The 461,373-nt window shown below is 64.4% G+C and carries 377 protein-coding genes, 3 tRNA genes, 1 rRNA gene, 10 pseudogenes and 1 riboswitch (2 of these 392 running past the window's edge); of the genes and pseudogenes, 217 read left to right on the top strand and 174 right to left on the bottom strand.

What is annotated here, in order from left to right; translation table 11 throughout:
- The 6 genes from ACVIJ6_RS07440 to ACVIJ6_RS07415 all read left to right on the top strand — a co-directional run.
- Positions 1-140, top strand: the 3' end of a protein-coding gene (locus ACVIJ6_RS07440) for a response regulator (RefSeq protein ID WP_456772161.1). 535 nt of this gene lie to the left of the window's left edge; the window shows 140 of its 675 coding nt (coding positions 536-675); its start codon lies beyond the left edge, outside the window; it ends in the stop codon at positions 138-140.
- A gap of 1,014 nt (positions 141-1,154) precedes the next feature.
- Entirely contained in the window at positions 1,155-1,478 is a 324-nt protein-coding gene (locus ACVIJ6_RS07435; protein WP_456772160.1) for a PadR family transcriptional regulator, read from the top strand.
- Positions 1,478-2,050 carry a DUF1700 domain-containing protein gene (locus ACVIJ6_RS07430; RefSeq protein ID WP_456772159.1) on the top strand — a complete coding sequence of 191 codons (573 nt, stop codon included), beginning with the start codon at positions 1,478-1,480 and terminating at the stop codon, positions 2,048-2,050. The genes ACVIJ6_RS07435 and ACVIJ6_RS07430 overlap by 1 nt, the downstream gene beginning before the upstream one ends.
- Before the next feature lie 17 nt (positions 2,051-2,067).
- Positions 2,068-3,024: a GIN domain-containing protein gene (locus ACVIJ6_RS07425; RefSeq protein ID WP_456772158.1), complete on the top strand. Its 957-nt coding sequence runs from the start codon at positions 2,068-2,070 to the stop codon at positions 3,022-3,024.
- A 39-nt stretch (positions 3,025-3,063) separates the two neighbouring features.
- On the top strand, positions 3,064-4,053 hold the full coding sequence (locus ACVIJ6_RS07420) for an alpha/beta hydrolase family protein (RefSeq protein WP_456772157.1): 990 nt from the start codon (positions 3,064-3,066) through the stop codon (positions 4,051-4,053).
- A gap of 126 nt (positions 4,054-4,179) precedes the next feature.
- Positions 4,180-6,234, top strand: coding sequence for a DUF3857 domain-containing transglutaminase family protein (locus ACVIJ6_RS07415; RefSeq protein ID WP_456772156.1), 2,055 nt, complete (start codon positions 4,180-4,182; stop codon positions 6,232-6,234).
- A gap of 92 nt (positions 6,235-6,326) precedes the next feature.
- Here the strand turns inward: ACVIJ6_RS07415 and ACVIJ6_RS07410 are convergent, their stop codons facing one another.
- From ACVIJ6_RS07410 to ACVIJ6_RS07365, 10 genes are all read right to left on the bottom strand, one after another.
- Entirely contained in the window at positions 6,327-6,554 is a 228-nt protein-coding gene (locus ACVIJ6_RS07410) for a DUF6894 family protein (protein ID WP_456772155.1), read from the bottom strand.
- 132 nt (positions 6,555-6,686) lie between these two features.
- Entirely contained in the window at positions 6,687-7,313 is a 627-nt protein-coding gene (locus ACVIJ6_RS07405; protein WP_456772154.1) for a Crp/Fnr family transcriptional regulator, read from the bottom strand.
- A 209-nt stretch (positions 7,314-7,522) separates the two neighbouring features.
- A complete protein-coding gene (locus tag ACVIJ6_RS07400; RefSeq protein ID WP_456772153.1) occupies positions 7,523-11,032 on the bottom strand; it encodes a PAS domain-containing hybrid sensor histidine kinase/response regulator in 3,510 nt (1,169 codons plus the stop codon).
- 292 nt (positions 11,033-11,324) lie between these two features.
- Complete coding sequence (gene hemA, locus ACVIJ6_RS07395) at positions 11,325-12,554, bottom strand: 5-aminolevulinate synthase (RefSeq protein ID WP_456772152.1); 1,230 nt, start codon at positions 12,552-12,554, stop codon at positions 11,325-11,327.
- Between the two features lie 235 nt (positions 12,555-12,789).
- The gene (locus tag ACVIJ6_RS07390) at positions 12,790-12,990 is read right to left on the bottom strand and encodes a hypothetical protein (protein ID WP_012041173.1); all 201 of its coding nucleotides are present in this window, start codon (positions 12,988-12,990) and stop codon (positions 12,790-12,792) included.
- 57 nt (positions 12,991-13,047) lie between these two features.
- Positions 13,048-15,666 carry a metallophosphoesterase family protein gene (locus ACVIJ6_RS07385; protein WP_456772151.1) on the bottom strand — a complete coding sequence of 873 codons (2,619 nt, stop codon included), beginning with the start codon at positions 15,664-15,666 and terminating at the stop codon, positions 13,048-13,050.
- Positions 15,667-15,740: 74 nt separating this feature from the next.
- The gene (locus ACVIJ6_RS07380) at positions 15,741-16,799 is read right to left on the bottom strand and encodes an MBL fold metallo-hydrolase (RefSeq protein WP_456772150.1); all 1,059 of its coding nucleotides are present in this window, start codon (positions 16,797-16,799) and stop codon (positions 15,741-15,743) included.
- Positions 16,800-17,053: 254 nt separating this feature from the next.
- Positions 17,054-19,192, bottom strand: a complete 2,139-nt coding sequence (locus ACVIJ6_RS07375; RefSeq protein ID WP_456772149.1) for a methyl-accepting chemotaxis protein — start codon at positions 19,190-19,192, stop codon at positions 17,054-17,056.
- Positions 19,193-19,428: 236 nt separating this feature from the next.
- A complete protein-coding gene (locus tag ACVIJ6_RS07370) occupies positions 19,429-20,160 on the bottom strand; it encodes an outer membrane protein (RefSeq protein WP_456772148.1) in 732 nt (243 codons plus the stop codon).
- Between the two features lie 219 nt (positions 20,161-20,379).
- On the bottom strand, positions 20,380-20,688 hold the full coding sequence (locus ACVIJ6_RS07365) for a hypothetical protein (protein WP_012041178.1): 309 nt from the start codon (positions 20,686-20,688) through the stop codon (positions 20,380-20,382).
- A 269-nt stretch (positions 20,689-20,957) separates the two neighbouring features.
- Between ACVIJ6_RS07365 and ACVIJ6_RS07360 the strand changes: the two genes are divergently transcribed.
- Both ACVIJ6_RS07360 and ACVIJ6_RS07355 read left to right on the top strand, forming a co-directional pair.
- Positions 20,958-22,673 (top strand): methyl-accepting chemotaxis protein, encoded by a 1,716-nt coding sequence (locus ACVIJ6_RS07360; protein ID WP_456772147.1) that lies wholly within the window; start codon positions 20,958-20,960, stop codon positions 22,671-22,673.
- 191 nt (positions 22,674-22,864) lie between these two features.
- The gene (locus ACVIJ6_RS07355; protein WP_456772146.1) at positions 22,865-24,853 is read left to right on the top strand and encodes a methyl-accepting chemotaxis protein; all 1,989 of its coding nucleotides are present in this window, start codon (positions 22,865-22,867) and stop codon (positions 24,851-24,853) included.
- 72 nt (positions 24,854-24,925) lie between these two features.
- On the opposite strand, the gene ACVIJ6_RS07350 is transcribed toward ACVIJ6_RS07355, so the two are convergent.
- From ACVIJ6_RS07350 to ACVIJ6_RS07340, 3 genes are read right to left on the bottom strand one after another with little or no spacing between them, the layout of a single operon-like run.
- Positions 24,926-27,193 (bottom strand): xanthine dehydrogenase family protein molybdopterin-binding subunit, encoded by a 2,268-nt coding sequence (locus ACVIJ6_RS07350; protein WP_456772145.1) that lies wholly within the window; start codon positions 27,191-27,193, stop codon positions 24,926-24,928.
- Positions 27,190-28,242 (bottom strand): FAD binding domain-containing protein, encoded by a 1,053-nt coding sequence (locus ACVIJ6_RS07345; RefSeq protein WP_456772144.1) that lies wholly within the window; start codon positions 28,240-28,242, stop codon positions 27,190-27,192. Before ACVIJ6_RS07345 ends, ACVIJ6_RS07350 begins: the two co-directional genes overlap by 4 nt.
- A complete protein-coding gene (locus ACVIJ6_RS07340) occupies positions 28,239-28,733 on the bottom strand; it encodes a (2Fe-2S)-binding protein (RefSeq protein ID WP_456772143.1) in 495 nt (164 codons plus the stop codon). The genes ACVIJ6_RS07345 and ACVIJ6_RS07340 overlap by 4 nt, the downstream gene beginning before the upstream one ends.
- A 195-nt stretch (positions 28,734-28,928) precedes the next feature.
- Between ACVIJ6_RS07340 and ACVIJ6_RS07335 the strand changes: the two genes are divergently transcribed.
- Complete coding sequence (locus tag ACVIJ6_RS07335; protein WP_456772142.1) at positions 28,929-29,513, top strand: TetR/AcrR family transcriptional regulator; 585 nt, start codon at positions 28,929-28,931, stop codon at positions 29,511-29,513.
- Positions 29,514-29,716: 203 nt separating this feature from the next.
- Here ACVIJ6_RS07335 and ACVIJ6_RS07330 read toward each other — a convergent pair whose 3' ends face one another.
- The 3 genes from ACVIJ6_RS07330 to ACVIJ6_RS07320 form a co-directional block, all read right to left on the bottom strand.
- The gene (locus ACVIJ6_RS07330; protein WP_456772141.1) at positions 29,717-30,229 is read right to left on the bottom strand and encodes a hypothetical protein; all 513 of its coding nucleotides are present in this window, start codon (positions 30,227-30,229) and stop codon (positions 29,717-29,719) included.
- On the bottom strand, positions 30,216-30,509 hold the full coding sequence (locus ACVIJ6_RS07325) for a hypothetical protein (protein ID WP_456772140.1): 294 nt from the start codon (positions 30,507-30,509) through the stop codon (positions 30,216-30,218). The genes ACVIJ6_RS07330 and ACVIJ6_RS07325 overlap by 14 nt, the downstream gene beginning before the upstream one ends.
- A gap of 71 nt (positions 30,510-30,580) precedes the next feature.
- Positions 30,581-31,282 carry an alpha/beta fold hydrolase gene (locus ACVIJ6_RS07320; RefSeq protein ID WP_456772139.1) on the bottom strand — a complete coding sequence of 234 codons (702 nt, stop codon included), beginning with the start codon at positions 31,280-31,282 and terminating at the stop codon, positions 30,581-30,583.
- An 82-nt stretch (positions 31,283-31,364) separates the two neighbouring features.
- On the opposite strand from ACVIJ6_RS07320, the gene ACVIJ6_RS07315 reads away from it, so the two are divergent.
- Positions 31,365-31,661, top strand: coding sequence for a hypothetical protein (locus ACVIJ6_RS07315; protein WP_456772138.1), 297 nt, complete (start codon positions 31,365-31,367; stop codon positions 31,659-31,661).
- A gap of 701 nt (positions 31,662-32,362) precedes the next feature.
- Here ACVIJ6_RS07315 and ACVIJ6_RS07310 read toward each other — a convergent pair.
- A complete protein-coding gene (locus ACVIJ6_RS07310) occupies positions 32,363-33,163 on the bottom strand; it encodes an IclR family transcriptional regulator domain-containing protein (RefSeq protein WP_456772137.1) in 801 nt (266 codons plus the stop codon).
- A 211-nt stretch (positions 33,164-33,374) separates the two neighbouring features.
- Here ACVIJ6_RS07310 and ACVIJ6_RS07305 point away from each other — a divergent pair, with 211 nt between their 5' ends.
- Complete coding sequence (locus ACVIJ6_RS07305) at positions 33,375-34,733, top strand: aromatic ring-hydroxylating dioxygenase subunit alpha (protein WP_456772136.1); 1,359 nt, start codon at positions 33,375-33,377, stop codon at positions 34,731-34,733.
- Positions 34,734-35,016: 283 nt separating this feature from the next.
- Positions 35,017-36,456, top strand: a complete 1,440-nt coding sequence (locus ACVIJ6_RS07300; RefSeq protein WP_456772135.1) for a glutamine synthetase family protein — start codon at positions 35,017-35,019, stop codon at positions 36,454-36,456.
- A gap of 14 nt (positions 36,457-36,470) precedes the next feature.
- On the opposite strand, the gene ACVIJ6_RS07295 is transcribed toward ACVIJ6_RS07300, so the two are convergent.
- Positions 36,471-37,175 carry an SDR family oxidoreductase gene (locus ACVIJ6_RS07295; RefSeq protein ID WP_456772134.1) on the bottom strand — a complete coding sequence of 235 codons (705 nt, stop codon included), beginning with the start codon at positions 37,173-37,175 and terminating at the stop codon, positions 36,471-36,473.
- A 297-nt stretch (positions 37,176-37,472) separates the two neighbouring features.
- On the opposite strand from ACVIJ6_RS07295, the gene ACVIJ6_RS07290 reads away from it, so the two are divergent.
- Both ACVIJ6_RS07290 and ACVIJ6_RS07285 read left to right on the top strand, forming a co-directional pair.
- Positions 37,473-39,077: a hybrid sensor histidine kinase/response regulator gene (locus ACVIJ6_RS07290; RefSeq protein WP_456772133.1), complete on the top strand. Its 1,605-nt coding sequence runs from the start codon at positions 37,473-37,475 to the stop codon at positions 39,075-39,077.
- 61 nt (positions 39,078-39,138) lie between these two features.
- Positions 39,139-40,176 carry a magnesium and cobalt transport protein CorA gene (locus ACVIJ6_RS07285; protein ID WP_456772132.1) on the top strand — a complete coding sequence of 346 codons (1,038 nt, stop codon included), beginning with the start codon at positions 39,139-39,141 and terminating at the stop codon, positions 40,174-40,176.
- A gap of 157 nt (positions 40,177-40,333) precedes the next feature.
- On the opposite strand, the gene ACVIJ6_RS07280 is transcribed toward ACVIJ6_RS07285, so the two are convergent.
- Together ACVIJ6_RS07280 and ACVIJ6_RS07275 are read right to left on the bottom strand one after the other, a co-directional pair.
- Positions 40,334-41,953 (bottom strand): ABC transporter substrate-binding protein, encoded by a 1,620-nt coding sequence (locus ACVIJ6_RS07280; protein ID WP_456772131.1) that lies wholly within the window; start codon positions 41,951-41,953, stop codon positions 40,334-40,336.
- A gap of 62 nt (positions 41,954-42,015) precedes the next feature.
- Positions 42,016-43,288, bottom strand: a pseudogene (locus tag ACVIJ6_RS07275) (hypothetical protein).
- Positions 43,289-43,404: 116 nt separating this feature from the next.
- On the opposite strand from ACVIJ6_RS07275, the gene ACVIJ6_RS07270 reads away from it, so the two are divergent.
- The 5 genes from ACVIJ6_RS07270 to poxB all read left to right on the top strand — a co-directional run bounded on the left by ACVIJ6_RS07270 (position 43,405) and on the right by poxB (position 52,157).
- Positions 43,405-44,133 (top strand): SDR family oxidoreductase, encoded by a 729-nt coding sequence (locus tag ACVIJ6_RS07270; RefSeq protein WP_456772130.1) that lies wholly within the window; start codon positions 43,405-43,407, stop codon positions 44,131-44,133.
- 127 nt (positions 44,134-44,260) lie between these two features.
- A complete protein-coding gene (locus ACVIJ6_RS07265) occupies positions 44,261-46,336 on the top strand; it encodes a methyl-accepting chemotaxis protein (protein WP_456772129.1) in 2,076 nt (691 codons plus the stop codon).
- Between the two features lie 372 nt (positions 46,337-46,708).
- Positions 46,709-48,784, top strand: a complete 2,076-nt coding sequence (locus ACVIJ6_RS07260) for a methyl-accepting chemotaxis protein (RefSeq protein ID WP_456772128.1) — start codon at positions 46,709-46,711, stop codon at positions 48,782-48,784.
- Between the two features lie 175 nt (positions 48,785-48,959).
- Positions 48,960-49,598, top strand: coding sequence for a VOC family protein (locus ACVIJ6_RS07255; protein WP_456772127.1), 639 nt, complete (start codon positions 48,960-48,962; stop codon positions 49,596-49,598).
- A gap of 828 nt (positions 49,599-50,426) precedes the next feature.
- On the top strand, positions 50,427-52,157 hold the full coding sequence (gene poxB / locus ACVIJ6_RS07250; protein ID WP_456772126.1) for a ubiquinone-dependent pyruvate dehydrogenase: 1,731 nt from the start codon (positions 50,427-50,429) through the stop codon (positions 52,155-52,157).
- Between the two features lie 594 nt (positions 52,158-52,751).
- Here poxB and queC read toward each other — a convergent pair.
- The 6 genes and pseudogenes from queC to ACVIJ6_RS07220 all read right to left on the bottom strand — a co-directional run bounded on the left by queC (position 52,752) and on the right by ACVIJ6_RS07220 (position 59,798).
- Entirely contained in the window at positions 52,752-53,450 is a 699-nt protein-coding gene (gene queC / locus ACVIJ6_RS07245) for a 7-cyano-7-deazaguanine synthase QueC (protein ID WP_456772125.1), read from the bottom strand.
- Positions 53,447-53,896: a nucleoside 2-deoxyribosyltransferase gene (locus ACVIJ6_RS07240; RefSeq protein ID WP_456772124.1), complete on the bottom strand. Its 450-nt coding sequence runs from the start codon at positions 53,894-53,896 to the stop codon at positions 53,447-53,449. The genes queC and ACVIJ6_RS07240 overlap by 4 nt, the downstream gene beginning before the upstream one ends.
- Entirely contained in the window at positions 53,893-55,575 is a 1,683-nt protein-coding gene (locus ACVIJ6_RS07235) for an SIR2 family protein (RefSeq protein ID WP_456772123.1), read from the bottom strand. The genes ACVIJ6_RS07240 and ACVIJ6_RS07235 overlap by 4 nt, the downstream gene beginning before the upstream one ends.
- A 16-nt stretch (positions 55,576-55,591) precedes the next feature.
- Complete coding sequence (locus tag ACVIJ6_RS07230; RefSeq protein ID WP_456772122.1) at positions 55,592-56,692, bottom strand: DUF6884 domain-containing protein; 1,101 nt, start codon at positions 56,690-56,692, stop codon at positions 55,592-55,594.
- 131 nt (positions 56,693-56,823) lie between these two features.
- Positions 56,824-58,890 (bottom strand): ATP-binding protein, encoded by a 2,067-nt coding sequence (locus ACVIJ6_RS07225; RefSeq protein WP_456772121.1) that lies wholly within the window; start codon positions 58,888-58,890, stop codon positions 56,824-56,826.
- Between the two features lie 232 nt (positions 58,891-59,122).
- A pseudogene (locus tag ACVIJ6_RS07220) lies at positions 59,123-59,798 on the bottom strand (recombinase family protein).
- 332 nt (positions 59,799-60,130) lie between these two features.
- Here ACVIJ6_RS07220 and tnpA point away from each other — a divergent pair.
- From tnpA to ACVIJ6_RS07195, 5 genes and pseudogenes are all read left to right on the top strand, one after another.
- Entirely contained in the window at positions 60,131-60,502 is a 372-nt protein-coding gene (tnpA, locus tag ACVIJ6_RS07215) for an IS66-like element accessory protein TnpA (RefSeq protein WP_039187448.1), read from the top strand.
- The gene (gene tnpB / locus ACVIJ6_RS07210; protein WP_456772120.1) at positions 60,499-60,849 is read left to right on the top strand and encodes an IS66 family insertion sequence element accessory protein TnpB; all 351 of its coding nucleotides are present in this window, start codon (positions 60,499-60,501) and stop codon (positions 60,847-60,849) included. Before tnpA ends, tnpB begins: the two co-directional genes overlap by 4 nt.
- Positions 60,850-60,908: 59 nt before the next feature.
- On the top strand, positions 60,909-62,516 hold the full coding sequence (tnpC, locus tag ACVIJ6_RS07205; protein ID WP_456772119.1) for an IS66 family transposase: 1,608 nt from the start codon (positions 60,909-60,911) through the stop codon (positions 62,514-62,516).
- A gap of 64 nt (positions 62,517-62,580) precedes the next feature.
- Positions 62,581-62,964: pseudogene (locus ACVIJ6_RS07200) on the top strand (IS66 family transposase); the annotation flags it as partial.
- 790 nt (positions 62,965-63,754) lie between these two features.
- Positions 63,755-64,694, top strand: a protein-coding gene (locus tag ACVIJ6_RS07195) for an IS630 family transposase (RefSeq protein WP_456771184.1) whose coding sequence is annotated in 2 segments (ribosomal slippage) — positions 63,755-64,090 and positions 64,092-64,694 — 939 coding nt in all. Because the reading frame shifts where the segments join, the coding sequence is not laid out codon by codon here.
- 541 nt (positions 64,695-65,235) lie between these two features.
- On the opposite strand, the gene ACVIJ6_RS07190 is transcribed toward ACVIJ6_RS07195, so the two are convergent.
- Together ACVIJ6_RS07190 and ACVIJ6_RS07185 are read right to left on the bottom strand one after the other, a co-directional pair.
- A complete protein-coding gene (locus ACVIJ6_RS07190; protein ID WP_456772118.1) occupies positions 65,236-66,867 on the bottom strand; it encodes a phage integrase in 1,632 nt (543 codons plus the stop codon).
- A gap of 92 nt (positions 66,868-66,959) precedes the next feature.
- Positions 66,960-67,034: transfer RNA gene (locus ACVIJ6_RS07185), tRNA-Thr, on the bottom strand.
- A gap of 349 nt (positions 67,035-67,383) precedes the next feature.
- On the opposite strand from ACVIJ6_RS07185, the gene ACVIJ6_RS07180 reads away from it, so the two are divergent.
- The 11 genes from ACVIJ6_RS07180 (at position 67,384) to ACVIJ6_RS07130 (ending at position 76,426) form a co-directional block, all read left to right on the top strand.
- Positions 67,384-67,566 carry a hypothetical protein gene (locus ACVIJ6_RS07180; RefSeq protein WP_456772117.1) on the top strand — a complete coding sequence of 61 codons (183 nt, stop codon included), beginning with the start codon at positions 67,384-67,386 and terminating at the stop codon, positions 67,564-67,566.
- A gap of 24 nt (positions 67,567-67,590) precedes the next feature.
- Positions 67,591-69,303: an FAD-dependent oxidoreductase gene (locus ACVIJ6_RS07175; protein ID WP_456776920.1), complete on the top strand. Its 1,713-nt coding sequence runs from the start codon at positions 67,591-67,593 to the stop codon at positions 69,301-69,303.
- Positions 69,304-69,444: 141 nt separating this feature from the next.
- Complete coding sequence (gene murA, locus ACVIJ6_RS07170; protein WP_456772116.1) at positions 69,445-70,734, top strand: UDP-N-acetylglucosamine 1-carboxyvinyltransferase; 1,290 nt, start codon at positions 69,445-69,447, stop codon at positions 70,732-70,734.
- 18 nt (positions 70,735-70,752) lie between these two features.
- A complete protein-coding gene (locus ACVIJ6_RS07165; protein ID WP_456772115.1) occupies positions 70,753-71,205 on the top strand; it encodes a DUF2948 family protein in 453 nt (150 codons plus the stop codon).
- An 86-nt stretch (positions 71,206-71,291) separates the two neighbouring features.
- Complete coding sequence (gene hisD / locus ACVIJ6_RS07160) at positions 71,292-72,587, top strand: histidinol dehydrogenase (RefSeq protein WP_456772114.1); 1,296 nt, start codon at positions 71,292-71,294, stop codon at positions 72,585-72,587.
- On the top strand, positions 72,584-73,090 hold the full coding sequence (locus ACVIJ6_RS07155; RefSeq protein ID WP_008962298.1) for a UPF0262 family protein: 507 nt from the start codon (positions 72,584-72,586) through the stop codon (positions 73,088-73,090). The genes hisD and ACVIJ6_RS07155 overlap by 4 nt, the downstream gene beginning before the upstream one ends.
- 54 nt (positions 73,091-73,144) lie before the next feature.
- On the top strand, positions 73,145-73,615 hold the full coding sequence (locus ACVIJ6_RS07150; RefSeq protein ID WP_456772113.1) for an arsenate-mycothiol transferase ArsC: 471 nt from the start codon (positions 73,145-73,147) through the stop codon (positions 73,613-73,615).
- A gap of 180 nt (positions 73,616-73,795) precedes the next feature.
- Positions 73,796-74,425 carry a Maf-like protein gene (locus tag ACVIJ6_RS07145; RefSeq protein ID WP_456772112.1) on the top strand — a complete coding sequence of 210 codons (630 nt, stop codon included), beginning with the start codon at positions 73,796-73,798 and terminating at the stop codon, positions 74,423-74,425.
- Between the two features lie 63 nt (positions 74,426-74,488).
- Positions 74,489-74,683 carry a DNA gyrase inhibitor YacG gene (gene yacG / locus ACVIJ6_RS07140; RefSeq protein WP_456772111.1) on the top strand — a complete coding sequence of 65 codons (195 nt, stop codon included), beginning with the start codon at positions 74,489-74,491 and terminating at the stop codon, positions 74,681-74,683.
- A gap of 174 nt (positions 74,684-74,857) precedes the next feature.
- A tRNA-Phe gene (locus ACVIJ6_RS07135) sits at positions 74,858-74,933 on the top strand.
- An 86-nt stretch (positions 74,934-75,019) separates the two neighbouring features.
- Complete coding sequence (locus ACVIJ6_RS07130) at positions 75,020-76,426, top strand: tyrosine-type recombinase/integrase (protein WP_456772110.1); 1,407 nt, start codon at positions 75,020-75,022, stop codon at positions 76,424-76,426.
- On the opposite strand, the gene ACVIJ6_RS07125 is transcribed toward ACVIJ6_RS07130, so the two are convergent.
- The 3 genes from ACVIJ6_RS07125 to ACVIJ6_RS07115 all read right to left on the bottom strand — a co-directional run bounded on the left by ACVIJ6_RS07125 (position 76,423) and on the right by ACVIJ6_RS07115 (position 78,598).
- The gene (locus ACVIJ6_RS07125) at positions 76,423-76,635 is read right to left on the bottom strand and encodes a hypothetical protein (RefSeq protein WP_456772109.1); all 213 of its coding nucleotides are present in this window, start codon (positions 76,633-76,635) and stop codon (positions 76,423-76,425) included. The genes ACVIJ6_RS07130 and ACVIJ6_RS07125 overlap by 4 nt on opposite strands.
- Before the next feature lie 285 nt (positions 76,636-76,920).
- A complete protein-coding gene (locus tag ACVIJ6_RS07120) occupies positions 76,921-78,120 on the bottom strand; it encodes an IS256 family transposase (RefSeq protein ID WP_456772108.1) in 1,200 nt (399 codons plus the stop codon).
- A 124-nt stretch (positions 78,121-78,244) separates the two neighbouring features.
- Entirely contained in the window at positions 78,245-78,598 is a 354-nt protein-coding gene (locus tag ACVIJ6_RS07115) for an exonuclease domain-containing protein (protein WP_456772107.1), read from the bottom strand.
- A gap of 233 nt (positions 78,599-78,831) precedes the next feature.
- Between ACVIJ6_RS07115 and ACVIJ6_RS07110 the strand changes: the two are divergent.
- The 3 genes and pseudogenes from ACVIJ6_RS07110 to ACVIJ6_RS07100 form a co-directional block, all read left to right on the top strand.
- A pseudogene (locus ACVIJ6_RS07110) lies at positions 78,832-79,245 on the top strand (ArdC-like ssDNA-binding domain-containing protein); the annotation flags it as partial.
- Positions 79,241-79,741: pseudogene (locus ACVIJ6_RS07105) on the top strand (TrbI/VirB10 family protein); the annotation flags it as partial. The pseudogenes ACVIJ6_RS07110 and ACVIJ6_RS07105, both read left to right, overlap by 5 nt.
- A 5-nt stretch (positions 79,742-79,746) precedes the next feature.
- Positions 79,747-79,965, top strand: a complete 219-nt coding sequence (locus ACVIJ6_RS07100) for a DUF2274 domain-containing protein (protein WP_456772106.1) — start codon at positions 79,747-79,749, stop codon at positions 79,963-79,965.
- A gap of 41 nt (positions 79,966-80,006) precedes the next feature.
- Here the strand turns inward: ACVIJ6_RS07100 and ACVIJ6_RS07095 are convergent, their stop codons facing one another.
- Positions 80,007-80,732, bottom strand: a complete 726-nt coding sequence (locus ACVIJ6_RS07095; RefSeq protein ID WP_456772105.1) for an acyl-homoserine-lactone synthase — start codon at positions 80,730-80,732, stop codon at positions 80,007-80,009.
- Positions 80,733-81,257: 525 nt separating this feature from the next.
- Here ACVIJ6_RS07095 and ACVIJ6_RS07090 point away from each other — a divergent pair.
- From ACVIJ6_RS07090 to ACVIJ6_RS07080, 3 genes are all read left to right on the top strand, one after another.
- Positions 81,258-82,181 carry a helix-turn-helix transcriptional regulator gene (locus ACVIJ6_RS07090; RefSeq protein WP_456772104.1) on the top strand — a complete coding sequence of 308 codons (924 nt, stop codon included), beginning with the start codon at positions 81,258-81,260 and terminating at the stop codon, positions 82,179-82,181.
- On the top strand, positions 82,178-82,702 hold the full coding sequence (locus ACVIJ6_RS07085; protein WP_456772103.1) for an NAD(P)/FAD-dependent oxidoreductase: 525 nt from the start codon (positions 82,178-82,180) through the stop codon (positions 82,700-82,702). The genes ACVIJ6_RS07090 and ACVIJ6_RS07085 overlap by 4 nt, the downstream gene beginning before the upstream one ends.
- 264 nt (positions 82,703-82,966) lie before the next feature.
- Complete coding sequence (locus ACVIJ6_RS07080) at positions 82,967-83,155, top strand: DUF2285 domain-containing protein (protein WP_456776919.1); 189 nt, start codon at positions 82,967-82,969, stop codon at positions 83,153-83,155.
- 119 nt (positions 83,156-83,274) lie between these two features.
- On the opposite strand, the gene ACVIJ6_RS07075 is transcribed toward ACVIJ6_RS07080, so the two are convergent.
- Positions 83,275-83,751 carry a helix-turn-helix domain-containing protein gene (locus tag ACVIJ6_RS07075; protein WP_456772102.1) on the bottom strand — a complete coding sequence of 159 codons (477 nt, stop codon included), beginning with the start codon at positions 83,749-83,751 and terminating at the stop codon, positions 83,275-83,277.
- Positions 83,752-83,807: 56 nt separating this feature from the next.
- On the opposite strand from ACVIJ6_RS07075, the gene ACVIJ6_RS07070 reads away from it, so the two are divergent.
- Complete coding sequence (locus ACVIJ6_RS07070; RefSeq protein WP_456772101.1) at positions 83,808-84,698, top strand: hypothetical protein; 891 nt, start codon at positions 83,808-83,810, stop codon at positions 84,696-84,698.
- A 31-nt stretch (positions 84,699-84,729) separates the two neighbouring features.
- Positions 84,730-85,101: a nuclear transport factor 2 family protein gene (locus tag ACVIJ6_RS07065; protein WP_456772100.1), complete on the top strand. Its 372-nt coding sequence runs from the start codon at positions 84,730-84,732 to the stop codon at positions 85,099-85,101.
- A gap of 300 nt (positions 85,102-85,401) precedes the next feature.
- On the opposite strand, the gene ACVIJ6_RS07060 is transcribed toward ACVIJ6_RS07065, so the two are convergent.
- From ACVIJ6_RS07060 to ACVIJ6_RS07030, 7 genes are read right to left on the bottom strand one after another with little or no spacing between them, the layout of a single operon-like run.
- Positions 85,402-86,706, bottom strand: a complete 1,305-nt coding sequence (locus ACVIJ6_RS07060) for an alkaline phosphatase family protein (RefSeq protein WP_456772099.1) — start codon at positions 86,704-86,706, stop codon at positions 85,402-85,404.
- Positions 86,703-87,977, bottom strand: a complete 1,275-nt coding sequence (gene phnA, locus ACVIJ6_RS07055; protein WP_456772098.1) for a phosphonoacetate hydrolase — start codon at positions 87,975-87,977, stop codon at positions 86,703-86,705. Before phnA ends, ACVIJ6_RS07060 begins: the two co-directional genes overlap by 4 nt.
- Complete coding sequence (locus tag ACVIJ6_RS07050; RefSeq protein WP_456772097.1) at positions 87,977-89,311, bottom strand: amidase; 1,335 nt, start codon at positions 89,309-89,311, stop codon at positions 87,977-87,979. Before ACVIJ6_RS07050 ends, phnA begins: the two co-directional genes overlap by 1 nt.
- 8 nt (positions 89,312-89,319) lie before the next feature.
- A complete protein-coding gene (locus tag ACVIJ6_RS07045) occupies positions 89,320-91,233 on the bottom strand; it encodes an ABC transporter permease (protein WP_456772096.1) in 1,914 nt (637 codons plus the stop codon).
- Between the two features lie 6 nt (positions 91,234-91,239).
- Positions 91,240-91,965: an ABC transporter ATP-binding protein gene (locus ACVIJ6_RS07040; protein WP_456772095.1), complete on the bottom strand. Its 726-nt coding sequence runs from the start codon at positions 91,963-91,965 to the stop codon at positions 91,240-91,242.
- Positions 91,958-92,764, bottom strand: coding sequence for an ABC transporter ATP-binding protein (locus tag ACVIJ6_RS07035; RefSeq protein WP_456772094.1), 807 nt, complete (start codon positions 92,762-92,764; stop codon positions 91,958-91,960). The genes ACVIJ6_RS07040 and ACVIJ6_RS07035 overlap by 8 nt, the downstream gene beginning before the upstream one ends.
- Before the next feature lie 44 nt (positions 92,765-92,808).
- Positions 92,809-94,140: an ABC transporter substrate-binding protein gene (locus ACVIJ6_RS07030; protein ID WP_456772093.1), complete on the bottom strand. Its 1,332-nt coding sequence runs from the start codon at positions 94,138-94,140 to the stop codon at positions 92,809-92,811.
- A 34-nt stretch (positions 94,141-94,174) separates the two neighbouring features.
- Here ACVIJ6_RS07030 and ACVIJ6_RS07025 point away from each other — a divergent pair, with 34 nt between their 5' ends.
- Entirely contained in the window at positions 94,175-95,161 is a 987-nt protein-coding gene (locus ACVIJ6_RS07025; RefSeq protein WP_456772092.1) for a sugar-binding transcriptional regulator, read from the top strand.
- Positions 95,162-95,374: 213 nt separating this feature from the next.
- On the opposite strand, the gene phnY is transcribed toward ACVIJ6_RS07025, so the two are convergent.
- The 5 genes from phnY to aepX form a co-directional block, all read right to left on the bottom strand.
- Entirely contained in the window at positions 95,375-96,817 is a 1,443-nt protein-coding gene (gene phnY / locus ACVIJ6_RS07020) for a phosphonoacetaldehyde dehydrogenase (RefSeq protein ID WP_456772091.1), read from the bottom strand.
- 9 nt (positions 96,818-96,826) lie between these two features.
- Positions 96,827-97,816: a DMT family transporter gene (locus ACVIJ6_RS07015; RefSeq protein WP_456772090.1), complete on the bottom strand. Its 990-nt coding sequence runs from the start codon at positions 97,814-97,816 to the stop codon at positions 96,827-96,829.
- 14 nt (positions 97,817-97,830) lie between these two features.
- On the bottom strand, positions 97,831-98,973 hold the full coding sequence (gene aepY, locus ACVIJ6_RS07010; RefSeq protein ID WP_456772089.1) for a phosphonopyruvate decarboxylase: 1,143 nt from the start codon (positions 98,971-98,973) through the stop codon (positions 97,831-97,833).
- 68 nt (positions 98,974-99,041) lie between these two features.
- Positions 99,042-100,121, bottom strand: a complete 1,080-nt coding sequence (locus ACVIJ6_RS07005) for a methyltransferase (RefSeq protein ID WP_456772088.1) — start codon at positions 100,119-100,121, stop codon at positions 99,042-99,044.
- A 68-nt stretch (positions 100,122-100,189) separates the two neighbouring features.
- Positions 100,190-101,116 (bottom strand): phosphoenolpyruvate mutase, encoded by a 927-nt coding sequence (aepX, locus tag ACVIJ6_RS07000; RefSeq protein ID WP_456772087.1) that lies wholly within the window; start codon positions 101,114-101,116, stop codon positions 100,190-100,192.
- A 524-nt stretch (positions 101,117-101,640) separates the two neighbouring features.
- Here aepX and ACVIJ6_RS06995 point away from each other — a divergent pair.
- Positions 101,641-102,357 (top strand): hypothetical protein, encoded by a 717-nt coding sequence (locus tag ACVIJ6_RS06995; RefSeq protein ID WP_456772086.1) that lies wholly within the window; start codon positions 101,641-101,643, stop codon positions 102,355-102,357.
- A gap of 681 nt (positions 102,358-103,038) precedes the next feature.
- The gene (locus ACVIJ6_RS06990; protein ID WP_456772085.1) at positions 103,039-103,488 is read left to right on the top strand and encodes a hypothetical protein; all 450 of its coding nucleotides are present in this window, start codon (positions 103,039-103,041) and stop codon (positions 103,486-103,488) included.
- On the opposite strand, the gene ACVIJ6_RS06985 is transcribed toward ACVIJ6_RS06990, so the two are convergent.
- From ACVIJ6_RS06985 to ACVIJ6_RS06970, 4 genes are all read right to left on the bottom strand, one after another.
- A complete protein-coding gene (locus ACVIJ6_RS06985; RefSeq protein ID WP_456772084.1) occupies positions 103,485-103,913 on the bottom strand; it encodes an ABC transporter substrate-binding protein in 429 nt (142 codons plus the stop codon). The two genes, ACVIJ6_RS06990 and ACVIJ6_RS06985, sit on opposite strands and share 4 nt — an antisense overlap.
- A gap of 526 nt (positions 103,914-104,439) precedes the next feature.
- Positions 104,440-105,081, bottom strand: a complete 642-nt coding sequence (locus ACVIJ6_RS06980) for a hypothetical protein (RefSeq protein WP_456772083.1) — start codon at positions 105,079-105,081, stop codon at positions 104,440-104,442.
- Between the two features lie 126 nt (positions 105,082-105,207).
- Positions 105,208-106,164 (bottom strand): hypothetical protein, encoded by a 957-nt coding sequence (locus tag ACVIJ6_RS06975; protein ID WP_456772082.1) that lies wholly within the window; start codon positions 106,162-106,164, stop codon positions 105,208-105,210.
- Positions 106,100-109,864: an LGFP repeat-containing protein gene (locus ACVIJ6_RS06970; RefSeq protein WP_456772081.1), complete on the bottom strand. Its 3,765-nt coding sequence runs from the start codon at positions 109,862-109,864 to the stop codon at positions 106,100-106,102. The genes ACVIJ6_RS06975 and ACVIJ6_RS06970 overlap by 65 nt, the downstream gene beginning before the upstream one ends.
- 640 nt (positions 109,865-110,504) lie before the next feature.
- Between ACVIJ6_RS06970 and ACVIJ6_RS06965 the strand changes: the two genes are divergently transcribed.
- Positions 110,505-111,464 (top strand): IS110 family RNA-guided transposase, encoded by a 960-nt coding sequence (locus ACVIJ6_RS06965; protein ID WP_456772080.1) that lies wholly within the window; start codon positions 110,505-110,507, stop codon positions 111,462-111,464.
- A gap of 391 nt (positions 111,465-111,855) precedes the next feature.
- Here ACVIJ6_RS06965 and ACVIJ6_RS06960 read toward each other — a convergent pair whose 3' ends face one another.
- A complete protein-coding gene (locus ACVIJ6_RS06960) occupies positions 111,856-112,797 on the bottom strand; it encodes a radical SAM protein (RefSeq protein ID WP_456772079.1) in 942 nt (313 codons plus the stop codon).
- Between the two features lie 358 nt (positions 112,798-113,155).
- On the opposite strand from ACVIJ6_RS06960, the gene ACVIJ6_RS06955 reads away from it, so the two are divergent.
- The 3 genes from ACVIJ6_RS06955 (at position 113,156) to ACVIJ6_RS06945 (ending at position 115,881) form a co-directional block, all read left to right on the top strand.
- Positions 113,156-114,409 (top strand): IS3 family transposase, encoded by a 1,254-nt coding sequence (locus tag ACVIJ6_RS06955; RefSeq protein ID WP_456772078.1) that lies wholly within the window; start codon positions 113,156-113,158, stop codon positions 114,407-114,409.
- A 285-nt stretch (positions 114,410-114,694) separates the two neighbouring features.
- Positions 114,695-115,456 (top strand): aquaporin Z, encoded by a 762-nt coding sequence (gene aqpZ / locus ACVIJ6_RS06950; protein WP_456772077.1) that lies wholly within the window; start codon positions 114,695-114,697, stop codon positions 115,454-115,456.
- A 239-nt stretch (positions 115,457-115,695) separates the two neighbouring features.
- A complete protein-coding gene (locus tag ACVIJ6_RS06945; protein WP_456772076.1) occupies positions 115,696-115,881 on the top strand; it encodes a hypothetical protein in 186 nt (61 codons plus the stop codon).
- A 151-nt stretch (positions 115,882-116,032) separates the two neighbouring features.
- Here the strand turns inward: ACVIJ6_RS06945 and ubiG are convergent, their stop codons facing one another.
- From ubiG to ACVIJ6_RS06920, 5 genes are all read right to left on the bottom strand, one after another.
- The gene (ubiG, locus tag ACVIJ6_RS06940; protein WP_456772075.1) at positions 116,033-116,815 is read right to left on the bottom strand and encodes a bifunctional 2-polyprenyl-6-hydroxyphenol methylase/3-demethylubiquinol 3-O-methyltransferase UbiG; all 783 of its coding nucleotides are present in this window, start codon (positions 116,813-116,815) and stop codon (positions 116,033-116,035) included.
- Positions 116,816-116,843: 28 nt separating this feature from the next.
- Positions 116,844-117,239, bottom strand: a complete 396-nt coding sequence (locus ACVIJ6_RS06935) for a DUF4149 domain-containing protein (RefSeq protein ID WP_456772074.1) — start codon at positions 117,237-117,239, stop codon at positions 116,844-116,846.
- Positions 117,236-117,961: a methyltransferase family protein gene (locus ACVIJ6_RS06930; protein ID WP_456772073.1), complete on the bottom strand. Its 726-nt coding sequence runs from the start codon at positions 117,959-117,961 to the stop codon at positions 117,236-117,238. The genes ACVIJ6_RS06935 and ACVIJ6_RS06930 overlap by 4 nt, the downstream gene beginning before the upstream one ends.
- A 203-nt stretch (positions 117,962-118,164) precedes the next feature.
- Positions 118,165-118,575, bottom strand: a complete 411-nt coding sequence (locus ACVIJ6_RS06925; protein WP_456772072.1) for a flagellar basal body rod protein FlgC — start codon at positions 118,573-118,575, stop codon at positions 118,165-118,167.
- A gap of 166 nt (positions 118,576-118,741) precedes the next feature.
- Entirely contained in the window at positions 118,742-119,131 is a 390-nt protein-coding gene (locus ACVIJ6_RS06920) for a hypothetical protein (protein ID WP_456772071.1), read from the bottom strand.
- A gap of 243 nt (positions 119,132-119,374) precedes the next feature.
- On the opposite strand from ACVIJ6_RS06920, the gene ACVIJ6_RS06915 reads away from it, so the two are divergent.
- From ACVIJ6_RS06915 to glgA, 10 genes are all read left to right on the top strand, one after another.
- Positions 119,375-120,343 carry a sugar-binding transcriptional regulator gene (locus tag ACVIJ6_RS06915; RefSeq protein WP_456772070.1) on the top strand — a complete coding sequence of 323 codons (969 nt, stop codon included), beginning with the start codon at positions 119,375-119,377 and terminating at the stop codon, positions 120,341-120,343.
- 226 nt (positions 120,344-120,569) lie between these two features.
- Positions 120,570-121,859 (top strand): ABC transporter substrate-binding protein, encoded by a 1,290-nt coding sequence (locus ACVIJ6_RS06910; RefSeq protein WP_456776918.1) that lies wholly within the window; start codon positions 120,570-120,572, stop codon positions 121,857-121,859.
- A 422-nt stretch (positions 121,860-122,281) separates the two neighbouring features.
- The gene (locus ACVIJ6_RS06905; RefSeq protein ID WP_456772069.1) at positions 122,282-123,154 is read left to right on the top strand and encodes a carbohydrate ABC transporter permease; all 873 of its coding nucleotides are present in this window, start codon (positions 122,282-122,284) and stop codon (positions 123,152-123,154) included.
- Positions 123,155-123,158: 4 nt separating this feature from the next.
- Positions 123,159-123,989, top strand: coding sequence for a carbohydrate ABC transporter permease (locus ACVIJ6_RS06900; RefSeq protein ID WP_456772068.1), 831 nt, complete (start codon positions 123,159-123,161; stop codon positions 123,987-123,989).
- 18 nt (positions 123,990-124,007) lie between these two features.
- On the top strand, positions 124,008-125,015 hold the full coding sequence (locus ACVIJ6_RS06895; protein ID WP_456772067.1) for an ABC transporter ATP-binding protein: 1,008 nt from the start codon (positions 124,008-124,010) through the stop codon (positions 125,013-125,015).
- 45 nt (positions 125,016-125,060) lie between these two features.
- Positions 125,061-125,834 (top strand): SDR family NAD(P)-dependent oxidoreductase, encoded by a 774-nt coding sequence (locus ACVIJ6_RS06890; RefSeq protein WP_456772066.1) that lies wholly within the window; start codon positions 125,061-125,063, stop codon positions 125,832-125,834.
- A gap of 30 nt (positions 125,835-125,864) precedes the next feature.
- Complete coding sequence (locus ACVIJ6_RS06885) at positions 125,865-127,514, top strand: FGGY-family carbohydrate kinase (RefSeq protein ID WP_456772065.1); 1,650 nt, start codon at positions 125,865-125,867, stop codon at positions 127,512-127,514.
- Positions 127,514-128,461, top strand: a complete 948-nt coding sequence (locus ACVIJ6_RS06880; protein WP_456772064.1) for a carbohydrate kinase family protein — start codon at positions 127,514-127,516, stop codon at positions 128,459-128,461. Before ACVIJ6_RS06885 ends, ACVIJ6_RS06880 begins: the two co-directional genes overlap by 1 nt.
- Positions 128,462-128,593: 132 nt before the next feature.
- Positions 128,594-129,859: a glucose-1-phosphate adenylyltransferase gene (gene glgC, locus ACVIJ6_RS06875; RefSeq protein WP_456772063.1), complete on the top strand. Its 1,266-nt coding sequence runs from the start codon at positions 128,594-128,596 to the stop codon at positions 129,857-129,859.
- Positions 129,856-131,322, top strand: coding sequence for a glycogen synthase GlgA (glgA, locus tag ACVIJ6_RS06870; RefSeq protein ID WP_456772062.1), 1,467 nt, complete (start codon positions 129,856-129,858; stop codon positions 131,320-131,322). The genes glgC and glgA overlap by 4 nt, the downstream gene beginning before the upstream one ends.
- A 24-nt stretch (positions 131,323-131,346) precedes the next feature.
- On the opposite strand, the gene ACVIJ6_RS06865 is transcribed toward glgA, so the two are convergent.
- Positions 131,347-132,384, bottom strand: coding sequence for a zinc-dependent alcohol dehydrogenase family protein (locus tag ACVIJ6_RS06865; protein ID WP_456772061.1), 1,038 nt, complete (start codon positions 132,382-132,384; stop codon positions 131,347-131,349).
- 250 nt (positions 132,385-132,634) lie between these two features.
- Here ACVIJ6_RS06865 and ACVIJ6_RS06860 point away from each other — a divergent pair, with 250 nt between their 5' ends.
- A complete protein-coding gene (locus ACVIJ6_RS06860) occupies positions 132,635-134,107 on the top strand; it encodes an N-acyl-D-amino-acid deacylase family protein (protein WP_456772060.1) in 1,473 nt (490 codons plus the stop codon).
- On the opposite strand, the gene ACVIJ6_RS06855 is transcribed toward ACVIJ6_RS06860, so the two are convergent.
- A complete protein-coding gene (locus ACVIJ6_RS06855) occupies positions 134,108-135,082 on the bottom strand; it encodes a LacI family DNA-binding transcriptional regulator (RefSeq protein ID WP_456776917.1) in 975 nt (324 codons plus the stop codon).
- A 205-nt stretch (positions 135,083-135,287) separates the two neighbouring features.
- On the opposite strand from ACVIJ6_RS06855, the gene ACVIJ6_RS06850 reads away from it, so the two are divergent.
- Positions 135,288-136,589, top strand: a complete 1,302-nt coding sequence (locus ACVIJ6_RS06850; RefSeq protein ID WP_456772059.1) for a M24 family metallopeptidase — start codon at positions 135,288-135,290, stop codon at positions 136,587-136,589.
- A 23-nt stretch (positions 136,590-136,612) separates the two neighbouring features.
- The gene (locus ACVIJ6_RS06845; protein WP_456772058.1) at positions 136,613-137,578 is read left to right on the top strand and encodes an NAD(P)-dependent oxidoreductase; all 966 of its coding nucleotides are present in this window, start codon (positions 136,613-136,615) and stop codon (positions 137,576-137,578) included.
- Positions 137,579-137,583: 5 nt separating this feature from the next.
- Here the strand turns inward: ACVIJ6_RS06845 and ACVIJ6_RS06840 are convergent.
- From ACVIJ6_RS06840 to ACVIJ6_RS06830, 3 genes and pseudogenes are all read right to left on the bottom strand, one after another.
- Positions 137,584-138,905 (bottom strand): annotated as a pseudogene (locus ACVIJ6_RS06840) (tetratricopeptide repeat protein).
- Position 138,906: 1 nt separating this feature from the next.
- Positions 138,907-139,917, bottom strand: a complete 1,011-nt coding sequence (locus tag ACVIJ6_RS06835) for an aldo/keto reductase (protein ID WP_456772057.1) — start codon at positions 139,915-139,917, stop codon at positions 138,907-138,909.
- Between the two features lie 165 nt (positions 139,918-140,082).
- Positions 140,083-140,505, bottom strand: coding sequence for a PaaI family thioesterase (locus tag ACVIJ6_RS06830; protein WP_456772056.1), 423 nt, complete (start codon positions 140,503-140,505; stop codon positions 140,083-140,085).
- An 89-nt stretch (positions 140,506-140,594) separates the two neighbouring features.
- Here ACVIJ6_RS06830 and ACVIJ6_RS06825 point away from each other — a divergent pair, with 89 nt between their 5' ends.
- A complete protein-coding gene (locus ACVIJ6_RS06825; RefSeq protein ID WP_456772055.1) occupies positions 140,595-141,224 on the top strand; it encodes an NUDIX domain-containing protein in 630 nt (209 codons plus the stop codon).
- Positions 141,225-141,249: 25 nt separating this feature from the next.
- Positions 141,250-142,431 carry a hypothetical protein gene (locus tag ACVIJ6_RS06820; RefSeq protein ID WP_456776916.1) on the top strand — a complete coding sequence of 394 codons (1,182 nt, stop codon included), beginning with the start codon at positions 141,250-141,252 and terminating at the stop codon, positions 142,429-142,431.
- Positions 142,432-142,446: 15 nt separating this feature from the next.
- Here ACVIJ6_RS06820 and ACVIJ6_RS06815 read toward each other — a convergent pair whose 3' ends face one another.
- Positions 142,447-142,749, bottom strand: a complete 303-nt coding sequence (locus tag ACVIJ6_RS06815; protein ID WP_456772054.1) for a hypothetical protein — start codon at positions 142,747-142,749, stop codon at positions 142,447-142,449.
- Positions 142,750-142,925: 176 nt separating this feature from the next.
- On the opposite strand from ACVIJ6_RS06815, the gene ACVIJ6_RS06810 reads away from it, so the two are divergent.
- From ACVIJ6_RS06810 to ACVIJ6_RS06790, 5 genes are all read left to right on the top strand, one after another.
- The gene (locus tag ACVIJ6_RS06810) at positions 142,926-143,405 is read left to right on the top strand and encodes a hypothetical protein (RefSeq protein WP_456772053.1); all 480 of its coding nucleotides are present in this window, start codon (positions 142,926-142,928) and stop codon (positions 143,403-143,405) included.
- Positions 143,406-143,608: 203 nt separating this feature from the next.
- Positions 143,609-144,571, top strand: a complete 963-nt coding sequence (locus ACVIJ6_RS06805) for a TAXI family TRAP transporter solute-binding subunit (protein ID WP_456772052.1) — start codon at positions 143,609-143,611, stop codon at positions 144,569-144,571.
- A 152-nt stretch (positions 144,572-144,723) separates the two neighbouring features.
- A complete protein-coding gene (locus tag ACVIJ6_RS06800; protein WP_456776915.1) occupies positions 144,724-146,817 on the top strand; it encodes a TRAP transporter permease in 2,094 nt (697 codons plus the stop codon).
- Positions 146,814-147,188: a DUF1850 domain-containing protein gene (locus ACVIJ6_RS06795; protein ID WP_456772051.1), complete on the top strand. Its 375-nt coding sequence runs from the start codon at positions 146,814-146,816 to the stop codon at positions 147,186-147,188. Before ACVIJ6_RS06800 ends, ACVIJ6_RS06795 begins: the two co-directional genes overlap by 4 nt.
- A gap of 20 nt (positions 147,189-147,208) precedes the next feature.
- Positions 147,209-148,009 carry an SDR family NAD(P)-dependent oxidoreductase gene (locus ACVIJ6_RS06790; protein ID WP_456772050.1) on the top strand — a complete coding sequence of 267 codons (801 nt, stop codon included), beginning with the start codon at positions 147,209-147,211 and terminating at the stop codon, positions 148,007-148,009.
- 116 nt (positions 148,010-148,125) lie between these two features.
- Here the strand turns inward: ACVIJ6_RS06790 and ACVIJ6_RS06785 are convergent, their stop codons facing one another.
- Complete coding sequence (locus tag ACVIJ6_RS06785; protein ID WP_456772049.1) at positions 148,126-148,896, bottom strand: hypothetical protein; 771 nt, start codon at positions 148,894-148,896, stop codon at positions 148,126-148,128.
- A gap of 355 nt (positions 148,897-149,251) precedes the next feature.
- Here ACVIJ6_RS06785 and ACVIJ6_RS06780 point away from each other — a divergent pair, with 355 nt between their 5' ends.
- The 5 genes from ACVIJ6_RS06780 to ACVIJ6_RS06760 all read left to right on the top strand — a co-directional run bounded on the left by ACVIJ6_RS06780 (position 149,252) and on the right by ACVIJ6_RS06760 (position 154,831).
- Entirely contained in the window at positions 149,252-149,968 is a 717-nt protein-coding gene (locus tag ACVIJ6_RS06780) for a tetratricopeptide repeat protein (protein WP_456772048.1), read from the top strand.
- 124 nt (positions 149,969-150,092) lie between these two features.
- Positions 150,093-151,454, top strand: a complete 1,362-nt coding sequence (locus ACVIJ6_RS06775) for a tetratricopeptide repeat protein (RefSeq protein ID WP_456776914.1) — start codon at positions 150,093-150,095, stop codon at positions 151,452-151,454.
- Between the two features lie 121 nt (positions 151,455-151,575).
- Positions 151,576-153,480: a propionyl-CoA synthetase gene (locus ACVIJ6_RS06770; protein WP_456772047.1), complete on the top strand. Its 1,905-nt coding sequence runs from the start codon at positions 151,576-151,578 to the stop codon at positions 153,478-153,480.
- A gap of 164 nt (positions 153,481-153,644) precedes the next feature.
- Entirely contained in the window at positions 153,645-153,917 is a 273-nt protein-coding gene (locus tag ACVIJ6_RS06765; protein WP_456772046.1) for a hypothetical protein, read from the top strand.
- Between the two features lie 182 nt (positions 153,918-154,099).
- Positions 154,100-154,831, top strand: coding sequence for an OmpW/AlkL family protein (locus ACVIJ6_RS06760; RefSeq protein ID WP_456772045.1), 732 nt, complete (start codon positions 154,100-154,102; stop codon positions 154,829-154,831).
- A gap of 285 nt (positions 154,832-155,116) precedes the next feature.
- On the opposite strand, the gene ACVIJ6_RS06755 is transcribed toward ACVIJ6_RS06760, so the two are convergent.
- Complete coding sequence (locus tag ACVIJ6_RS06755) at positions 155,117-155,812, bottom strand: DUF1013 domain-containing protein (protein WP_456772044.1); 696 nt, start codon at positions 155,810-155,812, stop codon at positions 155,117-155,119.
- A 266-nt stretch (positions 155,813-156,078) separates the two neighbouring features.
- On the opposite strand from ACVIJ6_RS06755, the gene ispH reads away from it, so the two are divergent.
- The 3 genes from ispH (at position 156,079) to rnhA (ending at position 158,648) form a co-directional block, all read left to right on the top strand.
- Positions 156,079-157,047, top strand: a complete 969-nt coding sequence (gene ispH / locus ACVIJ6_RS06750; protein ID WP_456772043.1) for a 4-hydroxy-3-methylbut-2-enyl diphosphate reductase — start codon at positions 156,079-156,081, stop codon at positions 157,045-157,047.
- 159 nt (positions 157,048-157,206) lie between these two features.
- On the top strand, positions 157,207-158,187 hold the full coding sequence (locus tag ACVIJ6_RS06745) for a homoserine kinase (protein ID WP_456772042.1): 981 nt from the start codon (positions 157,207-157,209) through the stop codon (positions 158,185-158,187).
- Positions 158,184-158,648 carry a ribonuclease HI gene (gene rnhA / locus ACVIJ6_RS06740; RefSeq protein WP_012041254.1) on the top strand — a complete coding sequence of 155 codons (465 nt, stop codon included), beginning with the start codon at positions 158,184-158,186 and terminating at the stop codon, positions 158,646-158,648. The genes ACVIJ6_RS06745 and rnhA overlap by 4 nt, the downstream gene beginning before the upstream one ends.
- 12 nt (positions 158,649-158,660) lie before the next feature.
- Here the strand turns inward: rnhA and ACVIJ6_RS06735 are convergent.
- Positions 158,661-159,600 (bottom strand): IS630 family transposase gene (locus ACVIJ6_RS06735; protein ID WP_456771184.1). Its coding sequence is split into 2 segments (ribosomal slippage): positions 158,661-159,263 and positions 159,265-159,600, totalling 939 coding nucleotides; the frame shifts between segments, so codons are not numbered across the junction.
- Positions 159,601-159,879: 279 nt separating this feature from the next.
- On the opposite strand from ACVIJ6_RS06735, the gene istA reads away from it, so the two are divergent.
- Both istA and istB read left to right on the top strand, forming a co-directional pair.
- Positions 159,880-161,412 carry an IS21 family transposase gene (istA, locus tag ACVIJ6_RS06730; protein WP_083780767.1) on the top strand — a complete coding sequence of 511 codons (1,533 nt, stop codon included), beginning with the start codon at positions 159,880-159,882 and terminating at the stop codon, positions 161,410-161,412.
- An 11-nt stretch (positions 161,413-161,423) separates the two neighbouring features.
- Complete coding sequence (gene istB, locus ACVIJ6_RS06725) at positions 161,424-162,167, top strand: IS21-like element helper ATPase IstB (protein WP_012041725.1); 744 nt, start codon at positions 161,424-161,426, stop codon at positions 162,165-162,167.
- A 348-nt stretch (positions 162,168-162,515) separates the two neighbouring features.
- Here istB and ACVIJ6_RS06720 read toward each other — a convergent pair whose 3' ends face one another.
- The 6 genes from ACVIJ6_RS06720 to ACVIJ6_RS06695 all read right to left on the bottom strand — a co-directional run bounded on the left by ACVIJ6_RS06720 (position 162,516) and on the right by ACVIJ6_RS06695 (position 170,010).
- Positions 162,516-162,668: a hypothetical protein gene (locus tag ACVIJ6_RS06720; protein WP_456772041.1), complete on the bottom strand. Its 153-nt coding sequence runs from the start codon at positions 162,666-162,668 to the stop codon at positions 162,516-162,518.
- Between the two features lie 266 nt (positions 162,669-162,934).
- On the bottom strand, positions 162,935-163,420 hold the full coding sequence (locus ACVIJ6_RS06715; RefSeq protein WP_456772040.1) for a redoxin family protein: 486 nt from the start codon (positions 163,418-163,420) through the stop codon (positions 162,935-162,937).
- Positions 163,421-163,573: 153 nt separating this feature from the next.
- On the bottom strand, positions 163,574-165,265 hold the full coding sequence (locus ACVIJ6_RS06710) for a long-chain-fatty-acid--CoA ligase (RefSeq protein ID WP_456772039.1): 1,692 nt from the start codon (positions 165,263-165,265) through the stop codon (positions 163,574-163,576).
- A 198-nt stretch (positions 165,266-165,463) separates the two neighbouring features.
- Positions 165,464-166,906 carry a D-alanyl-D-alanine carboxypeptidase family protein gene (locus ACVIJ6_RS06705; protein WP_456772038.1) on the bottom strand — a complete coding sequence of 481 codons (1,443 nt, stop codon included), beginning with the start codon at positions 166,904-166,906 and terminating at the stop codon, positions 165,464-165,466.
- A 174-nt stretch (positions 166,907-167,080) separates the two neighbouring features.
- Positions 167,081-168,871, bottom strand: a complete 1,791-nt coding sequence (locus ACVIJ6_RS06700) for a glucan ABC transporter ATP-binding protein/ permease (protein ID WP_456772037.1) — start codon at positions 168,869-168,871, stop codon at positions 167,081-167,083.
- An 89-nt stretch (positions 168,872-168,960) separates the two neighbouring features.
- A complete protein-coding gene (locus ACVIJ6_RS06695) occupies positions 168,961-170,010 on the bottom strand; it encodes an ABC transporter substrate-binding protein (RefSeq protein WP_456772036.1) in 1,050 nt (349 codons plus the stop codon).
- Positions 170,011-170,264: 254 nt separating this feature from the next.
- On the opposite strand from ACVIJ6_RS06695, the gene ACVIJ6_RS06690 reads away from it, so the two are divergent.
- The 5 genes from ACVIJ6_RS06690 (at position 170,265) to ACVIJ6_RS06670 (ending at position 173,602) form a co-directional block, all read left to right on the top strand.
- The gene (locus tag ACVIJ6_RS06690; protein ID WP_456772035.1) at positions 170,265-170,675 is read left to right on the top strand and encodes a hypothetical protein; all 411 of its coding nucleotides are present in this window, start codon (positions 170,265-170,267) and stop codon (positions 170,673-170,675) included.
- A gap of 103 nt (positions 170,676-170,778) precedes the next feature.
- Positions 170,779-171,180, top strand: a complete 402-nt coding sequence (gene hisE / locus ACVIJ6_RS06685) for a phosphoribosyl-ATP diphosphatase (protein WP_456772034.1) — start codon at positions 170,779-170,781, stop codon at positions 171,178-171,180.
- A gap of 88 nt (positions 171,181-171,268) precedes the next feature.
- Positions 171,269-171,850: a YqaA family protein gene (locus tag ACVIJ6_RS06680; RefSeq protein WP_456772033.1), complete on the top strand. Its 582-nt coding sequence runs from the start codon at positions 171,269-171,271 to the stop codon at positions 171,848-171,850.
- A complete protein-coding gene (locus ACVIJ6_RS06675) occupies positions 171,850-172,476 on the top strand; it encodes a hypothetical protein (protein ID WP_456772032.1) in 627 nt (208 codons plus the stop codon). Before ACVIJ6_RS06680 ends, ACVIJ6_RS06675 begins: the two co-directional genes overlap by 1 nt.
- Positions 172,477-172,633: 157 nt before the next feature.
- A complete protein-coding gene (locus ACVIJ6_RS06670; RefSeq protein WP_456772031.1) occupies positions 172,634-173,602 on the top strand; it encodes an NAD(P)H-dependent flavin oxidoreductase in 969 nt (322 codons plus the stop codon).
- An 89-nt stretch (positions 173,603-173,691) separates the two neighbouring features.
- On the opposite strand, the gene ACVIJ6_RS06665 is transcribed toward ACVIJ6_RS06670, so the two are convergent.
- The 4 genes from ACVIJ6_RS06665 to ACVIJ6_RS06650 all read right to left on the bottom strand — a co-directional run bounded on the left by ACVIJ6_RS06665 (position 173,692) and on the right by ACVIJ6_RS06650 (position 179,464).
- Positions 173,692-175,263 carry an ABC transporter substrate-binding protein gene (locus tag ACVIJ6_RS06665; RefSeq protein WP_456772030.1) on the bottom strand — a complete coding sequence of 524 codons (1,572 nt, stop codon included), beginning with the start codon at positions 175,261-175,263 and terminating at the stop codon, positions 173,692-173,694.
- Between the two features lie 221 nt (positions 175,264-175,484).
- Positions 175,485-177,023 carry an ABC transporter substrate-binding protein gene (locus tag ACVIJ6_RS06660; protein WP_456772029.1) on the bottom strand — a complete coding sequence of 513 codons (1,539 nt, stop codon included), beginning with the start codon at positions 177,021-177,023 and terminating at the stop codon, positions 175,485-175,487.
- A 139-nt stretch (positions 177,024-177,162) separates the two neighbouring features.
- On the bottom strand, positions 177,163-178,773 hold the full coding sequence (locus tag ACVIJ6_RS06655) for an ABC transporter substrate-binding protein (protein WP_456772028.1): 1,611 nt from the start codon (positions 178,771-178,773) through the stop codon (positions 177,163-177,165).
- Between the two features lie 49 nt (positions 178,774-178,822).
- A complete protein-coding gene (locus tag ACVIJ6_RS06650) occupies positions 178,823-179,464 on the bottom strand; it encodes a hypothetical protein (protein WP_456772027.1) in 642 nt (213 codons plus the stop codon).
- Between the two features lie 526 nt (positions 179,465-179,990).
- Here ACVIJ6_RS06650 and minC point away from each other — a divergent pair.
- Genes minC through ACVIJ6_RS06630 form a run of 4 tightly spaced genes read left to right on the top strand, consistent with a single transcriptional unit; the run spans position 179,991 to position 182,582 of the window.
- The gene (minC, locus tag ACVIJ6_RS06645; RefSeq protein ID WP_456772026.1) at positions 179,991-180,680 is read left to right on the top strand and encodes a septum site-determining protein MinC; all 690 of its coding nucleotides are present in this window, start codon (positions 179,991-179,993) and stop codon (positions 180,678-180,680) included.
- 19 nt (positions 180,681-180,699) lie between these two features.
- Complete coding sequence (gene minD, locus ACVIJ6_RS06640) at positions 180,700-181,515, top strand: septum site-determining protein MinD (RefSeq protein WP_012041270.1); 816 nt, start codon at positions 180,700-180,702, stop codon at positions 181,513-181,515.
- A complete protein-coding gene (gene minE, locus ACVIJ6_RS06635; RefSeq protein WP_009029981.1) occupies positions 181,512-181,787 on the top strand; it encodes a cell division topological specificity factor MinE in 276 nt (91 codons plus the stop codon). The genes minD and minE overlap by 4 nt, the downstream gene beginning before the upstream one ends.
- Before the next feature lie 3 nt (positions 181,788-181,790).
- Positions 181,791-182,582, top strand: coding sequence for a thioesterase family protein (locus ACVIJ6_RS06630; protein ID WP_456772025.1), 792 nt, complete (start codon positions 181,791-181,793; stop codon positions 182,580-182,582).
- 227 nt (positions 182,583-182,809) lie between these two features.
- Here the strand turns inward: ACVIJ6_RS06630 and ACVIJ6_RS06625 are convergent.
- Positions 182,810-184,498: pseudogene (locus ACVIJ6_RS06625) on the bottom strand (methyl-accepting chemotaxis protein).
- Positions 184,499-184,718: 220 nt separating this feature from the next.
- Here ACVIJ6_RS06625 and ACVIJ6_RS06620 point away from each other — a divergent pair.
- Positions 184,719-185,128, top strand: a pseudogene (locus ACVIJ6_RS06620) (DUF1801 domain-containing protein).
- Positions 185,129-185,743: 615 nt separating this feature from the next.
- The gene (locus tag ACVIJ6_RS06615; RefSeq protein WP_456772024.1) at positions 185,744-186,835 is read left to right on the top strand and encodes a hypothetical protein; all 1,092 of its coding nucleotides are present in this window, start codon (positions 185,744-185,746) and stop codon (positions 186,833-186,835) included.
- Between the two features lie 188 nt (positions 186,836-187,023).
- On the opposite strand, the gene ACVIJ6_RS06610 is transcribed toward ACVIJ6_RS06615, so the two are convergent.
- Entirely contained in the window at positions 187,024-188,586 is a 1,563-nt protein-coding gene (locus ACVIJ6_RS06610) for an AMP-binding protein (protein WP_456772023.1), read from the bottom strand.
- Positions 188,587-188,819: 233 nt separating this feature from the next.
- On the opposite strand from ACVIJ6_RS06610, the gene ACVIJ6_RS06605 reads away from it, so the two are divergent.
- The 4 genes from ACVIJ6_RS06605 to ACVIJ6_RS06590 all read left to right on the top strand — a co-directional run bounded on the left by ACVIJ6_RS06605 (position 188,820) and on the right by ACVIJ6_RS06590 (position 191,505).
- Positions 188,820-189,320 (top strand): hypothetical protein, encoded by a 501-nt coding sequence (locus ACVIJ6_RS06605; protein WP_456772022.1) that lies wholly within the window; start codon positions 188,820-188,822, stop codon positions 189,318-189,320.
- 59 nt (positions 189,321-189,379) lie between these two features.
- A complete protein-coding gene (locus tag ACVIJ6_RS06600; RefSeq protein WP_456772021.1) occupies positions 189,380-190,348 on the top strand; it encodes an NAD(P)H-dependent flavin oxidoreductase in 969 nt (322 codons plus the stop codon).
- A gap of 84 nt (positions 190,349-190,432) precedes the next feature.
- The gene (locus ACVIJ6_RS06595; protein WP_012041278.1) at positions 190,433-190,696 is read left to right on the top strand and encodes a hypothetical protein; all 264 of its coding nucleotides are present in this window, start codon (positions 190,433-190,435) and stop codon (positions 190,694-190,696) included.
- A gap of 182 nt (positions 190,697-190,878) precedes the next feature.
- Positions 190,879-191,505 (top strand): hypothetical protein, encoded by a 627-nt coding sequence (locus tag ACVIJ6_RS06590; protein WP_456776913.1) that lies wholly within the window; start codon positions 190,879-190,881, stop codon positions 191,503-191,505.
- Positions 191,506-191,643: 138 nt separating this feature from the next.
- Here ACVIJ6_RS06590 and ACVIJ6_RS06585 read toward each other — a convergent pair whose 3' ends face one another.
- Complete coding sequence (locus ACVIJ6_RS06585; protein WP_456772020.1) at positions 191,644-192,117, bottom strand: hypothetical protein; 474 nt, start codon at positions 192,115-192,117, stop codon at positions 191,644-191,646.
- A gap of 121 nt (positions 192,118-192,238) precedes the next feature.
- Complete coding sequence (locus ACVIJ6_RS06580) at positions 192,239-193,090, bottom strand: NAD-dependent epimerase/dehydratase family protein (RefSeq protein ID WP_456772019.1); 852 nt, start codon at positions 193,088-193,090, stop codon at positions 192,239-192,241.
- Between the two features lie 196 nt (positions 193,091-193,286).
- Here ACVIJ6_RS06580 and ACVIJ6_RS06575 point away from each other — a divergent pair, with 196 nt between their 5' ends.
- Positions 193,287-195,323 carry an NAD(+) synthase gene (locus ACVIJ6_RS06575; protein WP_456772018.1) on the top strand — a complete coding sequence of 679 codons (2,037 nt, stop codon included), beginning with the start codon at positions 193,287-193,289 and terminating at the stop codon, positions 195,321-195,323.
- Positions 195,324-195,415: 92 nt separating this feature from the next.
- The gene (locus ACVIJ6_RS06570) at positions 195,416-196,105 is read left to right on the top strand and encodes a substrate-binding domain-containing protein (protein ID WP_456772017.1); all 690 of its coding nucleotides are present in this window, start codon (positions 195,416-195,418) and stop codon (positions 196,103-196,105) included.
- A gap of 98 nt (positions 196,106-196,203) precedes the next feature.
- On the opposite strand, the gene ACVIJ6_RS06565 is transcribed toward ACVIJ6_RS06570, so the two are convergent.
- Positions 196,204-196,455: a hypothetical protein gene (locus ACVIJ6_RS06565; RefSeq protein ID WP_456772016.1), complete on the bottom strand. Its 252-nt coding sequence runs from the start codon at positions 196,453-196,455 to the stop codon at positions 196,204-196,206.
- A gap of 841 nt (positions 196,456-197,296) precedes the next feature.
- Here ACVIJ6_RS06565 and ACVIJ6_RS06560 point away from each other — a divergent pair.
- Positions 197,297-198,529, top strand: coding sequence for an MFS transporter (locus ACVIJ6_RS06560; protein ID WP_456772015.1), 1,233 nt, complete (start codon positions 197,297-197,299; stop codon positions 198,527-198,529).
- A gap of 125 nt (positions 198,530-198,654) precedes the next feature.
- Positions 198,655-198,876: a hypothetical protein gene (locus tag ACVIJ6_RS06555; RefSeq protein WP_456772014.1), complete on the top strand. Its 222-nt coding sequence runs from the start codon at positions 198,655-198,657 to the stop codon at positions 198,874-198,876.
- Positions 198,877-199,077: 201 nt separating this feature from the next.
- Here the strand turns inward: ACVIJ6_RS06555 and ACVIJ6_RS06550 are convergent, their stop codons facing one another.
- Positions 199,078-199,320: a hypothetical protein gene (locus ACVIJ6_RS06550; RefSeq protein ID WP_456772013.1), complete on the bottom strand. Its 243-nt coding sequence runs from the start codon at positions 199,318-199,320 to the stop codon at positions 199,078-199,080.
- A 226-nt stretch (positions 199,321-199,546) separates the two neighbouring features.
- Positions 199,547-200,257 carry an alpha/beta hydrolase gene (locus tag ACVIJ6_RS06545; RefSeq protein ID WP_456772012.1) on the bottom strand — a complete coding sequence of 237 codons (711 nt, stop codon included), beginning with the start codon at positions 200,255-200,257 and terminating at the stop codon, positions 199,547-199,549.
- 768 nt (positions 200,258-201,025) lie between these two features.
- Between ACVIJ6_RS06545 and ACVIJ6_RS06540 the strand changes: the two genes are divergently transcribed.
- Both ACVIJ6_RS06540 and ACVIJ6_RS06535 read left to right on the top strand, forming a co-directional pair.
- Entirely contained in the window at positions 201,026-202,456 is a 1,431-nt protein-coding gene (locus ACVIJ6_RS06540) for an acyltransferase family protein (RefSeq protein WP_456772011.1), read from the top strand.
- Between the two features lie 216 nt (positions 202,457-202,672).
- Positions 202,673-203,179, top strand: a complete 507-nt coding sequence (locus ACVIJ6_RS06535; protein WP_456772010.1) for a hypothetical protein — start codon at positions 202,673-202,675, stop codon at positions 203,177-203,179.
- 52 nt (positions 203,180-203,231) lie between these two features.
- Here ACVIJ6_RS06535 and ACVIJ6_RS06530 read toward each other — a convergent pair whose 3' ends face one another.
- The gene (locus ACVIJ6_RS06530) at positions 203,232-203,516 is read right to left on the bottom strand and encodes a hypothetical protein (RefSeq protein WP_456772009.1); all 285 of its coding nucleotides are present in this window, start codon (positions 203,514-203,516) and stop codon (positions 203,232-203,234) included.
- Between the two features lie 109 nt (positions 203,517-203,625).
- The gene (locus ACVIJ6_RS06525; protein WP_456772008.1) at positions 203,626-204,633 is read right to left on the bottom strand and encodes a glycosyltransferase 61 family protein; all 1,008 of its coding nucleotides are present in this window, start codon (positions 204,631-204,633) and stop codon (positions 203,626-203,628) included.
- Positions 204,634-204,916: 283 nt separating this feature from the next.
- Here ACVIJ6_RS06525 and ACVIJ6_RS06520 point away from each other — a divergent pair, with 283 nt between their 5' ends.
- The 3 genes from ACVIJ6_RS06520 to ACVIJ6_RS06510 all read left to right on the top strand — a co-directional run bounded on the left by ACVIJ6_RS06520 (position 204,917) and on the right by ACVIJ6_RS06510 (position 209,898).
- Positions 204,917-205,156: a hypothetical protein gene (locus ACVIJ6_RS06520; RefSeq protein WP_456772007.1), complete on the top strand. Its 240-nt coding sequence runs from the start codon at positions 204,917-204,919 to the stop codon at positions 205,154-205,156.
- Between the two features lie 78 nt (positions 205,157-205,234).
- Positions 205,235-206,743: a hypothetical protein gene (locus ACVIJ6_RS06515; RefSeq protein ID WP_456772006.1), complete on the top strand. Its 1,509-nt coding sequence runs from the start codon at positions 205,235-205,237 to the stop codon at positions 206,741-206,743.
- Between the two features lie 56 nt (positions 206,744-206,799).
- Positions 206,800-209,898: a hypothetical protein gene (locus tag ACVIJ6_RS06510; protein ID WP_456772005.1), complete on the top strand. Its 3,099-nt coding sequence runs from the start codon at positions 206,800-206,802 to the stop codon at positions 209,896-209,898.
- A gap of 41 nt (positions 209,899-209,939) precedes the next feature.
- Here ACVIJ6_RS06510 and ACVIJ6_RS06505 read toward each other — a convergent pair whose 3' ends face one another.
- Entirely contained in the window at positions 209,940-210,680 is a 741-nt protein-coding gene (locus tag ACVIJ6_RS06505) for a class I SAM-dependent methyltransferase (protein WP_456772004.1), read from the bottom strand.
- 150 nt (positions 210,681-210,830) lie between these two features.
- On the opposite strand from ACVIJ6_RS06505, the gene ACVIJ6_RS06500 reads away from it, so the two are divergent.
- The gene (locus tag ACVIJ6_RS06500) at positions 210,831-211,754 is read left to right on the top strand and encodes an acyltransferase family protein (protein ID WP_456772003.1); all 924 of its coding nucleotides are present in this window, start codon (positions 210,831-210,833) and stop codon (positions 211,752-211,754) included.
- A 139-nt stretch (positions 211,755-211,893) separates the two neighbouring features.
- Entirely contained in the window at positions 211,894-212,910 is a 1,017-nt protein-coding gene (locus ACVIJ6_RS06495) for a glycosyltransferase family 4 protein (protein WP_456772002.1), read from the top strand.
- Between the two features lie 105 nt (positions 212,911-213,015).
- Here the strand turns inward: ACVIJ6_RS06495 and ACVIJ6_RS06490 are convergent, their stop codons facing one another.
- The gene (locus ACVIJ6_RS06490; RefSeq protein ID WP_456772001.1) at positions 213,016-214,383 is read right to left on the bottom strand and encodes an oligosaccharide flippase family protein; all 1,368 of its coding nucleotides are present in this window, start codon (positions 214,381-214,383) and stop codon (positions 213,016-213,018) included.
- A gap of 309 nt (positions 214,384-214,692) precedes the next feature.
- Between ACVIJ6_RS06490 and ACVIJ6_RS06485 the strand changes: the two genes are divergently transcribed.
- Both ACVIJ6_RS06485 and ACVIJ6_RS06480 read left to right on the top strand, forming a co-directional pair.
- Positions 214,693-215,763, top strand: a complete 1,071-nt coding sequence (locus ACVIJ6_RS06485) for a glycosyltransferase family protein (protein WP_456772000.1) — start codon at positions 214,693-214,695, stop codon at positions 215,761-215,763.
- Complete coding sequence (locus tag ACVIJ6_RS06480; protein ID WP_456771999.1) at positions 215,763-216,758, top strand: hypothetical protein; 996 nt, start codon at positions 215,763-215,765, stop codon at positions 216,756-216,758. Before ACVIJ6_RS06485 ends, ACVIJ6_RS06480 begins: the two co-directional genes overlap by 1 nt.
- Here the strand turns inward: ACVIJ6_RS06480 and ACVIJ6_RS06475 are convergent.
- The 8 genes from ACVIJ6_RS06475 to ACVIJ6_RS06440 form a co-directional block, all read right to left on the bottom strand.
- Positions 216,748-217,671 carry a beta-1,6-N-acetylglucosaminyltransferase gene (locus tag ACVIJ6_RS06475; RefSeq protein WP_456771998.1) on the bottom strand — a complete coding sequence of 308 codons (924 nt, stop codon included), beginning with the start codon at positions 217,669-217,671 and terminating at the stop codon, positions 216,748-216,750. The genes ACVIJ6_RS06480 and ACVIJ6_RS06475 overlap by 11 nt on opposite strands.
- Before the next feature lie 30 nt (positions 217,672-217,701).
- Complete coding sequence (locus tag ACVIJ6_RS06470; RefSeq protein ID WP_456771997.1) at positions 217,702-218,769, bottom strand: glycosyltransferase family 61 protein; 1,068 nt, start codon at positions 218,767-218,769, stop codon at positions 217,702-217,704.
- Between the two features lie 80 nt (positions 218,770-218,849).
- Complete coding sequence (locus ACVIJ6_RS06465) at positions 218,850-220,058, bottom strand: glycosyltransferase family 4 protein (protein WP_456771996.1); 1,209 nt, start codon at positions 220,056-220,058, stop codon at positions 218,850-218,852.
- A gap of 133 nt (positions 220,059-220,191) precedes the next feature.
- On the bottom strand, positions 220,192-221,418 hold the full coding sequence (locus ACVIJ6_RS06460; protein ID WP_456771995.1) for a glycosyltransferase: 1,227 nt from the start codon (positions 221,416-221,418) through the stop codon (positions 220,192-220,194).
- Between the two features lies 1 nt (position 221,419).
- Positions 221,420-222,406, bottom strand: a complete 987-nt coding sequence (locus tag ACVIJ6_RS06455) for a glycosyltransferase (protein ID WP_456771994.1) — start codon at positions 222,404-222,406, stop codon at positions 221,420-221,422.
- Positions 222,399-222,920, bottom strand: a complete 522-nt coding sequence (locus tag ACVIJ6_RS06450; RefSeq protein WP_456771993.1) for a serine O-acetyltransferase — start codon at positions 222,918-222,920, stop codon at positions 222,399-222,401. The genes ACVIJ6_RS06455 and ACVIJ6_RS06450 overlap by 8 nt, the downstream gene beginning before the upstream one ends.
- A gap of 21 nt (positions 222,921-222,941) precedes the next feature.
- Positions 222,942-223,943, bottom strand: coding sequence for a glycosyltransferase family 2 protein (locus ACVIJ6_RS06445; RefSeq protein ID WP_456771992.1), 1,002 nt, complete (start codon positions 223,941-223,943; stop codon positions 222,942-222,944).
- A complete protein-coding gene (locus ACVIJ6_RS06440; protein ID WP_456771991.1) occupies positions 223,940-224,485 on the bottom strand; it encodes a serine acetyltransferase in 546 nt (181 codons plus the stop codon). Before ACVIJ6_RS06440 ends, ACVIJ6_RS06445 begins: the two co-directional genes overlap by 4 nt.
- A gap of 240 nt (positions 224,486-224,725) precedes the next feature.
- On the opposite strand from ACVIJ6_RS06440, the gene ACVIJ6_RS06435 reads away from it, so the two are divergent.
- From ACVIJ6_RS06435 to ACVIJ6_RS06425, 3 genes are all read left to right on the top strand, one after another.
- The gene (locus ACVIJ6_RS06435) at positions 224,726-225,913 is read left to right on the top strand and encodes a glycosyltransferase family 2 protein (protein WP_456771990.1); all 1,188 of its coding nucleotides are present in this window, start codon (positions 224,726-224,728) and stop codon (positions 225,911-225,913) included.
- 267 nt (positions 225,914-226,180) lie between these two features.
- The gene (locus ACVIJ6_RS06430; RefSeq protein WP_456771989.1) at positions 226,181-227,299 is read left to right on the top strand and encodes a WecB/TagA/CpsF family glycosyltransferase; all 1,119 of its coding nucleotides are present in this window, start codon (positions 226,181-226,183) and stop codon (positions 227,297-227,299) included.
- A gap of 30 nt (positions 227,300-227,329) precedes the next feature.
- On the top strand, positions 227,330-229,708 hold the full coding sequence (locus tag ACVIJ6_RS06425; protein ID WP_456771988.1) for a tetratricopeptide repeat protein: 2,379 nt from the start codon (positions 227,330-227,332) through the stop codon (positions 229,706-229,708).
- Positions 229,709-229,729: 21 nt separating this feature from the next.
- Here the strand turns inward: ACVIJ6_RS06425 and ACVIJ6_RS06420 are convergent, their stop codons facing one another.
- From ACVIJ6_RS06420 to ACVIJ6_RS06410, 3 genes are all read right to left on the bottom strand, one after another.
- Entirely contained in the window at positions 229,730-230,884 is a 1,155-nt protein-coding gene (locus ACVIJ6_RS06420; RefSeq protein WP_456771987.1) for a hypothetical protein, read from the bottom strand.
- A 107-nt stretch (positions 230,885-230,991) separates the two neighbouring features.
- Positions 230,992-231,633, bottom strand: coding sequence for a polysaccharide biosynthesis/export family protein (locus ACVIJ6_RS06415; RefSeq protein WP_456771986.1), 642 nt, complete (start codon positions 231,631-231,633; stop codon positions 230,992-230,994).
- Between the two features lie 115 nt (positions 231,634-231,748).
- The gene (locus ACVIJ6_RS06410) at positions 231,749-232,594 is read right to left on the bottom strand and encodes an ExeA family protein (RefSeq protein ID WP_012041317.1); all 846 of its coding nucleotides are present in this window, start codon (positions 232,592-232,594) and stop codon (positions 231,749-231,751) included.
- Positions 232,595-232,795: 201 nt separating this feature from the next.
- Between ACVIJ6_RS06410 and ACVIJ6_RS06405 the strand changes: the two genes are divergently transcribed.
- Together ACVIJ6_RS06405 and ACVIJ6_RS06400 are read left to right on the top strand one after the other, a co-directional pair.
- Positions 232,796-234,100: a GumC family protein gene (locus ACVIJ6_RS06405; RefSeq protein ID WP_456771985.1), complete on the top strand. Its 1,305-nt coding sequence runs from the start codon at positions 232,796-232,798 to the stop codon at positions 234,098-234,100.
- A complete protein-coding gene (locus ACVIJ6_RS06400; RefSeq protein WP_456771984.1) occupies positions 234,055-234,945 on the top strand; it encodes a CpsD/CapB family tyrosine-protein kinase in 891 nt (296 codons plus the stop codon). The genes ACVIJ6_RS06405 and ACVIJ6_RS06400 overlap by 46 nt, the downstream gene beginning before the upstream one ends.
- A 12-nt stretch (positions 234,946-234,957) precedes the next feature.
- Here the strand turns inward: ACVIJ6_RS06400 and ACVIJ6_RS06395 are convergent, their stop codons facing one another.
- The gene (locus ACVIJ6_RS06395) at positions 234,958-235,596 is read right to left on the bottom strand and encodes a S1 family peptidase (protein WP_456771983.1); all 639 of its coding nucleotides are present in this window, start codon (positions 235,594-235,596) and stop codon (positions 234,958-234,960) included.
- Positions 235,597-235,668: 72 nt separating this feature from the next.
- Positions 235,669-236,361 carry an exosortase-associated protein EpsI, V-type gene (epsI, locus tag ACVIJ6_RS06390; RefSeq protein ID WP_456771982.1) on the bottom strand — a complete coding sequence of 231 codons (693 nt, stop codon included), beginning with the start codon at positions 236,359-236,361 and terminating at the stop codon, positions 235,669-235,671.
- 236 nt (positions 236,362-236,597) lie between these two features.
- Here epsI and ACVIJ6_RS06385 point away from each other — a divergent pair, with 236 nt between their 5' ends.
- The 3 genes from ACVIJ6_RS06385 to xrt all read left to right on the top strand — a co-directional run bounded on the left by ACVIJ6_RS06385 (position 236,598) and on the right by xrt (position 238,774).
- Positions 236,598-237,476, top strand: a complete 879-nt coding sequence (locus ACVIJ6_RS06385) for a hypothetical protein (RefSeq protein ID WP_456771981.1) — start codon at positions 236,598-236,600, stop codon at positions 237,474-237,476.
- Between the two features lie 37 nt (positions 237,477-237,513).
- Positions 237,514-237,765: an XrtV sorting system accessory protein gene (locus ACVIJ6_RS06380; protein ID WP_250172487.1), complete on the top strand. Its 252-nt coding sequence runs from the start codon at positions 237,514-237,516 to the stop codon at positions 237,763-237,765.
- Between the two features lie 175 nt (positions 237,766-237,940).
- Positions 237,941-238,774 carry an exosortase gene (gene xrt, locus ACVIJ6_RS06375; RefSeq protein ID WP_456771980.1) on the top strand — a complete coding sequence of 278 codons (834 nt, stop codon included), beginning with the start codon at positions 237,941-237,943 and terminating at the stop codon, positions 238,772-238,774.
- Positions 238,775-238,836: 62 nt separating this feature from the next.
- Here the strand turns inward: xrt and ACVIJ6_RS06370 are convergent, their stop codons facing one another.
- Positions 238,837-240,090: a glycosyltransferase family 4 protein gene (locus ACVIJ6_RS06370; RefSeq protein WP_456771979.1), complete on the bottom strand. Its 1,254-nt coding sequence runs from the start codon at positions 240,088-240,090 to the stop codon at positions 238,837-238,839.
- On the opposite strand from ACVIJ6_RS06370, the gene ACVIJ6_RS06365 reads away from it, so the two are divergent.
- Positions 240,089-240,238 carry a hypothetical protein gene (locus ACVIJ6_RS06365; protein WP_456771978.1) on the top strand — a complete coding sequence of 50 codons (150 nt, stop codon included), beginning with the start codon at positions 240,089-240,091 and terminating at the stop codon, positions 240,236-240,238. The two genes, ACVIJ6_RS06370 and ACVIJ6_RS06365, sit on opposite strands and share 2 nt — an antisense overlap.
- Before the next feature lie 9 nt (positions 240,239-240,247).
- Here ACVIJ6_RS06365 and ACVIJ6_RS06360 read toward each other — a convergent pair whose 3' ends face one another.
- On the bottom strand, positions 240,248-242,077 hold the full coding sequence (locus ACVIJ6_RS06360; RefSeq protein ID WP_456771977.1) for a hypothetical protein: 1,830 nt from the start codon (positions 242,075-242,077) through the stop codon (positions 240,248-240,250).
- A gap of 510 nt (positions 242,078-242,587) precedes the next feature.
- Here ACVIJ6_RS06360 and ACVIJ6_RS06355 point away from each other — a divergent pair.
- Entirely contained in the window at positions 242,588-243,313 is a 726-nt protein-coding gene (locus tag ACVIJ6_RS06355; RefSeq protein ID WP_456771976.1) for an Npun_F0296 family exosortase-dependent surface protein, read from the top strand.
- 93 nt (positions 243,314-243,406) lie between these two features.
- Here the strand turns inward: ACVIJ6_RS06355 and ACVIJ6_RS06350 are convergent, their stop codons facing one another.
- Complete coding sequence (locus ACVIJ6_RS06350) at positions 243,407-244,426, bottom strand: glycosyltransferase family 2 protein (RefSeq protein WP_456771975.1); 1,020 nt, start codon at positions 244,424-244,426, stop codon at positions 243,407-243,409.
- A gap of 332 nt (positions 244,427-244,758) precedes the next feature.
- Positions 244,759-245,079 carry a hypothetical protein gene (locus tag ACVIJ6_RS06345; RefSeq protein WP_012041329.1) on the bottom strand — a complete coding sequence of 107 codons (321 nt, stop codon included), beginning with the start codon at positions 245,077-245,079 and terminating at the stop codon, positions 244,759-244,761.
- Positions 245,080-245,691: 612 nt separating this feature from the next.
- On the opposite strand from ACVIJ6_RS06345, the gene ACVIJ6_RS06340 reads away from it, so the two are divergent.
- Both ACVIJ6_RS06340 and ACVIJ6_RS06335 read left to right on the top strand, forming a co-directional pair.
- Positions 245,692-246,873, top strand: a complete 1,182-nt coding sequence (locus ACVIJ6_RS06340) for a polysaccharide biosynthesis/export family protein (protein ID WP_456771974.1) — start codon at positions 245,692-245,694, stop codon at positions 246,871-246,873.
- 61 nt (positions 246,874-246,934) lie between these two features.
- Positions 246,935-248,290 (top strand): O-antigen ligase family protein, encoded by a 1,356-nt coding sequence (locus ACVIJ6_RS06335; protein ID WP_456771973.1) that lies wholly within the window; start codon positions 246,935-246,937, stop codon positions 248,288-248,290.
- Between the two features lie 67 nt (positions 248,291-248,357).
- Here ACVIJ6_RS06335 and ACVIJ6_RS06330 read toward each other — a convergent pair whose 3' ends face one another.
- The 6 genes from ACVIJ6_RS06330 to ACVIJ6_RS06305 form a co-directional block, all read right to left on the bottom strand.
- Positions 248,358-249,002 (bottom strand): transglutaminase-like cysteine peptidase, encoded by a 645-nt coding sequence (locus tag ACVIJ6_RS06330; protein ID WP_456771972.1) that lies wholly within the window; start codon positions 249,000-249,002, stop codon positions 248,358-248,360.
- 439 nt (positions 249,003-249,441) lie between these two features.
- The gene (locus ACVIJ6_RS06325; protein ID WP_041750337.1) at positions 249,442-249,654 is read right to left on the bottom strand and encodes a hypothetical protein; all 213 of its coding nucleotides are present in this window, start codon (positions 249,652-249,654) and stop codon (positions 249,442-249,444) included.
- Between the two features lie 280 nt (positions 249,655-249,934).
- Positions 249,935-250,612, bottom strand: a complete 678-nt coding sequence (locus ACVIJ6_RS06320) for a sugar transferase (RefSeq protein ID WP_456771971.1) — start codon at positions 250,610-250,612, stop codon at positions 249,935-249,937.
- Between the two features lie 813 nt (positions 250,613-251,425).
- Positions 251,426-252,136, bottom strand: a complete 711-nt coding sequence (locus ACVIJ6_RS06315; protein ID WP_456771970.1) for a hypothetical protein — start codon at positions 252,134-252,136, stop codon at positions 251,426-251,428.
- A 17-nt stretch (positions 252,137-252,153) separates the two neighbouring features.
- Positions 252,154-254,424 (bottom strand): polysaccharide biosynthesis tyrosine autokinase, encoded by a 2,271-nt coding sequence (locus ACVIJ6_RS06310; protein WP_456771969.1) that lies wholly within the window; start codon positions 254,422-254,424, stop codon positions 252,154-252,156.
- Between the two features lie 38 nt (positions 254,425-254,462).
- A complete protein-coding gene (locus ACVIJ6_RS06305; protein ID WP_049795303.1) occupies positions 254,463-255,089 on the bottom strand; it encodes a hypothetical protein in 627 nt (208 codons plus the stop codon).
- Between the two features lie 309 nt (positions 255,090-255,398).
- Here ACVIJ6_RS06305 and ACVIJ6_RS06300 point away from each other — a divergent pair, with 309 nt between their 5' ends.
- Positions 255,399-256,178 carry a metallophosphoesterase family protein gene (locus ACVIJ6_RS06300; RefSeq protein ID WP_456771968.1) on the top strand — a complete coding sequence of 260 codons (780 nt, stop codon included), beginning with the start codon at positions 255,399-255,401 and terminating at the stop codon, positions 256,176-256,178.
- A gap of 14 nt (positions 256,179-256,192) precedes the next feature.
- Here ACVIJ6_RS06300 and ACVIJ6_RS06295 read toward each other — a convergent pair whose 3' ends face one another.
- A complete protein-coding gene (locus tag ACVIJ6_RS06295) occupies positions 256,193-257,335 on the bottom strand; it encodes a glycosyltransferase (RefSeq protein ID WP_456771967.1) in 1,143 nt (380 codons plus the stop codon).
- A gap of 366 nt (positions 257,336-257,701) precedes the next feature.
- On the opposite strand from ACVIJ6_RS06295, the gene ACVIJ6_RS06290 reads away from it, so the two are divergent.
- The 7 genes from ACVIJ6_RS06290 to ACVIJ6_RS06260 all read left to right on the top strand — a co-directional run bounded on the left by ACVIJ6_RS06290 (position 257,702) and on the right by ACVIJ6_RS06260 (position 266,851).
- Positions 257,702-258,685 (top strand): glycosyltransferase, encoded by a 984-nt coding sequence (locus ACVIJ6_RS06290; protein ID WP_456771966.1) that lies wholly within the window; start codon positions 257,702-257,704, stop codon positions 258,683-258,685.
- A 106-nt stretch (positions 258,686-258,791) separates the two neighbouring features.
- Complete coding sequence (locus ACVIJ6_RS06285) at positions 258,792-260,213, top strand: hypothetical protein (RefSeq protein ID WP_456771965.1); 1,422 nt, start codon at positions 258,792-258,794, stop codon at positions 260,211-260,213.
- Between the two features lie 97 nt (positions 260,214-260,310).
- A complete protein-coding gene (locus ACVIJ6_RS06280) occupies positions 260,311-262,143 on the top strand; it encodes a glycosyl hydrolase (RefSeq protein WP_456771964.1) in 1,833 nt (610 codons plus the stop codon).
- Positions 262,144-262,343: 200 nt separating this feature from the next.
- Entirely contained in the window at positions 262,344-262,982 is a 639-nt protein-coding gene (locus tag ACVIJ6_RS06275; protein WP_456771963.1) for a PIG-L deacetylase family protein, read from the top strand.
- 77 nt (positions 262,983-263,059) lie between these two features.
- Positions 263,060-264,181, top strand: a complete 1,122-nt coding sequence (locus tag ACVIJ6_RS06270; protein ID WP_456771962.1) for a glycosyltransferase family 4 protein — start codon at positions 263,060-263,062, stop codon at positions 264,179-264,181.
- 156 nt (positions 264,182-264,337) lie between these two features.
- Positions 264,338-265,198: a glycosyltransferase family 2 protein gene (locus tag ACVIJ6_RS06265; RefSeq protein ID WP_456771961.1), complete on the top strand. Its 861-nt coding sequence runs from the start codon at positions 264,338-264,340 to the stop codon at positions 265,196-265,198.
- 132 nt (positions 265,199-265,330) lie between these two features.
- Positions 265,331-266,851, top strand: coding sequence for an oligosaccharide flippase family protein (locus tag ACVIJ6_RS06260; protein ID WP_456771960.1), 1,521 nt, complete (start codon positions 265,331-265,333; stop codon positions 266,849-266,851).
- A 59-nt stretch (positions 266,852-266,910) separates the two neighbouring features.
- Here the strand turns inward: ACVIJ6_RS06260 and ACVIJ6_RS06255 are convergent, their stop codons facing one another.
- Positions 266,911-268,248 carry a glutamate-1-semialdehyde 2,1-aminomutase gene (locus tag ACVIJ6_RS06255; protein WP_456771959.1) on the bottom strand — a complete coding sequence of 446 codons (1,338 nt, stop codon included), beginning with the start codon at positions 268,246-268,248 and terminating at the stop codon, positions 266,911-266,913.
- A gap of 397 nt (positions 268,249-268,645) precedes the next feature.
- Between ACVIJ6_RS06255 and ACVIJ6_RS06250 the strand changes: the two genes are divergently transcribed.
- From ACVIJ6_RS06250 to ACVIJ6_RS06230, 5 genes are all read left to right on the top strand, one after another.
- Complete coding sequence (locus ACVIJ6_RS06250; RefSeq protein ID WP_456771958.1) at positions 268,646-269,683, top strand: NAD-dependent epimerase/dehydratase family protein; 1,038 nt, start codon at positions 268,646-268,648, stop codon at positions 269,681-269,683.
- Positions 269,684-269,923: 240 nt separating this feature from the next.
- Positions 269,924-271,186, top strand: a complete 1,263-nt coding sequence (locus ACVIJ6_RS06245; RefSeq protein WP_456771957.1) for a methyltransferase domain-containing protein — start codon at positions 269,924-269,926, stop codon at positions 271,184-271,186.
- 101 nt (positions 271,187-271,287) lie between these two features.
- Positions 271,288-271,791 (top strand): dTDP-4-dehydrorhamnose 3,5-epimerase family protein, encoded by a 504-nt coding sequence (locus ACVIJ6_RS06240; protein ID WP_456771956.1) that lies wholly within the window; start codon positions 271,288-271,290, stop codon positions 271,789-271,791.
- Positions 271,788-273,110 carry a DUF4910 domain-containing protein gene (locus tag ACVIJ6_RS06235; protein WP_456776912.1) on the top strand — a complete coding sequence of 441 codons (1,323 nt, stop codon included), beginning with the start codon at positions 271,788-271,790 and terminating at the stop codon, positions 273,108-273,110. Before ACVIJ6_RS06240 ends, ACVIJ6_RS06235 begins: the two co-directional genes overlap by 4 nt.
- 116 nt (positions 273,111-273,226) lie before the next feature.
- The gene (locus tag ACVIJ6_RS06230) at positions 273,227-274,399 is read left to right on the top strand and encodes an acyltransferase family protein (protein ID WP_456771955.1); all 1,173 of its coding nucleotides are present in this window, start codon (positions 273,227-273,229) and stop codon (positions 274,397-274,399) included.
- 229 nt (positions 274,400-274,628) lie between these two features.
- On the opposite strand, the gene ACVIJ6_RS06225 is transcribed toward ACVIJ6_RS06230, so the two are convergent.
- The gene (locus ACVIJ6_RS06225; protein WP_083780600.1) at positions 274,629-275,528 is read right to left on the bottom strand and encodes a sugar phosphate nucleotidyltransferase; all 900 of its coding nucleotides are present in this window, start codon (positions 275,526-275,528) and stop codon (positions 274,629-274,631) included.
- 1,277 nt (positions 275,529-276,805) lie between these two features.
- On the opposite strand from ACVIJ6_RS06225, the gene ACVIJ6_RS06220 reads away from it, so the two are divergent.
- From ACVIJ6_RS06220 to ACVIJ6_RS06205, 4 genes are all read left to right on the top strand, one after another.
- A complete protein-coding gene (locus ACVIJ6_RS06220; protein WP_456771954.1) occupies positions 276,806-277,702 on the top strand; it encodes a glycosyltransferase family 2 protein in 897 nt (298 codons plus the stop codon).
- A 174-nt stretch (positions 277,703-277,876) separates the two neighbouring features.
- Complete coding sequence (locus ACVIJ6_RS06215; RefSeq protein WP_456771953.1) at positions 277,877-279,370, top strand: lipopolysaccharide biosynthesis protein; 1,494 nt, start codon at positions 277,877-277,879, stop codon at positions 279,368-279,370.
- Between the two features lie 54 nt (positions 279,371-279,424).
- Positions 279,425-280,645, top strand: a complete 1,221-nt coding sequence (locus ACVIJ6_RS06210) for a polysaccharide pyruvyl transferase family protein (RefSeq protein WP_456771952.1) — start codon at positions 279,425-279,427, stop codon at positions 280,643-280,645.
- A gap of 217 nt (positions 280,646-280,862) precedes the next feature.
- On the top strand, positions 280,863-282,164 hold the full coding sequence (locus ACVIJ6_RS06205; protein ID WP_456771951.1) for an apiosidase-like domain-containing protein: 1,302 nt from the start codon (positions 280,863-280,865) through the stop codon (positions 282,162-282,164).
- A 555-nt stretch (positions 282,165-282,719) separates the two neighbouring features.
- On the opposite strand, the gene ACVIJ6_RS06200 is transcribed toward ACVIJ6_RS06205, so the two are convergent.
- The 4 genes from ACVIJ6_RS06200 to ACVIJ6_RS06185 form a co-directional block, all read right to left on the bottom strand.
- Complete coding sequence (locus ACVIJ6_RS06200; protein WP_012041358.1) at positions 282,720-282,992, bottom strand: hypothetical protein; 273 nt, start codon at positions 282,990-282,992, stop codon at positions 282,720-282,722.
- A 173-nt stretch (positions 282,993-283,165) separates the two neighbouring features.
- Positions 283,166-284,296, bottom strand: coding sequence for a glycosyltransferase family 4 protein (locus tag ACVIJ6_RS06195; protein WP_456771950.1), 1,131 nt, complete (start codon positions 284,294-284,296; stop codon positions 283,166-283,168).
- A 95-nt stretch (positions 284,297-284,391) separates the two neighbouring features.
- On the bottom strand, positions 284,392-285,042 hold the full coding sequence (locus ACVIJ6_RS06190) for a hypothetical protein (RefSeq protein WP_456771949.1): 651 nt from the start codon (positions 285,040-285,042) through the stop codon (positions 284,392-284,394).
- Positions 285,043-285,188: 146 nt separating this feature from the next.
- Complete coding sequence (locus ACVIJ6_RS06185) at positions 285,189-286,388, bottom strand: hypothetical protein (RefSeq protein ID WP_456771948.1); 1,200 nt, start codon at positions 286,386-286,388, stop codon at positions 285,189-285,191.
- Between the two features lie 145 nt (positions 286,389-286,533).
- Between ACVIJ6_RS06185 and ACVIJ6_RS06180 the strand changes: the two genes are divergently transcribed.
- A complete protein-coding gene (locus ACVIJ6_RS06180) occupies positions 286,534-286,854 on the top strand; it encodes a hypothetical protein (protein WP_456771947.1) in 321 nt (106 codons plus the stop codon).
- A 438-nt stretch (positions 286,855-287,292) separates the two neighbouring features.
- On the top strand, positions 287,293-287,517 hold the full coding sequence (locus tag ACVIJ6_RS06175; protein WP_456771946.1) for a hypothetical protein: 225 nt from the start codon (positions 287,293-287,295) through the stop codon (positions 287,515-287,517).
- Positions 287,518-287,600: 83 nt separating this feature from the next.
- On the opposite strand, the gene ACVIJ6_RS06170 is transcribed toward ACVIJ6_RS06175, so the two are convergent.
- Positions 287,601-287,798 (bottom strand): hypothetical protein, encoded by a 198-nt coding sequence (locus ACVIJ6_RS06170; protein ID WP_148221396.1) that lies wholly within the window; start codon positions 287,796-287,798, stop codon positions 287,601-287,603.
- Positions 287,799-288,166: 368 nt separating this feature from the next.
- Positions 288,167-289,633, bottom strand: coding sequence for an undecaprenyl-phosphate glucose phosphotransferase (locus ACVIJ6_RS06165; RefSeq protein WP_456771945.1), 1,467 nt, complete (start codon positions 289,631-289,633; stop codon positions 288,167-288,169).
- 707 nt (positions 289,634-290,340) lie between these two features.
- On the opposite strand from ACVIJ6_RS06165, the gene rfbC reads away from it, so the two are divergent.
- The 8 genes from rfbC (at position 290,341) to ACVIJ6_RS06125 (ending at position 299,196) form a co-directional block, all read left to right on the top strand.
- Complete coding sequence (rfbC, locus tag ACVIJ6_RS06160) at positions 290,341-290,916, top strand: dTDP-4-dehydrorhamnose 3,5-epimerase (RefSeq protein WP_456771944.1); 576 nt, start codon at positions 290,341-290,343, stop codon at positions 290,914-290,916.
- A complete protein-coding gene (rfbB, locus tag ACVIJ6_RS06155; RefSeq protein WP_456771943.1) occupies positions 290,913-291,959 on the top strand; it encodes a dTDP-glucose 4,6-dehydratase in 1,047 nt (348 codons plus the stop codon). Before rfbC ends, rfbB begins: the two co-directional genes overlap by 4 nt.
- A gap of 3 nt (positions 291,960-291,962) precedes the next feature.
- The gene (gene rfbD / locus ACVIJ6_RS06150; protein WP_456771942.1) at positions 291,963-292,865 is read left to right on the top strand and encodes a dTDP-4-dehydrorhamnose reductase; all 903 of its coding nucleotides are present in this window, start codon (positions 291,963-291,965) and stop codon (positions 292,863-292,865) included.
- An 8-nt stretch (positions 292,866-292,873) separates the two neighbouring features.
- Positions 292,874-293,764, top strand: a complete 891-nt coding sequence (gene rfbA, locus ACVIJ6_RS06145; RefSeq protein WP_456771941.1) for a glucose-1-phosphate thymidylyltransferase RfbA — start codon at positions 292,874-292,876, stop codon at positions 293,762-293,764.
- Between the two features lie 77 nt (positions 293,765-293,841).
- A complete protein-coding gene (locus tag ACVIJ6_RS06140) occupies positions 293,842-295,143 on the top strand; it encodes a glycosyltransferase family 4 protein (RefSeq protein WP_456771940.1) in 1,302 nt (433 codons plus the stop codon).
- A 54-nt stretch (positions 295,144-295,197) separates the two neighbouring features.
- Complete coding sequence (locus ACVIJ6_RS06135) at positions 295,198-296,433, top strand: glycosyltransferase (protein WP_456771939.1); 1,236 nt, start codon at positions 295,198-295,200, stop codon at positions 296,431-296,433.
- Positions 296,434-296,500: 67 nt separating this feature from the next.
- On the top strand, positions 296,501-297,754 hold the full coding sequence (locus ACVIJ6_RS06130; protein WP_456771938.1) for an NAD(P)-binding domain-containing protein: 1,254 nt from the start codon (positions 296,501-296,503) through the stop codon (positions 297,752-297,754).
- Positions 297,751-299,196 carry an ATP-grasp domain-containing protein gene (locus ACVIJ6_RS06125; protein ID WP_456771937.1) on the top strand — a complete coding sequence of 482 codons (1,446 nt, stop codon included), beginning with the start codon at positions 297,751-297,753 and terminating at the stop codon, positions 299,194-299,196. The genes ACVIJ6_RS06130 and ACVIJ6_RS06125 overlap by 4 nt, the downstream gene beginning before the upstream one ends.
- A 45-nt stretch (positions 299,197-299,241) precedes the next feature.
- Here ACVIJ6_RS06125 and ACVIJ6_RS06120 read toward each other — a convergent pair whose 3' ends face one another.
- Positions 299,242-299,856, bottom strand: coding sequence for a hypothetical protein (locus ACVIJ6_RS06120; protein WP_456771936.1), 615 nt, complete (start codon positions 299,854-299,856; stop codon positions 299,242-299,244).
- 192 nt (positions 299,857-300,048) lie between these two features.
- On the opposite strand from ACVIJ6_RS06120, the gene ACVIJ6_RS06115 reads away from it, so the two are divergent.
- The 14 genes from ACVIJ6_RS06115 (at position 300,049) to ACVIJ6_RS06050 (ending at position 346,757) form a co-directional block, all read left to right on the top strand.
- Positions 300,049-300,291, top strand: coding sequence for a hypothetical protein (locus ACVIJ6_RS06115; RefSeq protein ID WP_456771935.1), 243 nt, complete (start codon positions 300,049-300,051; stop codon positions 300,289-300,291).
- A 40-nt stretch (positions 300,292-300,331) separates the two neighbouring features.
- On the top strand, positions 300,332-301,426 hold the full coding sequence (locus ACVIJ6_RS06110; protein ID WP_456771934.1) for an acyltransferase family protein: 1,095 nt from the start codon (positions 300,332-300,334) through the stop codon (positions 301,424-301,426).
- A 774-nt stretch (positions 301,427-302,200) separates the two neighbouring features.
- On the top strand, positions 302,201-305,305 hold the full coding sequence (locus ACVIJ6_RS06105; RefSeq protein WP_456776911.1) for a DEAD/DEAH box helicase: 3,105 nt from the start codon (positions 302,201-302,203) through the stop codon (positions 305,303-305,305).
- A gap of 933 nt (positions 305,306-306,238) precedes the next feature.
- Entirely contained in the window at positions 306,239-306,469 is a 231-nt protein-coding gene (locus ACVIJ6_RS06100) for an MbtH family protein (protein ID WP_456771933.1), read from the top strand.
- Positions 306,470-306,488: 19 nt separating this feature from the next.
- A complete protein-coding gene (locus ACVIJ6_RS06095) occupies positions 306,489-307,217 on the top strand; it encodes a thioesterase II family protein (RefSeq protein ID WP_456771932.1) in 729 nt (242 codons plus the stop codon).
- A gap of 75 nt (positions 307,218-307,292) precedes the next feature.
- Complete coding sequence (locus ACVIJ6_RS06090; RefSeq protein ID WP_456771931.1) at positions 307,293-308,255, top strand: TauD/TfdA family dioxygenase; 963 nt, start codon at positions 307,293-307,295, stop codon at positions 308,253-308,255.
- A 55-nt stretch (positions 308,256-308,310) separates the two neighbouring features.
- A complete protein-coding gene (locus ACVIJ6_RS06085) occupies positions 308,311-318,018 on the top strand; it encodes an amino acid adenylation domain-containing protein (RefSeq protein ID WP_456771930.1) in 9,708 nt (3,235 codons plus the stop codon).
- A gap of 2 nt (positions 318,019-318,020) precedes the next feature.
- On the top strand, positions 318,021-324,590 hold the full coding sequence (locus ACVIJ6_RS06080; protein ID WP_456771929.1) for an amino acid adenylation domain-containing protein: 6,570 nt from the start codon (positions 318,021-318,023) through the stop codon (positions 324,588-324,590).
- Entirely contained in the window at positions 324,583-340,992 is a 16,410-nt protein-coding gene (locus tag ACVIJ6_RS06075; RefSeq protein WP_456771928.1) for a non-ribosomal peptide synthase/polyketide synthase, read from the top strand. The genes ACVIJ6_RS06080 and ACVIJ6_RS06075 overlap by 8 nt, the downstream gene beginning before the upstream one ends.
- Before the next feature lie 7 nt (positions 340,993-340,999).
- Complete coding sequence (locus ACVIJ6_RS06070) at positions 341,000-341,980, top strand: alpha/beta hydrolase (RefSeq protein WP_456771927.1); 981 nt, start codon at positions 341,000-341,002, stop codon at positions 341,978-341,980.
- Entirely contained in the window at positions 341,980-343,713 is a 1,734-nt protein-coding gene (locus tag ACVIJ6_RS06065) for a cyclic peptide export ABC transporter (protein WP_456771926.1), read from the top strand. Before ACVIJ6_RS06070 ends, ACVIJ6_RS06065 begins: the two co-directional genes overlap by 1 nt.
- A 132-nt stretch (positions 343,714-343,845) precedes the next feature.
- Positions 343,846-344,907, top strand: a complete 1,062-nt coding sequence (locus tag ACVIJ6_RS06060; protein ID WP_456771925.1) for a GNAT family N-acetyltransferase — start codon at positions 343,846-343,848, stop codon at positions 344,905-344,907.
- Positions 344,908-344,920: 13 nt separating this feature from the next.
- A complete protein-coding gene (locus tag ACVIJ6_RS06055; RefSeq protein ID WP_456771924.1) occupies positions 344,921-346,252 on the top strand; it encodes a lysine N(6)-hydroxylase/L-ornithine N(5)-oxygenase family protein in 1,332 nt (443 codons plus the stop codon).
- A gap of 160 nt (positions 346,253-346,412) precedes the next feature.
- Positions 346,413-346,757, top strand: coding sequence for a hypothetical protein (locus ACVIJ6_RS06050; protein ID WP_456771923.1), 345 nt, complete (start codon positions 346,413-346,415; stop codon positions 346,755-346,757).
- A 314-nt stretch (positions 346,758-347,071) separates the two neighbouring features.
- Here ACVIJ6_RS06050 and ACVIJ6_RS06045 read toward each other — a convergent pair.
- Positions 347,072-347,156: transfer RNA gene (locus ACVIJ6_RS06045), tRNA-Leu, on the bottom strand.
- A 176-nt stretch (positions 347,157-347,332) separates the two neighbouring features.
- On the opposite strand from ACVIJ6_RS06045, the gene ACVIJ6_RS06040 reads away from it, so the two are divergent.
- Positions 347,333-347,872 (top strand): disulfide bond formation protein B, encoded by a 540-nt coding sequence (locus tag ACVIJ6_RS06040; protein ID WP_456771922.1) that lies wholly within the window; start codon positions 347,333-347,335, stop codon positions 347,870-347,872.
- Between the two features lie 92 nt (positions 347,873-347,964).
- Here ACVIJ6_RS06040 and ACVIJ6_RS06035 read toward each other — a convergent pair whose 3' ends face one another.
- Together ACVIJ6_RS06035 and ACVIJ6_RS06030 are read right to left on the bottom strand one after the other, a co-directional pair.
- Entirely contained in the window at positions 347,965-349,050 is a 1,086-nt protein-coding gene (locus ACVIJ6_RS06035) for an AbrB family transcriptional regulator (protein WP_456771921.1), read from the bottom strand.
- Between the two features lie 92 nt (positions 349,051-349,142).
- Positions 349,143-349,445 (bottom strand): hypothetical protein, encoded by a 303-nt coding sequence (locus ACVIJ6_RS06030; protein ID WP_456771920.1) that lies wholly within the window; start codon positions 349,443-349,445, stop codon positions 349,143-349,145.
- 190 nt (positions 349,446-349,635) lie between these two features.
- On the opposite strand from ACVIJ6_RS06030, the gene ACVIJ6_RS06025 reads away from it, so the two are divergent.
- The 5 genes from ACVIJ6_RS06025 (at position 349,636) to ACVIJ6_RS06005 (ending at position 352,858) form a co-directional block, all read left to right on the top strand.
- Positions 349,636-350,127 carry a hypothetical protein gene (locus tag ACVIJ6_RS06025; protein ID WP_456771919.1) on the top strand — a complete coding sequence of 164 codons (492 nt, stop codon included), beginning with the start codon at positions 349,636-349,638 and terminating at the stop codon, positions 350,125-350,127.
- Between the two features lie 114 nt (positions 350,128-350,241).
- Positions 350,242-350,640: a CidA/LrgA family protein gene (locus tag ACVIJ6_RS06020; protein WP_456771918.1), complete on the top strand. Its 399-nt coding sequence runs from the start codon at positions 350,242-350,244 to the stop codon at positions 350,638-350,640.
- The gene (locus ACVIJ6_RS06015; protein WP_456771917.1) at positions 350,637-351,359 is read left to right on the top strand and encodes an LrgB family protein; all 723 of its coding nucleotides are present in this window, start codon (positions 350,637-350,639) and stop codon (positions 351,357-351,359) included. Before ACVIJ6_RS06020 ends, ACVIJ6_RS06015 begins: the two co-directional genes overlap by 4 nt.
- A gap of 45 nt (positions 351,360-351,404) precedes the next feature.
- A complete protein-coding gene (locus tag ACVIJ6_RS06010; protein ID WP_456771916.1) occupies positions 351,405-352,190 on the top strand; it encodes a sulfite exporter TauE/SafE family protein in 786 nt (261 codons plus the stop codon).
- Between the two features lie 5 nt (positions 352,191-352,195).
- Positions 352,196-352,858, top strand: coding sequence for a DsbA family protein (locus ACVIJ6_RS06005; protein WP_456771915.1), 663 nt, complete (start codon positions 352,196-352,198; stop codon positions 352,856-352,858).
- Between the two features lie 106 nt (positions 352,859-352,964).
- Here ACVIJ6_RS06005 and ACVIJ6_RS06000 read toward each other — a convergent pair whose 3' ends face one another.
- The 11 genes from ACVIJ6_RS06000 to ACVIJ6_RS05950 form a co-directional block, all read right to left on the bottom strand.
- Positions 352,965-353,171: a hypothetical protein gene (locus ACVIJ6_RS06000; RefSeq protein ID WP_456771914.1), complete on the bottom strand. Its 207-nt coding sequence runs from the start codon at positions 353,169-353,171 to the stop codon at positions 352,965-352,967.
- A gap of 90 nt (positions 353,172-353,261) precedes the next feature.
- Positions 353,262-354,068 carry a hypothetical protein gene (locus tag ACVIJ6_RS05995; RefSeq protein ID WP_456771913.1) on the bottom strand — a complete coding sequence of 269 codons (807 nt, stop codon included), beginning with the start codon at positions 354,066-354,068 and terminating at the stop codon, positions 353,262-353,264.
- A 4-nt stretch (positions 354,069-354,072) separates the two neighbouring features.
- The gene (locus ACVIJ6_RS05990) at positions 354,073-355,428 is read right to left on the bottom strand and encodes a hypothetical protein (protein WP_456771912.1); all 1,356 of its coding nucleotides are present in this window, start codon (positions 355,426-355,428) and stop codon (positions 354,073-354,075) included.
- Between the two features lie 154 nt (positions 355,429-355,582).
- Entirely contained in the window at positions 355,583-356,650 is a 1,068-nt protein-coding gene (locus ACVIJ6_RS05985; RefSeq protein WP_456771911.1) for a carboxylesterase family protein, read from the bottom strand.
- Positions 356,651-356,941: 291 nt separating this feature from the next.
- A complete protein-coding gene (locus ACVIJ6_RS05980; protein ID WP_456771910.1) occupies positions 356,942-357,913 on the bottom strand; it encodes a S1C family serine protease in 972 nt (323 codons plus the stop codon).
- 158 nt (positions 357,914-358,071) lie between these two features.
- The gene (locus ACVIJ6_RS05975) at positions 358,072-358,281 is read right to left on the bottom strand and encodes a hypothetical protein (protein WP_456771909.1); all 210 of its coding nucleotides are present in this window, start codon (positions 358,279-358,281) and stop codon (positions 358,072-358,074) included.
- 79 nt (positions 358,282-358,360) lie between these two features.
- A complete protein-coding gene (locus ACVIJ6_RS05970) occupies positions 358,361-359,464 on the bottom strand; it encodes a hypothetical protein (RefSeq protein ID WP_456771908.1) in 1,104 nt (367 codons plus the stop codon).
- On the bottom strand, positions 359,461-359,898 hold the full coding sequence (locus tag ACVIJ6_RS05965) for a DUF4383 domain-containing protein (protein WP_456771907.1): 438 nt from the start codon (positions 359,896-359,898) through the stop codon (positions 359,461-359,463). The genes ACVIJ6_RS05970 and ACVIJ6_RS05965 overlap by 4 nt, the downstream gene beginning before the upstream one ends.
- Positions 359,895-361,340 (bottom strand): FAD-binding oxidoreductase, encoded by a 1,446-nt coding sequence (locus ACVIJ6_RS05960; RefSeq protein WP_456771906.1) that lies wholly within the window; start codon positions 361,338-361,340, stop codon positions 359,895-359,897. Before ACVIJ6_RS05960 ends, ACVIJ6_RS05965 begins: the two co-directional genes overlap by 4 nt.
- A 68-nt stretch (positions 361,341-361,408) precedes the next feature.
- Positions 361,409-362,923: an AMP-binding protein gene (locus tag ACVIJ6_RS05955; protein WP_456771905.1), complete on the bottom strand. Its 1,515-nt coding sequence runs from the start codon at positions 362,921-362,923 to the stop codon at positions 361,409-361,411.
- 70 nt (positions 362,924-362,993) lie between these two features.
- Entirely contained in the window at positions 362,994-364,016 is a 1,023-nt protein-coding gene (locus tag ACVIJ6_RS05950; RefSeq protein WP_456771904.1) for a helix-turn-helix domain-containing protein, read from the bottom strand.
- Between the two features lie 259 nt (positions 364,017-364,275).
- Between ACVIJ6_RS05950 and ACVIJ6_RS05945 the strand changes: the two genes are divergently transcribed.
- Entirely contained in the window at positions 364,276-366,288 is a 2,013-nt protein-coding gene (locus ACVIJ6_RS05945) for a primary-amine oxidase (protein WP_456771903.1), read from the top strand.
- A gap of 12 nt (positions 366,289-366,300) precedes the next feature.
- Positions 366,301-366,540 (top strand): hypothetical protein, encoded by a 240-nt coding sequence (locus tag ACVIJ6_RS05940; protein WP_456771902.1) that lies wholly within the window; start codon positions 366,301-366,303, stop codon positions 366,538-366,540.
- A gap of 246 nt (positions 366,541-366,786) precedes the next feature.
- Here ACVIJ6_RS05940 and ACVIJ6_RS05935 read toward each other — a convergent pair whose 3' ends face one another.
- Together ACVIJ6_RS05935 and ACVIJ6_RS05930 are read right to left on the bottom strand one after the other, a co-directional pair.
- Positions 366,787-366,957 carry a Flp family type IVb pilin gene (locus ACVIJ6_RS05935; RefSeq protein WP_456771901.1) on the bottom strand — a complete coding sequence of 57 codons (171 nt, stop codon included), beginning with the start codon at positions 366,955-366,957 and terminating at the stop codon, positions 366,787-366,789.
- A 160-nt stretch (positions 366,958-367,117) separates the two neighbouring features.
- Positions 367,118-368,680 carry a winged helix-turn-helix domain-containing protein gene (locus ACVIJ6_RS05930; RefSeq protein ID WP_456771900.1) on the bottom strand — a complete coding sequence of 521 codons (1,563 nt, stop codon included), beginning with the start codon at positions 368,678-368,680 and terminating at the stop codon, positions 367,118-367,120.
- Between the two features lie 143 nt (positions 368,681-368,823).
- Here ACVIJ6_RS05930 and ACVIJ6_RS05925 point away from each other — a divergent pair, with 143 nt between their 5' ends.
- Complete coding sequence (locus ACVIJ6_RS05925) at positions 368,824-369,873, top strand: alpha/beta fold hydrolase (protein ID WP_456771899.1); 1,050 nt, start codon at positions 368,824-368,826, stop codon at positions 369,871-369,873.
- A 27-nt stretch (positions 369,874-369,900) separates the two neighbouring features.
- Here the strand turns inward: ACVIJ6_RS05925 and ACVIJ6_RS05920 are convergent, their stop codons facing one another.
- Positions 369,901-370,458: a GNAT family N-acetyltransferase gene (locus ACVIJ6_RS05920; protein ID WP_456771898.1), complete on the bottom strand. Its 558-nt coding sequence runs from the start codon at positions 370,456-370,458 to the stop codon at positions 369,901-369,903.
- Positions 370,459-370,858: 400 nt separating this feature from the next.
- Between ACVIJ6_RS05920 and ACVIJ6_RS05915 the strand changes: the two genes are divergently transcribed.
- Together ACVIJ6_RS05915 and ACVIJ6_RS05910 are read left to right on the top strand one after the other, a co-directional pair.
- Positions 370,859-372,265 carry a hypothetical protein gene (locus tag ACVIJ6_RS05915; protein ID WP_456771897.1) on the top strand — a complete coding sequence of 469 codons (1,407 nt, stop codon included), beginning with the start codon at positions 370,859-370,861 and terminating at the stop codon, positions 372,263-372,265.
- Positions 372,266-372,351: 86 nt separating this feature from the next.
- Positions 372,352-373,869 carry a hypothetical protein gene (locus tag ACVIJ6_RS05910; RefSeq protein ID WP_456771896.1) on the top strand — a complete coding sequence of 506 codons (1,518 nt, stop codon included), beginning with the start codon at positions 372,352-372,354 and terminating at the stop codon, positions 373,867-373,869.
- A 7-nt stretch (positions 373,870-373,876) separates the two neighbouring features.
- Here the strand turns inward: ACVIJ6_RS05910 and ACVIJ6_RS05905 are convergent, their stop codons facing one another.
- From ACVIJ6_RS05905 to ACVIJ6_RS05895, 3 genes are all read right to left on the bottom strand, one after another.
- Positions 373,877-375,136: an Hsp70 family protein gene (locus ACVIJ6_RS05905; protein WP_456771895.1), complete on the bottom strand. Its 1,260-nt coding sequence runs from the start codon at positions 375,134-375,136 to the stop codon at positions 373,877-373,879.
- A 170-nt stretch (positions 375,137-375,306) separates the two neighbouring features.
- Complete coding sequence (gene prfH, locus ACVIJ6_RS05900; RefSeq protein WP_456771894.1) at positions 375,307-375,930, bottom strand: peptide chain release factor H; 624 nt, start codon at positions 375,928-375,930, stop codon at positions 375,307-375,309.
- Positions 375,927-377,066, bottom strand: a complete 1,140-nt coding sequence (locus tag ACVIJ6_RS05895) for an RNA ligase RtcB family protein (RefSeq protein WP_456771893.1) — start codon at positions 377,064-377,066, stop codon at positions 375,927-375,929. Before ACVIJ6_RS05895 ends, prfH begins: the two co-directional genes overlap by 4 nt.
- A gap of 123 nt (positions 377,067-377,189) precedes the next feature.
- On the opposite strand from ACVIJ6_RS05895, the gene ACVIJ6_RS05890 reads away from it, so the two are divergent.
- The gene (locus ACVIJ6_RS05890; RefSeq protein WP_456771892.1) at positions 377,190-377,477 is read left to right on the top strand and encodes a hypothetical protein; all 288 of its coding nucleotides are present in this window, start codon (positions 377,190-377,192) and stop codon (positions 377,475-377,477) included.
- A gap of 92 nt (positions 377,478-377,569) precedes the next feature.
- Positions 377,570-378,853 (top strand): MgtC/SapB family protein, encoded by a 1,284-nt coding sequence (locus ACVIJ6_RS05885; protein WP_456771891.1) that lies wholly within the window; start codon positions 377,570-377,572, stop codon positions 378,851-378,853.
- A gap of 38 nt (positions 378,854-378,891) precedes the next feature.
- On the opposite strand, the gene ACVIJ6_RS05880 is transcribed toward ACVIJ6_RS05885, so the two are convergent.
- A complete protein-coding gene (locus ACVIJ6_RS05880; RefSeq protein WP_456771890.1) occupies positions 378,892-380,844 on the bottom strand; it encodes a putative bifunctional diguanylate cyclase/phosphodiesterase in 1,953 nt (650 codons plus the stop codon).
- Between the two features lie 443 nt (positions 380,845-381,287).
- Here ACVIJ6_RS05880 and rutA point away from each other — a divergent pair, with 443 nt between their 5' ends.
- The 3 genes from rutA to ACVIJ6_RS05865 all read left to right on the top strand — a co-directional run bounded on the left by rutA (position 381,288) and on the right by ACVIJ6_RS05865 (position 384,055).
- Positions 381,288-382,370, top strand: coding sequence for a pyrimidine utilization protein A (gene rutA / locus ACVIJ6_RS05875; RefSeq protein ID WP_456771889.1), 1,083 nt, complete (start codon positions 381,288-381,290; stop codon positions 382,368-382,370).
- A gap of 95 nt (positions 382,371-382,465) precedes the next feature.
- Entirely contained in the window at positions 382,466-383,095 is a 630-nt protein-coding gene (locus ACVIJ6_RS05870; protein WP_456771888.1) for an isochorismatase family protein, read from the top strand.
- Between the two features lie 96 nt (positions 383,096-383,191).
- Positions 383,192-384,055 (top strand): isocitrate lyase/PEP mutase family protein, encoded by an 864-nt coding sequence (locus ACVIJ6_RS05865; RefSeq protein ID WP_456771887.1) that lies wholly within the window; start codon positions 383,192-383,194, stop codon positions 384,053-384,055.
- A gap of 56 nt (positions 384,056-384,111) precedes the next feature.
- Here ACVIJ6_RS05865 and ACVIJ6_RS05860 read toward each other — a convergent pair whose 3' ends face one another.
- Positions 384,112-386,403, bottom strand: a complete 2,292-nt coding sequence (locus ACVIJ6_RS05860) for a tetratricopeptide repeat protein (protein ID WP_456771886.1) — start codon at positions 386,401-386,403, stop codon at positions 384,112-384,114.
- 381 nt (positions 386,404-386,784) lie between these two features.
- Between ACVIJ6_RS05860 and ACVIJ6_RS05855 the strand changes: the two genes are divergently transcribed.
- From ACVIJ6_RS05855 to ACVIJ6_RS05845, 3 genes and pseudogenes are all read left to right on the top strand, one after another.
- Positions 386,785-387,036, top strand: a complete 252-nt coding sequence (locus ACVIJ6_RS05855) for a hypothetical protein (protein ID WP_456771885.1) — start codon at positions 386,785-386,787, stop codon at positions 387,034-387,036.
- Between the two features lie 418 nt (positions 387,037-387,454).
- A pseudogene (locus tag ACVIJ6_RS05850) lies at positions 387,455-387,805 on the top strand (hypothetical protein); the annotation flags it as partial.
- Between the two features lie 52 nt (positions 387,806-387,857).
- A complete protein-coding gene (locus tag ACVIJ6_RS05845; protein ID WP_456771884.1) occupies positions 387,858-389,966 on the top strand; it encodes an arylsulfatase in 2,109 nt (702 codons plus the stop codon).
- Positions 389,967-390,255: 289 nt separating this feature from the next.
- Here the strand turns inward: ACVIJ6_RS05845 and ACVIJ6_RS05840 are convergent, their stop codons facing one another.
- The 4 genes from ACVIJ6_RS05840 to ACVIJ6_RS05825 all read right to left on the bottom strand — a co-directional run bounded on the left by ACVIJ6_RS05840 (position 390,256) and on the right by ACVIJ6_RS05825 (position 393,919).
- Positions 390,256-390,813, bottom strand: a complete 558-nt coding sequence (locus ACVIJ6_RS05840) for an HNH endonuclease (protein ID WP_012029992.1) — start codon at positions 390,811-390,813, stop codon at positions 390,256-390,258.
- Positions 390,814-391,028: 215 nt separating this feature from the next.
- The gene (locus ACVIJ6_RS05835; protein ID WP_456771883.1) at positions 391,029-392,000 is read right to left on the bottom strand and encodes a peptidyl-alpha-hydroxyglycine alpha-amidating lyase family protein; all 972 of its coding nucleotides are present in this window, start codon (positions 391,998-392,000) and stop codon (positions 391,029-391,031) included.
- Between the two features lie 69 nt (positions 392,001-392,069).
- Positions 392,070-393,161 carry a DUF2855 family protein gene (locus ACVIJ6_RS05830; RefSeq protein WP_456771882.1) on the bottom strand — a complete coding sequence of 364 codons (1,092 nt, stop codon included), beginning with the start codon at positions 393,159-393,161 and terminating at the stop codon, positions 392,070-392,072.
- A gap of 104 nt (positions 393,162-393,265) precedes the next feature.
- A complete protein-coding gene (locus tag ACVIJ6_RS05825) occupies positions 393,266-393,919 on the bottom strand; it encodes a DNA-3-methyladenine glycosylase family protein (protein ID WP_456771881.1) in 654 nt (217 codons plus the stop codon).
- Positions 393,920-394,007: 88 nt separating this feature from the next.
- On the opposite strand from ACVIJ6_RS05825, the gene ACVIJ6_RS05820 reads away from it, so the two are divergent.
- The 3 genes from ACVIJ6_RS05820 to ACVIJ6_RS05810 all read left to right on the top strand — a co-directional run bounded on the left by ACVIJ6_RS05820 (position 394,008) and on the right by ACVIJ6_RS05810 (position 397,357).
- A complete protein-coding gene (locus ACVIJ6_RS05820) occupies positions 394,008-394,841 on the top strand; it encodes a nucleotidyltransferase domain-containing protein (RefSeq protein ID WP_456771880.1) in 834 nt (277 codons plus the stop codon).
- Entirely contained in the window at positions 394,841-395,710 is an 870-nt protein-coding gene (gluQRS, locus tag ACVIJ6_RS05815; RefSeq protein ID WP_456776910.1) for a tRNA glutamyl-Q(34) synthetase GluQRS, read from the top strand. Before ACVIJ6_RS05820 ends, gluQRS begins: the two co-directional genes overlap by 1 nt.
- 507 nt (positions 395,711-396,217) lie before the next feature.
- The gene (locus tag ACVIJ6_RS05810) at positions 396,218-397,357 is read left to right on the top strand and encodes an ATP-binding protein (protein ID WP_456776909.1); all 1,140 of its coding nucleotides are present in this window, start codon (positions 396,218-396,220) and stop codon (positions 397,355-397,357) included.
- Here ACVIJ6_RS05810 and ACVIJ6_RS05805 read toward each other — a convergent pair.
- A complete protein-coding gene (locus ACVIJ6_RS05805; RefSeq protein WP_456771879.1) occupies positions 397,284-398,177 on the bottom strand; it encodes a YihY/virulence factor BrkB family protein in 894 nt (297 codons plus the stop codon). The genes ACVIJ6_RS05810 and ACVIJ6_RS05805 overlap by 74 nt on opposite strands.
- A gap of 130 nt (positions 398,178-398,307) precedes the next feature.
- Between ACVIJ6_RS05805 and ACVIJ6_RS05800 the strand changes: the two genes are divergently transcribed.
- From ACVIJ6_RS05800 to ACVIJ6_RS05775, 6 genes are all read left to right on the top strand, one after another.
- Entirely contained in the window at positions 398,308-398,502 is a 195-nt protein-coding gene (locus tag ACVIJ6_RS05800) for a twin transmembrane helix small protein (RefSeq protein WP_012041433.1), read from the top strand.
- Positions 398,503-398,520: 18 nt separating this feature from the next.
- Positions 398,521-399,093 (top strand): cob(I)yrinic acid a,c-diamide adenosyltransferase, encoded by a 573-nt coding sequence (locus ACVIJ6_RS05795; protein WP_456771878.1) that lies wholly within the window; start codon positions 398,521-398,523, stop codon positions 399,091-399,093.
- 117 nt (positions 399,094-399,210) lie between these two features.
- On the top strand, positions 399,211-399,960 hold the full coding sequence (locus ACVIJ6_RS05790) for an electron transfer flavoprotein subunit beta/FixA family protein (protein ID WP_456771877.1): 750 nt from the start codon (positions 399,211-399,213) through the stop codon (positions 399,958-399,960).
- Positions 399,960-400,904, top strand: coding sequence for an electron transfer flavoprotein subunit alpha/FixB family protein (locus ACVIJ6_RS05785; RefSeq protein ID WP_012041436.1), 945 nt, complete (start codon positions 399,960-399,962; stop codon positions 400,902-400,904). Before ACVIJ6_RS05790 ends, ACVIJ6_RS05785 begins: the two co-directional genes overlap by 1 nt.
- A gap of 98 nt (positions 400,905-401,002) precedes the next feature.
- Positions 401,003-401,881, top strand: a complete 879-nt coding sequence (locus ACVIJ6_RS05780; protein WP_012041437.1) for a 3-hydroxybutyryl-CoA dehydrogenase — start codon at positions 401,003-401,005, stop codon at positions 401,879-401,881.
- Positions 401,882-401,966: 85 nt separating this feature from the next.
- Complete coding sequence (locus ACVIJ6_RS05775; protein ID WP_012041438.1) at positions 401,967-402,164, top strand: putative motility protein; 198 nt, start codon at positions 401,967-401,969, stop codon at positions 402,162-402,164.
- Positions 402,165-402,175: 11 nt separating this feature from the next.
- On the opposite strand, the gene tlpA is transcribed toward ACVIJ6_RS05775, so the two are convergent.
- Positions 402,176-402,865, bottom strand: a complete 690-nt coding sequence (tlpA, locus tag ACVIJ6_RS05770) for a thiol:disulfide interchange protein TlpA (RefSeq protein WP_456771876.1) — start codon at positions 402,863-402,865, stop codon at positions 402,176-402,178.
- Positions 402,866-402,961: 96 nt separating this feature from the next.
- Between tlpA and argH the strand changes: the two genes are divergently transcribed.
- From argH to lysA, 3 genes are all read left to right on the top strand, one after another.
- Complete coding sequence (argH, locus tag ACVIJ6_RS05765; RefSeq protein ID WP_456771875.1) at positions 402,962-404,353, top strand: argininosuccinate lyase; 1,392 nt, start codon at positions 402,962-402,964, stop codon at positions 404,351-404,353.
- An 83-nt stretch (positions 404,354-404,436) separates the two neighbouring features.
- Complete coding sequence (gene lptM, locus ACVIJ6_RS05760) at positions 404,437-404,730, top strand: LPS translocon maturation chaperone LptM (RefSeq protein WP_456771874.1); 294 nt, start codon at positions 404,437-404,439, stop codon at positions 404,728-404,730.
- A gap of 272 nt (positions 404,731-405,002) precedes the next feature.
- Positions 405,003-406,268: a diaminopimelate decarboxylase gene (gene lysA / locus ACVIJ6_RS05755; RefSeq protein WP_456771873.1), complete on the top strand. Its 1,266-nt coding sequence runs from the start codon at positions 405,003-405,005 to the stop codon at positions 406,266-406,268.
- Between the two features lie 104 nt (positions 406,269-406,372).
- Here the strand turns inward: lysA and ACVIJ6_RS05750 are convergent, their stop codons facing one another.
- Complete coding sequence (locus ACVIJ6_RS05750; RefSeq protein WP_456771872.1) at positions 406,373-406,579, bottom strand: hypothetical protein; 207 nt, start codon at positions 406,577-406,579, stop codon at positions 406,373-406,375.
- A 438-nt stretch (positions 406,580-407,017) separates the two neighbouring features.
- Between ACVIJ6_RS05750 and ACVIJ6_RS05745 the strand changes: the two genes are divergently transcribed.
- The gene (locus ACVIJ6_RS05745; RefSeq protein ID WP_456771871.1) at positions 407,018-408,349 is read left to right on the top strand and encodes an MBL fold metallo-hydrolase; all 1,332 of its coding nucleotides are present in this window, start codon (positions 407,018-407,020) and stop codon (positions 408,347-408,349) included.
- A 145-nt stretch (positions 408,350-408,494) separates the two neighbouring features.
- On the opposite strand, the gene ACVIJ6_RS05740 is transcribed toward ACVIJ6_RS05745, so the two are convergent.
- The 7 genes from ACVIJ6_RS05740 to ACVIJ6_RS05710 all read right to left on the bottom strand — a co-directional run bounded on the left by ACVIJ6_RS05740 (position 408,495) and on the right by ACVIJ6_RS05710 (position 411,790).
- Positions 408,495-408,791, bottom strand: a complete 297-nt coding sequence (locus tag ACVIJ6_RS05740; protein WP_456771870.1) for a HigA family addiction module antitoxin — start codon at positions 408,789-408,791, stop codon at positions 408,495-408,497.
- A gap of 57 nt (positions 408,792-408,848) precedes the next feature.
- Positions 408,849-409,788 (bottom strand): IS630 family transposase gene (locus ACVIJ6_RS05735; RefSeq protein ID WP_456771600.1). Its coding sequence is split into 2 segments (ribosomal slippage): positions 408,849-409,451 and positions 409,453-409,788, totalling 939 coding nucleotides; the frame shifts between segments, so codons are not numbered across the junction.
- 90 nt (positions 409,789-409,878) lie between these two features.
- Entirely contained in the window at positions 409,879-410,028 is a 150-nt protein-coding gene (locus ACVIJ6_RS05730; protein ID WP_456771869.1) for a hypothetical protein, read from the bottom strand.
- Between the two features lie 44 nt (positions 410,029-410,072).
- On the bottom strand, positions 410,073-410,930 hold the full coding sequence (locus ACVIJ6_RS05725; RefSeq protein ID WP_456771868.1) for an RDD family protein: 858 nt from the start codon (positions 410,928-410,930) through the stop codon (positions 410,073-410,075).
- 222 nt (positions 410,931-411,152) lie between these two features.
- Entirely contained in the window at positions 411,153-411,314 is a 162-nt protein-coding gene (locus tag ACVIJ6_RS05720) for a type II toxin-antitoxin system HicA family toxin (protein WP_456771867.1), read from the bottom strand.
- Positions 411,311-411,553, bottom strand: coding sequence for a DUF1902 domain-containing protein (locus tag ACVIJ6_RS05715; protein ID WP_456771866.1), 243 nt, complete (start codon positions 411,551-411,553; stop codon positions 411,311-411,313). Before ACVIJ6_RS05715 ends, ACVIJ6_RS05720 begins: the two co-directional genes overlap by 4 nt.
- 51 nt (positions 411,554-411,604) lie before the next feature.
- On the bottom strand, positions 411,605-411,790 hold the full coding sequence (locus tag ACVIJ6_RS05710) for an addiction module protein (RefSeq protein ID WP_456771865.1): 186 nt from the start codon (positions 411,788-411,790) through the stop codon (positions 411,605-411,607).
- Between the two features lie 964 nt (positions 411,791-412,754).
- Here ACVIJ6_RS05710 and ACVIJ6_RS05705 point away from each other — a divergent pair.
- Positions 412,755-415,418 carry a TIGR02302 family protein gene (locus ACVIJ6_RS05705; protein WP_456771864.1) on the top strand — a complete coding sequence of 888 codons (2,664 nt, stop codon included), beginning with the start codon at positions 412,755-412,757 and terminating at the stop codon, positions 415,416-415,418.
- 37 nt (positions 415,419-415,455) lie between these two features.
- On the opposite strand, the gene ACVIJ6_RS05700 is transcribed toward ACVIJ6_RS05705, so the two are convergent.
- Positions 415,456-416,331 carry a MurR/RpiR family transcriptional regulator gene (locus tag ACVIJ6_RS05700; protein WP_456771863.1) on the bottom strand — a complete coding sequence of 292 codons (876 nt, stop codon included), beginning with the start codon at positions 416,329-416,331 and terminating at the stop codon, positions 415,456-415,458.
- 191 nt (positions 416,332-416,522) lie between these two features.
- On the opposite strand from ACVIJ6_RS05700, the gene ACVIJ6_RS05695 reads away from it, so the two are divergent.
- Positions 416,523-418,871 carry a phosphocholine-specific phospholipase C gene (locus ACVIJ6_RS05695; RefSeq protein ID WP_456771862.1) on the top strand — a complete coding sequence of 783 codons (2,349 nt, stop codon included), beginning with the start codon at positions 416,523-416,525 and terminating at the stop codon, positions 418,869-418,871.
- Positions 418,872-418,926: 55 nt separating this feature from the next.
- On the opposite strand, the gene ACVIJ6_RS05690 is transcribed toward ACVIJ6_RS05695, so the two are convergent.
- Positions 418,927-419,391, bottom strand: coding sequence for a metallophosphoesterase family protein (locus ACVIJ6_RS05690; RefSeq protein ID WP_456771861.1), 465 nt, complete (start codon positions 419,389-419,391; stop codon positions 418,927-418,929).
- Between the two features lie 28 nt (positions 419,392-419,419).
- Entirely contained in the window at positions 419,420-419,902 is a 483-nt protein-coding gene (gene greA / locus ACVIJ6_RS05685) for a transcription elongation factor GreA (RefSeq protein WP_456771860.1), read from the bottom strand.
- 231 nt (positions 419,903-420,133) lie between these two features.
- On the opposite strand from greA, the gene ACVIJ6_RS05680 reads away from it, so the two are divergent.
- The 7 genes from ACVIJ6_RS05680 (at position 420,134) to ACVIJ6_RS05650 (ending at position 426,657) form a co-directional block, all read left to right on the top strand.
- Positions 420,134-420,949: an IclR family transcriptional regulator gene (locus tag ACVIJ6_RS05680; RefSeq protein WP_456771859.1), complete on the top strand. Its 816-nt coding sequence runs from the start codon at positions 420,134-420,136 to the stop codon at positions 420,947-420,949.
- A gap of 25 nt (positions 420,950-420,974) precedes the next feature.
- On the top strand, positions 420,975-421,919 hold the full coding sequence (locus ACVIJ6_RS05675; protein WP_456771858.1) for a dihydrodipicolinate synthase family protein: 945 nt from the start codon (positions 420,975-420,977) through the stop codon (positions 421,917-421,919).
- A gap of 84 nt (positions 421,920-422,003) precedes the next feature.
- On the top strand, positions 422,004-422,831 hold the full coding sequence (locus tag ACVIJ6_RS05670; RefSeq protein WP_456771857.1) for an ABC transporter ATP-binding protein: 828 nt from the start codon (positions 422,004-422,006) through the stop codon (positions 422,829-422,831).
- Positions 422,824-423,663: an ABC transporter permease gene (locus ACVIJ6_RS05665; protein ID WP_456771856.1), complete on the top strand. Its 840-nt coding sequence runs from the start codon at positions 422,824-422,826 to the stop codon at positions 423,661-423,663. Before ACVIJ6_RS05670 ends, ACVIJ6_RS05665 begins: the two co-directional genes overlap by 8 nt.
- Positions 423,664-423,681: 18 nt before the next feature.
- Positions 423,682-424,752, top strand: a complete 1,071-nt coding sequence (locus ACVIJ6_RS05660) for an ABC transporter substrate-binding protein (protein WP_456771855.1) — start codon at positions 423,682-423,684, stop codon at positions 424,750-424,752.
- Positions 424,749-425,453 carry an SDR family NAD(P)-dependent oxidoreductase gene (locus ACVIJ6_RS05655; protein ID WP_456771854.1) on the top strand — a complete coding sequence of 235 codons (705 nt, stop codon included), beginning with the start codon at positions 424,749-424,751 and terminating at the stop codon, positions 425,451-425,453. Before ACVIJ6_RS05660 ends, ACVIJ6_RS05655 begins: the two co-directional genes overlap by 4 nt.
- 34 nt (positions 425,454-425,487) lie before the next feature.
- The gene (locus ACVIJ6_RS05650) at positions 425,488-426,657 is read left to right on the top strand and encodes a mandelate racemase/muconate lactonizing enzyme family protein (protein WP_456771853.1); all 1,170 of its coding nucleotides are present in this window, start codon (positions 425,488-425,490) and stop codon (positions 426,655-426,657) included.
- A gap of 191 nt (positions 426,658-426,848) precedes the next feature.
- Here the strand turns inward: ACVIJ6_RS05650 and ACVIJ6_RS05645 are convergent, their stop codons facing one another.
- Positions 426,849-427,229 (bottom strand): response regulator, encoded by a 381-nt coding sequence (locus tag ACVIJ6_RS05645; protein ID WP_012041467.1) that lies wholly within the window; start codon positions 427,227-427,229, stop codon positions 426,849-426,851.
- 54 nt (positions 427,230-427,283) lie between these two features.
- Positions 427,284-428,139 (bottom strand): annotated as a pseudogene (locus ACVIJ6_RS05640) (MJ0042-type zinc finger domain-containing protein).
- 215 nt (positions 428,140-428,354) lie between these two features.
- Here ACVIJ6_RS05640 and ftsE point away from each other — a divergent pair.
- From ftsE to ACVIJ6_RS05620, 4 genes are all read left to right on the top strand, one after another.
- Positions 428,355-429,014, top strand: a complete 660-nt coding sequence (ftsE, locus tag ACVIJ6_RS05635) for a cell division ATP-binding protein FtsE (RefSeq protein ID WP_012041469.1) — start codon at positions 428,355-428,357, stop codon at positions 429,012-429,014.
- The gene (locus ACVIJ6_RS05630; RefSeq protein WP_456771852.1) at positions 429,007-429,975 is read left to right on the top strand and encodes a cell division protein FtsX; all 969 of its coding nucleotides are present in this window, start codon (positions 429,007-429,009) and stop codon (positions 429,973-429,975) included. The genes ftsE and ACVIJ6_RS05630 overlap by 8 nt, the downstream gene beginning before the upstream one ends.
- Before the next feature lie 303 nt (positions 429,976-430,278).
- Positions 430,279-430,944 (top strand): YdcF family protein, encoded by a 666-nt coding sequence (locus ACVIJ6_RS05625; protein ID WP_012041471.1) that lies wholly within the window; start codon positions 430,279-430,281, stop codon positions 430,942-430,944.
- A gap of 12 nt (positions 430,945-430,956) precedes the next feature.
- Positions 430,957-431,724: a lysophospholipid acyltransferase family protein gene (locus tag ACVIJ6_RS05620; protein WP_456771851.1), complete on the top strand. Its 768-nt coding sequence runs from the start codon at positions 430,957-430,959 to the stop codon at positions 431,722-431,724.
- A 5-nt stretch (positions 431,725-431,729) separates the two neighbouring features.
- On the opposite strand, the gene ACVIJ6_RS05615 is transcribed toward ACVIJ6_RS05620, so the two are convergent.
- Positions 431,730-432,329: a gamma-glutamylcyclotransferase gene (locus tag ACVIJ6_RS05615; protein ID WP_456771850.1), complete on the bottom strand. Its 600-nt coding sequence runs from the start codon at positions 432,327-432,329 to the stop codon at positions 431,730-431,732.
- A 99-nt stretch (positions 432,330-432,428) separates the two neighbouring features.
- Between ACVIJ6_RS05615 and ACVIJ6_RS05610 the strand changes: the two genes are divergently transcribed.
- The gene (locus ACVIJ6_RS05610; RefSeq protein ID WP_456771849.1) at positions 432,429-433,613 is read left to right on the top strand and encodes a DUF2125 domain-containing protein; all 1,185 of its coding nucleotides are present in this window, start codon (positions 432,429-432,431) and stop codon (positions 433,611-433,613) included.
- 64 nt (positions 433,614-433,677) lie between these two features.
- On the opposite strand, the gene ACVIJ6_RS05605 is transcribed toward ACVIJ6_RS05610, so the two are convergent.
- Genes ACVIJ6_RS05605 through ACVIJ6_RS05595 form a run of 3 tightly spaced genes read right to left on the bottom strand, consistent with a single transcriptional unit; the run spans position 433,678 to position 436,578 of the window.
- Positions 433,678-434,613 (bottom strand): prephenate/arogenate dehydrogenase family protein, encoded by a 936-nt coding sequence (locus ACVIJ6_RS05605; protein WP_456771848.1) that lies wholly within the window; start codon positions 434,611-434,613, stop codon positions 433,678-433,680.
- The gene (gene hisC / locus ACVIJ6_RS05600; RefSeq protein ID WP_456771847.1) at positions 434,610-435,707 is read right to left on the bottom strand and encodes a histidinol-phosphate transaminase; all 1,098 of its coding nucleotides are present in this window, start codon (positions 435,705-435,707) and stop codon (positions 434,610-434,612) included. Before hisC ends, ACVIJ6_RS05605 begins: the two co-directional genes overlap by 4 nt.
- Positions 435,708-435,744: 37 nt before the next feature.
- Positions 435,745-436,578: a chorismate mutase gene (locus ACVIJ6_RS05595; protein WP_012041477.1), complete on the bottom strand. Its 834-nt coding sequence runs from the start codon at positions 436,576-436,578 to the stop codon at positions 435,745-435,747.
- Between the two features lie 198 nt (positions 436,579-436,776).
- Positions 436,777-436,856, top strand: a riboswitch (SAM riboswitch).
- 82 nt (positions 436,857-436,938) lie between these two features.
- On the opposite strand from ACVIJ6_RS05595, the gene metX reads away from it, so the two are divergent.
- From metX to ACVIJ6_RS05580, 3 genes are all read left to right on the top strand, one after another.
- A complete protein-coding gene (gene metX / locus ACVIJ6_RS05590; protein ID WP_456771846.1) occupies positions 436,939-438,174 on the top strand; it encodes a homoserine O-acetyltransferase MetX in 1,236 nt (411 codons plus the stop codon).
- Between the two features lie 3 nt (positions 438,175-438,177).
- Positions 438,178-438,843 carry a methionine biosynthesis protein MetW gene (metW, locus tag ACVIJ6_RS05585; protein WP_456771845.1) on the top strand — a complete coding sequence of 222 codons (666 nt, stop codon included), beginning with the start codon at positions 438,178-438,180 and terminating at the stop codon, positions 438,841-438,843.
- A 612-nt stretch (positions 438,844-439,455) separates the two neighbouring features.
- The gene (locus ACVIJ6_RS05580) at positions 439,456-439,791 is read left to right on the top strand and encodes a GIY-YIG nuclease family protein (protein WP_456776908.1); all 336 of its coding nucleotides are present in this window, start codon (positions 439,456-439,458) and stop codon (positions 439,789-439,791) included.
- A 674-nt stretch (positions 439,792-440,465) separates the two neighbouring features.
- Here the strand turns inward: ACVIJ6_RS05580 and ACVIJ6_RS05575 are convergent.
- Entirely contained in the window at positions 440,466-441,116 is a 651-nt protein-coding gene (locus ACVIJ6_RS05575; RefSeq protein ID WP_456771844.1) for an HAD family hydrolase, read from the bottom strand.
- A 206-nt stretch (positions 441,117-441,322) separates the two neighbouring features.
- Between ACVIJ6_RS05575 and ACVIJ6_RS05570 the strand changes: the two genes are divergently transcribed.
- The gene (locus ACVIJ6_RS05570; RefSeq protein WP_456771843.1) at positions 441,323-441,742 is read left to right on the top strand and encodes a secondary thiamine-phosphate synthase enzyme YjbQ; all 420 of its coding nucleotides are present in this window, start codon (positions 441,323-441,325) and stop codon (positions 441,740-441,742) included.
- Positions 441,743-441,942: 200 nt separating this feature from the next.
- Here the strand turns inward: ACVIJ6_RS05570 and ACVIJ6_RS05565 are convergent, their stop codons facing one another.
- Entirely contained in the window at positions 441,943-442,830 is an 888-nt protein-coding gene (locus ACVIJ6_RS05565) for an alpha/beta fold hydrolase (protein ID WP_456771842.1), read from the bottom strand.
- Between the two features lie 128 nt (positions 442,831-442,958).
- On the opposite strand from ACVIJ6_RS05565, the gene ACVIJ6_RS05560 reads away from it, so the two are divergent.
- Positions 442,959-443,864 carry a LysR family transcriptional regulator gene (locus tag ACVIJ6_RS05560; protein ID WP_456771841.1) on the top strand — a complete coding sequence of 302 codons (906 nt, stop codon included), beginning with the start codon at positions 442,959-442,961 and terminating at the stop codon, positions 443,862-443,864.
- Positions 443,865-444,045: 181 nt separating this feature from the next.
- Here ACVIJ6_RS05560 and ACVIJ6_RS05555 read toward each other — a convergent pair whose 3' ends face one another.
- Positions 444,046-444,909: an alpha/beta fold hydrolase gene (locus ACVIJ6_RS05555; protein WP_456771840.1), complete on the bottom strand. Its 864-nt coding sequence runs from the start codon at positions 444,907-444,909 to the stop codon at positions 444,046-444,048.
- 256 nt (positions 444,910-445,165) lie between these two features.
- On the opposite strand from ACVIJ6_RS05555, the gene ACVIJ6_RS05550 reads away from it, so the two are divergent.
- Complete coding sequence (locus ACVIJ6_RS05550) at positions 445,166-445,819, top strand: TIGR02594 family protein (protein WP_456771839.1); 654 nt, start codon at positions 445,166-445,168, stop codon at positions 445,817-445,819.
- A gap of 320 nt (positions 445,820-446,139) precedes the next feature.
- Here ACVIJ6_RS05550 and ACVIJ6_RS05545 read toward each other — a convergent pair whose 3' ends face one another.
- Positions 446,140-446,967 (bottom strand): MOSC domain-containing protein, encoded by an 828-nt coding sequence (locus tag ACVIJ6_RS05545; protein WP_456771838.1) that lies wholly within the window; start codon positions 446,965-446,967, stop codon positions 446,140-446,142.
- Between the two features lie 183 nt (positions 446,968-447,150).
- Here ACVIJ6_RS05545 and clpB point away from each other — a divergent pair, with 183 nt between their 5' ends.
- From clpB to ACVIJ6_RS05530, 3 genes are all read left to right on the top strand, one after another.
- Positions 447,151-449,790, top strand: coding sequence for an ATP-dependent chaperone ClpB (gene clpB / locus ACVIJ6_RS05540; RefSeq protein WP_456771837.1), 2,640 nt, complete (start codon positions 447,151-447,153; stop codon positions 449,788-449,790).
- Positions 449,791-449,891: 101 nt separating this feature from the next.
- On the top strand, positions 449,892-450,707 hold the full coding sequence (locus ACVIJ6_RS05535; protein WP_456771836.1) for a response regulator transcription factor: 816 nt from the start codon (positions 449,892-449,894) through the stop codon (positions 450,705-450,707).
- Between the two features lie 71 nt (positions 450,708-450,778).
- A complete protein-coding gene (locus ACVIJ6_RS05530; RefSeq protein ID WP_456771835.1) occupies positions 450,779-452,050 on the top strand; it encodes a sensor histidine kinase in 1,272 nt (423 codons plus the stop codon).
- Between the two features lie 10 nt (positions 452,051-452,060).
- On the opposite strand, the gene ACVIJ6_RS05525 is transcribed toward ACVIJ6_RS05530, so the two are convergent.
- From ACVIJ6_RS05525 to ACVIJ6_RS05495, 7 genes are all read right to left on the bottom strand, one after another.
- The gene (locus ACVIJ6_RS05525) at positions 452,061-452,705 is read right to left on the bottom strand and encodes a class I SAM-dependent methyltransferase (protein WP_456771834.1); all 645 of its coding nucleotides are present in this window, start codon (positions 452,703-452,705) and stop codon (positions 452,061-452,063) included.
- A 14-nt stretch (positions 452,706-452,719) separates the two neighbouring features.
- Positions 452,720-453,382, bottom strand: a complete 663-nt coding sequence (locus ACVIJ6_RS05520; protein ID WP_456771833.1) for a tetratricopeptide repeat protein — start codon at positions 453,380-453,382, stop codon at positions 452,720-452,722.
- Positions 453,383-453,412: 30 nt separating this feature from the next.
- A complete protein-coding gene (locus tag ACVIJ6_RS05515; RefSeq protein ID WP_456771832.1) occupies positions 453,413-454,192 on the bottom strand; it encodes an SDR family NAD(P)-dependent oxidoreductase in 780 nt (259 codons plus the stop codon).
- Positions 454,182-454,853, bottom strand: coding sequence for a TenA family transcriptional regulator (locus ACVIJ6_RS05510; protein WP_456771831.1), 672 nt, complete (start codon positions 454,851-454,853; stop codon positions 454,182-454,184). The genes ACVIJ6_RS05515 and ACVIJ6_RS05510 overlap by 11 nt, the downstream gene beginning before the upstream one ends.
- Entirely contained in the window at positions 454,840-456,324 is a 1,485-nt protein-coding gene (locus ACVIJ6_RS05505) for an AMP-binding protein (protein WP_456771830.1), read from the bottom strand. The genes ACVIJ6_RS05510 and ACVIJ6_RS05505 overlap by 14 nt, the downstream gene beginning before the upstream one ends.
- Positions 456,308-456,892: a thermostable hemolysin gene (locus ACVIJ6_RS05500; RefSeq protein WP_456771829.1), complete on the bottom strand. Its 585-nt coding sequence runs from the start codon at positions 456,890-456,892 to the stop codon at positions 456,308-456,310. Before ACVIJ6_RS05500 ends, ACVIJ6_RS05505 begins: the two co-directional genes overlap by 17 nt.
- Before the next feature lie 238 nt (positions 456,893-457,130).
- Complete coding sequence (locus ACVIJ6_RS05495; RefSeq protein WP_456771828.1) at positions 457,131-459,194, bottom strand: M23 family metallopeptidase; 2,064 nt, start codon at positions 459,192-459,194, stop codon at positions 457,131-457,133.
- A gap of 803 nt (positions 459,195-459,997) precedes the next feature.
- Here ACVIJ6_RS05495 and ACVIJ6_RS05490 point away from each other — a divergent pair.
- Positions 459,998-461,373 (top strand): 16S ribosomal RNA (locus ACVIJ6_RS05490) (it continues 113 nt past the right edge of the window).

Below are 461,373 nucleotides of genomic sequence, written 5' to 3'. Positions count from 1 at the left end.
GCGTCTCCGAGGCGACCATCAAAGCGCATGTCTCGGCCATCCTGCAGAAGCTCGGCGTCGAGAGCCGGACGCAGGCGGTGATCGCCGCCGCGAAGATCGCAGGTTCCGCCTGGCGGCAGGACGCGCCGACGGGGAAGTGACAAGCTGACCTTCCTTATGAGCACGCTGCGCATGGCCAATGTGCAGCTTCGGCTTCGGCGCCAAATCCTCTCCATGAGGAGCCGCCGTAACCGGCAGTGTCCTCATGGTCTGTGTGCAGCGCCAGTTGGCGCACGCGGCTCTTCATGAGGACGATCCTCATGGTCAATGTGCAGCACCGGTCTCGGTGCCAAACCCTCATGGTGAGGAGCGTCGCGCCAGTCAGCTCACCATTGGGCAAGCTGCAAGCTCGCGGCGCGTCTCGAACCATGAGGCCATCGTGCGGGCCTCGCCCTTCGAGACGCCCGCCTTCAGCGGGCTCCTCAGGGTGAGGAGCGTCGTCTTCGGTGCACGAGCCACAAGGGCGCAAGAGCCACAAGGCCCGTCCTGAGCTGGAAACCCACGTCATTTGGTAGATCAATCGCGACACACCAACTCAACCTCGCGGCGCACACGGCGTCCGAGCTTTGCCGATCATCGGCCCTCTTGAGGACAGAGGGCGCAGGGAAGGCCGGGCGCTGGCCGCGCCCGTGGCCCGCCTGCAGAAAAAAAGCAGGCGGCAGTCACCACAGGTCTGGCCGAACACGCCCGGCCCTCCCCGCGCGATGGTTTTGACGGCTGCTCCGAGCTCTCCCCGGGGACCGGCGTTCTTGCCCCCGTCATCCGCAACACCGTCGCTGCGAACTTGGCATCAGCACCGGGATGCCAGGACCACACGGCTTGACCGTGCGCGCCGGATCGTTCGTCGGCATGCCGAAGCACGCTGCGACCCGACGCGCCCACCGCATCCCGCGCCCCACGTTCGTGACGATCGCGAAGCGCCCCTCATGGCGGGCACGGGACGACGCAAGGGATAGCATGATTTCCGAAAAAAAGAAATAGAGGTCTGTCTGGTGCGCCGAGGATTTCGATGCGCTGGGCGACCTCGGGAGCTGCGGGCTGTACGTCCCGCGAACATCTGCCCTGTCATAGACAGGTACCTTGCAAAACAAGGTACCTTGCGATACCTTGCTGTCATGACGGAGCAGATGCAGGTCCAGCTCAAGAAGGGGGCGCTCGAATTGTGCGTGCTGGCGCTGTTGGCGCGAGGCGAGAGCTACGCCTACGAGATTGCAAGCTCGCTCTCGGCCGGCGTGGGCATTGGCGAGGGGACGATCTATCCCTTGATGCGTCGCATGCAGGACGACAAGCTGGTCGAGACCCGCCTGGCCGAATCCAATAGCGGCCCGCCGCGCAAATATTATCGGCTCACGCCGGCCGGCCGCGCCGCCTTCACGGCGCAGAAGCGCGAGTGGCGAAGCTTTGCTGATGCCGTCAACACATTGCTGGGAGAACGCTGATGGACCGCGCAGCCTTCCTGGGCCTCCTCAAGGACGGTCTTGCCGGTTTGCCTGCTGCTGACATCGACGAGATCATCGCCGACTACATGTCCTATTTCGATGAAGCTGCCTCCTCCGGGCGCGCCGAGGCGGAGGTGGCGGCGGCGCTGGGCGACCCGCGCCGGCTGGCGCGCGAATTGCGTACCGAAACCGGGCTGCGCCATTGGGAGAAGCACCGCAGCCTGGGCAACTCCGCTGCGGTGCTGCTGGCGCTGGGCGGATTGGCCACCGTCGACATCCTGTTGCTGCTGCCGCTGCTGTTCGCCGTCCTGCTGGTGACCCTGGCGGTCGGCCTCGTCGTCTTCGTGCTCGGAATCGTCGGCCTCGGGCTGCTGCTCAGTCTCTTGAAAATCGGGCACTTCGCCTCGCTCGCCGCGATGGCGCTGCGTGCGGTGGCCGGCATCGGGCTCGTCGCCGGCAGCATCGGCTGCGGCGCGCTGCTGCTGCTGGCGCTCAACACCGCGGTGAAGATGCTCGGCAACTATGCCCGGCTGCACTACCGGCTGCTCAGGCCGGAACATGAGCCTGCTTGATCAGGAAGAGGTGCGCGATGAGTGGACGGCTAGGACAGGTCGCGGGGGTGTCGCTGAGCATCGCAGCGCTATGCGGGATCATCACCGCGCTGGCGTCGGCGCAGGACTGGGCCGACTTCGGTGCTTCGCCTTGGAGGGGCCTCTCCTGGGTCAGAACATCCTGGGCAGGCGCATCGCGCAACTGCGCGGCACTGCCATGGTCGAACAGGACCGGCTCGCGCGAGCGCCGCACGGTCGATCTGGCCTGGTCGGGCGGCGACGCCGTCAGGATCAGCATTCCGGCGCAGGTGCATTTCAAGCCGGGGCCCGCGCCACAGGCCAGCGTGACCGGTGACGCCGACCTCATCGACCATGTCCGCCTGCGGGACGGCCAGCTCGCATGGGACACGGCCGAGTGGGGCAACGCGATCGACTGTCTCCGGGCCGACCATCTCGTCGTCCAACTCTCCGGCCCCCCGGTCACCGCATGGACGGTGGGTGGATCGGCCAGTCTCGACCTGTCAGAGATCCGCCAGGACGTGGTGCGGATCACGGCGCGGGGCAGCGGCACCGTGATGGCCGGCGGCGATGTCCGCGACCTCGCTGTCGAAGCGGCCGGCTCCGGCGCGGTGGACCTCGGTCGTCTGGTCACCCAGACAACCACGGCGAACCTCCACGGCAGCGGCAATCTCAAGCTCGCCGACAGCAAGCAGGATTCGCTGCGCCTCAAGCTGCACGGCAGCGGTGCGGTCACCGGCAGCGGAACGGCGCATGAGCTGTCGCTGGAATCGTCGGGCTCCGGGCGTGCCGATCTCGGCCGGCTGGTCACCGATCGCGCCAGCGCGACGGTTCGCGGCAGCGGCGACGTCGACCTCGCGCCGCGCCAGGATGCCGACATCTCGGTCTCGGGGAGCGCCGTCGTGCGGCTGCACGGCACGGTAGCGCGGATCAACTCGCATGTCTCGGGATCAGGACAGGTCAAGCAGGTGCCGTAGACTCATCGGCACGAGATGCATCAGCCAGGGAGAACGCCGATGTCCGCTGTTATCCGCGCCTGCCAACTGCTCTCGATGCTCTCCGTCTGTCTCGCTGCGACGCTGGCGCAGGCCGCCGGCCTGCGAGCGATCGACATTGCCGCGGATTCCGACGGTCCGGAGATCCATGGCATGGTCTGGTATCCGTGCGCGGAAAAGCCGGCCGAGATCCCCATCGGCGGCGGCTTCACGTTGACGGGTGTGAAGGACTGCCCGCTCGTGGGCGGGCATCTGCCGCTCGTTGTCGCCTCGCATGGGCGCGGCGGTTCGCTGCTTGGCAATCGTGATACGGCCGAGGCGCTTGCCGACCACGGCTTTGTGGTCGCGGCGATCAATCACCCTGGCGATACCGCGCGGGATCGGAGCCGATCCGGCGATCTCTCGGTGTTCGTCGAGCGGCCCACCGACATCAAGCGGCTGATCGACTTCATGATCGGCGCGTCATCCTTCGCGGCCAACATCGATCGCGACCGGATCGGCTTCTTCGGCTTTTCACGCGGCGGTTATACCGGGCTCGTGCTGCTCGGTGCCGATCCTGATTGGGCGGGAGCGGCGTCCGATTATTGTCAGCCAATCCAGAGGCTGTTCTGTCAGGAGATCCTGGACAAGCGAACGCCCGCGCAACCGCTGGCGCATGATCCGCGGATCAAAGCCGCCGTGCTCGCCGACCCCTTGGCGATCTTCTTCTCGCCCGCGAGCTTCGCCCCGATCAAGACGCCGGTTCAGCTCTGGGCCTCGAGCCGCGGCGGCGACGGCGTGCTGCCCAGCCATGTCGCTTTCGTCGACGCAAACCTTCCGGCCGGGCACGACTATCGCGTGGTGCCGAACTCCGGCCACTTCGCGTTCTTCCTGTGTCCGCCGGCGCTGCTCCAGGGGCAGTCCGAGCTCTGCGTCGATGCACCGGGGTTCGACCGCGCCGCCTTCCACGCCGCGTTCAACGCCGAGGTGCTCGCGTTCTTCCAGACATGGCTTGTCCGCACGGCGGAGTGAGATGCGCGGCTGACGAGTCCGCAGCGATGAGCGAATGATCGTTCGGGGCCTTCGCCCACGGCCTTCGCTTGAACGTTTTCGTCAACGATTGTACCTCAAGCGGGTGCGTTTTGGGGGCGTGTTGTCGTGAACGATATCGGGGAGAGCGGTCGCGGCGGGTCGACGACGGTCAGCGGCGATGAGGTTCGCTATGCACCCGTGCCGGCGTGGGTCGACCTCGCCGCCTACGCGACGGAGCCGTCGCCCGATCAAGAGTCGGCCATCGCCAATGGCGTTTGCCGGCTGTTGTCCGACATGCAGGTCGACCTCACCGGTCCCGAACTCTGCTGGAGCTACCGGACCGCGCAGCGGATCCTGACCAAGGAGGGCGCCGAGCGGGCGTCCCACATCGTCATCGAGTTCGATCCCGGCTACCAGAGGCTCGAGGTCCATGCGGTGCGCATCCGGCGCGGCGATCAGTATGTCGATCATGCACGGCCCGGTTGCTTCCAGGTCTTTCGGCGCGAGCGGGACATTGAGCGCCTGATGCTCAACGGACGTCTCACCGCCTCCTTCCTGGTGCCGGACGTCAGGGCGAACGACGTCCTGGAGTTCAGCTGCTCGCTCTATGGCGAGACGCCGATCCTCAAGGGCAAATACCAATCATGGGTCGCCTTCGACGGCGCCAATCCGAGCTTCGACTATCGTCATCGGCTGCTGAAGCGGCGTGATCGCGCCATCGCCAGCAGGGAGTTCAACGATCCGCCGCCTGCAACGATCAGCGTGACCGGCGAGATCGAGGAGATTTGTCGGCGTCTGCGCGGCCAGAGGAAGCGCGGCCCGAGCGCACCGTTGACGCCGTCCTGGGTGATCGAGGACCCCGCCTTTCAGCTCAGCGAGTTCGAGGAATGGAGCGATGTCGCGGCCCTGATGGTGGCGGCCTATGACAGCGCCGAGATTCCTCTGACGCTGGCCGACGAGATCGACCGGATCGGTGCGGCCCATCCCGATCCGGCGCAACGCGCGGCCGAGTGGCTGCGCTTCGTGCAGCGCGAATTGCGCTATTTCTTTCTTGCGTTGGGAGAGGGCGGCCTGGTGCCGCGCGACCTCGATGCGATCTGGGCCGGTCGGTTCGGCGACTGCAAGGACAAAGCGCGCCTCTATGTGGCTGGCGCGCGGCGCCTCGGCCTGGAGGCTTGCGCGGCCCTGGTCTCCACGACGCATGGCCGTACGCTCGACCGGGTGCTGCCGAGCCCGGCCGTGTTCGATCACTGCATCGTTCGTGTCCGGCTCGACGGCAAGAGCTACTGGCTCGATCCGACGCTGCCGCTGCAAGGCGGCGGCCTCGATCAGATCGAGCTGCCGCATCTCGGATGGGCCCTGCCGCTGGCCGCAGACGCCTCGCAGTTGGAAAAGCTGCCCGAGCAAAACGTCAGGCATATCGTCCATTGCCACGATGATTGGCGCATCGGTCCCTCGCGCCAATCCCCGGCTTCACTGCATCGCAGCCTCGAGTTTTCGGCCTGGGGCGCCGACCACATCAGAAACCTGATTGCGAATGAGGGCGAGGCCGGCTTCTCGCAAGCCTTGCTGCGTCAGTTGCAGGCGAGCTGGCCGGCGGCGGCCGAGTCCGAGGCGATCGCGATCCAGGATGATCAGGTGCAGAACAAGATCATCGTGGATGCCCGATATACGATCAGTGACTGCTGGCGAGCATCCGACAAGCCCGACAAGATTCAATTGCAGTTCATCGAATCCAATATCAGCTCGGACTTGTCGGGCGCCGGCCTCGCCGCCCGCGAGCACGATATCTATGTCGGACGTCCCCGCCGGCTCTCCTGGCTGCTTCACGTCGAACTGCCCCGCGCTTGGCCGCGAACGAAAGCTGACGAAACCCATGCCTTGCCCGGGCTGCAACTGATCAGCCGGTACGGCGTGGACGGCCGTCATGTCGACAGCTTCAAGGAGCTGACCGTCGAGACGTGGACGCTGCCGCGGGCCAAGGCCGAGGATTATGATCTGGTCGTGAAATGTGCGCAGCAGAACATTCTCTCGATCCAGGCCTCTGCCAAGCACGACAAGGTCCGTGCGCCCGGCTTCCGGTCCAACCTGAACCTGAATATCTCGGTGTACTTCGCATTTCTGGTTCTCTGGTTCGCCTACAACGTGCTCCGGACCTTGTTGACGTCCGGCAGGCATTGAGCCGACGCGCACACGCGGTGATCCGGACGGCGGGTCACCGCGTTCGGCGGCCGACCGCGTTGCGCATGGTGGCGATGCCCTGGCCGCCAACCCTACCGCAGATCCCTCATCTTCAAGTGCACGACGATCTCGAACAAGGGGCCGTCGTCGTCCCGCACCGTCACCTTGATCGCCGATCCGTTGGCGACGAAGAGGTCCTCGGCGATGGTGGTCGCAGCCCTCAGCGCCTCGCGGCGGGCGGCGGCTGGGTCGGGGAATTCTGCGCCGTCATCGTCATTCGCAGCGTAGAAATCGTCCCGAATGTCGAAGAAGTAGCGCATCAGAGAGCCTGATCCAGATGGAGATACAGGGGGGCGAAATCGGCGGCGTGGCGCAGGCCTTCGAGGTCGAAAATCGTGATCGTGCCGCGCTCGATCTCCAACAGCCCCTTCGTGCGAAGCTCCTGTAGAACTCTATTCAGATGGACCGTGCTTGTTCCTATGGCTTCTCAGATGGACCGTGCTTGTTCCTATGGCTTCGGCGAGAACGACCTGGGTCGCCGGGAACTTGAAGGACAATCCGGTCACCCGTCCGATCGCCGCGAGCCGCTCATAGACCTCGATGACCAGATGGGCGAGCCGGCCCGCAGCCTCGCGTTGCCCGACATTGCAGATCCATTCCCGGAACAGCGCGGCGTCGATCAGAGTGTCCCGCCAGAGCGCTTCGGCCAAGTCCGGATTGTTCCTGACCACTGCGCGCAGTGGATCGTGCGGAATGAAGCCCAGCCTGCAATCGCCCAGCGTCATGACCTCATGGTCGAGCACGTGAAGGTAGAGGCTCTGCAGATCGGGGATGTCGCCCGGCTGATGAAATGCGAGAATCTGCCGGCTGCCCTCGCCGACGATCTTCGAACGTTGCACGAAGCCGTCGACGATGAGACAGCAGACCGAAGGCCGGCCGCCGGTCGCGACGATCGTCTGCCCGCTCTGCATCCGTCTGATCGTGATCGGAAGCCGCCGGATGCTCCGCTCGATCTCCGGCGAAATGTCGGACGTCAACCGCAGGCGCTTGAGCAAAGGTTCAAATGGATCAATCGTCATGGTTCGCTCCCAGCCGAAAAACGGCTGACGAGCCGGCAAGGTTCCAACTGCGATGGGGGCGGTCACGCGTCACCACTGCGTCCTGGCTGTATGGTCAGCCTTGACGAGGTCGCCGACACGCCGCGACCGCGGGCAAGAGGCACTGCAGGCGGTGCTCCTCACCACCAGGGGCGAGATCTCGCTTAGCAACATGGGCCGGCGGGTCGGGTCTATTCCGCCGCCACCATCTGCTGGATCCGCCATTGCCCGAGCAGCGCGCGCAGCGACGCCGGTTTCAGCGGCTTGTTCAGCACGGCGATGTTTTCGTCGCGGGCGGCGGCGCGGACATGGGGGCTGCGGTCGGCGGTGATCAGGATCGCGGGCAGGGCCTCGTCGAAGCGGCGGCGGATGTCGCGGATGGCGGCGATGCCGTTGCCGCGATCGAGGTGATAATCGACCAGGAGACCCGTGATGGCGCCGTTGCGGGCGGCGATGGCCTCGACGGCGGATTCCGGATCAGGGACGGCGATCACCTCGGCGTCCCAGGCGGTGAGCAGGGTGCGCATGCCGTCGAGAATGGCCGGGTCGTTCTCGATGCAGACGATCAGCGCGCCCGAGATCGGCGTCGTTGCCAGCGGCGTGGCGCTGGTGACGGCGGCGGTGTGATTGACCGCCTTGGCGATCGGCACCGTCACCGAGAAGGCCGAGCCGCGGCCGGGCTGCGAGTCCAGCGCAATGCCGTGATTGAGCACGCGCGCGATGCGCTCGACGATCGAAAGGCCGAGGCCGAGGCCGCGGGCGATGCGCGCGCCCTGTTCGAGACGGTGGAATTCCTTGAAGATCTCGCCGCGCTTCACCGGCGGGATGCCGACGCCGGTGTCCCAGACGCCGATCTGCAGCGACGCGCTGCGGCGGCGGCAGCCGACCAGCACGCGGCCCTTGGGCGTGTATTTGATGGCGTTGGAGATGAGATTCTGCAGCAGCCGGCGCAGCAGCAGCCGATCTGATTCCACCGGCAGCGAACACGGCACGAAGGTCAGCGCGAGACCCTTGGCGCGCGCGGCCGGCGCGAATTCGATCTCCAGTGAGCGCATCAGATCGGCCATCTTGAAGCTCGAGACCTGTGGCGTCATCGCGCCGGCATCGAGCCGGGAAATGTCGAGCAGCGCGCCCAGGATTTCCTCGATGGCTTCAAGGGAGTCGTCGATGTTCTCGACCAGGCGCGACTCCTCGCCAGCGGTCTGCCGCTCGACCAGGCTTGTGATGTAGAGCCGCGCGGCATTCAGCGGCTGCAGGATGTCGTGGCTGGCCGCCGCGAGAAAGCGGGTCTTGGAGATGTTGGCATCCTCTGCGGCGCTCTTGGCCAGCGCGAGCTCGGAGTTCAGCCGCGTCAGCTCCTCGGTGCGGTCGCGCACGCGCTTTTCGAGCGTTGCATTGGCGCGCTCCAGTGCCTCGGCGGCTTCGAAGGAGGGCGTCACATCGGTGAAGGTGATGACGAGGCCGCCATCCGGCATGCGGTTGGTGCGGACCTCGATCACCATGTGGCGGTCGGCGAGACGTTCGAGATAGGGTTCGCCCTCGGTGGTGTAGGCGGCGAGCCGGCGTGCCAGCAGCGCCTCGCTGTCCTCATAGGTCGGCGCGCCGATCGTGCCCATGAATTCGAGGATTTCTTTCAAGGGGCTGCCGATCTGCACCAGATGCGGCGGCAGGCCGAGCAGATCGACGAACTGGCCGTTGGAGCAGATCAGCTGCAGATCGGCGTCGAACACGGCGATGCCCTGGCGCACATGGTTGAGCGCGGTCTGCAGGATCTCCCGGTTGAAATGCAGCGCGGCGTGGGAGTCGTCGAGCAGCTTCAGCGCCGCCTTCGCCGACACCGTGCGCTTGCGCAGCAGCAGCGACATCACGAGGCGCGACGACGCCGCGCCGATCGAGGAGGCGATCAGGTGCTCGGCATGGCGCAGCAGTTCGAAATCGGCGGGCGCGGCCGGTTCGAGTGGCAGGTTGCGCTGGGCGGCAAACGCCTCGAACGAGGCCCGGGCGCGGTCGGGGCCGAGATATTGGCCGACCGTGGTCTGGATGTCCTGCACGGTCACGGTGGAGCGCCAGCGCCGGAAGCTCGGCGCGCTGGGCGTCAGCTCGGCCGGCACGAACAGGTCGGCCTGCAACAGCTCGATCGACGACGGCTGCCGGGCCAGCGACAGCACGATGTAGGTGAGCAGGTTGAGCGACAGGCTCCACAGCACGCCATGCAGCAGCGGCGGCAGATCGGTGCCGAGCAGCGCCTGCGGCTTGAGCGCCTCGAGCCCGAACGGACCATGTTGCAAGAACAGGATGCCCGACGTGGAGGTGTCGAGGAAGCTCGGGATGAACAACGTGTACAGCCAGACGGCGAAGCCGGCCAGCATGCCGCCCATCGCGCCGCGCGCGGTGGCGCGCCGCCACAACAGGCCGCCGAAGAAGCTCGGCGCCAGTTGCGCGATCGCGGCAAAGGACAACAGGCCGATCGCGGCGAGCTGGGTCGTGCCGAGCGCGCGGTAGTAGAAATAGGCCATCACCATGATGGCGAAGATCGCGATCCGCCTTGTGCCGAGCAGGAAGCCTGCGAAGTCGCGCCCGATCTCGCGCTGCTCCTGCTGGCGCTGCAGCACCAGCGGCACGACGATGTCGTTGCACACCATGATCGACAGCGCGACGCATTCGACGATCACCATGGCGGTCGCCGCCGACAGGCCGCCGACGAAGACCAGCACCGACAGCCATTGCGAATTGGCCTCGATCGGCAGCGCCAGCACATACATGTCGCTGTCGACGGCGCCGAACGGAAAGGTGATCAGGCCGGCGAGCGCGATCGGGATCACGAACAGATTGATCGCGACGAGATACAGCGGGAACATCCAGCGCGCCCGCGACACTTCGGCGTCGTCGGCATTCTCGACCACGCTGACGTGAAACTGGCGCGGCAGCAGCATCGCGGCGCAGAACGACAGCAGCGTCATGGTCAGGAAGCTGCCGATGCCCGGCACATATTCCAGCGCACGCTCGGCCTCGGGAGACTTCATCGCGCGCTCGATCAGCTCGACCGGCGAGAACATCCAGAAGGTGACGAAGGCGCCTGCCGCGATGAAGGCGATCAGCTTGATGATCGACTCGGTCGCGACCGCCAGCATCAACCCGTGCTGATGCTCGGTGGCGTCGGTCTGGCGGGTGCCGAACAGCACCGCGAAGATCGCCATTGCGAGCGTCACCATCAGCGCCATGTCGCCGACGATCGGGATATGAGCGAAGGCGCGGTCGTCGACCATGATGGTTTCGAGCGACGACGCCACCGCCTTGAGCTGCAGCGCGATATAGGGCACCGAGCCGATGATCGCGATCAGCGCCACCGTCGCCGCCACGGCCTGGCTCTTGCCGTAGCGGGCGCCGATCAGGTCGGCCACCGAGGTGATGTTTTGCGACTTGGCGAGCTGGATCACCCGGCGCAGCAGCGGCGTGCAGGCGCCGACCATCAGGATCGGCCCGAGATATATCGCGAGGAAGTCGACGCTGTTGCGCGAGGCGAAGCCGACCGAGCCGAAGAAGGTCCAGGACGTGCAATAGATGGCGAGCGACAGCGGGTAGATCAGCCCGGCCAATCGCGACGGCCGCCGCTCGCCGGCCCGGTTGCCACGGCTGGCGACCAGGAACAGAAAGCCGATATAGCCGAACGCAGCGGCGATCACGCCCCAGTCATGCAGCATGGCCTTGCGGCCTCCTCAATCGCTCCGCCCCGTGAATTGGGCTGCGAACTTAGCGCTTTGCCGGAGGCGGGGCGATAGCGATGTGACGGGAGAGGCGGGAATGAAGCGGCGTCGTTAAGGGCAGGGCGATCGCAGGCGAGTTTGGGCCCAAGCCTTTCCACGCGTCATGGCCGGGCGCCGTCCCGGCCATCCACGTCTCTCGGAATCCGCGGGACGACGTGGATGCCCGGGACGAGCCCGGGCACGATGAGTCACAGAGTGGCAGGTTCCGCGCCGAGAGGGCTTGTCGGAACTACTCCGCCGCCAGCGGCTTCTTGTGCAGTGCGAGGCCGAGGCGTTCCCAGACCTGCAGCAGGGCTTCGGCGAGGCGGTCGATCAGGCCGTCATCGTGATAGGGCGAGGGCGTGATGCGCAGGCGCTCGGTGCCCTTGGCGACGGTCGGATAGTTGATCGGCTGGATATAGATGCCGTGCTCTTCGAGCAGCAGGTCGGAGGCCTGCTTACACTTCTCGGGATCGCCGACGAACAACGGCACGATATGGGTGTCATTGGCCATGACCGGCAAGCCGGCGGCATTGAGGATCGACTTGACGCGTGCGGCGCGGTCCTGGTGGCGCTCGCGTTCCCAGCTCGACGACTTCAGGTGCCTAATCGCAGCGGTGGCCGCGGAGCAGATCGGTGGCGGCAGCGCGGTTGTGAAGATGAAGCCCGGCGCGTAGGAGCGCACGGCGTCGATGATCTCGCCCTTGGCGGCGATATAGCCGCCGAGGCAGCCGAACGCCTTCGCAAGCGTGCCTTCGAGGATGTCGATGCGGTGCATGACGCCGTCGCGCTCGGCGATGCCGCCGCCGCGTGGGCCGTACATGCCGACCGCATGCACCTCGTCGACATAGGTCATCGCCTTGTAGCGCTCGGCGAGATCGCAGATCGCGGCCAGCGGCGCGACGTCGCCATCCATCGAATACAGGCTCTCGCACGCGATCAGCTTCGGCCGCTCGGGGCCGGCGGCGATCAGGAGCTGCTCGAGATGGGCGAGATCGTTGTGGCGCCAGATCTGGCGCTCGCAGCCGGACTGGCGCACGCCCTCGATCATCGAATTGTGGTTGAGCGCGTCCGACAGGATCAGGCAGTCCGGGATCAGCTTGGCGAGCGTGGCGATGCCGGTCTGGTTGGAGACATAGCCGGAGGTGAACAGCAGCGCCGCTTCCTTGCCGTGGAGATCGGCGAGCTCGGCCTCGAGCTGCACCAGCGGGTGATGCGTTCCGGCGATGTTGCGGGTGCCGCCGGCGCCGGTGCCAACCCGGGTCGCGGTCTCGACCATCGCGCCGACCACCTTCGGATGCTGACCCATGCCGAGATAGTCGTTGGAGCACCAGATCACGACATTGCGCGGACCGCTCGGGGAATGCCAGGTCGCGTGCGGGAACCGGCCGGCGATGCGTTCGAGATCGGCGAAAACCCTGTAGCGACGTTCATCATGCAGACGACCGAGGGCGGCACTGAAGTACTGGCTGTAGTCCATCACGAAACCTGACGTGCTGCGCTGCAGCGCAGCGCCTGGAACGGACCCTCTAAGCGACGGGGTTCTAAAGCCTTCTTAGAGCGTTTCCAGAGCGGCTGTCGAGCCGGAATCCCACGGCAGGAGTTGGGCGATTTGTCCAAGGCCGCGGCGAAGCGGGGCAATGTCGGCCGAACCGCGCTTGCATTGTGGCGACGTTGCGGAGCGGCAATGTTGCGGAGCGGCGCCGGTCGATCCGTCAGCCGCCGCTCTCAGGCTCATCCGCGACCGAAGTCACCGCCGGATGGGCGAGCCGTTCCTGGTAACGCCGGATGTTTGCCACCACCTCGGGTGGCCATTCCCGTCGGGTCAGCTCGGCCGGATCGACGCTGCCGATGCGATCTGCCTCGCCTTCGGTTTCGAAGGCGACGGCTCCGCCGCCAAGATTGAGACGAAACATGGTTTCTCCCGAAAGCCCGTGTATCGATACGCGTCGTGCACCCGCAGCTTACGGCCTTTACGATAGTGGTCTATCCGTTGCGCCGCAAGATGATGACCCCTCCGTCTCGTCGCGCTCGCCGCGCACCGCCCGGATGATCTTGTCTGTCTGCGCCTGCGCCAGCGTGCGCAGCCACAACCGCTGCTTATCGTCCATGTCCTTGATAGAAGAAGCATAGGAGGATGAATCGACGGTAACCACGCCGAGCGTTGCCCAGGGTGGAGGCCGCCGGGCGTCCTCGGTGCCGGTATGATAGACTGGCAAAGCGAGAACGTGGACCGCCTCGTCGTCATCCTCGGCCGGCGGATACGGCACCGGCGTGATCAGCGACTTTGCGACACCTTCGGGGTCGCTGATGACGCCATCATGGCTCCAGGCGATGGTCCGGCGCTGCTGGAAGGCGGCACCGCTGACGCCATCGCCATAGGGGATGCTGAAGCTCCGCGGCAGCTCCTCGTGCCGCGGTCCGGAGCGCCGGCTGAGGACGGGCCTCAGGACAAGCTCCGCGGCGTCGTGGACCATCAGCGCGATCGTCCACTTCTCGTCCCGGCTTACGCGGCCGAGTTTCAGCTCCGTTTCCAGGGTCTGCACCAGAAGGTCGAACTGCCTGATCGCTTCGCGATCGTCAGCCGTCGTGTTCCCCGCATCGATCCGATCGCCCAGATTGAGCAGCGTGCGGTGCCATTCCCGCGTATTGCCTGCGATCGTGCGATTCTCGGGCTCTCCCGGCACCTGCCAGCGCAGCGAATATTGGTAGCCGACCAGCGGGTGCTCGATCACCAGCTTCCATGTCTGCGATGGCGCATCGTAGCTGAGCGCGTGCGCTTCTTCGTGCAACGTGTCGGAGTCGATCTCCAGCCCGGGCGGCGCGCCGGTGGTGTCGTCGAGCTTCGCATCGCCCCACTGATCGATCTCGTAGTTAGGATAACGCGGCGGTCGCCGGCATTCGACGTCGGGCTGCACCTGGCCCAGGCTCCGCGGAAACCGCACCTTCAGGATCAATGTCCGCGCCGGGAAGGTGACGCGCATCCCCACCCATTCGTGGTCGAAGCCTTGCGGACGCGGCTTTCGGGTGCCGCGTTCCAGCCGCTCGACCGCCTCCCATTGCGTCATCATCATGCAGTTGGCGCAGCCATGGCTGAACTCGTAGGGCACCGGCTTGTCGCCCTTCGAGATGCCGCCGCCAGGAAACTTGAGCCAGTAGTAGTCGCATTGCCGGTCGTCTCTCGCGCTCCTCGGATAGTCGGGCGCCGGAACGATCTCAAAACCTGCCTTGGCCGTCTCCGGAGCCAGGGCAAGAGTGTCCTGCACGAAATGGCCGTATGTCGGCAGATACATGACCAGCGGGCGCTTGTCGTAGCGGCCGATATCGCCCTGCACACGCAATCCCTTGATCCGATGGGTCACCCAGAGATCGCCATTCTCGGTGATCTCACAACTCTGCTCGCGCGCCTCGCACTCGATCGGGTGGCGCTCGCGGGCACGAACATGGGCGCGACGCTTCGCGGCCGCGAGCGGCTCCTTGTAGACGCGGTAGTCGGCACCGGCCGTGCCGTCCGGTCGTGGCGACTGGCCAGCACCATAGAACACGCTCTTGACCTCGATCTGGCCGGTCGGCGCAATCCTGATCAGATTGATGCTGTTGTGGTTTGTGTTGTCCGGCGTGGCCATGGCGGCGCTGCCGGCGGAAACCACCGCCATCGGGTAGCCATCGCTCGAATCGTCGCCGAAATCGATGCGGGCAAATTGCGTCTTGTGCCAATGTCCATGCAGGATGAGGTCGAACTGATGATTGGCGAGAATCCGCAGCAAGGCACCGGCATTGCGAAACACCATCATGGGCTCGCCGGTCGTCTTGTGCCCGTTCGGTGCGAAGGCGATCGGCAGGACGTGATGATGCACGATGGCGACGCGCGCCACATAGTTCTCTTTGGCCTGCTGCAGCTTGCTGGGCAGCGCCAGCAGCACGTCATTGTCGACGATGCCGGTCGCCACGCCGAGATTGCCGCCGGACCCGTTCGAGTCGAACATCGCGAGCAGGATCGGTGCCGAACGGGCGACGCGGACCAGCGGAAGCGGCGCTGCTGCAGGCAATAGCCGGGCGAAGTCATCGGCCTGATCCCAGGGCATGATGGCCCGTCCGCCGAACAGGGCCGCGGTTCGTGCCCATGCTCTGCGGGCCCAGCCGGCGTCCTGCGGGCGGGTGCCGGCCGGCAGCCCGAGTGGCTGCGGGCCGAAATCGAGCGCCGCGGTCCTGAGCTTCGCCTGCAGCGCCTGCTCGGCCCGCGCCGTGTTTCCGCCGGAGAATATCCGCTCGAACCAATTCAGCCGCGGCATCCCCATGGCGATGCCGCTTTCGAACACGTCATGGTTGCCGGGCACGACGACCAATTCGGCCTTGCGGCCGCGGCCGTTACCCCAACGCTTGTCCGAGCTTTCCTGGGTTCGCCGCAGCAGTGCGTCGAGCGCTCCCTTGGCGGTCAGCAGATGTTCCGGCGAGGGATCGTCGACGAGGTCGCCCGATACCACGATGATATGGGGATCGAAGTCGACCACGCAGCCGACCACCGCCTGCCACGTGGCCGCGCTGAAATTCAGTCCGAAATGAATGTCTGAAATATGCGCAATATGGATCATGGTCGCTCCACCCGATCATTCTAGTTCGGGTTGAGCGGTGGACGAAAGGGGATCTTCGGTCTGCGCGCCGGGTCTCAGGTCGTCCGGTAGTGCAGCACGCCGTCGATCTCCTGGCTGGTCAGGCGGCCCTCGACCAGCATGTAGTTGACATGGGCGATCAGCTCACCGGCGGCGAAGCCCATCTGGTGCGGGTCGAGCACATGCTTGTGGAACACGACCGGGACCAGCTGTGCCGAGGTCTTGGATTGCTCGCGACAGGCGTCCGCGATCATCCGGCAGCGCTCCTCATGATGGTCGGCAAGCTGCTTGATGCGGGTCTTGAGGCCGTAGAACGGTACGCCATGACCGGGCAGCACCAGCACGTCATAGGGCAGGGTGGTGGTCAGGCTCGCCAGCGACGCCAGATATTCGCCGAGCGAGTTCTGGTCGGGTTCGACCGCCCAGACGCTGACATTGGGCGAGATCTTGCTCAGCACCTGGTCGGCGGAGAGGAACAGCTTGTCGGCGGCGCAATACAGCATGACCTGGTCGAGCGCATGGCCGCCGCCGGTGATGACCTTGAAGCGCCGGCTGCCGATCTGGATCTCGTCGCCATGCGAGATGCGGCGGTAGGACGCCGGCAGCACCGAGACGCGCTGCAGATATTCCTGGCCGCGGCCGAGCAGCTTGTCGGTCAGGGTCTCGTCCATGCCGTGGCGGCGGAAGAACAGCCGCTGCGCGTTGCGGCGCTCCTCTGTGCCACGATTCTGGTGGTAGACCGACTGCAGATATTCGACCTGCGACATCACCAGCGGACAGGCGAAGCGCTCGACGATCCAGCCCGCGAGCCCGACATGGTCGGGATGCGAATGAGTGACGATCAGCCGGCTGATCTTCACATGCTTCAGTGGACCGTCGAGCAGCCGCGTCCAGGCGGCGATCGATTCCTCATTGCCGAAGCCGGAATCCACCGCCACCCAACTGTCGCCGTCGGCAAGCAGATAGATGTTCACATGGTTGAGGCGGAACGGCAGCTTCAGCCGCAGCCACAATACGCCGGGCGCGACCTCCACGACCTGATCCTCTCCGGGATGCTGCTCCCAGGGATATCGCAGGGCCTCGGCGGAGGAATGAACAGTTTCGGTCTTGGTCATGCTCATCGATTAACGGCCGCCGCGGGCGAGCGCCAGCCGAAAAACGCCGTGGACATGGCATGGCTGGACGGCATTCCGGGGTGCGGCAGGCGCGGGCCTCATGGTTCGAGACGGCGCTGCGCGCCTCCTCACCATGAGGGGTGAGCTTTTCAGCTTTGATCCCAAGGTCTGCTGGCGACAGAACGACTTTCTCTTCCTCACCCTGAGGAGCCCGCCAGAGGCGGGCGTCTCGAAGGGCGAGGCCCGGGTGGCGCCTACGCCGCCCTGATGTTGGTCAGGAACGCGTCGACCTCGGCGCGCAAGGTGTCGGCCTCGCGGCGCAGCGCCTCCGAGGCGCTCAACACCTCGTTGGCGGAGGTTCCGGCCTGGGCGGAAGCGCTGGAGACGCCGGTGATGTTGTTGGACACCTCGCTGGTGCCGGAGGCCGCCTGCTGGATGTTGCGGGCGATCTCGCGGGTCGCGGTGCCCTGTTCCTCCACGGCGGCGGCAATGGCGGTGGTGACGTTGTCGATCTCGGCGATGGTCTCGCCGATGTTGCGGATCGCCGACACGGCGGTCGAGGCGACCTGCTGCATTCCCGCGATCTGGGTGCGGATCTCGTCGGTGGCCTTGGCGGTCTGGCTGGCCAGGCTCTTCACCTCCTGGGCGACCACGGCGAAGCCGCGGCCGGCCTCGCCGGCGCGTGCCGCCTCGATGGTGGCGTTGAGGGCCAGCAAGTTGGTCTGCGAGGCGATCGCCTGGATCAGGTCGACGACGACGCTGACGCGGCTCGCATTGTCGGCGAGTCCCTGCATCGTCGAGTCGGTGGCGCCCGCTTCCTCCACCGCCTTCTTGGCGATCTGGGCCGAGGTCACGACCTGGCGGCCGATCTCCGCGATCGACGACGACAGCTGCTCGGTGCCGGCCGAAACGGTCTGCACATTGACCGAGGTCTCCTCGGCGGCAGCCGCGACCGCGTTGACCAGTGAATTGGACTGATCGGCGGTCTGCGACATGCTCTGCGCCGTCGTCTGCATCGCGGTGGCGGAGCTCTGCAGATTGGCCAGCGCGCTGCGCACCATCGCCTCGAACTCGGCGATCCGGGCCTCCATGCGTGTGGCGCGTTCGGCCTTGGCGGCATTCTCGCGATCCTGCTCGGCGGCGAGGGTGCGGGCACGCACCATGTTTTCGCGGAACACCTGCAACGTATCGACCATCGCGCCGATCTCGTCGTGCTGCTTCGAGGCCTGGATCTCGGTATCGAGGTCGCCGCTCGACAGCAGCTGCATCGCCTGCTGCAGCCGCTTGATCCGGCGCAGGATGTTGCCGCCGACATACAGCCAGACGAACAGGACCGACCCGAGCAGGGTGGCGGCGCCGGCTGCGGCCATGCCGAGCGTCGCCAGCTCGATGTCGCGGCCCGCCGTGCTGGTGGCGCCTTCCGTCGATTTGCGAACGCCTTCGACCAGCTGCTGCACGCTGATCTCGAGACCGACATTGAGCTTGCGGGTCTCCTCCAGCACGGTCTGGCCGTAGTCGTTGGAATCGAGCTCCTTCTCGCGCGTCTTGAACACGCGGCCCTTGCCCTCGCCGAGCGCTGCGAGCTTCAGCGCAGCGTCCTGGATCGCCTTGGTGCCCCGGCCGCTCGGCAGCAATTCGAGATTCGACTTCAACTGGGCCAGTGCGTCCTTGAACTGCCGTTCGATGGCCTCAAGTGTCTCGCTGTCATTGGCCGAGAGCGCCGCTGCCATCTGCGCCACGATCAAATTGCCGGAGGCGGTGACGTTGCCGAGTTGCTCGACGAACCGCGCTGCCGCTGTGGCGTCGTCTGCCGAGACGTCTGCCGCACCGAGCACGGCGTTGAGCTGGGTCTGGGCGTCGAGCATCGGCTCGTTCGCCGCCTTGGTGAATTCCTCCTGCGCCTTGCGCAACGCATCGTATTGCTGGTTGTGGGTCGCAGCGACGGTCAGGCGCTCGCGTGCGGCGGACACCAGGCTCTGATTGGCTTCGTTGATGTTCTTGATGGTTTCGGCCAGCGGGGCGACCACGCTCTTGTCCGCGCCGAGCGCGCTGATCTCGGCGAGGCGCTGCTGGGTGACCTTCTGGATCTCCTGCATCTTCTTCAACCGATCGTTGAGCGCGTCCTCGCTCTGCGATCCCAGCAGCGCGGGGCCAAGGCTGGCAAGGCTGGAGCTCTGTGCGAGCAGCTGCAGGCTGGAGGTCAGGCGCGGAATATCGCGGCTCGACAGCTCGACCATGGTGCCGCCGATATGACGCAGCATCAGGCCGGCTGCGATGCTGATGGCGATCGCCATGCCGGCGATGACGGCGAAGGCTGCGAACAGACTGCCGCGGACGCCCCATCTGGGTCGCAGACGACCAAGCGCAGTGCTGAAGCTGAAACGACCTGCCATCTCCGGTTCCCCCGCCACGTGCTACTTTGAGCTGAACTTTGCGGGCAGTATCGCGGCTGGCAGTTAACAAATCCGGGAAATCACCCGGTTCCCGTCGAAAATATGTGCATTTTTGCATTTCGTCGCGCGGGAATTAACGGTGTGGCAAGGGTTATTAGTTTCATGCCGATGGTCCTCAAGCAAAAGGGCCGGCATCGCTGCCGGCCCTTTCTTTATTGTTGTTAGACGCCTTGATCTCAGTAGCGGCTGGCGACTGGAGCACCCCAGTTGAAGCGATAGTTCACGCCGGCCTTGAAGGTGTGGTCGTCGGTGGTGAAGCTGCCGGTCGGCACCAGTCCGGCGGGCGCCGTGAAGGTGGCGCTGCCGAAATTGTAGTACTGATACTCGGCCTTGGCGGACCAGCTCGGTGCGAACATGTATTCGATGCCGGCGCCGACGGTCCAGCCGTTGCGGTGGTCGCCATTGGTGGCGAAGCCGATCTGATTGCCGGCGAACGTCACCTTCTCGTTGTTGTCCGAATAGGCGTAGCCGCCTTTCACATAGAGCAGGCCCGGTCCCCATGTGTAGCCGAAGCGGCCGGTGATCGAGCCGAGGCCGCGCTGGCTGTTGGTGTAGACGAAGCCGCCAGGGAAGGCCGCGCCGACACTGCCGCTCAGCCAGCTATACTGGCCTTCGGCGCCGATCACCCAGGTCGGTGCGAACTGCCAGTCCGCGCCCACCTGCACGCCGCCCAGGAAGCGGCCGTTCGAATTGTTGCCGGTGGCGAGGCCAGAGAAATTGTTGTCGCTGGAGAAGGCGCCGCCGAGATGCGCGCCGAGATAGAAGCCGGTCCAGTTATAGATCGGCGCGACATAGGCCGGTGCCTTGGTGGCGTAGGGATAGGAGCGGGCGCCGAGATCGGCGGCAAAGGCGGACTGGGCCGAGGCCAGCGCGGCGAGCGCAACGGTTGCGAACAGGATCTTCTTCATGGCGGTCTCCAACACTCAACTAACAAGGCTCGCGCTTTGCGCGCCGTCGATGGGTTGGAGATAGATCAAATTTGAATCAAATGCTGTCGCTCGCGCAGCACAGTGCCTTCCAACCCACCCTATTCGCGATCCAACATCTTGGCGTAGTTAGCAAAGCCCTAACGAAGGCCGCGGCAAGAAAGGACGATGCGCAGATCTGTGCCGCTGCGGCACAACGGGTTAAGACCCGTTAAGAGCCTGCTGCAGCGTGGCGACCGCATCCTCGAGTTGGCGGCGATGAACGTCGTCCTTGGGAAGCGCTCCGATGCCGGCGGCCATATCGGTGAGGATCGCCGCGAGCAGCCCGTAGTTCAGGTGCATGTGGATCGACTTGCGGACGTCCTCCGCTCCCGGCCGCTCCAGGGTCAGCGCCAATCCGGTCGGTTCGAGATGGGCTTCGAAACGTGACGACCGTTCGAACGTGCCGGCATAGAATTTGTCGGGGTATTCGAGCGCGATCTCGGCTTTGTCCGGAATGGGCTTCGACATGGGATCTCCTGGAGGCTCCTGCGGATCTCGGATAGATGCTCGCAGATGCCTGTCGGCGCCTTGCGCCAGGTCAGAGATCTGCAATCGCAGGCTGCGATTCCCGTAGTATCGCGAGTTTGTACGGAACCTATTATTTACCATAAATTAGAGTGGGTTCCGTATGGTGCGGCCGACTTGATGCGCCGCAGCATGAGCTGCCTGTGCGCCCACTCACCGCACGGCGCCCCGGGCGCGGCGGCACATCTCTTTGCACAAAGGATACGCCCTCGATGAAAACGCGGCTCTCGATCTCTGCGCTGATCCTGGCCTTTGGCTTGATCGTGGCCGTCGGATTGGGTGCGGTGGTCGCCACCGCCATCTACGCGGTCCAGGAGCTGAAGGTCGGCGGGCCGATTTATCACAGCATCAGGCTCGGGAACGACCTCGTCGCCGACATCCTGCCGCCGCCGGAATATGTGATCGAGTCCTATCTGGAGGCGACGCTGGCTGTGCTCGATCCGAGCACGCTGGACGCGCGGGCCTCGCGGCTGGCGACGCTCAAGAAGGAGTATCAGGGACGCCGGGCGTTCTGGAGCGGCTCGGGGCTGGAGCCTGGGCTGCGGGCCGAGCTTGTGGAGCGGTCCGATGCCGAAGTCAGCAAGTTCTGGCAGGTGCTGGAGGTCGAGCTGATGCCGGCGCTGCGCAGTGGCGACATGGCGGCTGCGAAGCTCGCCTATCAGCGTCTGACCGCGGCGTATTCCGGCCATCGGGCCGTGATCGACGGCATCGTCGAGCGGGCCAATAAGATGATCGCGGCGATGGAGGCGACGGCGGCGAGCCGCGACAGCGGGATCATGTGGTTTGGTGGGGTGCTATCGGCCCTGGTCTTTGCGGTCGTTGGCGCGGGCCTGTTCGGCCTGATCAATGGTGTGGTCCGCCCGCTGGCTCGCATGACGCGCACGATGCGCCAGCTGTCGGGCGGCGACCTTGCGGCCGCGATTCCGTATGCCGACCGCGGTGACGAGATCGGCGCGATGGCGCGGGCGCTCGATGTCTTCAAGACCAACGCGCTGGAAAAGGACCGGCTGCAGAAGCAGGATATCGACCGGAGTGAGGCTGATAGGGAGAAGCAGCGCGCTCTCATTACCATGGCGGAGGCGATCAAGCGCGAGACCAGCACGTCGGTGAACGCTGCGGCCGGTGCTTCGCGCGATGTGGAATCGGCCGCCGGCGGACTGTCCGGCCTGGCCCACGAACTTTCGGCCGATGCGAACGCGGTGGCTTCGGCCTCGGAGCTGTCGCTGTCCAGCGCGCATGTGGTTGCCACCGCCGCCGAACAGTTGAGCTCGGCCATATCCGGAATCGCGGGCCAGGTTGCGCGCGCGACGACGATCACCAAGATGGCCGTGACTGGTCGCGAGAAGGCGACGAGCACGATCCAATCGCTCTCGAAGGCCGTCGACAAGATCGCCGAGGTGTCCAACCTGATCGGCGGGATCGCGCAGCAGACCAATCTGCTCGCGCTCAACGCGACCATTGAGGCGGCGCGTGCCGGCGACGCGGGACGCGGCTTCGCGGTTGTCGCGGCGGAGGTCAAATCGCTCTCCGACCAGACCGCCAAATCGACCGAGGAGATCTCGCGCCTGATCTCGGAGGTGCAGAGCGCCACCAATGCGACGGTCGAGGCCGTCGAGGGCATCGGCGGCCAGATCTCGGAGATCGACGTCGTCGCGGCCTCGGTCGCAGCCGCGATGCATCAGCAGCGCGCGGCGACCGGCGAGATCAGCCGCTCGGTGGCGGCGTCCGCAGCGGCGGTCAAGGACGTCTCGACCAAGATCGCCAATGTCGGTCGTGGCGCTCAGGCCGTGAACGATCGCGCCGTCCAGGTTCGTACTGCGATCGCGCAAGTCGTCTCGACCATGTCGTCATTGCAGTCGGCGTTGACCAACGTGGTCGGCACCGCCACAGCCAACTCCGCCGCGTCCGCAACCATGCGGGGCCGTTGACCGGCGCAGGGCCGCATTCCTACGGGGCTGAAAATTTACTTCCGTTGAGCGATCGCTCTGCAGGCTGTTCGCATACTCGGCAGGCGCCGGCCGTTCCGGACCGACCATTCGCGGTGATCGCGCCGGGGGCGGTGGGAACGGACCGGCCGCGTGTGTCGTCCGGATCCCCCAACGGAAATGTGTCGCTCGACATGAAGATGCGCCTCTCCATCTCCGCCGTCATTGCTGCGTTCGGTCTCGTGCTCGCCATCGGCTTCGGGGCGGTCGTTCTGACCAGCGCCTATGCCTTGCGGGAGCTGAAGGTCGGCGGCCCGCTCTATGACAAGATCAAACTCGGCAATGATCTCGTTGCCGACATCCTGCCGCCGCCCGAATATGTGCTCGAGGCCTATCTCGAGGCGACATTGGCGCTGCGCAATTCCAAGAATGTGGAGGCGCATGCGAAGAGGTTGGCGCAGCTGAAGAAGGACTATGAGGATCGCAAGGCCTTCTGGACCGGCTCGGCGCTGGAGCCCGAGCTGAAGTCGCTGCTGGTCGAGCGGTCCGACGGCGAGGTCCGGAAGTTCTGGCAGACGGCGGAAGCCGAGCTGATCCCGGCGCTGCGCGCCGGCGACATGGTCAAGGCGGATGCCGCCTATGGCCGCCTGAGCGATGCCTATATGGCGCATCGCGCCTTGATCGATCGTCTCGTCGAGAAGGCCAATAAGCTCAATTCGGACATGGAGGCCGCCGCGGCAGCCCAAGATCGCAGCATCTCCGCGGTGGTCTGGAGCGTCGCCGGCATCGTGCTGATCCTGGTCGTTGCCGGCATATCGGGGTTGGTGATCGGCGTGGTTCGTCCGCTCGCGCGGATGACCGGCCTGATGCGACGCATTGCCCAGGGCGAATTGTCCGCCGACATTGCCTATTCCGAACGCGGCGACGAGATCGGCGCCATGGCCCGTGCGCTCGCGGTGTTCAAGACCAATGCGCAGGAGAATGCGAGCCTGCGCGACCGTCAGGGGCGCGACCGCGAGGAGGCCGCCCGGTTGAAGAAGAAGGCGATGCTCGACATGGCCGATGTGATCGAGCGCGAGACCAGCACGTCGGTCGAGGCGGCGGCAGGCGCCTCGCGCCAGGTCGAGGCGGTGGCCAGCGGCCTGTCCGAACTTGCGCATGAATTGTCCGCCGATGCCCAGTCCGTCGCCGCGGCGTCGGAACAGTCGCTGACCAATGCACAGACAGTGTCCTCGGCGGCCGAGCAGCTGAGCTCGGCGATCCGCGAGATCTCCAGTCAGGTCGCGCGCGCCAGCGCCATCACCAAATCGGCGGTGACGGGGCGCGAGAAGGCCAAGACCACCATCGCCTCGCTGTCGCAGGCGGTGGTCAAGATCGCCGAGGTCTCCAACCTGATCGGCGGCATCGCCGAGCAGACCAACCTGCTGGCGCTCAACGCCACCATCGAAGCCGCGCGCGCCGGAGATGCCGGCCGCGGCTTCGCCGTGGTGGCGGCCGAGGTCAAGTCGCTGTCGGATCAGACGGCCAAATCGACCGAGGAGATCTCGCGCCTGATCGGCGAGGTACAGACCACGACGCAGGCGACCGTGGATGTGGTCGAAGGCATCGGCAGCCAGATTTCGGAGATCGACGAAGTCGCCGCCTCGATTGCGGCCGCCATGGAGCAGCAGCACGCGGCCACGCAGGAGATCAGCCGGTCGGTCGGCTCTTCGGCTGACGCGGCGCGTGATGTCTCGGCCAAGATCGGCAATGTCGGCAAGGACGCCGGCATGGTCAATGATCGGGCAGCCGAGGTGCGCGGCGCGATCGGCGAGGTGGCATCGAGCCTGACAGCGCTGCGGGCGACGCTGGTGAAGCTGGTCAGGACGACGACCAACGAAGCCGACCGCCGCCGCTCGCCACGGCTGAGATCGAACCTGCCGATCAAGGTGGTCGATGACCGCAAGGGCCCGCTGAAGGCCGATCTGGTGGATATTTCCGAGGGCGGCGCCTGGTTCCGTCTCGAGCCTGAGCCGGGCATCGGTGATCGCGGCACCATGGAGTTCAGCGGCTTCGCCGGCAGCGTGGCGTATTCGGTTCGTGCCAGGGACAACGACGCCCTGCATGTCGAGTTCAATCCCGGGGCCAATCGTGACGCTTTTCTCGACTGGTTCAGACGGTCGGTCACGCGACAGGCGGCATGAGCCGATCGCATTATCTTTTTGAGCATGGGATGCGCGCTCGCGAGCGGAGGGCGCATCCCACGCTGTCGCATGTCAGCTCACCGGTGGCACCAGGTCGCTGATCCGCACCGGGAAGCGTCGGACCCGAATGCCGGTGGCATGCGCCACCGCATTGGCGACGGCGCCCGCCGAGCCGGTGATGCCGATTTCGCCGACCCCCTTGATGCCCAGCGGGTTCACGAACGGATCGTGCTCGTCGACCGTGAACGCCTCGATCGCGGGGATGTCGGCATTCACCGGCACATGATATTCGCCGAGATTGGCGTTCATGATCCGCCCCGAGCGGCGATCGATGATCGCCTCCTCGTGCAGCGCCAGCGAGACCCCCCAGATCATGCCGCCGACGAGCTGGCTCCGCACCAGCTTCGGATTGATGATCCTCCCGGCGGCGAAGGCGCCGACCATGCGGGTGACGCGCACCTGACCGAGATCGGGATCGACCTTCACCTCCGCGAACACAGCGCCATGCGAATGCATTGCGTAGTGCTCGTTCGCAGCCGGGTCCGGCACGCCCGCGCCGGAGCCCTCGACCTCGTCGAGGCCGGCGCGCGCGAGGATCTCGGCATAGCTCTCGCCGCGCCCCTCATCGTCGCGCCGGAGCAGCCGGCCATCGCGCGCGATCACGCCGGCATTGCCGGCGCCAAACAGCGGCGAGCGCTGGTCGGAGGTGGCGAGCTCGGCGAGCTTGGCGATCACGGCCGCGCCGGCATTGTGGATTGCGGTGCCGACGGTCGCGGTGTGGGCCGAGCCGCCGGCGATGCCGGCATCGGGCAGGTCGGAGCTGCCGGCCTTGAACGTCACCTGCTCGAGATCGAGCGCAAGCGCGTCGGCGGCGATCTGCGCGAAGGCGGTCCAGGCGCCCTGGCCCATGTCATGCGCGCCGCTCTCCACCACGCCGGTGCCGTCGCGCCGGATCACCGCGCGGGCCTGGCCGGCGAACATCAGCGCATGGAACGTGGCCGTGCCCATGCCCCAGCCAACCAGGAAACCGTCCTTGTCGCGCATCGTCCGCGGCTTCAGCGGCCGCTCCCACCAGCCGAACCGCTCCGCGCCCTGTGTGTAACATTCGCGCAGCGCCTTGGACGAGAACGGCTTGCCGGTGGCGGGCTCGACCTCGGCGTAGTTCTTGACGCGGAACGCCAGCGGATCGAGGCCGCAGGCCTCGGCCATCTCGTCCACCGCGCTCTCCAGCGCGATCGATCCCGGCGCAATGCCCGGCGCGCGCACGAACAGCGGCGTGCCGGTGTCCATGCGCACCGCGTCATAGGTGGTGCTGATCGCCGGCGCGGCATAGAGCGTGTGCGTCACATGTGCCGCCGCCTCGTAGAAATCTTCGAAGCTCGAAGTTGCGATCCGGGCATGATGATGGATGGCCGAGAGCTGTCCGGCCGCAGTCGCGCCGAGCCTCAGCGTCTGCCGCGTCGGGGAACGATGGCCGAACGGGCCGTAGAGCTGCTCGCGGCGCGCCACCAGCTTGACCGGACGGTCCACCAATTTGGCGGCGAGGATACCGAGCACCTGCGCTCCGGCCATCAGGCCCTTGCCGCCGAAGCCGCCGCCGAGATAGGGGCTGCGGATCAAGATGTTCTCGGGCGGGATGCCGAACAGCCCGGCGATGCGCGCGCGCATCATCACCAGGCCCTGGGTCGGCGTGTCGATGATCAGGCGATCGCCCTGCCATTCCGCGACGATCGCATGCGGCTCCATCGCATTGTGATAATGCGCCGGGGTCTCATAGGTCGCCGTGATCTGCTTGTCGCTGCCGGCGAGCGCGGCGGCGGTGTCGCCATGATGGCTCTCGGCTGGAAAGCCCATGCCGACGACGGGCGGCACATAGGCCTCGCCGGCGTCGAGCCCGATCCGCGCCGGCTCGGCCTCATAGCGCGGCGCCAGCAGCGCGGCGCCTTCGGTGGCCGCTTCGAGGCTCTCGGCGACCACCACCGCGATCGGCTGGTTGGCGTAGCGGACGCGATCGTTCTGCAGCGCTTCGAAGCGGAACGCGAACGGGTTCGGCTTGCCGTCGGGATCGGCCTGCAGCGGCGGCCGGTTGGCTGAGGTCATCACCGCGACCACGCCGGGATGCGCCTTGGCGGCGTCGACATCGAGGGACACGACCCGGCCGCGCGCAATGCTGGAGACGGCGAGCACCGCGTAAAGCAGGCCGGACGGATTGTTGTCGGCGGCATAGCGCGCGCGGCCGGTGACCTTCGCCAGGCCGTCTACGCGCGACAGCGGCTGGCCGATCGTGGAGCCGTGACGGAGATGGGCGGGATCGCGGGAGAGATTGAGCTCAGGCGTCATTGATGCACTCCTGGAACGGAGGAGAAGGGAGAGGCCGGCAGCGCCGGCATGCGCGATGGCGTGCCCTGTGCTGCGGCGGCCAGCGCGCGCACGATCAGGCTGCGCGCGAGCGGGATCTTGTGGGCGTTGTCCCCGGACGGCCTGGCGTCGCGCAGCGCCGCCTCGGCGGCGTGCTGGAACGCCGGTGGACCGGCCGGCTGTCCTGCGAGCAGTGCCTCCGCTTCGCGCGCGCGCCACGGCTTGGCGGCGACGCCGCCGAGCGCGAGACGCGCGTGCCTGATCGTGCCGTTCTCGATCACGAGGCCAGCGGCGGCGGAGACGACCGCGAAGGCGTAGGAGTTGCGCTCGCGCACTTTCAGATAGCGCGCGTGCCCGGCGAAGGCGCGTGCGGCTGCGGGCAGCCGGATCGCAACGATGATCGCGCCGGGGTCAAGCACCGTCTCGCGCTCCGGCGTGGCGCCAGGCAACAGATGCAGCGCCTCGAGCGCGACCTCGCGCCAGCCAGCCGGGCCTTGGATCTCGACCACCGCATCGAAGGCGGCGAGCGGTACGCAGAAGTCGGAGGGATTGGTCGCGATGCAGGCCTCGCTCCAGCCGAGCACGGCGTGTTGCTGATTGTCGCCCTCCCGCGCGTCGCAGCCGGCGCCGGGTGTGCGCTTGTTGCAGGCCGATGCCGGATCATAGAAATACGCGCAGCGCGTCCGCTGCAGCAGATTGCCGCCGACGGTCGCGGCGTTGCGCAGCTGCGCCGAGGCGCCCGACAGCAGCGCTTCCGCCACTGCCGGAAAGTCGCGCGCGAAGTGCGCGTCATGAGCGAGATCGGAATTGCGCACCAGCGCGCCGATCCTGACATCGCCATTGCCGAGCGTCTCGATCCGCTTCAACTCGGCGATCTGCGAGAGGTCGACCAGCCGTGCCGGCCTGACGAGATTGCCCTTCATTAAATCGAGCAGGTTGGTGCCGGAGGCGAGATAGGCCGCACCGGGCGTGCTGGCGGCCGCGATGGCTTCGGCGACGCTCGCCGGCTTCACATAATCGAACCGGTTCATGCCGCGCGCTCCGTCTTGCCCGTGAGCTTGTCCTGCGCATCGAGCACCGCCTCGACGATCCCCACATAGGCGCTGCAGCGGCACAGATTGCCGCTCATGCCTTCGCGCACGCGGTCCGGATCATCGCCGGCGTGGCCCTCGCTGATCAGGCCGACGGCGCTCATGATCTGGCCGGGCGTGCAGAAGCCGCATTGCAGGGCGTCATGGGCGATGAAGGCCTCCTGCACCGGGTGCAGCTGGTCGCCCTGCGCCAGGCCTTCGATGGTGGTGATCGCAGCGCCGTCCAGACTGACGGCGAGGGTCAGGCAGGAATTGATGCGGCGGCCGTCGACCAGGACGGTGCAGGCGCCGCACTGGCCGCGGTCGCAGCCCTTCTTGGTGCCGGTGAGGTGGAGGCGCTCGCGCAGCAGGTCGAGCAGGGTGACGCGGGGGTCGTCGAGCGCAAGCGTTCGCGGCTCACCGTTGATGGTGAGTCTGACAGTCCAATTCATGCGTTGTTCCGATCGAAGCGATGGCCTAATCGGATCGCAGCGGAACCCGCCTTACGGGCGGGTTCCGTCCAGATCCAGCGACCGCGGGACGACAGCTGAGGAAGGTCGGCTGTCCCGGGTGGCAGTTCGAGTTATACGGAGGATGCCTCCGTTTAGCAAGGGGACATGAACAGTCCGTCATCAAGAGCTGGTGAGATGGAGCCGAAACCACAAGAGCGCAGCCGCAAGCCGCGCGCCGATGCCCAGCGCAATCGCGAGCGCGTACTGGAGGCGGCCAAGGCGGTGTTCAGCGTCGGCGGCGCCGAGGCGAGCCTGGAGGCCGTGGCGCGCCAGGCCGGCGTCGGCATCGGCACGCTGTATCGGCATTTCCCCACCCGCGAGGACCTGTTCGAGGCGGTGTATCGCCGCGAGGTCGAGCAGCTCTCGGAGCTGGCCGAGGCGCTGAAGAGCGAGCCGTCGCCGGTCGAGGCGCTCCGGCGCTGGCTGCGCTCGACGGTGCAGTTCGTCGCCACCAAGAAGGGCATGATGGCGGCGCTGGCGATCGTGATGAACGCCAATTCCGATCTCGCCGCTTATTCGCACGGCCATCTCACCCGCGCGATCGGCGCGCTGCTGGCGCGCGCGGTCGACGCCGGTGAGGTGCGTTCCGACGTCACCGCCGACGATCTGCTCCGCGCCCTGATCGGCATGTGCTACATGCACGACCAGACCGGCTGGCAGCAGAGCGTGCTGCGGCTGCTGGATGTGTTCGTGGACGGGTTGAGGGTGACGAAGGCATAGAAGGCATAGGGCTGCCGTTGGGCTTTGCTTGCGGACGACCCTGTGTCCGATCGACGCCTCGACGCTATGCCGCTGACCCCTGCGCCGCACAATCCTCGTGATACGCTCTTACGGTCCAGACCGGTGGCTCGTGGCGGCGCGTCGATCCGGAGAGCAAGTCAGATCAATTATACTGCGGCGCAGTCGTAGCCGATCGTCGTCGATCAGGTCGCCCGTGGCGGAAACAGCAACAGCGTCAGAAACGCCTCGCGGGAGGGCTTTGCGGCCGCCTCGAATCCCGTGAGCGCGGCCCGCGCGGCTGCGATTGCCAACTGCGCGTCCAGGCTCCTCATTCGGATCATCGGATTATAATCGGCTTCGTGTCGCTTCTCTTGTAGCTCGAGGGCGGCAACGGCGAAGGCTGTGATCTGCGCGCCGAACCCGCCCGACGGCTCATACGGGAGATAACGTGACGATCTGCTTGATTTCTTCACCTCTTCGCAAAGCACGCGCAGGCCGCGATGGTCCACGGTTCGATAAACCAGCGCGTATAGATTGGTCGTACGTTTGCTCGCGCCGATGAACTGGTCCGCTGCCGCGGTCAGTGTTGCGTGAAACAACCCATAATAGGCGGCGGAGATCGCGCGCCGGATGTTGACTTGCCGCGGAGGGCCGACCGTCGGCAGAATAAGTTGCTCGGCCTGCCCGAAGAGGTGCTCTGGACTAAGAATCGCCACCTGCGATGGCCTCGTCTTCGGTGGTGTATTCGAGCAGCGGAAACCGGTCCTCGCCGGCCGCTTGCAGGCGCTCCTGAATTTGCACGAGCGTGTCGAGGACTGCTTCACCCGCGATCTTGGCATCAACAACGGGGCGCAGCACGATCGTGATCCGCAAGGCATCGGAGCCTGCGGAATCAACGCGCGATGCCGCTGTCACATCGGCGATGGCAGCCGAACTGCTGAGGTTGGCCGCGGCAACCTCGCGAGCAATCTTCGCAATCTGCAAATTATCCAGCATGCCAACATCATAGTTGCAACATGCTGAAAATGCCAGCGGTTGCGGCTGGCGGCGTCGGCAGTTGGAACCGTCTATCCTCTCAGCCACTCCACCAGCGCCTGCGCCGTCTCCTCCGGCTGCTCGGGTTGCGGCAGGTGACCGCAATTGTCGAGCACGACCAGCCAGCTGCCGCTGATGCCGTCGGCCATCTCCTTCGACAGGCTGTTCGGAATGGTGTTGTCGGTGTCGGCGGTCAGCACCAGGGTCGGGCAGCGGATCGCGGTCAAGGTCGGTCGCGAGTCCGGACGCGACATGATGGCGGTCAGCTGCCGGATGAAGCCGATGACGCCGACCTCCTCGGCCATGTCGTGCACCAGCTGGCGCAGCCGCGTATCGTCCTGGCGCGACGGATGCACGAAGCCTGCGAACAGCTCGTCGACGACGCCGTGATAATCGCCATCCTTGGCGCGCGTGATCATGGTGCGGCGGCGGGCGCTCGCCTCCGGCGTATCGGGCCGCGCCTGGGTGTTGATCAAAGCCAGCCTGGCGACCCGCTCCGGGGCCTGGCGCATGATCTCGAAGGCGATGTAGCCGCCCATCGAGTGACCGGCGAGTGCGAAGCGCGGCGGCGCCTCGGCGAGGATGCGGCGTGCGATCGCGGCCATGCTGTCATCGCGGATGTGATTGGCCACCATCACCGGCCCGAGCCGCCACAGCGCCGGGATGACCGGCGCATAGATCCGCGGCGAGGAGATCAGTCCGGGCACCAGCACGAGCGGCAGCGTTTCAGCCATGGCTTTTCCCCTGGAGCGGCATGACCCTCGTCAACTAGGGTGTCTTCTGTCCGACGTGCCATTTACGCGCGAGATGCTGTCGATGTCCAACGAAGTTGTTCGCTTCGAGCTTCGCCGCCAAAGCGACGATCTGGTCTACAGCTTCGTTCGCGCCACCCGTCCGGACGGCAGCAGCGGCTTCAAGCGCGCTGATGGTGACTATTGGATCGTGTGGAAGCCGGACTGGGGCTGGGTCGCATGGGACGAGCCGTCCCATTCCTGTATGGGCCGGCCCTGGAACGTGCTGCCGGCGCAGCAGGGTACGGCGCCGCCGGAAGGGGACTGGGTGAGCCGCAAAGGCGCGAAGTCATACGTCTATAGCCTGGTGCATCTGGACTGAGAGATCGGCGTGCTGTCCTGCGCCTTGAGATCGTGCGCGCCGATGCATGCTCTCAAAGAGAGTGGGTGATCGTCAGTTGCACGCTGCGTGGAGGGCGGCCGCGTGGCTCGCGGCTTTCTGGTGGCGTCGACCGCATTCGCTTGCGGCCCGACGCATCTGATGACTCCCACGTCGGACGCAGCCTTCTGATGATCAGCGTCATATTACCTGCGGATCGACGGCAATCGTGGCAATCGGGTCCGCGCGTCACGACAATATCACGTTCATGGCGGACGGCCTGCAGCAGCGCTTGCGGCAGCGTCCGATTTATTAGTTGTGGCTATCGGGTGGCCGGGAACAGATTTCGACCACATGTCGATCCGCAACTAATAGATGGCTGTGATGAGGTCGGGCTACTCAAGGTTCGCTGCGATTGCGACCTCGTCGGTCATCATGAGTCCGTGCGCGACTTCGGCTCATGGTGCAGGGGCGGGTCGCGGCGCCCGTCGCGGCGCGCATGCCGCGCCTCCCGCAGCGGCATGGCTGTGGTGCGTGTGATCCGAGAGGAGGGCGCGGGAATGCGAGGACCTGTCGCTCGGGCGCGGTCGACCGCGGAAATCCGATACGTGCGGCGGCAGCCGCGGCTCTCGTCCGCCACGCCGCCCGGCACGCGGGAAGATGGCGGCGGCGCCTCGCGAGCGGCAGGCGCCGTTCGGATGGAGTTACACCAGCAGCGGCTGCGCGGTCGTGGCCAGCTGCTGCAGGAGCGGCAGGAAGCGCTCCTTCATTTCGTCGACCGTGATGCGGTCGACATGCCCGCCGATGTTGGCGGCGGCGATGATGCCGCCGTCATAGCGGCGAATCGGCACGGAAATCGAGCGGAAGCCTTGCTCGGCCTCGCCATCGACCACGGAATAACCCTCGCTGCGGACGGCGTCGATCGCCGCGATCAGCGCGTCCGTGTCGGTGGTCGTCTGCGGCGTCATCGCTTTGAGCTCCGTGCGCTCGATTGTCTGGCGCAGCTGATCGTCCGGCAAACGGCTCAGCAGCGCACGGCCGACCGAGGTGCAATAAGCGGGCAGCCGGTAGCCGATCTCGAGACCCGTGGAGAACATCCGCGTCGCGGTCGCCCGCGCGATGAACACGACCTCGTCGCAGTCGAGAACGGCGAGCGAGCAGACCTCGCGCGCCTCTGCGGCCGTCGCATCCATCAAGGGCTGCATCACCGTGTTGATCTGGTTCGATGCGAGATAGCTCGATGCCAGCAGCAGGACGCGCGGCGTCAGCGAGAACAGCCGGTCGTCGCCATGCACCAGTCCCGACGCCTTGAGCGTCAACAGGATGCGCCGCACGGTGGCGCGCGCAAGCCCTGTGAGCTCCGCGGCCTTGCTGAGTGTCATCGGACGTCCCTCGCGGCTGAAGGCCTGTATGACCCGCAAACCGCGATCGAGCGCCTCGACGAACTCAGGCCCGTCGCCGCGCGCCTGCTTCTTCTCCTCATCAGTCCGCTTCAGTTTCGGCATCGACCTGACACGATCCGCTGTTGTTGTTTTGGGCCGCAGTGATGCTGCCTGACGTCGCCCCTTGGGCTTCGGTTGTAGCTTTTTCACTTGCGCTTCTCCCCGTTTAAAGCGAATCTAATGTTGGCGAACATATGTTCGTCTAGCGCACAATATTTGATGTTCGCGTGATGCTCAACGCCCGACATGCGACAACCCAGGAGGAACGGCCATCATGATGAGCAAGGAGCAGAATGATCTCATCACCCGCATCGGACCGAGCGCGCCCGCCGGTAAACTGATGAGGATGTACTGGCAGCCGGCCGCGCTGGTGGACGAGCTCACGGGCGATCGGCCGGTTCGCGCCGTCAAGCTGCTCGGTCAGGACTTCGTGCTCTTCAAGGATGAGCAGGGCCGCTACGGACTACTTGACCGCGACTGCCCGCATCGCGGGGCTGATCTCGCTTTTGGCCGGCTGGAGAATGGCGGCCTGCGCTGCGCCTTTCATGGCTGGCTGTTCGATGTCGAGGGGCAATGCCTGGAGACGCCGGCCGAGCCGGCCGGCTCCGCCCTGTGCAAGAACGTCAAGCAGCGCGCGTATCCGGTGGTCGAGAAGGGCGGCATCCTGTGGGCCTGGCTCGGCAACGGTGCTGCCCCGGCGTTCCCGGATCTCGACTGCTTCACCGCGCCGGAGGCCTATACGTTCGCCTTCAAGGGGCTGATCGAGTGCAATTGGCTGCAGGCGCTCGAGGTCGGCATCGATCCCGCCCACGCCTCCTTCCTGCATCGCTTCTTCGAGGACGAGGATACGTCCACCGCCTATGGCAAGCAGTTCCGCGGCGCCTCCGCCGACAGCGAGCTGCCGATGACCAAGGTGTTGCGCGACTATGATCGCCCCATCATCAATGTCGAGCGCACCGAATACGGCCTGCGCATCATTGCGCTGCGCGAGATCGATGCCGAGCGCACCCATGTGCGTGTCACCAATCAGCTGTTCCCGCATGCCTTCGTGATCCCGATGAGCACGGAGATGACGATCACGCAGTGGCACGTACCGGTCGATGACGAGACCTGCTACTGGTATGCGATCTTCACCAGCTATGGCGCGCCGGTCGACAAGGTGAAGATGCGGGCACAACGGCTGGAGCTCTATGAGCTGCCGGACTACCGCTCGCGCAAGAACAAGAGCAATGACTACGGGTTCGATCCGCACGAGCAGGCGACTGCGACCTATACCGGCATGGGCAACGACATCAATGTCCACGACCAATGGGCAGTGGAGTCGATGGGCCGGATCCAGGACCGCACCCGCGAGCATCTCGGTCAGTCCGACAAGGCGATCATTCAGTATCGCCGTCTGCTTCGCGAGCAGATCGAGGCTGTCGCGACCGGCGACAAGCCGATGCTGTTTCTCGATGCGGCGGAGGCGCGCAGCGTGCAGGGGCCGGCGACGATGGACGGCATCGGCCCGACCCGCGGCTGGGAGACCTATTGGATGGAGGTCGACGTCCGTCGCCGCCGCAACGCGCCCTGGGCGGCCCCGGTGCCTGCGGATATCATCCGCCTCGCGCCGCATCTGAGCGCCGCGGAGTAGTGGCAAGCGTGAGCGGGCATTTGGTTGGGGGCTGTTGCGACGAGCAGCCTTGTCAGTCGGTTACTCCCTCATGCCCGGGCTCGTCCCGGGCATCCACGCGGTCCTCAGGATACCGAACAACGTGGATGGCCGGGACAAGCCCGGCCATGACGACGTGGAGACAGGCGAGTGCTACACTCCGATCTCTAGACGCGATTGATCTCCGGAATGCGGGGAGAGGCTGGCACCAGGCCTTCCGAACGACTGCGGATCGCGCCGATATTCACCCACTCAGGAGCCATCGTTGAGTTTCGTCCAAAAGCATCAATTGTGGTCGGCCGAGCAGTCGGAGGCCGCGCTGCGCATGCGCCGGATCGCCGAGGAGCAGGGGCTCAAGACGATCCGCTTCTCCTTTCCCGACCAGCACGGCATCCTGCGCGGCAAGGCGCTGACCGTCGATGCCGCGCTGTCCTCGCTCGAGGATGGCTGTTCGATCACGACGACCTTGCTCGCCAAGGACACCTCGCATCGCACGGTGTTTCCGGTGTTCACGGCCGGCGGCGGCTTCGGCATGAGCGAGATGCAGGGCGGCAGCGACGCGCTGATGGTCGCCGATCCCTCGACATTCCGCGTGCTGCCCTGGTCGCCCGGCACCGGGTGGGTGCTGTGCGATCTCTACTTCGCCAATGGTGCGCCCGTTCCCTTCGCCACGCGCAATCTCTACCGCTCTGCGTTGGCGGCGCTCGATCAGCGCGGCTATCAGTTCAAGGCCGGGCTCGAGGTCGAGTGCCACATCTTCAAGGTCGAAGATCCGCGTCTTGCGCCGGGTGACGCCGGCTCGCCCGGCCAGCCCGGCGTGCCGCCAACGGTCAGCCTGCTGACGCAAGGCTATCAATATCTCACCGAGCAGCGCTTCGATCAGATGGAGCCGGCGCTCGAGATCGTCAGGGCCAATCTCGTCGCGCTGGGCCTGCCCCTGCGCTCGATCGAGCTCGAATATGGTCCGAGCCAGTGCGAGTTCGTGCTGCAGCCGGCGATCGGGCTTGCGCCGGCCGACACTATGGTGTTGTTCCGCAGCGCCGTGAAGCAGATCGCCCAGCGCCACGGCTATCACGCCACCTTCATGTGCCGGCCGCGCATTCCCAATGTGATGTCGTCAGGCTGGCATCTGCACCAGTCGCTGGTCGCGCGCGACGGCAGCAACGCGTTCATGACGTTGGAGTCGGACGGGCTGTCCGCGCTCGGCCGTCACTACATGGCGGGCCTGCTCGCGCATGCGCGCGCCGCCGCTGTGTTCTCGACCCCGACCATCAATGGCTACCGCCGCTACCGGTCCTATTCGCTGGCGCCGGACCGCGCGATCTGGGGCCGCGACAACCGCGGCGTCATGATCCGCGTGCTCGGCGGCGCAGGCGATTCCGCCACGCGGCTGGAGAACCGCATCGGCGAGCCTGCCGCCAATCCTTATCTGTACATGGCTTCGCAGATCTTGGCCGGCCTCGACGGCGTCGACCGCAAGCTCGATCCGGGACCGTCGGCCGACGTGCCCTATGAGACCAAGGCCAGCCTGCTGCCGAAGTCGCTGCATGAGGCGGTCGACGCGCTGAAGGCCGACGCCTTCTTCCGCAACGCATTCGGCGCCACCTTCATCGACTACTACACCTTCATCAAGAATGCCGAGATCGAGCGCTTCCAGGCCGAGGTGTCGGACTGGGAGCAGCGTGAGTATTTCGAGATGTTCTGACGACGCGCAGCGGCTCACACGCTGCGGGTCAGGCCGCCGTCGACGCGGATGTTCTGGCCGGTGATATAGGCCGCGCTGTCGGAGGCGAGGAAAGCGATGGTCGCGGCGATCTCCTCGGCCTTGCCGTAGCGGCCCATCGGCACGCTGCTGCGACGCTCTTCGGTCGCAGGGAGACTGTCGATCCAGCCCGGCAGCACGTTGTTCATCCTGATATTGTCGGCCGCATAGCTGTCGGTGAAGATCTTGGTGAAGGCGGCGAGCCCGGCGCGAAACACCGCCGAGGTCGGGAACATCGCCGACGGTTCGAAGGTCCAGGCGGTGGAAATGTTGATGATCGCGCCGCCCTTCTGCGCCTGCATGATCGGCGTCACCAGACGCGACGGGCGGATCACGTTGAGCAGATAGGTGTCGAGCCCCGCGTGCCACTGCTCGTCGGTCAGCTCCAGGATCGGCGCCCGCGGGCCATGGCCGGCGCTGTTCACGAGCACGTCGATGCGGCCCCATCGGCTCATGGCGCCGTCGACGAGGCGGTTCAGATCGTCGTTGGACCTGTTCGAGCCGGTGACACCGAGGCCGCCGAGCTCGGTTGCCAGCGCCTCGCCCTTGCCGGAGGACGAGAGGATGGCGACGTGAAAGCCGTCCGCGGCCAAGCGGCGGGCCGCTGCCGCGCCCATGCCGCTGCCGCCGGCGGTGACCAGCGCGACCCGTTGTTCTGCCATGACGATGATTCCTGCCGTTAACGATGATGGAGACGACGATGTAGCGCGTCTGCATCGGGCGCGTCGAGCAGCAGCCGACGAGAATTGGCGCGCGCCTCGGAGCGGGTCGCGGTGCTGCTTTCTTGGCATTCGTTCCCGCGACAGGGCGTCGCGTTTTCGTGAGCACGTCCCTGCATATGCGCCACGCTGGCGAAACCGGGAACCCGATCCCCTCGGGCGGCATATCGAGGGTGCGCTGCATCGGATGTCCGGCGCGGCCGTGCGCGGCATGAAGAAGGAAAGGCGGAGCTGGGAAGCATGTCAGAAGAGAAGCCGCAGCGGGCGCGCGCGGTCGTCGACCGCGGCGATGCGTCCGATCTGTCGTCGGAGCACCATGACATCTTCTTCGCCGCGGTCGAGACCACGCGGATGCCGATGATCGTCACCGATCCGCGCCACAGCGACAATCCGATCCTGTTCGCCAACCGCGCGTTCCTGGAAATGACCGGCTACGAGCTCAACGAGATCGTGGGCACCAATTGCCGTTTCTTGCAGGGGCCCGATACGGACCAGGAGACGATCGCGGCAATCCGCAGCGCGATCGCGAGTCGTCGCGACATTGCGGTCGAGATCCTCAACTACCGCAAGAACGGCGCGACGTTCTGGAATGCGCTGTTCATCAGCCCGGTCTACAACCGCGACGGCGAGCTGGTGTATTTCTTCGGCTCCCAGCTCGACGTGTCGCGGCGGCGCGATGCCGAGAGCGCGCTGGTGCAGTCGCAGAAGATGGAGGCGATCGGGCAGCTCACCGGCGGCATCGCGCACGACTTCAACAATATCCTGCAGGTCATCATCGGCTACACCGAGACATTGCAGGGCGCCGTGAGCGGGCTTGCCCCGCGGCATCGCCGCGCGGTCGAGAACATCCGCTCCGCCGCCAACCGTGCAGCGACCTTGACGCAGCAGCTGTTGTCGTTCGCGCGCAAGCAGCGTCTCGACAGCCGGCCGATCAACCTCAACAACATGATTGAAACCCTGGTGCAGATGGCACGGCAGACGCTCGGCGAAAGCGTTCGCATCGAGGTCAAGGCGGAGCCAGGCCTGTGGAACAGCCGGATCGACCAGACCCAGGCGGAGGTCGCGCTGCTCAACCTGTTCGTCAATGCCCGCGACGCGATGCCCGATGGCGGCACGCTCACGATCCGCACCGAGAACAAGGAGATCTCGGAGGAGGACGTGGTGCAGTTCGGCGTGCCCAAGGGCGGCCGCTACGTGGCGCTGAAAGTGTCCGACGACGGCGTCGGCATTCCGCCGCAGATTCTCGCCCGTGTCGCCGAGCCGTTCTTCACCACCAAGGAAGAGGGCAAGGGCACCGGGCTCGGGCTCGCGATGGTCTATGGCTTCACCCGGCAGTCCGGCGGCAGTACCTATATCTACAGCGAGGTCGGCCTCGGCACGACCGTCCAGCTGTTGTTCCCGGCCACCGAGCAGGAGATCGCGGCGCCCGCGATCCGTCCGCAGATGGCGATGGACCGCACCGGCAGCGAGCGCATCCTGATCGTCGAGGACCGTGCCGACGTGGCCGAGCTCGCGCGCTCGATCCTGGAGGATTTCGGCTATCGCACGGAGATCGCCGCCAATGCGCCGACCGCTCTTGAGCTGCTGGATTCGGAGACCCGCTTCGATCTGCTGTTCACCGATCTTGTGATGCCCGGCGGCATGAACGGCACCGTGCTGGCGCGCGAGGCGCGCAAGCGCCAGCCCAAGCTGAAGGTGCTGCTCACGACCGGCTATTCCGATGCCGCGGTGGAGCGGGCCGATGCGAACATCGGCGAGTTCGAGATCATCAACAAGCCGTACCGCCGCACCGATCTGGTCCGCCGCGTCAGGCAGCTGCTCGACGGCCCCACCGGCGTGACCTGATGCGCAGCTTGACCGGACGAGGCCGGGCGCGGAAAATCAGCGGCGACAGCGGAGAGCCAGCATGCGCCATGTCACCACGCCAGCGCCGGGCGAGGCCCCAGTCGCACAGGGGCGGGGCCGGCCACGCGAGCCGGGGGTGGTCGCGGCCGGCGTCTACGCCGGCGGTCGCCGCGTCGTCGACATCGCGATCGAGGACGCCGGCGCCTGGAGCAAGCGGCCCGGCCACGTGGTCTGGATCGGGCTGCATGAGCCGGATGCCGAGCTGTTGCGGCGGATCGCGCGCCAGTTCGACCTGCATGAGCTGGCGATCGAGGACGCGTCGAAGGCGCATCAGCAGCCGAAGGTCGAGCGCTATGGCGACGCGCTGTTCGTGGTCGCGCGCACCGCGCAGCTGGTGCAGGGTCACATCGTGTTCGGCGAGACGCACATCTTCGTCGGTCCGGGCTTCGTCGTCTCGGTGCGCCACGGCGCCTCGACCTCCTATGGCGCGGTGCGCGAGCGCTGCGAGAGCTGTCCGGGCTCGCTCGCCAAGGGCGAGGACTACATCCTCTATTCGATCCTCGATTTCATCGTCGACAATTATCTCCCGGTGACCGAGAGCATCATGGCCGAGGTCGAGACGCTTGAGGAGGTCGTGCTGCAGCGGCCGCTGGCGCGTCACGAGGTCGACCGGCTCTATCGGCTCCGGCGCGACCTGCTGCGGCTGCGCCGCGCCGTCGGTCCCGTGGTCGACGTCTGCAAGCGGCTGGAGCACGCCGACAATGTCGCGATCGATGCCGAGATGGCACCGCTGTTTCGCGACGTGCTCGACCACGCCAAGCGCGCCGAGGAGGATGCGGATTCGCTGCGCGAGATCCTTGCTTTCGTGTTCGAGGCCAGCATGATGGCCGGCCAGGCGCAGCAGACCGACATTGCCCGCCGGCTCGCCGCCTGGGCCGCGATCCTCGCCGTGCCGACCGCGGTGGCCGGCATCTACGGCATGAACTTCGAGCATATGCCGGAGCTGAAATGGCAATATGGCTACTACGCCGTGCTCGGCGTCATCGTCGCGGTGTGCAGCGTGCTGTACTGGCAGTTCAGAAAGCGCGGGTGGTTGTGAAGGGGCCGCGCAATGAGGGCGCGATGATATCGGCGACGCGAATAGGCAAGCCACGGAGACGGCGCACCCTCTTCTAAAAGGGGAGAGCGTGCAGCGTCTCGTGGCGAGAGGTGTCGTCACATAGCCGGTTGTCCGTCGGCCTCCGCCTGACTGACTGCTATCCCTTCACGAATTGCCGGTAGTCCGGCTCCCGGTGGAACCAGAATTCATAGCCGCTCACGTTCTTCTGCATCGCGACGTCGTGGATCGGCTGGTTGAGCGGCACCACCGGCACCTCGCGCATGCACAGCGTGATGAACGCCTTCACGGTTGCCTCATACTCCGCGGCGTCATTGGTGAAGCGCGCCGTCTCAATCAGCGCGTCCATGTCCTTGCTCTGATAGGACGAGATGTTGAAGATCGAATTGCGGCCGTGGAAATTCCAATAGAAATAGTATTCGGGATAATCGAGCCAGCCGCTGAAGCGATTGAGCGCCATCGGCAGCTCCTTCTTGTTCAGCGTCGTGCGCCAGTTGGCGCCGGGGATCTTGTCGATTGAGGCCTTGATGCCGATCCTGGCGAGGTTCTCCTGGATCAGGATCGCCGTGGGTTCGCCGACCGTGGCGGTGCCGGCGTCGAGCGACAGTGTCGTCTCCAGTCCGGCTTCGAAGCCGGCCTCCTTCATCAGCGCCCTGGCCTTGTCGAGATCGGTCACATAGGGGAACGGCTGCGGCCACTCCGGCTTGCTCACCTCGCCGGCGCCGCCATACATCGGCACCGCGCGGCCGAAGAACGCGCCCGACTGGATCTGCTCATAGGGCATCGCCCAGGCGATCGCCTGGCGCAGCTTGACGTTGTCGAATGGTGGCTTGGCGGTGTTGAGCGCGACATACCACAGCGCGTTGGGGATCGGCACGCCCGTCACCTTGACCTTGCCCTCCTTGATCAGCTGATCGAAATCGCGCGGCGCGAAGCCGCTGGAGAGATCGGCGTCGCCGCGCTCGAGCATGGCGCGGCGGGTGCCGGCGGAGGGGATGTCGCGCGCGATCACGCGCTTGATCTTCGGCAGCGGCCCGCATGTCCAATTGTCGAAGCGGCTCAGCACGGTCTCGGTGCCGGGCTTCCAGCTCTCGACCTTGTAGGCGCCGCTGCCGGCCTCGTTGGCTTTCAGCCAGGCCAGCGCCCAGGGGTCTTCCGCCGTGGCGTTCTTCTTCGCAAGCTCCGAATTGATGATGAAGGGCACGACGACCGCGACGTTGAACAGCAGCATCTTGTCCTTGCGGATGTAGTCGATGCGGAAGGTGTGATCGTCGACCACGACGAACTGCTCCGGCTTCTCCAGCGATCCCGCCGACATCTGGAACGTCGGGAAGCCGCCGACCGAGACGGCGCGGTCGAACGACCATTTGATGTCCTTGGCCGTGACCGGCGTGCCGTCATGGAAGGTCGCAGCCTTGCGCAGCTTGAAGGTGCAGGACAGGCCGTCGGGGGCGACCTCCCAGCTCTCGGTGAGCTCCGGCGCCAGCACGGCGCGGTCGTAGGAGGTGGTGCCATCGGGCAGGGTCTTGGCCGCGTAGCTGAGCAGCCGGTCGTAGCAGTTCCAGGCGAGCCCGTTGACGGTCTGGTTCGCGCCGACGCCCTGCATGTCCAGCGAATTGGGGCCGAGCTCCTGCACCACCAGCAGCGTCTCGGCGCGTCCCTGCGCCCCGGCCCCGCGCGGCGCCCACGCGCTCAAGCCGGCAGCCCCCAATCCGCCGAGGACAATCCGGCGTGACATATCAGTTTTCGAGCTGCTCATGGGCCCTCCTGCGGCGTGATCGCTTGCCGTCGGAAAGGCAAACCACGTGCCATCGCGCGCGGTCACGCCGCGGCAGATCGTCCCTGATGCATGGACCACCAGGTCGCGATGGCATCCGTCAGCTCGTCCCAGAGCGCGACGGGCAGATCGGGCACGGCGACGCGCACGCTGTAGCGATCGGTGGTGGCGTCGCGAAACCATTCGGTCGCGGCGAAATCGAAGCCGAAGCTGCCGGCGTGACGGATCGGCAGGCCGGCGCGGCGCAGATCCTCGCTCATGGCCGCTGCCGCGCGCTGGCCTCGTCGAGCGGCGCGTCACTGTTGAGGGTCACGTAGAGCCCGTGCGCGAAATCGAGCTCCGCGGTGAGGCCGCGCAGCGTCCGCGCGAATTGGCGCCGCGCGCGGCGGCTGTTGCGCAGGATGGCGGCGACGCGTCTATTGGTCAGATCCCGGTAGGGCGCCATGCCGACATAGGGCGGAAAATGCGCCGGCAGCGCCGCGCCGCCGAGCAGCCTGACGGCGTTGCGCGTTTCCTCGGGCAGCGCCTGAAGCGCGAGACGGCCGGGCAACATGGTCGTCCAATCGACAAACACCACCGAGCCCAGGCGGCCATATTCGGCGCCGAGCGAATCCAGCTTGGTGTGGCTGCGCAGCATCGCGACCGGCACGTTACAGCGCCGCGCCCAGGCGAGCACGCGGCGGATGCGTCCCGAACCATTGGCAAAGCAGGTGGTGTCGAAGATCAGGAGATTGATCGCCGGGCGTGCGCAGCGAAGCACGGCTTCGAAGCGCGCCGCCGTCGCGCTGGAATCGAGCAGCAGCAGCCGCGGCGCGGACGATCGCCGCGCCAAAGTGTCGGCCAGGTCGTCCGGGAGCGTCACCGAGCGCAGATGCCGCGCATGCGCGTCGATCAGCTCCTGGGTCTCGCCATAGGAGCCCGGCAGCATCATCAGGTCGGCCTCGCCGAGCACCGGCCGCGTCGCCAGCAGCAGCGCCGCGATCGCCGCCATGCCGGAAATCGTGTAGATGGTGGAGTCGGGGCTCTGTTGCAGCGCATAGAAGGACGGGCCGCGTACGTCGAGATCGGTGCGCTGATAGTCATGGCTCAACGCGAACGGCCGGCGTGGTGATCATCCGTATCGGCCCAGGCCGTCTCGGTCGCGCTCCAGTCGGTCAGCGCATGTTCGGCCTTCAGCGCCGCCGCAAGCTGAAACTTGTGCCGGACAACCTCGCTGACCGAGCGCGGCGCCGGCACGGCATGGGGACGGCGCAGGCAGGCGTTCAAGAGCTGCAGCTCCTGATGCTTGCGGGCGAGATAGGCGTCGATCGTCTCCACCATCGGGCTCTTCATCGTGCGGCGGGAATGCAACGCGCGGGCCTTGGATTGGCTCCAAAGAGACGCGGCGGCCATGCGCGAATTGCGCTAGGGTGCGCGCTCACAGGGAGGACGTGATGACCGGGGAACTCGAAGGCAAGGTGGCCGCCGTCACCGGGGCCGCATCAGGCATCGGCCTCGCCAGCAGCGAGGCGATGCTCGCCGCCGGTGCCCGTGTCGTGATGATCGACCGCGATGCGTCGGCGCTGGCTCGCTTGCGCGAGCGGCATGGCGAAGCCGTGATCCCCGTGGTGATCGATCTGCTCGATGCCACTGATTGCGCCACGCTGCTGCCGCGCATCCTCGATGCCGCCGGCCGGCTCGACATCCTGCATGCCAATGCCGGCAGCTATCTTGGCGGCGATCTGGTCGATGCCAAGACGGATGCGATCGACCGCATGCTGAACCTCAATGTCAATGTCGTCATGAAGAACGTGCGTGACGCGCTGCCGCACATGATCGACCGCGGCTCCGGCGACATCATCGTCACCAGCTCGCTGGCGGCGCATTACCCGACGCCGTGGGAGCCGATCTATGCCTCTTCGAAATGGGCGATCGACTGTTTCGTGCAGACCGTGCGGCGCCAGGTGTTCAAGCACGGCATCCGCGTCGGCGCGATCTCGCCCGGCCCGGTGGTCACCGCATTGATCGCCGATTGGCCGGCCGAGAAGCTCAAGGAAGCGCGGGAGTCCGGCAGCCTGCTGGAGCCCGCCGAAGTCGCCAACGTCATCATGTTCATGCTGACCCGTCCGCGCGGCATGACCATCCGCGATGTCGTGATGCTGCCGACGAATTTCGACCTGTAAGACGCTTGGGACCAGCCTCAGTCACGGGCTCCGCGGGGGGAGAGCCCGTGGAATTACGGCGGTTGAATTAAGCATAAACTTAAGCGATCGGTCCGTAGCTTCGGCTCATTGAAACCGGGATTCAACGATGAAAATCGGCCGAATGTTTGCAATATCCATGCTGTCGGTGACGGCGCTGGCCATTCTGCCCGCTGCGCAGGTGGTCATCGAGCAGGTCAGGGCCGTCCGCGACAAGGCTGAAGCCATCAAGACCGTCGAAGCCTTCGGCGCCGTGCTGTTGTTCGCGCAGGACGTCGTCGGCCATCGCGTCCCCTACATGACGCCGGTCTTCCAGGAGGGGCCTGCAACCCCCGCGCAGCTCGATGCCGTGCGCAAGATCAGGCAGGCGGCGGACGGCTCGTTCGCCAAGGCCCGTGCGCAGCTCGCAAACGTGTCCGACAGCGACGGGCTCACGCGCAGCCTGGAGCAGGCCTCGTCCAAGCTGTCGGAGATCGTTTCCAAGGTGGAGCCGACGTTGACCGTGCCGTTGAACGCGCGCGACCAGGCCGCGATCAAGAGTTTTCTCCCTGGCGTCACCCAGGTGGCTCTTGCGATCGAGCCGATCCTCAACCGCCTGCAGAACCACATCGCCAATGCCGATGCGTCGCTGACTACGCTGCTCGACGTGGCCCGTACCGCGCAGGATCTGCGCGTGACCGCCGGAGGCCGCGCCGCGGCTCTGTCGCCGGCGCGCAGCGCGGCGCGCGCGTTGACCCCGGCCGAGAAGGCGTCGATGGATCGCGCCCAGGGCCGCACCGACGTCGACCGCGAGCGTCTCGAGGCCGGCATCGACCAGCTCGGCAATCCGGAGCGCCTGCTCGCCGCCTTCAAGGATGCGCGCGAAGCCTATTTCGAACGCGTCTTGCCGATCGTCGACAAGGACATCGCGGCCGCTCTCGCCAACTCCGACTCCGCTCTCGGTCCGGGTCAACTGGCTGAGGCCGTGCTCGCGGCCGTGCAGAAATTTTTCATCGTGCGCGACGCCGCCATCGCCGAGGCGCGCGATCGGGCGGTCGCCGCGCGCGACTCGGCCTATCTGATGCTCGCGCTGGCGACGGTCGTGGTCGCGGCGCTGCTCGGCATTCTCGGACTCGTCACCACGCTGCTGCGCCGCCGTGTCATCAATCCGATCGTGAGCTTCACGGGGCTGATCGGCGAGATGGCCGCCGGCAACGACGACGTCGTCGTGCCGACCAGCGATCGCGACGATGAGATCGCCGCGATGGCCGGCTCGCTGCAGACCTTCAAGGAGGCGCTGCTGGAGAAGAAGCGCGCCGAGCAGGCGGCTGCCGCCGAAGCCCAGGCGAAGATCGAGCGAGGCCAGCGGGTCGAGCGCTTCACGCGCGAGTTCGAGATGGCGATCGGCGAGGTCGTCGGCGTCGTGTCGTCGGCGTCGGCGGATCTGGAGCGCTCGGCCGCCTCGCTGACGACCACCGCCGGCCGGTCATTGGAGCTCGCCACGGTCGTGACCGCGGCTTCCGAGGAAGCCTCGACCAATGTGCATTCGGTGGCCGCAGCCGCCGAGGAGATGAGCTCGTCGGTCAACGAGATCAGCCGCCAGGTGCAGGACTCCGCGCGCATCGCCAGCGAGGCGCTGGTGCAGGCGCGCAAGACCAATGACAATGTCGCGGAGCTCGCCAAGGCAGCGGCGCGCATCGGCGACGTCGTCGAGCTGATCAATGCGATCGCCGGCCAGACCAACCTGCTCGCGCTCAACGCCACGATCGAGGCGGCGCGCGCCGGCGAGGCCGGCCGCGGCTTCGCGGTCGTGGCCTCCGAGGTCAAGGCGCTGGCCGAGCAGACCGCGAAGGCCACCGGCGAGATCGGCCAGCAGATCGGCGGCATCCAGAGCGCGACCCAGGAGTCGGTCGGCTCGATCAAGGAGATCGGCGAGACCATCGCCCGGATGTCGGAGATCGCCTCCGCCATCGCCTCCGCGGTCGAGGAGCAGAGCTCGGCGACGCGCGAGATCTCGCGCAACGTCCAGCAGGCCGCCCACGGCACCCAACGGGTGTCGACGAACATCGCCGATGTCCGGCAGGGCGCCGATGCCACCGGCTCTGCTTCGTCCCAGGTGCTGTCCGCCGCCAAATCGCTGTCCGGCCAGAGCAGCCGCCTCCGCGACGAAGTCAGCCGCTTCCTGGATTCGGTGCGCGCGGCGTGACGCGCGCTCAATGAGGCGGCTGCGGTGAGACGTCGTCCCCGCTGGTCGATCGCCGTGGAAGCGCGTAGCCTGCAGGAGTGCCTGTGAGCAAGGGCCTGTAGTTTCGGCTGTCGCCGATGCTCGCCAGCACAGGATCCTCGCCGGCGATCTCTCGGTCATCGCGCCGGGCCTCGCCGAGGGCGCTGCGCATGTTCGTCGCTGCATCGATCTTGATGTCCTGTTGCTGCCGACGTATTTCGACCTGTAACGCGCTTTGCACCAGCCCCAGGCACGGGCTCCGCCCGGAAATCCCGTAGAACTACGGCGGTTAAATTAAGCATAAACTTAAGCGATCGGCCCGTAGCGTCGCCGGATCGAAACCGGGATTCAACGATGAAAATCGGCCGTCTGTTCGCAATATCCATGCTGTCGGTGACCGCGCTGGCCATTCTGCCCGCCGCGCAAGTGGTCATCGAGCAGGTCAGGGCCGTCAACGACAAGGCTGAAGCCATCAAGACCGTCGAGGCCTTCGGCGCCGTGCTGCTGTTCGCGCAGGACGTCGTCGGCCATCGCGCCCCCTACATCACGCCGATCTTCCAGGAGGGGCCTGCCTCCCCCGCGCAGCTCGAGGGCGTGCGCAAGATCAGGCAATCGGCGGACGCCTCGTTCGCCAAGGCCCGCGCGCAGCTCGCCAACGTGTCCGACAGCGAGGGGATCACGCGCAGCCTGGAGCAGGCCTCATCCAAGCTGTCCGAGATCCTGTCCAAGGTGGACCCCGCGTTGAACGTGCCGCTGAACGCGCGCGACCAGGCCGCGATCAAGGGATTTCTCCCCGGTGTCACCCAGGTAGCCCTCGCCATCGAGCCGATCCTCAACCGCCTGCAGAACCACATCGCCAATGCCGACGCGTCGTTGACCACGCTGCTCGACGTGGCCCGCACCGCGCAGGATCTGCGTGTCACCGCCGGAGGCCGCGCCGCGGCTCTGTCGCCCGCGCTCAGTGCGCGGCGCGCTGTGACCCCGGCCGAGAAGGCGGCAATGGACCGCGCCCAGGGCCGCACCGAGGTCGATCGCGAGCGCCTCGAGGCCGGCATCGACCAGCTCGGTAATCCGGAGCGCCTGCTTGCCGCCTTTAAGGACGCGCGCGAATCCTATTTTGGACGCGCCATCCCGATCGTCGACAAGGACATCGCGGCCGGTCTCGGCGACCTCAATTATTCTCTCAATGCGGATCAGCTGGCTGAGACCGTGGTCCCGGCCGTGCAGAAATTCTTCATCGTGCGCGACGCCGCGATCGCCGAGGCGCGCGACCGGGCGGTCGCCGCGCGCGACACAGCCTATATGATGCTCGCGCTGGCGACGATCGTGGTCGCGACGCTGCTCGGCATTCTCGTGCTCGTCACCACGCTGCTGCGCCGCCGAGTCATCAATCCGATCGTGAGCCTCACCGGGCTGATCGGCCAGATGGCCGCCGGAAACGACGATGTCGTCGTGCCGACCAGCGATCGCGACGACGAGATCGCCGCGATGGCCGGTTCGCTGCAGACCTTCAAGGAGGCCCTGCTCGAGAAGAAGCGCGCGGAGCAGGCGGCTGCGGCCGAAGCCCAGGCGAAGATCGAGCGCGGCCAGCGGGTCGAGCGCTTCACGCGCGAGTTCGAGATGGCGATCGGCGAGGTCGTCGGCGTCGTGTCATCGGCGTCGGCCGACCTGGAGCGCTCAGCCGCCTCGCTGACGACCACGGCCGGCCGGTCATTGGAGCTCGCAACGGTGGTGACCGCAGCCTCCGAGGAGGCTTCGACTAACGTGCATTCGGTCGCCGCAGCTGCCGAGGAGATGAGCTCCTCGGTCAACGAGATCAGCCGCCAGGTGCAGGATTCCGCGCGCATCGCCAGCGAGGCGCTGGCGCAGGCGCGCAAGACCAACGACAATGTCGCGGAGCTCGCCAAGGCCGCCGCGCGGATCGGCGACGTCGTCGAGCTGATCAATGCGATCGCCGGACAGACCAACCTGCTCGCGCTCAATGCCACGATCGAGGCCGCGCGCGCCGGCGAGGCCGGCCGCGGCTTCGCGGTCGTCGCCTCCGAGGTCAAGGCGCTGGCCGAGCAGACCGCGAAGGCCACCGGCGAGATCGGCCAGCAGATCGGCGGCATCCAAAGCGCGACCCAGGAGTCGGTCGGCTCGATCAAGGAGATCGGCGAGACCATCGCCCGGATGTCGGAGATCGCCTCCGCCATCGCCTCCGCGGTCGAGGAGCAGAGCTCGGCGACGCGCGAGATCTCGCGCAACGTCCAACAGGCCGCCCACGGCACCCAACAAGTTTCGGCGAACATCGCCGATGTCCGGCAGGGCGCCGATGCCACCGGCTCCGCCTCGTCCCAGGTGCTGTCCGCCGCCAAGTCGCTATCCGGCCAGAGCAGCCGCCTCCGCGACGAAGTCAGCCGTTTCCTGGATTCGGTGCGGGCGGCGTGACGATAACGTGCGGCGCTGGCTGCGGTAAGACGGCGTCCCCGCGGGTCGATCGCGGAAGCGCGTAGCCTGCAGGAGTGCCCGCGAGCAGAGGCCTGGGGGCTTCGGCTGTCGCCGATGCTCGCCAGCGCTGGATCGCCGCCGGCGGTCTCTCTTTCATGGAGCGGATATACAGGACATGCTGAAGCTCGATGACCTTACGGTCATCGCGCCGAGCCTCGCCGAGGGCGTTGCGCATGTTCGCCACTTCATCGATCTTGATGTCCCGTTCGGGCAGCGCCATGATTACATGGGGACGCACAATCATCTGCTGCAGCTTGGCGATGCGGTCTATTTGGAGATCGTGGCCGTCGATCCCGCGGCGGCAACACCCAGGCGGGCGCGCTGGTTTGGTCTGGATGACCACAAGCGGGTGAGGGTGGATTGGGACGAGGGCCGCCGCCTGCGCGGCTGGGTCGCAAGGACGGACGCGATCGATCTGGTCGTGGCCGGGCATCCCGGTGTGTTTGGCGAGAAGCGCGCATTGCCCGACCTCGATCCGGCCTTCGATTTCACCGTTCCGAATGATGGCGCGCTGCCGCGCGACGGCGCGGTCCCCTCCATCATCGACAGGCGCGGCAGGCCGCGTGCGATGGCGAGCATTGCCGATCTCGGCGCGCGATTGAGGTCTTTCGTGCTCGAACATCCGGACCCCACCGCGTTGCAGGCCTTCTATCGCACGCTTTCACTCGATCGTCCGCCCGAGATCAGGCCCGGGCCGCGGTTGCGCTATCGTGCGCAGATTGAAACATCAGGCGGCCTGAAGGAGCTGACGTGAGCCGCAGCAATGTCATCGGCTTGGCTCCTCAGGCGCGCGCCGCGGCGCCACGCTTTGCGACGCTACGTGCCGGCTCTCGCTCTTGCCCTAGCAAGTAGATTTTGATTCCGGCTCAGCCTTTCACTTGACTACTTTGCCCCGCATATCCGCCATGCCCAAATTGCCCGTCGTGCCAGTTTGCCGCAGCCATTCGGCTTGCATCGTCGGGCAAATCACATCCAGATTTTCCGGCGTCCCGCGCTCATCGAAGAGGGGCGCTTCGCGAGTCGTCACGAGCGTTGTGTGTGGGATGCGATGGCCGGTGTGGCGCCAAGGCGCGTCAGCGCGAGACGGCTTGTGACATGACGGACGATGAAGTCGCGTGGTCCTGGCCTCCCGACGCTGAGGCCAAGCTCGCTGATGTGCTTCACGCGCATCGCGGGTGATGGGGGCAAACAAGCCCGGTCCCCAGGGAGAGCGCGTATAATTCGTAAGCCCATCGCGCAGGGAGGGCCGGGATGTCCCCGCCGAACCTGTGGTGACTGCCGCCTGCATTCTTTTTCTGCAGGCGGGCCATGGGAGCGGCAGGCTCCCGGCCTTCCCTGCGCCCTTGATGTCCAAAGAGGGCGGTCCTGCAGCAAAGCTCGGACGCCATGCGCGCCGCGAGGAGGCGATGTCACGCCTTCGACATCCAATCGTGATTCCCAAGCCGCTGCGCGGCGATCCCCAGGGAACTTTCGCAGCCGCGAAATTTTGATTGGCCGGCGCGGGCCGTGGCGGCTGTGATGTCCGATATCAGCCGCGTTGCTTCTCATCTCCTCAAGCCTTCTACAAGGGACTCATTTGCTCATGGCCACCATTGCAGACCAGATCGTCGAGATGCTCGAAATCGCTGGCGTCAAGCGCATCTATGGCGTCGTCGGCGACAGCCTCAACGGGCTCACCGAATCGCTGCGCGTGCGCAGGACGATCGACTGGGTGCATGTCCGGCATGAGGAGGCCGCGGCCTTCGCGGCGTCGGGAGAGTCGCAGATCAAAGGCCAACTCGCGGTGTGCGCCGGCTCCTGCGGTCCCGGCAATCTGCATCTCATCAACGGTCTCTACGACGCGCAGCGCAGCCGCACGCCGATGCTGGCGATCGCCGCGCACATTCCGTCGAGCGAGATCGGCGGCGGCTACTTCCAGGAGACCCATCCGCAGAACCTGTTCCGCGAATGCAGCGTCTATTGCGAGCTGATCTCCGATCCCACGCAGATGCCGTTCGTGCTGGAGAACGCGATACGCGCAGCGCTCGGCGAGCGCGGCGTCGCCGTGATCGTCATCCCTGGCGATGTCGCGCTGAAGGCGGCACCGAAGCGCGCGTTGCCGCCGACGATCGGCCTGCTGCCGCCGAAGCCGGTGGTGCGGCCCGCCGAGCCCGAGCTCGATGCACTCGCGGCGCTGCTCAATGGCGCGGAGCGGGTGACCTTGTTCTGCGGCCGCGGCTGTGCCGGCGCGCATGCGGAGCTGATGCAGCTCGCCGAGACGCTGCAGAGCCCGGTCGTGCATGCGCTCGGCGGCAAGGAGCATGTCGAATACGACAATCCCTATGATGTCGGGCTCACCGGCTTCATCGGCTTCTCCTCCGGCTATCACGCCATGCACAGCTGCGACACGCTGCTGATGCTCGGCACCGATTTTCCCTACAAGCAGTTCATTCCGAACGATGTCAGAATCGCGCAGGTCGACATCCGGCCGGGCCAGCTCGGCCGCCGCGCCCGGCTCGATGTCGGCGTGGTCGGCGACATCGGTGAGACCCTTCGCGGGCTGCTGCCGAAGCTCAATGCCAAATCCGATCGCCGTCACCTCGACGACAATCTCGCGCGCTACGCCTCGGCGCGCAAAGGGCTCGACGATCTCGCGGTCGGCACGCCTGGCCGCCGTCCGATCCATCCGCAATATCTGACGCGGCTGATCAGCGAGACGGCGTCGGACGATGCCGTCTTCACCTTCGATGTCGGCATGCCGACGATCTGGGCCGCGCGCTACATCGCCATGAATGGCCGTCGCCGTCTGGTCGGCTCGCTGGTGCACGGCTCGATGGCCAATGCGATGTCGCAGGCGATCGGCATCCAGGCCGCGCAGGCGGGGCGGCAGGTGATCTCTTTGTCCGGCGACGGCGGCTTCGCGATGCTGATGGGCGATCTCATCACCCTGAAGCAGATGAAGCTGCCGGTGAAGGTCGTGATCTACAACAACGGTACGCTCGGTTTCGTCGCGCTGGAGATGAAGGCCTCGGGCTTCGTCGAGCACGGCACCAATCTGGAGAATCCGGATTTCGCCGCGATGGCGCAGGCCATGGGCATCCATGGCCGCCGCGTCGAGAATCCCGGCGAGCTGCCGGGCGCGGTCGCCGATTGGCTCGCGCATGATGGCCCGTCGGTGCTCGACGTGGTCATCGCCAGGCAGGAGCTGTCGATGCCGCCGACCATCGGGCTGGAGCAGGTGAAGGGCTTCAGCGTCTGGCTGATCCGGGCCGTCATGAGCGGCCGCGGCGACGAGGTGATCGATCTGGCGAAGGAGAACCTGCTGTCACGGTGAGGGGCAGGGCCGAGCACTACACAGCAGGGCTGAGAGTGAAGGCCATGTTGCGGTTGGAACGCACGCCCGTGCCACAAGCACGGTGCACCTCTCCCGCCTGCGGGGGAGGTCGCATCGCATCGAAGATGCGATGCGGGTGGGGGAAATCTCTCCACGTGCACCGCCGCCGGAGCGGCCCCCCCCACCCCAACCCTCGCCGCAAGCGGGGGAGGGGGCGCACCGCCGGTTTGGCCGGCGTCTCGACTAAAAAATTGGAGTGACGCCGTCGTCCCTCATGGACCCGTCGGGCTCTCCATGACCACGCTGCTTATGGCTAGTATGCAGCGCCGGCTTCGAAGCCGGCCCATCATGGTGAGGAGCGCCGCGCCCGAGTCGGGGCGGTCGTTCGCAGTCCCAAGCGCGGCGTATCTCGAACCATGAGGCCGAGATGGTGACAGGTATTTTGGGGGAACATTGGATGGTGCTGCCGGACAGGATTGAACTGTTGCGAATCGCACCTTACCAACTGAAATAATTGAGGTTTTTCGCCTCACCATTGGTGTCTGTGTATCAGCGCTGGGTGCATATGTCTATCGGGTGAACACCCTGCATTTACTAGGCTGACGCTGCTGTGAATTCCCGCCAACCTTTCTCCCTAAGTCGACAGGCATCGCAGTGTGCGCATCCGTATCCCCAAGGGTGTGGTTCATCCCTTACGCCTTCATAGCAGGTGTGCGTCTCTTCTCTGATGAGTTCCACCAAGGCGCCCTTGCCGATGTCGGAAGACAAGCGCCAGACACCGGATTTATCGAGGTCCATAAGGGGGCATTGTATAGACCATGAAAGGCCAGTTGCTTCGTTCAGCGCTGCTTCAATTGCGTTCATCGCCTGCCGCCGACAATCAGGATATCCCGAGTATTCGGTTTCACTAACCCCGCATGCCAAGACATCTATTCCACGGCGGAAGGCGACACTTGCGCTTAACGACATCATGATGAGGTTGCGCCCGGGAATATACCTTCTTCGATGAAGCATCTCGTTCCGGGACGGGTCGAAGGTTTCGATATTGCCCGCGATCTGGCTTGCTAAATCTAGTGCTACTACGTGATCCGGCCCTAGTCGTAGCGCCATGTCGGGAAACTGATCGACCAATCGAGACCGAAAAACGGCCCGCTGGTTCATCTCAACAGCGTTCTTTTGACCGTAATCGAACCCAATTGTTTCGACCCTTTCATAGCGGCTGAGTGCCCAAGCAAGGACCGTCGCGGAATCCTGTCCGCCTGAAAACAGAACTAGTGCAGCTGATGCGTTCATTGCTGCTCCCATTGTCGACGTCTAATCCAATCACAAGCAGAATCAACATCCCGGAATGTTCTACGAAGGGCGCAGTCAATCATAGGATTATCTCCGAGAGGAAGCAGTGAACGGACATCGGTCTTCAACCCCAAGCAAATCTTGCCGCGACTATAGGCGTATCCGAGTTCGAAGCACGCACCTTCGTCAATGACCCGTCCATCCATAACGATTAGCAGAATATCGCATCGATCAATCGCGCGAATGTCTGCCGAAAAGATTGAGTTTTTGGCTTCTTCCAGAGACACGCCACTTGCGACGAGGTCCACCAGAAGAGCGCCATCTTCTTGAGGCAGATAGACGTCAGCAAATCCGGTCAGAGCGTCGCGTAGCCGGGCATTCCACTGCCTCTCCTGCGGAGAAAAGAGCGGGGCAGCAAGATAGATGTTTGGTCGGTTAGTGATCAAATCACTCCATCCCCGGCAATTATTTCTTCGAGTCGCTTCGCGAAGTGAAACTCTTGATAGTCACCCAGTAAGATTTCCCTGGCGATCACCTTCGCGACCTCCGCGGTCGTGAGGTGGCTTGTGTCGAGTACTTGCGCATCTTCAATTTGATAAATTTTCCTGAGAGACCTGTCCTGGCTCCTTAAGGTTTCTAACTCAAAGCCAAATTTCCCATCAGCATCCCTTGAAGAGCTGCGCTGAAGTAGCCGTTCCTCAAGAGCATCTGACGATGCTCCAAGGAAGAAGATGTGACCGTCCTCAAAAGGCTTTTTGTGTCGTTCAATGCGATTTTTCAGTTCTAGCGCCTTCCTCATGATTTCAGCTTTGTTTCCATTCTTCGAGAAGGCGAACAAGTCTAGAAATGCTCGGTCCATGATGCGTACACCAGAGTTAGCTCGCATCATATTTCTGTTCTTGTCGATGAGCCTGGGGAAGAGGTATTCATCGACAATCTTCTGCTCCTCTTCAGTCAGACTCGTGTCGTCCTGATACATCTCTTTCGGAACGCGCCCGCTAAACTCTTCGAATGTGGTAAAGCACCGCAGTGCATCTATCGTCGAGCTTTTTCCAGAGGCAACAGATCCGACGATGTAGTACTTTCTGTGGATGGTACTTTGTGCCCCGAGCGCGAGAAGCCTTTCGTCGAATTGATCCGCCGTCGATGCGTTCAGTATGTCAATAAATTCTTTGTGCTGAGCTGTGGTGAGGAATATCGTGATCAGATTGTAAACGTGAAGGTTCACTTCGAAAATGTCTGCTCGGACTTCGGGCGACCTTGGGCTTTCGTCCAGTTCGTGAAGTACGATGAAATGGTGATTTGCGGGGTTCCTCTTTGCGCTCGACCTCAGAATATTCTTTAAAGAGTTGTCGCTCAGCGACAGCCCAAGCAGGACAAAAGTTCGTACCGCGAATTGGTTGATTACATACTCTGCGTTGTAGGAATTCGGCGAGAGCATCACGTCGGCAAACGCGTCCTCGGTCAGCACGACTTTCGCGCTGCTGCGTCTCGGTTGGTCGTGCGGCAAGCTGCCATTGATGTGGTATATAACTGGAGCGTGTTTTCGGGTCTCGACCTTTGGATGAAAGATGATCTCCGGATTGGCTATAGAGGTGTTGGGTACCGCGTTTAGGATTTCCTCGACATGCGCACTAACAGCTTGGTCGACGATGTCATCGAAATTGAGAGTCACGGCGAATCTGGACTTGCACACCAGGCTGGCTAGACCCTTCAGGTAGGGGTGCTCTTTGGCAATCTGTTCGAACGTCTTGTCGCGAATGTCTCTATAGAGGCACTGGCGAATCTTCTGTTTCCAGGCCGAGTTAACGCGGTATTCGTGAAACCGATCTGCAGATTTGGGATGATCAGCATGATGGTGGCGGTAGAGAATTTCAGCGAGGAAAGTCTCAGGAAAGCGTGCCTTTTGATGCTCGAATAGAATTTGTTCGGAAAGCCCTGCTGCCTCCGCCAAACGGCGTACGAGTTCACCCCAAAGCGGGACTTTTGCGTCGAACGATACTCCCGCGCCTAATACTAGACCTAAGCGCTCGTGTTCGGATGCTCGTTGCCAAAGGTGTGTAAGCCAAAGCGGTAGCCTGGGTTCCTCCTTTATGGCGAGGGCAAGAGGGGTTGCGGTAGCCATATATTATCCTCCGCGGCTAGCGGTGACCATTCTTAATCAAGTAAGCTTCAAGTAGCGTCAGAAACTTCGGGTCGTATTCTTCTCCAACGTCCCGAACGTTCCACAAGCCTGTTTCTTTGATGGTCGGCTTGTCGGAGAACCTCCCTAGCCAATCCGAGCTTGCGGATTCAAGTGGGCAAAGGTGCTCGGTGAACATCGCAATAAATTGCCGCTCTATTGTTGCTCTCATGCTGCTCTTGCCGGCTGAATCGATCACCGGAATGGTGAGGACGCGAAGATTCGCGATATAGCGGGAAACTCTCGCCTCCAGAGCGGCCTCGCGATCAGTGATCTCCCGGGACGCGGATTGACCTTTGCCCCAGTCCGGAAATTGATCTTGGAGGTTCTCACGCTCAATTATGGCGCGTCCAACGTGAAGGCGGAAGACTGAGGCTCGATGATTGCCCTGTCCTGCTCTAGTTCCGAAATGGGTTCGTAGTCGAGTTCTAAGGGTGGCCGTCGAACCGGCGGAAACGCCGTGCGTGCCAACGCGGACAAGTCGTGGAATAATTTTTGAGAACTGGGTAGCCTGCGTCTCGTCAAAGAAGAAATACACACCGTGCGTTGGAAGGTCAGTCGCTAATAGATCGCTCAAACGAGGTGGTATCCGCGACGTTGAAAGCCTTTCAAAAAATTCATAGGCCGTCCTAGTAGCGCTGCGCCGCCGCTCAAGTTTGATTGCCTCATTTAAGAACGCGAGGCGCGTTCCCAAAGATAGAGAACGCATCGGTGCAAAGTAATTCAGTGGCGCGCCGCTGCCCGCCTCAACAAGCGGCGCAAAGTAGTCGTCTCCGGCGAGTACGACGAAGTCCTTGCGTGGAAGCTCACGTAACTGCTTGTCAACCCGCTGGGCCCAATCCTGCCGTTCCGTCTTGGATGCCGTCTTAAGAGTCTGTTCGTATGGCTCGATCAAGTCGCTAGGGTGCAGCAAGCCGTATTTCGCCGACAAGATGTAAAAGGGAATACCCCACAGCTCGGCCAGTTGAACGGACTTGCGGTATAGGGGAGACGTATACATGTCCCGGGCGATGTCCCTGTGGCCGCCTTTGCTCTTGCTGCAAGAAATGAGCGCGAACAAGCTGTCTGCATCCGCAAGAATCGAAGCGGCGCTGGTAAGCGCCAGCCTAGCTAGGGATATTTGTGGACTGATTGATTTCATTCGACGCGAGGCGCTGGAGTCAGTTACCGAGAGGAGAGCTGTTGGACGGGCTATTGTGAGCGGAGCTGCGGTTGCTGGCCATTGTCGCTAGCAGTAGCGGCGTTGTCGTAGTCACGCGAGAGCCCGTCCATCTTCCGCTGTTCAAATTGCGGCTGATCAGGCGATTTCAGGACAGATGCTTTTAGCTCAGCAATTCTCTCCTGAATCTCTTCGGCGGATACCTCGATGCGAAGCTTCTCCTGAACAAACTTGAGCCGCGCGCCACACTCCCGAATTAATTCGGCCCACGACTTGATCCATATTTTGTGATTGGGTTTGTCGATAAATAGTCCAGCGGGCCGGTTCTCTTGAGTGATACGCTGCCTAACGACGTCATCGTACTTTGCGGTCACAAGAAAAAAGTGCCACTGAGTGGAGGTGTTGATAAAGTCCGGCTGAGATAGAATTGCGTTAACGTAGTCCTCAAGTTGATCCATCTCCTTTCGCCCAATCTCCAAAGACGGGCGCTTCAATTCGATGAGGAGATATTCGTGATGGCTAGCATTCTCTCCGGGAATAACCCGTCCTAAGAATGAATCGATCCGGCCAATTTTTCCGTCCGGTTTGCGAACTTTGATACCTCGCTTCCGCTTTAGCGCAAGTTCCTCCGACACGCGGTCCATAATTTTCGTTAGGCCCGCTTCTGCCATTGTCAAGTGAAACCCTTCACCGAATATCCAGGTGTTGTCTCGAATTAGAGCGTCTAGTTCGCCTCGCTCCTTGATTGTATTCCTGTGCTTCGGTTCGAAAACAATCTCTCGAAGAACCTCAAGTGCGACTATCCTGTTCGCAACCAAGCTGGATGCTGAGATGATGTTGCCGAGCTCTGTTCTCTCTAGCAGTAGGGAGAACTCATCCTGCCGAACTTTTGGAAGATTGAAGACGGCCTTCAATATTCGCGTCACTGACTCTGGATTATTTTTCAGCGCTTCCTTGAGTAAGCCTAGCGCGATTTTTTTGAGCGGATTGTCGGCCTTCTTAAAATCTTTCGAATATGAAACGGCGGCATGGGTCGCGATGTCGAAGACTTGCCGTTCGTGGCGCTCGATTTCGTCGCGAGGGTCCCCCTCATAAGGATAGACGCCGGCGTCCTTCAATTCTTGGATCAGCTCACCTGATCTTTCGGACTTTCGGGCGCGGAAGTAGTCGCCTAGGGTATCGCGAATATACTCTAGTACTCGGGCAAAGGCGGGGTCTGTTAGCCCCCCGTCGAACTCAAGAAGATTGGCCTTCGCGATTTCGTTAAAGAAGGGAGTGTAAGCATAAGCGGAAAAGGTGAAGTCGGGCGCCGTGACGCTTGCAGGTAGCGAACCGAGGACGACGCCTGCTTCGCCGCCGAAGTAGATTTTCCGTTCAGCGACGTGCGACTTCCACTCAATAACGCGTAAAGTTAAGTCGCTAACCGTACGACCAGGACAAATTATGGGCTGAGACGGAAACTGATGAGAATGCTCGATGGTCTTGGTCGGATCGACGGGGCGTTGATCATAGACAATCTTGACGTCAGGATATTGCATTATATAGGGCGCAAATGTTGAATCAAATTCCGAGCGAGCCTCTTCGCTGCCAAGCCAGTCAAAGGTGTTCTTCAGCGGTGAGAGTTCAACGATCGTTCCGGTGGGCTCGTCAGATGGAACCGAGGCTGGCTCTGATACGGAGCTGTTTTGGAGATGGCTGGCGTCGATCTCGATCTTGAGCTGAAAGCGGCCTTCGTTCGTCTCGTAGACAGAGGTCCAGCGGGCCTTCTGTGCGAGCGAATAAAAGCGTAATCTGCCTTGGCCTTCCTTCCCGTGGATCGCTCGGCCTCGCCTAGGCGTTCTCGCGGCGTGCAGTTTCCACGACTCGCCAAGGCTCTCGAAGTCGTGCTCAGCCCGGCTCTGTGAAATACCTGATCCATTGTCTCGCACGACGATGGCCACGATACCACCAAGCGACGTTCGTTCGAGGTCGACGCTTATTTCGGTGGCGTCTGCGTCGAGAGCGTTCCAGACATACTCTGCAATGGCCTTGATGTTGTCGCGTGTGCTCGCGACCTTCTGTAGATGATCGTTCTTTGCCTTGAGAGTTAAGACGACCATTGCGATTTCATGGATGGCTCGGAGCCTAGTGAGCAGCTTGGGCTGGGATTAAAATGGTATGCGGGCAAATCGCTCGCTGTATCTCTAGCAACGTAAAGTCGTTTCTTCAAGGAACATGAACTCGAAGACTCGGCGCCCCAATGCAACAAAAGCACTGATAGGGATGCTTAGAAGTGAACATGCACAGCCGCGATGCAGCGTCGGCAAGAGGGCAGTTGCGAACCCCTGCGAGCTAAAGCCGAGCTATGGTCCGGGCCACTTGCACAGCGCTCCACTTTGTTGAGCCGCGAGGGGTGGGGATGTTGCGCTCCGTAAGCTTCCTGGCAATGCCGCTGAGCGATGTTATGCCGCTGGACTGTAGGTCCCTGATTATGTGGGCAAGGTCGGCGGCTCGCTCATTGGCACGGGATATCTGTGCTTCTCGGCCAGCCTTCCTTGCAGCACGTGAAAGCCGCCCCCCCCCTATCGCCGCCCAGCGCGACACCACGCCTCTTCGCAGCTGCGAGGGCCGCCTTGGTGCGGTCCGAGATCGCGCGTCGCTCCTCGTCCGCGACCATCGCCATTATGCCGACGGTGAGCCGGTTTGCATGCGGCATATCAGCCGCAACGAAGTCCACGCCGGCCTTCTCCAATCCGAGCAGGAAGTGTGCATCACGTGACAGTCGGTCGAGTTTGGCGATCACAAGCTTGGCGCCGTAGACACGGCATGTCTGTAATGCCCTGGCAAGCTGCGGACGGTCATCGTCTCGCTTACCACTTTCCACTTCTGTGAACGCTGCTGCGAGCGACCACTGACCGCCATTGAGATAGGTGCGCACCGCCTCCTTTTGAGCGTCCAAACCGAGGCCCGATCTCCCTTGGCCCTTTGTCGAGACTCGATAATACGCCACGAATACGCCTTCGGCCATTTCCGTTACATCCCAAACAACGAACGTTGACACAGATGTAACGCAATCTGCGGCCTTGAGCAACGGGGTGACAGCGTTGGTTCTCTCGGGTCGGCAAAGAGCGTAATTGGCCGAGTTGGAGGGCAGGGCGCCCTTGGTAGCGGTCGAGCGGTGACGAGGCTGCAGCCGTGTCAGGCTCATCATCGCATGCAGGAGCCTCGGTGCCGCTATCGTCGTCGGAGCGATTGCAATGACCTTGCTGAAGACGTTGAACGGTAAGCCCCCGGTGACGGCCACCTTGCGTCGGCAGTGAGGCTTCGCGAAGCCATAGGACTAGTCCTGGAGCTAGTCCTATGGCCAAAGCGGAAGTTGAAGTGATCACGTCGGAGCGGCGACGGCGGCATTGGTCGCGGGCTGACAAGGAGCGCATCGTCGCTGCAGCGTTGCAGCCGGGTGCGACGATCCTGGGCGTGGCGCGCGCGTTTGGTGTGCATTCCAGCCAGGTGTTCCGCTGGCGCCAGCAGCTGTGCGGCGAGGAGACTGCCGTGCCCGGCTTCGCCGCTGTGACGATTGCAGCCGATCCCGATCTTCACGCAGCGGCAGCTCCGCCTCAGGGGCTGATCGAAGTCGAGATCGGGACTGAGACCAAGATCCGGATCAGCGGCGCGGCGGATGCCGCGACGGTGACGGCGGTGATCACGGCGCTCCGGGCGGGCTCGCGATGACGATCCCGATCCCTTCCGGCACACAGGTCTGGCTGGCGACCGGCCATACCGACATGCGCAAGGGCTTCGACGGCCTGGGGCTGCTGGTCCAGGAGACCTTGAAGCGCGATCCGCATGGCGGCCATCTGTTCGTGTTCCGCGGCCGCAGCGGCGGGCTGATCAAGGTGCTGTGGCACGACGGCCAGGGCATGTGCCTGTTCGCCAAGCGGCTGGAGCGCGGCCGCTTCATCTGGCCACAGGCTGTTGACGGAGCGGTGACGATCACGCCGGCCCAGCTCGGCTATCTGCTCGAAGGCATCGACTGGCGGCATCCGCAGCGGACGTGGCGCCCGGAAGCTGTTGGTTGAGGGCTCGAACGTCACGGCACTGATGCGTGCCGGGCGGAGCTGTGATTCCATCTTCTGTGATGATCACAGCCGATTCGCTCCCTGATGATGTCGCGACGCTGAAGGCGCTGGTGCTCGCCGGCCAGGCGGCCAAGCTTGCGGCGGAAGCCAAGGCACGCAATCTCGAAGCCGAGGTCCGCGCCCGCACGCTGCTGATCGAGCAGATGAAGTTCACGATCGCCAAGCTCAAGCACGAACAGCACGGCCAATCCTCCGAGCGCGCCTCGGTGCTCGATCAGCTCGAGCTGGAACTCGCCGACCTCGAGGAGGATGCATCGGAGGCCGAAGCCGATGCGCAGCTGGCAGGCGAACGCGCTAAGGCCGCGAAGATAGACGTGCAGCCATTCGAGCGGCGGCGTCCGGCGCGGCGGCCGCTGCCCGAAGACCTGCCGCGGGAGCGCGTCGTTCATCCCGCGCCGGCCAATTGTCCATGCTGTGGCGGGGACAGGTTGCGCAAGATCGGCGAGGACGTGACCGAGACGCTGGAGCTCGTGCCGCGGCAGTGGAAGGTGATCCAGCATGTGCGTGAGAAGTTCTCCTGCCGCGCCTGCGAGGCGATCAGCCAGCCGCCGGCGCCGTTCCATCCGATCTCGCGCGGGCGCGCTGGACCGCGTCTGCTCGCGCACATCCTATTCGCCAAATACGGCTTGCACCTGCCCCTCAACCGGCAGAGCACGACGTATGCGCACGAAGGTGTGATGCTGGACGTCTCCACGCTGGCCGACTGGGTCGGCGCGGCGGCGGCGACATTGATGCCGCTGGTCGATGCGATCAAGGCGCATGTCCTCGCTGCCGAGCGCATCCATGCCGACGACACCACGGTGCCGGTTCTGGCCAAGGGCGAGACGCGCACGGGGCGCGTCTGGACCTATGTGCGCGACGATCGGCCCTTCGCCGGGCACGCGCCGCCGGCCGCCTTGTTCTTCTACTCGCCCGACCGCTCCGGCACCCATCCAGAGGCGCATCTTGCGACCTATGCTGGACCGATGCAGGCGGATGCCTATGCCGGCTTCAACAGGCTCTACGATCCATCGCGGAAGCCGGGCCCGATCATCGAGGTCGGCTGCTGGGCGCATGCACGGCGCAAGTTCTTCGAGATCGCACGGCTGAAGAAGGCGCCGATCGCGATCGAAGCGATCGCGAAGATCGACGCTCTGTTTGCGATCGAGCGCGAGATCAACGGTCTGCCGGCCCAAGAGCGCAAAGCCGCGCGCCATGCGCGCAGCCGCCCGCTGGTCGATGAGCTTCATGCCTTCCTGCACGAGCGCCGCACCAAGCTCTCCGGCAAGAGCGAGACCGCCAAGGCGATCGACTACAGCCTCAAGCGCTGGGAGGTGTTCACGCGCTTCATCGACGATGGCCGGCTGTGCATGACCAACAACGCGGCCGAACGCGAGCTGCGCGCCGTGGCCGTCGGCCGCAAGAACTGGACCTTCGCCGGCTCCGACGATGGCGGCCGCCGTGCTGCCGCCATCTACACCCTGATCCAGACCGCCAAGCTCAACAACCTCGACCCGCAGGCGTGGCTTGCCGACGTCCTCGCCAGGTTGCCCGATCATCCGGCCAGCAGGATCGCAGACCTGCTGCCCTGGAGCTGGAAGCACACCGCCATCCCTGCCGCTGCCTGATCGCTCCGATCAATCGTCCATCCGCGCGGGCTACTCCGCCTGCGGTCTTCACCGGATGCGTACCCTACGCCGGATGCTTACCGAGCGCCGCGCCAAGCTCTCCGACAAGAGCGAGACCGCCAAGGCGATCGACTACAGCCTTAAGCGCCGGGAGGTGTTCACGCGCTTCATCGACGATGGCCGGCTGTGCATGACCAACAACGCGGCCGAACGCGAGTTGCGCGCCGTGGCCGTCGGCCGCAAGAACTGGACCTTTGCCGGCTCCGACGATGGCGGCCGCCGGGCCGCCGCCATCTACACCCTGATCCAGACCGCCAAGCTCAACAACGTCGACCCGCAGGCGTGGCTTGCCGACGTCCTCGCCAGGCTGCCCGATCATCCGGCCAGCAGGATCGCAGACCTGCTGCCCTGGAGCTGGAAGCACACCGCCATCCCCGCCGCTGCCTGATCGCTCCGATCAATCGTCCATCCACGCGGGCTACTCCGCCTGCGGTCCTCACCGGATGCGTACGTTGAACGGCTCCGTATTGGAACATCACTCGTCAATCTGATCGGCGGCGACGATGGCCGGCGTATCAGCGAAGGTCTCTCCGAGCGCGTCTAGGTGCAGCGGGCAAAACGACCGATGCGTTGTCGTCCCGATGGAATTGCATTCTCACGAACTCCTGCAGCCCCCGGCCGCGCCATGCCCGTGCGCCGCCTGATCGGGGCGTCAGCATCTTGGGCACGGCAGCAGCCGGAAGGCGGTTCGCATGGGCCTCCGATCGCCCAAGCGCATTTGACAAGTTGCCCCCCTGCACGTGGTCAAAAGCGATAGCGTGCCGCCGGGCACGGGGGATGTCGGGCTCATTTCGTAGTCGATGTGCCGGTTCAAAGATTTTCGTCAGAATACCGGGCATCGTGGAATGCCGTTGCGATCGTCGCCGGTCGAAGGGGGCGCGGCCATAGTGAGGAGGGTGGATCGGGCCAAGGGCTTCGATTGACTGTCAGGCGAGGTGGGGCGCTTCGGAGTGGCTGGGCACAGGAGGAGGCCTGGCACCAATGATGGCACCGATGCGAAGCCCTCTCCAAAGGACGGCTGCATCGCCATCTGCTTGGGTTGGCTTCTATTGGGGCTGATTATCGAGGTCCGCCTCGGTGTCCTCTAAAGCGGGATGAGAATAGCCTGAATCGATTTGGGATTCCCAAATCAGCGTGTTTCTGATTCACCGTGTTGGCTGGGAAGGAGGCCAGCACGGATGGGCGCACCATATTCTCTGGACCTTCGAAAGCGGGTTGTCGCCGCGATCAAGGGCGGGATGTCTCGCAATAAGGCGGCCAAGCAGTTTGGGGTCGCGATCAGCACAGCGATCAATTGGGCCAGGCTTGAGAAGGAGACAGGCAGCATCGAACCTGGCCAGATGGGCGGCCATAAGCCCAAGGCGATCTCGGGTGAGCATGCCACGTGGCTGCAACAGCGAATCAGAGCGAGCGACTTCACCTTAAGAGGGCTGGTGGCCGAGCTCGCCGAACGCGGGTTGAAAGTCGACTACCGTTCGGTCTGGGAATTCGTTCATGCCGAGAAGCTCAGCTTCAAAAAAAAGCGTGGAGGCTGGCGAACGCGATCGTCCTGACGTGGCGCGGCGACGAGAGCAATGGAGGAAATATCAAGATCGCATCGACGCCACGCGCCTTGTCTTTATCGACGAAACCTGGACCAGGACAGACATGGCGCCGTTGCGAGGATGGAGCCCGCGTGGTAGCAGGCTGACCGCCAAAGTCCCTCACGGACGGTGGAAAACAATGACCTTTCTGGCGGCACTGCGCCACGACCGCATTGATGCACCATGGTTCATTGAAGGGCCGATCAACGGCGAAAGCTTTCGCACCTATGTAGAGCACGTTCTTTTGCCGACCCTTCATCCGGGCGATATCGTGATCTTGGACAACCTCGGCAGCCACAAAAGCAAAGCCGTCCGCCAATTGATCCGCTCGGTAGGAGCCAGGATCTTCTTCTTGCCCAAATACTCGCCCGACCTGAACCCAATCGAACAGGTCTTTGCCAAGCTCAAGCACCTTCTACGCAAAGCCGCGGCGCGAACCGTCGACACGGTTTGCGCCGCAATTGCTGGTGCCCTCGACGCCTTCTCCGCAGAAGAGTGTGCCAACTACCTCAAAAACTCAGGATATCGAACTTAATCTCATCTCGCTTTAGACCCCCGATAGAGAGTCTCCCTATTGGAGGGGGGCTCTAAGTGGGGGATGGCGATCGAGGTCCACCTCAGTACCACCATCCTCACCCTACCGGTTCACTTCAGTGTACTATAGGGGTGTAACCCCGGATGCGTATGCAGTAGTGCAACCTATTGGTCAGGGTTGCGCCTAGCGCCTGCACACGCACTCGATGTGTGCCGCCTCGGGTGTGGGTGCCGAAGGGTTTGCCGAGGCCCCTCAGGGCGCCTAGGAGACTCGTACAGACGGTTAGTGTGGGTTCTCGCAGAAAGGGGCTGGCCTCCGACGAACCTCCTGAGGGGGCTTCTAATCTCTGCCTGTACGGCATTGAGGGATGCTGGCCCGCGGCGCCCATGAACCCCCTCGGCCGCGTCATCAAGCCTCGGATCGTCTCGGGGCGCGACGAAACGAGATTGGGCGCGGGGGTCTTGCTGCTCTTGATCAGTTCTGTACCTGGGGAATCGACGCATCGCCTCAACTCGCGCCCTCAGCGCCACCTTCGTGTTGATCATTCCGCCGCAGGATCGATGTTTAGAGCTCCGTCGCTTCCGGCGAGGGAGTAGCGCGGAAACTTTCTTATGGCGGCAAAGCGCGTCTTGAGAGTGACCTTGGTGTATGCCTCGCCTTGGGTCCTCGGGGAGTGGTTCGAGATTGCATCCAGCGTAAGGCTTTCGATGCCCGCCTCTAACCCATAGGATTTGAAGGTATAGCGCCAAGCGTGGTTGGGTTGGACGTGCGGGTCCTTGACCACGTCGCGCACCATGCTCAGGATGCGCTTGTAAACGCCTCCCGCTGGACCATCGATCGTGCCGTCCTTGCTGGCGTCGCAGAACAGGTGCCCTGTCTTGGCATTGGCCACGAAGGCGACGAACCCAGTGTCGATCAAGTGCTGATGAACGGGCACGTCGCAGAACTTGTTGTTCTTGATGCTGCCAGCCTCTGGCGTCAGCCTGATCACCCAGCCGAGCGCGGAGTCCTTGCGAACGTCCTGTTTCCTCAGCTGGATCATCTCCGCAACCCGGGCCCCCGAATAGGCGCAAAGCCATGGCACCCAACGCTTAGCGGCGGTGGTCTTCGGGCTCTCTCGCTCCGAGCCGACGATGGCGGCGGCGTGTTGGAGAATCTTTGCGGCTTCCTCGGGCAGGAAATACTTCTCCCGAACCTCCGCGGTGTTCCGCTTGGCCTTGATGGACGTCCGTTCGGTTGGATTGGCTGAGAGCCAGCCGCGCTCAACGCCCCAGTTGAAGACGTTGCTGAAAGACGTGATGTCGCTGTCGTTGATTGTCTTGATGCTGATCTTGTTCGCAAGGCGATGGTCGCGCCAGCGAACGATGTCCTGTTTGGTCACGCGACTGGCATCATCATGTTCGAGGAAGTCTATCAGCTTCTCAAACCGTTGCTTGATGCGTTTCGCGTCGCGGTCCTTAACGCCCCGATCAGGTGCCGCTTTGTGCCATGCCTCCACCAGAGCAGTAAGGGATCGTCCGCTGGCAGCTTTCGGCTGCGGATCTTCGTATCGCGGGAAGCGCTTTGCATAATCATCGGGCGTGAAGTCGCCATCTGCGTTCTGCGAAAGCTTCTTTGCGGCTGCAGGGAGGTCGACAGAAGCCCGTTCGATGAGTTTCCAGCGGCTATCGCTATCGGTATGGATGCCGCGTCGCGCAAGGAATGTATCGGTCAACTTGCCGAGAAGCTGTTCCAACGAGGCACGGCGACGGTCCTCATGTGACCTGTGAATGCCCACTGCAGCAACGATACCCTCTTCGCCCTTTCGCGCCCTCTCAATCTTCTTCGCGGCTCGCAGCCAAAGATCAGCACCGACCACGGGGTCGTCTTCCAAGCCGTCAGCGAATGCTCGGTACAGCTCACCGGAGAGGGCGCTGATCTGCTTGACCGACAACGGCTTGGGGCCAGCTCGGAGCGCCGCCATGGTGCGCTCGACCTCGGCAGCGACCTCGGGGCATTTCGCTTTCGCTGCCGCGCGGTCTGCCGTCTTGAGGGAGATGCTGATGTGGTCCTTGTACCAATTGGGAGGCCGCTGCTCCTTGGGCAGCTTGGCAAGGATCGCTTGAACGTCGGGAGGGATGCGCTTTCGGAAGTACCAGTTCTCGGAACCGGGGCGCTTGGTCGGGCAGGCCATTCTCAAAACCATCGTGCAACACCTGTGTGTATCAGGCGCAGCGCGGAAATCTCAACATGTTCAGTAAGTTGTTGACATCACAGGGACAACAATGGTGCTGCCGGACAGGATTGAACTGTCGACCTCTCCCTTACCAAGGGAGTGCTCTACCACTGAGCTACGGCAGCAGAAGGGACTCGCGGGGATCAGGCCCGAAGGCCGCGCCCGAACGCGGGCGGTTCTTGCCACAAGGTCCCCGCCTGCGCAAGCGCGGCTCGCCCGGTTTTCGGGGAAAGACGCAGGACGCCTCCGTCAAAATCGCGCGCAAGGTCCTGGAATCGGATCGAAATGGCCCGTCGGGCCCACATTTTTGGGCTCGGCCGCCGAATCCGCGCGCCGGACGTGGTTGCTGCCGCAACTCCCCATCCGGGCAGGCGACGCCGGAGGACGCGGAACTTACCGTCTGTGGCGCATCGCCTCTTGGCTTTCGCGCTCGCGGCATCAATTGTGCCGGACGTCAGGCACCGGAGGAGGGGGATGACGGATCAGACCAGCAAGCCAACGCCGAAAGTATCGCGCGAGGAGCGGCTGAAGCAGGCGCTGCGCGAAAATCTGAAGCGGCGCAAAGCGCAGAGCCGCGAACGGAGCCAGATCCTGGCCGCGCCCGATGCCGGCCTGGACGAGGCCGCGGCGCGCGGCCCCGACGAATCGAAGCGTTGAGCCAAGTTTGAAGAGGGGTGCGTGATGCAGGCGGATGACGGGACGGCGGCCGAGGCGCAGCGGGTGGATCTGGCGAAGAGCTTTGCCCGATTCGAGCAGACCTTTCCGGAACTGACGGCGCAGGAGATCGCCCGGCTGCGCGGCTTCGGCGAGGTCCGCAATTATCGCGACGGCGAGCTGCTGTTCGAGACCGGCAAGCCCGGTCCCGGCATGTTCGTGATCCTCAGCGGTCATGTCGCCATCACCCAGCGCGACGGCCTCGGCCACGTCACGCCCGTGATCGACCAGGGGCCGGGGCAGTTTCTGGCCGAGATCGCCCAGCTCTCCGGCCGCGTCGCGCTGGTCGATGGCCAGGCCGAGGGCGATGTCGAGGTCATCCTGATTCGGCCCGACAAGCTGAGGGCGCTCCTGATCGCCGAGGCCGAGCTCGGCGAGCGCATCATGCGGGCGCTGATCCTGCGCCGGGTCAATCTGATCCAGGGTGGCGCCGGCGGCCCGGTCATGATCGGCTCGCCCCAATCCGCGGCGATCGCGCGGCTGCAGAGCTTTCTCACCCGCAACGGCTTTCCGAATCATCTGCTCGATCCGGCCGTCGATCACGATGCCGCCGAGTTGATCGCGCGCTATTCGCCGACGCCGGCGGACCTGCCGCTGGTTGTCGTGTCCGACGGCAGCGTGCTGCGCAATCCGAGCGAGACCGAGCTCGCGCGCGCCATCGGCATGATCGGCGGTCCGCGCGGCGAAAAGATTTACGATGTCGCGGTCGTCGGCTGCGGACCGGCGGGGCTCGCCACCGCCGTGTATGGCGCCTCCGAAGGTCTGTCGGTCGCGGTGCTGGATTCGCGTGCGTTCGGCGGCCAGGCCGGCGCCAGCGCCCGCATCGAGAACTATTTCGGCTTTCCCACCGGCATCACCGGGCTCGCGCTGACCGCGCGCGCCTTCAACCAGGCGCAGAAATTCGGCGCCGAGATCATGATCCCGGTGTCGGTGACGGCGCTCGATTGCGAGCGCAAGAACGGCGCCTTCGTGCTGGTGCTTGAGGGCGGCGACCAGGTGCGGGCGCGCGCGGTCGTGGTCGCCAGCGGCGCGCGCTATCGCCGTCCGGATCTCGCGCGGCTCAAGGAGTTCGAGGGCCGCGGCGTCTGGTACTGGGCCTCGCCGATCGAGGCGCGGCTGTGTGCAGGGCAGGAGGTCGCCCTCGTGGGCGGCGGCAATTCCGCCGGCCAGGCCGCGGTGTTTCTGTCGGGCCAGGTGAAGAAAGTGCGCATGATCATCCGCGGCGGCGGGCTCGCCGCCTCGATGTCGCGCTATCTGATCGAGCGCATCGAGGCGACGCCGAATATCGAGCTCCTGTTCAACACCGAGGTGGTCGCGCTTGACGGTGGTCCGGACATCGGCCTGGAGCGCATCACTCTCAAGAGCCGGCTGTCCGGGGAGGAAACTCCGGCCGAGATCCGCAACCTGTTTCTGTTTGTCGGCGCCGATCCAGCGACCGGCTGGCTCGGCGATTGCGGTGTCACGCTCGACCGCGCCGGCTTCGTCGTGACCGGCGCGCAGTCGGAGCAGAATGCGGGGCGGATGGTGTCGCCGCTGGAGACCTCGGTGCCCGGCGTCTATGCGGTCGGCGATGTCCGCTCCGGCTCGGTCAAGCGGGTCGGCGGCGCCATCGGCGAGGGCGCCCAGGTGGTGGCGGCGCTGCACGGTTTTCTCGCCGATCCGCTGGTGCCGCCGGTGTGATTCGCGGCGGTGAATAGCACGGTCCGGGGGATGAATTCCCGGAGGCTGCCACCTGCCGTTGCGAACTCATCAAATCGCCGTAATGTCGGTCCTGTTGCGCCCATCTCAGCCAAATTTCCCGATCAGCCCAGCAGGATCAGCATGGATCGCATTCGCATCGTCGGCGGCACCCCGCTTCACGGCACCATCCCGATTTCGGGCGCGAAGAACGCCGCTCTGCCGCTGATGATCGCCGGTCTTCTGACGCCGGAGACGCTGATCCTCGACAACGTCCCCCGCCTCGCCGACGTGGCCCAGCTGCAGCGCATTCTCGGCAATCACGGCGTGGACATCATGGCGGTCGGCAAGCGTCCGGGCGACGGCCAGTACCAGGGCCAGACGCTGCAGATCTCGGCTGCCAATATCATCGACACGACAGCGCCGTACGAACTGGTGTCGCGGATGCGCGCCAGCTTCTGGGTGATCGCGCCGCTGCTGGCGCGGATGCATGAGGCGCGGGTGTCCTTGCCTGGCGGCTGCGCCATCGGCACGCGGCCGGTCGATCTCTTGATCATGGCGCTGGAAAAGCTCGGCGCCAGCATCGACATCGATGCCGGCTATGTCGTCGCCAAGGCGCCGGGCGGGCTGCGCGGCGGTCGGATCGATTTCCCCAAGGTCACTGTCGGCGGCACCCATGTCGCGGTGATGGCCGCGGCGCTCGCCAAGGGAACGACCGTCATCACCAACGCGGCCTGCGAGCCGGAAATCACCGATCTCGCCGACTGCCTCAACAAGATGGGCGCGCGCATCATTGGCGCCGGCACGCCCCGGATCGAGATCGAGGGCGTGAACGCTCTGCACGGCGCGCGGCATACGGTGCTGCCGGATCGCATCGAGGCCGGCACCTATGCGATCGCCACCGCGATGACGGGCGGCGACGTGCATCTCGCCGGCGCCCGGCCGGAGCTCCTGCAATCGGCGCTCGACGTGCTGACCGAGGCGGGCGCCGAGATTTCGAGCGATGCCGAGGGCATCCGCGTCGTCAGAAACGGCCATGGCATCCGCCCGGTGCAGGTCGCGACCGCGCCATTTCCCGGTTTTCCCACCGACCTGCAGGCCCAGCTGATGGCGCTGATGGTGCGGGCGCAGGGCGCGTCTGAGATTACCGAGACCATCTTCGAGAACCGTTTCATGCACGTCCAGGAACTGGCGCGGTTCGGCGCGCGTATCAGTCTGGATGGCGAGACCGCGCGAATCGAGGGCATCTCGACCCTGCGCGGCGCGCCCGTGATGGCGACCGACCTGCGCGCCTCGGTGTCGCTGGTCATCGCCGGGCTGGCGGCGGAAGGCGAAACCATGATCAACCGTGTCTACCATCTCGATCGCGGCTTCGAGCGGCTGGAAGACAAGCTGAAGGCCTGCGGCGCCACGATCGAGCGCATCCGCGAGTGAGGTTGAAGGGATGATGTCGTGACCGACCGGCTGAAACTGATCGCGCTCGATGCCGACGATCTGGCGGTGATCTCCGCGCATGTGCAGGATGCGCGGGTGCAGCCGGCCGACATCATCTGGCGCCAGGCCGAGAAGCGGCTGGTGATCGGCATGAACCGGCTCGATTGGGACCAGGCGCTGCACGGCCAGAGCGAGCCGCGCCGCCTGTTGGCCGCGTTGCGCTTCGACCGCGTGCTGGCCTGCAAGTCGCGCCGGATCGACCTTGCTGTGCCCGAGACGGTGCTGGAGCTGATCGGCATCGAATTTCATATCGGCGCCGAGCCGCCGGCCGGCAGCGCCCTGCTGCTGTTCGCTCATGGCGGCGCGCTGCGACTCGATGTCGAATGCCTGGAATGCGAGCTGACCGATCTCGGCGAGGATGACCTCGGCACGTCGGACGGCATCGACGACGTCCCGCCGCTGACCGGATAGGGCGGTTTCAGAGGGTTGACGGCCCCGCGCTGCCGCGCCATTGAGCAGGGGGTCGGGGGCAGCCACCCCTTCGGAAAGTGCCAGAGATGCCCATTCGCCTGTCCCGCGCCAGTGCCGATTTCGACACTCAGTTTCGGCAGTTTCTCGCCGCCAAGCGCGAGACCTCCGCCGATGTCGAAGCCGCCGCCCGCGCCATCGTCGACGACGTCGCCCAGCGCGGCGATGCGGCTCTGCTCGAGGCGACGCGCAAGTTCGACCGGCTGGAGCTGACCGCTGCCTCGCTGCGCGTTACGCCCGCCGAGATCGAGGCGGCGGTGAAGGCCTGTGATGCTGCGACATTGGACGCGCTGAAATTCGCCCGCGACCGTATCGAAGCCTTTCATCTCAAGCAGCTGCCAACCGACCAGCGCTTCACCGACGCCGCCGGCGTCGAGCTCGGCTGGCGCTGGAGCGCGATCGAATCCGCCGGTCTTTACGTCCCCGGCGGCACCGCGGCCTATCCGTCCTCGGTGCTGATGAACGCCATCCCGGCCAAGGTCGCCGGGGTCGGACGCCTCGTGATGGTGGTGCCGGCGCCGGACGGCAGGCTCAATCCGCTGGTGCTCGCCGCCGCCCATCTCGGCGGCGTCTCCGAGATCTACCGCGTCGGTGGCGCTCAGGCCGTAGCCGCGCTCGCTTGGGGTACGGCGACGATCGCGCCGGTCGCCAAGATCGTCGGCCCCGGCAATGCCTATGTCGCCGCCGCCAAGCGGCTGGTGTTCGGCAAGGTCGGCATCGACATGATCGCCGGCCCCTCCGAGGTGCTCGTCATCGCCGACGACAGCGGCAATGCCGATTGGATCGCCGCCGATCTGCTGGCCCAGGCCGAGCATGATGCCAGCGCGCAGTCGATCCTGATCACCGACAGCCGCCGCCTGGCCGACGACGTCGCCCGCGCCGTCGAGGGCCAGCTCAAGACGCTCCCCCGTGCCGAGATCGCCGGCGCGTCCTGGGCCGATTTCGGCGCCATCATCGAGGTCGACGATCTCGACCAGGCCGTGCCGCTGGTGGACGCCATCGCCGCCGAGCATCTCGAGATCATGACCAGAGATCCCGACGCCTTCGCGGCCCGGGTCCGCAATGCCGGTGCCATTTTCCTCGGCGCGCACACGCCGGAGGCGATCGGCGACTATGTCGGCGGCTCCAATCATGTGCTGCCGACCGCGCGCTCGGCGCGGTTCTCCTCGGGCCTCGGCGTGCTCGACTTCATGAAGCGCACGTCGCTGTTGAAATGCGGTCCGGACCAGTTGCGCGCGCTGGGACCAGCGGCGATGACTCTGGGCAAGGCCGAGGGTCTCGACGCCCATTCACGCTCCGTGGGAATACGCCTCAACCTGCCATGACCCAGCACCCGCCAGGCGACGACCGGACCAATCGCATCGTGGCGGTGACGCTCGACGAGGAGTCGATCGGCCGCTCCGGTCCGGACATCGAGCATGAGCGGGCGATCGCGATCTACGACCTCGTCGAGGAGAACCTGTTCGCACCCGAGGGCGCCGACGGCCAGGGTCCGTTCACCTTGCATCTCGGCATCACCGCCAACCGGCTGATGTTCGACATCCGCAAGGAGGACGGCACGCCCGTGGTGACGCATCTGCTGTCGCTGTCGCCGTTCCGGCGGATCGTGAAGGACTATTTCATGATCTGCGACAGCTATTACAACGCGATCCGCACCGCGACGCCCGACAAGATCGAGGCGATCGACATGGGCCGCCGCGGCATCCATGACGAGGGCTCGCGCACCTTGCAGGAGCGGCTCAAGGGCAAGGTGCGGGTCGACTTCGAGACCTCGCGCCGGCTGTTCACCCTGATCACGGTGCTGCACTGGAAGGGCGAGGGCCAGTGATGCGGCGGGCCGGCCACCGCGCGTCCAGCCGTTCGGCCAAGGACGCCTAGCCCCATGGCCGAGGTGCCGCCGCGCGCCCGCCAGCCACAGGCGGTGCTGTTCGCCTGCGGCCAGAACAGCGTCCGCTCGCCGATGGCCGAGAGCCTGCTGCGCCAGATGTTGCCGCAGGCCGTCTACGTCCGCTCCGCCGGCGTCAAGAAGGGCGAGCTCGACCCGTTCGCCGTGTCCGTCATGGCCGAGCTCGGCCAGGACATCTCGCAGCACAAGCCGACCACCTTCGAGGAACTCGAGGATTGGGAAGGCCTGAACTTCGACCTCATCATCACCCTCTCGCCCGAGGCGCATCACAAGGCCCTCGAGCTGACCCGCACCATCGCCGCCGACGTCGAATATTGGCCGACGCCCGACCCGACCACCACCGACGGCAACCGTGAGCAGAAGCTCGCCGCCTATCGCGAGGTCTGCGACGGCCTGTTTGCGAGGATCCGCAAGCGCTTCGCCAAGCCGGGACCGGCAGGCTTGTAGGATCCCGGTTCCAGCACAGGTGTCATCGAACCGAAATACCAACGTCGTCTCCCGCTCAAACTGACCTCGTAGAGCAAGCGGTCGCAGCCTTGTCGCACCCTTCGGGTTGTGGAATGACAGCCCTTCCGATAGGTTCCGCGCGCCCGCCCGTCGACTTCCGAATCCCTCAGCGAAATCAGCATGCTCGGCCGTCCCAAAATCGTTCTTGCATCCGGTTCGCCGCGGCGGCTGGCGCTGCTCAACCAGGCCGGCATCGAGCCCGATGCGCTGCGTCCGGCCGATGTCGACGAGACGCCGAAGCGTGGCGAGCTGCCGCGTGCCTGCGCCAACCGCCTGGCGCGGGCCAAGGCCGATGCGGCGCTGAAATCCGTCCAGCTCGATGACGAGCTGCGCGGCGCCTTCATCATCTCCGCCGACACCGTGGTCGCGGTCGGCCGCCGCATCCTGCCGAAGGCCAATCTGGTCGACGAGGCCTCGCAGTGCCTGCGGCTGCTCTCGGGCCGCAACCACCGCGTCTACACCGCGATCACCCTGGTGACGCCGAAGGAGGCGTTCCGCCAGCGCCTGGTCGAGACCCGCGTCCGCTTCAAGCGGCTCAGCGAGGACGACATCCAGGCCTATATCGGCTCCGGCGAATGGCGCGGGAAGGCCGGCGGCTATGCCGTGCAGGGCATCGCCGGCTCGTTCGTGGTGAAGATGGTCGGCTCCTACACCAACGTCGTCGGCCTGCCGCTCTATGAGACCACGACGCTGCTCGCCGGCGAGGGGTTCCCGGTCCGCTTCGGCTGGCTCAACACCGTCGGCGTCTAGCCTCTCCCCAAGAGGGCTCCAAAGGGGATGCATTGGCCGCCGCCACCGCCTAAATAGCCGCCGATGTCCGACGAATCGACCCGCTCCAAGACCGCCACCGCGAAGCCCATCCGCCGCTGCCCGATCTGCAACCGGGCCGCCGCGGAAGCGTCGCGCCCGTTCTGCTCGTCGCGCTGCCGTGACGTCGACCTGCATCGCTGGTTGAGCGGCTCCTATGTCATCCCGGCCACCGAGGGTGACGAGGATGACGTCGAATAGATCCGTATTTTCATGGTCTTGCGCCGGGACTGCCGGCTGGCGGCCGCGCGCTTACGCCGCCGCTGCGCATCTGCAAAAGGAATGTGAAAACTTCGCGTTTGGGCGGTAGACAGCGCCGTCCGCTCCCACTATAACCCGCCGGCTCGCCGGGCTTTTTTGCCCTTCACGAGACCTGCCCAGGTAGCTCAGTTGGTAGAGCATGCGACTGAAAATCGCAGTGTCGGTGGTTCGATTCCGCCCCTGGGCACCATCATCCTCTCCGAACCCGTCCGTTCTTGTCCGCGCAGGTTCGCAGCGCGACGATAAACGCCATAAAATCAAGCGGTTCCTCTGATATTGTCGCCCGATACGGTTCGCGACCGTTCGGGAGCATCCGGCGTTTTCGGGTACACTGTGGGTACACTGAAACGGCCGGGTACACTGGCTGGTCGCTCGATGGTGAGGGACCTTTCCATGGATGAACTGAGCGACACCAAAATTCGCAATGCGGCGCCCCCGGCCAAGGAATACGCGCTTGCCGACGGGCAAGGCCTCAGCGTCGTCGTTCGGCCCAATGGCACCAAGCTCTGGCTGTATCGCTACCGTTTCGGCGGCAAGCGCAAGAACATGTCTTTCGGCACGTTCCCTGGCATTGGCCTGAAGGCCGCGCGTGACAAGCGCCACGACGCCGAGAAGCTGCTCGACCAGGGCCAGGACCCGGTCGCGGTGCGTGAGGCCAAACGGCAGGAAGACGAAAAGCTCGAGCACACGTTCCGCGCGGTCGGGGAAGAATGGGTGCGTACGAAGCTCGAAAAGGAGAACAAGGCCAAGGCAACGATCAAGCGCGAGCGCTGGAACCTCGATCAGCTCAATCGTGAGATCGGCGATCGGCCGCTCTGTGAGATCGCCCCGCCTGAACTGCTGACGGCACTGCGTCGCGTCGAGCCGCGCGGCAGGTTCTACACCGTCGGACGCCTACGATCGACAGCTTCGCGGGTGTTTCAATTCGGCGTCGGAGCCTCCTACTGTAACAGCGATCCGACCCGCAACTTGAAGCAGGCCCTGACCAAGGCACCAAAGGGCAATCCGCGCCCGGCACTGACCGATCCCGACGCCGTCGGCGCGCTGATGCGCCGGATAGAGGTCTACGACGCCAAGAACGGCGGACTGGTCCGCTACGCGCTCAAATTCATTGCTTTGACCATGGTGCGGCCCGGCGAGTTGCGGCTGGCCGAGTGGACTGAGTTTGATGAGAAGAACCGCATCTGGCTGATCCCCGCCGAGAAAATGAAGATGCGCGACGATCACGAGGTGCCGCTCTCTCGCCAGGCCCTTGCGATCCTCGCTGAGCTGCGGCCTTTGACTGGTCGCGGCCGTTATCTGTTCTCCTATGACGATGCTGTGCCGATGTCCGACAACACCATCAACAAGGCGTTGCGGATCATGGGCTACGACACCGGCCCCGGCGGGGACCACTGCGCGCACGGCTTTCGTTCCAGCGCCTCAACCTTGCTCAACGAGGAAGGCGTTTTCGACGGCGACGTCGTGGAAGCTCAGCTCGCCCATGAAACGGACGAAAAGAAAAGGCGCCGCCGCGACGAGGTGGTGCGGCGTCAGCTCGCCAAGGGCGACAAGAACAAGATTCGCGGCATCTACAATCGAGCCGCCTATTGGAGCGAACGCGTGCGCCTGATGCAGCATTGGGCCGATCGGCTCGATGGGCTGCGCGAAAAAGCCGCCGAGCCGCTGCGCAAGTCGGCCTAAACCGCAGCGCGTGATTCAACCGGCGGCAGGGAGGCATGATATTCATCGATGCTGTCGAGATCGATGAGTGTCTTGCCTCCCATCTTGTAAGCCCTGATCTGCTCCCGTGCGATCAATTCATACGCTTTCGTTTTGCCGAACTTGCCGTAGCGGCAGCCGTCCCTGAATTCGACAAGCCGGCGCCGCTTGTTGTTGTCGGTTTCTGCCATGGTCTCAGAAGCTTTGAATTTTACGATGCCGAGCGTACCGGACCCTTTCCGAGATGAAGATTCATCCCTGCCAGGTTCGCAGCGTGCCGACTTTGTCGTGCCAATGGCAGCGAACAAAAGACTTGGCGGCGAGACATCGAATTATCGCGTACAGAAGAGTAGGATCGGCGCTCGCAATCTGGCATGGCTCGCTCGCCCAAGCCCGGGCCGCTTTCGATCGTGTCCCATGGAGTGGTGTAGCTGGCGTGGTGGGTCACCGGGTCGATCCGGTGCGGGCCGAGCTGATCAGCCTGCCACGGCGGGCAGGCCGACGATGGGATCATCGCTCAAAGGCACGATGGTTTCCAGTGTCATGTAGCGGGCACGCTGGACGGCCCACTCGTCGTTCTGCTCGAGCAGGATAGCGCCGACGAGACGGACGATGGCGTCCTCGTTCGGGAAGATGCCGACGACCTCGGTGCGGCGCTTGATCTCACCATTCACCCTCTCGATTGGATTGGTCGAATGCAGCTTGGCGCGGTGCTGTGCCGGGAAGCTCATATGGGCGAGCACGTCAGGCTCTGCCTCATCCATGAGGTTGGCGAGCTTGGGCACCTTGGGACGGATCTGATCGGCGACCTTGCGCCATTGCGTCTTGGCTGCCTCGGCGTCGTCCTGGGCGAAGGCTGTAGCGATGAAGGCGGAGACGACGCGGCGTCCGCTCTTGCCGGCATAGGCGAGAGCGTTGCGCATGAAGTGAACGCGACACCGCTGCCAGGTGGCATTGAGCACCTTGGCGACGGTGGCCTTGATACCCTCGTGAACATCAGAGATCACGAGCTTGACGCCACGCAAGCCGCGGCGGGCGAGCTTGCGCAGGAACGCGGTCCAAAACGTTTCGGCCTCGGACGGGCCGATGTCCATGCCCAGCACCTCGCGCCGGCCGTCGCTGTTGACGCCAATCGCGACAATCACCGCGACCGAGACGATGCGCCCGTTCTGGCGCACCTTCACGTAGGTGGCGTCGATCCAAAGATACGGCCAGTCGCCCTCGATCGGACGGGTGAGGAAGGCCTTCACCTTGTCATCGATCTCGCCGCAGAGCCGGCTCACCTGGCTCTTGGAGATGCCGCTCATCCCCATCGCCTGCATGAGGTCGTCGACCGAACGGGTCGAGATACCCTGGACGTAGGCCTCCTGGATGACGGCCGTCAGCGCCTTCTCGGCCATCCGGCGCGGCTCCAGGAAGCCCGGGAAGTAGCTTCCCTTGCGCAGCTTGGGGATGCGCAGTTCGACCGCACCGGCGCGCGTCTCCCAGGTCCGGTCACGGTAGCCGTTGCGCTGCGCCAGACGCTCGGAGCTCTTCTCGCCATAGGACGCTCCGGTCAATCCGGCGACCTCCATCTCCATCAAGCGTTGGGCTGCAAAGCCGATCATCTCGCGCAGAAGATCGGCGTCCGGGGCCTTCTCCACAAGCGCGCGAAGGTTCATCATCTCGTCGGTCATCGGTGGTTCCTCGAATCAGGTTGGTGTCAGCAACCCGACCCTACCGGGCAATCGCCGGTGACCACCGCAAAGCCGTCCACCCGCTACGGCGCAATTGGGAAGCGCGCGGGCGGACGGCTTTGCTCTACCGAGTTACACCACGCCCGGGGACACGACCCATTTCCGCGGTGATCCCGGTCAATGCGGTGACCTCGGGAGAGATCGCAATCGACGGTTCGTTGAACGCTGTGAAGACGTCCTGGACTCCTGCGATACTGCCGTCGGACAGATAGTCGAATTTCACCATCCCGAGCTCGATCACCTCGTCGCTCTTTGGATCGAGACCTGTCGTTTCGACGTCAAGAATGATTGCTTGCTTTGCGGCTCCGTCCATCCTGGGAAGACGGCGACTGGTCCGGGGCACCAGTCGCCGGAGAACACGGTAGTCTCCGGAAGCAGCGAGCGCCTCGGCCATCGCGGCCAGGTCCGTGCGGTCCATGGTTACGGCTGTCCTCGCGCATTTTTGTCGCCAGCCGGCGAGCGATTGCAACCTGAGGCCTCTCTGGTCAGGATTCCAGTCTTAACCGGACTTATCCGATCCTGCCATGCCTTCAGGGAGCGTCGGCCTGACGGCGACCGGCTGCGATGTGAGAGGAAGAGTGCGGGCCGGATGGGCCGTGACGGGTTGGAAGTGGCGAGAGAGGTCCGCCGCGCCCGTCGCGGAGATCCACGATGCAGGACCGGAGCAGGACTGGGCGAGCCGGTGAAGGCCGGGCGAGCCTCTATGAGGAGATCACGACCAAGATCATCGGCGAGCTGGAGGCCGGCCGCGTGCCCTGGGTGCGGCCCTGGGGGACGCAAGTGGCGAAGGCGGAGCTTGCCTTACCCCGGAATGCCGCGACGGGACGGCCATATTCCGGGATCAACGTTCTGATCCTCTGGGGGGAGGTGATCGAGCGCGGGTGTGCTGGCCAGAGCTGGCTGACGTTCCGGCAGGCATTGTCCTTGGGCGGCCATGTCCGCAAGGGCGAACGCGGTGTCACGGTCGTCTATGCCGATCGCTTCGTGCCAATGGATGAGCGGCAGCGTGCGCGCGAGACCGGCGCAGAAGCGCAGGCCATACCGTTTCTGAAGCGGTTCACGGTTCACGGCCCAGGTGACCGAGAACGTCTTTGATACGCCTTCAGGACGCTTCCTCTTGGTGCCGCAAGGCGCGCGGCTGATCGGGACGTATGATAGCGAGGTCTCGGCGGGGCAATCCCGGGTACTGCTGGTGTGGACCCGGCTGATCATGCCCAATGGCAGGTCGATCGTGCTCGAGCGGCAGCAGGGCGCCGATGCCGCCGGCTATGCCGGGCTGTCAGACGAGGTCGACACCCACTGGAGGCAGCTGGTTGGCGCGGCGCTGCTCTCGACGCTTCTCGCGATAGGGAGCGAGGTGAATGCGGGCAGCAACTCGAATAACAACAATGCTGCACTCATCCAGGCCCTGCGTCAGGGATTTGGCAATGCCATGAGCCAGACAGGTCAGCAGCTCGTCGGCCGAGCGATGAATGTGCAGCCAACCTTGACAGTGCGGCCCGGGTTTCCGGTCCGCGTGATCGTGAATCGGGATCTCCTGCTCGAGCCGTATCAGGGATGACGAACATGGCGAAACTGAAGATCTCAGCACTGCCCGATGACAAGCCGGTCAGGTTCAGCGTGGAGTTGCCGGCGGCGGTGCATCGTGATCTCCAGGCCTATGCGAAGCTCCTGTCGCAAGATACGGGTCACCCGCCTCCCGATCCGGCAAGACTGGTTGCGGCCATGGTGATGCGCTTCATGGCCACTGACAGGGCGTTTGCCAGATCCAAGCGCGGCCGCTGAACCGCGGAGCGCGCTAGGAAACTTGCCCGGCTGACGCCGGCTCATTGAGCTTCGGCGAGGATCTCGATCTGTGCCGTTGCAGGCGGATGCGTTGCCGGGTCCGCCAGATCGTCGCCTGCCAGCGCAGGGGACAGCGAGGAGGGGGTGACCTGAATGCGCTCGGCATCCTGCAATGTCTGTCGAAGTCCCGTGTGAGCGCGAACCAGATCAAGAACCGCTGGTGAGACCTCGATCGAGGCGGCTTCGATCGCGTGTCCGTGCAGGGACAGCGTTGGCCCCAACGGCCGCACTGGGCAGCCATGGGCTGCGATGACGTTCTGGAAGACCCAGCTCGGCATCACGCCAAGATATGATGTGACACCGTTGGCAATGCCGAATTCCTGACAGGCCTGTATGAGCTGCCCGATAACCCGGCGCCGCCCGCCGGCGCTCAATACGCGATCGCAGCCAAATCGGGACGCTTCCCAGACCCGCTCGGAGTGCGGCAGCAGCCCGTCGACCAGGTTGGGCCACAAGGACTCGACCATGTAAGGGCGCGTGGTCGGAATCAGCCGTGCGGTGCCCAGCGCCTGGTCATGCTCGTCGACGACCAGGATGTAGGTGGCTGCCGGCGTATCGAACTCATCATATTCCATGTTCTGATAGTGGGGCACGGCCCATCTTTGGCGCTCGACGAACATCCTGTAGCGCAGCCGGTGGTGCGAGATCCAAGCTTCGCCATGCCGATGGGCGGTTTCCCAGCTGATTGAAAGCGTACGCATGATCATCGTCCAAGGAGCCGCACGACAGGAAGCCGCAGCGTAATGGGCAAGGCGTCAGCGAGCGAGCTACCCAGTCGAGTAGCTCGCCACTCGGGAACGGCGTCATGTCGCTGCGTCGGCGAGAAAGACGACATCCGTCAAACCGTGCCGCAATATGACCTACAATTAGACGCAATTCTGGGTTGTGGTCGGGCTTGTTCTTGACTTCTCAAGTCCCCGCCATTGACAGAGTGCCTGTGCGCTCGGGGCGCGGCCGAGCCCGCCGACGTGGCGCTCTACAGGGACAAACACGATCGGTCCCTGTCAATATTGCCAGCGACACCTCAGAATGCCGACGCGGGGGCACGAGGACGGCCGATTGAGCAAGCTGTTTTGCTGCAGGTCACAGCAGTCGGTCAGACCGTTTCTGTGGCTGGTCCCGGGCAGGACGAATGCTTGGGACGTAGCAGCTTCGCAACATTAACGGAATGTGATCGTTATTTGCACGGCAGTGTATAAGATGTTACTGTCTACTTCAGGTTGGGCTGAAGTTTGACCAAGAAAGTGCCTGCTTCCGGCCTCGGTCGGGGCGGACGAGGGGACAAGAACGGACCGAGGCGATCCGGCCGTCGCCACCAAGTCGTTCTGCACGATCACATCAGGGCGGAAAGTCTGCGCAGCTTTGTCTGCCGTGAGGTAGCAATGGACCTCTTCAGCTTCATCGATTGTGCCAACCGCACGCAATCTCTGTCTGACCTGTTCGACCTTCTCGTCGGTTCTGCAACGGAGGAAGGGTTCAGCGAAGTCGCTTACGGCGCCTTGAATTACGAGGAGACCGTGCGGCTGCCGGAACACCCGCTGCCGGCGATCGCTCTCAATTTTCCTCTCGACTGGCGCAAGCATTATTTCGAGCGCAAATACTATCAGGTGGATCCGGTCGTGACGCGGACCCAATCGCATAGCAAGCCATTCCTGTGGGACCAGCTTCTCGAACAGGATCAGCTGCAAGCGAGCGAACGGCTGGTGATCCAAGAGAGCCGCGAGGCGGGCCTGAAACATGGCGTGAGCGTCCCGTTGTTCGGACCCTCGGGACGCCTCTCGGTTCTATCCTTTGCATCGCGCTTCGAGGACGCGGACCCGGTCCGGCAGATGAGACATCTCTGCGCCCTTGCATGGCAGTTCCATGTGGCGTTTGGCGAGTTGGCCCGGCCGGCGAGCCAGAAGACGTCGATCGACCTCTCCGAACGTGAACGCGAATGCCTCAGATGGACCGCCGAGGGCAAGTCCTCTTGGGACATCGGGATGATTCTCCGCATCAGCGAGAATACGATCAACTTCCATATCAAGAAGGCGATGAGAAAGCTCGGCACGACCAGCCGGACCGTGGCCGTCGTGAAGGCGATCAGGCTTGGGTTGATCGAGATCCCGGACCAATCCGGCGCCTTCGTGTCGAGGCGTCTCCACGGCTTCGATTGAGACCGACGCTGACCAAGCTGCTTCCGAAGGTTCGATTGGGACCCGACGTGGCCGGAGCCAGCTTCGGCCAGCGGGACGGCCACGCCAATCCGCTTCAGCTGCTTGCGGTCCTTCATTCCGGAATTCTGCGTCTTGGCGGAGAGCTGCGTCGCGACGCTGCGGTGCGGCTGATCGTGCCCAGCGAGGCCGGCTTTACGGTGGCGTTCGGAAAAGAGACCGTCAGTGCGCCGCGGGTGCTGATTGCTGCAGGTCTCGGGTCTCAGGCGCTCGCACGCCAAGTGGCTCTTGACATCCCGCTGCGGCCCCAGCGCGGGCAGACCCTGGTGGCCCAGCGCCTCGAATCATTTCTGCCCCTGCCGACCAGCGGCTTGCGTCAAACCCGGGAAGGCACCGTGATGATCGGTGCGACCCATGAGGAAGCCGGGTTTGATAGCTCCGCGACGACGGCTGCGGCGGCAGATCTCAGCCGGCGAACGCTGCGCATTGTGCCGGACCTCGCGGAGGCGAAGTTGGTCCGGTAGTGGGCTGGCTTGCGCATCATGACCCCTGATGGGTGTCCGGTCTATGCCCAGTCGCAGAAGCACCCGGGCGCCTTCGTGGCGTTGTGGCATTCAGGGGTCACGCTGGCGGCTCTGCATTCCGCCGTCTTGGCCGATGCGATCGCAGCCGGCCACTTGCCGGGTTCGCTCGATGTCTTTCACCAGAGTCGTTTCGATGTTCCGAAAGCTGCATGAGCCCGCTGCGGCCGTGACCATTCATGTCATTGCCGGTGCGAAGGCAGCGCAATTGGACGTCTTGATGGCCACAACTACCGGACCATCGCCGCAGCCTTGTTCGGTTCCGAGCGCGTTGAAACCCGGGGATGGAAAACGCACGACCTGCGCAGCCGGACCATTCGCCTGGTTCAAACAGGTCAGACCCTGATCGGGGGTGGCTACCGGAATCTGCTGCGCAGCCAACGTCGATCAGCGTGACGGGCGAGCGCCGGTCCGCCTGGCGACCAACGGTCAACTGCGCTCATGGTGCAAGGATCTGGTGCTCAAGCCTGCTGCTCGACATGGCTCGCGATGAGCTTGCGTCAGTCTCGCGAGCACTACTCATCGTCGCGCGTGCGCAGAAGCTCAGCGACCTGAAGCACCTTCCGGCGCAGGCGCTCGTCGGGAATGCCGAAATAGAGCTCGAGCAGCTGGCGAGATTCTCGCTTGGTGACAAGTTCACTGAAATCCGCCGGCTGATCGTGCGTAGCCTTTGACGAAGCCGATTGTGGAGTGTCGTTGAGTTCCTCGAAGAACCACGTGATCGGAACGGCGAGCTGGTTGGAAATCTCGTAAAGCCGAGATGCGCTGATCCGCGTCTCGCCGGCCTCGTATTTCTGAATCAGCTGGGCCGTCAGGCCGAGCCGTCTTGCGAGGTCGTCCTGGCTGAGATCAAGCAGGTTCCGTCTCAGGCGCAGACGCGTCCCCACATGCTGATCGACATGATTGGGCTTCTTCGACGACAGCCTGAGCCGCTTGCCTTGCTTCTGGGCTGCAGGTGACCGTCTGCCAGGGAGCTGCTTGGAGGTCGTCACGTCCGATTACCTCATGCCGTATTGAAGATGTTCGCTCCTGAGGCATCAATCTCAGCTTGAAACAATCAACCAGAATTATGTCATTTACGCTACAACTACAAAGGATAAGTCGGGTGCGATCGTCGGCGGTCAGACCAAACATGCGCGACGTTGCAAACGGCCAGGGAATCTCCATGCAGGATCGTTGTCCTCAATCTGGACGCGTGCCTTCCAATCTGAAGATCGATCACGGTCCGGTCAGTCTCCTGGGGCGCTTCTTCCTCGCCGCGGACACCGCCGCCCGAGAGCGCGGGATCAGCCTCTATTTTGCAAGCCTACAGGATTTGCTCGACATCAACAGGGCTAATTCCGACAGCTGGCGGCCACTGGTGCCGATCTTCGACCCGGATCTGGGTGGTGCGACGGCCGAGAACAGCTTTGTCATCATCGGACGAGACAGGGACGAACAGGTCGTTGCGACCCAGGCAGGGCGCTACTACGACTGGACGGCCACGACGCTGTTCGAGGAAGCCACCTCGCTCCGCATGTTCTATGCAGATCCAGCAGCCGCCTTGGCACGTGGAGACGGTTGCAAGATCGCCACCCCGGTGGCGACCACCATTACGGGCAGGGTCGTGTTTTCCGGCGCTGGCTGGTACCGGCGTGACTATCGCGGCAGGGGGCTGGCGCGAATCCTGCCACGGATCTCGCGCGCCTATGCCTATGCGCGCTGGAATACGGATTATACGATCAGCATGATGGGCGACGCCGTCATTGCTGGAGGGATGGCGGATCGCACCGGCTACACCCGGATCGAGCACTCGAGCATCGAGTTGGTCGCGTCTCCGCTCGGATCGATGCGCTGTGGTCTTGTCTGGATGCCGATGCACGAGCTGTTGGCCGATCTCGACGCGGCCCTGGAGGCCCGCTGGCGCGAGGACGAGGATCCGCGCGCGGCAGCGATGTGAAGACGACCAGCTCTCAGTGGTGGGGCAAGGCATGCAAAGACTGCCTATTCACCAGGACGCCGAGGCCTATGTCAGGCACCTGTTCGCGTGTATCGATGGTCGGGACTGGCCGGGCCTGTCCAGGCTTCTGGACGACGGCGCCATCTATGAACGGCCAGGCTATGAGCCTTTTGTCGGTAGGCCGGCCATCATGCAGTTCTATCGTCATGAGCGCATCGTGGCCTCGGGAGAGCACCTGCTCGAACAGGTGCTGAGCAATGGAAAGCAGATCGCCTGCTGGGGCAGCTTCACGGGCCTGGACCGAAATGGACGTCCGCTGAAAGCAAGATTTGCCGATATCTATCATGTCAGCGAAGGCCGGATCGGGTTGAGGCGTACTTTCTTTGATCGTCCGGCGCTTTGATCCGCGAGCGCGGCTTGCGTTGGAGAGGCATCGGTGGACCATAAAGCTACCCAATGCGAGGTCGGCTTGCGGGGAGATGTGCCGTGCCGGGCCGAGGGTGACGGTGTTCTCCGGGCGGCGGGTGTGCCGGGCTGAGAACGATCTTCGAAGGGCCACGACGTCCGAGGTCGTCGGGCATGACCGACCGCGTCGTTCCATCGTGCCGATAGTGGTCCGGCAAGGCCGATGCCTCGATCATTTCGGGCACTCGGCAGTCTCGTCGGACGATCATTCGTGCCGCTCGACCGTTCACGGCGTCGGTCAGGCCGAGATTGTGCTCGGTTCGAGACGCCAGGCCGCCGCCTGCAAGGCCTGTCCGTCCATTCCCGTGCAGGCGAGCCCAAGATGGGACAGCACCGTCGGCGCCAGGTCGATGACGTGCGCGGGCGTCTTGCGGGTCCGGCCCGGATGGAAGCCTGCGCCCCACGCCATCAGGAAGGGGGCCTGCTCGTAGATGCCGAGACCTCCGTGCTGTCCGCATCCAAGACGATCCGGTTTACCAATAGCGGGCTTGGCCGCGAGGCTCGAACCCTTGATTCCGAACGGGTTGGGATCGTCTGTGGATCGCATGGACACGGCAAAGGCGAGGCCGCTGCTATGAGCTTGTCCGATGCGGCCTAGCTCTTCGGGACCGAAGATCTGCCCCGCCCAATCGCTGCTGTCCAGAAATGACCGCACGCGTGACAGCGCGGGTCCTCGCTCAGGGTCGACATAGATCAGGGCCGAAGTGCCGTTGGAGACCGCGAGAATCTCGTCGGATCCATGATTGTCCTTCAGGCCTGCGCCGATCAGGCCGGCATCGATATCGATGATGCCGTCGACTGTCTGGTGACCATGATCCGATCCGATGAGCAGGAGGATGTCCTCACCCTGATCGCGCTGTTTTTCGACCGCGGTGATCACCATTGCTGCCTGACGATCCGCTTCGGCCAGGACGGCGAGATGCTCCGGAGAACCGAGTGGTGCATTGTGCTGAATATGGTCCGGCTCGCCCAGCCACAAGATCCCCACTGCGGGGCAGCGCGTCATCACCACCTCGTCGATGAAGCGTGCCGTCATTCTGCCGTCGCCGCGGCTATCCAGGGTGACGTCCAGCCGGTCATCGGCCTGAACTTCGATCCGTCCTGGACCGAACGATCCCGCCCGGTGATAGACGAATCCGTGCCCGTCGGGATCATGGGCGTAAGCAGCCCCGGGGGACACGTTGCTGAAGACGATCTGGCCTCCCACGGTCTTGACTCGCTCCGCGAGCGTCGGCACCTGCAGCGCGCATCCGGTGACGCGGCGCTTGTGCTGCAGAAACTGCGGATCGCCGGCGTCGCGCAGGACCAACCTGCCGGATTCGATCAGGGCAACGGAATTGCCCTGCAGTCCGTGGCTTGCGGGCGTGCACCCGGTCGCCATACTCGCTGATACCACGCGCGTGCATGATGGAAAGACGGTCCGGTAGTCCTCGAACCACTCGGCGCGCGCAGCGAAAGCTGCAAGATGCGGCGTCGTTGCCGGAGAGACCAAGTCCCGCCTGAGTCCGTCGAGATTGATAATGACAACACGCCTGTTGGTCAAAGGTCCACCTCATTGAGCGCGACGCTGAAGATGTCGTAATTCCGCAAGCTCCGTTCGGCTGGTGTCGCCACGTCGGAGCGGAGCGGACGAGACAGGATGAAGGGCACGGTCTGCTCGGCAAGGCCGCCATGCGAGCGCAGCCGTGTCCCGGCAAGCTTGGACAGATCGTGGTCGCAAGCTCGTCCACCCAGGGCTACGCCCTTGGCTGCAATCACGCAGACGTCGCCCTCGCGGTCGCCTGGCAACTCGAAGCGGGCTGCCGCCTCGTCCCCCGTCAGGGCGAGACCAACGCCGGGAAGACCGGCCAGAAACGACACGACGTCCGGGCCGCGCAAAGCGGAGTCTTGAAGGTGAACGCGGACGAAGCCACCGAGCGCACCGTGATGGCGGACGAACGGGTCGGTGATCGGGCAAATGACCCGCGTCCGTCCGGCGCCGAACATCGCATCGAGCTGATCGCCGAGATACATCACGTTGGGCGAACCATCGGCCTGCGCCATATCGCTCATCCCATGGTCGGCGACGATCCCGACCAACGCTCCTGCAGCGAGCAGCGCGCCGAGCCGTTGATCGACTGCGGACATGAACGACAGGGCTTCCGGCTCATCCGGCGCGTAGGCGTGCTGAACATAGTCGGACAACGACAGATACATCAGATCCGGACGATGGTCCGCCAGCAGGCGAACACCTGCGTCCAGGACGAAGAGCGACAGCTCAGCCGAATACTGATCGGGGACCGAACGTCCTATCCGTCCAGGCACGTCCGCGATGCCGTTCTCGGCCTCGCTGCAGCCATCGGCCTTCTCGGCAGAAAACACGATTCCCTCAAGATCCTTGCCGAGCGCCTTGCGGAGCTTGTCCTTGGCCGTCACGGCGACCACCTTCGCTCCAGCGCGTGAAAAGGCGGAGAGAATGGTCGGTGCCCGCATCGGTGATGCGTCCACCATCATCACCTCTTCTCCGCTCGCCCGATCGATGTAGAAGTTGCCTGAGACACCGTGATGCGCGGGGGCAACGCCGGTGACGATCGAGACGTTGTTGGGATTGGTGAAGGTCGGCATGGCAGCGAGCGCCGTGGTGGCAAAGCCGTCCCGCCGCATGCGCTCGAGAGCAGGGACGAGTCCAGCAGCGCTTGCAGCCGCGATATAGTCCGGATCGCAACCGTCGAAGCAGATGATGACGGTGGCAGCGCGCGGCCAATTGTAGACCCGTCCATTGACGTCGACCGGCGTGCCGGAGCCCGTGGACCTGGTGACGGATGGATTGCGCATCAATGATCCCCCCGTGTTGGCGGGCGGCAGGCGTGAGCAACCCAGGCGGCGTTTTGAAGCAGCTCTCGATCAGAGCCATGGCGGCCGATGAGCTGGAGGCCGATCGGCAAGCCATGTGCTCCACAGAGCAGCGGCAGCGAGATGACGGGCAGGCCGCACAGGCTCCAGGGCATCGCGAGGCTCCCGGAGCCCGGACCTTCATGGAGCCGTGTCGCCTCGCCTGCGGCTGACAACGTCACGAGCACGTCGTGACGCGTGAACAGCTCTGAGCTCAGCCTGATCAGGCCATCAGCCATCGCGTTCAACGCGATGTAGCGCTTCGCGCTGAGCGCGTTGCCGGCGGTGATTCCGTCCTGGAGTGGCGGACACAGCCTGGCAAGCAGATGCGAAGGAAGATCCCCGAAGCGGGCCGCCAGATGAGCATTCAAGAGCCCGAGAGCCACCTCGATCGCCTGGCCGAACGCGTTCGGAAGATCGAGCTCGTCGACCGCCACCGGCAACGCGCCGATAAAGGCCGTCAAAGCCTCGTCCGCGTCCTGAGTGACCTGCTCAAATCCGGGTCCGCGCACCACGGCCAGCCGTGGAGGGCGACCGATCCGATCCGCGGCGCCGTCGACAGAAGGATCGAATGCCCCGGCAAACAAGCAGAGATCTTCGACCGATCTTGCGAGATAGCCGATCTGTGCAAGCCGCGGCACCAGAATGTTGGAGCCGTCCATGCGCGTGAAGCCGAACGACGGCTTGAACGCATACGCCCCGCAGAACGATGCCGGCAGGACCGTCGAGGCCGTGTGCTGGGTGCCGAGCGCAAGGGGGATCATGCGATCGACCACGGCTGCTGCCGAGCCGGCCGAAGACACGCCCGGCGAACGCCCGAGATCATGGGGGTTGCGGGTCGCGCTCGGATGATACATGCCGAACTCGGATGTGGTTGTCTTGCCGATGATGACGGCGCCCGCCCGCCTGAGGATCGCGACGGCCGCAGCGTCGGCTGCCGGGCGGCGGTTGCGGAACAGGCTGCTGCCATATTCCGATGGCATGTCGATCGTATCGAAGACATCCTTGACCCCGACCGGCAGGCCATGCAGCGGCCCGGCGAGCCGGCCTTCCGATTGCGCCTTGTCGGCGAGGAGCGCCTGCGTGCGCGCTGCGTCCTGGGCGAGGTGACTGAAGGCGTGGACCTCGCCGTTGCGTGCCGCGATGCGGGCGAGACAGGCCTCGAGCAGTGCGGTCGCAGACAGGCGCCGTTCGCGGATGGCCCGCACTGCAGCAGTCGCGGTCAGCAGCGAAGGATCGGTGTTGAATTCGCAAGGCTCGCGTCGGATCTGTCTCATCGCGCTCGTCATGATCGCCCTGTCTCCTCGAGGGTCTCGGCCGCCGCAAAGGCGGTGGTGGTGGATTCGCGCAGGCGTAACGGCCAGGCGAACGCGCGCCGAGGAATCATGCCATCACGAAAGGTGAGGACGCAGACCACGAAAGCCGTCCCCTGGAGGACCTGCACCCAGGCGCCAAAAGGCGCGAGAAAGTGCTGCATCGTGACCAGGACCGCGGCGCCGGCCAAAGGTCCGCTCAGCGTGCCGAGGCCGCCGATGAGGCACATCAGAACCGCCTCTCCGGACAGGTGCCAATGGGCTCCGGACAAGGTCGCGAGCTGAAAGGCGACCGCGCTGAGCGCGCCGGCGAGGCCGGCACAGCCGGCAGCGATCGCGAAGGCGAATAGTTTGAGCCTCCAGACGTTCTGGCCAAGGGACAAAGCGCGCCGCTCGTCATCGCGCACTGCAACAAGCATCATCCCCAGTTGAGACGACAGCAGCCGCTTGATTCCGAAATGAACGGAGCAGAAGGCGATCGCGGCGAGGGCATAGACGGCAAGGTCGTTGCGCAGATCAATCAGACCGAACAGGACCCCGCGTGGCACCGCCTGGAGCCCGTCCTCGCCATGCGTGAAGCTCGATTGCACGAACACGAAATAGACCATCTGGGCGACGGCGAGCGTGATCATGGCTTGATAGATGCCGCGCCGCCGGATCGCCAGCGCACCCATGATCACGCCGAGCAGAATGGCGGCGGCGATGCCTGCCAGCATGGCGAGCTCGGGGGACAGCGCCCATTGCTTCAGCGCATGCGCGGTGACATAGGCGGCCGTCCCGTAGAGGGCCGCCTGCCCGAATGACATGACGCCGGCGAATCCGAGCAGGACATTGAACGAGGCGGCAAGAATGGCAAAACAGAAGATCTTGACCAGGAAGATCGGGTAGAGCAGTGCCGGCAGCACCGCGAGCGCAGCTGCGATCAGGACGGTCATCAGAAGGCGCTCGAATTTCAGGTCCGGCCGTGCATCAGCCATCTCCGTCACCGGCGGAGCAATTCCTGCAAAGGAGTGACTGCGCAACACCTCGATGCCGAACAGGCCCTGGGGCCGGACCGACAGAACGATGCACATGAAGGCGAAGATCATGACATTGGCCGCTTCCGGAAACACCGCCAGCGTGGCGCTCTCGAGCAATGCCAGACAATAGGCCGCCAGGATCGTCCCTCCGAGAGAGCCCATCCCGCCGATCACGATGATGGCGAAGACAACCAGGAGGACGTCCGAGCCCATCAGCGGGCTCACCTGGTAGATCGGCGCGGCGAGGGCGCCGGCGAGGCCCGCAAGCGCGGCGCCAAGCCCAAAGGTGGCTGTCATCACCAAAGGGATCGGCACACCGAGCGCTTCGGCCAAGGTGGCATTCTCGGAGGCCGCGCGAAGCGTGGCCCCGGCCTTGGTGAGCGCGATCGAGATCCACACGCCGAGGCAGACGGTGAGCGCGACGATCACGACCCACAGCCGGTAGATCGGGAACACGGCATAGCCGAGATCGACCACGTCCGACAGAAAGGCTGGCGGCGTGAAAGGCAGTCCCGTGGAGCCGAAGGCGACCTGAAATCCGCCCTGGATCGCGGTCGCGAGCCCGAAGCTCAGCACGAATCCATAGAGCGGATCGAGATTATAGGTCCGCCGCAGCAGCAGCCGCTCCAGCACCATGCCAGCCGTTCCCACCAGGACGGCGGCCGCACAGAGACCCACGAGATAGGGAAGGCCAAGGCGCGTCACGGCCGCCCAGGCGGCAAATGCGCCCATCATGTAGAGCGCGCCGTGGGCCATGTTGAGGATGTTCAGGAGCCCGAAGATCAACGCGAGGCCAAGGCAGAGCAGGGCATAGAACGACCCGTTGACCAGACCGATCGTCAGATAGGAGAGAATCAGGTTCGACATGCAGGCTCACACGGCAACATATTTGGAGAGGCGCGTTTCGATCCGCTCTGCCTCGCCGGTCTGACAATCGTCGACCACCAGTCCGTTCTCGATGGCGACGACCCGGTCGGCGACACCCAGCACGAAAGCGAGGTTCTGTTCGACCAGCAGGATGGTGTAGCCGCGCTGCTTCAGGGCGATGATCGCGTGTTCGATCTGGCGGATGATGATGGGTGCGAGCCCCTCGGTCGGCTCGTCCAGCAGCAGAGTCCGCGCACCGGATCGCAGGATCCGCCCGATCGCCAGCATCTGCTGCTCGCCGCCGCTCAACTGCCCGCCAAAATGCCGCGTCCGCGACCGCAGATTCGGAAACAGATCGAAGATCTCTTCCTCGCTCATGCCGGCGCCGCCCAGCAGCGGCGGCAGCGCCATGTTCTCGGCCACCGTGAGGCTGGCGAAGATTCCGCGCTCTTCCGGACAGTAACCGAGACCAAGACGCGCGCGCTCCGACGGACGCAGCAAACCCACGTCTTGCCCGTGCATCAGCACCTGCCCCGACTGCCGCTGCAGCAGGCCCATGATGGCACGCAGGATGGTGGTCTTGCCGGCGCCGTTGCGGCCAAACAGCACGACGACCTCGCCCTCCGCTATGGTGACGTCGATCCCGAACAGCGCCTGGACCTCGCCGTACCATGCCTTGAGGTTGGATATCGCAAGCGGGCGGCTTGCGTCTGTTGCGTGCGGGTCAAGCATCGGCGGAGCCACCGAGATAGGCGGCGCGGACGCTGCGATCACGCGCAACCTCTTGATAGGATCCGCCGCTGAGAACGGCTCCGTTCGCAAGGACAGTGACGTGATCGGCAAGCCGCTCGACGACCTTGAGATTGTGTTCGACCAGCAGCACGCAGCAATCCACCGCCGCCTCGGCAATCATCTTGACGACTGGACCGATATCTTCCCGGCCGAGCCCTGACGTCGGTTCGTCGAGCAGCAGCAGGCGCGGGTTGAGGGCGAGCGTGGTTGCGATTTCGAGCAGGCGCCGCCGCCCATAGGATAGTTCACGCGCCGGCCTGCGTCGCTCGGAGGAAAGGCCAGCCCGCGCGAGGAGCGCCTCGCTGTGCGGGGCAAGATCGTCGCTGCCGCGCCGGCGCAACAGCCGGAGCGGCGGGCTGGCATGGGCCTGCGCCACGAGCATGTTGTCCTCGACCGACAATTCGGGAAAGACGGCGCAGATCTGGAAGGATCGCGCCAGCCCGAGCCTGGCCAGCCGATCGGCAGGCCAGGCCGTGACGTCGCGGCCAAACAATTCGATGTGGCCGCGGGTCGGTTTAACGAAGCCGCTGATCGCGTTGAACAGCGTCGACTTGCCTGCCCCGTTCGGACCGATCACCGCGTGAATGCGGCCGTCCCGGAGGTCGAGCGACACCTCGTTCAAGGCGACAAAATCCTTGAACTGAACTGTCAGGGCGCGAACCTTCAGCACGGGATCCGACGGCGGGGCCGTAACGGCTCTCGGTGCTTCGAATGCACGGAGCGAAGCGCTGGCGGTCATGCTTCATGCGCCTTGTTTATTGAACGTTGCTTATTGAGTCTTGTTTATTGGGTCTTGGCCGCCTGCGAGCTGCAGCCGGATGCGGATGCCGGCCGGAACGCCGCGCTTGCCGGAACCGTGGCTGTGCGCTGGTAGAAGTCCCAGGGCTCTTTGCTCTCTGCCGGCGACTTCACGCGATAGACGCCGATCTCATAGGTCACACGTCCATTTGATTGAATGTGCGCTTCGCTGCCGAAGCGGTCGACCGGCAGCTGTCGCATCTGGTCGTTGACAGAAGCGGCGTCGTCGCCGTGCGCAGCCTGTGCAGCCTTCAGATAGTGCAGCACGCTGGTATAGACGCCGGCCTGCTCACGCGTCGGCATCCGCCCGTGGATGGCAAAGAACCGCCGGGCGAAGGCGCGGGTCGCATCATTGTCGTTCCAGTAGAAGCCGGTGCTGATGATCAGGTTCTGCGCCGTCTCCAGACCGATACTGTTGATGTCCGTGACGAAGGCATGCAGGGCGGCCAGCCTTTGGCCGGCGCGCGCGATCCCAAACTGGCCCGCCTGCTTGATGGCGTTGACAGTGTCGGCCCCGGCGCTGGCGAGGGCGATCACCTCGGCGGACGAACTGCGTGCCTTCACCAGAAGTGTGGAGAAATCAGCCGTGCCCAGCGGATGGCGAGCGCTGCCGATCACCTTGCCGCCGCGCTCGTCCACGACCTGCTGGGCCACGCTTTCGAGATCGTGGCCGAACGAATAGTCGGCGGTGAGGAAGAACCAGGTTTTCAAGCCCTGGTCGAGCAGCGAGGCTGCCGTGCCGCGCGCCAGCGCGTAGGTATCGTCGGTCCAATGCGTGACATAGGGTGAACAATAGCGGCCTGTGATGTCGGTCGAGGCTGCGCCGGATATCAGAAGCGAGCGCTTCTTGTCGGTCGCGAGCGGGATCAGCCCAAAGACCACGCCCGAATGCGGCAGATCGACGATGGCATCGACGCCGCGCCGGTCAAACCATTCACGCGCGATGCTGGAGGCGATGTCCGGCTTGTTCTGATGGTCTGCCGTGATGATCTCGATCGGGGTGCCGTCAACGGTTCCCCCGAAATCGGCAATCGCCATCCGGGCCGCAACGATCGAGCCGGGCCCCCCCACGTCGGCGACGACGCCGCTCTGATCCCCCATCACGCCGATCACGACCTTGCCGTCCGAGAATTCGGCCAGAGCAGCACTGAACGAGACAGACAGAAGTGCAACCGACAGCAGCATGGTTCGCATGGCGAGCCCCCCCCTTTTGGACACGAGGGTACTTAGCCCGCTTCGCTGACACATTTGTGACGTTGTGGGTACAATTGGGCTATCGCAGGGATGGTAGTTGCCCGACCAGGCTTCGCAGGGCACACATGCGTCAGACCCAATCGATTCAGGCTGTGACGTGACCACCTCAAACCTGAGACTGCGCGACGGCGAGAGCGACAACGTTGATGCGATCCTGGAAGATCGTGTGCTGGTTGCTCGAATATGCTGGTACTACTTCAAGGAAGGGCAGACCCAGGAAGCAATATCGCAGCGGCTGAACATGACGCGGAAGCGGGTCAACCGGATCCTCGGGCTGGCGCGGGAAAGCGGCTTCGTGCAGGTCACGATCACCGATCCCGCCGGTCAGCAGACGAAACTCGAGGCGGAGCTCGTTGCGCGATATGGCTTGATGCAAGCCATCGTCGTCCCAAGCCCCATGAGCGACCTCGACGTCAGATCATTCCTGGGCGCCGCAGCTGCCAATTACATCGCCGAGCAGCTTCCCGCGGATGGCTCGATCGGAATCACCTGGGGAGGGACGATCAATGCGGCGGCCCAGAACTTAAGACCCCGTCACGGGCAGAACACCAAGGTTGTCCTGCTGTGTGGCGGACTGGCGGAAAGTGCGCCGATCAACCCGTACGACAATGCTGCAATGATCGCGCGCGCACTTGGAGCCCGCTGCTATTATCTCACCGCGCCCATGTTCGTCGACGATGCGGCCTTCCGCAACCTCATCGTCGACAGCGAGCCTGTTCGCTCCGTATTGGCCATGGTGCCGAATCTGGACATGGCGCTGTTGAGTGCAATCGACCTTTCCGAGCAGTCAAAGGTGCTTGAATACAACGTGATCTCGCGCAAGACCTGGACATCACTGCGAGCAGCCGGCGCGGTTGGCGACATCTGTGGCCACTACCTCGATCGCACCGGCAAGCGGGTGGATCATCCGCTGTCGCGGCGCACCATCAATCCGCCATGGGAGCACATTCATCGGATCAAGCACCGGGTTCTGGCGGCCGGCGGACTGCAGAAGGTTGCGATCATTCGCGCCGCGCTGCTGGCCGGGTTCTGTCATGTTCTGGTGACCGACGAAGGTGCCGCCGAGAAGCTGCTGCTCGACTAGCCTGATCGCGCCCACGTGCTCAACGGGACCGCAGCAGCAATCCTTCACGGCGCGGCAGCGAGATCGGCTACGGTCCGCGAACGCTCTCCGGGCGAGCGGGCTTTGAGCCGCCTCGATCATGATGCGTTTCCAGGAAAACGCATCATGATCTTTCCTCGTTGCTTGAGCATGATCTTTTCGCAAAATCCGGTTTCCACGTTTCCGGATCGTGCTCTAGACTGACCAGGGCAGAGAATAGGTCTTCACCTGCGTGAAGCTGCGCATCGCTTCCAATATTCCTTCTTTGTGACCCAGTCCGGATTGCTTGATGCCGCCGAAAGGGGTGAGTTCGGTGCGATAGCCTGGAACCTCCCACACATTGACCGAGCCGACCTCGAGCCCCTCGATGAGCTTCGTGAGCTGATCGAGCCGGTTGGAACAGATCGCAGCCGAAAGTCCGAACCTGGTGGCATTCGCGGTCGCGATGATCGCGTCGATATCATTCTTGCATCGGATGATCGGCAGAACCGGGCCGAACGTCTCCTCGGCAACGAGCTCGCAAGCGGGTGAGACATGGTCGAGCAGAGTGGGGGGATGAAAAGCGCCGCGAGGCTCACCGCCGAGCAGAAGCTGCGCTCCGGCCGCGACCGCGCCAGCCACGCGCCTGGCAATCAGTCGGGCTGCGTCCGCGCTGATGACAGTGCCGAGATCAATCGAGGGGTCGCTGGGATCGCCCGTCGAGAGCTGCTGCATATGGTGCAGGGCCCGTTCGGCAAATCGATCGGCGAGCTCCTCGACGACCAGCACGCGCTTCACCGCCGTACAGCGCTGTCCGGAATGTCTGACCGCGCCCTGCACGGCCAGATGAGCGGCGCGATCGACGTCGGCATCCGCAAGGACGATGAAGGGATCGTTTCCGCCGAGTTCGAGGACGAGCCGCCGGTAGCCCGCCTGCTCCGCGATCTGCCGCCCGACACGAACCGACCCTGTGAAGGTCACAAGCTCGGCGTCCTCATCCGTGAACATGCAACTCCCAAGATCGTGCGGCGCTCCGGTCACGATCGAGAGCATGCCCTCTGGCAAGCCCTGCTCGCGCAGGATCCCGCCGAGTGCTAGCGCGGTCAGCGGCGTCTGCTCCGACGGCTTGAGCACGACGCGGTTGTTGGTCGCAATGGCCGGCGCCAGCTTGTGGCTGACCAGGTTCAGCGGATGATTGAACGGGGTGATGGCCGCGATGACCCCGGCCAGCGGGGTGCGCAGCGAAAAAATGCGCCGCTGATGGGGAATTCCGCCGATGTCTCCCGGGTAAATCTCGCCATCATTTTGGATCAGCGCATAGGCCGCAAATGACCACACGTCGCAGGCGCGCCTCGTCTCATGCAGGGAATCCTTCAGGCAGAGGCCGGTCTCGGCGGTGATCAACCGTGCGAGCCGGTCTCGATCCCGTGCGATCGCGCGCGCGGTCCCGAGCAGGATCTCCGCCCGTTCGCGGCGGTTCAACCTTGGACGGAAGCGTGCGGCTGCCGCGAACGCAGCCCGGACGTGATGTGGCTCTGCCTGCGGTACTGTCCCGACCAGCGCGCCGGAAAACGGATTCCTGACCTCGATGACGCGATCCGCGTCCGCGGGGGCACCGGCCAGCAGCATGGGTTGGTGGATCGGCTCAATCGTCGGCATGTGGCGACCTCAACTCAAAGCCTGTTTCGGTTGACGCTCGGCCTGAGGCTTTCCAGCCTCTTCGATCTCGCTGAATGAAGTTCTGATCGCCCTGTTGCGCCGCGGTTGCTCCTCGCGCTGCCAGATCACGATGGTGACGCCCATGATGATCAGGAGGCAGGCAAGCACGGTTCGCAACGCGAGTTCCTCACCCTGCAGGATGACGGTTGAGACCAAAGCGACGACCGGAATCAGAACCAGGCTCTGGGATGCGATCCGGGCCGGGATCGAGGCCAGCGCGTAGGACCAGGCAACGAAAGCCAGCCCTGTCGCGACGATGCAATTGAAGGCGATCGGCAAGACGAGAGCTGAAAGGTGCTTGACGCCGACACGCGGTTCGAGGAGCGCCGAGGCTATCATTGCGGCCACTCCCGATGTGGCAAGCTGGAAGACGGTCCGGCTCCAGATGTCGACATCGCTACGGGTTCGGTTGGCAAGCCATGTTCCCAAGGCCCAGCACATGGCGGCAACCAGCAGCAGGGCAACCCCTGCCATAGTGCCGATAGTTGTTGGGTGGGGCTGCCCGGGGCCGTTGGCGCTCAACAGCATGATGCCGGCTAGCCCGCAGCCTATTGCTGCAAGCTCGAACCCGGTCTGCCGCCTGCCATCAAACACCCACTCAACGATCGCCAGCCAAAGCGGCATGGTATAGAAGATGAGGGCACTCCGGCCGATGTCGAGATATTGCAGGCCGACCAGGCTGAGACCGAGCCCGCAGGCCATCTGCAGCATGCCGACGGCCAATAAATTGAGTCGTCCTCGCTCGCCGAGGCGAAGCGGATAGCCGAGCGCGAGGCGCGCCACTGCGATGGCCAGCGCGCCGCCGAGAAGACGAAGGCTCGTAAACAACAGCGGCGGTGCGATCCGCAGCGCATCCTTGATGACGAGCCAGTTCAGACCCCAGACCAGGATCACGAAGATCAGGCACAGGGTTGCCGAGGTCGAATGCCTGCGAACCATGACATCGCACCCCTTCAGCCGACAATGGAGGGTTCGAGAGTACCGAGCCCGATGGCGTCTTGGAAACGGCGCCTGTTCGCGACCGGCGTATGCCGGGTCGTCACACGCGGCAGCGTTGCGGGATAAGAGGGATTGATCTTGCAAAGCAGGAAATGAGGACCTTGCGTCCGCGCACAGTGCTCGATTGCGCCTGGGATCTGCTCGGCTGCGACGCAACGTGTCGAGGAGCGATAACCGCAGGCCGATGCCACGAGATCCAGGGCCGAGCTGCATGAGGTCGATGCCTGCCCGCCGGTTGACGCATAGCTCTCATTGTCCAGCACCACGTGGATGAGGTTCTGAGGCTTGGTGTGTCCGATCGTCGACATCACACCCATGTGCATCAACGCGCCGCCGTCGCCGTCCAAAGCCAGCACGGGACGCTCAGGCATCGCGAGCGCGAGGCCTGCTGCCAATGCGCTGCAGTGGCCGAGCGAACCCTGCATGTAGAAGTTCTCGGGACGGTCGTTGATCCGGAACAGTTCTCTCGTGATGAACCCGGTCGTCGAGACGATCAGGGTGCCCCGCTCAAGCTGCTGGCAGATCAGTTCGATCGCCTGTCCGGCGCTGAGCGGGTAGCCGGGCGCTGCGTCGGGCGCCGGCTTGCCGAAGCTCTGCGTGAGCTGACCCTTGCGCAGCAACAGGGCAAAAGGGGCTTCCCGCCGGTGCGCTTCACCGGCCCGGGTGATCATCCGATCCAGCCCGCCCGGCGTGCCGTCGAATTCGCACCACGCGATCGCGAGCTGGTCAAGGATCGCCTTTGTCGCGGCGCCCATGAAGATGTGCTGCGGCTCGTCTGCGCTCTCGTCGGGATGCCCTCGCATCGAAATCAGCAGAAGCAGCGGGATGCTGTTGACCATCAGCAATGAGGTGAGGGGGTTGATGACGTGACCGAGACCGGAGTTTTGCAGCGCCACAACGGCGCGCTGCCCGGACAAGGCGGCGCCGGCGGCGAGCGCCACCGCGCTGCCCTCGTTCGCCGCAGCCACGTCGGTGAACGCGTTGCTCTCGGCCACCCTCTCAAACAGGTCGCCGAAATGCGAGCAGGGAACACCTGAAAAGAAGGTGTAGCCTGCTGCAGCCAATCTCGATAGGAGAACATTCGTCGGCACGGACATCGCTCTGCTCCTGCGCTTCAGACATTGGGAACGGCTTTGCCGTTCCCAGAACAGTCGAGCTCCGGACGTCAACCGAGCTTCTTGGCCACGATCAGGCTGCGATTGCAGAGCGATTTGTGATACTCGACATGCGCAAAGCCGGCCTGCTCGAGCATCGCTCGCATGTCCTCGAAGCTGTAGCAGCAGCCTTCGTAGCCGGTGGTCAACAGCACCGAATACTCCGCTTCGGCGGCTGGAGCCGGGCGCCCGCCGCGATCGTCGGGATGACAGCTATAGACCGCGATGCGGCCGCCGGATGGAAGGCTGTCATAAGACTTCCGCATCAGCAGGCGGACCTTCTCGGGCCCCCAATTGTGCAGCACATGGGAGTAGAGGTGGAGGCTGGCCTCCCGTGGCAGCGGGTCGACGAACATGTCGCCGGCCACGATACGGACGCGATCCGGGTAGAGACCCCGCGCGAGCAGACAGGACCGCGCGAGCTCATCGACCGGAGGGCGCTCGAAGATGATGGCCGACAGCGCGGGATAACGCATCAGCAGATGAGCGGAATAGACGCCGGAGCCGCCACCGATGTCGAGCACGGACGTATCATTGCTACAGTCGAGCAGGGCGGCGAGATGCGGGGCAAAGATCCGGCCGCGCTCCTCCATGCCGCGCGTGTTGAGGTCCGCGAACTCATCTGTCAGCATCAGATCGTCCCAGCTGGTCGTATCCCCGCGCTCGACATGCCAGGTGTCGGATCCGTCGTTGCGCAGAACGTCGTACAGCTCGCGAACCGAGGATTTGTATTTCATGGTCGCGATGTAGGAGGCGACGTTGCCGTCGGATCGACTGCTGAGATAACGGAGAGCCTCGGTGGTGGCATGCAGCTTTCCGCCCTGCCTGATGATGAGACCCCAGGATTCGAACAGCCGAACCATGGTGCGGGTCGGCCGTTCACGAAGCGAAAAGTGCTGCCGCAGCTCGTCTTCGGACACTGGATGGCCGTCCAGATAGCTGAAGAGGTCGAGCCAGGAGACGGCGGCGATATAGAGATCGGCGGCGTAGGAGCTGTCGCGCCACTGGATGATCTTTGCGATATCCGGACGATTGACGTGCGAAACATCGGTCGGCGTGTCGACGCGTGATGCCAGTGCGGTCGGGGTCATGGCCTGATCCTTCATCAGAGAGCAGTGTGTGTGGTCGGGGGCAAGTCGGTCTCGAATGGTCTGTGGCGTCATTGCCTTGGCAGGTAGTGAGCCTCTGCACGCGCCAGCTCCTCGTAGTCGAACAGCGAGAAGACCTCATCGAGGGTCGCGACATCGGGCTCAATACCGGCGATCCCCTGATCGGCGATGATGCGCCGGCAGACCTCGCGCATCGCCGCTGTCGCGGCTCGCATCGCATGATTGGCCCAGATCACTGTCGAGATGCCGGCAGCACGAAAGGCGGAGACCGGCGTCTGATAGTACTTGGTCGGGACGATCACGACGGGAAGGCGGTTCTGCCAACCCTTTGCGAAGGCGAGGATCTCGTCGGCAGAGCTCTTCCGTGAATGGATGAGAATGGCATCGGCTCCGGCGTTCGCATAAGCGTGAGCCCGGTGCAGGGCCTCGTCCATTCCGCGGCCGGCGATCAAGGCTTCGATGCGGGCGACGAGAACGAGCTCGTCGCCGACGGCATCCTTCACCGCACGAAGACGGCCTGAGAATTCGTTAGTATCGGCGAGCGGGTGACAATCGCCGATGAAGGAGTTCATCTTCGGAAATTGCTTGTCTTCCAAGGCGACACCTGCCGCGCCGCGTTGGCGGAGCTTCCGCGCCAGGAGTCGCGCGTTGTTGAAGTTGCCGAAGCCGCTGTCGCCGTCGACGAGCATTGGTAACCGTGTCGAATCGGCCATCCGTTCGACCACGTCAACGAGCTGAGTCCAGGAGGCTTCGCTTGCGTCGCGATAACCGAGAGAGCAGGCGATCGACAGGCCTGATGCCCACAAGCCTTTGAAGCCGGCGCGTTCGGCAACCGCACTCGAGAGGCCGTCATGGGCCTCCATCAGAAAGGTCAGATCGTGATTGCTGCAGATCTGATCGCGTAGCGCTGCGGCGCGAGATGCAGGTTCCGTACGATCATCTGCAGCATGACGGTTCGATTGCGGTCGCGTGAGCATGCAAGAACTCCCTTTCCGGTGCGGGTCTTCCATCAACCACCAGTTGACAGTTTTGCGACGCCTGGATCAATTACTAACTCTGGTAGTCGTTGGCCCCATCAGCGTGGTCGGTGTCGAGCGACGGAGGTGCACCCCTGTACGCGCGGCCGGCGCAAGCAGCCGGACGCGAGCGGCGGCGTGCGTTCTCGAAACAGATGGCTGGACAGGGGCAATGGCAGGCCGCTACCGAAGCTTGTAGTAGCGGTAGGGATCGATATGCGTTCAACTGTTCGCTTCGTTCGGTACCCGCGTCAGCTGTTTGGCGGATCTGATACAATGATCTGATAGGTCATGGCGCGACAGGCGCTTGGCGAGCATTGCCGCGTTCTGGTCGGAGATGGCAGGATCCGATGCAAACCATCCTCTTGGACGATCATGGGCGGGCTTGGGATGCTCATTCGCCTGTGTTGCGGACGTTTCTGCAATGCCCAGTGTCGGATTTCGATTTCTGCTCCTATGTTGTCGACAATCTCGGCTTCGTCGCCGTGACCATGATCGACAGCCGGTCAGCGCGAATCCGGCTCAGGCCCAGGACTGTCTGCGGCGTCAGCATCGCTGCGGCATTATACTTCATCGCGGACAAAGCGATGGAGCGCATTATCGTTGTCAAAGCCGGCGATGACGTTGTCGAGCGGATGTTTCCGAAGGCCGGCCAGGCGATGGCCTATATCGAGGACGAGGTCGCACGCGCCCGCCTGCACCTGTCGCCGGTGTTCAGAAGCCGCGAGTTGCCTATTACCGCGCTTGCGAGGGAAGCAGAGCCGCTCGCTGTCCTGTTCATGCGATGGCTGGAATGTGATCGGACCAGCGACAGCGCCGATTTGAAGGGCCTGCTCGATCTGCATTCGCTGCAGCGCTTCGTCATCATAGAGCCTGTCGACGGCCGGCTTATCTTCGCCGAGATCGGCTCCGGATTTGAAAGCTTCGGCAGAACTTGGCAACAGCATGCGCCGGGATTGCCGCTTGAGGAGCAGCCCGACTATCACTACGGCCAATGGGTTCGTGGCGTTTACGACCATGTGCTGCGCACAGGGCGGCCGCTCTTCGATGACGTTGATGCCGTCATACGGCGCCCGCATCGAAATGACAGGCTGCGGGTGCATTACAGGCGCCTCATCCTTCCCTGCGGATCGATCGGCTCCACACCTGCCCGGCTGGTCGGAGCGTCGCTGGTTGACGACGTCGCATCGTCCCCTGCATAGGCTCCCAACACGTCGGTGCGCCGCGATCCGCTGACCGCCAGGCCGGCGCGGGGGCGATCTGGACGCAGTCCTTGAAGATGGATCGGATCGCTGGTCCATGACGATCGTTGCGCGCCGGTTGGAGTCTGAGCCTGCATCGACATTCGATGAGGCTCACTTGTGCTGCTTTGGCAGCCGGGGCGGATGAAGCTGGCGGGCGCCATCAGATTTCGCGAAAGCGAATGGCGGAACCGAATACTCGCATGCCGAGAGTCCGCTCCAGGCGCGCGGTCGACCTTCTGAGCCGGCTGATTCCATCCCTTCCGACCGGTGTCCTTGTCATAGGACGACCAATCTCGGTAGCTCGCTAAGTGAAAGCCCGCGTGCCATGAGTGGGCCAAGCGGGCGGAGCTCAATTCAGTTCGGCTCGACATGTCGGTCGAAGCGAACCGGTATGAAGCACGACGCCGTGGGTCGCCATGAAAGCTCGCTGCATTGAGGTGTGACGAGGCTCTGGCGCAGTCTGAGACCTATGGCTTATGGCCCGAAACACATATTGTATTGATGTCAATACGACTGAACGATATCGTCCCACGTCGCAGAAGGAGAGGTGACGGCGTGTAGGTCTGCGTCGATCCCCTCGCAACCGGCCGGTTGTCGGCGGCCTTCCATCGACCGTGAATCTCGGCTTGGAGATCGGTGATGTCTCTTGACGAAGCCTTGCGCATATTAGCGGGCGTGAAGCCGGGCGATTTGATGCTCGATGAGAAGGCCATCGAAAAGAATCCCGATGCTGTGTTGGTTGCGCTCGGCCGCAGCTTTGAGGCCCTCTCTGCAGAACTTGCGACGCTGCAGCAGCAGGATGTGCAATTGACGGCCGCCTCCTGCGATACAAAATCGCAGGTCGCCACCATGGTCGAGCCTGGCCTCGCGCGCATCGAAGCGGTGTTGAGCTCGCTTGATCCGATTGAGCGGGCCATCATGGCAATCCCCGCCAGAACGGTCGTTGGTCTCGGTGTCAAAGCACGACATGCTGCACATGTGCTGTCGAGCTATTGGACGGACGTCCCCGAGAGGCTCGACTGGGATGCGCGGACCGTGCGGCATCTGATCGAATCCGCTTGTTCCGTTGCGGGTGTGGACCTCAGCTAGGTGACGCCGATCTTCGTGCCCTTCAAGCTGTTTGGGCCGCGATAGTCAGTAGCCTTGTCCTTTCGGACAGCCAACGCGAACGTTGGATGCCGGCCACACAGAACGACCCCAACAACCGTCTGACTCTTGGCATACATTTGAATCGCATGGTCAAACGCGCCAGCGGTGAGATCAGCACGTCCTGCCACAAGAGCCTGGAGCGCCTTGGATCCGCCGGCAACGTCAAGGATCTCAGAGGCGAGGTCCGCGTCCTTGAAAAAGCCCAGCCGTTCGGCAAGTGTCACCGGAGCGTATTGTAGAAAAGCCCGGCCGCCGATCGTGACTCTGACGCGCGGCGTCTCAACGGTGCTGTCCGCCCGGGCCAAGTGCGCCGAGCCACACAACACCAATAGCGGAAACGCCAGAAGATTACGTCCTTGTAACACTGGCAGGGTATCGCGAGACTTTTAAGGAATGTGTGCCGGTAGAGGATTCTTCTCTCATCTCCGGGCGACTCGTGAATCATACGAATGATCATCCACGCGGGCAAGGCACAAGCTCGCCGAGGTTGCATGCGTGGCGTCTCGTAGAAAGAGTGTGATGTTACAATACAACGACTGCATAGTGCTCAATCTTTTCGGGCTGGTGCTTGCTGATGATGTCCGATTGGCGGCGGTGCCGCACGAGCTTTGATCCCGATTTGAACTGGTCCCAAGGGGCTATAATTAGTCTGCGACGCCGCCGCTCGCGAAAGACGGGACGTTTGGGGGGAGCTGCACGATGCCCCGACAGCTGTCAGCGATCGCCTCCGATCGCGGTTTGCGATGCGCCGGATCGGCATGACTTGGTACTCGCGAGTCAAACCCCAATGTTTCCGGCGCACGGCAACGGTCTATGAGGGAGTTCGGCTACGGGATACTAACGGGAGCGACCTCGCCTCAAAGAACTTTGGCGCCCTGAGACAGGAGGCGTCTATCGCGGTCCAACGCGGAGGCGGCTTGGCCAGCCAACCCGGACAAGCGTTTGATCAGGATCAGACAGGGCGAATTCATACATGCCCCAGGGCTTGTTTTCGGGCGATTGATGAAATTCCTGGGCCGCAGCATCAACATTCTCGATATAGAGATACAGTCCGAAGGGGTTTCGGCCCGGAACCAGCCATCCGTCGACCGCATCCGTCAGATGTAGCTGCCCGCCTTGCCCGTTAGACAGCATGCGATAAGTATCGGGTTCTCCCGGACCTGGTCTTTGGCTGTCCGGGCGCGCGAAGCCTAGCCGGTTGTAGAACCGTTCAGACATGTCGAGGTTGTTTGACGGCAAGATCGCAACCAAGAGGCCGGAGAGGCTGTTCATTCGGGTACTCCAGATTTTCAGGTTTAACGATAGGCCGAGGCCGTCGCGCGGGTCTGTGCGCTCACGCTCAGTTCTGAAGTGTGACGAGACGGAATAATCGTCGGACGTCTCGATGCTGTGCTTCGCAGCTTTGGACTGCGGTCGCTGACGGGCCGTTACCGGTTCAGAGATCGCCAATGTGAAATGGACAAGCTCGCCTGAGAAGCGGTTCACAGGAAACGTAGTCGGGCGACCATGTAGATCAATGTCGATACGCTCCACTGCGGCAGTCTGTGGCGCTTTACTTTTCTTGGCTACGCCTGGGCACAATCATCACCAAAATCTCCGCGTGTTGCCGGCCGAATGATCGATGCCTTTTGGTTCGATTAGTGTCAATTGAAGTAAGGTTCAACGTAACAGATCGCTAAAATCCGCAAGTGATTCTCCGTACCGTTCATTGTAGCTTGCGAGGATTGCCGAACGAAGAGTGTTGAGGTCGACGTCTGCGACGCTTCTGGGCGAGTGAGCGCCAGGAGAGTTTTCATACTTGAATGCGATCACGTCGATATAGACAAGCTTCTTGAGCGGCTTGTCCTGGAGAAGGGTGAGGAGCGCGCCGGAGAAGGCGGGATAGGGTGTGAAACCGTTGACCACCCAGTCCTTGATATCCGCTTCTGGTACGCTGAAGTCGATGCCAGTGGCGAGGAGCCGGCTCAGGAGATCGCGGTCCGTTAGCAGACGAACCGGATTGGCCGTGTTGGATAGATCGAGCCGAAGCGTGGCTCCGGTGAAGGGATTGACGACCGTCATGGCGGCGCCGTCACTGTTGGCGATTGAGCCGGACGCGAGGCGGGTCGACGCCGTTATCTCGGCGTCGACATTGGAGGCCCCCGTTGAAAGGACCGCGGTTGAGTCTCCCATCGTGAATCGGATTTCCTGACCTAGGAACGACGAATAGGTATGCTCGCCAGCCGCCGTGAAATCGCGGCCGCGATTCTTGGCCAAAATGGTGTCAGCGAAACGCTGAAGCGCGACGCCGCTGAGTCTGGCCTTGGGAAGGGCCTCAAGCATTCCAAATCCCTTGCCATCGCCGTGGACAGCAACGAAGAAGCCAAATGTCCGGTTGTCGGGCGCGGCTTCGCGGCAGCCTTGGGACAGAAAATCAATGAACGTCCAGTTGCCGTTGAGAATTCGGCAGGCGGCCGTAGCGGTGTAGGATGACGGAATGATCGGTCGGCTGCCGCAGGCAAAGCCCGGCGCCACACAGGCCGATGAGTGGCCGACATTGCTTGGCACGCCTTCAAAGCGGATCATCTGCTTCATCGAGGTGAAGCGCGATGTCGGAATGAGTACGGTCGGCTGCACGAAGCCGAGGTCCTCTCCCTTGCCGTGAATGGAAGCGAGCGCTGCGACGACCCCACCTCCGGAAGCGCCGACAACGGCTCCGAGCGGGCCGGCTAGCACCGCTCCGAGCACCCCTCCAACAATGCCACCCAAGATCGGCGTCTCGCCGGGGCTTGAGGTGTAAGCATAGTCCGTGCGGGTCCCGCCGGCCCGAAATCAGGAAATCCGGCTCGGACGCATAGACTTCGACCGAACTATGGTTGAAGCGCTGATAGAACGCGCGGTGGGCCGGATTGACCAGGAGATCGAGGATCAGGTTGGGTGGCTGATAGGAGGTTTGATCCGCCAGCACGACATCGCCGCGCGCGAAATCCTCAAGCCATTTCGGTTTCTTCAACTCGCCCATGACAGCCGTGGGAGCAGCGTAGGCCAGCTGGATCTTCTTCAGGCGATCGGCCTGCGGGCTGAAATAGTCAGACTGCGCATTGCTGACGCGCCGCCGGTAAGGCGCGTTACGTCGACCCTCGCTGGTCGAGACGGCGCCCTTCAATGAAAGGTAGTCGAGGACAATCCGCGCGGCTGTCTTGACGCGGGAATCCTCTGAAAAGTCGTAAAGGTTCTGGATCGCAAGCCACGTGTAGCGTGTGTATGGGCGCGAATTGTACTCGATGAAATCTGACTTCATATGGGTCTGCAGCTTGCCCACCAGATAGTCGGAAAGGCCATTAGCCTTGTTGTCGTATTTAGGGTCCTTGGACCGCTTGGCCCAAAGTTGATTGGCGAGATAACGGGAAGAGTCGATCATCCAGAGATGGTTTTCCGTCTCGGGAATCTTGACGGTACAATCGAAGCTCTCATCGTCGGGGTCGTGGGGCCCGGTCTTGTTGAGGAGGAAGAGCATCCGGTAGCGAACGTCGGGCGCCAGATATTTGCCGTAACGGTAGATCATCGGCACAAGACCCTTCAGGGCTGTGTCGTATTCACCTTCCCGTGTACAGAGGGGCGAGTCGGTCTCAGTTCCTGTCTGACGCGGGAATTGATCGCGGAGCGCTTCATTGATCTCCGAGATCATACCGAAAGGCTGACCCCGCCGCCTGAAGTCGCCGGCAGCTCTCCCATGCGCGACCTCGTCTTCGATGACATAGAGCATGGCTAGTGCGGTGTAGACTTCCCCATCGCGCCAGTGAGGTGCGAATCCAGCCCCCTCGATCGCGGCGCGGGCCGCGCGGATCGCTATCGTGCTCTTGTTCTCGAGCGCCCTTGCGACAGTCGTTGGAACGTCAAGATCGGAGAGATCAACGTTCTCGTTGCTGGTCGTACGGAACCGAATGGAGATCGGAATCGTCCAGTTCTGCTGCGCACAATGTTCTTTTTCTCGGCAGCCTTCGATCCTTATCGTGTAGCGCCCAGTGCCGTTGCCGACTGTGGGGACCGAGGCGTCGTCCTCTGGACGGCTGAAGTCAATACGGAAAGCGCCGGCCCGCTTGTTGTTTGGATCTGGATCGACTTCGTGCTGCCCGAGCGGCTGACCTTCGAATGCGACGTCGACCAGAAACGACTCGAACTCGGAATCGGCATCGCCCCAATCAACGTTGATTCCGTTGCCAGCCTGGAACACGGCGACAACCATCTTAGATCCCTGGTCGGGCGAAAAGACGATCGTCCCGTTCTCAAAGCTTGTCTGCCGGCCATTCCGGCCGGGAACGCCCTGCTCGGGCGCGGTGGGACAGCCGAGCGCGCTTCCTTTTCCGCCTTCTCTGGTCCAGCGATCGTTGATGAGACCGACGGGTTTGATTGGACAGTCAACGTCGGGCGGCGGAGGAGCAACGAAGTTGACCGACGCCGGGACGGCAAAGCCCTCCGGACAAGTCAACAGCCCGCGGCATCCTCTGACGGAGATGCGATAGGTTGCGCCCTCAGGCCCAACGTTCGTTCGCCACGTTCCGCCATTTGAGAAGCCGACATTTGTGGGAGCGGAAACGAGCCCCCCGTCTTTCTCGAACAACAGCGAAAAGCCGTCGTAAAAAAACGGATCGGTTTGTCCCCAATCCGCAACGATCTGCCAGCCGTCCTGATAGACGGCCAGGAGCATCTGCTCACCCTGCTGAGGCGAAAAGCTGATCTCGCCATGTTCGAAGGATTGCTTGCGCCCGGTTCCGGCGTCCTGTTCGGGGCCTACGGCGCAGCCGAGCCGTCCCTCCGGACCTCCCAGGGCTGCCCATTTTTGCGCAATGAGTCCGATCGGCCTCGGGGAGTTCTCGCAACCGGCAAAGGCAGGAAGTGGCGGCAGCCGGTACTCCACCTCGGCTGGCACCGTCCATCGCTGCGGACAGTCATGTCCACTGATGGCTCCAACCTGGCAACCTTCGATCGAGAACGTGTATTTGCCAGGTAAGGGGGCCTTGATCCAGTGGAATCCGAAGGTGCGTTCGATGAAGCCATGCACTTCGACCTGCGGCAGCGATTGCCCGTCGCGTGTAGATGCGATCAAAAACCGGTCGTAATTCCAGGGCGAGCTGTCGCCCCAATTCAGGATGAGATGGTCATCCTGCTGATAGGCCGCAATCACCATCTTGGGGCCTTGTGCTGGCGACCAGACGATCTCGCCGTGCTCGAACTTCATCTTGATCGCATCACGGCCTTCGAGACGCTCAATACCAAAGCCTCCCGCCGTGTTACCGAAGAGGATCGCCTTGCCGACGTTGAGCCGATTGTTGTCAACGCCACGCCATGCCAGCCAAAGCCGCCCGCCAGCGGCAGCGGCGGGCGCGCTCTCGCTGGTGTCGCTCAGAACACGCTTCCCCTGAAAATTCAGGGTGCCGCTTGGAGCGGACATGACGTTCAGCTCCTTATTGCCGGACCCCTTCCATGCCAGAAAGGGTTTCCCGTCAAGCACGGTAAGGGCCGGGGATAGATCAGTCTTCTCACCAAGAGTGACTTTCCCTTCCGTTCCCTCGATGTCGAAGCCGCCGGCCGTGTTACCAATAAGAACGAGCCGGGCCACGTTGATATTGTTGTTGCCGGACCCGCGCCATGCCATCAGAAGGCGATCGCCGGATGAGGCGAGGGACGGCGCGGCATCTGTGGTCTCGCTGAGAACGCGTTTGATGGGAAAGCTCACGCCGCCGTCAGCGGAAGCCCGCAGGTTTATGTCGTCGTTGCCGGACCCTTTCCACGCAATGAAAAGCCGACCGCCATGTGAGGCGAGTGTGGGCCGAAGATCGGTGCGCTCGTCCAACGTAACTTTGCCTGAGAGCCCTTCGATGCCGAACTCTCCGTTCGTATTGGCAAATAGAGACACCTTGGCGAGGTTGATGTTCCGATTGCCGGATCCGCGCCAGGCGATGAAGAGGCTGCCATTGTGAGACGCAAGCGCCGGAGCTGCGTCGGAGGTCTCGGCGAAAGTCGTCTTGCTTGTGAAGCTTGCGCCATCGTCATTGGAAACCATCATATTGATGGCATCGTTGGTCCCCCGCCACGCGATATAAAGATGTCCGGCATGAAGGGCGATGACTGGCGAATCCTCGGTCAGCTCACCTGGGATGTCTTTCTGGCCCTCGACACGAGTTTCTCCACTCACGGGGCAACCCAGCGGCCCCCTTGCGCCGTCCAAGAAGAACCAGCGATCGAGGATGCGCCCGGTGGGCTGAATGGGGCACTCCTGTGCATTGACAGGCGACATGCCCAGGGTGAGAAGAATGGCGAGAACCCACAGTATCATCGGTGAGCACTCCACTGTCGACCCTGAGAGGTCGAGAAGGTAATTGGCGTTATCTGTTAGCGTAGCATCAATCGACTATGACGATATGAAATATATGGAACTCGGCGGCGTCAGATCGCAGAGGTCAGGCTATTCGATCGAATTGCGATGTCAAGGACAAGGCCTTGTGCCTGGCGCGGCGAAACTCACCTCGACGGAAAGTTCCAGCAGCGCCATCGTCTTCGCTGATCGAATGCATGAAATTTCGCCATGCGGAGCGAATACGTCGTCACATGTTCTCTCCCAATTATTCGCGCCTCATAGAGTTTTGCGGTGAGTCGGCGTCCACTGGCGTCTTCGTTCGTCGATGCGTGAAGCTTGCCGCAGGTATTGGCCTTTCATGCCCTCCAGGTCATGAACCGCATCCCCGCCTCTACGTGCCGTGACGATCGCGATACGTCCCTTGTGTGGAGAAGCTCTGCCAAGATACGCAAACGGGCGGTTCTGACCAACCGCCCGTCGCTGGATCTGAGCCCGTTACGTCCTTACGTCCCAAAAGCGATGAAGCTTGTTTCAGAGCGAGGGACAGATCCGGTGTCTTCCTCAACCCGAACAGTTGCAAGGGCTTTGAGCCCGAACCGAGCAAGGAAGGGAGTCGAAGATGGCACAAACTGACAGCGTTGTCGCGGGCATCGATGTGGCAAAGGACAAGGTGGATGCGTGCGTTCGGACAGTCGCCGAACGTCCAACTTTTCTGAGCGCCGCGGTAGGACAACGCCGGTTGGTCGCCTGGGTGCGTAAGCACAAGGTCACCAAGGTCGTGATGGAGGCGAGTGGAGGCTATGAGCGGGAATGGGCCAAACTGCTGCGCCAGGCTGGCACCGAGGTGCAGGTTGTCGACCCCAAGCGGGTTCGCAACTTCGCATTATCGGCCGGACGCTTAGCCAAGAACGACGCGATCGACGCGGAGATGATCGCTTGGTTTGGCGAGACATTCAGCGATGGGCCAAGTCAGGTCTACGATGCAGATCTTGAGGAGCTGCAGGGCTTGGTGAAGGCGCGTGTGAGACTGGTCAATGCCAGAATAGCCCTTGGGTGCCAGAGTGAACACGCCGCGCCGCGGACGGTCCAAAAGGCGCAGGCGCGCATCCTGGAGAGCTTTGACAAGGAAATTGCCAAGCTCGAAGCAGAGATATCAGCCAAGGTCAGGTCCATTCCGAGCTTGGCTGAGCGTGCGGAGATCATCGCCAGCGTCCCAGGACTTGGTCAGATCAGTGCCGCCAACCTCGTCGCCGGAATGCCGGAGCTCGGCCGAGTCAGTGACAGGATCGCCGCTGCCTTGATCGGTGTGGCCCCCTATGACGACGACAGTGGCAAGCACCGCGGTGAGCGTCATATCGAGGGAGGTCGCCGCTGGGTCCGCAACGCCATCTATATGCCCTGCCTCGGCGCGGCAACGCTCAACAACCCTGTTCTCAAGGCCTACTATCGTCGACTGATCGCCAAGGGCAAGAAGCCCAAAGTGGCCGTCATCGCCTGCATGCGCAAGCTGATCATCATCCTCAACACAATGCTCGCACGCGGCCAGCAATGGGATCCGGCACGTTGCGTGGCGAGCTGATCGAGCGCGCTCCTGCCGCGCTCGGTTCCCGACCGAGCGCATGTAAGTCGACTGGACCTGTGAACGGATTGGCTCAAGGCCGAAGCCGCCGAAGGCGGTGGCGCGCCCAGCGCCAGCCTTGAACCAAGCCGGCTTACAGGTCCAAAACTCCACAGTTGCTCGGCAAAGCAGGATGGCGGGATAAAATCACTGATTTGGGGGCGGCGTCAACAATATTTCTGATATTCGGAATTTGTGGTGCGCTGTTGCGGCGCCCATACGCAATCGCCCGCGGTTGGCCGCCATCGAATTCAAGGCGATGCCGACTTGCTACGCGAGCACCGCCGGCAATCGACGACAAGAAAAATGCAGCGTCATCGTAACCCAGAACTCCCTAACCCGGATCAGCAGCCTAGCGCAGGACTTCCCGCAAGGTGGTTCTGGCCAGCCGATGCAGGCGACGGCCGAGCGGAGGGCGTTCGCTGTATTTCTCGCAGAAGTAATAGCAATGGACGGTGTCGCACGGTTCTGCCCGATCCTCGCGCCAGAACGTGCCGTGCAAGAGATTGCCATAAGCGCGGGAATTGCCGCACCTGAAGACATCTCCATTTGGTTCGATCTTGAAGAAAAGGCGGCCGGCTCCGCATCGCAAGCCATCGTAGTTGGGGGTCCCGTGGAGCATGCGGTCGTCGCCGAACATATCGACGGTCGGGCGTTCGTCGCGGTCTTTTAGTGCTGGTGCATAGAAGGCGCGCGCTGCCTCATTATAATGCCTGAAGGTCCGTCGCTCGGTTGACGTGTAGGCTCCTGGATACGACTTTCCCTCATGGTGTCCTCGCATCACTTTCGGAATCGGAAACATTCCAATCGGCGCAAGAAGGTCAATCGCCTCTTCGAACCGCGCCAGGGCTTCGGGCGTGGCGACCAGCGAGGACATGATCTGAAAGCCGGCTTCTTTCAGCGTGTCGACGTTGTCCAAATAGGGCTTCAAGCCGTTCTTGCGCTCGCGTTCGGCAAGATGAAATCCCGCATTGATGAAGCTGACACGGCGCGGCGAGATCATCTTCGCGAAATCCTGCCACGATCTGTATGTCATATTCGAGTTGATGGAGAGCAGATGTCGACCGGTCAGCCGCGCGCAGAGATCAACGAAGTCAGGATAGACGCTCGGCTCGCCGCCTGTCATATGGAGGAGCCAGGTTAGTCCTGAGCGGTCAAACGCGTCCTGCCAGGCTTCGTTCGAGGCCGCTGGCTTGATCTTTTCTCCGAGCGTTACGTTATCAAAAAAGCAATAAGGGCAGCGATAATTGCAGGTGTTCAAGAGCTGCCAATCGGCCTCAACGTCATATTTCATCGGTGTTCCCCGCTCAGAACAGTCGCAACTCTACCCCACGTTGCTTATCTCCATCTAGAGCCTTGATGGCGATATGCGTGCCCGTCCCTTGACGGCTGCAATGTTCAACGGACGCGCGGACCACAGACGTCAAGACAGCCCTAAGCCTGATCTCGACGGTATCGTTTTGGCTAGCCGTTTGCCTAGTGTGACGCAGACGGGAAAAAGGTCTTCGGCGCCAGGGCATGAGCCAGTGCTGCGCCCTTACCGTTTGGGCAATCGCGCTGTCGCTTGGAAGCCGGATTGCGGTGACAGCCGTGGACTGCACCCCTCAAGTGAGACACGAGAATCTCGGTGACAGGCATTCCGAGGATGACCTGTGGCAGCAAGAGGGAAGAACCGTCGGTTTCCGACGGCTTACAAGCTGAAGGCGATCAAGCGTGTCGAGCGAGGCGAAGGCGTTCTGCCTGTGGCCGGAGAGCTTGGGATATCGCGCAAGATCCTGCACGACTGGATCAAGGCCTGGAAGGCCCAAGGGCCCGACGGATTGAACCGCAGACCGGGGCCGAAGCCCGGCCCCCGGAAGCTCAAAGCTACAGCAACCTATGACGATAAGAGGTCTGCGCTGACGCGCGCAAATGCTCGTATCGCCGAGCTCGAACGGCTTGTCGGCCGTCAGCAGATGGATCTCGATTTTTTCGGCAAGCCTTGCGCGCATTGGAGCGGCCGGCAGCGCAAGGCAAACCCGCACCCGCATCATCGAAGTCATCCAAGCCATGACATCGGAAGCAACGGAGTCCCACGCCGACGTGCAACGCTCTGCAGTCTGGCCGGCCTGCCACGCGCGACCTACTACCGGCATCTCAACAAACGCAGTCGCGAGACGGCCGATTGCGAGCTGCGCGACCAGATCCAGCGCATTTGCCTCAAGCATCCATTCTACGGCTATCGGCGCGTGACGGCCACAATCCGACGCAAAGGCATGGTCGTCAATGCAAAGAAGGTGTTCAGGCTGATGCGCGAGGACAATCTTCTCGCACAGCGCAAGGCGCCATTCCTGAAGCCGCCGGCAGAGCGGCCAAGGGACATTGTCGTCGTCCCCAATCTCGTACGCGGCCTGGTGCCGTCCGCTCCTGACCAGATCTGGGTGGCGGACATCACCTATGTCCATCTCGCCACGACCTTCGCCTACCTCGCCGTCATCCTCGACGCTTTCTCGCGCAAGGCAGTCGGCTGGGCCTTCGACAACACGCTCGATGCCTCACTCGCGATTGCGGCTTTGGACAGGGCAATCGAGGCCCGCAAGCCGCAGCGCGGCAGCCTGATCCACCACTCCGATCGCGGCGTGCAATACGCCTCGATTGCCTATCGCCAGATCTTGGCGGATCGTGACATCACGATCAGCATGAGCAGGCCGGGCAACCCGTTCGACAACGCCAAAGCTGAAAGCTTCATGAAGACGCTCAAGGCCGAAGAGGTCAACGGCAAGACATTCTCCGACATCAGAGACGCGCGTCGCCGGATCGATAGCTTCATCGCGGACGTCTACAACAAAGAACGCCTGCACTCGGCACTCGGCTATCGATCGCCTCTTGAGTTCGAAGCCGTGTTCGCGCAAAACAACGCACGATAACACGTCGTGGCAACCGCACTGTCACCGAGATTCTCGTGTCTCACTTGAGGGGTGCAGTCCAGTGCACTTAATAGTTCCCTTTAAGCCGGGGCAGCCGTCGGAGCGTGCCTCGGACTGAACGCGCTGGCGCGGCCGTGTTCGTCGTGTCGAGGCCCAGGCCCCCGGACGAGGAACTCCCTCACACAGCCGGGACTGCGCCTTTGACTCTGGGTTGCGAAAGTGGTGATCTGCTCGTGACGGGATGATCGAGCGCAAGCCAATCACGCGCGACCCAGGGAGGCGATGATGAACGGCAACAGCAATAAGCTCGTGGCGGAGGCGATCGGCACCTTCTGGCTGACATTCGGCGGCTGCGGCAGTGCGGTGATCGCGGCCGGGGTGCCCGAGGTCGGGATCGGCATGCTCGGCGTGGCGCTTGCGTTCGGGCTCACCGTGGTCACCATGGCCTATGCCATCGGGCACATCTCGGGCTGTCATCTCAATCCGGCGGTGACGGTGGGGCTCGCCTGCGGCGGGCGGTTCCCGACCGGGCTGATCCTGCCCTACGTCATCGCGCAGGTGATCGGCGCCATCGTCGGCGCGGCCGTGCTGTATGCCATCGCCAGCGGCGCGCCGGACTTCAGCGTCGCCAGCGGCTTTGCCGCCAACGGCTATGCCGAGCATTCGCCCGGCAAGTATGGGTTGGGGGCCTGCCTGGTCAGCGAGTTCGTGCTGACGATGATGTTCCTGTTCGTGATCATGGGGGCGACCCATGGCAAGGCGCCGGTCGGATTTGCGCCGCTGGCGATCGGGCTCGCGCTGACGCTCATTCATCTGATCAGCATCCACGTCACCAACACCTCGGTGAATCCGGCGCGCAGCACCGGGCCGGCGCTGTTCGTCGGCGGCTGGGCCCTGGCGCAGCTCTGGCTGTTCTGGGTGGCGCCGCTGCTCGGCGGCGCAGCCGGCGGCTTCATCTATCGCTGGCTGAGCCCGGAGCCGGCGGGCGAGGTGACCGGGCAGACCGTGGTGGCGGAAAGCCATAAGACGATCGCCTCACACGGTTGAACCGGCGGCGTCTTGGCTCGATCATGATCCGGAAAAGTGGAAACCGGTTTTCCGAAAGATCATGCTCAAACAAAGAGGAAAGATCATGATGCGTTTCCGTGGAAACGTATCATGATCGAGGGACATCTCCTCTCGCTGGCGGATCGGGCCATGGTTCCGCGGTGCCAGGATGCGCGTGGTGCGAGTAGGGTCATCCGAGGCGCGCGCCCTGGCGTTCAGGAACGATGGAGGAGGCCGCAATGTTCGTCGACTTGCCCGGCTATTGGCCGCACGAACCGAAGCCGGAACCGCTGAAGCGGCGGCTGTCGGCCGGCGGCGAGAGGCTGCTGCTCGCACTGATCGGCTTCAACATGATGCTGCTGGTGGTGGCGCCGATCGGCGGCGTCACGCTGATCCACTGGCTGGTGGCCGTGCTCTCGCGTTGATGACGAGGCGGGCTCGTGACAAGTCTGCCTGCCTCAGCGCTCCTGCCGTTGAGCAACAAGCCGCGGCGAGCCGTCATGCTGCGGCCATCCTTCGCGACTGCCGCGCGCGGCGGCTCCGCAGGATGTGATCGCCGATCGCCTGCAGCCCGCGTCACGGCATGCGGCGATAGATCTGCAGATAGTTGGTCGAGGGCCGGCCGCCGATGCGCCAGCGCATCGTCAGCGGGTTGAGCTCGACGGCCACCGTCTCGAGCGGAATGAAGCGATGCGGCGCGAGCAGGGCCTGCAGCTCGGCCGGCTTGACGAAGCGGCGCCAATCATGCGTGCCGCGCGGCAGCCACCCGAGGATGTATTCGGCGCCGATGATCGCCTTCACGAACGAAGTCAGTGTGCGGTTCAAGGTGCCGATCACGAGGATGCCGCCGGGCCGCACCAGCTCGGCGACATGCCCGACGAAGCGGCCGAGATCGGCGACATGCTCGACCACTTCGAGCGTCAGCACGATGTCGGCGCGCTCGCCTTCCGCGACGAGGTCCTCCGGCAGGGCGTGACGATAGGCGACCAGCGCGCTCTGCCGGCGCGCATGATCGGCCGCCACCAGCACGTTGCGCTCCGACGCGTCGATGCCGAGCGTCTCGGCGCCGAGCCGCGACAGAGGCTCGGTGACGATGCCGGCGCCGCAGCCGACGTCGATGATCTCCAGGCCCGCCAGCGGCAGGTTGGCCGCGGCCTCGCGGCCGACCAGCGCCGGCAGGCGATCGCAGAGATAGCTCACGCGCGCGGCGTTGAAGGCGTGCACCAGCTTGAACGCGCCGTCCGGCTTCCACCATTCCTCGGCAAGGCGGGAGAACCGCGCGATCTCCGCCGGATCGACGGTCGAGGGACCTTCGGCGGTCGCAGCGAAGGCGGGCTTCACGGCATCCTTGTAGAGCATCGTCGTCGTCCTTTCTTCACTGTCGTCCTCATTGCGCGAGACGCAGCAGCACGCTGCCGCTCAGCACGATATGGACCAAGGTGAGCACGACCGAGGCGCCGTGAAGGCGGGCGAAGCGGCGCTTTTCGCCGGCATCCGTGGCGCGGTTGATCGCGGGCATCAGGATCTGCCGCGCCAGCACGGCGGTCAGCGCGATCGCGACCAGGGCGCCGCCGGCGAGCTCGTCTCCAGCGAGCGCCGTCAGGCCGGCGGCAGCGGCCGTCACGATGACGAACAGATAGAAATGCGGGAAGGCGCGGCGGATCACCGCGCGGGTCGTGTCGGCGGGCAGCGCGCTGAACAGGAACGGCGCTAAGCCGAACGCGAACAGGGTCATGCCGCCGAACAGCAGCGCGGTGACGAGCAGTGCGGCGGCGTTCGTCATGGCGTGGGCTCTCCGCGCGCGGGCCAGCGCGGCAGGATGTAGGGCACGCGCGCGCGATAGGCCTGGAACCGCGCGCCGTAGATCTGCGTGAAACGGCGTTCCTTCCAGCGCGGCGCGAGCAGGCAATAGGCCGTCAGCACCAGCGCCACCGCGAGCTGGTCGGGCGTCCACACCGGCACCGTCCACAGCGACAGCGCGAAGGACAGATAGATCGGCTGGCGGATGATCGCGAACAGGCCGCGCTCGGGCATGTCGGGAAAGCGCGGCGGCCTGTCGGCCGCCAGCGACAGCCAGCCGAGCGCGCCGGACTGCACCTCGACGCCGGCATCCCAGCTCGCCTTGATCAGCAGCAGCCAGGCGCCGGCGTAAGCAAGGCACAGCGCCACGAAGGCGCCGCCTTGCGCGCGCCACCAGACGATGCCGCTCGGCGTCCACAGCGCAAACAGGCACAGCAGCTGCAGCGCCGCGATGACAGCATAATGCGTGGTGGCGAGCGTCGTGCCGTGCCGTCCCACGCGCGTCAGCCAGCGGCGGCCCGGTCCGAGCAGCAGCGAATGGACGAGCGGAAACTGCAGCAGCAGCGCGGCATTTGCGACGATGGCCCACGGCCACGGCACGCGGCCGAAGCTCTCGCTCATGCCGAAGAACATCGCGCCGATCATCGCCAGCACGGCGAGCGCAAACAGCGCGTGGCAAACCAGACCGGTCACGACGGCCGTCACGATCCGGCCCGCACCTGGTGGCGCGGCCCGTGCGGATCGCAGCAGCACCGTGAGGCGGTACAGGTGGGACAGATCGGCCGGGTTGCTCCCACCTTGGCTACGCGGCGCGTCGCGCGTCGGATTTCAGCTGGCCATCACGGATGCGTGAGGGCGGGAGCCGGACATGCTTCGGCGCGGCTGCTCGTCAGGTGCGGAGCGAAGATCTAGACCTTCATGTCGACGACGATGCGGCTCATCTCGTCGCTCGCCTTCAGCACCCGCGCATTGGCGGCGAAGCTGTATTTGGCGACCAGCTGGCTGATCATCTCCTGGGCGAGATCGACATTGGGCGCGGCGACCAGGCCGTCTTTGTTGGCGAACGGCGCCGATGGCTCGTAGCTCGCCGATGTGCCCTGGCTCGCTTTGGTGACGGTGGTCTGCGTGCCGCCGCCGGCGACGTCGCTCTGCACCAGCTCGAGCGGGTCATAGGCCTTTGGCGCGCCCGCCGGCAGCTTGCCGTTCGCATCCGGCAGCGCGCCCGTGCTCCTGGCATTGGCGACGTTGGAGGCCGACACTTCGAGCCGGCGCGTGGCCGCGTTCATGCCGGAGACTGCGTTGGAGGCGATGGGGCTCATGATGCTTGCTGCTGATGATGCCTCCTCACCTAAGCCCGGGGCCCCTCAAGCAAGCGTCAAGCCCGGCGATCGGACTCGATCGAACGGGGTAAGGTTCTGTTCACCATCCACCGCGCTCAGGGCGCGCGGCTCCGGTCGCGCTGCAGCAGCTTCCGCGCGGATGGGCTCAGTGCGGGCTGAGCCGGGCCAGCGCCCAGCGCACCGACAGGCCGATGCCGACCGCCGGCAGCACGATGGCGGCGCCGGCGATCGCGGCGAACAGCAACTCGAGCGGCCAGAGATTGTGCGAGGTCGGATCGATGGCCGTGTCCCTGGCGATGGAGACGCTGACGATGATGGGGACGGCGAGCAGCATCGCCTGGACGATGCGCCGCGCCGGCGCCATGTCGGTCAGGACCAGGACGAGCGACAGAAACGCGAGCAGCAGCGCGCCGGGCAGGACGGCAAACTGTCCCTTGTTGAGCTCGGCATAGGACAGCCGCCAATAGGGAAGGCCCGCCGCCAGCACGACGACGGCAAGCGCAAGGAGCAACCAGAGAACGTCGAGGATCTTCATGGCGAGAAGCCTGGCAGCCGGACGTTAAGGAGCCCTCACCCTCCGCTTACCCAGCATGGCTGTCGAGCTATTGCTCAGCAGTGGGGCATATGATCTGGTCTGGTGTCGATGGCCGGCGTCGCCTGGGGATGGCCTGAGCGGCCGGTTCCGGATGGCCTGACGGCCATGCCATAGTGACGGACGATCCGGGTCGCGCGCGGTGGGGCGTGTGACGGAGGCTCAAAAAGGAGACGGTGCGGCGTCATGGCGGCGAGCGACAGCGACAAATCCCGGCTCGACGACGCCGCCCGCGCCGGCTGGCTGTATTTCATTGCCGGCCATACCCAGGACGAGATCGCGCGGATGCTGCAGGTGTCGCGCGCCTCGGCGCAGCGGCTGGTGTCGCTGTGTCTCGCCGAGCGGCTGATCACCTTCCGGCTTGAGCATCCCATCGCCTCCTGCATGGCGCTTGCGGCCCGGCTCAAACAGCGCTTTGCGCTGGTGCATTGCGAGGTGGTGCCGACCGATCCGGCCGCGCCGTCGGGCGCCGCCGGCATCGCCGAGCGCTGCGCCAATCTGCTGGAAACCACGCTGCGCACCGAGACGCCGGTGATCATCGCGCTCGGCACTGGCCGGGCGGTGCGCGCCGCCGTCGAGCGCGTCACGCCGATCGACCGGCCGGAGCACCAGATCGTGTCGCTGGTAGGCAATATCCTTGCTGACGGCTCGGCCAGCTTCTTCGATACGGTCGGCCGGCTCGCCGATCGCACCGGCGCGCGGCATTATCCGATGCCGCTGCCGTTCCTGATGGGGTCGGAAGAGGAGCGTGACCGCATGGTCCGGCTCGATGCGATCGGCAAGGTCAAGGCGGTCGCCGATCAGGCCGACCTCAAGCTGGTCGGGATCGGCCAGATGGACCAGAAGGCGCAGATGCATGTCGACGGCTTCGTCACCCGCGACGAGCTCACCGAGATGATGCGGCTCGGCGCGATCGGCGAGATCACCGGCTGGGCCTATGATGCCAAGGGCAGACTGATCGATGGCGGCACCAACCGCCGGCTCACCAGCATTCCGCCGGAGGTGCCCGCCCGCGCGATGACGATCGCGGCGGCGGTCGGGCCGGGCAAGATCCCGGCGATCCGGGCGGCGCTGGTCGGGCGGCTGATCAATGGCCTGATCACGGACGAGGCCACGGCCCGCGCCATCCTGGATGAGACCGGGCCCGGGAGCTGACGCGCCGGCGATCCGATCGCCGGATCGCCGCGTCGATCACGCTGTTATTCAATCCATGATCATCGATCTGCTGCAGCGCGCAACCTGTGGGCGCTGGGCCATGCTTGACAAAGTCTGACCAGTGTTGTGAATATCAGCTCAGCCCGTGAGCATATGTTCAAAAAACACGGGAAGGGAGGACACCGTGAAGACCATCTTCACCCGGACGAGCACGCTCGCCGCCCTGATGGGCGCCGCCACGCTGCTGACCACCGCGCTCGCATTGGCCGAGACGACCCTGACCATCGCCACCGTCAACAATGGCGACATGATCCGGATGCAGGGCCTGACCGGCGAGTTCACCAAGGCCAATCCCGACATCCAGGTGAAATGGGTGACCTTGGAAGAGAACGTGCTGCGCCAGCGCGTCACCACCGACATCGCCACCAAGGGTGGCCAGTTCGACATCCTCACCATCGGCACCTATGAGGTGCCGATCTGGGCCAAGAAGAACTGGCTGGTGCCGCTCGACAAGCTCGGCGCCGATTACGACGCCAACGACATCCTGCCCAAGATCAAGGACGCGGTGTCCGTCGACGGCAAGCTCTACGCCGCGCCGTTCTATGGCGAGAGCTCGATGGTGATGTACCGCACCGATTTGTTCGACAAGGCCGGGCTGAAGATGCCGGAGAGCCCGACCTGGGACTTCGTCATCGACGCCGCCAAGAAGCTGACCGACAAGCCGGCCGGCGTGTTCGGCATCTGCCTGCGCGGCAAGGCCGGCTGGGGCGAGAACATGGCGTTCCTGACCGCGATGTCGAACTCGTTCGGCGCGCGCTGGTTCGATGAGAAATGGCAGCCGCAGTTCAACACCCCGGAATGGAAGAAGACGCTCACGACCTATGTGGAGCTGATGAAGGAGGCAGGACCTCCCGGCGCCAGCTCCAACGGTTTCAACGAGAACCTCGCGCTGTTCAACTCCGGCAAATGCGCGATGTGGATCGACGCCACCGTGGCGGCGTCGTTCGTGACCAATCCCAAGGAATCCAAGGTCGCCGACAAGGTCGGCTTCGCGCTGGCGCCGAACACCGGCCTCGGCAAGAACGCCAACTGGCTGTGGGCCTGGAATCTGGCGATTCCCGCCGGCTCGAAGAAGACGGAGGCCGCCGAGAAGTTCATCGCCTGGGCGACGAGCAAGGACTACACCAAGCTGGTGGCGTCGAAGGATGGCTGGGCCAACGTGCCGCCGGGCACCCGTACCTCGCTCTACAAGAACGAGGAGTATCTCAAAGTCGCCCCGTTCGCGAAGATCACATTGGCCTCGATCGATGCGGCCGATCCAAGCCACCCGACGGTGAAGCCGGTGCCTTATGTCGGCGTGCAATACGCCGCCATCCCTGAATTCCAGGGCATCGGCACCGCCGTGGGTCAGCAATTCTCGGCCGCGCTCGCCGGCTCGACCTCGATCGATGCCGCGCTGGCGGCGGCGCAAGCCGCGACCGAACGCGAGATGAAGCGCGCCGGCTACATCAAGTAGGCGCGTCACGGCATCAGCTCGACCTGAAACTCCTCCCGAGCTGATCACTGGCGGCCATCCCTCCCCACAGGGATGGCCGCATTTTCTCTCCGATGTCGTTCGAGCTCTCGCCGCGAGGACGCTGCGCGCCCTTGCCCCGCTTGCGGGGAGAGGGGCGGGGTAAGGGGAGTCTCCAGATACACCGACCATGCGGAGAGCCCCCCTCACCCGGATTGCATCTGACGATGCAATCCGACCTCTCCCCGCAAGCGGGGCGAGGTGAGCTCCGCGCAAGGTCGTCGAGGCGTGCAAAAACACCCGCGTCGTCGTCATTGCGAGGAGCCAAAGGCGACGAAGCAATCCAGGGCCCCGCCCACGACTCTGGATTGCGTCGCTTCGCCGCAATGACGGCACTGCACTTGGGGTCAACGAAGGACGACGACATGGCCACCAGACAGACGCAAATCCTGGCCCGGGCGCTGCTGTCGCCGGCGGTCATCCTGCTGTTCGTCTGGATGATCGTGCCGCTGGCGCTGACGGTCTACTTCTCCACGCTGCATTACAGCCTGCTCGATCCCGGCTCGGAAAGCTTCGTGGGCTTCGAGAATTTCGAATACTTCCTCACCGATCCCGCCTTCCTCGCCTCGCTGCAGAACACGCTGGTCCTGGTCGGCGCGGTGCTGCTGCTCACGATCGGACTCGGCATTCCCCTGGCGCTCCTGCTCGACCAGCCGGTGATCGGCCGCAACATCATCCGCCTGATGGTGATCGCGCCGTTCTTCGTGATGCCCACCGTCAGCGCGCTGGTGTGGAAGAACCTCCTGATGCACCCGGTGTCCGGCCTGTTCGCCTGGATCGCGACCTCGCTCGGGATGACGCCGATCGACTGGTTCACCGATGCGCCGCTGCTTGCGGTGATCTTCATCGTCGCCTGGCAATGGCTGCCGTTTGCGACGCTGATCCTGCTTACTGCCCTGCAGTCGCTCGACGAGGAGCAGAAGGAGGCCGCCGAGATGGACGGCGCCGGTCCGCTGTCGCGCTTCGTCTACCTGACCGTGCCGCATCTGGCGCGGCCGATCACGGTGGTGATCCTGATCGAGACCATCTTCCTGCTCACCGTGTTTGCTGAGATCTTCGTCACCACCGGCGGCGGGCCCGGCCTGCAGACTACGAACATCGCCTTCCTGGTCTATTCGCAGGCGCTGATCCAGTTCGATGTCGGCACCGCCTCGGCGGGCGGCCTCGTCGCGGTCGTCATCGCCAATATCGTCGCCTTCTTCCTGGTCCGCATCGTCGGCCGTAATCTCGAGGCGTAACGGCATGGCGCGCAAGGTCACCGGACGTCATGTCGCGATCTCCACGCTGGCTGCATGGCTCGCCGGCTTCGTCATCTTCTTCCCGATCCTGTGGATGGTGCTGGCGAGCTTCAAGACCGAGCTGGAGGCGTTCGCGACGCCACCCTCGTTCCTGTTCTTTCATTGGACCACCGAGAACTACGTCACCGTGCAGGAGCGCAGCGATTATCTGCATCACGCGCTGAACTCGCTGATCATCGCCGGCGGCTCGACCCTGATCGCGCTCGTGATCGCCATTCCCGCGGCCTGGTCGATGGCGTTCTCGCCGACCAGGCGCACCAAGGACATCCTGCTCTGGATGCTCTCGACCAAGATGATGCCGCCGGTCGGCGTGCTCGTGCCGATCTACCTCATCTACAAGAACTTCGGTCTGCTCGACACCCGCGCCGGGCTGGTCTTCATCCTGTGCCTCGGCAATCTGCCGATCGTGATCTGGATGCTGTTCACCTACTTCAAGGAGATCCCGAAGGACATCCTCGAAGCGGCGCGCATGGACGGTGCCACGATCGGGCGCGAGCTGATCTATGTGCTGACGCCGATGGCCATCCCGGGGTTGGCCTCGACCCTCTTGCTCAACCTGATCCTGGCCTGGAACGAGGCGTTCTGGACCTTGAACCTGTCGACCCTGAATGCAGCGCCGCTGACGACCTTCATCGCCTCCTATTCGAGTCCGGAGGGCCTGTTCTGGGCGCGGCTGTCGGCGGCCTCCACGCTCGCGATCGCGCCGATCCTGATCATCGGCTGGTTCAGCCAGAAGCAGCTCGTGCGCGGGCTGACCTTCGGCGCAGTGAAGTAACGAAAGGGCTGGGTTCACATGGGACGGATCACGCTGGAAGGTGTGCAGAAATCGTTCGGGCCGGTCCACATCATCAAGGGCGCCGACCTCGACATTCCCGACGGCGCCTTCGTGGTGTTCGTCGGTCCCTCCGGCTGCGGCAAGACCACGCTGCTGCGGCTGATCGCCGGGCTCGAGGACGTCTCGGGCGGCCGCATCCTGATCGATGGCAACAATGTCGTCGACGTGCCGCCGGCCAAGCGTGGCCTGTCGATGGTGTTCCAGTCCTATGCGCTGTATCCGCATATGAGCGTCCGCGGCAACATCGCCTTCGGCCTGAAGATGGCCGGCCTGCCCAAGGCCGAGATCAACCAGAAGGTCGAGGCGGCGGCCGCGACCCTGAACCTCACGCCCTATCTCGACCGCAAGCCGCGCGAACTCTCCGGCGGCCAGCGCCAGCGCGTCGCGATCGGCCGCGCCATCGTGCGCGAACCCAAGGCGTTCCTGTTCGACGAGCCGTTGTCCAATCTCGACGCCGCGCTGCGCGTGCAGATGCGGCTCGAAGTGACGCGGCTGCAGAAGCAGCTCGGCACCACCGCGATCTATGTGACCCACGACCAGGTCGAGGCCATGACCATGGCCGACAAGATCGTGGTGCTGAACGCCGGCCGGATCGAGCAATATGGTTCGCCGATCGAGCTCTATCAGAAGCCCGCCAATTTGTTCGTGGCCGGCTTCATCGGCTCGCCGAAGATGAACTTCATCACCGGCCCCGAGGCTGCGCAGCGTGGCGCCGCGACGATCGGGGTGCGGCCCGAGCATATCGCCATCGTCGATGATGGCGGCGAGGGCTGGCCAGGCAAAGTGCTGATTGCCGAGCATCTCGGCAGCGACACCTTTCTCTATGTCGACGCCGGCGCGCTTGGCACGCTGACCGTGCGCTGCGTCGGCGAGAAGCGGCTCGGCGCAGGCGACGCCGTGACGCTGCGGCCCGAGCCCGGCCGGATCTACCGCTTCGACAGCAACGGACTTGCGATCTTCGCATGAGAGGTGACGTCCCCTCCGGACGTCAGACAACAACGGACGACGACCATGTATCTCGAAAAATTCAAGCTCGACGGCAAGACCGCATTGATCACCGGCGGCGCGCAGGGCATTGGGCTGGCCTGCGTCGAGGCGCTGGCCGAAGCGGGCGCGCATGTGGTGATCGCCGATCGCGATGCGAAAGCCGCGGCAGATGCGCAGGCGGCGATGAAGGCCAAGGGATTCGACACCGCGACGGCGCTGATGGACGTGACCAATTCTGCCCAGGTGACGCAGATCGCCGACGATCTGGCCGCGCGCCACGGCAATGTCGATATCCTCGTCAATAATGCCGGCATCGCACGCAGCGAGACGCCGGCCGAGACCGTCACCGACGAACATTGGCTGAACGTGCTCGATGTCAATCTCAACGGCACGTTCTGGTGCTGCCGCGCCTTCGGCAAGCACATGCTGGCGGCCAAGAGCGGCACGATCGTCAATATCGGCTCGATGTCCGGTTTCATCGTCAACAAGCCGCAGGAGCAATGTTTCTACAACGCATCGAAGGCCGCGGTGCACCATCTGACCAAGTCGCTGGCGGCCGAATGGGGCGCCCGCGGCATCCGCGTCAATGCGGTCGCGCCGACCTATATCGAGACGCCCCTGAACGCCTTCGTGAAAAACAATCCGCGCATGTATGACGCCTGGATCGGCGGGACCCCGATGGGCCGCATGGGCCAGGTCGAGGAGATCGCCTCGGTCGTGCTGTTCCTGGCTTCGGAAGCTGCAAGTTTGATGACCGGCAGCGTCGTCGTTGTCGATGGCGGCTATACTTGCTGGTAAACTCCCGTCAACGACAGACGGGAGTGAAACATGCGTCAGGCCTTTATCGGTGTCGATGTCGGCACAACCAGCACGCGCGCCGGCATCTTCGACGAGGCCGGCCGCCTCCTTGCCGCGGCGCGGCATCCGATAAGAACCTGGCATGAGGCCGGCGATGTCGTCGAGCAGTCGTCCGACGACATCTGGCGCGCGTGCTGTGCGTCGGTCAAGGCGGCGCTAGCAGAAGCGGCGATTGCGCCGGAGCTGATCAAGGGCATCGGCTTCGACGCGACCTGCTCGCTGGTCGTGCTGGACCGCCAAGGCGCGCCGGTCACGGTCAGCAGCTCCGGCGATCCCACCCGCAACGTCATCGTCTGGATGGATCATCGCGCGCTCGCCGAGGCGCGCGACATCAATGCGACCGAGGACGAGGTCCTGCGCTATGTCGGCGGTTCGATCTCGCCGGAAATGGAGATGCCGAAGCTGCTGTGGCTGAAGCGGCATCTGCGGACGAGCTTCGACGGCGCCGGGCACTTCTTCGATCTCGCGGACTTTCTCACCTGGCGCGCGACGGGCGCCTTGGCGCGCTCGATGTGCACCGTCACCTGCAAGTGGAATTATCTCGCGCATGAGGCGCGCTGGAGCGCGGATTATTTCCACCGCATCGGGCTCGATGAATTCGTCAAGGAGGACTACGCCCGGATCGGCACCGAGATCGTTGCGCCGGGGACGCCGCTCGGTCACGGCCTGTCGCGGGACGCAGCGGCAGAGCTCGGCCTCGTGACCGGCACGCCGGTCGGGGCGGCGCTGATCGACGCTCATGCCGGTGGGATCGGCGCCATCGGTGGCCGCGCGTCGGATGGCGGCGAGGTCGATGTCTGCGACCGCCTAGCCTACATCATGGGGACCTCGGCCTGCATCATGGCGACGACGCGGGCACCGTCCTTCGTGCCGGGTGTATGGGGACCCTATTATCAGGGCATGGTGCCGGGGTTCTGGCTCAACGAGGGCGGCCAGTCTGCGGCGGGGGCGGCTGTCGACCATCTCCTGCGCTCGCACCCCGCGGCCGCGGACGCGACCGCCGCGGCGCGTGCCCAAGGACTCGACGTGATCAGTTTCCTGGAGAAGCGGATACTGGCGCGCGCGCCCAAGGTCGGTGCTGCGGCGCTGCTGGCCCGCGACATTCACATCCTTCCGGAGTTCCTCGGTAACCGTTCTCCTTATGCCGATCCGGCCTCGCGCGCGGTCATCGCCGGGCTTGATCTCGACGCCGATATCGGCGCGATGGAGCGGCTGTTCGTGGCCGGGCTTTGTGGCCTTGCCTATGGGCTCGCCGACGTGATGGATGCCTTTGCGGCCAATGGCGTCACCAGCCGGATTCTGGTGATGGCCGGCGGCGCCTCCCGCAGCCCGCTGGTGCGCCAGATCATGGCCGACACGACCGGGCTCACGGTGGCGCTGCCGGGCACCCAGGAGCCGGTGCTGCTCGGCGCGGCCATGCTCGGCGCGGTTGCCAGCGGCACCTTCCGGTCCATCGGCGAGACGATGGCGTCGATGTCCTCGCTCGGCCGCCTCAGCGATCCGACTGATCCGGACATTGCAGCCTTTCATCGTCGCAAGCGCCATGTCCATGACCTGTTGCGGACACTTGATCGCGACAGCCGTTCCGTGATGCATGGGGGCGGTTTGGAGGCACGCTGATGATTCTGAGCTGCGGTGACGCGCTGATCGATTTCGTTCCGGCCCGGTTGGCTGATGGGCGTGATGGCCTGAGGCCGGTGGTCGGCGGGTCCTGCCTGAACGTCCCTGTCGGCCTGGCGCGGCTCGGCGCGCCGGCCGGCTTCGTCGGCGGCATCTCGACCGACCTGTTCGGCAGCATGATCGCCGCGCATGCGCAAGCCTCGGGCGTCGATCTCAGCCATGCCACCCGCAGTGCCGATCAGACGACGCTGGCCTTCGTGCGACACGTCGGCGGCGAAGCGCAATACGCCTTTTATGACGCGGAGACGGCTGCCCGGAAATGGACCTACCGTCACGGTAGCATTCCGTTTACCAGCATCGACGCCATCCATGTCGGCTCGACCACGCTGATCCATGATCTGGGCGCCGCGGAGACCCGGGCCTTGATCGCCGCGACGCAAGGCGGGGTCACGATCTCCTTCGATCCCAATTGCCGCCCGAATCTGGTGCAGGACAAGGCGGCCTACCGCGTGCAGATGGACGGCTTTGCGGCGTCGGCCGACCTCATCAAGATGTCGGATGTCGATTTCGACTATCTGCATGGCCACGACGACTATGCGGCGCGCGCGGACGCGCTGCTGGCGCGCGGCGCCAAGCTCGTGGTGGTGACGCGCGGGCCGAAAGGCGCGCTCGGCTGGCATGCCGGCGCCGGCGCGGCCGAGGTCGCGGCGCCCGCCGTCGATGTCGTCGACACGATCGGCGCCGGCGACAGCTTTCAGGCCGGGCTTCTGTTCGCGCTGCATCGGCTCGGCCGGCTTGGCAAGGCGGCGCTCGCGGAGCTGACCGCCACCGAGCTTCGCAAGGTGCTGGCCTTTGCCGCGGCCTGTGCGGCTGTGACCTGTACGCGCGAAGGTGCCGACCCGCCAGGATGGGCCGACATGACCGCGACATGGAATGAGCTGGGCTGAAGCACCCCATTGCACTCGTCATTGGGAACTGGTTGGCTGTTCCCCCGTCATATGAGAGGAGCGGTCGCGGCGCGAGGAGCCGAGGCCGCCGCCGAAGCCATGACGCGACAAAGAGTTGCAGGGAGGAGAACGATGGCACCCGCCGCCAGGACCGAGCCGCTGTCCCGTCACGCGCTGGCGTTTGTTTTGGCCGGAGGGCGTGGCAGCCGTTTGCTTGAGCTGACCGACCGGCGCGCCAAGCCCGCCGTCTATTTCGGCGGCAAGTCGCGCATCATCGATTTCGCGCTGTCCAACGCCGTCAACTCCGGCATCCGCCGCATCGCAGTCGCCACGCAGTACAAGGCGCACAGCCTGATCCGGCACCTGCAGATGGGCTGGAACTTCTTCCGCCCCGAGCGCAACGAGAGCTTCGACATCCTGCCGGCGAGCCAGCGCGTCTCGGAGACGATGTGGTACGTCGGAACGGCTGATGCCGTGTACCAGAACATCGACATCCTCGAGACCTATAATACCAAATATATCGTCGTGCTGGCCGGCGATCACATCTACAAGATGGACTACGAGCTGATGCTGCAGCAGCATGTCGACCAGCGCGCCGATGTCACCGTCGGCTGCCTGGAGATGCCGCGCGCGGAATCCTCGGGCTTCGGCGTCATGCACATCAATGAGGACGACACGATCCGCGACTTCATCGAGAAGCCGGCCGATCCGCCGCCGATGCCGGGTAAGCCGGACAAGTCGCTCGCCAGCATGGGCATCTACGTGTTCGACGCCAAATTCCTGTTCGAGGAGCTGAAGCGCGACGCCGGCGATCCAAACTCCAATCATGATTTCGGCCGCGACATCATTCCCTACATCGTCAAGAACGGCCGTGCCGTCGCCCACCAGTTCTCGCGCTCCTGTGTCCGCGCCGGCCACGATCAGACCAGCTACTGGCGCGACGTCGGCACGGTGGATGCCTATTGGGCCGCCAATCTGGATCTGACGGACGTCGTGCCCGAGCTCGATCTGTACGATCGCTCCTGGCCGCTCTGGACCTATTCGGAGATCACGCCGCCAGCCAAATTCGTGCACGACACGGACGGCCGCCGCGGCGAGGCAACCTGCTCGCTGGTGTCCGGCGGCTGCATCGTCTCCGGCGCGCAGGTGCAGCGCTCGCTGCTGTTCACCGGCGCGCATCTGCATTCCTACGCCAAGCTGCAGAACGCGGTGCTGCTGCCCTACGTCAACGTCGCCCGTCATGCGCGCCTGACCAATGTGGTGGTCGATCGCGGCGTGCAGATTCCGGAAGGCCTGGTGGTCGGCGAGGATCCGGAATTCGACGCCAAGCGGTTCAGGACCACGGAGAACGGGGTCACCTTGATCACCCAGCCGATGATCGACGGGCTCAATTCATGACGCCGTTGCGCGTTCTGTCGGTCGCGTCCGAGGTTTATCCCATCGTCAAGACCGGTGGCCTGGCCGACGTCGTCGGCGCGCTGCCGTGGGCGCTGATGGCTGAGGACGTCGAGGTCCGCACGCTGATCCCCGGCTATCCTGCCGTGATGCAGGCGCTGGAACAGGTCAGCGAGATCAGCTCGCTGCCGAGTTTCTTCGGCGGCAACGCAAGGCTGCTCGGCGGCAGCCATGGCGCGCTCGATCTGTTCGTGCTGGACGCGCCGCATCTGTATGACAGGCCCGGCAATCCGTATCTGGGGCCCGAGGGCAAGGATTGGCCCGACAATGCCTTCCGCTTTGCGGCGCTGGCGCGTGCGGCCTCCTATATCGGGCTCGGCGCGGTGCCGGCCTTCCTGCCCGACATCGTTCACGGCCATGACTGGCAGGCGGGCCTGGTGCCGGCCTATCTGCTCTACAGCCATCGGCCGCATCCCGGCACGGTGATGACCGTGCATAATCTGGCGTTCCAGGGCCGCTTCCCGCGTCACTTCCTGCCGCCGCTCGGGCTGCCGCCTGAATCCTTTTCGATCTACGGCCTCGAATATTATGGCGACATCAGCTTCCTCAAAGCGGGGCTGCAATTCGCCGACAAGATCACCACGGTGTCGCCGACCTATGCCCGGGAAATACAGAGCGACGAGCAGGGCATGGGCCTGGGCGGCCTGCTGCGCCAGCGCGCGTCCGATCTCGTCGGCATCCTGAATGGTATCGACACGGCGGTGTGGGATCCCGGCAGCGATCCGGCGATCGCATCGCATTTCGGCATCGAGCGGCTCGAGGCCCGCGCGCCCAACAAATCCGCGCTGCAGACGCGGATGGGCCTGCAGGTGTCGCCGGAGACCTTCCTGCTCGGCGTCGTCAGCCGCCTGACCGCGCAAAAAGGGCTCGATTTGCTGCTGTCCTGCCTGCCGACCCTGGTCGGCAGCGGCATCCAGCTGGCGCTGCTCGGGGACGGCGAGGCCGAGCTGCGGGACGCGTTTCGCACCGCGGCCCAGCGTCATCCTGGCCAGATCGGGGTCGTCATCGGCTATGATGAAGGGCTTGCGCATCTCATCCAGGCCGGCTGCGATGCGCTGGTCGTGCCGTCGCGGTTCGAGCCGTGCGGCCTGACGCAGCTCTGCGCCTTGCGCTACGGCGCGCTGCCGATCGTCACCGCGGTGGGCGGCCTTGCCGACACGGTGATCGACGAGACCGAAGCCGGCGTCGCCGCCACCGGCTTCAAATGCGCCTCGGTCACCGCGGAGGCGCTCGATCAGACGCTGCGGCGGGCCGCAGCCGCGTTCTACGCCGCGCGCAGCAACGCCTCGAACTGGACACGCATGCAGCTCAACGCGATGCTGACCGACGTCTCCTGGCGCCACCGCGCCGGCCGCTACGCCGAGCTGTACCGGCAGATCGTCGCGCAGCGGCGCCCGGCCGAGTGAGCGTGGACGGCCGGATCGGCCGGCCTATGCCTCGATGAGAACCTTCAGCGCATGGGTCTTGGCCGCGGCGCCGAAGGTCTCATAGGCCTCGAGGATCTGGTCCAGTTTGAAGCGATGGGTGATCAACCGCTTCGGCTCGAGCTTCTTCGACTGCACCGTCTTCAGCAGCATCGGCGTCGTCACGGTGTCGACCAGCCGCGTCGTGATCGCGATGTTGCGATCCCACAGCTTCTCCAGATGCAGGTCGGCCTTGACGCCGTGCACGCCGACATTGGCGATGGTGCCGCCGGGGGCGATGATGTCTTCGCAGGTCACGAAGGTCGCGGGCACGCCGACCGCCTCGATCGCGGTGTCGACGCCGCGGTCATGGGTCAGCGCCATCACCTTCTCGACGGCCTTGCCGTCGGTATTGTTGATGGTGCTGGTGGCGCCGAAACGGGCGGCGACCTCGAGCCGGTTGTCATCGAGATCGATCATGATGATCTCCGCCGGCGAATAGAACTGCGCGGTCAGCAGCGCCGCCAGGCCGATCGGACCGGCGCCGACGATCGCGACCGTCGAGCCCGGCTCGACCTTGCCGTTGAGGACGCCGCATTCGAACCCGGTCGGCAGGATGTCGCTCAGCATCACCAGCGCCTCCTCCTCGGTGCCGGCGGGCACGTGGTAAAGGCTGGTGTCGGCGTGCGGCGTGCGCACATATTCCGCCTGCGTGCCATCGATCTTGTGACCGAGGATCCAGCCGCCATGGCGGCAATGCGAATACATGCCGCGGCGGCAATAGTCGCAGGTTCCGCAGGCCGAGATGCAGGAAATGATGACATGGTCGCCGGGCTTGAAGGCGCGTACCGCGCTGCCCACCGCCTCGACCACGCCGACGCCCTCGTGGCCAAGAATGCGGCCCGGCGTGCAGGTCGGCACGTCGCCCTTGAGGATGTGCAGGTCGGTGCCGCAGATCGTGGTCTTCAGGATTTTGACGACGGCATCGCCGGGCTCGAGGATCGTCGGCTTCGGCCGCTCGTCGACGGATTTCTGGCCGGGGCCATGATAGACCAGGGCTTTCATGGTGCTGTTCCTCCGCATGTTGTTGGCGAAGCATCAGGCTCAACAGGCTGCCGGCGGTTGAGGCGTATCAATCCGGGGCGCCTTTCCTATCACTATCGTGTGTTGCAGGAGGCGCGGCGACTTGGCGACCTGCGGTGCCGCGTAGCGTCGCATTGCAGCCCAGCCCGGCGCCGATCACATGCCGATCCCGCTGGACGCATCGGCTCGGCTCACGGATAGTCCTGCGGTTCCCCAGCGAGACCGTGACCTCATGACCGACCTGCCGAAAAACCCTGCCGCCTTCGATCTCATCATCCGCGGCGGCACTGTGATCGACGGCACGCGGGCGCCGCGCTTCCAGGCGGATGTCGGCATCACGGATGGTCGCATCGCCGTCATCGGCCTGCTGGACAACAAGACGGCCACGCGGGAGGTCGAGGCCACCGGCCGCATTGTCGCGCCGGGCTTCATCGATTCCCACACCCATGACGACAGCGCGGTGCTGGTCGACCCCCGCATGACCTGCAAGGTCTCGCAGGGCGTGACATCGGTGGTGACCGGCAATTGCGGCGTCAGCATCGCGCCATTGAAACCCGGCTCGCCGCGGCCGATGCCGCTCGGCCTGCTGTCGCCCGGCGGCGGCCAGGTTGCCGAATTCGCGTCGTTTGCGGACTACATCGCGGCGCTGCGCGCGGCACCCGCAGCGGTCAATGTCGCCCCGATGGTCGGCCATACCTCGCTGCGGGCGTCCGTCGTGAGCGATCTCGGCCGCGCCGCGACCGACGGCGAAATCGGCGCGATGCGCAGCCATGTTCAGGAGGCGCTCGACGCGGGGGCCATCGGCGTTTCGACAGGAACGTTCTATCCGCCGGCCGAGGCGGCGCCGACCGCGGAGATCATCGAGGTCTGCCGCCCCCTGACCGGCAGCGGCGGCGTCTATGCGACGCATATGCGCAACGAGGCCGATCAGGTGACGCAATCGCTGGAGGAAAGCTTCGCGATCGGCAAGGCGCTCGATGTCCAGGTCGTGATCTCGCACCACAAGGTGGTGGGGCCGGCCAATTTCGGCCGCACCAAGGAGACGCTGCAGCTGATCAGCAAGGCCATGAGCTGCCAATGCGTCGCGCTCGACTGCTATCCCTACAACGCCTCGTCGACGATGCTGCACACCGATCCGGCCAAGCTGCAGGTGAAGGTGGTCGTCGCGGCGTCCGGCCCGCATCCCGAAGTCGCCGGCCGCGACCTCGCTGATATCGCCGCCGCCTGGGGCGTCGACCGGCTGGAGGCGGCCAAGCGGCTGCAGCCGGCCTCTGCGATCTATTTCGCGATGGATGAGGCCGACGTGCGGACCATCCTCGCCTTCGAGCCCACCATGATCGGCTCTGACGGCCTGCCGTTCGGCGAGCGGCCGCATCCAAGGCTGTGGGGCACGTTCCCTCGCGTGCTCGGCTATTACTGCCGCGAGCTCGAGCTGTTCTCGCTGGAAACCGCGGTCTGGAAGATGAGCGGCCTGACCGCGCGCAATTTCGGCATCAAGGGGCGCGGCACGATCGCGGTCGGCAACCATGCCGACATCACGATCTTCGATGCATCCCGCGTGCGCGACGCTGCGACCTATGACGATCCCTGCGTGCCGGCCACCGGCATCGAGGCCGTCATCGTCAATGGCGTGCTGACCTGGTGGCAGGGGACGCACCAGAACGCGCACGCCGGGCAGGTGATCACGCGCGCGGCGCGGCCGTGATCAGGGGCGCGGCTGCGCCGTCGACGCGCGGATGATGAGCTCCGGCTGCAGCACGACATGTTCGTTGGCGGCGTCGGGACTGCGGATGCGCGCGAGCAGCAGCCGCGCCGCGGTCGCGCCCATCTCGCGCTGCGCGATCCGCACGGTGGTGAGCGGCGGCGAGACCAGGTCGACGAAGGGCATGTCGTTGTGGCCGACGACGGAGACATCCGCGGGGCAGGCGAGGCCGCTCGCGGCGAGCGCATCATAGACGCCGAGCGCGAGCAGATCGTTGGCGGCGACGATGGCGGTCGGCCTCGCCTTGCGGCCGAGAAGCCGTAGTCCCGCCTCGCGGCCAGCGGCGCGCGTATAGGCGGTCGCGGCTTCGATCGGGGCATCGCCGACGGACAGGCCGGAATCTGCGATGCTGGCTTCGAAGCCTGCGCGTCGCCGCGCGCCGGTCGAGATCTCCTGCGGGCCCGCTACATGGCCGATCCGCCGATGGCCAAGCGCGACCAGATGATCGACCGCCAGCCGCATGCCGGCCGCATCATCGCTGGCCACCGACGGCAGTTCTCCGGCCGCATCAACGCGATTGACCAGCACCACTGGCGTCGCCGCTCCGACGGAGTGCGCCACGATGTCGTCGTGCAGGCTCACCGTCGCCAGGACCAGGCCGTCGACACCGCGCGCGATCAGGCTGTCGACGAGATCCTGCTGCGAGCCACCCGTGCCGACATCGACGACGATCGTTGCATATCCCTCCGCGTTGAGATGCTCCGCCAGGCCCGAGAGAACGGGGGGGAAGCCAGGATCCGCAATGTCCGGCGCCAGCACGCCGATCAGGCCGCTGCGGCCGGTGCGAAGGCCCTTGGCGGCCATGTTCAACCGGTAGCCGAGCGCGTTGGCCTCGGCCTGGATCCGCTCGGCGACGTCGGCTGCGACCAGATGCTTCATGGCCGGGCTCAACGCCCGCGACACAGTCGAGGGATGCACGCCGCAGCGTGCTGCGATGTCCTTGATGGTGGGACGTGGCGCCGTCGCCCCGCGGCCCGTCAGTGATCGGCGGTCCCCGTGTCTCATTCCCTCTCCGTGATGCCACACCCTTGGACAAATCCTGCCTATAATACCTTGACACATTTCTTGCCGATGCACTAATCTGTCATGCAATCGATTGCAAATCTCGAGAAGGAGCGTCCACGTGAAAGGAAGCGCGCTGAAGCCGCATTTGGTCAGCCCGGAGCATCTCGATCCGCATTGGCGCTGGAACCGCGCCATCCCGGCGCATGGCCATGTCTCGGTGGATTTCGAACGCCGCGTCGATTTCGATCGTCTGCGGAATTATCGGCTGGCGCGGGCGCGCGCGGCGCTGAAGGCGTCCGGCTGCGGCGCGCTGCTGCTGTTCGACGTCAACAACATCCGCTACGTGTCCGGAACCAAGATCGGCGAATGGGAACGCGACAAGCTGTGCCGGTTCGCGCTGCTCGCCGGCGATGGCGAGCCGATCGTGTGGGATTTCGGCTCGGCCGCCGTGCATCACCGGATGTTCTGCGACTGGCTGGCGCCGGAGAATTGCCGCGCCGGCATGCTCGGCATGCGCGGCACCGTGCCGCCCGCCGTCGGCCTGATGAAGGCGCATGCCGAGGAGGTGATGAGCCTGTTGCGATCAGCCGGGGTTGCCGACATGCCGGTCGGCGTCGACCTCGCCGAGACCGCGATGTTCTTCGAGCTGCAGAAGGCCGGGATGAAGGTCGTCGACGGTCAGCAGGTGATGCTGGATGCGCGCGAGATCAAGAACATCGACGAGATCATGCTGCTCAACCAGGCCGCCGCCATGGTCGACGGCGTCTATCATTCGATCTACGAGAATTTGAAGCCCGGGGTGCGCGAGAACGACATCGTCGCGCTCGCCAACAAGCTGCTCTACGAGATGGGCTCCGACGACGTCGAGGCGATCAACGCCATTTCGGGCGAGCGCTGCAATCCGCATCCGCATAATTTCACCGACCGCATCCTGCGCCCCGGCGATCAGGCGTTCTTCGACATCCTGCAATCCTATCAGGGCTACCGCACCTGCTATTACCGCACCTTCAATGTCGGACGCGCCACCCCGGCGCAGCATGACGCCTACAAGCGCTGCCGCGAATGGCTCGACAATGCGATCGCATTGATCAAGCCCGGCGTCTCGACCGACACCGTCGCCAAGGTCTGGCCGGCGGCGGAGGAGTTCGGCTTCCCCTCGGAGATGGCGGCGTTCGGCCTGCAATTCGGCCATGGCCTCGGCCTGGCGCTGCATGAGCGTCCGATCATTTCGCGGCTGGTCTCGCTTGACAATCCGATGGAGATCAAGACGGGAATGGTGTTCGCGCTGGAGACCTACTGCCCCGCAACCGATGGCTTTTCGGCCGCGCGGATCGAGGAAGAGGTCGTGGTGACGGACAGAGGCTGCCAGGTGATCACGCTGTTCCCCGCGGAAGAGCTGCCGATCGCCAACCGCTATTGAGCGAAGCAACGGGGAGACGACACATGGCTGTAACGCATTCGCTCGGCTGGATCGGCATGGGACGCATGGGCTATCCGATGGCCGAACGTCTCTTGAAGGCCGGCCTGACGCTCTCGATCTGGAACCGGACCCGCGCCAAGGCCGAGCCGCTGGCGGCGAAGGGCGGCGTGATCGTCGACCGTCCGAGCGATCTTGCGACGTGCGACATCGTGTTCTCGATGGTGTCGACCGGCAAGGATCTCGAACAGGTCTATTTCGGCGACAACGGCCTCGTGGCGTCGAGCCTCGGACCACGGCCCAGGATCCTGGTCGACTGCTCCTCGATCGGCATCGAGCAATCGGAGGCGATCGCCGCCAGACTGAAGCGGCTCGACTGCGCGTTCGTTCGCGCACCGGTGTCGGGTAACGGCAAATGCGTCAAGGCAGGGAAGCTGTCCTCGGTGGTCTCCGGGCCGAAATCGGCGTTCGAGATCATCGCGCCCTATCTCGCCAAGATCGCCGTCTCCGGCGTGTCCTATGTCGGCGAGGGCGAGCTCGCGCGCATCTGCAAGATCGCGCACAATGTCTTCCTCGGCGTCGTGATCCAGAATCTCGCCGAGATCACGGTCCTGGCGCAGAAGGCCGGCGTGCCGCGCCACGCCTTTCTCGATTTCATGAATGCCAGCGTGATGGGTTCGACCTTCTCGAAATACAAGAGCAACGCGTTGGTCAATCTCGACTGGACCACGACCTTCACGCCGACGCTGCTGCGCAAGGATCTCGATCTCGGTCTGTCGGCGGCGCGCCAGCTCGATGTCGCGATGCCGGTTGCGGCCGCGACACGCGAAGCGCTGCAGGCCCATGTCGGCGCCGCTTCGCTGCAGGCCGATCCCGCCGCCTATCTCGACAAGGATTTTGCGGCGCTGCTCGAGACCGTGGCGCTCGCTGCCGGCGTGAAGCTGCAGCCCGAAAACGTGCCGATGCCGACGGGTCTGGAGACCGAGGGGTAGGCGGCTCAGGCCTCGGTGAGCGCCCGCCAGCGCGTATCGCGCGCCGATGGCCGGCGGTGCAGGCGGGCGTCGATGAGCTCGCGCGCCTTCGCCAGCGCGCCGCTGCGGATCAGCGCCAGGATGTAGGTGTCCTCGATCACTTGGCGTTGCGCATGGCTGCCGCCGAGGCGGGCCATCTCTGCCTGAACCGGTGCGAGCTGCTCGGCGCAAACTCGGTAGTTCTCATTGTAGAACGCCTGGAATGCCAGGTAGAGCCGCGGCAGCAGCGGGGCAGCCGGCGAGCTTGCGCCTGCCGGCGGCGCCTTGAACGAGCGCAGCCGCTGGTTCAGGGCGATATCGTCGTCGGTCACCGCGGAAACCATCGCCCGATGCATCTCGACGAAGGGCAGCCGCGAGGTCGGAAACCCCGTCCTCGCATAAGTGCCGATTTCCTCCCACAGCTCAAAGGCGATCGGATGGTTGTCGATGCTCAGGCGCCACAGCAGGGATGCGCAGTCGGAGAGGGTGTTCAGCGGCGGCGCGGCGCTCACGGCGGGGCTCAACACGTTCAGATGGATCGCGACCGCGCTCGCGGCATCGCCCCGGTCCAGGGCGCCAAGCGCCTGATGCCAGCGGATGTGACCATGCAGCATGCCCGTGCGGTCGTAGTCGCCGATCCAGTCCTCGACCAGCGCATCGGCCTCGTCCAGCGAACCGTCCTCGAACATGGCATGCAGCAGCGCATGCACGGCATAGGCATTGTGCCGGCGCAGCGCAAAGCTGCGGTCGGTGATGGCGCGGCCCTTCGCGACCTCGCCGGCCTCGGTCAGGGCCCAGCCGTGATTGGACAGGAACCACCAATCCTCGCCGTATTCGGCGGCGAAGCGCTCGCAGAGGTCGCGGCGGGCGGCGTTGTGATCGAGGCGGCCGGAGAAGGCCAGAAGGCCGAACGCGCCGAGCGGCAGGGCCATGACCATGGCATCGCGCGGCCAGCTCTCAAGATGGGTCAATGTCGATGTCAGCGCCTCCGCGCCGCGGCCCTCGATGGCCAGCGCCAAGGTCGTGACATGGCTCTGCTCGCGCGCCGTGCCGCGTTTCGCGACAAGCTCACGCGCCCGCGCGATGGTCTGCAGCGCCGGCTCGCGCTGCTGATAGATGGCATGGATGCGCGCGCGGGCCGCATGCGCCAGCGCGAAATCCGGATCGAGCATGATCGCACGCTCGAACGCGTCCGTCGCGCCGGGCCAGAATGCGAGCAGCAGATCGACGCCGTCGCGATAGGCGCTCGCTGCCTCGGCGAGGCAGTCGAGGCAGTCGACAGCTCCAACCCGTAGCGATCCTCCTCCATCTCAGCTCCTCCGCGGCTTGCGGCCTTCGATCGGATAGGCCGGATCGTTATAGCCGGGCGTCGAGGCATGGCCGGTGACGACGAGGCCGTCGATCAGCGCCTCGTCGTCGGCGGCGTAGGGATAGTCCAGCGCACGGATGTAGTCGTCCCATTGCGCCTCGGTCCGCGGACCTGCGATCACCGAGCTGATGAAAGCGGAGTTCAGCACCCAGGCGACCGCGAACTGCCCGGGCGTGAAACCCTTGGCCTCGGCATGGCGCTTGATCTCCTGCGCCAGCCGCAGGGATTCCGGGCGCCACTCGGTCTGCATCATCCGGGTGTCGTTGCGGCCGGCGCGCGTCTCCTTGTCCGGCGGTGCATCGGGACTGTATTTGCCGGTGAGAACACCGCGCGCCAGCGGGCTGTAGGGCACCACGCCGAGGCCGTAATAGTCGCAGGCTGGCAGATGCTCGACCTCCGGCATCCGGTTCATCGCGTTGTAATAAGGCTGGCTGACCACCGGGCGGTCGATGCCCATCCGGTCGCACAGATTGCAGATCTCGGCGACGCGCCAGGCGCGATAGTTGGAGACGCCGAAATAGCGGATCTTGCCGGCGCGCAGCAGGTCGCCCATCGCGCGCACGGTCTCTTCCAGCGGCGTCGCGTGGTCCTCCTTGTGCAGATAGTAGATGTCGATGTGACCGGTGCCGAGCCGTTTCAGGCTCTCTTCAGCGGCGTGCAGCCCCCAGCGCCGCGACAGGCCGGCGCGGTTGGGGTCATCGCCCATCGGATTGGCGAGCTTGGTGGCGACGATCCAGCGGTCGCGCTCGGCGGCGATGGCGCGGCCGACCACGTCCTCCGACGCGCCCTTGTTGTAGGCGTCGGCCGTGTCGATGAAGTTGATGCCGGCGTCACGCGCCTTGGCGATGATCCGCGCCGATGTCGCCTCGTCGGTCGGGCCGCCGAACATCATCGTGCCCAGGCAGATCGGCGACACTTTCAGGCCGGACCGGCCGAGCTGGCGATATTGCATTCTTGCCTCGTTGACAGACCCTCACCGTCCGCGGACGGGGGACTACGATAGCCGTCTCGGCGCGTCATGGCGAGCGCCGCGAAGCAATCCAGGATCGCGTCCGGGGAGGGACTCTGGATGGCTCCGTCGCTGCGCGCCTCGCCCTGACGCGGAGAGGCCGCAGCCTCACTCGCTCTTCAAGATCTTGAACACGCCCGAAGCCATCGCGATCACCCGGCTGGCCGCCGTGACCTCGGTGGTGATGAACACCAGGCTGCGGGTGATCCGCACCACATGCGGCCGTGACACCAAGGTCTCACCGATCTTGCCGGCCTCGACGAAATGGGTGTCGAACTGGACGGTCGCCATGTGCTCCTTGCCGGCGGCGTAGCGGGCGGTCATGCCGCAACTGCGGTCGGCCAAGGTCATGATCACGCCGCCTTGGACGAGGCCGCGACGATTGTGATGCTTGTCCTCGGTGACGATGGCATATTCGTGGGCGCCGTCGACGACACGTTGCCAGAGCGGACCGATCAGATGCAGGAAGCCGGACGTGTCGACAATGTCCCAGCCGTCGGACGTCATCCTTGCGGCGGCTGATTTGGTCATCTGTCGCACCTTCCTGTTCGCCTTCGCTGCGTCGCCGGTTCGGGCTGCAGGTCGTTTCATCCGCCGCGGCCCTGGTGTAGTCAAGGCACATGCTGCTGCCGTTCGACGATGCCACAAGGCGGAAAATCGCTAGCTGTTGCGCCGGCTTTGAACGCCGCGGCGACCATGTGTCGGCGCCGGCGCTGAAGCGCGCGGCGGTGGCCATCGCGCTGGCCCCTGATCACGAGACCGGTGCCACCACGCTGCTGCTCACCTTGCGCGCCGCCAGCCTGCGCAGCCATGGCGGCCAATGGGCGCTGCCGGGTGGACGCTGCGATGCCGGCGAGACGCCGGTCGCCGCCGCCTTGCGCGAACTGGCGGAAGAGCTCGGACTGATCGCATCGCCCGAGTCGGTGCTCGGCCTGCTCGACGACTACCCCACGCGGTCGGGCTATCTGATCACCCCGGTCATCCTCTGGGCGGCGAATGGCCGCACGCTCCGGCCCAATCCGGACGAGGTCGCGTCCGTCCACCGGATCGGGCTCGACACCATCCTGGCAGATGATGCATTCGATTTCACCGTCATCCCCGAGAGCACGCGGCGCGTGGTGCGCTTTCACGCCCGCGAAGGTCTCATTCACGCGCCGACGGCCGCCTTGATCTATCAGTTCCGCGAGGTGCTGGCCGGCCGCGAGACCCGCGTCCACGAGCTGGAACAGCCGGTGTTTGCCTGGAAGTAGCCGCGGTTTCGGCTACAAGGACGGCATGCTGCATCAGCCGATTCGCACGCTTGCCCTGATTCTCGCCTGCGCCGTCGCGGGCGCGCCACCCATGCTCGCCGGGGAACCCGGTTCGGCGATCGCGTCCCGCGACGCGCTGGCGCAGATGGCTTCGCCGGACGCGATCGCGGAATACCGGCGCAAGCTCGCCGAATATCAGCAGGCCCGTGCGGAGTTCGAGCAGGAGGCCGGCGCCTATTGGAAGGCGATTGCCGACAAGCGCCGCCTCCGCAATGCCAAGCGGCGCGACCGGCAGCCGATCGGCCTCGACGATTATGTGCTGGAGCAGCCGCCGGTCTATAGCGGGCCGAAGCGGCCGGTGAACCCGGAGCCGGAGCCCGAGGGCGAACCGCGCGAGCGCAAATATATTCCGGTCGTTGCCGATCTCCTCAAGGCGGCGCAGCAGCACTTCCAATGGTCGCCGCAGCGTCCGACCAATGATGTCGACTTCAAGCGGGCCTATGCGCGCTTTGCTGCAACGGCCGGACTGACCCGCGAGCAGGCGGTGCGGGTCTATGCGTTCGAGACCGGCGGCAATGGCAAGCACGACTCGCAGTCTGGCTTCAAAGGCAATCGCGCGATCTCGACGGCCATCGGCTACAATCAGCTGCTTACGACCAATACGGTCGAGCTGCTGGCCGAGCAGGGGCCGCTGTTCATCCGGCTGCTCAGCGAGCGGGTGGCGCAGACCGCGGGACCGTCGCGGGCCGCGCTGGAGCACAAGCTGTCGGTGCTGAAGAAGATGGTCGCGATCGCGCGTTCGGTGCCCGACGACTGGTCGGCGCATGAGAAGATCGGCAATACCGAGCAGGGCTGGGCGATGCATGCGATGGTGCTCGACATCGATGTCGGACCGATGCTGCAGACCCACAAGCTGCTGACCTCGGTGCTGTTCGCCCGCGCCAAGGGCTATACGCGGCCGCTTTCGGCCGCGGAGTTGGAGATGATGAACCTGACCGGCGACGGCACCGGCTTCGACATGGTCACCATGCCGCTCGACATGCGTGACCAGGTGCCGACCGCGAATTTCTTTCAGCGCGGCGGCTATGAGCGCAATCCCGTCGCCGTCCGCCACAACACGGTGGCGAAGCTGCTCGCGGTCACCGATGCCCGGATGGATTCGCTGAGCAGCCTGCCCGGCGCCAAGGAGCTGGCGGCCGCGTTCTGAGCCGCCCGCGCCGGCTCAATCGTCCGCGCCGAACGAGAAGCTGCCGTCGCCTTCGAGATAGGGGGCCGTCCGCATATAAAGCTGGCCGTTCTGGCCGACGAAGAACAGCGTGCCCTTCGGCACCTTCTTGGCGCCTTTCAGCAGCATATCGGCATTCTTGGTGCCCATCCTGTAGGCCAGTGTCTTGCCGTCCTTGCCATAGGCGTAGCCCATGTCCGGTCTCAGCTCCCACGGCTCCGGCGGGGCCGCGCGGGTCACGCTGGTCATCGCGCAGAGCGCTCCGGCTGCGATCAGGCTTTTCACAACAGCGCTCTTCATGTCCCTCTCCATCAATTCACCATCGTCTCGAACAAATCACGAACAGCGTTCGGGCGTCAACGTTGCCCACGGTCAGCGCGGGTGCGCGGTGACGGATTTTCCATCCGCCGATCTCGCGATTATCCTGCAGCGTGGTTTAGAAACAACGGGCAAGAAACACTTTGGGGATGATTCGGATGAGCCTCGTCACGAAGATCGGTATGTTTGCGGCGCTGTCGCTGGTGACGTTGGCGTCCACGGCGCGGGCCGACGACTTCAAGCTGTCCAACAACCAGCGCATTGCCTGCAGCCGCGGCCTGTCCGCCGGCAAGCTCAACACCGCAGTCTGCAAGTCCTACGCCTACCTGTTCAACATGAAGACGTCGGAATATTTCCGCTGCCAGGTGTCGCTGTCCCTGACCCGGGACAATAAGGAGGTCATCAACGTTCAGACCGATGGCGGCTGCACCAAGAAGCCGCGCGTGTTCGATACCGACTCGAAATACGATTTCGACGCGACCGAGACCGAGCCGGCGAATACCAATTCCTTCTTCGGCAATGGCGGCTATTCGATCTGGGTGGCGGACACGACCCAGCAAAAGGTGCGCGGCTGCATCACGATCTCGTCCGGCCTCGGCTCGGACATCTCCAAATGCCTCGACATGACCTTCCAATGAGCGGCCCGGCCTGTCGGCCGCCGTCATGCGAGGGCAATGAGCCTCTGCGGCCGAGGCCCTGACGCAGTCCCCGGCCGTGGCAACTGCATCCGTGGGTTCCTGATGCTGCAAGCCGGCCTTCGGGGCCGTCTGGCCGTCTTTCGGATGGGTTGACCCGGCGCCTGCATCCGTCCAATTTGCCGGCAAAATCAATGGGAGGACCCATGCGTTTCTCGACATTCTCTGGCACTGCAACCGGTCTGATCGTGGCCGCGGCCTCTCTGCTCGCGGCGCCCGCGGCGCAGGCGCAGAGCTTCATCAACGTCCTGACCGGCGGCACGTCAGGCGTCTATTATCCGCTCGGCGTCGCGATCGGTAAGATCTATGGCGACAAGATCCCGAACGTGAAGACCCAGGTGCAGGCCACCAAGGCCTCGGTCGAGAACCTGATCCTGCTGCAGCAGGGCCGCGGCGAGCTCGCTTTCGCGCTCGGTGACTCGCTGAAATCGGCCTGGAACGGCGAGGAGGAGGCCGGCTTCAAGACCAAGCTGGACAAGCTGCGCACCCTCGGCGCGATCTATCCGAACTACATCCAGATCGTCGCGACCGCCGAGTCCGGGATCAAGACGCTGGCTGATCTGAAGGGCAAGAGCCTGTCGGTCGGCGCGCCCAAATCCGGGACCGAGCTGAATTCGCGCGCGATCCTCGCCGCCGCCGGCATGAGCTACAAGGATCTCGGCAAGGTGGAATATCTGCCGTTCGCCGAGTCGGTCGACCTGATGAAGAATCGGCAGCTGGGCGCGACGCTGCAATCGGCCGGGCTCGGCGTCGCCTCGCTGAAGGACCTGTCGACCTCGTCGCCGATCACCGTCGTGTCGGTGCCGAAGGAGGTCGTCGACAAGATCGGCGCGCCGTTCGTGGCCGCGACCATCCCGGCCAACACCTATACCGGCCAGGACAAGGACGTGCCCACCGCGGCCGTGATCAACTATCTCGTCACCAGTTCGGCGGTGTCGGACGACCTCGCTTATCAGATGACCAAGCTGATCTTCGACTCGCTTCCCGAACTCGCCAATGCGCATGCCGCCGGCAAGGAGATCAAGCTCGAGACGGCGGCGCAAGACAGCCCTGTGCCGCTGCATCCGGGGGCGATCCGCTACTACAAGGAAAAGGGCGTCCTGAAATAGGGCCGCTCATCCGGCCTGCTTCGTGGGCCGGACCGTTCGCATCCGACTGCGTGGGACACATCCCGCGCAGTCCTGTCGTTCAGGTGGTTGCGGCCATGGTCAGCAGCGCCTGACGGGGCGTTGGGGGGATCATGACGATTGAAGCCGTGAACATGGAAACGCCTGTGAAGGTCGAGTTCGACAATTTCGAACACGGCTTTCCGGAAGGATTCGGCCCCGGCCGCTGGGGCTATCTCGCTTACGGCATCGGCCTCGCTTTCGCGCTGTTCCAGCTTTATGTCGCCGCCTTCAATTATCTCCCGAGCCAGGTGGTGCGCGGCGTCCATGTCGGCTTCCTGCTGCTGCTCACCTTCGGCCTGATCGGCAATTTCACCGCCAAGACCGACGCCGGACGCATCGCCGGCTGGGCCATCGGCGCCATCGGCTTCGGCTGCGGACTTTACCAGTGGATCTTCTACGCCGATCTGATCGCGCGCGACGGCGATCCGACCCGCGCCGACCTCGTGGTCGGAACCTTGCTCGCTGTGCTGATCTTCGAGGGCACCCGTCGCCTGATGGGTCTGGCGCTGCCGCTGATGTGCGGCGCCTGTCTGTTGTACTGGTTTTTCGGCCAGTATCTGCCGGCACCGTTCAACCATCGCGGCTATGATTTCGATCAGGTCATTACCCATCTGTCGTTCGGCACCGAGGGCTTTTACGGCGTACCGATCTATGTCTCGGCCACCTACATCTTCCTGTTCATCCTGTTCGGCTCGTTCCTCGAACATGCCGGCATGATCCAGCTGTTCACCGACGTCTCGCTCGGCCTGTTCGGGCGCACGCGGGGCGGCCCGGCCAAGGTTGCGGTGTTCGCCTCGGGCATGATGGGCACGATCTCCGGCTCCGGCGTCGCCAATGTCGTCACCGTCGGCCAGTTCACCATTCCGCTGATGATCCGGTTCGGCTACCGCCGTGCCTTTGCGGCCGGCGTCGAGGCCACGGCCTCGATGGGCGGCCAGATCATGCCGCCGGTGATGGGCGCGGTGGCCTTCATCATGGCCGAGACGCTCGGCGTGGACTACTCGGTGATCGTCAAGGCCGCCGTGATCCCGGCCATACTCTATTTCGCCTCCGCCTTCTGGATGGTGCATCTGGAGGCCGGCAAGCACGGCCTGACCGGCATGAAGCCGTCGGAGATTCCGAGCGCATGGAAGGCGCTGGTGGCGCGCTGGTATCTCGTGCTGCCGCTGGCCGCGCTGGTCTACATGCTGTTCGAAGGCTTCACCCCGCTCTATGCGGGCTCGATGGGCCTCGCGCTGACCGTGGCGCTGATCCTGGGCACCTCGATCACGATGGGCTTCTCCAACCAGGTGCTGCGCTACGTGTTCTGGATCGGTCTCGCGCTCGTGGTCGGCGCGCTGTCGCGCAACGGCCTGCAGATCGTCCCGGTCGCGTCCGTCGTCGTCGCGCTCGTCATCATCACCGGCTTCGTGCGCGGTGGCATGGCGACCTTGCATGCCTGCCGCGACTCGCTCGCCGAAAGCGCCAAATCGGCGCTGACCGTCGGCATGGCCTGCGCCATCGTCGGCGTCATCATCGGCATGATGACCCAGACCGGCGTCGGCTCGATCTTCGGCAGCTGGGTGATCGGCCTCGGCAAGACCAGCCTGTTCGCGGCGCTGATCATGACCATGCTGCTGTCGATCCTGCTCGGCACGGGCATTCCGACCATCCCGACCTACATCATCACGGCGGCGCTGGCGGCGCCCGCGCTCGCCAAGCTCGGCGTGCCGTTGATCGCCAGCCACATGTTCGCGTTCTACTACGGGATCATGGCCGACCTCTCGCCGCCGGTGGCGCTGGCGGCGCTGGCCGCCGCGCCGATCGCCAAGGAAAACCCGGACAAGATCGGCTGGGAGGCGATGCGGATCGCGCTGGCCGGCTACGTCATTCCCTTCATCTTCGTCTACTCGCCGGCGCTGATGCTGCAGGCCGGCGACCCGATGGAGGCGCAGCTCGGCTTCGTCGGCGCGGTGGCCTATGCGGGCGTCAAGGCGCTGATCTCGATCGGCCTGTTCGGCATGGTCGCGATCGGCTTCCTGTTCACGCGCATGACCTTGATCGAGCGTGTGCTGTCCTTCGTTGCATCGGTCTGCCTGCTCGGCGAATTCCCCTATAGCGACGTGCTGGGCTTCGTCCTGGCCGTGGCGATCGTCGCGAGGCAGTGGCGGCAGCGGCCGCCCGCGGCCGTGGTGGTCTCAGCTTGAGTCTCTGTCTCGCTTCAGCCGGCGTCGTAAAGGCCCTGGCCCTCGCCGGCTTCACGTTGGCTTGGACCCATTCGGTCGAGAAGTCCGCATGGCAGGAGGACTGGCGCGTCACCGGCGATGGACTCCAGCTGGTGCAGGCGCGGGTCAAGGGCTCCGGCGCCGGCATGGAGCCGCCGCCCGAGGCGCGGCTGGTCGACGGCTGGTTTGAGTGGCAGGTCGATCGCGAGCCGCTGTCGCGGATCGTGCTGGCCAATTCCGGCGCCGCGGGGGAATGGCGGATCTGTCACGAGGGGCAGTGCCGGACGCTGTCGGAGATCTTCGATCATGACATCGGCGCCGCGACCATTACGATGAGCGCCTGCAACCAATAACAAACAGGCGGGAGAACGCGATGGATCGGCTCAAGGGCAAGGTGGCGATGGTGGTGGGCGCCGGCTCGATCGGACCGGGCTGGGGCAACGGCAAGGCGACCGCGGTGACCTTCGCGCGGCAGGGCGCGAAGGTGTTCTGCGTCGATCGCAACGGAGACGCGGCGGCGGAGACGGCGTCGATCATTGCAGGCGAAGGCGGCCAGGCCGAGGCGTTCACCGCCGACGTGTCGAAGGCCGCTGAGGTCGAGGCCATGGTGAAGGCCTGCCTCGCCGCCTATGGCCGCATCGACGTGCTCGACAACAATGTCGGGATTGCCGAGATGGGCAGCGTCGTCGATGTCGAGGAGGCCGAGTGGGACCGCGTCTTCGCGGTCAACCTCAAGAGCGCCTACCTCGCGATGAAGCACGTCATTCCCGTCATGATCGGGCAGGGCGGCGGCTCGATCATCAACATCTCCTCGGTGGCCTCGATCCGGCAGGTCGGCATTTCCTATGTCAGCTACGGCGCCAGCAAGGCGGCGATGAACCAGATGACGCGCACCACCGCGGTCGAGTTCGCGCCCAAGCATGTCCGTGTGAACGCGATCCTGCCCGGGCTGATGAAGACGCCGATGGTCGAGCATTCCGCCGGCCTCGCCGCGAGCTATGCCAAGGGCGACGTCGAGGAGATGTGGAAGAAGCGCGACGCGCAGGTGCCGATGGGGCACATGGGCGACGCCTTCGACGTCGCCAACGCCGCCCTGTTCCTCGCCTCCGACGAATCGCGCTACGTCACCGGGATCACGCTGGTCGTCGACGGCGGACTGACCTGCCGGAGCTGATCTTTCGATAGCTCCTTCGGCATTGCGAGCGAAGGAAGCAATCCAGGGCATCCGCGGAGCCCTGGATTGCTTCGTCGCCTTCGGCTCCTCGCAATGACGAGGGTTGATCGGCTGCGCTACTGCGCCATCGCCAGGATACTGCCGCCGATCGCATGCCACGTCGACGTCATGCTGATCGGCCAGTTCAGGAGCTTCACCGCGATCAGCGCGAGCCCGCCATAGACATAGACCGGGTGAACCCGTCCGAATGTGCGGCGATCGTAGATGATGGCGACGACGAGCAGCAGATAGGCGACGAAGGCTGGCGGGATGGTCACGAACACCGGCGGCGGGCCGAGCGGGCCGGGCTGCGCCAGGAAGGTCAGAAACCAGCGCGCCACCGCGGCATCGAGCAACGAGATGCCCGCGAGCAGCATCAGCCGCTTGTGCGTTTCCGGTCGCCGCGCCTGCATCACCGCGAGCGCGAACACGATCGCGAAGAACGCAATGCCGCTGAGCGGCACGATGGCAAAGGCGATGCCTTCATTGACCTGTCCGATCGCAGCCGACCGCTTCATGGCCTCCACCGCAACGAGGAAGCCGAAGATCGTCATGGCCGTGGCGAGCGACACGCCGAAAATGCCGAGCGAGCGGTGCCATGCCTTGCGTCCCGAAGCGGCCAGCCCGCTCTGGAACGTGAAGTAGAGGGTCCAGGTGAAGAACAGGAAGCCGTGGAAGTGAACCACGGGCGCGCCGGAGAACGAACCGCGTGCCAGCGGCAGCCAGTAGGTCGGTGCAAAGCCGAGAAACGCCGTGGCCATGCAGGCCAGGGACATGTTGAAATAAAAAGAGCGCGCTGGCGACGCGCTGGCGCCGCGTGCGCGCGAATGGTCTGTCATGATAGTCATGGAGGTTGAGTCTGCGTCCGGCGCGACAGGTTCAAACGCGGATCATCGCGACGGGGCGGCCTGATCCGCTGCGCCCTGGCAGGAACTTGCGAAATCATCACGCGCATGTCAGTTGCCTGATCGCGGCCAAACGGAATGCGGCCGCAGTCCGTCCGTGCGGCGCGTGAAGGACTATCGTACCGAAACGGCGTCTGTATAGTTGAGCAGCCCGCGGGATCAATGAGGCTCCGCCCGCGATGTCTGGATGAAATATGCGATGAGAAAAGCAGCCGCCCCGTCCGGATCCGCCTGGCGATGCGCCCCCGTCGGTCGCCGCTCAGATCTGAGGCGTCTGGTTGCGCTCGTCGGCTTGGCAATGCTGCTGACCTCGCCGCTTCATGCGATCGGCGCGGCCGAACCCGGCAAGGAGCCGGTGGTGGACTCCGGTGCCTGCATGGCTGCATCGGAAGCGCATGACGCCGACAAGGTGCTGACAGAATGCGGCGCGTTGATCGATAATGCCAAGGCGGCCCGGGCCGATCGCATCAACGCGCTGATCGCGAGAGCTTCGATCTTCATCACCAAGGGCGAGCCGGATCGCGCCATCGCCGATTACGACGTCGCGCTGCAGCTCGATCCGACGCTCGCCGACATCCTGAATGCGCGTGGCGAGCTGTATCGCAAGAAGGGCAACCGCCCGAAAGCTCTGGCTGACTTCGCCGCCGCGCTGCGGCTCAATCCGGATCATGCCAGCGCCCGCAGCAACTATCATGCGCTCGCCATCGAGCTTGAGCGTCTCGGTGCCCAGCTGGCTGTGGCCGGCCGGCCGAGCTTTAACTGCGCGACCGCGCGCCGGGCGGTCGAGAAGGCGATCTGCGCCGATCCCGAGCTTGCCAATCTCGATCGCGAGATCGACGGCGCGCAGACCCGGATCATGCGCGAAGCTGTGCGGCCGGCCGCGGCACGGGCCCTGCAGCAAGAGCAGGACGCGTTCATCGCCCGCCGCAATGCCAGCTTCGGCCGACCCGGCTACGACCTCAAGAAGGAGATGCAGGATCGCCTGCGACGATTGAACGGCGTCGACGGCCATTAACCATCAGAGAGGCGGCTTGAACCCGAGTCCGGCCGGGCACGACAACCGGGAGATCCGCATCTCTCGACCGTGCCGGTCGAATCGTCAAGTCGAGCCCTCGCCGATGCAGGCTTTCATTGATTTCATGTCATCCCGCCCATCTGGTCTCGCGCTGCGTTTCGCGGCCGGCCTGGCCTTCGGCCTCGGCGCCATGCCTGCATCTGCCGCGGACATCGCATGTGTCTTGGGTAGCAAAGCACCGCCATCCGAACTCATCGACGCCTGCACAGCCGCGATCCAACAGACATCGATCTCGCCGAAGGATCAAGCCATGGCCCTCGTCGTCCGCGCCGACGCGCTGGCGCGCAGGTCCGGCGGTTTGACGTCCGCCTTGAAGGATCTCGACCGCGCCATCGCGCTCGACGGCAAGAACGCGCGCGCCTATCGGCTGCGCGGTGATCTGATGCGCGAGGCCGGCGGTGATGCGGCCAAGGCCGCGGCCGACCTCAGTATGGCGATCTCGCTCGAACCCGCTGATGCTGAAGCGTATGAGCTGCGCGGCGTGATCTATACCGAGCAGCACCGGCTCGACCGCGCCCTCGCCGACTATGACCAGGCGATCCGCCTGAAGCCGGATTATGCGCAGGCTTATGCGGACCGTGGTGTCGCCTTCTATCTGCGCGGCGACAATGAAAAGGCCGTCCGCGACTACGACGAGGCCGTTCGGCTCGATCCCGATCGGCCGCGTACCTACACAAATCGCGCCGCTGCTTACAAGAAGCTCGGCCAGTTGGAAAAGGCTCTCGCCGATGATGACGAAGCCATCCGTCGCGATCCGCGCGTGCCGGAATATTACGACAATCGCGGCCTGACCTACGCCGCTATGAAGCAGTACGATCAGGCGATCGCCGACTACGATCAGGCCATCAAGCTGCAGCCAAGGCCGAATTTCCTGACCAACCGGGGTGATTCCTATCAGTTCAAGAACGAGCTGGGCTCGGCGCTGAGCGATTATGACGCCGCCCTGAGGCTCGACCCGAATTTCGCCCTGACCTACAACAACCGAGCGGTGCTGTTCCGGAAGATGGGCGAACGGGCCAAGGCTCTGGCCGACTACGAGGCTGCGCTGCGGCTGGATCCCGGCAATGACAACGCCGCCGCCGGCCGTCGCGCGATGCTGGCCGAGATCAAGACGTTCGGCGCCGAGCCGCCGCGTGCGTTGAACGCGCCGTCGGAGCGCAGTGGTCCTTCGTTCGACTGCGCGACGACCGTGCGCGAGGTCGAGAAGGTCATCTGTGCCGACCCGGTTCTGTCGGTGCTGGATCTCGGCATTGCCGAGAGCTACGCCCGGCGGCTCAGGGCGTCCCGCGGCCGGGCCGCCACCGAGTTGCGCAGCGCGCAGCGCGATTTCATCGCCGAGCGGAACGCGCGGTTCGGCAAGCCCGGCTACGACCTTCGTCTAGCCCTGCAGCGCCGTTTGGACACGCTGCGCGACACAGCGCATTGATCCGTGCCGGAAAATGGCCGGGAGCATGGTGGCTCCTGATCTGGATCAATTCATGACGGCTTGAACTGTCGCTTTGTCCCGGACAATAGTCGGGAATAAACACAGATCTTGGGGAAACGTCATGAGCGCTGCGAGCCGCTATCACGAGGTCCATGCCAGGTCGCTGCGGGACCCGGAGGGATTCTGGGCCGAGGCCGCCCGCGCGATCGACTGGATCGAGCCGGCCAAGAAGATCTTCGATCCCTCGAGCGGCGCCTATGGCCGCTGGTTTGCCGGCGCCGTCGTCAACACCTGCTATAACGCGCTCGATCGTCACGTCGCCGCCGGTCGCGGCGAGCAGCTGGCGCTGATCCATGATTCGCCGCTCACCAACTCTGTCACCAGGCTCACTTATGCCGAGATGCTGAAGGAGGTGCAGACGCTGGCTGCGATCATGCAGGATTTCGGCGTCGGCAAAGGCGATCGCGTCATCCTCTATATGCCCATGGTGCCGGAGGCGATGGTGGCCATGCTGGCTTGCGCGCGCATCGGCGCGGTGCATTCGGTGGTGTTCGGCGGCTTCGCGGCCAAGGAGCTTGCGACCCGCATCGATGATGCCACCCCGAAGCTCGTGCTGTCGGCGAGCTGCGGCATCGAGCCGGGCCGCATCGTGCAGTACAAGCCGCTGCTCGACCAGGCGATCGAGCTTGCGGACAAGCGTCCTCAGGCCTGCGTCATCCTGCAGCGGCCCGAGCATGTCTGCGAGCTCAAGCCCGGCCGCGATTATGATTGGGCGGCGCTGCGCAAATCCGCGCTCGCCAATGGCAAGCTCGCGCCTTGCGTGCCCGTGCTCGCGACCGATCCTCTCTATATTCTGTACACGTCCGGCACGACCGGCAAGCCGAAGGGCGTGGTGCGCGACAATGGCGGGCACCTGGTCGCGTTGAAATGGTCGATGGAGAATCTCTACGGCATCAAGCCGGGCGAGGTGTGGTGGTGCGGCTCCGACATCGGCTGGGTGGTCGGCCACAGCTACATCATCTATGGCCCGCTGATCCATGGCGCGACCTCGGTGATGTATGAGGGCAAGCCGGTCGGCACGCCCGATGCCGGCGCATTCTGGCGCGTCATCAGCGACCACAAGGCGGTCGCACTGTTCACCGCGCCCACGGCCTTCCGCGCCATCCGCAAGGAGGATCCCGAAGGCACCTTGCTGCGCAAATACGACCTGTCGCAGTTCCGCACGCTGTTTCTGGCCGGCGAGCGCGCCGACCCGCCGACGGTGGAATGGGCCGAGCAGCAGCTCAAGGTGCCGGTGATCGATCATTGGTGGCAGACCGAGACCGGCTGGTGCATCGCCGGCAATCCGGTCGGCCTCGGCCTGCTGCCGGTCAAGCACGGTTCGCCGACGGTGCCGATGCCGGGCTACCAGGTCGACATCGTCGACGAGGCGACGAAGCCGGTGCCGGCCAACACCATGGGCTCGATCGTGATCAAGCTCCCGATGCCGCCGGGCTGCCTGCCGACCTTGTGGCAGCAGGAGGATCGCTTCAAGGAGTCCTATCTCAGCGAGTTCCCCGGCTACTACAAGACCTCCGACGCCGGCTACAAGGACGAGGACGGCTATGTCTTCGTCATGGGCCGGACCGACGACATCATCAATGTCGCCGGCCACCGGCTCTCGACCGGCGGCATGGAGGAGATCCTGGCCTCGCATCCCGACGTCGCCGAATGCGCCGTGCTCGGCATCAAGGACGCGATCAAGGGCGAGGTGCCCTGCGGCTTCATCGTGCTCAAGGCCGGCGTCTCGCGCAGCCCGTCGCAGATCGAAAAGGAGATCGTGGCGCTGGTGCGCGACAAGCTCGGCCCGGTCGCGGCGTTCAAGCTCGCCATCACCGTTGGCCGCCTGCCGAAGACGCGCTCGGGCAAGATCCTGCGCGGCACGATCAAGAAAATCGCCGATGGCGAGCAATGGAGCATGCCCGCCACGATCGAGGACCCCAAGGTGCTCGACGAGATCGGCGAGGCACTGAAGAGCCGGGTCTAGCGTCGTTCTTTGCGGCCCATCCTTCGAGACGCCCGCCGCAGGCGGACGTCTCGAACCGTGAGGCCCGCAATCCCAGTTCACGAGATCGAGTCCCCCGGGCTTGACCCGGGCGTCCATTGTCGTCAAGCAACGGCTTCGCCTGATTGACGAGAATGGAACGTTCGATGCGACAGACCTCTGCCCGTTTGGTCCTGGTGTTGATGGCCGCGCTGGCGCTTGCCGGCTGTGCCGCCCGCAATCAGGGGGCTGCGGTGGCGCTCGGCAATGACGACGACGATGCGGTCTGCCAGGCCGGCGGCAAGGTTGCGCCCGGCTCGGCCGAATATGTCGCCTGCCGCAAGGACCGCGACGTGCAGCGGCAGCGTGCCGAGGCGCGCGCCGATCGCCGGCAGCGCGATCTCGGCGAATACATGCTGAATCATCCTGACCGACGCTGAGCGGGACTGCAAGCGCCTCTCATGACGCGTGACATCGGTGCAACAGTCGTGTGACTTCGGCGCTGCAACCGCACCGATTGATCGAGATCAAATCCAATCGAATGTCATCCCGCCACATCTGTGGCCACAACGCGCGGTTTTGAGCGCGCAAGTGTAGCTCAAGCGTGGCTATGGGGACCTCGATGAACAGAACATTCAAACTTTCGTCGTCGCTGCTGGTGCTGGCGGCGGTCTGCGGAGCGATGGGCTCGGCGCAAGCAGCGGACTTGCAGGCGGCGCCGGTCTACACCAAGGCGCCGGTGGTCGAGGCCTGGAATCCCTGGATGATCCGCGTCCGCGCCCTCGGCGTGCTGCCGGACGCGGGTGGCTCCACCGTGAACGTCACCGGCGTGCCAGCGCTGTCGTCGCCGAATTCCGGTCTGAAGATCTCCAACCAGGTCGTGCCGGAACTCGACATCAGCTACTTCTTCACCAAGAACATCGCGGCCGAGCTGATCCTCGGCGTCACCCGTCATTCGATCAGCGGCACCGGCGCGCTGGACGGCCTCAATGTCGGCAAGGCCACGCTGCTGCCGCCGACCTTGACGCTGCAATATCACTTCACGGATTTTGGCGCCTTTAAGCCCTATGTCGGCGCGGGCGTGAACTACACGGTGTTCTTCAACCAGAGCGCATCGAACCAGGTGTTCAATGGTCTTGCAGTGACCAACCTACATATCTCGAACCAGTGGGGCGCCGCAGTCCAGTTCGGCTTCGACTACATGCTCGACAAGCATTGGGGCTTGAACGTCGACGTCAAGAAGCTGTGGCTGCAGCCGAACTACTCGGCCACCGTCAACGGCGCCATTCCGATCACTGGCCGGGCCAACATCGATCCCTGGCTGGTCGGCGCCGGCGTCACCTACAAGTTCTGATTTGTCGCGTTCCTCCCAAGACTGCCATGGCGCCGGAATTCCCGGCGCCATTTTTTTTGAGGAATTGCGCATGCGGCGCCGGGGCCCATACCGCGTGCTGTCCGAAACGGGCAGGCGGCCCGTTCCGCGGGCCTCATTGAATTCGGTGGTCATGGATCCCGGATCTGCGCCCGCCGCCGCTGCGCGCCGGTGGGCTTGTCCGGGACGACACCGGGGAATGTCCCGCGCACCGGTGTCAGGATCGAGATCGAGAGCAGACAGAGCCGAGGACGACGGCCCTGCGTCCTACTCCTCGTCCTCGTCGGGCTTCTTGCCGCCGATGGTCTTGAGCTTGGCGAACACGGCGTCGACGTTGAGATCGTCCTGATCGCGGCCCTCCGGCTCGTATTCTTCCTTGCGGGTGGTTTCGGAGGCCGGCAGCAGGGTGGCGCCGCTGTAATTGGCGTCGAGCGGCCGCTCCTTGGCGGCGCGCTGCACCTCGAAGTCGAGCTCGATCTGCGAGCACAGGCCGAGCGTCACCGGATCCATCGGCGTCAGGGTCTGCGCATTCCAATGGGTGCGGTCACGCACGCTGGCGATGGTGGTCTTGGTGGTGCCGACCAGGCGCATGATCTGCGCATCCTTGAGCTCGGGATGGTTCCGCACCAGCCAGAGGATGGCGCTCGGGCGCTCATGACGGCGCGACACTGGGGTGTAGCGCGGCCCCTTGCGCTTCGGCTGCGGCGGCAGCACGACCTTGCTTTCCTGCAATCTCAGGCGGTAATTTGGGTCTCGCTCGCCTTTTTCGATCTCTTCGCGGGTGAGCTGGCCGGTCGAGATCGGATCCATGCCCTTGATGCCCTGGGCCGCGTCGCCGTCGGCGATCGCGCGCACCTCCAGCGGGTGCATCTTGGTAAAATCGGCGACCTGGTCGAAGGTCAGAGCGGTATTGTCGACCAGCCACACGGCAGTTGCCTTCGGCATCAGCGGGGCGTTGCTCATGGCAAATCTCCTTTGTGCTCCGCCCCGGCCCTGGAGGCGAAACCTGTGGTCATCGGCGATGACGGGAATTGGCCCTATATAAGCCGTCCGGGGGGCGGCGCGCAATGGCCTGACGAAAACGGCCTTGACAGCGCTCGAAAGCAGTCCCAAGTCCTACCCAAACAAGTTCTAGCGCAAAGCCGTGACGTCTCGGCCGCCCCGCCTGTCGGCCCTGGGGTGATCCGGTCGCCGCACAAGCCGCACAGATCAGGCCCGAAGATCAGCCCATGGCAGCCAAACCAGACCTCAAAATCGTGCTTTGCTCGCCGCGCGGCTTCTGCGCCGGCGTCGTGCGCGCCATCGACACCGTGGAGCGGGCGCTCGCCATCTATGGCGCCCCGGTCTATGTGCGCCACGAGATCGTGCATAATAAATACGTGGTCGACAGCCTGAAGACCAAGGGCGCCATTTTCGTCGAGGAACTGGCCGAGATCCCCGACAATACCAACGCACCGGTGGTATTTTCGGCCCATGGCGTGCCGAAATCGGTCCCCGCCGAGGCCCAGGCGCGCAATTTCTTCTCCCTGGACGCGACCTGCCCGCTGGTGACCAAGGTCCATCGCGAGGCGGCGATTCACTTCAAGCGCGGCCGCGAGATCCTGCTGATCGGCCATTCGCACCATCCGGAGGTGGTCGGCACCGTCGGCCAGCTGCCGCAAGGCGCCGTGACCCTGATCGAGACCGCGGAGGACGCCGCGACCTTCACCCCGAAGGACCCGAACAACCTCGCTTTTGTCACCCAGACCACGCTGTCGATCGACGACACGGCGGACATCGTGTCGGTGCTCAAGGGCCGTTTTCCGAACATCTCGGGCCCGCACAAGGAAGACATCTGCTACGCCACCACCAACCGCCAGCTCGCGGTGAAGAAGGTGGCGCCGGTGGTCGACGCCCTGATCGTGGTCGGCGCGCCGAACTCGTCGAACTCGCAGCGCCTGCGCGAGGTTGCCGAGCGCGAGGGCTGCCCGATTGCGGTGCTGGCCCAGCGCGCCTCCGATATCGACTGGGCGCGCTTCGAAGGCATCAAGAGCCTGGGCATCACCGCCGGCGCGTCGGCGCCCGAGGTGATCGTCGAAGAGATCATGGGCGCCTTCGCCGAGCGCTACGTGCTCCATGTCGAGACGGTCTCCGCGGCGGAAGAGAACGAATTCTTCCCGCTGCCGCGCTCGCTGCGGCCGGAAGCGGCGGCCGAATAGGCGCGTTGCGGGCGGTCGTTGTTTTCCGTCCGCTGCGCGGCGCATCGGTCTTGAACGCGGCGCGTGCATGCGCGATGAAGGGCGCAACGGGCCTCCCTGGTCTCGAAGTTCGCATCGGGGGAGGCGGGTGCGGGCGAACTTCGACAATCAGGATAGGGTATGGCGGTCTATACCGACGTCGCCGCCGACGAGCTCGCGGACTTTCTCAAGACCTACGACATCGGCGAACTGCTCTCCTACAAGGGCATCGCCGAAGGCGTCGAGAACTCCAACTTCCTGCTCCACACCACCAAGGGCCATTTCATCCTCACGCTCTATGAGAAGCGCGTGGCGGTGGACGATCTGCCGTACTTCCTGGGGCTGATGGCGCATCTGGCGGAGCGCGGCGTCAGCTGTCCGCAGCCGGCGCGCAATCGCGACGGCGCCGTCTACTCGACACTGTCGGGCCGGCCGGCGGCGATCATCAACTTCCTCGAAGGCCTATGGCCGCGCAAGCCGAACGTCGCGCATTGCGCCGGCGTCGGCACGGCGCTGGCGCGGATGCATCTGGCGGGACGCGATTTCCCGCTGGTGCGCAAGAACCCGCTCTCGGTCTCGGGATGGATGTCGCTGTTCGCCCAGGCCGCCGACCGCGCCGACACGGTGCAGGCCGGCCTGTCCGCGCTGCTGGCGGCCGAGCTCGATGTGCTCGCGCGCAGCTGGCCGACGGATCTGCCGGAGGGCGTCATCCATGCCGATTTGTTTCCGGACAATGTGTTCTTCCTCGGTGACCAGCTGTCGGGCCTGATCGACTTCCCGTTCTCCTGCAACGACATCCTCGCCTATGACGTCGCGATCTGCCTGAACGCGTGGTGCTTCGAGGCCGATCATTCGCTCAACGTCACCAAGGCCCGCGCCTTCTTCCATGCCTATGGACGCGAGCGGCCGCTGTCGCAGGCCGAGCTCGCGGCGCTGCCGCTGCTGGCGCGCGGCGCCGCGATCCGCTTCCTGCTGACGCGGCTGGTGGACTGGCTCAACGTGCCCGCGGGCGCGCTGGTGAAGCCGAAGGATCCGCTCGAATATGTTCGCAAGCTGCGTTTCCACCAGGCGGTGACGAGCGTGCGCGACTACGGACTGGACGGCGCGGGAGCGACGGCATGAGCGAGCTTCCGACCGTCAGCATCTACACCGATGGCGCCTGCTCGGGAAATCCCGGGCCCGGCGGCTGGGGTGCGATCCTGCGCTTCGGCGACAAGGAAAAAGAGCTCAAGGGCGGCGAGCCGCACACCACCAACAACCGCATGGAGCTGATGGCCGCGATCTCGGCGCTCGAAGCGCTGAAGAAGTCATGCCAGGTCGAGCTCTACACCGACAGCCAGTATGTGCGGCAGGGCATCACCGGCTGGATCCACGGCTGGAAGCGCAACGGCTGGAAGACCGCGGACAAGAAGCCGGTCAAGAATGCCGAGCTGTGGCAGCGGCTCGATGCCGCGCTGAAGCCGCACAAGGTCAACTGGCACTGGGTCAAGGGCCATGCCGGCCACGCCGAGAACGAGCGCGCCGATCAATTGGCGCGCGACGGCGTGGCAATGGCCAGGCTGCAGAAGAACGTACGGGGCTAAAGCGAGATGAGATTAAGTTCGATATCCTGAGTTTTTGAGGTAGTTGGCACACTCTTCTGCGGAGAAGGCGTCGAGGGCACCAGCAATTGCGGCGCAAACCGTGTCGACGGTTCGCGCCGCGGCTTTGCGTAGAAGGTGCTTGAGCTTGGCAAAGACCTGTTCGATTGGGTTCAGGTCGGGCGAGTATTTGGGCAAGAAGAAGATCCTGGCTCCTACCGAGCGGATCAATTGGCGGACGGCTTTGCTTTTGTGGCTGCCGAGGTTGTCCAAGATCACGATATCGCCCGGATGAAGGGTCGGCAAAAGAACGTGCTCTACATAGGTGCGAAAGCTTTCGCCGTTGATCGGCCCTTCAATGAACCATGGTGCATCAATGCGGTCGTGGCGCAGTGCCGCCAGAAAGGTCATTGTTTTCCACCGTCCGTGAGGGACTTTGGCGGTCAGCCTGCTACCACGCGGGCTCCATCCTCGCAACGGCGCCATGTCTGTCCTGGTCCAGGTTTCGTCGATAAAGACAAGGCGCGTGGCGTCGATGCGATCTTGATATTTCCTCCATTGCTCTCGTCGCCGCGCCACGTCAGGACGATCGCGTTCGCCAGCCTCCACGCTTTTTTTTGAAGCTGAGCTTCTCGGCATGAACGAATTCCCAGACCGAACGGTAGTCGACTTTCAACCCGCGTTCGGCGAGCTCGGCCACCAGCCCTCTTAAGGTGAAGTCGCTCGCTCTGATTCGCTGTTGCAGCCACGTGGCATGCTCACCCGAGATCGCCTTGGGCTTATGGCCGCCCATCTGGCCAGGTTCGATGCTGCCTGTCTCCTTCTCAAGCCTGGCCCAATTGATCGCTGTGCTGATCGCGACCCCAAACTGCTTGGCCGCCTTATTGCGAGACATCCCGCCCTTGATCGCGGCGACAACCCGCTTTCGAAGGTCCAGAGAATATGGTGCGCCCATCCGTGCTGGCCTCCTTCCCAGCCAACACGGTGAATCAGAAACACGCTGATTTGGTGCGGATTCCGATCGATGTCGCCCAGGATTCCGAGATGATCTCGCCCACCATTCCGATTTGAAGTCGCCCACCCGTTCCGAGATGATGTCGCCCACGATTCCGGGATGATGTCGCCCGGGTATCGCAAGAGCGAACCCGGGGTGACGAGACCTCTTCTGGCTCCCATAGGGTCAACCTTTCGGCTTTGCGAAGGGGGACCCTGGATGCCGACGGAGAGGCTTGCGATGCGCCGTGTGCGCGATGTGATCAGGATGAAGGCGGCTGGGCTGCCGAGCCGCGAGATTGCTCGGCGGATGGGCGCGGCGCCCTCGACAGTGCGGCTGACCATCCGGCGGTTCGAGGCCGCAGGCCTGAGCTGGCCGTTGCCCGACGAACTCACGGACGCGGCCCTGGAGGCCCGCCTGTTCGCCAAGACCGGCAACGGTAACCGGCAGGGTCATCGCCGCATCGCCGAGCCCGATTGGGCGGCGGTGCACCGCGAGCTCAAGCGCAAGCACGTGACGCTGTCGATCCTGTGGGAGGAGTACATCGGCGCCGAGCCCGGCGGATACCGGTACTCGCGCTTCTGCGAGCTTTACCGCGCCTGGGAGGGACGCCTGTCGGTGACGATGCGCCAGGCGCACGCGGCCGGTGACAAGCTGTTCGTCGACTACGCGGGCGACGGCGTGCCGGTGGTGGTCGACCGCCTCACCGGCGAGCGGAGGACGGCGCAGATCTTCGTCGCCGTGCTCGGCGCCTCGAGCTTCACCTACGCGCAGGCGACGTGGACGCAGGGGCTCGCCGACTGGATCAGCGCCCATGTTGGCGCCTTCGCGGCGATCGGCGGCGTCCCGGCGCTCCTGGTGCCTGACAACACCAAAGTCGCAGTCATCAAGGCGAGCCTCTACGACCCGCAGATCAATCGCACCTATGCGGAGATGGCCGCGCATTACGGCACGGCCGTCTTGCCGGCGCGACCTCGCAAGCCGCGCGACAAGGCCAAGGTCGAGCAGGCCGTCCTCATCATCGAGCGCTGGCTGCTCGGTCGCCTGCGCCACCGCGTCTTCTACAGCCTCGCCGAGGTCAACGCAGCGATCGGCGAGTTGCTCACCAGGCTCAACGAGGAGCGGCCGATCCGGCGGCTCGGCGTGACGCGCCGCCGGCTGCTCGAGGAGATCGACCGGCCGGCGCTCAAGCCGTTGCCGGCGAGCCCCTACGTGCTCGCCGAGTGGCGGATCCGCCGCGTCAGCCTCGACTACCACGTCGAGGTGGAGAAGCATTATTACAGCGTTCCGCATCGCTTCGCGCGTGCCGAGGTCGAGGTGCGGTTCACCGCCCGCACCGTCGAGATCTTCCACAAGGGCGAGCGGATTGCCGCGCATCAGCGCATGAGTGGCAATCACAAGCACACCACCGTGCCGGAGCACATGGCCTCCAGCCATCGGCGCTACGCCGGCTGGACTATCGGGCGTATCCGTCAGGACGCCGCCGCGATCGGGCCGGCAACCAGCGCATTGTGCGACCTCATTCTCGACGAGCGCTCGCACCCCGAACAAGGCTTCCGCGCCTGCCTCGGCATCCTCAGGCTCGCCGCCTCCTATGGGCGCGAACGGCTGGACGCGGCGGCTGCGCGGGCGATCGACATCGGCGCGCGCACCTATGGCTCGGTCAAGTCGATCCTCGCCAACAATCTCGATCGGCGTCCCGCTCACCAGCGCTCCGCGGACGATGCGCCGATCCTGCATGCCAACATCCGCGGACCGCGCTACTACAATTAGGAGACCGTCCCTTGCTCACCCATCCGACCCTCGACCGCCTCAACGCCCTCGGCCTCCACGGCATGGCCAAGGCCTTCGCCGACATCGAAGCCGCCGGTGAGGCTGGCAGCCTCGGTCACGCCGAATGGCTTGCTCTGCTGCTCGAACGTGAAGCCTCGCTGCGGCACGACAAACGGCTCGCCACTCGCCTGCGCTACGCCAAGCTGCGCCAGCAGGCATGCGTCGAGGACATCGACTACCGCACCCCGCGCGGTCTCGACCGCCCGCTGTTCGCCAAGCTTGTCGAGGGCCGTTGGATCGACGACCACGTCAATCTCCTGATCTGCGGCCCGGCAGGCGTCGGCAAGAGTTGGCTCGCCTCGGCGCTCGGCCACAAGGCCTGTCGCGACAATCGCTCCGTGCTCTATCAACGCGTCCCGCGCCTGTTCGACGATCTGGCGCTCGCCCGCGGCGACGGTCGTCACCCACGCCTGTTGCGCGGCCTTGGCCGTGTCGATCTGCTGATCCTCGATGATTGGGGGCTCGAGCCGCTCGATGCCGGCGCCCGTCACGACCTCCTGGAAATCCTCGAAGATCGCTACGGTCATCGCTCCACCATCGTCACCAGCCAGCTCCCCGTGGACCAGTGGCATCTGCTCATTGGAGATCCCACCTATGCCGACGCCGTGCTCGATCGCCTCGTCCACAATGCCCATCGGCTCGACCTCACCGGTGAGAGCCTGCGCCGAACTCGGCAATCCGCCCGAAAGACCTGAGCGCCGTGGACATGCCGCTGCGCTTGGACAACGCAATCGCGTTGTCCACATGCCCACAGCAACCGCAGAAGAAGAAAAAAGGTTGAAGTCGCGATTCCAGATTGACCGCGCGGCTTGACCGATGCCAGAGAACCAGCCGGCCAGAACGCCTCGCCGCTGGGCGAGATCAAATCGGAAAGGTGGGCGACATCGTCTCGGAATCCACGGGCGACTTCATATCGGTACGCCTGGGCGACTTCGTCGGAATCCGCAATTTGGGAATCCCAAATCGATTCAGGCTATTCTCATCCCGCTTTAGTCGTCTGCGGCAGCGAGAGCAGATCTCGTTCGCCCCATCCTGATGCGGGGTCAATACGGGTAACGCCATTTGAGCGTTCGGCGGACCAACAGGATCGCGACAATCAACCCGAGTTCGGTGGCCCAGAACCAGCGCCCTGCGCCGGTGAAGCCCATGTGCTCACGCGCCATATACATCGACAAGCCGAGCACAATCAGCGCCATCACGCTGCCGACCTAGTAGAGCGGATCGCGGGCTAATCCACTCGCCAGATGTTCCGCGGCATCGTCCCGGGCGCGACGCATGGACCACAGCCAAAATGCGAATAGGGCGCAGCCGATCAGGATGATTGCCATACGACCCCTCCAATCTCGTCTTAGGGGCGGCCGGTCACAAATGCTCGTATTGCTCCGCTAAAGATCGAAGCAACAAAAGTAGAAGGCCCGCGTGTTGGCGCGGGCCTTCGCTTCTCGTCCTTAAACCGATTGCCTTACAGCTGCCCGAGCAGCGTGTCGCCGCCGGAGACCTCGACCTTGCCGGGGGCGGCTTCGAGGTTGAGCTTGGTGACGACGCCGTCCTCGACCAGCATCGAATAGCGCTTGGAGCGGATGCCGAGCCCGTGGCCGGAGGCGTCGAGCTCCATGCCGATCGCCTTGGTGAAGTCGGCATTGCCGTCGGCCAGGAACACGGCCTCGTCGCGCTGGTCGGTGTCGCGCTTCCAGGCATTCATCACAAAGGCGTCGTTGACCGAGATGATCGCAATGGTGTCGACGCCCTTGCCCTTCAGCGCATAGGCGTTGAGGAAGATGCTGGGCAGATGCATATTGTGGCAGGTGCCGGTATAGGCGCCGGGCACCGCGAACAGCGCGACCTTCTTGCCCTTGAAGATGTCGTCGGTGGTTTTGACCTGCGGGCCTTCCTCGGTCATCACGCGGAACTGGGCCTGCGGCAGCTTTTCGCCTACCTGAATGGTCATTTGAGTAACTCCTTCCCCTGGATGTGGCTTGCGACCTGTCTTGAGACGTGTCGTGCGCTTGGCGCGCTAGACTATTCGGCGGGCCAGAAACGGCAACGGCCCGCCCCGATCACGTATCCGTCATCGCACAGCTGCCGGTCCGGCGCTACGGCCTCACGCCGCCGCCGCTGGATTCTTCTTCTCGTCACGCAGCTCGCGGCGGAGGATCTTGCCGACATTGGTCTTCGGCAGCTCCGTCCTGAACTCGATCTGCTTCGGCACCTTGTAGTTCGTCAATTGCTCGTGGCAATGCTTGACGATGTCCTCGGCCGTGAGGGCGGGGTCCTTCTTGACGACGAACGCCTTGACGACCTCTCCGGTTTTTTCGTCGGGCAGGCCGATCACCGCGGTCTCGAGCACGCCCGGATGGGTCGCGATCACTTCCTCGACCTCGTTCGGATAGACGTTGAAGCCGGAGACCAGGATCATGTCCTTCTTGCGATCGACGATCTTGATCGCGCCGTCCTCGGCCATGATGCCGATGTCGCCGGTGCGGAAGAAGCCGTCCGCCGTCATCACCTTGGCGGTTTCGTCGGGACGATTCCAATAGCCGGCCATCACCTGCGGGCCCTTCGCACAGATCTCGCCGGCCTGTCCCAGCGGCACTTCGTTGCCATCATCGTCGCGGATGGAGAGCCAGGTCGATGGCAGCGGCAGGCCGATCGTGCCGGTGAACTCGGTGGAGGTCGGCAGGTTGCAGGTCAGGACCGGCGCAGTCTCCGACAGGCCGTAGCCTTCGGCGATGCTGCAGCCCGTCACCTGCTTCCACTGCTCGGCCACCGGACGCTGCACGGCCATGCCGCCGCCATTGGAGACCTTGAGCTTGGAGAAGTCGAGCTTCCGGAAGTCAGGGTGATGCAGCAGACCGTTGTAGAGCGTGTTGACGGCCGGGAAATTGTTGACCTGATACTTCATCAGCTCCTTGATGAAGCCGGGAATGTCGCGCGGATTGGGGATCAGGAGATTGGCGCCGCCGGCGCGCACCGCGAGCAGGAAGCAGCAGGTCAGTGCAAAGATGTGATAAAGCGGCAGCGCGCAGACGATCAGCAGCTGATCGACATGCGGTGGCCGCCCCATCACCGGCTGCAGCCAGGCGTCGTTTTGCAGCACGTTGGCGACCACGTTGCGGTGAAGCAATGTGGCGCCCTTCGAGACGCCGGTGGTGCCGCCGGTATATTGCAGGAAGGCGACGTCGTCCGGACCGATCACCGGCTTCTGAAACCGCTTGCTGCGGCCGGCGGCGAGCGCATCATTGAAAGGCACCGCGCCAGGCAGCGAAAAGGCCGGCACCATCTTCTTCAGCCGGCGGACGACGAGATTGACGATCACGCCCTTGAAGCCGAGCAGGTCGCCCATGCTGGCGATGACGATGTGCTTGACCTTTGTCTGGCCGACCACCTGCTGCACCGTGTGGGCGAAGTTCTCCAGCACGATGATCGCCTCGGCGCCGGAGTCCTTGAGCTGGTGCTCGAGCTCTCGCGGCGTATACAGCGGGTTGACATTGACGACGGCATAGCCGGCCCGCAGCACGCCTGAGATCGCGATCGGATATTGCAGCACGTTGGGCATCATCAGCGCGACCCGCGCGCCCTTGGCAAGTCCGAGCCCCTGGAGATAGGCCCCCATCGCCACTGACATGTCGTCGAGCTCGCGATAGCTGATCGCCTTGTCCATGCAGATGAAGGCGCGGCGGTCGGCGAATGTCTTGAAGCTCTCTTCCAGCAGTTCGACCAGCGACTGGTATTTGCTGGGATCGATATCGGCGGGAACGCCGGCCGGGTAGTGCTTGAGCCAGATGCGCTCCATGAACCTTCCTCTCTGATCGTCTCTTATGGTCGCTTGATGTTGGTCGCGTGATGCGTCCGCTCCCCGGTCGCGCCGGGGCATTTGGCGGCCAATATCTAATCTCCGGCCGGGCAAGGCAAGCCGGCCGAGGCATCGACGAAAGAGGCAGAGAGCGGGGCTGTCGTGGCCAGGGCCAAGGCCGGCTGTGTCCGCGCGCGATCAGCCGTCCTTTGGCGCCGGCTTGCCGTCGCTCTTCGGCTTGGCGGCGGCCTTGGGCTTCGCCGGCTTGGCTGCCGCGTCCGAGGCGGGTTTTTCCGCCGTTTTTGCGCCGGACTCTTGCTTAGACGCGGCGTGGTGTGCGGCTGCCGGCTTGGCGTCGGACGCTTTTGCATCCCGCTTCGCTCCGGCTTTCGCGCCCGCATCACCCTTGGAATCCGATTTGGAATCTGCCCTGGCGGCGGTCCGGGTCGCGGATTTCGCCTCTTTCCCGCCGGCGACATGCGCCTTCTTGCCGCGGCGCTTGGGCGGGGTCTGGGCGTCGGCATCGGCCGCGACGGCTGCGATCAGGGCCGCGCCGGTGCGCGTCGGTCCGGTATAGACCACCACCGGTTCGGACGGGGCAGGGGCCGCGGCCAGGATCTCCGACGGCTTCAGCGCGGGGGCCTGCAGCCCGGCCAGCAGAGTCCCGCCCGTGGTTTCGCCCTCGCCGCCGGCCACCGTCTCCTCGTCGTCATCGCTTGCGGGCCGGTGCCGCTTGCCGCCGCACATGTCGTCGCGCAGATTGGGCGGCGTGGCATCCACCGGCACCAGCTGCTCGACATTGCCGAGCGGCGCCTTCAGCCAGCCGAGCTGGTTGCCGTTGAAGCCGCGGTCGAGCATCTGGATGGCGCGCACGCCGCGCATCTGCCCGGACGAGGCGCCGAGCACGACGGCGATCAGGCGCTTGCCGTTGCGGGTGGCCGACGCGACCAGATTGTAGCCGGAGGCGCAGATGAAGCCGGTCTTGAAGCCGTCGGCGCCCGGATAGCGGCCGATCAGCCGGTTGAAGTTCTGCACCACGCGACGGCCGTAGCGGATCGACGGGATGTGCACGAAATATTCGTATTCCGGCAGGTCGCGGATGATGGCGCGGGCGAGGATCGCGAGGTCGCGGGCGGAGGTGATCTGGCCGTCGGCCGGAAGGCCGTTCGGATTGACGTAGCTCGTCTGAGTCATGCCGAGCTTCTGCGCGGTCTCGTTCATCATCGCCGAGAAGCCGTCGATCGAGCCGCCGACGCCCTCCGCCAGCACCACCGCCATGTCGTTGGCGGACTTCACCAGCATCATCTTCAGCGCGTTGTCGACGGTCAGCTGCGTGCCCGGCCGGTATCCCATCTTCGACGGCGATTGCGATGCGGCGGTGGGCGACACCGTCACCAGCGTGTCGAGTGAGAGCTTGCCATCCTTCACCGCCTTCAGCGTTACATAGGCCGTCATCAGCTTGGTGACGGAAGCCGGGTACCACGGGTAGGTCGCGTTCTGCGCCTCCAGCACCTTGCCGGTATCGGCTTCGACGAGCAGCAGCGCCTCCGCGTTGGCCAAGCGAGGCGCAACCAAGAGTGCGGCGGCGATAGCGATGATCTTGATCGGCGCGTAGCGGAACAACAGGCGAAGCGTCTGCACTGGTCTGGTCCGGTCCTTTGAGAACCCGCCTCGCGCTGCGAGGTGGGCAAACGGGCTTTCGGGTTTCAAGCGTGTCCGGCGCCGCTTCGGTCGCGGCAGGTCGCGAACCTATACCGGCTCGACGCTCCAGAACAGAGGCGGGCCATTCAATTCCACGATGAAAGCGTCCCGCGATCAGGCCTTGACGGTGGGGCCGTCGCTTGCGCTCGCGCCAAGCGCGGAGCGTGCGCTCTCTTGCACCATGAATTGGGCCTTGGCGAGTTCCGCGAAGTGACCGCCCTGGGCAACGAGTTCATCGAACGTTCCGCTTTCGATCACGCGTCCGTTCTCGAACACCAGGATTCGCGTCGCCTTGCGAATGGTCGAAAGCCGGTGGGCGATGACGAAGGTGGTGCGGTCCTTCATCACCTCGTCGAGCGCCGCGTTGAGCTTCGCCTCGGTCACGGCATCGAGCGCCGAGGTTGCCTCGTCGAGAATCAGGATGGGCGGATCCTTCAACAGCGCACGCGCAATCGACAACCGCTGGCGCTCGCCGCCCGAGAGCATGCGGCCGCGCTCGCCGGCATTGGTATCGAAGCCCTGCTCGGCGCGGTCGATGAAGTCGAGCGCCTGGGCGCGGGCGGCCGCGCTGCGCAGCTCCTCGTCCGTGGCGTCGGGTTTGCCGACCAGGAGGTTCTCGCGGATCGAGCGGTTGAACAGCAGCGCCTCCTGGAACACGACGCCGATGTTCCGGCGCAATGCCGCCAGCTTGAGGCCACGCACATCCATGCCGTCGATCTTGATGAAGCCGGATTGCGGATCGAAGGCGCGATGCAGCAGCGCGATCGCGGTCGATTTGCCGGCGCCGGTCGGGCCGACCAGCGCGATGGTCTGGCCGGGCAGTGCGGTGAAGGTGAGGTCCTCAACCGCCGGGCGCTTGCCGTCATAGGAGAACGAGACGTCGTTGAACTCGACGAGGCCCGACAGGCGACCGACATCGATCGCGTCCGGACGGTCACGCACCGCCGGCACCGCGTCGAGCACGGTGAAGAATTCCGCCAGCCGCGGTGCCTCCATGAACACGTTGTTGATGAATGACACGACCTGCTCCAGCTTCTGGATCAGCATGGTCGCGAACGACACGAACATCACGATTTCGCCCACCGAGCTCAGCCCGGCCTGATGCAGCGCGATGCCAAGCGTGAAGATCGCGAGCACGGTGATGGTAGTGGAAGCACGGGTGATCACTGTCACCAGCGCCCACCAGCCGAGTACCGGCATCTGCACCGACAGCAATTGTCCGGCGACGCTGCGCAGGCCCTGCACCTCGGCGTCGATGCGCACGAAGCTCTGCACCAGCGCGACATTGCCGAGCGCGTCGGAGGCGCGGGCCGACAGGTTGCTGTAGTGCTCCTCGACCTCGCTCTGCATGCCATAAGTCTTGCGCACGACCAGCGTCGTCAGCACCGTGAAGACGACGCAGAGTACGAACAGCAGGATCGCGAGCCGCCAGTTGAGATACAATGACAGCGGCAGCAGCACGATCACGGACATGATCGCGGCAAAATGCTCGCGGAAGAACGACAGCCATAGATGCCACAGCGCGTCGGTGCCGTTGATCATGACCTTCATCAGCCGCCCCGAATGCGTGCCCGAGTGGAAGGTCAGCGGCAGCTGCAGGATGTGCTCGAAATAGCTCGTCAGCACGGCGTGGCGCTGGCGATGGGCGAGCCGGTCAGCCTGCAGCGCGACCCAGGCGCTGGCGAGAATCGTGAACAGGCCGAAGCCGGCCCAGGCTGCGAGCAGCGGCCATGCGGTGGTGGTGGAGGCGTTGCCCGACAGCGAATCGACAATGCGTCCGAACAGCACCGGTTCGGCGAACTGAGCCACCGCGAGCGCGAGGTTGGCGACCGCCAGAAACCAGCCGAGCCTCGCCTCCTTGCCAAGCAGGTGGAGCACGCGGGCGTAGATGCGGAGCAGGGACATGGGCGGAGCGCTTCGTGAGCAGAGGTGGAATCACCGCCGGCCGGCGGCGCGCGCGATGTTAGCAAGGGATCGGCAATCGCGGCGAGCGCTCAATTGACCAGGCGGCTGTCGGCGGGCGGCAGGAATCGGTCGTCGAAGATCTCGCCCGGCAGGGGGCGCTTGTGAAATTTGCCGTCCTCGGCAAGCTGGTCGAGGGCGCGCTCGAACCTGGCGGGGTCGATGCCGCCGATGCCGTCGCGGCGCACGTCGGATGTCAGCACATTGTCGGCGAGCACGGTCTGCAGCCGTTCGAGCTCGAGGTCTTGCGAGCCATCCTCCATGCGGCTCACCACGTCGGCGGCTGCAGCCGCAGGGTCCTTGATCGCGAGTTGGAGACCTTCGGTCAGCGCCCGCAGCATGCCTTTCACGGCGTCCGGCTGCCTTGCTGCAAAGCCGGGATTGACGATCACCGCGTGGCCATACGCCTCGCAGCCATAGTCTGCGAAGCGTAGCACCGCGAGATCGGCGGCGGGCACGCCGCGGTCGCGCAGATTGATCGCCGAGAGATACGAGAAGCCGCTGACGGCATCGACCTGTCCCGCGGACAGGATCGGCTCGCGCACCGCGGCGCCGACCCGCGACAGCTTTACGCTCTCGGGCTTGAGATGGTTGTGCCGCGCGACCGCCGGCCAGAGCCGGATCGAGAGGTCGCCCTCGGCGACTCCGATCGTCTTGCCCTCGATATCGCTGAGCCCGTTGATGCCCCGGCTCTTGCGCGCGATCAGCGCGTAGGGCGCCTTGTTGAACAGCACGAAGACGGCTTTGACCGGCTGGCTGCCGGCACCATCGCGATAGCGGATCAGTTCGTTGATGTCGGCGAGCGCCATGTCGGCGTCGCCTGACGCCACGCGCGCAATCGCGTCGGGCGAGCCTTTGGCAGTGGTCATCGTCAGCGCCACGCCCACGCTGCTGAACAGCCCGCGGCTCGTCGCAAGGACCAGCGGCGCCATGCTGCCATCGAGCGGACGATCCAGCGCGAACATGACGGCGACCGCCCGCTTGGGCTCCTCGGCCGCGGCGCACCGCTGTGACAGCCATGCAGGGACAAACGCCGTGACAAGCGCGAGGGTAAGCAGGAAAGCGGGTCGTCGCATACGCATCAGCTCACGCCGGTATTCGCAGGCCGCACCGGACTGTCTCGCCGGTATTCACATCGCTTCGCCGGACTGGTGATGTGTCAATTTCGTGACGTGTCGCTCCGGCCGGCGGCGCTTGATCATGTCGGATCGAATCTGAACGGTCCATGAGCAAGCCCTGCGGCGTTTTGCGGCTTCGACTCATGGTTTCGAGAGGGGAACTGTGGACCCACATAATGAGTTGGTTTTGCGAGATTTCGATCGCACGGAGAATCCACATGATCGCACAGCGCGGAAATGTTTCACGCTTCGGCCGTGCTACCGTCCTGGCGACGGTGGCGGCGGTCACTTTGACGGCCGTTCAGCCGACGCTCGCCTTCGCCGGATCGGCGTCCGCCGAGAAGGGCGTCGTCGCCAAGACCGCCAGCGACGGCGGGCTGACCGATGTCAGCGCGCGTCGGCGGCATTATCGTGGCAATGGCGGTGCAGCCGCTGCTGCGGCGTTCGCCGGCATCGTCGGTACGGGTCTTGCGATCGCCGCGGCCCAGAACCGCCGCTCCTATTACGAGGATCACTATTATTACGGCCGCCCGGCCTATTACGGCTACCAGCCGGGTTATCAGTATTATGGCGGCGGCCCGTATTATGGGGGTTATGGCGGCGGCTATTATCATCACCCCCATTGGTGATGTCGGATCGATTGATGCGATCCGCCGGCTCCGGCCGGCGGATTTTTTCATGCCCGTCGCAAACGTTAATATACGGGCCATCGATTTTAACTAGTGTGGCGCGATGACTGATTCGATCGACCGGCTCTATCGCGCTGTGCTGGCGGCCAGGGATCTGGATCCGGCGCGCTCGCGCACGGCCAAGCTGATGCAGCAGGGCACCGGCAAAATGGCCAAGAAGCTCGCGGAGGAGGCCATCGAGGTCGCGATCGATGCAGTCAGCGGCGACGCCCAGGCCATGGTGCGGGAAAGCGCCGACCTGATCTACAATCTGACGGTGCTGTGGGCCGAACTCGACGTCCGGCCGGAGGATGTCTGGGCAGAGATGGAGCGGCGTGAACGGCTGCTCGGGATCGCCGAGAAGCTGCCGAAGTCGCCGGTGAAGGTCGCCAGGACGGCGCCGGGACGGGGGCCGGAGCGACCGATCGTCGCGGTGGAAGGCCGGACGATCCGCAAGCGGCATTAAAGTCGGCCCGAAAAGTCGATCCGAAGCTTGGATCGGATCAGCACATCGCCCATGGACAAAAGCTGCCCGGTTTGCTTCATCGCGGACCATGCTCAGACGTATCTATGATTGGTGTATCGACGCCGCGCACAAGCCGCATGCCCTCTGGATCATGGCTGCGGTCGCCTTCGCCGAAAGCTCGTTCTTTCCGGTGCCGCCGGATGTGATGCTGATTCCGATGTCGCTGGCCAAGCCGCAGCGCGCCTGGCTGTTCGCAGGCGTCTGCACCGCGGCCTCGGTCGCGGGCGGCCTGGTCGGCTACGCCATCGGCGCGCTGCTCTACGATTCGCTCGGCCAGTGGCTGATTCATCTCTACGGCCTCGGCGACAAGGTCGAGACCTTCCGTGCCTCTTATGCCGAATGGGGCGCGGTCATCATTCTGCTGAAGGGGCTGACGCCGATCCCCTACAAGCTCGTCACGATCACGTCAGGCTTCGCGGGCTATAACCTGTTTCTGTTTGTGTTGTTCTCGATCGTGGCGCGTGGCGGCCGCTTCTTCATCGCCGCGATCCTGCTGAACCGCTATGGCGAATGGATCAGGGTGCACATCGAGAAGCATCTCGGCCTGTGGGTGGCGCTCGGCGCGGCCGTGCTGGTCGCGGGCTTTGTCATCGCAATCAAGCTGATCTGATGCGGTCGGGGCTGCTCGCCGTCGGCATGCTGCTGCTCGGTGTTGTGCTGCCGGGCATCGCGCTTTCGGCCGCGGCTTGGGCGCAATCGGCTCGGGCTCAGCCGGCGCCTTCAGCCGGTTTGCGGGAGTCGCCAACGCCATCAGGCGAGCCCGCGCCGCCGCCGTCCAACCCTGGCCTGGTCGAAGAGCTCGGCAAACTGTTCGACAAGATGTCGATCATTCCGCTCAAGCCCTCGGCCGATGCGCCCGTCACGCCACCCGCCGCTGGGAGCGATCCGGTCGGCGCTCCCGGCGATCAGGCTGCGCCGCCGGCGCCGCAGGCGGTCCCGAACGGCGACGCTGGCACGGCAGGCGTCCTCAAGGAGACCGGCGATGCGCTGTCACGGCTCGCCAAGCCCTCGAGTATGGTCTTGGGCCGGGCGGCCTGTCCGATGGCGGCCAACGGCACGCCGGATTGCAAGCTCGGCGCCGACCGGCTCTGCCAAAGCAAGGGCCACAAGGAAGGCAAGAGTCTCAACACCGATTCCGCAGAGACCTGCTCGGCCAAGGTGCTGATCCCCGGCCGGCAACGCAAGCCGGGCGACTGCCGGACCGATACTTTCGTCACCTCGGCGTTGTGCCAATAGGCGTCAGCGCGCCGTCTCGCGGTCTGTCAGCGCCTCAACGCAAGACCCCCCACGGACTTTTCCGGTCCCTCTGCGAGCGAATTGCCATCACGGCATCATCTCGGGCATGCTCGCCGACACGAACATCTCCGCATTTCACAACGAGGAATTCCCATCCATGTCCATGCCCGCCTTGTTCAAGGGGCGCCTGTCGATCCCCGTGATCGGCTCGCCATTGTTCATCATCTCCGTGCCCGACCTGGTGATCGCGCAGTGCAAGGCTGGCGTGGTCGGCTCGTTTCCGGCGCTGAACGCGCGGCCGGCGGCGCTGCTCGACGAATGGCTGGCACGCATCACCGAGGAGCTCGCCGCCTATGACCGCGCGCATCCGGAGCGTCCCTCGGCGCCGTTCGCGGTCAATCAGATCGTGCACCGCTCCAACAACCGGCTCGAGCAGGATCTGGCGCTGTGCGAGAAGTACAAGGTGCCGATGCTGATCACCTCGCTCGGCGCGCGCGAGGAGCTCAACCAGGCGGCGCATCGCTGGGGCGGCATCGTCTTTCATGACGTGATCAACCAGACCTTTGCGCACAAGGCGATCGAGAAGGGTGCCGACGGCCTGATCCTGGTAGCGGCCGGCGCCGGCGGCCATGCCGGCACCATCTCGCCGTTCGCCTTCGTCGCGGAGACGCGGAGCTGGTTCGATGGACCGATCGCGCTGTCCGGTGCGATCGCCAATGGCCGCGCCATTCGCGCCGCGCGCGTGCTCGGCGCCGACTTCGCCTATATCGGCTCCGCCTTCATCGCCACCAAGGAGGCGAATGCGGTTGAAGGCTACAAGCAGATGATCACCAGTTCGGGCGCCGACGATATCGTCTATTCGAACCTGTTCACCGGCGTGCACGGCAACTACCTGAAGCCGTCGGTCGTCGCCGCCGGCCTCGATCCCGACAATCTGCCGACGTCGGATCCGTCGAAGATGAGCTTCGGCACCGACGAGTCCGGCGAGCGCGCCAAGCCGAAGGCCTGGAAGGAGATCTGGGGCTCGGGCCAGGGCATCGGCGCGATCAAGGACGTGCTCCCGGCCGCCGAGCTGATCGCGCGCTTCAAGAAGGAATATGACGAGGCGATCGACCCGCCGCTGTGAGGTGATCGAAGAAAAAAGGCGCGGCAACCTCGGCTGCCGCGCCTTGTCTCGAAGATCCCGTCTCTCGAAGATCCCGTCCGAGCCGACGACTATTCCAGCTCGATCGCCTGGAACCTGCCGCGGTCGTCGAGCGCCGTGCCCCAGATCTTGTGCGAGGCCTGGTGTTCGGCGCGGCCGAAGCCGAGCTTGGCGCCGAGGCCCAGGTCGATGTTCTGCAGGTTTTCCAGCGTGTCGATCAGCGCCTCGGTGTCGAGTTGCGGGCCGACCTTGCGCAGCGCCTGGATCAGGACGTTGGCCGCGACATAGCCCTCGAACGAGACATAGGACGGCGCCTCGCCCGGGAAGTACTTCTCCAGCGCGCCCTTGTATTCGAGCACGGCGCTGGAATAGCCGCCCACTGCGGGCACCACCTGGGTGACGATGACGCCGCTGGCGTAGCGCGGACCGAGCAGCATCAGCTCGTCGGACAGCTCGGTCGACCCCACGAACGACACGTTGGTGTAGATCATGTTCGGGTACAGATCGCGCGTCTTCTCGATGAACTTCGCGGCAGCCCGATAGGTCGCGACCATGACGATCGCCTTGGGCGGGTTCTTCATCGCGCGGAGCTGGTTGACGGCCTCGTCGACGTCGACCGTGTTGCGCTTGTAGTTGAAGCGCACGATCGAGGTGTCGGCCAGGCCGAGCGAGCGGAACGCCTTGGCGACGCCGGAGAAGCCCGCATCACCATAGGAGTCCTGCTGCGCAAACACCGCGATGTCGCGCGGCTGCAGGCGGCGCAACTTCACGAGATAACGGACGACGGTGTCGGTCTCTTCCGCGTAGCTGGCGCGGTAGTTGAACACGTAACGATCCGGCGGATCGTTGCGCAGGATGTTGGCGCCCGTGAACGCACCGTAGAACAGAACCCGGCGCTGCAGCGCGTAGGGCATCGCGACGGCAGAGGTCGGCGTGCCGACATTGCCGATGAAGCCGAACACCTTGTCCTTTTCGTAGAGCTGCTTCATCGCGTCCAGGGTCCGCGAGGGCTCATAGCCGTCATCGGCCGAATACAGCCGCAGCGAGCGGCCAGCAACTCCACCGGTGTCGTTGGCGCGGTTGAAGGCGGCCTCGATGCCCATCTTCATCTGGCGGCCGAGCTCCTTGGCGGCACCCGAGAATGGCGCAGCGATGCCGAAGCGGATCTCGTTCGCGGTGACGCCCTGAACGTTGCTGGTGGACGCCGGAGGCAGGGTCGTCGTCGGCGCAGTCGCGGCAACGGCCGCGGACGGAGCGATCACCCCGGCGAGGCTGGTGGCGGTTTGGCTCGGCGCGGTCTGCCCGAGCGAACGCTCGAGCTCGGCGAGCTGCCGACCGGCGGCATTGCAGTCGGTCTGAGCTGCTCCCACGCGGTTGCGGCCATCCGCGACATAGCCGTTGAACACGCGAGTGAGTTCGTCCCGATCCGAGCCGCCCGTCGAGGCCTCGCGGATCACCTCGCGAAACTTGTCGACAATGGCCTGAACGCGGCCTTGGTCGATCGCCTGACAGGCGGATGCTGCTCCCACGATCGGCCCGACCCGGCTCGCAAGATTACGCACCACATCCGCATTGGTGCCCGCCGCGCTGGCGGGCGTTGCGAGCAATGCCGCAACCAAGAACACGCTAGAACGAAAGCTCATTGCCACTATCCCACTATGGACCCCATCCAGGTCTTTCGCCTGGTGAATTTGACGCTTTGTCTACGACGGAGGAGACTATGACCGCCACCATGCACAGACTAGCCTTTCCCAATAGCATGACCATTTCGGTAACCCGGCACGGCTATCTCGGATCATGCTTTAGAACCTGCTAATGCGTCGCTTTCAACCAGTTCTTTATGCTTAGTCATTTTCAGTCATATCTATTCAAGTTCGATCGGCTGATACGTGCCGGTTTCGTCGAGCGCAGTACCCCAGATCTTGTGTGACGCTTGGTGCTCCGCGCGTCCGAACGCGAGCGGCGTGCCGAGGCCGAGATCAAGGCTGCGCATCGATTCCAGCGTGTCGACCAGTCGTTCAGTGTCCAGCGGATTGGTCTGCTTCAACGCCTGGATCAGGATGGTCGCCGCGATGTAGCCTTCCAGCGACGTGTAGTCGGGGGCTTCGCCCGCTGCGTATTTGGCCAGCGCATTCTTGTAGTCGAGCACAAGGCTCGAATAGCCTGAAACGGCCGGCACGCCCTGCGTCACGATGACGCCATTGGTGAAGCGCGGGCCGAGCAGCTTCAGCTCGGTTGCAAGCGACGTCGATCCAACCGCGGATACGTTGGCGTAAATGAGGCCAGGGATCGCATCGCGGGTCTTTTCGATGAACTTCGCGGCGGCGCGATCGGTCGCAACCATGATCACCGCCTTGATCTGCGGCTTGTAGGCCTTGATCTGGTTGATCGCTTCGTCGACGTCGACGCTCGCCCGTGGATAGGTGAAGCGCGCCACGGGGTCGGCGATGTTCAGCTGGCGATAGGCCTTCGCGACGCCGGCAAAGCCGTCGTCGCCGAACGGATCCTGCTGCTGGAACACCGCGATTTGTCGCGGCGGAATCCGCTTCATCTTCACCAGATAGCGCACCAAAGCGGCCGTCTCCTCGGCGTAGCTGGCGCGATAGTTGAAGACATAGCGGTCCGGCGGGTCGCGCCGGACCACGGCAGCGCCGCTGTTCGGGGCGAAGTACAGCGCGCGCCGCTCCAGCGCGTACGGGATCGCCACCTGCGAATTCGCCGTGCCGATATTGCCGATGAAGCCGAACACCTGCTCCTTCTCATAGAGCTGCGTCATCGCCGCCAGCGTTTTGTTCGGGTCATAGCCGTCGTCGGCGGCGATCAGGCGAAGCTGCCGGCCGCCGACACCGCCGGCCTCGTTGGCGCGCGCAAAGGCGGTCTCGATGCCGAGTTTCATCTGCCGTCCGGTCTCCTTGCGGATGCCGGAGAACGGCACGACGATTCCCAGCCGGATTTCCCGATCGGTGACGCCGCGGACCGGCGATGCGGTGACCGCGCCGGTCGTGGCCGTCGGTGCGTTGGCTGATGGGGAGCCTGCAGTCGTGGCCGGCCCGCTCTCGATCAACGACCGCTCGAGCTCGGCCAATTGTCGTTCGGCGGTGCTGCAGCTCGCCGCTGACGGGCCGCCGCGGCTGCGGCCCTCCGCGATGTAGCCGTTGAAGGCGCGTGTCAGCTGATCGCGCTCGCCGTCATTGCTGGAAGCCTGGCGGATGGCTTCGCGGAATTTTTCGACGATGGTCTGGACGCGGCCCTCCGCGATGTCCGGACAGGTCGAGGCCCGCCCGACAATCGGTCCCACCCGGCCGGCCAGATCCCGTACGATATCGGGGGCGGCCGCAAGAGCGGAGCTGAGGGGAGCCCCGAACAGGCTCCCGATGATCAACGCGGACCAACGAACGGTCATCGAACTATCTATCCACTTGCACTTATGAGCTGCTGCTAACCCTCTTCACCTGCTATTCCGTGGCATTTCGAATTAATGTCGGGTTTCTCTGTCGCGCTTTTGTCGTCGTTGCTGGTGCGGACCTCTTTTCAGCGGTATCCTAGTCAAGTTCGATCGGCTGATAGGTGCCGGTCTCGTCCAGGGCCGTGCCCCAGATCTTGTGCGAGGCCTGGTGTTCGGCGCGTCCGAAGCTGAGCTGAGTGCCAAGCCCGAGATCGATGTTGCGCATGGTCTCGAGCGTGTCGACGAGCTGCTCGGTGTCGAAGCTCGGGCCGGCGCGCTTCAATCCCTCGATCAGGATGCTCGCCGAGATGTAGCCTTCGAGCGAGGTGTAGTCGGCCGCCTCGCCGGGAGCGTATTTCGCAAGTGCGTTCTTGTAGTCCAGGACGAGGCTCGAATAGCCGCCGACGCCGGGCACGGTCTGGGACACGATTACGCCGTCGGTGTAGCGCGGACCGAGCAGCATCAGCTCGCTCGCGAGCGCGGAGCCGCCGACGGCGGAGATGTTGGCGAAGATCGCGCCCGGAAACACGCCGCGGGCCTTCTCGATGAACTTGGCCGCGGCCCGCGTCGTCGCCAGCATGACCACGGCCTTGACCGGGGTCTTCAACAGCCTCAGCTGATTGATGGCGTCGTCGACGTCCACGGTGTTGCGCGGATAGTTGACCCGCACGATCGCATTGTCGCTGGCGCCGAGGGTGCGGAACGCCTTGGCCACGCCGGAGAAGCCGGCATCGCCGAACGCATCGTTCTGCGCGAACACCACGATCTGGCGCGGATTGAGCTTGCGAATTTTCACCAGATAATGGACCAGCGCGTCCGTTTCCTCGGCGTAGCTCGGCCTGTAGTTGAAGACGTAGCGGTCGGGCGGATCGTGGCGCACCACATTGGCGCCGGTGTAGGGCGCGAAGAACAGCACGCGCCGCTCCAGCGCGAAAGGAATCGCGACGGCGGCAGTGGCGGTGCCGAAATTGCCGATGAAGCCGAACACCTGCTCGCGGTCGTAGAGCTGCTTCATCGCGTCGAGCGTGCGCGACGGATCGTAGCCGTCATCCGCGGTCACGAGCTTCAGCACGCGGCCGTTGATGCCGCCGGCCTCGTTGACACGGTTGAACGCCGTCTCGACGCCGAGCTTGAGCTGGCGGCCGCTCTCCTTCACCGGGCCGCTGGTGGGGATGACCATGCCGAGCTTGATCTCGCTCTGACTGACGCCGCGTACATTGCCTGCCGGCGGCAGCAGCTGCGCCGGCGTGGTCGCGGCCTGCGCGCTTGCCGGTCCGATCGTCACGACGGGCAGGTTGGATCGCGCCTGCGCTGGCGCCGCAATCGACTGTTCGAGGTCGCCAAGCTGGCGGTCCGCGCCGCGGCAGTCGAGGCGGCCGCTGGTGACCAGGCCGCGGCCTTCGGCCACATACTGATCGAGCAGGCGTGTCAGCTCGTCGCGATCGGCTTCGCTCGCCGCGGCTTCGCGGATGACGGTCTGGAATTTCTCGATGATCGACTGAATGCGCGGTCGCGCAATGTCGCGGCAGGCGAGCGCCGCGCCGATGACCGGGCCGACGCGGGTGCCGAGCTGGCGGACCAGCGCGACATTGTCGCCGGGCGCGGCAAAGGCGCTGCTCGCCATGAAGGTGGCGAGTGCAGCGACGGCCATGCGGGCATGAGCCAGCGGACGGCGTGCTCCCGCTTTCTGCGGTCGGACGTCGATCATAATCGCCTTGTCTGCTATGTTTGAGTTCGGATCAGCTCCGCGAGCGCTGCTAGCGCGCCCGCTCCATCTGGCCCGCCTTCTGGTTCCACTGCATGAACTGCTGCAGCATCGGCTTTTCGGGAGTGTCCGCGTCGGCCGCCGGTGCCGGAGCGTCCGCGGCGAGCAGGGACTTGAACTGCGTCAGGGCCGGGGCCTGGGCTTCGGTGCGCTCCGGCAGAGAGCTGGTCTGGTCGGCCTTGGCATCCTGCGCATCGGCAGCGACCGGCGGCAGCGACTTCATCGATTGCACGGCGGCAACGAAGGACGAGCTGGCATCGGATGGCTGGCGCCACACCGGCACGATGTTGACGAAGAACAGCGCGACGACAGCGGCGACACCGGTGGCGGCGGCGAAACGGCCGGCGATCTTGAACACGACCGAGCGGCGGTCGCGTTCACGCTCGATCTCTGGCGGCTCGCGCATCACCTGCGGATTCAGCGACTGGCGGAGGGATTCGAACACGGCAGTCTCCAGGCGAGCATCGAGGGGTCCTTGCTGTCCCGAAGCGGGACGCTCGGCCGCCTCCACTGCCTTGGCGTTGTCGCCGACGAGAGATAGACGCGCAGCTTCCGGGCGTTCACGCAGCCAACGCGGCGCGTAGTGCAGCGGGTCCTGCGGGTTCATCGGATTCTGTTCACTCAACGAACTCATACGCTACTCCTCTGACGCTCGATTCCGGTAAACTGATACGCTTCTGCCACGGTCGTATGAGAGCTAGTTCAAACGAAGAGCGGGAGCGTCCAGGCCACTTCAGTCCACAAGGAATCCCTGTGCAGAATCAGACGCTTCGCGTCGATCATCGATCGCACGCATGGTGTCCTTTCCTGCAAGGCGCCCTGGCACGTTGATCGTGCCTTCAGCACCTCTATCGATCCCATGCCCCGCCCCCTGACGAGTGTCAATTGATCGGACCCGCCTGCAGCCGCAGGATCGGAATTATATGTACGTTAAAGTTATCATCATGATGTGATTAAATTGAGGCGTGCGTAGTCTTGACGCAGCGGCTCCACGATTTGCGCCGCATTCGCGCCCAGATTGCGCCTTGATTCGATCATCATCGAACTATGTCAGGCGTCGCGCCGTCGATTTTTGAGCAGCTTAGCGTCGATTTAACCATCCGTTAACCATCTGGCGCCGACAGTTAACCAATCACTAAGAAGGGTTGGGTCGGATGATCATGAGTGCCAGCGCTGAAACGGTACGTCCTTTAATTCGTCTGCGCGGGCGCTCCTATGTGGCCTTCGTGTTCTCGCCGGTGGTCCCGATCGCCGACTGGCTCGCTGAACTCGACGCGACGCTTGCGGGGTCGCCGGGTTTCTTCGTCGGCAAGCCGATCGTGCTCGATCTCTCCGCCGTGGATCTGAGCCCGCTCGCCATCACGCACCTCATCAAGAGCATCGAATCGCGCAACATCCGCGTGCTCGGCCTCGAAGGCGTCGAGCAGGGCCGGCTCTCGCTCGGCATGCCGCCGCTGCTGTCGGGCGGCCGTCACTGCGCGGTGCAGGAGATCGAGCCGGAGAAGCCGTCGCTGCAGCAGCCGACCTCGCTTTTGCTCGATCAGCCGGTGCGCTCCGGCCAGTCGATCGTGTTTCCCGACGGCGACGTCACCGTGCTCGGCGCGGTGTCGTCCGGCGCCGAGATCGTCGCCGGCGGCTCCATCCACGTCTATGGCGCGCTGCGCGGCCGCGCGATGGCCGGCATCAACGGCAATGCCGCCGCGCGCATCTACTGCCAGAAGATCGAGGCCGAGCTGGTCGCGATCGACGGCTACTACCAGACCGCAGAGCAGATCGATGCCGCATTGCGCGGCCGCGCCGCGCAGGCGCGGCTCGAAGGTCATTCCATGAAGATCGTAGCTTTGAACTGAGTAACGGGAGGTTTGAGAGATGGCGAAAGTACTTGTTGTGACGTCCGGCAAGGGTGGCGTCGGCAAGACCACCACGACGGCAGCCATGGGCGCGGCGCTGGCGCAGGCCGGCGAGAAGGTGGTCGTGGTCGATTTCGACGTCGGCCTGCGCAATCTCGATCTCGTCATGGGCGCGGAGCGGCGCGTTGTGTTCGATCTCATCAACGTTGTGCACGGTGTCGCCAAGCTGCCGCAGGCCCTGATCCGCGACAAGCGGCTGGAAAATCTGTGGCTGCTGCCGGCCTCGCAGACCAAGGACAAGGATGCGCTGACCGAGGAGGGCGTCGGCCGCGTGATCGCCGAATTGCGCAAGAGCTTCGACTGGGTGATCTGCGACAGCCCCGCCGGCATCGAGCGCGGCGCCATGCTGGCGATGCGCTATGCCGACGAGGCGATCATCGTCACCAATCCCGAAGTCTCGTCGGTGCGCGATTCTGACCGCATCATCGGCATGCTGGATTCCAAGACGGTGCGTGCCGAGACTGGCGAGCGCGTCGAGAAGCACATCCTGATCACGCGCTATGATGCGGGACGCGCCGCGCGCGGCGAGATGCTGTCGATCGACGACGTGCTGGAGATCCTGGCGACGCCGCTGCTCGGCATCGTACCGGAGAGCCAGGACGTGCTGCGCGCCTCCAATGTCGGTTGTCCCGTGACGCTCAACAGCCCGGCCAGCGCGCCGGCGCGCGCCTATCACGACGCGATGCGCCGCCTGCTCGGCGAGGCGGTCGAGATGCAGATCCCGAGCGAGCGCAAGGGCCTGATGAATCTGCTGCTGGGACGGAGGGCTGCATGAGCGTGCTGCGGCTCTTTACCGGGCGTGCAGCCTCTGCGCCTGTCGCGCGCGAGCGGCTGCAGATCCTGCTCGCGCATGAGCGCAGCCTGCGCGGCCAGCCCGATCTGCTGATGCAGCTGCGCGAGGAAATCCTCGCGGTGGTTTCGCGCCATGTGCTACTCGATCCGGACAAGGTCATCGTCCGCATGGACCGGGGGAAGCATGTCTCGACGCTCGAGGTCGACATCGAACTGCCCAATGGCGCCGATCGCGCCTTTGCCAGCGCCGGCTGACGCATGGGACAGCGTGTGCTGATGCGGCCGATCTTCCGCATCGCGGACAATCGCGTGACCGTCAGTCCCGATGCCGCCGGTCCCTGGGATCCGACCATGCAGCACGGCTCCGCGCCCTCGGCGCTGGCGGTGTGGGCGGCGGAACGCATCCCGACGAAGTCGGCGATGCGCATCGCCCGCGTCACCATCGACCTGATGCGGCCGGTGCCGCTCGCCGAGCTCACGGTCGAGACCGAGGTGCTGCGCGAGGGCCGCAAGATCCAGCTCTGCGCCGTCCGCCTGCGCGCCGGCGACACGGTCGTGGTCACGGCGACTGTGCTGAAGATCCGGCAGGACGCGGTACCGCTGCCGGACGACGTCCGCGAGCTGCCGGTTGATCTGCCCGGTCCTGACGAGGCTACGCCGGAGCCCGCCGATTTCTCCACCAGTCCGTTCGTGCGCGGCATGACGCTCCGCGCCGCGCGCGGCCGTTTCGGCGTCAAGGGGCCGGGCGCGATCTGGTACCGCGTCGACTGGCCGCTGGTCGAAGGCCACGCCGTCTCGCAGGCGATGCGCGCCGTGGTCGCCAGCGACTTCTGCAACGGCACCTCCGCCGCGCTCGACTTCCACAGCTACACGTTCCTCAATGCCGACCTGACCGTCAACATGGCCCGCGAGCCGGTCGGCGAGTGGATCCTGCTCGACGCAGAAAGCTGGATCGGTCCGGACGGCGCCGGGCTGGCGATGGCGCGGCTGGGCGACGCAAAGGGCTATTTCGGCCGCGTGGTGCAGAGCCTGGTGATCGAGAAGCGGTGAGGAAGTCGTCGTCATGGCCGGGCTTGTCCCGGCCATCCACGTCGTTCGGCGCCCTCGGAAAGACGTGGATGCCCGGGCCTTCGCCGCGCCGAAGCGGCTTCGGCCGCGCAGGCGGGACAAGCCCGGGCATGACGGAGTAACTCATTGGCAGGCGTTCGTGTCGCGATAGTCCCATTTCGTCAAATGCGGTCACCTTGCCGCAAGCGAGGAGAGGCGAAGGACGCCGCCTACGCCGCCCGCACCGTGTTCAAGAATCGTCCCACTTCCAGCTTCAGCCGGTTGCTGTCCTGCGACAGCGACTGTGCGGCCGACAGCACCTGCGAGGAGGCGGAGCCGGTCTCGCTGGCGCCGCGCTGCACGTCGGTGATGTTGGACGACACCTCATGGGTGCCCTGCGCGGCCTGCTGGATGTTGCGCGAGATCTCCTGCGTCGCGGCGCCCTGTTCTTCGACCGCCGCAGCGATGGTGGAGGAGATCTCGGACAGCCGCTCGATCGTGCCGCTGATCTCCTTGATCGCGCCGACGGACTCCTGCGTCGCGCTCTGGATGCCCGCGATCTGCTGGCCGATCTCGCCTGTCGCGCGCGCGGTCTGTTCGGCCAGCGCCTTGACCTCGGAGGCGACCACCGCGAAGCCGCGCCCGGCCTCGCCGGTCCGCGCAGCCTCGATGGTGGCGTTCAGCGCCAGCAGATTGGTCTGACCGGCGATGGTGTTGATCAGTTCGACGACGTCGCCGATGCGCGCGGCCGCCTTCGACAACTCGCTGACCCGGTCATTGGTCTTGCGGGCCTGATCGACGGCCTCGTTGGCCATGCGTGCGGACTCCCGCACCTGCCGGCTGATCTCGGTCACCGACTAGCTCAGCTCCTCCGTCGCCGATGCCACCGACTGCACGTTGGCGGTCGCCTGCTCCGATGCCGCGGCCACCGTCGTGGTGCGCTGCTGCGTGCGCTCGGCGGTCGATGTCAGCGTCGAGGCCGACGCTTCCAGTTCGGTCGAGGCAGAGGAGACCGTCTCGATGATCTGTCCGATCGCGCCTTCGAAGCTGTTGGCGAGATCGTGCATGTCGCGCTTGCGCCGCTCGGCGGCCAGCTTCTCGGCCTCGGCCTGCTCGGCGCGCAGACGCTCGGTCTCCACCGCGTTGTCCTTGAAGACGAGCACGGCGCTCGCCATCTTGCCGATTTCGTCCTTGCACTCGACGCCGGGAATCGGAGCCGACATGTCGCCGCCCGCAAGCTTGCGCATCGCCTCCGTCATCGCCGTGATCGGGCGTGCCACGCCGGACACGATCATGGTGCCCATGGCGATGCAGAGCATGGCGGCCAGCGCGATCGTCGCCAGGATCCACATGCGCGAGGAGACATAGACGGCCGCGCCCCGGTCCGCTTCAGCCTTGCCCTGAGCGACGTTCCACGCCAGGTCCTTTTCGAGGGCGCTGCGCAGGAGGGTAAAGTCGTCCCGCAGCTTGCCCATATAGAGCGTCGTGGCGGCCTCGGTCTGGTTCTTGCGCGCCATGTCGACCAATTGCCTGCTGCTCTCGAGATATGAGTTCCACGGTCCCTTGAACCCCGCCACGAGGGCTTTCTCTTCCGCGGTCGTCACCGTCGGCTCATACAGGCGCCAAGTCTGCTCGAACAGCTGCAGACTTTCATTGAGCAACCGCTCCTGCCGATCCTTGACCGCCGGCGCTGCAAGCAGCAGCGCGCCCTCGCGCGCGCGATATTGCTCCAACGCCTTGGAGATCGTTCCGAGCCAGCCGGTCGCCGGCAGCCAATTGTCGCGGACCTCGGCGGCCGAACCGTTGACGGTCGACAGACGATCGATCGAGAAGCCACCGAGTCCCATGGCTGTGAGCAGCACGACGCCGAACGCCGGCAGGACCTTGTTGCGAATGGAGAGGTTGGAAAAGGACGGCATCTGCGGCTCCAGCTTGATAGTCCGGGAGGATTCGTTCGGGGGAGGGCCCGGGGACGGCACGCGCGGTCGGCGTGAGGGATGCTCGTCGTTGAGGCATCATGTGGGGCTTGCTGTGATTGGTGGTCGAAGAGTTAAATTTTGCCCTAAATTTGGGCAGGCAATCGCGACCGTAGAACTACTTCGTGGAACCGAAGCTGCTACAAAGTGGAGGCGACCGAAGATGAGATCGAAGGGATCATCGAAGGACGAACCAGGCAATGCATCTGCGGCCGAATTGATCGACGCGCGCTTCGCCGAGCTCGCGGACTGGCGGGGAGCGACGCAGGCGCGGGTGCGCAGCCTCATCAAGCAGGCCGATCCCGACATTGTCGAAGAATGGAAGTGGCGCGGCGTCCCGGTATGGTCGCATGCCGGCATCATCTGCACCGGCGAGAGCTACAAGGCCTATATCAAGCTGACCTTCGCCAAGGGCGCCTCGCTGCCCGACCCGGCGGGATTGTTCAACGCCAGCCTCGAGGGCAACACCCGGCGCGCGATCGACATCCACGAGACCGATGATCTCGACGCCGCCGCTTCAAGTCGCTGATCCGTGCCGCGGTGGCGCTCAACATGGCGAAGGGGAAGAGGTAGGCGCGTCGACCTGGTCGATGCAATCATGATGCGCCATCAGCAACCCCGTCATTGCAAGCGCAGCGCGCTGCGCCCGCAATGATGGGCGTGCACCCTCGCATCCCGCCAACGTGGCGCAACCGACACGATTTGGAGCTACTTCCATGGCGAAGCGTTACGACGGCTCTGAGACGACAGTGTGAGTTGCAGACCACCGTCTTCTCCGCGTCTTTGCGAGCGCAGCGAAGCAATCCAGGGCCAAGCCCGACGTCTTTCCCGAGAGCGCTGGATCGCGTCGTTGCTTTGCTCCTCGCGATGACGGCAGAGTGAAGCTGACGGCGAGCCTTTCAAACAGTCGATTGCGCATTGAAGCGACGGGTTGGCGCCTCGTAGTTGATTTGTGCGTGAAACCAGGGTACAGAGCGCGACCCCAATCTCAACGCAGGAGGCGACGATGTCCAGACTGTCTCGCTTCCCGGGCTCGCCGCGCGATCATTGACGCAGGCACCGGGATGATCGTCCCGGTTACGATTTGACACTTTCGCATCGCATCGAAATGCCCGCGGCCCTTGTGGTCTGCGCTTGAACCGTCGTGTCATGACATCTCATCTGTTGCTGACTCCCCGCCGGGAGCCGGTGCGTTCCGACCTGCGTGAACGCCGGCTGCGGCGCTATGCGTCTCGTTTCCAATCCCGCATCGTTGCGCTGGCGCAGAGCCATCCGCATCTCGCCGACCTCGCGCTGAGCTTCCCGGCGCTGCTGTTCGCGCTGGCGGTGCCGCGTACGCGGTTCGACCCCGCACCGGCGATCGCTCACGTCATCGCGGGACGTCCGCTCGCCGAGGCGGCCGCTGCGGCCGGCCTGCCACTCTGGCTGCGCAAGCTGCCGCCGGAAGCCTTCGTCTGTCCGATCGATCAGCTGCCGGATGGCGAGCTGTTCCGGCGGCAGATCGGCAACCATCTGCCGCGCTCGCCGAAGCTGATGCCGAGATGGCTGCAGCTCGTTGTCGAGATGGCGGCGCTGGCGCATGAGCCGGCGGCGGTGTGGATGGTCCGCGAGTATCTTCGTGCGCCGCAGGCCGCGACGCTCGCTCGCATGAATTTGCTCGGTCTCTGGATCTGGTTTGGCAGCCAGCCGGCCACGATCGGCCACGCCTTTATCGAACGGCCGTGGTCCCCGGATATGAGACTTTGCGCGGCCGTCGCGGCCGCCGGTGCCTGGCTGGAACTCGCCGCGCTGCACCTGAATCTCGGTCAGCAGCCGATCCGCGACATGTGGCTCAATCCCGGCCGTGTTGGCGACTATGAGTTTCGGCCGATCAACGGCGTCTCCGATATCAATGAGGAGGGGAACGTCATGCGCAACTGTGTCCGGCTCTATGGCGAGGATATTGCTCTCAACCGGTCGCGGCTATGGAGCGTCCGGCGTGGCGGCGAACGCGTCGCGACGCTGGAGGTCGCCATGCGGCATCGTGATCCGCTGTTGAACATCGTCCAGCTCGAGGCGCCGGGCAACACGGCCGTCTCGCGCGAGCTGTGGTGGGTGGCGCGGCGTTGGCTGCACCTGCATGATCTGCCGCGAATCGAGACCAGCGAACTCCGCCGGAAGCAGGCGCCGCTCGACGCCGCCACGTGGCGTGGATTGTGGCGGCCCTATTGGCTCGCCAAGCGCCGCATTCCCGAATGGCTGCCGCTCGCACCGTCTCGGTCTGCACTGGAGGCGTTGTGAGATGGCGGGTGCCGCGACGGCGCGCTTTGCTCGACAGATCGAGGTCATTTTGAGGTGTCAGCGATGCCCCCGAACACCTGTCAGCCATGTCCCCGGGCTGAACACATGCGAAGCAGGCCAGAGCGGTATCTGCGGCTCTGGATTGCTTCGGCGCATGGGCGCCCCGCAATGACGAGGGGGCGGGACGGTCATCCCACCATCCGCCCGCGTCCCTCCCAGTAGCGTGCGCGCAGCACCTTCTTGTCGACCTTGCCGACGCCGGTCACCGGCAGCTCGGCCACGAACTCGATGCGCTTCGGCGCATGGGCCGAGCCCTTGCGGGCCTTCACCAGCTCGATCAGCTCGGTCGCGTTCGGCTGCGTGCCGGCGCGCGGCACCACGATCGCGGTGACGGCCTCGCCCCATTTGTCGTCGGGCACGCCGACCACGGCGCACATCGCGACATCGCTGTGCTGGGTGAGCACATCCTCGATCTCGCGCGGAAAGATGTTGAAGCCGCCGGAGACGATCATGTCCTTCTTGCGATCGAGGATGTACATGTAGCCGCGCTCGTCGCGGCGGGCGATGTCGCCGGTGTGCAGCCAGCCGTTCTTCAAGGTCTCGGCGGTGATGTCCGGCCGCTTCCAATATTCCGCCATGACATGCGGCGCGCGCACGCAGATCTCGCCGGCCTCGCCCTGCGCGACCTCCTGATCATCGTCGTTCAGAATCTTGACATCGCAGGCGGCGATCGGGAAGCCGCAGGACAGGAACAGCTCCGGCTGCTTCGGATCATGATCGGCCTTGCGCAGCACCGAGACCGGATAGCATTCGGTCTGGCCGTAGAGCTGCGAGAACACCGGGCCGATGCGCTCGATGCCCTCGACGAGCCGCGTCGGCGACATCGCGGAGGCGCCGTAGAGCACGAGGTCGAGCGAGGAGAGATCGGTCCTGCTCAGCGCCGGATGGTCGAGCAGCACGTAGATCATGGTCGGCACGAACAAAGTGAAGTTGATGCGCTCGCGTTCGATCGTCTTCAACACCGCCTCCGGATCGAACCCCTTCAGCATGTGCACGGTGCCGCCGCGCATCAGCGTCGGCAGCACCTTGGTGCCCGCGACATGGCTGATCGGCGCCACCGCCAGATAGCTGGCGCGTTCCGGTATCTCGAAATCGGCCAGGATTGCGGTGGCGAAGCCGCCATATTCGCGGTGGTGGCGCAGCGCGCCCTTGGACTTTCCGGTGGTGCCGCCGGTGTAGTTCAGCGTCGCGACGTCCGTGGGCGTGGCGAAGTTGCGCGCGCTGGCGTGACCTGCGGCCTCGATCGCCGACAGCAGGTCGGCGCCATAGCCTGCCGGTCCGAGCGTGAAGACGTGGCGGAGGCCGTCGGCGCGCGAGGCGAGCTCGCCGCCGCGGTCGCGGAAGGCGGCGGCGTCGACCACCAGGACCTGCGATTCGGAATCGGCGAGCTGGAACAGCTGATCCTCCAGCGACCCCAGCGGGTGCAGCCAGGTGATCGCGAGCCGCGACAGCTGCGCCGCGATGCCGGCGCACCATGTGTCGGCGCGGTTGGCGGTGAGGAACGCGACGCATGTTCCCGCCCGCAGGCCGAGCCGCATGAACACGCTTTGCATGCGCCCGATCAGGTCGATCGCGCCCTGATAGGACAGCGAGCCGCCGGGCCAGCTGAAGGCAATGCGCGATGGATGGCGCGACAAGGTGAGCAGCGTCTGCTCGCAAACGACCGGAAACGAATGAAGCTGATGGTGCATGGCCCGTCCTCCCGTGATGCCGCGATCCTTGTTGCGTCGCGTGGTTTGTTGCTGACGCTAGCAGAATGGCGCGCGTTCTCAAGCTGCGCCTGGTCCAGCTCGGAACATCGTTGCGCGCCCCGCGTTGCCCGGCCGAACAACAAGGAGCCAAGGCCATGCGCACCTCGACAGCTTTTTTCGCAGGGGCCGGAACGGTCGCCGTCGCCGTCGCAGCGGGCCTCGGGGGAGGGCTCATGATCGCTGAGGGAATGAATCCGAAGACGCCGGTGCTGGAATCGACCAGGCTCGAACGCGCCGCGCCCGCGGCGCCATCGCCAAGCCCGACCGCGACCTCCTATCTGGCCGCGACGCAGGCGGCCGCGACGGCGCCGATCAAGGTGACGCCGGCGACGGCGGAGCCTGCGCCGGAGCCGTCCGCAGCGCCGGCGCCAGCGCCTGCTGCTGCTGCGGTCCACGACGGCGGGACCGACAATGCGCCGGCGCAGGTGCAGGAAAAGACGGCTGAGACGGCGCCCGACCCGGATCCCAGGGCGCGCGAGGCCGAGCGCAGGCGCGCTGCGGAGCAGCGCCGCGCCGAGCGGCACCGCCAGGTCGCGGAGCGCCGTCGCCAGCGCCGCGAGCAGGATCTGCGCGCCGTCGAACGGGCGGTGCGTGAGGATTCGATGCCGCGCGCTTATGCTGCGCAACCCGTCGACATGGACGCGCCGCGCTTCCGCCTGTTCGGCGACGATTGATCCTGCACGCCGGCGTCGCTATGCCCTGAGCCAAGCAAAGACGACCAGGGAGACACGCCGTGCAACAGAGTCCCATCGCCGAGCTGCGGGCGCGGCTGCGCCTGCCGCTGATTGCCGCGCCGATGTTCCTCGTGTCCGGCATGGCGCTGGTGAGTGCGGCTTGCGCCCATGGCGTGATCGGCGCGTTCCCGACCGTGAACTGCCGCACGCCCGACGAACTCGACGGCTGGCTGCGCGAGATCGAGGGCCGGATAGCACGCAGCTCCGATGCCAGTGGCGCAGCGGCGGCGCCGGTCTGTCCGAACCTGATCGTGCATCGGTCCAATAGGCGGCTGCAGGACGATCTGGCGGTGCTGCTGCGGCATCGTCCGGAGCTCGTGATCACGTCGGTCGGCTCGCCGGCGCCGGTGATCGCGCCGCTGCACGATGCCGGCGCACTGGTGTTGGCCGATGTTGCCTCGCTCCGGCACGCGGAGCGCGCCATCGAAGCGGGCGCCGATGGTCTCGTGCTGCTGACGGCCGGCGCCGGTGGCCAGACCGGCTGGCTCAATCCGTTCGCCTTCGTGCGCGCCGTCCGGAGCTTCTTCGCCGGTCCCATCGTGCTCGCCGGCGGCATCAGCGACGGCGTTGCGCTGCGTGCGGCCGAGATGCTCGGCTGCGATCTCGCTTACATGGGCACCAAGTTCATCGCTACGCATGAGAGCATGGCGGACGCGCGCTACAAGGCGATGCTGGTCGAGAGCTCGGCAGATGACGTGCTGCTGACCTCCGCCGTCACCGGCCTGCCGACCAGCATGCTTCGTCCTTCGCTGCTCGCCGCCGGGCTCGATCCGGACAATCTGCCGGCGCGTGGCGCGATCGAGATCGGCAACGACATCGATATCGGCGCGCGCGCGGCGCGGCCGAAGCGCTGGCGCGACGTCTGGAGCGCGGGCCATTCGACCTCGGGCGTGACCGATATTCTGTCAGTTGCGGCGCTGATCGATCGCACGACTGATGAGTATCGTGCTTGCAAGCAGGTATTTTGATAGGGAAAATGCGGTCTTTGTCTTTAAGCAGGCATTAACCATCCGGTCCGACAATCGCCCAAGGTCGAACGTGGCGAATGTGCGATGGGCATCGAGATGGGGCAGGGCAAAGAGCGTGCGACGCTCGAGGAGATCAGGATCCGCGTCGGACATGCGCTGCAGCGACATCCGCTGTGCCGCAACGTCCAGTTCGACATCATGAGCGTGCCGCGGACCGCGCGCGGCGGGAACTGGACTATCAGTCTGCATTCCGTCGAACCGGCCGCCTTGTGGGAGGCCTCCGACATCATCGCCGACATCCAGGCTGCCTACGATTTGCATGCGCAGGAGCTGTATTCGGCGGCCTGACAAAAATATCCGCCATGTTCACAGGGCTGAGTGGTGGTCGATCTGTTTCTGTGGCATGGTAAAACCTTAATTAACTCCCAGTTTTCGGCAAAGTGCGGCGTTTCCGCCGGGATACGGAGATTTGCGTGACGAAGTCGATCGCTTTTGTCGCTTTGCTGGGTGTGCTGGTCGCAACTGCGGCCATGGCAAGTATCCTGATGCGGGACAGCGTTCCCTCGGCCGGTGCGATGATGCCGGTCGTCATCGCCAAGAGCCCGGTGTCCAACCGCGAAGCCAAGGCGGATCGTCTCGCCGTGGTCAAGCTCGCGGTGGCCGAGGAACCGCAGCCGAGCGCGCCGAAGGCGGATGTGCTGCGGCAGGCCTTTGCCTATGCGCCGGCCGAAGCCGAGATGCCGAAGACCTCGGCTGCTGCGGCCGTCGCCGAGCCGGTGGCGCCGAAAGCCAAGATCGTCGCCAAGCCCGCTGAGCCCGCGCCCGCCGTGCTGAAGCCCGAGGTGCAGAAGGCCTATTCGCTGCTGTCGGACACCCAGATCGCCGGCATCAAGGAGCGGCTGCGGCTCTCGGCGAGCCAGGAATATTACTGGCCGGCGGTGGAGACCGCGCTGCGCGCGGTCGCGCGCAAGATCCACACCGCGCGGCAGGGCGCTGCCAAGCCGGGTGCCGTGGCGATCGATCCCGATTCCGACGAGGTTCAGCAGCTGAAATCGGCGGCGATGCCGCTGCTGTGGCAACTGCGCGACGACCAGAAGGACGAAGTGCGGCGTCTCGCGCGCACCATCGGCCTCGACAAGGTCGCCGCCGCGATCTGATCGGAGCGTCTTTCGATCATCCTCGGGCCGCGCGTTTGGGCCTGATCTGCTCGAATCAGTTCTGAAATGAATGAGGCCGCGCGATGCGCGGCCTTTGTTGTTGGAACCGGCGTTGTTCCTGGGAACTGGCGTTCTCGATCAGCGCGCCGGCGGATTGGCCTCGGGATGGCCGCCGCTCTCGGCGCCGGTCGGCGACGAGGCCGGCGCGGTGCGCAGGTCGGGGTCCGGCCGAGCCGGCTGGGTCATCGTCGGCGCCCGCGGCGGGGTGATCGCGGCGCCGGCGCCCACCGTGGTGCCGCGGTCGGTATTGGTCGGCGCGATCGGCACCGGCGTGGGCTTGTCGCCACCGGCAAAGCGCGTGGCGCCCCCGTTGTGGTAGCCCGTCACCAGCAGGCCGGCAACCACGAGAGCGAGCACGAACAGGCCGCCGAGCTCCGGCAACGCGCCGGAGGGTGGCAGGCCGCGTCCGCGGCCGTCGCCCTCGAGCGCGACCGCCGCAATCTCGCGGTTGTGACGTGAGCGCAAAAACGCCAGGAATGCGCCGGCTGCGACAATGATCGCGGCGGCCAGGGTGAAGAACGTCAGCCAAGTGATGGGGTGATCGGCCTGCATGTCGAACATCCTTTGCGTGAGGGCCGAGCGACGTGCAGTCGCGTCAGGTCCGCATGACAATCTCTGTTCGAAGCAATCGCCAGCGCAGCCGAAGGTTTCCCGTCGCCGCCAGAATTCGACGTCAGCGCCCTTCGCCGGCGGCCCATAGCGCGTCCAGCCCGGCCCGATAGGTCGGGTAGGTGAAGACCAGGCCGAGGTCCTGCTTGGCGCGGATGTTCCGGATGCGGCGATTGCTGGCGTAGAAGCTCCGCGCCATCGGCGACAATTCGGCGCTGTCGAACGGCAGCTCCGGCGGCGGCGCGACACCCATCAGTTTGGCCGCGTAGGCGATGACGTCCTGCGGCGGCGCCGGCTCGTCGTCGACGATGTTCCAGGCGCCGCCTTGCGCGCGCCGGATCGCTGCCATGATCGCCGCCGCCGCGTCATCGCCATGGATACGGTTGAAGACCTGACCCGGCTTGACGATGCGGCGGGCGCGGCCGGCGCGCAGCTCGACCAGCGCGTTGCGGCCAGGGCCGTAGATGCCGCCGAGCCGGAGCACCGTGAGCCGGTCACCGATCCGCGCCTGCCACTCCTGCTCCACGCGCACGCGCGCCTGCACCCGGTCATGCTCGGGCGCCAGCGGCGTCGCCTCGTCGATCCAGGCGCCCTGATGGTCGCCATAGACGCCGACGGTGGAGAGATAGATCACGCGGCGCGCGCGGCCCGTGGTGATCGCGTCGCCAAAGGCCGTGAGCGCCGGATCGTCGCCGGCGCCCGGCGGGACCGAGATCAGCACAATGTCGGCCTGCGCCGCCTTGGCCACGGTCGCATCCGCCGGCCGCGTGCCGTCGAACAGGTGAATGTCATCAGCCGCGAGCAGTGCGCGCTTCTCCGCGCTGCGCACGGTGCCGGTGATGCGCGAGAAGCCGCTGCCGTGCAGATCAACGAAGCGTTGCGCGGTGTAGCCGAAGCCGATGACGAACAGGTTCATGAATCTTGATCGCGTGGGAGCGCCCGGATTGGCGAGCCCCGGATTACCCGGCCTTGGTCGGTCGGCGCAAATCAAATGACGCGGGCCCGCCAAGCCGCGCCGTCTGCAGGCGGGGCGGTGCTGACCTGCCGCCCTTGTTATGGCTCCCGTCATGGTCCATGTCGTATGATCGGGCGACAGGAGATGGACTGCCACGATGAATTTCCATTCGATCTACCGGCATGGCTTCGCCCGCGTCGCGGCTTGCGTCACCGCCAGCAGCGTCGCCAACCCCGCCGCCAACGCCGCCGCGATCCTGGCTGCGGCGCGCGCCTGCCATGACCAGGGCGCCGCGGTCGCGGTCTTCCCCGAGCTCTGCCTGTCCGGCTATGCCATCGACGATCTGGTCAAGCAGGACCCGCTGCTCGATGCCGTCCAGCGCGGCCTGCTCACCCTGGTCGAAGCCTCGCACGATTTGACCCCGGTCTTGATCGTCGGCGCGCCGCTGCGTTTTTCCCATCGCGTCTACAATTGCGCCGTGGTGATCCATCGCGGCGAGGTGCTCGGTGTCGTCCCGAAGATCTATCTGCCGACCTATCGCGAATTCTACGAAGGCCGGCACTTCGCCTCAGGCGCCGGCATCCGCGGCGAGATGATCGAGGTCGCCGAGACCATGGCGCCGTTCGGCACCGATCTGTTGTTCGCCGCCGCCGATGTCGCCGGCCTCGTGATCGGCGTCGAGGTCTGCGAGGACATGTGGATCCCGGTGACGCCGGCCTCCGAGCTCGCGCTCGCTGGCGCCACCGTGCTCGCCAATCTCTCCGGTAGTCCGATCACGGTCGGTCGCGCCGAGTCCCGCTCGCTGTTGTGCCGCTCGACCTCGGCGCGCTGTCTCGCCGCCTATATCTACGCGGCCGCCGGCGTCGGCGAATCCACCACCGATCTCGCTTGGGACGGCCAGACATCCATCTTCGAAAACGGCGTGCTGCTGGCCGAGAGCGAGCGCTTCCGCCAGACCGGCCAGACCATCTTCGCCGATGTCGATCTCGATCTGCTGCGCCAGGAGCGCGCGCTGATGGGCACGTTCGACGACAATGCGCGCGCGCAGACGCGGGGTGAGCATTATCGCCGCATCGGCTTCGAGCTGCAGCCGACCCAGGAGGATATCGGCTTCATACGCAGCATCGAGCGCTTCCCGTTCGTGCCGAGCGATGCCGCGCGGCTCGATCAGGACTGCTACGAGGCCTACAACATCCAGGTCGCCGGACTGACGCAGCGGCTGCGCGCCACCGGCACCAAGCGCATCGTGATCGGCGTCTCCGGCGGCCTCGATTCGACGCATGCGCTGATCGTCGCCGCCAAGGCGATGGATCTGCTCGGCCTGCCCAGAACCAACATGCTCGCTTATACGATGCCGGGCTTTGCCACCGGCGCGCAGAGCAAGAGCTACGCGCATGCGCTGATGAAGGCGCTCGAGGTCAGCGCCGCCGAGCTCGATATCCGTCCCGCCGCGACGCAGATGCTGAAGGACATCGGCCATCCGTTCGGGCGCGGCGAGGCCGTCTACGATGTCACCTTCGAGAATGTGCAGGCGGGCCTGCGCACTGATTATCTGTTCCGGTTCGCCAATGATCGCGGCGGCCTCGTGCTCGGCACCGGCGATCTGTCCGAGCTCGCGCTGGGCTGGTGCACCTATGGCGTCGGCGATCAGATGTCGCACTACAACGTCAATGCCGGGGTGCCGAAGACCCTGATCCAGCATCTGATCCGCTGGGTGATCGCCTCGCATCAGTTCTCGGCCGATGTCGATCGCACGCTCGAGGCGGTGCTGGCAGCGGAGATCTCGCCGGAGCTGGTGCCGGTGAAGGAGGGCGAGACGCCGCAGAGCACGCAGGCCGCGATCGGCCCTTATGAGCTGCAGGATTTCAACCTGTTCTACACGCTGCGCTACGGCATGCGGCCGTCGAAGATCGCGTTCATGGCGCATCACGCCTGGAAGAATGTCGGCGACGGCGCCTGGCCGCCCGGCTTTCCGGCCGACAAGCGTCATGCCTACGCGCTCGGCGAGATCCGCAAATGGCTGGAGGTGTTCCTCAAGCGCTTCTTCGCCTTCAGCCAGTTCAAGCGGTCGGCGATGCCGAATGGCCCGAAGGTCGTGGCCGGCGGCTCGCTGTCGCCGCGCGGCGACTGGCGCGCGCCGTCCGACGGCAACGCCGCGGCGTGGCTCGAGGATTTGGAGAGCGTGCCGAAGTGATTGGACATCTTGCTCCGCTGCCGCGCTTGCCATATCGCCTCTGCGCACGTCCGCCTGCGCGACGCTGTGTCCCTCGTTGAACGGAGCCAACCATGAGCGTTACCGCCGCCGGCATTTCCTCGATGGCGACCAGGCAGATCCTCGCCGAGCTCGCGGCCGCCTATGAGGAGGCGACCGGCGAAATGATCACGATCGAATCCGTCGGCGGCGTCGATGCCGCCAAGCGTATTCGCGCTGGCGAGGCGTTCGACTTCGCGGTGCTCGCCTCGGACGCGCTGCAGAAGCTCGAGGCCGACGGCCATCTCGTGCCCGGCAGCATCATCGAGATCGCGGAATCGCCGATGGCGATGGCGGTGCGCGCAGGTCAGCCGAAGCCGGATCCGCTCGACGAAGCCGCGGTGCGCAAGGCCATGGAGAGCGCCAAGGCGATCGGCATCTCCACCGGGCCGAGCGGCACCCATGTGCAGAAGCTCGCCCGCGATTGGGGTCTGGAGAGCGAGGGCGCCTCGCGCCTGGTGCAGGCCAAGCCGGGCATTCCCGTCGCCAAGCTGTTGGCGGATGGCGAGGTCGATGTCGGCTTTCAGCAGCTCAGCGAGATGCTGGGTGGGCCGGGCATCGAGATCGTCGGCCTGCTGCCGGAATCGCTGCAGCCGGGAACGGTGTTTGCCGCGGCGCTCTGCAAGGCGGCGGCGCATGCCGACGCGGCGCGGGCCTTCATCGAATATCTGGTGTCCGAGGAGACGGCTGAGACCAAGCGCCAGCACGGCATGACCCCGGTGTGAGGCCAGCGAAGCCTGCTCGGCATACTGACGAAGCCGATGTGTCGCGGTCTCGCGCGCATTTCCGTCAGCTCCAGGCAATCAAGCCGGTGGTGATCTCGTTATGACGAGCGGCGCTGGTTGCCGGTGCCATGCTCGGCAGCGTCGCGGGCCAGTCGCTCGGATCGGAGCCGCTCGCGATTGTCTTGAAGGGCTTTCTGCTGGGCGGCATATTCGGTGGGTTTCGGCTCGACAGGCTTGAACACCTTGTTGGCTTCGAGCATGGCCTTGGTTGGTGGTTTGCTTTTGAGCATCTGATCGTCCTGTGTCTGGGGTTGATGCGGGAGACCCACATGATCGTGGGCGGTGATCACCGGGATCGTGTTGCAGCGGACGGAATGGTGTGCGGCAGCCCAACCCGGCCGTTCGCGCCTGATACGGTCCAGGGCTTATACAGTTACAGTCCGAGCCTCACATGCCCGCGCCTGATCCGGTCCAAAGCCTGATACAGTCCGAGGGAGGCTGATCTGCGGCACTCACGTTTCTCAGAATGATGCGTTCGTTGACGGCGGCCTGCTGCCAGACCACGGCTGCGAACCGGAGTCGTCATGGAACCGGAGTCGATGAAGCAGGTCCATGCACCCGTACGCATGGAACTCCGCATGTCGACGGTGGTTAGAAGCGCGTCTGCCCACTCGGCAGCACGTGATCCCCTGATCTGCACTCCGAACCGACCTGACCTCGTGTCCCGCTTCCTGAAGCTGGAGCTCAGTATCCATGAGAATGAGCGGCTCGTCTACTGCCCTCGGTTCCGCCGCGCGCGATCTGTTGCGCGCCCGGCCGGCCCCGGATTAGCAAGTGCCGGATCAACTTCCGATTTTCAATTGTCCTAGGCTCCAGATGTTCCTGACCGGCGCGAATGTTTCGCCGTGCAGTGTCCGACATCATGCAGGATGAGCGCGCGTTCCGCTGGTTCGCGCTGCATGGGGCGAGTGAGCCGGCACAAGGGGCACGTGACCTGGCGGTGGCTGCCGCGACTCTCCTGCCGCGATGCCTCGGTCCGGGTGCTCGCCGTCGCTCCGAGCTGGTGCAGGCCCCGTTTGAACGATCGCCGCCGCAGCATGTCGTGTCGCCACCGGGACAAAATTCCGGTCCCCATGTCGTCCCAGCGCTGTCCTCCTCGTCTTCAATGCATGGAGTGCAACGGAGCGACGGATGAGCGCATCGCATTATCGCTGGGTGATCGTGGCGGCTGGAGGCCTTCTAGGCTGTGTTGCAGCCGGCGGCATGTTCTCACTGCCGGTGTTCCTCAAGCCGATTGCCCGCGACACCGGCTGGTCGGTGGCCGGGCTGTCCAGCGCCATGACCATCGGCTTCCTGGCCATGGCGGTCAGCAGCATCGGATGGGGAACCCTCTGCGACCGCGTCGGGCCGCGTCCGGTGGTGCTAACCGGCTCGATCCTGTTGGCTGCCAGCCCGGTGCTCGCCAGCCTGTCGCCGTCGCTGCTGATGTTCCAATTGCTTTTCGGGCTTCTGGTTGGCGGCGCCACGGCGGCGATCTTCGTGCCGATGATGGCGACCGTGACCGGCTGGTTCGACACTCATCGCAGCCTCGCAGTGTCGCTGGTCTCGGCCGGCATGGGCGTGGCGCCGATGACGATGTCGCCGCTCGCGGCCTGGCTGGTCTCGCATTGGGACTGGCGCACCTCCATGCAATGCATCGCCGCCGTCGTCGCAGCCATCATGATTCCCGTGTCGCTGCTGGTGCGCCGCCCGCCCGAGGTCGAGCGCGACACAGCCGCGGCGCCGCAGCGCGGCGCACGGCTGCCTGAGATGACGCGGCCCGCGGCACTGCGATCGCCGCAATTCATCATCCTGCTCGCCACCAACTTCTTCTGCTGCGCGACGCATTCGGGCCCGATCATTCACACCGTGAGCTACGCGGTGAGCTGCGGAATTCCGCTGATGGCCGCGGTGACGATCTACAGCGTCGAGGGGCTGGCGGGGTTGTTCGGTCGGATCGCCTTCGGCCTGCTCGGCGATCGGTTCGGGGCCAAGCGTATTCTTGTCCTTGGCCTGCTGGCGCAAGCCTTCGGTGCGCTTGCTTACGTCTTTGCGCAGGATCTCGCGGCATTCTATTCGGTCGCGGCGGCATTCGGCTTCATCTATGCCGGCACGATGCCGCTCTATGCCGCGATCGCGCGGGAGAATTTTCCGCAGGCGATGATGGGCACGGTGATGGGCGGGATCGCGATGGCCGGCAGCCTGGGGATGGCGACCGGACCGCTCGCCGGCGGGCTGATCTATGACAGCTTGGCCAGCTACACATGGCTCTATGTCGGCTCCTGGCTGATGGGCCTCGGGGCGGTCCTGATCATGATGATGTTCAGTCCGTTTCCCAGGACGAGGCTGGAGGCGCCTCCGATGCCGGCGCAGGCATCGGCATGAGGCGTGTGCAGCGCATCCTGACGCGCGCGTCCCGAACTCACAACAACGCTTGATCCGCCGGCTGGAACGCAAATGTCGCAGGCGGGTCGGGCGTGCGTGGAGTTCACCCCGATGGAGATCGATCCATGAAGAAGACGCAGCTCGCCATTGCCACCTTCGTTGCGGCCAGCCTCGCCGCCGTGCCGCTTGCAGCGCAAGCGAAGCATCACAAGAAGCACAACGCCTCGACCTCAGCGACCTCGTCGCAGACCACCGGCAGCAACATGAAATCCGGCCGCGATTCCTCCTCGTCGAGCCAGGGCAATGTCGGCCCGGGGACCAACCAGGCGGGTAGCCTGCCGAAGTAGGACGGATCGGTCGATCCGCATCAGCGTCGGAGTGCCCGATGCACGGGCTTTCCGACGCGCGAAAGAGCTACGCGCATCGGCGCGCAGCGATACAATACTGCGCTCGACGTGGCGAGAGGGCGCGAAATCACAGGAGCGAACAAACTATGCGAAGGCCAATCAGCCTCGCCAATCCGGCGAGTCGGCTTCAGCAAGTTTCGATCACTTCGAAGCTTCCTTGAGCTTGTGGTCCAGGTGCCCGGTGCCGTGATCCCGGCGCAGCTGGCTGAGCGAGGTTTCGTTCAGTTGCATCAGCACGTCGCTGAGCTTGGTCGTCTCCGGATAGCCGGCGGCAAACGACTTGCCATAGATCTTGCGCAAGGTGCCGACCAGCGTATTGCCGTGCTTCCTGCTGATTTCGCCATCCTTGTCCCGGTGGCGGCCGTCGAGGCCCGGTTCCTTCATGCGTCTCTCCCCTTGATGCGGCGTCCGCGCTTGGGGAGGAGCCTGCGCTCAATTCGCCTGATTAGCAACGCTGCGGCGCGAAAGGACCAACTCAGCAGCACTCCAGGAATGCAAGGCGGTCGCATCTGCTGATCCAACTCTGCGCTGACTCACGGAGAGCTGCACGGTCACTTTAGCCCGCATGTGGTGAATTCCGGCTTCGGCGTCATGCATGGATCCGATGAGATCACCGCCGCAACTCGTCTTCCACGATCGAGAGCACGAGACGATCGGCGCCCGGCGTCTTGACGGCCCAGCCGTGGACCTGGTGGGGCGCGCCGGGAAGACGTTCGAGCCTGACGCTTCGTGCACGCCGGGCCGCCGCCAGATATCGATCGATGACCTCTCCCGGAATGATCTCGTCCTCCGCACCGATGATGATGGTCAGGCGGCCCGCATAGTGGCTGATCGCCGAATAAGCGCGCGAGTCGTGATAGGAGCCCGGTCGCCTCAGCGCTTCGGTGAAGGCTGGTCCGAAGGTGATGGTCTCGGTGGCCGCACCATAGGCCGCGGGACAGAACAGGATCAGGTGCGAGGGTCGCAGCTCCTCGCTGAGCCTGACGGCCAGATGTCCGCCCATGCTGGTCCCGATCAGGACCGGCGCTGCGGTCCTGTCCAGTTCGGTGGCCACGGCCGATGCCTCCAGCATGCGCTTGTCGATGCTCGATCCGCTCATCGTGCCGGAGCTGTCGCCGTGGCCGGAAAAGTCGAAGCGGACCGTTCCCCAGCCCAGCCCGACCAGATGCGCGGCGAGATAGTCCATGCGCGCGCGATTGGAGGGACCGGCGCCGTGCAGCGACAGCACACGCGGCAGCGTGTCTTCCGCCGGGAGATCAATCGTCACGCGCAGGCGTTCGGAAGCCGTGTGCAGGTCGAAGTCACGAGAGAGCATGGGCATGCCTGGAGATCCTGATAGCGTGGTGAGACGCGCTCGGGTGAGTGCGTTCGGTCGCGATGCACGTTCAAGCGAGTATTGCCCCGCGAAGCGTCATCGGATCACGCTTGCTTGACCCCCGGTCCTTCGACCTCATGAGCCTGCAAGCGTCAGCATGACGGGGGTCCTTTCGTCCGGGGCGCCGGGCAATCGGCCAATGCTCATTTCGCTTAGTTTCCAGGAAGATGCCCTATTTCAAGCTCCCGCCGCGAAAATATTGATCTTCCATTTTTCCGAATTCTATGCTTCACTCCTCCCATCCCACCTCATGCAGAGGGCGTACGCGTCGTCACGATACGTGGAGGTGGGCTGCGATGGACGCGGATGCTGCGCCAGACGAGCGCTTGCGTCGCGGACGGCGAAGTCGTGTGGTCCCGGCCTCCCGATGCTGAGGTCAAGCTCGTGCTGGTCTGCTCGAAGCAGCAGCACTGGCGATGGGGGCAACAAAGCCCGGTCCCCAAGGAGAGCACGAAGGACACCGTTAAAACCGATCGCGCAGGGAGGGCCGGATCGTCCGGCTGGACCTGTGGTACCTGCCGCCTGCATTTTTTTCCGCAGGCGGGCCACGGGCCTCAGTCGAGGTCCGGCTCTCCCTGCGCCTCTCAGATGTCGAGGCGCGCGACGACAGCATGGCTCGGGCAGATCACGCCGCGAGATCACGCCCGCACGGCCTAAGCGATCGCATGGTCTGGTTGAAACTTGACGTCGCGACAGTTGGAGCGAGTTGCGCTGATGATAACGACAGAAGGGCAGATGCGCGGTCGTCTGCGGCAACGCGCGCTGTCTCGTCTGGCTGGAAAGTTGCCTATGTGGATGTCGGCGGCGACGCCGGTGCGAGAGCCGTCGCACCATTCAAAGCGATGGTTCGAAAGCGACGGCGCAGGACTCGCCACAAGAGCCGGGCGCGAACACGCTGCTGCTTTCTCCTTGACCGAGCTCGAAGATGCGGGTTGTGATCTCCGTGCCAAAGCCGAGCAGGGTGAGGAGAGTTCAGGCGTGGGGCGAGGTCGGATCGAGTATCTGGACGGGCTGCGAGGCATCGCGATCATCGCCGTCGTGATGTTTCATGGCTATGTGGCGTTCCCGGACACGTTGCCATTCGGGGATCGTTTCGCAGTCATTCCGCTCCGGTTGGGCTGGCAGGGTGTCCAGCTGTTCTTTCTGATATCCGGCTTCGTCATCCTGATGAGCCTCGAAGCCTGCAATGATGTCGCGTCATTCGTCGCTCGGCGGTGGCTGAGGCTGTTTCCTGCGATGCTGATCTGCTCGAGTTTCATCCTCGGCTTTGAGAATATCATCGGTGCCGGATCGAATAGCCCGAAGACCTGGATCAATCTCATCCCCGGCCTGACCTTCCTCAATCCGGCGCTCATCCACTCGCTGACGGGTCTCAGCATCGCCTCGATGGAAGGATCATTCTGGTCTCTCTATGTCGAGGTCGTGTTCTACATCGTGTTCGGGTTCGCGTATTTCGCTGGCGGCCGTGCGTTCGCCGTCGCCCTCATCTTCGCGATATTCCTCTGCTCGCTGGGTCTGCGGCTGATCTTCGGTCTGGATCTGAGCTCGCTGGGCAGCCGCATCGCGGCCGCCACCGATTGGATCGGCTTCATTCATTTTGGCTGGTTTTCGAGCGGTGCGCTGTTCTATCTCTACCGGTCGCACCGACGGTGGCCGATGCTTGCGCTGGCAATCGGCGCGGGATTGATCTCCGCAGCCACGGCGCGCTTCGCGATTCCCGAACGCATGGGCTTGTGCGTCGTAGTGCTGTTGTTTGCGACGGCGGTCACCGTCCCACTGTGGCAGCGAGCTCTGTCCTCGCGCGTTCTCCTGTTCTTCGGCTTTATCAGCTACCCATTGTACCTGGTTCACTATCCCATCATCCGGGCACTGCTCCCGGCTGTGGCGGTACACGCGCCCGTCCTGCCGTCGCTGCTGTTGCCGGTCGCGCCGATCGCCTGTGCGGTGGTGACTTCCTGGGTGGTCGCCCAATTCGGCGAGCCGCTGGTGAGGCAGGCGATCCGGCGGGGGGCCGGACTTCGACATGTGCGGACATCTGCGGGAGCCGTGCAGCCTTGTGATGCCCTGCGGCTCCGATCTGAAGCGCGCCCTGCGGCAAGCATGAGAGCAGTGGAGGCTAGAATCAACTCAAAGGAAACTACATGACTGGAACGAAACTATTGATTGTCGCGCTGGTCGGTTCCGTTCTCCTGGAAAAAGGCATGTCGCGATAGTTTCGCCACAAATCCTCTATTTTCAAAGCGTCACCTGCCGTATCCAATTCCGGCTCAAAGAAGTATCGCGTGGGGCACTGACTTGTCTTTCAACAGGCAGATTTTCGTCGGCGTCGCCTGCCAGCTCCTGCTCATGGCAGGCGCTGCCATGGCGCAGACGACCGGCGCAACCAAACCAGCGCCTGCCGCAGCGGAGGCCGGGCCCGACCAGCCGCCGCCGGGCGGCTGCATGCCGATTGGGATCACCGCGGCGGGCGATGTGGTGTTTCCTTTCGCCTGCAAGGATCTGATCGACCTCCATCGCGGGAAGGGCCAGCAGAGTTCCGCCACGCCGGAGGCGGGGCAGGGTGCGGCTGCTCATGACGCGGCCGCGGCTCCCGGGGGAGATGCCGTCAAAACGACGGGAAGTGTGGCCGTTCAGCAACAGCCTCGACCCTCGGCCGAAGGCGACGGAATCAAGGCGGCTGAAGGCACGCCGGCCCCGGCGCAACCGGCCGTGCGGGAGAAGGAGGCCCCCGAGGCGAATCGCGCCGAACCGTCGGGGTCGCGTGCCAGCCGGGGCGATCCCGCGGGCTGCACCTCGTTCCGCACCTATGATGCGAAGACCGAGAGCTACCGGGATTTCAGTGGTCGCCGGCGGCCCTGCCGGTCATGAGCTGGACCCGACGGCCGAGGCCGTCGGATCGGCTGTGACGATCAATAGACGATCAATAGCGGACGGAAATGACGGTCTGTCCCGCCGGCACCGCCGCGGCCTCCGACCAGACGCAGGTCGGCGTCGGTCCGAACCGGTAATAGTGCTTGTGGAAGAACGGCCGCCAGTCCGGCGCGGGATAGATCAAGGGCAGCGGCTGCGGAATCACGGTGCAGACGCCCGACACCTCGGCCGCCACGAGCGTGCGCCGGTGCCCCGCTTCCGCCGGACCCGCCGCCAGGCAAACCGCCACGGCTGCGGCTGAAAGCCCCAAGGACATTGTGAAGCGAAACCCCATATGCGTCTCCTGTGCAGTCGTCCTGCCGCAACAGCCGGTTGATCCGGCAGCGGTGCCCGAATGTGCAGTGGACAAATATCCTGCGAATCCGCCGCTTCGACAAGAGACCTTACAGCGCGCGGGCTTCGATGCGACCCAGCATGAGCTCGAGGGTCCGCATGATGTCGGAGGGCGCGAACAGATATCCGTCGTCGGCCTGCTTCCCGACGACGAAGCCGAACCAGATGCCCGCGGCTTCGGTCCAGCCGCGGTGAAAGGCCAGGAAACGGTCGGGGGGCTGCAACAGCAGCAGGCCGCTGTCCTCGGGCATCGAGAAGATGCCGTGGCTGACATGGCTGCCCTCGATCGAGACCACGATCTTCGCCCGCGACAGCGCCGCATGGATCTGCGCGAGACTCATCGTCTCCAGGTCGATGGTGATGAAGCCGTTCTGCGCCAGGCGTGCGACGAGCTCGTCCTCGTTCTGAATCACGCGGCGCATCCCGGTCCTGCCGCGCTTGAGGTAGATGAGATGCTCGCGTTCTCCCAGCTTGCCGTTCCGCGCGCGCTGCCTGAGCGCGCGCGTCAGCGAGCGCCGGAGGCTGTTCTGATGAATTCCCCAGTAGAAATCCTGATAGAGGGTGAAGTCTCTCACCACGGCGCGGCTGGTGGGTGAATAGGTCTGGCGCAGCTGGGCCGCGTAGAAGTCGCGGTGCTCCGAATAGATGGGGAGCGGGAAGCAGAGCGGCTCGCCGCGCTCCTGGGCGAGCTCGTATTGCAGGCTGTCGTCGGCGAGCCAGTGGCCGAAATACCGCCCGGCAAGATGGGACGAAGCGAGTCCGGCTTGGTCCACGTGTCGAACCTCCCGGCTGCGGAAATGCGAGCGGGCCGCGATGAAGGCCTTGAAGCTGCCGCGATAGACCGAGCCGTCGACAAGGATGGCATCGGCGATGCGATAGGCGATGGTGGGGCTCGCCTTCAGGCGCTCGGCGACGGCGGCGTCGAGTTCGAGAGCAACCGTCGTCCCGTCGGCGGTGCCGATGATCGCATCGGTCTGTCCAGGAAGGACGATGGCCGGCCGCGCCCGAAGCGACTCTTCGGGACACAGAACGTCCTGCCGATCGGCAGCATGTTCCAATCTGACGCCGCCGAAAAGGCGGCGCTGGACATAGTTGACGTAAGGAACAAGACGAATGGGAACGGCCAAATGACACCGCAGTCTGAAAACAGTACGAGCCTCCCTGCTATAGGAAAGCGCGGCGGATCGGAATAGCCGCATGCCCCGCCGAGGTAGGAGTTCGCGACCACGCAGCCGGCGCCCGTTTCGTCGGAAGGAAGGGGATGTGGAGCTCTGACGACAACGGGTAGCCAGCGCCGGTCAAGATGCGGTATTGAGGGGCCTGGTTCGGTCGGAGGGTGACATGAGGTTGAGAGCAATCGGTCTCGTTGTGGCGATGGTCGCAGCCATGGTGACGACCGCAGCCGACGCGGCCGTGAAGAGTCCTTGGCGCGTGGCCGAGAGCGCGAATGCCTGTCTCGTCAATTGCGCCAGCCAGGCCGAGGCCTGCAAGCGGGTCTGCCCGAGCTCCTATAGCGGCCCGTGCCTCAGCTCCTGCGATAACCAGGCGCAGTTCTGTCAGCAGTCCTGCCAGCGCAAATAGATCCGAACCTGCCGGTCTGAGCTGACGTCATAGATACCGCCGGATCATCATCTTTCCTGGGGCCAGGCGAACGTCGCAATGCCGAATTCATTCGCCTATGTCGCGCTGTTGGCCTGGCCGGTCGTTGCGATCGTGCTCTATGCCACGCGGCCGCTGGTCCAGGCGACGTTGTGGACGATGCTGGGAGCGCAGCTGCTGCTCCCGGTCGGGACGTTCTTCAAGATCCCGATGATCCCGCAATTCGACAAGTTCTCGATTCCGAGCCTGTGCGCGTTCGCCGGCTGCATGTTGGCGACGAACCGTGCCGTCAGGCTGTGGCGCAGCTTCGGTCTGGTCGAAGGCTTGATGATCGTCTTCCTGTTCAGCCCGGTGGTGACCTCGCTGCTGAACAGCGATCCGATCTATGTCGGCCGCTCGGTCATTCCCGGCGTCGGCCTGTATGACGGCCTCTCCGCCGCGTTGGCGCAGTTCATCGCGCTGATCCCGTTCCTGATCGGCCGCGAGTTCCTGCGGCGGATGGAGGATGTGCAGGCGGTGTTCGTGGCGCTGGTCATAGCTGGGCTCGGCTATTCGCTGCTGCTGCTGTTCGAGATCCGCATGAGCCCGCAGCTGCATTTCTGGTTCTACGGCTACTATCCGAGCGACTTCATCCAGCAGATCCGCGAAGGCGGCAGCTTCCGGCCAATGGTGTTCATGGGGCACGGCCTGATCGCGGGCTTCTTCGCGATGAGCGTGACGGTCGCGGCGGCCGTGCTGTGGCGGGCCAAGGTGGTGGTGGTGCGCTCCGCGCCAGCGGGCGCCGTCACCTTCTATCTCGGAATCGTCCTGGTGCTGTGCAAATCCGGCGCCGCCCTCGTCTACGGGGCCGTGCTGGTGCCCCTGGTGCGATGGACGCAGCCGCGCCTGCAGGCCAAGGTGGCCGTTATCCTGGTCGCGCTGGCCCTGACCTATCCGGCGATGCGGATTGCGGGCGTGTTCCCGACCAATATGCTGTTCGATGTCGCGTCGAGCATCAATCAGGATCGTGCCTATTCGCTGAAGTTCCGGTTCGACCAGGAAGAGCAACTGCTTCAGCACGCCGGTGATCGACTTGTGTTCGGGTGGGGCCGGTTCGGGCGAAACCGCATCCATTTGGAGACCTGGGAAGGACTCGCGGGTGATGCCAGTGTCACCGATGGTCGCTGGATCATCACGCTGGGGCAGTTCGGGCTGATCGGCTTCATCGCCGAATTCGGGCTGCTCAGCGCGCCGGTGTTCTTCGCTCTGCGCGCGCTGCGCAAGGCCGCTTCGTTTCGAGATGCCGTGCTGCTGGCGGGTCTGTCGCTGCTGACCGCCGTGAACGTCGTCGAACTGCTGCCGAACTCGACGCTCAGTCCGTGGTCGTGGCTGCTGGTCGGAACGCTGCTCGGAGCCTCCGAGGCCTGTGCGGCCAAGGTGCGACAGCGCCAGCCGCAAGTGGCGCCGCCTGTTGAATTGCCTGTGATGGCAGAGCCGCCTGGACCGGTCGCCTTCCCTGACATGCCGGATCGGAGCCGTGATCGGGGCACTCATATTCCTGTACGTCCTCGCAATCGTCCGGTCGGTTGACCCCGGCCGCAGATCAGATTTGACTGTAGTCGATTTCGATAGGGATTAGTTGCGCCATGCTGGATCGCCGTCAGTTGTTGTCAGGGGCGGGTGCCCTCGCGTTCGCCGAGTTGGTCCCGTCCGTTGTCTCAGCCGCAGATCCTGAGGCTGGACGTCGCATCGTAATCAACACGATCGCAGGCTATGCCAATTTCGCCAAACATTTCGTGTTCAACAGCGATCCCGGCAATCAAGACGCCAACGGCTATCCTATAAAGACGCCCGCGACAAACATGGGGGCCAACCCGTCGATGCCGGAGGGATACTTCGGCGATTTCGTCTGGAAGTTTCGTGGGCGCGGTTCGATGCAGTTCTCGCCTGGCGCGCTGATCCGCAGCGGCGGGCAGAACATCGTCGGCGTCAACGGCAATACCGGGGAGACGAACTACAACACCACGATCCTCGACAAGACCAATCCGCGGGTGGTGCTGACCTTCGGCGCCAATATTCTGAACATGTCGCCATCGCCGGTCGACAATGGTGCCGGCGGGCGGCGCGTGCGCCTGACTTTCAAGCCGGGTTTCGCCAATTCCGCAAGTCCGGTGATCAAGGTGCAGGCGCTGGCGGGGCGCGGCCAAGCCGCTGCGGCCGGCATCTGGAAATCCGTGCGGGTCGATCCGAATACGGTGGATCTGGTCGCCAATGCGCTCACGGGCGAGCCGGCGGCCTGGAATCCGAACGATCCCTATCGCGGGCCGGGCGGTGAAGCGATCTGGCAGGCGACCAACATCGCCGTCTACATCCTGGCCCAGGGCACGTTTTCGGGATTCAGCAATCTCGTGTTCTGCAAGGCCGAGAACGAGACGCTGGTCGATTCCGGGGCGCTCGTCGATCCGCTCCTGATCGAGCAGATGCGACATTTGCGGCCATCCTGGCTGCGATTCATGGATCTCACCGGGGTACAGGCCAGCTATGAGAGCGAGTTCGCGCGGCGCGTCCCGGCGGCGAGCTTGTTCTATCCTGGGCCCGGAGGAAGGTTCGTACCGGATTATTGGGTCGGTAGCATCAAGCGGGGTCCCGAAGATGCCTATACGTGTGTCAGCCGATCGGGGCCGAGTGCGGGGCCGTACCGGGACAACGAGGTCGTTCAGGGAGTTCTCGATCTCCCCAACAAAGGTATCAATCCGACGTTGAATGTCGATGGCCGCGGGGCGAAGTACATTTACGGATTCGGTGCGCAGTGTCGAATACTGAGATTGTCGGGCGCGACTCCTGCGCCGGGCAGCAAACTCGAGTTCAGGTTTTCCGCGCCATGGCTCAATGGCGGTAAGCCGTATGATGCATCCTATATTGTCGGATCCCGCAGGCGCTACCAGGATTCGAGTTTCGCCGGCATCAAAGCCAATCTTATGGATCTCTTCGCTGCCGATCCGATACTCACCGGCAAGGTCGCGGTCTGGAATTCCGGAGACTTGAGCTTCTTTCCGATTACCCCTCACATGGGCGCACTGTCTATCGACTACCTGTCAGGCCCCGCGGGCACGTTTTGCCGCATCGGTCGACTCGATCCCTACGCCTTCGCGGCTGGTCAGAATCGAATTCGCATGCGCTTCGCCGGAAATATATCGAATGCGGAGATATTGTCCCTGACCTTCAATCGCGCCGATCTTCCGGGAGGCTCATATACATTGTCTTACGAGAGCCGGATCGGGACCGACAAGTCGCTGCAGGTGCTATGCGCGAGTCTCAATCAGGCCATCAACAACGATACGATATTGAAGCAGGCCGGCATCTCTGCGTTCCCCTTCGGTCTGCCGCCCAACACCTTGGACATTCAGCAGGCCGACACCTGGGCCGGAGAGGGCCTGTCGTTGTCGCTGCGCAGCACCGGCGCTGTGTCGGCGACTGTCGGCGAAGGCGGTGCCACCGGGACCTTCATCTACAGCTATTTGCTCGACGGCTGGATCTGGCGTCCTGGCGGCATGCTGCAATCCATTCCATTCGAATACATGGTGGAGTTATGCAACGCCACCGGTGCGGGCTGTTGGATCAACTGGCCGATCAATACCAACGCGCAGTTCATCACCGACGTCACCAACTACTTCCGGGACAATCTCAAGCCGGACGTGAAGTTCGGCACGGAGGTCGGCAACGAGATGTGGAACTTCGGCCAATCGCCCTGGGGAAGGGCGATGTCGAAGGGCTTCTGCCTGGGGTTCGCATCCGGGAGTAATAATCCGAACTACAGCATCACCGCACTGCGAACGAAGCAGTATGGCGATCTCACTATCGCCGCGTGGACGGCAAAACGGCCGCGCGCTCAGCTTTATCTCTTCAATCAGTCGGCGACCTGGGATCTTGGCAACACCAACATGTTCCAGTTCAAGGGCGGTAGTCTGGACGCTGCCGCGAACCGCATCTATGCCGCGCATGGCGGGCTTGGTGGCGGGCCCGCTCCGTCCTACAACGCAGCGCCAAATCGGCCGATCGATATTTGTGATGCCATCGGCGTTGCGCCATATTGGGGATCGCCTTGGATTGCGGGCGACGTGAACTACATCAAGGGAGCGGCGTTTGAAAATGCACCGCTGCTGCAGGCGGCGAAAGATCATGCCGCCGGTAATGTCGACGTGGCCTATACCGCTCTGTCGGCTCAGATCTATGGGGCCGTGAAACGAAGCTCGCCAGGCGCGGGCGGCATTACCTTTGAGCATTACAAGACGAAGGTCTATCCTCAGCTTGAGCAGATCGCCGCATCATTCGATGCCGGCCGGTCGCGCAAGATGGCAGTGATTCATTATGAAGGCGGGCCACAATTCGGGGTCGGCAACATCAACAATGGCACCAATGATCCTGTCACCGACGTTCCGGGGCTTACCGCGAGGATCAAGTCGCTGGGTTGGAACGTCTCGGCCTACACGGTTAGCGGTCGGGACGACGCCACTGAAATGGCGTCGCAGATCGTCGCTATGATCTATCGTTACAAATTCAGTCCGCAATATAAGGCGCTTTACAAGCAGGGATTTGCCGACGTGGTTGCTGCCCATCCGGGCCGCGAGGCAGCAGGTGCGCAATACGGCTATGAGCGATCGCAATGGGGTCTGTTCCCGCGCGGCTACGGCGCCGAGCATTATTCGAGCTACGACGCCATCCACGAGTTCAACAGGGGAGGTTGAGGCGGTGCCGCTTCCCGGTTGCGCCAACCGCAGAAGACGGATCACAGTGTCGGGCGGTCGTAAAGCGTCGTCTTGATGATGCCGCCAAACTCACTCACCTCGCAGAGAATGCGGATGCTGTCGGCCTTGAGATTGAAGGGAGGCTCCGTCAAGACCAGGCCAGATCCGAAATTGACTCGGTGATCCGGTCCGGCGGCCTTGTCGAGATTAGGGATGAAATCGGAAAAGCCGGGAATATGCTCGGTGATGATTGCGTACCGATAGTTGCAGAGCTTCGGCAGTATCTGTGCCACCTGCCGGTTGTTGAGATGCTGGAGCACCTGTCTCACCAGCACGACGTCGCCCCGCGGCAAGTCGTCGGTGACCGCATCGCACACGACGAATTCGACGCCGGGATGCTTGCGCCGGTTCTGGGCGATAACGAAGTCGACGACGTCGCAACCGATATAGCGTCCGGCGCACGTCACAAGCCGGCTGCCGACGTGAAAATCACCGCAGCCGACGTCGACGACGGAAGGTCCGCCGAGCTTGCTGAGGAAACCGCTCACTGCTTCGACATATGGCGCGACCACGGTTGGATCGCGGCTGCCGCTCCCAGAGCAAGGTCCCATGGAAAATCGCCCGCCCCACAGCTTCTTGCGGTAGATCTCGGAAAAGATCTGACGTGGCTCCTGGCCGAGGAATTCTCGTGCGTACCGTTCGGGATTCGTGCTTGGAAACAGGGTGAGCATCAATCTGCGCGCTGCAGTCTTGATGGCTATAAGGGCTTTTCTGTCGTTCATACAAAATGCTCGGGAACAGGCCGCGCTACAACGGTCATGACTGCGAGATCTCTTGCTCTCGACCGAGAGCGCTTGTACTGTCCCACTTTCAATTAGGCATCATCGTTGCAACCCGAAGTTATTAACGGTACTTGTTTCATGGTTTGACCAATGGCTGTTCCCGCTCGCGTAAAAATGGGCTGGCTAGAGCTGGCGCGAGGTTTTGCTGCGCTGCTAGTCGTAATCAGCCATGGATCTCTGGCGGGCGTGCCGTCGCAATATTTTCCTTTCATCGTGTCCCTCGGCACGTCTGCAGTCGCGTTTTTTTTCGTTTTAAGCGGATTCATCATCCTCCACATCCATGGGCGGGATCTTGGTCGGCCGGACATGGCCGCTAATTATGCATGGCGACGAGTTGTTCGGATCTTCCCAACATACTGGCTCGTATTCACAATTGATCTAGGCTTGCACCTTTTCGTGGGCAATAGGGCAGGTATCGCCGAGATGGGCTTGGGCTGGATCGTTCACGAGGCCTTGTTGCTTCCTGGTGGACAGCTCTATGTGAGCGTGGCCTGGACATTGAGGCACGAACTTCTTTTCTACGGTCTCTTCTTGGTGGCTATTCTCAACCGAAGAACAGGGGCGCTACTCTTTGGTTGTTGGTTTGCAATCATCTTGGACTATTTTGTGACTTATGGGTGGGAGCAAGACCTGTCTCGGCCTCCATTGCAGACGCTGGCTAGTCCACTGAACCTTTGTTTCTTCCTCGGCATGGCTATTGCTGTTTTTCATCAAAAATGGTCACAGCTCTTTATGTCGATCAACGCACCTGCCACGAGCCTGTGGTTCGGTGCCGTTTCCTATCCGCTCTACCTCGTCCATCTCACCATCTATTTTGCTATGTCAGGTGTATTCAAAAGGCTTGGAGTAGATCCTTCATGGCCCTGGCGATTGGCTGGTGCAGTCCTATTGTCTCTTGCTGTCGCTTACGTTCTTGCGCGCTGGTTTGAGAGGCCGGTACTTGAGGGCCTTAGAAGGCTTAGCCCCGATCCACTCTACCGGCGCTCATCTATCAAGCTAGAAAGAAGCGGATGATGCAGCTTATCAGCTGGCCCAGCGTGAACGGGCATCTAGATCGTATCGAGCGCAGATCTAAGCTGGCCGTTTGAGTTCTCTACAGTTCCGGCTTAGATAGATGTGACGGAGGCCGATTGGCTCTGATCCAGGCAGGCATGTGACAGAAAAAGTGGTGATTTGCTGCTCCGAGATTGACAGCCCTACGTGGCGCTGGGTCGCGCCGTACTTTCCTGGCCTGACCTGGGAATTTGTTGCCTGTAAGTCTCGTTTCGGAAGGGGCCTGCAACAGTTTATTAATCTGGGGCGTCTCTCGGCGGCTCTGAAGTCCGTCAGACTCGCACGCCGAAACAAGGGGGCGGTGCTGGTCACGCATGGGCCGACCTTGGCCGCGTGGTGTGCATTGTTCGCGCGGCTGCTTGGCGTGCGCGTCCCTATCCTCGCCCACAGCTTCAATTTTGTTGCTCTGCCCGGGCGGTTGAAGCTCGTTGTGTTCAGATTTGCGCTGGCGCGGGTGCCGCGCTTCGTTGTGTTCTCTCAGGTCGAAAGAGAAGTCTATGCAGCGGCATTTCACCTTCCCATCGAACGTTTCGAGTTCTTGCATTGGAGTGTTCGGCCGCCGGCCGTTGCCTCTCCGGACGACCCCGTAGAGGCGGGCGACTACGTGGCGGCAATCGGCGGTAACGCGCGCGATTACCCGACATTGATCGAAGCGGCGCGCGCATTGCCCGATGTCCGTTTCGTGCTCGTGGTGAGGCCGGAGAACCTCACCGGGTTGAACGTCCCGCAGAACGTGTCTGTCCATTGCAATGTCGACTTTGGAGAGGCGATGAACATTCTTTATCACGCGAGATTTATGGCCCTTCCGTTGAGTGATGCGCAGGTTCCTTGCGGTCATGTGACGCTGGTCGCCGCGATGCATCTCGGCAAGGCGATGGTGGTGACCGACTCCCGGGGAGTGCGTGACTATGTGTTCGATGGCGAGAATGCTCTTCTAGTCGAACCAAAATCGCCTGCTGCACTTGCCGCAGCGATAAGGCGTCTTTGGGATGATCGAGAGTTTTGTGGTCGGCTTGCGGAGCGCGGACGTCTATTCGCGGCGAAGTCGTGTACCGAGGAGCAGGTCGCGGTCCAATTCGGCGGGTTTCTCCATGAATTGGTTGCGGTGCGCCCGTAATGAATGCCGTTTTCTCCTCCTGGACGAAGGAAGCCTGGCAGCTCGGAGTCGGAGAGTTCGTGATAAGGGCTGCGATTCGTCAAAGCAGCGATATCGATCCCTTTCTCAGGGCTTGAGGATGTCTATGGCCACATTGGCAAGCAGTCCCGCCCCCCATCCGATCGGCCAGAGGCCCAAGATCAGGATTTCGAACCGGAAGTTATTCAGCGCATAAGAACGATTTAGCCAGAAGATCAGCGGCACAATCGATATCAGATAGAGCCCCGCGCCAATGATGGCGCCGGTCTGTCCATAGAAATAGTAGAGAAGCGGTACGACGACGAATAAGGAGATCAATTTCGTGATGTTGATCGCCGTGAGATAATTCGCCTTTCCAAGCGCGATGTAGACGTCCTGGACGATGCCGTACCTCGAGAACAACAGATAGAACGAGAGAAGCTGCAGCATTGGACCCGCCTCTGCGTAGCGCGGATCGTAGAGCAGCTCGACGATGGAGTTGCCCGAGGCGAACAGGAAGCCGGCGCTGGCAATGTAGGCGGCATCTGCGCCCCACCGCATGCGATAGAACACTTCACGCAGGCGATGCGGCTGTTCGTGCACGATCTCGCTGAGAGCGGGCAGAGAGACTGCCCCGAAGAGTCGTCCACCAATGCCATCGACAACAGAGGAGAGATTCGATGCGATCGAGAACAGCCCGAGATTCGTTGGCGTGAGCCAGATCCCGAGCAGCAGCCGATTTCCCTGGGAGGCGATGATGCCGACAAAGGATGAGATCGAAGCCCATTTCCCGAACTGCATCAGCTCATTCAAAGCAGCTCGGTCCCAGGCGATCCGATCAGGGGCCCCCTTCAACCACAGATGGCCCGCTGCCGTATTGACGATTGAGCCCGCAATGGAACTGGCGACGAAACACCAGACGGAGCCGGTAAACCAGGCAAGTACGACGGACACGCTGAGGCCGACGAGCATTTGCCCGAGATCTATGATCGTCAGCCGTGCGAGCGACAAATCGCGTCCCATCGTCATCACTCTCATCGATTGAAGGCTGTCGATGACGATCGAGAAGGAGGTCACGGCGACGATCGCGGGAAGCACCTTGTTGCCATAGACGGAGTTCTCAGTGATGACTCCGAGACGATCGAGCGTTGACAGGCCCGCCGCCGCGATCACGCAGAAGATCCAGATCGACAGGCCGCGCAGGATCTGCACGGTCCATGCGGTGTGGAGGAACCGGGGCTCGCGGATGTTCGGGCTGCGGATCACCGCCTGCCGCAGGCCGATATCGCCGGTCAATGCGATCACCAGCTGGATCGATGTGGCCACCGCCATGATTCCGAATGCCTCGGGCGCCAGGAGCCGGGCGATGATCAGATTGCCGAGAAGCCGGAGCACCAGCGCGCTGCCATAGCCGGCGACCGTCCATGCGCTGGCGTTCAGGATGCGCCGCTTGAGCGAACGGGAGGGCTGGGTCATGAACAGACTCTGGCGCGGTCGCGGGACGCTTCTTGGGACATCGAGCGGCCGTCACGCCTGCCTGGTACCGGATGCATTGGACCCGTGCTCGCGATCTGTGCTGCAGGCCGCGGGCGGGAGCGTCCTTATTCGCAAGGTCAATCTAAAAGTCAAATCGTCCGAGCTGCAGTCGCGCGGCCGCTCTGGCCGTCCTCGCCGGGCCGGCGCGCGCTGATCTCGCGGGGCGATCGAGAAGCACAATTGACCTGATCAGGGCGCTGCAGCTATTGAGCTGCCATGGTGAGCGGAGCGGGAAACAAAGCTGGAACGGTGCTGATTTCTCGTCGTAAACCGCCGTTCGCCGGCTGGGTTGCGATCGACGAATTCGAGGATCTGTTCGCGCGGTTCAGTGACGGACACATCCTCTGTGCCGAGCATCGCTCGATCCGTACCGTCGTGGGGCGGACCAAGAGCCGCCTGTTCGGGCCGTTTCTGCGGTTGGACGATGCGAGCACCGGCGATCTGCTGCTCGTCGTGGCACGCAACCCTAGCGATCTGCGCATGGTGCGCGCCCTTCCAGATGCACGGAAGCGCTTTCGGCAGATCGTCGGCTATGTGATCGACTCCTATTTCCTGGAGGCCTATGGCCGTTGGGCCGGGCAATATGATCACGTGTTCTCGACCAGCGAAGAGGGAGCAGAGCTGCTGCGCCGGAAATTCGGCGTCTCCAGTTCCGTGTTGCGCCAGGGCTTCGATTGCCTGCGCTGGGCCAACACCGATGCGGCGCGCAGCATCGACGTGATCGGCTTTGGCCGTCAGCCGGACAGCTATCATCAGCGCTTCCAGGCCGAATTTCATACCGATCGCTCGACGGTGCTGTATCTCCACTCGCCGCTCGGCGTCCACACCGGACAAGGCGTCTATACCGAGCGGCCGATGCTGCTGAAGCTGCTGCAGCGCGCGAAGATCTCCCTGGCGTTTCACATGCTGGTGGACCCGATCGGGGACCGGCCGCGCGATGCAGGTTTCGTGACGAGCCGCTGGCTGGAATCGCTCGGCACCGGTTGCGTTGTCGTCGGCAAACGGCCGGTCGGCGTGATGGCCGACGAGATGTTTCCCTGGTCGAATGCGACAATCGAAGTCCCGGACGATCCCGCGCGCGCGGTCGCGTTGATCACCGAACTGTTGGAGGATCCGGGTTTCATTGCCGACACACGCGCCCGCAACGTCACCGAGATGTGCCGCCGTCATGATTGGCGGTACCGCATCAGCGACATCTACAAGCATCTCCAGCTGCCAGAGCCGGAGCTATTGAAGCGGGAGCTCCAGGCCCTGGACAGCCTGAAGTTTCAGTCGCCGCTCCAGGCCGTGGCGACGCGCGGGCTCTCGGGATTTGGCTGATGCGCGACCTCAAGGGATTGCCCGAAGATGGGGCGCAGACGCCCCGCCGGCTGTTCATGGTGTTGTCGCCGCGGTCGCTGCCTTATGCGCGGCTGGCGCTGCGCAGCCTGTTGCGCAATTGCGTGGAGCCGTTCACGCTGACGCTGATCACCGATGGGCCGGACGATGTGCGTCAGCTCCAGGACGAGCTCGAGCGCTTGCGCGCGGGTCCCGCGCCGCAATTGCGGGCGATCGCGGTTCATGGCGAGGCCGATCTCGCCGAGCTGGAGGAGGCGCGGTTCGGCCGCCGTCCGGCGCTGCGGGGGTTCCGCCATGGCCATCCCTGCTGGCGCAAGATCACCGATCCCCTGCTGCTGAGCGAAGCGGGGGAGGAGATGGTCGTGCTCGATCCCGATCTGTATTTTCCCAATCGCTTCAGCTTCGAGCCGACGATCGCGCGCGGCGTGATGCTGATGTGGCAGCGGCCGTCCTGCCTGCTGCCCGACGAGGTCGTGACATCCGCGATCGCGGCCGGCGTTGCGCTGGCGCATCACACCGATATCGGTGTCGCGCAATGGCGGCAGCCGGTCGATCTGGACTGGCTGAACTGGCTGATCGCGACGCTCGAGGCGCCGAGCCTGCCGCGCCACATGCATATCGAATCCATCGTCTGGGCCGCCATCGCGATGAAGATCGGCGGCGGCTATCTCGATCCCGGCCAATGGGTCTGCTGGCACCGCACGCAATATAAGCGCCTGCTGCGCCGCCTCGGCGTGTCCGGCGCGGCGGTGCTGCAGCGGGAGCGGTTCTCCGGGATCAAATGCTTTCACGCCGGCGGCGAGGCCAAATGGTGGCTGGTCGACGCCCATCAACACGGCCTGCTCGACCGCAACGACACCGCCACACATCCGGCGCCGCTGCTGCCGTTCGAGGAGCTGCAGCCCTGGCAGTTCCGGATGCTGAAGGCGCGGCGGAGCTGGCTGCGGCGGCTCGGCTATTACGAGCTCATGGGCTGAGCGCGATCTCGCGGTCGATCAGATCGAGGAGCGCCAGGCTGCGCTCGTCAAATTTGCGGGCGAACAGTTTTGGCGAAGCCCGCAGGCGCTCGGCATCGTCCATGTCCAGGGTGCGCGGATAGAGCGGATTCGGACGCTCCCAATCGGCATAGCGCAGATCGTCGCTGACGATCCGGTCGCGGAACGGCGAGTTCGACAGCAGGCTCTGGAAGAACGATTCGTCGGGAATGAAGACGGTCTTGAAATAGCGGACATAAGCGGGGTTCTGCCCCACGAAGCTGTCGATATAGGCGACGCAATCCCTGGTCAGGCACCACCACATCGAGCCGCCATGGGGCCGAAAGCCGAGCGGAAAGCGCCGGCGCCATTTGATCTGGATGTGCCGGCTGCGGAACGACAATGTCCAATAGAGCACGCGGTTGAGGGCGTTGTGCTCGCCCTGCGCCGCGGTCCACCGATTGGGCGCGTCGGCGGCAAAGGATTCGATGAACTCGGCGTTCGGATGCGCATCGAGCTGCGCGCGGATCTCGTCCTGCGACTTGATCGGATAGTCCTGGCCGGACAGCAGGAAGGCGCGGTCGAACGCCAGCTTTCTCGTGATCGCCTCGCGCATGCAGCTCAAGGTCGCCGCGACGATGCCGAACCGGCCCCAATAGCAGCGGTGGCGCTCGGTGCAGAGAAACACCTGGCTGGGCAGCCGCTCGGACAGCGCCTGCAGCTCCTGATAGACCTCGACCGCCGCCCGCTTGTCGACATGAACCACGAAGACATTGCGATCGTCGCGCAGGCGCTCGATCAGCCGGATGACCTGATGCGGCGCCTTGTGGCAAAGGATGAAGAAGGCGAGCCGGGTCGCGCCGCCCGGCCGCGTCAATGCGTTGGCGTCACCCTGCGGGTCGGGACGGCCGGTCATTGCCCGACCCTCAGTCGAAGCCGGGCGCGGTCACGCCAGCGCCCTGTCAAGCAGATCGATGGTCTGTTGGATCTCGCTCAGATCAAAGCGATAGCCGCCGACCTGCTGCCCCCGCATGCCCACGACCATGGCCGACCTGATCCCGAGGCACGCGCTCCATTGCCGTTGATTGGCCGAAAACCGGTCCGGCGGCTGCAGCACTAACAGGCCGCTGCTGGACGGCATCGCATAGACACAATGTGCAATATGGCTGCCCTCGAGCGAGACAACCATGCGCGCATCGACCAGCGCCTCCAGCATCGCGTCGAACGGCGTCGTCGCCGTGTCGAGAACGACGAAGCCGCTGCGCGTGAGACCGTCGATGATCTCTGCTTCGTTCTCGATCCAGCGCCGCGCTCCGTCCTGGCCGCGCTTCAGGTAGACCAATGTGCGACGGCCCTTGTGCGGAAAGCGCGCTCCGACCACCGCGCGGAGGCGTTCGTAGCGCTCGCGACGCAGGCGGTTGTGATGATAGTCGCTGAAGATCGTCAGATGCCTGATCCGCGCCCGGAACGTCGGCGCGCAGCTCTGGTTGAACAGCGCCTTGTAGTGCTCGACATGCAGCCCGGTCGGCCCCGGCAGGCAGAGCGGAGGGAGACCGAGATCTTCGGCCAGCAGGTGCAGCGTGCAATCGTCACGCAGCCAATGGCCGAAATATTTCACGCCGTAATAGGACGAGACCAGGGCTGCCTGCTCGATCTCGACGGGCTTGACCTGCCCATCATATTTCAGCTCACGCACGAAGAAGCGCATCGTGCCGGAATAGACCGAGCCGTCGACCAGGGCGACGTCCTTCAGATGATAGGCAATGGTCGGCGCATGGACACCGCTCGATCGCGTCGCAGTCTCGAGCTCCTGCGCGAGTGTCGATTCCGCGGGCGCGCCGGTGATCCGCTCGATCTGACCATCGAGACAGAGCAATGGAAGGAAACTCGCCTGCTCTTCGGGAGCAATGATCTCGCGCCGATAGGCTGCGGCTTCCAACGTACCAGGACCGGCAAACAGACGCTTCGCATGACGCCGATACTTGAGTAATTGCAGGCTTGCGTTCGATATCATCTAACTAGACATTTGGAAGGCTGGCGAAACGGAGTAATCGCTGAACAATAGCAAGCGATGCTTGTCCAAGGCGAGATGTTTCAACTCCGCGGCACAGCTTTCTCGATTGCGGCACCATAGTGCCCCGAGTTCAAGCTGTGACTTGAGAGCCACTGTCGCGCAGGAACTGTATCCTCCAACCAGGCTGCGACAAAAGCACCCATGGTGACCGGCAGTTGAATTCGGTTCCACGCGTCCTCCGAGCTTGCCGAGAGCGCTTGGTAGAGCGCGGGATCGTCCAAGACTTTGACAATCGCCGCGGCCAATTGGTTCACGTCTCGTGCCCGGAAGATCACCGCACTCTCGCCGTCGGTCAGCGCGTTGCGAAACATCGGATGATCCGAAGCGACGATCGGCGTGCGGGCGGACAGCGCTTCGTAGATCGTCAGCGGCAGCCCTTCCGGATAATCGTGCCGCGACGGAATGACGACGAGATCGGCCTCCCGCATCAGCTGCGGAACGTCCTCATTGGCGACGACGCCAAGGAAGGTGACGGCGTCCTGGATCGCCAATGCGCGGGCCAGCGCGGCCATGCTGCCGTCGGCGTCGCGCCCCGCCAGCGTCAGCGACACCGGATAGCCCTGGCTGCGAAGTCTGGCCGTTGCAGCCAGGAGATCGCCGACACCCTTCGCCTGCGACAGGCTGCCGACATAGAAGACCTTGCGGGGACCGTCACCCGTCAGGCTGCGCGACGGATAATCGGCCGGTCGATGCGCCGGAGGCCAGTCCCACGGCACGATCTTGTCGGCACGCACACCGATGCCCGCTAGCGACAGGCAGGCGCTGATGCCATGATTGCCGACCCACTCGATCAGCGGGTCGTTGAGCTGACGGGCCAGCAGGCGATGGCGGATCGCCGCGCGCAGACCGCCCAAGTTGAAGGAATCTGCCAGCGGCACGATCGTTCGGATCCGGTTCCGCCTGGCCCATCGCAGCACCGGCGCCAGGGGCGAATTGATCGACAGGCGGTTCGGCTCGGTCCTGGCGACGAACGGCAGCAGTGCGGCCGGATCGAAGCCCGGACGCAAGCCTGCGCCGACGGCACGAACGCCATTGGCCAGGACCACATCGTAAGGGCTGTCGCTCACGGCGCAAATCACCGCGACCTGCTCCAGCTTCCTGGCCAGAGATCCGACGAAATCCACCGAATGACGCTGCGCGTAATAGGTTTCCTTGCCGCCCGCCGACAGGCGCTCGAACGCCTCCCGATAATCTCCGGCATATTGAACGATTGTGAATCGCAAGCTCATGCGTCCATATCTGCCAGGATCTCGGTCCCCATGCTCGATCATCGAAGCCCGCGCGGCAGCTGTCCACCGCTGCCGGCGGAATTCTCCGTGACCCACATCGTCGTTGGGAGCGGCGGGAACCTGTTACGCGGCATCAGCTGGCTTGGGAAGAACGCACATCGCTTGCGCCGGCTTCGAACAGCCGTTTGAGCTGCTGCGCCGAGGTCTCGATCTGGTGTTGCGCGCGGACGCGGGCGTAGGCCGCTCGTCCCATGGACTGGAGCTCTGCCGGGGTGCTGTCGAGGCAGCGGCGTATCGCCGCAGCGAGCGCTTCAGCATCGCCGGCCGGAACCAGCCAGCCGTGCTCCCGGTCCCTGACAAGCTCGGGAATCCCTGCGACATAGGTCGAGATGACCGGACGGCGCAGCGCCATCGCCTCCATGATCACGACCGGCAGCCCCTCCGCAAAGCTCGGCAGCACCAGCGCGCGCCCGCGCAGAAGGTGGGATCGCACCTCCGCCGAGGTGGCCCAGCCGGTGATGCGGATGCGGTCGGCAAGCCCATGCTTGTCGATCAGCGCAGCGATCTCGTCGCGGAGCTCGCCGTCGCCCACCAGCGTCAGCGTGAAGTCGACATTCGCCTCGGCCAGCCGCCGCGCGGCCTCGATCAGGATCAGCTGTCCTTTCTGCTCGCACAGCCGGCCCACACAGACGAGGTCCCGGCTGTCGTCAATATCGGAGCGCATCTCGAAGTCGATCTGCTCCAGGCCGCAGCGGACCACCTGGATCTTGCTCCAATGCGCGTGCTCGACCAGGCGCAGCAATTGGCTGCGGCCGAATGAGCTGATCGCGACGACAAAGGCGGCGTGGCGAATCTTCGCCGCAAGCCCCAACAGCGGTGCCTTGTCGAACTCCTCGGGCCCGTGCAGCGTGAAGCTGAAGGGCGGGCCGCCAAGCGCGTGCACCAGCATCGCCACCTCTGCGGAGTTGGTGCCGAAATGGGCATGAACATGCGCGACGCCGGCCTGGCGCAGCCAGCGCAGGATCAGGCAGGCCTCGGCCAGATACATCAGGTGATAGGGCAGGGACCGTTCGGCCCGCCGGGCCATGCGTAAGGCGAGCAGCAAGCCCCGCGCGAAGGCGCGCGGCCGCGTGACCGCTGCTAGGGCCGTGGCCATCGCGATCGCGACGGCGCCCTCCTGCAGGACGTAACGCGTCCTCGCGCGCTCGGCGAGATCCGCCTCATCCACCAGGTCATTGTCCCAGCCGCGAATGGAGATTCGCGTGACCTCCAGGCCCTCGCGCTCCAGGGCCAGGATTTCACGGCGAATGAAGCTGTGACTGACCTTCGGATATTGGTTCACCAGATAGGCGATGCGCATGTCACTTGTACTCGATCAGCCGCCCGTGACGGCCCAGGAGCCGGTTGCGAAAGAACAGGAGCTGCCCCCAGGCTTCAGGAAAGCGCGATAGCTGCTCGAAGAAGGCAAGTTGCAAGCGGGTGCGCCAGGGGCCCGACATTCTGCGGCTGCGACGAAGGATCTGCGCAGGGTAGATCAGCAGCAACAGCAGCGCCAAGGGACCGGTCAGCAGGAGTCCGGCCAGGACGGCCGACGGAATCAGAATCGCCCAGAGCAAGGCTCTGCGCGATTCCCAGACCCAGTGCCGCTCGTCGGTTCTGCCGTGCAAATGGGTGCCTTGGGCAAACGCGTAGCCGCTGCGGGCCTGCCGTCGCCACCATTGCGAGAAGTGATGCATGGCCGCGTCGTGCAGCGTCATGTCATGATCAAGGCGCCAGATCTTCCAACCCAAGGCGCGCAGCCGGACACAGAGCTCGGGCTCCTCGCCGGCAATCAGATCGTCCCGATAGCCGCCCGCGGCCTCCAGCGCGTCGACCCGCATCATCACGTCGCCGCCGCAGGCTTTGGCCTCGCCCACCGGCGTATCCCATTCGCGGTCGCAGATCAGATTGTAGATCGAACGCTCCGGAAAGCGCTCGCGGCGGCGGCCGAAGGTGGCGCAGACCTGCGGATGTTCGACGAGATAGGTGATCGCGGCGGCCGGCCAGTCATGCTGCAGCTCGCAGTCGCCATCGACGAACTGAACGAAATCGATCTCGGGTGCAAGCTGGCGCAATCGCCGCATCCCGGCATTGCGGGCGCGCGCTGCCGTGAACGGCAGGCTCATGTCGAGCGCGACGACGTGGATGCCGGCCTGCTCGGCCCAGGCCACGGAGCCGTCCGTCGAGCCCGAATCGACATAGACGATCCGGGCGGCGCCATGGATGGAGGTCAGGCAGCGTTTCAGCCGCTCACCTTCATTGCGGCCGATCGCGACGACGCCGAACGCGCGAGGGGCTGGGTCAGTCATCTGAGGCGGACTGCGTTCGGCGCGGCTTGATGATGGCGGGCACGCCGACGGCGATCGAGTCGTCCGGGACGTCGGTGATCACGACGGCATTGGCGCCGATGACGACGTTGTTGCCGATGCGAATCGGCCCCAGCAGCTTGGCGCCAGCGCCGATGTCGACGTTGTCGCCGATCACCGGCGCGACTTTCTCCTCGACGCGGCGGAGACCGATGGTGACGCCGTTCCTGATCCGGCAATTGTCGCCGATGCGCGTGTAGCCGCTGACGATGATGCCGCCGAAATGATCGATCACGAAGTTGCGGCCGATCTCAGCTTCGCAAGGCAGCTCGATGCCGGTGAGGATCTGGATCAGCTTGAAGCACAGCTTGTAGAGCGCCGAGAAGAACTTGCGCAGCAGGGCAGGACGGACCCGGTAGCGCCATCGGCCGAAGCGATAGACCAGCATCGCCCAGAATCCTTGGGCGCCCCAATCATGGTCATAGACCTGCAGGTCGTGTCTGATATTGTCGAACATGCAAGGATCGTCTCTGCGCGCCTACCGCGTTGGTCTCGTCGCCCAGCCCGTCGGACCGAGCAGGGAAAGAGCAAGCTTCAGTTTCTGCAGCTGAGCATGTCGTGGACGATCCTTGTGGGGACGTAGGAGATCCTTGAGAAGGTCCAGACCGGCACCGCAGCAGGTCAGAGCGAGGGAGGCGAGCAATCCTGTCAGCCCATGGTGCTTGCGGAAATACAACATTTCGCTTTCGACCTGCAGTCGCGCAATCTGCCGTCCTGCGGCGGTCAGCCGGTCATCCGCCTTTGCGCTCTCGCCGCCGATATGAACGACCGTCGCATCACCGAAATAGGTGACCTGCCAACCTGCTTGCCGGATCCGGCGGCAGTGATCGACCTCCTCATAATAGACGAAGAACCGCGGATCGAAGAGGCCAACCTGGTCGATAGCCGATTTTCGTATCAGATAGAAGCAGCCTGGGACCCAGTCGCAGGCGCGCGTCCCGGCATGATCCCAGCTCATATCGTCGACCATCTGCACGGCCGGGAACAACCGTCCCAGTCCGTTCTCTGCGGCAAAGACATTCAGCGGCGTCGGGAAGTAACGGCAGGACGGCTGCAGCGTCCCGCTCTCGCCGACGAGGCGAACGCCGAGAACGCCGCACTTGAGCTGACCGTCCATATAAGCGAGCGTCTTCGTCAGCGTGTCCTCGGCAACGAAAGCATCCGTATTGAGCAGCAGGACGTAGCGTCCGCGGATGCGCGGCAGGGCCTGGTTGTTGGCGCGTCCGAAGCCGACATTGTTCGCATTGGCGATCAGCTCGACGTCCGGATATCGGCTCCGAAGCAGCGCCACCGAATTGTCTCGCGAGGCATTGTCGATGACGATGGTCTGCATCGTGAGCGACTGTCGCGCGGCAAACAGCGCGGCAAAGACGCGCTCCAATAGATGTTCCGTGTTGTAATTGACCAGAACGACGCTGATGTCGCAAATCGGCAACGTGGCTTCGCTCGCAATTGAATTGGTGTTCGAGACGGCGTTCACGGTTCACGCCCGCCCTGAGATTGTTTGCTCTGGTTGACGCCGAAAGCCGTGGAACCGGCGTCGACATCCCTGGTGATGACCGCATTGGCCCCGATCCGGGCATGCGAGCCAATGCTCACGGGACCCAGGATCTTGGCCCCGGCACCGATGTCGACATGATCGCCGATCCTCGGCAGCCCGCGGCCGTCTTCCACCGAGCCAACCGTAACCTGCTGAAACAATAAACAGTTTACGCCGATCTGGGCGCTCGGATGGATCACGATGCCATTTGGATGGGGGATCAGGAGGCCGCCGCCAATATTGCAATTGAGAGGGATGTCGGCTCCGGTGACGACGCTCCAGAAGCGGTGGCGAAGAACCAGAAACTTGCAGAAGATCGCTGCGAACAGCCCGCCGCGCGCCTGCCAATATTGATACCGGCGCAGCGCGAGCAGCAACTTCCGGCCGGGATCCCAGAATCTCTGCGGCCGCTCGCGTGACCAGTCGGCAATGGCGGATCTGTCATGGCCGCTCAAATGATCCCAGCTCCTATGCTCGATCATGCTGCGATCGGCGGAAGCCGCATCATGATCCTATCCCTTTGCTCGAGCATGAGGTTTCGGAGAACCGGTTTCCACTTTTCCGGATCATGCTCTAAGAACAGCGATCTGGCTTAGCGGCTGGTCGTCGTCCCGACAAGCCGTGATCGGCCTCGACAGGCCGATTGCGGCGAGCGCGGCCGGTGCCGTGATTTTCACGTCGGATCACCCGGTCGGCTCGTGGATGTTTTTTCGGATCGAAGGATGAGTTGGGTTTTCATTCCATTCCAGCTGTTGTCCGTTGCACTGGCGTGGGCCGTTCTCGTGCTGTTCGTTGAAATCGTCGCCGCTCACTTCGAGAAGAAGGGGGGCGCGACGAGGAAAGGAGCGCGCCCCCGCGTCGTCGTGCTGATCCCTGCTCATAACGAGAGCCACGGCATCGTTCCGACCATCAGCGATATCCGGTCGCAGGTCGGTTCAGGCGATCGCCTGCTCGTCGTGGCGGATAATTGCAGCGACGACACCGCGGAGGTCGCGCTCGCCAGCGGCGCCGAGGTCATTCGGCGGAACGACGCGCAGCACCGCGGCAAAGGGTTTGCGCTCGACTTTGGCCTTCGCAGCCTGGCCGCCGATGATCCGGAGATTGTTATCATCATCGATGCGGATTGTCGTGTCGACGACGGGGCCATCGACGTGCTGGCCCGCGTCTGCGGCGCGACGCAGCGGCCAATCCAGGGCATGTATCTGATGTCGGCCCCGCCGGGTGCGGCGGTCAATCATCAGATTGCCGAGTTCGCCTGGCGCATCAAGAACGATCTGCGCCCGCGCGGTCTGCGCGCCCTCGGCCTGCCTTGTCAGCTGATGGGAAGCGGCATGGCCTTTCCGCGCCGCGCGCTTGCAAGCGTCAACATCGCATCGGGCCATCTGACCGAGGATCTCGAACTCGGGCTGTTGCTCGCCGCGGCCGGCCAGGCGCCGCTGTTCTGTCCGGCCGCGCAGGTGCGCAGCGTGTTTCCCCTGACCGCAGCGGCCGCTCGGTCGCAGCGGCAACGCTGGGAGCATGGTCATCTCGCGATCCTGATCAGGCGGCTCTGCCCGCTCATGGGCGGAGCCCTGGTTCAGCGCAATCGCGATCTGTTGGCCTTGAGCCTCGATGCGGCGGTGCCGCCCATCGTGCTTCTCGGCCTGCTCACCCTCGTAGTCACGCTGGTCAACGGTGCCGCCGCCTTGCTGGGCGCGGGCAGCGCTGCGTTCCTCCTCGGCCTGGGAACCATGACGGTGCTCGTCGCGGCATTGCTGCTGGCCTGGAATGCGCGCGGCCGCGACCTCATCACCGCGAGCGGCGTCCGCGCGATCTGGCCTTATCTCGCAGCCAAGGTCGGGATATATGCCCAGGCCTTCGCCGCGGACAAAACATGGGTCAGAACCAAGCGCGGACGCGGTGAGGAATGAGTTCTGCAAAGCAGAACCGGGCGCGCATTGCTGAACGGAGACGTGGTCCAATTTTGGCTTTTTGAAGGCGCTGCGTATTGTATTTTGCTTGACCGGCCGTGCTCGCTGTCGTTTGGTCCCGACGATATTTTCAACCAATAGAAAGCAGTTCCTTTGCAGGCCGGGCCTTCAGCATCACAATTCGACGGCTCCGTCTCTTCGGACGATCTGGCTCGCGACGTCTACGGGGTCCTGGGAATCCCGATCGACGCGGTCGGGCTCGATGAGGTGGCCAATCGCATCGGTGCTGCTCTGCAGGGCGACGAGCCGTATCTCATCTCCACGCCGAACTTGAACTTCCTCGTGACCGCACAGACGGACCCGGCGTTTCGCGAGTCGCTTCTGATGAGCGATCTGTGTCCCGTGGATGGGGTGCCGATCGTCTGGATCTCGCGCCTGATCGGCATTCCGATCAAGGGGCGCGTCGCGGGATCCGATATTTTCGACCGGCTGAAGCTTGGGCCGCAGGGATCGGTGAAGGTGTTCTTGTTCGGTGGCCCGCAGGGTGTGGCGGAGACCGCCGGGCGCGTGCTGAACAGCCAGTCCAGTGCGGTGTCCTGTGTCGGATCGTTGTTTCCAGGCTTCGGCTCGGTCGACGACATGAGCAGCGACGCGATCATGGAATCCGTCAACGCCTCGGGGGCTCGGTTTCTGGTCGCTTCGCTGGGAGCGCAGAAGGGACAGTCCTGGCTGCTCGCCAACCACGATCGTTTGCGGATACCCGTCCGCTCCCATCTGGGCGCTGCGATCAACTTCCAGGCCGGGCTTCTCAAGCGCGCGCCTCTGTTCGTGCGCAAATCCGGCTTCGAGTGGCTGTGGCGCATCAAGGAGGAGCCGTATCTCTGGCGGCGCTATCTGCACGATGGCGGCGTTCTGATGCGCCTGATGGTGTCCCGCGTTCTGCCACTCGCCCTGGCGCTCGTGTTGCGGAGGTTGCGGGCAAAGGACCAATCCGGCTTGACCGCATCGATGCGCCAGATCGGCGATCGCGCACATGCGATCGAGCTGACCGGCCACGGCGTCGCGGAGACGGTCAAAGAGGCGGTGCCGCTGCTCCGCGCGGCGATCGGGCAAAGCAACGAGCTGACGATCGATTGTGCCCGGCTGCGGTCGATCGACGCGCGCTTTCTGGGCCTGCTCCTGATGGTGCGGAAATCGATGTTGCAGAAGGACGGCCGGCTGGTCTTCGCGAACAGCTCATGGCGAATCCGCCGCGCCTTCCGGCTGAACGGCTTCGGTTTTCTGCTGGACTCCGACGCGCGCCATGCAGTAGCGAAGGCCCGTCTCTCGCGGCGAGAGGACGACGATCAAGTCGCATCGCCGGCCAACTTTCAGGTATTTCAGTAACGTCGTTTGTTTCGGCCAGAGGGTTGTTCCATGGTCTGCGTAGGTAGCAAGCGGTATCTCGGTCGCATCGTCGCGGCCGCGCTCATCACGATGCTGGCCGGATGCGGGTCGCCTGAGAAGCGGTCGCAGGACTATTATGAACGCGGCATGGCGCTGCTCGAGAAGAACGACGATCTGAACGCGCGCGTCGCGCTCTCGACCTCCCTCAAGTTCAACAGCAACAGGCTGGACGCGCTCCGCGCTCTCGCCGGCATCGATGAGCGGCTCAAGGATACGGGAGCGCTGTTCCAGGTGCTTCGCCGCATCGTCGAGCTCGATCCGAAGGACTTCGACGCTCGCCTCCGTTTGGCCAAGATCCTATTCGCCAACAACGGCAACGACGCTGCTCTGAAGCTGCTGGATGCCGCCACCCCCGAGGACAAGGGGCGCGCCGACTATCACGCCCTGCGCGCGGCAGTCCTGTTCAAGGCCGGCGATCTGGCTGGGGCGGTGCGCGACGCGGAGCAGACGATTCGCCTTGAGCCCGGCAATTTCGACGCGCTGATGGTGCTCGCCAGCGCTCAGGTTGCGCGGGGCGACGTCGATGCAGCCCTGCAGATGATCAGCCAGCTGCCATCTGCCTCACAAGACGATCCGCGCGTTCTTGCCCTGAAGGTGGCCATCTATGGCAGGAAGCGCGATCTTGTGCAGACCGAAGCCACGTTGAAGAAGCTGGTCGACTTCAAACCCGAATTCCGTGAGCAGCTTGTCAACCTGTATGTCGAGCAGCGCAGGCTCGACGAGGCGGAAAAGGAGCTGCGCACCGCGGCGGCCGATAGCTCGGCCGATGTCGCCACCAATCTTCGGCTGGTGCGCTTCCTGGCCAGCTTCCGCAGTCCGGCGGCGGCGCAGGAGCAGCTGGAAAGCCGCATCAAGGCTGGCGGCGATGTCTTCCCGTATCAGATGTCCCTGGCTGATCTCGATTATCTGCAGGGCAATCTGGATCAAGCGACGAGCCTGCTCGAATCCGTCGTCAAGAGCGCTGCCCCGGATCGCGCCCTTGCGGCCAAGAACAGGCTTGCTCAGGTCTATATCAGGCGCGGCAACACGGATATGGCCAACAAGCTGGTTTCCGAAGTGCTGGAGAAGGACCGGCGGAACACCGGCGCGCTCAAATTGCGCGCCGCCATGCGACTCGATGCGGGGCAGGTGGATGGAGCCATCGCCGATCTGCGGGAGGCTCTCAACAACGAGCCCAAATCGCCCGAGTTGCTGTTGATGTTCGGCGCCGCCTTTGAGCGCAGTGGAAAGGCCGAGCTTGCTGCACGCCAATATGCCGATGCGGCGAAGTTCTCGAACTTCGCACCGCCTTTCGTGCTTCCCTATGCGGCCTTTCTCCAGGGCGTGCCGGACCTCGCTCAGGCCGAAACCGTCTTGCTGGAGTCGATCGCGCGGAACCCGCGCAGCCTGCCCTTGCTCCAGGCGTTGGCGCAGGTTCGCATCGCCCGCAAGAACTGGACCGGGGCCCTGGCGGTTGCCGATGTCATTCGTGGCGCAGAGGACAGCGCCGGAATCGCCGATCAGGTGCGAGCTGCGGCTCTGGCCGGCCAGAACAAGCTCGAGGCGAGCGTGGCCTCGCTCGAAGAGGCCCATGCTGCGTCGCCTGACGCCGTTCGCCCGGCCACCCTGCTGGTCGCCGCCTATCTGCGCTCCGGCCGGCCGGAAAAGGCAGAGGCTCTGCTCACCGACATGCTCAAGCGCCGTCCGGATGAGTCGGCACTCCTCCTGCTGATGGGACAGACGCAGTCGGCCAAAGGCAGAACCGACGAAGCCAAGACGATCTTCAAGCGGGTCATCACGCAGCAGCCCAAGAACGAGGCCGCATATCGCTCTCTCTCCGAGCTCTACGCCAACGAGAAGAGCTTCAACGAGGCGGCCAGCATCCTGAAGGAAGGGCTCAAGGAGAACCCCGACAATTTGAACCTACGGCTGAGCCAAGCGAGCCTGTCGCTCGCGCGCGGCGACAATGACGGGGCGATCGCGGCTTACGAGGCCGTGCTGAAGGACGACCCGAATGCGCTGCTCGCGGTCAACAATCTGGCCAGCCTGTTGCTTGACGAGCGCACCGACAAAGTGAGCCTCGACCGCGCCGTGCAGCTGGCCGAGCGGCTCAAGAGCTCGGATCTGCCGCAGTTCCAGGACACCTATGCCTGGGCGCAGGTGAAGCGCGGCAACACGGCCGAGGCCGTCAAGCTTCTCGAAAGTGTCATCGCCCGCGTGCCGAGCTTCTCGGCAGCGCGCTATCATCTGGCGCAGGGCTATCTCGCGATGGGACGTGCTGCGCAGGCCAATGAGCAGCTCAAGCTTGCGCTCGGCGCGGAACCGGATGGGACGCCGCTCAAGGACAAGATCCGCGCCGCGATCAGATAAGAGCGACAAGCCGGGGTCTGATCAATTATCGAGAGGGATGATGGTCGCCGTCTTGGCGACCGTGACCATCAGGCTGTTGGAGCTAGCGGCTCCGCCATTGGTGAGCGGCAGGCCTGTCAGCGGATCAAGCAGCGCATTTCCCGTCGTGGCGGTGCGGTGAAGATAACGGTAGGTGAACGACGCATTCCAATCGCGGGCGATCTGGTAGGCGTAAGAGACGCTGCCGGAGACGAAATCATTGGTCGCTCCGGATGAGGTCTGGCGGGACACATCGCCGGCAACGGAAACGCTCGAACGCGCATTGATCATCTGCGTGACGCCGGCACGGAACGTCGTCCGCTTGGTCAAGGCGCCGGTGATCGCAGGCGACGTCGTCTGCGCCGCCAGCACATTCAGCGTGGTGTTCTTGGTGATCCGGTAGATGGCGTGCGCGTTGGCGACGAAGCCCACCGAGGACCCGCCGGTCACAGTCGGTCGGAACGGGCCAGCGAGCGGGAAGACAGGCGTGCCGGCATCCGCCGTCGCGTAGACCGCACCGGCATTGGCGCCGTAGGTGAATACCGGAGAGAACGAGGATTCGAAACCGCCCGTGGTGGTCACCAGCACGACGCTCGATCGCGGCGTGGAGTCGTAGTTCAGCCACTGCGCCTGGGACGACACCGAGACGGTGGTCATCGGGTCGATGCGGTGGCTCCAGCTCGCTGCGGCGCTCGTATCGGTGAACTGCGTCCCGCTGCTGGCGGGATCGTAGGTCGTCAGCGTCGAGCCGACCGCGAAGGAAACCGTGTCGAGCGCCGAGAGGCTCCGCTGGATTCCGCCTCTCACCCCGGTCCGATTGACGTCGCCATGAACGGTGGTCGGCAGGCCGAGATCGCCGAGAACCGCGACCACGGCGCTGGAGCGCCGAAAGTTACCGTCGAGGAAATTCCTGTCGCCCGGCACCTTTCCCCGGTCTTCATAATGCGCGTTGATGCCGACCGAGTCGGATTCGGTCTGCGTAATGCCGTTGGTCCCGCCCCAATATTTCCGGTACCCGACGTCACTGTCGATGGTCAGGCGGGAGGTCGGGGTCACTGCGACGGCATTCGCGGTCACGGTGGTGTAGGAGCCGAAGGTCCCGCCCGCCAACATGTTGCGCATGAACAGATTGTCGTTGAACTCGACCGTCTCGCTCATCGTCGAGCTCAATGACCAGTCCCAGGCCAAAGCCGAGCGCGGCAGCAGCCCAAGGCAGACCGCAACGATGGGCGTAATCCGTTTCACCCGTGCGCCCTCGAACATGGTCACTCCAGGAAGCCGCGTTCCGGCACGATGATCACGTCGCCGGCCTGGAGCGAGATATTGGACTCAGGGCTCCCGCCCGACTCGTAGCTCTTGTAGTCGAACGAGAAAATCTGCTCGTTGGCGCCGGTGCCGCGGCGAACCTGGATTCTGCGCCGTGCGGCAAAGGGTCCCAGGCCGCCCGCGAGCGACAGCGCCTGCACCAGGGTCGTGGCCTGGCGAATGGCATAGGGGCCGGGGCGAAGAACCTCGCCGGTGATGAAGATCTTCGGCTTCAGATCATCTTCGGGAACGTCAGGCTTGGCCGCGTTGGTGAGCGCAACCGTCACCTCCAGCTCGCCGGCATCCTTGTAATTGCGCTGCAGCCTGCTCTTGAGCACGCGTTCCAACCGCTGTGGCGTCAACCCGCTCACCGTGATGTGGCCCGCCAACGGAAAGGCAATCTGGCCGTTGGGATCGACGATCACCGTGCGGTCGAATTTGGGGTCTTGCAGGACGGTGATCGACAGCGTGTCGCCCGGCTTGAGTGTGACCGGAGATACGTCGCTGCTCTGGGCGAAGCTTGCGCCCGCCGACATGAGCAAAATCCCGATCCATGCAATCAGTCTACGCATCGTCCGTTCAATCTGCCCGTGCAGACGCAAAGCAATTTTGTGTCAATTCCGCGCCCACTATGGATAGCGATGCCCCACGGCGCAAGCCTGAAGAGCCCTTGCGGCGCCGTTTGTGGGTTGGTAGTGTCCAGGAAAACCGTTGATACTACCTATACTTAGCGATTTTGGACGGCTTGTGCAGCGGCAAAATGCTGAACTGTTGCTTATCTGCAATAACGTCTTCGACGATGTCGCCGGAAATCACGTCGATGCCGTTCGCATATCCGTATACGAGAGCGGTGTCGCACAGGATGTTGATGGTCCGGGGCACGCCTCCGCTGGCTTCGGCGATCTTCGCCGCAGCGTCGAGGGTGAACATGATTCGGTCAGAGCCGGCCTCCGTCACCCGGAACGCGATATAATTCGCGACCTCGCTGGGGCTCAGCGGCTGCAGATGGAAGTCGGACGAGATCCGCTGGGCGAATTGATGAAGCTGCGGATTGAGCAGAAGATCGCGCAATTGCGGCTGGCCAACGATGATCAAATGCAGGATCTGGTGCTTGTCCGCATTGATGTTGGACAGCATCCGCAGATGCTCGAGCGCATCAAGACCGAGATTCTGGGCCTCGTCGATGATCAGAATGGCGCGGCGACGTCCCGTGTACTGACGATAGAGAAATTCCTGCAGCCTCTTGAAGAGCGTCGGATAATCACCGTCGAACGGCTGGTTGAACGACATCAGGATCCACTGCAGCAGCTCGTGACGGCCCTGCGGTGAATTCGAGATCAGTCCCATGGTGACGTTGGGGCTGAGCTTCTTCAGCAGGTGCCGGAGCAGGGTGGTCTTGCCGCAGCCGATGCCGCCGGTGATCACGGTGAACCCGGCATTGTTCGTCACACCGAATTCGAGCATGGTATAGGCCATGCGATGCATATTGCCCCAATAGATCAGGTCGGGGTCCGGTAGGATCGTAAAGGGCTTCTCGCGAAACCCATAATACGCCTCGTACATCGCTGTTCCTTGAAAGCCTGCGCCGTCTCAGATCATCCCTCTTCGCCATTGTTGGCGCCAAGTGATCTCGCGGTAATACAGCTTAACAAACTTATTGTGGTTCGGCAGCGCAATGGTCTAAATGTCATCCACTTTTTCATATAGAAATGGTACGTTATTTGCAACTGGGATACTCACCCGTAGGGCCCGATTCGCTTGCCGATGCTTCAGAAGGTTAACTACGAGGATGACGCCGAGACGGGTGACGATCGCCAGAGCAATCTCCTCAGGCCGTCATTCTATTGGGAGATCTTCAAGCGCAGGTTTCTGTATCTTCTGCTGCCGCTGATCGTGATCGTTTCTGCAGGCGCCGGCGTCGCTTTGGTCTGGCCGCCGACTTACCTGTCGGAAGGCAAGATCCTGGTTCAGTCGCAGCTGATTCCGACCGAGCTGGTGCGGCCGACTGTCACAAGCGCCGCTCAGGAACGTATCCAGGTGATCGAGCAGCGTCTGATGACGCGCGACAATCTGATCGCCATCGTCGACAAGTTCCAGCTGTTCCAAGCACAGCGGAACCTGATGTCGCCGACGCAGCTCGTCGACCTGATGAAGGCGAAGACCTCCATCACCATCATCAATCAGACGCTGTCGTTTTCCCGGCGCACCGAGAATCCCACGATTGTTTTCACCGTGGGATATGAGGATTCCAACCCGAACCTGGCCGCCGGCGTCGCCAACGAGCTGGTCACCCGAATTCTCAACGAAGATATCCGCGATCGAACCAGCCGCGCGTCGGATACCACCAAGTTCCTCGGGCGTGAGGTCGAGCGTCTTCAGGCGGAGAGTGCGGCCCTGGAATCGAAGATCGCCCAGGCCAAGGAAACCCAGGGCACCCCCAGCGCGGGCGCGATCGATCCGCTGGCGCAGATGCGGGCGGAATATGCGCAGAAGAGCGCGATCTATTCGGACAAGCATCCGATGATGAAAGCGCTCAAGCGGCAGATCGAGGCTGCCGAGAAGTCGCTGGCTCCGTCGAACTCTAATGGCGTGAACCTGGACGCGCTGCAGTCGCAGCGCGAGGCGATTCAGAAGAACCTCGAAAACGCCAGCGCCAAATATGCCGCGGCCCAGCTGGGCGAGGCCCTGGAGAAGAATCAGCAGTCGGAAAAATTCGAAGTCCTGGAGCAGCCCGCAGTTCCCCAGGAGCCGATTCGTCCCAACCGGCGCAAGATCCTCAGTCTCAGCCTGTTGCTCGGCTTGGGCGTCGGCGGCGGCTTGACCCTGCTGCTGGAGATGTTGGACAAGACGATTCGGCGCACCGCCGACATCTATGGTCTGTTCGACAGCCACTTTGTCGTGGCTCTTCCGTACATCGTGACCAAGGGCGAGGTGTTGCGAAGCAAGCGGCGTACGCGTCTCCTGATCGCCGCAGGCGTTGGTTTCGTGGTTTTGGTTGCCGTGCTTGCCTTTGTGCTGCTGCCTTGGGACCTGATGATCGCCAAAGCACGCGTCGGATTGTTTCGATAGCTTCAGTTGGAGAAGAGATTTTGGATCCGATAAGGCAGGCGCTCGAGCGAGCCAGGTCGGCGCGTTTGAGTTCGAAAGACGCTTCGCTTGATCCATTCACACCCGAGGCTTCGGCGGGCGCCGAAATCGTCTACCGTGAAGTCAAGCTCAGGGCGGCGCATCTCGAGTCCAAGCGGATCGTTGCCCACGATCCGATGCTGGAAAGCGGTCGCTATTACGACATGCTGAGAACCCAGGTGCTGCAGGCGATGGATGACCAGGGCTGGCAGATCCTGGCCATTACCTCGCCGACGGCGGGCTGCGGCAAGACGGTGACCGCATGCAACCTGGCCATGAGCATCGCCCGCCTGCCGGAGCGATCGGTGCTGCTCATCGACATGGACATGATGAAGCCCAAGGTCGCCGATTATCTCGGCATTGAGGCCAAGAACGGCATCCTGAGCGTGCTCCAGGTGCGAGCCGGACTCAGCAGCACGATGGTTCGGACCTCCATCCAGGACAATGAGTTGCTGGTTCTGCCTGGTGAAGTCTGCCGCTCCGGCTCGGCCGAGTGGATGGCGTCGCAGGCGATGACCTCGCTGATCGAGACCCTGAAGCGGGATTTCAGGTCTTACGTGATCATCCTGGATCTGCCGCCCGTCCTGATCGGCGATGACGTGCTCGCGATCCTGCCCTGGCTGGAATCGATTCTGCTGGTCACCGCGGTGGGAACGTCCACGCTGCCCGACATCAAGGAATGCTACAAGCACCTGAAGTCGGCTCCGATCGTCCGTGTCCTGGTGAACAAGGTCTCAGAACGAACCGAAAGCTATTACGGCTACGGCTATCATTATGGGTCGAGCTGAGGCTTCGCTTCGTCAGGGAGAGGTCTCGAGCAGGCCGGCCGGAATGAACTCGGCGATCCTGGCGGCCGGGACGAAATACTTCGCAAGGTCGAATATCGCGGGCTGCTGACCGCTGCCCGCCGCCGGTTGGAACGACTGCGAGATCTTCCGGCTCACGATGCCGAGGAGGCACTGCGCGTCCGCATCGAAGATGCCGGACCCCGAATTGCCGGTGCTCGCGACATCCTTGATCAGCGTATCGAACTTTCGCGCGTCCTGCGGCAGCCAGATCGGCGACAGGATCTCGGTCGCGACCTCCTGTTCCGGCGTGACGCTGATCACCCGTTCGCCAGGTGATGGAGGGGTTTTGCACAGGTCGATCCGCAGGCTTCGGATCTCCGGCGCCAGATCGTGATCGTCAATCGCAAGCAATGTCAGGTCGGAGGCTTCGAACGGCTCCTGCTTCACGATCCTGGCGGGCAGGCGCTTGCCTGCAATCGACACCAGTGGAACCTGCCACCTGTTTCCGACGACATGCGAGGCCGTCAGAACCCAGCCCTTCCCGAGATAGATCCCGCTGCCGATGCGGACCTCCTGGGCCGAGTTGATCGCCACCGCAAACGGCAGGAGCGAGCTTGGGCGGTCAGCGGCCCTGGTCGCAGCGACGGTCAAGCTGAAGCTGAATAACAGGCACCACCCGAAACATCTCGCGGCGCAGGAGAGGGCGGAGATCATGGTCCGTTCTCAGGTCGCGCCGACGAAGAACTTCTCATTGTTCGGGCCGATGGCCTTGATCAGATCCTGAATGAACCTGGCCTGCAGCCGGTAGGCGGCATCTTCGGAGATGCCCACGGTGGACACGCGAAACAGCGCCCCGTCGGGAATGAGGCCCATAAGGCCGTATTTCATGCGGGCAAGCTGCCGATCGAAAACGCCGGTGACGACGTCATTGCCGATGCGGATCCAGTAGGTCACCGGCTCAAAGCGCCCCTCTTTGGTGGCCGTGACCCGGCTCAGCGGCAAAGGACTGGCCTCGGAGCGGTAGGACACCGAGCTCAGCTTCTTCTCGGTGACACGAAAGCCGGCAGCGCCGTAGCAGACCTCGGGAAGGTGGGCCTTCAGGCGATAATCCTGCACCGGTCCATAAGCCACCAGCAGCATCACGATGTTGCCGGCGCGATCCATGTAGCCGCGTCCGACTTCCTGGCTGTAGATCTTGACCGACGCGTCCTCGACAAAGCCGCCGGGGTCCGGCGTGACCAGGCCGACATTCGGGACCAGGGTCCATTCGCCGAACTTGGTCGGGATGACCTGTTCGAGATTGGGCACGGTGGAGGCATTCGCCATCAGTTCCCGCGGCCGCAGCGTCTCGGCCAGAAGCGCTGCGCACAAGATGGCGAGCGCTGCGAGCAGAGCTTGAACCGGATTGACTTTCATCGCGGAGCCTCGGATACGAACCCGCAGGCCGTATAGCCGGACTGCCGCTGAATATCACCATAGAAGACCGATTTTCTCAAGTTTGGTCGAGGACCTCGACCGGTGCCGGAGATGGCGATACGAACGGGTCCGGTCAAATGTCGAGCGCGCGGCGAAGGCCGCTGGCGATGCGACAGAACGACCCGACAAAGCTACGCGACTTCGACAAAGGCATTTCTTCGTTTTGGAGCTATTTCATGAGCATGGTCAGGCTCAGCCGCGCGCGTCGTCTTGCTGCATCGATCGCATTATGCAGCGTCGCTCTGATTGGATGCAGCAAGAAGGCTGAGGAGAAGGCCGACGCGGCGAAGAGCCAGATCGTCGCGCGTCTCGGCGAGGATGTCGTCACCACGCAGGAGCTCGACAATGAGTTTCGCGTCGCTCAGGTGCCCGCCGACAAGCGCAAGGATCCCGCGGTGGTCCGGCAGGTGCTCGGAGAGCTGGTGTCGCGGAAATATCTCGTCCGCCAGGCCCTGGATGCCAAGCTCGACCGTGAGCCTACCGTTCTGCTCGATCTGCTGCGCGCGCGCGAGACGGTTCTTGCCAAGGCGGCGGCTTCGCGCGAAGTGGCCAAGAAGAGCTCGGCCATCGTGGGAAGCGATGTCGACGCCTATATCAGCAGCAATCCGATGAAATTCGCCAACCGCCAGGTTGCCAATATTGAGCAGATCGTGGTGCCGACCAATGCGGCCTCGCAGGATGTGTTCGAGGCGACACGCGAGATGAAGTCGCTCGACGAGGTGGCGCAGAAGCTGACGGCACTCGGAATCGCTCATTCGCGCTCCACTGGAGCCCTGAGCAGCGCCGATATCCCGGCTGATGTGTTCGATCGCATCAGGCAGCGTCAAGCGGATGATATCTTCCTGCTGCGGGGCCAGCCGAACAGCGTGTTCTTCAAGGTCAACGCGGTCGAGACCAGGCCGCTCGAGGGTGAGGCCGCAGCCCGGCTGGCGCGTCAGGCCATGCAGGTCGATCTCGCAAGGTCGGAGGCGAGCCTGGCGTCCGTCGAGGCCGTGCTGGCTGCCAAATATGAAGGCGACTATGCCGAGATCATGAAGCTTCAGGCTCCCAAATGATCTGAAACACGGGGGGCCGCAGCGCAGAAGCTGAGGATTGTCGCCGATCTGGGCCGTGATGACCATGAACGAACCGTTCGATATTCTGACTGTGTTCTGCTTCCTGGCGATGGTGATCGCGTTCTTCGTGTGGTCGGACCGGGAGCCGCGCACCCTGCTGCGGTTTGCGCTCAGCGCGGTTGCTTTCGCAGGCGCGAACCAGTTGGGCAACAATGGCTGGCCGCTGCCTGCCTTGCTGCTGATCGCAGCGGGCGCGGCCTATGCGTTTCTCACGGTCCGCGCCGGCTGAGGACGAAAGGTCGCGCGGCCGCGAAAACCACACACCGGGTGGTGCCATTGCGCTGCTTTCCGCCCGATGCTACGCCTTGGCGGCTTTCTGGTAAGAGATTTCGGGCGTAATGACCTATTTTGATACCAGTGCGGCGTCCTGGGCGCCTGCCTCGCGACGGTGGTTTTGGCCCGCAGTGATCGCCGTTTCATTTGCGATTGCTTACACGCCGACCTTCATCACTCTGGCCCAGGGACCCTGGCGGACCGAGCAGGAGGGGCATGGGCCGTTGATCATCGCCGCATCGGCATGGCTGGCTTGGCGGTCACGCGCGCTGATCTGGAATGCCGAACTACGTCCGGCTCCGCTGCCCGGCTGGATGTCCCTTTTGTCCGGGCTTTGCCTCCTGGTCCTGGCGCGCAACCAGGATGTCTGGTTTCTCGAGGTCGCCTCGGAAATCCCCGTCATCGCTGGCCTCGTGTTGTTGCTCGCCGGCTGGCGGCTGCTGCGGGTCCTGGCCTTCCCGATCGGCTTCCTGATCTTCTCGGCGCCTGCGCCAGGCTGGATGGTGGATGCCGCGACGATCCCGCTCAAGGTGTTCATCTCGGACTCCGTCACGCAGCTGCTCTACAGCGCCGGCTATCCGATCGCCCAGAACGGCGTCGTCATTCTGATCGGCCCCTATCAACTCCTGGTGCAGGATGCCTGCTCAGGCCTGAATTCGATCTTCGTTCTCTCGGCGCTGGGTGTCTTCTACGTCTACGCCTTCCGATGGAACGAGAAGATCAGGGCGATCGCTCTGCTGCTCCTGATCATCCCCATCACAGTGTTCGCGAATTTCCTGCGGGTCACCTCACTGGTGCTGATCGCCTATTACGGCGGCGTCGACAGGATGGAGGGACCGCTGCACGATCTGACCGGCGTCGCGCTGTTCGTCGTGGCCGTGGTCCTGATGTTCCTGGCCGACGGCGCGATCAGTCTGCTGATGAAGCTGTTCGGCCGGCGCAGCACGCGATTGGTCACGCCTTAGATAGATGATGCGTGTCGTGCTCTGGCGCTGAGTGATAGACCAGCACCTTTCCAGAGCAGCTACTATTTTTCAGAGGCTGTCTGCGCGGCTGCCGTACGATACACGGCCAGAATCTGCGCGATCTTTCGATCCCAATCGAAGTGATCGCGGGCGCGTTCGTAGCCGGCTTGGCCCAGCCGGCGACGCAGCGACGCCGAGGCCGCAAGCGTGCTCATGGCATTGGCGAAGCCGTTGATCAACGCTTCGCGGGAGTCCGGTTTCACCAAGATGCCGCAGCTGGAGTTGAGGTAGTCGATCGGTCCGCCCCAATCCGTGGCGATCACCGGCAGCGCCATGGCCATTGCCTCCAGCACCACCGCCCCGCCGCATTCGAACAGGCTGGGTAACACCAGCGCGTCCGACGCCCGCATTCGCTCTGCGCAGGCTTCCTGCGGCATCCAGCCGGAAAATGCGATCTGTGACGCGACGCCCCGGCTTTCGGCGAGGGCCTCCCAGCTCTTGCGCATCGGACCGTCGCCGACGATCTCGAGGGCGAGCGACGCGCGATCCGATAGTCGGGCCATCGCCTCGATGACGATGTCGACCGCCTTCCAGTCGACCAGGCGGCCGACGAAGATGAACTTCACCTTCGTCTCGTCGCTATCGTCCGTTTTGTTGGCGCGGCGCCAGATCGAAAAATCCACGCCGTTCTCGACGAGCTCGACGACCTTGCCTGTGACGCCCTTGGGCAAGGCACGGCGCGTGCGCTGATTCGCGACGAGAACGACGTCAGCGCGCAGCTTACCGGGAAAGATCGCATGGGCGAAGCGGGCAAGAAAGCGTCCAAACCTGAGTGCAACGATAGATAGAACGTCCTGCTCCCTGTGGAACGCGTCCGGATACTCCATTCCGCCATTGAGCGGTCCGACCACGACCGCGGTGCCCAGCCCGTACATCAAGGATGGCGTCTTCGGCGACACCGGGATCGGTTCATGAACGACGTCGACGCATCCTTGTTTCATGAGGTCACGGATCAGGCGGCGTTGCGCGACTTGCGTGCTGAGATGCACGAGCATGCCGCAGGTGATGTCCGCTACGCGTCTGGGAAGCAGGCGACTCAGCCGGTTCATGGCGCGGTGGAACGCTGTATCTGGCGCAAAATGCAGCCGGTCTGCGTGATGCGGAAATTCGTGAGACAGCTCTTCGCGGTTGCGCGCATGGGCGACGAGATGCACGTCCTCTCCGCGGGCCAGCAGCAGCCTGAAATAGTTGAACGGGATGAACGCTTCGCCGCCGAACCGGCGAGATGCATTGCTGGCGACGATGACGATGCGCATGAGCTGGCTTTTTGCGGTGGATCGATCGGCTTCCGGCGCGGCGGCCGCTGTTGAGAGGGTGGTGTTGGAAGAGGCGGTGTTGGACGTGGATCCGCCTGCGCGTCTCGTGATCATCGCCCTCAATATCTCGCGACAATCTAGCGGCTGACTGGCGCCATTACCATCCCGCGATGAGTTGCCTGGCCTCAAACTCGAGACGCGGCGCGTTCGCCTCGAGTTCGGTCTGAACCTTCCGCAGGTCATCGTCGCGATAGAAGAAGTCCGAGCAGCGGGAATTGTAGTCCACGACGAGCAGGTTCAGATGACGGGCCTGTTCCGGCGTCTTGATCCATTGCTTGATCAGCCGCAGCCGTTCCTTCTGGAAATGACAATAGCGGACCGCGTCCAATTCCAGGCGTTGTCCGGTGCCGACCGGCGGCTTCGTCTGGAGGGCCAGGGGAGGCGGGTCGGCGGTTGCGGCCGATGACGTGAAATCCGACGAAATGCCGCGGAGCCAATGCGCGCTGAGGTTGATCGCGGCGCCACCGAGCATGATGGCGACCAGGCCGGCCGCGCCGAGCGCCAACGGGCGCAACAGCCGTCGGCGCAGGCTGGGGCGCGCACTTTTCTTTCGACGCAGGCCCATTCGACGGATGCGTCCGAGAAGAACGTCGGCCAGACGACGGCGTCGGGTCACTGGCTTGGCGGGCGGCGCGACCGGCTTGCGGCTGCTCTGGGGAGGCACGGCTCCAACGAAGGATTGCATGAACTTCAGGCTGTTCCGCATCTCCTTGAGCAGCGCGGGAGGCGCCGCGTTCGCCTCGCCATAGACGATCAATCCGGAGATGAGTGCGATCACCGCTTTGCCCGCTTGCGGCGCGTTGCTCAGGCTGAGCGTGAACTGATGCATCCTCTTCCAGCCCAGCTCGCGCGAGGCCGGCTCGGCGATCTTGGTGGTCTGGACAAAGGCATTCCAAAGGGCGCGTGCGGGCCCGACAGACCGCTCGCCGAAGCCGGAGCTTTCCAACGCTGCAATGATGTCCGGGAGATTGGCTTGCGCGCTCTCGATCGCCGTACTCAGCTCTTCGAGCTGGGCCGTCACGGCCAGTCGGGACAGCAGGCGGGCGTCGGCGCTCAGCTGGTCCATCGTGGTCGGGACGGCAGCGAAGATCACGCTGCTGGCATCGCTGATTGCCAATGCGGCCTTGGATTCGCCGGCCTGCGCGAGGAATGCAATGAGTTCACGGATCGCGCCGAGCGGCGTATCGAAGTCGACATCTGGGCCGGATGTGAGCTGCCGAGCCAGCAGCGGGCGGCAAAGCGACGTCCAGAGATGAACGGATTCCCTGAGGCGCTCCTGCAGCGCCACGTCTTTCGGGTGCTCATGCAGCAACGCGCAGACCCGTTCGATGAAACCTCCGGCATCCCGGCGCGGTCCGTCGATCGCGCTCTGGTAGTTGTCGAGCAGCACGTCAAGCCGCGTCCAGCGATGGGTGTCCTTTGCCGAGAGGATTTGGATGGCGCAGTCCAGCATCGCCGGCGCGGCGTCCCAGACCGTCTCATAGCCGTCGAGCGCAGCTGCCAGATGCAATTCGAGAACAGGCCCCAGCACAGCATGGACATTGGCGAGCGACGGAGGCGGAAGCTCCGCGCTCTGACGCGCGGCCTTGAGATTCGCATAGACCTCGTTGACGTCGATCGCGGCCTGGGCCGAGATCAGATCGGTGAGCAGTTCGCCGGGCGCGGGTCGATGGCTTGCGAGATGCGCAAGAAGATTGGCGCGATCGAGCGGAGCCAAGCTCTGCGCAAAGGACAGCGCATCGTCGAGCGGAACATCGTTGTCGAGCGCAAGATAGAATGCCGTCGTCTCGGTGGGCGAGCAGCTCAGCGGATATGTCAGTTCGTGGAAGAGGCGCGTGTTGAGGTCGGAGAGAGCGTCGTGCGCTGCCAGGATCTCGCTCGGCGAAGCGATATGCGCCTCTTGAGCAAGATGAAGGGCCTCGCTCACAGCTTGCTTGGAGGCCGCGGGATCGATGCGCAGGAGTCGAAACGGCTGCGTGAGAAGGTCAAAGTGACTGGGCGTTCGCGTGGGATCCACGGCCATATCGACAAAAAATACTCAGCGGGACAACGACGGTCGCCACAATAGGGTCGTAGCTCGACATAAAACACGTGGAAATATTCACCGCAATTGAACTAGTCAGTGTTCCGCCAAGTCTATTATAATACCGCCAGGCCTCATCAGATGTCCGCAGGCCAAGCCGCGCCGCTGCCGAATTTTCTTGCGGATTCAATAGTTAATTCGCGCGGCTTGATGTTGATAACCGCTGCCGTCAGCCAAAATTACCGCCAAATCCCGCGATTGCAGGATGTTGCTGCATGAGCACAGCTAACAGTTCGTGTCCTTGTCATGGCGAGAAGGCGGCTATCGAACCTTGCTTTCGCGCCACCGAGACGGTAATCAAGATGCGCCGCGTTAGGAATTCATTTATCACAATCTCAATATGGGGGTCGCGTAATGCGAAAATCATTGGCTCTGCTGGCATTGACTGCCGCATGCATCGCTTCCGTCCAGGCCAAGGCTGCCACGGTTACGCTGAACGCGCTGGCCTTTGGAACCAACACGTCCCCGGTCATCTCAAACCAGATCACCGAGAATTTCGACAGCCGCACCGCGGGAACCCTCGCGAACTTCACCAACGGTTCCCTCTCCTTCGTGTCTCAGAATGCGACGATTCAGAACGGATCGGTGCCTGGTCAGTTCGCGGCGCCCTATTTCCAGGGTGGCGCTGACACCTCGAATTATCTGAACGTGTTCGGTGGGGCGACCGAGACGATCAAGCTGAGCAATTCCGTCGGTACCTATTTTGGTCTGTATATCGGCTCCTTGGACACCTACAATTCGATCGCGTTCTACAAGAACAATGTCCTGATCGAGAGCTTCAGTGGCACGCAGATCGCGTCGCTGACGGGCCTGACCGCATCGTCCTATCCGAACTCCACGGCGACCAATGCGAACCGTTACGTCGAGTTCAAATTCGACCCCAGCGCGTATTTCGACACGATCGTGCTCGGCAGCGGCACGAATTCGTTGGAAATCGACAACGTGACCGTTGGTCTGAACACGATGACGAACGGTGTTCCTGAGGCCTCCACCTGGATGATGATGATCCTGGGCTTCCTGAGCGTCGGCCTGATCGGCTATCGCCGGCGCGGCAGCGGTGTCGCTCTGCGCCTGGTGTGATCAGACGGCTCAACGAATGTTCTGAAAGCTGCCCTTCGGGGCAGCTTTTTTATTTGCCGCAGCCCGGCATCTTTGTCCTGGTGCTGTGCGGGTCTATCGAATTCGGCCCATGCCGCAGACGCCGATGACCATGTCCTTCAATCGCGACAGCGTAGGCGAGGGCGCGTGCGCGTCGGTCGTAGCTATTCGGTTGAACTGGATGAACTGACCCATGCGGGTCTGGAAGTTCTCGCCTGTGTAGATGTTGATTCGGGTCTGGAGCTGCTGCCAACGTTGCCGGTAGACATGCGCGGCCCTTCGGGCTCTCTCCGCGATGTCCCCTTGGTGGGGCGCGCTCAGCCGGTCGAAAATGGCTTCCAGGGCCTGATAGAATTCGACCCGCGATCGATGGCGGGAGAGGGGCGCCTCGAGCGCCGCGCCGATGCGCTCGACCAGTCCACGCTTTCGGGAGCCGAACGCGTTGCCTTGGTGCTGCCGATACAGGCAGAGGGGTTCATCGATATGTGAGACGCGGCCGAGAGCCGCCCCGAAGGCGTAGATCCAGGTGTCGTGCGACAACGGACGTTCGGGCGATTCGGGTTGGCGCGGGCGTTCTTCGGGTGGGACGAGCTCCAGCAGCCGCCGGTCGAACATCATGGTGTTTCCCCAGCCGAGGCCGACATAGGGATCGAGCTCCAGCGGCTCGCAGACCCGGGATGCCGTGATCCCTTGCGTCAGCAATCCCCTGGGCGCGAGCGCGACGTCGGTCAAGACAGAGGTGTGCAGAGCCACCCACGAATCGTCCTGTTGCAGCCGGCGCTGCGCGAGCTCGAGTTTCGTCGGACGCCAGACATCGTCCTGGTCGGAGAAGGCGATGAAGCGGCCGGAGCAGGCGCGCGCCGCCCGGAAGAAATTATCGGCAAAGCCGAGATGCGGCTCGCCCGAGATGATTCGGACCGGAAACGGCGCCGTCTTGGCGAACTTCGCAAGGATGTCGAGGGTGGCGTCCTGGGAGCCATCGTCGCTGACGATGAGTTCGTCGGGGACCACCGTCTGGCTGACATAGCTCGAGAGCTGTTCGTTCAGGAACTGAGAGCCATTGAAGGTCGCGAGGGCGATGGAAATGTTGGTCATGGCAGATCAGTTTTCCGGGGCGAGCGCGCAGGCGAATGGCCCCGCCCTGTTGATAACGGGCCTCCGTGGCCGGGTGCCAACGCATCCTCGCGGGCGTCCTGCTGGCCAAAGCCGCACTTCAAGCACGGAACGTAAGGGGGCGGATCGAGGAAACGAGTTCGCGCTGACAGGAGCTTTCAATCCGGCTCAATGCCCAAAGGGCAGCTGTGTGAATGAGAGGATTGGGAGGGAGTATAGAGGGCGTCGGGAAAAAGTCCTAGCGTCAAGCCACGATCCCGCGCCCCAAGTGGCGGTGAGGCGGCGCAGATCTGTGTGACCCGTCAAATGGTTGCTCAGGCCACGTGCCGGCGCAGGCGGGGTGTTCGGACGTCCGCGAATGCCTGCATCGACGCCTTGTTGGACAGCTTCATGGCCGGCTGGCGCGGCGGTCCAAAGGTGGTCCTGACGACCAGCCCGATGAAATAGCAGGATTGGATGATGATCTGGGCGAAGACGACGACCAGCGTCGCTTCCAGAAGGCCAGAGCCCTGCTCGACGGAGAAGGTGACCGTTCCCAGGAACACCAGCATCACGATCGGCAGCAGAGCCCACACCCTGGACGTGAGGCCAAGCCCAAGTCCCAAGGTGGCAAGTGCAATCGCAGCATATCCCATGGCCGTACCCCAACCGAATTTTGACAATACCACGATTCGGAGGTTTGAAAATACCGCACATTTACCGCCAAGTTTCCTCGGGTGCGGCCACAACGAGGCGTATCGCGTTCCAGCTTCTACCGAATTTCCTAGCAAAACCTTAACTGCGACTGCCGCGTGTGCGAGAGGTGGTGGGAGGGTGCCGAAGCACGTCCAGAAAGGAGGCTCTAATATAAATACATCTTTTGGTTGTGTTTCGGTGGGCGCAACCTTCGGTCGTGACTGGTGGGCTGAATTCTTAGTTGCGAGTGGTTGCCAATTCGTCACTCGTGGTGTGGTGGTCTGTGGCGCATCTGCAACTTGCTGCTCAAAACTGGTGCGTTTTTGCCACTGCGCTCTTTCGGCAGCTACGTCGGCCCTGTAGGGTCCGTCGATGTGGGGAACCGGCCCGGCCAATTGCGTGGGCTGGAATCAGTGAGTCGACGGGAAAACATGGCATCCGAGAGGGCACTCTTCAGGACCGGGGCCGGCAAACTTGCCACGCTCACGCCGTCCTGCTCTGCAGGTTCGATGAACGCCGTTCGGGCGCTGTCTGCAACCTTTGGAAGTCTCAAATTTCTGTCGCGAGCTGCTGTGGCGCTCACGATCGCCATGATCCTGCCGGGATGCGCCGTTCTGCCCGGAACCGGGCCGAAAAGCGACGCTATCGAGGCCACGGCGACTGCCGGCCTGCGTTCAACCGCTGCTCTGCCCTATGCCTTGGTGGATGTGAGCGCGGATACGATCGGCTTCCTGTCGCAGCCCAATCTCATCAGCTTCCAGGGCGCCTTCCCCGACAAGCGGCCAAAGCCGGTCCAGGTCGCGGGTGTCGGCGACGTCCTGAACGTTTCGATCTTTGAGGCCGCGCCAGGCGGCCTGTTCACGCCCGCGACCGCGGCCGGCGCGCGTCCGGGCAACTTTGTCGATCTGCCACCGCAGGCAGTCGACCAGAAGGGCAATATCTACGTGCCCTACGCCGGAGAGATTCCGGCTGCAGCGCGGACCTTGCCCGAAATCCAGCAGGCCATCGTGGCGCGCCTGCGCAACCGCGCGATCGAGCCGCAGGTTGTCGTCAGCCTCAATCAGCAGCATTCGAGCGTCGTCAGCGTCCTCGGCGACGTCAACACGCCCGGCGTGCTGGCACTGAACAGCGTCGGTGAGCGACTTCTGGCTCTGATCGCTCGGGCTGGCGGTCCAAAATACGAAGCCATTGAGAGCTACATCACGCTGCAGCGCGATGGGAAGCGCGTGAAGGTGCTGCTCAGCCGGGTTGTCCATGACCCCAACGAGAACATCTTCATCCGCCCGAACGACGTGATCTTCGTCACCCGGGAATCGCCGACCTTTACGGCGCTGGGCGCGCTCAATCAGAACGTGTTCGGCTTCAACTCCGAGATCACCTTCGATACGGAGACGCTGACCCTCGCGCAGGCGATCGGCAAGGCCGGCGGCCTGAACGACAACCAGTCCGATCCGGCTGAAGTCTTCATCTATCGCTATGAGGAGCGGTCGCTGCTGCAGAAGCTGGGCATCGATACGGCGCGCTTCTCCTATGACCGTATCCCGACGATCTATCACGTGAATCTGCGTGATCCGTCCGGGCTGCTTCTGGCGTCGGGCTTCCAGATGCGCACCAAGGACGTGATGTACGTCGCCAACGCGAAGGTGGTCGACTACTACAAGCTCCTGACCTTGATCAACAACACGGCGAACGCGACCGGAAATACGGCGGCTGCGGTCACCAACGTGAATACGGCGGTCAAGACGAGGTGGTGACCCTGACACGCTCGAGCCCTGCCGAATCCTGATCGGTTGAACTTCCGAATTGGTTTTCGGCATGGCGAGGTCGTTGCAGCTCTGGTTGACTCTTGGAGCATTTGGGCTTGCCCCGTTGTTCTTCGGTTCGGTCGACCAACTCGCCACCGCGATCTGGGTGGTGGTTCTGTCCCTCGGCGTCATTCTCGGGCTGAGCGTTCCTCTCGGCCCTCTTCAGGCGCGGTTGCTCCTGGTCTTTCTGGTCGGCTGCGGCGTCTATGCCGGGGTCGCCATCCTGCAGATCGTCCCGAATCTGTCCGACCGGCTTGCCGATGCCAATTGGGGCAAAGCCAATGAGCTGCTGGGCCTCCAGCTGCCTGCGAAGGTTTCTGCGCGTGCGCAGATCCCGCGCGAGGCGGTCGGGCATTTTCTGCTCTTCGTCGCCGGCGTCCTGAACGGCTTTTTCGTCGGCGTCTCGCGCCGGCGGACTGATAAGCTGTTTCGCGTCGCGCGCTACGTCATCCTGGTCTACGCGGCCTATGGCATCGCCGCGCTCGTGGTCACGCCGAACTTGGTGCTGTGGGCGCCCAAGGAGGCGTATCACGGCATGCTGACGGCGACCTTCATCAATCACAACACGGCCGCGACCTTCATCGGGGCCGGCTTCATCCTGTGGCTCTGCCGGGCGGTTCTCTCGCTAAAGGCCATCGAAGCGCCGTCGATTCGCTTCCTGCTGCTGATGCCGTGGAATGAGACCTTCGCCTACAGGGCTTTGCTCCTGTTCGCGGCCGCCTTGCTGTGCCTGTTCGCCGAGCTCCTGACCAGCTCGCGGGGCGGATTGATCTGCACCTGTCTCGGCGCTTTCCTGGCCATGTTCCTTCTCGTCAGGAAGACGTTCGACTTCCGCCTCTCTTATGCGCTCCCGGCCGGAGTGCTGGTGCTCGGCGTCATCGCCGTGTGGCTCGGGCAGAGTGGCCGGATCGGCAGCCAGGGCCTGTTCGACGACAGCCGCTTCAGGGTCTATGGCGCCACCGTCGACGCGATGCTCGCCCGTCCTGTTCTCGGTTACGGCGCCGGGACGTTCGCGGATATCTTTCCATCGGTGCGAAGCGACGATCTGAGCAGCTGGGGCGTATGGGAGTACGCGCATTCAACGTTGCTGGAGATCGCATTGGAGATGGGGCTTCCGGTCGCGGTCATGATTCTGGCCGCGGCGCTCGGATCAGTCGTCATCCTGGTGCGCTATGCCCAGAGAACCAAGGATCGCAGCGAAGGCTCGGCCTGCGCCGTCCTTGGCGTCGTCGCGCTCACCTATCTGCACTCACTGATCGACTTCTCGCTCCAGATCCCGGGCTATCTGATCCCGTTCTCGATCCTGCTTGGATCCGGCCTGGCGCGGGCGACCGCCGAGCACGCAGAAAGTGCTCCGGCTGCGTAGATCGCCATGGATCAGTTGGGATCCCATGACGATGGACACGGTCGTGAAGGAGGCCGAACGCGGATGTTTAGCGGCCGGCGATACGGATGTGATGGGCCCGCGACAGCGTGGAGGCGTCCGGCTTGACCTCGCTCCAGAACCGCGCGTCACGCGCCGATTGGATCTTGATCCAGGCGTAGTTGGTGCTCTCCCAATTCCTGATGGTCTCGGTGAGATTATCGAGCACCAGGTCGCCCTTGGTCGTCGCGACCACAAGAACCAGATGACCGACCCCGGACGACGTCCTGACGACCGACAGCCGAAGTGCTCTCGGCGGAATGCCGTTCTGCACGAGCTCGTGGCGCTTGGTCACCGCATAGTCGTTGCAGTCGCCAGCGCCGGGGGCGATGGTCCAGCCATCTGACAGGTTGGTGTCGTAGCTCTTGTTCGCCGGCGCGATCGCGACATTGACGTCGCGGTTGACCCGGACGAGCAGGTCGAACGTGTTGGGGTCGAGGTCGACACGGCTTCGGCCCTCGGCGACCGGTTTGCACTCCGAAGGATAGCGGATGCAGAAGCGCACATGCTGAAACGGCGCCAGCGTCGGCCCTCCCTCGGAGATCGCGGATTGCTGAACAGGCTCGTGTGACACCCGGTTACGCGCCAGGGCATCGCCACTGAGGACGATCGCGCCCAGAAGGGTCGACATGAATACCGTGTAGATTTGAGCCATGCGCGACACCTCAATGAGCAACATGCGACCGCAGCGCGTACGCCGTTCGTGATCATTGTCCCGCAAGGGTGTAAATTTTTGCCTAGGGCGGGGCAGGTAATTGTCTGTGACAAGCAATTGTCAGGCCGGCTATCATCAATGATAGCGGCCGCCGCGCTCCTGGTCTGCATCTTGAGGTGCGTTGGTCGCTGACTTCGCGGCGAAGTTCGCCGATCTACGCACGATCGTCCGTCCGCCGCCACGCAGGCTGTGAGTTCGCTGGCCGGATGGTTGGTTGGGTCGGGCTAAGGACTATGCTTGTGGGAGCGATCTGCTCAAGCGCGCCATTGGCGAGATCGCGGCCTCCGCTCCGGCGCATCATGCGCTCGGTCGTGGCGAGCGGTCATCAGGCAGGACTTCGGAGCAGGTCCTTGCCGGTGAGTGACTTGCCGGTGAGTGATCAGAACGCCGACGTCCAGATCCTCTCGACGGCAGAGACTGCGCTCAGCACCACTTCCATGGCGCCCCAGCCAAGCAGCCCCAGCCACAGCGTCATGGCCGTCAGGATGGTCAGGACAAGCACCGCGATAGAGATTTTCCGCCTCAATGCCAACGACGTCCCCTTTTGGCCGCGCGGCCCTTTGGTGTGATCTGCGGATTGGAAATCGCTCATCGGCTCATTCTTCGCGGCTTGTGCAGGGGTACGCGCAATGCGAGAAACGAGCAATGTTTTCAAAGAATTAACGTAAAGCGGTCGTGCCTTCCCGAGCTCAGAACTGCACGATCTCCATGGGTGACCCAGAGGCCGTGCCGGATCGACATGTCGTTGCAATGATGTCGGGGAAGGGGCGGTCTGCCCGCCCAGGACAATTTAACAGGCCGTTGGCAGGCTGCTCTTCGTCGCAATCGCGGCAGGCGCCCCGCAAGCCTGTCGAGCCGGCTGAGCGCGCAGCTCAGCAAGCCCCATCGGTGGAAAGGAGTGCCGGGATCGTCACCACAATGATCTTGGCGTCGAGGACCATCGACCAATTGTGCGCGTAATAGGCGTCGCAGGCGACCCGCTTTTCGTAGCTCGTCGTGCTGCGGCCGCTCACCTGCCACAGCCCAGTGATGCCCGGACGGCAGGACAGATAGGCGCCGACCGAAGTCGAGTAACGTTCCAGCTCTTCTTCGGTCACCGGCCGCGGTCCCACAATGCTCATTTCACCCCTGAGCACGTTGAACAATTGCGGCAGCTCGTCGAGGCTCGACTTGCGCAGGATGGCGCCAATCGCCGTCACGCGCGGGTCGTTCTGCAGCTTGCGCGTTGCCGCCCATTCGGCGGCAGCAGCAGGATCGGAGGCAAGAAGGGCCTGCAGACGCTCAGCGGCGTCCGGCACCATGGTCCGAAACTTCAAGCACTCGAATTTACGTCCGTTGAATCCAACCCGCTTGTGACGGAAGAGCGCCGGGCCGGGAGAAGACAACACGACCGCGACGTAGCAAATCACAAGCAGCGGCGCCAAAAGAATGATGCCGCCGAGCGCCAGAACAATATCGACAAGACGTTTGGGCAGTACTCCGACGGGAGATGGAGAGCCTACGACTGCAGAATATCTTAAATCCGAACGCGTATCTGACAAACTGTTCATATGGGTACTCCGAAAAACAAAATATCGCAGGCCCTCGTTGAATAACTTTCGTTACTCTTCTTTTACGATTTTTTTATCAGATCGATCTGCGCTGCACAATTTGGCTGAACCATTATCGGGTGGCAACCTTCCGTTAAGCTAAAATGTTTAAGATAATGAATTTCTTAACGTAAGATGATTTGCTCCGCGTCGTTGAGCAAGCAGCTGCTGCAAAATCGGAACCGCAGTGGTGTATGGGCAACACAGAACAACCCGCTCTCTCATCGCGACGCACGCACGCCGGTCTGCCAGCGAGCTTATACCTTTGTCGTCCGAGCGATGAGAAAGGTTAAAATTTAACTATGTACGTCGCGTGACCCGAGGCAGATCCCGAAAACCGGGACCGTTGCTCCGTAGATTCACTGGAGTTTTCGGCGCTGTCTGCAAAGCGGATCGAGATTGGCGCGAGCCGAGCCGAGCAGGCGGGGAGGGGATCCGTGCTCTCGCTGGCTGCAGCGGCGAGCGAGGCGTAACGAACGGCCGCGGTGGTTCGATCAACAGCATTGATCGTTCGGTTACCTGCGAGTAGCTCGCGTTCTCAGCTGCCGATCTGGCGTCGTCAGGCTGGCCGGTCCGGTTTGAAGGGCGGGGAGCGTCGATGGCCACGACAACCTTTGGTCCGCGCGTTCAAGATTCAGCCTGACCCGATTGGCGCGGCATCCTTGCTGGGCCGCATGAGGACTGCAGCCGGCTGCGCCAAGGGGGAGCAGATCTCCGCAGCTACGCCCCGACGTTCGAATGGAGACCGCCGCGAGGACGGTGAGGCTTGGCCGGTCAGGAGCGACGGAGCGATTCGACCGCCTTCGCAAAGGACGATTGCGCGCGCGAATCCAGCTGGTCGATGCGGGATTTCAGCAGCGCCTGAGCCTGGCTCGGTGCGCTCACATAGGCCTTGGCAACCACATCGACAAAGCCCCGGCGGACCAGCGTTCCGAACTCGTCGAGGATCTCCGCCTTCACCCCGTCAGGAGCCCGCGTGATCACTGGGGACGCAAGGATGGTGCGCCGTACCGCAATCCAGGCCTCGTTCGGACCGGTCTGGTAGGATTGCGCCAGCAGCGCGAACGCGCTGTCATCCAGATGGCCATGGCCGAGCGCCAGGCCGAAGGCGACCAGCCACGCAAATGAATCGCGCGGTGCGCAGCTCAATGTCAGCCGGGTGCGCTCTTCCATCGCCGCCATGCGCTGGTCGAATTCCTTGACCGCTCCCGCGCGCAGCGCGGCGTCGAGCAGGGGGATTTCCAGCAGCAGCAAGGTGTGCTGAGCGTGGCTGTCGCAGGCGCTGACGGGGTTCGCCTGTGCCAGCTCAAGCGCGCGGTTGGCTGCACCGGGGGTGAAGGTCTCGAAACGAAGCAGCCGTGCTTCGACCGCGACAAAGTCGTCGGAGATGGCCGAGTCCTTGGCCGAGAGACCACCCCAGGCCAATCCAGACAACCCCGCCAGCAGAAACACGACGTTCAGGGCACCACGTGCGGACGCGTGCATCGAGACCATCACGGACCTTAGACCGTCTCGCTGGCCGGCTTTTCGTTCGTGTAGTAGTTGTAGTGCCGATCGGAATAGCCTTCGAACCGGCGCATGATGGCTTCGTTGGCCTTGTTCAGGACTGCGCCCAGCAGACGCTCCGCGACGACGGAGGACGCCGCGGCGGCCTTCACGATGTCGTCCGATGGCGTGCTGCCCCACTCGATGACCATGACGAAGGCGTCGAGAAGATGGGCTGCCGCCTTGACGTCGACCACGGGCAGAATTGGCGGCAGATCGATCAGGACATAATCGTAGTCGTTCCTGGCCGTCTTCAGCAGCTGCTTGAACTGGGGCGAGGTAAGAATGTCCGAGCTGTTCGAAGGCTTGATCCGGGTCGAGGCCGGGATGAAGTCGAACTTGTTCGTCATGTCGCTGATGATCAGCTCGCGCAGCGTGGATTTGCCCGCGACCAGGTCGAGCAGGCCCGGTCCGTCCTCATATCCCAGCGTTGCCGTCATCGACGGATTGCGAAGGTCGCCGTCGATCAGCAGGGTCTTGGCGCCGCTCTTGGCGACAAAGGCAGCAAATCCGGCCGCAACGGTCGTCTTGCCTTCGCCCGGCAAGGCCGACACGATACCGATCACCTTGCCGCCGGCAGGGTTGAGGTCGATCGCGACCTTGATATAGCGCAGCGCTTCGGCTGTTGCCGAATAGGGGGCCACTTCACTGATCTGCCGGAACGCGCCGGACTGCCGCGTGCCGCGCTTGGATCGCGACAGCTTCTTCTGGCTGAACGCCGGCAGAACTGCGAGGCAATTGGTCCGCAGCAGGCTTTCGACCTGGGCCCGCGTATAGATCTGCCGGTTCATCTGCTCGCGAGCCACCGCGGCCATGACGCCCAATCCGAGCCCGCACAGCATCGCCAGCGCGATGGTGAGCGCGGCCTTCGGCGAGGAGGGTGTATTGGGCGTCGTGGCGAAGGTCACCAGCCGTGCTTCCGTCGACGGGAATGACTGCTGCTGCACCGATTGCGTGAACCGCGACAGGAAATTCTCATAGATGCCGCGATAGGTATTTGCGGCGGTCTCGAGCTCGCGAAGGCGGACTTGCGACTGCCGCGTCGAGGACGATTGCTGGAACACCTCCAGTATTCGCTTGTCGATGGCTTCTTCCTGGCTCTTGGCGATCTGAAGCTCGCTCTTGTAGCTCTCCGCGATGCGCGAGACCTCGTCCCAGATGGCGCGCTGCAGACCCGCCATCTCGGCACGCAGGTTGCGGGCCGCCTGATGCTCCGAGCCGTAACGGGCGCTCCATTCCGCTTCCTTGTTCTTGTCGTCCAGGAATTGCTGGCGGAGCTTGGTGATGACCGGGCTGCTGAGCGCGTCGGTCACGACCGGATCCGGAATGTTGAAGCTTTCCTTGTTGGGGTCGGGACGCTGCTCCAGCACGCGTTCGATTCGATCGAGCTTGGCCTTGGCCTGGCTGGTGTCGGCGCGCGCCTTGGCCAGCGATCCGCTCAACTGATCCAGCTCAATGTCGCTGGCGAGTTTGCCGTCGACGCCGATGATGATGCTGTTCTTGGACTTGAAATCCTGGACCTCGCGGAACGCGTCGCTGGCCTGCTTCTTCAGCTCGCCGATGCGCTGCTCGAGCCACACGCTCGCGCGATGGGTCGCCTCGAACTTGGCCTGGATCTGGTCTTCGATATAGGCGTCTGCGAAGGCATTGGCGATCTTCGCCGCCTTGGCGGGATCCAGCGACGTATAGGCGATCTGCTCGATATAGCTGCGGCCGAGGCGCGTGATCCGCAGATTGGCCTTGACGGTGGCGATCGCGCGCTGCTGCAGCTCCTCCTTCGTCGGCTCGCTTGTCGGGCCGGACGGCAGTCCCGCCAGACCGAACAGCCGCTGTTTCAGGCTTTCGCCGGCGCCGATGAATTCAGGATCTTCCGTCAGGCGAAGGTTGCGAATGACGGCCGAGACGACCTGCTCCGACTTGGTGGTCTCGATCTCGCTCTCGACTGCGGCATCATCGATCGATCGATTTTCCGTCTCGAGCGAGGATTGATTCCAGGTCACCCGCTTGGTGTCGATGATCATGTCCGCCTGGGCGGTGTAGCGCTTCGGCGCCACCGCGAGGTAGGCAACGCCCACACCGATCGCGAGCAAGGTGACGAGAAAGATCAGCCGCCATTGGCGACTGAGAAAGTCCCGAATATCGAGGAGCGATAGGGATCCAGAAGAGGAGGTGTTGCTGCCGCTGGCAAGAGTGTCCGAATAGCGCGAAAACGGCCCGACTACGTTCATCTACAATCCTCGACTGGCTCAGTCGCTGGTCTGGGATATCAGCGCTTCGCGCTCACGGGAGATGCTGCAGTCGAGGAGGTCGAGTTCGTGCCGCTGATCGCGCGAATGATGGTGCCGACAGATGTGATCTGCGCGATCGCAGTGCTGCCACCGCCGCCGGGCTGGGTCGTGCGTCCGCGCGCAGTGCCGGGAGTGACGATCACGACGCTTCCCACCGAAGCTGTCGCCGATGCAGCCGCCGCTTCGACCGCGGCGGTGGACAGGTCGCCAGCAACCGCAGCGAACGAAGCCTGGAACGCGCTGTCCTCGAAGCTCGCCACAGCCTGCTGGATCAGCAAGGCGGCTTCCTGGTCCACGTTGGAGCAGGCGATGGCACCTTGCGCCATGCCGGCCGCAATCGCGGAGCGGAAGCGCGGCGTCGTATCGCGGGCAATTTGAATGATGTCGGCGGCGAGCTTCGCGTCGGTGCCGACGAGATCTCTGACCAGGTTTTCGACCGTCCGCGTATCGGTGTCAGGAGCAACGATCGCCTTTGGATCTGCCTTGAACTGCGCGATCGCCTCGGGTGACAGCGGCGGATTGACGCAAGTCCCTGCCCAGGCCTGACCCGCAAGAAAAACGAGAGCGGGAGCGCAAAGCACTTTCAATAACCCATTGATAGCCATGGATACGCTCTCCAACTACTTGTTTGCATTTGAAAAAAAGCTCGTTCCAATCTATAGCAGTCAGACCGGTAGATCAACCTGGATCGGCGGCTATGGTTGATTCCACCGGCAGGCAGGGAGGCGCGAGGACACGGATCGATGACGCGGTGGGGCTCGCGACCGAGCCGATCTAGGTATTAATGTACCAAATTTGCCGCCTGCTCGAAACGGATCCTTAGGGCTTACAAACCGTCCTGGCGATGCCACAGCCGCAAAATTAACCCGCTCCTGCAAGCTAGAGCAAGGCCTTCTGCCGCGACGAGTTGAACCGTGCCGTATCCCCTTCCTGCTGCCGAGCAGCTCACCGTTCTCGGCCGACGTCCTCAGATCCCGCCAGGAATGAGGGTCTACGCCTTTGGCGACATTCACGGGCGGCTCGATCTGCTGGAGTCGCTGCTGGCGCAGGTCGAGCGCGATCTGGCGGCCCGGCCGGTCGAACGGCCGCTGTTCATCTTTCTCGGGGATTACATCGACCGCGGGCCGGCCTCCCGGAAGACCATCGACCGCCTGGCCCAGCTCAGCCGGTCGCAGGAATGCATCTTCCTGAAAGGAAACCATGAGGCCCTCGCCATCCGTGGTCTGACCGATCGGGCGGCGTTCGATCGTTGGATGAGGCTGGGCGGCTTTGAGACCCTGGTCTCCTACGGCGTGACGCCGGGATTTCTCAGCGCCGGACCGTCTCGTCCGGTCCCCGAGATCCAGGCCACGTTCCATGCCGCACTTGCGACAGAGCACATGCAGTTCTTTCGCAACCTGCAGGCGAGTTTTGTCCTGGGCGACTTCTTCTTCGTTCATGCCGGTGTCCGGCCCGGCGTCGAGTTGTCGCAGCAGGCTGAGGAGGATCTGTTGTGGATCCGGAGCGAATTCCTGGACGCGCCGAATGATTTCGGCAAGGTCGTCGTGCACGGCCATACCCCGACAAAGGCGGTCGAGGTGACGACCAACCGCGTCAATATCGACACCGGCGCGTTTGCCACGGGACGGCTGAGCTGCCTTGTGGTCGAAGGGGCGGCGCTCTCGGTGATCGATACGGCGACCTCAACCGCCTGAGGGATGTCGCGGGGTCAGCCGGTCGTGCGCCGGTCCTGCCGTGGCGAGACGGTCGCCCGGGGCGCGAGACGCGCGCCGAGAAGCCCGTCAATATGGGCACGCATGTTCTGGAAAAATTGTTTGCGGCCGAATTGGGCCGCATGCGCCGCGATGATCGCGGGGGCGAGGGCAAGACCGTTCAGTCGCTCGACGGCCGAGATGATCGAGGCCACGGACTGCTCCGGGAAGAACACGCCGGAGAGGCCGTCGGCCACGGTCTCCGTCGCGCCGCCGCGACCATAGGCAATCACCGGTCGACCGCTTGCCATTGCCTCGACCGGCACCATGCCGAAATCCTCCTCGCCGGGAAAGATCAACGCGCGACAGCGCGCATAATGGTCCTTCAGGACGGAGAAGGGTTGCGAGCCGAGCACCGTGATGGTGGGCCCCGCCAGGCGACGCACCTCCTGGAGCATTTCGCCGCCGCCGATCACAACGAGCTTGAGCTTCATCTCGTTGAAGGCGCGGATCGCGAGATCGGGACGCTTGTAGGCGACCAGCTCTCCGGCCATGAGGTAGAAATCGCCGATCTCAGCGGCCGGCAGCGGCGAAAAGGCTTCGGTGTCGACAGGCGGATGAATGACGTGCGAGTCCGCCCCGTAATAGCGGCGGATTCGTCCGGCGACAGTCGTGGAGTTCGCGACGAAGCTGTCGACGCGCGCCGCCGACGAGACGTCCCACATCCGAAGATAGTGCGACAACGGCGGCATCAGCAGCCGCGTGAGGGCTCCAGCGCCGTCGCGATATTCGTGATACATGTTCCAGATATAGCGCATCGGCGTGTGGCAATAGCAGACGTGAAGCGCTCCCGGAGGAGGAATAATGCCCTTCGCCGGACCGGATTCGCTGCTGATGATCAGGTCGTATCCGCGCAGGTCGAGCTGCTCCAGCGCGAGCGGCATCAAGGGAAGATAGTTCTTGTACATGCGCGCGGCGCGCGGAAGCGAGTTGATGAAAGAGGGCACGATCCGATGCGCCCGGATCTTCTCGGAAACCATGTCCGGCGCGTAGACGTGCGTGAAAATGTCGGCCTGCGGATACATGTCACACAGCGCCTCGATGACCTTCTCGCCACCGCGCATCCCGACGAGCCAATAATGGATGATCGCAACTCGCATCAGATATCCCTGATCATGAGTGAGAACCCACGGAAAGCGCCGCTTCTAGCACGGCGCGGCGCAGGGAGGTCACGAAATTGCAGATGACATTAATGAGTCAGGCCGCATCAATGCGCCACGTTCGCGTCGCTCGCGCGGCGCGCCCGCTGCGAGGCCCAGATGAGCGTCCGAGAGAGACGCCTGCGGTAACCTTACCCAAGTGCCAACGCTCGAGCTCGCCTTGCCAGCACTCAACTGTCCGGATATCAACATCGATATCTGCTCGGCATCGGGCGGTCCCTGCGACAGGTGTTCCTCAGGCTGCGCGAAGGCGATCTCCGATCGTTCCGCTCGAGCAGGGGACTTGAACTCTGACAGAGGCTTCGGGTGAACTCGGCAACACGCGATGAGAATGCATCCGATGCGTCCGTCTCGGCGGCGGGCCGGGGTCAGCGGCCATATCGTTCGGAGTTGCCCGGTTCGCGACGACTTTCCATCGCTGTCGGCATCGCCACCGCAGGGCGACCCACGATCGTCGGCCGCACCATCGCATTGCTGACCCAACAGACGCGCCTCCCCGACATGCTGATCGCGTGTCCGGCATCGCCGGCCGATCTTCCGTCGGACGCCATGCAGAGCCTGCCATTCGAATCGCTGGTTCTCTCCGGCAAGCGCGGACTGACCGCGCAACGCAATCGGATCCTCGAGCGGAGCGGCGCCGCGGACATCATTGTCTTCTTCGACGATGATTTCTTTCCGCGGGCCGATTACCTCGAGCAGCTCGAAGCCATCTTCCTGCAGCATCCGGATGTCGTCGCCGTCACCGGCCGTCCGATCCGCGACGGCGCGAACGGTCCGGGAGTCGACGTCGATACGGCGCTCGAACTTCTCTCCCAGAGCCGGCCGAACGCGGCGCCTGCAGCGCTGTCGGAGACGTTCGGGACCTATGGCTGCAACATGGCGTTTCGGATGCAGCCGATCCGCCTGCGCTCGCTCACCTTCGACGAGACCCTGCCGCTCTATGGCTGGCAGGAGGACATTGATTTCTCCAGGCAGCTTGCCTGCGATGGCCGTATCGTGGACGCCAGCGTTCTCTCCGGTGTCCATCTGGGGACGAAAAGCGGGCGGACCTCAGGGGTTCGCGTCGGCTATTCCCAGATTGCCAATCCGCTCTATCTGATCCGCAAGGGCACGATGTCGGTCGATTTCGCGGCTCCCCTGATCTGGCGCAACGTGGCTGCCAACCTGGCCAAGAGTTTCTGGCCCGAGCCATGGGTTGACCGGAAAGGGCGCCTCAAGGGAAACTGCCTGGCGGTATGGGATCTGCTGCTTGGCCGGATGTCGCCCTTGCGTGTTCTCGAGCTCGAATAGGAACCTCGATGAAGCCCGCCGCAGCGGCCGGTTGCGGCTCTCTCGGGAAAGAGCGAGCCGATGATCATCGCGCAATGAGCCTGATGAGGCCCGTGGACGTGTCACGATGACAATTGAACCGATTGGCGCAATCACGCTTCTGCTTGGACTGCTCGGCCTGTTCGTCGAAGAAAGCTTCATTGTCTATGTCTTCTTCGGCACGACGCTGCTCGGGGCTGCCGGCGCGATCATCCTGGATTCGCTGGGCGGCACGACGATTCAGCCGGCGCATCTGCTGCTCGGATTCGTGATGATCAAGCTTCTTGGAAACCGGGAGGTGCGCTCCGGCATGCGGCATGCGGTGGTGTTCGGCACCCCCGGCTTCTGGTTCCTCCTCACGGCCATCTACGCCACTTTGACCGCTTACCTCATGCCGCGGCTGTTCTATGGCGAGACCTTCACCTTCGTTGTTCGCGCCCAGGGTGAGAACCACGCCGTGCCGCTGGCTCCGACGACATCGAATCTGACGCAATCGATCTATTTCATCGGCAATTGCGCATGCTTCCTGATCCTGGCGGGCTATGGCAGCTCCGAAAAGGGCCGCAACACCCTGGCGCGGGCCGGGCTGCTGTGCGTCGTGCTCAATCTGGCCTTTGCCGTGATCGACCTCGTAACCTATGCGACGAACACCGGCGACCTGATGGCGTTCATCCGCAACTCGACCTATTCGATGCTGAGCGATCGCGAGCTGGCTGGTTTCAAGCGGATCGTCGGCTCGTTCGTCGAGGCCTCGAGCTTCGGATATGCCACGCTGGGATATTTCGCCTTCACCTCGACGCTGTGGCTGCGCGGCGTTGCGCCGAAAATGACGCTGCTGCTGAGCTCATTGTCGCTGCTGGCGCTGCTGTTCTCGACCTCGACCACCGCCTATGTCGGGCTCGCGATCTATGTGTTCGTGGAGTTCGGGCTGCTGGCCTTTAAGCTCTTGCTGAAGCCGTCGCGCCCGCAAGTCATCTTCGTCATCTTCGGCCTGCCCTTCATTCTGGCCTTGATCGTGGTCATGATCTGTCTGAATGACCCCGTATACGCCTATGTCACCGATCTGCTGGACACTCTCGTCTTGAACAAGATGTCAACGTCTTCGGGCGTCGAACGGTCGAATTGGAACAGTCAGGCGATTCAAAACTTTTTGGATACTTATGGGTTTGGCGTCGGCAATGGCAGCGTTCGCGCCTCCAGCTTTCTCGTCGCCGCCATTTCCAGCCTGGGTGTCCTCGGTGCGACATGTTACGCGCTTTTCCTGCTGTCCATCTGGTTTCAGGCGCGGGAACCTGAGCCGGAGCACATCACGCATATCCAGAGCGCTGCCCGTTCGGCTTGTCTGGCGTGGTTGATCGCGGCGTCCACGTCGGGTGGCTTCATCGACCTTGGCCTGTCGTTTTCGGCCTTTGCTGCGCTTGGTTCGGTCAAGCTGCTATCGTCCAGAAGCAGCTCGGCGGCGCTGGAGGGGCTCTCCGCAACGGAGTGCGCGCCTCCGCTGGCGCGATGAGCGGTGTCGGTCGCGCGCAGGAGCAATGTCCGGAGCAGCGGACGCGATCGACATGCGGTACGTTCGACCCGTCGCGTGAACCCGCATGGAGTCTGGAATGACGAATCCATTTGGCCTCGCTCCGACTGCAGACGTCGACCACCAGCGACGCGCTGATCGCCGTCTCTCTTCAACTGCTTGCGGGACACTCGTCCGATGGGCGGGGGGCGTGGTGCTGTGCGCGCTGCTGGCGGGTGGCTTCTCGGAGCGGGGTGTGGCTCAGGAGCGCTCTTCGGCCGTCGCGGATCGACGGGACGATCTGAGCCCGTGGGGCGTGGCATCCGGCGCGGAATGGTTCAACGCCTATCCGCAATTCATGCCGATGCTCAGACGTGCCGGCGTGGGCTGGCTGCGGGGGTTTTATGAATGGCAGATCATCCAGCCGGCCCCCGGACGCTGGAACTTTACGCTTCCAGACGCTCTGGTCCGGACCGCCCGCGCGAATGATGTTCATCTCGTCGGCGTGCTGGCTTATCTGGCACCCTGGGCGTCCGCCGATGGCGGGACACGACAATTCCCGATTAAGGACATCCGTTTCTGGCGGGATTATGTGGACGGCCTGGTCACCCGGTATCATGCCGATATCAAATATTGGGAGATCTGGAACGAGTTCAACGGCAGCTTCGCTCCTGGCGGTACGCCGGCGCAATATGCAGAACTCGTTCGTGAAGCTGCCATCGCAGCAAAGAAGATCGACCCGAACGCCAAGATCGGCATGAGCGTCGCCAGCTTCGACGTCAACTTTCTCGACGCGGCGATCAAGTCCGGCGCGGCTGGTCATTTCGATTTTGTCTGCGTTCATCCTTACGAGTATCTCGGCGAACTTGCTGCGGGAGGTGAGCCCGCCTTTCTGAGCATGACCACATCGCTGCGCAACATGCTCAAGGCGAATAATCAGTCCGAGCGGCTTCCATTGTGGATCACCGAGATCGGGTCGTCGGCGCCGACCATGCCGGATCAGGCCGCGGACGACACGCAAGCCGTTCTGCTGACCAAGGCCTATCTTCTCTCGATCGCCGCCGGCTTCGAGCGCGTGTTCTGGTTCGAGGCGCGCGGGCCATCCTACGGCAAGGGGACTGACTATGGTCTCATCCGCGAAAACATGTCGCCGCGCCCATCGCTGACGTCGCTCAAGACCTTGACCGATCTGCTGGGGCAGGAGCCCAAGGCTGCCGGGTGGCTGAATCTGGGCGACGGAATCTATGGCTTCATGTTCGACGGAGCGAAGGGCGCGGTACTCGCCACGTGGGCGGCTCCAAGACACGACAACAGGATCACCTTTGATAGCGAGGTTCTGATCACGGAGCCGAGCGGCGCAAGCACAACGGTCGGGGCAGGGACACCGGTTTCGATTTCATCGAAGCCGGTCTTGCTGACCGGCCTGTCGCCGAGCCTGATCGAGATCGCTCGCAAGAATCGCGATGCGCCGTATCCCTGGGCTGCCAGCGCGGCAGGTAAGGTCGCCGTGGCCAGACTGGGCGATGACAGTCAAGCGGGCGCGCTGAGCCAGATCCGGCGAGATACGACGGTGGCCGAGCAGGGCGCGCGCCGGATGAATTTCGCGAGGGCCGACAAAGAGGGGCACTACGCCTATTTTCGCGTCGATCCGGCATTCCTGGGGCTCGGTGCGAAGCAGGTTGAGATCACCGCGGTGGTTCGGCGCGCAAAGCCGGGTGAGATCGCCGGAATGAGCGTTGACTATGAATCGACGCGCGGCTACGTCGGCGCCGATTATCGGACTATACCGGATGGCGATCAGTGGACCGAGCTGAATTGGCGCCTGTCTGATGCGAAGTTCGCGGGCGCATGGGGGTGGAATTTTCGCCTCAATGCGATCGCATCGCCGAACGAGCTCCTGATCAGAGAGGTTCGGGTGAAGAAGCTTGATTAACGCGTTCTTGACGTTGCGCCGGGGTCCTTCAGGCCCCGTCGCCTGCAGCTTTGGATCGCAATTGGCCCGCCCCTCATCAGGCCGAGATGAGGCAGAGGGCCCGACCTTCTGTTTCCAGATTTTTCTGATCTCAACATATTCGCGCCGGTGAAGCGGAGCTCCGCTGCAGGTGTAAGGCGCAAAAGGCATGGAGGGCTGGTATGATCGGGTTCAAGGGTTTCAAGGACGTGCGGCGGCTGCTGTGCATCGGCGCCCATTCGGACGACATCGAAATCGGGGCCGGAGGCACGGTACTGCGGATCATGCGCGAGAATCCCGACGTCGCTGTCACCTGGTGTGTCCTGTCAGGCAATGAGGCGCGGCAGCAGGAAGCCCGGCTCGCCGCCGAATCCTTGCTGGGCCCGGACAAGAAGCTCTCGCTGCTGTTGAGGGAATTTTCCGATGCCTACTTCCCGGAGCAGCGCCGCAGCATCAAGGAGTTCTTCGAGCAGTTCTTGAAGCCGTCCGATCCGGATCTCATTTTGACCCATGCGCGCCACGACGCTCATCAGGATCATCGCCTGGTCAACGAGCTGACCTGGAACACGTTCCGGTCGCATCAGATCTGGGAGTACGAAATACCGAAATGGGATGGCGATCTCGGTCAGCCGAACCTCTATGTTCCAGTGGAGCCTGACGATGTCACCCGGAAGTTGAATGCGCTCCGCGTGTTCACCAGCCAGAGAAGCAAGCACTGGTTCGACGAGGAGACGTTTCGCTCGATCCTCAGGCTTCGCGGCCTGGAGAGCAACAGCCGCTATGCCGAGGCCTTTGCGGCCCGGAAGTTCGTGGTGGGTTAACGCGGCCGTCGTGCAGATCTGGCAGATTTCACCAGACCTGATCGATGGAAGCTTGTTTTGCGGATTTGAGACCGACGATGCGCGGCCGACGATTGTTCATTAATGGAAAATATCTCGGCGCCGGCCCCACCGGCGTGCACCGGGTTGCTGACGAGCTCATTGCTCAGCTCGAGAGCCGGCGCGACGAGCTTGCTGGACTGTTCCAGGAGCCCACCACCATCGTGGTGCCGAGGACCGTGTCGAAGTCCCGTCACCAGTTCGAGATGAAGCAAGCGGGTTTCCTCACTGGCCAGCTGTGGGAGCAGCTCGACCTCCCGAGGGTCGCGCGGTCGGGGCTGCTGCTCAGCCTGTGCAATCTCGCGCCGATGATCAGCACGTCCGCCGTCACGATGATCCATGATGCCCAGACCTTCTCGACGCCGGAATCCTATTCGAGCGCGTTTGCCCGATGGTATCGCTACGTCCTGCCGACCATCGGCAGGAGACATCGCAAGATACTCGCCGTCTCCCACTTCACCGCGAAGCAGCTGGTCGACTTCGGGGTGACGACGGCCGATCGGATCGCGGTGGTTCCTAACGGGGTCGATCATGTCCTGCGGGTTCCGTCCGAGCCCGGCATCTTCGATCAGCTCCAGCTTGGCGAGACGAAATTCGTCGTCGCGTTGGCCAATACGCAGCGGCACAAGAATGTCGGTCTGTTGCTGAAGGCGTTCGCAGATGAACGTCTGAAGCCGGTGAGATTGGTCCTTGTCGGCAGCGAGGGGGCCGAGGGATTCTCAGCACTCGGCCACGTCGTTCCCGACAATGTCCGGTTTGCCGGCAGGGTCCGCGACGGCGAGCTCCGCGCGCTGTTGGAGCGGGCCGTCTGCGTGGCCTTTCCCTCGACCACCGAAGGCTTTGGCCTTCCGCCATTGGAAGGAATGCTGCTTGGCTGTCCCGCGGTCGTGGCGCCCTGTGGGGCTTTGCCGGAAGTGTGCGGCGACTCTGCGATCTACGCGTCGGCTGATGATCCGCGAGAATGGGTCGAGGCGATCTCGTCGCTGGCCAACGATCCACTATGCTGGAACCGCTATTCCCGGAACGGGCGCGAGAGGGCGAACATATTCACCTGGCGCGCGGCCGGGGACAGGCTGATGGATGTGCTGAGGTCCGTCCAGGGGAACCCGGATCTAGGATTGGTTGCGGGGGAGGTTAAGTGATAATCAGACTGCGGCGCTGACGATTGCTTGTTTCAGGCGCTGGACATGATCACGTCGTGCAAGACATTTAGGTGAATATTTTGGAAGTCGTTTTCGGCCTCGCGCCGTGTCATTATTTGGAAAGTGGAAGTCATGGCTAGCTTTGAGGTTATCGCGATGGCGCTGGCGCCACAGCGATATCTCTCCAAATTTTCAGACTATTATTTGCGTCTTGGTGCAAGTCGGGTTCGCATCTTCTTCGATGGCTCTCTGCAGGAAAGCTCTCCGCCATCCGGTGTCGAACTCGTCGAGTGCGACGACGAGTTCTGGCGCGCGGCCGAGGTGCCGCGTCCGGCCGCGGTCGAGGACCGTCAGCGGCTCGTCTATAATCGCGCTTATGCGAGCGCGCGCTCGGATTGGGTTCTGATCGTCGATATCGACGAGTTCGTGTTCGGAGACGGATCGCTGTCCGCGGTCCTCGATCAGGCCAGCGGGCAGTATGAGGTCGTTCGCTTTGGTTCGGCGGAGGCCGTGTTTATCGACGGAGATCGGATTTCCAGCGATTATGGCGCGAAAGCCTTCAGGAGGCCGTGCAATCGCTACCTTGCCGCGATCCTGCCGCATCTGATCTATCCCGGGCTGGGGCATCTCTTCATTCGCGGCTTGCTCGGCCACTCTCGGGGAAAGCAGGCTGTTCGCGCCGGTATCCCCGGCCTCACTCTCGACATTCACGACGCAACGGCCGAGAGCACGGTGCTCAGAGAATATGCGGCGTCCGAAGGGCCGTCGCCGCTCTATCTGGCCCATTTTGATGCAATCAGCTACGTGCAGTGGCGTCAGAAATGGGAGCGGCGTATGGCGGCTCAGGACGTCAAGGAGATGGGGCGGAAGAGGGAGAGGCAGCTCGACCTGTATGAGAAGCAGGCCCGCCACGGAACGGAAGAATCGCTGTTCCGGCGGCTTTATTGCCTGAACGACCTGCAGTTCAACGTCCTGCGCGCCCTCGGATTGCTGGTGGTCGATCGCGCCGTATTCTAGCTTGTGACGTCGTTCCGGCTGCAGTACAGCAGGCCACCGGCCTGAAGTGCCGACAGGCGTGAACGTCAAGCGCGCCGCATTGCATCCTTTGCATCTCGGCCCAATCGCAAGCGCTAGGTCGGTCGACATACGATGAGCTCCGAAAAGACTGAGGCCGTAGCGAGGAAGATCGGCCGGCAGACGGCTGCAGGTGCGGTGGTGCTGGTCGCGCTGCGGTTGGCGACCCGGTCCATCGATCTCGTATCGCTCGTCGTGCTCGGTCGATTGTTGTCGCCGGCGGATTTCGGTCTCGTCGCCATCGCGATGTCGGTGATGATGGTGTTCGAGGCCGTGATGGAGCTGCCGGTGTTCTTCGCGCTGGTTGCGATCAAGAACCGCACCCGGGCCCATTACGACACGGCCTTCACGCTGCTGACGATCAAGGGCGCGCTGCTCAGCACCATGCTGCTGCTGGTGGCCTGGCCCGTCGCCTACGTCTACAATGATGAGCGCCTGATCTGGCTGATCCTCTCGCTGGGGCTTGCTCCCGTGTCGCGCGGGCTGGGCAGCCCGCGCATGATCGATCATTCGGCGAACTTCAATTTCTGGCCGAACTTCGTCATGGAGACGTCGGGCAAGCTCATCGGTTTTGTCCTCGCCGTCAGCCTGGCGTGGTCGACCAGGAGCTATTGGGCGCTGCCGGCGGGGACCATTGCCGTCCCGATCACGGCCTCGGCTATTTCCTACCTGTTCGCGCCCTACCGGCCGCGTTTCGCTCTTTCCGAATGGCGGGCGTTCGGCAGCTTCCTGGGATGGACCTCGGTGACCCAGGCGGTCGCCGCCACCAACTGGCAGATGGATCAACTGATCCTCGGTCACTGGGTCGATCGGTTCGAACTGGGTCGATTCGCGATGGCTTCGAACCTTGCGAGCATCCCTTGGCAGATCTTCATCGTGCAGGTGATCAGTCCGCTGCTCGTGGCCTTTTCCCAGGTGAGGGTGAATGCGGCGCGGCTGCGGGGGGCCTATCGGAAGAGCGTCGTGACCATCGTCACCGTGGGTCTTCCCATCATGGTCGGGATGTCGCTGACCGCAGGCCCGGTCGTTCAGTTGATTCTCGGCGATCAATGGTCTGAAGCGAGCGCGATGCTGCGATGGCTCGCTTTGGTCGCCGTTCCCTCGCTGTTCGTCGCGCCGCTCTCGCCGCTGTCGATGGCGCTCAACCAGACGCGCGTGCTGCTGTGGCTGGCGGTCGCCGAACTGGCTCTGAAGCTGCCGCTCACGCTTCTGGGCGTCTACTACGACGGCATTCTGGGCGTTCTCCTCGTTCGACTGACGGTCAGTACCGCGGTGGCGATATGCTCGATGGTGGCTGCGCGCGATCTGATCAAGCTGCCGGTCATGGACCAGTTGCTCTCCTCATGGCGCGCGGTGCTGGGCGCGGCCGCCATGGCGGTGGCGGTCGTGCCGCTTCAGCTCTGGCTCGGCGCAGCCGGGACCACCGTCGCCAAGGTGACCTATCTGGCCGTGACGATCGGCACCGGCGGGTGCGTCTATGTCGGGAGCGTATTCCTGTTGTGGCGGCTATCCGGAAGGCCGGAGGGCATCGAGGCTGACGCGATCGGCGCGGCAGGTGCTATGCTGCGCAAGCTCCGTCGTTCGGCTCCGGCCTAGCAGGCGGCTGACTCAGCCGACCTGGCCGGCCTCTCGGACAGACTGCAGCTGATGGGGCCTCAGCTGAACTTCCTGAACACCGGCTTGACCGGGCGTCCCACGAGATAATGATCGATCCCATCATCGAGTGCGCTCCGATACACTTTGAGCGATTCGGCGATCGCCTCGATAGTCCGGTCGATGTCTGCGTCGGTGTGAGAGAAGCTGACGACGAGCGATGGGGTAATGATCCCGCGCTTGATCATCTCCTGGAGGAAGAGCGTCCTGAACGGCTGCGATGGCTGCTTGGCTGTGTCGCGGGTCGCAAAAACCATGTTGCTGGCGCGGCCTAGCAGCTCGAAATGATCGCCGATGCCGAGCTCTTTGATCACCGGATTGACGCCGGCGCGCAGCCGTTCGCCTTGCCTGTGCAGATGCTCGATCACATGATCGTTGCGGTAGACCTGCATGGTGGCGATCGCCGCCGCCAGCGCGTGATTCTCGGCGCCATGGGTCGTCGATAGCAGGAACACGCGCTCCCGATCGTCGCGGAGTCCGCCGAGCTCCATCAGCTCGCGCTTGCCCGCCAGAGCCGAGACCGAGAAACCGTTGCCGATGCCCTTGCCGAAGGTCGACAGATCAGGGGTGATTCCATATTCCTTCTGGGCGCCGCCGACATTCCAGCGGAAGCCCGTGATCATCTCGTCGAGGATGAACACGGCGCCTTCCTTTCGGCACAGCGCCTGGACCGCGTGGAGAAAACCGGGCTGCGGCTCGACCGCTGTCGCCGCTTCCATGATCACGCAGGCGATCTCGCCGGGATGCTGCGCGAACAGCGATCGCAGGCTTTCGATGTCGTTGTAGCGGAACTGCAATGTCAGGTCCTGCACGACCTTCGGAATGCCGGCCGACATTGGCGTATTGCCGATGAACCAGTCATCGGTCGAGAAGAACGGCTGGTCGCCGCAGCGCGCGATCAGGTCGCGGCCGGTATAGGCGCGCGCCAGCCGTACCGCGGCGGTGGTCGCGTCGGAGCCGTTCTTGGCGAACTTGACCATGTCGGCGCCCTCGATCAAGCCGAGGAATTCTTCCGCGCAGGTGAGTTCAATTGTCGCAGGGCGGGTATAGTTCTCGCCGAGCAGCATCTGCCGGTGCGCGGCTTCGACGACGGGCTTGTAGGCGTGGCCCAGCGTGACGGCCCGCAGTCCCATGCCATACTCGATGAACTCGTTGCCATCGATATCCCAGACGTGGCACCCCTCGCCCCGGGTCAAGAAGCTCGGAGCAAGCACCGGATATTGATCATCGCCCTTCGCGTACGTATGGGCCCCGCCGGGAATGAGCGAATGAGCCTTGGACCTCATCGCGAGAGACCGTTCAAAGGCGGTCGCATCAAGCTGTTTGTGGCGCGAGTTCACGCAAATGACTCTGCTCTGTAATGTGTTCTGCTTTGAAATCGAACGTCAGCGCTGACTGAGCGTAGCTGCTGGCTCCTCGTAAACCTAGACCAGAATCCTGCGCGTACCAAGCCCAAATAGACGGTTCGCGGTTGTAACGTTAAAATGGTCGGCGGGAGCGCAGTGTGGTATTCCTCATTGCGGCGTCTGACGCAGTTGCCTAGACGAATGATATCGCAAGTCTTTTCAAACAGGCTGACGCAGCCATCTCGCGCGTGCCTCAATTTGCCGACCGGAGCGGCGCCGGGGTCCGTCATCGCATCGTGGTAAGCTCGACGATAACAGACGCGATCGATAATCGAGATGGTTCGTCCGGCCTGCGCGCGGCGGGTCTCCGCCATCATCAGGGGTGAATGTGGTGAAAATTCTGATTACGGGAAATCTGGGCTATGTCGGTCCTGCGGTCATCAAGTACCTGCGCCAGCAGCGCCCGGATGCGACGCTGCACGGCTTCGACAATGCCTATTTCGCCCACTGCCTGACCGGCGCGCCGCGTTTACCGGAGCGTTGCCTCGACGAACAATTCTACGGCGACGTCCGCAATGTCGGCCTGGATCTGCGCAGCTATGATGCGGTCGTTCAGCTGGCGGCCATCTCGAACGATCCGATGGGCAATCAGTTCGAGGCGGTGACGTTCGACATCAATCAGGGCAGCACGGTGTCGATCGCCAAGGCGGCAGCTGCTGCCGGCGTGAAGAATTTCGTGTTCGCGTCGAGTTGCAGCGTCTATGGCGTCGCTGAAGGTGCGCCGCGCAAGGAGAGCGATCCGCTCAACCCGATCACTGCCTATGCTAAATCCAAGATCGGAGCGGAGCAGGAATTGGCGTCGATCGACACCGATATGGTGGTGACGAGCCTTCGCTTCGCCACGGCCTGCGGCATGTCGGACCGGCTGCGCCTCGATCTCGTTCTGAACGATTTCGTGGCCTGCGCCCTCAGCCAAGGCAAGATCAGCGTGTTGTCCGATGGGACGCCATGGCGGCCATTGATCGACGTCGCCGACATGGCGCGTGCGATCGATTGGGCCATCGACAGGGGGGCTCAGACCGGCGGCCGGTATCTCGCCGTCAATGTCGGCTCTGACGACCGGAATTATCAGGTCAAGGAGCTCGCGCATGCGGTCGCACAGAGCGTGCCGGGAACGGACGTGTCGATCAACACCTCAGCTCCGGTCGACAGCCGCTCCTACAAGGTCGATTTCGGGCTTTATCGCTCGCTCGCGCCGCGTCATCAGCCCGTCGTCACGCTTGAGCAATCGATCCAGAACCTGATCGCCGGGCTTCGGGCGATGCGCTTCAATGACGCCAATTTCAGGACGTCCGGCCTGATGCGTCTCAGGATCCTGCAGGACCACATCGACAATCAGCGCCTCAACCGCACGCTCGAATGGACCTGACGCCCAGCGCGATGTGTGGCGGGCGCCGAGGATGCTCGACCTCCGATTCAGCATAATCGCAGCAGGCGAGTGCGGACCGTGTTCGCCTGCGATATTAAGAGTGTATTCATCGAGACCGATGACGGCAACGAGCGGGCCGCGGCATCGGTACCCTGATCTGAGTGCGAGCACCACTGCTGTGGTTGGATGATGGCACGCGCGGATGATCGACCGGGCGCGTGAGATTTGAGTGAGGATGTAATGACGACGTTGAGCCTATCGACCGGGCGGGACATTGCCCCCAAGTGTCGGCACTGCGGCACCGAGCTCTCGCTGAAGCTGATCGATCTGGGCATGTCCCCGGTTGCCAACGATTACGTCGACCCGGAAAATTACAACAGGGCTGAGCCGTTCTACCCGCTCGAAGCGTTCGTGTGCCGCGAGTGCCGCCTGGTGCAGACCCGCGACCTGCTGGCAGCGTCCGATATTTTCCGCGAGGACTACGCCTATTTCTCCTCGCATTCGACGTCGTGGCTCGAGCACGCGCGGTCCTATGTCGATGCGATGGCCGCTCGCTTCGGACTCGGCGCCGGCTCACGTCATGTCGAGATTGCCTCCAATGACGGCTATCTGCTGCAATACTCGCTGAAGAGGCAACTGAGCTGTCTCGGCATCGAGCCCTGCGCCAGCGTCGCGCTTGAGGCGCGGGAAAAGGGAATCGATTCCCGGATCGAATTCTTCGGCCGTGATCTCGCCCGTCGCCTCGTTGACGAAGGCTGGTCCGCCGACCTGCTCACGGCCAACAATGTCCTGGCGCACGTGCCCGACATCAACGACTTCGTCGGCGGCGCGAAGATCCTGCTCGCGCCGGAAGGCGTCGGAACCTTCGAGGTGCAGCACCTCCTCACCCTGATGCAGCGGCATCAGTTCGACACCATCTATCACGAGCACTTCTCGTATCTGTCGCTCATTGCCGGGCAGCGGATCTTCGCCGCGGCCGGCTTGCGCGTGTTCGATGTCGAGTTGCTCGAGACGCATGGCGGTTCGATCCGCTTCTTCGTCTGTCATCAGGACGCGCAGCACCCTGAGAGCCCGCGCGTTGCCGAGGTGCTTGCAAAGGAGCGGGCCTATGGTCTCGATAGCGATGCCATCTACACGGCCTGGAACGAGGCGGTGAAGGAGACCAAGCGCAGCCTGCTGGAACTTCTGATCTCGTTGAAACGGGCCGGCAAGACCATTGCCGGCTATGGCGCGCCGGCCAAAGGTGTCACACTGTTGAATTTCTGCGGCGTGGCGAGGGATTTCATCGACTTCACCGTCGATCGCGCCCCTTCGAAGCAGGGACGGTATCTTCCGGGCGTCCGCATTCCGATCCTTGCGCCGGACGCGATTTTCGAAGCCAAGCCGGATTATGTTCTGGTCCTGCCGTGGAACCTCAAGCACGAGATCCAGGCGCAGATGGCCGGCATCCGGGAATGGGGCGGGCGTTTCATCATACCGGTTCCCAAAGCGACCATCGAGTAGTGCCGAATCCATTTGGCCTGACCAGCGCGAAGAGTTTAGATCGGTTCTGAAGAGGATCGCGTGCAGTGAAGTTCATTCCCATTGGCAACTCGGGAGCTCAATTGATCGAGCTGATGCCGCATGGCGACCGTCGCGGGACGTTCACGCGTACCTGGTGCGCGTCGACCTTCGCGGATCACGGCATCGAATTCACGCCAGTGCAAGGCAACAGCTCCCTGACGCGCAAGCGCGGAACGGTGCGCGGCATGCATTTCCAGCGCGCTCCGAAAGCCGACGCCAAGCTCGTTCGATGCACGTCGGGTTGTATCCACGATGTCATCGTGGACATTCGTGAGGGCTCGCCCACCCGTGGCGAAGTCTACGCTTATGAATTGTCGCCGTCATCCGGGCGAATGCTCTACATCCCCGCGGGCTTTGCTCATGGCTTCCAGACCTTGGCCGACGATTCCGTGGTCGAGTATTTGATGGGGATCGAATATGTGGCGGAACTGTCCGATGGCTTCCGTCACGATGACCCGAGCTTCCGGATCGCGTGGCCCGAGGCAGTGTCCGAAATGTCGGACAAGGACGCCGCGTGGCCGGACTTCGCTGGGCGCGACACATGATGCTGGTCGACCAATCACGCGATGATGCTTCGGCTGCCAGCAGTAAGCCACCGCTTGATCTTTATGGCCTGGTCGAACAACTGTATCCGCTTAATCGGAGCCTGACCGGCGACGGCGTCCGCCAGACGCTGGCGATCGTCGCAAAGCACCTCGATCTGCAGATCCGAGAGGTGGAGACGGGCACCGCCGTTCTCGATTGGCATGTGCCGAAGGAATGGAACATCCGCGGCGCGCACATCGCGACCATGGATGGCCGCCGTCTGGTCGATTTCGCCGATAGCAATCTCCATGTGATGGGATACAGCAAGCCGGTCCGAGGCGTGTTCACGCGCGCCGAACTCGCAACTCACGTTCACACGCTGCCTGACCAGCCCGATCTCATTCCCTATCGCACCGGCTATTACGCCGATGATTGGGGCTTCTGCATCCCGCACCACCTCTGGCAGTCGATGACCGATGAGACCTATCGGGTCGAGATCGACAGCGATATTTCGCCGGGCGCGCTGACATATGGCGAATTCTACCTTCCGGGTGAGACCACCGACGAGGTTCTGTTCAGCTGCCATATCTGCCACCCGAGCCTGGCGAATGACAATCTTTCGGGCATCGCCGTGATGACCGCGCTGGCGCTGCGCCAGCAGGCCCGGCGCCGACGGCTGAGCTACCGGTTCTTGTTCCTGCCTGCGACGATCGGTGCGATTACTTGGCTCGCGCGCAACGAGCGTGATCTGGACAGGATCAAACACGGCCTGGTGTTGACCTGCGTCGGCGATCCCGGCCCGTTCCACTACAAGCAAAGCCGAAGTGGAGCGTCGATCGACCGCGCTGCAGCGCATGTGTTGCGGCATTCAGGAAATGGGTTCGAGGTTCTGCCGTTCAATCCATATGGCTACGACGAACGGCAGTTCTGCTCGCCGGGCTTCGATCTGCCCGTCGGTTGCCTGATGCGCGGCCTGCATGGCACGTTCCCGGAATATCACACGTCGGCCGACAATCTCGACTTTGTGCGGCCGGAAGCCCTCGAGCAGTCCTACGCCGTCGTTTCTGCGATATGCTCGGTGCTCGACGGCGACCGGATCTATCGTCGCGTCGACGGCCGTGGCGAACCGCAACTCGGCCGCCGCGGGCTTTACCGGATGATCGCCGGGCAGCGCGAGGCCGGGGGCGCCACGCAAATGGATTTATTGTGGTTCCTCAATCTCGCCGATGGCCGGCACAGTTTGCTTGATATGGCGGATCGCGCCAACATTCCGTTTTCTCGTATCGAGGCTGCCGCTCGGCTCGCGCTCGATGCATCGCTGGTGGAAGATGTGACCTAGTACGAGATCAAGTCTGGGTCACGACATCTGGGGCTATATCGGCTGGAATGCGAACGGCTCCCTGGTGACAGGAGGTCACTTCGTCTCCGTCGCGCTCTGTGACCTGAGGTCTGTTGATGAGTACCGAAGTGTTACTAAGGCAGTCAGGGGGAGCCGCCAGCAAGCCTGGAGGTGATCTCCAGACGGCGGAAGCCAAAATCCAGAGCCTGCAGCATTTGCGGGTTCTCGCCGCATCGGTGATCGTCCTCTATCACACCGAACTGCAGATCACCCGGCTCTCCGACGGCCATCACGCGCACTCGTTCGGCTTCGGCGCCGCCGGCACCGATCTGTTCTTCGTGATCGGCGGCTTCATCATGGTGTACACCCAGCGTGACAGGGTCGACACGTTCGGCGGCTTCATGTACCGGCGCCTGCTGCGCATCGCGCCGCTCTATTGGCTGTTCACCTTTCTGATGCTGCTGGTGCTGGTGGTGGCTCCGAGCCACTTGATGACCTCCGGGTTCGAGCCCTGGCACTTCCTGTTCTCGCTCGCCTTTGTTCCATATCCTCACCCCGTGCTGGGCGTCGATCGGCCGTTCCTGTTTCCCGGCTGGGTCCTCAATCATTTCGTGTTCTTCTATGTGATCTTTGGTGCGTTGCTGCCATTGCCGGTCAGGCGCCGTGTTCTCGCCGCCAGCGCCGTTCTCCTGGGCTTGATGACGTTGCGGCTGTTGGCCCCGGGCGAAGGCAGGCTGCTGGACTTCTATGGTGCGACGATCAACCTCGATTTCATCCTTGGAATGATCGTCGGCTGGCTGTTCATCGAACGACGCGTCTCGTTATCGACGATCGTCGTCGTGGGTGTCTTGGGCCTGTCGGTTTTCGCGGCCGGAGTGTTCGAAGATGTCTCGGGTGGCGACGACCGGGCGCTGTATTGGGGGGTGTCCAGCGCTGCCCTGCTGTTCGTATGCGTGTTCGTCGAGAAGCAATGGAACTGGCCGAAATGGCGTCTCGTGGCTGCGCTTGGCGAAACATCCTATTCGGTGTTCGTCTCTCACCTGTTCGCTCTCGCTCTCGTCACAAGCGCCTTGCGCGCCTTCCGGCTGTTCCCGATTTTGGGGGTTGGCGGTACGAGATTCGTATTCCTGGCAGCAGCGTGGATCGTCGCAATTGGGGTGTACTACGTGCTGGAGCGGCCGCTCTTGAACCGGCTGCGCCGCCGGTCACCCAAGCAGCCTAGGGAGACCGACAATCGCGTGGCCGTCGGGCCACCCGCCGAGATTCCGATCTCATCCGACGCGGCGTGATCTGCGTCGTTCACCACACGGCTATTGCCGCACGATCCGAGACGGCGGGGGCGCCACGATCTGACGAGACCCCCCCTTGATCACGATGCGTTTCCGCAGAAGCGCACCATGATCTTATCTCTTCGTTTGAGCATGATCTCCTCGGAGAACCAGTTTCCACTGGTCCCGGATCATACTCTGTTCTGCCGACGTCAAGCGCCAAGTTGCAGTGGTGGCGCCGCCTTCGACGTCAGGCCAGCGTGTTGCGAGGAAACGCACCCGCCTGAGCTGCTTTGATCGGCTGCAGGCCCTCAGTGACCTTTCCGAGATCGATCGCGGGGCCGGCCGGCGGCGCGGATTGCGCGCGGGCCGCTGCATTCGCCCACACCTGCCATTTGGCCTTGCCTGTGCTCACCATGTCGTCGAGCATCATCTTCTCTTTGAAGGTGTCCATACAGGCCCAGAAGCCGTCATAGCGATAGGGGTGAAGCTGCTTGGCGGCGATCAAGCGGCGCATCGGCTCCTCGACGACCTCCTCGCCGGGCTTGATGTAATCAAAAACGTCCGGGCGCATGATCCAATAGCCGCCATTAATGTACAGCCCGAGCTGGTCGGCCGGCTTGATTCCGATCAGATCGCCTGAGGCGTCATATTGCAGGGCATGGAAGCTGGAGCTCGGCTTGACCGCGAGAAAGCTCATGGCCTTGTTCGATTGCTTCACGGTCTCGATCATGTGGTCGAGCGGCGCGTCGGTGAGGCAGTCCGCATAGCTGCACATGAAATATTCGTCGGACGCGACATGGTCGCGAACCCGCATCAGCCGCTGGCCGATGTTCGACTCGATCCCGGTGTCGACGAAGGTGATCGTCCAGTCATCGATATCCGAGGATAGCAGCTTGACCGAGCGTCCCCCGTTGCTGAGGACGAAGTCGTTGCTCATCGCCTCGCTGTAATTGAGGAAGAAATCCTTGATGGCTTCTGACTTGTGCCCGAGCGCAAGGATGAAATCCTTATGACCGTGATGGGCGTAATATTTCATCGTATGCCAAATGATCGGCCGCGGGCCGACCGGCACCATCGGCTTCGGGATGTTCTCTGAGAAGTCCCGCAGCCGAAGACCCTTGCCACCACAAAATATCACGACCTTCATGTGCGCTGTCCTCAAAATGATAACTGACTAATACCAATGTCTCTGGTCTGAAGTGACGGGTTCACGATCGGCCGATTTCGGGTCTGTCGTGCGTCGAAAAGACATTAGCCGTGCTGCACTGCCGAAAAAACCTGTCTTTGTGCCGCATGGTTAAACGTCGTTTGGAAGTTGGTCTGCCGAGCCGGGCGTCCGAACCGTATCCTGGGAATGCGCCATGGCCTGGAGCTGGTCGTAACCGCGCGGAAGGTCTTGCCCAGGTCCAGCGCTCCAGGACCGCCGCAGCGATCGCCCATATGCTACACGCACTCCCGGTTGGCACACAACGGTCAAGCGCGGCGACCGATGCTGGCAGAGCCGCAGGTTCACTCCGGCCTCGGCCCGGAGTGGATCTTAGCCAGCCGCAACGGTTTGCCCCTGTTCCCTTCACGGATTTGCGACAGGCTGCCGCTTCTCCAGAGCCGTGGCAAATTCGGAGCGCCCCATTCCTGGAGCATGCTGCCTTGGGTGTTCACCCGGTCCGTCGGACGGCTCGCTCCCCGCGACACTTGCCCTCGCGACATCAGTCGTCCGTTCGGGCGCCTCTCCGCATGGTGTTGGATCTCCTGCCTGAGCGGAGGTCGCGCCATCCGGATGTCGCGTGGGGCGACGGTCGTCCGTCGCAGTACGCCAAACGCGGGGAAGCGACGTTGCAGTGGAGCACGGCGGTATCGAGCGACCTTGAAGCTGAGCAAGGGAGCCTTGCCGGTGCTGCGGAGCGCTGGTGCCGCGCCGATCTGCTGGCATGCCGCGCTCTGTGATCTATTTCATTGAAAGGTATGTCGCTTTGCGCGATGCTCGGATCGCCTTGAGCGTCGGCCCGACGCAGTCTCAGCGAATCGCGGTGTCCGCCCAGCAAAGGCCGCAGAGGTCTCCGATGACGCGCGACAGAGCGATCACGTCAGGCGACGCAGTCGGCCGTCGCCCGACGATACCCTATGGCAATTTGACGCAGGCCGAGCGCTCCAGACTCGCGCGCCGACAATGGCGCGGTTTGTCGGATGACACACAGCTTCGAGATTAACTGTCTCTCGCACTGATTGATGCCTCGATGTGCGTTCGCGCATATTGTTTTGCAATATTTCGGGAGTTTATAGGCCGCCAAGGATGCCTCTCGCGCGTGACGGCTGGTCGAAGCCCTCTCACGCATCAGCATGGAAGCAGACGTCGCGGTCCCCTGGTTTTGATCGATCGCTTTCGGCTCGAACACGCAACGAGCTGGGGTGGGATGGAGTAGTGAAGTGCCTCAGATTGACGTTCTGGTACCGTCGTATCAATACGGCCGTTTTCTTCCCGAATGCATCAACAGCATCCGGAGCCAAGACGTCGATCTGCGCATTCTCATTCTCGACAACGCCTCGACCGATGACAGCGTCGAGATCGCGCGCCAGCTGGCCAGCGACGATGCCAGAATCGAGGTCAGGACGCGCGAGACCAATCTCGGGCTGATGGCCTCGTTCAATGAGGGCGTCGATTGGGCGTCGTCGCCGTATTTCGCCATCGTCTGCGCCGACGATATGGTCGCTCCCGGCGCCTTGTCGCGCGCCGTCAGGTTGATGGACGATCATCCCAGCGCAGCATTCCTGATCGGGCGGGAACTTGAGTATATTCAGGACGAGCCATTCCCGCATATCGATCAATCGCAGCCGGAGTCCTGGCGGATGTCGCGCGGCGTCGATTTCATCGACGAAAGGTGTCGCAACCCGGCAAGCTTCGTCGCGCTCGGGACGCTGGTGACGCGCACCTCGGTGCAGAAGCAGGCCGGGCACTACAAGGCGCACCTGTCCTATACCGAAGACGTTGAAATGATGCTGCGCCTCGCCAGCTTCGGGGATGTCGTCGAAACCTCGGCCGTCCAGGCCATTCGTCGCCTGCACGGGAAGAATATGTCCAACGTCTATCTGAAGGGCCGAAAGTCGGACCTGATCTATCGAAAGGCCGCCTTCGACAGCTTTTTGGACGAGAGGGGAAATGCGCTCGCTGATCCGACCTGCCTGCGCAAGACGATCAACCGGAATATCGCCATCCGGGCCGCGCGCTGGAGTGCTCGCGCGCTCCTCCACGGCGAGCTGGGCGAGAGCTGGGATCTTCTCAGATATGCCGCTTCCGTATCCTCGCGACTGGGTGCGCGCGCGTGAGCCGCGGGCCTCTCTCCCCGGCGATGAGCCGTTGCTGCCGGTTGGCCGGTCCAAGCGCGCCTGTCAGGGGATACCTGCAGGGCATGCGGCCGACCCGCGCTCCCGCTCGTCCTGAGCTTTGAACGACGCGTTGTCGATCATGTGGCGTGCCGATCTTCAGACGCGGTGCCAGCGTTGAGCCAGGGAACACAGAAGCTCAGGAGCCTAGCTGCGCGAGGCGCTATCGTCCTGGTGATCGCGCGGCTCATCACGCGGGGGCTGGACCTCGTCACCCTGGTCGCGCTGGGGCGGCTGCTGTCGCCGACCGATTTCGGGCTCGTGGCGATTGCGATGTCGATCGTCCAGATCCTCGAGGCTATCCTGGAGCTGCCGCTGAGCCTCGCTCTGATGACGTTGTCGACCCGGACAAAGTCTCATTTCGACAGTGCCTTCACGTTGCAGCTTCTGAGGGGTCTGGTGTTGACCGGCATCGTGCTCGCGATCGCCTGGCCGCTCTCATTGGTCTATGATGATCACCGGCTGATCTGGCTGCTGTTTGCGCTCGCGGCCGCGCCGGCGTCCCGGGGGCTCATCAGTCCGCGGACCGTCGAATATGCGATCAAGTTCAACTACCTGCCCAGCCTGACGATGGACGTGGCCGGCAAATGCACCGCGCTGGCAGCGTCGGTCAGTGTCGCGTGGTTTACAGGGAGTTACTGGTCGATCGCGGTGGCGACGATCGCATCGCCTGTGACGATGCTGATTCTGTCCTACTGTTTCGCTCCCTACCGGCCGGCGTTTTCGCTCAAGGAATGGCGCACCTTCGAGAGCTATCTTCGCGCCTCGACCGCGGCCCAGCTGGTGGCGGCCGTGGTATGGCAGATGGATCAATTACTGCTGGGCCGTTTCGTCAGCCGGGCTGATCTCGGCCAGTTCTCGATGGCGTCAAATCTCGCCGTGCTGCCGCTCCAGGTGCTCGTGAACCAGATCACCAGTCCGCTGACCGTTGCATTCTCGGCGGTGAAGCAGGATCCGGACCGGCTGCGTGCTGCCTATCACAAGAGCGCGGTCGGGATCATGACGATCGGCCTGCCGATCCTGGTGTGGGTCAGCGTGAATTCGGACGCGATCGTTCGCCTCGTTATCGGCCAGAAATGGCTTGAAGCCGCGCCAATTCTGCATTGGCTTGCGCTTGGCATCATCCCATCCTTGTTCGTCGGGCCCTTGATGCCGTTGGCGACGACGCTCAATCGAACGGTCGCGTTCTTTCGGCTCAACCTTGCTGAGCTTTGCCTTAAGACCCCCTTGATGCTGATCGCCATCGCTCATTATGGCATCGCCGGTGTTATCGCCGTGCGTCTGGTGACGGCGACGGCGGTAGCAGGATACGCCATGTATATGGTGCGCGGCTTTATCGGGCTGTCTCTGCGCGGACAATTGCTGGGGCCGTGGAGGGCTGCGGCGAGCGTCGCCATTGCCACTGCAGCGATGATCGGTGCCCAGCACGCGATTTCCGATGCCAATGATATGCTCAGCGTTGCCGTGAAGCTCGCCGCGGTCAGCGTGAGCGGTGCGATCTGCTATTGGGGCACGATGTTCGTGCTATGGAGCGCAGCGGGCCGTCCGGACGGCCTGGAGGACCATATCGTGAAAGTGGTCGGCGGATATTGGCGTAGGATTCATGCGTAGAGATTTTGCCTTGAGGGCACGAGACGCGTTCCCGCGGGTGTCAGGAGTATGACGATGCAATCGCGACCGATGAAGATCGGAGTGTTTGGGAATTTCGGGATCGGCAATTTCGGCAACGAGGCCACCTTCGCGGCCATGCTGGACACGCTGAAGCGCTTCAGGCCCGACGCGGAGTTGACCTGCATCTGCACCAACCCTGACCAGGTCAGGCAGGATTATGGGCTGCAGGCTGTCCCGCTCAATACGGCCGGGCGATCACCACTCATGAGAAAGCTTTCCAACATCTGGTACGCCATCGAGGTGGTCAGAAAGCTCGACGTCCTGATCATACCGGGCACCGGCATTCTCAACGACTATTGCGCTCCGCCCTTCGGGCTGCCCTACACGCTTTTCAGATGGTGTCTCGCCGCTCGTCTGTGCGGCACGCGTCTCGCCCTGGTCAGCATCGGAGCTGGTCCGCTGCATCACGGCTTGACGAAATGGTTCGTCCTGCGCTCTGCCGCGATGGCGACCTATCGCTCATACCGCAACCTATTCTCGAAAAACTATCTTGCCGGTCTCGGCTTCGATGTGAGCAACGATCCCGTCTATCCGGACCTGGCGTTTGCGCTCCCTATCCCCTCGGCGCCGCCCCAGGCTGCCCCGGCACAGCGTCTCACCGTCTGTATCGGCGCCATGCACTATCAGGGCTGGCGTGGACATCTGGAGACCGACGAGAACATCTACGAAACCTATCTCGGCAAGCTGAGAGACTTTGCTTTGTGGCTGCTGGAGCGCGGCATGCGCGTCCATCTGGTCATGGGCGATGAGCGCGACTGGAGGGCGGTGTGCGACCTCCGCCAGGCGATCTCGACGGTGCGCCCATCGCTGCCGGACGACCTTGTCGTGGTGGAGCGGGCGGGCGGCTGGCAGGACGCGTTTCGGCAATTGCGCGCTGCCGACATCGTGGTGGCGACCAGGTTTCACACCCTGGTGTTCGCGTTGATGCTCGGAAAGCCGACCATCTCGGTCGGCTATTCAGAGTATCACACAGAGCTGATCGAGACGATGGGGCTCGGAGGCTTCGCTCAGCACAGCGAATCGATCGATCTGGAGGTTCTGATCAGCCAGTTCTCGGAGCTGTCCTCGAACAGGGCCAAATATGAGCCGGTCATCGTGCAGAGGGCGGAGACGGCGAGGAGCATGCTGGCCGATCAGGAGCAGAAGGTGATGCATCGCTTGTTCGGCCAGTCCTCGCAGCCGCTGGGCGCCACAAAAGATGTTGCGGTCTCCTGATCTGAGACATACAGCCTGCGCGACGCGGGGCTCCGCTGCAGACCATAGCTTCTTCGGGTGATGTGATGGGCGAGAGACTGCGAGCTCTGATGAGCCGGAGGACCTTCCATCTCGGCCTCGCAGCCGGCGCCCTTGCGGGCGCCGCCGGGCTTGTTGCTCTCCGTCCCCGCTTCCGCGCGGAGGCACAGCCGAGCCCTCAGGCCTGCTACGGAGAGCCGTGCCGACGACAGACAGCGCGACATGGCAGGCCATTGCGCGCCAGCCAGCGGCGCCCGTGGCATTTCCGCTGCGTCCGGTCGTCGGCCAGCGCTTTCTCTTCGATGCCGCAGGACGGCCGTTCCTGCTGGTCGGCGACACCGCCTGGTCGCTGATCGCGCAGCTGAGCCGTGAGGATTGCGAGACCTATCTGGACGACCGTCTGGCCAGGGGCTTCAACACGGTGCTCGTCAATCTGATCGAGCACAAATTCGCCGATCAGGCGCCGCGGAATGTGTACGGCGACCGCCCGTTCGAGCCCGATGGAGATTTCTCGGCTCCCAATGACCGCTATTTCGATCATGCAGCCTGGGTTCTGAGCAGCGCGGCGAGGCGGGGGATCCTCGTCCTGCTTGCGCCGGCCTATCTCGGAACAGGAGGCGGCGACGAAGGCTGGTATCAAAAGATGCTGGCTTGCGGGCCGGACAAGCTGCGCGACTATGGTCGTTATGTCGGCAGACGCTTCCGGGACTTCGACAACATCATCTGGGTCGATGGCGGTGATTACGATCCTCCGGACGCGCGTCTCAGCCAGGCGGTCAGCGATGGCATTCGCGACATCATCCCGCATTCGACGCATACGGCGCATAATGCTCCGGATACCGATCCGGTCGACTTCTGGAAGGAGCGCGGAATCCCGGTCTCGATCGATGCGCTCTATACCTACGCGCCGATTGCCGTTGCCGCCGAACCTCTGATCGCCAAGCACGACATGCCGTATCTTCTGATCGAGAGCAGGTACGAGAACGAGCGCGACGGCACGGCGCTGCGGACCAGAATTCAGGCCTGGCAGGCGATGTTGTCGGGGGCGAGCGGGCAGGTGTTCGGAAATCATCCGATTTGGCATTACAATGCGCCGGCCGCTCACCCGCAGCCGATGCCCTGGAAGCAGGCGCTCGATAGCGCCGGTGCGCGCAGCATCAGCAGCATGCGCGACTTCCTGCTCGCATTGCCCTGGTCCAGCCTGGAGCCTGATCGGCAGAATCAACTGCTCGTTGGTGGCCTCCTCACCGGGCACTTTCGTGCAACGGCAACGCGCTCACATGACAGGACGTTGGCGGTTGTCTACTTGCCGTCTCCTCGCGAGGTCCTGCTCGATCTCACCCAGATGGCGGGCAGCCATGTGGGCGTGCGTTGGTTCGATCCGGCGAATGGTCGGTTCTTCGGGGCAGAGCCTCAATCGCTGGCCGCCTCGAAGCAGCAAACCCTGAGAGCGCCGGCCTGTAGCGCAGACGGCGACTGGGTCCTGCTGCTTACAGCGTGACCCGCAGAAGAGGAAGCCGGTTTTTCGCAAAGATCATGCTCAAGCAAAGCATGAGAGCATGAAGCCATTCCCGAAAGGATCTTGCTCATGAGAGTTCGTCCTGAGCGCCTCTGAGGCGACGAAGACAAGCGGAACCGATGAGCTGCAGCCAGGCTCGATGAGTGCGCATCCCATGCGCAACGGTGTTCGTAGCCTTACTATTCGGGCTCACACATGTCGCTGCAGTTGAGCAGAGAGCAAACCGACCTGTGGCAAGTTGATGCACTTTGTCTGAAATGACGCGAAACAGGCGATGCGCTGGTTCCAGTGCGGAACTCCAAGCGATGTGAGACGTTGTTCAGCGAGGAGTTCATCATGTCCAGTATCGTCAAATTGGCCGGCAGCTGGGTGATCCTGAACGGGCTCGTTGTGGTCGCTCTCATGTGCCGGCGTTCTCGACCTGAAATACGGAGGTCACTATCAGGTTGGGTCCTTAATCGTAGCTCTCGGGAGCACCCCGTCGTGCGTCGTCGGACGCAGGCTCCGTTGCGGCGGTGACATTCTGATCGTGGTAGATCAAGCCTCGTCGCCGAGGTCGACCTCCTGTTGTCGGGCGACAACGACGGTGGAAAGAGCGGCCTGTGAGCGCTCACGATCGGCGCTGCCGTATCGCACGCCTTTGACGGCCCAATTGGGGCCGCCGCGCTCCTTGGGAGCGATCTTCTCGACGAACACTGCAAGGAAGCCTTCGCACTCCGGAGTGCTCGTGCGAACGGCCTCTGCGAGTTCCTGCTCGAGCGCGCTCCGCGCAATCGATTTCCGAGCTGACTTTTCAGTGCGTTTCAACATGAAAGGTCCTTAATGAAAATGACGTGCGTAGGCGGGCGAGTCCCGTTCCTCCCAATCTGGCGAGCGTCTCACAACATGTCGCAGAATGCCCTCCATTGGAACGATTTTTTGCGCCTGCAGATCGAGACGCGTGGCCTTTGAATAAGCGTTCCGAATAGCAGAATACCCGAAACCTATAGGCTGGGGGTGGCGCGCGAGGTCGCAAGGCGCAGGAGTTCGTTCAAATAGAGTTCCGCGCTGCGCTTCCACGAGAACAGCTCGGCCCGCTTTCGTCCCTGCGCCGAGAGGGAACGGTGCAGGTCGGGCGCCTGGCTCAGGCGGATGATGGTGTCCCGCCAGCCCTGTCCGTCATCGGGAGCGACATATAACACGGCGTCGCCGCCGACCTCCGTCAGGCTTGCCGCATTGGAGGATATGACCGGGCATCCTTTCGCCATCGCTTCCAATGGTGGAATTCCGAATCCCTCCGTCTTGGACGGAAATACAAGGCAGAGTGCGCCTTCATAGAGAGCCGCGAGCTGGTCATCCTCGACAAAGCCCAGATAATGGACATTGCGACGCGCCGCTGCGGGGCCGTCGGACGCAAAGATGGAAAACGCGCCCCCGGCCACGAGAATATCAATGCCGGCGACGTCGAGCGCATCGGCCTGCCTGATGATGACGTCTACGTTCTTATGCTTCGCAGTACTGCCCAGCAGCAGCACATAGGGACGGGTGAGTTGCTGCAGGATCGGCAGGCGTGCTCGCGCGGAATCCCAGCGCAGCACGTGCTCGTGCCCGTTTGGAGCGATGAAGATCTTGTCGCGCCGGGTCACCCCGAACTTGACCAGCATGTCGGCCGAGAATTGTGAGACCGTGGCGACCCTCGTCGCCATCCTGCCCATGATGGGCAACAGCGTGCGGTAGGCGAGGCCGAATTTGCGGGAATAGCTGTCGGGAACTACGAAGGTGTTCGCATCGTGAATACAGACGATCTGCCGGCGTGCGAGGAGCGGTCCGAAATTCGCGAGGTTGAGCCCCACATCCGCGGCATGACGCGGCAGGGTGACCTGGTCCCAGACATGGCCCGAGCCGAATGTCGTGCGGACGAGATCGATGCGTTGCAGATCGATATGGTGCTTGGTCTGCGGCGGCACCACCAGGCTGAATGCCAGTGCTGCGTCCGGTTCTGTCGACAGAAGCGCATCGAGCGCGCTGACGATTTCGTAGGCATAGCGCTGAACGCCTGTCATCGGCTGTGCGAGAAAGCGGCCATTGATGGCGCATCGTCTCGACGGCTTATCAGTCCTGAGCATCATCGACATCGTGTCCTGGAATTGCGCGAGACGCGCGTATGCGCCCTGTCAGTCCCCCGAAGCAAAACGCTGGCGCTGTTGTGGGATGGCACGTCGCGATCGGATCATCGGACATCAGCATAGGACGTTTCGAGCGCTGTCCGGCAGGCCGCCTCGTCGAAATCGGAGCGTTTGGTGAACTCGGCCATTCGGCCGTGCATCGCGACCAGCCTGCCAAACTGCTCGACCGCGCCATAGTCGCGGCCTGCATAATCATCGATCAGAAGCTTGGTGGCGGGGCCGATCCGCAACAGGCTTTCCAGCGCGCAGGCGACCCGAAAGCGGCCATCGACCAGAATCAGGTCGGGAGTATCTGACAACACGGCCCATGGCGCGCGCGGCAGGCGTTTCCATCTGGCCAGTCTTGCGGGGGTAGGGCGGTCGAACACGGGATAGCTCCAGTCGCGTGTCACGCCGATCCAAGGCGTCAGGATCGAGATCTCAGCCTCTGTCTTGGGCAGCGCCGCTCGAACGGCTTTGGCGAACATCGCGTCAGGCTCGACGCTGACCAGCCGAGAGACGTGGCTCGCTGCCATGATCGTCGAGCCTCCACTCCCATATTCGAGGTAGACGCGGCTGGATCGGATCGCCGCCGTGAAGAATTCCAGGCCGCCGCGGTCGAACGCGGGAATCGGGCTGACCGAATAACCGACGAGATGCTTGCGCGCGATGTGGCGGGCAGATCGATAGTAATAATGGAGACGGTGCAGATCCAAGCATCTTCACCTTACAGCGGCGGCGGTCTGCCGGATATCGCTGACGCAGGAGGGAGGGAATGGACACAGGAAGCAGACCAATCCGATCGTCCCGCACAGCCAGCCGGAAAGCATGCCTGGGAGAAGTCACGACCGACAACTCTTACTCAGGGCTTGTTGTTGCATTCGGAGTAGAACGACCCGTTCACGGCGTCGGTGCGCTCGAGGCATTGGGCCAATTCGGTCACCGCGCCGGCCACCGTGAAGTCATAGGCCTGCTCACGGAAGGCCAGCACATAGCGTCCGGGCGGCAGCGCGAAATCGGCCTTTTCGGATTGGGCGAGCAGCATTTCCGGATGGCCGGCCACTGGCCGTAGTCTCAGCTCGTAGGATTTGTTGCGGATGTTCCAGGCATCCGTGACCGGTGTCACCACCAATTTGCCCTTTGCATCGAAGGACAGCGCCCGGGTCACGCGCGCGACCACCCGCACTTCCAGACGTTCCGGCGCGTTGCCGGCGAGATCGCGTCGGAACAGCAGGAAGCGAACCTTGCCGTCCGGAAGCGTGGTGCGGCTCGGTTGATTGATGGGTGTCGAGATCGAGATCCGCTTGTCGGGGACGCGTTCGGGAAGCAGTTCGAGCTCCTTCAGATCGTTCTCGGCGATGGCATAGATGCCGTAGTCGCCGGGGACCGGAAACCCGAGCGAGGGGGGCGGCGGCGGGGCCGGGCTTGCGACCGGTGCAGGCGGCGCCGTGGTCGGGGCTGCCACGCTCGGTGCCGGGTTTGCAGGCCCGCCGCTTTGCAGTGCAACGGGGACCTCGCGGCGTCCCCAAATCGCGTCGCGCTGGAGAATGATCGTCAGGATGCCGCCGATCAGGGCCGCGCTCAGGGCGAAGCGCGCGAGGCTGGAGAGCAAACCCTCCCGCGCCTGAATGTACATGACGTCCGGGGCCCAACGCGCCCGCGCCGGAACGATGATGTCCTCGGTGGCGGGCGTGATGGGCAATTGCGTTGCGGGGAGGGGCGTGACCGGCTCCGCCGGCGGTGCGGACTCATGGGAAAGCTGGGCTGCCGGCGGGGGTGGAGGAGCCAGCCCTTCCCGTTCGGTACGCCGCGCCTCGAAGCGCTCGACACCTTGGATGGCTGTCTCCAGTGCAGCCACGAGCCGCTCCTGCTCGCTGGAATCCATCCACGAGCTCTGGTCCTTGAGGCGAGCCCGGGCGAAATCGTACACGGTCAGGCGGAGTTCGGTCGGATCCTCCGTCAGACGGGTGATCATCCGCTGCAGAGTCAGGGCGTATTCGATCTCCTGAGCAAACGGAGAAACCGCCTTGTCCTTATCGACACTCGACAATTCGGGATTCATCGCCTGTCCTTACCCCCTAGACGGCGAACATAACCGTAGATTGCTCCCAAGCACAGAGGGAGGCCACCACTTCGTCATATTCAGCGCCGATGGGCCTGGGCGGCTTTGCCAGAAGCGTCAGATTCGTATAGTCTCGGCGCGAATAATGCGCTTCTTTGATTGGGGGATGAAGACGATGCACGCCAAGTTCAAAATTGCGGCCGCCGTCGCAGTCGCGATTGCTGCAGTGGCGCTATCTAATCCGGCTTCGGCGCGTCATCGGCTTTATCCGCTCACGCAGTGCGGTCCGAACCTCGACCATCTGTGCCCGCTGCACGGTTCATTCGAGGGCGCGCCTTTCCACTATAATCTTGCCGTTCACCCCAGCTGCATCAAGACGGTGCCCGTCCAGACCGCCTATGGCATCGAACACCGCCGTGCGGTCGTCTGCGGAGCGCCGGCGCGCGAAATGATCTGGTGGTGGTGAGGCACGACCTCGGCCGTCACCGCCGATGACTATCGGCTGGTCCCCTGCGCGGGTGTGCGGTTCGTCGTCGAAGGTTGAGCAGGCGTGTTCCTGATGGGCCCGTTGTTGATCGGGCCCTGGTTGATCCCCTGGGGGGAGTAGGGCGCATTCTCACGCCGAAGATTCCCGCTGGCGTCCCTTTGCGGCGTAATCCCATTTTGAGCTGTGGCCGAGCTGGCGAAAGCCACCAGCCACAGCACAGTGAAACTGCGTTTCGTCAGCGCGCTCAAATTCTTAACTCCCCGTCCAACCAGGATATCCGGTCCTTTCAAGCGTACCAGCTTGATGGACACGAGGCGAGACGATCCTTAACGTCGGGCCGCGCGAGTCGTCAGAAAGCTAACTTGGGTTGCCTCGATAGCTGATCGCAGGAGCTCGCGATCGAGTCGGGAGCTTTCGATGGAATGGGTCTTGTTCGTCTCGTTGCAGTGGATCGTGTTTGGAAGCCCGACTCAGCCGACGACCCAGGTCATCGACTCATTCCCCAACGAACAACTCTGCAACAAGGCTGCCGACGCGATCAGGGCGGAGCTCAACAATCCGGTCGGCGGTCAACAACGCCTTCAGACGGTGGGTCGGGTTGTCTGTTTCATGAGGAAAGACGGCGCGCCACCCGCCCGCTGAGTTCGATATCCCGCGGCATCATCGCCGACGGGCTTGTCGGTACGGGCTTGCCTTTCGGTTGGTCAGGTAACCTAGGCTTCTGCTCAGTTCTTACGCAGCGTATGGCCCGCAGTCAGGATAATCAGCATCGCCAGGCACATGACGAGGGCTGCAGATCGGATCTCCTCGCGCGAAAAGCCGGCGTAAACATGGGCAGTGTGCCTAAAGAAGGCAGCGCTCAGAACCGCGGCGCCGAGCGCCATAGCAACATGCTTGAAGCGGGAGTTGAGGGCAGCAATCATTGGCAGGTACTTCAGGTTGTTTTCGACGTGATACGCCCTATTAACTATGTCAAAGCTGGCGCAGATATGGCAGCCCTGCCATGGAGCCCGCCTACTGCGGTCACCATTCAGCAGCTTCGGCGCGCCAACGACGGCGCAACTGTGCAAAATCGAGTGTAAACCGATGACTTTATGCGGTTCAACACAATTAACGGGCGGTGCCAGGAGCCCAGATCGCCTCTCGGTATAGGAGGTATGCGGCAAGTGCAGCTCTAATTGTGGGCAGGAACCGTGTCGCCGCACAGGAGAGTCCAAGAGCTTTGGTGCTCAGATGCGCACCGGGGACGAAGTTACCGGTCGGTCCTCGTCCTTCGCAGATGCGAACGCGGTCAGAACGCGTTCCTCTTTCGCACCACTTCGAAGAAGGTCTTCATGATGATCTGAACATCGAGCCAGAGGCTCCAATTGTTGATGTACCAGAGGTCCATCTCGACGCGCCTGGAAATCAGATCAAGTGAGGGGGTCGCGCCACGGAGGCCATTGACTTGCGCCCAGCCGGTCATTCCCGGCTTGACGTGGTGCCTGAACGCATAATCCTGCAGCAGGCGCTCGAACTGATTGTCATGGGCGATGGCGTGAGGACGCGGCCCGACCAGGGACATGTCGCCGCGCAACACGTTGACCAACTGGGGCAGCTCATCGATGCTGGCGCTGCGGAGATAGGCGCCGATGCGCGTGACCCGCGGATCGTTCCGCGTCGCCTGCGTTACAGTATCGCCGTTCTCCAACACGGTCATCGTCCGGAACTTGAACATCACGAATTGCCGGCCATTGAAGCCCTTTCTGTTCTGCAGAAAGAACACCGGCCCGTTTCCGTCGAGCTTGATCAAGATCGCGGTCAACGCGATGATCGGACTCAACAGGATCAGTGCGGCGAGCCCGATGACGATGTCCATCATGCGCTTCACGCCACGCTCCACGGCACTCAGCGGCGCGCGCTGGATCTCCAGCGAGACGACGCGCTGCTGGGCGGATGGCGCGTAGTCACTCAAGGCGCGAATCTGTTTGTCCGGCAGCAGCCGAACTGACACGGGGAACGCCTTCATCTGCTGGCGCAGGTACTCCAGCCGATCCGACGAGTTCCAGGGGATCACGAGCAGGACTTCCGTCACGTCGTGCTCCTGCATGAATTTCGCGGCAGTCGCCACGGCTTTGAGATCGCCGGCCTTCTGATTCGCCGGGTCCGACGCTGCGCTCAGCGCGATTCGATGAACTTCGGCGGCGCCAAACAGAACCAGCAGATCTCTCGGCTCGAGCGCGTCCAACTCCTGGGGAGCGCCGAGAAGAATCAGGTCGCGTCGGCCGATCACACCGCGGACAACTGCATCTTCGAGCAGGTACTTTGCCAATTTCCTGCCGGCTAGCAGCCCTGCTGGCGCCGCGGCGAGAAACAACAGGAACGCGCCTCTGGAGAACGCGGTGCCGATCTTGAACAGGAACGCAAAGAACGCCAGCATCAGCGCTGTCGTGAGCCAGGAGAACATGATCTCGAGGAACTCGACCGCGGGCTTCGCTGCGCTTTCCAGATCGTAGTAGGCGAGGCCGCTCAGTCGAACGATGTGAAGAAAGCTGGCGGCGAGGCCGAGCGCAAAATATGCGGAGAGGTCAGGGATCGGGGTGTCGGTCAGCCAATGATAGGCAAAGCATGCGGACAAACTCGCGATCAGAATGATCGCCGCGTCTGCGGTGGCGAGAACGTAGGTGATCGCTTGGCTCGGAAGCGGAGCTTGGGCTCTCGCAACCGCTGCGGTCGCAACCTCTTGCTCCGGATCGCGAACCTCTGACCGCATCGACATCAAAGAACCATTCCGCATTCAAAAGGTGAGTAGTCAGTCTGATCTCAACTTTCAGAAGTAATTTTCCACCAATGCGGGCAGACTAATCTTGAGGGGATTGCAATGCAACCTCATGTGTGGCGGAGACCGGTATTTGGAATGGCGTAATGGCGATCTCGGCAGCTTTGTTCCCCATTCGACACAGTCGGCGGCGTGCTATTGCAGAGCCATTGACCGACATTGTTCGCTCCGCTGATTGCATCGTGGCCGCTCGCCCCTGTCGAAGGAGGCTGCGGATGACGTCGAACTGATCCGTCGTTCTCTGCACGCAGCTGGGCCGATGACCGCGAGGGGGCGCGTCAACTGATGATCTTCGCTGGCAATTCGTCCTTGTAGGAGGGGGGCGATGGGGGAATTGCCGCCGCGGCGATCCGCGCTTGCTTCTCGAAAGCGGCGGCTTCCGCTTCCGAAATCCAGTGACGTTCAAGCTCCGCGCTCCCGCAGACGCTTGAGGCTTGTGGTATTTTTATCACAGGCACGGTGATTGCGAGATCGAAGCACAGATCCGCACCGATTGACGCGGCGGACAGCGCGCCCGCGGATTGGTGGACCGCGTGATGATGGTCGGTCCTACGGGCGAGGGCTGGCCTGATCTACGGCTCTTGGTATAAGTCGGCCACGGTCCTCAGCGACCGTAAGGCCATTTATCATCTCGTTGCGAGACTGGAATGCATATTGAGCGCTATCCGATATTGGGCATTCTGTCTCTCACCCCTGTGAAGCACGGCGATGCGCGTGGCTTCTTTTCCGAGGTGTATCGACGCGAGATCGCTTCCTCAGCAGGCCTGCCGGTCGATTTCGTTCAGGAGAACCACGTCTTCTCGGCCCAACGCGGCGTGCTGCGCGGGCTGCATTTCCAGCGTCCGCCGCGCGCGCAGGGCAAGCTCGTACGTTGTATCCGCGGCGCCATCTTGGACGTGGCGGTCGATATCAGAACGGGATCTCCGACCTTCGGGCGTCATGTTGCCGTCGAACTGTCCTCGGCCAATTGGACGCAATTGTGGGTCCCCGAAGGTTTTGCGCACGGCTATGCGGTGCTGGAGGCGCCTTGCGAGGTTCTCTACAAAGTCACCGACTATTGGGCTCCGTCCTCCGAACTTGGTCTTGCGTGGGACGATCCTGATCTTGGAATCGATTGGCGGCTGGGCAGCGACGAGGTGATCCTGTCCGACAAGGATCGCGTGCATCCCCGGCTTTCCGGCCTTGCCCCGGTTTTTCAGTTCTCTGAGAAGACATCCTCATGAAGATCATCGTTACAGGCGGGGCGGGTTTCATCGGCTCGGCGGTCTGCCGTCATCTCGTAGCCGATCTCGGACATACGGTCCTCGTGCTCGACAAGCTGACCTATGCGGGGAACACCGCGTCGTTGGCGCCGGTGATGTCGAGCCCGAGCTTTTCGTTCGAGCAGGTCGACATCTGCGAAAGGCAGAAGGTGGAGCAGGCGTTTGCGAGCTTCGCTCCGGATGCCATCATCCATCTCGCCGCGGAAACCCATGTCGATCGTTCGATCGATGGTCCTGATCATTTCATTCAGACCAACCTGGTTGGCACCTTTACGCTGCTGGAGGTGGCGCGCGGATATCTCAGCGGAGCGGGGCGCGCGAAGGCAGACCAGTTTCGCTTCATTCATGTCTCGACCGACGAAGTCTTCGGTTCGCTCGGCAAGGAGGGGCTGTTCACGGAAACCACCGCCTACGATCCAAGCTCGCCCTATTCGGCCAGCAAGGCCGGATCGGATCATCTGGCGCGGGCCTGGCACCGGACCTACGGGCTGCCGGTCATCGTCTCGAACTGCTCCAACAATTATGGACCGTATCAGTTTCCGGAAAAGCTCATCCCGCTGATGATCCTGAACGCGCTGCATGCGCAGCCGCTGCCGGTCTATGGCGACGGCGGCAACATCCGTGACTGGCTGTTCGTCGACGATCACGCGCGCGCGCTGGTCGCGCTGCTCGAACGCGGCGTCCCGGGAGCGACCTACAATATCGGAGGACGGACGGAACGCCGCAACGTCGATGTGGTCAGGCAGATCTGTAAGTGTCTCGACCGGCTGCGTCCCGCCGGTGGTCCCCACGAACGCCTGCTGACCTTCGTGGCGGATCGACCCGGCCATGATCGTCGCTATGCGCTCGACTGCGGCAAGCTGGAAAGCGAGCTCGGTTGGAAGGCGCAGGAGACGTTCGAGACCGGGATCGAGAAGACCGTGCGCTGGTATCTCGACCGGTCGGATTGGTGGATGCCGCTTCGCGATGTTTATCGCGGCGAGCGGATTGGCGTATCGAGGTAGGTCTTGAAGTCGACGCGGCTATATGTCCTCGGACTGCACGGGCAGGTCGCCAGGGCGCTCCAGGAAGCATCTGAGGCGCAGCCTGACCTGGTCCTAGGCTTTGGCGGGCGCGACGCGTTCGATATCGCGGATGCCGATGCTGTCCTGCAGGCCTTGCGCGGCTTCCAGCCTGACATCGTGATCAATCCCGCCGCCTATACGGCGGTCGATCGCGCGGAAGAGGAAGTGGCCGCCACCTATCATGTCAACCGGGATGGTGCGAGAGCGGTCGCGGAAGCGAGCGCGCGCCTGGAGATCCCGACCATCCATCTGTCGACCGACTATGTTTTCGACGGCGCGAAGCCGGCTCCCTATGTGGAGGATGACGCGCCTGCTCCGATCAACGTCTATGGTGCCTCGAAGCTTGCAGGCGAGCTCGCGGTCGCCGCAGCGAACAGTCGGCATGTCATCCTGAGAACCGCCTGGGTGTATTCGCCATTCGGCCAGAACTTCGTTCGGACGATGCTCCGGCTTGCAAGCAGCCGCGACACGTTGCGGGTCGTGAACGATCAGGTCGGCTGCCCGACCTCCGCACTCGACATCGCGCGGGCCATTCTTGCGATCGCGCGCAGGATCGACCGCGCCGGCTGGACGAGCGAGTTTGGCGGCGTCACGCATATTGCCGGTCCCGACGTCGTCACGTGGTACGATTTCGCCTGCAGGATCATGCGGATCGCGGCCGCGCAGGGTGCGCGAACGGCGCGCATCGAGCCGATCCCGACGCGCGATTATCCCACGCCGGCGCGCCGGCCCGCCAATTCGCGCTTGTCATGCGATCGGCTGACGGCGGTCTTTGGAGTTTCCATGCCGTCGCTTGAGGCTTCACTTTCGGAGTGCGTCTCGCGCCTGATCGCCACCGGAAGCTGACGAAGGAGATGAACGTGAAGGGAATCATTCTGGCGGGCGGCAGCGGAACGCGCCTGTATCCGATGACGCTGGCGATCTCCAAGCAGCTGCTGCCGATCTACGACAAGCCGATGATCTATTATCCGCTGACGACGCTGATGCTCGCCGGCATTCGCCAGATCCTCATCATATCGACGCCGGAGGATCTGCCGCGGTTCGAAGCGCTGCTCGGCAGCGGCGAGCGCTTGGGCCTGGAATTGTCCTATGCGGTTCAGCAGCGCCCGGCCGGGCTCGCGGAAGCCTACATCATCGGTGCCGACTTCGTGGATGGCGCTTCGTCGGCGCTTATTCTCGGTGACAACATCTTCTATGGCCACGGACTTCCCGAGATGCTGTCGCGCGCCGCTTCGCGAACGCAGGGCGCGACGGTCTTTGCCTATCGCGTCGCGGACCCGCAGCGCTACGGCGTCGTCGGCTTCGACGAGTCCGGGCGCGCGAGCTCGATCGAGGAAAAGCCGGCCGTTCCCAAATCGAATTTCGCGGTCACCGGCCTGTACTTCTATGATGGCGAGGCAGCGAAGATCGCGTCCGGGCTGCGCCCTTCGGCGCGCGGCGAGCTGGAGATTACCGATCTCAACCGCGTCTATCTGGAGCGCGGCCTGCTCGATGTCGAACTGATGGGGCGCGGCTTCGCCTGGCTTGATACCGGGACGCCGGACAGCCTGCTGGCCGCATCTGATTTCGTGGCGTCGCTCGAGCGCCGCCAGGGGCTCCGGATCGCCTGCCCCGAGGAGATCGCGTTCAATTGCGGCTTCATCGATCGTCAGCAGCTGGAGCGCCTCGGCGAGGCGCTGGGTAAGTGCGATTACGGCCGCTATCTGCTGTCCATCGCCAGATCTGACCAGGCCGAACGGCGGTAAGGGACTTCATCACAGCTTACAGCGGGTTCCGTGGCGGCTTAATAACGCTGCAGAATTTACCATGCGGAACAATAGTGGTGCTGGACCGGCACGCCGGGCTGCTACATCTTGCAGCGCGTGATGAGCGTGCGGCCGGGGGTGCTTTAACCTCTGTTAAGGGCCCGGGTCGCGGATATGGTTTCGCCGAAAATTCGTTAGAACCTAATGGCCGCATTGCGCGGCAAATCGCCGGGTCTGTAAGGAATCCGAGTTTGATGCAGCGGGATTTGCAGATTGATTGCGAGTTTACGCTCGCCTTGAACAATCGCACGGGGAAATACTTCCTTTGTCGCGACATGATCGAGGCATGCGCCGATTTGATTTCCCGCCAGTTGTTCTGGCGTCTGCCTTCGGCCAAGGTACCGCCGCGAACCATGTCGCGCATCCTGGGACGTCTGGCCCGCATCGAGGTCTCGTTTCGGACACAGCATCCCTGGACTTATCGCGTGTTTCCGGCGATGCGCGGACGGCGGCCGGTGTTCTTCACTGATCCACGTGAATGCGTGCTGTATCGCCTCCGACGCTACGACGTCGTGCTGTGCCACGATATGGGGCCCATCACCCATCCCGAGCTCTATGCGCCCGGTGTGCGTGAGATCTATTCGGCCGCTTTCGAGCGCATCAAAGCGGCTCGTCCGCTGATCGTCTTTGTCAGCGAAGCCTCGAAGAACGATTTCATTCGGCTCTATGGCGACGACTTCCCGTTGCTTGCCGTTGCTCATCCGCCGATCAGATCGGACCTCGACGATGCCGAAGAGGAGGCGATTCCAGACCTGCCCTCTCGGTTCCTGCTGACTGTCGGAAGCATCGGCGCGCGCAAAAACCACGCGCGCGCGATCGCGGCCTACGCCATGTCAGGGCTGGCCGACGAGGGCTGCGCCTATGTCATCTGCGGCGGCCCGGAACCGGGCGCAGAGGCTGTCGAAGCCGCCGCCCGCGACACCAAGGGCGTTCACCTCTGCGGCTATGTCAATGACCGCCAGCTTCGTTGGCTGTATCGGCACGCCCGCGGCTTCGTGCTGCCGAGCATCCTGGAAGGCTTCGGTCTGCCGGCCGCTGAGGCTATCAATCATGCGTTGGTGCCGCTGGTTGGCGCAGGCGGCGCCCTGCACGAGGTGACCGGCGATTCCGCCGTGCTGGTCGATCCGCTCGATGTCGGTCAGATCGCCGCCGGCATGAGAACGCTCGTCACCATGGATGATCAGGAGCGGGCGGCGCGCCTGACCGCCATGAAAGCCAATATCGGTCGCTTTTCGAGCGAGGCGGCGGTGTCCGCCTGGCGCAAGGCGATCCAGCAATCCATCGCAAGCTGGCGATCAGACAAGGGAGGTCCGGGCTGATCGGCCCTGACTACGAAGCGACCCCGGGGGTACTCCTGCGTAAAGAGAGAGGCAATGCAGACTGAAAATCGGCTAGTCGTCTTCTACTATGGCAGCTTCCTGCCGGCCGCCAATGGCTCGCATGTTCGTATCACCTCGATGCTGGATCGGCTTGCGCAGGAATTCAGCAACGTCACGCTCTACTCCTACGACAATCATCCGGAATGTCCTTGGACGCCTGCGGCGGAAGCGGCGTTCCGTCGGCGGTGGCCGGGCATCGAACTGGTGATCGAGCGCCATACCAAGCTCTTGCGTTATGTGACGCGGGCCAAAAACCTTCTCGTCTCATTGTTTCCCTGGCTCGCAGCCCAGCTCCTGCGGCTGTCGGTCAAGGGCACGACGCCGAAATTCGATGCGCTCCGATCGCGTTCGAATCTCTTCATCGTGAGCTATGCTGAAGGTCTCGCCCAGCTCAACGGCGTCGAGACGTCGCGCTGTATTGTCGAGACGCACGACGTCAACTTCCTGAAATGGTCGAAGCTGCATCACCGGAGTCCCGTCTCGCTGATGCCGCTGCGCAAGCTGCGCGGCGAGGTCGGGGCGCTGGAAGCCGTGCGCGGCGTGCTCGCGATCTCCTCGGCCGAAACGGCGTTCTTCAAGATGATGCTGGCATCGCCCACGATCTCCTACGTCCCTTCCTGGGAGCGGCCGAATTCCGCGCCGGACCTGGCGCAGCAGAACTATGATTTCGATCTCATTTTCGTCGGCTCAGAATATGAGATGAATGTGCGCGGTCTGACCACGCTGCTCAAGGAGCACGGTTCATGGCTGGCCAATTATCGCATCGCGGTGTGCGGCAAGGTCTGCGACCAGCCGGCGGTGATCGCCGCCGCCGCTGAATTTCCGAATGTCGAGCTGCTGGGTTTCGTCGACCGTGTCGAGGACATCTATGCGCGCAGCAAAGCCGCGCTGGCACCGGTCGATGGCACCGGGCTGAAGATCAAGGTGGTGAGCGCGCTGGCGGCGGGGGTGCCGGTCCTCGCGTCCACGCACTGTCTGGAAGGGCTGCCGGCCGGCCATGAAGGTGCCGTTTTCGAGATCGACGAACGCACCGCGCAGACGATCTTGAACCAACCGGAACGCCTCGCGACAGCAAGAGAGGCAGCACGGCGTTACGACGCCCTGCTGAAGGCGAGCGGCGATCTGTCGGCGCTGCTCGGCACGATCCATTCCTTCTTTTCCGAGCCGGCAAGTTCCGAGGCCGAGTTGACGTTCGCGCCGTCTCGCCCGGTCCAAGCCTTGTCTTCATGACCTATCGTTCCCGTCGCGAGCCGTCGCCGACGCGGCGCCGCAGCCAGTTCCCGGAGTGAGTTGCATCATGAGTACCCAGGTCGAGATTGCGGTTATCGGCGCAGGCCCCTACGGGCTGTCGGTCGCGAGCCATCTTCTTGCGCAAGGACGCGACGTCCGCGTCTTCGGTCTGCCGATGCAGACGTGGCACGAGGCGATGCCGGTCGGCATGAAGCTCAAATCGGAAGGGTTCGCGTCCAATCTGTCCGATCCCACCGGCGAGTTGACGCTCGAGCGTTATTGCCAGCTGAATGGGTTGCCTTATTCGCACACCGGAACCCCGGTGAAAGTGGAGATCTTCTCGGCCTATGGCCGGGCCTTCCAGCAGAAGTTCATCCCGCATCTCGAGCCCAGGTTGGTCACGTCGGTCGAAACGGTCCCGAATGGCTTTGCGCTGCGGCTGGACGATGGGGAGGGGGGCCGGGCGCGGACGGTCGTCGTCGCAACGGGCATCAAGGCCTTCAGCTACACGCCACCCCAGCTCGATGGGTTGTCGACTGACCTCGTGACACATGCCTCGTGCTACGGCGACGCTGAGCATCTCGCCGGGCGAGACGTCGCGGTGGTCGGCGGGGGCGCTTCGGCAACCGACATCGCGGCCTTGCTTCGCACGCGTGGAGCCAACCCGTTCATCGTCACCCGGCGGCCGAGCATCCGCTTTCAATCGGCCTTGGGTCAGCGCTCTCTGCTCGACCGGATCAAGGCGCCGATGACCGGACTGGGCCCGGGCTGGAAGTCGGTGCTGTGCGTTCACGCGCCGCTGGTGTTCCACGCCATGCCAGAGGACTTCCGCGTCGACGTCGTCCGACGCTATCTCGGTCCCGCGCCGGCCTGGTTTGTGCGGGACCAGGTCGAGGGACTTGTGCCGGTTGTCGCCGATGCAAAGGTGGCGAAGGTCGAAGCCGGCGGACGGGGCGTGCGCCTGCAGATCAGCCACTCCGATGGTGCGACAAGGACGTTGGAGGCCGATCACGTGATCAGCGCGACAGGCTATCGCGTCGATCTCGACCGCCTGACGTTTCTTGGCGACGGGATCCGCTCGTCGCTGCGCAGGTCGGACACCGCGCCGGCGCTGTCGCGGCATTTCGAGTCGAGCGTCCCGAACCTCTATTTCGTCGGTCCCGCCGCCGCCAACAGCTTCGGACCGTTGATGCGCTTCGCCTATGGTGCCGACTACACCGCCAGACGGTTGGCGCGCCGTCTCGCCGGAGTCTCGGTTCGCAAAGGCAGCTTGCAGGATGAACGGTTCACGGCGCTGAGCTCCGAGAGGTCGCGTCCGTGATCCGGTCCGGCCGCCCCGCGGTCGTCGATCCGGTCTCGCTGGACCGCGCGAATCTCTCGGCGGGCGGGACGATTGACGGCGCGCGGTGTCCCCCGGGCAAGCCGCGCGTTTTGTTCGTCGCGATCGTCAACAATGTCGGCTGCGAAAGGGTCGTCGTCGACATCGCGCAACATGGGGCGCTGTGCGCCCTCATCAGCCCGCCCGACTTCTATGCCGCGTCGGTGAACGGATTGACGCGACACATCCCGCTGCCGTCTTTCAACAGCGTCTGGCTGACCTCTTTGTTCGTTCGCCGCCGGCTCGAACAGGTCGTACGAGACTGGTCGCCCGAGCTGATCGTGCCGCTGGACGACATCGCAGCCTGGCTGCTCCGCAGCCTTGTCGCAACTCGCCAGCTTTCGGCCGGCGCACGCGAGATCCTGGTTCGGTCGCTCGGTGCCCCGCACGGCTATCGGACGGCGACCAGCCGCCATCTGCTCATGGAGCTCGCCGCACGCCTCGGTCTGCGCAAGCCGCACCACGCGGCCGTGACCGGAGCCTTCGCGGACGAAGATCCGCCTGATGATGACTGGTCGTTTCCGCTGTTCCTGAAGACGGAGCACACCTGTGGAGGCTTCGGGGTCGAAGTCGTGCAGGACCGCTCCCAATTCGCCCAGCGCGTCGCCGCACAGCGGCGCAGCGGCTCCGGGATACGCCGTCTCGCATCGACAGCGAAACATGCGCTTCAGCGCGCAGCCGGATTCGATCTGTGGGCCTCGGCGGACATGATCGCTCAGACCCATGCTGCGGGACGGCCCGCCTTTCGCACCGTCAGCACCTGGCAAGGCCGCGTGCTGGCTGGCGTCAGCTTCGTCGCGGAGCAGATCCATCCGGAGCCGACCGGCGCCAGCACCGTCATTCGTCATGTCGAGAACCAGGAGATGGCCGAGACTGCGGCTGCGCTGACCGAGGCGCTCGGCTGTTCCGGCTTCGTCAGCTTCGATTTCATGCTCAACACCGAGGACGAAACGGCCACGCTGATCGAGATGAACCCGCGCTGTGTCGGCAGCTGTCATCTGGGGCAATTGTTCGGTCAAGATCTCGCGGGCGCCCTGATGTCGGAGGTCAGCGGTCGCCAGCATACGCTCTCGGCCGAGTCAGCTGATGAGCGGCTGATCGCGTTGTTTCCGAAGGAGCTCGATCGCGATCCGAAGAGTTTCTATCTGAGCTCCTCTGCCGTTCTGCACGACGTGCCGTCCGCCGAGCCGGCGCTCGTCGCTGTGCACGAACGTCACCTCGTCGCGCGACATCCGGCGGATGCCCGCTTGATCCGCCGCCATATCAGCCAGGGTCCGGTCGATCGTCCCAGCTCCGAGGCGCAGCGCGGGCATTACACGACCGCTTCGCATCTCACGGGCGAATTCGTGTGCAACGCATCGGGGGCATCCGGCCGCGATCACTGAGCACGGATACCGCCCCCGGCGTCGCCCAGGCGGGCCTGAGCCCTGTCAGGCTGATTTGGGCCGCACGGCCGGCCGCCACCAGCCCTTGATCAGCTCCTCGCGGCTTTCAGCCTGATGCAGCAGGTCGGGACGGTATTTGCTCGGAATCGCAGCCTCGACCTTGCTCAGTGATCGCGACGCATCTCTTGCGTCATCGACATCCACGAACCGGTGCGTCGCGATGATCCGCGCATTGGGCATCATGTGTTGGAAGCCGAGATTGGCAAGCCCGCCGAGCTGCAGCAGCTCGGTCGGCGAAAGGTCGAGTCTGATCTGACCTTCGGCGGGCGCCTTGCGCCGGACGCCTGCGCCATGCCCGATCCGCCAGCATTCCTCGCCCAGAGCTGCACCGAGAACCCAGAGCAGGGACGGGATGGGGTCGGTCTCGCGCCGGCGCGGCTCGGAGCTCTGTGCGAGCATCTTGGAGAGGTTCTTCAGCGCGTTTTGGATGTCGGCGCCCGGGGTGCTGGCCAGATGGGACGCCATGCCGACCTGAAGCTCGCGGACCGCTTCCTCGATTCCTCTGATCCGTCCGCGCGCCTGGTAGGACCGTCCGCAGGACCAGGCGAAATAGAACGAGGCCCCCAACAGCGTGAGCATTCCGTAAAGTACGATATCCACGTCGGCCCCCGTGAGTACCTCGTCGTGTGAGGTAAAATTAGCCGCTCTTGGTTAACGTCCGTTTTACGGGGCGGGTCCGGTTGATCCCGGATCACCCGTTAACGTCAGGTTGACCATAAGCCGCGGCGGATCGCTTTCATTAACGAGGTCCTCAGAGGGAACTCTCATCCTCCTTGACGGAGGGTGACCGGGATGAGCGAGGCAAAGCTGAGCAGCCAGCATTGCAGGGCGATCTGCAACGAGGTTGGCGAGCGACTGCGGTATTACCTGGATCGGAGCTCGACCAGCGTTCCGCCGCGGCTGTTGGAGCTGTTGCAGCAATTGGCGCTGCGCGAGGTGCAGGCGCCGTCGATCGTGCCGGACATGCCCGAGGAGCGCGTGGAAGCAGCCCACCTCATTGCCGCCGAATGCGTCCTCGATCTTCCAGTACCTTGAGGCTGGTCCGAATTCTCAAACGTCAATCCTGGGCGCTGACATGATCGAGACCGGTGTTGTCCGCGAGCCTGCCGGAGCCGAGAAGAAGCCGGATCTGATCGGCATCCAGATGCTGCGCGGCCTGGCTGCGTCGATGGTCGTCCTGCATCACACGCTCGAGGAGTCGCTCGCGTCCACGGCCGCGCCGACCAGCCCGGACTGGTTGACGACGTTCGGCGCGTCCGGTGTCGACATCTTCTTCGTGATCAGCGGCTTCGTCATGGTCTATGCGAGTTTCGCCTCCGAGCGTCCAACCATCGGCGCAGGGGCGTTTCTCGCCAAGCGATTTGTCAGGATCTATCCGTTCTACTGGACGTGTCTACTGCTGATCCTGATCCTTTGGGGGCTCGGATTCTATCGCAAGCTGGATCCGACGCCTGCGATCTGGCTGCGGGCGGTGCTCCTGCTGCCGACGGACCAGCCGGTTCTGACCGTGTCGTGGACCCTGATCTACGAAATGTATTTCTACATGCTATTTGCGGCCGCCTTGTTTCTGCAGTGGTCGCGCCACGTCGCGGTCTTCGCCATCACGACTGCGATCGCGGCATTGCTGGCGGCAAGCCTGCTGCTTGGGGACCGGGAGGACTTTCTGTCCAATCCCATCGTCATCGAGTTCTGCATGGGCATGCTGCTCGCAACCGCGTTTCGTCGCCTGTCCCCGCTTCCCGCGTCGATCGGGATCGCCGCGGGACTGTCCGCCATCGTCCTGGCCTCGCTGTTCGTCCCGCATGAGACGACAAATGGACTGCCCCCGGCCGCGCGGGTCGTCGCCTGGGGGCTTCCGGCGTTGCTCATTGTCGCGTCCTCGCTGAGTCTCAATGCGGTCGGCTCGAGGCTTGAGCGCGCGATGGCATGGCTCGGCGACTGCTCCTACGCGATCTATCTCACCCACCCGTTTGTGATGGTCGTGTTCGCGCGCATCGTGAAGAACCAGCCGCGCCTGAGCGAAATGTCGTTGTTGCCGGTGGTGCCGTTTGTCATTCTCATCTGCCTTGCAGCCGGTGCGGCCGCCCATGTGCTGATCGAACGCAGGCTGCTCGATTTCGGCCGCAGACTGCTGGCCCCGCGCCGTTCGGAAGCCGCTTCGCCGCGATGAGACATGCGCCGGTGACGGCGCGGCTGAATTCCATGGTCTTGGATGGTGGAGATCAGCTGGTGCTCAGCCGCACCGATGAGGGGGCTGCCTCGCAGCGGAACCTTCGCCGTCGTGCTTTAGCATCTGCGTGATCGGATAGATCGGGTGTACCGCGTTGCGACCGCAGTGGGCGCTCGAAGCTCGTGACGCACCACGCCGATCGCATCAGCGATCCCTATTCTCGTCTTGCCGGGACACCCTCTGGAGGCGCCATTGCTCTTGAGGCCTTGCCGTTCATCCTCGCGTGCGACGATCTTGCCTCAACTCAATCGCCCGCTGCGTGCTTTTCTCGGCTCCGGCTCATGAACTCTGTGCAGCTCGATCACAAAGGAACCGCACTTTCAAGTACCGTGGTCATGAGTGAGGTAGGCGTCGAGGCGCGGCGATTTCTGCGGCGTCTGGTTCGCTCCGCGGAGGGCTGCGCGAGTGCCGGTTAGTGACACCTTTGCGCTCAAGGGCGGCCCAATGTTGGATACTCCGAAGTTTGGATCCCCTCGAGCCGCCGAATCCGCTAAAGCTCCGAACGAGATTCGCAGGCTTGCCTGGCATTCGTCAATTCAGCACGAGACTTCAGTGACATCCGCTCTTCGTACCGCCCGCGGCTCAACGCTGCGCAAGAAAGCACCAGCAAAGCAAGCCGCTCCATTGAAGGCCGCTCCGCGGAAGAAGACGGTCGTTGCGACAAAAACGAGCGCTCCGCTTCGGGCCGGCATTTCCTCCTCATCTCCGCTCGGCATGCTGGCGCTGTATGTCGCGGCGCAATGGCGTGCTTCGGGCCGAGGCGGACTTGTGTTCCTTGCGGAAAATGAGAGCCGAGCCGAGCGTTTGGGCTCTATCATCCCCGTCATCGAGCCGGCCTGTGATGTGCTCGTCTATCCGCGCTTGAACACGCTCCCGTTCGATCAGCTTGAGCCGTCACGTGATATTGCAGGCCGACGGAGTTCTGTCCTGAGACGGCTGGCCGGGGCAAAGAAGCCGATCCTGCTGATCACGACGGCGGAAGCCATGATGGAGCTCCTGCCGTTGCCGACAAACTGGTCTCGTATCGGATTCCAACTTCGGACTGGGGCGATCTATTCCGAAGCCGACCTTGAGGCTCGCTTGAAGGCCCTTGGGTACGATCTGGACGACAGCCCGGATTATCCCGGTGGAGTTTTGTTTCACGGCAACACCTTTGAGATCTTCCCGGCCGGCGCGCTCGGGCCGTTGAGAATAGAGCACTCCGGAGGACGAATCCGGCGTATCGCAGCGATCAATCCGATGGATCAGGAGGTGATTTCCGAGACCAACGAGCTCTTCATCGATCCGATGTCCGAGCGTCTGGCGTTCAGGGATCGAGCTCGAAAACGATGCAGCCTGTTCGATTACTGTTCGCGCGCCAAGTGGATCGCCGACAGCGCGGTGCCCAGGCACGCCGATACTTGGTTGAGCACGATCGAGGATGCAGCCGCCCGTGGCGAGCGTGACCGTGCATATCTGAGTCGACGCGAATGGGATAAGGCGGCAAAGAAGATCTCCCTGTTGGCGCCGACCGTTCCGTTTCGCGCGACGCCGGAGTTCTATAAGGCGTCCTCGCCCCGGAAGGCGCTCCGTGCGTTTATCGAGGAAGCCCAACGCGGTGACGCACGTGTGGTGTTCGTCGCTGCGGTCGAATCGGATCTGCGTCTCATGGCCCGGATGAGCGCTGCCAAAGCCGAATGCGTGCCCGATTGGGCGCACGCGACCGCAAGGGGCCGGCGGCAGGCCGCGTTGCTGGCCGGCTTCGATGCGGGCTTTGTTGTTCCTGGAAAGAAGCCGCTCGTGGTCATCACTGCGACCGACGTGCTCGGCAGCAGGGCACACCAACCGCAACCGACGAACTGGGCTTGGACGCCTGGCTTCGATGCAGGCGACCTCCCCGAGCTCGGATCCGTGGTCGTTCATCTGCAACGTGGACTGGCGCGCCTTGGCGGCTTGAGATCCATGGGCAGCGGAGATCTTTCGGCGCGCGAGATGGTCAGGCTGGTCTTCGCCGGAAACGACGCCGTTCTCGTTCCTCTTGCGGAATTGGCCCTGATCTGGCCGTATGCCGCTGAACTCGGGAACACCTCGCTGGACAAGGCGGACGGCAGCTCGTGGCGGCCGCGGCGAGCTGCGGCCGAGACGGAGATTCACGTCGTCGCCAAGGAGCTGGCCAAGCAGATGAGGCAGCGCCGGCGGCGTCCGGCTCCGAAGCTTGTGCCGCGCCCGGCTGCCTACGAAAAGTTCGTCGCGCGGTTTCCCTATTTCACCACCCCCGATCAGGCGAAGGCTATTCGCGACGTTCTGGATGATCTTGCATCGGGGCACCCGATGGACCGTATCGTCTGTGGCGACGTCGGTTTCGGCAAAACCGAGGTGGCGTTGCGCGCGGCGGCAGCCGCTGTGCTGGCCGGAAAGCAGGTCGCTATCGTCGTGCCGACGACGGTGCTCGCACGACAGCATTTCGAAACCTTCCGCAAGCGCTTTGCGCCTCTCGGCTTCGATGTTGGAAACTTGTCGCGGGTGGCCTCGGCCGCTGACGCGCGCGACGTGAGGGAGCGCCTCAAGAGCGGAGAACTCAGGATCGTGGTCGGGACCCTCTCGCTGGCATCGAAGGAGGTGAGATTTGCTGACCTTGGCCTGATCATCATTGACGAGGAACAGCATTTCGGCGCTGCCGAGAAAGCCATGTTGTCGAACCTCAATAAGAACGGCCACAGGCTCTGGATGAGTGCGACGCCGATCCCCCGCACCCTCGCGGCTGGCCTGACGGGTTTGCGGGATCTCAGCGTGATCGCGACCCCGCCGGTGCATCGTGTTCCGGTCGCCACCAAGGTGGCGCCGTTGTCGGACATCGCGATCGCCGCTGCCCTGATTCGTGAGCACAGACGCAACGGTCAGAGCTTTGTCATTTGTCCGCGGATCCAGGATCTCGATCCCCTCCTGGCCAAGGTTCACGCGCTGGTGCCGGAACTCCGTATCAGTACCATTCACGGCAAGTTGCCAACGGACGAGATCGACGAGAGATTGATGGGGTTCGTCGAGGGCCGTACCGATGTACTGCTTGCCACCAACATCGTGGAAAGCGGCCTCGACATTCCACGTGCGAACACGATCGTCGTATGCTGGCCGGAAAAATTCGGCTTGGCACAGTTGCATCAGCTCAGGGGACGAGTGGGACGCGGTGGCATCCGGGCGTTTGCGCATTTCCTGACAGAAGGCGGCTCTGAACGCTCGGAAAAGCGGCTCTCGGTTCTCGAGGAATTGAGCCGTCCGGGCGCTGGCTTTGCCATCAGCGCTCGCGACCTCGACCTCCGTGGCGGCGGCGACCTGCGCTCCGATCGACAATCCGGCCACATGCAGGTGTTCGGGCCGACTCTTTACGGCCACCTTCTTACACTTGCGCTGGAGGGAGATCGCGACGGAATGTCCGCGCTCTGGATCCCTGAACTGAATTTGCCCATCCCTGAGCTGCTTCCCGCGAGCTATGTGCAATCGGAGGCCGTCAGGCTCGAGATCTATGCTCGGGCCGCTCGGTGCCGCAGTGATGACGAGCTGGAGGAGCTCGAGGATGAAACGCAGCGCCGATTTGGAAAGCTGCCGTCCGAGGCCAGCAACTTCTTTGCTGTTGCCAGGCTCAGGGTGAATTGCCGGCAACGAGGGATCATGCGTCTCGACGTCGGGCCGGATGCGATCGCTGCAACGATGCTCGCAGGGAGGATCAGGAAGTCCTGCTCGCGACTGCTGCAGCGCGAGGGCGATCGCGTCGTCTATCCCGGGCGCAGCAATGAACCTGCTTTACGAAGAGTAGAGCTTTTCTTGGATCTCCTGGACGAATAAGACGAATGAAGAGCGACATTCCGCTCAATTTGAAGCGATCCTGTGTGCCCTCTTCGGGGGCAGAGATGAAGGCGATGAAGCGTGCCCCTTGACCGGGGTGATTGAGCGCCCCTTGTTGCTGTTGCCGCAGGGATGATCGTTCGAGCCTGCCGTGGCAAGGCATAATAAAATGCGTGTGCCACGTATCGCCGCAGTTTAGAGCGCTGCGTGTCACATCTGTGGCGCGTCTGAAGCAATATAGAACCAAAGATATGCGAACTGATAAGTTGCGGTTGCTTAGCAAAGCGATGGCCTGACGTCTTCGGGGCTTGGCCACATGCTGCCGAGTTGAATGACGGAACGCGCCTGCTTTGCGGCGCTTTCAAGGGGCCGAGTTGATGCCGTCGCTGTTGGCGCGCTTCTTTGGAAAGCGTCGAAGAAGTATCTACGAAGAGAAATCGCTGTATTACCAACATGCTTGCCCGGAGTCGTCGACCGGCTTGGTGCTTGTTAGACGAGTTCTATCCGTCGTGCCGTCATCCAGAAATGCCCGTGTGTTAGGAGCGCCCACGTAACAAGGGCTGGAGCTTGGAATGATCGGGATGTCCGAATGGGTCGTTGCGTGATCGATGGCGGCGGTGGGCTAACGATCTCGTTGAGCCTTGGGAGCTCGTTGGTGCTCGCTTTGGGCATCGTCGGAGTTCAGTCGCATTCAACCGCGAATTTGTGATGCGCTCGGCGTCTCGACACTTCGACTTTGATCACGAGGAGCCTTGGTCGACCTGTCAAAGGTCGAAACACGTTCAAACTGTAACGCATCCTGATGTTGTGTCGTCAGCACAGCGTCACCTTGGAGAGATTAAAAACTTGAGAGGGCGGTATCCTTTTGACTGTCATTCTCAGCTGCATTACTCGTAGCTCATCACTATCGCTTGTTAGTAGGAGTAGCCGGGCATGATGGTCTTCGACAGGGATGATGTCACCTTCACCGTCGTCGTGAATCACGAAGAGCAATATTCGATCTGGCCGACATTCAAGGACATTCCGAACGGGTGGAAAGCGGTCGGCGTCACCGGCAGCAAGAAGGAATGTCTGGATCATATCGAACGGGCCTGGACGGACATGCGGCCGTTGTCGCTGCGCAAGTTCATGCAGGAAAACCCCCAGACACCGGCTCAATCCTAGATCCAAGGGGCTGGCTCCGATGCGGCTCATCTGTTTGCCTTACGCGGGAGGCAGCGCCATGATCTATGCGCGCTGGAGGCGCCTTCTTCCGTCATGGATCGAGGTGGTGCCCCTGGAGCTGCCTGGCCGTGGTGCGCGAATGGACGAGCCTCTGCACACGGAAATGGCCGGACTCGCTGATAAGCTTGCAACTGAGTTGATCGGGACGGCGTGGCGATTGCCTTATGCGTTGTTCGGGCACAGTCTCGGCGGGTTGATCGCCTTCGAGGTGGCGCACGGATTGCTTGCGCGCGGCGCGCCCAGTCCGCAGATCTTGCTCGTATCTGGAACGGAGGCGCCGGCGATGCGTGACGGGAGCCGTTGGCAGGAACCGCTCGACCATGATGCGCTTCGCGGCGAGTTGTCGAGATTGAAGGGCACGCCGCCGGAAACCCTGGAAAGCCCGGAGATCATGCGTCACGCTCTGCCGATTCTGCGGGCCGATTTCCTGATGTGCGGCAACTACGTCCCGCAACGGCGGAAGCGCTTGCCTTGTCCGATACAGGTGTTCGGCGGAGACCGGGACGAGACGCGCCTGGAGGCGCTTGAGGCCTGGCGTGACGAGACGTCGGCGTCGTTCAGGCTCGACGTGCTGGCAGGCGATCATTTCTTCATTCATGCGCGGCAGTCCGAATTGGTCAGCCGCATCGCCGCACTCTTGGCACGCGAAAGCTGGCGCCAACCTGCTGCTGTCGACGCGGAGTCATAGCGAGCGGAAGTTGGCTGCATCGTCTTCTTGAAGGAAGGGCGATGACGCGGTCGAGATGGAAAGCAGGGAGGATTCATGTTCGCAATGCAACCTAAAATGGATGATGAGGCGCTTCCGTTTCTTTTGCGTGCCAGCGGCAAGCAGCAGTCACTGACGGATGCCGTTAGTGAGCTGCGGGGCATGATCGAGAGGCAGCTCCAGGCCAGCGGCGGGATTCTGTTTCGCGACTTTCATCTCGACGGCGTCGAAGCATTCAGGAGCTTCGCTGCCAGCTTTGGTCATCCTCTGCTCAGCTATGAATTCGGTTCGACTCCGCGCACGCAAGTGAGCTCTGGCGTCTACACGTCGACAGAATATCCGCCGCATCAAAGCATTCCCCTGCACAATGAGCAGGCCTACACGCGCGATTGGCCGTTGAAGATTTGGTTCTATTGCGAACAGCCAGCTCAGCAGGGCGGCGAGACGCCGATCGCCGACAGCCGGCTCATCTACCGCGACATGCCTGCCGCGATCCGCAGCCGATTTGCCGAGAAGGGCGTCATGTACGTCCGCAACTATGGCAGCGGCCTCGACGTTGACTGGCGAGACGTGTTCGGAACGCAATCAAAGGCCGAAGTCGAGGCGTATTGTGCGGCTCATGCGATCGCCTGCGAATGGAAGGACGGCGATGAGCTGCGCACACGCCAGGTTTGCCAGGGCACCGCTGTGCATCCCTTCACGGGGGACAAGGTGTGGTTCAATCAGGCGCATCTCTTCCATGTCTCCAGTCTTGCACCCGAGGTGCGCGAAAGCCTGCTCGACATCGTGAGCGATCCGCTCGAACTGCCCCGCAACGCCTTCTATGGCGACGGCTCGCCGATCGAGGATGAGACGCTCGCTGCTGTCCGCGACGTGCTCGACCGCCACAAGATCATCTTCCCCTGGCAGGCGGGTGACGTCGTGATGCTCGACAACATGCTGACGGCGCATGCCCGCGAGCCGTTCAAGGGACCGCGCCGGGTCATCGTCGCGATGGCGCAAGCCTACGGGCTGCAGTGAACCCAGTCGCCCAAACGACAGATCGAATGCCACGCCGTTAGCGGAAATCTGCAACATGTTCCCAGAAACTCTCGTCGAACGACTGCGTGAGCACGCTACACTGCGAGCCGACCGTCTGGCGCTGCGCTTCATCGAAGGCGAGAATGTCGTTGGAGAGTTGACGTTCGCTGATCTCGACCGGCGTGTACGTGCCCTGGCCGCACAGCTGCAGGATTTCGGTGGTGCCGGAGAACGGGCCGTCATTCTGCTGCCGAGCGGCCTAGACTACGCCGTGGCCTTCTATGCGTGCCTCTACGCCGGCGTGATTGCCGTGCCCGCATATCCGCCGGAAAGCGGCAAGGAGCGCCATACGGCTCGCCTCGATGGCATCCTGCGCGACGCGGCGCCCCGCTTCATCCTCACCGCGGCGGGTCTGCGCGACAAGATCCCTGCCTCGTTCGGCCGCATCGTCCCTCATGTTCTCACCGTCGATGCCATAGCGGTGGAAGGCGCGGCGTCCTGGCGCGAGACCAGGCCGCGAGGCGATGCGATCGCATTCCTTCAATATACCTCAGGATCGACGGCGCAACCGAAAGGCGTTTGCGTCACACACCGGAACCTCGTCGCCAACGAGGTCGCGATCGAGGCCGCGACGGGGGTGACGGCGGACGACGTCTTTGTCAGCTGGCTGCCGCTCTACCATGATATGGGTCTGATGGGCGGATTGCTGAGTCCGCTGTTCACGGGCTACTCGGCAGTGTTGATGTCGCCGCGCAATTTCCTCGAGCAGCCGCGCCGCTGGCTCGATGCGATTGATCGGCATGGCGGCACGGTCAGTGGCGGGCCGGACTTTGCTTTTGCACTCTGCGCGGACCGGATCTCCGACGAAGCGATTTCGCGCCTTGATCTCAGCCGCTGGCGCTTTGCATTTTCCGGCTCAGAATTCGTGCGGCGTGCGACGCTCGAACGGTTCGCTGAGCGCTTCCGTCCCGCAGGATTCGATCAGCGCGCGCTGACGCCGTGCTATGGACTCGCCGAGGCGACCCTGCTGGTCACAGCAGGCGAACGTACAAGCAGGGCCGTGTGCCACACGCTCGAACCGAGCGCGCTTGCTCAGGGACGTGTCGCCGATGCCGATGAGGGCTCCGCACTGATGGCGTGTGGCGTCGCAGCCGAACATCACGTCGTGCGGATCATGCGGCCGGATGGATCGGGTGAGGCCGATGCGGACGAGATCGGCGAGATCTGGGTCGCTGGCCCGAGCGTGGCCAACGGCTATTGGAACAACGCACAGGCGACGCAACAGACATTTGTAAACAGAGACGGCTCGCGCTGGCTGCGCACGGGCGACCTCGGCTTCCTTCGCGATGGCGCGCTGGTCGTGACGGGGCGGCTCAAGGATCTGCTGATCGTTCGCGGTCAGAACATCTATCCATTCGATCTCGAACAAGCTGTCGAGGCCGAGGTGCCCCAGGTTCGGAAGGGACGCGTCGCGGCATTCCCGGTCGAGCTTGACGGTGCCGAAGGCATCGGCATCGCCGCAGAGTTCAGCAGGGCCGTGCTGCGGCGGACGCCGTCTGACGCCTTGATCAAGGCCGTCGGCGATGCGGTCATGCGCCAGACCCAGGAATATCCCGCGGTTGTCGTGCTGCTGAATCCGCAGGGCATGCCGCTGACCACCAGCGGGAAGCTGCAACGTTCCTCCTGCCGCGCGGGCTGGATGCAGGGGACGCTCGACAGTTTCAAGGTGTTCGCACGGGGAGAAGAGACGGCCGAGCGGCTGGCGCCGGATCCGCTCACAGAGACCGAGCGCAGTCTTGCACTGATCTGGCAGGACGTGCTTCGCCTTGCGAAAGTCAGCCGTGACGATGACTTCTTCGTGCTTGGCGGCAATTCGATTACGGCTGTGCAGATTGCCGGACGGGTGCGTGAGCGCCTGCATGTCGATCTTGATCTGCGCAGCTTTTTTGATGCGCCCACGCTCGGTGCTCTGGCCGCCTCGATCGATGCCGCGGACCGTGTGGCTGACGCCGTGCCGCCGCTGCGGACCGCGCCTCCGGACGCCCGCGTGCAGCTGTCGCCTGCACAGGAGCGGCTCTGGTTCCTTTGGAGCATGGACCCTGCCAGCACGGCCTACACCGTCGCCTGTACGGTCAGGTTCGAAGGCGCACTCGATCAGGCTCGGCTGGTACGCGCTCTGAACGACATCGTCGCGCGCCACGAACCGCTTCGCACCACCTTCGCGTCCCATGATGGCCGAGCGGCGCAAGTGATTCATGACGTCCAGGAGGTGCCCGTCGCCGTCGAGGATCTGCGGCGTTGCTCGGCGGCAGATCGTGCCATGCGGGCCGCAGCGCGAATCCAAAGTGAGCTGGCAAGGCCGTTCGATCTCGTCAATGGGCCGCTGCTGCGCGCCGTTCTGGTGCAATTGGCCGACGATAGGCACCAACTGCTGCTCTTGGCGCATCACATCGTGGCCGATGGTCTATCACTTAACGTGCTGTTGAACGAACTCTCGAGCATCTATGGCTCGCATGGGCAGCAATCTCCAGCGTCACTGCCGCCGCTCGTCGTCCAGTATGCCGACTACGCGGCATGGCAACGGGCTTGGCTGGCGAGTCCAGAGGCCGATCGGCAGATCGCCTATTGGCGCGAGCGGCTTGGCGAGACGCAGGAACCGCTGGCGCTCCCGTTCGATCGGCAGCGCCCGCCGGTTCAGAGTTATCGTGGCGATACCATTCACCTCGAGATCGGGTCGGATCTGGCGCGGAAGCTGCGTAGGCGTGCCGGTGAGCAAAGCGTCAGCATGTTCATGCTGCTGCTTTCCGCCTATCAGCTATTGTTGTTCCGCTATTCGGGCCAGTCGGTTCTGCGGGTTGGCGTGCCGGTCGCCGGCCGCCGGCAGACTGAACTTGACGCCCTGATCGGCTGCTTCGTCAACACGCTGGTGCTGCGCGCCGATGCGGCTGACGATATGAGCTTCGGCGATCTGCTGAACCAGGCGAAAGCCGAGGTCATTGCGGCGCTCGGGCATCAGGACCTGCCGTTCGACAGGCTTGTCGACGCGCTGAACCCCGTGCGCCTGGGCGGACATAATCCTCTGTTCCAGGTCAAGTTCAACTACATGGCGGAGCCGCGAGGATTCACAGCGGCCGACGGCCTGCGCGCCGAAACCCGCATCATGGATCTGGCCGGCTCGCATTTCGATCTCGCGCTCGATGTCGTCGATGGCGCCGCGGGCATGGCGGCCAGTCTCAATTACGCAACCGATCTGTTCGAGAGGCTCACCATCGAGCGGATGGGCGCCCAATTCGTCGAATTCCTGGAACAGATCGCAGACGGCGTCGAACGTCCGCTGACCGATTTCGCTCTTGTACCTCATCTTCGCCAGGCGGTGACGCAGGAGGACCGAACGTTCCCATTGACGGACATCGTTGCCCTGATCGAGGCGGCGGCCGCGGGTCGGGGCCACAAGGTCGCTCTTCGGCAGGCGCAGGCCAGTGTCACAGTCGCCGAGCTGCAACGCTGGTCGGATCAGATTGCGCATAGGCTGGCGGCGCACGGCGTCGGGCGCGAAGTACCCGTCGCACTGTGGATCGAGCGGTCCCCGGCGTTCGTCGCGGCGCTGCTCGGGGTGTTGAAGGCTGGCGGCGCCTATGTCCCGCTCGATCCGGCTTGGCCTGTCGCCCGCGTGCGGCGTATCCTCGAAGAGGGAGGGATCCGCCTGCTGATCGCGACCGGCGATCGCCTCGTAGCAGCGCGCGGGTTGGAATGTCTGGCGCTCGATGCCGAATGGCGCGATCACGACATCTCCGACCGATTCGTGCCGCATGCCAATCATTCGGCCCAGACCGCCTATATCATCTACACTTCCGGCTCGACCGGCGCGCCGAAGGGCGTCGCGGTGTCGCATGGCGCGCTGGCGAACTACGTGCAGGCGGTGCTGGCGCGGCTGCGGCCTGAGGTGGATGCCAGCATGGCGATGGTTTCGACCGTCGCTGCCGACCTCGGTCACACCGTCCTGTTCGGCGCGCTCGCCAGTGGTGCGACCCTGAACCTGCTGCCCGCTGATGCCGCGTTCGATGCCGACGCCTTCGCACAGGCCATGCGTGAGGGGAGGGTCGACATCCTCAAGATCGTTCCGAGCCATCTGCGCGGTCTGTTGCAGGCGCGCCGTTCGGAGGACCTGCTGCCGCGCGATGTGCTCGTGCTCGGTGGTGAGCCTAGCGATCCGCGTCTGCTTGCAGACGTGCAGCAGTTGCGACCGGAATGCCGGATCGTCAATCATTACGGCCCGACCGAAACCACCGTGGGGATCGCGACCCATGAGTGGGCAGGGGGCACTGAAGGCGATGTCGTACCGGTCGGCCTGCCCCTGGCGAACCTGCGCGCTTACGTGCTCGACGATGCGTTGAACGTGGTGCCAACCGGGGTCGCAGGCGAGCTCTATGTCGGTGGCCCAAGCGTTGCGCGAGGCTATCGTGGGGCGCCGGGGCAGACCGCCGAACGCTTCGTTCCGGATCCTTTCGGACCACCCGGCGAGCGCCTCTATCGCACCGGTGATCGCGTGCGGTGCGATCGACTTGGACGGATCGTGTTCCTCGGCCGACGAGATGATCAGGTCAAGCTCCGTGGCTACCGCGTCGAGCCGACCGAGATTGCGCGGGTGATGACCTCACTCAGTCACGTGGTCGATGCAGCCGTTGTGACCCACGCGAGCGACGTCGAGCAGGATCGGTTCGAGCTCGTGGCCTATTGCGTCGTGGAGACGGGGGCGGAGCTCTCGCCGGAAATCCTGCGGACGCAAATGGCTGCGCTGGTGCCGGACTATATGGTTCCTTCGCGCGTGATCATTCTCGACCGCCTGCCGCTGACCGCGAACGGCAAGCTGGACCGGGCTGCGCTGCCGCAACCCGATGACGAGGCCAAGACCACCTATGCCGATCCGGTCGGGGAAGTCGAGCAGACCATTGCCGCCGTATGGCGCGAGGTTCTGGGCCGCGACCGCATCGGCCGCGACGACAATTTCTTCGAGCTCGGCGGCGATTCCATTCTCAGCCTGCAGATCATCGCAAGGCTGCGCAAGCGCGGCGTGATTCTGACACCCAAGCAGGTATTTGCGCAGCAGACGATCGCGGCCCTGGCCAGCGTGGTTGCGACCACCTCCGCGCCGGCTGTGGCGGCGTCGGCAGCAGCGCGCAGCGTCGTGAACTCCGACGCTGCGGCGCTGCTGCCGATCCAATTGCGGTTCTTTGCAGAGACGATCCCCAGCCGTGATCACTTCAATCAGGCCGTGCTGCTCGTACCGCGAGATCGCATCAGGTGGAGCGTGCTCCAGGCCGCGCTCATGGCGGTCGTCCTGCATCACGACGCGCTCCGTATGCGGTATCGTCGAGTGGCGGATGCTTGGCAGGCGTCCCTTGCCGATCAGCCTGCAGCCTCTGATTTGCTGTGGATCCGAAGTGGGGTCGAGCTGGCTGATATTGGCGCCATCACATCGTCTGCGCAGGCCAGCCTCTCGCTGGCGTCGGGAACCCTGCTCCGCGCAGTCGGCTGCGATCTCGTCGACGGCAGCCAGCGTCTGCTGGTCGCAATCCATCACCTCGCTGTGGATGGCGTGTCCTGGCGCATCCTGCTTGAGGACATCGCCACGGCTTGCGAGCAGCTCGAGGCCGGAGCTGCGGCGGTCACCTTGCCGAAAAGCGACTCGCCGTCGTCCTGGGCACAGCGGCTGCACGCATATGCAACATCCGAACGGCTCGCGTCCGAGTTGCCGTTCTGGCTGGCAGCGTCCCAAGGGAGTGATCTGCCGTGCGATGACGACCATGGCGGCGTCGACCTCGAAGCCGACGCTGAAGAGGTGGTGCTCGATGTGGGCGCGGAGCTGACCGTGCAGCTTCTCGAGGCCGCGCCGGCAGCCTACCGCACCAGGATCAACGACCTGCTGCTCGCCGCGCTGGCACGCGCGATCGCGATCTGGTGCGGTCGCGACGACATCGCGATCGAACTCGAGGGTCATGGTCGTGAGGACATCTTTGCCGATGCCGACATCACGCGAACGGTGGGATGGCTCACGAGCGCATTCCCGTTCCGCCTGAAGGGCGGCGCTGACGCCGATGCAGCCCTCATCAAGAAAGTGAAGGAAGCACTGCGTGCCGTTCCCGATCATGGAATCGGCTATGGTATCCTTCGCTATCTCGGCAGGGCTGAGCATCGCGAGGCACTCTCGCGGGCGCCAAATCCGCGGGTCATCTTCAACTATCTCGGCCGGTTCGACCAGGACCTCGGCGCGGCGGCCGCGTATCGGATCGGCGCGGAAGATCCCGGCGTGATGCGAGCGGCGGACACGCCGTTGCGGGCCTGGCTCACCATCAATGGCGAGGTGCGCGACGGCAGCCTCCGTCTTGCCTTCCACTATGGCCGACGCCGCTATCGGTGGGCGACGATCGAGCGGGTCGCCGAGCTCTATCGCGCAGCGCTGCGCGGTCTCGTGGATCACTGCGTTCAGAGCGCGGGCTGCCTCACGCCCTCCGACGTCCCGCTCGCGAATCTCGATCAGGTGACGCTCGATCGCCTCTGTGCAGCGCGCGATGTTCGCAATATCGAAGAGATCTATCCGCTGTCGCCGATGCAGCAGGGGCTGCTGTTTCACGCGCTTCGCGATGGCCAGAACGACGCCTATGTCAATCAGCTTGCGGTGGAGCTGCGTGGTGTCGCGCCGGCAGCGCTGCGCGCAGCGTGGCAGGCGACGAGCGCGCAGCATGCGGTGCTGCGGACGGGATTTGTCTGGCAGCTTTCGGAGGCGGCTCAGCAGATCGTCTATCGCCGGCTGGATGTTCCGATCGTCGAGGAAGATTGGCGCAGCCGGACGGCCTCATTGCGCGAGGGGGTCGATCTCGACGCGGCGTTGGCCGAAGCCGGGCAGCGCGAACGTGCGCTCGGATTCGACGTCACCCAACCGCCGCTGCAGCGGCTGCGTCTGATCCGGCTCGATCATGATCGGCTCTGGATGATCTGGACGCACCATCACCTGCTGGTCGATGGCTGGAGCTCGGCCCGCCTGCTTGCCGAGGTCCTGAAGCGCGCGGTTGGCGGCACACCGGCTGTTTCACAAGGTCGATATCGTGACTACATCGCTTGGCTCCAGACGCAAGACCGCAGCGTGGCCGCCGGTTTCTGGCGCGCGGCACTGGACGATCTCGCGGAGCCGACGTTGCTTGCTGATGCGCTGCACGCCAGGGGTACCATCAGCCGGGCGATCGGACACGGACGGCTGACGCAGGTCCTGGACGGCGCTCTGGCGACGCGTCTCAAGCGGTTCGCGGCGCAGCAGCGGGTGACCATGAATACGCTGATGCAGGGCGCCTGGGGGCAGGTGCTGCGGCAGCTATGCGGGCAGGCCACCATTTGCTTCGGTGTCACCGTCGCCGGACGCCCGGCAGAGCTTGCCGACGCAGAGCACGCGATTGGCCTGTTCATCAACACATTGCCGCTGGTCGATGCCGCGCATCCGCAGGCGGCGACCGGTGATTGGCTGCGCGCGCTGCAGGCGCGCAACGTGGCAGCAAGAGACTATGAATGGATGCCGCTGCACGAAATCCAGCGCCTCGCCGAGCTTGGTGGCCGGCAGATGTTCGATAGCATCCTGGTGTTCGAGAACTATCCGATCGATCAGTCCCTGATGGATCGCAACGATACCCTGCCGCAGGTCGGACGTGTCGAGCATGTGACACCGACGACCTACGCAATGGCGGTCGCGGTTTTCGAAAGCGGCGAAAGTCTCCGGCTCGACTTCAACTATGATCGGTCGCAGCTGGATGAGCACGCGGCACGGCTGGTGAGCGCTGCGATGCGCGACTGGCTGCTCGCGATCACGGCCGATGCCACGCGCGCCATGGGCAGCCTGCAGGCGACCAGCGAGGAGACGCTCGCAAGCGTTCTGCGTTGGGGGAGCGCGGATGACGACGCCCTCGCGCCTGGATCGCTGAACCTCGTGGCGCAGATCGAGGCTCAGGCGGCCCGAACGCCCGATGCGGTTGCCGTCATCAGCGGCGAGCGCCGGATGAGCTATGCTGAATTGAATGCCCGATCAAACCGGCTGGCGCGGCGGCTAAGGGCGCGCGGGATCGGTCCTGACGTGGTGGTCGGCCTTGCGCTGGAGCGCGCGCCGACGATGCTGGTGGCGCTGCTTGCGGTGTTGAAGGCGGGAGGGGCTTATCTGCCGCTCGATCCCGACTATCCGCCTGACCGTCTCGTCCACATGGTCCGCGACAGCGGCACGAAGCTGCTGCTGACGCAAGCGCCGCTGCAGGATCGATTTGCGGCGGCGCTGGCCGATGGCGGCGCCGAGGCCTGGTTGCTCGATGATCAGACCGGTCAAGAGGCCGGCTCAGCCGCCAATCTCGGCATCTGCCTGCATCCGGAGAATCTCGCTTATCTGATCTACACCTCCGGCTCGACCGGGCTGCCCAAGGGCGTGATGGTGCGTCATGGCGCGGTCGCCAATTTTCTGGCCACGATGGCCGAGCAGCCGGGGATGGCGTCCGCGGATTGCGCGCTGAGCCTGACGTCGCTGTCGTTCGATATCGCGGTGCTGGAGCTGTGGCTGCCATTGACGTGCGGGGCCCGCATCGTGCTGGCCGATCGGGCCGCCGCGCATGATCCGGCGGCGTTGAAGGCGATGATGGTCAAACATGGCGTGACCATGGTCCAGGCGACGCCGTCGAGCTGGCGCATGCTGCTTGATCACGAAGACGGCGACGCGTGGCTTCCCGACGGCTGCCGCGTGCTGAGTGGCGGCGAGGCGCTCGCTGGCGATCTGGCCATGCGGCTGACGGAGCTGAGTCACGATGTCTGGAACCTGTATGGGCCGACCGAGACCACGGTCTGGTCCGCGCGACGTCGGCTCGACGCGAACAATCGATCGCCTGTGCTGGGTGGGCCGGTCGGCAACACCACGCTCTATGTGCTCGACTCGAATTTCAATCTCGCGCCGATTGGCGTGGCCGGTGAGCTCTTTATCGGCGGCGCGGGACTCGCACGTGGCTATTGGCACCGTGCAGGACTCAGCGCGGAGCGCTTCGTCCCCGATCCGTTTGGGCCGGCCGGCGCGCGGCTATACCGGACTGGTGATCTGGCGCGCTGGCGTGCCGATGGCGTGCTCGATTATGTCGGTCGCGCCGACCATCAGGTGAAGATTCGAGGCCGCCGGATCGAGCTCGGCGAAATCGAAGCGCAGCTCCGGGCGCAGCCCGGCGTACGCGACAGTGTCGTGGTGGCGCGGGACATCGGCGGCGGCCTGAATTTGATCGGCTATGTCGGCGGCGACGAAGCACTCGATGCTGCAAGCCTGCGCTCGGCCCTCATCGCGGTGCTGCCAGAGTACATGGTGCCGTGGCGGTTGATCGTATTGCCGCAACTGCCGCTCACGCCCAACGGCAAGATCGACAGGCGCAGGTTGCTGCCGCCGTCCCAAGGCGACGCTGTCGAGCAGGTGCATGAGGCTCCTGTTGGCGAGATCGAGGTCACTCTTGCGCGGATCTGGACGGAGCTGCTCGCCGTCGAGCGTGTGAGCCGCAGGGACCGCTTCTTCGAGCTGGGCGGGCACTCGCTGCTGGCGGTGCGACTGATCAGCCGCGTCTCGCAGGAGTTCGGCGTCGCGCCGCCATTGTCCGAGCTGTTCGCTCGCCCGGAGCTGGCAGAATTCGCCCGCGCCGTCTCGATCAGGCTGATTGAGGAGGAATTCGAGGCGCGTGAGGCCCAAGAGCTGATCGAGGCAGAGTAGCAATGAAACGACAATCAGCCGAGCCCAACCTGACGGATCTCGATTCGGAGGCGCTGCAGCGCCTGGCGCTCGCCGCCAGGGAGCGAAGCCGCAAGGCTGGCAGGCGGCATCCCGGTGCGATCCCGATCATCGATCGCGCGGGCAAACTGCCGCTGTCCTTTGCGCAGCAGCAATTGTGGCTCGTCTCGCAGCTTGATGGCGTGAGTACGAACTATCATCTGGATGTCGTGTTGCAGCTGCACGGAGAGCTTGATATCGCCGCCTGGCGTCGCAGTCTCGATTGCCTGCTCGGACGCCATGAGGCGCTGCGCACGATCTTCATCGCCGAGCATGGCGAGCCGCAAGTCAAATTGCTGCCGCCGGACACGGTGGTGCCGCTCTCATTGCATGATCTCCGCGGCCGGCCGGATCGCGAACAGCGCTTCCGCGAGCTGCTCGAAGAATGCCGGGGCGAGCCGTTCGATCTTGCCTGCGGCCCGCTGATCCGCAGTCATCTGATCCGCCTCGATGATCACGTGCATGCCGCGCTGCTCAGCCTGCACCACATCGTCTCGGACGGCTGGTCGATGGGCGTGATCGTGCGTGAGCTTTCGGCGCTGTATACGGCGTTCGCGGCGGGCGAAGGCGATCCCCTGCCGCCGCTCGCGCTTCAATACCCGGACTTCGCCGCATGGCAGCGCAAGGCGCTGGCACAACAGAAGCTGAAGCGCCAGCTGGATCATTGGACGGGCGCGCTGGCCGGGGCGCCGCCGGTGCTGACGCTGCCGACGGATCGTCCGCGAACGGCGCCGAGATCAATCGGCGGCGCCGCGGTGCCCGTGGAGATCGACGGTGAGCTGTCAATCGCGATTCGGCAGCTCGGCCGCATGTTCGGCGCCACACCGTTCGTGATCGTGCTCTCGGCCTGGGCCATCGTGCTGTCTCGGCTCGCCGGCCAGCATGATCTCGTGGTCGGCACGCCTACGGCAAACCGGACGATGTCTCAGCTGGAGGGGCTGGTCGGCTTCTTCGCCAACATGCTGGCCGTGCGCCTCGATCTGACGGAGGCGCCGAGCGTGGCGGAGCTGGTCGAGCGTGTGAAGAAGGCAGTGCTTGCGGCGCAAGACCATCAGGACCTGCCCTTCGAACATCTTGTCGAAGCGCTGCAGCCGCCGCGAAATCCGGATCATACGCCGATCTTCCAGGTCGTGTTCGCGTGGCAGAGCAACGACGTCGGCCAGCTCACGCTCCCCGGCATCGATGTCGTGCGCCTCGCCGCGGAGCCGCGGCAGATCAAGTTCGATCTCGAGCTCGATCTCAGCGAGACGGCGGACCGGATCTCCGGACGGCTGAACTACGCGACGGCACTGTTCGATGAGGAGACCGCGCTGCGGCACCGCAACTATCTGATGGCGGCGCTGCGGGCCATGGTCGCCGATGTCGGTCAGTCGGTGCCGGCGATCGATCTTCTGTCCGGCGAGGAGCGGTCAATGCTCCTCGACCATTGGAACCGGACGGATTTGTTCACGCCGCCCGAACGCTGCATCCATGACCTGATTGCTGACCAGGTCCGTCGATGGCCGGCCGCTGTGGCGCTGGTGCATGACGGCGTCCGATTGACCTATCGCGAGCTCGATACGAGGGCCAATCGCTTGGCTCGTTATCTGCTCGTGCACGGCGCGGCTCCCGATCGCCTGGTGGCAATCTGTCAGCAGCGCGGTATCGACGCGATCGTCAGCCTGTTCGCCGTTCTCAAGGCAGGGGCTGCCTATCTGCCGCTCGACCCGGTGTACCCGTCACAGCGGCTGCGTGAGATCCTGGCCGACGCCGAACCTGTGCTGCTGTTGTGCGACGGTGACAGCGCCGGAAAGCTCGGTGATGTCGCATGCCCCGTCATCGACGTGAGGAGAGATACGCCGAAGTGGCATGACATGCCCGACGTCGCGCCCGTGATTGCCGGCCTGACGCCGCGCCATCTCGCCTACGTCATCTATACCTCGGGCTCCACGGGCAAGCCGAAGGGGGTGATGATCGAACACCGCGGCCTGGTGAATCTTGCGCTGGCGCAAATCGCGCTCTTCGAAATGAAGCGCGACCGCCGTGTCGTACAATTCGCGTCCTTCAGCTTCGATGCAAGCGTCTGGGACATCGTCATGGCGCTGTGTTCGGGTGCCGAGTTGCATCTGATCGGCGGCGACGCACACCGCGACGCCTCGGTGCTGTTCGACTATTTCGCGGATCATCGCATCACGCATGCGACGCTGCCGCCGGCGATGCTGCAGGGCCGGCCGGATCTGGAACGTCTGGCCGTCCTGGAGACCCTGGTGCTCGCCGGTGAGCTGCCGAAGGCGGACCTCATCGCAGCGTTGCCGCTGAGCGTCGCCGTGTTCAATGCCTATGGGCCGACCGAAGCCACTGTCTGCGCCACCGCATGGCGTCGTCCCGCTGGCTTTGCCGATGGCATCGTTCCGATCGGAAGACCGATCGCCAATGCGCGCATCTATCTGCTCGGTGATCTGGGTCTGCCGGTGCCGCGTGGCGCCGTGGGCGAGATCTGGATCGGTGGAGCGGGGGTTGCGCGCGGCTATCTCAACCGAATTGAGCTCACGGCGGAACGCTTCGCCGCGGACCCATTCGCGTCGAGCGACGATGCGCGGATGTACCGGACCGGCGATCTCGGGCGCTACCGCCCCGATGGCGGCATCGAGTTCCTCGGTCGCAACGATCATCAGATCAAGATCCGTGGCTTCCGCATTGAACTGGGTGAGATCGAGGCGCGCTTGGCAGCGCTCGACGGCGTAAGGGATTCCGCCGTGCTGGCGAGACGCACGACGCTTGGCGACACCACGCTCACCGCCTATGTGGTGCCGGCCGCGGACGTCAGCGCCATCGCCCCCTGGAGCGCGCAATTGCGGGCGCAATTGCAGGCCAGCCTGCCAGACTACATGGTGCCGTCGGCGATCCTGTGTCTGCCTGCGCTTCCGCTGACGCCGAACGGCAAGGTCGACCGCAACGCGTTGCCGGCCCCGGATGACGGCGCTTTCTCGCGCCGCGCGTACGCAGCGCCGCAGGGAGAGCGCGAGTTCGAGCTTGCGGCCATTTGGAGCGAGCTTCTCGGCATCGATCGCATCGGGCGGAACGATCATTTCTTCGAGCTCGGCGGTCAGTCGCTGCTGATCGTCCGCTTGCTGGACCGTCTGCAGCGCCGTGGCTTCACGACGAATGCGCGGACCGTGTTTGTCAAGCCGGTGTTGCACGAGCTCGCGGCGAGCCTGCATCGCCTCGACGAGGTGACCATTCCTGAGAATCTGATCACGGACCGGACGACGGCGATCACGCCGGAGATGCTGCCGTTGATCGCGCTGAACCAGTCCGAGATCGACCGGGTGGTCGATCAGGTGCCTGGGGGTGTCGCCAACATCCAGGACATCTACGCATTGTCGCCGCTGCAGGAAGGCATCATGTTTCATCACCTGCTGGCGACGGAGGGCGATCCTTACGTACTCGTCGCGCAGATGGCGTTTCCGAGCCGCGATCTGCTCGATCGCTATCTTGCCGCCGTTCAGCAGGTGATCGACCGGCACGATGTGCTGCGTACATCGGTCGCTTGGGACGGCCTGTCCATTCCAGTTCAGGTGGTCTGGCGGCAGGCGCAGGTCGAGGTCACCGAGGTCGTGCTCGACGGTGACGGCCCGGCGCATCGGGAACTCGCCAAGCGGTTCGATCCGAGATCGTCCCGGATCGATCTGTCCAAGGCGCCGCTGCTGAGGTTTGCCGTGGCCCGCGATCCAACAGGCGAGCGAATGCTGGTGCTGGTTTTGTTGCACCACATGATCGGCGATCACTCGACCTTGGAGGCTATTCATCGCGAGGTTGAAGCCATGATGGCGGGCCGTGTGCATCTCCTGCCCGCTCCAATGCCGTTCCGCAATCTCGTGGCCCGGAGCCGCGATGCCGCGAGGCGGGACGCCGAGCAGCGCTTCTTCCGCAGCATGCTGGCTGATATTGATGCGCCGACCGCGCCGTTCGGCCTGTTGGATGTGCGCAGCGATGGCGACAGCGTTCGCGAAGCGAAGCTGCCGATCCCCTCGGCGTTGGATGCGCGTGCCCGTGCTCAGGCGCGGCGCCTCGGCGTGAGCCTTGCAAGCCTGTGTCACCTCGCCTGGGCGCAGGTGCTTGCGCGGAGCTGCGGACGTGAGCAGATCGTGTTCGGCACGGTCCTGTTCGGCCGCATGCAGACCGGCGCCGGGCTCGATCGCAGTCTGGGCCTTTTCATCAACACGCTGCCGCTGCGGCTCGATCTTGACGAGACCTCGATCGAGGACAGCGTGCGCGTGGCACATGCTCGCCTGGCAGAGCTGACGATGCATGAACACGCGTCATTGGCCATGGCGCAGCGATGCAGCGGCGTCGCGCCGCCGGCACCGCTGTTCTCGGCGATCCTGAATTATCGCCATAGCCGGAAGCGGGAGCATGAGGCTGAAGCGGCCTCGGACAGCCCGTTGCATGCGGTCGAATGGCTCGGCGCCGAGGAGCGCACGAACTATCCGTTGATGCTTGCCGTCGATGACGACGGCGACGCCCTGCGCCTGACGGCCCAAACCGCCGCGGCGGTCGCCCCGGAGCGGATCTGCGCGATGATGCAGCGGTGTCTCGACCAACTCGTGTCGGCGCTTGAAACCGATCCGCACATGCCGATTTGCCGGGTGGACGTGATCCCGGCTGGTGACCGTGCGCAACTGCTCCAAGTCCGGAATGCGACGGCGACGGCTCTGGACTGGCCATGCGTGCACCGCCAATTCGAGTCGCAGGCGGCACGCAGGGCCGATGCAATCGCGCTGATTCATGGCGAGGAGACGATCAGCTATGGCGAGCTGAACGGGCGGGCAAACGGGCTGGCATCCCGGCTCAGAGCGCGAGGGATCGGGGCGGACGTCGTCGTCGGGCTGGCGCTGGAGCGGGGCATCACGATGATGGTGGCGCTGCTCGCGGTGCTCAAGACCGGCGGGGCCTATCTGCCGCTCGATCCGGACTACCCGGCCGAGCGGCTGGCCCACATGCTCAGCGACAGCGGGGCGAAACTCCTGCTGACGCAGACGGCGCTGGTGGATCGGTTCGCGCCGGCGCTGAGGACGAGCCGAGCCGAGGCCTGGCTGCTCGATGCGGAGGCGGGCGACGGCGACGATGCCAATCTTGATATCGAGATCCATCCAGAAAGCCTGGCCTACGTCATCTATACGTCGGGCTCGACCGGGCAGCCGAAGGGCGTGATGGTGCGCCGTGGCGCGGTGACGAACTTCCTGGCGACCATGGCCGAGCAGCCGGGCATTGCGCGTGACGATCGCGTGCTCGGATTGACCTCGCTGTCGTTCGACATCGCGGTGCTGGAGCTGTGGCTGCCGCTGACGCATGGCGCACAGGTGGTGCTGGCCGATCGCACTGCGGCGCATGATCCCGCGGTGCTGAAGGCGATGGTGGCGCGGCACGGCGTCACGACGATCCAGGCGACGCCCTCGAGCTGGCGCATGCTGCTCGATCATGATGAGACAACGGACTGGCTGCCCGGAGATTGCCGTGTCCTGAGCGGCGGCGAGGCGCTGGCGCCGGATCTGGCGCGGCGGTTGACGGCGCTGAGCGGCGAGGTCTGGAACCTGTATGGTCCGACCGAGACCACGGTATGGTCGGCGCGCCATCGGCTCGATGCGGCCGATCCGCAGCCGGTGCTCGGTGGTCCGATCGGCAATACGACGTTGCATGTGCTGGACGGCCATCTCAATCTCGCGCCGGTCGGCGTTGTCGGCGAGCTCTTCATCGGCGGCGACGGTCTCGCCCGCGGCTACTGGAAGCGTGCGTCGCTGAGCGCGGAGCGTTTCATCCCCGATCCGTTCGGCGCAGATGGCGCACGGCTGTACCGGACCGGGGATCTCGCGCGCTGGCGCGCGGACCGTGTGCTGGAGCATGTCGGCCGCGCCGATCATCAGGTCAAGATCCGCGGCCATCGCATCGAGCTCGGCGAGATCGAGGCGCGGCTGCGCGAGCAGGCCGGGGTGCGCGACAGCGTGGTGGTGGCGCAGGAGTTGGGCGGAAGCCGGCTGCTGGTCGGCTATGTCAGCGGCGAGGATGCACTCGACGGCGCGGGCTTGCGCGCCGCACTGGTCCCGGTGCTGCCGGACTACATGGTGCCGTCGCGTGTGATGGTGCTGCCGCAGCTTCCGCTGACGCCGAACGGCAAGATCGACCGCAAGGCGCTGCCGCAGCCGGATGGACGGCCGTCCGAGCGAGCGCGCATCGCGCCGCGCAATCCGACCGAAGCGGCGCTCGCCGCGATCTGGGCCGATCTGCTGCATCAGGACGATGTCGGCGTCACCGATAATTTCTTCGAGCTCGGCGGCGACTCGCTGGTTGCGGTTCAACTCGTCGGCCGCATCAAGCGCGATCTCGCACAGGATCTGCCGCTGAAGCGGCTGTTCGAGCTGACGACAATCGAGCGGATGGCGTCCGTGCTGGCCGTCAATCCATCAGAGAACAGACGCGGCGACGACATCGCCGCCATGTTCGATCTGCTCAAGGAAGTCGAGCTCGCCGATGAATGATCAATCCGGACTTCAGCAGCAGCAGCTCAGTGAGATCGCGCAGCGCCTCGCATCGCTCGACCCAGCGAAGCAGCGCGCCTTCCTGACACAGCTCGCTGCGAAGGGCATCGATCTGTCGATCCTGCCAATCGCGCGGCAGCAATTGCAGCGGGCACCGCTGTCGTTCGTGCAAACTCGCCTCTGGTTCCTATGGCGGATGGACCCAGGCAGCGAGGCCTATAACATGCCTCTCTCGATCCGTCTTCGGGGTCGACTCGATGTCGATGCGCTGCAACTGGCTCTCGATGACCTGGTGATCCGCCACGCCGCGCTCCGCACCGTGTTCCGACAGGACGGCGGCGAGCCCGAGCAGATCATCTGCCCGCCGCGGCCGGTTGAACTGCGCCGCATCATCTTTGGCGGCGATGACCGCGAGCAGCAGGCCGCACGGGTGCGGCGTGAACAGGCCGCTTTGCCGTTCGATCTCGAAGCGGGTCCGTTGCTGCGTGCGGCCCTGCTGGCGCTCGGCGAACAGGATCACATCCTCACCGTGACGCTGCATCATATTGTGGCTGACGGCTGGTCTCTGCAGGTGCTGACCGACGAGTTCTGGCAACTCTATCGCTGCGCGGCGCGAGACGAGGTCCGCTCGCTACCTGCGCTCGATATCGACTACGCCGACTTCGCGGCCTGGCAGCGGCTGTGGGTCGGCGCGGCGGAAGGCGAACGGCAGCTCGGCTATTGGACCGGCCGTCTTCGCGATACGGCGATGCTGCAGCTGCCGTTTGATCGCGCGAGGGCGGCCGAGGCCGATCAGGCTGGCGACGCCGTGCATCTCGCGCTCGGCGCCCCCCTGGCCGGCCGCGTCCGGGCGCTCGCGCAGCGACACCAGACGACGATCTTCGTTGTGCTGTTGGCGGCCTTCAAAGTGCTGCTCCATCGATACAGCGGGCAGTCCGATATCTGTGTCGGAGTTCCGATCGCCAATCGGGACCGACCGGAGACACGGCAGCTGATCGGCCCGCTCGTCGATACGCAGGTGCTGCGCACGCAGATCGACACGCGATGCACGATCGCTGACTTCGTCGTTGCCGTACGCAATGCCACGCTCGACGCGCGGGACAACCAGGACGTTCCGTTCGAGCGTGTGCTGGACGTCTTGCAGCCCCAGCGCAGCCTGAGCCAGAATCCGCTGTTCCAGGTGCTCTACAACCATCAGCGCCGCCGGGACCATTCCGAGGCCTACGCGTCAGCCGAACTGCAGATCGAGACGATCGCGCCCGAGATCGAGACCGTCAAATTCGATCTCGCTCTCGACAGCGAGGAGCTGCCATCGGGCGACATTTCGGCGCTGTTTTCCTTTGCGACGGCGCTGTTCGATCGCTCGACGATCGAGCGGCTCGCGACGCATTGGCGTGCGATCCTGGAGATCATGGCGGATGAACCCGCGCGCCCGATCGCGGCCATCGATTTCCGGTCGGCGCTCGAACGCGAGACAGTGAGCAGGTGGAATCAGAGCGTCCCTGCCGCGAAGCCGTGTCTCCCGGTGCACCGCCTGTTCGAGAAGAATGCCGAGGACCGACCTGGCGCGCCCGCGCTGATCTTCGGAACGGAGACGATCAGCTATGGAGTTCTCAACGCTCGTGCCAACGCGATTGCCCGGCACCTGATCGCGCAAGGCGTTCGGCCTGGCGACGTCGTCGGGCTCTCGGTACGGCGCTCACCCGAACTGGTCGCAGCGTTCATTGCAGTGTTGAAGGCCGGCGCGGCCTATCTGCCGCTCGACCCGGATCACCCGCTGGCGAGGCAAGCCGCGACCATTCGTGATATCGGCGCGAACATCGTGCTGGTCGCGGCGGCCGGCCTGCGCGAATGGTCGCGGATGGAAGGGGTCAGCGTCGTCGATGTCGGCGCAATCCGGTGCGAGGGCAGTGAGACCGATCCAGCAATCGGCGTCCATCCGCAGAGTCTGGCCTACCTGATCTACACGTCAGGTTCGACCGGCGTACCGAAAGGCGTGGCCGTCGCCCATGGGCCGTTTGCCTCGCATTGCGAGGTCACGGCCGAGCTCTATGAGATGGACCGGCAGTCGCGCGAGTTGCACTTCCTCTCCTTCACATTCGATGGCGCCCATGAGCGGCTTTGGACCGCGCTGAGCTGTGGCGCTGCGCTGGTGATGCGCGACGCCGATCTCTGGTCGGCCGAGCAGACCCTGGAGGTCATGCGCGCGCAGAACGTCACGAATGCGGGCTTCCCGCCAGCCTATTTGCAACAGCTCGCCGATTTCGCGGCGTGGCGCGGCAATCCGCCGCCGGTATCGCTGTATTCGTTCGGCGGAGAGGCGATGCCGAAGTCCGGCTTCGACAAGATCCGGCGCGCGCTGCAACCGCGCAAGCTGATCAATGGCTATGGCCCAACGGAAACCGTGGTGACCCCGCTTGTCTGGAAGACGGACGCCGCGGCCGAGATCGACTGCCCCTATGCTCCGATCGGTCGCCCGGTTGGACGGCGCTCGGCCTATGTGCTCGATGGCGATCTCAACATCGTGCCGGTCGGGGTCACCGCCGAGTTGCACATCGGCGGCGAAGGGCTCGCGACCGGCTATTGGAATCGTCCGGGACTCACCGCAGAACGCTTCATTCCCGATCCGTATGGCGAGCCCGGCGCGAGGCTGTATCGCACCGGCGATCTGGCCCGCTGGCGTGCCGATGGCGTGATCGACTATCTCGGGCGCTCCGACCATCAGCTCAAAGTTCGTGGCTTTCGTATCGAGCCCGGCGAGATCGAAGCGCGGTTGGCGCAGCAGAGCGGCGTACAAGTGGCCGTGGTTGTCGCGCGCGAGATCGCCGGACGCCAGCAGCTCATCGGCTACGTCTGTGGTGAGACTACTCTTGATGAGAGGAAATTGCGGGCGGCCCTGCTGGAGGAGCTGCCCGACTATATGGTCCCGACGCGCATCATCTGCGTGGTGCAGATGCCGCTCACGGCCCACGGCAAGATCGACCGGGACGCCTTGCCGCTTCCCGCACATCCCGCGGTCGCGACAGACTACGTCGCTCCGCAGACCGAGGCGGAGCTGACCTTGGCGGCGATCTGGTCCGAGCTGCTCGGGCAGGCGCGCGTCGGGTTGACCGACAATTATTTCGAGCTCGGCGGCGACTCCATCATTTCGCTTCAGGTGGTCGGACGTGCACGGCAACGCGGTCTGTTGATCGAGCCGCGCGACCTGTTCCGGCATCAGACGCTTCAGGAGCTGGCACGTGTCGCACGGAGCGACCGCGCGGCTGATGTTGGAGTGCACCCGACCGAGCGCGACCAAGAGCCGGTACCATTACTGCCAATTCAGCGCCGCTTCTTTGCTGAGGACGCCGGCGAGCGGCATCATTGGAACCAGGCCGTGCTGCTCATGCCGACATCGCGATTGGACTGGCGGGCGATCGCCCAGGCCGTCGCAGCCGTTATGGCACAGCATGAAGCCTTGCGGATGCAGTTCGCCGAAGTCGATGGCGCGTGGCAGGCCACCTATGGCGAGGCGCCGTCCGGTGCCGACCTGCTCTGGATACGTAACGTTGCGGATGCAGCCGAGATCGCGGCGTTCGCCGCAACCGCGCAGGCGAGCCTGTCTTTGCAGGGGCCGTTGCTCCGCGTGGCCGGAATGGATGTGAGTGACGGGAGCCAGCGGCTGCTGATCGTCGTGCATCATCTCGTCGTCGATGGCGTGTCCTGGCGCATTCTGCTGGAGGATCTCGCATCGGCCTATGAACAGGCTGCGCGGGGCGCCACGACGATGGTGTTGCCGCCCAAGAGCCAATCGGTTGCGTCCTGGGGCAGGAGGCTCGAAGAATATGCCTCGTCCGTCGAGCTTGCCGGGCAGCTATCCTATTGGCGGACGCGGGCTCTGGCGTGCGATCTACCCTGCGACCACGACCATGACGATATCGATCGGGTCGCCGATGGCGAGGATGTCGTCGTCGCCTTCGATGCGGACCTGACTGCGAAGCTGCTGAAGGACGCTCCGGCGGCCTACCGCACGCAGGCGAATGATCTCCTGCTTGCCGCGTTGGCCAGGTCGGTCGGACGCTGGAGCGGGCTCGATGATGTGCTCGTCGAGTTGGAGGGCCACGGTCGCGAAGACATCTTCGAGGAGGTCGAGCTGTCGCGGACGGTCGGCTGGTTCACGACCGCGTTTCCCGTCCGGCTGTCGGGCTGCGCGAGCGATGATGCGACGCTCATCAAGTCGATCAAGGAGGAGCTGCGCGCCATTCCGTCGCGTGGGCTTGGCTACGGCGTTCTGCGCTATTGCGGCACCCGTGCACAAAGCGCGGCCTTGGCGGAGAGTGCGGAGCCGCGCATCGTCTTCAACTATCTCGGCCAGTTCGGCGCGAGTCTCGGTCCCGACAGAGCGTTCGGCATTGCACCGGAAAGTGCCGGACCATCGCGCAGCGCCAGCGCGCCGCTCGGCCGCTGGATCAGCATCAACGGCCAGGTACTGGACCGCGAGCTGCGGCTCACATTCAGCTTCGGGCGCAGGCGCTATCGCCGCGCCACCATCGAACGACTTGCCAATCAATATGTCGATGCGCTGCGCGAGGTCGTCGCGCATTGCACCAGCGGCGTACACGGCATCACGCCATCGGATGTTCCCTTGGCGCGTCTCAGTCAGCCGGAGCTCGACCTGCTCGGAGGCGCGCACGACCGGCGCGAGATCGAGGACATCTATCCGCTGTCGCCGATGCAGCAGGGCATGCTGTTCCACGCGCTGCGTGACGCCGACAGCGGCAGCTATGTCAGCCAGATTGCGGTCGACATCAGCGGTGTCGATGCATCAAGGCTGCAGGCCGCCTGGCAGGCCGTGACCGCCCGCCACGCGGTGTTGCGGACCGCCTTCGCCTGGCGCGAATTGTCCGGCCCGCCGCAGCAGATCGTCTATCGACAGAAGACGGTGCCGTTTGTCGTTGAGGATTGGCGCGACCGTATCGCGGCGATGGATGGCGCCGCGCGCGACAGCGCACTGGCTGCCGTCGCGCAGGCGGAACGGCAGGCCGGTTTCGACCTGTCGCGGTCGCCGCTGCAGCGGGTCCGTCTCATTGCGCTCGGCGACGGCGCGCACCGGCTGATCTGGACGCATCACCACATCCTGCTCGATGGCTGGAGCGCGGCACGGCTGATCGCCGAGATCATGCAGCATGTCCGTGGAGCAGGGCTTTCTGCGGTCGCGGGCCGATACCGCGACTATATCGCGTGGCTGACGCGCCAGGACCGGGACGCGTCAGGCGCATTCTGGTCGCAATGGCTCGCACCGCTGGAAGAGCCGAGTCTGCTGGCCGATGCGCTAGGCGGACCCGCAGATCTCGCTGGCGGTCATGCCTCCATCGACCTCGTCATCGACGCGACGCAAACCGAACGGCTGCACGCCGTGGCGCGTCGCGAGCGGGTGACCTTGAACACGGTCCTGCAAGGCGCGTGGGCCCAGCTATTGCGGCGGATGACGGGCCGAAGCACCATCAGCTTCGGTGCGACGATCTCGGGACGGCCGCCTGAGATCGCCGGCGTGGAGGAGATCGTCGGGCTGTTCATCAACACGGTGCCGGTGCTCGACAGCACCAGCCCGCAGATGCTGGTTGGCGATTGGCTGCGTGGCCTGCAGGCCGCGAACGTGGAGTTGCGCGAGCACGGCTGGATGCCGCTCTACGAGATTCAGCGGCTCGCCGGCCATGCCGGTCGTCCGCTGTTCGATACCATCTTCGTCGTCGAGAACTATCCGGTCGACGAAGCCCTGCGCGACCAGCCGGGAGACGGTCCGCGCGCCAGCGGCGCCGAGCAGATCTCGATCACGAACTATCCGCTGACAATTGCCGTGTTTGTTGCGCGGTCCGGCATCAAGCTGGGTTTTCGCTATGATCGCAGCCGGTTCGATCGTACGCAGATCGAGCGGATGCAAGCGGCGTTTGCCCATCTGCTGGCGCGCATGGCCGACGCTGGCGACCGTCCGCTGGCCGGATTGCATGGCGTGGATGACACCGACGTGCGGCGCGTCCTCGGTTGGAGCACCGGTTCTGTCGCGCAGACGGTCGGCGCCGAGACTCTGGACGTCGTGGCGCAATTCGAGCGACGCGCTGCGGCGCGTCCGGCTGCCATCGCGCTGGTCACGGACGACGCGCGGATGAGTTATGCCGAACTGAACGCGCGCGCAAATCGCCTGGCGCGGCAGCTTCGGGCACGTGGTGTCGCTCAGGATGCTCCGGTCGGGCTCGCATTCGAGCGCAGCATCGACATGATTGTCGCCGTGCTCGCGGTACTGAAGGCCGGAGCAGCCTATCTGCCACTCGATCCTGACTATCCCGATCAGCGCCTCGCGGCCATGCTGCGCGACAGCGGCGCGAAGATCGTCCTGACCATGTCCGGTCTGCAGGACCGCTTCAGCGCGACGAGTGTCGCGGGGAACGTCGAGGTGGTCGTGATCGGCGCCGCGGACCGCGATCCGCTGGCTGACATCGATAGCTCGAACCTCTCGCTGTCCATGCATGCCGAAGGTCTTGCCTATGTGATCTATACGTCGGGCTCGACCGGCATCCCCAAGGGCGTCGCCTGTACGCGCGGGGCACTGGCCGCAAGACTGGCCTGGATGCAGGCCGAATATGCGCTCGCGCCCGGCGAAACGCTGCTGCAGAAGACGCCGTTCAGCTTCGACGTCTCGGTCTGGGAGATAATGTGGCCGCTGACGGTCGGCGCGCGATTGGCGATCGCGCCTCCGGGCGCACACCGTGAGCCGAAGAGATTGATCGACGCGATAACAACCCACGGCGTGACCACGCTGCACTTCGTCCCACAGATGTTGGCGCAATTCATCGCCGAGCCGGGAGCGGCGCGGTGCACGAGGCTGAAGCGGCTGTTCTCCGGCGGCGAGGCGCTGCCGGTCCAGCTGATCGATCAGGTTCATGCCGTGTATCCGTCAGTCCGTTTCGACAATCGCTATGGACCGACCGAGACCCTCATCAATGCCTCGTTCTGGAATTGCCGGAGGCAGAGCGGACGCAGCGTGCCGATCGGACATCCCATTCCGGGAACCGTGTTGCGCATCCTCGATGCCGACCTCAACCTTGTCGATGAGGGAGTGACTGGCGAGCTCTACATTGGCGGCACGGGGCTGGCACGCGGCTATCTCGGTCGTCCGGCGCTGACCGCGGAGCGGTTCATCGCCGATCCGTTCGGATCGCCCGGCGCACGGCTGTACCGCAGCGGCGACCTGGCACGCTGGCGCGGTGATGGCACCATCGACTATGTCGGCCGGGCTGACCATCAGGTGAAGGTCCGCGGCTTCCGCATCGAGCTCGGCGAAATCGAGGCTCGTTTGCTGCAGCAGCCTGTGGTCAGCGCCGCCGCCGTGATCGCGCGCGAGTTCGGCGCAGGACACCAGCTGGTCGGCTATGTGAGCGGCGACGGCGCGTTGAATGGCGCGGCGCTCTGCGAGGCCCTGGCGGCGGAGCTGCCGGACTACATGGTGCCGTCGCGCATCATCGTTCTCGATCGTCTGCCGCTGATGGTGAGTGGCAAGGTCGATCGTCTTGCGTTGCCGGCGCCGGAGGTGGGGGATGCGGCAGGGCGCATCCGGCCCCGAACGCCAAACGAAGTCGCGCTCGCCGCGATTTGGGCGGAGCTCTTGCGCCAGCCGAATGTCGGGGTCACCGACAATTTCTTCGAGCTCGGCGGTGACTCCATCATCTCGCTGCAGATGGTCAGCCGCGCGCGCCGCGCCGGCCTTGCGATCGAGCCGCGCGATGTCTTCAAGCATCAGACCCTCGAGGCTCTTGCGCGCGAAGCCCGGATCGAGCTGCAACCCGTGACGCATGCCGAGCAAGGCCTGATTGCCGGTCCGCATCCGCTGCTGCCGATTCAGCTCAGGTTCTTCGAGCAGAGACTGGAAGCTCCGGACCACTGGAATCAGGCCGTGCTGTTGCGGCCGCGCCAGCGGCTGGAATGGGATACGCTTGGCCGCGCCGTCGCTTCCGTCGTCGCCCACCATGACGCGCTGAGGCTGCGCTTCGAATGTGTCGCCGGCATCTGGCGCGCGGAGCATGATGCATCGCCTGCGCGTGCCGAACTGTTTCGGACATGCGAGGTCGCCGATGCGGACGCGGTGACCGCGCTCGCCGCCCAGGTGCAGGTGAGCCTCTCGCTCACAAAAGGTCCTCTCATCCGCGTCGTCGGGATGGATCTGCCGGGGGACGAGCAGCGGCTGCTGATCGCGATCCATCACCTCGTCATCGATGGCGTGTCGTGGCGCGTGCTGCTGGAGGATCTGGCGGCGGCCTATGAGCAGCTCGCCCGCGGAGAGCAGGGCGTAGTGCTGCCGCCGAAGACTCATGCCTATGCGCAATGGGGGGCGGCGCTGCACGCGCATGCCGCCTCGGGCGAGCTCGCGGCAGAGCTGGAATATTGGACGCGAGCAAGGTCGACGGACGACATTCCGTGCGACAAGACGCCCGACGATCGCGATACCGTTGCCGATGCCCACGAAGTCACCTTGGCTTTCGAGGTCGATCTGACCACGCGTCTGCTCGGGCCGGCCCATGTGGCCTACCGGACTCAAGTCAATGACATCTTGCTGGCGGCCCTGGCGCGCGCGGTGTGGCAGTGGTCCGGCCGTCACAACGTCCTGATCGAACTCGAAGGCCATGGTCGCGAGGACATCGCCGCTGGCCTCGACCTTTCGCGCACGATCGGCTGGTTGACGACCGTCTTTCCCGTGCAGCTGGCCGGAGGACAGGAGGATCCGGCGTCGCTGATCAAGACGACCAAGGAGATGCTGCGCGCCGTGCCGCATCGGGGTCTCGGCTATGGCCTCCTGCGCCATCTTGGCTCCGATGCGCAGCGCAACGCATTGGCCGGTGGTCCCGAGCCGCAGATCGCATTCAACTATCTGGGCCAGGTGGACGGTGGTGCCGGCGATGAGGCGTTGTTCACCATCGCGCCGGAAAGCGCCGGCCCCGCACGCGCCGCATCGAGCCCATTGCGGCACCGCCTCGCCATCAATGCCCGTGTGCAGGGCGGCCTGCTGCACGTGTCGTTCGGCTTCAGCCGGAAGCGCTATCGTCCCACGACGGTCCACGGTCTGGCGGATTGCTTCAAGGCCGCGCTGAAGGAGTTGCTCGACCACTGCGCGACCGACGTCCGTGGTCTGACGCCGTCCGATGTGCCGCTCTCGGAGCTGAGCCAGGCCGAGCTCGATGCGCTCGCCTTGGATTGGCGCAAGGTCGAGGACATCTACCCACTGTCACCGATGCAGCAGGGCATGCTGTTTCACGCGCTGCATGACGATGGCACGGGGCTCTACGTCAACCAGCTGACGGCCGAAATCCACGGCCTGGATCCAGAGAGGCTGCGCGCCGCCTGGCAGGCGGTCACCGATCGCCATGACGTGCTGCGCACTGGATTTCTATGGCGGGAGCTGTCCGGATCGCCGCAGCAGGTCGTCTATCGCCGTGCCGAGATGCGATTCGTCGAGGAAGACTGGCGCGGGCGCGCCGCTGCGCTGGCGCCTGCAGCGTTGGACGACGCGCTGAGCGCGATCGCGCAGCGCGAACGTGCGGACGGCTTCGATCTGTCGCGCCCGCCGTTGCAGCGCCTCAGCCTGATCAGGCTCGACGACGAGCGCCATTGGCTGATCTGGACTCACCACCACATCCTGATGGATGGCTGGAGCTCGGCGCGGTTCATGGCCGAGGTGATGCAGCTGCTGGAGCAGGGCTCTTTACCGCCACAGACGCTGCGCTATCGCGACTACATCGCCTGGCTGCAGGCGAGGGATCACGATGCGGCTTCCGCGTTCTGGCGCGGCGCCCTGGCGGAGCTCGACGAACTGGGCCTCCTGTCACCCGCCGGTGTCCAGGACATCGCAGGCCACGGCTCTCTCTCCATGGCGGTCGACCCGGATCTCAGCGCGAGCCTGCAACAGTTTGCGACCCGCGAGCGGGTGACCCTCAACACGGTCGTTCAGGCCGCGTGGGCGCAGTTGCTGCGGCGGCATACCGGCCAGGACACCGTGTGCTTCGGCGTGACTGTGTCCGACCGGCCCGCCGGCCTCGCCGGGGCCGAGGAGATGATCGGCCTCTTCATCAACACTCTGCCGGTCGTCGATCATGCCCATCCGCAGCAGAAAGTCGGTGCCTGGCTGCGGGAGCTGCAAGAGCGCAATCTCGCTTTGCGCGAGCACGGCTGGATGCCGCTCGCCGATATCCAGCGGCTGGCCGGCCGGGCCGGGCGGCCGCTATTCGACAACATCTTGGTGTTTGAGAACTATCCGGTCGATCAGGTCTTGCGGACGAAGCACGGCCAACTCAGTGCGAGCCGGACGCAGATCCTGGAGACCAGCAACTATCCCTTGTTCGTCAGCGTGGGCCTCGACGGTCAGCTGCGGCTCGTATTCAATTTTCAGCGGCAGCATTTCGACGAAAACCACATCCGGCGCCTCCAGGTGGCGTTCGTTGAGCTGCTTGCTGCGATCAGTCGCGATGCCGGACAGACCGTCGCCAGCCTCGTTGCTGACGATGCGGACGAGCTCGCCATGCTCACGCGCGCCAATGATACAGCGCGTGCAACAGCGTTCGCCAGTCTCGTTGCCCAGTTCGAATCCCATGCCGCGCGTTCGCCCGACGCGATCGCGGTGGTCCAGGGCGAGGAGACGATCAGCTATGGCGAGCTGAACGGGCGGGCAAACGGGCTGGCATCCCGGCTCAGAGCGCGAGGGATCGGGGCGGACGTCGTCGTCGGGCTGGCGCTGGAGCGGGGCATCACGATGATGGTGGCGCTGCTCGCGGTGCTCAAGACCGGCGGGGCCTATCTGCCGCTCGATCCGGACTACCCGGCCGAGCGGCTGGCCCACATGCTCAGCGACAGCGGGGCGAAACTCCTGCTGACGCAGACGGCGCTGGTGGATCGGTTCGCGCCGGCGCTGAGGACGAGCGGAGCCGAGGCCTGGCTGCTCGATGCGGAGGCGGGCGACAGCGACGATGCCAATCTTGATATCGAGATCCATCCAGAAAGCCTGGCCTACGTCATCTATACGTCGGGCTCGACCGGTCAGCCGAAGGGCGTGATGGTGCGCCATGGCGCGGTGACGAACTTCCTGGCGACCATGGCCGAGCAGCCGGGCATTGCGCGTGACGATCGCGTGCTCGGATTGACCTCGCTGTCGTTCGACATCGCGGTGCTGGAGCTGTGGCTGCCGCTGACGCATGGCGCACAGGTGGTGCTGGCCGATCGCACTGCGGCGCATGATCCCGCGGTGCTGAAGGCGATGGTGGCGCGGCACGGCGTCACGACGATCCAGGCGACGCCCTCGAGCTGGCGCATGCTGCTCGATCATGATGAGACAACGGACTGGCTGCCCGGAGATTGCCGTGTCCTGAGCGGCGGCGAGGCGCTGGCGCCGGATCTGGCGCGGCGGTTGACGGCGCTGAGCGGCGAGGTCTGGAACCTGTATGGTCCGACCGAGACCACGGTATGGTCGGCGCGCCATCGGCTCGATGCGGCCGATCCGCAGCCGGTGCTCGGTGGTCCGATCGGCAATACGACGTTGCATGTGCTGGACGGCCATCTCAATCTCGCGCCGGTCGGCGTTGTCGGCGAGCTCTTCATCGGCGGCGACGGTCTCGCCCGCGGCTACTGGAAGCGTGCGTCGCTGAGCGCGGAGCGTTTCATCCCCGATCCGTTCGGCGCAGATGGCGCACGGCTGTACCGGACCGGGGATCTCGCGCGCTGGCGCGCGGACCGTGTGCTGGAGCATGTCGGCCGCGCCGATCATCAGGTCAAGATCCGCGGCCATCGCATTGAGCTCGGCGAGATCGAGGCGCGGCTGCGCGAGCAGGCCGGGGTGCGCGACAGCGTGGTGGTGGCGCAGGAGTTGGGCGGAAGCCGGCTGCTGGTCGGCTATGTCAGCGGCGAGGATGCACTCGACGGCGCGGGCTTGCGCGCCGCACTGGTCCCGGTGCTGCCGGACTACATGGTGCCGTCGCGTGTGATGGTGCTGCCGCAGCTTCCGCTGACGCCGAACGGCAAGATCGACCGCAAGGCGCTGCCGCAGCCGGATGGACGGCCGTCCGAGCGAGCGCGCATCGCGCCGCGCAATCCGACCGAAGCGGCGCTCGCCGCGATCTGGGCCGATCTGCTGCATCAGGACGATGTCGGCGTCACCGATAATTTCTTCGAGCTCGGCGGCGACTCCATCATCTCGCTGCAGGTGGTCAGCCGTGCGCGTTGGGCTGGCCTTGTCATCGAGCCGAGAGACGTCTTCCGGCACCAGACCATCGAGCTGCTTGCGCAGGTCTCTCGCGCGGCGCAGCAGGATCAGCCGGCGGGGGCCGTGACACGCGGTGCGCTGGCGGGCCTCGCGGATGACGAGCTCGCGCGGCTCGGGCTCGACGGGGATCGCATCGAGGACTTCTATCCGCTGTCGCCGATGCAGCAGGGCATGCTGTTCCACAGTCTGCGCGACGCCGGCAGCGGCGTCTATGTCAACCAGATCAGCGTCGAGATCCGCGGGCTGGATGCTGACCGCCTCCGCTCGGCCTGGCAGCAGGTCTCCGCGCGGCATCCGATGCTGAGGACGGGCTTCCTCTGGCGCGAGCAGTCCGGCTCGCCGCTGCAGGCCGTCTATCGGCACACGGTGGTGCCGTTCGAGATCGAAGACTGGCGCGGGGAGGTGATCGACGAGGCCAAGCTGTCGGCGGCACTGGCCGGTGAGCGGGATGCGGAGTTCGACCTGGCGAGGCCGCCTTTGCAGCGCGTGCGTCTGCTGCAGGTCGAGGATCATTGTCACCGCCTGATCTGGACCTATCACCATATCCTGATGGACGGCTGGAGCTCGGCGCGTTTCCTCGGCGAAGTCCTGGAGACTTATGCCGGACGACAGCTCGCGCCTAGCCCGGCGCACTTTCGTGACTACATCGCCTGGCTCGTGGCCCAGGACACCGGGAAAGCCGAGCGCTTCTGGCGCGGACAGCTGGTTGCGTTCGATGAGCCGACGCAACTGGCTGACGCGTTCGGCGGGCACCGGCACCAAGCGCACGGGCACCTTCGCTGCTACTCGCGGCTCGATGACAGCGCGACCGCGGCCCTGAAGGCGTTTGCCCGCCGCGAGCGCGTCACGCTGAACACGTTGATCCAGGGCGTCTGGGCGCTGCTGCTGCAGCGCTATACTGGTCAGCAGACCGTCACCTTCGGCGTCACGGTCGCCGGCCGGCCTGCAGATCTCGAGGGCGTCGAGCAGATGATCGGCCTCTTCATCAATACGCTGCCGATGATCGAGACGCCGCCGCTGGCCTCCACCATTGGCGACTGGCTGCGCGCGATGCAGAGCCGTAATGCTGCCATCCGCAATCATGAGCAGACGCCGCTCTACGACATCCAGGGCTGGGCAGGCCGCGCCGGCGAGCCGATGTTCGACAGCATCATCGTGTTCGAGAACTATCCGGTCGACCGCGGCCTGGTCGGGGATGGCTCGCTTCGATTTGCAGGCCTGCGCAATGTCGATGTGACCAACTATCCGATGGACCTGTCCGTCATGGTCGACGACACGCTGCAGGTCGAATTCACGTACATGCCGAGCCATTTCACCTCTGAGCAGGCGGAACGGATCAGGGCGCAGTTCGAGCATCTGCTCGCGGCGCTGACGCGCGACTCCGCGGTGCTGCTTGGCGCACTGGATACGGCCACCAGCCAGGATCTGGCTTACGCGGGCGCCAGCAACGCGCATGCCATGTCCGTTGCATCGGCTCCGCTCGTGCATGAGGCGATCAGCAGGCATGCGCTGTTCGATCCCGAGCGCAGGGCGCTGACGATCGGCGGCAACAGCCTGTCCTACGGCGCGCTCGAGCGCCGCGCCAACCGGTTGGCGCATCATCTGATCGCCCTCGGCCTCGCGCCGGACCAGCGCGTCGCCGTCGTGGTCGAGCGCACCGAGGCGACGATGCTGGCGCTGCTGGCCGTGCTGAAGGCGGGCGGCGCCTATGTGCCGCTCGATCCGGAGCTGCCGGCCGAGCGGATCGCCTATGTGCTGCGCGACAGTGGGGCTCTGTTCCTGCTGTCCGGCGTGCGCGACGTGGCCGCGCCGAACGACGTGACGCGCGTCGATCTTGGCAGCTTCGATTTCGAGGCGGGACCGGATCATTCGCCGCAGCCGCGCCTGCATCCGGAGAACGTTGCCTACGTGATCTACACCTCCGGCTCGACCGGACGGCCGAAGGGTGTCGCGGTCGCGCATGGACCCCTGGCTATGCATTGTCGCGCGACCGCCTCGCTCTACGAGATCGACCCGCAATCCTGCGAGCTGCACTTCCTCTCGCTCGCCTTCGATGGCGCACATGAGCGGTGGCTCACGGTGCTGTCACATGGCGCGCGGCTCGTCATGCGCGATGCGGAGTTGTGGACGCCGGAACAGACGGTCGAGACGGCACGTGCACATGGCGTCACGCATGTCGGTCTGCCGCCGGCCTATCTGCAGCAGGTCGCCGATTGGGTCGAGCAGACCGGCAATCCGCCGCCGGTGCGGCTGTATTCGTTCGGCGGCGAGGCCATGCCGAAGGCGGGCTTCGACAAGGTGAAGCGAACGCTGAAGCCGCAGATCCTGATCAACGGCTACGGGCCGACTGAGACGGTGGTGACGCCGCTGGTGTGGAAGGTCGACGGCACGGCCGATTGCGACAAGGCCTATGCGCCGATCGGCGTTCCCGCCGGTAGCCGCACGGCCTACATTCTCGACGGTCAGCTCAACCTTGTTCCAGCCGGCGCAGCAGGAGAGCTTTATATCGGCGGCGTCGGACTCGCGCGAGGCTATCACGCCAAGCCCGGCCTGACTGCCGAACGCTTCCTCCCGGATCCATTCTCGTCCGCTCCTGGCGCACGCCTGTATCGCACCGGTGATCTGGCGCGCTGGGACGCCGACGGCGTGATCGAATATCTCGGGCGCGGCGATGACCAGGTCAAGGTCAGCGGCTTCCGTATCGAGCTGGGCGAAATCCAGTCGGCTCTGTTGTCGGAGCAGGCGGTCGCGCAGGCGGCCATGCTCGCCGTGCCCGGCGTCGCAGGCAACCAGCTCATCGCCTATGTGGCGCCGAGAGATACGAGCCATGCCGTTGGCGCCGCAGCCGAGCGGCTGTCAGCAGATATCGCCGCATCACTGCGCCGGAGCCTGCCGGCCTACATGTTGCCGGCGCGAATCATCGTGCTCGATCATCTGCCGACGCTGTCGAGCGGCAAGGTCGATCGCAAGGCGTTGCCGGCGCCTGATGCCGCGGCCGCCCGCACGTTCATCGCGCCCGAAAGCCCGGCCGAGATCGCCATGGCCCGGCTATGGGCCGATGTTCTCGGTGTACCGCAGGTCGGTGTCACCGACAATTTCTTCGAACTCGGCGGCAATTCGATCCTGAGCCTGAAGGTGATCGCACGGCTTCGTCGCGAGCCGATCCTCGGCGGCGACATCAAGCTGCGCGATCTCCTGCAGAAGCCGACGATCCGTGCCTTGCTCGGCGCGCCCGCAAGCCCGCCCGAGCGGCCGTCGGCTCTGCTGCCGTTGAATGCGCCGGTGTCGGGCATCGCGCCTGCGTTCTGCTTCCATGGTGGATTCGGCACCGTCTTCGACTATGCGTTGTTGGCGCGCCGCATGGAGCGGCGTCGCCAACTGATCGGGGTGCAATGTCGCACCCTGATTGATGCCTCCTTCGCCGACCAGTCGCTGACGGTCATGGCCGCCAGCTACGCCGACGAGATCATGGAGGCCCAGGACGGCGGTCCTTATCATCTGATCGGCTGGTCGCTTGGCGGACTGATCGCATGTCTGGTCGCCGCTGAACTCGAGCGCCGCGGCAAGGAGGTCGCGAGCCTCGGGCTGATCGACAGCTTCGTTCCCGATCCGCAACGTCGCGCGGAGCGACGCGCCGAACGGCATTGGACCGCCGAACTGCTCGGGCTGCTGTCCGTGGCAGTACCCGGTGCGCAAATGGCAGAGATCAGATCGCAGGCCACGGCGCTCGGTGATGCCGGTGCGCCTGAAACGGACGAGGCGATCAGGCGCCTGATCGCGAGCGCGATTGCAACGACGCCCGCGCAAGCGCGCGACCGCTTGCTTGGCATCGATGACATCGCGGCGGCGTTCAGGGTGGGGCGGCATCTTGAGCGGCTCGCCTATGAGGCCGACTGGCCTGCGGCTCTGCTCGCCGAACCGGCCTGCTGGTGGACATCCGGGCGGCTGGACCAGCGCGCCCTGCTGGAGGCGCGGCTGGCGGCAGCGGTGGATCTTGGTGTGGTCGGTGACGATCACTTCGCGGTCCTGGCCGACGACGGATTGCTCTCGTCCGTATGGTCGTGGCTCGATCCGAGCGGTGCAGCGCAGCCGGTACAGGCGCTGCAATCCGAGCCGGCAGAATGAGGTGAGCATGAGCCTTCATCCCGACATTGCAGCGCTGCTCGACATGATCCAGCTTGGAACGGAATCCGGCGCGCGCATTCCATTTCCGCAGCTCACACCGGCGCAGGCGCGCGCCGATTTCGACGCCTCGTCTCCCTTGCTGGACGTCGACCCGCTGCCACTCGCACATGAGCGACAGCTGACGCTTCCGGCGCGCGATGGAACGGCGATCGCCGCCCGGCTCTATGCGGACCGCACGCCCGATTGCGCCGAGCCGCTGCCGGTGCTGCTCTACATGCATGGCGGCGGCTTCGTCGTCGGCAGCCTCGATTCGCACCAGCCGCTGTGCCGCGGACTTGCGGTCGACAGCGGCGCGGCCGTGTTGTCGATCGGCTATCGGCTCGCGCCCGAGCATCGGTTTCCGACCGCGTTCGAGGATTGCGTCGATGCGCTCGCCTGGCTTGGACGCGAGGGGCCTGCCGCCGGCCTGGACGCGCGGCGTGTTGCCGTCGGTGGCGACAGCGCCGGCGGCACGCTGGCGGCGGCGCTGGCCATCGCGGCGCGCGATGATCGCGCCTTGCCGCAACCTTTGTTCCAGGTGCTGGCCTATCCCGGCCTCAGCCCGCAGCAGAGCTCGGAATCTTATGCGGCGTTTGGGGCGGGCTTTCTGCTTGAGCGCGAGACCGTGGACTGGTTCTTCAACCACTATCTGCGTCAGGAGGCCGACCGCCATGATTGGCGCTTCGCGCCGCTGGCTGCGCCCGACCTCGCTGGCGTCGCGCCCGCGATGCTGCTGCTGCCCGAGTTCGATCCCCTCGTCGCAGAGGGAAGGGATTATGCCGCGCGGCTGCGCGCGGCCGGCGTCGCCGTCGATCTGAAGATCTATCCCGGCATGATCCACGAATTCCTGCGCATGGGCAACGTCGTGCCGGACGCGCTGCAGGCGCGCGCCGAAATCGGCGCCAGGCTCGCCGAAGTCTTTGCTCGGCAAACCGGAGTTGGCCGCTGATGACGACCTCATCCAATCCCGGGCTGGTGCATGCTGGCAGCCTGCTGCGGCCGTACTGGAAGCTGGTTCTCTGCGGCCTCGTGCTCGGCCTCATCGGCGGCGCCAGCGTCGCCAGCCTGCTCGCGGTGGTGAACAGCGGGCTCTATGCCGGCTCCAGCGATGTCGGCAGCCTTGTCGCATCGCTTGCCGGCCTCTGCGTCCTGATCGTGATCGGATCGGTCGGCTCGGACATCAGCGCCAATGTTGTCGGTCAGCGCATCATCGCCTCGCTGCGCAAGTCGCTGGCCGCCAAGATCCTGATGGCGCCGATCGATCAGCTGGAGTCCTATCGGGCTCACCGGCTGATTCCCGTCCTGACCAAGGACGTCGATGCGATCAGCGATTTCGCCTTCTATTTCCCGGCCTTCCTGCTCTCCGGCGTCATCGTCGCCGGCTGCCTTGTCTATCTCGCGGTGCTGTCGTGGCCGCTGTTTCTGGTAGTGGCAGCGCTGATCGCGCTCGGATCGTTTGCGCACTTCCGCGCGCGCCAGCGCGGCTTGTCCGGGTTCAATCTCGCCCGCCAGTACGAGGACGATCTGCAGAAGCATTACCGGACGATCGCCGAGGGCGCCAAGGAGCTGCGTCTGCACCGCCCGCGCCGGCATCACGTGCATGTCGATCTGATCCAGCGCACCATCGAGCGGATCAGCGACGTGCAGATCAGCGCCATCAATCTGCTGGTCACGACACGCGCGCTCGGCACCGTGATGCTGTTCCTGGTGATCGGGGCTGCGCTCGTGCTGCGGCCGCTGCTGTGGCCGGACAGTCCGCCATCCGTCTCCAGTGGCTTCGTCCTCGTGCTGCTGTTCATGCGCGGACCGATCGATCAGCTCATCGGCATGCTGCCGTCGCTTGGGCGCGCGCAGGTCGCGATGCGGCGCATTGCCGAATTGTCCGAGCGTTTCGCAACCGCCGAGCAGGATCTGCTCGACGAGCCGGCGCGGCCCGCCGGCGAACGGATCGGTTCAATCGAGCTGCGCGGCGTTTCCTACGCATTCCAGGCGGCTGCTGGAGACAAGCCGTTCGTGCTCGGGCCGATCGATCTGCGCATTGCGTGCGGCGAGATCGTCTTCATCGTCGGCGAGAACGGCAGCGGCAAGACGACGCTGATCAAGCTGCTGCTGGGGCTCTATGTCCCCGATGAGGGAGTGCTGCTGCGCGACGGTGTGCCCGTCGTCGGCGATACGCGGGACGACTATCGTCAGCTCTTCACCACTGTCTTCTCCGACTACTATCTGTTCGACACGCTGTTGCATCATGGCGAGCACGCGCCGGAGTTCGCGCAGCGCTATCTCGATCGGCTCGAGCTCGCGCACAAGGTCTCGGTCGAGAACGGTACGTTCTCGACGACGGATCTCTCGACAGGCCAGCGCAAGCGCCTGGCGCTGATCAATGCCTGGATCGAGCGGCGCCCGGTGCTGGTCTTCGACGAATGGGCCGCCGACCAGGATCCTGCGTTCCGTCACGTCTTCTATACCGAGCTGCTCGCCGACCTGAAGCGGCAGGGCAAGACGATCATCGTGATCTCGCATGACGATCGCTACTTCCACTGTGCGGACCGCATCGTTCGGCTCCGCGATGGACGGGTCGACGAGGATGAGCCGGCGAAGCACCGCGAGGCCGCGAAGGCGAGGCGTTCGTCGACGTCGCGGTTGAAGGACGAGGTTGCGTCACACCAGCCGTCGAGGGCGTGAGCACGCCGCTTTGTAACCATTCCAGATCGTCAGTGGGCCGGGCCTGCTTGTCTTCGACGCGGCGACAAATTTACATCCTGAACGGGAGCGGCTCGTGGTGAAACTCGTACAGGTCAAGAGGGTGAGGAGCGTATGAGCGCGAGCTTCGATGCAAGAGGTGGGGCCTTCCGGGCTGCAGCCGATGTCGCGATGTCGGTGGTCCGCGACGATGAAGCCGTTCGCGTGGTCGCCGACGGCGAGCTGTTGCTGTCGCTCCGGTTCGACGGAGATCGGGGCGCGCTTGCCATGTCGGGTGATGGTGGCGATCCCGGGCGTCTGGTGAGCGGGCTCTCCGCCGCCGCCGAGGCGCTGTTTGGCTGGCATCCGTCGCTTGACAGGCTGGTCCTCGACCTCCGCGGGCGGCCGGCGGCCGCATCGGCGTTGGCGCGCGATGGCCTCTTGGTGGTCGTAGATGGCTCACCCCTGCTTCTGCCGGAGATGCTGATGCAGCGGCGCGAGGCCTGGCTGTCGGGTGCGGCCCGGCCGGCGTTTCCGCTGTCCTACGTGATGACCGACGGCAAGCGGCATCCGCGGCGACCGCCGAAGCCGGCCGGCCGCGTCTATTCGCGCTTCATCCCATGGCTGTCGGACGTCGTCAGCTTTCGTGTGGTCGACATCGAACGCGATCTGGCACTGGTTCACCGCTGGCTCAACGATCCACGCGTGGATGCATTCTGGAACGAGGCCGGCGACCTCGACAAGCATCGCCAGTATCTGTCGAAGCTGCTGTCGGACCCGCATATGCTGCCGCTGATCGGCTGCTTCGGCGAGCGTCCCTTCGGCTATTTCGAGCTATACTGGGCCAAGGAGAACCGTATCGCGCCGTTCTACGACGCCGACGACTACGACCGCGGCTGGCATGTGATCGTCGGTGAGGACGAGTTTCGCGGCCGCGACTTCATCACTGCGTGGTTGCCCTCGCTGATGCACTACATGTTCCTCGACGATCACCGTACGATGCGCATTGTCGGCGAGCCAGCGGCAGCTCACCTCCAGCAGCTGCGCAATCTCGACCGTGCCGGTTTTGCCCGGATCAAGAATTTCGACTTCCCGCACAAGCGAGCAACCCTGGTCATGTTGCTTCGTGAACGGTTCTTTGGCGACCGGCTGTGGCAGCCGGTGGCGAAGGACGCGCCCCTCGAGACCCAAGGCTGACGGAGCATCACCCATGTCGCATCACCTCGCCCCGGACTATGATGTCGTCGGCGTCGGCTTCGGGCCGTCCAACCTGTCATTGGCGATCGCTCTCGACGATTGCGTCAGACAGCGGCGACTGGACTGCCGCGCGCTGTTCGTCGAGCGGCAGCCGAGCTTCAAATGGCATGGCGGCATGCTACTCCCTGGCAGCAACATGCAGATCTCCTTTCTCAAGGATCTGGTATCGCTGCGCGATCCGACCAGCCCGTTCACCTTCATCAACTATCTGCACAAGTCGGGCCGCTTGCTCGACTTCACCAATTGCAGGACCTTCTATCCCAGCAGGATCGAGTTCAACGACTATCTGCGCTGGGTCGCCGGCCAGTTCGACGCCATGGTCGAATATGGCGAGACGGTCGTTGCGGTCGAGCCGGTGAGCGCCGGCCAGTCCGTCGTCGCGCTCCGCGTGGTGACGCGGATGGAGGACGGGGCCGAGCAATCGCGCATCGCGCGCAACCTGGTGGTCGCGGTCGGCGGCGTCCCGCACGTTCCGGCCGTGTTTCGGGCGGTCGCCGGTGATCGAAGGGTCGTGCACACCAGCGGCTATCTCGATTCATCTGTGATCGCCGGGCTGAGCGGCCGGGCGCCGCGCGTGGCGGTGATCGGCGGCGGCCAGAGCGCGGCCGAGGTCACGCTCGACCTCAGCGAGCGGAATCCGAACGTACGGATCGATCTGGTGTTCCGCGGGCACGCGCTCAAGCCATCCGACAGCAGCCCGTTCGTGAACGAGATCTTCAATCCCGACTACATCGATCATTTCCATTCGCGCGACGAGAGCCAGCGCGCCGCGATCATTCGCAGCTTCCGCAATACGAACTATGCCGTCGTCGACCCGGACCTGCTCGATCAGCTCTATCGCATGACCTATCAGCAGCGCGTCTGCGGCTCACGGCGGCTCGTACTCCATCCTTGTAGCGAGATCGTCGGCGCCGAGGCCGTCCGCGACGGAATTGCGCTCGAGCTTCTGAACAAGGACGAGGGCATCAGTCATCGCGCGACCTATGACGCGATCGTGCTTGCCACCGGCTATGAGCGATCGCCGATTCCGGCCTTTCTCGATCCGATTGGCCGCTACATCGAGACCAGCGCGCTCGAGCGCGACTATCGTCTCCAGACCAGTCCAGGCTTTCGTCCGCAGGTCTATCTGCAGGGCTGCTCGGAAATCTCGCACGGTCTGAGCGACACGCTGTTGTCGGTGCTGCCGATGCGCGCCCACGAAATCACGGCGTCACTGATGTCGAGCAGGGGGACGCAGCGCGGCCCGGAGCAGGAGCCGCATCTGGCCGAACGTGTGTACTCCTAGGCGCAGGCGGCGACCTGGATCTGGACCGGCGCGGAGTCTTCGCAATGGCCGTGACGGAGATCGTCACGGCGGATGAGCATCGGCGATCGCCGCGAATGCGCATATTGCTAGCTGGCATTCTGGAGCGGCAAGCAGGCACGGCGGAGGGCAGGACTGACAAATGGCTGAGCCGCATTTGCCTGAGCGGGTTGTGAATTTATTGTTAGCGAGTGATTATGCGCGGCTGGTGGGGCGGACGCTGACCGAGCAGCGCGATTACATCGTCGATATCGCGACATTGCATACGCGCGACGAGCTGCTGCGGCGTCTCGGGCTCAATCGCGTCCTGCTGCGGCAGGTCGAGAAGTGGCTCGGGTTTCACGGCCGCCGCCTTCGGCGGCCGACCGAGAGCATCGACATCGTCATGTGCGGATTGGAGTTTCGCAAGCGGCGCATCCGGCGTTCACGCCCGGCGGCGCGGCGGCGCCCGCTGGATCCGAAGGTCGCTCCCCAGGAGCGGGGCTGACGAGCCGGTTCGGGTCCGCCGAGGACCGTCTGCAAACTGGAAGACGGTTGTGTGCTGGCTTCAGTCATTGGCAAGACAACGGGACGGCCATAGGCGGGGCGCAGGGGGCGCGGCTGACCTGGATCTACGACAGCTCCGGTCGAGGGTCGCCTGCCTGCGCGGCGGGATAACGAAGGGGACGCAACCTGGATGCGCGAGCCATTCTGCAGCGCCTGCCAGACGCGCGCGAACGACGTCCAAAGCCGCTCCTGACACGCCGATCGAGGCGGCCTCGATGTCGTGTCCGTGCAATATCGGCGGGGCGGATGCCCGAATGGTGCCCCTGGCCGGAATCGAACCAGCACTCCTTGCGGAACTCGATTTTGAGTCGAGCGCGTCTACCAGTTCCGCCACAGGGGCATTCGCCTGAGCCCGTGTTCGGGACCCCCAGCGAAGCGGGCGGACTATAGCGGGCGGCGGGGCAGGGTCAACCCGCACGGACGTGATGGGCTCTCATCTCGACAGGTTTCGCGCCCGGGAGTAGGAGCCGGGGACGGCACGGCGCGAGGCCGGGTACAGCCCGTGGGGAACGACCTATGACCAATACCTCTGTGATGGACCGCGGGGCGGCGGGCGCCATGAGCCCGGCTGTGACGGCCGCGCTGCTCGTGGCCGGCATCGCGGCGGGGACCTTGGCTGGCGCCTGGTACATGCAGCTGGTCTGGGGTCTGCAGCCCTGCGAACTCTGCCTGAAGCAGCGCTGGGCCTATTATGCCATCGTGCCGCTAGCCCTGGTCGTTGCAGGTCTCGCCCGCCGCGGCGCATCGCGCGGGCTGGTGCTGGCCGGGCTCGGCCTTATTGCGCTGGCGGCGCTCGGCAATGCCGGGCTTGGCGTGTACCACTCCGGGGTCGAATGGGGGTTCTGGCCGGGGCCGACGGAATGCACCGGCCCGATCGGCAATCTCGGCAGTGCGGGCAGCCTGCTGGAGCGGCTGGACAGCGTTCACGTCGTACGCTGCGACGAGGTGCAGTGGCGTTTCCTTGGCCTGTCGCTGGCCGGCTACAGCGTGCTGATCTCGCTGCTGATCGCGGCGATCGCCGGCTGGGGGATCTGGCGGAAGCCGGCTGCCGCATAGCCTGATCTGAATCTGAAGCGGGCTTTCCGAAAAAAGCAATATTCAACAAAGGGATAGGATCTTGATGCGGCTCGACATCAACGCGTCATGAGCTAGTCATCGACGTCCTCTTGCGGCCGCCCGAACAGATGAATGATGCCGGGGGTGGCGATCGTGACGAACACAAAGCGCGACAGGTGATGCGCGCCGACAAAGATCGGGTCGATGTGCAGGGTCAGCGCCAGGGCCATCATCGCGTCCATCGCGCCTGGCGCAAACGCGACGATGGTGTCGGAGAAGCGCACATGGGTCACCAGCACGATGATGGTGACGAAAGCCGCTGAGATCGCAACCGCGATCGCGAACGAGCCGAGCGCCGCTTTGACGTGGCTGAGCAGCGTCTTGACACGCATGCGCGCGAACCGGCTGCCGATCAGCGCGCCGATGCCGATCAGGGCGATGCCACGCATCCATTCCGGCAGGCCGCCCTCGACGAGGTTGGTGCCGTGCAGGATGCCGCTGGCGACCATGGCGCCGAACAGCCAGCTGGCCGGGAACTTGATCAGCTGCATCAGCATGGCGGCGACCAGCGATGCCACCAGCAGCCCCAGCAGGCCGAGCGACGAGGCGACCGGCTGCCCGAGCGAGACCGGCGCAGCGGGCGCGACGCCGGCCAGCGCCAGCACCAGCGGCAAGGCCGCGGTCAGGATGATCACCCGCAGGGTCTGCACCACGGCGATCGCGGGCAGGTCGGCGCCGCGCTCGACGGCCAGGATCGTGATCTGCGACAGCGCCCCGGGGCTGCCGGCGAGGAGCGCCGAGGTCCGGTCCCAGCCATGGACGCGCTGCAGATACAGGCTGGAGCCGAACGTGGCGCAGAAGGTTGCGAGCGCGAGCAGCGCTATCGTCAGGGGATAGGCACTGACGTGATTGATCAGCTCGCGTGAGACGATGGCGCCGATCGAGATGCCGAGCAGCAGCAGCACGGTCTGGGTCAGGATCGGCGGCATCGACAGCGGCCGTCCGGCGATCGCCGCGATCCCGGTCGCGATCATCGCGCCGGAGATCAGCCCTCCCGGCAGATGTGCCACGAGAAAGATCAACCCGCCGGCGGTGCCGAGAGCGAGTGTCTCGAGCGCGCTGAGGGTCTTGGCGCGACTCGGCGGGTCGAAGGGCAGGGAAGAGATGATCTGGCGCACGCCGCCTTATGCCAAAAGCGCGGTTGCGGAACAATTCCCGCGGTCGCGGAGGCGCCATGCATTCACGGTGCCGGCGATGTTGCCCCTCGCGGTCATTTAGGTTTGTCGGCCGGCGCCAGCGCCGGCGCCGCCGCTGCTGCTGCCGCGGCCTTGTCGCGCTTGCAGGCGGACCGGAATCTCCCCCGCGCCCGGCCCTTGAGCCCCTGGTCGTCCGCCTCTTTGGAGCATGCCACCGAGATTGCCCGACGCGCCGGCTTGTCCATGGTGGCGAACTTGTCGGTGGCCGCATCGGGCCGTCCCGGCAGGGCCAGGCCGGGTTGGGACGAAGCGGGCCCCGCCGCCAACAGGACAGCTATCGCGGCGGTTGCAGCAGCCGCGCGGGCAGTGAATGTCATACTGAATTCCTCGAACGAAACGCGCGGGCTGGAGGCCGCCGATACTGAACCCTAAGTGAATGGAATGAGCCGGATCGGCGTGTGACGCAAATTATATTTTCGTCGCTCCGCGGCCGGGGCTGCTTTGTCGCCCGCAGCTGTCTGGCTAGGATCGTGGCCCCATTCATCATGCTCCATAGGGAGATCGAGGATGAGTTTCTACGCAAAATCTTTGGTTGCGATCACCGCTCTCAGCCTGGCTGCCTTTGCCGCCGCGCCGGCGAAGGCGCTGACCATGCAGGAATGCAGCGCCAAGTATAAGCAGGCCAAGGACGCCGGCACGCTCAACGGACAGAAATGGAACGACTTCCGCAAAGCCCAATGCGGCAGCGATTCCACGGCCGCGGCGCCGGCCGCGCCCGCGGCTCCGGCGGCCCCCGCCGCCGAGGCCAAGCCGGCCAAGGACAGCAAAGCCGCTGCCAAGGAGGCCGCACCGGCCGCCGCGCCGAGCGGCCCGGCCGTGTTTCCGAATGCGGTGGATCCGAAATATGCCAAGGAGACGCCCGGCAAGGCGCGCATGCACACCTGCGTCGACCAGTACAATGCCAACAAGGCGACCAACGCCAATGGCGGCATGAAGTGGATCGAGAAGGGCGGTGGCTATTACAGCGAGTGCTCGAAGAAGCTGAAGGGCGCGGCCTGAGCAGAGCGCGATTTGAGCTTTGCGGCGGCCGGATGCGTCATGCGCTGGCCGCCGCCGATTTCTGGAGAAGGTCGCCGCTTGCAATTCGCGCTGACCTGACCAACAACATCGGCGATGATCGCAAGCCTCGGCCTCATCCTGCTGTGCCAATTGATCGGTGAAGTCATCGTCCGCAGTCTGGCCCTGCCGCTGCCCGGACCCGTGCTCGGCCTGGTCCTGCTGCTGGTGCTTCTGTTGCTGCGAGACAGAGTCCGGTTTCTGGCGATCGGCCCGCTCGCCACCGATAGCGACGCTGGACGTATCGAGGGCGTCAGCCGCGTTCTGCTCGCCAATTTGTCGCTGCTGTTCGTGCCGGCCGGGGTGGGGGTCGTGCAGAAGCTCGATCTCATCGCAGCCCATGGCCTGGCCATCGCGGTCGTTCTGCTGTTCTCGGTGGTGATCACTCTGCTGGTGACGGTCGCAGCCTTCGTCGCGACGAGCCGGCTGCTGGCGCCGAAGCGGGACCGGTCATGAGCGCGAACCCGTTCTCGCTCTGGGTCTATCTGGCGCAGTCGCCGCTGCTGTGGCTCACCGTCACGCTGGTGGTCTACGCATTGACGGATGCGGTATCGCTGCGCACGCGCAGGCATCCGCTCGCGAATCCGGTGTTGCACGCGATGTGGATCGTCGCCGCCTTCCTGCTTCTGACCGGCACGCCCTACACGACCTATTTCGCCGGTGCGCAATTCGTGCATTTCCTGCTCGGGCCGGCCACCGTGGCGCTTGCCGTGCCGCTCTACCAGAACCGCGGGATCGTGCTGCAGGCCATCGTGCCGATGCTGGCCGCGCTCATTGTCGGTTCGATCACCGCGATCGTCTCGGTGGTCCTGCTGGCCGAAGCCTTCGGTCTGCCGCGCGATGTCGTGCTGTCGCTGGCGCCGAAATCCGTCACGGCCGGCGTCGCCATGGGGATCAGCGAGTCGCTGCACGCAGATCCGTCGCTGACGGCCGTGGCCGTCGTGCTCACCGGCATCATCGGGGCGGTGATCGTCACGCCGCTGATGAATAGCACCGGCATCACCGATTTCCGCGCCCGGGGATTTGCAGCGGGTCTCGCAGCGCACGGCATCGGAACGGCGCGCGCGTTCCAGGTCGATGCGCTCGCCGGCACCTTCTCCGGTATCGCCATGAGCCTGAACGCGCTGGTGACGTCGTTTCTCGTTCCCATCGCGATCACGCTGTTGGTCAGGTGAATTTCGGGCTTGCCTTGGCGGCTCGGAAGTGAACCTGCTGCGGCCATGATCTCTGCGACTCAAGGTGTGCTGGGCCTGTTGTGCGGCGCGATGGTCGGGTTCTCGCTCGGTCTCGTCGGCGGCGGCGGCTCGGTGTTGGCGGTGCCGTTGATGGTCTATGTGGTCGGCGTGCCGGAGCCGCATATCGCGATCGGCTCCAGCGCGATCGCAGTCGCCACCAATGCCGCGGTCAACCTCGTCAATCATGCCCGCGGCGGCACCGTGATCTGGCCGATCGCGGCGTTGTTTGCGGTGGCTGGAATCGTCGGTGCGTTCGGCGGCTCGCTGCTCGGCAAGATGGTCGACGGCCAGAAGCTCCTGGCGTTGTTCGCGCTGGTGATGATGGTGATCGCCTTGCTGATGCTCAAGACGCGCGCCCGCGTCGGCATTCCCGACGTGAAGATGAGCATGGCCAATTTTCCGGCCATCCTCGGCTTCGGGCTCGCCACCGGGACGCTGTCCGGCTTCTTCGGGATCGGCGGCGGCTTCCTGATCGTGCCCGCCTTGATGGCCGCGACAGGCATGCCGATCATGAATGCGGTGAGCTCGTCGCTTGTGGCCGTCACCGCCTTCGGACTCACCACCGCGGCGAGCTACGCCTGGTCTGGGCTCGTCGCCTGGGATCTGGCCGGCCTCTTCATCGTGGGTGGGATCGCCGGCGGCCTTGCCGGCACCCGTCTGGCGCGCCATCTTGCCGAGCGGCGTGGCGCATTGAACGTGGTGTTTTCGATCGTGATCGCGGCGGTGGCGCTCTATATGCTCACGCGCAGCCTGCTGCATATTTGGAGCTGATCTTGATGACACGCAGCCCATTGGATTTGACCCTGTTCGACATCAATCGGCGCGGCGTTCTCGGCGCCTTGGGCGCTGGCGTCGCGATGTCCCTGTGGCCGCGTGCAAGCCGCGCGCAGGAGGCCGACGAGCCGAACGAAGCCTCGGTGCTGCGCGATCCCGATGCGCCGGTGCTCGGCAATGCGGCGGGCGATATCGCGATCGTCGAATGGTTCGACTACAATTGCCCGTATTGCCGCAAGCTCGATCCCGAGCTGCAGCAGGTCGTGCATGACGACGGCAAGGTGCGCTGGATCCTGAAGGAATGGCCGATCCTCGGGCCGGTGTCGGTCGTGGCGGCGCGGATGGCGCTGGCCTGCAAATATCAGGACAAATACGCCAGGGCGCATGAGGCCCTGATCGGCACCAGCTCCAAGCTGACGGAGCCGCGCATCGACGAGCTTCTCTCCGGGGCAGGCATCGATGTCGATCGCGCCAAGCGCGATCTCGCTGCCAACGCGAAGGCCATCGACGCCATGCTGGCGCGGAACGACAAGCAAGCGCGCGGGCTGCGTTTCCGCGGCACGCCGTCCTTCATCGTCGGCAAGTTCAGGGTGCCGGGCGTGCTGACCATGGCGCAATTCGAGCAGGTGATCGCCGATGCGCGCAAAGCCGCGGCAGCCAAATAGGCGGCGTTGCGATTTGACAAGCAAAAGGCGCCTCGACCCGGAGGTCGAGGCGCCCTGGAAATGGCAGCGCTGCGTGCGTGACTTCGACGGCGTAAGTTAGCGCCTGTTACTTGGACGAGATGCGCACCCAATCGTCATGCGCGCGGGTCTTCAACGAATTCCAGCTGTCCGCGGCGACGTCCCAGTTCACGATGGTCCGGCGGGTCTGCGCGGTCGGCCCGTTGGCGACCTCCGAGGTCTGCATCGAATCATGGATGTAGACTCCGAATCCGAGCAGAAGCGCACCCAGGATCATTCCCACGAATGTCCGCATGATCATGTTCTCCAGTGTGACGGCCGACAACGCCGCCGCCCTAGCTTGGTTCCGCCATCACGGCGGAAGGTTCAGGCACGATTGCATCGACTAAGTGCGTGGTTTTTCGGGACGCGATTCTGGCGCGGATGTGACCAGATTGAGCGATTTGAGCTCGTCGGGCTTGAACGTGAACAGCTGGTCATGCGGCGTTTCCATCGCATGCACCCAGACCTTCAGATCGACGCCCATATCGACCAGGTGGCGTTGGCAGCGTGCCGATATGTTCTGCGCCCGGCTCATGTCGTCGCCGGACCGCGCCGCGCTGGCGGTTCGGACGGCGGCAATCTGGTGCACGCCGATCACGGCGCGCTCGCCGGCGCGTCGCTCGATGCCGCCGGCGAAAACGAGCGGACAGGATGAGGCGCAATATTTGCCGGCCTCGATCTCCGTCGCGAATTTTCGTGTGCGGATGAGCCGGCCCATCGCAAGTGCATCCGCGACCGAGCCGCCCGGCGAGTTCAGCACGACGGTCCTGATGTATTCGCCGTGCCGTTCGACCTCCTCCGTGAAGGCGCGTGCGCTGCCGGGCGTGATCGTGCCCGTCGCATAGAGCCGTCCGCCGCCGCGCAGCTCGAGGCTGAGCGGCTGCTCCAGCGCGGGATCGCCGGTCGGCAGCGGCATCAACCGCTTCAACAGCGGCGCCAGCACCGAGGGCGTCTCCGGCTGCTCGTGCTGGATGTCGAGCTGAGGCGATGCTGCGTCGGAGCCGAGCCCGGCGTGATTGATCTCAACGAGATCGGCCGCAAGCACGGCAATGCTGACGACGAGGACCGCGCGAAAGATCCAGCGCAGGATGCTCTCGTCGGGATTGCCGGCGAACCATGCATGGAGGTGCCGGTACAGAGCGGCCCCCACGGGATTACTTCCCGATCCGGGCCGACGACAGCGACGTGACGTTCTCATCGCCGGCAGCCGCCGCAGCTGGTGCTGGCGGTTCGATCGCCATCGCCGCAGCCGGTTCGCCGGAGGTCGAGACGGGCCGTGCCTCGGCCGCGCGCCGTGCATCCTCGACCTCGCGTGCGATCTGCAGGGCCGTGACAAGGTCGCTTGCGGTCAGGCTGGACGCGCTCGCGACCGGCAGGCCTTCACGGCGGATCGCGGCATGCACGACGCAGAGGATCAAGACCAGCACCGCCGGCATGAGGTCGATGGAGATCGCGCCGGCCCAGCTCGGAATGAAGTCGCCGGCATAGCGCAGTACCGCTTCGGCCGGCGACAAGCTCTGGAACCGGGTCGGCTCGATGCGCGGCAGCGCCAGGATCTTGTCCGCGGCATCCGCGAGCGACGCTGCCTGGGTCGCGATCGCGCCTTCGACCTTACCGACCACGGCGGTCTGCCGCTCGGCGAGATCGCCGCTGCGTCCGCCGGCGGCTGGAGCGATGAAGCCCGACGACAGCGAGGTCGCTGCGCGCTTCACCGCGGGCGCGACCGAGGTCTGCTGCAGATTGGCGATCACGCCCATCAGGTTCAGCGACTCCGTGGCGAAGGCGTCGCTGCGCGTGGCGATCGGGCCGCGGTCGGAGATCAGCTCGCGCATCTTGGCGAGGCTCTTGCTGCCCTGCTCATAAAGCCCGGAGACGCGCTTGCCGGATTCCTGCACCTGTTGTCCGAGCCCGTCGAGCTGTGTCGACATCTGGCTGAGCAGCTGCACGACCGTGCCCGACCCCGAGGTGCCGGTGAGGGAGCCTGCGCGCTCCGCTTCCGCGAGCTTGGCGAAGCGGGACGAGGCGAGCTGGATGTCGGGAAGCAGGCTCTGCGCCGCAATCGCCTGGCTGTTGGCCCGGTCGAGATCGCGCGTGTAGTTCTGCACCGTGATCGCAAGGTGCTGCTGGATCGCGGCGGCGCCGGCCAGCGCCGAGGCATTCAGCCAGGACGACATCGCGACGATCATCAGCGAGCCCAGCAGCATGCAGCCGGCCATCGACAGCCGGCCGACCAGGCTGGTGACGTGCGGCATGAACTGCATCATGAACACCCAGAAGGCGTAGATGCCGACCGAGACCGCGACGGAATAGATGACCGCGGCGAAGAACACTGTGGTCGCGCTGCCATTGAGCAGCTCGCGAACGCCAAGATAGGTGTAGACGCCGGCGGCGAGCGCCAGGATCGCCGTGGTGAGCTTGAGCGTGATCTCGAGACGGTTCACGCCATTGGCGAGCAGGACGGCGGTGGGCCGGGCGGACGACAGCGCCACGGGCGCGGAAAGCGAGGGCATGAGCGGACCTTCGGCGGCATCAAGACCGCCCTGAGCAGCGCCCCCGCTGTTTGGTTAAGGATCAAGTCATGCGACCAAATCCCGACGACATTGTGTCCCCTGGGTTAACCGAACCGTCATGCGGATGGCCCGCTGGATGCAGCGTGCGGGTGAATCACCTCATCAGCCAGCGCAGCAGCTCGACGTTCACTTCGCGCGGATAACAATGGCTGAGATCGTCGATCTCGCGATAGACGACATCGGCGCCTGACTTGGCCAGCGCATCCCGCGTGTGCCGCGCGATCTCGACCGGGAACATCCAGTCGAGCTGGCCATGGACGATCTGGATCGGCAGTCCGCGCAGACGATCGCGGTCGGCAATCTCGGCCATCAACGGATGGAAGGTCGCCGCGATGGGAGCGAGATGGGTGAACAGCGAGCTGTGCTCCAGGCCGCTGACATAGCAGAACGTGCCGCCATCGCTCATCCCGGTCAGCAGCATCCGCGCCGGATCGATCGCCACCCGGCTGCGCACGAGATCGAGGATGCGCACCAGATTCGGCGTGTCGGCGTCGTCCCCCATCAATGCCCAGGTCGGACCCATCGCGGTCGGCGTCACCAGGATGGCGCCGAGGCTGCGCGCCGCTCGCAGCCAGCTCCACAGGAAGTCGCGTCCATTGCCGCTGCCGCCATGCAACGCCATGACCAGGGGCCATGCCCGATCGGTCGTGTAGTATTCCGGCACGTAGAGCGAGAAGCCGCCGCGGTTGCCGATCTCGTTGTGGTCGTGAAAGACGGTGTCCTTGCCGGCCGACGATGCTGCCAGCAGCCGGCGCAACGTGTCGTCCTGCTCGAACGTCGGTTCCAGGAAGAATTCGCTCAGCGGCGGCAACGTCGCCGCCAGCGGAAACAGCGCCTCGAGCGCGCGCGGCAGCTGGCGCAGCGCGCGGAACACATCGATCAGATCGCCTTCGCCACGCTGGACGGCGCGCAGGCCCGCAAACGACGCCAGCGCTGCCTCAGCAGCGGTGTCGAAGGCGATGCGGATATGGGCAAAATCGGCCGGCCATGCGGTGAGGTGGGACCGCGCGGTGTGCAGGACCTGATCGGGATCACCGATCTCGGTCATCACCTGGTCGAAATCCGGCGGGTTCAGATAACGCGCAACATAGGACAGAGCCTCGAGCGTCTGGAGCAGCGGCGGCAACACGATGAGGATGTCGTCCACCACGGCTTCTGTCATGCGGGTCTCCCTGGCCGAGCGGCCGAACCGTATCACCCGCTTACCCGCGAGCGCCTGCATGCAAAAGCAAAATCGGAGGTGCGGGCAAGGATCATTTTCCGAACGCGGCGGTTCCACGTCCGGTAGGCCCTCGGAGCCTCATAGCGATCGCTGTCGGCGGCCGATCGAGGCGGGCCGGCAATGCGCGGTGTCTCCAGGGGGTATCGCGCAAACGCGCCCCGCTTGAACGCGGAGGCGTTCCCGAACGAAGGGCGATGGCCGGCCTATGCCAGACCCAGGGACATCCGCCGCTCAGTGCAGCCGCGGCGCCTTGAGCAGCTTGGCGCGATCGGTCGAGGCCACGGTGACGTCGAAGGTGACGCCCTCGTGATGCACCGTGAGTGGTACGTCCACGCCGGCGTCGCCGAGCGCCCAGAGCTTACGGTAGAATTCGCTCTGGCTCGTCACCTTGTCGCCATTGATGCCGAGGATGACGTCGCCGGCCTTCAATTCGGCGCGGGCGGCGGGTCCGTTGTTCGAGACGCCGATCACCACGACGCGATCGTCGACCTCGGTGGCGTAGAGGCCGAGCCAGGGCCGGGCCGGCTTGTTGACGCGACCGAACCGCTTGAGATCGTCGATGATCGGTTTCAACAGATCGATCGGCACGATCATGTTGACGTGCTCAGATTTGTTGTCGCGCTCGCGTTCGAGCTGCAGCGATCCGATGCCGATCAGCTCGCCCTTGGCCGAGAGCAGGGCCGTACCGCCCCAATTCGGATGCGCCGGATGGGTGAAGATCGCCTCGTCGAGCAGATATTCCCAATAGCCGGCGAATTCCTGCTTGGCGATGATCTGGCTGGCGACGGATCGCGTGCGGCCGCCGGCGCCACCGAGCACCACCTGATCGCCGATCTTGGCAGACTCCGAGGAGCCGAGCGCCAATGCCGGCAGGTCAAGCTGCCCGAGCGCCTGCACGAGGCCGAAGCCGGTGGCGAAATCGAACCCCAGCACGTGGCCTTCGACCACCCGGCCATCGTTGAGGTGCAGCCAGACGGATTCGGCCTCGGTGATGAGATAACCGATCGTGAGCACCAGGCCTTCGTCGATGACGACCGCATTGCCGGCGCGTTCGGTGCCGAGCGTCTCCGCGCTGAACGCGTCGGTGGGAATGATCGCGTGCAGGCCCACGATCGAGGACAAGGCGTGATCAAGATCATATTGGTAATCTTCGGCGCGAGGCTGGAAGGCGAACGGCACTTTCCATTCGGTCAAAGAAGGCATCTCTTTCTCCTGCTCTGTCGCCGTCTGGAGGCGCCGACCAAGCTCTTGCTTCGTGTCGCGTCATGGCCGCAGCATTGAAGCGAGCTTAACATCTTTAAACGTCGGCGCCAGTTCTGCGGATCCGCCGGTCGTCCGGGAGAAACGACGGTCCGCGCCGGTCACAAGCGGCCACAGCCCTTCGCTGGAATCGGCCAGACGAACCATGCTCCGGCCGCATAGAGGTTGCCGACCGGTGCATTCCCCATTCTCGCCGCGACATGGAAACGTCCGGCGTCGAGCAAGGCCCCGTCGGCCGCGACGATCGTAGCGATCATGCGGTCCGCGGGCCCGAACACCACGACGCTGTCCGGCTTGATCACGAGCGCCATGGCGGCCACGCTAGCGAACCAGGCAAAGGTCACGGCCAGCAACCCCCGCCAGGGCAGGGGGGAGTATTGGAGAGTCCGATCAGTAATCGTAGGCATGCTCGAACACGTAGCCGGCCGCTTCGAAACGGGTGACATCCTGAACCAGCGACCGGACCGGTACGTCGACGCCGATGCGCCGGGCACCGGGACGGGACTGAACCGGGACACTGAATATAGGCAGTCCATCGAAGGCTGCCAGCCGCCCGTCGCCAGGAGGAACGACGATGGTGACCAGGATGCGATGGTTGCCGGCCACTTCACCAAGCACTGCCCCGGCATGGCGCCCGAGCTGCTTCACGAACGCGTCGAACTTGGCGTAGCGTTCGGTCTCGACCAGAACGCCCGTTGCGCCTTTCGCGTCGGCCACCTCGCGGATGACCGTCACGCCGGGGATGGTCGCGAGCTCCGCCGCCGGCAGGCCGGTGACGACGCTCCGAATGGTGAGAACGGCCGGATCATAGCCTGCCGCATAGCCGATCACCGCCGCATAGGCCGCACGGGCGGCATATTGCAGGCTGAGCGAGATCCGCCGTTCCACCGCCCGCAGCGAAGGGACGAACGGTGTTTCGCGCCACAACTGGTCGAGCTTGGCGGCAAAGGGGTAGCGATACCACGGCGTCTGATACAGGAACGCGGCGTAGTCCTTCAGCAGAGCCAGGTTGAACGCATCCTCGGCCGTCTTGACATGGTCCGTCGTCGCCGCGCTGAGGGCTCCGATGCTGGTCTCATAGGCGCCTTGCAGCGCCATCTCGGCGGTGAAGCTGAAGCCGATGATGTAGTTCGTCAGCTTCTGATCCGACGTGGCCGGGCCGGATCCGGCAGCCTGCCGGGTCGCCCGGCACAGGCTGCGCCAGAAGCCCGCGATGCTCGACGCATAGCGGAAGTCGGATTCCGATCCCTGTGCGGTGACGGCTGCAAGATCGTTATAGGCGTGGACGATGTACCATTCGGGAAACGTCAGAAAGCTGTCGCCCTGCGCCCGTGCATAGCCGGCATCGCTGATGCCGAACTGCGAAGTGACCGCAGGCGTGGGCACGTCTGCGGTGCAGACCGTCTCGACACGGATCACCGTGGTGGCAATCCCGAGCGCCGCGGCAGCCACGACCGCGGTGGCCAGATAGGCGATTTTGCGACGCAGGCTCATGCGTGCGCGGGCCTCGTGCCCCAGGGCGACCAGCCGACGGCGATCCCGAGCGCGCCCAGGGCAAGATGCGGCAGGCTGGACAGAATCTTCACCAGGAGGGAGGTGTCGCGGATGCCGTCGATGACGATCGAAAGGTCGAGATAGCCGGAGCCCGTGAACACGCCCATGACCCCGTCGAGGAAGTACAAGGTGCCGAAGACGCGCAGAAAGAAAACAGCGCTCCGTCGCGTCACCATCGCGGCAAGGGCCCAGAGTCCCGAGGCGACATGCAGCGCGTCCTTGTAGATGTCGAGCTGGAACAGGCCGAAGACGCGCCCCTTTGCATCGATGAAGGACGGGATGTAGTCGGTCGCGGCCGCAAACAACAGCGCTACGGCCAGGGCAAGCGCGGCAATGCGATAGCGATCGAGTGAGAAACTGGCGGTTGGTGTCATGCGAAATAGGCGTCCCACATCGCGTTGCGGAACAACAGACCCGGATCATAGTGCCGCTTCGCGGCGACGAAGCGCGCGGTGGCCGGATAGGCTTGCTCGACCTGATCGCGGCGGGCATGGAGACGATAGGGCAGATAGAACGCGCCGCCGATCGCGGTGACGCGATCGATCAGCGCTTCGGTCGTGCGCAGCATGTCGACCTCGCCTTCCGGCGTCGTCATCTGCGAGAACGACATCACGGCCGCGATGCGGCGCACCGGCGCGATGGTGAGCGCGGGCGTCTTGTCCTCGGCGACGTACCGCAAGGTGACGTTGAGGAATTCGGCCCTTGCTTTCGGAATGATCTCGCGGCACGCGGTGAGGAACTCGCCGAACCGCTCCGGCGCGACGAAATATTCATGCAGGATGTCGGTGCGGTGCATGTCCTTCTGCGCCAGATTGGCGACCGGTTCGGCCATCAGCGAGTTGCGGGTGTAATGGCTGTCGGAGATGGCGGGGCCGAGCCGTGTTTCCATCAACCAGCGTAGCCCCTTGGCGACTTCCCAGCCGGTCTGCGCGCGGTAGATCGTGTTGGCGACGCCCGTCAGCTTGCCCGAGTTTGCCACCGGCGGCAGCGTCGCGGGCGCACCGGGCGCGGGGCGGAAGGTGACGAGCAGCGCGTCGTCGAAGAACGCCTTGCGCGACACCGACATCCGGCCATAGGCCATCTTCACATGGCCGTCGCCGTCGATCGCGCGCGTGAACTGCGCGGCGAAGGTCTCCGGCGGCAGGCGCTCGAAGCGCGGTTCGAGCAGCAGGTTCGGCACCATCTCGACCTCGAGATCGACGATGATGCCGAACAAGCCATAGCCGCCCATCGCCAGCCCGAACAGTTCGGCATTCTCCGTGCGCGAGCATGTCACCAGCGTGCCGTCGGCGAGCAGCATGCGGATCGACTTCACCGTGGAGCCGAACGGTCCATAGGGCACCGGCCAGCCATGGGCATTGACGCTGAACGTGCTGCCGACGCCGAAATCACTGTTCGACTGCATGACGGCCGGGGAGAAGCCCTTCGGGTCGAGCGCGGCGATCACGTCCCACCAGCGGTTGCCGGCAGCGGTGCGATAGGTCTGCGCCGCGGTGTCGAGCTCGATCGGGCCGCCGTCGAGGGTCACGGCGGTGCCGTCCCGCGGCAGGCTCTGGCCGCCCATCGAATGCCTGGCCACGGCGGCGGTGGCCGGACGTTTGGCGGCCGCCGCCTCCTTCAGCTCGGCGCGGAGCCGGGCGATCAGATCGTCAGTGGTGGGCCTGGAGATCACCACGTGCCTGGCGACCGGCGTCGGGTTGAGCCGGCTCGCATCGTTGAGGATGGTGCGCAACTCGGCCCGGGCCCGCGGCATCCGCGCCAAAGGCAGCGCCGCGGCCGTCGCTGCGGTGCGCAGAAACCGTCGTCTCGAGATCATGGCGCGGACTCTCCTTGCCCTTACGGAGTCTATGCCGTGATCGTAAACGTTCGAAAAATTCCGCGGCCTCAGTCCGCGGGCTGAGCCCGCGCCGGCATGATGCGGAACTGCCGGCCCTCCTTGAGCCAGGCCGCCCGCTCGTCGCGCAGCAAGGTGCGGCGCACCTTGCCGGAATCGTCGCGCAGCATCACGTCGACCAACTCGTAGCTTTCCGGATGCTTGTAGCGGCTGAGCCGGTCGGTCAGAAACGTGCTCATGCCCGCGACGATCGCCTCGGTGTCCTTGGCGCGGTCGATCTCGACGATGGCGTGCACGCGCTGGCCGAGCTCCGGATCGGGCAGGCCGACCACGACGCAGGAGCGGATGTCAGGATGCGCCATCAGCGCCGCCTCGACCTCGGCCGGGTAGATGTTGGCGCCGCCGCGCAGGATCATGTCGGCAAGCCTGTCGCCGAGATAGAGATAGCCATCGGCATCGAGCCGGCCGATGTCGCCGAGCGACTCCCAGCCGTCGGCGCGCCGTTTCGGCTCGGCGCCGAGATAGTGATAGGTGCTGCCGGGGCCGTCCGCCGGCAGGAAGTAGATCTCGCCGCTCTCGCCCGGAGGGACGTCGTTACCATCGGGGCCGAGGATGCGAAGCTTGCACGACTCGTCGATCTTGCCGACCGAGCCCTTGTGCTGCAGCCACTCGGTTCCGGAGATGATGGTGCGCCCCTGCCGTTCGGTGCCGCCGTAGAGTTCGTAGACGCGCTCCGGCCCGAGCCACGCGATCCATCTCTCCTTCAGCCATGGCGGCATCGGCGCAGCCATGTGGAACACCATTTTCAGGCTCGACACGTCGTAGCTGTTGCGCACGGCCTCCGGCAGCGCCCAGATCCGGTGCATCATGGTCGGCACGAAATTGACCCATTGGATGCGCTGCGCCTGGATCAGCCGCAGCGTCTCCTCGGCATCGAACTTCACCATGCCCGTCAGTCTGCCGCCGGCAAACAAGGCGTAGTGCGATACGATGAAGGGCGCGTTGTGATACAGCGGACCGGGATTGAGCAACGACGCGCCCTTCGGGATTCCCAGCGGCGGCTCGGCAGCGGTGTCGGTCACCGCAGGTTGATGATCGAGGATCACCTTCGGCCGCCCGGTCGAGCCGCCGGATGTCATCGCCTTCCAATAGCGCGACACCGGCGCGCTGAGCGGTTCATCGGAAAAGCCGTCCGGCGCGAAATCGTAAGGCAGCGTGTTGGGCGCGTTCCAATCGGCCTCGCCGCCGACCACCAATGACGGCTTGAGAATCTCGAGCACCGCAGCGGCCTCGCCGCGCGGCAGCCGCCAGGACAGCGACGTCGGCGTCGCGCCGCATTTCCACACCGCGAAGCTGGTTTCGAACAGTGCATTGCCGTTGGGCAGGCCGATGGCGACGAAGTCGCCCGGCTTGACGCCTTTGGCCGCGAAAGCGCGCGCACGGGCATTGGCGCGACGCTCGAGCTGATCCCAGGTCAGCGCGTCCGTTCCGTGCTGGACCGCGATGCTGTCTTTGGGCTTGCGCTCGGCATACCAACGCGGCACGTCGGCCATCGGGATCAGCATCGTGTCCTCCGCTCATCGGGCGCCTCGCATGGGCGCCCGTTCTTGGTCCGGCAGGCTCACGCCGCGGACATCAGTGACGGGAGGAGTTTTGCCTGAACTGCGAGGATGCGTCCATACGCGCACGCCGCAGGGTTTCGGATGGCAGTTCTGCGAAATGGCGCTTGTAGTCGAGCGAGAATTGACTGAAGTGCCAGAAGCCGTGGCGCACGGCGATGTCGTAAATTCCGTCGCGCGGATCGCGTCTCCACTTGAGGTCGCGCCGCACGCGATTGAGCCGGATGGCACGCCAATAGCTGACGGGGCTGGTCCCGAGCACGTCCTGGAAGCAATAGCTCAGCTTGCGGCGGCTGGCGCCGACCGCCTTGCACACATCGAACAGCGACACCGGTTTATCCGATGAAGCCAACATCATCTCGGTGGCCTGCGCGACGATACGCTTGCGTGCAGCAGCACTGCGGCTGGTGTCGCACAAGCGCGCGTCGGGCAGCAGGTCGGTGATCGCAAGCAGCAGGCTGTCCTGCAGCGCCTCGCCGATCGCCATGTCGCGCAGGAAATCTTCAGGGGCGCCGAGCACAGCGTCCATCGCGGTCAGCGCAGCGCGCAATCGACGGAGTGCGTCGGCCGGTGCCACGATGGCTCGCATCCGATGTCTCAGATCAGCAGGCAGCTCGATGGCGAGCTGGCCGGCGATCGTTTCGATCAGTCGCGCCGACAGGGTCATTCCGCGCAACTCGAACGCGCGCGGCGTGCAGAAGTCGATGTCGGCGTCGAAGGACACGACCAGCGTATCCTGGGTGATCCCGGTGCCGTTGAGGCTGAGCGGTCCCCCGCTGTGCCAGGCGAGGGCTAGGCTGAAACAATCGGCCCCGAGCCGGCCATATTGCCGGACCTGCTGGCTCGTGACCTCGCGGAAGATCTCCAGCTGCGGCAGCGAGATCTGGGTGAAGCTGCCCCGGAACGCGCCGGGGCTGATCTGGTCATAGGTCAGCCGCCAGCCGCCGAGTTGCGCACAGTGCTCGTCGACGTCGGCGCTGGTCGTCTGCACCAATCCCGGGCACCCGGTCCGAATTTGCGGCGTGTTATTCAAGCTCATGACATCATGGCGGAATTTGATTCAGGCGCAGTTGCAAGATGCGCGCCATTGCGTGTCGGCTGCCCCAGCGGATTGCGGCTGATCTTGCCCGATTTCGATAACGCTGTCCTGCGTCTGATTGGCAGTCTCGCGCCCGACTGCGTTCTGGCCGAGCACAGCCTGTTGCCGGAGGACGGGCGCCCCACGATGTCGACCGGCGCGCGGCCTTCGGGCTATCGCGGTGCAATCGTCCTGACCGTCCGAGGTGCCGAAACAATCGATGGAGATATCCGTGCAGGACATCACTGCCGCCGCTGCAATCGCCGCCGTCCATCCGCTCGATCCCCTGACCTCGGAGGAGATCGGGGCTGCGTGCAATCTGGTCCGGGCCGGGGCGGCCGCGCCGGATCATTGTCGCTTCCCGATCGTGCGGCTGGAAGAGCCCACCAAGACCGAGCTCACCGCCCATGCGGGCGGACAGGCCTTGCCGCGCAAGGCGTTCGTCGTCTCGCTCGATATCGCCAGCGGCGAGTCTGTCGAGCACGTCGTCGATCTCGGCAGAACAGAGATTGTCGCCCGCAAGGTGGTGCCGAACCGCGAGGCGCCCTACGGCCAACCGCCGGTGACGCTGGAGGACTTCTTCCGCTGCGACGCCACGGTGAAGGCCGATCCCGGCTGGCGCAATGCGATGCGCCGCCGCGGGCTGACGGACAAGGACATCGAGCTGGTGCAGATCGATCCGTTTTCCTCCGGCTTCTTCGACTTGCCGTTCGAGCGGGGCGCTCGCATCGTGCGTGCGGTCAGCTACTTCCGCGAGCACCTGCAGGACAACGGCTATGCGCATCCGATCGAGGGCGTGGTCGCCGTCGTCGACCTGATCGCAGGCAAGGTCATCGACCTCACCGACGAGGATCCGGCCATCCCGATCCCGCGCAAGAAGCGCAATTACGGCGCCCATGAGGTGACATCGCCGCGCACCGACATCAAGCCGCTCAACATCGAGCAGCCGGAGGGGCCGAGCTTCACCGTCGATGGGTGGAACGTCGAATGGCAGAAATGGAGCTTTCGCGTCGGGTTCACCCCGCGCGAAGGGCTCGTGCTGCATCAGCTCGGCTATCAGGATGGCGGGCGCAAGCGCCCCATCATTCATCGCGCCAGCGTCACCGAGATGGTCGTGCCCTACGCCGATCCGACCGCAAATCATTTCTGGAAGTCGGCGTTCGACGCCGGCGAATATGGTTTGGGCACGCTCGCCAATGCGCTCGAGCTCGGCTGCGACTGTCTCGGCAATATCCATTATTTCGACGTGCCGGCCGCGGACAGCAAGGGCGAGCCGTTCGTGATGAAGAACGCGATCTGCATGCATGAGGAGGATTACGGCATCCTCTGGAAGCATTACGAGGTCCGCAACGGCCTGTTCGAGGTGCGGCGCTCGCGCCGTCTGGTCGTCAGCTTCTTCGCCACCGTCGGCAATTACGACTACGGTTTCTACTGGTACCTTTACCAGGACGGCACGATCCAGCTCGAATGCAAGCTGACCGGGATCATCCAGACCGCGGCGGTCGCGCCGGGCGCGACCTATCCCTGGGGCGGCATGGTCGACGACAATCTCGGCGGCCCCACCCACCAGCACTTCTTCAATGTGCGCCTGCACATGGATATCGACGGCGGCGGCAACACGGTGACCGAGCACGAATTCGTGCCGCGGCCGTGGGGCCGCGACAACCCGCATGGCAATGTGTTCGACACCACCAGCCGCGTGCTGTCGCGCGAGCGCGATGCGGCGCGTGTCGCCAATGGCGAGACGGGACGCTACTGGAAGATCACCAATCCAAACCTGACGAATTCGGTCGGCGGTGCGCCGGGCTACAAGCTCGTGGTCAATCCGAGCCCGCTGATGCTGGCGCAGGAGGGCAGCTTCGTGCGCAGCCGTGGCGGCTTCGCGACCAGGCATGTGTGGGTCACCGCCTATGACCCGGCCGAGAAATATGCCAGCGGAGACTATCCGAACGTGCACGCCGGTGGCGACGGCCTGCCGCGCTACGCTGCGCAGAACCGTCCGATCGAGAACGCGGACATCGTGGTGTGGCATTCGTTCGGACACACCCATGTGTGCAAGCCGGAGGATTTTCCGGTCATGCCGGTGGAGTATGCGGGCTTCATGCTGAAGCCGGTCGGCTTCTTCGCCGCCAATGCCGGTTTCGATGTCCCGGCTGATCGCAACGCCAGGAGCGTGCGGAGTGCCCACACGCCGCCGGCAACGGGCGGCGACACCTGTTGCCACAAGGGCTGAGGGCGCAGCCGCATGTGCTGCCTGATCGCCCTGTTGATCACCGGCTGGTGCTGGCGGCAAGGGCGGCGGCCTGCGCTCACCGCCGGCCGTTGTTGCAAGGTGGAGAAGGTCTCGTCCGGCCGCGGGCGTCTCGCGATGACGGCGCTGGCGGGGGTGTCCCTCGGCGCGGCCATCGCGGTCGATGTCGCGGCCGCGTCCACCGTGTCGTCATCGCTGATCGCGCCGATCTGCAGCGCGCTGTTGCCGCGCTGACGGGACGGATGCAGGCCGGCAATGGGTCACGCGTCAGCGCGCACCGATATGTCATGCCTCGCAACGCCCGCCGACGCTGCATGGCGGCGTGTGAAGGCAGGCGGCCGCAGCATGCCGCATTGACCCCGTTTGCAGCGGGATGATCGTTTCATGAAAAGCTTAGGCCGGGCGCGAAGGCCCGGCCCGTCCGACCATGGCGACCGGATTGCTCCAGCCCTGAGAACGCCATTGGGACAATTCGACTGATCAGCCGCCGTTCAGCTTGGTCGTAAGCGTTGTGAAGATCCCCACCAGGGTCAATCCGAGCTTGTTCAGTATGGCGATGATCGCGAGTGCGATGCCGGCGGCGATCAGCCCGTATTCAATCGCCGTTGCGCCTGATTCATCTTCGTAAAATTTGAGCAATAATTTTTTCATCGCAGCCCTCCACCGTCTGCCGCTTCGGTCGCCAGACGGTGTCCGCGAAACTACGGGAAGGAACCTAAGGTAGTATGAACAGTGTCTCGCCAAGTTTCCCAACTTGGCTGAATATGTCAGAAATGACAGTTGAAAAGATCAGCCTTGCACGTGAACGGCCTCAGGTCGGCACGCCCGCGGCCTCCAGAGCTTCCGCATAGGTTGCGGCCATTTTGCGCACGGGAAACGGGATCCGTGCCAGGAATTCGGACACGGTGAGATCGGGTTCGATCTCGAGCAGCTGGCGCGCGACTGAGGTCGCGCGTGCGAGATGTCCGCTTCTGACCAAAGCGACGATCAGGACGCGAAGCGCGACCGCGAAGCGGCGGTTCTGTGCGAGGGCCGTCTCGGCCCATTGGATGGCTGCGGCGAAGTCGTCCTCCGCGACCGCGCAGATCGCCATGGCGGCGGCTGCGAACCAGCCGCGTGGATCGCGCGGATTGAGCCGCTGCGCGCGTTCGATCAGGGCACGGCCAGCGGCCGTTTCCCCCGCCATGATCTCGATCCAGCCGCTCAAGGTCAGCGCCATCGCCGAGTTGGAGTTGATCGCGAGCGAGCGCCTGAACAACTCGCGTGCAGGGGCGATGTCGTCCGCCATGTTCCAGATCGCGAAGGCAGCCATCCACAGCACCTGCGCATCGTTGGGCGCGCATTCGCTGGCTCGCCACGCCAATGCGACGGCGGAGGCTTGGTCGTCCTCATCCGGCGCGCGCCAGCCCTGGAAGTGGCGCAGCGTCTGGCAATAGGCCCGGGCGGCCATGGCCGGCGCGCAGGCGGGATCGATCGCCAGCGCCTGATCGAGACAGGTGATCGCTGCCGCCAGGCTGTCTGGCGTGAAGGCATCGCGCAGGCTTGCCGCGCGCAGTAACAGGTCGTAGGCGTCGGGATGTAGCGGGCGCATCGCGCGGCGGCGTTCACCCTCCGCGAGCTCGAGCGTCGGCTCGATCGCCGCCACGATGCTTTCGCTGATGCGGTCCTGGAGCGCAAAGACGTCGTCGATCTGTCCATCGAAGCGTTCGGCCCAGAGATGCACGCCGGACGACGCATCGATCAGCTGACCAGTGATGCGCAGGCGAGAGCCCGCACGCCGCACGCTGCCCTCGAGAACGTAGCCGGCGCCCAGCTCGCGGCCGACCTCGCGGATGTCGACCGCCTTGCCCTTATAGATGAAGGAGGAGTTGCGGGCGATCACGGCCAGGCCGCTGCAGCGCGACAGCGCTGTGATGATGTCCTCGACGATGCCGTCGGCGAAATACTCCTGCTCGGGGTCGTCGCCGATATTGGTGAAGGGCAGCACGGCGATGGCGGGTCCGTCGAACGCTGGCGCAGCCGCAACCGCAACCGGCGTTCTGACCTTTGCGGCCTGTTCGCGGACCTCACCGACGAACCGGATGCCCTTGCGCGGAATGGTGCGGATCAGGCGCTGCGTCTCGCCACTGTCGCCGATCGCGCTCCGCGCCGCGCTGATACGGCTTGCGAGCGTCGCTTCAGAGACGATGCGGCCGCTCCACACCTCGGCCAGGATGTCGTCGCGGCTCACCACGCGGTCGCGTGTCCTGATCAGGAAGGCGAGGAGATCGAACACTTGTGGTTCCAGCGCGATCAGGCCGTCGCCGCGGCGCAGCTCACGGCGATCGAGGTCCAGCAGGAAGTCGTCGAAGCGATACAACACGGGCGCCGCCATCGGGATGTCGCAGAAACCGGCCGACCTTCATGTGACAGGCTCCACAAAATCAAGCGCGCCTCAAGGAAAAATCAAAGCTGTCTGCAAGCGGATCACGGTCGCATGGCGCACAAGACAGCCAGATGGAACCAGGAGCCGACGTCATGCGAACCCCCTTTCACCAGAGCCGACGCCATTTTCTGACCTTGGCAGGAACCGCCGTTGCGGCCGCTCAACTCGGATTCAGCGCGGTGGCTGCGGAGCGCGTCAAGAACGCGCCGTCGCTGCCGGCGATCCGGCTCGGGGCGGCGGCGACGCTGGGCCCGATCAAGCAAGTCACTGCGGCCGGGATCAGCATCGGCTATGCGGAAGCTGGCCCGTCCGATGGCCCGGTCGTGATCCTGCTGCACGGCTGGCCGTATGACATCCACAGCTTCGCCGACGTCGCGCCGGCGCTGGCCGCCGCCGGCCAGCGCGTGATTATTCCTTATCTGCGCGGCTACGGCTCGACGCGGCTGCTGGGGGCGGCCGCCTTGCGCAGCGGCCAGCCGGTGGCGGTCGCCGCCGACATCGTCGCTTTGATGGATGCGCTCGATATCGGGACGGCGACGCTGGCCGGCTTTGATTGGGGCGCGCGCACCGCGAACATCGTCGCGGCGCTGTGGCCCGAGCGCTGCAAGGCCATGGTCTCGGTCAGTGGCTATCTCATCGGCAGCCAGCAGGCCGGCCGCAGGCCGCTGCCGCCGGCCGCCGAGCTGCAATGGTGGTATCAGTTCTATTTCGCGACCGAACGCGGCCGCGAGGGCTATGACAGGAATCGTCGCGACTTTGCCAGGCTGATCTGGCAGACGGCTTCGCCGAAATGGGCGTTCGACGAGGCGACCTTCGCCCGCAGCGCCGCGGCCTTCGACAATCCCGATCACGTCGATATCGTGGTACACAATTATCGCTGGCGGCTCGGCCTCGCGCAGGGTGAGGCGAAGTACGATGAGCTCGAAGCGAAGCTCGGGACATTTCCGCCGGTCGCCGTGCCGACCATCACGATGGAAGGCGACGCCAATGGCGCGCCGCATCCTGCGCCGGAGACCTATGCCAAGAAGTTCACCGGCCGCTATGAGCATCGCCTCGTCAGCGGCGGCATCGGCCACAACCTGCCCCAGGAGGCGCCACAGGCCTTTGCGCAGGCGGTGATCGACGTCACGGCGGGGGCATAGCGCGGTCCTGTGCCGCGCCTCACCACGTCATGGTTGGCTGCGCCGCAGCCACGTCTCCCGGCGCACGACCCATTTCTCGGATCGGGTCTCGCCATTGTGGTGCGGGAGCTCGACAAAGCCGACGAACTCGGCGCCGGTCTTCTGCTTGACCCGGCGCGATGCGGCATTCGTCGCGACGTTGCAGACGTCGAACTGATCGAGCCCGAGCGGACCGAAGGCGAAATCGTTCACGGCGGCGATCGCCTCGCTCATCAGGCCGCGATTCCAATAGGGCTCGGCGAGCCAGAAGCCGCGATGGCCCTTGGATGATTGCATCCGTGGCCGGAAATGAATGTTGCCGATCGCCTCGCCGTCACCGTCACGCAGCACCAGGACCCATTGATAGACCTCCTCGCCGGCGGCGATCCTGTCGAGCTGCAGCCTGACGAAGCTTTCCGCGCCATCGGCCGGATAGGGCCAGGGGACGGCGGCTGAGAGATTGCGGATGATGTGCCAATTGTCGAAATGGCGCTGGATGGCCGGCGTATCCACGAGCCCCAGCGGTCGCAGGATCAGCCGGGCAGTCTGTAACGTGGGTGTGAGCATCGGACGGGTCATTAAGCAGCTTGAGGTTGCAAGATCCGCCCCTCCTCATCCTATCCTACCGTTGTTAATGCATTGTATCGGTATTAAGGTTGCCGGGAACTTGTGTTCCATGCACGGAACTCTACACTTCCGTGCTGCAACATTCCCGTGCATTAGTCGAACACACACGTGACTGCGTATGCAGGGTGTGTACAGCGGCCGCGGGGAACTGCGACCGTTCGGGCTCGGTGTTATGCCCGAACGTCCATGATCGACGGCCGGCGGGATCAATTGCTGATCTTGGGTGGGATTTCGACTTGGGGTGTTGTGTATGCGTCGCGTTACGGCCAGTCATCACTCGCATTATACTGGACAGACCTCCGATCCACGCATTTGGCGTGACCGTCAGCTCGGACGAGCCGTGCCGTTTTACGGCTCTGAACTCTTCCAACTCGGCTGCCCGCCATTGGCAGCCTTCATCGCGGCCTTCCTGGGCTGCCTGATGACGCTGCATCTGGGCGCGACCGGCCTTGCTCCGCCGATTGCATCCGCAGCGGCTGCGCTTCTGTTGAGCGCGTCGCTGATCGTGACCCGGACGGCGAGTCTGGTGCCGAGCACATTCTTCTCGTCTGCCTATGGCGGGAGCTTCGTCGGCATGACGCCGGCGGCGTTGTTGAACGCGAGCATCCTCCGCACAGGCCTGTCGCTCGACTCGACCTTCATCCTCCTGTCGCTGTTTTGCGGATCCGTGTTCTGTCTGGCCTGCGCGCTGGACATGTGGCTGCGCGGCGGGCTGGCCCGCGGCTATGGCGGACGATTGGGCGCCTTGGCGGCGTTAGCCTCCTTCCTGTTCGTCGGCTTGGCGCCATCGTTCGGCACCGACATCCATCTGTTTCCGATGGCGGGCAAGGGCCTGCTGGAGCAGGGGAGCGGTGCGGCTGCGCTCACCTTCGTCCAGTGCGCTGCAGGCATCTTGGCGACGATGGCGGCCCTGCGCTGGGCTCCCGTGGCGGGATCGGCGCGCGCGGTACGCATCGCCGTCGCCGCAGCTGTCGCGTTCGTCGGCCTGTTGGCCTTGCAGCAGATCGTCGGCAGCGGCACCTGCGATCTCGAAGCCTATTATGCCGGTTGCTTTGTCGGCATGTCTTCGCCGCGGCGTCTGCGTGGCTTCGTTCAGGCGATGGCGGCCGCGGCGGTGCTCACGGTCATGCTGATGATGACCTGTCCGATTCTGCCTGTCGTCGGCGGCAGCCTTGGCTATGTTGCCTTCGTCTCGGTCATTTTCGTGGATGCGGCTTTCCTGCTGTTCGTCGAGGCCGGAGAAACACCGCACCACACGTTGGTGGCAGCGACCCGGGGCTTGATCGCGGCGCTCGCGATTCTCGCGGTGATGCTGCCGAGCGAACTGCTGATCGAGCAGCAAGCCGGTGTGGCCGCGGGCCACGCCGCCGCAGCGCCGGTGCCGAACCGGCCGCCAGGGCCCCGGCCGGTGCAACCCGATGCGGGCCGCACCCTCAGTGATGCGTCTTCGGCGGCGGAAGCGAGCTACGATCTCCCGATGCTGATTTTGCAGCCCGAGCGGCGCGAGCCGCCGAACCTTCAGGCCGAGGATGCTGCTGAGCCCGCCCCGGTCCTCCCCGGCGAGCGTCAGCCTGAGCCGCAGCACCTCGCCCGGCACGGCCAGGCGGCGGTCCATCCGGCGGTCGTGAAGCGCAACCAGTTACGCGTCGTGCCACAGGCGACAGCCCGGCCGCGGGTAGTGGCCCGGCAGGACGCGCCGCTGCTGCAGGCATGGCGGCCGGATCCGTCGACAACGGCGGGGCCATGATGGTGAGGCGCGGCGTGCACAACTGATCCCGCGCAGGCGACCTGCAGTCGCGTGTGCGGTCCATCGTCCGAGGGACAGGAGCGGGAATGACCGACCTCCATGTACGCGGTCTGGAAGTGCCCAAGGCCCTTGATCTCAGGGCATGGTCGGCGGAGCTGTTTTGGTCGTTTTCGCGGAGCGCACAGGCGCTGCCTCTGCCTCCTTTATATCTCGTGCCGCTCGCATCTTTCGCCGGCGCATTCCTCGGCTGCCTGGCGACGCTGTATCTGAGCCAGTTCGGCGTGCCCGCCGCGCTTGCGTCTGCCACGGCGGCGCTGCTGATCTGCATTGTCTTGATCGCTGCGCCCAGCAGGAAGCTTGTCCCGGCGACTTTCGCCTCGTCGGCCTATGGCGGCAGCTTCGCCGGCATGACGCCGGTGGCGATGCTCAGCGACAGCGTGGCCCCTTTCGGCCTGTCCGCAGAAACCTCTTTCCTCGTGCTGTCTGCATTTTGCGGGGTGATGTTCCTCGCATTCTGTACAATCGAAATCCGGCTGCGGATCGTGCTGCTGCGCGGCTATGGCGGCCGTTTCGGCGCGCTCGCAGCGGTGGCGTCGTTCGTCCTGCTCAGTCTGGCACCGATGCTCGGCAATGGCGGCGAGCCGGTCCGTCTGATCGGGATGGACGGGTTCGACCAGGGGCTCGGCGGGACCTTCGTCATCTTCGAGCTCTGTGTCACCGGCATGATTGGAACCATGATCATGCTGAGACTGCCGGGCATGGTCACGGCAGCGCGCGCAGCGCGGATCTTCGTCTCGGCGACCGTGGCCTTCATCGGCCTGTTCGCGCTGCAGCTGATGCGTCCCGACGATCTCCCCGTCGCGGATGCCTATTATGCCGGCTGTTTCCTGGGCATGTCATCGCCGCACCGGCTGCGCGGCGTGCTGCAGCCGCTCCTGGCCGCGGCGACCTTGACTGCCCTTCTGGTGAAGGCCTCGGCAATCTTGCCGAGCGTCGGCGGCAGCCTGGGCTTGGCGGCCTTTCTCTCTGTGGCCGGCGTCGACATGGTCAGCCGGTTGTTCCGCGGCCTGATCGTCTCGCCGGATCACTCGACTGTGGTCTTGCGCGCCAGAGCCCTGGCGTGCGTGCTCACGGCCATGGGCGTACTGCTCCCCGGCGACGTGCTTCAGCCTCAGCAGGCTCGCGAAGACACCGGAGCGATCATCATGTCTGCGGAGACCGCTGTCGCGGCGCCGGCCGCCGCGCCGGTTCCTGCGCCAGAGCAGCCGGCCGTGGAGACGTCCGCGCCGGTGGCGCAGGTCACCGCATCCGCCGACCCGGTGCCGCCTGTTGAGGCGAAGCCGGACGTTGTGGCGCCCGTGATTCCGCCGCCGCGCGGCGAGTTGCCGCGTCCGCGCCGCACCCGGCCGCCCGCGACCGTTCTCACGCGCGCGTCGGCCGGCTCCGAGCCCTGGAGCATCATCCGGACCGGAGCGCCGGAGCGGCCGGCACGCGTGGCGGCTCCTCGACCAGCCGCCGTCAAGCGCAGCCCGGCACCGCGTTCCGCCAATGCCGTGTCACTGTCGTCCAGGCCGGCTGCGTCCGCCGCGGACATGCCGCGCTGACGCGCGCTCAGCCGAACTTGCGCCGGGCATCGAGCGCCAGCCCGAGGCCGACGCTGCCGAGCAGGTCGGTCTCGGCGACGCGGGCATGCGGAAACAGCGCGAGGATGGCCTCCCGCAAGGTCGGGACCATGCTGGAGCCGCCGGTGAGAAAGATGGTGTTGATGGCAGCCGCTTCGACGTCGGCATCATCGAGCAGCGTCGTCACCGTTCTCACGACCCGCTCGACGGAATCGGCGATGGCACGATCGAAATCCTTGCGGGTGAACTTGATGCGCGCCCAGTCGTCCTTCTCCGACAGCACTGCGGTCGTCGACTTTGCCGCGGTCAGCGCGATCTTGGCCTGCTCGACGCCGATCGCGAGCGTATGGCCGCGATGGTCCTCCACGACCTTGATGAAACGGTCGACGAGGTCCCGCCGTTCGGCCTCATAGCGGATCTGGCGCAGCTCGTTGATGACGCCCTTCTTGTAGAGCTGGTTGATGCGGTGCCAGGTGGCGAGCTCGTGATAGTACAGCGTCGGCAGATTGCGCTTGCCATCGGCGGTCAGGCTGCCATAGCCGAGATGCGGCATGACGCTCTTGAGGCTGAGCAACCGGTCGAAATCGGTACCGCCGATATGAATGCCGCCATTGGCGAGGATGTCGCCCTCGCGGTCAGCCTGGCTGCGCCGCTCCGGCGAGACGCGCACGATCGAGAAGTCCGAGGTGCCGCCGCCGATGTCGACGATCAGCACCAGCTCCTCGCGCGTCACCTGCTGCTCATAATCCAGCGCCGCCGCGATGGGCTCGTATTGGAACGCGATGTGCTTGAAGCCCTGCTCGCGCGCGATCTGCTCCAGTGCGGCCTGCGCCTCGGTATCGGCCGAATCGTCCTTGTCGACGAAGCGCACGGGGCGGCCGAGCACGACCTGATCGATCTCCCGGCCGAGCCGGGTCTCGATCTGCGTTTTCAGATGCGCGAAGAAGAAGCCGAGAATGCCGGCGAAGGGCACCGCCTTCTGGCGGATATAGGTCTTCTCATGGATCAGCGCGGTGCCGAGGATGCTCTTCAGCGCGCGCATGAAGCGGCCGTCATGGCCGGTCAGGTAGCGCTCGATCGCGCCGCGCCCGAACTGCACGCCGTGATCCTCGAAATCGAAGAACATCGCGCTCGGCAGCGTGCGATGCTCTCCCTCCAGCGGGATCAGTTGTGCGGAGGCGTGATCGCTGAGGCCGACCGTGGTGTTCGAAGTGCCGAAGTCGATGCCGCAATAGGCCGCTGCCGCCATGCTCGTCTCGTTTTCCGTCCGGGGGGCGGTCCGCTTAGCCGTTCGGCGATGCCGTGTCATCCGCGAATCTGCAGTCCGACGCGCATGGCGGCGTGCTGGGGTGGGATGACTGGGCACGATTGCTCCATGAAGGAGCAGCCAGGAGCGTTCGCCGCCTGGCTGCCCAATCCTCATTCAACCGCTCTGAACGCCGGTCCTTCGAAGCGCAGGCCCGCGGCGCCACGTTGGACGCGATCATGCGCGGCATGGACCTGCCGCGCTTCACCGGCCTCGGTCAGCCGCACGCGGCCGTCCAGCAACGCGGTGAGGCGCGTGAGCGCCAGCGCTCGGTTGCGATGCTGGGAGCGGCCGTCGCGCGCGATTGCGCTGAGCCCGCTCGGCAAGTGCACGGCGCGTACCGCGCTCTCCGTCTTGTTCTGGTGCTGGCCGCCGGGCCCGCCGGCGCGAAAGCTCTCGAACCTGACATCGGCGGCCGCGAGGTCCGGCACTTGGTGCGGCAGCGGCAGATCGACGATGCCGACGAACCAGTTCTTGCGGCCGTGATGCGGCCGCAGCGGACTGCGGCACACCCAGAGCAGCGGGCCCTGTGTCCAGCGCTGCGCGATCTGGTCCGCCGCGGGCCCGTCGAGCACGACGAGCGCGCTGGAAGGGCCGTGCCGGTCCGCCTCGCTGTGGGCGATCGCGCAATCGCAATCCGCAGTATCGGCTTCGGCTGCGAGCGCTTGCAGCGCATGCGCGACCGCGAGCCGGCACTCGGCGGGACCGCGCCCCGCCGTGACAAGGAGCCGTCTCATCGGCGGTCCTCCTTGTGTGGGCGCTCGGTCGCGATCTTCTTCACCGTGACCAGCGGCCGGAAGCTGGCGACGACGCGCGCGAGCCCGAACGCTTCGAGATCGGCGATGACGCCTGCGATCGGCTTGTAGGCCTCCGGCGCCTCCTCGGCGAGCAGCGCGCGATCCTCGCAGATCACGTGGCCACCGAACGGATTGCGCGACAGCCGCTCGCGATCCGACTTGGTGGCGCCGACCCGCCCGATCATCGATGACCGGTCGAACTTGCGGCCAGCGCCATGGGCGATCGACCACAACGCCTCCTGGGGTGCCGTGGCGAGCGGTGCGACCAGATAAGACAGCGCGCCGCGTGAGCCCGGCACGACGACGAGGCCTTGATCCGACGGCGCTGCGCCCTTCCGGTGCAGCACGCCTTCGGCGCGATGCGCGATGCAATTATGCGAGCACGCGCAGACGGAGACGGCCTCGCAGCGCAGCGCCGTCGCGGCCCGCCGCGCGATGATCGCCCGGTTCAGTGACGCCCAGCGCAGCGCGTGGTCATGTGCTGCCAGATACGCCTGTCCGGCCTCGGTGTCGGGCGTGAGCGGCTTGAGCCCGTCCGCGACATGCCGTTCGAGCAAGGCGTGGCCGAGCCCGCGCGAGCCCGAATGCACCAGCAGATAGGCGCGGTCGCGATCGATGCCGCAGCTCGGATCGAACACCTCTTCCACCGCCTGCAGCTCACAGAAATGATTGCCGCCGCCGATTGTGCCGAGCGCGGCATCGAAATCGGACGATGGCAGCTCGTGAGCTATCAGCTCGCTTGCGATGTCGCCGTCATAGGGCTTTGCGATGTCGCGCAGCCGGTCGGCCGCCTTGTCGACGCGGATGCGGCGGGACGCGAGATCGAGCTGATACAGTGCCATGCCGCAGCCGGCGTCGGAGCCGACGAAGGCCGGATGGATCTGGTCGGCGAGGATGGCGCAGCCGACCGGGCCGAACTTGCCGGGATGCAGGTCCGGCAGGCCGGCGACCGCGCGCACGCCAGGAATGTCAGCGACTGTTTCGAGCTGGCGCACAGCGGCGCCCTCGATCCAGGAGCTGGACGTGTAGAAGCCGTGGACCGGCGCACGGCCGTCCACGCGATGGGAATTGCCCATGTGGGTACCTTGGAGAGATAGGACGATCTTGTCAGGGATAGTCAGCGCGTGCGGACGCACGCGTGCCGGACCAGGCCTCGGCTAAGCGAGGATCAGGCCCGACGGCTCCTGGCGGAGCAACGGATGATCGCAGTCATCGTCTCTCTCCTGTGCGGCGGAGCGGAAGGCTCGACGCCGGCGGCTACTAATCACATCGCGAGTGGTTTGACAATTACGGTGGTGGAGGAGAGCGGCTGGCTGTGGCGGGCGCGACACGGCGTGATTGTCTTTGCGTCAGAACGACGCCAGGAACTCGCCGAGGAGATAGAGGATCTCAGTGGCGACCTGACAATCTTCGCGATGGTCAGTCGATGGCTCGCGGCGGCGGTCGGCGATGGGTCCGTGCCGCGGCGGGCCCAATGCTCAGCCTGACGACATGCATGCTGATCATCGGCTCCGTCCGCGCCCTGGCCGGAAGGACCGATTGACGCGGCGCCGCAATTGGGCGATCCGGAACCATGTCGATGTCCGAGATCATGACCCTCAGCTCCAGCCGCGAACTCGTCGCAATCGTCGTCGCGCTCGGCATCGGTCTGCTGATCGGGCTCGAGCGGGAACGACGGAAGGGCGAGGGGCCGGGACGATCGCCGGCGGGATTGCGGACCTTTGCCGTCGCGTCGCTCGCGGGCGCTATCAGCATCCTGATCGGCGGCAAGGTGCTGCTCGCGGTCGTCACCGCCGGTGTCGTGGTCCTGACGGCCATCGCCTATTCGCGGTCAAGTAGCGATGATCCCGGGCTGACGTCGGAGACGGCGCTGGTCCTGACCGTTCTGCTGGGTGGCCTCGCCACCGAGCACGCCGCTTTGGCAGCCGGTGTCGCCGTGATCCTGACGGTGCTGCTCGCCGCCCGGCCGGTGCTGCACGGCTTCGTCCGCTCGGTGCTGAGCGAAAGCGAGCTCAAGGACGGGTTGATCTTTGCCGCGGCCACGCTGGTGGTGCTGCCGCTGCTTCCCGATCAGCCGATCGGTCCGTTCGGCGCGCTCAATCTGCGCTCCATCTGGATGCTGGTCGTGCTGATGATGGCGATCGGGGCGGCCGGGCATGTTGCGATGCGCCTGCTCGGCACTCGCGGCGGACTCGCAGTGTCCGGCTTTGCCTCCGGCTTCGTCTCCAGTACGGCCACGATAGGAGCGATGGGCGCCCGCGCGCGGAAGCTGCCCGAGCTGGCCGGAGCCGCCGCGGCGGGCGCAACGCTGTCCACGCTCGCCACCATCGTGCAGCTCGCCGCGGTGCTGGCGGCAACCAGCGTGCCGGCATTACAAGCGCTGCTGATCCCGCTATTATGTGCGGGCGGGGCGGCCGCGCTCTATGGCACGGTCTTCACCGTCCTCGGCCTGCGGCAGACGGGCTCCGCCGATTTGCAGCTGGGACGCGCTTTCAGCCTGCCCGGGGCCTTGTTGCTGGCATTGACGATCTCTGTGGTGCTCGTGCTCTCCGCCGGCCTGCGCCAGGCCTTCGGCGAGGCCGGCCTCGTGGTGAGCGCCGCGGTGGCCGGCCTCGTCGATACGCATGCGCCGGCGGCGGCCGCTGCCACGCTCGTCGCCTCCGGCAAGATCGGCACGGCCGAAGCGGTCATTCCGGTGCTCGCGGCGCTGACGGCGAACACCATCAGCAAGATCGTCGTGGCATGGACCAGCGGCGGCAGGTCATTCGCGGCGCGGCTGATACCGGGGCTGATTGTCGTCGTCGCCGCGGCCTGGGCCGGCGCGTTCGCACCGATCCTCGCGCATGCTGTCTTCACGCATTGACGGGCCGCGGCCTGCGCGTCCGGGCCTCACATCGCCGGCTAAGCGCTGCGCGGCAGCGGCTCGATAGCAGCGGCTCGACGCTGCACCAGCCAGCCGATCGCCTCGTCCTCCTTCATCGGCTTGCCATAGAGCCAGCCCTGGCCGTAGGAGCAGCCGAGCATGCGCAGGCACTCCGCATCCGCCTCGCTCTCGACGCCCTCGGCGATGATGCGGTGGCCGAGCGGCAGCGCCACGGCGGTGATGGCCGCGACGAGCTGCTGGTTCCTCCGGTTGCCGGCGATGCCGTGAATGAAGGAGCGGTCGATCTTGATGGTGTCGATCTCGACCGCCATCAGGTTGGCGATCGAGGAATGGCCGACGCCGAAATCGTCGATGGCGAGGGCAAAGCCGTATTGATCGATCAGCTTCAGTTCGTCGGCGCAGCGCTTCGGGTCGAACATCGCCTCCTCGGTGACCTCGATTTCGATCCGCTTGGGATCGACCCCGTAGCGCTCCGAAACCGTCTTGAGGGTCTGGGCCGGCGAGTGGATCGGGAACTCGCGCGGCGAGACGTTGATCGACACCCTGATCTGCGGCACCTTCTTGCGGTCGAGCGCGCGCAGGAAGGCGCAGACACGTTCGCCGACGAGCTCTGTGAGCTGCGCGGACAGGCGCAACCGGATCGCCGCGGAGACGATGTCGGGCGGCGGGATCAGTCCGGCGCAGGCGTGGTTCCAGCGCAGCAGCGCCTCGAAGCCGATGACCTCCTGCGTGGCCATCGCGACCTGCGGCTGAAACTCGACATGCAGTTCGCGCCGCGCCAGCGCAGTAGCGAGTTCGATGTCAAGGCGGCGCTGCAATGTCAAAGCGGACTGCATCTGCGCGTCGAACACCCGCATGCAGGCCCGTCCATCCTCCTTGGCGCGATAGAGCGCGGCGTCGGCCCGGGCCGACAGCTCCTCCAGATCGATGGCGCCGGCGACATGGGCCGCGATGCCGATCGAGCAACTGACCGTCAAGGGCTGCCCCGCGATCAGGACCGGGCGCAGCAACGCGCTCATCAGTCGCTCGCCCAGCGCGACCGCACGACGGTCCACGTCCTCGCCCTGCAGCACCACGATGAACTCGTCACCGCCCAGCCGGACCGGCAGATCATCGGCGCCGCAGGCCGAGCGCAGCAGCGCAGCCAATGTCTGCAGCACCCGATCGCCGGCGTCGTGGCCGCGGGTGTCGTTGATGGTCTTGAAGTTGTCGACGTCGAACAGCAGGAAGGCGACGCCGGTTCCGGCGGCGCAGGCCGCACAGGCCACACTGCGGAAATGGCTGCGATTGGCGAGCCCGGTCAACGGGTCCATCCGCACCAACTGCTCGAGAGCCTGGTTGGCCTCGGCGAGCGAGGCCGCCAGCGCGGTGGCCTCGAACGCGGTGTTCTGGCTGGTGGTGAAATTGCGCTCGCCGAGCAACGCCGCGCGGAACAGCATGACCGTCAGGAAGACCACGTCGGCCGCGACGATGTAGCCGACGTCGCTGCCGGAGAGCAGCATGCGCAGAATGGTCGCAGCCATCACCGGGGCGCTGAAGGCGATCGCCATCGGCGAATAGGCGAGGCTCTGGATGATCGCGCCGGTGGTGGTGCCTGCCATGATGAAGACGACGTCGTTGACGTTGTGTGCGTGCGAGAACACCGGCAAAACGAGCGGCACCACTGACCAGAGCAGGCCGCTGGCAAGGGCCATCAAGGTCAGGCTGCGCAGCACGGGCTGCGGATCTCGCGCGATGCGGCCGGAGGATTTGAGCCGCGAGACCGATCCGGCGCGCAGCACCGCGAAGATGATCGCCGCGCCGAGCCACCAGAAGATCAGCGTGTTGCCTTCACGGACATAGAACAGCAGCGCCAGCGAGGTCGCGATCACCACGTTCGACAGCAGAGTCAGGAAGATGTTCTGCAGCGAGCTCGCCGCCTGGGCTTTCGCGAGCGCGGCCGCCTTGGGGTCGCTGGGTGCGGTCGGCATGCGCGGAACGGACGGCCCTGGTGAATTCGGTGATGGCGGAGGCCGTCCTGGCGACGGCCCATGCGGCAGTCGAAGAGCTTGCGGACAGGGGACTAAGGCGGCGTTAATCCGCGATGAAATATGCAACCGGGCTGGAACCATCCCGGCAGCCCTGGGCCGGGAGGCCGGTGACCCCGCCTTGCGGCTGGCGGCGGCCCGGCCGCTCGGGGGGTGAATCATGGCGGGCGCTGCTGGCGGCTGAGGCTGCCGGCGTCGTGGATCGGATGATAGCGGCACCCGCTGAGGTTGCTCATTCCCGAAGCTGCGGCTGCAGGCATGTGACCGTCCGCTGGGCAGTCGCCATCTGTCCGGAGCCGGTGCGACCCTGCGCGGCTGCATAATACCGACTTGGCATCAGCCTTGCTCGCGTCGATCCGGGGCTTCTGGCACAAGGATCGACCGCAATGGATTTGGGCGTCTTCATCCCGATCGGCAACAATGGCTGGCTGATCTCCACGGCCTCGCCGCAGTACAAGCCGACGTTCGAGCTCAACAAGCAGATCGTGCAGCGGGCGGAGCATTATGGTTTCGAGTTCGCCCTTTCGATGATCAAGCTGCGTGGGTTCGGCGGCAAGAGCGAGTTCTGGGACTACAATCTGGAAAGCTTCACGCTGATGGCGGGGCTGGCCGCGGTGACCTCGCGGATCAAGCTGTTCGCGTCCACCGCAGTGCTGACCCTGCCGCCGGCGATCGTCGCGCGCATGGCAACCACCATCGATTCCATCTCCGGCGGCCGCTTCGGCATCAATATCGTCTCCGGCTGGGCCAAGGCCGAGTATGAGCAGATGGGATTGTGGCCCGGCGACGACTATTTCGGCTACCGCTACGCCTATTCGACCGAGTATGTGCAGGTGATGCAGGAGCTGTGGCGGACGGGGGCCTCCGACTTCAAGGGCAAGTACTTCCAGATGACGGACTGCCACATGAAGCCGTTGCCGGCGCACAAGATCGAGATCGTGGCGGCGGGGCAGAGTCCGACCGGCATGGCCTTCGCCGCAACCTACGCCGACTACAATTTCGTGCTCGCCTCCGGCGTCAACACGCCGACCGCCCATGTCAAGCTCAACGAGCAGTTGCTCGATGCGGTCGCCAAGACCGGCCGAGACGTCGGCGCCTATGTCCTGTTCATGGTGATCGCGGACGAGACCGACGAGGCCGCCATGGCGAAGTGGCAGGCCTACAAGGACGGCACCGATGTCGATGCACTGGCCTGGATGGCCGACCAGGGCTCGAAGGACCAGTCGGCGGCGGAGTCCTCGACCGCCAAGACCATCAACCTGCCGGAGCAGGCGCTCAACTTCAACATGGGAACCATTGTCGGCTCCTATGCCACGGTGGCCAGGCTGCTCGACGAAGCCGCCAGCGTGCCGGGGACGAAAGGCTTGATGCTGACCTTCGACGATTTCGTCCAGGGCATCGAGAGCTTCGGCCTGCATGTCCAGCCGCTGATGACATCCCGCGCCGCGCGGATGTTGCCGGCGGCATGATCGCGCACGCGGCCGGCTCGCGATTCCACGCAAAGGCAAGCGTGGCGGCTTGGCCGCCGCGCCTGCCCAATACCAATACAGGAGTGGACCTGCTCATGAGCTCCGACGCCACCGACAACTACAAGGGTGTCTATGAAAACCGTATCGGCTTCGGCGGCCGTCCGGCCCTGATCCTGATCGATTTCGTCCAGGCCTATTTCGAGCCGGGCTGCGACCTCTATGCCGACGTGGACGACGCGCTGGCTGCCGCGATCCGGGTGCGCAATGCCGCCCGCGCCGCGAGAGTTCCGGTGATCTACACCAATGTCGTCTATCACCAGCATGCCTTGAACGGCGGCCGCTTCTATCAAAAGGCGAAGCCGCTGCGGCATTTCCTGGCAGGGAGCCCGCTGGGCGCATGGCCCGCCGGTCTCGACGTCCGAGACGACGAACTCGTCGTTTCCAAACAATATCCGAGCGCCTTTTTTGGCACTTCGCTCGCCTCGACGCTGACAAGCTGGGGCATAGACACTTTGATCATCACCGGCCTCACCACCAGCGGCTGCGTGAGGGCATCCTGCGTCGATGCCTGCAGCCATGGGTTCATCCCGGTCGTCGTCAGGGAGGCCTGCGGCGATCGTCATCAGGGCCCGCATGAGGCCAATCTGTTCGACATGAACGCGAAATATGCCGATGTCGTCAGCGAGCAGGACGCGCTGGCTTACATCGCCGGCCTGATCAGGTGAGACGTTCAGGGCCGCGCCATTGTCACTTCGACGTTGAAGCATGGAGCGAGGCTGCTACGCTCGCGACTGGATGGATCTCGAACGAGAGGGACGACGATGCCGGACCCGGCTCTGCGGCAGGCGCTCGCAACAGGCGATTTCATTGCGGCACCTGGAGTCTATGATCTCATCTCGGCGTTGATCGCCGATCGCATGGGCTTCAAGGCGCTCTACGTCACCGGCTATGGCACGGTCGCCTCGTCGCTCGGCCTGCCTGATGCCGGGCTTGCGACTTATTCCGAGATGCTCGATCGCATCGCCCGCATCGTGGCGATGACGAAGACGCCGGTGATCGCCGATGCCGATACCGGCTATGGCGGCCTCCTCAACGTCCGCCACACGGTGCGCGGCTACGAGACAGCCGGTGTCACCGCGATCCAGCTCGAGGACCAGGAGTTTCCTAAGAAGTGCGGGCACACGCCGCATCGCCGCGTCATATCCGCGGCGGACATGGTGCGCAAGATCAAGGTCGCTTCGGACGCGCGCAGCTCCGCCGATTTCCTGATCATCGCCCGCACCGACGCCCGCTCGGGCAAGGGGCTCGACGAGGCGATCAGCCGCGGCCGCGCCTATGCGGATGCCGGTGCCGATATCGTCTTCGTTGAATCCCCGGAAAGCGAGGCGGAGATGGCCGAGATCGGCCGCATGATCGAAAAACCGCTGCTCGCCAACATGGTCAATGGCGGGCGGACGCCAATGCTTCCGGCCGATCGGCTCAAGCAGCTCGGCTTCGCGGTCGCGATCTTTCCGGCGGTCGGCTTCCTGGCGACGGCGGAGGCGCTCACGCGTGCCTATGACGATCTGCGACGGCACGGGACCACGACGGAGGCGGTGCCGATGTTCTCCTTCGCCGAGTTCAACCGGCTGATCGGCTTCGAGGACGTATGGGAGTTCGAGCGGCGCTATTCCGAGACGGAGTGAGGTGCCGGCGGGCGATCCGGGGATGACGTTGCGCATGAGTGAAGCGCTATGCAGGGTCATGGCTTTCCGCTCCGGAGAATCTCGAGCTGCTCCGCGTAGCGGATCGCCGCGGCCTCGTCGCCTGCCAGCCGGCTGAACGAAACGAGGGCTTCAAGGATCTCGCGGTTACTCGGATGGTTACGCAAAGTCTCTTTCAAGACGGTCATGGCCTCGCCGTAGCGGCCGCCGGAATGCAGCGCGACGGCATAGACATAGGCGTAGCGCGGCTGGTTCGGCTCCAGCTCAGCGGCCTTACGCAATGCGTTGAGTGCGTCCCCGGGCCGTTTCAGCCGCGTCAGTGTCAGGCCCAGCGCATGGTGCAGGGCTGCGTCGCGCGGTGAATTCGCGAGCGTAGCGCGAAGGACTGTTTCGCCTTCGCCCTCCAGGCCGCGCTGCCGATAGAGATCAGCAAGGTTGATCGCAGCCGTCGCATATCCCGGGCTGAGCCTGAGGGCCGCCCTGTATTCGGCTTCGGCCTCCGGCACCCGGCCGCGCTGCGCGATGAAATCCCCGAGCGCGGTGCGGGCTTCCGGTCTTTCGGCGTTGGCGCGCTGGGCGGCGATGAACTCTGCGGCCGCCTGATCGAAGCGTGGACGATCCGGCACAGGCTGGCTTCCGGTCGGAATGCTCGCGAGCAGAGAGACGGCCCTGACGCGGACGCCGCGGACGGGATCGGACAACAGCGGGGACACAAGGGACCAGACCTGATCGGCGGGCACGCTTTCCAGCATGTCGAGAGCACCGATCCGCACCATCGGATCGGGATCAGCAAGCGCGGTCCGGGCCGTCGCGATCGCCTGCCGCGTAACGCGCGAGGCAAGCTCGTCGAGCGCGCTGGCGCGCGCCACGGCCGGCGCGTGGCGATCCGCGGCAAGCACGGACAGCAGCGCTGCGGCGTCCGCCCGGTCGGTGCGGGCGGCCTGGAATGCCGGTCCGTAAGTCTGGAAACCCTTGCGGGTCGGACCGAACCATCCTTCGACGGCCGCAGCCGACCACTCGGCAGACTTGTCACGGTGGCAGTCGTTGCAGGCGTTGGGCGTTCCGAGCGTAACGGAAAGATCGGGGCGCGGGACCCTGAAGGTGTGGTCATGCCTGGCATCGATCACCATGTAGGTCCGGACCGGCATGTGGCAGGAGATGCAGGTCGGTGCTGGGTCGATCGCGGCGTGATGATGGTGTTTCGCGTCGGCATATTGGTCGGACGCATGACATTGCAGGCACACGCCCTCACCAGGCAGACGAAGCTTTGCGCCGTGCGGCTCGTGGCAGTCGCTGCAGGTGACGCCGGCGGCAAACATCTTGCCCTGCTTGAACGGCGTGTAGTTATACGGCTCCTCCACATCGCGGATCTGGCCGTCGGGATGATAGGTGGCTCGCGTGAGCGGCTCGACTGCATGGGTTTGCGACAGCCAGTCACCGGGTATCCAGTTTTCGTCGAAGCCAGCCCGCCTTGCGTGACACAGGCCGCAGGTTTCGACCTCCTTGCGCAGCGTCGCGGGCTCTGCGGAGCGCCGGGCGTTTCCGGTCCGAGCATCGATTGGCCAGGTGACGCCGCGGCGCTGGTCGAAACGCACCAGCAAGCCCTTGTTTGCATCCTGCCGCTTGCCGAACGGCCACCACCCTTGTTGATCGCGCGCCCAGGCGGCGTGGCGCGAGCCCTGCCCGTGGCAGGCCTCGCAGCCGACGCTGATTTCGGCCCAGGTGGTCGCGAAGCGATCATTGGCGGCGTCGTAATTCTTGCGAAGGCCCGTGGAATGGCACTCCGCGCACATGAAGTTCCAGTTCTGGTTCAGCTTGGTCCAGTGCAGGATGTCGTCGTGCCTGATGGCTTCATTCGGCGAGAGATGGAACCATCGTTGGCCGCCTTTGTCCTGCGGCCGGCTGTCCCATGCGATCGGGAGCGCCTGAATGCGCCCGTCTGGAAACGCGACGAGATATTGCTGCAGCGGATCGATGCCGAAAGTGTACTTCACCTCGAACTCGGCAAGTCTGCCATCGGCACCGTCGGTCTCGACCAGGAACTTGCCGTCCTTGCGGAAGAAACGGGATCTTACGCCAAAATAGTCGAAGCCCGCCTCGCTGAAATCCCCGAGCACGGTTTTGTCGGTGGCGTGCTGCATCGCTGCCTTGTGCTGCGACCCATTCCACAGCCTTGCTTCGGCCTGGTGGCACCCGGCACAGCTTTCGCTGCCGACGAAAGCTGCAGCTGCGGGGGGCTGCGCCGGAGCCGGCTCGCCTGCCAGGTGCCAGTAGAACACGCCAACCGCAACGACGGAGCAGACCGCTCCTGCCGCCGCGAGCCAGCTCATGAGTTTCACCGAGCGCGCAGCTGCTTTTGGTTTTTCGGCGGCGGTTTCGTTTCTCCCGATCGGCGATGTTGATCGCGCGGCATCTCTGTGCCGCCTGTTCTTGCCGCCGACTTTCTTTCGTTTGCTTCCCAACGGCTCGATCCCTCCAGCATATGACCGTCGGCAGGCATACAGACTGCGCGTCCTGCGATCATCATCTCGCCGGAGTCAGGTCAACGGACACGAGATCGAAAGGCGAGATCGATCGCCAGGACCGAGCAGGGCCATGGTGCTCGGGCACCGGATAACAATAACGCGCAGCAAGCGCATTGCGTGATCCATATCAATGTCGGGCACGCGAATGGGCCGAAAGGTCGCCATCTGACAACGGGAGGATACGCAATGAGAATGTCGTTCGCAATGTCGGCGCTTCTGACCACAGGTCTTGTCGCCGGCGTCGTCGCCGCGAGCACCGAAAAAGCCGCCGCGGTCGTTTACTGTCAGTACGTCGAATATCCCGTCGGGTGCGTTGCCCGGGCAGGTGTCGTGCTGCGGCCGCGGCCGGTCGCTCGCGCTGTAGTGACTCCAGGCGTCGGCGTGCGCGGAACTCCGATGAACCGGGGTGGCCCCGTCAACCGAGCTGGCCGGCGGTAGGCCAACTCATTGCTTCGGAGCAGAAGCCATGGTCGTCGTATTCGTGCTGCGGGAGAAAACGTTTCTGTCAAGGCAGGTGCGGTGCCTTTCCAAATAGACCGACGCCCTACAAGCAGAAGGTAACACCGCTTGAGGCATCGCTGGTCCAAGCCAGACAGCAGGTCAAGCAACTCCAGGCCAGTTGCCGGGCAGTGCGTGGGCGATTGCGGGAAACGCCGGCCCGATCGGGGTCATCATGTCCATCATTGTCTGGGCAAGTTCGTATCTCGCCTATCTCTGAGCCGGGATCGCTCGGGCGCTGATTAAGCGTCTCGTTGGCTACCCTGAGTTCGTCGGGGCCGACCGCGCCAATGTTCATACGTCGTTTGTATCGGCAGCATTCGCTTCCTGAGTAGGTACGTTCAAGCAGGAGAACACAATGTCTGATTTTGTCTCTTTCCATCGGCGATCCCTCCTTCAAACCAAGGAAGCGCTGAGGGCAGGAGTTGCGTATCTTGCACGTGCGCTTGTCGCGCCGGTCGTCTGTGCGCCGCTGGCCCTCATGCCCGCTTTTGCGCAAGACGGTGCTCCTCCAGGTGTCGTGCTTCCGACCGATCGTACCGTCTTGCCGCTTCCTGAACCGGTCTATCCGCACAGCTCCGTGCTCGATGTTCGAAACGCCGGCGCGCCGCCTCCGCGCTTTGAGGTCAAGGCGCCTGCCAAAGCGCCGAACGTGCTGATCGTCCTGATCGACGACATGGGGTTCGGCCAGTCAAGCGCCTTCGGTGGCCCGATTCACATGCCGACGGTCGATCGACTTGCCAACGAAGGACTGCGCTACAATGCAATTCCACACCACCGCACTGTGTTCGCCGAGCCGTTCGGCGCTGCTGTCAGGGCGCAATCATCACGTCAACAATTTCGGCTCGATCGCGGAGACCGGGACGTCTTTCCCGGGGCAGACCGGCAAGCGTCCCAACAGCGTGGCGTCGATCGCGGAGATGTTGCGGCTGAACGGATACAGCACCGCGCATTTCGGCAAGAACCATGAGACCGCGGCTTGGGAAGTCAGCCCGTCCGGTCCGACCGATCGCTGGCCGACCCGTCAGGGCTTTGACAAGTTCTATGGATTCATGGGCGGCGAAACAAACCAGTGGGCGCCACTGATCTACGACGGCATGACGCAGGTCGAACTGCCAAAGGATCCGAACTACCACTTCATGACCGATATGACCGACAAGGCCATCGCGTGGATGAAGTCGGAGAAGTCGCTGACGCCCGACAAGCCGTTTTTCATGTACTTCGCTCCAGGTGCCACGCACGCTCCGCACCACGTACCGAAGGAGTGGATCGCGAAATACAAGGGAAAGTTCGACCGGGGCTGGGACGCGATGCGCGAGGAGACGCTGGCGCGGCAAATCAAGCTTGGCGTGGTGCCCGCCGGCACGAAGCTCGCCCCCAAGCCGGAAGCCATCAAGGATTGGGCGTCGCTGAACGCGGATGAGAAGAAGCTGTTTACGCGGCAGATGGAGGTGTTTGCCGGCTTCGGAGAATACACTGACACGGAGATCGGCCGGCTGGTCAACGGCATCGAAGCCGCCGGCCAGCTCGACAATACGTTGATCTTCTACATCGTCGGCGACAACGGCGCCAGCGCCGAGGGCGGCATGAGCGGGGTGTTCAACGAGATGACCTATTTCAACGGCGTGCAAGAGACTGTTCAGGACGTCCTCAAGCATTACGATGATCTCGGCGGGCCGAATACCTACAGCCACTATGCGGCCGGATGGGCAGTCGCCGGAGATACCCCGTTCACCTGGACGAAGCAGGTGGCGTCGAGCTACGGCGGCACCCGCAACGGCATGGTGGTGTACTGGCCAAAGGGGATCAAGGCGAAGAACGAGGTGCGCACGCAATGGCACCATGTCATCGACGTCGCGCCGACGATCCTGGAGGCAGCCGGCTTGCCCGAGCCCAAGAGCGTGAACGGTACCGTTCAGACGCCGATCGAAGGCACCAGCATGGTCTACTCTTTCGCCGACGCGAAAGCAGAGAGCACCCACAAGACGCAGTACTTCGAGATCTTCGGAAACCGGGCCATTTACAATGATGGTTGGCTTGCCGGCACGATTCATCGCGCAGCATGGGAGACCACGCCGCGACGCTCGCTGGAGCAGGATGTCTGGGAGCTTTACGACACCCGGGCGGACTTCAGCCTGGTGAACGACCTCGCGTCGAAGAACCCGGAGAAGCTCAAGGACATGCAGGGTCTCTTCATGAAGGAAGCTGAGAAGTACTCGGTTCTGCCGCTCGACGACCGCACCTTGGAGCGGACCAACGCGGCGCTGGTGGGGCGCCCCGACCTTATGGCCGGCCGGACCTCCCTTACGGTCTATGAGGGGATGGTCGGCATGTCAGAGAACGTCTTCATCAACATCAAGAACCGGTCGCACAGCATCACCGCGGATGTGGACATTCCAAAGGGGGGCGCCAACGGCGTAATCCTTGCTCAGGCCGGTCGGTTCGGCGGTTGGAGTCTGTACCTGAAGGACGGCAAGCCGACCTACACCTACAACTTCCTCGGCCTGCAGCGATACACGTTGGCTGCCAAGCAGGCATTGCCGGCCGGAAAGACGACGATCCGCTTCGAATTTGCCTATGACGGTGGCGGCCTCGGCAAGGGCGGTGTTGGAACCATTCTCGTCGACGGACGAGCCGTCGCAACGGGCCGGATCGAACGTACCCAGTTCGGGGTTTTCTCAGCGGACGAGGGCGCCGACGTCGGGGTCGACGAGGGCACTCCGGTCACTGAAGCCTACAAGGTGCCGTTCAGGTTCACGGGCAAGATCGGCCGTGTGACCGTCGAGGTGAAGGAAATGAAGAACGCCGACAACGAAGAAGCCGTCCGCGCGCGTAACGCAGCCATGCTGAAGAAGGCGCTGTCCGATTGAGACAGGCTTGTGGCGTGCGACCTTCGCGGTGCACGCCGCAAGCTGTGACATCGATTTCAGGCCAAGTCATTTTGCGGATCGACTGCGTCGGTATGCAGATTGCGTGGCGCGTCGGGGCTGTCGTGGCCGATCCGCCCTGAGCGCGGCGCTCAGTAATCAGTAAGACGAGTAGAAGCGAACGTCCGGGCAACATGGTCAGCGTCGGGTTCGCGGACTACGCGGTGACCCAGATGCGGGGTATTTCACCCGTTTCTGGGGTGCGCGACAAACCCGATGACGAACCACGCGGCTACGGATCGAGCTCGGTATCCCAATACAGATAATCGAGCCAGCTGTCGTGCAGGTAGTTCGGCGGAAACAGCCGTCCGTTGCGGTGGAGCTGGTGGACGGTCGGCGCGTAGGGCGCCTGCTTGGGGAACATCTTGGCCTGCTGCGGCGTCAGATTGCCCTTCTTCAGATTGCAGGGCGAGCAGGCGGCGACGACGTTCTCCCAGGTGGTCTGGCCACCCTTGCTGCGCGGAATGACGTGGTCGAAGGTGAGGTCGTCGCCGGAGTGGCAGTATTGGCAGACGAAGCGGTCGCGCAGAAAGACGTTGAAGCGGGTGAAGGCCGGGTGCGTCGTCGGTTTGACGAAGGATTTCAGCGAAACGACGCTCGGCAGCTGGATCTCAAAGGATGGACTTCGGATCGCCCTGTCATAGTACTCGACAATGTTGACGCGATCGAGGAACACCGCCTTGATCGCGTCTTGCCACGACCAGAGAGACAGCGGGTAGTAACTCAGCGGCCGGAAGTCCGCGTTCAGCACCAACACCGGCCAACCGCCTTGCGAGACATGTGCGTTCAAGTAACGCTCCTGGCCTCCATAACGGCTGCGAAGCAGCATGCCCTCACATACTACATGCAGCGTGACGGGATTGTGAAGCCCCAAGAATGGCTTGACTCGACTTCTCCCACGATCCCAGCCTGATCCCTAAGTCCGTCGGAACGGTGGCGGAGCTCGGCTGTCGCATTGCATGTCAGTTGCAAATCGGCGTTATCGAGGGCGGTCGAACGACGCCATCACGCCGGCATCCGCTGCAGCTTCTGCAGACAGCGGTGGGTGTGCACCTCCGCCGGCATCGGGCGGTCCGGAAAGCTGGTGCCCCAATTGGTCACGCCGACTTCGCCGACATAGATATCGCCCCGGCTGTCGATCGCCAGGCCGTGAGGAGCCAGGAAACGGCCGGTCTCAAGCCCGGGACCGTGTTCGCCCCCGAGGCGGGCGATGCGCGTTCCGCTCGCATCCGTGATCGTCAAGCGCGGGCCGAGATTGGGAACGTTGAGATTGACCGGCATGCCCGGTCCGAGCTCACCAATGATGAAGGTCTTGCGCCTGAAACCGCAGGCGCACAGCGCGCAGGGCCGGTGCAGATTGTTCCACTGCGTCTCGTAGCGGCCGTTGCCGTCAAACACCTGAATGCGGTGGTTCTCGCGGTCCGCAACATAGACGAAACCGTCGGCATCCGTCGCGATGTTGTGAACGATGTTGAACTGACCGGGATCCGAGCCCGGCTCGCCCCAACTGCGGATCAGCCGGCCGTCGGGGGTGTATTTGTGGACCCGCGCGTTGCCGTAGCCATCGGACACGTAGATCTCGCCGGACGGCGACAGCGCCGTATGGGTGCAGCGGTTGAACGGCTCGCCGCTCATGAACGGAGCGGGGCGTTCCGGCAGCCCGATGGTCAGCAGCACCTTGCCCTCGGGCGTGCATTTGCGCACCGTATGGTCGCCATCATCGGTGCAATAGAGATTGTCATCGGCGTCGATCGCCAGGCCATGCGCGCGGCGGAACAGGCCCTCGCCCCAGCTCGTCAGAAAATGGCCGCCGCGATCGAACACGATCATCGGATGGGCGCCACGGTTGAAGGCGTAGACGCGATCCTTGCTGTCGACGGCGACCGAGGCGACGTCGCTCAGCGCCCAGCCGTCGGGCAGCTTCGCCCAGTCCTTCACGACGCGATAGATGTAGTCCCCCGAGCCGAGAATGGACATCGCCTGGCGCTCCCCGTGCAAGCTGAATTCGCGCAAGGCTACACGGTTCGCCCGCAGGCGGACATCCGCTCAATTCGCCATCGTCAGCATATGCGCCTGTTGCGGCGGAACGCGGCCGTGCAATGTGTCGAGATAGACCCGCCGCACAGCCTCCGGCCCGCGCCCATCCGTGATCGTGAGCCAGCCATCGAGCCGCGGGGCAAAGTCGCGCCACGCCGCCTGGAGCCGGGCCTCGACGCCGCCCGGCCCCCACGCCTTGGCCCGCTTCCTGATCTGGTCCGGCGCGAAGAACCAGCTCGGTCGGGCGCCGGGAAGCGGCGTCGCATCGTGGCTGTCGTCCTGATGCGTCAGCCCGACGCGGCCGGAATAGACGAGATTGTCGCCATAGTGCCGATGCAGCGCGGCGCGCAGGCCGGCATGGCCCGCCATGTCGACGAACGCCGCCCGCGTTGCCGCGTCGAGCGTGTCCACCGCGTCATAAGTCACCACCTCATCGTAGCAGCCGAGCGAGCGGACGAAGGCGGCGTTCGATTGCGAGGTCAGCCCGATCACGCGGATGCCCCGGCGCTGCGTATGCAGGAGGTGCGCGAGGCCGAAGGCGGTCTTGCTCGAGGCCGACGACAGGATCACTGTGGTCGCGCCAAAATGCATCTGCTCGGCCAGGAAGTCGTCGACCAGGAACGACAGCATGAACAGCGGCCGGAGCAGAGCCTGGTGGTCGCCTTGCCGGCCGGCGAAGGCCGGATCGCCGCCGACGCGCGCATAGGCGTTGTAGACCGGTGCGACGCCCTGGCGGTGCGCGGCTGCGTCGCGCAGGCTGCGCTTGCTGATATCGGCGGCTTCGATGCAAAGATGCGTCGCCATCGGGAAGTAGCCGAACAAGCGCTCACCCTCGGCGACCGCCGGATTGCGGGACGCGATCACGTCGCCGAAGCCCCAGACCGGAATGATGCCAAAGCCGTCGGGCGCGGGAAACAGCTGCCAGTATTTCAGCTGCTCGCCGAGCAGCGCGTAGGTGATGTTGTTGGCGGTGAAGGCGAAGCGGTCGACCTTCACCAGCAGCGCATCGCTCGGCAGCGCGTCAAGGTCAGGACATTCAGTGCTGATCGTCCTGCAAGTCTCCAGATCCTGGCGTGCGACGAGAAAGTCGTGCGATTGCATGATGGGACCTCGGCCGTTCATGGGCATCTCATGCCCGATCCTGGCCGTTATCCATGACCGTTTTGCAACCCCAACTTTGTTTCAAACAGCGTTTGCTGGAGTTGTTAGTTGGTCGGCGCGATGATGCCCTCCCGCTTCTTGAGCACGCGGTAATAGCTCCACCACAGATGCGCGGCCGCGCCGCGCAGCGGGCGCCAGCCTTCCGCAAGCGGGATCATCTGCTTCGGCGTCGGCCGTGCCGCGAGGCCGAGCCCGGCCTTCACGGCTTCCTGCACCGCCAGATCGCCGGCCGGCCAGGCATCGCCATGCCCCAGGCAGAACAGAAGATACACGTCCGCCGTCCAGGGCCCGATGCCGGGCAGGGTGGTCAACGTGGCGTGGGCCGCATCGGCGTCCTCATTGGCGAGCACGTCGAGATTGAGCCGGCCGGCGGCAAGCTCGCGTGCAATGTGCTTCAGCGTCTTGATCTTGGCAGCGGACAGCCCGAGCCGACCCAGCCGGTCGGCGCGGGCGCGGCGGATCGCGTCCGCATCGAACGGATCGAACGCCGCCTGCAGCCGGCCCCAGATCGCCGCCGCGCTCGCGGTCGAGAGCTGCTGGCCGCAGACGATGTGGGCGATGCCGGCAAAGCCCGGCTCACGCCGCCGCAGCGCCGGCATGCCGGTGGCGCCAAGGATCGGCGCCAGCCGCTCGTCCCGCTGCACCAGGGTGCGGACCGCGTCTTCGAGACTGTCCTGGCTGTCGAGGTGCAGGGTCATCTCAGCACCGGCAGTATCGGTGAGCGCGTTGGGTGGACGGCAAGGACGTGCGGGGGTAAGGCAGCGTCAGTCAAGGTTGGAACTCTCCATGAGTCTGCGTAGCATCCCCGCCGACACGGCTCCCGACAAGGTGGCGGGGGTCGACACTTTGCTGGATCGTGTCGTTCGCGAGCACGGCGTGTTTCTGCCGCTGGCGGTCGAAAGCGGTAGCCGCGCCTGGGGCTTTGCCTCTCCCGACAGCGACTATGATTGCAGGTTCGTCTATGTGCGGCGCGCGGCCGATCATATCAAGCCATGGCCGGTGCGCGACGTCATCGAGTTTCCGCTTCAGGACGATTTCGATGCCAATGGGTGGGACCTCGCCAAGGCGCTGCGGCTCCTGCTGAAGGGCAACGCCGTGATCATCGAGTGGCTGCGGTCGCCGGTGGTGTACCGCGGCCTTGCTTGGTTTCGTGATGATTTCCTCGCTTTCGCGAGGTCGGTCGCGAGCCGCGATGCGATCGCGCGGCACTACCTGCATCTCGGCGAGCGGCAACGGCGCGTGTATTTTGGTGACGGCACGTTGGTTGCGCAGAAGAAAATCTTCTATGCGTTGCGTCCGGCCGAGGCGGTGCCTCCGATGCATTTTCCGACCTTGCTGGCGGAGTGCGCCCCGCCGGCTGAATTGGAAGAGGTCGTTGCGGAGCTGATGCGGCGGAAAGCCTTGACCCATGAACTTGGTGTCGCGGCGTTGCCTGAAGGCGTGGCCGATTTCATCGATGTCGAATTCGCGCTGGCCCGATCTGCTTTCGGCGATGGTCGTCGCAGGGAAGCCGTGGAGATGCATCGGGCTGAGCAATTTTACCGGACCGTGGTCGAACGTCTGGAGCACGAAGCCCAGGGAGGGGGTGCGCCAGGATCTGTTTCCTCGATCTCACCATGATGCCACCCGTTTTCCGATTTGCCCCCAGCCCGAACGGCTACCTGCATCTCGGCCATGCCTATTCGGCACTTTTGAACTTCCAACGCGCGCAGGCGAGCGGCGGGCGGCTGCTGCTGCGCATCGAGGATATCGACCCGACCCGCTGCCGGCCCGACTATGAGCAGGCGATCTATGAGGATCTTGCCTGGCTTGGCATCAGTTGGGAGCTGCCGGTGCGGCGGCAGTCGGAGCACCTCGCCGACTATGGCGCGGCGCTGGCGCGGCTGCAGGCCATGGGGCTCGTCTATCCGAGCTTCGAGAGCCGGGCCGAGATTGCCCGCCTGGTGGCGCAACGGGACGCCGACGGCAACTGGCCGCGTGATCCCGACGGCGCCCCGCTGTATCCGGGAGCGGCCAGGCAGCTGTCTGATGCTCGGCGTGCAGAGCTGATGGCGCGCGGCATGCCTTATGCGTTGCGGCTCGATATGGCGGCTGCGGTCGCGCGAGCGGGCGAGGTAAGCTGGGACGAGCTCGGCAGCGGGCCTGCCGGCGAGACCGGTGTCACAATTGCGCAGCCGCGGGCGTGGGGGGACGTGGTGCTCGCGCGCAAGGAGACGCCGACCAGCTATCACCTGTCCGTGGTGATCGACGATGCCCTGCAGGGGGTCTCCGAGGTCGTGCGCGGCCAGGATCTGTTTCACGCGACCAGCGTCCATCGGCTGCTCCAGGCCTTGCTCGGCCTGCCTGCGCCGCTCTATCGCCATCACCAACTGATTCGCGATGGCGATGGCCACAAGCTGTCCAAGTCCAATCGCGCGACCGGATTGCGCGCTCTGCGCGCGGAAGGCGTATCATCGGCGGAAATCCGACACAGGATTGGCTTGGTGTAGCCGTTTCGGCTGCCTTCTCCGGCCTCTTCGCATGTTTCCGGCGGGGACAACCTCGGGCGCATCGTGACACCCGGGAACGGCCGTGCCATGCTGACAAGCAGCGCGGGTAATCGGGAGCTTCAATCGAAAGCGGCACGAGAGACATGACAATAGAAGTGCCCCTTCGTTTCCGGAGTTCATGTCACAGGGGCCATGATGAAGCGCGTTCGGAAAATGAGTACGGGGCGTCGGGCCCGATCGGCTAAGCCGGCCGCGTCCAGGGCCGCCGGTGCGTCCGCGACGCGCGGCGGAAAGGCGTCCTCCACGACAGAGCGGTCCCGCGCGTCAGCCGGCAAGGCGGCGCCGGCCAAAGCGCGGCCTTTGAAGAAGCGGGTTCCTCAGGTCACGGCGATGGCTGGGGTCGATCGGAGCTTGGCCAAAGCTGGGTCCACCAAGTCTGGATCGGCCAAGCCGGTGCTGAAGGCCACCGCAACAGCAACGCCGGCTGCGGGGGTCGTCGAAGCCGCCTTGGCGGTCTTCGCCCACGAGGTTCGGACGCCACTCACTGGCATTCTCGCCATCAGCGATCTGCTCGCCACCTCCGAACTCGGCGAGCGTGAGCGGCGCTGGGTCGATACGATCAAGGCCGGCGCCGAGCATCTGTCCAGCCTCGCCACCTTGTTCGTGGACGCCGCCAAGGACGAGACCACCGGCGCGTCGCTGCGGGAGGATCTGTTCGATCTGCGCGTGCTGGCCCGCGCCGCCGGCGACTCGCTGTCGGGGCGCGCTGCCGCCAAGGGGTTGGAGGCGCGCGTCGACGTGTCCGACGCGCTGCCAGGGTTGGTGATCGGTGATCCCGTCCGGCTGCGCGCGGCGCTGGAAAACCTGATCGACAATGCCGTGAAGTTCACCGAGCAGGGGGGCGTCGCGCTGGAGATCGCCCTGGCCAAGGCGGCTGGCGGCAAGCCGGCGAGGCGCGCCACCAAAGGCAAGGTTGCGGTCGCCTTCCGCGTCTCGGACTCCGGCATCGGCCTGACCCTGCAGGAGATCAAGCGGCTGTTCCGGCCGTTCAGCCAGGCCAATGTCACCATCGCCTCGCGCTTTGGCGGGGCCGGCCTCGGCCTGTCGTCGGTCCGGCAACTGGCGCGGGCCATGGGAGGCGACGTGGTCGTGACGCCGCATGAGGGGGGCGGCACGACGTTCACGCTGACGGTCACGCTGCTGGTCGCCGCGGCCCCGCACACGACGACGGGCGAAGGCGAGGACGGCGTCACTTTGGCGCCGGCACGACCGTTGCGGATCCTCGGGGTCGAGGACAACCCGTTCGGTCGCGTGGTGCTCAACACCATCCTCAATGAGCTCGGTCACCAGGCCGAGTTCATCGGACGCGGTGAGGCTGCGCCGGAGCGGATCGCGGCTGGAAGCTACGATGCGGTACTGATGGACATGGTGCTGCCGGGGATCAACGGCATCGAGACGGTCGCGCGGATCCGCGCCCTCGGCGCCCCGCATGGCGACATCCCGATCATCGGCGTGTCCGGCCGCGGCGAGGATGAGGCCGCCTCGCGCGCTGCCGGTGCCGATGCGTTCCTGCTCAAGCCCGTTTCGCCGCGGGCTCTAGCGACTGCGCTTCTTGAAGTGACACACCGTGCGGCAGCCGCGACTTGATGATCGATGCGTTCAGTTCGCCGCCATACACGAAGATCGCGGCGATGAAATAGAGGAAGACGAGCGCGATGATCACGGAGGCGAGCCCCGCATACATCGTCACGTAATTGTTGGCGAACCGCGCCAGATACTGGCCGAACACGATGCCCGACACCAGCGAGGCGATGAAGGTGAAGACGATGCCCGGCATGATCTGCATGAAGCTGCGGCGCCCCGCCGGCAGCCAGGCATGCAGGATGAAGAGGGCGACGATCAGGGCGCTGATGGTGATGCCGTAACGCGAGAGGTTGACGAAGCGCTCGTTGGCTTCGACCGCCAGCGGCAGATAGCGCCGAGCCGTGGCCACCATCAGCGGCCCGAGCACGATCAGGAACGACATCGCCAGCGCCGTGAAGGCCGCGACCAGGGTGTAGCCGATCGATTCCAGCCGCAGCCAGTACCAACGGCGCTGCTCGATGACGCCATAGGCGCGGTTGAGCGCGACCCGCAACGCTTCGACGCCGTTCGAGGCGAAGTAGACCGCGAGCACCGCGCCGATGGTCAGCGCGTCGGTCCGGGTCGTGGTCAGCACGTCGTGGATCTCGCCGGTCAGCGCATCCGCGACCTGGGCTGGCCAGGTCTGCAGTATCAAGGTGGCGGCCTGATCGGCGAGCTCCTTGGAGCCGAGAAAGCCGGCGAGCGAGGTCAGGACGATCAGGAACGGAAACAGCGCCATCAGCGTGGACAGCGCGATATGGCTGGCGATCGCCCAGCCGTCATCGGCGAGGAACGTGTAGAACGCATCCATGACCACGTGGAAGATGTAGCGAAGCGCCTTCACCTGTCCCTGCACTCCGCGAAGACAACCAGTCCCCTACAATCCAATAATACGGGCCCAAAAGCCAGAAGTTGCAGCGGCCGGCGTCCGATCCGCCATGGCGCTCCCAGCCGCGCGGTGTTATCTAGCCCCAATGGCTTCGCTCCTCGGTAAATTCATCCTTCCTATCGCCATCGGCGCGGTCGCCTTGGTGCTGTTTCTCGGCCTCGTCAATATGACGCGCGGCGGCTCGCCGAATTTGTCGCAGAAGCTCATGCGCTGGCGGGTGATCCTGCAATTCGTTGCGGTCGTCATTGCAATGGCGGCCATTTGGGCCATGGGACGTTGATGGGACGTTGAGAACAACATGGTAGTCCTTAATCGCATCTACACGCGCACCGGTGACGACGGCACGACCGCGCTAGGCAATGGCGAGCGCCGTCCCAAATATGATCTGCGCGTCTCGGCCTATGGAACCGTCGATGAGACCAACGCCGCGATCGGCGTTGCCCGGCTGCATCTCGGCGAAGCGCCCGAGATCGACGCGATGCTGGGGCTGATCCAGAACGATCTGTTCGACCTCGGTGCGGACCTGGCGGTGCCGCAACGCGAGGGCAAGGCGGAGCGACTGCGCGTCGTCGCCAGCCAGGTCGACCGGCTGGAGCGCGATATCGATGCGCTCAACGAGCGGCTCTCGCCCTTGACCTCGTTCGTGCTCCCGGGCGGAACCCCGGCGGCGGCGCATCTGCACGTCGCCCGCACCATTTGCCGCAGGGCGGAACGGATTATCGCGGAACTCGCGGGCAGGCCGGACGAGCCCGTCAGCGAGGCCGCCATTCGCTATATGAACCGGTTGTCGGATTTCCTGTTCGTGGCCAGCCGCGCCGCGAACCGCAACGGCGCGGGTGATGTCTTGTGGGTGCCCGGGCAGAACCGTTAACCCGGCGGCGTGTGAGGTCGCTTTTTTCACCCCTCGCGCGTTGACCGGGGGGGACGGGCGCTTTAGGTTCCGCGCCCGAAAGGTCAACCCCGGACAATTTAGAGCGAAAGAGGATCGATGAAGGTTCTGGTGCCGGTCAAGCGGGTGGTCGATTACAACGTCAAGGTCCGCGTCAAGAGCGACGGATCGGGCGTTGAGCTCGCCAACGTCAAGATGTCGATGAATCCGTTCGACGAGATCGCCGTCGAGGAAGCGCTGCGGCTGAAGGAAGCCGGCAAGGCGACCGAAGTGGTGGTGGTCTCGATTGGGCCTGCGCAGGCCTCCGAGACGATCCGCACGGCGCTGGCGATGGGCGCCGATCGCGGCGTCCTGGTCAAGGCCGAGGGCAATGTGGAACCGCTCGCGGTCGCCAAGATCCTCAAATCGGTCGCCCAGGAGGAACAGCCCGGACTGATCATCCTCGGCAAGCAGGCGATCGACGACGATTCGAACCAGACCGGCCAGATGCTGGCCGCGCTGCTCGGCTGGGCGCAGGCGACCTTCGCCTCCAAGCTCGAGGTCGACGGCTCGGACTTCAAGGTCACCCGCGAGGTCGATGGCGGCCTGCAGACCGTGAAGCTCAAGGGACCGGCGATTGTCACCACCGATCTGCGCCTCAACGAGCCGCGCTACGCCTCGCTGCCGAACATCATGAAGGCGAAGAAGAAGCCGATCGCCGAGAAGACCGCCGCCGATACCGGCGTCGATCTCACGCCGCGTCTCGAGGTCCTCAAGACCACCGAGCCGGCGGGCCGCAAGGCCGGCGTCAAGGTCAAGGACGTCGCCGAACTCGTCAACAAACTCAAGACCGAGGCGGGGGTGCTCTGATGGCCACGCTGCTGATTGCCGAACACGACAATGCCGGGATCAAGGACGCGACCAACAAGGCGCTGACGGCGGCCACAGCCCTCGGCGCCGATGTCGACGTGCTGGTCGCGGGCCAGGGCGCCAAGGGCGCTGCGGAAGCTGCTGCCAAGCTCGCCGGCGTCAAGAAGGTGCTGCTGGCCGATGACGCCGCCTATGCGCATGATCTCGCCGAGCCGCTCGCCGACCTCGTCGTCAAGCTCGCCGCGACCTACGACGCGATCGTTGCGCCCGCGACCTCGCGCTTCAAGAACGTGATGCCGCGCATCGCCGCTTTGCTCGATGTGATGCAGGTGTCGGAGATCATCAAGGTCGTCGCGCCCGATACGTTCGAGCGGCCGATCTACGCCGGCAACGCGATCCAGACCGTGAAGTCGAAGGACGCCAAGAAGGTCATCACCGTGCGCACCTCGACCTTCGCTGCTGCCGGCGAGGGTGGCAGCGCGTCGGTCGAGACCGTCGCGGCGGCCGGTGATCCGGCGCTGTCGAGCTTCCTCGGCGAGGAGGTCGCCAAGAGCGACCGTCCCGAGCTGACCTCGGCCAAGATCATCGTCTCCGGCGGCCGCGCGATGCAGAGCCGCGAGAACTTCGCCAAATATATCGAGCCGCTCGCCGACAAGCTCGGCGCCGGCGTCGGCGCCTCGCGCGCCGCGGTCGATGCCGGCTATGCGCCGAACGATTGGCAGGTCGGCCAGACCGGCAAGGTCGTGGCGCCGGAGCTGTATGTGGCCGTCGGCATTTCCGGCGCGATCCAGCATCTTGCCGGCATGAAGGACTCCAAGGTGATCGTCGCCATCAACAAGGATGAGGATGCGCCGATCTTCCAGGTGGCCGATTATGGCCTGGTGGCGGACCTCTACCAGGCGGTTCCCGAACTGACCGACGCGCTCGGCAAGCTCGGCAAGTAACGCTTGTGACACCGGCCGCATGGGACCTCGGCGGCCGGTGTTCTCACTTCTAGGGCATGGACGGACGCACATGGCGCGCCGTTCCGGTGGATGACAACATGGCTCAGATCAACAAGCTCGGTGTGATCGGCGCGGGACAGATGGGCAACGGCATCGCGCATGTTGCCGCCCTGGCCGGGCTCGATGTGGTGCTCAACGACGTCACCTCCGACCGGTTGAAATCGGGCATGGCGACAATCAACGGCAACCTGACCCGCCAGGTGGCCAAGAAGGTCATTTCCGACGAGGCGCGCAGCAAGGCGCTGAACCATATCTCGCTCGCCGACAGCCTCGACGGCCTCGCCGATTGCGATCTGGTGATCGAGACCGCGATCGAGAAGGAAGACGTCAAGCGCAAGATCTTCCATGACCTCTGCGCCGTTCTGAAGCCGGAGGCGCTGATCGCTTCCAACACCTCGTCGATCTCGATCACGCGGCTCGCCGCCTGCACCGACCGGCCCGAGCGCTTCATCGGCATTCATTTCATGAATCCGGTTCCGCTGATGGAATTGGTCGAGCTCATCCGCGGCATCGCCACCGACGACACGACCTTCGAGGCGGCCAAGGAGTTCGTCGGCCGGCTCGGCAAGCAGATCGCGGTGTCCGAGGACTTCCCGGCCTTCATCGTCAACCGCATCCTGCTGCCGATGATCAACGAGGCGATCTACACGCTGTATGAAGGCGTCGGCAATGTCGAGGCGATCGATGCGGCGATGAAGCTCGGCGCGCATCATCCGATGGGCCCGCTGGAGCTGGCCGATTTCATCGGCCTCGATACCTGCCTGTCGATCATGCAGGTGCTGCATGAGGGGCTGGCGGATTCCAAATACCGGCCGTGCCCGCTGCTGGTGAAATATGTCGAGGCCGGCTGGCTCGGCCGCAAGACGCAGCGCGGCTTCTACGATTACCGCGGGCCCAAGCCGGTCCCGACGCGCTGACCGCACAACCCGGCGTTGGATGGGCGGATCGATACGCTTCGTTAAGGTTGCCGGGTTAGAGTGCCCGTAACGAGGGTATAAGCGTATGGATATGAGCTTGGTGGCTGCGGCCCTGGCGCAGCAGGCGAGTGCAACTCAGCAGCAGGTCGCCACGACCGTGCTGAAGCAGAACCTGAATGCGCAGAAGGATGCCGTCCTGACCCTGCTCGGCGGCGCGCAGCAGACGCTGTCGCTCGCCAATGTCGGCCCCGGCGTCGGCGGCAATCTCAACATCGCCGCCTGAGTTCTGCTCGGTCAGAGTCCCGCCGCCGTCTTCGCCGTCGCCGCCTGGATCAGCTTGACCGCATCGGCGCTGTCCCATTCGGCCGGGCCGGCGATGGTCGCGATCTCGCAGCCATTGCCGTCGACCAGCACCGAGGTCGGCATGCCCAGCGCCCGGCCCACCGCCTTCAGGTCCTGGAACACCTTGGCCTTCTGGTCGCTGAAATAGGCCAGCTGCGTCAGCTTGGCGTCGGCCAGGAAGGCCTTCGGCTTCTCCGGGTCGCGGGTGTCGATGTTGACTGCGACCACCTGGAAGGCGTCGCTGCCGAGCTTGGCCTGCAGCCCGTCCAGCGCCGGCATCTCCTTGCGGCAGGGCACGCACCAGGTCGCCCACAGGTTCAATAGCACCGTCCTGCCGCGGAAGTCGGACAGTTTCTTCGGCGCCCCCGTCCCGTCCTCGAAAGCGAGATCCGGCAGCCGCAGCGGCGCGGTGGCCGGGGTCAGCGCCGCGACCTCGCCCTTGATCAGCGGCGCGATCCGCTGGGCGGTCGCGACCGCGGCCTGGCAGGCCTGGTCGCCCGCCGGACGGCCCTTCAGCAGCCCGCCGAACGCCACCGCCGCCACACCGGCGACGGCGACCACCGCGACGGCGGCCGCGGCCAGCAGCGTTTTCCGCGATCCAGCGGGGCGGGCAGGGGACGGCTCTGGCTTATCGTTTGTCATCTCGGCTCGGTTGCGGCTATCAGAGGCGCGAATTTGCGGGGCACTGCACGATGTGTCCCATCCATTGGCGATCAGCAAGGCTTAAGAGCGGCAGGCATGAGCAACAAGATGTGGGGTGGCCGGTTCTCGGAGCGTCCCGACGAGATCATGGAGGATATCAACGTCTCGATCGACGTCGATCGCCACCTCTATGCGCAGGATATTGCCGCGTCCAAGGCGCACGCCGCCATGCTCGCCGCCCAGGGCATCATCACGCCGAGTGATGCGAAAAATATCGGCAAGGGTCTAGACACGATCCTGTCAGAGATCACCAAGGGGGCGTTCGCGTTCAAGCGAGCGCTCGAGGACATTCACATGAATGTCGAGAGCCGGCTCGGCGAGCTGATCGGCCCCGCCGCGGGCCGCCTGCACACCGCCCGTTCGCGCAACGACCAGGTCGCGACCGATTTCCGCCTTTACGTGCGCGACACGATCGACGACATCGACGCCGCGCTGGCCGCCTATCAGCATGCGCTGGCGAGCCGCGCGCTCGACCATGCCGGCACCGTGATGCCCGGCTTCACCCATCTGCAGACGGCGCAGCCGGTCACCTTCGGCCACCATCTGCTGGCCTATGTCGAGATGGCCGGCCGCGACCGCGGCCGCTTCCTCGACGCCCGCAAGCGGCTCAATGAATCCCCGCTCGGCGCCGCCGCGCTGGCCGGCACCTCGTTCCCGATCGACCGCCACGCCACCGCGGAGGCGCTCGGCTTCGAGCGCCCGATGGCCAATTCGCTGGATGCGGTGTCCGACCGCGATTTCGTGCTGGAGACATTGTCGGCCGCCTCGATCTGCGCCGTGCATCTGTCGCGCTTCGCCGAGGAGATCGTGATCTGGACCTCGCCTCTGGTCGGCCTGATCAAGCTGTCGGACAAGTTCACCACCGGCTCCTCGATCATGCCGCAGAAGCGCAATCCGGACGCCGCCGAGCTGGTGCGCGCCAAGACCGGCCGGGTGATCGGCGCGCTGAACGGGCTCCTCATCGTGATGAAGGGCCTTCCGCTCGCCTATCAGAAGGACATGCAGGAGGATAAGCAGGGCGCGATGGAGGCCTTCGCCGCGCTGTCGCTCGCCATTCGCGCCATGACCGGCATGGCGCTCGATCTGGTGCCCGACGAGGCCCGCATGAAGGCCGCCGCCGGCGAGGGCTATGCCACCGCCACCGACCTCGCCGACTGGCTGGTGCGCACGCTGAAGATGCCGTTCCGCGAGGCCCATCACGTCACCGGGCGGATCGTGGCGCTGGCGTCGAAGCAGGGTGTCGCCTTGCACGAGCTGCCGCTCTCGGCGATGCAGCAGGTCGAGCCGAAGATCACGGCCGACGTGCTCGGCGTGCTCTCGGTCGAGGCGTCCGTGAAGAGCCGCACCAGCTTCGGCGGCACCGCGCCGAAGAACGTGGCGAGCCAAGCCAAGGGCTGGCTGAAGCGGTTGGAAAAACAGCGAAAGTAGGGCCGTTGTCTGAAATTTGACCGGACCGGCGTGGCTCCCCGGCACTCGCCACGTCCGGTCAATCTCTGTATGGTGCAGCCCGCATGGGGATCTCACACGTGAATCGCAGCCGCCGTCCGATGTCCAAAGCCTGGCCTCTCCTTGTGATCGGGGTTGCCGCCCTGTCGCTCGCCGCCTGCGGGCGCAAGGGCCCGTTGGACCTGCCGGCGAACTCGCCGCCCGCGCCGCAGATGTCGGCCGCCCCCGCCGACACCGCGACCGAGACCGCCAACAAGCCGGGCCTGTTCAACTCCGGCTACGGAACCGACGCCGGCCCCGCCGCCTCCCGCGGCACCAAGAAACCCTTCATCCTCGACCCGCTGCTGGATAGCAAATAGGGGCAAACTCGCTCGATCCGCCGTCGCTGCCACCCTCCTGGAGGGGGAGGGTGGCCTCGGGACGAGCGTAGCGCGAGGCGGGGTGGGTGATCTCTCCACGAGCAGCGCCTTCGCGGCGTCACCCCCCTCCCCGACGCACGCCGCTGACGCGCCGTGCGTCGACCCTCCCCCTCCAGGGGAGGGTGGCCGCGTCAATTGACAATCCGCCGCATTTCCCGGCAATTCGCCGCCACAATCACTTCATCTCGCAGCCCCGCGCGCGGACCTGACCCATGAACCATTTCGACTACCGCGACGGCGTGCTGCACGCCGAGGCCGTCAATCTCGCCGAGCTTGCCGCCTCCGTCGGCACGCCGTTCTACTGCTACTCCACCGCCACGCTGGAGCGGCACTACCGCGTGTTCGCCGATGCCTTCGCCGGCCAGGACGTCCTGATCTGCTACGCGATGAAGGCCAATTCCAACCAGTCGGTGCTGCGCACCCTGGCCAAACTCGGCGCCGGCGCCGACGTCGTTTCCGGCGGCGAGCTGAAGCGCGCGCTGGCGGTCGGCATCCCGTCGCGCAAAATCGTGTTCTCCGGCGTCGGCAAGACCGAGGCCGAGCTGCGCGCCGCGCTGGCGGCCGACATCCACTGCCTCAACATCGAGTCCGAGCCCGAGCTTGACCTGCTGGCGCGGCTCGCCGTCGAAACGGGTCACACCGCCCGCATCTCGGTGCGCGTCAACCCGGACGTCGATGCCGGCACCCACGCAAAAATCTCGACCGGCAAGTCGGAGAACAAGTTCGGCATTCCGCTGGAGCACGCCCGCAAGGTCTACGCCCGCGCGGCGACGATGAAAGGCATCGAGGTCACCGGCGTCGACGTCCATATCGGCAGCCAGATCACCGATCTCGGCCCCATGGAGACCGCGTTCCGCATCCTCGCTGACTTCGTGCAGACCCTGCGCACCGACGGCCACAATATCAGCCACGTCGATTTCGGCGGCGGCCTCGGCATCCCCTATCACATGGACCGCGCCGTGCCGCCGGAGCCATCAGCCTATGCCGCGATGGTCAAGCGCGTCAGCCACAATCTCGGCTGCACCCTGATGTTCGAGCCCGGCCGCATGATCGTCGGCAATGCCGGCATCCTGGTCGCCAAGGTGATCTATGTGAAGCATGGCGAGGCCAAGAACTTCGTCATCATCGACGCCGCGATGAACGATCTGATCCGCCCGACGCTCTACGAGGCGCATCACGACATCCTCCCGGTGATCCACCCTGCGCCGGGCGCGCCGAGCTTCACAGCCGACGTCGTCGGCCCGGTCTGCGAGAGCGGCGACTACCTCGCGCTCGACCGCACGCTGCCCGAGCCCAAGCCGGGCGACCTCCTCGCCATCATGACATCAGGCGCCTACGGCGCCGTGCAGGCCTGCACCTACAACACCCGCGCTTTGGTCCCCGAGGTGCTGGTCAAGGGCGACCAGTCCGCGGTGATCCGGCCAAGGATCGAGGTCGAGCAGCTGATCGCGATGGATACGCCGGCGCCGTGGTTGTGAGGGGGACGTTCCTCAGTCGAACAAACCTGGTCTGATCTGACGTGATTGATGCAGGATGCCTGCGAGGCTTCGGCCCGGCTTCGGCGCGGGCCCAAAGCTTGAATTCAGCCACGCCGCGTTGCGACGAGCTGCCGCGCCTTCGCCAGGACGTCGCTCGCGGTCGAGTCGCTGATCCTGAGACTGTCCGGATGCTCCAAGACCTCGCGATAGCGCGCGATCTGCTCCTCCCGGCTCAAGCTCTGCCATTCGGCGAGCTCGGCCTCGCTCGCGGGAAGGGCAGATGGCATCGATCGGGTGGTCGCGTCGGTCATGGGATCAGGATGACATGAACCGGCGAGCGATACGAGCGGCATTGGCCCAGCCGGCGACGATCCGCCGGGCCAATCAACCGGGTCGCGGCGACGGAGATTATTCCAATTTTTTATATAATCGTCCGTGCGTTGAAATTGTGCGACGGACAACTCTACGCTCGCGACCCATGCAGCGGACCAGACTGCGCGACCGGTTGAAGGAAACGCGAAGAGAGATGGGGCGAGAGCATCGCCAGTCAGAGCATCGCCAGCCAGAGTATTTGCAGCGCGGCGCGCCGGTTGCGGGCTGAACGATCTCAGCGACGCGAGCGCCGGCGCCGGCCGAAAGACCAGCTTTCCGTGACACGCGAGATGTCGTCGTCGCCGCCCTGCTGCAGCCGGGCGGCGCGCATCACAATCATCATAACCACAAAAATCATCAGAGGGAGGAGAGTCCGGATGTCGGGTCCATTACGATTGACGCTGAGGCTGGGGGGCGCGGTTGGCGCCTGTCTGTTGGCCGGCTGGATGTCCTGCAGCGCACTGCAGGCCGCGGACGCCAAGATGGTCGCCGCACGGCAGAAGTTCTTCGGCGTGGAGAATGTCGATCCGCATAGCGGTCGCGTCGCGGAGGACAAGGTCGTGTTGTCATGGCTGTCGAACTCCAGCCTTGCTGCCGCGATCGCGGGCCGTGTTATCCTGCTCGACACCTACATCACGCGGCTCGAAGTGACGCCGGGGCGCACGCCGCTGGTGATCGGCGATCTCGTCGACCTCGCGCCGGAAGCCATTCTGCTCGGCCACGGGCATTTCGACCACGCCGACAATGCGGCCTATCTCGCCGCCAAGACCGGCGCGACGATCTACGCCTCCGAGGAGACCTGCGCGGCGATGCAGGCCGATTTCGCCCGTGAGGCGACGGATGCGGCCATTCAGGGCAACGCGGCCACGGCGTTTCCGCGCGGCGCCGCGCTGTCGTGCAAGCCGGTGACATCGGCGGGATCGGTGCCGGGGACGCAGGTGGTGCGGTTGAACTTCCTCGAGCCGGAGGCCTGCGTCATCGCGTTCCGGCATCTGCATTCGATCGCGGTCCCGCCCGATCCGACCTGGCCGCGGGCGCCCACGCCGTCCGTCTACTACGCCGCCGATCCGCGCGATGCCACGCTGTTTCCGGCCGGCACGCCGCTGGCGCCCGGCAAGAGCGGGGCGCTGTCCGGGCAGATGAACATCGCCACCTCCGGCAATAGCGGGCCCGGCGGTCCGGTCGCGCTGTTCTTCGATGTCGTGCTGCGCAAGGGGCGCCACTTTACGCTGGTCTGGTACAATTCGGCGGGCGCGCTGAAGGAGGGGCGGGGCAGCGGCTGGACCACGGGCACGCCGGCCGACGGCCAGCGCCTCGTCAACCTCATGCAGAGCCTGCCGCCGACCGACGTGGATCTGGGGACGATCGCCACATCGGATTTCGACAACAACACCTATCGCGATCCGTTCGCCTACGTCCAGGCGCTCAAGCCCAAGATCTTCATCCCGATGCATCTGACCACGGGCACGACCTTCAAGGAGTCGGTGTCGCTCGCGGTCTATGGCGGCTATCTCGACCAGATCAAGCGATTGGGGCTGACGCTCGACCAGTGGCCGACGACGCGCTGGCTGGTCGATCCGGCGGACTACGCCAAGCCGATGGTCTACGACATCGACGATCCGCAATGGCACGACCCCAACAAGGAAGCCCGGACTGCGCAGTTCTGCGGATCCGATCGCCACGACCGCGACGACGACGACCGGCGCTGAACGCGGCAAGCGCATCATGGCGACCGCGAGGGGGCAGGCACCGGTCCGGTGGCTGCCCTCAATCGTTTGTGGGACGGACCGGCGGCCGATGACGGTGATGGATTGCCCGCCTCAAGTCTTCGGGAATACGTCGGCCCGGTGGCGCTCAGCTCGCTTCGTAAGCGGCGATCTTCTCGATGTCAGGCGCGAGCACGTCCTCGGCTGTTTCAAGATCGAAGCGTGCCTGCATGTTCATCCAGAATGCGCCACCGGTCTTGAAAAACTTGCCGAGCCGCAGCGCAGTGTCGGCCGTCACGGGCTTCTCTTCGCGCGCAATGCGTTCGATCCGCGTCCGCGGCACCTTCAGCGCGGCCGCGACCGCATAAGGCGTGAGCTTGAGCGGGACGAGAAATTCTTCCCGCAGGATTTCACCGGGATGAACCGGCGGAAGTTTCTTCGCCATCTGCGCTCTCGTGTTCGGTGGTCCTATTCGGTTCGTCCGGGCTAAAGCGAGATGAGATTAAGTTCGATATCCTGAGTTTTTGAGGTAGTTGGCACACTCTTCTGCGGAGAAGGCGTCGAGGGCAACAGCAATTGCGGCGCAAACCGTGTCGACGGTTCGCGCCGCGGCTTTGCGTAGAAGGTGCTTGAGCTTGGCAAAGACCTGTTCGATTGGGTTCAGGTCGGGCGAGTATTTGGGCAAGAAGAAGATCCTGGCTCCTACCGAGCGGATCAATTGGCGGACGGCTTTGCTTTTGTGGCTGCCGAGGTTGTCCAAGATCACGATATCGCCCGGATGAAGGGTCGGCAAAAGAACGTGCTCTACATAGGTGCGAAAGCTTTCGCCGTTGATCGGCCCTTCAATGAACCATGGTGCATCAATGCGGTCGTGGCGCAGTGCCGCCAGAAAGGTCATTGTTTTCCACCGTCCGTGAGGGACTTTGGCGGTCAGCCTGCTGCCACGCGGGCTCCATCCTCGCAACGGCGCCATGTCTGTCCTGGTCCAGGTTTCGTCGATAAAGACAAGGCGCGTGGCGTCGATGCGATCTTGATATTTCCTCCATTGCTCTCGTCGCCGCGCCACGTCAGGACGATCGCGTTCGCCAGCCTCCACGCTTTTTTTTGAAGCTGAGCTTCTCGGCATGAACGAATTCCCAGACCGAACGGTAGTCGACTTTCAACCCGCGTTCGGCGAGCTCGGCCACCAGCCCTCTTAAGGTGAAGTCGCTCGCTCTGATTCGCTGTTGCAGCCACGTGGCATGCTCACCCGAGATCGCCTTGGGCTTATGGCCGCCCATCTGGCCAGGTTCGATGCTGCCTGTCTCCTTCTCAAGCCTGGCCCAATTGATCGCTGTGCTGATCGCGACCCCAAACTGCTTGGCCGCCTTATTGCGAGACATCCCGCCCTTGATCGCGGCGACAACCCGCTTTCGAAGGTCCAGAGAATATGGTGCGCCCATCCGTGCTGGCCTCCTTCCCAGCCAACACGGTGAATCAGAAACACGCTGATTTGGGAATCCCAAATCGATTCAGACTATTCTCATCCCGCTTTAGTGATAGTCGATGATCTCGACATCCTCCGGACCGGCATCGGTCCATCGGAATACGATCCGCCATTCCTGACCGCCGAGCCGGCCAATGCTGCCGGAGATTACGGTGACAGTACTGTCACCGTAATCCCGCAGCGTCGGTGTTCTCAATCATAGCACTAGTCTCTTCTACCGTACGGAATCCACGGTCGTGCTCAATCGAATGCTCTGGCAGGCGTGGGCGCAACGATGATTGCGGAAATGATGACGAGGAGTAGTGCCCAGACTAGCAAAATAGCGATCAATCTCGCGCTGGACATCTGCGCATGCGAGACCGTGCAGTCGCAATCCCGGTCCCAAGAAGTCACCTTGTTCTTCTTCAGGTTGGAATATGCGGTCGTCAGAGTGAGCAGCGATGCTAGCGGGAAGCCCGTACCCAGGCCGCGCCACCACACCATCGTCGAGCGGCGCAGCGCTTGCGCATAGCTGAAGGAGGAGCCGTTCTGTCTCAGGACGATGCCATAGAGGTATTTGCCGAACGTCGTGCCGAACAATTGCAGCAGGAGTGCTTCGAACGGGATGTATAAGGCCACCATGACCCAGCCGAGCATTTGGTCATTGATATAATTCGCTGCTTGCGACGAGACCAAGACGTTCATCGCAAGCAGTATGACAATGCCTGCAACCCAGCTGAATATCCATATATCGATCATGCGCGCAAAATATCGCCGCCATGGGTGCAGTTGGACAGTCACTGATTCGGCATCGCGGGACTGGCCGGCGACATCTTGGGGCGATCCCGTCTGAAGGAGCATGGTGTGAGGTGGCGCGGTGTGCGCCTGCACTGAGTAAGGCGAAACAGCCTCGCCCACCGATGCGGGAAGCGGCGGCGGACCGGACGCAAAGAAAGTAGCAAACGTTTGCACGGTTCGTGCATTGGCCCAGTCGGCCATTCCATTTGTCCAGACCAACTGGATCTGATCCGGTGCCTCCCTGATCTTCGCGACCAGTGCGTCGTACGAAATCGGCCCCGCCGTCTCCGCGCCGACATTGAAGTACCAGTCATCGCTCATGTGCTGACTCCCCCAAGCCAAAGCGCATCGGCACCCTATCGCGGTGCGATCAAAATGAAAACGGTCTGGCGCCCGGGAAGCCTAGTGGCGGACACAATGTCACTTGCTATTATAGTCGTGAAATCGGCGCGACGCGATATTCATGCAGTGGACCCGTCGCCGCCGTGTCCATCAGGTCCAGCTCCCGGCAGATCGCCATCAGAACGACTTGGGCATTCCTGCCTACTTCAGGACGGCGTTGGCCAGATGGCGTGAGGGAATGGCGTTGTCGACGACAAAGCGGTGGCCGTTGATCGGGCTCTGCCAGATCTCGTGGTCGCCGCGCCCATGCCGCACAAATTCGCATCCTGCCTCGCGCAGAAGTTCGGGCGTGAAGCTTTTCATGCGGCCACGTGGGCGCGCACCTTGGTCGAGATCGAGGCGATAATCTCGATGGGAATTTCTGTCTCTGCGACGTTGGCAGCGTCGGTGTCTTCGAGCAGGTCCTGGATGATGCCGGGGATCTTGGCGGCCAGCTCGTTGAGTGTCGCGGCGCCGGTGGCGAGGCCGGGCACGTCAGGGCTTTCGGCGACCCAATAGCTGGCTTCCGGGTCCCAGGTCGCGCGAACCATGATGGTCGACATGCCGGCGTGCTCCTCTGCTCCGCGCATGGTCTGGTGCGCCGTTCGGAAAAATCAACCCCGCAGTGGGGCTTCCCTGCGACGATGCCGAGCCGAACGCCTTGCCAAGTCGCGGGCGTGACGCTGCGCAAGCTCGGCTTCCTGCGTCGGGGGCAGTACCACGCCTTCGGCGGCCAGGCTGTCCCATAGATCTGTCAGGAGATCGAACCGCTCCTGGGGCGTGAGGGCGGCAAGATCCAAGGTCGTCCTGGTTTCAGGGCCTCCGCTATCGTCCCGTTGCTGAACTATACCGCGGTCGGCGCGGACACGCGAGCGGCTCGCAGCATATGGAAGATAATCGGCGATTCACCCCCAGCATCTCTATTGCGCTTTATCCGAAATCGTGCTCTACTCCGCGCATCCCGTCCCACAGAGGGGGCGCTTCGCGATCGTCACGGACGTCGGGTGCGGGATGCGGTGGGCGCATCGGGTCGCAGCGTGGGCTTGCTCGCGCGGACGAACGATCCCGGTGCGACGATGAAGTCGCGTGGTTCTGGCATCGCGGTGCTGATGCCAAGCAGGCGGTGACGAACCGGCTGCGACGGGGGCAAGACAGCCGTTCCCCGGGAAGATCGCGTATAAGTCGTAACACCATCGCGCAGGGAAGGTCGGAAGTCGCGGCCGAACCTGTGGTGACTGCCGCCTGCTTCCTTGTCTGCAGGCGGGCCATGGGAGAGGCCAGCTCCCGACCTTCCCTGCGCCCTCATTGTTTCCGAGGGCGACGAATGTCGCAAAGCTCGGGCGGAAAATGCGCCGCGAGAACGGATTTGCATGTGACATGCAGGCTGCTGTCGCGTCGCGCCGTCGGTGTCTCGCATCCGCAGGGCTCTCGATGTGAAGAAAGTCGCGTGGTCAGCAGTGCCGGCCTCGCCCTTCGAGACGCCCGCCTGCGGCGGGCTCCTCAGGGAGAGGAGGGAAGGTTGTGCGGCCATGATCGTAAAATGGGTCCCTCTTCGAAAGGCACGCCGCGCGCGGCGCGTTCGCGCGATGCGCCCGCATCGTCATGAGAACCACGAGGCCCGGGCGCGGCCCGTAGCTTTCCGGGGAACCCGGCCGGTCACACTCCCGTGTGGACAGCCGGCGATGGCATGAAAGTGGCTGAGGAACGGGTGCCTCACCGGCGCCTTTGTGCTAGCGTCAAGGTCCGGGCAACCTGGAGAGATTGTTGAGCGGCATGACCCCCGAGCCGGCCCGGCCGGCAAGCAGCACCCCCGATCGGCTGGCCAACGATCGCCTTGCGCGGCTCAAGCTGACGCAGGCGCTCAAGCGGGCCCGTCTCGCGATCGCCTGGGAGCGCGGCTGGCCGCATTTGGCGCGGCTGCTCACGGTGGTCGGCCTGTTCCTGGTCGTATCCTGGGCCGGCCTCTGGCTCGGCCTGCCATTCGCCGCCCGCGCCGTCGGCATCGCCCTGTTTCTGCTGCTTCTGGTCGGCGCCGCGCTGCCGATGCTGCGCTATCGCTGGCCGACCCGCGACGAGGGCCTGACGCGGCTCGATCGCGGCTCCGGCATCGCCCACCGCCCCGCCACGGCGCTCAGCGACACGCTGTCGAGCCGGGATCCGATCGCCCTGGCGCTGTGGCAGGCGCAGCGCGAGCGCACGCTTGCCTCGGTCAGGCGCATCCGCGCCGGCACGCCGCGGCCGCGGCTGTCGCTGCACGACCCCTGGGCGGTGCGCGCGCTGGTCATCGTGCTCCTGGTCGCGACCTATTTTGCCGCCGGCGATGAACGCCGGATCCGCATCGCCGCGGCGTTCGATTGGAACGGCGTGATGACGCCGGTCACGATCCGGGTCGATGCCTGGATCAAGCCGCCGCTCTACACGGCCAAGCCGCCGATCATTCTCTCCGCCGCCAACAAGGAAGGCGCGGTGCCGGCCAACGGTCCGATCGTGGTGCCGGCCGGCAGCACGCTCATCATCCGCTCCAGCGGCGGCAATCTCGACGTCGTGACCAGCGGCGGCGTCGCCGAGGCCGCGCCCGGCGAGATCGCGGCCGGCGAGGCCGCGCCGAAGGGCACGACCGAGCGGCATTTCACCATCAAGGCCGACGGCACCGCCCATGTGCGCGCGCCCGCGGGCCAGCCGCAATGGGTGTTCGCGGCGACGCCGGACCGGCCGCCGGTCATCAGCATGGCCAAGGACCCCGAGCGGCAGGCGCGCGGCTCGCTGAAACTGTCCTATAAGCTGGAGGATGATTACGGCGTCACCGAAGCGCGGGCCCAGATCGTTGCCCGTCCCGCCGAGAGCAAGCCGGCCGATGGCAAGGCGCCCGACAGCACGGCGAATGCGCCGGCGGCGCGGCCGCTGTTCCAGCCGCCGGAGTTTGCGCTGGTGCTGCCGAATGCCCGCACCCGCAACGGCGTCGGCCAGACCGTCAAGGATCTGAGCGAGGACCCCTATGCCGGCGCCGACGTCGCGATCACGCTGACGGCCAAGGACGAGGCCGGCAATGAAGGCAGGAGCGAGCCGTTCGAGACCAAGCTGCCGGAGCGGCTGTTCACCAAGCCCTTGGCGCGGGCGCTGATCGAGCAGCGCCGTGTCCTGGCGCTCGACGCCAACCGCAACAGTGAGGTGTTCACGGCGCTCGACGCGCTGGCGATCGCGCCGGAGCTGTTCACGCCGGAGCCCGGCCAGTATCTCGGCCTGCGCTCGGTGACGCGCCAGCTCGAGGCGGCGCGCACCGACGATTCGCTGCGCGAGGTCGTCGCCAGCCTGTGGGCGCTCGCCGTCACCATCGAGGACGGCAACATCTCCGATGTCGACAAGGCGCTGCGCGCCGCGCAGGACGCGCTCAAGCAGGCGTTGGAGCGCGGCGCCAGCGACGAGGAGATCAAGAAGCTCGCCGAGGATCTGCGCCGGGCGATGGACAATTACATGCGCCAGCTCGCCGAGCAGCTGCGCAACAATCCGCAGATGGCGCAGCGGCCGCTCGATCAGAACACCAAGATGCTGCGCCAGCAGGACCTGCAGAACATGATCGACCGCATGGAGCGGCTGTCGCGGCAGGGCGACAAAGAGGGCGCGCGCGAGCTGCTCGAACAGCTGCAGCAGATGCTGGAAAATCTGCAGATGGCGCAGCCCAACCAGGGCGGCGGCGACAACGACATGGAGCAGGCGCTCAACGAGCTCGGCGACATGATCCGCAAGCAGCAGCAATTGCGGGACAAGACCTTCAAGCAGGGCCAGGATTCGCGACGCGACCGCAACCGCGGCAAGCCGCAGCAGGGCGACCAGGACCAGAGCATGGGCGACCTGCAGCAGGATCAGCAGGCGCTGCGCGACCGCCTCAAGCAGCTGCAGGAGCAGCTCGCCAAGCGCGGCATGGGCCAGAAGGGCGACAAGGGTCAGAAGGGCCAAAAGGGGCAGCAAGGCCAGAAGGGGCAGCCGGGTCAGCAAGGCGAGCAGGGCGATCAAGGCGACCAGGGGGATGCCGGCGACGGCCTCGACGAGGCCGATGGCGCGATGGGCGATGCCGGCAGCCAGCTCGGCGACAACAATGCCGATGGCGCCGTGGAATCGCAGGGCAAGGCGCTCGACGCGCTGCGCAAGGGCGCGCAGAGCCTGGCCGATGCGATGCAGCAGGGCGACGGCGACCAGCCGGGCCAGGGCGGGCGCGACGGCCGCGGCCGCCAGGCCAACAGCCCGACCGATCCGCTCGGCCGGCCGTTGCCGAACACCCGCGACATCGACGATTTCTCGCAGAAGATTCCCGGCGAGATCGACGTCCAGCGCGTCCGCCGCATTCTCGAGGAGCTGCGCCGCCGTCTCGCCGATCCGGCGCGGCCGCAGGTCGAGCTCGATTACATCGAGCGGCTGCTGAAGGACTATTGAGGCCGCTCGCGGCGCGCGGACGGAGTCCGCGCCGGCGTCAGTAGCGCTTCTCGGACAGGATCCGCGCGGCATGCTGCAGCCGCTCGACCGAGCGCTCGGTGTCGGTGAGGGCGCAGCAGCTGACCAGCGTGTCGATGATCGCGAGCTGCGCGACGCGGCTGCTCATCGCCTCCGGCCGGTAGCGGGTCTCGTTCGCCACCGTGTAGAGCAGCACCTCGCAATGCGCCGCCAGCGGCGATTTGCCGAGCCGGGTGATGCCGATGGTCCGTGCGCCCGCGGCCTGCGCCAGCCGCGTCGCCAGCACGGTCTCGACCGTGCTGCCGGAATGCGACACGGTGACCGTCGCGACACCGGGCCCGGTCATGCCGGCGCTGACCGCCTGCACATGGGAATCGACGATGGCATTGGCCGCGAGCCCGAGCTGCAGCAGGCGATAGGACAGGTCCTGCGCGATCGGCGCCGAGCTGCCGATGCCATAGATCTCGATCCGCTGCGCCTCGCGCAGCAGCCTGGTCGCCTCCGCCAGCGCCTCCATCGACAGCAGGCGGCGCGTCTCCTGCAGCGAGGCGGCATGGGCGGCGAAGATGTGGTCCGTCACCGTCGCCGGATCGTCGCCCCGATGCAGGTCTTCCTGGATCAGGCGGACCGGCTCGATCAGGTCGCGCGCCAGCATGATCTTGAGCTCCTGGAAGCCGCGCACACCGACGCGGCGGCAGAACGACACGATCGTGCCCTCGCTGACATCGCAGGCTTCGGCGACCTCGGTGATCGATTTGTGGATGAACGGCTCGGGCTGCGCGGCGATCAGCTCAGCGATCTGCCTCGCCTTCGGCGGCAGCTCGGGCAGCAACTCGCGGATGCGCGACAGGATGCCATTCACCGATGGTCCTGAATTGAACGTCGACCCCACCATTCTCGCCTCGCTCTTCACGCCACCACCCTTCTATCGATGACTGAGAAAATCTCATCTAGAATCATTTTCTAAATAAATTTTTCACAGCAACGTCAAGTCACACTGCTACGCCTGCGCCGTTCTCGAGCGGAGGGCGGTCATCCCGTCGTCCAGAATCCGTTGTCCCAGGGATTTCATAGGGCCGAAACGACATGACAACACGTCGCGATTTTCTCGCAGGCGCCACGGCGGCGGCTGCCTTCGCCAGCATCCGTCAGGCATTGGCCATTCCGGCGCGGCGCCGGACCGGCACCATCCAGGACGTCAAGCATGTGGTGATCCTGATGCAGGAGAACCGCTCCTTCGACCACTATTTCGGCACGCTGCGTGGTGTGCGCGGCTTTGGTGATCGTTTCCCGATTCCGCTCGAGAGCGGCAAGCCGGTATGGTTCCAGTCCGACGGCACCCGCGAGATTCCGCCCTATCACCGCGACTCCGCCACCTCCAACGCGCTGGTCGGCTACGGCACGCCGCATTCCTTCGGCGACAGCCAGGCCGCCTGGAACCAGGGCAAGATGGGCTATTGGGCGAAGTACAAGACGCCCTATGCGATGGGCTATTTCGGCCGCGACGACATTCCGTTTCAGTTCGCGCTCGCCGAGGCGTTCACGATCTGCGACGCCTATCACGCCTCGATCACCACCGGAACCGACCCGAACCGCATCGTGTTCTGGTCCGGCTCCAACTTCAACCCGGCGCTGCGGGCCCAGGGCATCAACTGCACCACGAACGACGCCGAGCCCAACAATCTGCGTTGCTGGCCGAATCCGCACAATTGGGTGGCCGGCCAGCCGCAGCCGCAGGCCACTTACAAATATGTCGGCAGCGACTTCAACTGGGATACGCTGCCGGATCTCTTGAACAAGGCCGGCGTCAGCTGGCACATCTATCAGGACATGAACGACAACTGGACCGGCGCGATGCATGGCTGCCTGGCCTTCTCCAGCTTCCGCCATGCCCAGCCCGACGATCCGAACTACGTGCACGGCCTGACCGGCGGCCCGGACTATCTCGATCGCCTCAAGGCCGACGTGATGGCCGGCACCCTGCCGCAAGTGTCGTGGATCCTGCCGACCCAGGCCAATTCCGAGCATCCCGGCGGCGGCAGCCCGACCCGTGCCGGCAATTTCACCGACCAGGTGCTGGAAGCGCTGACGGCCAATCCCGAGGTCTGGAGCCAGACCGTCTTCTTCCTCACCTTCGACGAGAATGACGGCTTCTTCGACCATCTGCCGGCGCCGGCGGTGCCGTCCTACGACGCAAGCGGCAAGCTGATGGGCAAGGCGACCTTGCCGCTCGACGGCGAGTATTTCTCCAACACCGTCGGCAACGTCCTGACGGCGGCGGATACGATCAGCGGCAACATCCGGCCCTGGGGCCTGTCGGCGCGCGTGCCGATGTATGTGGTGTCGCCGTGGAGCAAGGGCGGCTGGGTCAACTCGCAGGTGTTCGACCACACCTCGGTCGGCCGCTTCCTGGAGAAGCGCTTCGGCATCAAGGTCGAGGCCATCAGCCCGTGGCATCGCGCCGTGTCCGGCGATCTCACCTCGGCGTTCGACTTCGCCAGCCCCAACGATCCGCGCTTTCCTGAGCTGCCCGACCAGAGCAATTGGCAGGCGTCGGACGCGCATCAGAAGACCTTGCCGGCGCCGGTCGCACCCGCCACGCCGCAGCCTTTGTTCCAGGAAACCGGCGTGCGCTATTCGCGCCCGCTGCCCTACATCCTGCACGCCACGTCGAAGGTCGATCCGGCCAGCGGCAAGGTGAAGCTGTTGTTCGCCAACACCGGCTTCGCCGGTGCGGTGTTCCACGTCTATGACAAGCTGCACCTCGACCTCATTCCGCGGCGCTACACGGTCGAGGCCGGCAAGATGCTCGACGACGAATGGAGCGTCGGCAATGATGGGCTGTATGATCTCTGGGTGCTCGGCCCGAACGGCTTCCACCGTCATTTCAAGGGCGATCTGAGCAACGCCAAGCAGGCGCACGCCGCCAATCCTGAGATCTTCGTCGGCTACAACGTCCATGATGGCGGCCTGCATATGCAGCTGCGCAATGACGGCCATGGGCACGTGCACTTCACGGTGCAGTCCAACGAGATCTACGGGCCGCTGCGCGCGGTCACCGCTGCAGTCTCGGCTGCGCTGGAGCCGCAATGCCCCGGCTTCGGTCCGCTGCCCGGCTTCCACCCGGTGGGCTTCGGCGCGGTGCCCGGCTTCCGTCCGGCCCCCGACTTCGATGCGCCGGGCTTCGGCTTCGGTGCGCCGAGCTTCTTCCCCGGACCGAGCCATGGCGGTGCCACCACGGAGTGGGAGCTCAAAGTGTCCGGGCCGGGGCGCCCGAAGGAGCTGTATTGGCATCTGCGCAAGTCGGGCCTGTGGTACGATTTCGTCGTCACCAGCGACAGCGACGACAGCTTCTATCGCCGCGTCGCCGGCCACGTCGAGACCGGTCGGCCGTCGTTCAGCGACCCCGGCATGGCGCTGGATGATTGCTTCTGACAAGCGCATCAAACGCAGTTGGGAAGGGCGCCTGCGGGCGCCCTTTTCATGTGTCTCAGCCGCTGCCGAGGTCGTGAATGACGGGTGACAGGCCGCCTGCGGAGACCTCGAGGATCGCCAGCGTGATCGGCAGCTTGAAGCGGCGCGGTCCGGCGCTGCCCGGATTCAGATAGAGCACGCCGTCGCGTGTCTCGACCCGCGCGCGATGCGAATGGCCGGAGATGACGACATCGATGCCCGACGCTGCGGGATCGATCTCAATGTCATGGACGTCGTGCACGACGTGGAAGGAGCGGCCTTCCAGTTGCATCGTCCGGGTCTCAGGATAGGCCTTCGCCCAATCCGCCATGTCGATGTTGCCGCGGATCGCGGTGACCGGTGCGATCCGGCGAAGCCGCTCGATCAGCTCCGCGCGGCCAATATCGCCAGCGTGGATGATGTGGGCGACGCCGGCCAGACGCTGCTCCACCTCTGGCCGCAACAGGCCGTGAGTGTCGGAGATGATCCCGATCGTCCGCATGATCTCTCGCCGCCATCACCGGCTGGCATCACGCGATCACGGTGATCTCGATCGTCTGGCCGGACATTTCGACAATGTCGCCGACCGACTTGCCCATCAACAGCCGCGCCACCGGCGAAACATAGGAAATCATGCCGCGCTTCGGATCGGCCTCGTCCTCGCCGACGATACGATAGGTCTGCACGCGGCCGTCGCCACGCTCGAATGTCACGGTGCTGCCGAACGCGATCGTCTCGGTCGAGCTCGGTTGCGGCATCACCTGCGCGGTCCGCAGCCGTGTTGCGAAATAGCGCGCATCCCGCAACGGCAGCGCGGACTCGCGCCGGCGCTCGTTGACGTCCTCGATGGCCTGCACCGCCTCGTAGGCCGCCTGCGCCTGATGCAGTTGATCCTCCAGCGCCTTCAGACCCGCTTCGGTCACCAGGTTCGGATGCGGCGACACCGGGCGGTCGGGCAGCTGCGTTTCGGCCGCCGTCTCGGCGCTCTCTTCTTTGGTGAATGCGACGCTCACGCGGGGCGGCTCCTGCAACGAGCCGCAACGGCGCGGCCATCGGGAGAGATCATGCGACATGGGCGGATTTCAAGCCGTCCGATCATGCGCGGGCGCAAGCCATCTTCGCCGGCTTGACAGCGGAAGCCCCGAGCGCTTAGATATACGAACTTAAGTTCGCAATCCGAACTTTCGTAAATCAGAATGCTCGCCGTCAAGGCGGGGTCCCCTTAGGAAACGTCGGAGCGTCCCGTGGACGAGGACAGCAAGGCTGGCAAAAGCGTCGTGCAGTCGCTGGCCAAGGGCTTTCAGGTGCTCAACGCGTTCACCAGCGAGGAGCCGGAGCTCGTGCTCGCCGACGTCGCGCGCCGTGCCGCGCTCGACAAGGGCACCACCTTCCGCCTGCTCAACACGCTGGTGATGCTCGGCTATGTCGAGAAGGTCGGCGACACCAGACGCTTCCGTCTGACGCTGAAATGTCTCGACCTCGGCTTCAACGCGATCGCGCGCTCAGAGCTGCGCGACCAGGCGCGTCCGATCCTGCGCAGCCTGGTTGGCGAGATGAACGAGGCCGCCTCGCTCGCGGTGCTCGACGGCAGCGACATCGTCTATGTCGAGCGCATCCAGGCCGGCCTCGTCCGACTCGGGGTCGACGTCCGCATTGGCAGCCGCGCGCCGGTCTATTCCACTGCCGTCGGTCAGGCGCTTCTGTCGCTGCTGCCGGTGGAGACGCAGGTCGCGGTGCTCGAGGCGCAGCCGCGCATCAAGCGGACCGAGACCACGATCACCGATCTCGACGCGCTGCTGCAGCGCCTGCGCCAGGTGAAGGCCGCCGGCTATGCGCTGTCCAATCAGGAGAACGCGCCGGGGCTGTGCGTGCTCGCAGCGCCCGTGATCGATCGTGACGGCGTGCCGCTCGCCGCCATCAGCGTCGCCGCGCCGACCATGCGCATATCGGCCGAGGCGTTCGAACGCACGGGCGTGGCGCCTTTGCTCCGCGCCGCGGCCCAGCTCTCGCGCGCGCTCGAAGCCATGGGCGGCGCCGTCGCGACCGTCTCGAACCGATGACCATCCGAACAACCAGGAGCCCGCCATGAGCGTCATGACCAACTTCAAGGGGATCATCCCGGCGATTGCCGTCCCCTTCAATGCCGACCATTCGATCGACGAGGCTGAGCTGTCGCGCTACGCGGCCTGGCTCGGCAAGCGCCGCGGCATCGTCGGCATCATGACCAACGGCCACACCGGCGAGGTGTTCAGCCTGACCGCCAAGGAGCGCGCCGAGGTCACGCGCATCGTCGCCAAGGCGCTGACCGGCATCTGCCCGACCATTTCCTCCGTCGTCTGCGAGGGCATCAAGGACGGCATCGAGCACGCGCTGATGGCCAAGGAGGCCGGCGCCACCGCGCTCGACATCATGCCGCCGCATCACTGGCTGCGCTTCGGCTTCAAGCGCGAGCATTGCCTCGACTATTTCAGCGCGATCGGCGAGGCGACGAAGCTGCCGCTGATCGTTCACGTCTATCCGGCCTGGACCCGCGCCTCGTTCTCCTCGGAGCTGCTTGCCGAGCTCGCCCGCCTCGACCATGTGCAGGCGTTCAAGATCGGCACCCGCGAGATGAACAAATACGCCCGCGACCTCAAGGCGATCCGCGCCGCGGCGCCGCACAAGGCGCTGCTCACCTGCCACGACGAATATTTGCTGGCCTCGATGGTGCAGGGCGTCGACGGCGCGCTGGTCGGCTTCGCCTCGCTGATCCCCGATCTGATTCACGATCTGTTTGCCGCGGTCACCGCCGGCGACCTCAAGCTCGCGATGAAGCTGCAGAGCATGATCGATCCGCTGAAGGACGCCGTTTACGGCGCGGGTGAGCCGACCGGCGAGGCGCATGGCCGGATGAAGGCGGCGATGCAGGTCGCCGGCGTCATCCGCGACGCCACGGTGCGGCCGCCGACGCATGCGCCGAGCGCCGAGGAGATGGCGGCGATCCGCGCCGCAGTCGCCGCGGCCGGACTGACGGTGCAGGCTGCGGCCTGAGCTTTCGACGACAAGGCGGCCGGGCCCCGGCCCGGTTGCCTGCGATGACGAACGACAAGCAAAACAAGTCCAGGGATGACGCTCATGCTGATGATGGATGTCGACAATACGCCCCGGCGCCCATCTGCCGCGCCGGATGACGTGCTGATCGCGATCGACCAGCTGTCCAAGACCTACGTCTCGGCCTCGGGCGCGGCGGTGCATGCGCTGAGCCGAATCTCGCTCGACATCAAGCCGGGCGAGTTCGTCTGCGTCGTCGGACCCTCTGGCTGCGGCAAGAGCACCTTGCTGCGGCTGCTTGCGGGGCTGGACGGCTACAGCGACGGCCGCCTGCTGCTCGACGGCGAGCCGGTTGCGGGTCCGTCGCGCAAGGTCGGCGTGGTGTTCCAGGCCGCCAATCTGCTGCCGTGGATGACGGTGCGCGACAATGTGCGGCTGCCCTTACGCGTCGGCGGTAAGCACGCGCCGGAGGGCGACCGCATCGAGCGCCTGCTCGCGGTCACCGGCCTCGGCGATTTCGGCGACAAATATCCCTATGAGCTCTCCGGCGGCATGCAGCAGCGCGCCGGTATCTGCCGGGCGCTAGCGCGCGATCCCGAGATTCTCTTGATGGACGAACCGTTCGGCGCGCTCGATGCGCTGACACGCGAGCGTCTGAACCTTGAGCTGCAGCGCACCTGGCAGGAGAACCGCAAGACCATCCTGCTGATCACCCACTCGATCTCGGAAGCCATCTTCCTCGCCGACCGCGTTATCGTGATGTCGGCGCGCCCCGGCCGTATCCTCGCCGACCTCCACGTCCCGATCCCGCGGCCCCGGACCTTCGACGACATCGTCCTGCACCCGGACTATGCACGGCTGGCCAAGGAGGTCCGCGGACTCCTGAACGCGCAGGAGCACGGCCATGACTGACCTTGCCAACATCGCGACGCCCGCCATGACCCCGAAGCCGACAAAGCCCAGCCGCCGCCTCGGTCTCGGTTCGCCGATCGCCTGGATCGGCCTCGCAGTGCTGATCCTGAGCTGGATCGCCGCGGTCAAGCTGCTGAACATCCCATCCTACATCCTGCCGAAGCCCGAAGCGGTGGTCCGCGCATTGTGGTCCGGATTGGCCGTCAGCCCCGCCAGTCCGCTCGGCTATTATCTGCCGCTGTGGAGTACGCTCAGCAATGCCGCGGTCGGCTGCGCCATCGGCGTCGGGCTCGGCCTCGTGATCGGCTCGCTGATGGCCGAGGTCGAGGCGATCGAGCGTCTCGTGATGCCCTATGCCTTCGCGCTGCAGAGCCTTCCCAAAGTGGCGATCGCGCCGCTGATCGTGATCTGGTTCGGTTTCGGCGACGGCTCCAAGATCGCGATCTCGGCGCTGCTGTCGTTCTTCCCGGTATTGATCAACAGCTTCACGGGGCTGCGCGCGGTCGAGCCGGAGCGCATCGATCTGATGCGCTCTCTGTCGGCGTCGCGGCTCGAGACCTACCGCATCGTCAAGCTGCCCAACGCTGCGCCCTTCATCTTCGCCGGACTCGACATGGCCGTCGTCTATGCGCTGCTCGGTGCGATCGTCGCCGAATTCCTGGGCGCGCAGCGCGGCATGGGCGTCGTGATCACCCAGGCGCAGGCGGTGTCGGACGTCGCCGGCGTGTTCGCCGCGCTGATCATTCTCGGCGTGCTCGGCATCGTGCTGCACGGCATCGTGCGCTGGTGCGAGGCCAAGGTCGTGCACTGGGGCGCCAATCGAAAGAAATAAAAAACGGGAGGAACGAACATGATTTCGCGCAGGTCATTCCTGACGGGCAGCGCCGGTGCGGCGTTGCTGATGAGTGGCGCACCGGTCGGCCTGATGGCGGCGGACGCGAAGAAGATTCGCTTCGGCGTTGGGCTGAAGGCGCTCAACGCCACCGTCATCAATTGCGTGATCGGCGAGGCGCTCGGTTACAACGCGCAGGAGGGCTTCTCGCTCGACGTCCAGGCGCTCGGCACCAACGCCAACGTCCAGGTCGCGACCGATCGCGGCTCCGTCACAATCGGCGTCGGTGTGCCGTCGACGGCGCTGCCGCTGCTCGCCAAGGGCGAATGGAGCGGCGCGAAACTGTTCTATCAGTACACGTACCCCTACAAATGGGACATTGCCGTGCCGCCCGGCTCGGCGCTCAAGAGCTACACGGATCTGAAGGGCAGGAAGATCGGCGTGTCCGATTTCGGCGCCACCGAATATCCGGTCACCAGGAACGTGCTGAAGGCGCTCGGCCTCGATCCGGACAAGGATGTGAACTGGGTGGCGGTCGGCAACGGCACGCCGGCCGGCGTCGCGCTGCAGCGTGGTGTCATCGATGCACTCGCCTATTTCGATACTGGCTTTGGCCAGATCGAGGCCGCCGGCATCGAGATGAGCTACCTGCCGCGCCCGACCACGATCCCGATGGTCGGCGGCCAGTTCCTGATGGCGATGCCCCAGACTTTCGAGAAGGACAGGGATCTCTTGATCGGCTTCGGCCGTTCGGTGTGCAAGGCATCGCAGTTCCTGCTCGCCAATTCCGCTGCCGGCGCCAGGGCGTTTCTCAAGATGTACCCGGAGACGGCGCCGCGTGGCGCCAGCGAGGACGAAGCCGTCAAGGCCGTGCTGCAGTCGATCAGCCGGCGCATCAAGCTGTACGCGCCGCCTTATGCCAACACCCAGATGGGCGCGATCAACGAGCAGGAGTTCCGCACCGAAGCGGCGATGAACGGGCTGGACATCAAGGACTATGCTGCGCTCTACACCAATGAGCTGATCGACAAGATCAACAATTTCGATGCAGTGAAGGTCAAGGCCGAGGCGGCTGCGTACAAGGGATGACGGCAGGGGCTCACGAACGTCGTTCCGCGCGCCACGCCGTGGTGACCGGAACCAGCTCGGGCATTGGCCACGCCATTGCCGAGCGCCTGCTCGCGGGCGGCTGGCGCGTGACGGGCATCGACCGCGCGCCGCCGGACTGGGCGCATGCCGGTTTCGTCGGCCTGCAGGCTGATCTGGCGGAACCGCACGCGGTGATCGCGCAGCTTGCGGATATCGGCACTGTGACCGCGCTCGTCCATGCCGCCGGCTACATGCGTGTCGGCCGGCTCGGCGAGCTCATGCCTGACAATGGCCAGGGCATGTGGCAAGTCCATGTCGGCGCCGCGGAGGCGCTGGCCAATGCCCTGACGCCTGATATGGGCGAGGGCGGCCGCATCGTGCTGATCGGCAGCCGCACGGCCAATGGCGCTGCTGGCCGCAGCCAATATGCGGCAACGAAAGCCGCGCTCACCGGCCTCGCACGGTCCTGGGCGATCGAGCTCGCGCCGCGCCGGATCACCGTCAACGTGATCGCACCTGCCGCCACCGACACGCCGTTCCTGCGCGATCCCAGCCGCACCGGCACCGCGCCGGTGCTGCCGCCGATGGGCCGCTTCGTCGATCCCGCCGAGGTCGCCGCGCTCACCGCCTTCCTGCTGTCCCCGGAGGCGGACGCGATCACCGGACAGACCATCACCATCTGCGCAGGTGCCTCGCTCTGACGCGGCGCGTGCGACCACGACCAGGAGAATGACCATGACCGTCCGTATCGTCGACGTCCGCGAGGTGACGAAGCCGATCTCATCGCCGATCCGCAACGCCTATATCGACTTCACCAAGATGACGTCGAGCCTGGTCGCGGTCATCACCAATGTCGAGCGCAACGGTCGTCCCGTGGTCGGCTATGGCTTCAACTCCAACGGCCGCTATGGCCAGGGCGGCCTGATCCGCGAGCGGTTTCGTGCGCGCCTGCTGGAGGCCGATTCGGCCTGGCTGCTTGATGCAACGAAAGACAACATCGACCCCGACAAGGCCTGGGCGGCGATGATGATGAACGAGAAGCCCGGCGGTCATGGCGAACGCTCGGTCGCGGTCGGCACCCTCGACATGGCGATCTGGGACGCAGTGGCGAAGATCGCCGACAAGCCGCTGTTCCGTCTGCTCGCCGAGCGCCACAACCGCACCGCCGATCCGCGCGTCTTTGTCTACGCCGCCGGCGGCTACTACTATCCCGGCAAGGACCTCTCGGCGCTCCGCCGCGAGATGCGCGGCTATCTCGAGCGCGGCTACACTGTCGTGAAGATGAAGATCGGTGGCGCCCCGATCGACGAGGATCGCCAGCGCATCGAGGCCGTGCTCGACGAGATCGGTCCGAACAACCAGCTCGCGGTCGATGCGAATGGCCGCTTCGACCTGGAGACCGCGATCGCCTACGCCAGGATGCTGCGCGACTATCCGCTGTTCTGGTATGAGGAGGCGGGCGATCCGCTCGATTATCACCTGCAGGCGACGCTCGCCGACTTCTATCCCGGCCCGATGGCGACCGGCGAAAATCTGTTCAGCCACCAGGACGCGCGCAACCTGATCCGCTATGGCGGCATGCGACCGGACCGTGACTGGTTGCAGTTCGACTGCGCGCTGTCCTATGGCCTGTGCGAATATCTGCGCACGCTCGACGTGCTCAGGACCTATGGCTGGTCGCCGTCCCGCTGCATCCCGCATGGCGGCCACCAGATGTCGCTCAACATCGCCGCCGGCCTCGGCCTCGGCGGCAATGAGAGCTACCCGGACCTGTTCCAACCCTATGGCGGCTTCCCCGACGGGGTGAAGGTGATCGACGGCCACATCACGATGCCGGACCTCCCCGGCATCGGCTTCGAGGGCAAGTCGGACCTCTATGCGGAGATGCGCGCGCTGAGCGCGTGAGGCGACGGCGTCTCGATCGAAGTCTCGCTCTCCCGGACAGGCGCGCAACTCTCGGGCGCCGACCCGGGACCCATCACCACAGAGAGATGGGATTGCGGAGATTGGAGCGTCAACGCGGATCGCGGGTGTCAGCAGATCCGCCATGCTAGAGCCGTCCAAAGCGTCGCCTTCCGGCGCGCGATGCACTCGTCCTACGCCTTGGCCGCCTTCGACGCCAGGGCGTCGGCGACCGCGGTGCGGATGTCGGCGACCGAGAACGGCTTGGTGATCACGTCATGTGCGATCGCCTGCAGGTTGGAGGCGCGTTCGCGCTGATGCGCAAAGCCCGTCATCAGCAGGATGACCAAGTCGGGATAGTCGCGCGCGGCCGACAGCGCCAGCGCGATGCCGTCCATGATGGGCATCTGGATGTCGGTCAGCAGCAGGTCGAAGGCGCCGTTCTCGCGCGTGAGGATGTCGAGCGCCTCGGCCCCGTCCTGCGCCGTCACGATCTCATGTCCATCCATGGCAATGGCGCGCGCGACCAGCGTCCGCATCGATTCTTCGTCGTCGGCGATCAGCACGCGCGACATGTCGTTTCATCTCCGTCTCATGGGTCCCGCGCGAGACCCGCGAGACCGGAACCATCAGGCACTGCCGGCGGCCAGATCGCGCCGGTTGAAGAATCGTATATCGATATTGCGGCCTTCGGGAGGGGGCGAGGGCCAGGCGCGACTTGAAGGTCGTGCGCTCGCCCGGCTTCAGCGCGGTCTGTTCAAGCAGCGTATTCCAGGCGTAGATCTCGGTGCCCTGGGCGTCGCGCACGCTGAAGCGGAGACGCGGCAGGTCGACCGCCTTCTTGGTGACGCTGACAATCGCCCCCTCGATCACCAGCACCGGCTTGCCGTCCACGGTTTCGGTCGCCACCTTCACGTCCTTGAAGGAGAGGCCGCGCAGGTTCACCTCGAGCCCGGCGAGCTTGTAGAACGACGCCGTCTGCGGCAGCAACCGCACCACGTCGGCGCGCCAGACCACCAGCGCGATGCAGAGCGCCGCCATCGCCGCGGTCAGCGCCGGCAGGCCGAAAATCTTCTTGCCGGGGAAATTCGGCAGTGTGGGACGCCTGATGAGCTTACCGAATCGGGCCAGGCGGGATGCCTTGCCTTGCCCCTTCGGCTCCGCATCCTCCGTCTCCGCCTCCGCCTGTTCGGCGGCATCCTCCGGCCAGCCTGCAGCCAAGGGCGGACTGTCCACCTGCGGCGGCTGTTCGTCCTCCTCCTCACGCGCCAGCGCTTCCCATTCGTCGGCCGGGGCGGGCGGGGGAGCAGCCGCGCTGGCGGCGTCGGCCATGGCCGGAACCGGGGCCGGAGCCTCGACGGCATCCTCGGGCCTCGCCAGCCATACCTCCTTGCAACGCGCGCAGCGTACGCTACGGCCGGCCATACCCAGGGTTGCCAGATCGATGGCGTAAGACGTTGTACAATGGGGGCAAACGATGAACATCGCGCCTTTATCTCCGGCGGCCATTGCCGCTTTGTTTCCGACAGTTCGTGCTACAAGAACCGCCATGTTGACGAACTTCGGAACCCAATCTCCGCAATGGTACATGGAAACCATTAACGAACCGGAAACCATAACGGGCGCTCAATCGGGTCATCGTACCGCCGGACTTATTGTTGGCGGGTGGGCCGTGCACACTGTCGAACGGAGCTGATGCTTTGGTTCGGTTCGAAAATGTCGGATTGCGCTATGGACTGGGGCCGGAGATCCTCCGCGACCTCACGTTCCAGATTCCGGCTCATTCCTTCCAGTTTCTCACGGGCCCCTCGGGCGCAGGCAAGACCTCGCTGCTTAAGCTGCTGTTCCTGTCGCTGCGCCCCACCCGCGGGCTCGTTAACCTGTTCGGCTACGACATCTCCCTGCTCAGCAAGGACGAGATCGCCGATCTGCGCAAGCGGATCGGAATCGTGCTGCAGGACTTCCGGCTGCTCGACCATATGACGACCTATGAGAACGTCGCATTGCCGTTCCGGGTCATGGGGCGCGACGAGTCGAGCTACCGGAAAGAAGTGATCGATCTCTTGAAATGGGTCGGGCTGGGCGAACGGATGGATGCGCTGCCCCCGATCCTGTCGGGCGGCGAGAAGCAGCGCGCGGCCATTGCGCGCGCCGTCATCTCGCGGCCGCAACTCCTGCTCGCCGACGAGCCGACCGGCAATGTCGATCCGACGCTCGGCCGGCGGTTGTTGCGCCTGTTCATTGAGCTCAACCGCTCGGGGACGGCGGTGATCATCGCAACCCACGACATCACGCTCATGGACCAATACGAGGCCCGGCGGTTGGTGCTGCATCAGGGACGGCTGCACATCTATGAGTAGCGTGGACGATCGCGGCCTTCTGGTCGACCTGGGCGAGGACCGCCCGCAACTGCCGGCGCAAGCCCGCATCGTGTCGCCGATCGTGCCGCGGGCGTCGATCGCAGGCCGCGCGCTCGTGGCGGTGGTCGCGATCATGACCTTTCTGGCTTCGATCACGACCGGTGCCGTGCTGCTGGTCAGCGAATCCGCAGCCGAGTGGCAGTCGGAGGTGGCGAGCGAGATCACGGTCCAGGTTCGGCCGAAGACCGGCCGCGACCTGGAGCGCGACATCGCGCTGGTGACGGAGGCGATGCGGGCGCAGTCCGGCATCGTCGAGGTGCGGCCGTTCACCAAGGACGAATCGAGCAAGCTCCTGGAACCGTGGCTCGGCAGCGGCCTGTCGTTCGACGAACTCCCGGTGCCCCGCGTCATCATCGCGCGGGTGCAACCCGGCACCAGCTTTGATCTCGCCGCGTTGCGCAATCGGGTCAGCCAGGTCGCCCCGACGGCCAGCGTGGACGATCACCGCGCCTGGATCGAGCGCATGCGTTCGATGACCGGAGCGACCCTGTTCGCGGGCTTCGGCATTCTCGTGCTGGTGATCGTCGCCACCATCATCTCGGTGTCGTTTGCGACCCGCGGCGCCATGGCTGCGAATCGGCCGATCGTCGAGGTCCTGCATTTCGTCGGTGCCGGCGACCGCTATATCGCCAACCACTTCCTGCGCCATTTCCTCCAGCTCGGGCTGGAGGGCGGGGTGATCGGCGGCGGGCTGGCGATGCTCGGCTTCGGGTTCTCGGAGTCGATCGCGAACTGGTTCTCCGGCACGCCGGTGGGCGATCAATTCGCGGCGCTGCTCGGCACGTTCTCTCTGCGCCCGCTCGGCTATGTCGTGATCGCGCTGCAGGCCGTGGTGATCGCGGCCGTCACCGGCTGGGCCGCGCGCCGGACCCTGTTCGCGACGCTGGCGAGCATCGACTGATGGTCGCTTCCGTCCCCAACCGTCGCGTTGCGGATTTCACTTGGCCTGAAAAACGCCTAAAATCGTCTGCGTCGGGTCAAGTTGCGGCAGGGGTGAGTTCGGTCACGGACTCGATAGAGAGCGCCTGTCATGATCGAGGGCGAGTGAACGTGATCGGGAGGCCGGCGAAACCTGCCTGACCTCCCGGACTTGAACGACGGGATCGTGCGACGGCATGGGGCCGCGCGCCAGGAGGCAAGGATCGCCGGGCAACGCATGGGGCCGGAAATCGACGATAGCAGCCGCAGGCTGCCGCTCATCGTGATGGTGGGCCGGACGTTCGCGGGCGTCGTGGCCACGCTTGCGATCGGCTTTTTCGTCGCGGCTGTCGGCTTCATCGGCTTCCTGTCGCAATTGCGCGGCGCCGAGATCAAGCCCGAGCGCAAGGCGGACGGAATCGTGGTTCTGACCGGCGGCTCGTCGCGGGTGTCGGACGCCGTGGAACTGCTCGCCGGCGGCTATGGCAGGCGGCTGTTGATTTCAGGCGTGCATCCGACCAACGAGGCCAGCGACATCACCCGCTCGCTGCCGGAGGCGCGGTCGTTCATCAATTGCTGCGTCGATCTCGACTATTCCGCGATCAACACCCGCAGCAACGCGGCGCAGACGCGGCGCTGGGCCGCCGAGCGCGGCTTCAAATCGCTGATCGTCGTGACCTCGAACTATCACATGCCGCGCGCGATCGTGGAGCTGTCGCACGCGATGCCGAGCCTGGATCTCATTCCCTATGCCGTCGTCGGCGAGAAATGGCGGGATGAGCCGTGGTGGACCAGCGGGCCGACCTTGCGGCTGCTGCTGTCCGAATACGCCAAATATGTCGCCGCCGAAGCGCGGCTGCGGCTGGCCGATCTCGGCCTCGATCTCGCGCCCGAGGTCGACCTGCCGACCGGCTCCGTGTCGCGCCGGCCGGCGACGGCACAAGCCAATTGAACTGGGTCCCTGATGCTTTCGATCTTCCTGCGTTCGCTCCTGTTCAACATCCTGTTCTATCCGAACTTCGTGTTCTGGGCGATCATCGCGCTGCCGACCTTGGCGATGCCGCGCAAGGCGCTGCTGCGCGTCGCGAACTGGTGGGCGCAGAGCAACATCATTTTGATGCGCATCGTCTGCAACATCCGCGTCGAATATCGCGGCGTCGAGAAGATCCCGACGGGGCCCTTGATAGTCGCCGCCAAGCATCAGTCGATGTGGGAGACGATCTCGCTGCTGCACTTTTTCGACGAGCCGTTCTTCGTCCTCAAGCGCGAGCTGCTGCGCATTCCCCTGTTCGGACAATATCTCGTCAAGGCGAATATGGTAGCGATTGATCGCAGCTCCGGGGCTCGCGCCCTGAAGCAGGTGATGCGGCGAGCTGCCGAGGAGGTGAAGCACGGGCGCCAATTCGTGATCTTCCCCGAGGGCACGCGGCGGTCGCCGGGCGCGCCGCCGGACTACAAAGGCGGGGTCGCGCTGATCTATGCGGATTGCGGCGTGCCGTGCCTGCCGGTTGCGCTCAATTCCGGACTGTTCTGGCCGCGCCGTACCTTCCTGCGCTATCCGGGGACGCTGGTTGTCGAGTTCCTCGACCCCTTGCCGCCGGGCCTGCCGCGCGACGCATTCATGACCCGCATCGAGAGCGTTATCGAGGAGGCGACGAACCGGCTGGTGGCGGCGGGACAGGCCGAGCAAGCGCAGCTGTTCGGCCGTGTGCCGGCCCCGGTGAAGGCGTGAGGCGGCTACGGCGAGTCGCCCGGCGCCGGATGCCGCGAGTGGCCGTCGTCATGCAGCATCATGGCCAGCCTGTGCAGCTGCGTATCGCGAAAGCCCTGGGCCTCGATCGCCTTCACGGTCGAGAGCACATAGTCGCGGTTGGCGCCGGACTGGCCATGGCCCTGACGGACGTGGCGCAACTGCTCCTGCAGCGACAGCCGGCCGGCATATTGGACATGGCCTCGGTCGACGACATAGACCAGCGCGCTTACGCGCTCTCTGGCTTCGTTCTCCAGCCACACCGATCGCGTCACCTCGCGATACACCGAGGTCACCTGCTCGCGTGCGCGCAAATAGGCGATCGTATCGTCGCGCCTGGTTTCCGCGACCCGGAACGCAATCCCGCGGCACGCGCCGCCGCGATCAAGGCCGAGCACGAGGCCCGGCTTTTCCGGCGTGCCGCGGTGGACGAACGAATAGACACACAGCGCGCGGTGCTCGCCGATCAGCCGGGCCGGCATTTGCTCGAGGAACTCGAAACCGGGCCGCCACATCAGCGAGCCATAGCCGAACACCCAGAGGTCGCCGTTGGGAAGATCACGATCGGACAGGGTCATTGCAGACATCGGAACGGAAGCCTAAGGGTGGTGCTCGCGAATTGTTAACTGAAATACACAATCCGTGATCGTGGAATCGCCTAAATTGCTGCCCAAAGGGTGTCCTGCATGTCTCGTTTGCCGCAAGCGCCCCGCAGGCGCCCACTCTGGGGCCTCCTCGCAGCCCCCATCCTGCTCCTGATCGCTGCCATCGCGTGGAGCGGATTCTGGTTCTTCGCTGCTTCGCAGGTCGATGTCCAGGCCGACGCTTGGCGCGCCCGCGAGGCCAAGTCCGGCCGCGTCTATGATTGTGCCAACCGTTCGGTGGCCGGTTTCCCGTTCCGCCTCGAGGTTCGCTGTTCCGACCCGAGCGTCGCCCTGTTCTCGCAGGCCGCGGGCACGCCCTTGATGAACGCCAAGCTCGACGAGATCCTGGTCGTCGCGCAGGTCTGGGATCCGCAGCGGATCATCGCGGAATTCAAGGGACCCGCGACGATCGCTGACGGACGCGGGCCGGCGTCCTATGCCGTCAATTGGCGCTTGGGGCAGGCCAGCGTCCGCGGCCTTCCCGGCCCGCTGCAGCGCGCCGATCTCGTCTTCGACCAGCCGACCATTGACCGCATCGAGGGCAGCACGACCGTTCCTGCCGTGCGCGCCGATCACGCCGAATTGCATGGTCGCGTCGCGGACGGCACGCCGTCCGATCATCCGGTGATCGAGACGGCGCTCCAGATCGCGAGCGGCAGCATCCAGGACAGCCATCCGCTGCTTGCCGAGCCGTTCAATGCCGACATCCAGGCCCGGCTCACGGGGCTGAAGGACTTCCACCCGAAGCCTTGGCCGGAGCGGTTCCGCGAGATCCAGGCGGCCGGCGGTCATGTCGAGATCGTCCAGTCGCGCATCCAGCAGGGCGAACTGCTGGCCGTCGCTTCGGGCACGCTGACCCTCACCGCCAATGGCGGGATCGACGGCGAGGTGCAGATGACGGTGGCGGGGATCGAAAAGGTCATTCCGGCGCTCGGCCTCGACAAGATGCTCGAGAACGGCGTGCCGCAGGCGACGCTCGACCGCGTTGCTCCGGGAGTGAAGTCGCAGGATCTCAACAACCTGTTCGGGGCGCTCGACCGCGCAATTCCCGGTCTCGGCAAGGTCGTCAAGCAGAACGCCAATGCCGGCGTCGCCGTCGGCATCAACGCGCTCGGCAAGGAGGCCACGCTCGAGGGCCGCAAGGCGCGCAGCTTTCCGTTGCGCTTCTCGGATGGGGTGGTCGTGCTCGGTCCGTTCAAGGTCGCCCGCGTTCCTCCGCTATTCTAACCTTTCTATTCGTGTTGAGCATGATCTGTTCGGAAAACCGGTCTCCACTTTTCCGGATCATGCTCTAGGGCTTCTTGATCTGCGGCAGCGGCCGGCCGAAATCGGGCGCCGCCGAATCCTGGCCGACCTCGACGATGCCGCGGCGGATCGCGCGGGTCCGGGTGAAGTGATCGAACAATGCCTCGCCGTCGCCGCGTCGGATCGCCCGCGTGAGCTTGGAGAGGTCCTCGGTGAAGGTGCCGAGCATGTCGAGCACGGCGTCCTTGTTGCTCAAGAAAATGTCGCGCCACATCGTCGGGTCGGAGGCGGCGATGCGGGTGAAATCGCGGAAGCCGCCGGCGGAGAACTTGATCACCTCCGATTCCGTCACCTGCGCCAATTCGTCGGCGGTGCCGACGATGGTGTAGGCGATCAGATGCGGCAGATGGCTGGTGATCGCGAGCACCCGGTCGTGATGATCCGGCGTCATGATCTCGACCTTGGCGCCCAGCGCGGCCCAGAATGCGCGCAGACGATCGATGGCGTCGGGATCGACGCCATCCGGCGGCGTCAGGATGCACCAGCGATTGATGAACAGCTCGGCGAAGCCGGAATCGGGCCCCGAATTCTCCGTGCCCGCCACCGGATGGGCCGGCACGAAGTGCACATGCGCCGGCAGATGCGGGGCCATGTCGCGGACGATCGCGCCCTTGACCGAACCGACATCCGAAACGATGGCACCGGGCTTCAGATGCGGCGCGATCTCCTCGGCGACCGGACCGCAGGCGCCGACGGGAATGCAGAGGATGACGAGGTCGGCATCCTTTACCGCCTCGGCATTGCTCGCGACGACGTGGTCGACGATGCCCAGCTCGGCGACGCGCGCCCGCGTCTTCTCCGAGCGGGCCGTGGTGACGATCTCGCCGGCTACGCCTTGCAGGCGCGCTGCGCGCGCGATCGAGCCGCCGATCAGGCCGAAGCCGATCAGCGCAATGCGTTCGAATTTTCCCGCGACGCTCACTTCGGCCCCATGAATTCGCTGAGTGCATCGACGGCGAGACGATTGGCCTCCTCGGTGCCGATCGTCATGCGCAAGGCGTTCGGCAGCTTGTAATTGGCGAGCGCCCGCAGCACGAGGCCGCGCCGGGTCAGGAAGGCGTCGGCCTCGACCGCGGTCTTGCCCGTCTCGGTGGGAAAATGGATCAGGATGAAATTGGTGACGCTCGGCGTCACCTTCAGCCCGAGCTTGCCGATCTCAGCGGTCAGCCAGTTGCGCCACTTTTCCGTGTGCGTCTTCGACATCTGCTGATGCGCGGTGTCCTCGATCGCGGCGACCGCCGCCAGCATCGCCGGGGACGAGACGTTGAACGGCCCGCGGATGCGGTTGATGGCGTCGACGATGTGCGCCGGGCCGAACATCCAGCCGACGCGCAGCGCGGCGAGGCCGTGGATCTTGGAAAAGGTGTGCGTGACGACGGTGTTCTCGGTGGTCGCGACCAGCTCGATGCCGAACTCATAGTCGTTGCGCGAGACGTAGTCGGCATAGGCGGCGTCGAGCACCAGCACGACATGCGCGGGCAGGCCGGCGCGCAGCCGCTTGACCTCGTCGAACGGGATGTAGGTGCCGGTCGGATTGTTCGGGTTGGCGAGCCACACCAGCTTGGTGCGCGGCGTCACCGCGGCGAGGATCGCATCGACATCGGTGCGGTACTCCGTCTCCGCGGCGACCACGTTCTTCGCGCCGCAGGCCATCGTCGCGATCGGGTAGACCAGAAAACCGTGCGTGGTGGAGATCGCCTCGTCGCCTTGGCTGAGGAAGGTGTGCGCCAGCAGATTGAGGATCTCGTCGGAGCCGGCGCCGCAGACGATGCGGTCGGGATCGAGGCCGTAGGTGCGGCCGATCGCCTCGCGCAGCACCCGCGACGTCCCCTCGGGATAATCTTCGAGATGGCCGGCCGCGCTCTTGAACGCCTCGATCGCCTTCGGCGAAGGGCCGAACGGCGTCTCGTTGGCTGACAGTTTGAACACCTTGCGGCCCGGCTCGGGCTTCGGGCTCTTGCCCGGCGTATAGGGCGCAATGTCGAGAATGCCGGGATTCGGCACGGGGCGGGACATCATGAACTCCGGACGATGATCACTGGCGCAGCGCGTCTCAGCTCGGAACCGTATAGCGTTTGGCATGGCCGCCGACGAGGGCTGCCGAGCGCACCGAGGCGCCCGCCGCGATCAGGGCCGCCTTGATGCTGTCCAGGTTGGACGGCGCCTCGATCGATACCAGCAGCGCGGCGCTGTCGAAGGCGGTATCGGGCACCGCAATGACGTCGGCGAGCGGCGACAATGCGCGCGACACCTGCGCATTCCAGCCGGAGACGCGGATGCTCCAGGTCTCGACCTCCAAGACCAGCGCGTCGTCGGCAACCCGCGATACTGCGAACACCGGCAGCGCGGCTGGATGGTCGGCGCGCTCGATGAAGGGCATCCGCGCGATGATCTTCGGCGCGCCGGCGGGCTCCAGCGTGATCCACCACGGCGTATGGCCCGAACTCGTCGACACCAGCGCGAGATCGCCCTTCGAGCGCGCCACCGCTTCGACGGCAGCCTGCGCGCTGAAATGCGCCACATACGGGACCACGAAGCCGAAATGGAACCGGGCCGAATCGCGCATCGCGGATTCGCCGACCGAGACGTCGGCATGCACCGAGAACGGGGCCTGAACATAGGTGAAGGTCGACACGATCACGCGCCAGATGCCCTCGACGGTGTCGAGCGGCAGGATGCCGCGATGGCGCTGCACCAGGCGGCGCATCATGTCGGCCTCACGGGCCGGGCGGAACGCCGACCCGACCTCCTGCGTCTTCTTGACCTTGATCAGCCGGTCGATGATGTCGGCCCGGTTCATCAGCAGCTGATGGACCTGCTCGTCGATCGCGTCGATCTCCTTGCGCAGATCGGCAAGCGAGGGCGGGGCGGGCGGCGGGTTCGACATGGTCGCTGTCACTCTTCGTGGGCCACGGAGGAACGCGCGGCCGCTGGGAACGGATGCCGTTCTGTCCGATGCGCCGGGCCTGCGCAACAGCAAGTTTACCTTGTGCGGCCTAGGCTTGGCTGGATTGCAGCCGTGGAGCGCCCGATCGGCGGTCAACCCCTGCTTGCCTTGACGAGGAGCGCCCGCGGGACTAGTTTCTGCTCGTTCCGTGGTCATTTGAGCCGGCCGGCTTGCAGCCACGTTAAACAATTCGCTAAACAGGCCGGGGACGTTATCGATCCCGGCCGAACCCCAGTTCAGGCCGGGTTTTTCATGGCCTGATATGTCACGTGGTTCGGGAGCCCTGGCCGGATGGCCGGGGTGAGAGACATGACAGGCCTGACGCCGAAATCCACATCCTCGCTGCGCACGATCGCGCCCCAGGAACGTTCCGAGGAGCGCTCGCACGAGGTCGACCATCCGAGCTCGCTGGTCGCGCAATTCGGCGCCGACAAGCCGCTCAAGCTCGATTGCGGCGTCGACCTGTCGCCGTTCCAGATCGCCTACCAGACCTATGGCGAACTCAATGCCGACAAGTCCAACGCGGTGCTGATCTGCCACGCGCTGACCGGCGACCAGCACGTCGCCAACCGCCATCCGGTCACCGGCAAGCCCGGCTGGTGGGAGACGCTGGTCGGCAAGGGGCGGCCGCTCGACCCGAGCCGCTATTTCATCATCTGCTCCAACGTCATCGGCGGCTGCATGGGCTCGACCGGGCCGGCCTCGCTGAACCCGGCGACCGGCAAGGTCTGGGGCCTCGACTTCCCGATCATCACCATCCCCGACATGGTGCGGGCGCAGGCGATGCTGATCGATCATCTCGGCATCGACACCTTGTTCGCCGTGGTCGGCGGCTCGATGGGCGGCATGCAGGCGCTGCAATGGACGGTGGCCTATCCGCAGCGCGTATTCGCCACCTTGGCGATCGCCTGTGCGACGCGGCATTCGGCGCAGAACATCGCCTTCCATGAGCTCGGCCGCCAGGCCGTGATGGCCGATCCCGACTGGGATCATGGCCGGTATGCCGACAAGGGCATTCATCCGCATCGCGGCCTCGCGGTCGCGCGGATGGCCGCGCACATCACCTATTTGTCGGACGCCGCGCTGCATCGCAAGTTCGGCCGCCGCATGCAGGACCGCGAGCTGCCGACCTTCTCGTTCGACGCCGATTTCCAGGTCGAGAGCTATCTGCGCTACCAGGGCTCGTCCTTCGTCGAGCGCTTCGACGCCAATTCCTATCTCTATCTGACCCGCGCGATGGACTATTTCGACATCGCCGGCGACCATGACGGCGTGCTGGCGGCGGCGTTCCGCGGCATCAAGACCCGCTTCTGCGTGGTGTCCTTCACCAGCGACTGGCTGTTCCCGACGTCGGAATCGCGGGCGCTGGTGCATGCGCTCAACGCGTCCAGCGCGCGGGTCTCGTTCGCCGAGATCGAGACCGACAAGGGACACGACGCGTTCCTGCTCGATGTCCCTGAGTTCTTCGACATCGCCAGCGCGTTCCTCGATTCCGCCGGCAAGGCGCGCGGCCTCAAGGTTGCGAACGGAGGCTGAGCCATGAGCATGCAGGGTGTGTTGCCGCTGAACGGCTTTTCCGGCGGCGAGGTGCTGGCCTATCGGCCCGATCATCTCCTGGTCGCCGGCATGGTCGAGCGCGGCTCCAAGGTGCTCGACATCGGCTGCGGCGACGGCGACCTGCTGCAGCTCCTGGAGAGCCGCGGCATCGACGGCCGCGGCATCGAGCTGTCGCGCGAGGGCGTCAATCATTGCGTCGCCAAGGGGCTCGCGGTGGTGCAGGGCGACGCCGACACCGATCTCGTCGACTATCCCGACGATGCCTTCGACTATGTGATCCTGTCGCAGACGCTGCAGGCGACGCGCCGGCCCAAGGCCGTGCTCGAGAACCTGCTGCGCATCGGCCGCCGCGCCATCGTCACCTTCCCGAATTTCGGCTTCTGGCGGCTGCGCCTGCAACTGCTCGTCGGCGGCCACATGCCGCGCACCGACAATCTGCCCTTCACCTGGTACGACACGCCGAACATCCATTTCTGCACCATCAAGGACTTCGTGCAGCTCTGCGACGAGATCGGCGTGAAGATGGAACGCGCCGTCGCGCTTGATAGTTACGGCCGTCCCTTGCGCGTCGCGATGCCCTGGTGGTTCTGGAACATGTTCGGCGAACAGGGCGTGTTCCTGCTGAGCCGGGCGGAGAAGGGGCGGTAGGGGCGGGCGGCCCCGGGGCGCTGCCAAAGTTTGGTTCTCGCTCTCTTCACCGTCATGGCCGGGCCTGTCCCGGCCAGCCACGTCGTTCGGCATTCGGGTAGCTACGTGGATGCCTGGGACAAGCCCGGGCATGACGAGTAACACAATTGCAGCCGAGCTTAGGGCGAGAGGTAGTCGATGCCTCTCCACCGTCATGGCCGGGCCCGCCCCGGCCATCTACGTCGTTCGGCATTCGGTGAGCTACTTGGATGCCCGGGACAAGCTCGGGCATGACGAGTAACACAATTGCAACCGAGCTTAGGGCGAGAGGTGGTCGATGCCTCTCCACCGTCATGGCCGGGTCCGACCCGGCCATCCACGTCGTTCGGCATTCGGTGAGCTACGTGGATGCCCGGGACAAGCCCGGGCATGACGAGTAACACAATTGCAACCGAGCTTAGGGCGAGAGGTGGTCGATGCCTCTTCACCGTCATGGCCGGGCCTGTCCCGGCCAGCCACGTCGTTCGGCATTCGGTGAGCTACGTGGATGCCCGGGACAAGCCGGGGCATAACGAGTGACACAATTGCAACCGAGTGTCGGGTGAGAGATGTTCGATGTCTCTCTCCGCCGTCATGGCCGGGCTTGTCCCGGCCATCCACGTCCTGCAGTATGGCGTCATGGCGGGTGGCTACGTGTATTTCATGACCAATCGTCCCAATGGCGCGCTCTATGTCGGCGTGACCAGTGATCTCGTGCGCCGCGTCTATCAGCATCGATGTGGTCTGGTTGATGGCTTCACCAAGCGGTATGGCCTGAAGCGGCTCGTTTACTTCGAAGTCTTCGACGACATTCAGAGCGCGATCCAGCGCGAGCACAACATCAAGCATTGGTCGCGTGCCTGGAAGGTTCGGCTGATCCTTGCGGGCAATCCCAACTGGGATGATCTCTACGACACGATCGCAACATAGAGCGCGCACGAGGAGACACGTGGATGGCCGGGACAAGCCCGGCCATGACGAGCCCGGGGTTGGCGGATTTCACGTTTCAAAGAGCAGAGCTGGTTGAGACAGGTCGAAGAGCAGAGTCAGTTCGGACATGATCGCGCATCCTCGCCGCGCCGTTGCGCCCGAGCTTTGCGTCACGCATCGCCTCCGATAACGCAGAGGCGCAGGGAAGGCCGGATGCTGGCCGCACCCATGGCCCGCCTGCGGAAAAGTATGCAGGCGGCAGGTACCACAGGTCCGAGCCGGAACACCCGGCCTTCCCTGCGCGATGGTTGTACGGCTGCTTCGCGTTCTCCCCGGTGCGCCGGGCTTTCTGGCCACCGTCCCCAAGTGAAGCTTCGCCTGAGTTGACACCAGCGTCGGGGTGTCAGGACCGCGCGACTTGACCGTGCGTGCCGGAATTGTTCGTCCGCGCGAGCGAACCCACGCGCAACCCGACACGCCCACCGCATCCCGCCTCAGCGTTCGTGACGACCGCGATACGCCCCTTGCTGTGAGGCGGGACGGCCGAAAATCTGCGCTTGATTTGCCCGACGGTGCAAGAGGTTGTCATGCGACAAACTAACACGACGGGCAGTGGATACATGGTAGACATGCGTGGATTGCCCGTCGGGCAGCGAGAACAGTGCGCACCGCGATCAGCGCCCGCCCATCTTGAGCAGATTTGGCAGCTCGCGCATTTGCTGCAACAGATTTGAACAGGCGGGCGCCAATTGCAGTTCGACGTCTGGGTCGCCGCCGCTGAAGCCGAGGACCTGCATGCCCGCAGCATGCGCCGCAGTAACGCCTGACAACGAGTCCTCGATCACGAGGCAGCGCGCGGGCGCGATCCTGAAGGTCTGCGCAGCGTGCAGGAAAAGACCAGGGTCCGGCTTCCACGAACCCACTTCGTAGGCGCTGAAGATGCGGCCTTCGAAATAGTTCAGCAATTTTGTCAGTCCGAGTGCGTGCCTGATCTTCGACATCGGCCCGTTCGATGCGACGCAGAACGGAAGAGTGATCTCCGCAAGCGCCGCATGTATCCCCTCGACGGGTTGCAGTTCGGCTTCAAATTCCAGTGCAGTTGCTCGCCTCACGCGAGCCTCGAAATCTTCGCCGACGCGGCGTCCCAATCGCCGTTCGATTTCTCGCACGCAATCGGCGAACTTCAATCCGCGGAAGAGCCTTTTGGCCTCTTCCAGGTCGATGGACATTCCTTCGTCGGCTGCTGCACGGGCCAAAACGCCGAGTGCGATTTTCTCGCTATCGACCAAAACACCGTCTGAATCGAAGATGATCAGCTCTATCAAGATGGAGGACCCGCGTCTGGCACGTGGAAATCAAGAGACAGCGCAGAGAGCGATATCAGAAGTCTTGAGGTAAGCACACCTTCCGTTGCGCGTGGGGTCGTATTCACCGGGTTGGTGCGCCCCGTGCGGGCCTACGCTCGACGCTGGGATGAACGCTGCGTACAATGGAAATAGCTGAAACGTCCAAGCACGCGCGAGGTACTCCCATGAAATCCTTCCGCAAGGAGCTGTGGTTCGACATTGCCGGCCGGCGCGGGTTCGTCAACATCACGGGTCAGGTCGAGGCGGCGCTGCGGGAGAGCGGCGTCCGTGAGGGGCTGGTGCTGGTCAACGCCATGCACATCACCGCCTCGGTCTTCATCAATGACGACGAGAGCGGGCTGCACCACGACTACGAGCAATGGCTGGAGAGGCTGGCGCCGCACGAGCCCGTGTCCGGCTATCGTCACAACCGGACCGGTGAGGACAATGCCGACGCGCATATGAAGCGTCAGATCATGGGACGCGAGGTCGTGGTCGCAATCACCCATGGCAAGCTCGATTTCGGCCCGTGGGAGCAGATCTTCTACGGCGAGTTCGACGGCGGCCGGCGCAAGCGGGCGCTGATCAAGATCATCGGGGAGTAGGCAACGACGTTGCGCGTTCGGATGATGCACGTCGCGCGACGTCATTGCGAGGCGCTGTTGCGCCGAAGCAATCCAGGATGGTTCGAAGACGGGACTTTGGATTGCTTCGCTTGCGCTCGCGATGACGGATGGCTAGAGCGCGAGTTGATCCTCGGCTGCGACGCTTGCGAGCACTCGGTCTTATAATCGTCCGTGTTGGACTATGCCGCGGACGATGCGCGTCCTGCGTCCATCGCAAACACCACCTTGATCTCGGCGGCGACCTTGGGGGTGTTCTCGTCGAGCACGAAATGGCCGGCGTCGAGCCAGACCAGCTTCACGTCAGACAAATCGTCGAGATAGGCGCGGGCGCCGGGCGGGATGAAGAACGGGTCGTGCTGGCCCCAGACGATCAGCGTCTTCGGCTTGTGCGTGCGGAACGCGGCCTGCCATTCCGGATAGAGCGCGAGGTTGGTCTTGTAGTTCTCCAGCAGGTCGAGCTGATAGTCCTGGGTGCCCGGACGGTCGAGCAGTGCCTGGTCGAGGAGCCAATTGTCCGGATTGACCGCCTGCGGATCGCGGGCGCCGACCAGCCACTGGAATTTCGTGCCCTCGAGGCTGAGCAACTCGCGGGCTGGCCTCTCGGTTTCCGGCGTGCGCTTGTCCCACAGCGGCAGCAGCACCCTCTTCGGCGCTTCGCCGACGCCCTCGATGTAGGCGTTGGTGTTCTGCAGGATGAAGCCCTTCACGCGCTCCGGGCGCCGTGTGAACAGGCGGAAGCCGATCGGCCCGCCATAGTCCTGCATGTAGAGGATGTAAGAATCGAGCCCGAGCACGTCGACGAGCCCTTCGACATGCGTAGCCAGATTGTCGAACGTGTAGGCGAACTCGTCGCGCGATGGCGCATCGGAATGGCCGAAGCCGATGTAGTCGGGCGCGATCAGATGGAAGCGGTCGGCGAGCGCCGGGATCAGGTTGCGAAACATCTGGCTGCTGGTCGGCAGGCCGTGCAGCAGCAGGATGGTCGGTGCCGTGGGATCGCCGGCCTCGCGGTAGAACACCTTGCGGCCCTGGACGGTCGTGGTCTGGTAGCGGGTCTGGTGGGTCATGAGGAGCCTCCTGGTCTCGGACGGCCGTAGCGCTCGCTGGCCGCCAGTGCCCTGGTTCTATGCCTTCCAGAATTGGGCGGGAGACACTATGTTTGAGAAGAGGCCTCTCATGAATTGGAAGGGTGTTCATGGATCGTCTGGACGCCATGGCGGTGCTGCTGGCCGCCGCCGACGCCGGCAGCCTGTCGAAAGCCGGCCGGACACTCGGGCTGCCGCTGGCGACCGTCAGCCGCAAGGTGGCTGAGCTCGAAGCGCACCTGAAAGCCGCGCTGCTGATCCGCTCGGCCAAGGGGCTGGAGCTCACGCCTGCGGGGCGATCCTATGTCGCGGCCGCCCGCGCGATTCTGGAGCAGGTCGCCGAGGCCGAGCGCGCCGCCAGCGGTGAATATTCCGAGCCGAAGGGCGATCTCGTGGTGACGGCGCCGGTCATGTTCGGCCGGCTGCATGGGCTGCCGGTGGTGACACGCTTCCTGGCCGCCTTTCCCGATGTCGCGGTCGACCTCGTGATGACCGACCGTGTCGCGCACTTCCTCGACGACCAGGTCGATGTCGCGCTGCGCATCGGACAGCTGCCGGATTCCAACCTGATCGCGACCCGGCTCGGCAGCGTCCGTCACGTGATCTGTGCCAGTCCCGGCTATCTCGCAGCCAACGGCCGCCCGGCCACCCCGGAGGACCTGGCGCGGCACCGCGTGATCTCGTTCCAGAGCGTGTCGGTGCCGGGCGCCTGGCCGTTGGAGGCCGACGGCTCCGAGATCACCGCCAGCTTTCGCGCGCGTCTCGGCGTCAACACCCTCGATGCCGCGATCGAGGCGGGGCTGTCAGGGGCCGGCCTGGTGCGGGCGCTATCCTATCAGGTCGTGGATCATGTCCGCAGCGGCCGGCTGGCGCTGGTGCTCGAAAACTTTGAACCCGCGCCGCGCCCCGTGCATCTCGTTCATGACGGCCAGAACCGACTGCCGCTGAAGCTGCGCGCCTTCGTCGATTTCGCCGTGCCACTGCTGCGGCAGCGGCTGGTGGAGGCGGCGATCTGAGGTGGCAACGGGGACCGAGATCAGCTGCTGCAAGCAGGCTGTCATCGCCCGGCTTGCTGCCGCGGGCGATGACACTTGGAACGTGGCGGCGGCGACGGCTTCATGCTGAGGGATCTCTCCTTATTTCGGGCCGGACATCATCGCCTGCGGTCTGAGAGGCTGACGGAGAATCTCTGCCTCCTCACCCCGCCATCGACCGCGGATCGCGCGGTCCCCATCGCCCGGCCTCGACCAGTGCGATGAACCGCTCGACGGCTGCGTTGAACAGCGCCGGCTCCTCCAGATTCAACACGTGGCCGGATTTCGGAAAGAAGGTCAGCCCCGATGCCGGCAGATGCCGCTTCAGGAACAGGCTCGGCTCGATGCAAGAATCGTCCTCGTCGCCGCAGATGATCAGCGCCGGCGTAGCGACGCGGCGGATGGCGTCGGTCATGGTGTAGATCGAGGGCCTCGCGCCCTGGAAGCCGCGCATGGTGTTGGCCGAGCCCTTGGCGTCATGGCGGCCCAGCGCGGCGTAGAAGTCGGCGTGGCCGCGCGGGTCCTTGACCAGGAAGGGAATGCGGCCGGGGGCCTCGCGGGTCATCTTGGCGGTCTCGGCTGCGCCCAGCGTCTCGAACTGCTCGGCGGTGGCGCGGCACTGGGCGCGGAAGGCATCGAGCTGCGCCAGGTCCGAGCCGGAGCCGACCCCGGCCAGCACCATGGAGCGGATGCGCTGGGGCGCGTTCAGCGCCACCTGCAGCGACGAGTAGGAGCCCATCGACAGGCCGACGAAATGGGCGCTGGCGATGCCGAGGTGATCGAGCACCGCCAGTGCATCGGTGTAGAAATGCACGTAGCTGTAGAGGTCGGGCGAGGCCGGCACGTCCGACGGTGTATAGCCGCGGGCCGCGTAGGCGATGCAGCGATGGCGGCGCGCGAAATAGCGTAGCTGCGGCTCCCAATTGCTGTGATCGGCGGCGAATTCGTGCAGGAAGATGAGCGGCGTGCCGGTGCCAACCTCTTCAAAGTACAGGCGAACACTATCCGTGGCTGTTGCGTGTGGCATCGTAAGCCTCCTCCGTCTTTCGTGTATTTAAGTAAAATCTCCCGTATTGCGCGATGTCCGGCAGGCGCTCTGCCTCGACTCGGCCGTTGGACAGACTCCGAATCACCTCCTGTTTGCCGTGATTTCGCCATCGATCGTCATGGTTTCGTCACATCCCGACTTTTTACGGACCAGCGCTGGCGGCTCACACGGGAGCCGGGCTGGGACAAGGGGGTGCCAAGTCAGGGTACCGGGGGAAGTAACAGAAGGAACGAGTATGGTTGTGTCTACCCTTCGCCGGTCGCTTCACATCGTTGCGCTGACCATGTGCTCGGCAGTGATTGCCGTCACCGCAACACCGGCTCAAGCCCGTCCGCATCACGGCTCGGGGCATCATGCCCACCGCAGCCACGGCGGCCATCACTACGCCAAGCGTCATTTCCACCACCGCTCCGCCCGGATGTCGCGCTGGGAGCGCGGCGTGGCGCGGATGCAGGTCAGCAGCGTCGGCGACGCGCAGGCCAGCCTGATGATGCCGGGCACCGCGTCCGACGGCATGGCGATGTCCGGCGGCATCGGCGGCGGCAGCAGCGTCGTGGCGGCAGCGCGGAGCTACATCGGCAGCGGCAATCCGACCGGACGGCGCAGCCTGTGGTGCGCGCGGTTCATGAACATGGTGCTGGAGCGCACCGGTCATCGCGGCACCGGCTCCGACATGGCACGCTCCTTCGCGAGCTACGGCCAGCGCGTCTCCGGCCCGCAGGTCGGCGCCATCGCCGTGATGAGCCGCCGCGGCGGCGGCCATGTCGGCGTGGTCTCGGGCATCGACGCCCAGGGCAATCCGATCGTCATCTCCGGCAACAACGGCCACCGGGTCCGCGAGACCGCGGTGTCGCGCGGCCGCGTGTACGCGTATGTGCTGCCGAACTGATAAGTCCCTCGAACTCGGCACTGGAACTGATGAGTTGAGCCGCTTCGGCTCGGACACTCTGCGCCTCCCCCGCATGCGGGTGGGGCTGCCCCACGAAGACTGCTCATAGGGCTGCCCCCACCCCAGCCCTCCCCGCAAGCGGCGAAGGGGGGCGAACTGTTGGCGCGGTGAGAGTTCGGGTCCAGGCTCCGCTCATGCCGTCATTGCGAGCGAAGCGACGCAATCCAGAGCCACGCAGACGACTCTGGATTGCTTCGGCTCCTCGCAATGACGCGGGGAGAGAGGCGGAGCTCTTCCGGAGCACGCGGGAGAAGAGGGGCTCACACCAGCCGCGGCTGCTGCACCGCGAGTTCGTCGCCGAGCGCGATGTCGCCGGCCTCGATCACTTCGGCGTAGATGCCGCATTCATTGTTGCCGCGGTGTTTCATCAAAGCGGGCGGGATGTCGAGGTCGCGGACGGCGGTGTCGGGGTCGACGTTGACGGCGGCGCAGCGGGTGGTCGTCTTCACCACCTTGAGCCGCGCCGCGCCGATCCGCAGCGTCTCGCCGAGCAGCGCGGCCTCGTGCCAGGCCGGCCAGCCGGTGACGTAGATGTTGGCGCGGAAGCGCAGCGGATGCACGGTCGCGCCGACCATCTGCTCGATCTCGGCGATCGAGGCGAGGTTGATGATCGAGACCACCTTGCGGGCGAGATCCGTAAAACTGTAGCCGCCGCCGGACAGCAGCCTGGCCGGTCCGCGCAGCTCGTCGGCGAATTCGCGCGCAAAGAACGATTCGATCGCGGCGCGCCCATCGACGCTTTCGAGATCGCCCGCGGCGACGATCGCACCGTCCTTGCGGATGGTCAGCACGTTGGTCGCGTCCTCGAAGAACGTCTTGAAGCCGGCCAGCCGCTCATTGCGCATCAGCATCAGATAGGCGGTCTTGGGCTTCCACACCGGGGCCTCGGGATCGAAGCCGGTCGGGCCGTTCTCCAGCGCGTAGCGGCGGTCGGCCGGCAACGTCTGGCCGGCCCGCAACGGGGCCGCCTGCAGTGGTTCCGGGGTAAGGCCCTTGATCGGATAGCGATACAGGCCGGTGATACGCGCGGGGCTGATTTGGCTCATGGCCGCGGTCATAGGAGATTCCTCCAGCGGCGGCCAGGGCACACGAATTTGTGAAGCGGCCCCTTCCGTTTTCGGGCCGCCTTCCCACATTTCAGCTCAAGCTTGGCGCAAGCCGGCGACGTGGACGGTGGCGGCGTTGATGGATGTCAACGTGCGCGGACCGGAACCCAATGAAGATGCTGGAACCGTGCCTTCGGGGCGTCACAGCAGGCTGAGGGAAACATCATGAATATCGAAAAATATACCGAGCGCGCGCGGGGCTTCATCCAATCGGCGCAATCGCTGGCGGTGCGCGACGGCCATCAGCAGTTCTCGCCGCTGCATCTCCTCAAGGTGCTCCTCGACGACAGCGAAGGACTCGCGGGCGGTCTGATTGATCGCGCCGGCGGCAATTCGCGCGCCATTCTGAAGGCCACCGAGGATGCGCTGGGCAAGCTGCCGAAAGTGTCGGGCAGCGGCGCCGGGCAGATCTATCTGTCGCCCGAGCTGGCGCGTGGCTTTGACGCGGCGGAGAAGGCGGCCGAGAAGGCCGGCGACAGTTTCGTCACCGTCGAGCGGCTGCTGCTCGGCCTGACGCTCGACAAGAACAGCGAGACCGGCAGCATCCTCGCCAAGGGCGGCGTCACCGCGCAGAACCTCAACGCGGCGATCGAGAGCTTGCGCAAGGGGCGCACGGCCGATTCGGCGACCGCCGAGAACGCCTATGATGCGCTGAAGAAATATGCCCGCGACCTGACCCAGGCGGCGCGCGACGGCAAGCTCGATCCGGTGATCGGCCGCGACGAGGAGATCCGCCGCACCATCCAGGTGCTGTCGCGGCGGACCAAGAACAATCCCGTGCTGATCGGCGAGCCCGGCGTCGGCAAGACCGCGATCGTCGAAGGCCTTGCGCTGCGCATCGTCAATGGCGACGTGCCGGAGAGCCTGAAGGACAAGCGGCTCTTGTCGCTCGATCTCGGCGCGCTGATCGCCGGCGCGAAGTATCGCGGCGAGTTCGAGGAGCGGCTGAAGGCCGTGCTGCAGGAGGTGACTGCGGCCGAAGGCACCTTCGTGCTGTTCATCGACGAGATGCACACCCTGATCGGCGCCGGCAAGGCCGATGGCGCGATGGATGCGTCGAACCTGTTGAAGCCCGCGCTGGCGCGCGGCGAACTGCATTGCATCGGCGCGACCACGCTCGATGAGTATCAGAAGCATGTCGAGAAGGACGCCGCGCTCGCCCGCCGTTTCCAGCCGGTCTATGTCACCGAGCCCACGGTCGAGGACACCATCTCGATCCTGCGCGGTCTGAAGGACAAATACGAGCAGCATCACGGTGTGCGCATCACCGACTCCGCGCTGGTGGCCTCGGCCACGCTGTCGAACCGCTACATCACCGACCGTTTCCTTCCCGACAAGGCCATCGACCTGATGGACGAGGCGGCGGCGCGGCTGAAGATGCAGGTCGACTCCAAGCCCGAGGAGCTCGACTCGCTGGATCGCGAGATCATCCGGCTCAAGATCGAGCAGGAGGCCTTGAAGAAGGAGAGCGATCTCGGCTCCAAGACCCGGCTGCAGGCGCTGGAGAAGGAGCTCGCCGATCTCGAGGAGAAGTCGGCCTCGCTGACCGCGAAATGGAGCGCCGAGAAGGACAAGCTGTCGAACGCGCAGAAGCTCAAGAGCGAACTGGATGCCCTGCGCATCGAGCTCGCCAATGCTCAGCGCCGTGGCGAGTATCAGAAGGCGGGCGAGCTGGCTTATGGCCGCATCCCTGAGCTGGAGAAGCGGCTGGCCGACATCGAGGCCAAGGAGAATGCCGGCGAGATGATGGAGGAGGCGGTCACAGCCAACCACATCGCGCAGGTGGTCTCGCGCTGGACCGGCGTGCCCGTGGACAAGATGCTCGAGGGCGAGAAGGACAAGCTGCTGCGGATGGAGGACAGCCTCGGCAAGCGCGTCGTCGGCCAGTTCGAGGCCGTGCATGCGGTCGCGACCGCCGTGCGGCGCTCGCGCGCCGGCCTGCAGGACCCGCACCGGCCGATGGGCTCGTTCATGTTCCTAGGGCCCACCGGCGTCGGCAAGACCGAGCTGACCAAGGCGCTCGCCGAATATCTGTTCAACGACGAGACCGCGATGGTTCGGCTCGACATGTCCGAGTACATGGAGAAGCATTCGGTGTCGCGGCTGATCGGCGCGCCTCCCGGCTATGTCGGCTATGACGAGGGCGGGGCGCTGACCGAAGCGGTGCGGCGCCGGCCCTACCAGGTCGTGCTGTTCGACGAGATCGAGAAGGCGCATCCGGATGTGTTCAACGTGCTCTTGCAGGTGCTCGACGACGGCCGCCTGACCGATGGCCAGGGCCGCACCGTCGACTTCCGCAACACGCTGATCATCATGACCTCGAATCTCGGCTCCGAGTTCCTGGTCAACCAGCCGGAGGGCGAGGATACGTCCGAGGTTCGCGAACTGGTGATGGGCACGGTGCGGAGCCATTTCCGGCCCGAGTTCCTGAATCGGGTGGACGAGATCATCCTGTTCCATCGCTTGCAGAAGAGCGAGATGGGCCGGATCGTCGAGATCCAGTTCTCGCGGCTCCAGAAGCTCCTGGAGGAGCGCAAGATCGCGCTGTCGCTGGATGGCGATGCGCGCGACTGGCTCGCTGCCAAGGGCTGGGACCCGGCCTACGGCGCGCGTCCGCTGAAGCGGGTGATCCAGCGCAGCGTGCAGGATCCGCTCGCCGAGATGATCCTCGCCGGCGACATCAAGGACGGCGACAAGGTCGCGATCTCCTCGGAAGGCAATGTGCTGACCTTCAACGGCAAGGCGCATCGCACCGCCGAGATCGCCACCTTCGAGGCGCCGATCCCGAAACGCAAGCTGAACTGATCGCGCGCTGCGCGGAGCGACCAGACGAAACGCCTCTCGCCGCATGCCGCAGCGAGGGGCGTTTTCGCAGGCCGAATCGTACGTGACGCAAGTGAGACGCAATGGCGTCGGCTCATCACATCTTGCTTCGAAATCGATGGTTTCGCAATCTCGCGTCGCTGCGCTCGCCGGCCTGTGCTAGCAACGCGCGACATCGCAACATCACGCGCATGCCTCATGCGTTGCTGCTCGAGCCGGACGTGCGGATCTTATTGCTGGAAGACAATGCTCGCTTGCGCGGGCTGACGGCGGATGCGCTGCGTAGCGCCGGTTTTGCCGTCGACCCCTTCGGTACCCTGGCCGAGGCCGAGTCGGCTCTTCAGGTGGCCGACTACGATTGCATGTTGCTCGATCTCGGGTTGCCGGACGGCGACGGCATGGACCTGCTCGACGCGCTCCGGCGTCGTGGAGCCGCGACGCCGATCCTGCTCCTTACGGCTCGCGATGATGCGTCCTCGGTTATCCATGGTCTCAACGGCGGCGCCGACGACTATCTGCGCAAACCGTTCAACATGGACGAACTGATCGCACGCATCCGCGCGCTGCTGCGGCGCCCGAGCACGACGTTCCAGACGGTTCTTCACGAAGGCAACATCGCGTTCGATCCGTCCGAGCGTCGGGCCACCGTCGATGGCGCAGTGGTGGATTTCACCCGCCGAGAACTTGGTGCTTTGGAGATACTGATGCGCCGCCGCGGCCGGGTCGTGCCGAAATCGTCACTCGAACAGGCGCTCTACGGCTTCAACGAAGAGGTCAGCTCCAATGCCATCGAGGTGCTCATGCATCGCGTGCGCAGGAAGCTGGCCGACGCTGGCGCAGCACGCGAGATCCTCAACCTGCGCGGCATCGGTTATCTGTTGTCAGAGCGGCGGCCTTGAGAGGCCTGCGCATCGGACTGTTCGCCCGTCTCGTCCTCGGCCTCGTGCTAGTGAGCCTGTGTGCCGTCGCGATGGCCGCGCTGTTCATCTATTCGCGTTTCCACGGCACGCATTCGCTGTTCTATGAAGGTACCTTGCAGGGATTCGCGGGCAGCATTTTCGCGGAGATCAGGGACCGAGGCGGCAGGCCGACCATCCAGGTCAGCGAAGCCACGATGCGCCGCATTTCCGCGGCGGGCGGTCGTTTCATCGTCGTCGACTCCGAGGGTGGACGGCTGACCGGATCGCCGATGGTGACGGAAGCGATGATCGGATTCGATGCTGCGTCGGTCTCGCACTTCTACTTCCATCTGCCTGCGACCGGTGGCGAGCCTGAATATTTTGGCCTGACCGCGCGCATTCCGGATGTCTCGCCGCCCGCGTTCATTCAGATCGTCTTTCCCACGGGCGGCAACATTTTCGAGTCCGTCCTGCACGAGTTCATGAGGAATATCGCCTGGCTCTGGATTCCGTTTCTGGGGCTATTCCTATTGACGAACATCATCGTCTTGCGTGTCGCCCTGCGTTCGCTCGGCGATGTCGTCGAACAGGCGCGGGTGATTCAGCCGGGCGGCGTGGCGGTTCTTCTCAGCGAGACCAACCTCCCGTACGACGTTCTGGTGCTGGTGCGTACGGTCAACGAGACTTTCGTGCGGTTGCGGCAGGCCTATCATCTGCAGGAGGAGTTCGTTGCCGACATGGCGCATGAATTGCGGACACCGCTTGCGGTGATGAAGGCGCAACTGGCCGCCATTGATGCGTCACATGCGAGGTTGCTGGAGCACGACCTTGCCGCGATGGAGCGCACGGTCGAGCAATTGCTCGACCGCGCGCGCCTTGGCCGTTTCCGGATCGAACCCGGCGACGTTGTCGATCTGCGCGATGTGGCGTGCGACGCTGCGACCTTTCTCGCGCCCGGGATCATCGCCCGTGGCCGTCTCATTGAAGTCATCGCAGGAGACAGGCCAGTGATCGTCGCCGGCGGGCGCGACGACATCTTCCGTGCGGTTCGCAATCTCATCGAGAACGCGCTGGAGCATTCGCCCGAGAACGGCATGATCTCGGTGGAGATTACTGGCGCGTCCACCATCTCGGTCTTCGATTGTGGACCCGGATTTCCGCCGCAGGTACTCGACGCCGAATCGCGCCGGAGCGGACGCGTGCGCAGTGACCGGCGGGATGGCGTTGGGTTGGGTCTTTCGATCGTGGAGCGGACCATGCTCGCGCATGGCGGCGAGCTCGTTCTGTCGAACGCGGCCGGTGGCGGTTGCGCCGAAATGCGCTTTCCGCCCCAGAAGAGCTGAGCGCGACGGCTCAGACCGAGGCCGATGCCACGAGACCCCAGGCGCCGAACGGCAGACGGTGGCGCTCGACTCGGATGCGCTCGGCCGTGAATCCGCCGGAGCGCAGCAGTTGCTCCAGGCCGGCGGCATCATAGGTCCGGTGCGTCTCCGGCCCGGCGAACGGCCAGCTCTCCATGGTCGTGTGATCGGTGACGTAGAGAACGGCGCGTCCGCCAGGTGCCAGCACGCGCCGGATCTCGGCGATCGCGTCACCGCGCGGATCAAAGAAATAGGCGACGTTGACCGCGAGCACGCGGTCGAACGTGGCTGTCGGCCACGGCAGGTCGCAGGCGTCGCCGAGGTTCAGGGCGACGCGCCCCTCCGCGATGGCCTTGCGGTTGCGGCGAGACGCCTGGCGGAGCATCGCCGGCGCCGCATCGAGCCCGACGATGCATCCTCTGGGCAGCTGGGCCGCGAGCGCGGCGATGCCCGCGCCCGGACCGAAGCCGATCTCGAGCACCTGGTCGAATTGCAGCGGAGCCAGGGCCTCGAGCGCAAGACGATACGGCGCGCGGTTGATCTGCGCCATGAAGCGGCCGACGAGAAGTCCCGGCACGCCCTTGGGGCGTGCGAGTTGGCGGCCGAACCGGTGCCACAATCCGACTCCCCGGCTCATGCTCTCCGCGGCTCTCATTGTTTGGCCCTGATGTCATCGAGCTTCTCCTTGATAACAAGCCGGCGATTCTTGTCCCACAATGGCCGGTCTGGATGCGCGGGGATGGCGAGCGCGTGCATGAAGGCCTCGCGTGCCCGCGCGTATTCGCCGCGTGTCAGTAGGAAGTCGCCGTAGAAGTACCAGGCATCGAGCCCGTTTGGGGCCGAGGCGGTCGCCTGCTCCAGAAGGGTGCGTGCCTTGCTGTTGTCGCCGAAGCCGACAGGGAAGCCGGGCACGCGATAATACAGCACGCCGAGGCTGGTCGGCGCACCTGCATCGAGCGCGGTAGGGCTCATCTTGTAGGCCTTCTCCAAAGTATCGCGGGCGCGGTTGGCGAGCGACAACGCCGAGAACGCGCTGGCCATCGAGGCGCGCTCGCTGGTGATGATGCCGTCCCAGAGCTGCGCCTCGACGCGGTCGGGATATTTTGCCGCCAGAGCGTCGGCATCGGACCCGAGCGCGTCCATCCGGCGCGTCTGCTCGTCGCCTTCGGGCACCGTGAACTTGATGGTTTCCCATCGCGTCTGGATCTGCCGGATCGATGTGATCAATGGGTCATCGGCTGCGTGGGCAGGCGCCGCAGTGATCGACGCGAGGAGCATGATCGAATAAGCAAGATTGTGCAGTTGGGTACGCATGAGTTGGCTTTCTCGTATTTGTTCAGGAGATCAGACGGCAGAGCGCGCCGTTGTTCGGGCAAGGGCGCGGTCGATGAGCCGAGGTGCAAGGCGCTGGATCAGCACGAACAGGCGCTCAGCCCCCGGCGGATAGATGTCGTCCCGCCCGGCTTCCACGCCGCGCCAAATCGCGGCTGCGACGCGAGCTGGGTCGTCGAGCTGCATGCCGTTCGCGGTGATCAGGTCCTGGAAGGCGGCCGCCGCGTCCGTCTGCGTCGCGCGGGGAGCCGCATAGGTGACAGCGATACCGAGCGGGCGCCATTCGCGGCGCAGGGCGCTGGAAAAGCCGCGGAGTGCGAATTTCGACGCCGAGTAGGCGGCGAACCCGGGATAGGCGATATCGCCGAACATCGATCCGACATTCACTACGCGTGACGGTCGGGCCCTTGCCAGCAGTCCCGCGAGGTCGCGCGTCAACGCCATCGGCGCAATCACGTTGGTGCGGAACATCTGCTCCATGGCATGGTCGTCGAGATGGGTGGCGGCTCCGCCAGCTACGATCCCGGCATTATTGACCAGCACATCGAGGCGCCCCCAGGCGCTGCTCAAACGCGTAACGATCCGCGCCCGGTGCGCCGGCACGGTGAGGTCGGCTTCGATCACCAGCGGGTCGCAGCTGCTCAGCAGCGACGTTGCGGTCTCCTGCAGGGTATCGTAGCGTCGGCCGCACAAAGCGAGCTTCATGCCACGCCGTGCCGCCTCGACGGCGAGGGCGCGGCCGATGCCGGACCCGCCCCCTGTGATCAGGACGCATTTGCCGTCAAGCTGCATGGCTGAGTTCCGGACGGGCGCCAAGATCACGGAAGATGTCGCCATAGAGGCGATAGAACATCTTCGAATGGTCGATGATGATGGCCTGCGCGAGCGGATCCTCGATGCCGTCGACGACCTTGCGGAAGAAAGCCACGTGCTCCTGGTCGAGACTGCCGTGCGAGGTCAGATAGGAGAAGCCGTCACCGCCGCCCTCCATCGCGAAGCTTTGCCGCAGCTTCGCGGCGAGCTGATCGGCGAGCAGCACCGAGATTCCTTCGAGAACGTGGACGCTGCCGAGCATCGCATAGGGGCTCACATGCTCGATAGCGTGATAGGTAAAGGCGACCATCACGCGGCAGGCCGCACCCGGCTGGCCGTTGCGCACAGCCTCGGCGTCGCCGCCCATCGCTTTGATGTCGTCGAGGATCCATTTCTCGTGGCCGCGCTCCTCCTCCATGTACTCGACGAGCGCGTCCTGATAGCGCTCGTCGGTCGTCCGCGACGCCGCTAGCGCCAGCAGCGGGAAGGTGTGCTTCACGTGATGATAGGCTTCAGTGAGGAAGGCGATGTAGAGGCTCTTGGGCGCACCGAAGCGCGGTGCGTTCTGGATGAGAGGGATGGCGAGGAACTGCTCACGCGCGGCGGCGGTCTCGCGGGTCAGGCGCTCATGAAAGCTCATTGTTGGGTCCTTTCTTCGGAATGATCGGGGAATTGTCGATTCTAGTCAGGAGTTCGCGGGCGACGCGTCGCCGGATCCGGCCGTTGTCGGTGAGGAGCCCAGCGTCCTTTGCGCCGGCGAGGCTGATCACCTTGACGCGTAGCGGTCGCGCATAGGCAGGCAGCGCGGCACAGAGGCCGGCGATGCGTGCCTCGACGGCGTCCGTGCCGGCCAATGCAAACCATTCTGCCGCCTGGGATGAGGGGACGATGAGCGCGGCGAGACCTGCTTCGGCCGCTGCAACGGCACAGAAGGCGATGTTTGCGTCCTGGAGCAGGGTGGTTTCTACCCATTCGGGACTGATGTTGCGTCCGAGCGCGGTAACGATGAGGTTGTCCCACCGCCCGAAAATGGTCAGCCGCCCCTGATCGTCGAAGGCGCCGAGATCGCCGGTCGGCCAGGGCCGCGGGGCTACGCCGCCGCTCAGATAGCCGTCGGTCACGCAGGGGCCGTCGATATGGACTTCGCCGTCATGGATCGAGACCGAAAGCCCGGAGAGCGGTTGTCCGACGGTGCCGCCGACGCGCTGGCCGGGGCGGTTCAGCGCCACCACCGAGCAGCATTCCGAAAGGCCATATCCTTCGTGGACGGGGATCCCAAGCTGCCAAGCGGCCTCCGCGACCTTGACCGGCACCGCGGCGCCGCCAACGGCGACGAAGCGCAGGCTGTCCGGCGCACGGCGCCTGACAGCTGCGAGCTCGGCGACCCAAAGCCGCAGCAGTTCGGGAACCAGCACGCCCGTGGTCGGACGATGCTGCGCGAACGACTCGGCAATGCCTGACGGCGTGCCGCGTCCAACCGCCTCGGCGACCGCCGTGTCGAAGTGCACGCGCCCGCCGACCAGTGCAGGAACGAAGATGGCGCAGATGCTCTCGAGCAGAAGCGATAGCGGCAGCAGCGACAGATACGAATCGGCTTCGCTCGCATCGATCGCTCGGGCAAGTGCGGCTGCGGACCAGCCGATCTGGCCGCTGTCGTGCCGGACCCCCTTCGGCTGGCCGGTGCTTCCCGACGTGTAGATGATGGCGCCGAAGCCGGGCTCGAAAGCAGGCGCTGGTCCCGTCACGCCGCTCAGCGCGACCGCCATGTGCGGCAGGGCTGAAGGCAGCACACGCGAGTCGTCGGCGCGGGTGAGCACCAGGTCGATGCCTGCGTCGCGCACGATATGCGCGAGTTGCTGCGGGCTGAAGAAGGTCGGTAGCGGTACCGTGATTCGCCCCGCTGCGACGCAGGCGATCTGCGCGGCGGCATGGTCGCAGCCGTTCGGCATCAGCAGCCCGATCGTCCGCGCGGTCCCCGGCAACGCCGCGGCTAGCCTGCCTGCTTCGGCCAGCAGGCCGGCACGCGTCAGGGTGACATCCGGATCGCTGCAGGCGATCCGGTCTGGGGCGCGCTTGGCGTGCGCCAGCATCGCATCAAAAAAACGACGCATGGCGGGCCTCCGCAACGCGAGACGCGCGGGGACGAAGCTGGTCGCTGCCACACGAGGCGTAGACCTTCGGCTCGGTCTCGTAGTAGCGGCCCCAGGCGGATGAATCGGCCAGCCGCCCAGGATCAGCGTCGGCCAGGTAGATCGGGGCGACGTGATGGCGCCTGAGCAGCCGGCTGAGTCGCCGGGTCACGGTGAAGAACGACCATGACAGTTCGTGGCGCGTACCGAACGCGATGAGGTCGTCGATGAAGGCGGCGATCTCGCGTGGCGAGCGGCTCGCAAGAGTCGTGACCTCATAGATCTCGCTGCGCTGGACACTGCGTCCGCTAGCGCGCGCCAGCGTCATCTCGACCGGCTCGGAGAGGTATTGTTCGGAGAAGAAGCCGTCGGACGCGAGCCGGACGCCGGCCACGCAAGAGATTTGTCGACCGAACCCGAACCGGCAGATCAGCCGGTTGGCGAAGTCCGTGACCTCGGCGCCATACTCACGACGATAGACGTCCCGGACGAACGCTTCCGCGTCTGCCCGCCCCGGATCGCCGCGCTCGATGACATGCACGATTTCCATTTCCGCTCGCTCTTGATTGGAGACGGGCGGAACAGACGAGGCTCAACTTACCTCAGACTTACGGGACAACGAAAAGACCGCGAGGATCGTCGGGCGGTTTTGCGGCAAATGTTGCGTTTGATTGCGACGCTGCCACGGGGCGAGGCGCTTTCGACCTTGCTGCGGCGGTCGCGCGATGGGCGGCCGGATCGGTCGCAGCGTTGCCGGTCGAGACCGAGGCAGAGCTACGCTGGCAGCCCTACCGGCTCACCTGGATCGGGCCGGCATCTGAAATCCGCGACGCGCCATTGCCGCGGCTGGTCATCATCTGGTCGACGCGGTCGCGCTCCTTCTCGAAGCTGGCCATCATCTGGCCCTCCAGCGAGCGGCCGCGGGGCAGCTTCACGCGCATCGGGTCGACGAAACGGCCGTTGACCAGGATTTCGTAGTGCACATGCGGGCCCGTCGACATGCCGGTCGAGCCGACGAAGCCGATGACCTGGCCCTGGCGCACGCGCTTGCCGGGCTCCATGCCCTTGGCGAACGCGGACAAATGGCCATAGGCGGTCTCATAGCCATTGTTGTGCTTGATGCGGATATATTTGCCGTAGCCGCCTTCGGTGCCGACCTTCTCCAGCACGCCGTTGCCGGAGGCGAAAATTGGGGTGCCATAGGCGGTCGCCCAATCGACGCCGGTGTGCATCTTCACATAGCCGAGGATCGGGTGGCGGCGGCCGCCGAAGCCGGAGCGCATGATGGCGTTGTTGACCGGCTTGCGGACCAGGAACTTCTTCGCGCTCTTGCCGGTCTCGTCATAATAGTCGACGACGCTGTCGTCGGGGGTCTGGAACCGGTAGTATTTCTTGGTCTCGCCGCCGACGGTCAGCGAGGCGAACAGCACCTCGCTCTTGTCGGTGGTGGCGGGCTTGTCGTCGTCGTCGCCGGCATAGAACACGTCGAACGAGTCGCCGGGCTGCACCTTGCGCTGGAAATCGACGTCGTAGGAATAGATCCGGATCATGTCCTCGATGACGGGCGCCGGCACCTTGTTGCGCATCGCCGTTTCGTAGATGCTCTGGTAGAGGCGGACGCCGGTGCCGTCATCCTCTTCGTCATTGGTGTTGTCGGCGGTCTCGGTGACCGTGTTCATGCTCTGGACGTCGACGGCGACATATTTGCCGAGATCGGACAGCGCCGCCACCGCCTCGATCATGGTCTCGTTGGCGACGATGACGCGGAACGGCTGCAGCCGGGCGCCGGGGGCAGGGCTCGACGGCGCCATCAGGATGCGCAGCTTCTCGCCTTCCTTGAGACCGCCGTCGCGGCCGCGCGTGCCGAGCTGGGCGGCGATCGCCTTGGCCTCGTCGGGCGTCGCGCCCTGGTCGCGCAGGATCGAGGTGACAGTGTCGCCCTTCTTCACCAGATGGACGCGCTCGCCGAGCGGATTGCCGCCGGTGATCTGGTCCTTGGTCTTGGGCAGCAAGGTCACGTTCTCGGGCACGACCCGGGTCTCGAAGCCGGCGTAAGGATCAAGCGAGGTCCCGTCGCCGGCATAGGACAGTTTGAGGTCGCCGCCTTGCACGCCCTGTACGCCGGTAGCGTCGGCCGCGGCATTGGCAAGCGACGCGTAGCGGACGCCGCCATTATTGCCACGCCAGTTCGCCGCGTCACGAACCCGCATCACGATCTCGTCCAGCGCCACCGAAGCCGCGATCTTGGCCTTCGGCAATACGCCGGCGAGGTCCTTGGTCACGAACGACACTTCGGCGTCGGGCTCGACCGCCTCGGGGTTGTTGGGATCCTCGCCAGAGCCGGTCTTGTCATTATCGCCGTCGTTGAGCAGCCGCTGGGCGTTGAACGGCGGGATCTTGGCCGAGAGGTCGCTGGTGGTCATCGACAGGTTGCCCGAGATCCGCACATAGGGACGGACCCGGATCAGCTCGCGGGACCCGGCGCGGGTCACGGTCGAGACGCGCACGACGTTGCGGGCGAGGGCAGCCTCGCTCGGCGGCGGCAGCCGGTCGCTCTTGCGCAGCGTGGCAACGCGATCATTGGCGCCGAAGGCGCCGCGCAGCGCGCTCTCGACGCGCTCCGGCATACGGGCGAATGTCATCTCGCCATCGAGCGAAGCGAAAACGGCGCCACCAATGAGGGCTGCGCCACACAGACCGGTCAGGATCGTACCCGAGAACCATTGTACGGAGACGCGTCGGCGATCAATCACCGCGGCTTCGGAGCCATCGACCGATAGCGGCGGCTCATGACCGAGATCGATCATGCCGACCTCGCGTCCATATCCCCCGCGTGACGTCCGATGGTTCAACCTTCGTCCCCCAAGTTCAAAGTCAGCACCGAGATCACTCAGCTGCCGGTTGGCTACCGTGTAAGACAAACGGCTCGGAATGATGGCGCGTCTCTGACGGTTCGAGGCTGTTGGGCTTGGAACCCGCAATCCCCGAACCGCTGTTATTCTTCAGGATCTCTCGATGTCGTCTCGGTCGTCTGATCAGGCGAAGGGCTCGCCCATTCCTTGATCTGGATCACCCATGAAGTTTGGCATCCCCACCTGGAGCCAAATCAATTCAGGTCGATGCTTAACAAATCGTCGCAGGATTGTGGCCCAAGTGGGGCACGATGTCCGCAAGAAATCGGGGTTCTCGGGCGGTCCCGAAAAAAATGATTCGATGCGACGATTTCATGAAAAAGGTCGTTGACACCCCGAACGCCCCCCCCTATAAGCACGGTCACTGAGCGCGGCGCCGCTTCGGGACACACCGAAGCGAGCATTCGCGCCGATACTGCTCCTCACTTCGTTGAGTGGTGCACAACCGGTAGAACCCGGTTGCTTCATCGTCTTCGAAGAAGGTTGAGCGGGTCCCCTCCGAGAGAGGGGTGGGGCTGTGGTCCCGGGCTGTTTGACAAGTGAAGATGAAGAAAGAGAAACGTGGACGGCGGAGTCCTTGCGGGTCTCGGGTGGGAGCTTCGGCTTTCATTTGAGATCGGACGAGAAGACTTCGGCGGACAATGTTTCAAAGGTAACACCATGGTTTTCGCGCTGTGAAGCGTGGAGATCGATTGGTGGGACCTCGTCAAACGTTGTGATCAGCCGGTTCAAAGCTTCAAGTTCAACTTGAGAGTTTGATCCTGGCTCAGAGCGAACGCTGGCGGCAGGCTTAACACATGCAAGTCGAGCGGGCGTAGCAATACGTCAGCGGCAGACGGGTGAGTAACGCGTGGGAACGTACCTTTTGGTTCGGAACAACACAGGGAAACTTGTGCTAATACCGGATAAGCCCTTACGGGGAAAGATTTATCGCCGAAAGATCGGCCCGCGTCTGATTAGCTAGTTGGTAGGGTAATGGCCTACCAAGGCGACGATCAGTAGCTGGTCTGAGAGGATGATCAGCCACATTGGGACTGAGACACGGCCCAAACTCCTACGGGAGGCAGCAGTGGGGAATATTGGACAATGGGGGCAACCCTGATCCAGCCATGCCGCGTGAGTGATGAAGGCCCTAGGGTTGTAAAGCTCTTTTGTGCGGGAAGATAATGACGGTACCGCAAGAATAAGCCCCGGCTAACTTCGTGCCAGCAGCCGCGGTAATACGAAGGGGGCTAGCGTTGCTCGGAATCACTGGGCGTAAAGGGTGCGTAGGCGGGTCTTTAAGTCAGGGGTGAAATCCTGGAGCTCAACTCCAGAACTGCCTTTGATACTGAAGATCTTGAGTTCGGGAGAGGTGAGTGGAACTGCGAGTGTAGAGGTGAAATTCGTAGATATTCGCAAGAACACCAGTGGCGAAGGCGGCTCACTGGCCCGATACTGACGCTGAGGCACGAAAGCGTGGGGAGCAAACAGGATTAGATACCCTGGTAGTCCACGCCGTAAACGATGAATGCCAGCCGTTGGTGGGTTTACTCACCAGTGGCGCAGCTAACGCTTTAAGCATTCCGCCTGGGGAGTACGGTCGCAAGATTAAAACTCAAAGGAATTGACGGGGGCCCGCACAAGCGGTGGAGCATGTGGTTTAATTCGACGCAACGCGCAGAACCTTACCAGCCCTTGACATGTTTGGGACCGGTCGCAGAGACGTGACCTTCTCTTCGGAGCCCGAAACACAGGTGCTGCATGGCTGTCGTCAGCTCGTGTCGTGAGATGTTGGGTTAAGTCCCGCAACGAGCGCAACCCCCGTCCTTAGTTGCTACCATTTAGTTGAGCACTCTAAGGAGACTGCCGGTGATAAGCCGCGAGGAAGGTGGGGATGACGTCAAGTCCTCATGGCCCTTACGGGCTGGGCTACACACGTGCTACAATGGCGGTGACAGTGGGAAGCTAAGGGGTGACCCTTCGCAAATCTCAAAAAGCCGTCTCAGTTCGGATTGGGCTCTGCAACTCGAGCCCATGAAGTTGGAATCGCTAGTAATCGTGGATCAGCACGCCACGGTGAATACGTTCCCGGGCCTTGTACACACCGCCCGTCACACCATGGGAGTTGGCTTTACCT

The organism is Bradyrhizobium sp. USDA 4369 (assembly GCF_054056435.1).
This window is presented reverse-complemented; position numbering and strand designations above follow the sequence as displayed.

Excerpts from the sequence above, each read along its gene's own strand:
- ACVIJ6_RS07435 (WP_456772160.1), top strand. The coding sequence starts at position 1,155 with ATGACGGAGCAGATGCAGGTCCAGCTCAAGAAGGGGGCGCTCGAATTG.
- ACVIJ6_RS07430 (WP_456772159.1), top strand. The coding sequence starts at position 1,478 with ATGGACCGCGCAGCCTTCCTGGGCCTCCTCAAGGACGGTCTTGCCGGT.
- ACVIJ6_RS07425 (WP_456772158.1), top strand. The coding sequence starts at position 2,068 with ATGAGTGGACGGCTAGGACAGGTCGCGGGGGTGTCGCTGAGCATCGCA.
- ACVIJ6_RS07420 (WP_456772157.1), top strand. The coding sequence starts at position 3,064 with ATGTCCGCTGTTATCCGCGCCTGCCAACTGCTCTCGATGCTCTCCGTC.
- ACVIJ6_RS07410 (WP_456772155.1), bottom strand. The coding sequence starts at position 6,554 with ATGCGCTACTTCTTCGACATTCGGGACGATTTCTACGCTGCGAATGAC.
- ACVIJ6_RS07405 (WP_456772154.1), bottom strand. The coding sequence starts at position 7,313 with ATGACGATTGATCCATTTGAACCTTTGCTCAAGCGCCTGCGGTTGACG.
- ACVIJ6_RS07400 (WP_456772153.1), bottom strand. The coding sequence starts at position 11,032 with ATGCTGCATGACTGGGGCGTGATCGCCGCTGCGTTCGGCTATATCGGC.
- hemA (WP_456772152.1), bottom strand. The coding sequence starts at position 12,554 with ATGGACTACAGCCAGTACTTCAGTGCCGCCCTCGGTCGTCTGCATGAT.
- ACVIJ6_RS07390 (WP_012041173.1), bottom strand. The coding sequence starts at position 12,990 with ATGTTTCGTCTCAATCTTGGCGGCGGAGCCGTCGCCTTCGAAACCGAA.
- ACVIJ6_RS07385 (WP_456772151.1), bottom strand. The coding sequence starts at position 15,666 with ATGATCCATATTGCGCATATTTCAGACATTCATTTCGGACTGAATTTC.
- ACVIJ6_RS07380 (WP_456772150.1), bottom strand. The coding sequence starts at position 16,799 with ATGACCAAGACCGAAACTGTTCATTCCTCCGCCGAGGCCCTGCGATAT.
- ACVIJ6_RS07375 (WP_456772149.1), bottom strand. The coding sequence starts at position 19,192 with ATGGCAGGTCGTTTCAGCTTCAGCACTGCGCTTGGTCGTCTGCGACCC.
- ACVIJ6_RS07370 (WP_456772148.1), bottom strand. The coding sequence starts at position 20,160 with ATGAAGAAGATCCTGTTCGCAACCGTTGCGCTCGCCGCGCTGGCCTCG.
- ACVIJ6_RS07365 (WP_012041178.1), bottom strand. The coding sequence starts at position 20,688 with ATGTCGAAGCCCATTCCGGACAAAGCCGAGATCGCGCTCGAATACCCC.
- ACVIJ6_RS07360 (WP_456772147.1), top strand. The coding sequence starts at position 20,958 with ATGAAAACGCGGCTCTCGATCTCTGCGCTGATCCTGGCCTTTGGCTTG.
- ACVIJ6_RS07355 (WP_456772146.1), top strand. The coding sequence starts at position 22,865 with ATGAAGATGCGCCTCTCCATCTCCGCCGTCATTGCTGCGTTCGGTCTC.
- ACVIJ6_RS07350 (WP_456772145.1), bottom strand. The coding sequence starts at position 27,193 with ATGACGCCTGAGCTCAATCTCTCCCGCGATCCCGCCCATCTCCGTCAC.
- ACVIJ6_RS07345 (WP_456772144.1), bottom strand. The coding sequence starts at position 28,242 with ATGAACCGGTTCGATTATGTGAAGCCGGCGAGCGTCGCCGAAGCCATC.
- ACVIJ6_RS07340 (WP_456772143.1), bottom strand. The coding sequence starts at position 28,733 with ATGAATTGGACTGTCAGACTCACCATCAACGGTGAGCCGCGAACGCTT.
- ACVIJ6_RS07335 (WP_456772142.1), top strand. The coding sequence starts at position 28,929 with ATGGAGCCGAAACCACAAGAGCGCAGCCGCAAGCCGCGCGCCGATGCC.
- ACVIJ6_RS07325 (WP_456772140.1), bottom strand. The coding sequence starts at position 30,509 with ATGCTGGATAATTTGCAGATTGCGAAGATTGCTCGCGAGGTTGCCGCG.
- ACVIJ6_RS07320 (WP_456772139.1), bottom strand. The coding sequence starts at position 31,282 with ATGGCTGAAACGCTGCCGCTCGTGCTGGTGCCCGGACTGATCTCCTCG.
- ACVIJ6_RS07315 (WP_456772138.1), top strand. The coding sequence starts at position 31,365 with ATGTCCAACGAAGTTGTTCGCTTCGAGCTTCGCCGCCAAAGCGACGAT.
- ACVIJ6_RS07310 (WP_456772137.1), bottom strand. The coding sequence starts at position 33,163 with ATGCCGAAACTGAAGCGGACTGATGAGGAGAAGAAGCAGGCGCGCGGC.
- ACVIJ6_RS07305 (WP_456772136.1), top strand. The coding sequence starts at position 33,375 with ATGATGAGCAAGGAGCAGAATGATCTCATCACCCGCATCGGACCGAGC.
- ACVIJ6_RS07295 (WP_456772134.1), bottom strand. The coding sequence starts at position 37,175 with ATGGCAGAACAACGGGTCGCGCTGGTCACCGCCGGCGGCAGCGGCATG.
- ACVIJ6_RS07290 (WP_456772133.1), top strand. The coding sequence starts at position 37,473 with ATGTCAGAAGAGAAGCCGCAGCGGGCGCGCGCGGTCGTCGACCGCGGC.
- ACVIJ6_RS07285 (WP_456772132.1), top strand. The coding sequence starts at position 39,139 with ATGCGCCATGTCACCACGCCAGCGCCGGGCGAGGCCCCAGTCGCACAG.
- ACVIJ6_RS07280 (WP_456772131.1), bottom strand. The coding sequence starts at position 41,953 with ATGAGCAGCTCGAAAACTGATATGTCACGCCGGATTGTCCTCGGCGGA.
- ACVIJ6_RS07270 (WP_456772130.1), top strand. The coding sequence starts at position 43,405 with ATGACCGGGGAACTCGAAGGCAAGGTGGCCGCCGTCACCGGGGCCGCA.
- ACVIJ6_RS07265 (WP_456772129.1), top strand. The coding sequence starts at position 44,261 with ATGAAAATCGGCCGAATGTTTGCAATATCCATGCTGTCGGTGACGGCG.
- ACVIJ6_RS07260 (WP_456772128.1), top strand. The coding sequence starts at position 46,709 with ATGAAAATCGGCCGTCTGTTCGCAATATCCATGCTGTCGGTGACCGCG.
- ACVIJ6_RS07255 (WP_456772127.1), top strand. The coding sequence starts at position 48,960 with ATGCTGAAGCTCGATGACCTTACGGTCATCGCGCCGAGCCTCGCCGAG.
- poxB (WP_456772126.1), top strand. The coding sequence starts at position 50,427 with ATGGCCACCATTGCAGACCAGATCGTCGAGATGCTCGAAATCGCTGGC.
- queC (WP_456772125.1), bottom strand. The coding sequence starts at position 53,450 with ATGAACGCATCAGCTGCACTAGTTCTGTTTTCAGGCGGACAGGATTCC.
- ACVIJ6_RS07235 (WP_456772123.1), bottom strand. The coding sequence starts at position 55,575 with ATGGCTACCGCAACCCCTCTTGCCCTCGCCATAAAGGAGGAACCCAGG.
- ACVIJ6_RS07225 (WP_456772121.1), bottom strand. The coding sequence starts at position 58,890 with ATGGTCGTCTTAACTCTCAAGGCAAAGAACGATCATCTACAGAAGGTC.
- tnpA (WP_039187448.1), top strand. The coding sequence starts at position 60,131 with ATGGCCAAAGCGGAAGTTGAAGTGATCACGTCGGAGCGGCGACGGCGG.
- tnpB (WP_456772120.1), top strand. The coding sequence starts at position 60,499 with ATGACGATCCCGATCCCTTCCGGCACACAGGTCTGGCTGGCGACCGGC.
- tnpC (WP_456772119.1), top strand. The coding sequence starts at position 60,909 with ATGATCACAGCCGATTCGCTCCCTGATGATGTCGCGACGCTGAAGGCG.
- ACVIJ6_RS07190 (WP_456772118.1), bottom strand. The coding sequence starts at position 66,867 with ATGGCCTGCCCGACCAAGCGCCCCGGTTCCGAGAACTGGTACTTCCGA.
- ACVIJ6_RS07180 (WP_456772117.1), top strand. The coding sequence starts at position 67,384 with ATGACGGATCAGACCAGCAAGCCAACGCCGAAAGTATCGCGCGAGGAG.
- ACVIJ6_RS07175 (WP_456776920.1), top strand. The coding sequence starts at position 67,591 with ATGCAGGCGGATGACGGGACGGCGGCCGAGGCGCAGCGGGTGGATCTG.
- murA (WP_456772116.1), top strand. The coding sequence starts at position 69,445 with ATGGATCGCATTCGCATCGTCGGCGGCACCCCGCTTCACGGCACCATC.
- hisD (WP_456772114.1), top strand. The coding sequence starts at position 71,292 with ATGCCCATTCGCCTGTCCCGCGCCAGTGCCGATTTCGACACTCAGTTT.
- ACVIJ6_RS07155 (WP_008962298.1), top strand. The coding sequence starts at position 72,584 with ATGACCCAGCACCCGCCAGGCGACGACCGGACCAATCGCATCGTGGCG.
- ACVIJ6_RS07150 (WP_456772113.1), top strand. The coding sequence starts at position 73,145 with ATGGCCGAGGTGCCGCCGCGCGCCCGCCAGCCACAGGCGGTGCTGTTC.
- ACVIJ6_RS07145 (WP_456772112.1), top strand. The coding sequence starts at position 73,796 with ATGCTCGGCCGTCCCAAAATCGTTCTTGCATCCGGTTCGCCGCGGCGG.
- yacG (WP_456772111.1), top strand. The coding sequence starts at position 74,489 with ATGTCCGACGAATCGACCCGCTCCAAGACCGCCACCGCGAAGCCCATC.
- ACVIJ6_RS07125 (WP_456772109.1), bottom strand. The coding sequence starts at position 76,635 with ATGGCAGAAACCGACAACAACAAGCGGCGCCGGCTTGTCGAATTCAGG.
- ACVIJ6_RS07120 (WP_456772108.1), bottom strand. The coding sequence starts at position 78,120 with ATGACCGACGAGATGATGAACCTTCGCGCGCTTGTGGAGAAGGCCCCG.
- ACVIJ6_RS07115 (WP_456772107.1), bottom strand. The coding sequence starts at position 78,598 with ATGGACCGCACGGACCTGGCCGCGATGGCCGAGGCGCTCGCTGCTTCC.
- ACVIJ6_RS07100 (WP_456772106.1), top strand. The coding sequence starts at position 79,747 with ATGGCGAAACTGAAGATCTCAGCACTGCCCGATGACAAGCCGGTCAGG.
- ACVIJ6_RS07095 (WP_456772105.1), bottom strand. The coding sequence starts at position 80,732 with ATGATCATGCGTACGCTTTCAATCAGCTGGGAAACCGCCCATCGGCAT.
- ACVIJ6_RS07065 (WP_456772100.1), top strand. The coding sequence starts at position 84,730 with ATGCAAAGACTGCCTATTCACCAGGACGCCGAGGCCTATGTCAGGCAC.
- phnA (WP_456772098.1), bottom strand. The coding sequence starts at position 87,977 with ATGCGCAATCCATCCGTCACCAGGTCCACGGGCTCCGGCACGCCGGTC.
- ACVIJ6_RS07050 (WP_456772097.1), bottom strand. The coding sequence starts at position 89,311 with ATGAGACAGATCCGACGCGAGCCTTGCGAATTCAACACCGATCCTTCG.
- ACVIJ6_RS07045 (WP_456772096.1), bottom strand. The coding sequence starts at position 91,233 with ATGTCGAACCTGATTCTCTCCTATCTGACGATCGGTCTGGTCAACGGG.
- ACVIJ6_RS07040 (WP_456772095.1), bottom strand. The coding sequence starts at position 91,965 with ATGCTTGACCCGCACGCAACAGACGCAAGCCGCCCGCTTGCGATATCC.
- ACVIJ6_RS07035 (WP_456772094.1), bottom strand. The coding sequence starts at position 92,764 with ATGACCGCCAGCGCTTCGCTCCGTGCATTCGAAGCACCGAGAGCCGTT.
- phnY (WP_456772091.1), bottom strand. The coding sequence starts at position 96,817 with ATGCCGACGATTGAGCCGATCCACCAACCCATGCTGCTGGCCGGTGCC.
- ACVIJ6_RS07015 (WP_456772090.1), bottom strand. The coding sequence starts at position 97,816 with ATGGTTCGCAGGCATTCGACCTCGGCAACCCTGTGCCTGATCTTCGTG.
- aepY (WP_456772089.1), bottom strand. The coding sequence starts at position 98,973 with ATGTCCGTGCCGACGAATGTTCTCCTATCGAGATTGGCTGCAGCAGGC.
- ACVIJ6_RS07005 (WP_456772088.1), bottom strand. The coding sequence starts at position 100,121 with ATGACCCCGACCGCACTGGCATCACGCGTCGACACGCCGACCGATGTT.
- aepX (WP_456772087.1), bottom strand. The coding sequence starts at position 101,116 with ATGCTCACGCGACCGCAATCGAACCGTCATGCTGCAGATGATCGTACG.
- ACVIJ6_RS06990 (WP_456772085.1), top strand. The coding sequence starts at position 103,039 with ATGTCTCTTGACGAAGCCTTGCGCATATTAGCGGGCGTGAAGCCGGGC.
- ACVIJ6_RS06970 (WP_456772081.1), bottom strand. The coding sequence starts at position 109,864 with ATGATACTGTGGGTTCTCGCCATTCTTCTCACCCTGGGCATGTCGCCT.
- ACVIJ6_RS06965 (WP_456772080.1), top strand. The coding sequence starts at position 110,505 with ATGGCACAAACTGACAGCGTTGTCGCGGGCATCGATGTGGCAAAGGAC.
- ACVIJ6_RS06960 (WP_456772079.1), bottom strand. The coding sequence starts at position 112,797 with ATGAAATATGACGTTGAGGCCGATTGGCAGCTCTTGAACACCTGCAAT.
- aqpZ (WP_456772077.1), top strand. The coding sequence starts at position 114,695 with ATGAACGGCAACAGCAATAAGCTCGTGGCGGAGGCGATCGGCACCTTC.
- ACVIJ6_RS06945 (WP_456772076.1), top strand. The coding sequence starts at position 115,696 with ATGTTCGTCGACTTGCCCGGCTATTGGCCGCACGAACCGAAGCCGGAA.
- ubiG (WP_456772075.1), bottom strand. The coding sequence starts at position 116,815 with ATGCTCTACAAGGATGCCGTGAAGCCCGCCTTCGCTGCGACCGCCGAA.
- ACVIJ6_RS06935 (WP_456772074.1), bottom strand. The coding sequence starts at position 117,239 with ATGACGAACGCCGCCGCACTGCTCGTCACCGCGCTGCTGTTCGGCGGC.
- ACVIJ6_RS06925 (WP_456772072.1), bottom strand. The coding sequence starts at position 118,575 with ATGAGCCCCATCGCCTCCAACGCAGTCTCCGGCATGAACGCGGCCACG.
- ACVIJ6_RS06920 (WP_456772071.1), bottom strand. The coding sequence starts at position 119,131 with ATGAAGATCCTCGACGTTCTCTGGTTGCTCCTTGCGCTTGCCGTCGTC.
- ACVIJ6_RS06915 (WP_456772070.1), top strand. The coding sequence starts at position 119,375 with ATGGCGGCGAGCGACAGCGACAAATCCCGGCTCGACGACGCCGCCCGC.
- ACVIJ6_RS06910 (WP_456776918.1), top strand. The coding sequence starts at position 120,570 with ATGGGCGCCGCCACGCTGCTGACCACCGCGCTCGCATTGGCCGAGACG.
- ACVIJ6_RS06905 (WP_456772069.1), top strand. The coding sequence starts at position 122,282 with ATGGCCACCAGACAGACGCAAATCCTGGCCCGGGCGCTGCTGTCGCCG.
- ACVIJ6_RS06900 (WP_456772068.1), top strand. The coding sequence starts at position 123,159 with ATGGCGCGCAAGGTCACCGGACGTCATGTCGCGATCTCCACGCTGGCT.
- ACVIJ6_RS06895 (WP_456772067.1), top strand. The coding sequence starts at position 124,008 with ATGGGACGGATCACGCTGGAAGGTGTGCAGAAATCGTTCGGGCCGGTC.
- ACVIJ6_RS06890 (WP_456772066.1), top strand. The coding sequence starts at position 125,061 with ATGTATCTCGAAAAATTCAAGCTCGACGGCAAGACCGCATTGATCACC.
- ACVIJ6_RS06885 (WP_456772065.1), top strand. The coding sequence starts at position 125,865 with ATGCGTCAGGCCTTTATCGGTGTCGATGTCGGCACAACCAGCACGCGC.
- ACVIJ6_RS06880 (WP_456772064.1), top strand. The coding sequence starts at position 127,514 with ATGATTCTGAGCTGCGGTGACGCGCTGATCGATTTCGTTCCGGCCCGG.
- glgC (WP_456772063.1), top strand. The coding sequence starts at position 128,594 with ATGGCACCCGCCGCCAGGACCGAGCCGCTGTCCCGTCACGCGCTGGCG.
- glgA (WP_456772062.1), top strand. The coding sequence starts at position 129,856 with ATGACGCCGTTGCGCGTTCTGTCGGTCGCGTCCGAGGTTTATCCCATC.
- ACVIJ6_RS06865 (WP_456772061.1), bottom strand. The coding sequence starts at position 132,384 with ATGAAAGCCCTGGTCTATCATGGCCCCGGCCAGAAATCCGTCGACGAG.
- ACVIJ6_RS06860 (WP_456772060.1), top strand. The coding sequence starts at position 132,635 with ATGACCGACCTGCCGAAAAACCCTGCCGCCTTCGATCTCATCATCCGC.
- ACVIJ6_RS06845 (WP_456772058.1), top strand. The coding sequence starts at position 136,613 with ATGGCTGTAACGCATTCGCTCGGCTGGATCGGCATGGGACGCATGGGC.
- ACVIJ6_RS06835 (WP_456772057.1), bottom strand. The coding sequence starts at position 139,917 with ATGCAATATCGCCAGCTCGGCCGGTCCGGCCTGAAAGTGTCGCCGATC.
- ACVIJ6_RS06830 (WP_456772056.1), bottom strand. The coding sequence starts at position 140,505 with ATGACCAAATCAGCCGCCGCAAGGATGACGTCCGACGGCTGGGACATT.
- ACVIJ6_RS06825 (WP_456772055.1), top strand. The coding sequence starts at position 140,595 with ATGCTGCTGCCGTTCGACGATGCCACAAGGCGGAAAATCGCTAGCTGT.
- ACVIJ6_RS06820 (WP_456776916.1), top strand. The coding sequence starts at position 141,250 with ATGCTGCATCAGCCGATTCGCACGCTTGCCCTGATTCTCGCCTGCGCC.
- ACVIJ6_RS06815 (WP_456772054.1), bottom strand. The coding sequence starts at position 142,749 with ATGAAGAGCGCTGTTGTGAAAAGCCTGATCGCAGCCGGAGCGCTCTGC.
- ACVIJ6_RS06810 (WP_456772053.1), top strand. The coding sequence starts at position 142,926 with ATGAGCCTCGTCACGAAGATCGGTATGTTTGCGGCGCTGTCGCTGGTG.
- ACVIJ6_RS06805 (WP_456772052.1), top strand. The coding sequence starts at position 143,609 with ATGCGTTTCTCGACATTCTCTGGCACTGCAACCGGTCTGATCGTGGCC.
- ACVIJ6_RS06800 (WP_456776915.1), top strand. The coding sequence starts at position 144,724 with ATGGAAACGCCTGTGAAGGTCGAGTTCGACAATTTCGAACACGGCTTT.
- ACVIJ6_RS06790 (WP_456772050.1), top strand. The coding sequence starts at position 147,209 with ATGGATCGGCTCAAGGGCAAGGTGGCGATGGTGGTGGGCGCCGGCTCG.
- ACVIJ6_RS06785 (WP_456772049.1), bottom strand. The coding sequence starts at position 148,896 with ATGACTATCATGACAGACCATTCGCGCGCACGCGGCGCCAGCGCGTCG.
- ACVIJ6_RS06780 (WP_456772048.1), top strand. The coding sequence starts at position 149,252 with ATGCTGCTGACCTCGCCGCTTCATGCGATCGGCGCGGCCGAACCCGGC.
- ACVIJ6_RS06775 (WP_456776914.1), top strand. The coding sequence starts at position 150,093 with ATGTCATCCCGCCCATCTGGTCTCGCGCTGCGTTTCGCGGCCGGCCTG.
- ACVIJ6_RS06770 (WP_456772047.1), top strand. The coding sequence starts at position 151,576 with ATGAGCGCTGCGAGCCGCTATCACGAGGTCCATGCCAGGTCGCTGCGG.
- ACVIJ6_RS06765 (WP_456772046.1), top strand. The coding sequence starts at position 153,645 with ATGCGACAGACCTCTGCCCGTTTGGTCCTGGTGTTGATGGCCGCGCTG.
- ACVIJ6_RS06760 (WP_456772045.1), top strand. The coding sequence starts at position 154,100 with ATGAACAGAACATTCAAACTTTCGTCGTCGCTGCTGGTGCTGGCGGCG.
- ACVIJ6_RS06755 (WP_456772044.1), bottom strand. The coding sequence starts at position 155,812 with ATGAGCAACGCCCCGCTGATGCCGAAGGCAACTGCCGTGTGGCTGGTC.
- ispH (WP_456772043.1), top strand. The coding sequence starts at position 156,079 with ATGGCAGCCAAACCAGACCTCAAAATCGTGCTTTGCTCGCCGCGCGGC.
- ACVIJ6_RS06745 (WP_456772042.1), top strand. The coding sequence starts at position 157,207 with ATGGCGGTCTATACCGACGTCGCCGCCGACGAGCTCGCGGACTTTCTC.
- rnhA (WP_012041254.1), top strand. The coding sequence starts at position 158,184 with ATGAGCGAGCTTCCGACCGTCAGCATCTACACCGATGGCGCCTGCTCG.
- istA (WP_083780767.1), top strand. The coding sequence starts at position 159,880 with ATGCGCCGTGTGCGCGATGTGATCAGGATGAAGGCGGCTGGGCTGCCG.
- ACVIJ6_RS06720 (WP_456772041.1), bottom strand. The coding sequence starts at position 162,668 with ATGGCGCTGATTGTGCTCGGCTTGTCGATGTATATGGCGCGTGAGCAC.
- ACVIJ6_RS06715 (WP_456772040.1), bottom strand. The coding sequence starts at position 163,420 with ATGACCATTCAGGTAGGCGAAAAGCTGCCGCAGGCCCAGTTCCGCGTG.
- ACVIJ6_RS06710 (WP_456772039.1), bottom strand. The coding sequence starts at position 165,265 with ATGGAGCGCATCTGGCTCAAGCACTACCCGGCCGGCGTTCCCGCCGAT.
- ACVIJ6_RS06700 (WP_456772037.1), bottom strand. The coding sequence starts at position 168,871 with ATGTCCCTGCTCCGCATCTACGCCCGCGTGCTCCACCTGCTTGGCAAG.
- ACVIJ6_RS06695 (WP_456772036.1), bottom strand. The coding sequence starts at position 170,010 with ATGCGTATGCGACGACCCGCTTTCCTGCTTACCCTCGCGCTTGTCACG.
- ACVIJ6_RS06690 (WP_456772035.1), top strand. The coding sequence starts at position 170,265 with ATGATCGCACAGCGCGGAAATGTTTCACGCTTCGGCCGTGCTACCGTC.
- hisE (WP_456772034.1), top strand. The coding sequence starts at position 170,779 with ATGACTGATTCGATCGACCGGCTCTATCGCGCTGTGCTGGCGGCCAGG.
- ACVIJ6_RS06680 (WP_456772033.1), top strand. The coding sequence starts at position 171,269 with ATGCTCAGACGTATCTATGATTGGTGTATCGACGCCGCGCACAAGCCG.
- ACVIJ6_RS06675 (WP_456772032.1), top strand. The coding sequence starts at position 171,850 with ATGCGGTCGGGGCTGCTCGCCGTCGGCATGCTGCTGCTCGGTGTTGTG.
- ACVIJ6_RS06670 (WP_456772031.1), top strand. The coding sequence starts at position 172,634 with ATGTCCATGCCCGCCTTGTTCAAGGGGCGCCTGTCGATCCCCGTGATC.
- ACVIJ6_RS06665 (WP_456772030.1), bottom strand. The coding sequence starts at position 175,263 with ATGAGCTTTCGTTCTAGCGTGTTCTTGGTTGCGGCATTGCTCGCAACG.
- ACVIJ6_RS06660 (WP_456772029.1), bottom strand. The coding sequence starts at position 177,023 with ATGACCGTTCGTTGGTCCGCGTTGATCATCGGGAGCCTGTTCGGGGCT.
- ACVIJ6_RS06655 (WP_456772028.1), bottom strand. The coding sequence starts at position 178,773 with ATGATCGACGTCCGACCGCAGAAAGCGGGAGCACGCCGTCCGCTGGCT.
- ACVIJ6_RS06650 (WP_456772027.1), bottom strand. The coding sequence starts at position 179,464 with ATGAGTTCGTTGAGTGAACAGAATCCGATGAACCCGCAGGACCCGCTG.
- minC (WP_456772026.1), top strand. The coding sequence starts at position 179,991 with ATGAGTGCCAGCGCTGAAACGGTACGTCCTTTAATTCGTCTGCGCGGG.
- minD (WP_012041270.1), top strand. The coding sequence starts at position 180,700 with ATGGCGAAAGTACTTGTTGTGACGTCCGGCAAGGGTGGCGTCGGCAAG.
- minE (WP_009029981.1), top strand. The coding sequence starts at position 181,512 with ATGAGCGTGCTGCGGCTCTTTACCGGGCGTGCAGCCTCTGCGCCTGTC.
- ACVIJ6_RS06630 (WP_456772025.1), top strand. The coding sequence starts at position 181,791 with ATGGGACAGCGTGTGCTGATGCGGCCGATCTTCCGCATCGCGGACAAT.
- ACVIJ6_RS06610 (WP_456772023.1), bottom strand. The coding sequence starts at position 188,586 with ATGCACCATCAGCTTCATTCGTTTCCGGTCGTTTGCGAGCAGACGCTG.
- ACVIJ6_RS06605 (WP_456772022.1), top strand. The coding sequence starts at position 188,820 with ATGATCGCTGAGGGAATGAATCCGAAGACGCCGGTGCTGGAATCGACC.
- ACVIJ6_RS06595 (WP_012041278.1), top strand. The coding sequence starts at position 190,433 with ATGGGCATCGAGATGGGGCAGGGCAAAGAGCGTGCGACGCTCGAGGAG.
- ACVIJ6_RS06590 (WP_456776913.1), top strand. The coding sequence starts at position 190,879 with ATGGCAAGTATCCTGATGCGGGACAGCGTTCCCTCGGCCGGTGCGATG.
- ACVIJ6_RS06585 (WP_456772020.1), bottom strand. The coding sequence starts at position 192,117 with ATGCAGGCCGATCACCCCATCACTTGGCTGACGTTCTTCACCCTGGCC.
- ACVIJ6_RS06580 (WP_456772019.1), bottom strand. The coding sequence starts at position 193,090 with ATGAACCTGTTCGTCATCGGCTTCGGCTACACCGCGCAACGCTTCGTT.
- ACVIJ6_RS06575 (WP_456772018.1), top strand. The coding sequence starts at position 193,287 with ATGAATTTCCATTCGATCTACCGGCATGGCTTCGCCCGCGTCGCGGCT.
- ACVIJ6_RS06570 (WP_456772017.1), top strand. The coding sequence starts at position 195,416 with ATGAGCGTTACCGCCGCCGGCATTTCCTCGATGGCGACCAGGCAGATC.
- ACVIJ6_RS06560 (WP_456772015.1), top strand. The coding sequence starts at position 197,297 with ATGAGCGCATCGCATTATCGCTGGGTGATCGTGGCGGCTGGAGGCCTT.
- ACVIJ6_RS06555 (WP_456772014.1), top strand. The coding sequence starts at position 198,655 with ATGAAGAAGACGCAGCTCGCCATTGCCACCTTCGTTGCGGCCAGCCTC.
- ACVIJ6_RS06550 (WP_456772013.1), bottom strand. The coding sequence starts at position 199,320 with ATGAAGGAACCGGGCCTCGACGGCCGCCACCGGGACAAGGATGGCGAA.
- ACVIJ6_RS06545 (WP_456772012.1), bottom strand. The coding sequence starts at position 200,257 with ATGCCCATGCTCTCTCGTGACTTCGACCTGCACACGGCTTCCGAACGC.
- ACVIJ6_RS06540 (WP_456772011.1), top strand. The coding sequence starts at position 201,026 with ATGATAACGACAGAAGGGCAGATGCGCGGTCGTCTGCGGCAACGCGCG.
- ACVIJ6_RS06535 (WP_456772010.1), top strand. The coding sequence starts at position 202,673 with ATGGCGCAGACGACCGGCGCAACCAAACCAGCGCCTGCCGCAGCGGAG.
- ACVIJ6_RS06530 (WP_456772009.1), bottom strand. The coding sequence starts at position 203,516 with ATGGGGTTTCGCTTCACAATGTCCTTGGGGCTTTCAGCCGCAGCCGTG.
- ACVIJ6_RS06520 (WP_456772007.1), top strand. The coding sequence starts at position 204,917 with ATGAGGTTGAGAGCAATCGGTCTCGTTGTGGCGATGGTCGCAGCCATG.
- ACVIJ6_RS06515 (WP_456772006.1), top strand. The coding sequence starts at position 205,235 with ATGCCGAATTCATTCGCCTATGTCGCGCTGTTGGCCTGGCCGGTCGTT.
- ACVIJ6_RS06510 (WP_456772005.1), top strand. The coding sequence starts at position 206,800 with ATGCTGGATCGCCGTCAGTTGTTGTCAGGGGCGGGTGCCCTCGCGTTC.
- ACVIJ6_RS06505 (WP_456772004.1), bottom strand. The coding sequence starts at position 210,680 with ATGAACGACAGAAAAGCCCTTATAGCCATCAAGACTGCAGCGCGCAGA.
- ACVIJ6_RS06500 (WP_456772003.1), top strand. The coding sequence starts at position 210,831 with ATGGCTGTTCCCGCTCGCGTAAAAATGGGCTGGCTAGAGCTGGCGCGA.
- ACVIJ6_RS06490 (WP_456772001.1), bottom strand. The coding sequence starts at position 214,383 with ATGACCCAGCCCTCCCGTTCGCTCAAGCGGCGCATCCTGAACGCCAGC.
- ACVIJ6_RS06480 (WP_456771999.1), top strand. The coding sequence starts at position 215,763 with ATGCGCGACCTCAAGGGATTGCCCGAAGATGGGGCGCAGACGCCCCGC.
- ACVIJ6_RS06475 (WP_456771998.1), bottom strand. The coding sequence starts at position 217,671 with ATGACCGGCCGTCCCGACCCGCAGGGTGACGCCAACGCATTGACGCGG.
- ACVIJ6_RS06470 (WP_456771997.1), bottom strand. The coding sequence starts at position 218,769 with ATGATATCGAACGCAAGCCTGCAATTACTCAAGTATCGGCGTCATGCG.
- ACVIJ6_RS06465 (WP_456771996.1), bottom strand. The coding sequence starts at position 220,058 with ATGAGCTTGCGATTCACAATCGTTCAATATGCCGGAGATTATCGGGAG.
- ACVIJ6_RS06460 (WP_456771995.1), bottom strand. The coding sequence starts at position 221,418 with ATGCGCATCGCCTATCTGGTGAACCAATATCCGAAGGTCAGTCACAGC.
- ACVIJ6_RS06455 (WP_456771994.1), bottom strand. The coding sequence starts at position 222,406 with ATGACTGACCCAGCCCCTCGCGCGTTCGGCGTCGTCGCGATCGGCCGC.
- ACVIJ6_RS06450 (WP_456771993.1), bottom strand. The coding sequence starts at position 222,920 with ATGTTCGACAATATCAGACACGACCTGCAGGTCTATGACCATGATTGG.
- ACVIJ6_RS06440 (WP_456771991.1), bottom strand. The coding sequence starts at position 224,485 with ATGATCGAGCATAGGAGCTGGGATCATTTGAGCGGCCATGACAGATCC.
- ACVIJ6_RS06435 (WP_456771990.1), top strand. The coding sequence starts at position 224,726 with ATGAGTTGGGTTTTCATTCCATTCCAGCTGTTGTCCGTTGCACTGGCG.
- ACVIJ6_RS06425 (WP_456771988.1), top strand. The coding sequence starts at position 227,330 with ATGGTCTGCGTAGGTAGCAAGCGGTATCTCGGTCGCATCGTCGCGGCC.
- ACVIJ6_RS06420 (WP_456771987.1), bottom strand. The coding sequence starts at position 230,884 with ATGAGCGAGACGGTCGAGTTCAACGACAATCTGTTCATGCGCAACATG.
- ACVIJ6_RS06410 (WP_012041317.1), bottom strand. The coding sequence starts at position 232,594 with ATGTACGAGGCGTATTATGGGTTTCGCGAGAAGCCCTTTACGATCCTA.
- ACVIJ6_RS06405 (WP_456771985.1), top strand. The coding sequence starts at position 232,796 with ATGCTTCAGAAGGTTAACTACGAGGATGACGCCGAGACGGGTGACGAT.
- epsI (WP_456771982.1), bottom strand. The coding sequence starts at position 236,361 with ATGAAAGTCAATCCGGTTCAAGCTCTGCTCGCAGCGCTCGCCATCTTG.
- ACVIJ6_RS06385 (WP_456771981.1), top strand. The coding sequence starts at position 236,598 with ATGAGCATGGTCAGGCTCAGCCGCGCGCGTCGTCTTGCTGCATCGATC.
- ACVIJ6_RS06365 (WP_456771978.1), top strand. The coding sequence starts at position 240,089 with ATGAGCTGGCTTTTTGCGGTGGATCGATCGGCTTCCGGCGCGGCGGCC.
- ACVIJ6_RS06370 (WP_456771979.1), bottom strand. The coding sequence starts at position 240,090 with ATGCGCATCGTCATCGTCGCCAGCAATGCATCTCGCCGGTTCGGCGGC.
- ACVIJ6_RS06355 (WP_456771976.1), top strand. The coding sequence starts at position 242,588 with ATGCGAAAATCATTGGCTCTGCTGGCATTGACTGCCGCATGCATCGCT.
- ACVIJ6_RS06350 (WP_456771975.1), bottom strand. The coding sequence starts at position 244,426 with ATGACCAACATTTCCATCGCCCTCGCGACCTTCAATGGCTCTCAGTTC.
- ACVIJ6_RS06345 (WP_012041329.1), bottom strand. The coding sequence starts at position 245,079 with ATGGGATATGCTGCGATTGCACTTGCCACCTTGGGACTTGGGCTTGGC.
- ACVIJ6_RS06335 (WP_456771973.1), top strand. The coding sequence starts at position 246,935 with ATGGCGAGGTCGTTGCAGCTCTGGTTGACTCTTGGAGCATTTGGGCTT.
- ACVIJ6_RS06330 (WP_456771972.1), bottom strand. The coding sequence starts at position 249,002 with ATGGCTCAAATCTACACGGTATTCATGTCGACCCTTCTGGGCGCGATC.
- ACVIJ6_RS06325 (WP_041750337.1), bottom strand. The coding sequence starts at position 249,654 with ATGAGCGATTTCCAATCCGCAGATCACACCAAAGGGCCGCGCGGCCAA.
- ACVIJ6_RS06320 (WP_456771971.1), bottom strand. The coding sequence starts at position 250,612 with ATGAACAGTTTGTCAGATACGCGTTCGGATTTAAGATATTCTGCAGTC.
- ACVIJ6_RS06315 (WP_456771970.1), bottom strand. The coding sequence starts at position 252,136 with ATGCACGCGTCCGCACGTGGTGCCCTGAACGTCGTGTTTCTGCTGGCG.
- ACVIJ6_RS06310 (WP_456771969.1), bottom strand. The coding sequence starts at position 254,424 with ATGAACGTAGTCGGGCCGTTTTCGCGCTATTCGGACACTCTTGCCAGC.
- ACVIJ6_RS06305 (WP_049795303.1), bottom strand. The coding sequence starts at position 255,089 with ATGGCTATCAATGGGTTATTGAAAGTGCTTTGCGCTCCCGCTCTCGTT.
- ACVIJ6_RS06295 (WP_456771967.1), bottom strand. The coding sequence starts at position 257,335 with ATGCGAGTTGCGATCATCCATTATTGGCTCGTCGGGATGCGCGGTGGC.
- ACVIJ6_RS06285 (WP_456771965.1), top strand. The coding sequence starts at position 258,792 with ATGACAATTGAACCGATTGGCGCAATCACGCTTCTGCTTGGACTGCTC.
- ACVIJ6_RS06280 (WP_456771964.1), top strand. The coding sequence starts at position 260,311 with ATGACGAATCCATTTGGCCTCGCTCCGACTGCAGACGTCGACCACCAG.
- ACVIJ6_RS06275 (WP_456771963.1), top strand. The coding sequence starts at position 262,344 with ATGATCGGGTTCAAGGGTTTCAAGGACGTGCGGCGGCTGCTGTGCATC.
- ACVIJ6_RS06270 (WP_456771962.1), top strand. The coding sequence starts at position 263,060 with ATGCGCGGCCGACGATTGTTCATTAATGGAAAATATCTCGGCGCCGGC.
- ACVIJ6_RS06265 (WP_456771961.1), top strand. The coding sequence starts at position 264,338 with ATGGCGCTGGCGCCACAGCGATATCTCTCCAAATTTTCAGACTATTAT.
- ACVIJ6_RS06260 (WP_456771960.1), top strand. The coding sequence starts at position 265,331 with ATGAGCTCCGAAAAGACTGAGGCCGTAGCGAGGAAGATCGGCCGGCAG.
- ACVIJ6_RS06245 (WP_456771957.1), top strand. The coding sequence starts at position 269,924 with ATGACGACGTTGAGCCTATCGACCGGGCGGGACATTGCCCCCAAGTGT.
- ACVIJ6_RS06235 (WP_456776912.1), top strand. The coding sequence starts at position 271,788 with ATGATGCTGGTCGACCAATCACGCGATGATGCTTCGGCTGCCAGCAGT.
- ACVIJ6_RS06230 (WP_456771955.1), top strand. The coding sequence starts at position 273,227 with ATGAGTACCGAAGTGTTACTAAGGCAGTCAGGGGGAGCCGCCAGCAAG.
- ACVIJ6_RS06225 (WP_083780600.1), bottom strand. The coding sequence starts at position 275,528 with ATGAAGGTCGTGATATTTTGTGGTGGCAAGGGTCTTCGGCTGCGGGAC.
- ACVIJ6_RS06210 (WP_456771952.1), top strand. The coding sequence starts at position 279,425 with ATGCAATCGCGACCGATGAAGATCGGAGTGTTTGGGAATTTCGGGATC.
- ACVIJ6_RS06200 (WP_012041358.1), bottom strand. The coding sequence starts at position 282,992 with ATGTTGAAACGCACTGAAAAGTCAGCTCGGAAATCGATTGCGCGGAGC.
- ACVIJ6_RS06195 (WP_456771950.1), bottom strand. The coding sequence starts at position 284,296 with ATGTCGATGATGCTCAGGACTGATAAGCCGTCGAGACGATGCGCCATC.
- ACVIJ6_RS06185 (WP_456771948.1), bottom strand. The coding sequence starts at position 286,388 with ATGAATCCCGAATTGTCGAGTGTCGATAAGGACAAGGCGGTTTCTCCG.
- ACVIJ6_RS06180 (WP_456771947.1), top strand. The coding sequence starts at position 286,534 with ATGCGCTTCTTTGATTGGGGGATGAAGACGATGCACGCCAAGTTCAAA.
- ACVIJ6_RS06175 (WP_456771946.1), top strand. The coding sequence starts at position 287,293 with ATGGAATGGGTCTTGTTCGTCTCGTTGCAGTGGATCGTGTTTGGAAGC.
- ACVIJ6_RS06170 (WP_148221396.1), bottom strand. The coding sequence starts at position 287,798 with ATGATTGCTGCCCTCAACTCCCGCTTCAAGCATGTTGCTATGGCGCTC.
- ACVIJ6_RS06165 (WP_456771945.1), bottom strand. The coding sequence starts at position 289,633 with ATGTCGATGCGGTCAGAGGTTCGCGATCCGGAGCAAGAGGTTGCGACC.
- rfbC (WP_456771944.1), top strand. The coding sequence starts at position 290,341 with ATGCATATTGAGCGCTATCCGATATTGGGCATTCTGTCTCTCACCCCT.
- rfbB (WP_456771943.1), top strand. The coding sequence starts at position 290,913 with ATGAAGATCATCGTTACAGGCGGGGCGGGTTTCATCGGCTCGGCGGTC.
- rfbA (WP_456771941.1), top strand. The coding sequence starts at position 292,874 with ATGAACGTGAAGGGAATCATTCTGGCGGGCGGCAGCGGAACGCGCCTG.
- ACVIJ6_RS06135 (WP_456771939.1), top strand. The coding sequence starts at position 295,198 with ATGCAGACTGAAAATCGGCTAGTCGTCTTCTACTATGGCAGCTTCCTG.
- ACVIJ6_RS06130 (WP_456771938.1), top strand. The coding sequence starts at position 296,501 with ATGAGTACCCAGGTCGAGATTGCGGTTATCGGCGCAGGCCCCTACGGG.
- ACVIJ6_RS06115 (WP_456771935.1), top strand. The coding sequence starts at position 300,049 with ATGAGCGAGGCAAAGCTGAGCAGCCAGCATTGCAGGGCGATCTGCAAC.
- ACVIJ6_RS06110 (WP_456771934.1), top strand. The coding sequence starts at position 300,332 with ATGATCGAGACCGGTGTTGTCCGCGAGCCTGCCGGAGCCGAGAAGAAG.
- ACVIJ6_RS06105 (WP_456776911.1), top strand. The coding sequence starts at position 302,201 with ATGCTGGCGCTGTATGTCGCGGCGCAATGGCGTGCTTCGGGCCGAGGC.
- ACVIJ6_RS06100 (WP_456771933.1), top strand. The coding sequence starts at position 306,239 with ATGATGGTCTTCGACAGGGATGATGTCACCTTCACCGTCGTCGTGAAT.
- ACVIJ6_RS06095 (WP_456771932.1), top strand. The coding sequence starts at position 306,489 with ATGCGGCTCATCTGTTTGCCTTACGCGGGAGGCAGCGCCATGATCTAT.
- ACVIJ6_RS06090 (WP_456771931.1), top strand. The coding sequence starts at position 307,293 with ATGTTCGCAATGCAACCTAAAATGGATGATGAGGCGCTTCCGTTTCTT.
- ACVIJ6_RS06085 (WP_456771930.1), top strand. The coding sequence starts at position 308,311 with ATGTTCCCAGAAACTCTCGTCGAACGACTGCGTGAGCACGCTACACTG.
- ACVIJ6_RS06080 (WP_456771929.1), top strand. The coding sequence starts at position 318,021 with ATGAAACGACAATCAGCCGAGCCCAACCTGACGGATCTCGATTCGGAG.
- ACVIJ6_RS06075 (WP_456771928.1), top strand. The coding sequence starts at position 324,583 with ATGAATGATCAATCCGGACTTCAGCAGCAGCAGCTCAGTGAGATCGCG.
- ACVIJ6_RS06070 (WP_456771927.1), top strand. The coding sequence starts at position 341,000 with ATGAGCCTTCATCCCGACATTGCAGCGCTGCTCGACATGATCCAGCTT.
- ACVIJ6_RS06065 (WP_456771926.1), top strand. The coding sequence starts at position 341,980 with ATGACGACCTCATCCAATCCCGGGCTGGTGCATGCTGGCAGCCTGCTG.
- ACVIJ6_RS06060 (WP_456771925.1), top strand. The coding sequence starts at position 343,846 with ATGAGCGCGAGCTTCGATGCAAGAGGTGGGGCCTTCCGGGCTGCAGCC.
- ACVIJ6_RS06055 (WP_456771924.1), top strand. The coding sequence starts at position 344,921 with ATGTCGCATCACCTCGCCCCGGACTATGATGTCGTCGGCGTCGGCTTC.
- ACVIJ6_RS06050 (WP_456771923.1), top strand. The coding sequence starts at position 346,413 with ATGGCTGAGCCGCATTTGCCTGAGCGGGTTGTGAATTTATTGTTAGCG.
- ACVIJ6_RS06040 (WP_456771922.1), top strand. The coding sequence starts at position 347,333 with ATGACCAATACCTCTGTGATGGACCGCGGGGCGGCGGGCGCCATGAGC.
- ACVIJ6_RS06030 (WP_456771920.1), bottom strand. The coding sequence starts at position 349,445 with ATGACATTCACTGCCCGCGCGGCTGCTGCAACCGCCGCGATAGCTGTC.
- ACVIJ6_RS06025 (WP_456771919.1), top strand. The coding sequence starts at position 349,636 with ATGAGTTTCTACGCAAAATCTTTGGTTGCGATCACCGCTCTCAGCCTG.
- ACVIJ6_RS06020 (WP_456771918.1), top strand. The coding sequence starts at position 350,242 with ATGATCGCAAGCCTCGGCCTCATCCTGCTGTGCCAATTGATCGGTGAA.
- ACVIJ6_RS06015 (WP_456771917.1), top strand. The coding sequence starts at position 350,637 with ATGAGCGCGAACCCGTTCTCGCTCTGGGTCTATCTGGCGCAGTCGCCG.
- ACVIJ6_RS06010 (WP_456771916.1), top strand. The coding sequence starts at position 351,405 with ATGATCTCTGCGACTCAAGGTGTGCTGGGCCTGTTGTGCGGCGCGATG.
- ACVIJ6_RS06005 (WP_456771915.1), top strand. The coding sequence starts at position 352,196 with ATGACACGCAGCCCATTGGATTTGACCCTGTTCGACATCAATCGGCGC.
- ACVIJ6_RS06000 (WP_456771914.1), bottom strand. The coding sequence starts at position 353,171 with ATGCGGACATTCGTGGGAATGATCCTGGGTGCGCTTCTGCTCGGATTC.
- ACVIJ6_RS05990 (WP_456771912.1), bottom strand. The coding sequence starts at position 355,428 with ATGCCCTCGCTTTCCGCGCCCGTGGCGCTGTCGTCCGCCCGGCCCACC.
- ACVIJ6_RS05985 (WP_456771911.1), bottom strand. The coding sequence starts at position 356,650 with ATGACAGAAGCCGTGGTGGACGACATCCTCATCGTGTTGCCGCCGCTG.
- ACVIJ6_RS05980 (WP_456771910.1), bottom strand. The coding sequence starts at position 357,913 with ATGCCTTCTTTGACCGAATGGAAAGTGCCGTTCGCCTTCCAGCCTCGC.
- ACVIJ6_RS05975 (WP_456771909.1), bottom strand. The coding sequence starts at position 358,281 with ATGGCGCTCGTGATCAAGCCGGACAGCGTCGTGGTGTTCGGGCCCGCG.
- ACVIJ6_RS05970 (WP_456771908.1), bottom strand. The coding sequence starts at position 359,464 with ATGAGCCTGCGTCGCAAAATCGCCTATCTGGCCACCGCGGTCGTGGCT.
- ACVIJ6_RS05965 (WP_456771907.1), bottom strand. The coding sequence starts at position 359,898 with ATGACACCAACCGCCAGTTTCTCACTCGATCGCTATCGCATTGCCGCG.
- ACVIJ6_RS05960 (WP_456771906.1), bottom strand. The coding sequence starts at position 361,340 with ATGATCTCGAGACGACGGTTTCTGCGCACCGCAGCGACGGCCGCGGCG.
- ACVIJ6_RS05955 (WP_456771905.1), bottom strand. The coding sequence starts at position 362,923 with ATGCTGATCCCGATGGCCGACGTGCCGCGTTGGTATGCCGAGCGCAAG.
- ACVIJ6_RS05950 (WP_456771904.1), bottom strand. The coding sequence starts at position 364,016 with ATGAGCTTGAATAACACGCCGCAAATTCGGACCGGGTGCCCGGGATTG.
- ACVIJ6_RS05945 (WP_456771903.1), top strand. The coding sequence starts at position 364,276 with ATGGAGATATCCGTGCAGGACATCACTGCCGCCGCTGCAATCGCCGCC.
- ACVIJ6_RS05940 (WP_456771902.1), top strand. The coding sequence starts at position 366,301 with ATGTGCTGCCTGATCGCCCTGTTGATCACCGGCTGGTGCTGGCGGCAA.
- ACVIJ6_RS05935 (WP_456771901.1), bottom strand. The coding sequence starts at position 366,957 with ATGAAAAAATTATTGCTCAAATTTTACGAAGATGAATCAGGCGCAACG.
- ACVIJ6_RS05930 (WP_456771900.1), bottom strand. The coding sequence starts at position 368,680 with ATGGCGGCGCCCGTGTTGTATCGCTTCGACGACTTCCTGCTGGACCTC.
- ACVIJ6_RS05925 (WP_456771899.1), top strand. The coding sequence starts at position 368,824 with ATGCGAACCCCCTTTCACCAGAGCCGACGCCATTTTCTGACCTTGGCA.
- ACVIJ6_RS05920 (WP_456771898.1), bottom strand. The coding sequence starts at position 370,458 with ATGCTCACACCCACGTTACAGACTGCCCGGCTGATCCTGCGACCGCTG.
- ACVIJ6_RS05910 (WP_456771896.1), top strand. The coding sequence starts at position 372,352 with ATGACCGACCTCCATGTACGCGGTCTGGAAGTGCCCAAGGCCCTTGAT.
- ACVIJ6_RS05905 (WP_456771895.1), bottom strand. The coding sequence starts at position 375,136 with ATGGCGGCAGCGGCCTATTGCGGCATCGACTTCGGCACTTCGAACACC.
- prfH (WP_456771894.1), bottom strand. The coding sequence starts at position 375,930 with ATGAGACGGCTCCTTGTCACGGCGGGGCGCGGTCCCGCCGAGTGCCGG.
- ACVIJ6_RS05895 (WP_456771893.1), bottom strand. The coding sequence starts at position 377,066 with ATGGGCAATTCCCATCGCGTGGACGGCCGTGCGCCGGTCCACGGCTTC.
- ACVIJ6_RS05890 (WP_456771892.1), top strand. The coding sequence starts at position 377,190 with ATGATCGCAGTCATCGTCTCTCTCCTGTGCGGCGGAGCGGAAGGCTCG.
- ACVIJ6_RS05885 (WP_456771891.1), top strand. The coding sequence starts at position 377,570 with ATGTCCGAGATCATGACCCTCAGCTCCAGCCGCGAACTCGTCGCAATC.
- ACVIJ6_RS05880 (WP_456771890.1), bottom strand. The coding sequence starts at position 380,844 with ATGCCGACCGCACCCAGCGACCCCAAGGCGGCCGCGCTCGCGAAAGCC.
- rutA (WP_456771889.1), top strand. The coding sequence starts at position 381,288 with ATGGATTTGGGCGTCTTCATCCCGATCGGCAACAATGGCTGGCTGATC.
- ACVIJ6_RS05870 (WP_456771888.1), top strand. The coding sequence starts at position 382,466 with ATGAGCTCCGACGCCACCGACAACTACAAGGGTGTCTATGAAAACCGT.
- ACVIJ6_RS05865 (WP_456771887.1), top strand. The coding sequence starts at position 383,192 with ATGCCGGACCCGGCTCTGCGGCAGGCGCTCGCAACAGGCGATTTCATT.
- ACVIJ6_RS05860 (WP_456771886.1), bottom strand. The coding sequence starts at position 386,403 with ATGAGCTGGCTCGCGGCGGCAGGAGCGGTCTGCTCCGTCGTTGCGGTT.
- ACVIJ6_RS05855 (WP_456771885.1), top strand. The coding sequence starts at position 386,785 with ATGAGAATGTCGTTCGCAATGTCGGCGCTTCTGACCACAGGTCTTGTC.
- ACVIJ6_RS05845 (WP_456771884.1), top strand. The coding sequence starts at position 387,858 with ATGCAATTCCACACCACCGCACTGTGTTCGCCGAGCCGTTCGGCGCTG.
- ACVIJ6_RS05835 (WP_456771883.1), bottom strand. The coding sequence starts at position 392,000 with ATGTCCATTCTCGGCTCGGGGGACTACATCTATCGCGTCGTGAAGGAC.
- ACVIJ6_RS05830 (WP_456771882.1), bottom strand. The coding sequence starts at position 393,161 with ATGCAATCGCACGACTTTCTCGTCGCACGCCAGGATCTGGAGACTTGC.
- ACVIJ6_RS05825 (WP_456771881.1), bottom strand. The coding sequence starts at position 393,919 with ATGACCCTGCACCTCGACAGCCAGGACAGTCTCGAAGACGCGGTCCGC.
- ACVIJ6_RS05820 (WP_456771880.1), top strand. The coding sequence starts at position 394,008 with ATGAGTCTGCGTAGCATCCCCGCCGACACGGCTCCCGACAAGGTGGCG.
- gluQRS (WP_456776910.1), top strand. The coding sequence starts at position 394,841 with ATGCCACCCGTTTTCCGATTTGCCCCCAGCCCGAACGGCTACCTGCAT.
- ACVIJ6_RS05800 (WP_012041433.1), top strand. The coding sequence starts at position 398,308 with ATGGCTTCGCTCCTCGGTAAATTCATCCTTCCTATCGCCATCGGCGCG.
- ACVIJ6_RS05795 (WP_456771878.1), top strand. The coding sequence starts at position 398,521 with ATGGTAGTCCTTAATCGCATCTACACGCGCACCGGTGACGACGGCACG.
- ACVIJ6_RS05790 (WP_456771877.1), top strand. The coding sequence starts at position 399,211 with ATGAAGGTTCTGGTGCCGGTCAAGCGGGTGGTCGATTACAACGTCAAG.
- ACVIJ6_RS05785 (WP_012041436.1), top strand. The coding sequence starts at position 399,960 with ATGGCCACGCTGCTGATTGCCGAACACGACAATGCCGGGATCAAGGAC.
- ACVIJ6_RS05780 (WP_012041437.1), top strand. The coding sequence starts at position 401,003 with ATGGCTCAGATCAACAAGCTCGGTGTGATCGGCGCGGGACAGATGGGC.
- ACVIJ6_RS05775 (WP_012041438.1), top strand. The coding sequence starts at position 401,967 with ATGGATATGAGCTTGGTGGCTGCGGCCCTGGCGCAGCAGGCGAGTGCA.
- tlpA (WP_456771876.1), bottom strand. The coding sequence starts at position 402,865 with ATGACAAACGATAAGCCAGAGCCGTCCCCTGCCCGCCCCGCTGGATCG.
- argH (WP_456771875.1), top strand. The coding sequence starts at position 402,962 with ATGAGCAACAAGATGTGGGGTGGCCGGTTCTCGGAGCGTCCCGACGAG.
- lptM (WP_456771874.1), top strand. The coding sequence starts at position 404,437 with ATGGGGATCTCACACGTGAATCGCAGCCGCCGTCCGATGTCCAAAGCC.
- lysA (WP_456771873.1), top strand. The coding sequence starts at position 405,003 with ATGAACCATTTCGACTACCGCGACGGCGTGCTGCACGCCGAGGCCGTC.
- ACVIJ6_RS05750 (WP_456771872.1), bottom strand. The coding sequence starts at position 406,579 with ATGACCGACGCGACCACCCGATCGATGCCATCTGCCCTTCCCGCGAGC.
- ACVIJ6_RS05745 (WP_456771871.1), top strand. The coding sequence starts at position 407,018 with ATGTCGGGTCCATTACGATTGACGCTGAGGCTGGGGGGCGCGGTTGGC.
- ACVIJ6_RS05740 (WP_456771870.1), bottom strand. The coding sequence starts at position 408,791 with ATGGCGAAGAAACTTCCGCCGGTTCATCCCGGTGAAATCCTGCGGGAA.
- ACVIJ6_RS05725 (WP_456771868.1), bottom strand. The coding sequence starts at position 410,930 with ATGAGCGATGACTGGTACTTCAATGTCGGCGCGGAGACGGCGGGGCCG.
- ACVIJ6_RS05720 (WP_456771867.1), bottom strand. The coding sequence starts at position 411,314 with ATGAAAAGCTTCACGCCCGAACTTCTGCGCGAGGCAGGATGCGAATTT.
- ACVIJ6_RS05715 (WP_456771866.1), bottom strand. The coding sequence starts at position 411,553 with ATGTCGACCATCATGGTTCGCGCGACCTGGGACCCGGAAGCCAGCTAT.
- ACVIJ6_RS05700 (WP_456771863.1), bottom strand. The coding sequence starts at position 416,331 with ATGGTGGGGTCGACGTTCAATTCAGGACCATCGGTGAATGGCATCCTG.
- ACVIJ6_RS05695 (WP_456771862.1), top strand. The coding sequence starts at position 416,523 with ATGACAACACGTCGCGATTTTCTCGCAGGCGCCACGGCGGCGGCTGCC.
- ACVIJ6_RS05690 (WP_456771861.1), bottom strand. The coding sequence starts at position 419,391 with ATGCGGACGATCGGGATCATCTCCGACACTCACGGCCTGTTGCGGCCA.
- ACVIJ6_RS05675 (WP_456771858.1), top strand. The coding sequence starts at position 420,975 with ATGAGCGTCATGACCAACTTCAAGGGGATCATCCCGGCGATTGCCGTC.
- ACVIJ6_RS05670 (WP_456771857.1), top strand. The coding sequence starts at position 422,004 with ATGCTGATGATGGATGTCGACAATACGCCCCGGCGCCCATCTGCCGCG.
- ACVIJ6_RS05665 (WP_456771856.1), top strand. The coding sequence starts at position 422,824 with ATGACTGACCTTGCCAACATCGCGACGCCCGCCATGACCCCGAAGCCG.
- ACVIJ6_RS05660 (WP_456771855.1), top strand. The coding sequence starts at position 423,682 with ATGATTTCGCGCAGGTCATTCCTGACGGGCAGCGCCGGTGCGGCGTTG.
- ACVIJ6_RS05655 (WP_456771854.1), top strand. The coding sequence starts at position 424,749 with ATGACGGCAGGGGCTCACGAACGTCGTTCCGCGCGCCACGCCGTGGTG.
- ACVIJ6_RS05650 (WP_456771853.1), top strand. The coding sequence starts at position 425,488 with ATGACCGTCCGTATCGTCGACGTCCGCGAGGTGACGAAGCCGATCTCA.
- ACVIJ6_RS05645 (WP_012041467.1), bottom strand. The coding sequence starts at position 427,229 with ATGTCGCGCGTGCTGATCGCCGACGACGAAGAATCGATGCGGACGCTG.
- ACVIJ6_RS05630 (WP_456771852.1), top strand. The coding sequence starts at position 429,007 with ATGAGTAGCGTGGACGATCGCGGCCTTCTGGTCGACCTGGGCGAGGAC.
- ACVIJ6_RS05625 (WP_012041471.1), top strand. The coding sequence starts at position 430,279 with ATGGTGGGCCGGACGTTCGCGGGCGTCGTGGCCACGCTTGCGATCGGC.
- ACVIJ6_RS05620 (WP_456771851.1), top strand. The coding sequence starts at position 430,957 with ATGCTTTCGATCTTCCTGCGTTCGCTCCTGTTCAACATCCTGTTCTAT.
- ACVIJ6_RS05615 (WP_456771850.1), bottom strand. The coding sequence starts at position 432,329 with ATGTCTGCAATGACCCTGTCCGATCGTGATCTTCCCAACGGCGACCTC.
- ACVIJ6_RS05610 (WP_456771849.1), top strand. The coding sequence starts at position 432,429 with ATGTCTCGTTTGCCGCAAGCGCCCCGCAGGCGCCCACTCTGGGGCCTC.
- hisC (WP_456771847.1), bottom strand. The coding sequence starts at position 435,707 with ATGTCCCGCCCCGTGCCGAATCCCGGCATTCTCGACATTGCGCCCTAT.
- ACVIJ6_RS05595 (WP_012041477.1), bottom strand. The coding sequence starts at position 436,578 with ATGTCGAACCCGCCGCCCGCCCCGCCCTCGCTTGCCGATCTGCGCAAG.
- metW (WP_456771845.1), top strand. The coding sequence starts at position 438,178 with ATGAGCATGCAGGGTGTGTTGCCGCTGAACGGCTTTTCCGGCGGCGAG.
- ACVIJ6_RS05580 (WP_456776908.1), top strand. The coding sequence starts at position 439,456 with ATGGCCGGGCTTGTCCCGGCCATCCACGTCCTGCAGTATGGCGTCATG.
- ACVIJ6_RS05570 (WP_456771843.1), top strand. The coding sequence starts at position 441,323 with ATGAAATCCTTCCGCAAGGAGCTGTGGTTCGACATTGCCGGCCGGCGC.
- ACVIJ6_RS05565 (WP_456771842.1), bottom strand. The coding sequence starts at position 442,830 with ATGACCCACCAGACCCGCTACCAGACCACGACCGTCCAGGGCCGCAAG.
- ACVIJ6_RS05560 (WP_456771841.1), top strand. The coding sequence starts at position 442,959 with ATGGATCGTCTGGACGCCATGGCGGTGCTGCTGGCCGCCGCCGACGCC.
- ACVIJ6_RS05555 (WP_456771840.1), bottom strand. The coding sequence starts at position 444,909 with ATGCCACACGCAACAGCCACGGATAGTGTTCGCCTGTACTTTGAAGAG.
- ACVIJ6_RS05550 (WP_456771839.1), top strand. The coding sequence starts at position 445,166 with ATGGTTGTGTCTACCCTTCGCCGGTCGCTTCACATCGTTGCGCTGACC.
- clpB (WP_456771837.1), top strand. The coding sequence starts at position 447,151 with ATGAATATCGAAAAATATACCGAGCGCGCGCGGGGCTTCATCCAATCG.
- ACVIJ6_RS05535 (WP_456771836.1), top strand. The coding sequence starts at position 449,892 with ATGGCGTCGGCTCATCACATCTTGCTTCGAAATCGATGGTTTCGCAAT.
- ACVIJ6_RS05530 (WP_456771835.1), top strand. The coding sequence starts at position 450,779 with ATGGCCGCGCTGTTCATCTATTCGCGTTTCCACGGCACGCATTCGCTG.
- ACVIJ6_RS05525 (WP_456771834.1), bottom strand. The coding sequence starts at position 452,705 with ATGAGCCGGGGAGTCGGATTGTGGCACCGGTTCGGCCGCCAACTCGCA.
- ACVIJ6_RS05520 (WP_456771833.1), bottom strand. The coding sequence starts at position 453,382 with ATGCGTACCCAACTGCACAATCTTGCTTATTCGATCATGCTCCTCGCG.
- ACVIJ6_RS05515 (WP_456771832.1), bottom strand. The coding sequence starts at position 454,192 with ATGCAGCTTGACGGCAAATGCGTCCTGATCACAGGGGGCGGGTCCGGC.
- ACVIJ6_RS05510 (WP_456771831.1), bottom strand. The coding sequence starts at position 454,853 with ATGAGCTTTCATGAGCGCCTGACCCGCGAGACCGCCGCCGCGCGTGAG.
- ACVIJ6_RS05505 (WP_456771830.1), bottom strand. The coding sequence starts at position 456,324 with ATGCGTCGTTTTTTTGATGCGATGCTGGCGCACGCCAAGCGCGCCCCA.
- ACVIJ6_RS05500 (WP_456771829.1), bottom strand. The coding sequence starts at position 456,892 with ATGGAAATCGTGCATGTCATCGAGCGCGGCGATCCGGGGCGGGCAGAC.